The organism is Jatrophihabitans sp. (assembly GCA_036389035.1).
Taxonomy (GTDB): Bacteria; Actinomycetota; Actinomycetes; order Mycobacteriales; family Jatrophihabitantaceae; genus Jatrophihabitans_A.
On sequence record DASVQQ010000007.1, the window covers coordinates 1 to 461373 of the forward strand.

Genomic DNA, 461373 nt, shown 5'->3' on the forward strand with positions numbered 1-461373 from the left:
CGGCATTCCTGCAGGCTGCGACGGCCTTGAACCTGGTCGACGGTCCGTGCCGGTCATCGGCCAACCGGGCCAGGCCCGCGTTCGGCCAGCAGCCCGGCAGCCAGACGCTGGTCCCGGCTCCGGCCACGCCGAGGACCGGACCTGAGACAGCGGGACGCGACGTAGTTCTCGACTAGTAGTTGTCGACCGCGTTGACCCGGTCGGGCCAGTAACGCTGCCCGGGCGCGGCGACGTAGTGCTCCCACCTGGGCTGGTCACCGGTCGGATGATCGCCCAGCACGGTGACCCGCTGACCACGGCGCAGGTCGCGGTAGTCGTTGACCGCGTAGTGCTGGGTGACGCGGTTGTCCCAGATCGCGATGTCACCGGCCTGCCAGCGGTAGCGGCAGGTGAACTGCGGTCCCTCGGAGAACCTGAACAGGTACTCCAGGATCGCGTCGCTCTCGTTGCGGGTCAGCTGCGGGATGTGCGAGGTGAAAAGCCTGTTGACATAAAGCGAACGGCGGCCGGTCTCCGGGTGCACCCGCACCACCGGGTGCTCGGCGCGGCTGGTGAACTCGTTGCCGATCCGGATCACGTGGATCGCGGTCAACCCGTCCAGGAAGTCTCGCAGCGGCGCGGACAGCTCCTCGTACACCATGCACTGGTTGGTGAACATGGTGTCGCCGCCGGTCTGCGGAACCTTCAGCAGCTGCAGGATGGACACCTGCGGCGGGCTCTGGTGAAAGGTCATGTCGGTGTGCCAGACGTCGACCTTGCCGCCCTCTTCGGAGTTGATGATGACGATCTCCGGGTAACCCTCCAGCCGGGGCAGGTAAGGGTGCAGCTCGACCTCGCCGAAGCGCCGGCCGAGCGCGATGTGCGCCTCGGGCGTCATGCCGGTCTGGCCAGTGATGAACACCACTTGGTGGGCCAGCAGCAGTTCGTGGATGCGATCGAAGCCCTCGTCGGTGAGCGTGTTCACGTCGATGCCGTGGAGCTCCGCGCCCAGCGCGCCCGCCACCAGCCGGACCTCGGGCTCGATCGAAGTGGTCACCGTCAGTTCCTTCCGATTTACAGCGCGCCTGATGTCGGCACGCCAGCGCATCCTCTCAGGTCGGGCAGCCCGCCACCAGCGCCTTGACTCGGTTGCGCGGGCCTTGACAGAATCCGCCGGTGCCCGGCGACCGCCGTGCGGGCCTTGGCGTAGTGAGAAAGGCTTATCCAGCATGGCGGTCGACTACCCGGTCAATGATGACCCGGATGCCCGGCTCAACCGATTGGTCGACCTCGCGACGCCGTTCGCGGTGCGCACCGCGGTCACCCTGCGCGTTCCGGACCAGATCGCGGCCGGCGTGCACCAGCTGGATGACCTGGCCAAGGCCTGCGACGCCGACCCGGGCGCACTCGCCCGGCTGCTGCGCTACCTGGTGCACAAGGGCGTCTTCACCGAGGCCTCGCCCGAGGTGTTCGGGCTGACCGACGTCGGCGAGCTGCTGTGTGACCGGAGCGGCGGTGGCCGCGGGGCCTATCTGGATCTGGCCAGCAACGGCGCCCGGACCGAGCTCGCGTTCATCGCGCTGCCGCACGCCATCCGCACCGGTGAGCCGAGCTATGCGCAGGTGCACGGCCGTGACTACTGGGCCGACCTGGACGCCGATCCGGCCATGCGTGCCTACTTCGACGAGCTGATGCTGAGCCAGCAGCGGTTCACCGCGCCGCAGGTGGCCACCCTCTATCCCTGGCACGAGGTCGGCCACGTCACCGATGTGGGCGGCGGCTCCGGTGGGCTGCTGGCCGAGCTGCTGGTCACCCATCCGCACCTGCGCGGCACCCTGGTGGACCGGCCCGAGCCGGTCGCGACCGCGGCGCAACGGTTCGCCGAGTGCGGCGTCACGGACCGGGCCGAGGGGGTGGCCGGGGACTTCTTCAGCCCGCTGCCGGCCGGCGCGGACGTCTACGTGGTGTCGCGGGCGCTGACGGACTGGAGCGACCGGCACGCGACCGCGATCCTGCGCCGGTGCGCCGAAGCGGCCGGGCCCACCGGCCGGGTGCTGGTGGTCGAGGTGCTGCCGACCGAGCCGTACGTCGCGCACCTTTCCTCCTACGACCTGACCATGCTGGTCTCGGTCGGCGGCCGCGAGCGCGGGGAGGCCGATCACGTCGCGCTGGCGGCCGACGCCGGTCTGGCGCTGCGCAACACCTACTCCGGTCCTGCCGGTCTCACGCTGCTGGAGTTCACGGCCGGCTGAGACCCAGCCGGATCGGACCGGTGAGGCTCAGCCGGGTTCGATCGCGATCATGCACAGGTAGCGCAGGTCAGGGTCGTAGTCGGCGGCCACCAGCAGGCTCGTGCGGTTGACCCCCGGTTCGTCGCGGCCCCCCGGTTCGTCGCGGCCCCCCGGTTCGTGAAGGGCGTCCAGTTCGTCGATCAGCTGCCACCAGATTCCGGTCGAGGGCTGGTCCGCCGGCCCGACCCGCACCTGCTCGCCCGGCTGCCGCTGCCAGACGGCAGCCAGCGCCTGGCTCAGCACCAGGCGCACCTCGCGGTGGCCGCCCGACAGCTCGGCGAGGTCGGCGTCTGCCTGGCCGGCCACCGCGGCCGCTGCCAGGTTGGGCCGCTGGGTCAGGGCCACCAGCCGCGCCTGGCTCGGCCGGCCAGCTGACCCGTTCACGGTTGGCCCGCTCGTTACGGGGCCGTTCTCGAAGAGCAGCGCGACGCCGCGGTGCTGGGCCGGCAGGTCGGTGCCGTCGCCGTAGGGCAGTGCCGCCTGCTCCACGACGATCACCAGCGACCGGCTGGGCTCAGCCGAAGTCGAGTAGTCCCGGGCGATGCGCAGCCCGCTGTAGGCCGCGGCCGAGCCCTGGTCAGAGATCGCGAAGGACGTCGGGTTGCCCGGGCAGACATGGCTGAGATAGGTCGCGGTCGCCCGGCCCGGCTGCAGGTCATGGATCGAGTACGCCAGCACCAGCAGGTCGACCGGCTGGTCCGCCGAGGTCACCGCGCTGATCAGCGTCTCGGCCATCTCGCCGTAGGAGTGGCCCTGCGCCGGCGCCAACACCAGTGACGCCTCGGCCGGCGCGGGACGTTCTGGCAGCTCCGACGGGTAGGACCGGATCAGATCGGACAGGTAGGCGCCCACCGCCGCGCGGTTGCCCGGATCGGAGAGAAACTCGGCCGAACCGTCGAACGTGCGGCGCTCGGCCCGGATCAGCCGCAGGCCGGCTCCCGGCGATTCGGGCGCCGGCGTGCCCGAAACAGGCATCGGGCCTAGCCCGGGCGGTGGTTGCCGGCGACGAACGTCGCCAGATCTCCCACGGTGTGGATCTGATCCTGGTCCATCTGCTCGACGTCGATCTGGATGTCGAGCTGCTCTTCCAGCCGCAGCAGCAGTTCCAACCCGAGCAGCGAGCTGACCATGAGCTCGTCCATCAGGCGCATGTCCTCGGTCACCGGCTCGTCGCGTTCGAGCAGCAGGACCAGCAGCTCGGCGGTCGTCCGGACCACCTTCTGCTGGAAGTCGGCGTCCACGCCGGTCTCGGGTAATGCCATCTCAGTCTCTCCTAATTATCAGTGCCCGAACTGTAGTCAGTGTTCGAACACCATGGCGGCGAAAGTGGCGCCGTGGCCGGCGCCGACGCTGGCCACCAGGTAGCGGTCACCGGGATTGAGCAGCCCTCGCTGGCAGGCGGTCTGGTAGTTGAGGAATGCGTCCGCGCAGAATACGTGCCCGTTGCCGGTGACGTTGTCCAACAGCACTTGTTCCACCGGAAAGCCCAGCAGCCGGCACATCCGCTGCCAGGTCACCAGATTGACGTTGTGCGGCAGGATCAGCCGGATGTCCTCGAGTCCCAGGCCGGCCTGGTCCAGCGCCTGGCCGATCACCTCTGCCAGCAACGGCCGGTACTGCAGCTGGAACTCCTCGCCGGACACGCCCCCCGCCGTGTCGAACTCGCCGCGCTGCGAGCAGGCATAGGCCAGCAGCCGGTCCCGGAGGCCGGTGGCGCTGACCAGGCAGGCCGAGGCGCCTTCGCTGAACAGCGACATTCCCGGCAGCAGCTGCGCGTCGCGGGTGAACGCCTTCTCGCCGGTGAGCACCAGGGCGAGCGGTTCGGCGCCGGGCTCCGGGCTCGGCCCGGCCGCGGCGTCGGCGGCCAGCAGCCGGCCGGCCAGGTCGATCGCGAGCAGTGAACTGGCGCAGGACTGCTGGGTGACGGCGAAGCTGAGCGCATGCTCCAGGCCGAGCTGGCGGCAGACGTCGGCCAGCGGGTTGTGCGGGTGGGGCACCACCGTCGAGAACGCCCGGGCCCACAGCACGTAGCGGACCCGATGCTCCTGCCCGCGCAAGGGAATCAGCGCGGCGGCGCCCAGCAGCAGGTCGGTCAGCGAGGTGTCCGGGTCCCGGCAGACCTCGCCCAGGCGGTGGAACCGCCGGAACAGCTTGACCTCCATCTCGGTCAGCCCGAGCGGTTCGGCCAGGTCTTCGACGGTGAGCCGGGCGGCCGGCTGGTAGGCCGCGACGGCGTCCAGGGCGGTCACCGTGGAAGGATACCGGCGTGGCCCGCTTCCTCATCGTGGTGCTTCCGCTGACCGGCCACCTCAACGCCGCGCTGGCTCTGGGCCAGGCCCTGGTCCAGGGCGGTCACGACGTCGCCTGGTGCGGGCCCGAGAGCGACCTGCGCCCGCTGGTGGGCCCGCAGGCGAGGATCTACCCGACCGGCAAGCGCTATTACCGCCAGCACGGCGGCACCGGCATCGAGGCCGCCCGTGCCCTCTGGACCGGCTACCTGATCCCGCTGAACCGGTTCATCCTCGAACCGGCCGACGCCGCCGTCGTGGATTACCGGCCCGATGTCGTGGTGGTCGACCAGTACGCGGTGGCCGGCGCGCTGGCCGCGCACCGGCACGGGGTGCGCTGGGCCAGCTTGTGCACCGGCGCCATGGAGCTGACCCCGCCGAGCTGGGAACTGCCCGGACATCAGGAGTGGGTGACCGAGCAGCTGGCGCGGGTGTGGGCGATGGCCGGGCTTCCGGTGGATGAGTCGATTGACCTGCGGTTCTCGCCGTACCTGGTGCTGGCCCTGACCAGCCCCGCGCTGGTCGGCGCCGCGCCGCTGCCGCCGCAGTGCAGGCTGGTGGGCCCGATCCTGGGCAGCCGGCCGAATGATCCCGGTTTTGCTTGGCAGGACTGGGATGTCGAACGCCGGCACGTGCTGGTCACCGTCGGCACCCTGGCCGATCATCTGGCGCGTGAGTTCTACCCACGGATCGTGGCGGCCCTGGACCTGCTGGCCGATCGGGTGCAGGCAGTGGTCGTCGCACCCACCGCCACTGTGGCCGGGTCGGCCGGCCGGCTGCTGGTCGCCGAGCGGGTGCCGATGCTCGAACTGCTGCCGCGACTGGACGCGGTGGTGTGCCACGGCGGGATGGGCACCGTCACCGAGGCACTGGCGCACGGCGTGCCGCTGGTGGTGGCGCCGATCCGTTTTGACCAGCCGGCCCTGGCGGTCCAGGTCGCTGACGCCGGCGCCGGTATCGCGGTGCCCTTCGCCTCGGCCGGTGCGGGGGAGCTCGCCGCCGCGCTCACGGCGGTGCTGGACGAGCCGGGCTACCGGGCGGCCGCGCACCGGGTCGCTGATTCCTTCGCAGCCGCCGGAGGAGCCGTGGCCGCGGTTGCGCTCCTCGCGGAACTGGCCTCGGACATCGGCTGATCCGGCTTCCGATCACACCCTTCCGCCAGCCCGGGCGGTGTTACTGTGTCGGGCGTGATCATGCCGGCAGCCGAGGATTTCCAGTGGGCGCGGCAGAAACGTGCCACGGTGCGGGCCGCTGGCGGCGTGCTGGACCTGGTGCTGCCGCTGCGGGTCGGCAGCGACGGGCCGGCGCTGTTCTGCGCGCACCCGATCGTGGGTCTGAGCTGGTGTTACCGCGCGCTGCTGCCACACCTGGACGAGCGGCATCCGGTCTACGGCCTGCAGCCGCGGGGCCTGCGGCGTCCCGAGCCGCTGCCCGCCACCATGGCAGAGATGGCGCGCGACTACGCCGACCAGATGCGGCTCACCCAACCCGAGGGCCCGTATCACCTGCTGGGATGGTCACTGGGTGGCAACATCGCCTTCGCGGTCGCCGAGGAGCTCGAGCGGCGCGGCTGCCAGGTCGGGTTGTTGACGATCCTGGACGCGGCCCCGACCTTTCCGGACTCGCTGACCGCCAGCGACAGCGACGCCTGGTTGCTGTACAACTTCGTGCTCGACGAGTTCGGTTACGACCCGGCGCTGGTCGCCGAGGATCCCGAGCCCGAGATGCGGTTGCTGGAGCTGGTCCGGCGGCGGCCGGGTCTGGGCCTCGCCGATTGGGCCGAGTGGCGCACTCGCGCGCTGCTGCGGGTGGTCCGCAACAACGTCGCGGTGACCCGTGGCCACCGGCTGGGCCAGGTCCGATGCCCGGTGCTCTTCATCTCCGCCACCCGCCTGGCACGCCCGCTGGAGCAGAAGCTGGCGGCATGGCAGCCCTTCATCAGCCAACCGATCGAGGTGGTCGAGGTGGACTGCCTGCACCGGTACCTGTTGCTGCCGCAGTCGATCTCGGTGATCGGACCCGCGGTGACCGAGCGGCTGGCGCGCGCGGCTGTGCCGGCCGGCTGAGCCGGCCGGCTGAGCCGGCCGGCTGATCCGGCCGGGAAAGTTCTCCGCTTTCTGGCCTTGCGGTGACTGCACTGAGGTAACCTCGCGTGGTGCTCGGCCCGGCGTCGGCCCGCCGTCGCACCGACGTCGCACGACGTCGCACAGGGAGGTTCGATGATCGAGGCCACCGGCCTGCGCAAGACCTACAAGCGCGGACGCGGCCGCAAGGCGACCCCCGTCGAAGCGGTGCGCGGCGTGGACTTCTCCGTGCAACGCGGCGAGATCTTCGGATTCCTCGGCCCCAACGGCGCGGGCAAGTCGACCACGCTGCGGATGCTGTCCACCCTGCTGAAACCGGACGGCGGCGAGGCGATGATCGCGGGCGCGGACCTGCTGCGGTCCCCGGGCCAGGTGCGCAACAACATCGGCTACGTCGGCCAGTCCAGCGGCACCTATGAGCAGTCCGACGCCCGGCGCGAGCTGGTGCTGCAGGCGCGGATGCACGGCCTGCCGAAGTCCACCGCGCTGACCCTGGCCGAGGCAGCCGTCAAGGCCTTCCAGCTCACCGACTTCGCCGACCGTGAGATCAAGACCTACTCCGGCGGCCAGCGGCGGCGACTCGACGTCGCGCTCGGCGTCATCCACTCGCCCCAGGTGATGTTCCTGGACGAGCCGACCGCCGGGCTCGACCCGCCGAGCCGCGCCCGGATGTGGCAGGAGGTGCGCCGGCTGCGCGAGGAGGGCATGACGATCTTCCTCACCACCCATTACCTGGACGAGGCCGACGCGTTGTGCGACCGCATCTCCATCATCGACGGCGGCCTGATCGTGGCCGAGGGAACCCCGATGGCGCTCAAGCGGGAGATCTCGGGCGATGTGGTCGTGATCGACATGGCCGCCCACGACACGGCCGGGGTGGTGGACGCCAACCGGGTGCTGGAGGCGCAGAAGCTGCTCGATGAGGAGTCCTACGTCAGCAGCACCGAGGTGATCGAAGGGACGATCCGGCTCTACGTCGACAGCAGCGCGACCGCGATCCCGCATCTGATGCGCACCCTGCTGGACAACGGCATCGACCCCGGCTCGGTCGAGGCCCGCCGGCCCAGCCTGGACGACGTGTTCCTGGCCAAGACCGGCCGCTCACTCGAGGAATGACCGGGCCCTCGGCAGCCGGGGACCTCCCATCTCCACACGGAAATCGATTAGTGAGAAAGCTGAAAGAAGGCGGCAGTGAAACTTCTCCGTGACACCTGGCTGATCTATCAGCAGGAGTCCAGCCTGCTGCTGCGTAGCAAGACCATGATCGCGTTCAGCCTGGCCCAGCCGATCAGCTACCTGGTGCTGTTCGCCCCGTTCCTCAAGTCCACGTTGGCCGGTCAGGGCGCCAACAGCTACGCCGACGCCTACCGGATCTACGTGCCCGGCCTGCTCGTGGCGATGGGCCTGTTCGGCGGCCTGTTCGCCGGTTACGGCCTGCTGCAGGCGATCCGTGCCGGCATCATCGAGCGGTGCCGGGTCACCCCGATCAGCCGGATCGGGCTGCTGCTGGGCCGGGCGCTGATGCACGTGACACTGATCGTCTCGCAGGGAATGATCATCACCCTCGCGGCGATTCCGATGGGCCTGCGGGTTCAGCCGCTCTCGCTGCTGGCCGCGTACCTGATGTTGGCGATGATGGCGCTGATGGCCACCTCGATCTCCTATGACCTCGCGCTGATGGTGCGCGATCAGAACACCCTCGGCATGATGGTCAACACCACCAGCCAGCCGATCTCGCTGCTGGCCGGCGTGCTGATCCCGCTCTCGCTGGCCCCGCTGTGGATCCAGACCATCGCCCTGGGCAATCCCTTCGCCTGGGCCACCGACGGCATCCGGGCGCTGTTCACCGGCAACGCCGGTGACGACGCGGTCTGGCAGGGCGCGCTGATCATCACCGTGCTGGCCGCGATCAGCGTGGTGCTGTCCTCGAAGCTGTTCAACCGCAAGATCGCCTGAGCCCCATGGATCCGACCCACCTGCGGGTGGCGCTGACCCAGGACATGCAGGTCGGCGCGGGCAACGTGCTGCTCCGGCTCGCCGAGCACGGAGCCGACCCGGACATGCCCCGGGTGAGCTTTGACCGCGACGTCGACGGCATACCGGCCTGGACGCCGCTGTCGCTGACCGAGCTGACCGAGCGGGCCGCCGCCCGGGCGCACTGGTTCTCCGAGCGCGGCGTCGGCCGGCGTGACCCGGTCGCGGTGTACGTCACCTCGGCGGCCGACGTGTTTCTCAACTACTTCGCCCTGACCTGGCTCGGGGCGATCCCGGCACTGCTCAACGGCAGCATGCCGATCGAGGTCGCGGCCGAGTTCATCCGCCGGTTGCGTGGCGTCGGGGTGCTCACCGACGCCGACCACGCCGAACTGGCCAAGCACGACCTGGGCGTGCCGATCCTCGGCGATGCCAGCGAGACCGGCGGCGGTGACCCGCGGCTGGCGCCACCGCACTACCGGCACCATCCCGAGGACCCGGTCGCCATCACGCACTCCTCCGGCACCACCCGCACGCCGGCCGCGATCGTGCACTCCCACCACGGGCTGTTCGCCGCGGTGCGGGCGGTCCGGCTCACCGAGGCCCGCCCGTATGGCGAGGTGCGCGAGCTGTCGGCGCTGCCGGCCGCCCACACCGCCGGCATCATCACCATGAACCAGGCGCTGTGCAACGGCTACCAGCTGCTGTGCCTGTCAGCGCAGGGCGGGGAGTTCAGGCACAGCGGCGAGGCGATCCTGGACGCCATCGAGCGCTGGCGTCCGACCGGGGTCTTCGGCTTCGCCGTCACCTGGTCCGAGCTGGCCCGCTTCGACCTCAGTACCCGGGACCTCAGCTCGGTGCGCAACTGGTCCAGCACCGGCGACTGCGCGCACGAGTCGCACATCCGCCGGCTGGTCGCCGTCGGCAGCCACCTGACCTACCGGCGCGGCGAGGGCACGGTCAGCGTCCAGGGCTCGAAGTTCATCGACACCCTCGGCTCGACCGAGATGGGCCACAGCGCTTTTGCCATGATCCACCGGCTGGGCAGCGACCGTTATGACCGGTGCGTCGGCAAGCCCTACCCGTTCGCCGAGGTGGCGCTGCTGGACGTCGGAACCGGCGCCGAGGTCGGGCCCGGCCAGGTCGGCCACCTCGGGCTCAAGTCACCGACCCTGGCGCTGGGCTACTGGAACGACTCGGTCAACACCTTCCGCACCAGGCTGAACGGTTATTACCTGACCGGTGACCTGCTCTACCGCGACGAGGAGGGCTACTACTACCACGTCGACCGGGCCAGCGACGCGCTCGACCTGGGCGGCGGCGATTGGCTCTACACCGCGCTGTCGGAGGAGCGGATTCTCAAGCAGTGCGCCGACGTGCGTGACTGCAGCGTCATCGCGGTCCGTGAGAGCGACGGCAGGGTCGTCACCCAGGTGCTGCTGGTGCTGGCCGCCGACGCCGACCCCGAGCTCGACCGGGAGGCCGACGTCCGGACCGCGCTCGGCGCGCCGGTGGCGGCGACGTTGCAGCGAGTGGTGACGATCCCCGACGACGGGGTGGTGATGGGACCGACCGGAAAGGTCCGCAAATTCCTGATGCGCCAGCAATTGCTGGCCGGTAGCGGCGCGAGCTGACATCGGCGATGGCACCCGTGCACCCTTCCTCGACCTTGCGCGGGTACGCCCGGCGTGACATTCTCGCTCGGCGCGCCGGAGTGCGCGATTTTTTCGATCGAATTCGCGGCGCAGCCGCTCTGTGCCTTGATGGAGTGGGTAGATGACTGACATGCACAAGGCTCGAATACACGCGGTCGTCGTCAATCACGAGGAGCAGTACTCGATCTGGCCGGCCGATCGCGAAGCGCCCGCCGGCTGGACTCCCGACGGGTTCACCGGCACCGAAGACGAGTGTTTGGCCTATATCGACGAGAACTGGACCGATATGCGGCCGCTGTCACTGCGCACGTGGATCCGTGACCACGAACAGCCAGGCATGAGCTGACTTGTTGCCCACGGAATTAGCAACGTGACTACAGCAGGACCGAATTCGGGCGTTTTAATGCAGTCATCAGGGCAGCAGTTATCTGAGCGGTGTCGGGCGCTGCCCGCCCAGTACGGGATGATCCTGAGCAGCCTGCGCTACCCCGAAGACGGCGTGTACATCCTGCAGATCACGCTGGACTGGGCTGAGGCGCTGAAGCCAGAGCCGTTCGAGGCCGCCTGGCGCGAGGTGGTTCGGCGCAATCCGGTGCTGCGCACGGCGTTCGAACTGCACGATGAGCACGGCCTGATCCAAACGGTCGACCCCGCCGGCTCCATCGACATCCGGTGGTGTGATCTGGCCTCGCCACCGGACGCTGGGCCCGACCACGAGTTCGAGGCGTTCCTGCGCCGGGACCGGCGCGAGCCCTTCGATCTGGCCCGGGCGCCACTGCTCCGGCTGAGCGTCCTGCGCCGACCGGTGGCTGACCAGCCTCAGCCGGCGCCGGCGTACCGGTCGGTGCTGACCTTTCATCACGCGCTGCTCGATGCGAGCTCGATGCGGCTGCTGGTCGAGGAGGTGTCCCAGTGTTACGCCGCGAAACTGGCTGGGCGATCCTCAGAACGCCCGCCACGCCCGCCGTTCTCCGATTTCACGAGGTGGTGGCAGACGGTTGATCAGTCGAGTGCGGAGAAGTTCTGGACCTCCTACCTCGCCGACGCCGCATTGCCGCGGGCGCTTCCCGGCTACCTTGGAGCCTTCCGGCCGGGGCCGGCCGAGCCGAGAAAGCTGGAGACGGTGCTCTCGCGTGCGGACTCTGACCGCGTCCGCGAGACCGCCCGGCTGGCAGGCCTGAGCTCCAGCGCCATGCTCACCGCGGCGTGGGCGCTGCTGCGCGCCCGCTACGGCGGCGTGGAGGACGTCGTGCTGGCGGTCACCCGGTCTTGCCGGCACGCCAGCATCCCTAACGTCGACGAGGTCATGGGCCTGCTGGTCAACACCGTCGCGCTGCGGGTCCGCATCGATCCGGCCTGGTCGGTTGCCCAGTTTCTGGCAGCGGTGGACCACAGCATCGCCGAGGTTCGGCAGCACCAGCTCACGCCGATGGCCTCGATCCTGAGCTGGGCCGAGCTGCCGGCGGACACCCCGCTGCTCGACAGCCTGCTCAACTATGACCGGCGCCGGCTGCAGACCGGGCTGCGCAGCGGCTCGGCCGGCCCGGTCAGCGCCCGGGTGGACCGGTTGCTGTCCTACCCGCTGACGGTGCGGGGTTACTCCGAGCCCGAGTTGCGCCTGGGGATGGTGTGGGACGGACGTCGCTTCGCGGAGGGCTCCGTTGACCGGATGCTGGCACAACTGCGATCCACCCTCATCGAGTTAGCCGACAAGCCCTCGACGCCGCTGGCCGAACTCACACTGGGCGCCGACGACGAAGCCGAGCTGCGCTCGCAGTGGAACAGCCTTTGCACCGACAACCCGCGCAATCCGCGCTACCCGCGCGATGCCAGCCTGCCCGAGCTGTTCGCGGCCCAGGTGGCCCGCCGCCCCGACGCCCCGGCGCTGGTGTCGGCAGCGGGCTGCTGGAGCTACGACGAGCTGGACCGGCGTAGCAACTCCTTGGCCTGGGCGCTGCGCAGCCGTGGGGTCGGGGTGGACGCTCCGGTGGCGGTGGCGCTGCCGCGTGGGGCCGACTTGATCGTGACCCTGCTGGCCGTGCTCAAATGCGGGGGCGCGTACCTGCCGATCGACCCGAGCACTCCGTTGGCCCGGGTCGCCACCATGATCGCCGGCGCCCGGCTGGTGGTGGTCACCGATGAGACCGCCGCCGGCGTGCCCGAGGTCGAGGGCGTGCCCAAGCTCGGACTGGACGAGTTGAGGTCTGAGCAGTCCGGCCCGCTACCGGTGGGCCTGGCGCATCCGCAGAGCTTGGCGTTCCTGGGCTTCACCTCCGGATCGACCGGGGTGCCCAAGGGCGTCGCCGTGCCGCACCGGGGCATCGTCCGGCTTGTCGTCGACCCGCCGTTTGTCACGCTGGGGCCCGGCCAACGGGTGCTGCACCTGGCTCCGGTCGCCTTCGACACCTCGCTCCTGGAGATCTGGGGCGCGCTTCTCACCGGCGCCACCCTGGTGCTGGCCCCACCCGGGCCGCTCGGCCTGCCCGAGATCGCGTCGGTGCTGCGCACCGCTGACCTGAGCGTCGTCTGGCTCACGGCAGGGCTGTTCCATCAGCTGGTCGAAGTCGACCTCGGTGCGCTCACCGGCGTCGGCCAACTGCTGGCCGGAGGCGACGTCCTCAATCCCGAGGCGGTCCGCGCCGTGCTGGCGGCCCGCGGCGGCAAGCCGCTGGTCAACGGCTACGGCCCGACGGAAAACAGCACGTTCACCACCTGCCATGTGATGACCGATCCGGATGAGGTGGGAGCGACCGTTCCAATCGGCCGGCCACTCCAGCACACCACCGTGCAGATCCTCGACGAGAACCTGCGCCCGACGCCGATCGGCGTGGCCGGCGAGCTGTGCACCGGCGGCGACGGCCTGGCCCGGGGTTACCACGGCAATCCCAAGGCGACGGCGCGCGCGTTCGTGCCCGATCCGGACGGTGAGGGCGACCGGCTGTACCGCACCGGGGACCTCGCCCGGTGGCGCGCGGACGGGGTGCTGGAGTTCATCGGGCGGATCGACAACCAGGTCAAGATTCGCGGCTTCCGGGTCGAGCCGGGCGAGGTCGAGGCGGTGCTGCGCTCGTTCGAGGGCGTCCGTGAGGCGGTCGTGCTGGTTCGGGGCGACGGCGCCCAACGGCATTTGGTCGGCTACGTGATCCCCGGTGACGGTGTAGACCCGAGCACGCTGCGGCCCGCGCTGCTGCGCGAGTTCCTCGCCTACCGGCTGCCGGAATACCTGGTGCCCACCGGGTTGGCGGTGCTGGACCGGTTTCCGCTCAACGTCAACGGCAAGGTGGACCGAGCAGCGCTGCCGGCGCTGGAACGGGAGACCGCCGAGTCGGCGAGCCCGCTGCAGAGCGAGACCGAGCACCGGTTGGCTGAGGCGTGGCAGCTGCTGCTGGAGGTCGAGGGCGTCGGCCGCGACGATAACTTCTTCGCCCTCGGCGGCAACTCACTGTCCGCGGCCCGGCTGATGTTCCGAATCCGAGAGGTGTTCGGCGTGGAGCTGCCGATGGGCTCTTTCTACGCCACCCCGTCGCTGTCCTCGTGCGCCGCCGCCATCGACGCGGCCCGATCGGCGGCCTCCGCGGGCGCGGGCGCGCCAGGCGCCATCAGCCGGCGATCACGCGCCGGGTACCAGGTCCGCACCGGCGCTGCCGTGGCAGCTCAGCCGACCGAAGCCGCGCCTGCCACCGCCGCGCCGATTGAAGCCCCACCGTCGGCACGTCCCGGGATCGCCCGCCGCGACCGGGGCGCGTTCCGGGTGGCGGCGGGCTCCGCGCAGCCTGCGACGGAGCGTCCCGGCGAGCTGGCCTCGCACCTGGTCCGCATGACCGATGACTGGGCGCTATGGCGGAATCTGTGCCTGCGCGCGGCCGGCTTCCCCCTCGACCTGCTGAGCGCGGTGGGTGATCCGGCCCTGGCCGAGGCCGCCGACGCCGCCATCGCGGCTCGGGCCGGCGCCGGCGACCTGGAACGAGCTGAAGCGGCTTACGCGGGCGAGTTCGACGCCGCGGTCCGCCGGCTCGGCGTCGCGCTCTACGACGCCGCCCGGTTGCCGGCGTTGCGCGAGGCGATCGCCTGGCAGAACCGGCACGCCCTGTCCACCGGCATCGACGCGCTGGTGCGGCGTGGGCCCGAGCCTGCCAACCGCAACACCAAGCACCGCCAGCATGAGGCGCTGGTGGCCAGTTACCTGCAGCGCTACTGCGCCAAGAACGACACCATCGGCTACTTCGGTCCGGTGGGCCTGTCGCAGTTCGACGACGGTCCCGGCATCCGGATCGAGCACCACGCCTCGGACAGCCTGGTGCGCGAGCGGATCACCTACCTGGAGGGCTGGTCCATCCGGGCCCTCATGGCCGAGCACACCGAGGCCCTGCGGCCCTGGCTGGTGCCGCGGCGGATGCCGTTCCTGGCGGTCGAGGGCAGCCTGCTGCGGCTGCCGCTGGCGCCGCCGGTGCGGCTGACGCCGGCCGAGGCGGCGGTTCTGCACGCCTGCGACGGCATCCGCAATGCCAACCAGGTGGCGGCCGCGGTGCTTGCCGACCCTGCGACCGGGCTCGGCGCCGTCGCCGAGGTCTTCGCGGTGCTGGCCCGCCTGGTCGAGAGCCACCGGGTGGTCTGGCAGGTCGACGTGGCTCCCCAGGACATCCGGCCCGAGCGCTCGATGCGCGCGGTGCTAGCCGGCGTTTCTGACGAAAGCGTGCGCGCGCCGGCCGAGGAGGCGCTGGACGCGCTGGTCGCCGGCCGGAACGCCCTTGCCGAGGCCGGTGGTGACCCGGAACGGGTGAGCGCCGCGATGGCCGAGTTGGAGTCGACGTTCACCCGGTACGCCAAGGTCCCGCCGACCCGCCGGGCCGGCGCGTTGTACGCAGGACGCACCCTGGCCTACGAGGAGTGCCTGCGCGCTGACACCGTCCGGTTCGGCGGTGACATCCTCGATGGCGCCCGGGACGCGCTGGGGCTGGTGCTCGACAGCGCCCGGTGGTTCACCGCGGTCTGTGGCGCCCTGTACGCCCGCCGGTTCAACGAGATCTACCGCGAGCGCGCGGCCGCTCTGGGCAGCGACACGGTTGCCTTCGCCGAGTTCTGGTTGCTGGCCAACGACATCCTGTTCGACCAGTCCCTGGAGCTGATCCAACCTGCGGTGCGCGGGTTGCAGCAGCGCTGGTCGAAGATCCTGGCGCTGCCAGCCGATCAGCGGCGGGTCGAGCGGCGCTCGGCCGATATTCGAGGCGCGGTGGCGGCTGCGTTCCCGGCCCAGCCCAGGGTCTGGCCGATGGCGGTGCACCATAGCCCCGATCTGATGATCGCCGGCCGGGACGCGGCCGCCGGCGGCCGGTTCACCTTCGTGCTCGGTGAGATCCACCCCAGCATCGTCACCACTCGCTATGCCACCTGGCTGGAGTTCCACGAGGACCCCGCCGCTATCCGCGCGGGCATGCGCCATGACCTGGGCCGTGACTCGGTGTTCATCGCCGAAACCGCCGAAGAGGGCGGCGTCAACTCCCGGCTGTCCAACATCCTGGCTTCCGAAGGCGACCGGCGGCTGGTCTTCGCGCACGACTCGTGCGGCTATGACCCGCGCACCAACCTCACGGTCGGTGACTGCGAGGTGATCGACTCGCCTACCGGGCTGCGGGTCCGCCGCCGTGACGGTTCGGTCGAGCTCGGCCTGCTGGAGGTGGTCGGCGACCTGCTCTCCGCCGTGCTGGTGCAGTCGTTCCACCCGGTGCCGCGCGGAGCGCACTCGCCCCGGATTACCATCGACGACCTGGTGATCGGTCGCGAGGCCTGGAGCTTTGCGGCCACCGAGCCGCCGTTCGCCGACACCGTCGACGAGCAGGTCCGCTACGCCCAGGCCCGCGCCTGGACTGCCCGCCACGACCTGCCGCGGCACGTGTTCCTGCGGACCACCGGTGAGCGCAAGCCGATCTACGCCGACCTCACCAGCCTCGCCTCGATCGACCTGATCTCGCGTGCGCTGCGCCGGTCCCGCCGCGACGCCGGCCCCGAGGCCACCCTCAGCGTCGTGGAGATGTTGCCCACCCCGGAGCAGGCCTGGTTGTCCGACGCCCAGGGCCGGCGTTACAGCGCGGAGCTGCGCGTGGTGGTCGCTGACCAGAAGGAAGGCTGAGCATGGCCGTGTACGAGTTCCCGACGTCCTTCGGCCAGCGCCGGATGTGGCTGCTGGCGCAGATGGACCCGGACCAGCCGACCTACAACATCGCCTGGGCGCTGTGGCTGGACGGCGACCTCGATCTCGACGCGCTGCAGCGGGCCTGGGAGGCGACGCTGCTGCGGCACGAGGTGCTGCGCACCACCTTCCGCGACGAGTCGGGCATGCCGATGCAGGTGATCTCCGACGAGCCGAGCTTCCAGGCGCTGGAGCTCACCTCGGTCGAGCAGCTGCCCGCCGACGAGCGCGAGCAGGCCGCCCGGGCGCTGATCGGTGAACTGGCCCGCACCCCGATCCTGCCCGCCGTCGGCCCGCTGCTGCGGGTGCGGCTGGTGCGGCTGGCGGCCGACCGGCACGTGCTGGCGGTGGTGATGCACCACATCGTCGCCGACGGCTGGTCGTTCCGGATCTTGTTCGAGGAGCTGTCGGCCGACTACGAGGCGATCCGCGACGGCGGCGAGCCGGTCGCCGAGGAGCCCGCGATCCAGTACGCCGACTTCGCGCTCTGGCAGCTGGAGCACTTCGAGGGCGGCGAGTACGGCCCGGCCGAGCGGTTCTGGCGGGCCGAGCTGGCAGACGCCCCGGCCGCGTTGCCGCTGCCTACCGACCAGCCGTACCCGGCGCTGCAGACCTTCGCCGCCGAGGGCCTTGACTCCGAAGTCGACCCCACGCTGGCCGGCCAGTTGCGCCAGGTCGCGGTCCGGTACGAGACCACGATGTTCGCGGTGCTGCTGGCCGCCTATGCGGGCGTGCTGGCCCGGCTGACCGGCGAGCGGGACGTGCTGGTGGCGGTTCCGATGGCCGCCCGGACCCGGTCTGAGACCGAGTCGGTGATCGGCCTGTTCATGAACACCGTGCCGATCCGGGTGTCGGTCGACCCCCAGGCCAGTCTCGGCGAGCTGGCGCGCTCGGTGCACGCCGCGACCGCCCGGGCGCTGGCGCACCAGGATCTGCCGTTCGCCCGGATCGTGGAGCTGCTGCGCCCGGAACGCGACCCGGCGCGGCTGCCGCTGACGCAGGTGATGTTCGCGATGGAGGAGTCCTGGGCGGTGCCGGACCGCGGCGGGATGCGCTGGCGTCCGGAACTGCTCGAGAACGGTACCGCGAAGTTCGAGGTCGAGCTGACCGTGACCGACACGCCGGCCGGGCCGGGTGTGCGGCTCAACTACAACCGTGACCTGTTCTCCGCGGCCACCGGCCGGCTGCTGGCCGACGGCTTCTCCCGGCTGCTGCGCGCCTTCGCCGAGAACCCCGATCAGAGCGTCGCCTCCGTCGAGATCATGTCGGCGCAGCTGTGCGAGCTGGTCACCGCACGCTGGCCCGACGCCGGCCCGGTCTCCGAGCCGGACGCGACCGCGGTGGCCCTGCTGTGGCAGGCCTGTGCGGCCGGGACGGTGCTGGCGCAGGGCGATGACGGCGAGCTGACCGGCGCCCAGATCCGCGAGCGGGCGCGCAGGATCGCCGCCGCCCTGCGCGAGCACGGCATCGACGGCTCGGATCGGGTGGCGATCCTGCTGCGCCGGGGCAGCAGGCTGCTGCCGGCCATCCTGGGCGTCTGGTCGCTCGGCGCCTGTTACGTGCCGCTGGACCCGATCTATCCCGACCAGCGCATCGCCACCATGCTGGCCGACGCCGAGGTCCGCGCGATCATCATCGACACCGGCGCCGAGGACGCGCCCAGGCCGCCGGTGGAGACCGGCCCGATCGCGGTGATCGACCTGGCGCGGCTGACCGCCGAGCCGGCGTCCGACGGCATGTCCGACCTGACGTCCGACGTGGCGCCCGAAGTACCGCCGGCCGCCGCTGCGTACACGATGTTCACCTCGGGCTCGACCGGCCGGCCCAAGGCGGTCACCGTCACCCAGGGCGGCATCGCCGCGTTGCTCGAGGCGGTGCGCCCGTTGCTGGCGCTGCGGCCTGAGGACCGGTTCGTCGCGGTCTCGACGTTCGCCTTCGATATCGCCCTGGTCGAGCTGCTGGCCCCGGTGCTGGCCGGTGGCCGCGTGGTGATCGCGGACTCCGAGCAAGTCCACGACGCCGCCCTGCTGCGGAGCCTGCTGGTCGAGGTCGGCGCCACCGCGCTGCAGATGACGCCAGCCGGCTGGCGGATGCTGGTCGACGCCGGCGGGGTGCCGGACGGGGTGCGGCTGCGGATGACGGCCGGCGAGCCGCTGTTCCGCGACCTGGCCGACGCCATCAGCGGCGGGGCCGGGGCCAGCGTGTGGAACCTGTACGGCCCGACCGAGACCACCATCTACTCCGGCGGCGGGCCTGTTGAGCCGGCGCCGGCGCCGATCGAGATCGGCTCGATCATCCGCGGCACTGAGCTGTACGTGCTCGACGAAGGCCTGCGCCCGGTGCCGCCCGGCGTGCTGGGCGAGGTCTACATCGGTGGCGCGGGCGTCGCCCAGGGTTACTTCGGCGCACCGGGCATGACCGCGGCCCGGTTCCTGCCGGATGAGTTCAGTGGCCGGCCCGGCGCGCGGCTGTACCGCACCGGCGACGTCGGCCGGTGGCGCAGTTCCGGGCGGATCGAGCTGGCCGGGCGCGCTGACCGGCAGCTCAAGATCCGCGGCTACCGGGTGGAGAGCGGTGAGATCGAGGCGGTGCTGCGCGGCCACCCCGACATCGCCGAGGCGGTGGTCTCGGTTCGCGGCGCCGGCCACGACGTCCGCCTGGTCGGCTACCTGGTGACCCGGTCCGGCGCGGACCAGCCACCGCAGGACCTGCGCGACCGGCTTCGCGAGGTGCTGCCGGACTACATGGTGCCGGCCGCCTTCGTGGTGCTGGCGAAGCTTCCGCTGACCGGCAGCGGCAAGATCGACCACCGGGCGCTGCCCGAACCGGAGTGGGGTGCGGCCGCCGGTCAGGCCCCGACCGCGCCCCGGACGCCGTTGGAGGCCGAGCTGACGGTGATCTTCTCCGAGCTGCTCGGCCTGCCCGAGCCGGTCGGGGTGATGGACAACTTCTTCGCCCTGGGTGGGCACTCGCTGACGGCGACCCGGCTGATGACCCAGCTCCGGGCTGCCTACGGGGTCGACCTGCCGGTCCGGATGCTGTTCGCCGATCCGACGGTCGCGGGGCTGGCCGCCGTGGTGGAGGCCGCCCGGACCGGATCCTCCAGCACGGCCCGGCAGTCGCCGGCAGCCGAGCTCAGCGACGCCGAGACCGATGACCTGCTGCGGACGCTGATCCCCGGCGAGCGGAGGTAGGAGGCGGCGATGCGCTTTCCGGTGTCGTTCTCGCAACGGCGGCTGTGGTTCCTGGAACAGCTGATGCCGGGCGAGCCGACGTTCCACATGCCCTACGCGATGTGGCTCGAGGGGCCGCTGGACACCGACGCATTGCAACGCGCGGTGGATGCCGTGGTCGCCCGGCACTCGGTGCTGCGGACCAGCATAGTGGCGGTCGACGGCGTGCCCGAGCAGATCGTCGCCGACTCGGGCACGGTGCCGATTGAGCTGATCTCGCTGGCGGACACGGTCGAGGAGGCCGACTGCGTCCGGCAGGCCCGCGCCATAGCCATCGAACGGGGCATGCGGCTGTTCGACCTGTCCCACGGCCCGCTGCTGCGAGTCTCCCTGATCGACACCGGGTCGGATCGGCGGCTGTTCGTCCTGGTGATGCATCACATCATCAGCGACGGGCTGTCACTGCAGATCCTTATCGACGAGCTGTCGGCGGTGTACCGGGCGGAGGTGACCGGTGAGCCGGTCACGTTGCCCCGGCTGGTGATGGACTACGGCGACTACGCCGTCTGGCAGCACGACCGGCTGCGCGGCGAGGAACTCGAACGGCAGATGGAGTACTGGCGCCAGCAGCTGCGCGGAGCGCCGGCCGTCTTCACCCTGCCGAGCGACCGGCCCCGGCCGGCGCAGCAGTCCACCCGCGGCGCGATCGCCATCCGGGTGCTCGACCCGGCGATCACCGACCGGCTGGCCGAGGTGGCGGCCGGTTCCCACGCCACCATGTTCATGGCGTTCCTGACCGGTTTCGCGGTGGTGCTCTCGCGTTATGCCCGGCAGACCGACGTGGTGGTCGGCACCCCGGTGGGTGGGCGCACCCATGTGGAGCTGGACCCGATGCTCGGCCTGTTCACCAACACCGTCGCGCTGCGCATCTCACTCGACGGCGATCCGAGCTTCGTCGAGCTGCTCGGCCGGGTCCGCGACAACACCGTCGAAGCCGTCTCGCACCAGGAACTGCCGTTCGAGAAGCTGGTCGAGGAGTTCGCACCCGAGCGCTCGCTGGCGCACGCGCCGCTGATGCAGGTGATGTTCGGCTACCAGTCGCGCACCCCGCCGACGCTGAACCTGCCCGGCATCGAGGCAGGCTTCAGCTGGGCGCTGCTCACCGGAACGGCAAAGCTCGACCTCACCCTCTACGCCGACACCTCGGACGGGGTGAGCACCACGCTGGCGCTGGAGTACAACACCGATCTCTTCGACGCGCCGTGGGCTGACCGGTTCCTCAGCTGCATGGCGCTGGTGCTCGAACACGCCGTGGCCGATCCGCAGCTGCCGGTGACCGACCTGCCGATGCTGTCGGACGAGCAGGCCCGGGAGCTGGTGACCGAGCGGAACCGGCACTCCGAGCCTGAGCCGGTCGGCGAGGACGAGCCGTTCGACGTCCGGGCGCTGCTGCGGGCCTCGACGTCACGGGTGATCGACAGCGACGGCTCGGTGTCGATGGCCGAGGTGTGCGAGCGGGCCGGCCGGCTGGCCCGGGTGCTGGCCGACCGCGGCGTGGGCCTGGAGACGCCGGTCGGGTTGTGCCTGGAGCGCGGGGCCCCGATGCTGAGCGCCCTGCTCGCGGTGTGGTGGGCCGGCGGGGCCTACGTGCCGCTGGACCCGGACTTCCCGCGGTCCCGGCTGACCGCGATGGCTCGCGGCGCCGGTGCGCGGATCATCGTCACCGACGAGGCTCATCGCGAGCTGGCGGGCTCGATCGCCGAGGGCTCAGCTGTCGACATGTCGGGCGTGCTGGGCGTTGACGTGCTGGGCGTGGAGGACCCGGCGGTCGCCGAGGCGCTGCCGCTGCCGCCGGTGCCCCTACCCCCTGAGGCGCTCGCCTACATCATCTTCACCTCGGGTTCCACCGGCCAACCCAAGGGAATCGGCATCGGGCACCGGGCGGTGGCGAACCTGCTGGCGTCGTTCAGGCGCTCGCTCGACCTGGGGCCCGAGGACCGGTTCGTGGCGGTCACCACACTGTCCTTCGACATCGCGCTGCTGGAGCTTCTGCTGCCGCCGGTGTGCGGCGCGGACCTGGTGATCGCCACCGGGGAGGAGATCCGCGAGCCCGACCGGCTGCGGTCGCTGATCGAGCGGCAGGCCGCGAGCGCCATGCAGGCCACTCCGCAGACCTGGCGGCTGCTACTGGCCGCCGGCGGGGTGCCGGCCGGCCTGCGGCTGCGGCTGTGCGGCGGCGAGGCGCTGCCACGTGACCTGGCCGACCAGCTCAGCACGCCCGGGACGGTGCTGTGGAACGTCTACGGCCCGACCGAGACGACGGTGTGGTCGGCCGCCGGGGTGGTCGCCGACGGGCTGGGGCCGGTCGAGATCGGCGAGCCGATCGAGCACACCCGGGTGTATCTGCTGGACGAGCGGCTGGGGCCGGTGCCGGTCGGGGTGCTGGGCGAGGTGTTCATCGCCGGCCGCGGGGTGGCTCGCGGCTACCACGACCGGCCGCGGCTGACGGCGCAGGCGTTCCGGCCGGACCCGTGGAGCGACGAGCCCGGGGCCCGGATGTATCGCACCGGTGACCTCGGCCGGTGGCGTGAGGGTGGTGGCCTGGAGCTGATCGGTCGGACCGATCACCAGGTGAAGGTAAGGGGATTCCGGATCGAGTGCGGCGAGATCGAAGCCATCCTGCGCTCGCACCGGGACGTCCGCCAGGCGGCGGTGGTGGTGGCAGCCCGGGGCGAGGAGCAGGTGCTGGTGGGCTATGTGGTGCCGCGCCGGGGTGGCCTGGTCGCTGACCCCGAGGCGGACCTGCTTGAGCTGCTGCGCCCGCACCTGAAGGCCAAGCTGCCCGACTACATGGTGCCGGACCTGATCGTGGCGCTGCCGGCGCTGCCGCTGACCCCGAACGCCAAGGTCGACCGGGCAGCGCTGCCCGCGCCCGAGTGGGACGTCCGGCCGGCCACGGTCGAGCGGGTCGAGCCGCGCACCCCGGTGGAGGAGACACTGGCCCGGATCTGGGGCGAGCTGCTGGCCACCCCGACGGCGGTCGGCGTGACCGACAACCTGTTCGCCCTGGGCGGGCACTCGCTGACCGCCACCAGGTTCGTCGCCCGGGTCGCCGACACCTACGGGGTGAACCTGCCGGTGCATGAGATCTTCGCCCGCCCGACGATCGCGGAGCTGGCCGAGATCGTGGCCAAGGACCCGGACTTCGGACAGGTGGACTCCTCCGCCGAACTCGACGAGCTCAGCGACGAGGCCCTGGACGAGCTGCTGCGGGCGGCGCTGGCCCAGCGCAACCGCCGCCGCGCAGCGCCCGACCAAGCCGACTCCTAGCTGAGTCAACCTGAGTGGCAGAAGGCGTGGAGTGGCCCTGACGTCAATCGGCGCAATCGGCCCGGCCTTGGATGGGTAGGGACAGTTCGCTACAACGCAGGAGCGGTGCGGCGTACACAATGGGCGGATCGGCTGGCTGGGCGCGGGTGAAGACCAACGCGATGTCGTCGTTCGAGTCTGGGGCCAGCTGGTGAAGCCGGGCGACATAGGTCTGATCGTTCGATGCCATGAGGGATTCGGCAACAGTGCTTGAACCCGGGTAAGCGCAGGCCATGAGCCCGACCAGGTAGTCGGTGCGGCCATGAAGCTCGAATGGGCCGGGAACTGAGGCGCATCCGCATGCGATCGGAACGCCCTGGGGTACCCATCCAGAGAATGCGGCGTAAAAGGCTGTGAGCATTGGGGAGTCGAGGCCGGCGCTTCCGTCCAGGGCGACCGGGGAGAACAGCCGAGACACTCCGCCGCGCTGAAAGCGTCCAGGGGCGTGCCCGTTTGCCGGTGATTCGTGAGGGCCGTCAACCAGGCTGGACAATTTGATGTCGGCCACCGTCCGGAGACGGCGGCGCAGCTCGCGTGGCGGGAGTCCGACCATCCGCGTGAACTGCGCTGAGAACGTGGTCACGCTGAGGTAGCCCACTCGATAGGAGAGGTCGGTGATCGTCAGGTCCGTCGCTACCAGGAGTTGTTTAGCGGCGGCCATCCGAACTGCCGCGAGGAAACGCCGAGGAGGCGCGCCGGTTACCTCACGAAAGATACGATTCAGATAGAACGGGCTGGTCCGGGTTGTCGAGGCCAAGTCGGAGAGGGTCAACGGCTCGGCGTAGCGGGCCTTGATCACTTCGGCTGCGCGTTCAACCAAGGCGTGGCGGAAGTCGTTTGTCCCCGGCCGCGCGCCGGACACGAAGTCATTCTCGCGCCAGGCCTCATCCTGCGGGCTGCTGGAGGCCAACTCCGAACGGATGCCGTTCGCTGGCAAGTGCGACACAGGACCTCCAGAAGGTGCGCTGCCGCTCCCGGACCGCTCACCAGGAAAGTCAGGAGCGCGCCGATCCAACTCGCGTGAGGTATTGAGGGAGCGTCAGGTATTAATGGAATCAGAATGCCGGCAGCTGGGCAATCCCGTGCTCGGCGTAAAGAGCTGATCTGGTCCACCGTTCAGCCGCACAAGACTTCAGTGTCAGGCGATTTCAATGCCATGAGCGGAATGAACAAGCGCTGATAAGGCAAAGCGTCTCCCGGCGCGTAGCGTCCGCGTTGGGCATAGTGATAGCTCGTTTATGGACCCGAAGGGGCCGAGCATGGACGACTTGCGTGCGCGTCGGCTCGCGGAGGTGTTGATCCGGTATTCCCTCGCTACCCGTAAAGGGGATCGAGTATTGATTTCCGCTCCGGTGGCGGCGGCGCCGCTGGTACGTGAGGTTTACCGTCAGGTGATTCAGGAAGGCGGGCACCCGACGGCACGCGTCGGCTTGGACGGGCTCGACTCGATCGCTCTAGCAGGCGGTGATGAAGGCCAGTTGCGCCAGCTGGCCGAACTCGACCGGCGCGAGATCGAGCATGTCGACGTGTGTCTTGTGATCTCGGCCCAGGACAGCGTAGGGCGGACGGTCGGGGTCACGCCGGAGCGGATGGCGATCCTTGCCGCGGCGCGGGCATCGGTGACGAGGCGGTGCATCGAGCGGATCACCGAGGGCGAGCTGCGCTGGTGCCGAACGGTCATGCCCACCGGCGCGGCTGCCGAGCAGGCCGGGATGTCCCTGCCGGAGTACGAGGACTTTGTGTTCCGCGCGGGGCTGCTGGACAACGACGACCCAGTCGCGGCCTGGAAGCAGCTTCACGACGCCCAACAGGAGATCGTGGATTTCCTCAGCAAGCACGACTCCGTGCGCATCGTGGCACCCGGAGTCGACCTCAACTACCGGGTAGCGGGCCGGACGTGGATCAACGGCAGCGGCGAGTACAACTTCCCCGACGGCGAGGTTTTTACCGGCCCTATCGAAGATTCCGTCAATGGCACGATCCGGTTCAGCTATCCGGCGGTGTACAACGGCGTCCGCGTGGAGGATGTCGCGCTGCGCTTCCATGACGGAAGGGTGGTTGATGCCACCGCCGGAGCAGGCGAGGATTTTCTGATGTCGATGCTGAGCACCGACGACGGCGCGCGCTACGTGGGCGAGGTCGCGTTCGGCTTGAATTACGCGGTCGGCAGATTCACCGGCAACACGCTGTTCGACGAGAAGATCGGCGGCACGATGCACGTGGCTGTCGGTCAGTCCTATCCGCATACGGGCGGGCGGAACCGGTCTTCGATCCACTGGGACATGGTCACCGATCTACGCGATGGCGAAGTGTACGTCGACGGCGAGCTGTGTTACGAGAAGGGTCGGTTCACCCGAGCCAGGATGTGAGAGGTCATGAATGCGACGGATCGGCGGGTCTACGAAACCGAGGTGCTAGCCACTCCCGAGCGGATCTGGCAAGCGCTGACGGATCCAGGCGTAACTGAGCAGTACTTCTTCGGAACGCGCGTGGAGTCAGACTGGAGCGACAAGGCGCCCATCCGTTACCGGAACGCCGAAGGCGGCGTTGACGCAGACGGTGAGATCCTCGAAGCCAGTGAGAACCGCCGCCTCAGCTACACATTCCGGCCTGCTTGGTCGCCGAGCAGCCAGGCGGTGAAGCCCGGCACTGTGAGTTGGGAGATCGAGCCGAGCGGCCGGGCGTCCAAGGTGACGCTCACCCACGACGGCTTCGACTTCGACAGCCCCGGGGGCGATCAAGTCGACTCCGGCTGGGTGCTGACCCTATCCAGCTTGAAGGCGCTGCTCGAGACCGGGAAGCCGCCGAAGCCGGGCGGCTGAGCGGGTCACCAGGGCTGCCCGCAGTGCGACACGTGGAAAAGCCACACACCTGTGGCTAACGCGGTACTGGGAGAAGGAAGAGGCACATGAACGGATCTATGTACGCCGGAGTTACCCTCATGCACTTTCCGCCGATGCGCACCGACGATGTGTACCGGCATATCCGGGATGTTCTGGTCCCGTTCCACGAGAAGTTGCGGCCCGAGGGCCTGCAGAACGCATTCTTTCTCGTGAATCCTGAGGCTTGCCAAGGCATTGGAATCGCAATGTGGGACAACAGCAGCAAGCTCCGGGAGTTGGAGCGGGGGACCTCTCGCGAAATGGCGCGAGAAATGCGGGATCCCGCCACAGCGCCCACCGAGTACACGCGACTGCGCGCCCAGTGGGTACAGGATCTCAGCGGGGGCGTCGTCAGCACCGATTGGTACGAGGTCGTCGGACACGTGTCGTCGTCGTCCTCCGACACGACCAGCCGGTCTTGGCCGTACGCCTCCAAGTGGCCGTGACCTCACCAGCTGATGGCGATGAGGCGACGAGGAACGCCTTCCGTTGAAAGCAACAACCCGAACGGAACCTATTCGAAGGAGATTTCAAATGACCCTAGCGTATGAAGTGGGCGCCAGATCCGCTCTCGCGCCCAGTCCGAGCGCTCTGTCGGAGCTTCGCCTGTTCACGATGCCGGAGGGCGGGATCGACAGGCTCAACTTCGTCACGTGGGACACCATCGAGGTGCTGGGCGTGGGTGAGGACACTGTGAAACTGACCGGACACTATCGAATCCAGCGTGCCGACCCGACGGCCGCCGACTGGTCGGAGGCATCGGTCGAGATCGCGATGCTGGAACTGGACGTGTCCGGTGTCAGCGCGACGTTCGGCCCGGTGCGCGCGAGCGTGAACTACAGCATCGGCAAGCCGTCGCGCGGGCTGGTCAGCCCCGGAACGATCTATCCAGGATTACCGGACTCACCGAAGATGTGCACGATGGAAGGCTATATGCAGTTCGAGCTGTCGGCCGTGCCGATCGTGGTCTTCAACAAGGAGCCGATCGTGCTCCAGCACAACATCACACACATTCCGCCTGTCGGCCAGGGTGGCGGCACCCGCGGCCGGGTCGGCGTGGAGCTGTTCGACACCTCCAACCCGGACGGTCCGCCGGTCGCGATCCTGCGGCAGGTCAAGACCCACATCGGCGCCTGGCAGACCTAGGCGCCCGAACGCTCGCTCGGGGCGCTCTCGCGCACGTCATGGCAGGAGCGCGCCCTCTTCCCCAACCTGACTGGAAGCGAACGCCATGATCGAAGCGCCGATCTCCCGGCATCTCGACGTCGTGGGGGCGGCGTCGGCCGGGTTCGTCGAGTTCTTGATGACTTCGACGTGGAGCAAGCGGCGGGAAGCCGACGACGATATCTGTGATTTCGTCGTCGGCAATCCGCATGACATGCCGCTGCCCGCGTACGTCGAGGTGATCCAACGGGCCAGCGCCCCGCAGGACCCGAGCTGGTTCGCATACCAGCTCAATGAGGCGGCCCCCCGCGATGCGGCGTCGCAGTCGCTGCGCGAGCGGCTCGGCATCGCCTACGAGTCCGAGGATGTGTTCCTCACCAAGGGCGCGTCCAGCGCGCTCGTCCTGGCGTTGAGCACGGTGTTGGAGCCGGGGGAGGAAGTTCTGTTCCAGAGCCCGCCGTGGTTCTTCTACGAGTCGATGATCGCCTTTGCGCGCGGCGTCCCGGTGCGTGTGCCGGTCGACCGGGCGACGTTCGACCTCGACCTCGCCGCCATCGCCGCAGCCATCACGCCGCGGACCCGCGCCGTGATCGTCAACTCACCGAACAACCCCACCGGCCGGATCTACCCGCCCGAGACGGTGCGCCGGCTGGCCGAGTTGCTTATGGCGGCGTCCCAGAAGTACGGCCGGGCGATCTACCTCGTCTCCGACGAGGCGTACAACCGGATCCTCTTCGACGGACGACGCTTCGCGAGCCCGACGGCGCACTACCCGTACTCGTTCCTGGTCTACAGCTACGCCAAAACCCTCCTGACTCCCGGGCAGCGCCTCGGCTACTTGGCACTGGCCCCCTCGATGCCGGACCGGGCGCGGATGCGCAGAGCCGTCCTGGTCGCGCAGTACAACGGATTCGGCATGCCCGACGCCGTACTCCAGCACGCTCTGCCCGAACTCGAACGGCTCTGCATCGATCTCGCCCTACTCCAGCGCCGACGCGACCTACTGGTCGAGACGCTCCGCGGACAGGGTTATGAGGTGCACACTCCCGAGGGTGCGTTCTACCTGCTGGCCAGGTCACCGCTCGCTGATGACTCCATGTTCGCAGAGATGCTGGCGGCCGAGGACATCTTCGTGCTGCCGGGGCACGTCGTCGAGTTGCCGGGCTACTTCCGGATGTCGTTGACGGCGAGCGACGCCATGGTCGAGCGGTCCTTACCCGGCTTCGCCGCCGCCCTTGCCACGGCCGGTGAATGCAGCGGCGTCTTCGGGCACGATCGATGACGCGGGTCCACCGCTCGTCGTCTCACGGCGTAGGGCTGCGTGGCCTCGACGCGGTCGCTTCCTCGGTTTCCACGGAGGGGCGCTTCGGCCGCATGTTCCGCAACGTTCCGGTGTTCGAGCACAGGGTGGAGGACCTCTCGGCGCTCGCCGCGACGATGATCGCACCAGTGGATCCGCGCGACAGCGAGCCGGTGTCGGCGGACGACCCACCCGATGACCGCGAGAACCCGCTGATCCCCGCTGGCTACACCTATCTCGCGCAGTTCGTCGACCACGACATCACCTTCGACCCCGTGTCCAGCCTGCAGCGCCAGAACGATCCGGACGGGCTGCACGACTTCCGAACCCCGCGCCTGGACCTGGACTCCCTTTATGGGCGAGGCCCTGCAGACCAGCCGTACTTGTACCGCAACGGGCTGCAACCGGCTCCGCACCCTGAGTTCGGGTTTGACCAGCGCGGCGTGACCTTCCTGCCCGGCGTGCACCCGAGCGACCTGCCGCGCAACAGCGAAGGACGTGCGCTCATCGGCGATCCTCGCAACGACGAGAACGTGATCGTCTCCCAATTGCACGTGGCCTTCTCAAGCTTTCACGACCGGATGGTCGAGCACCTCTTCCAGGAGCGCGGATTGGACGGGGAGGAGCTGTTCGCCGAAGCTCAGCGCCTGGTGCGCTGGCACTACCAGTGGGTGGTGATCCACGATCTGCTGCCGCGGATAGTCGACGGCGACCCGGGCGATGGGAGCACCAGCGAGTCCGGCGTGATCCACGACGTCCTGCGCTCGGAGGCGCTTGCCACTAGCGGCGGGCGCGAGGCCCGGATTCGCCGGCCGGAGCTGCGCTTCTTCCACTGGCAGGTGCAGCCGTTCCTGCCGGTTGAGTTCGCCGTCGCCGCCTACCGGTACGGGCACTCCGCTGTCCGACCCTCTTACGTCATCAACGATGCCGTCCACCGGCAGCGGGGCGGTCGGCGCGTGCCGATCCTGGCGTCCAGCCGTGACCCGCTGGCAAGCCTGCGCGGCTTCGGTCCGCTGCCCGATGGCTGGGGCGTCGAGTGGAAGCACTTCTTCGATGTCGATGGATCGCACCGGCCACAGCGTGGTTTCCGGATCGACACTGCGCTTCCCCCACCACTAGGCGAGCTTTCCTGGCTGCCCGACATGCCGAATCTGGCCAGGCGCAACCTCATCCGCGGCCTGCGCATGGGACTGCCGTCGGGGCAGGGGGTCGCGCGGGCTATGGGCATCCGACCGTTGTCCGACGCTGACCTGAGCCCGAGGGCGGGGAGCGCCGATGACGCCCCCTCCGCGCCAGGCTTCCAGGGCAACGCGCCGTTGTGGTTCTACGTGCTGCGCGAGGCTGAGCTTCTAGCCGACGGCCAGCACCTCGGGCCTGTCGGAGGTCGGATCGTTGCCGAGGTCCTGGTCGGACTGGTCACAGGCGATCCGACATCGTGGCTCAGCGTCGAACCCGACTGGCGCCCGCCGCTGAGCCACGACGGCCGCTTCGGAATGCCCGAACTGCTTCGGTTCGCCTCCGGTGCGCGCGCCTCGGCCGGGACCAAGCCCCAAGGCGCGCTAGACAGGTGGCGGCACAAGTTCGGCGACTGAGCCGAGGCAGCCTTACGACTTGCAGCCCGCCGTCATGCTCTGGCGCCAAGCACCGTCGCCAGCCGCAGGCTCAGCGCTGCCAGTGTCAGGCTCGGATTGGCTGCCGGTGACACCGGAAAGACGGAGTTGTCACAGGCGAAGAGGTTGTCATATAGAAGGAACTTCAGATCCGCGTCGACAACGCCGCTGCCGTCTTCAGCCATCCGCAGGGTGCCGACCTCGTGCCCGACGCCGCCGAGTTCAGCATCCTGCAGCGCGAGGCCGTCCTCACCGAGCACTGGTTGAGCGCCGAGGGCAGCGAATAGATTGGCGGCGAGGTCATCGGCCTCTCGCAGGTCGGCCTGCGGTGGTGCGGTTCTGTTCATCGTGATGGCCACCGGATAGGCGGGATTTCTATCGGTGATGGCCACCAAATTTGTCTCATTCAGCGGTGCGTAGAACATGAAGACGAGCTCGCACAGCATCCAGTCGTTTCGTTCCGCGCGCTCGCGCGCAAGGTGGCCCGGATCGACGTACCTACCTTGATTGAAGGCGGCGCCGAACTCCACAACGATGTCGAACGCGTGCTGTTGCGCTGAACCGGCTAGGTGACGCAGCAGCACCTTGGCCGAGTCGGTGTCACTGCTGTGTGCCGAGTGCGGGGGTAGGGTGAAGTGTCGATAACGGATCGTGTGGTCGGTGATACCCCGCCCGATCTGGCCGTTGGGATCGGCCAGTTCGCTCTGTAGCGCGATCTTGGCCGATTCGATGGCTCCGGCCGCTAGCACGACTGTCCGGGCAGAGAAGCTCCGTTGCCGCTGAGCAAGCAGATCCCACCCGGTCACTCCGGTCACCCGGCGCGGTTCTGCCTGGTCCACATCAACCCGCCAGACCGCGAAGTTCAGATTTACCGTCGGCACCGTATAGCCCGGCGCATTGACCAGTCGATCTTCCATGAGCAGGTCGGCAGTGGAAAACAGGCCGCTGGGTAGTGACCAGTTCGTCGCTCCGCGGTATTGCACCGCCATCGCGGCATTGTCTGCCTGGTAACCGACCAACGTGTCCTGCAGAAACTTCCGGGATGATTCCTGGTAGTCGCTAGATTCCGGCGCCACCCGGTTCAACGCACTCTCGGCTGCTGAAAAACCATCTGCCAAGAGATACTCGCGAACTGCGGTGGGCCAGGCGGTGAGTTCCCACGCAGCCTGCCGTGGGATCAATCCGCCCCAGAAAATTGATCGTCCACCCAGATTGAATCCCTGGGCGCCCGCAAATTGAGAGCCGGCAGTATTGCGATAGTTCACTACTTTGAAATCTGGCCATAAAGACCAGATGTGTTTGTCGAATCGGCCGATCTGTAGTCGGCGTGGCAGGTTACCCACATGGGTTGGAAAGAGGTACGAGCCAGCTTCCACCACCAGGACGTCCGCGCCAGCGTCGGCCAGCCGGGACGCCAGTAGGCCACCGCCCATGCCAGAACCGATCACTAGCACGTCGTATATATGATTCGGGTCTAGATTTCGCTTGAAGAACCGCTGTGCCACCGCGCCGCGTTCGGTGATCAGCGCGTCTCGAGGCGTAAAGTTGACTTGGTCTTCATAGAAGTTGATCACACCTGTGCATTGCTGGGCGCTGAGCGCCATATTGGCGCCGTCAGCCCAGATGCCCGGAGTCAGCACGAACTTGAATGTGATGCCGTCGTCAAACTCGGTGTCGTCGAGCATGAATGCCCACGCCCCGTCGATGTAAACCCCGCCTCGGTCGAGATCCCAGTGTGGCGCCCAGCGCAGTACAACGGTGTGGCCCGGTGCGAATTGCTCGGTGACGAAGCGGATAGTGAACATGCTGCCTCCTCCGGCCAGCCTTCCTCAGGCATTGCTATCGCCTTCGTTGAAAGGTCTGTCATGGCAGGGCGCTTGTTGCCTGCAGTCGTCCGACGGAAAGGCCCGCATCAGTCGAGGGCTTACTTCGTCGGGTGGCCATGACGTTCCCCTAAGTCAGTCAGGAGCGCAAGAGGATGTGCCCAGCATGGGCGCAACTCGCCGTTGCGCCAAGGCTTGGATCCGAGCGGCGCGTTGGCCGATGCCTGCTGGGGTGCAGCAGCGGCCGACGATCGTCAGGGCTGGCGGTCGTAGCGGGCTGCCGCGCCGCACGCCTCGCACCGGAACACCCCGGCTTCAGCCGCCGCCAGCTCGCCGTGCGCGACGCAGGCCGGCGCCCCCTCGGCCGACAGCACCACGTTGCCGATGCCGACATCCCAACCGCCCTCGATGTCGAGCAGCCGTCCCACCGACCCGCCGCCACCCTGGCGCGCCTGGTGCAGCGCCCGCACCACCGCGATGGCGGCGGTGGCGATCCGCGATCCGGGCACCCACCCCGCGAACGAGTTCGCCGACGGCAGCACCGGCTCGTCGCCCCGCATCCGGACCACCACGGCGCGGTCCTCGCCGGTGTACAGGGTGAAGGTCAACGAGTAGCAGCCGGGCTCGGCGAGAGCCTCGATTTTGGAGAGCAGCGGGTCCACGCCGCCAGTTTTCCAGACCGGCTGGGAAATCAGCGCTTGTCGCGAGTGATCGTGGGCTTCGGCTTGCTGGTCGGACGGCCCGCGGGGGTGGTGCGGGGCGCTGGCCGCGAAGGCTTCACCGTCTTGCGAGGCTTTGCCGACGGCGCCGCCTCCGAACCGGGAGGGGTCCGCGTCGGCGCCACGGCCGGCGTGCTGCTTGCCGGGGCGCGGGGGACGACCTGTGACGACGCCGCCGCCGCAGGCACGCCGGGAGGTGTCGTGCGGGCCGGTGCCGACGTCGGATTCGCCGTACTCGGCGGCGGCGAGCTGGCCGGCCTGCTGCTCGGCGATGCCGAGGTCCTCGACCGGGACGGACTTGCCGTGGCGCCTTCCGACGATCCACTCGGCGCGGCAGCCCGCTGGTCCGGCCCGGGAGTTCCGTCGGGCCGAGGAATTCCGCCCTGCTTGGTGTCGGGCGCGAGCATCACCACGGCCGCCACCACCGCAGCCACCACGGTTGCCGCTGTGGTGGCCAGCACGACAATGCCGACGCGGGTGCCAGGTGTCCCGCGACCGGATTGCGCAGCGCCGCGGGCAGGAGCGTGGCGGTGGCTGCCCGACCGTGAGGTACGCCTGCGCAACAGCACCAGCGTGGCCAGCCCGGCCAGGGCGATCGAGCACAGCAGGACGTCAGCGCGCACGACGGCTCGCACGATCAGTCCCAAATGCGGTCACCGATCGACCGTAACACCGCCACCGGGCACCTGTGGAGCCGCTTTTTCCCGAGCAACGGGCGCTTCACTCCCGGTCGGAGAAGCGCTCCCACGCCGACTGCCTCGTCATGTCCAGCGCCTCGCCGATCCGAGCCCAGGACACCCCGCGGCTGCGGACCCGGCGCACCCAGGTGGTGAGGCTGCCCTCGACCTGGCCGGCGACCCTGGCGATCTTGGGAAGCTGGTCCAGCAGTTGCTGGTCGGTCATTGCCTGCCAGTACGTCAGCTCGGTGGGCGGTCCGGCATCGTCGGGCTGAGCGTCGGGCTGCTCTGTGGCGGCTGAGGACAGGATCTCGTTACAGAGCTGCACGCACTCGTTGCAGATGTAGATGCCCGGCCCGGCGATGACCTTGGCGACCTCCGGAGCCGGCTTCGCGCAGAACGAGCAGGCGATCTCAGCGGCGGCGGTTGGCTCGGCAGTCGGCTCAGCGGTCATGGCGTAGTCCTCTCGATCCAGACACACGTCAGGGTACGCCTGACAGCATGTCAGGCTAAGCCTGACACGTCAAGGCACTACCCGGAGATCAAGGCGCGACCGAGGAATCAAGGCGCGACCCAGGAATCAAGGCGCGACCGAGGGATCCAGGCGCTACCCCCAGGGGATCGAGCTGCTACCGACGGACTCAGACCCCTGGTGCGACGGAGTCGCGGGACCGGCGCTCGCGCGGCTGCGGGCGCACCAGCAACCCGAGCGGACCGGCCAGCCTGCGCAGCGCGCCGGCGCGCTGCGGTGTGGTCAGCCGCTGCCGCAGCAGGGGCACGCCATCACCACTCAGATCATCGATCAAAGCCGCCCGGCCACCGATGGCGAGCAGCAGCGCCTCCGCAGGCCCCCGCACCGCCGCCCCGGCGCCGTGGTCCCAGCCGGTGTCGGTCGCGGTGAAACGCAGCCCGTCCAACCGCGAACCCATCGTGAACCCGGGTGAGGCGCGGGTGGTCAGGTGGTGAAATGCCACCGACAGCCGTTGCTCGGAAAGGTCGCGCGAGATACCAAGCGGAACCCGGATGTCGAGATCGTGCAGCACGAGATCGGTCAGCACCGGGTCATAGCCCGACCGCGGCACGGTGACCCGCGAGCCTGCCCCCCGCCGCAACACCTCGATGATCTCGTCATCGGGCTTGCGGGCCGCCCGTCGCGTCAGCCACAGGCTGACCCGGTCCAGGTCGCCGGCAGTGGCGGCGATGCCCAGGTACAGCTTGAGCTGGCCGTACTTCAGGAAGGTGATCAGGTGGGCCGCCACGTCGTGGACCGTCCATCCCGCGCAGAGGCTCGGCGTCTGGAGCTGGCCGGGGGTGAGCGTGCTCAGCAGGTCCGCGAGGTACCTGCGCTCGTCCACAATCATGTCGTAGACCCGCATCTGCCTAAGGTATCCCAGCGCTGGCGGCCGGCATCCTCACATCTTGCGGCACCTGCCTGCCAGGTCCCACGACCGCTCGCCACTGTCAGAACGGATGTCAGAACAGGTCGAGCACCTTGGTTTTGCTAGCGTGGCTACATGCAGCCCGACCTCGCTGGACCTCCCGACGACGCTGGGAGCAACTGGCCAGCCGCCGGGCGCGACCGGCTCAAGATCGGCGTCCTGGTGGTGGCCTTCAACGCCGAGTCCACCCTGCAGGCCACCCTGGACCGCATTCCTCCAGATATGCGCGCCAAAATCGACGAGATCCTGATCTGCGACGACGCCAGCGAGGACCGCACCGTCGACGCCGGCCTGGCCTGGCGCGAGGCCAACGAGGCGATCCCGACCACGGTGATCCGGCACGTCAGCAACCTCGGCTACGGCGGCAATCAGAAGGCCGGCTACCAGCTGGCCCGCGAGCACGGCCTCGACATCGTGGTGCTGCTGCACGCCGACGGCCAGTACGCCCCGGAGGCGATGGCCGACCTGCTTGCGCCGCTGGAGCGCGGTGAGGCCGACGCGGTGTTCGGCTCCCGGATGCTCGACCCCGGTTCGGCGCGGGCCGGCGGCATGCCGCTGTACAAGTACCTCGGCAACCGGGTGCTCACCACGTTCGAGAACCGGCTGCTGGACTCGACGCTGTCGGAGTTCCACTCCGGCTACCGGGCCTACCGGTTGTCGGCGCTCGCGGAACTGCCGCTGTCGTTCAACACCGACGGCTTCGACTTCGACACCCAGATCATCATCCAGCTGCTCGACGCCGGCAAGCGGATCGTCGAGGTGCCGATCCCGACCTACTACGGGGACGAGATCTGCTACGTCGACGGGATGAAGTACGCCCGTGACGTGGTGCGTGACGTGCTGCAGTACCGGCTCACCAAGGTCGGCATCGGCACCCACCGCTGGGTGCCGGCCGATCCGGAGTACGCGGCCAAGGAGGGTGAGGGCACCTCGCACACCGTCATCACCGAGATGCTGGCGGCGATGCCGCCCGGGCTCCGGGTGCTCGACCTCGGCTGCTCCGGTGGCCGGCTGTCCGAGCGGATCAGGCAGCTCGGGCACAAGGTGGTCGGCGTGGACAGCGTCGAGATCGCCGGCGTGCGCGGCCGGGTCGACGATTTCGTGTTCGGCGACCTCGAGGACGGCATTCCCGAGGCGGCCGGCGGTGACTTCGACGTGGTGATCGCCGCCGACGTCATCGAGCACGTCCGCTATCCGGAGCGGTTGCTGCGCCAGATGGCCGAGGTGCTCTCACCGACCGGCCAGATCGTGATCTCGACCCCGAACTTCGGCCACTGGTACTCCCGCGGCCGGGTCGCGGTGGGCGCCTTCGACTACGACCGGCGGGGCATCCTGGACGAGACCCACCTGCGGTTCTTCTCCCGCAAGAGCCTGCGCCGCACGATCGGCTCGGCCGGCCTGGACCTGCTGCAGCTGGAGTACACCGGCCTGCCGCTGGAGGTGCTGACCCGCGCGGACAGCTGGAAGTCCCGCTCGGCGCGCAGCGTGGACCGGCGACTGGTGCGGCTGCGTCCCACCGTGTTCGGCTACCAGTTCGTGGCCAGGCTGCGCCCGCACCATGCCGGCTCCGTCACCCACCGCGCCTGACGTGCGCGAGGTGAAACCCCAGGCGCGTGCCACGAGGGCCTTTGCCGACCCGGCCGGCGACCAGTTGCCTGCCGCGACCACCGATCCGGCGTCCAGAAGGCTGATCGTCCGCCGCCGTTGGCTGGTGCTCGGGATCGCCCTGCTAGTGCTGGCGTTGAAGGTGACGGTCGCGGCCAGGACCTACGGCACCAACGACATCAGGCACTGGACCAACTTCGTCAACGGCGTGGCCAGCCGCGGCCCGGTAGGCGTCTACGGCATCGGCTTCGACCGGTCCTTCTACAACCACCCGCCGCTGATCGGTTACTTCCTGCAGTTCGTCGACCTGGCACGCCAGTACGGCTTCAGCATCGGGTTCACCATCCGGTCGGTGGCCAGCCTCGCCGACGTGGGCTCGGCGCTGCTGATGTTCGAGATCCTGCGCCGGCGCCGCAGCCTGCGCGAGGCGACCTGGGCGGCCGCGCTGGTAGCGGTCAGCCCGGTGCTGTTCATCATCTCAGGCTTCCACGGCAACACCGATCCGATCTTCGTGATGTTCACGCTGCTGGCGCTGTACCTGCTAGCCGACCGGGACAGGCCGCTGGCCGCCGGGGTGTCGATGGGGCTCGCGATCGGGATCAAGATCGTCCCGGTGGTCGCCGTTCCGGTGCTGCTGGTGCTGGCCCTCAGCAAGGGCCGCCACGCCCTGCTGAGGTTCGGTGCGGGCTTCGTGCTCGCGTTCGGCATCACCTGGCTGCCCGCTCTGATCGCGCACGGTGAGGTGGTGCGCAGCAACGTGCTCGGCTACGCGGGCAGTGGCATCAGCCAATGGGGTTTGATCCAGATCGGCCACGTGTTCGACGATCCGGGCTGGGCCGATTTCTTGACCGAGTCCGGCCGGTTCCCGGTGGTGCTGCTGTGCGCGCTCGGGCCGGCGGTGCTGGCGTGGCGCCGTCCCGGCATGGCCGCTGAGGCGCTCGGCCTGTCGCTGGTCAGCTTCCTGTTTCTCGCCCCGGCGTTCGGCTGCCAGTATCTGGTCTGGGCGGTGGCGGCGGCCTACCTGCTCAACTTCGGCTGGGCGACCCTCTACAACCTGTTCGCCGGCGTGGTGCTGTTCAAGATCTACACCCGGTGGGCCCACGGCTTTCCCTGGGACCACGCGAACTACTGGGGCCTGGTCGGCGTCGAGCTGGTCGGGGCACTGCTGCTGTGGGGCTTCCTCGGGGTGCTCGCCCCGCTCGGGATCCGCCGCATCCTCGCCGGCCCCCGGCAGGACGGACCGGCCTGGCAGGCCGGTTTACCCCGCCGCCCGCAGGGAAAAGCTCAGTTGGAGTAGCCGCGCTCGACGAGGTGCTTGGCCGAGTAGGCGTAGGCCTGCGGGTCTGAGGGCGCCACCGTCCCGAGGCCGTCGACGTAGCGGTTGAACATGCAGAACGCCGCCGCGATCAGGACCGCGTCGTGGATCTCGAGGTCAGTGCTGCCGGCCCGCCGGGCGTCGCTGATCAGAGCCGGGGTGACGTTGCGCCCGCTCACCTGGACCGCGCCGGCGATCCGCAACAACGCCCGCAGCTTCGGTGAGATCGGAGCGTTGTCGAGGTCGGCGTGCACCTGCTCGACCACGCACATGCCCAGCTCCAACTGGGCGGCCGCGGTGGCCGAGTGCGAGTCGCGGCAGAACCGGCAGTCGTTGAGCCCGGAGACGTAGGCGGCGATCAGCTCGCGCTCGCCGGGCGACAACGAGTGCGGCCCGCGCAGCAGCACCTCGGCGAGCTCCATGAGGGGTTTAGCCGTTTCGGGACGGTAGATCAGCGGTCCGGTGATGCCGGGGAACTGGGTCTCTTCGACTCCTAGGGCGATGTGGGCCATGGTGTTCACGCTCGTTTCGATAGTGACCTGAACTTGTATAGTGACACTATCTAATCCGCGGAGTTTCTGCGAGGGGCGGCCGGTTTTGAGCAATCTGGAAGAAACCGCCGGTGACGCGCGCCAGCCCTACGGGGCGTGCTACCTCAGCCGAACCGGGCCGGACGGCTCAACCACCCAAGGCCGGACAGCTCAACCACCCAAGACCGGACGGCTCAGCCACCCAAGGCCGGACGGCTCAGCCGAACCGTCCGGAGATGTAGTCCTCGGTCCGCTTGTCCGAGGGGGTGGCGAAGATCGTCTTGGTGGCGTTCAGCTCCACCAGCCGGCCGTGCCGCTCACCTGCCTCGTCGACATCGGCGGTGAAGAAGGCGGTCCGATCCGACACCCGAGCCGCCTGCTGCATGTTGTGGGTCACGATGACGATGGCGAACTTCTCGGCGAGGATGGCCATCAGGTCCTCGATCTTGGCCGTGGCGATCGGATCCAGCGCCGAGCACGGCTCGTCCATCAGGATGACCTCCGGCTTGACCGCGATCGTGCGGGCGATGCACAGCCGCTGCTGCTGACCACCGGAAAGTGCCAGCGCGCTCTGCTTGAGCTTGTCCTTGACCTCGTCCCACAGCGCGCCGGCTCGCAGCGCCTCCTCCACCAGGTCGTCCATGTTGGGGACTTTCATGCCGGTCACCCGTGGCCCGTAGGCGATGTTGTCATAGATCGACTTCGGGAACGGGTTGGGCTTCTGGAAGACCATGCCGATGCGCCGCCGGACCTCGATGGGGTCGACCTGGGGCGCGTAGAGGTCCTGCCGCCGGTAGGAGACCTCACCGGTGACGCGGGCGCCGGGAATGAGGTCGTTCATGCGGTTCAGCGTCCGCAGCACCGTTGACTTTCCACAGCCGGACGGGCCGATCATCGCCGTGATCTGCTTGTGCCCGATGTCCATGTTCACATCGCGCACGGCCTGGTAGTCGCCGTAGTAGACCGACAGGTCCCGGATCTTGAACAGCAGGCTCTGGATCTCGGATGAGCGGGGCGTGCGAGGGGCGACCTCAGGGGTCGTCGTTATCTCCTCGGAGACCGTGCCATCGGGCATGTGTGGGGCTACCTCGGCATATCTCGGAAGCGTCAGCGGGCTGCCGACTCTGTCGGAGTGGAGTGATCGTGCCGGTTGCGATGTCTGCTTGGTCGATTCAATCATGTCAGTCACCAGCGCTTCTGATAGCGGTTTCGAAGATAGATGGCCAGCGAGTTCATCGTCAGCAGGATCACCAGCAGCACGACGCTCGCGGCCGCGGCCAGGGTCGCGAACTCCTCGCGGGACTGGCTGATCCAGTTGAAGATCTGGATCGGCAGCACCGTGAAGGAGCTTTGGATGCCGGTCGGTGTGTAGGTGATGAACGTCAGGCCGCCCAGCAGCAGCAGCGGCGCAGCTTCGCCGATCGCGCGCGACAGCGCCAGGATCGCTCCGGTGGCGGTGCCGGGAATGGCCTGGGGCATCACCTGGCGGCTGACCGTCTGCCACTTCGTCGCACCGACCGCGTAGGAGGCCAACCGGATGGAATTGGGCACCGACCGGATGGCCTCGCGAGCGGAGATCACCACGATCGGCAGCACCAGCAGCGACAGGGTCAGCGACGCCGTGAGCACCGTCTGCCCGAAGCCCAGCCCCCTTGCGATGATGCCCAGGCCGAGGATCCCGTACACGATGGACGGCACGGCCGCGAGGTTCTGGATGTTGATCTCGATCAGGCGGTTGTACCAGCGCCGGTTGTCCGCGTACTCCTCGAGGTAGATCGCCGCCAGGATGCCGGTGGGCAGGCAGTAGAGCGCCGTGAAGGCGATCACCCAGACGGTGCCGAAGATCGCCGAGCGCGCTCCGGCGTTCTGCGGGCGCCTGATCGAGGGGAAGTTGTTGAACAGCCGGCTGTCCAGCCGCGGCCAACCCCGGTAGACGATGTAACTGACCAGGATCGCCAGGAAGATGACGCCGACGGCCAGGCTGAAGATCAGGACGCCCTTGAAGACGCCTTCGCGGACCGGCACGCGGTGCCGTCGCAAGGCCTCCTCCACCCGGGGCGACGGCTCGGACTGCTGGGGCGTCAGGGTCGTCGTCACTCGTACACCTCCCGGTATTTGCGGACGAGCCGGATGCTGACGATGTTCATCAGGAACGTCAGCACGAACAGCAACGACCCGACGGCGAAGATGGTCTGGTAGCCGATCGTCCCGGTGGGCTGATCGCCGATGCCGGCCGCGGCGATGAAGGCCGTCATCGTCTGCATGCCCTCCAGCGGGTTCCACGACAGGTTCGGCTGGCCGCCGGCCGCAATCGCGACGATCATGGTCTCGCCCAGGGCTCGAGAGATCCCGAGCACGAAGGCCGCCACGATGCCTGACAGGGCCGCCGGAACGACCACCTTGGTCGCGACCTGCATCTGCGAGCTGCCCAGGGCGTAGGCGCCGTCGCGCAACGCCGACGGCACGGCGCTCATGGCGTCCTCGGACAGCGAGGCGATCGTCGGGATGATCATGATGCCCATGACGATGCCGGCTGACAGGGCGTTGAAGATGTCGGGCCCGTCACCGATCGGCCAGAACTTCCGCAGGAACGGTGTGACGGCTGCCAGGGCGAACAGGCCGTAGATGACGGTCGGAACGCCTGCCAGCACCTCGAGCACCGGCTTGAGCACGCGCCGGGTCCTCGGCTTGGCGTACTCCGACAGGTAGACGGCGGCGCCGAGGCCCAGCGGGATCGCCACCACCATCGCGATCACGGTGATCAGCAGCGTCCCGGCCACCAGCGGCAGCACGCCGAACTTGGCGTCGGCGAACAGCGGCGCCCACTCGGTGCCGGTCAGGAACTCCTTCAGACTGACCTCGCCGAAGAACTCCAAGGTCGGCTCCAGCAGCGCGATGACGATGCCGACCGTCGCGGCGACCGAGAACAGCGCGGCCCCGAACAGCAATGCCTTGATCAGGTTTTCCCCGACATGGCTACGCTGCCGGCCCAGGCCTCCATCCTCTGGAGGCCTGGGCTCGGCAGTCGTGGAATCGGCCAGGCTGGTGCTCACTACTTGGCCGAGTTCTTCAGCTTCTCGAGTGCCGTCTTCAGCTCTGACTCCTGGGTCTCGTTCAGCGGGATGAACTTGCTCTCCTCCGCGATCTGCTTGTGACTGGCGACGTAGTACTCGACGAAGCTGAGGGCCTCGGGCCGCTGCAGCGCCTTGGCGCTGGGGTAGATGTAGAGCGGGCGGCCCAGTGGCTTGTAGCTGCCGTCCTGGACGGTGTCGACGCTGGGCGCGACGCACCCCTCGCCGCCGTCGATCTGCAGGGCCTTCAGCTTGCTGGCGTTCTCCTCGAAGTAGGAGAACCCGAAGTAGCCCATGCCGCCCTTGGACCCGCTCACTCCCTGCACCGTGACGTTGTCGTCCTCGGTCGCCTGGTAGTCGGTGCGGCTGGCGTCCTCCTCGCCGTTGATCTCGGCGGTGAAGTAGTCGAAGGTTCCCGAGTCGGTGCCGGGTCCGAAGAGCTTCAGTGACTCGTTCGGGAACTTGGGGTCGACCTGGTTCCAGTTGCTGACCTTCGAACCGGGCTCCCAGATCTTCTTCAGCTGCGCCAGCGTCAGGCAGTCCACGAAGTCGTTGTCCTTGCTGACGACCACCGTCAGCGCGTCGTTGGCCACCTTGAACTCCTCGAAGGCGATGCCGGCCTTGTCGCAGGCCGCCTTCTCCTTGTCCTTGATCGGCCGGGACGCGTTTGAGATGTCGGTCTCGCCGCGGCAGAACTTCTCGAAGCCGCCGCCGGTGCCGGACGTGCCGACCGTGACGTTCACGCCCGAGTGCTTCTCCTGGAACAGCTCAGCCGCCACCGTGCTGAGCGGGGCGACCGTGCTCGAGCCGTCGACCTTGATGCTGCCGGAGAGGTTGGCGCTCGACGAGCTGCCACCGTCACCACCGGCGTCGGTCGAATTGCCGGCTTCGGCGCCGCCACAGGCAGCCAACGCCAGCACCAGCACCGGAGTGATTAGAACAGGGGACCACAGGCCCCGCCGCCTACTTGACACGATGAATCGCTGCCCTCTCGATATGTCGGTGCCACTGGCACTCGACAACTTGGTCACCGATCCGTTGCCGGCGACTGAGAACGATCAAAGTCGCCCCAGATGAACAGCCGGCTAACGAAAGCGGGCCGCAGCGCGAACCCTCGTTGAGACCTCACTCGTGAAGTTGACGGCCCGGCGAAGTCGCCCTAACGGGGGCGGCTGCCTCAGCCGGCGGCGAACTGGATGTCGCGGGCGAAGACCGTGAAACCGATGCCCTCGTAGAGGCCGCGAGCGGCGTCGTTGTCGGCCTCCACGTAGAGCAGCACGGCGCCCAGCCCCCGGTCCCGCAGGTGGCGCAGGCCGGCGCCGAGCAGCGCCTTGCCCAGCTTGAGGCCCTGGGCGGCCGGGTCGACGCCGAGCACGTACACCTCGCCCATGGGCTCGGAGGTATCGGTGTGCACCTTCGTCCAGTGGTAGCCGAGCAGTTGGGAGTCCCGGACGGCGAGCAGGAAGCCGGCCGGGTCGAACCAGGGCGCGGCGATCCGGTCGGCCAGATCTGCCTGGCTCCAGCGGCCCTGCTCCGGATGCGAGGCGAACGCGCGAGCGTTGACTGCCAGCCAGGCCTGGTCATCAGAGCCCGGCTGGAACGTCCGGATGCTGACACCGTCGGGAAGTTGGGGCTCGGGCAGCTCCAGGTCGGGAAGGGACCGGCGCATCTGCAGCAGGGTGCGGACCGGTTGCCAGCCGGCCTGGGCGGCGGCCTGGGCGGCGACGCTGTTGCGCCCGTGCGCCCACAGCCGCAGCCGGCTCGGATCGACCAGCCGGCCGGCGGCCTCGAGCAGTTCGGCCGCCACCAGCGGATCGGTGGCCACCAGCTCCACGGCGTGCGCCTGCTCGCCCGGGTCGAGCTGGGCGTAACCGAGCAGCGTCGGGTCCTGGTCCTCGCTCTGGTGATAGGACTCCTGCTGGTACACCAGGTGGCGCACCGGCGGGCCGGCCGCCAGCCGCAGCAGGGCCTGCTCGCTCAGCGGTGGGGTGTCGGCCGAGTCCGGACTCAGCCGGGCCAGCTTGCGGATCGCCTCAACGGCGGCCGGGGTGAGAGCGGCAACGTCGGAGATCGGCGAGGTCACGGGGTAAGGCTAGCGGCCCGGCCTGCCGGGTGGCCCTCCTCTGCTGAACCCCCGCCCCTGGCCCGCAGCCCCGGTTCGGCGGGCTTGACGAACTTGTAGCCGACGTTGCGGACGGTGCCGATCAGCGCCTCGTACTCAGAGCCCAGCTTGGCGCGCAACCGGCGCACGTGCACGTCGACCGTGCGGGTGCCGCCGAAGTAGTCATAGCCCCACACCTCCTGTAGCAGGTGCGAGCGGGTGAACACCCGGCCGGGGTGCTGGGCCAGGAACTTCAGCAGCTCGAATTCCTTGTAGGTCAGGTCGAGGAGGTGGGACTTCAACTTGGCGGTGTAGGTGGCCTCCTCGATGGTGAGGTCACCGACCTTGACCACACCGGGCTCGGTCTCGGCCGCCGTGGTGCGCCGGGACAGCGCCAAGCGCAACCGGGCGTCGACCTCGGCCGGCCCGGCGGTGTCCAGCAGCACGTCATCGACCGCCCAGTCCGCCGACAGCGCGACCAGGCCGCCTTCTTTCAGCACCGCGAGAACGGGCAGGTTCACCCCGGCGGTGACCAGCACCTTGGTGAAGGCCCGGGCGCCTGCCAGGTTGAACCGGCCGTCGATCAGCACGGCGTCGGCGCTGGTGCTCAGCAGCGGGCTGACGTCGAATCCGGCGACGGTGACCTGGTGCCCGAGCAGCCCGAGGGCTGGAAGCACCTCGGTGGTCGGCTGCGCTGCCGTGGTGAGGAGGAAGATCTCCATGACGCCTCCCGGCTCGGCCGGTAGTAACTGCAACAGGGAACAATGTTCCCATGACCAGGGGTCCGGAACCTGTGCGACTTCGGACAGCGGACAGCATTGTTCTATCCGCTGACTATTACGCCGGTGTTTCCGGCGGCCCTTCCTACCTGCTCGGCCATGGCTTCACCGGGTCCTCCCGCACTCCCAACGTGGTGCGGATCGCCGAGCGGTTGCGCGAGCTGGGCGGCTCGGTGCTGGTGCTGAATTTCAGGGGGCACGGGGCCTCGCAGGGCATGTCGACCATCGGCGTGGACGAGGTCGCCGACGTCGAGGCGGGGGTGGGTTGGCTCCGCGCCGAACGTCCGGATGTGCCGGTCGTCACAGTCGGCTTCTCGATGGGCGCCTCGATCATGATCCGGTACGCGGGCCTGGGCGCGAACCCCGAGGCCGTGGTGGCCGTCAGCGGGCCCGGGCGGTGGTACGAGCGCGGCACCGACCCGATGCGCCGGCTGCACTTCGGTGTCGAGACCCGGCTGGGCCGGCTGGTGCTGCACCGGGCGTTCCGGACCAGGGTCGGCGGCGGCTGGGACGTGCTGCCCGCCTCACCGGTGGAGCTGGCTGCCTCGATCAGCGCGCCGCTGCTCGTGGTGCACGGCGACGCCGATCCCTATTTCGGCGTCGAGCACGCCCGGATGCTGGCCGCCGCCGCGGCGCGCTCCGAGCTGTGGATCGAGCCCGGCCTGGGACACGCCGAGAACGCCATGACCGATCAACTGCTCGAGCGCATCCACGGCTGGGTCCGCCGCACGGTCGGGACGTCTGCGACCATGAACCCGTGACCCCGGACACCTCAGCGCCACCGGACACCCCGGCTACGCCGGATCCCTCGGCCACACCGGACCCCTCGGCCACGTCAGATGCCTCGGGGACGCCGGGTGTCTCGGGGACGCCGGACTCCCCGGCGACGCCGCGAGGCACGGCCGCCGCCGTGCAGATCCAGCTGGCGGTGCTCACCGCGCTGGCCGGCGGGGTGCTGGCCGCCGGGTCCTATCTCGGCACGGTGGCGCTGCTGGTCGCGATCTGCCTGGTGCAGCTGCTGCTGACGGTCAGCTGGCTGTTCGGCACCTCGGTGCCCGGACGCAAGGGCGGCCTGGTGCTGGCGGTGCTGGCTGCCGGGGGCGCCGACGCGGCCATCATGTACTGGCCCGACAGCGGCTACTCCCCGGTGCTGGGAGTGCTGGGGATGGCGGTTCCACTGCTGTTCCTGCACCAGCTCGCCCGAGGTGTGGTGCGCACCCGGGTGCTGGAGTCGCTGGCCGACATCACCGTGCTGGTGGTCGCGCTGATCGCCCTGACCGGCCTGATCGTGCTGCGCCGGCAGGGCAACGGTGACATCCTGACGCCCGCGGTGCTCGGCGCGATCACCGCCGGCCTGGTGGCCAGCCACTTCACCGACGCGATCTTCCCCGCGCCCCGGTTCGACCCCGCGGTCGATCGGGGACTGCCCGCCGTGGTCGTCGGGGTCCTGGTCGGGGGCGCGGTCGGCCTGCTCGGCCTGAACCGGGTGATCGACTTCGCCGGTGGCCGTGCCGCGTTCGTCGGCGCCGCGATCGCCGCGGTGGCCTGCCTGCTGTCCATCGCGGCCTCCTTCAGCGGGGTGCACTCGGGCCTGGCCCCGGCAGGCACGGCCGGACCCGCCGGACCGGCTGTCCGGCTGCGCCCGGTGGCGGCGGTGCTGATGACGCTGGCGCTGAGCACGCCGGCCGCCTACGTCCTGGTCAACGCGCTCTCAGGCTGAGCGCCAACCCGCACTTGGCCGGTTCCGGCCCGGGTGGCTAGTCTGGAATCATTATGGGTCAGCTGCTCACCTCTCGCCGCGCGGTGGATCTGTGCCGCGTCGGCAGCGCGCTGTGTCCGCTTCTCTGATCGGGTAGCCCCGCGCCGGCGTAACGCCGCCAGACTGCCCCCGCCCCCCACCACCGCGTGCTCGGCGGCAAAGTGTGACCCTGCCAACCTGTGCCGGTTCCGTCGAATATCTCCCTTTACCCATCAAGGAGAAAACATCATGAGCCGCTCCGAAGTGCTCGTCTCGGCCGATTGGGTCGAGCAGAATCTCAACACCCCGGGCGTGGTGATCGTCGAGGTCGACGAAGACACCGCCGCCTACGACACCGGCCACATCACCGGTGCCGTGAAGCTGGACTGGAAGACCGAACTGCAGGACCCGGTGGTGCGCGACGCGGTCAGCAAGCAGGACTTCGAGAAGCTGCTGTCGGCCAAGGGCATCAGCAACGACGACACCGTGGTGCTCTACGGCGGCAACAACAACTGGTTCGCCGCCTACGCGTACTGGTACTTCAAGCTCTACGGCCACAACGACGTCAAGCTGCTCGACGGCGGCCGCAAGAAGTGGGAACTCGAGGGCCGCGAGCTGTCCAAGGACGAGGTCAACCGCCCGGCCACCGAGTACCACGCCCAGGACCAGGACCTGTCGATCCGGGCCTTCCGCGACGAGGTCGTGGCCGCGATCGGCGCCAAGAACCTGGTGGACGTCCGCTCGCCCGACGAGTTCTCCGGCAAGCTGCTGGCCCCGGCGCACCTGCCGCAGGAGCAGTCCCAGCGCGGTGGCCACATTCCGACGGCGGTGAACGTGCCGTGGTCCAAGGCGGCCAACGAGGACGGCACCTTCAAGTCCGACGACGAGCTGACCCAGCTCTACCGCGAGGCCGGGCTGGACACCAGCAAAGACACCATCGCCTACTGCCGGATCGGTGAGCGCTCCAGCCACACCTGGTTCGTGCTGCACGAACTGCTCGGGCACCCCGACGTCAAGAACTACGACGGGTCCTGGACCGAGTACGGCTCGCTGATCGGCGTGCCGATCGAGAAGGGGGCCTAGCGAGTGAGGATCGCAGCGAGCGTCAGCGAGCAAGGACCGGAGCGAGCGCCCGATGAGCGCTCGCGCGAAGAGGGAGAGAACTGAGCATGTGCGCAGCCCCGCCCCAGACGCCCACGCTGCCGGCCAACGTCGACCTCGAGAAGGAGACCGTGATCTACGGAACCGTCTCCAAGGACGACGCGCCGGTGTCGGGGGCCTACGTCCGGCTGCTCGATTCCACCGGTGAGTTCACCGCCGAGGTGCTCACCTCGGCCACCGGCGACTACCGGTTCTTCGCCGCGCCGGGCGACTGGACGCTGTCGGTGCTGCACAACTCCGGTTCGGCGCGCCAGCCGGTCGGCGCGACGGGACCCGGCCTGGTAGAGGCCTCACTCGTCCTGTCCTAACCGGCCGCAGGCACGGGTCGGCATTGCACGGGTCGGCATTGTGCGGCCCGAAACGTCGTGATCACCGCCTGAGCAGCGACGTTTCGGGCCGCACAATGGGTCTTCGGCTGAGCCGGCGGCGGCTGGGTCAGTAGACCAGCGCCTGGACGTTCGGCTGCAGGATCTCGTCGACGAAGGTGGCCGCTCCGGCGATCCGGACACCGGGGATCAGCTGATCCTGCGTGATGGCCCGCCGCTGCGCGCACTGGGTGCACACGGTCAGCGTGCCCAGGTCGAGCACGGCGTCGCGCAGCTGCGCCAGCGGCGCCGAATGCGGCAGCACGAAGCTCTCGGCCCGGTCGGGCAGGCCGAACCAGGCGGCGTCGCCGGTCAGCCAGAGCGAGACGCCGGCCCCGGCGGCGGTCGCGGTGGCGGCGACGGTGAATGCCTGCGCGCACCGCTCGGCGTCCTCGGCTCCGGCGGTGCACTTGATGATGAGAGTGCTGGGCAAGATCGGCGTACGGGGCGGTGTGCTCACAGCGACTATCCTCCGCTCATGGAGTCGTTTTTCATCATCCTGCTCATCGTCGCCTTCCTGGCGATCGGCGGTATGGCTGCCCTGATCGTGGGCAAGCTGTTCGCGGGCCAGCAGTAGGTGTCCCAACCCCCTCCTGCCGCCGGCTCGCCGCGGCACACCGCGCCCGGGGCCACCGCGTCCGAAGCCACCGCTGCCGTGCCCGAGCCGGCCGACACCACCGACCTGCGGGCCGGGCCTGAGATCAATCCGGCGCTGCTGGCGGTGCTGGGGCTGGTCGGGCGCTGGTCGGGTTTCGGCAACGGCCTCAAGCCGGGGACCGGCGAGGAGTTCCGGTACGCCCAGCGGGTGAGTTTCGCCCATGACGGCCGGCCGTTCCTGTCCTACGAGTCGCGCACCTGGCTGCTCAACCCGGACGGTTCGGTGCTGCGGCCGGCGTTCCGCGAGAACGGCTTCCTGCGGATGGGCAGCGGTCAGGACGAGCTGGAGCTGGTGCTGGCGACCGCGGTGGGCATCGTCGAGGTGTTCACCGGGCTGGCCGGCGATTCGCGCTGGGAGCTGGCCACCGCCGGCGTGGGCTTCACCCGATCGGCCAAGCAGGTCGCCGGCGAGCGCCGGCTGTACGCACTCAGCGGCGAGCAGCTGATGTACGCCCAGGAGCTGGCGCTGACCGAGGGGGACTACCGGCCACACCTCAACGCCAGCCTGACTCGCGACTGATCGGGCGCGGGTCCGGGCAGGGTGAAAAGGGTCCGGACATGTGAAAACCCCGAGCCGGTTCACGGTGAACCTGCTGCCGGTCGGACAAGCCCGGCGACTCGGGGTTTCAGAAAGTCACCGGACTAACCGGCGACCTCCTTAGGTGTCCGAGAAAGCATCAAAGTTCTGGACCACCTCCTTTCCCTTACGCCACCCAAGATACTTCGCGGCACCGGATCAGGCCAGTCCTTTTGGTCGAGTTGCCAATACCATGGACAGATCATGGCCCACCAGCATCCCGCGTCGCCTGATTCGCTGGCCAGCCGGCTTCGCGAGCGCGGCCTGCGGATGACTCCGCAGCGTGAGCGCGTTATGGCTGCCGTGACGCAACTCGTGCATGCCACCCCCGACCAGGTCGCCGACGCGGTGCCCGAGGTCGACCTGACCACGGTGTACCGGACGCTGGAAGTCCTGGAGCAGATCGGCATGCTGGCCCACACCCACCTCGGGCACGGACCGCCGTACTACCGGCTGGCAGGTGATGACCACGTGCACGTGGTCTGCCACCACTGCTCGTCCGTGGTCGACGCCCCGGCGGGACTGGCCGACGAACTGGCTGCCCGGCTGCTTGCCGAGCGCGGTTTCGTGCTGGACCGCTCGCACTTCACCGTCTTCGGCGCCTGTGCCGACTGCGCTGCCCGCACTGCCAGCAACGCCGGAGGAACCCGTGACTGACTACCGCTCGCCGCTGCTGGACTGGCCCGGCGCCGTCGAGGCCGGTGGCGCGGACGCCGGGACCGCCTGGCACTACGGCGACCCGCTCGGCGAGCAGCGCCGGGCAGTGGCCGGGGCCGGCCTGGTCGACGGCTCGCACCGTGACGTGCTGGTGGTGCCCGGGCCTGATCGGCTGGACTGGCTGCACGCGATCTGCTCCCAGCACCTGAGCGCGCTGACCGACGGCGACTCCACCGAGGCGCTGGTGCTCTCACCCAACGGCCACGTCGAGCAGCACTGGCAGCTCACCGAACTCGGCGGCCAGGTCTGGATCGACACCGAGCCCGGGGCGGCGGACGAGGTGCTCGGCTACCTGCTCAAGATGCGCTTTCTCAAGCGGGTGGAGCCGGCCGTGGTCACCGCCGGGTTCGCGGTGCTGTCCCTGGTCGGTCCGAAGGCGGCCGAGGTGCTCGAACGGGCCGGCCTGCCGGTGCCGACGACCAGGGCGGTCGCGTTACCCGGTGCCGGCTTCGTGCGTCCGGCGCTGTCGGCCGGCGGCCCGGTGGACCTGATCGTGGAACGTGTCGAGCTGCCCGCGATCGCGGACCGGCTGCGCGAGGCCGGGGCGCACCCGACCGGCAGCTGGGCCGCCGCCGCGCTGCGGGTCGAGCGCCGCCGGCCACGGCTGGGCGCCGACACCGACCACCGCACGCTGGCCCACGAGGCGGGCTGGATCGGCTCGGCGGTGCACCTGGACAAGGGCTGCTACCGCGGCCAGGAGACGGTCGCCCGGGTGCAGAACCTGGGCAAGCCGCCGCGCCGGCTGGTGCTGCTGCAGCTGTCCGGGGATTCTGAGCAGCTGCCGTCGCCCGGTAGCCCGGTCGAGCGCGACGGCCGGACGGTCGGCTTCGTCGGCACTGCGGTGCAGCACCACGAGCTCGGGCCGATCGCGCTGGCCATCGTCAAGCGGGGCCTGACCGATCAGGACGTCCTCAGCGTGCCGGGGCATTCGGCGGTGCTCGACCCGGCGGACGCGGTCGTTGAGCTGCCTACCGGCTTCGCAGGCCGGGCCGGCAGCACAGCCACCACCGCCTGAGGATGTTGCTGGTCGGGCAGGTTCGGCGTCGTCAGTCGCTGAGAAACAGGGTCCTGTATGCCGGCCCGTCGATGCGGTGCCTATGTGCGGCCCAGCTTAGGGACGACCAGAACCCGTCGGCATCCTCCGATAACGCAGCCAGCCTGGTGCTTGGATACTCGGCGGCTATCGCTTGTACGGCGGCGCGGCCGACGCCTCTTAGACGAAGATCGCCGCGCACTTCAAGCCGGTCGATTTCCGTCCATCCCTGCGGCGGGGCAATTGCACCGTAGTACTCGCCAACGTGGGATCCCGGCATGATCTTTGCGCGGGCTACTTCGGTGTCATCGCTGCGCAGGGACAGCCAGTCGTGGTCGGTGCGCACAGTGTGCCCCCACCAATGGTCGGTGAATCCGACGTGATCGCGGAATGGAGGCTGCCGCACCCGTCCTCCCAGGACGATGGCCCGCAGCCGCAGCACGTCGAGAACCATCCGGTTAGTGTGGCGGGCCGCGGCAAGCTGGCGGCAGTGACGCGCGGGCCGCGCGACGGGTTCAATCGCAAACGTCGCGGCAGTTTCCGGGCGACAAGTTGCGCGCGCTGACGCACAGGGTCGCGAGGAGCACCAGCTAGTAGCCTGCATCGATGGAGCCCATTCCGCTCTCGTCGCTGCTTGGCTCGGCCGTAGACCCAGCACAGTGCAAACTCCACTGCGCCGTCTTCAACGGCGAGCACTATCCGATCGATGTGTTGAGCAATGACCCTCACGAATGGGAGAAGTGGAACCGCTGGCGGGGCCCTAGAAACGACTTCAATCGTCAGTTCATCTTCTCCCTTGCGCAGGATCGCCACGATCCCAATCTGTGGCTGTTCGGCGGCGTCTTTGAGGTGCTGGTGCGACGCGGTACGCCTGGCGAGCACTCCTATGACATCACGCTGCGCGAGGACATGATGGGGCCGTTCATTCGACGTCTCTTCATTCATCTGGCGCTTACCGGTCGACAGGTTCGGCGCGCCATGGAAGGGTGCATAGATGCCATGACGGTGGCGTCGATCCTCCCGGAGCCGCATGTCGGCGATCCCTTCCCAGGGCACGACCGGATCAATCACTCGCTGGCCGAGATCCAGCTCATCGTCAGCCAGAACCGGCCTGACTGGCGGATCGCGCTCGAGAACATGAAAGGCGTCTACGTCATCCACGATCGCCTCACCGGAGAACCGTACGTCGGCTCTGCATACGGCGACACAGGCATCTGGCAGCGTTGGGCCCGCTACGCCGAATCACTCCATGGCAACAACGTCGGTTTGCGCGCGTTAGTCGACGGCAGGGGCGTCGACTATGTTCGCCAGAACCTGATGTTCGCGCTCCTCGAGTTCTGGTCGATGCGAACCGAAGACCAGCACGTTCTCGACCGAGAGACTTATTGGAAAGGTGTGTTGCTGTCCCGGTCGTTCGGCCACAATAAGAACTAGCCTTGCTTGCGAGTGACAGCGCTGCCGCTTGAACCGGCCGCGCCGATCTGTCCGGCGGGTGTGGTTGCCATCGCCGGGAAGGCTGGGTAGTAGTGGATTCATGACACGTTTCGGCTACACCCTGATGACGGAGCAGAGCGGTCCGAAGGAGCTGGTGCGCTACGCCGTCGGAGCCGAGCAGGCGGGCTTCGATTTCGAGGTCTCCAGCGACCACTACTTCCCCTGGCTGGACGCGATGGGGCACGCTCCCTACGCCTGGTCGGTGCTGGGCGCGGTCGCCCACGCCACCGAGCGGGTCGACCTGATGACCTACGTGACCTGCCCGACGATGCGCTACCACCCGGCGGTGGTCGCGCAGAAGGCCGCCACCGTGGCATTGCTGGCCGACAACCGGTTCACCCTCGGGCTGGGATCGGGCGAGAACCTCAACGAGCACGTGATCGGCGAGGGCTGGCCGGCCGCGGCGGTCCGGCAGGACATGCTGGCCGAGGCGGCCCAGATCATCCGCGCGCTGCACACCGGCGAGCTGACCACCTGGGTGGGGGAGTACTTCAGGGTGGACTCGGCCAAGGTGTGGGACTGCCCCGACGCCGGGGTGCCGCTGGCCATCGCGGTGTCCGGCGTCCGGTCGATCGCCGAGTTCGCGCCGCTGGCCGACCACATGGTCGGGATCGAGCCGGAGCCCGAGCTGATCGAGGGCTGGGACCAGACCCGCGAGGACGCCGGTCTGCCGGCCAGCCGCAAGATCGGCCAGGTCCCCATCTGCTGGGGACCGGACAAGGACGCGGCGATCGCCCACGCGCACGAGCTGTTCCGGTGGTTCGGCGGCGGCTGGGCGGTCAACGCCGACCTGCCGACGCCGGCCGGCTTCGAGGGCGCCAGCCAGTTCGTCCGGCCCTCGGACGTGGCCGAGGCGATCGCCTGCGGTCCGGACCTCGACGAGCTCGTCGAGTCGGTCCGGCCCTTCTGGGAGGCCGGCTACACCGACGTGGCCCTGGTGCAGGTGGGTGATGAGAACCAGCAGGAATTCCTGGACAAGGTCGCCGAGCCGCTGCTGGAGAAGTTGCGAGCCGCGGCCGGCTCCTGAAGCGCGTGCCGGCGCCTGCCGAACAGCTGGTTGACAGCTGGGTAGGCTGGAATTCCGGGCAGAGAGGGATCACGGGCGTGAACCTGCGAAAGACCTTGCTGTCATGGCCGGTTCTGCGTCAGATCGGCGAAGGTGACGCCCTGGGACGCGGCAGGGCAGTGCGGTCCGCGCACACCGCCAACCTCACCGCCCGCACCGAGACCGCCGACCGGACGGTCAAGAGCGTCTGCCCGTACTGCGCGGTCGGCTGCGGCCAGCGGGTCTACGTCAAGGACGAGAAGGTCATCGGGATCGAGGGTGACCCGGACTCACCGGTGAGCCGCGGCCGGCTCTGCCCGAAGGGCTCGGCCAGCGAGCAGTTGGTGAACTCCCCCGGCCGGCAGACCGCGATGCTGTACCGGCGTCCGGGCGGCGCCGACTGGGAGCCGCTGGATCTGGAGACCGCGACCGACATGATCGCCGACCGGGTGATCGCGACCCGGGCCCGCACCTGGCAGGACACCGACTCCCACGGCCGTCCGTTGCGCCGCACGCTCGGGCTGGCCTCACTGGGCGGGGCAACGCTGGACAACGAAGAGAATTACCTGATCAAGAAGCTGTTCACCGCTCTGGGCGCCATCCAGATCGAGAACCAGGCCCGCATTTGACACAGCGCCACCGTCCCCAGTTTGGGGGCCTCGTTCGGACGTGGCGGCGCCACCTCCTTCCTGCAGGACCTGCAGAACTCTGACTGCATCGTCATCCAGGGCTCGAACATGGCCGAATGCCATCCGGTCGGGTTCCAGTGGGTGATGGCTGCCAAGGCGCGCGGCGCGAGGATCATTCACATCGACCCGCGCTACACCCGCACCTCGGCGCTGGCCCACCAGCACGTGCCGCTGCGGGCCGGAAGCGATATCGCCTTTCTCGGCGGCATCATCAACTACATCCTCTCGAACGAGAAGTACTTCCGCGAGTACGTGGTGGCCTACACCAACGCAGCCACCCTGCTGCGCGAGGACTTCCAGGACGTCGACGAGCTGGACGGGGTGTTCTCCGGCTATGACCCCGAGACCGGGCTGTATGACACCACCACCTGGACCTACCAGGGACAGGGCGATACGCCGGCGGCCGGCTCGCGAGCCGATGACGCCGGCAGCGGCGGCAGCGGGCAGGAGAGCGAGCTGTCCCAGAGCGAGCGCGGCGGCGGGCACGAGCTGGGCGGGCACGGCGCGAAACTCGAGCACGTCGGCGTCGAGCGTGATGAGACCCTGACGCACCCGCGCTCGGTGTTCCAGGTGCTCAAGCGGCACTACGCCCGCTACACCCCTGAGCTGGTCGAGCAGATCTGCGGGGTCCGGCCCGAGGATTTCCTCAAGGTCTGCGAGGCGGTCACCGAGAACAGCGGCCGCGAGCGCACCACCGCGTGGGTGTACTCGGTCGGCTGGACCCACCACACGGTCGGCGTGCAGTACATCCGCGGGTCGGCGATCATCCAACTGCTGCTGGGCAATATGGGCCGGCCCGGTGGCGGGATCATGGCGCTGCGCGGGCATGCCAGCATCCAGGGCTCGACCGACATCCCGACCCTGTTCAACCTGCTGCCGGGTTACCTGCCGATGCCCAAGGCTGGCGAGCACGACGATCTGCAGTCCTACCTCGACACCATCCGCAGCCCCGAGCAGAAGGGGTTCTGGGCCGAGGCCGAGTCCTACACGGTCAGCCTGCTCAAGTCCTACTGGGGTGCGGCGGCGACGCCTGAGAACGAATTCGCCTTTCAGTACCTGCCCAAACTGACCGGTGACCACGGCACCTACCAGACCGTGATGGACATGCTCGAGGGCAAGGTCGAGGGCTACTTCCTGCTCGGCCAGAACCCGGCGGTCGGCTCGGCGCACGGCAGGATGCAGCGGCTGGCGATGGCACGGCTGAAATGGCTGGTGGTGCGCGACCTGAACCTGATCGAGTCGGCGACGTTCTGGAAGGACGGGCCCGAGATCGAGACCGGCGAGCTGCGCACCGGCGACATCGACACCGAGGTGTTCTTCTTCCCGGCGGCCTCGCACGTGGAGAAGGACGGCACCTTCACCCAGACCCACCGGATGCTGCAGTGGCACCACAAGGCTGTCGCCCCGCCCGATGACTGCCGCAGCGAGCTGCACTTCTTCTTCCACCTCGGCCGCAAGATCCGCCAGCGGCTGGCCGGTTCCACCGACGAGCGCGACCGCCCGATCCTCGACCTGACCTGGGACTACCCGGTCGACGCCGAAGGCGACCCGTCCGCCGACGCCGTGCTGCGTGAGATCAACGGCAGCCACCTCAGCGGTGCGAAGGCCGGCCAGCCGCTCAACCTCTTCACCGAGATGAAGGCCGACGGCTCCACCTCGGGCGGTTGCTGGATCTACTGCGGGGTTTATGCCGACGGCGTCAACCAATCAGCGCGCCGCAAGCCCGGCCAGGAGCAGTCCTGGGTCGCTCCGGAGTGGGGCTGGGCGTGGCCGGCCAACCGGCGCACCCTCTACAACCGGGCCGCCGCCGATCCCAACGGCAAGCCGTGGAGCGAGCGCAAGGCCTACGTCTGGTGGGACGCCGCACAGCAGCGCTGGACCGGTCACGACGTGACGGACTTCCCGGCCGACCGGGCGCCCTCCTACCGGCCGCCCGAGGGCGCCACCGGCGTGGCCGCGCTCGCCGGTGACGATCCGTTCATCATGCAATCCGACGGCAAAGCCTGGCTGTACGCGCCGGAGGGAATCCTGGACGGCCCGCTGCCGGCGCACTACGAGCCGGCCGAGTCGCCGGTACGCAACCCGATGTACCGGCAGCAGGCCAACCCGACCAGGCAGGTCTTCCCGCGGCCGGACAACCTGCAGAACCCGTCACCGCCCGAGCCGCACGCCGACGTTTTCCCTTATCTGTTCACCACCTACCGGCTCACCGAGCACCACACCGCCGGTGGCATGAGCCGGTGGTTGCCCTACCTGTCCGAGCTGCAACCGGAGTTCTTCTGCGAGGTGTCACCGCAACTGGCGCGCGAGCGCGGTCTGCGCCACCTCGGCTGGGCGACCATCGTCACCGCCCGGACCGCCATCGAGGCTCGGGTGCTGGTCACCGAGCGGGTGGTGCCGCTGCTGATCGACGGAAAGCAGATCCATCAGATCGGCCTGCCCTATCACTGGGGTGTCGGCAGTTCGGCGCTGGTCTCCGGTGACTCGGCCAACGACCTGTTCGGTGTCACGCTCGATCCGAACGTGCACATCCAGGAGACCAAGGTGGCCAGCTGCGACATCCGCGCCGGCCGCCGGCCGACCGGGCCGGCACTGTTGAGCTTCGTAGCCGAGTACCACCGCCGGGCCGGGATCACCGTCCAGACCGGGAACACCCAGCGCACGCCTGTGGAATCGCTGCCGGCCGAATCGCAGGAGGACTGATGCCAAGCCTGTCCGGTCCGCTCGATGACCCCGCCGCCGACGCCGGTTGGCAGGATTCCCAGCCACGCAAGGGATTCTTCACCGACACCTCGGTCTGCATCGGCTGCAAGGCGTGCGAGGTGGCCTGCAAGGAGTGGAACGGGGTGCCCGAGGACGGGCTCAACCTGCTGGGTTCCTCCTATGACAACACCGGTTCGCTGAGCGCCTCGACCTGGCGGCACGTGGCCTTCATCGAGCAACCCCGCAAGCCGGCGTCCAGCACCGTCAGCCTGGGGATGCCGAGCACGGTGCGGCCGGGGGAGGAGATGAGCCCGGACTCGCTCACCGACTTCCGCTGGCTGATGTCCTCTGACGTGTGCAAGCACTGCACCCACGCCGGCTGCCTGGACGTCTGCCCGACCGGGTCGCTGTTCCGCACCGAGTTCGGCACCGTCGTGGTGCAGGACGACATCTGCAACGGTTGCGGTTACTGCGTGCCGGCCTGCCCGTTCGGGGTGATCGACCGGCGGATCGGTGAGCAGGGGCAGAAGAACGTCGGCATCGCGCAGAAGTGCACGCTCTGCTACGACCGGATCGGGGCCGGCAAGACGCCGGCCTGCGCCCAGGCCTGCCCCACCGAGTCGATCCAGTTCGGTGACCTGGACGAGCTGCGCGAGCGGGCCGCCGACCGGCTGGCCACGTTGCACTCCCAAGGGGTGGACTCGGCCCGGCTCTACGGCGAGAGCCCGGACGACGGGGTGGGCGGGGCCGGAGCCTTCTTCCTGCTGCTGGACGAGCCGGAGGTCTACGGCCTGCCGCCGGACCCGGTGGTGCCGACCCGTGACCTTGCGCAGATGTGGCGGCACGCCGCGCTGGCCGCGGCCTCGTTGTTGGCCGGCGCGGCGGCGGCCTTCCTCGGTGGCCGCCGGTGAGCGAGCACCAGGCCGAGCTGCGCGCCGAGGGCCGCGCCGACCTGCCCGTGCAGTCCACGGCCGGGACGGTCGAGGGCGGCCGGCGGCGACGACCCGGCCGGCGGCGCCGCGACGAGCACCAGATGGTGCCCGATGCCACCTTCACCTCCTACTACGGCCGGCCGGTGGTCAAGGCTTCGCCGTGGGAGGCCGACATCCCGGCCTACCTGTTCCTCGGCGGGCTGGCCGCCGGCTCGTCGCTGCTGGGCGCCGGCGCCGGGTTGACCGGCCGGCCGGCGCTGCGCCGGGCGGGCCGGATCTCGGCGCTGACCGCGATCAGCGCCAGCTTCGCCGCCCTGGTGCACGACCTGGGACGGCCGTCGAGGTTCCTCAACATGCTGCGGGTCGCCAAGCCCACCTCGCCGATGTCGGTCGGCACCTGGATCCTGACGGTGTACGGCCCGCTCGCCGGGGTGGCCGGCGCGGCCGAGCTGCTGACCCCGCTGGCCGGCAAGCTGCCGTGCTCGGTCCGGCCGCCGATCCGGTTGCTTGGCCGGTTCGCCGGACCGGCGGGGGTGGGCGCGGCGGTGGTGGCCCCGGCAGTGGCCTCGTATACCGCGGTGCTGCTGACCCACACCTCCACACCGACCTGGAGTGCCGCCCGCAAGCACCTGCCGTTCGTCTTCGTCGGCTCGGCGGCGGCGGCCTCCGGAGGGTTGGGCATGCTGCTGGCGCCGGTGTCCGAAGCCGGCCCGGCGCGGCGGCTGGCGCTCGGTGGCGCGCTGCTCGAGCTCGGCGTGGAGCGTGCGATGGAGGCGTCGATGGGCATCACCGCCGAGCCGTTGCACCTGGACACCGGCGGCGTGCTGATGCGGGCCAGCAAGACCCTTACGGTGCTCGGGGTGCTGGGCACGCTGCTCAGCCGGCGGAGCCGGGTCGCGGCGGGGCTGTCGGGAGCCGCGCTGGTGGCGGGTTCAGCCTGCACCCGGTTCGGCATCTTCGAGGCGGGGCAGGCCTCGGCGCGGGATCCGAAGTACACCGTGGTGCCGCAGCGGCGGCGGATCCAGAGCGGCGAGTCAGCCGGCGCCTGACCGACAGTGCTCGTCCTCGAACGCTGCCTCAAGGCCATCTGGACGCGCTACCGACGACCGTCAGCGATCCGACGGATCAGTATCCGTCGGGTCAGCTGCCGATGCGATCTGCTTTTCAGTCCGAGGTATCGCAGTAGAAAATCACGTAATACCAAGTCGGATTACCACTGACTGTATAAGTCCGGTGCTCGTAGCAACGGGTATAGCCCTGCGCGTGTGCGAAGTTCCAGGCGTCGACCCGTGCGTCATCCATGGAAATCGTGGACTCACCCTCGGCGTACCCGTTCCACGAGGAGGGCGGCATTGCCTGCGCCGACGGAGCGCTCATGAACAGGGCTGCTCCGATGCTGGCAGTCGTGAGAAAAGCCTTGGCAGCCCGGGTGCGGAGTGAGTACATGCCGTCTCCTCGAAATCTTGATTGAGGAACGAAGTTAGCATTAAGGCGATTAAAGAGGAATAGGCAATATACGGCTTAATCGCCTCGCGGGCCGGCCTGAGCCGCCGCCGAGAATCGCCGCACAACGCGTCAGCATGGTTGGTCAGCGGACCTGAATGACCGCATCTCGGCGGGGGATGAACTCGCCGATCACGACGCCGCCGGTCGCGATCTCGCCGGCCAGCAGCAGGCCGCCGCTGGTCTGGGCGTCGGCCAGCAGCAGCAACTCGTCCTCATCGACGCCTGACTCCAGGTTCGGCCGGACCCAGTCCAGATTGCGGCGGGTGCCGCCGCTGACGAAGCCGTCGGCCAAGGCCTGCCGGGCGCCGTCGAGGTAGGGGACGGCGGCGGCGTCGATCACCGCGGTGACCCCGGAGGCCCGGGCCATCTTGTAGAGGTGGCCGAGCAGGCCGAAGCCGGTCACGTCGGTGGCAGCGCGCAGTCCGGCCTCCAGCGCGGCGGCGCAGGCCTCCCGGTTGAGCGTGACCATCGACGCGATCGCCTGCTCGAACACCTCGCCGGTGGCCTTGTGCCGGTTGTTCAGCACGCCCACCCCGAGCGGCTTGGTGAGCGTGATGGCCTGGCCGGCCCGGGCGGCGTCGTTGCGCAGCAACCGGTCCGGGTGCGCCAGGCCGGTGACCGCCATGCCGTACTTGGGCTCCGGATCGTCGATGCTGTGCCCGCCGGCGACCGGGCAGCCGGCCTCGGTGGCGATGTCCAGGCCGCCGCGCAGCACCTCACGCAGCAACTCGGTCGGCAGCAGGTCCCGCGGCCAGCCGACCAGGTTGATCGCCAGCACCGGCCGCCCGCCCATCGCATAGACATCCGACAGCGCGTTCGCGGCGGCGATCCGGCCGAAGTCATAGGCGTCATCGACCACCGGGGTGAAGAAGTCGGCGGTGCTCAGCACGGCGGTGTCGCCATCGATGCGCACCACCGCGGCGTCGTCACCGTCGTCCAGGCCCACCAGCAACCCTGCCGAGCCCGGCCCGATCAGGCCGGCCACGATCGCTTCCAGCTCGCCCGGCGGGATCTTGCAGGCGCAGCCGCCGCCGTGGGCGTACTGGGTCAGTCGGTGGCCCGCGGTGATCACCCTGTCGAGGCTAATCACCTCAGCGCTAGCGTGACGGGCGGAGGCGTACGTGTTCCTGGTGGGCACCCCGGTCTTCAAAACCGGTGAAGTCGAGTACCTCGGCTTGGCGAGTTCGATTCCCGTCCGCCTCCGCTACGCGCCAGAGCACGCACGCAAGGCCAGCCGCCAGTCGGAAAGGAGCGCGCCGGTGACCGATCCGCGCCGCCAGGTGCCGCGCACCGACGCGCTGCTTGCCGACCCGCGGCTGGCCGAGGCGGCCGGCCGGCTCGGCGGCGCCCGGCTCAAGGCGACCGTCGTCGCGGTGCAGCAGCTGATCCGGCAGGGCGAGCTGGCGCCGGACGAGGCAGTGTCGGCCGTGCTGGCCCGGCTGCCGGCCGCGGCCACCTCGCTGAACCGGGTGCTGAACGCGACCGGAGTGGTGCTGCACACCAACCTCGGCCGGGCCCGGCTGTCCGAGCCGGCGGCGCAGGCGGTGCAGCGGGCAGCCGGCTACCTCGACGTCGAGTTCGACCTGGCGAGCGGGCGGCGGGCCCGCCGCGGCCGGGGTGCGCTGGCCGCGCTGGCCCAGGCAGTGCCGGCCGCCGAGGCGGTGCTGGTGGTCAACAACGGCGCGGCCGCCCTGCTGCTGGCGGTCACCGCGCTGGCCGGCGGCCGCGAGGTGGTGATCAGCCGCGGTGAGCTGGTCGAGATCGGGGACGGCTTTCGGCTGCCCGAGCTCATCGAGTCCACCGGCGCGCGGATCCGTGAGGTGGGCACCACCAACCGCACCAGCCTGGCCGACTACGCCGATGCCGTCGGCCCGCGGACCGGCTGCCTGCTCAAGGTCCACCCCAGCAACTTCTCCATCGTCGGCTTCACCGCCGGCGCCGGCATCGCCGAGCTGGCCACCCTGCCGGCGCCGGTGATCGCCGACATCGGCAGCGGCCTGCTGCGGCCGGACCCGCTGCTTCCCGACGAGCCGGACGTGACCAGCAGCCTGCTGGCCGGGGCCGGCCTGGTGACCTGCAGCGGTGACAAGCTGCTCGGCGGTCCGCAGGCCGGCCTGATCTTCGGCCGGGCCGACCTGGTGGAGCAGCTACGCCGGCATCCGCTGGCCCGCGCGCTGCGGGTGGACAAGCTGACGCTGGCCGCGCTGGAGGCCAGCGTGCACGGCCCGGCCACCCCGACCCACCGCTACCTGCACGCCGACCCGGACCAGCTGCGCCAGCGGTGCGAGCGGGTGGCCGCCGCGCTGCGAGGCGATGGCGCCGCGGCCGGTCTGGACGGCGCCGCGGCCGGCCTCGACGGGGCCGCTCCGACGATCGAGGTGGTGCCCAGCGCCGGCGCGGTCGGCGGCGGTGGCGCCCCCGGCCTGCGGCTGCCGGGCTGGGCGGTGGCGCTGCCCGAGAGCTATGCCCAGGCGCTGCGCGCCGCTGAGCCGCCCGTGATCGGCAGGCTCGAGCACGGCCGCTGCCTGCTCGACCTGCGCTGCGTCGAGGAGGCCGAGGAGGCCGCGCTGATCGCCGCCGTCCGGTCCGTCGCAGCCTCGGCCGCGGGCGCCGGCTCGGGCGCCGGCTCGGCCTCGGCCGCCGGCTCGGCCTCGGCAGCGGGCACCGGCTCGGCCTCGGACGCCGGCTCGGCCGGACGCTGATGCGGGTCATCGCCACCGCCGGCCACGTCGACCACGGCAAGTCGCGGCTGGTACGGGCGCTGACCGGCATGGAGCCCGACCGGTGGGCCGAGGAGCGCCGCCGCGGCATGACCATCGACCTGGGCTACGCCTGGACGACGCTGGCCTCCGGCGAGCAGCTGGCCTTCGTCGACGTCCCCGGTCATCAGCGGTTCGTCACCAACATGCTGGCCGGGGTGGGCCCGGCGCCGGCCGTGCTGCTGGTGATCGCCGCCGATGAGGGCTGGCGCCGGCAGACCTCCGAGCACCTGGACGCGATCGACGCGCTGGGAATCCGGCACGGCCTGATCGCGGTCACCCGCAGCGACCTGGCTCCCCCGGACCGGACGGCGGCCGTGCTGGCCGACGCCCGCGAGCGCGTCGCCCGGTCCAGCCTGGGCCACCCGCCGGCGCTGGCGGTCTCGGGCGAGACCGGCGCCGGCCTCGATCAGTTGCGCCACGCGCTGCAGCAGCTGGTCAGCGGCCTGCCGGCGCCGGCCCTGGACGAGCGGGTGCGGCTGTGGGTCGACCGGGCCTTCACCGTCAAGGGCAGCGGCACCGTCGTCACCGGCACCCTGGGCGCGGGCCGCATCGCGGTCGGTGACGAGCTGGAGCTGGGCGGCCGTCCGGTGGTGGTGCGGGGCCTGCAGCAACTGGCCGGCCGGGTCGAGCAGGCCCAGGCGGTGGCCCGGGTGGCGGTGAACCTGCGATCGGTGCAGCGGCGCGAGGTCGGGCGCGGGGACTGCCTGCTCACCCCCGGTGCCTGGTGGTCCAGCGACTGCCTGGATGTGGCGCTGGAGCCGTTGCTGGCGGAGCCGCAAAGCCGGCAGGTGCTGCACATCGGCTCGGCGTCGATCCCGGTCCGCTTGCGGTTGTTCGGCGCCGCAAGCGCCGAGGGCATGACCACCGCCCGGCTGAGCCTGGCCCGGCCCATCCCGGTGCAGGCCGGTGACCGGGCGGTGCTGCGTGACCCGGGGCAGCAGAGCATCACGGCCGGGGTGCGGGTGCTCGACGCGGACCCTCCCGCGCTGACCAAGCGCGGCGCGGCCCGGGCCCGGGCAGCCGAGCTGGCCGACGGCACGGCTGCCGGGCTGGCGGGCCAGGTCAGGCGGCGAGGCGCGGTCAGTCGAGCCACCTTGGTCGCGCTCGGGGTGCCGGTGACCGGCACCGACGGCGTGCTGACCCGCGGGGACTGGCTGATCGATTCCGACACCTGGCGGCGCTGGCAGGACGCCCTGCTGGCCGCGGTCGACCGGCACGCCGCGGCCGAGCCGCTGCAGCCCTGGATCAGCGAGGAGGCTGCCCGGCAGGCAGTAGGGCTGCCCGAGCCCAGCCTGCTGGCCGAACTCGCCGCCGGCCTGGAACTGCACGCCGCTGGCGGGCGGATCGGCCGGCCAGGGGCAACCCCCGCTCCCGCCGCAGCGGCCGAGCGCTCGCTGCGGCTGGTCGACGAGCGGCTGGCCAAGAATCCCTTCGACGCCCCCGAACGCAGCGAGCTGTCCGAGCTCGGGCTCGGGGTGAAGGACCTGGCCGCCGCCGCCCGCGCCGGCCGGGTGCTGCGGCTGGCTCCGGACCTGGTGGTGGCCCCGGACGCCGTACAGCGCGCGGTGGCGCTGGTGCGGGCGTTGCCGCAGCCGTTCACCGCCAGCCAGGCCCGGCAGGCACTGGGCACCACCCGGCGGGTCGCCCTGCCGTTGTTGGAGCACCTGGACGCCGCCGGCCTGACCGTCCGGGTCGACGGCGCCCGCCGTGCCGTGCGCGCCTGATCCAGGCAGGATGGAAGTCGGCGGGAAGAAGTCCCGGAACACGCCCTGCCAGCAGAGCCGGTGTCGGGCATCGCAGACAAGGAACTGATCATGAGCGTCCGGCGTGGAGTCCTGTTCGATCTCGACGGCACCCTGGTCGACACCAGCTACCTGCACACCGTGAGCTGGTGGCAGGCCTTCCGGCAGGCCGGGATGGATGTCTCGATGGCTCGGATCCACCGGGCGATCGGCATGGGCGGGGACTACCTGGTGCACGAGGTGACCGACGGCGCCGCCGATGACCAGGCACAGCAGCTCACGCTCAGCCACGACGCCCTGTACTCGGCCCACTGGCCGGCCCTGCGGCTGCTGCCCGGCGCGCGTGAGCTGGTGCGGCACTGCCATCAGGCGGGCCTGGTCACCGTGCTGGCCAGTTCGGCCAACAGCGCCGAGGTCGACGTCCTGACCAGGGTTCTGGACCTCGGCGACGCGGTCGACGCGATCACCGGCTCAGCCGACGCCGACAGCAGCAAACCCGATCCGGACATCATCCTGGTGGCTCTGGACAAGGGCGGACTCCGGCCGGAGAACGCCGTCTTCGTCGGCGACGCGGTCTGGGACGTGCAGGCCTGCGCCAAGGTTGGGCTGCGATGTGTCGGGCTGGAATGCGGCGGCACCAGCGCCGCCGAGCTCACCGAAGCCGGCGCGGTGCGGACCTTCCGCGATCCGGCCGACCTGCTGGCCCATTTCGCCGGCAGCCCGCTCGATTTAAACTGACCCGAGCGCAGTGACTGCGACCTGAGGTAGACACAAGGTTATAGACGGACATTGACCGGCGGTGATTTGTTCATAATCATGACCTACACGGCAGGTGATCTTTCGTGCGGCACGGATGTTTTGGGGGAAGGTCAGGGCGAGTTCTTCCACCGGGCAGGTCAAGCCGATCCCTAGGCACCGCACGTCCCTTGCGCCCGATCACCGCAGGTCGGGTGGGCGGACCGCCATCAACAGGACGTTCGCCGATCAGGAATGACCGACCCGCGAAGGAGCACGTACGTTGACCGTCAACGAGGATCTCGTCACCAGCACCGTTGGCCCCCGGGATCCAGACGATGCCACGCTCGCGATCGACGGCGGCACGCCGGTCCGGACCGCGCCGTGGCCGACCTATGACAAGGGCGCGGTCTTCGTCCAGCCCGAGGACGAGGAGGCCGTGATCCGCGCGGTTCGTAGTCACCTGTTCTTCCGCTACGACTACCGGCCCTACGCCGAAACCGAATGCGGGCAGTTCGAGCGCGAGCTCTGTGACTACTTCGGCGTTCAGCACAGCCTCGCAGTCACCAGCGGAACCGCCGCGCTGGCGCTGGCCATCATGGCCGCCGGAATCAAGCCCGGCTCGCTGATCGCGTGTCCGGGCTTCACGTTCGTGGCCACTCCGAGCGCCATCCTGATGGCCGGCTGCCGGCCGCTGCTGGTCGAGGTCACCCAGGATCTGCACATGGACCTGGACGACCTGCGCCGCCGGTGGACTCCGGAGATCAAGGCCATCATGGTCGTGCACATGCGCGGTTTCGCCTCCGACGCCCAGGCGCTGACCGCCTTCGCCGCCGAGATGGGGGTGCCGCTGTTCGAGGACGCGGTGCCCGCCCTCGGCGCCGAGTTGCACGGCCGCAAGCTGGGCACCTTCGGCCTGGCCGGCGGCTTCAGCACCCAGTCGGACAAGTCGCTGAACTCCGGCGAGGGTGGCTTCCTGCTCACCAATGACAGCGCGCTGTACGCCCGTGCGGTGGTGCTCGCCGGCGCCTACGAGGGCCGGGTCGTGCGGCACTTCGACGACAGCCCGCCGCCGCTGGACACCGACCTGGACCTGCCGCTGCTCAGCCTGCGGATGGATGAGATCCGCGCCGCCCTGCTGCGCTCGGAGCTGGTGCGCCTGCCGCAGCGGCTGGCCTGCTTCCACCGCAACTACTCCTACGTCGCCACCGCGCTGGCCGACGTCGAGGGCATCGAACTCCGCCAGCCGATCGCGCCCGGCGCCTACCTCGGCGAGGCGTTCATCTTCCGGGTGCCCGGCGGCGGCGCCGGAAGCGCTGCGGCCGACAGCACGGCCCAGTGGTTCGCCGACGCGCTCTGCGCCGAGGGGGTCGACGCGCGCAACCTCGGCTCGTCCCGCGACACCAACGTCCGGGCGTTCTGGAACTGGCGGTTCCTGTTCGGCGGCGCCGAGGTTCCCGAGATCCAGGCCCAGCTGCCGGTCACCACCGGTTACCTGCAGGAGGCGGTCGACGTGGCGCTGTCCTCCACGCTCAGCTCCGAGGACTGCGATCACCTGATCACCGCGGTCAAGAAGGTGGCGCGAGCCCTGCGTCAGCACGGCTCGGCTGGCCGAGCGGAGCACGCTTCGCGATGACCGCAGTCGCAGAGACCGGCGCGCTCTCCCGCAGGGCGCTGGTCGGCCCTTTCGGCGGCCTGTTCTTCGGCTACCTCGGCCTGACGGCCGCCATTCCGGTGCTGCCCGGCTTCGTCCGGGACCGCTATGACGCCTCGGACTTTCTGGTCGGACTGATCATCACCGCCACGGCGCTCACCGCGCTGCTGATCCGGCCGCTGGCCGGCGGGCAGGCCGATTACCGCGGCAACCGGCTGGTGATGCAGGTCGGAGCGGTGCTCGTCGCGCTCGGCGGCGTGGCCTACTTCCTGCCGATCGGGCTGGCCGGCCTGGTGGCCAACCGGCTGATGCTCGGCGTCGGCGAAGCCGCGCTGTTCACCGCCGGCGCGGTCTGGGTGGTCTCGCTCGCGCCGCACGACCGGCGCGCCCAGCTGATCGGGCTCTACGGCGTGAGCATGTGGGGCGGCATCTCGGCCGGCACGTTCCTCGGCGCGGTGCTGCACAACATCAGCTACGAGGCGGTCTGGGCGCTCTGCACCCTCGCGCCGCTGGTGGGGCTGGCGCTGATCAGCTCGGCGCCGTCGCCGGCCCGCTCGCCCGGCCCGCGCAAGAAGACCGGGTTGATGCTGCGCCCGGCCATGACGCCGGGGCTGGCGCTGGCGCTGGCCGCCGGTGGCTACGCCGCGCTGGCCGCCTTCGTGGTGCTGCACATGCAGGATCGCGGCACCGACTCCGGAGTGGTGGTGCTCAGCTGCTTCAGCCTGGTCTACGCCGGCACCCGGCTGTTCATCGGGCGGTTGCCCGACAAGTACGGCCCGCGCCGGGTGGCCACCGTGTGCGGGGTCTGCGAGGCGGTGGGCCTGCTGATCATCGCCGTCGCCCCGAACCTGGCGATCGCCATCGTGGGCAGCGTGGTGATGGGCGTCGGGTTCTCGCTGCTGCACCCGTCGCTGGCGTTGATGGTGATGAACCGCACCGACAAGAGCCAGCAGGGCGCGGCACTGGGGGCCTATACCTCGTTCTGGGATCTGGGCCTGGCAGTCTGGGGTCCCCTGGGCGGTGTGATCGCCGGCGCCCTGGGGTACGAGGCTGTCTTCGTGGTCGGCGCCTGCTGCGCCGTGGTGGCCGCGCTGATGGCCCTGCTGATCGCCGATCCGAGCGATCAGCCGGTGACGGCGGCATAGATGGGACAGCCAGTGGAAGAACCGGAGATCACTGTTCTGTGCATCACCGGATGGTGCCGCAACGGCAGCACCATCATCGGCAACATCCTCAACGAGGTGCCCGGCTTCTTCCATGTCGGTGAGATTCACTTCCTCTGGAAGAACTCCGCCGGCCTCGGAGTGAACAATCTGTGCGGCTGCGGCGCCACGCTGACCGAGTGCCCGATCTGGTCGGAGATCCTGCCGGTCGGCCGCCCGGCAGGAGTCTCGCCGGCCGAGCACGCCAGGAACGTGATCCGGCGTCAGCGGGCGGTGGTGCGCACCAGGCACACCTGGCGGGTCATGCGCAACGGCATCGACTCCGCCGACCTCAAGGAGCACGCCGAGTTGATGACAGCCGTTTACCGGACGGTGGCCGAGCGGACCGGTTCTCAGGTGTTGGTGGACACCACCAAGATCCCGGGTGAGGCATCCCTGCTACCGCGGCTGCCCGGCATCCGGACGGTGTTCGTGCACCTGGTCCGTGACCCGATGGCGGTGTCCAACTCCTGGCGGACACCGAAGGACTACGTCTACACGATGTCGGCAGGCAAGAACACCGCCTATTGGCGCGCTTTCAACATCGCCTCCCGGGCCATCCTGCGCCGCTATCCCAAGCAGTCGATGCTGCTGCGCTACGAGGACTTCATAGCCGACCCGGCCGGCGTCGTGGACACCCTGCTGCGGATGTGTGATGCCGACCCGGCCGGCAACCCGGTGCGCGGGCAGGCGGTCTCGTTGCACACCAACCACACCACGACCGGCAACCCGGACCGGTTCCGCATCGGCGAGACGGTGATCCGCCCCCGTGACGACTCCTGGCGCACCGGCCTGCCCCTGCCGGCCCGGCTCGCCACTATGGTGGTGGCCTGGCCGATGGCCTGGCGCTACGGCTACCGCGCCACCGGTGGCCTGCGCGTGCCAGCTCGGCCGACACGGCCTATGACCGCTCCAGCAGCGTCGACCGAGCCGGCTTGGAAGGATGGGACCAGTGGATCTGGGTCTTGAGGGCAGGGTCGCGCTGGTCGTCGGCGGTTCCAGCGGGATCGGCCTGGCGGTGGCCGCCGAACTGGCCCGCGAAGGCGCGCACGTGGCGATCGGGGCGCGGGATCCGGAGAAGCTGAAGGCGGCTGTCGCCGACCTGCAAGAGGGGGCTCGCGGCCGGATCACCGGCACCAGCCTGGACGTGACCGACTCCGGGGCCGCTCAGCGGTGGGTGGATGGGGTGGCCGCCGAGTTCGGGGCGCTGCACATCGTGCTGGTCAGCGGCGGCAGCCCGCCGATCGGCCCGGCCTCGGGGTTCGACGTCGCCGACTACCAGGCCGCCGTGGAGCAGGTGCTCTACCCGGCGGTCGTCGTCGCGCTGGCCGCGCTGCCGCACCTGCGGGCCGCGGGCTGGGGACGGCTGCTGTTCGTCGCGTCCGAGACCGCCGCGGTGCCGATCGGACCGCTGGCCCTGTCCGGGGTCACCCGGGCCGCGATCACGCGCTTGGCCCAGGGGCTGGCAGCTGACCTCGGCCGCGAGGCGATCACCGTCAACGTGCTGGCGCCGGGCACCGTGCGCACCCCCCCGATCGAGCGGGCCGCGGCCAGATTGGCCGGCGAGGGCGGCGACGTCGAGGCCAGGCTTGCGGCGATCGGAGCGCACTGCGCACTCGGCCGGCTGGCACGTCCGGAGGAGGTCGGGGCAGTCGCCGCGTTCCTGGCCAGCGAGCGTGCCTCATTCGTCACCGGAACCGTCCAGCTGATCGACGGCGGGGCCGGCGTCCTCGGCCCGAACCTGCCACACCTGACCGGAACCGCCCCGGACACCTTCACCTAAGCCGGCTTCGCCCCCGGGAACCGACCACCGCGAACACGCACGCTCCAGGAGAGGAAGACCATGACCCAGTCCTTCACCGAGCAGGATGTCGAGAGCTTTTTCGACCAGACCACCCAGACCTACCTCAACTTCTGGGACAGCTCGGGCGTGCTGCACACCGGCTACTTCACCGGCGAGGACGACCACGACTACAAGGCGGCGGCTGAACGCACCTCGGACGTGGTGGCCACCGAGGCCGGCATCAACGCCTCGTCCTACGTGCTCGACGTCGGTTGCGGCTGCGGGCCGTTCCTCATCTACCTGGCCGAGCGGTTCAACTGCCGCGGCGAGGGCCTGGACCTGTCCATCGAGCGGATCAATTTCGCCCGGCAGTTGCTGACCGGTGAGCACCAGGGGCTCAACGTCAACTTCACCCACGGCTCGGCCACCGCCATGCCCTACGAGGACAACACCTTCACCCACGTGGTCAGCCAGGACTCGCTGTGCCTGATCCCGGACAAGCAGAAGACCCATTCCGAGGTGTTCCGGGTGCTGCGGCCCGGCGGCGTCTTCGCGTTCTCCGACTTCCTGCAGCCCAAGCCCGACATCAGCGAGCGTGGCCGCAAGCACGTCTATGACCGGGTCCGCTGGAACAACGGCTTCTCCTACCTGGGCTACCAGCAGGCGCTGGAGCAGGCCGGCTTCGTGGTGACCCACGCCCGCAACCTGGAACCGCAGATCCGCCAGACCTACCGGGTGATCGGCAAGAGCGCGACCGAGCGGGCGGCCGAGACCGAGGATCCGGCAGCCCGGGACTGGATGCTGGCCTTCGCCGAGTCCTGTGGTGAGATCGAGCTGGCGATCGACCGCGGTGAGTTCGGCTGGGGCATCTTCGTCGCCCGCAAGCCGGTCAACGCCGGCTGACGCCGGGCCCGGACATCCCTCGCGACTGAAAGGCTGACATGTCACTGTCTGGTACGACCGAGGTCAAGCGCACGCTCGCCGAGGTGGTCGCCGAACGCAAGAAGCAGATGTCACCGGGCGCCCGGTTCGTCGAGGCCTACCAGCAGGACGGCCTGGACGCCGCGGTCGACTTCGACGTCACGATCACCGACTCGCTGACCAGTACCCGGCGCAAGCCGCGCTACCCGACCCGCAACATGTTCAAGATCGTCAACCTGTCGGCGGAGGGCAGGCAGTTCTACTACCACGAGAGCACCGCGCGGCCCGAGGATCCCGAGGTGCAGCACGGCAAGGAGCGCCGCGAGCTGGCCAACCACTTCCACATGTCGCCGATCCCCGAGCTGCTGACCACCACGGCGTGGGTGCAGCTGCCCGACGGGCTCTGGGAGGACCCGACGGCCTTCGAGGCGTTCATCAACTACCGGCTGGTGATCCGGCTCGGCACGGCCGAGAACTACACCATCCTGTGCGGCGAGCACGGCCTGCTCAACATGCCCGAGATCCCCCGGCTGACCTCCAAGGCGGGTTTCACCTCGACCATCCTGGCCGCCTGTGACGAGGTCGAGCAGATGGGCTGCACGGCCGACGGCCTGGTGCTCAACCCGGTGGACTACTACCGCTACCTCCAGGACGGCCGACTGATGGACACCCTGGAGAACAACGGGGTGTTCATCGTCCGCACCCGGCTGGTCGAGCCGGGCACCGCGCTGGTCGGCGACTTCGGCCACGGCGCGGAGCTCTTCGACGCCGGCCGGTCGACGATCCGGTTCGCCGAGCCACCGCCGGGGACGTTCAGCCGACCCGGCATCGCGGTGAAGGCCGAGATCTACGAGCGGGTGGTGGTGAACCTGCCGTTCACCTTCTACCTGGTGACCCTGTAGGCGACGGTGCCTGACCGGCCGCTGACCGGCTCGTCCCACGAGCCGGACGTGTTGGTGATCGGGGGCGGCGCCGCCGGGCTCTGGTGCGCGTACTTCCTGCGGCTGGCGGGGCACACCGTCACCGTGTTGGACCGGGACGCGGTGGGCGACCCGGTGGCCTGCTCGTACGGCAACACTGGTTTCGTGGCCAACGGCGGTGTTCCGCTGGCCGGCCCGGCCGTGCTGCGCCACGGGATGCTCTCGGTGCTGCGGCCCGACGACCGGCTGGCGCTGCCGCCGACCCTGGACCGCCGGCGGTTGCACTGGCTGTGGCAGCTGCACCGGGCCGGCCGGCCGGAGCAGGTCCAGCGCAGCGCGAGCCTGATGGCCGAGCTCAAGCGACGCAGCTTGGAGATCCTGCACGAGCTGCGGGTCAGCGACCTGCCGCACCCCGACTTCACCGCGGCCGGCGTGGTGCAGGCCTACAAGACGGCTGAGGCCTTCGCGCGGGCCCGGCAGGCGCTGCCGCGGGCGGTGGCCGCCGGGGTGCGGCTGCGCGTCCTGGAGCCGGACGAGCTGCGGGCGCTGGAACCGGACACCGAGTTCGACATCGCCGGCGCGCTGTACAACGAGGGCGGTGGCTTTCTGCGCGTGCCCGACTTCATCGTTTCGCTGGCTCGGACGCTGACCGAGATGGGCGTCGACCTGGTCGAGAACTGCACGGTCGACGGCTTCGAGGTGTCCGGGCGCGCGGTCGTGGGCCTGCGCACCGACCGCGGCGAGTTCCGGCCCCGCGAGATCGTGGTGGCGGCGGGCAGCTGGTCGGACACGCTCGCCCGGCAGCTGGACGTGGACCTGGAGCTGCAGCCGGTCAAGGGCTACACCATCACGGTGCGCAGGCCCGACAACGCCCCGCGCGGCCTGGTGTTGCTGGTGGAGGGGACGGTCGCGGTACGGCCGTTCAACGACCAGCTGCGCTACGGAGGTGACATGGTGCTGGCCGGCATGGACACCTCGATCTCGCGCCGGCGGGTCGCGCGGGTGCTGCGGACCGTGCACGACCACCTGCCCGCCATGCGCAGCACCGAGACACTGCAGGTGTGGACCGGGCTGCGGCCCTGCACCCCGGACAGCCTGCCGTTCATCGGCCGGGCGCCGGCCTATGACAACCTCATCGTGGCCGCCGGCCACGGCCACAACGGCATGGGCCTGACTCCGGTGGGCGGCCAGCTGATCGCCCAGCTGATCGGGGGCAGCCCGCCGTCGATGGACCTCGCGCCGTTCCGGCTGGACCGTTACACCGCGCCTCCATCCTGGCTGCGTCCCCGCCCTGCCAAACCCCGGCCCGCCCAGCCCGTTGGAGGACCACGATGACCGCCATCCCCGCAGAGGCGCCGATCGGCGTGATCGGCCTCGAGACCATCTTCACCAAGATCCCGGGCCACATCCGCAACCCGGACACCTTCGGGTTCCCGGTGATCTACGAGGTCGTCGAAGGGGCCACCGCCGAGCGGGTGGTGACCCAGGCCGACCCCAGCCTGATCGAGCCGTTCTGCCTGGCCGCCCAGAAGTTGCAGGCGCGTGGCGCGGCGGCCATCACCACCGGGTGCGGGTTCCTGGTGCTGTTCCAGAAGCAGCTGGCCGACGCGGTGAGCGTGCCGCTGTTCTCCTCCAGCCTGCTGCAGCTGCCGATGGTGCACCGGATGATGGCCGCCGACCAGCACGTGGGCGTGCTGACCGCCAAGCAGGCTTCGCTGACCCCGCGGCACCTGGCAGCGATCGGCGCCGAGTCGGTGCCGATCCGAGTGGCCGGCATGGAGGATCAGCCGGAGTTCCGCGAGGTGATGCTGGAGGGCCGGCGTGCCGAGCTGGACGTCGAGCGGATGCGTGGCGAGGTGCTGACGGTGGCCGGCCGGCTGGCCGGGGACCAGTCACTCGGCGCGGTACTCCTCGAGTGCACCGATCTGGTGCCGTTCGCCAGCGACATCCAGAGGCTGCTCGGAGTGCCGGTCTTCGACATCGTGACGCTGACCAACATGGTGCACGCCACCCTCACCCGGCGCCCCTACCGCTAGCTGTTGCGGCGATCGGTCGCTGATCGCGGCGATCGGAGAGAGAGCGGTGGACGCTGGCTAAGCTGCCCCCGTGCCGACCGATCCGCAAGAGCCCCGCCCACCACGGTTGCTGGTGGTCGGTGACGTGGGCAGCGTGGCGGAGTACCACGTCGGTGACGACGCGATGCTGTTCGGGCTGCTGGCGGCGGCCGAGCACGCCGGGATAGACGCCGACTGGACGGTGGTGTCGGCGAACCCGGACAGTGCGGCCGACCGGTTCGGCCATCCGGCGGCGCCGTCCTTCGGCTTCGAGCGCTGCGCCGACGAGGCCGCCCGGAGCGCGTTGCTGGCCGAGCTCGACTCCTTGCCGCCGGCCGCGGCCGGCCCCGGCCAGCGGATCCGGCAGCTGGTGCCCGGCGCCGCGGCGGTGATCATCGCCGGCGGTGGAAACGTCAGCCAGTCCTGGCCGGCGCTGGTCTGCGAGCGGGTGGCGCTGAGCCGGTTAGCCCGCCGGCTCGGCGTGCCGGTGGTGCTCACCGGTCAGAGCATTGGGCCGCGGTTCGGACCCGAGGTGCGCCCGCTGGTCGCCGAGCTGCTCGCCGGCGCCGCGATGGTGGGCGTGCGTGAGAGGTGGTCCTACGCGCTGGCGCAGCTGTTCGGCGTGCCGAGCGAGCGGATCGTGCTGGGTGAAGACGACGCGGTGGCGCTGTGCCGCGATGCGCCGCCGGCTGATGCCCCGTCCCGCATCGGCGAGGCGGATGAGGAGCGGTCACCGTTCATCGCCGTCACCCTCAACGACCTCGGCGACCTCGCGTTGACCGCCCTCGCGGTCCAGCTGGCCGAGCTCAGTCACGCCTGCGGCGCCGGCGTGGTGCTGGTTCCGCATGCCGGTGACCTCGGTGGCGCGCCGGTCGCCGACGTCGCCGCGTCTCACCGGGTCGCCGCCGCCTTCGACGCGCGGCTGGCCGAACTGGGCAGTGACCGCAAGGCCCTCGTCATGCCGCTGCCGTCGGCGCCGGAGGCGATCGAGTACTGCCGCCGGGCCGAGCTGGTGATCAGCAGCCGCTACCACCCGGTGGTGTTCGCCGGCAGCTGCCGAACGCCGATGCTCTTTCTGCATCAGGACGATTACACCGCCATGAAGGGCATCGGCGCCCTCGGCCACTTCGGCATGACCGACTGGCGGATGTCGGTCCAGGACGCCGCCGCCGGTCAACTGCTGCCGGCCGCCGCGCAGTTGTGGGAGCAGCGCGGTCGGCTGGCCGCGCGGTTGCCGGCCGGCGCCGGTGAGCAGGCGCGCGGCCGGCTCGGGCTGCTGGTCACGCGGCTGGTCCGCGGCGAGTTCACGCCGCCGGATCAGGTCACCAGGCCGGAGTGGTTAGAGCCCGCCCTGCCGAGCTTCGTCGAGCTGTCCGAGGCCGAGTTGAGTGCCGCGCTCAGCGAGCGATCAGCGCTGAGGCAGCAGGCAGATGAGGCCGAGCGGTACGCGTTGTCGTTGCAGGAACAGGCCGAACGGCACGAGCCCTACGTGCGTTCGCTGCTGCGCCGGGCCGAGATCGCCGAGCAGTACGCGGCGTCACTGCTCAGCCGAGCGGAAGCGGCGGAGCAGCACGCGGCCGCGCTGCAGACCCGCCTTGGCCAGAGCCGACGATAGTTCGGACACCCCGGCGGGCTGCGCCGCGGCCGGACCCGGCGCTCGCAACCGGGCGACCTCGGCCTCCAGGCTGCGCGCGTACTCGGTGGCCGAGGCGATCGAGTCCTGCAGCACGGCATTCTCCGCCTTCAGGCTCAGGGCGTACTCGGCTGCTGACCTCGCGCTGGCCTGCTGAGCGGCGTGCTCCTCGCGCAGCAGGTCGAGGTAGGGATGTGACGGCCCGGTCGAGGAGCCGAGAATCAGCGGAAAGTGCTGGCCGGTAAGGATGTTGCGGGTCCGCGAGTCCAGGTAGCAGGCGGTGAAGGCTCGCCGTGGCGTCGGCGTCGGGTTCACGCCGGAACGGTGGATGAGCCAGTTGTGCATCAGCACCGCGTGCCCGGCCGGCACCTCGAGCGGCCGCACCTGGTCCTCGGGGCAGAACCGCTGCGCGTCCTGGTCGCTCAGCGTGCTGCCCTGAGCGCTCACCAGGCCGAGCCGGTGGCTGCCCGGAATCACCTCGACGCACCCGTTGGCGGCCGTCGCGTCGTCCAGTGCCATCCAGATGGTGACCAGCGGATCACGGTCCAGCGCCCAGACGTCGCCGCCGTCCTGATGCCAGGGCAGCACGGTGCCCTGGGCGGCAGGCTTGTTCATCACCATGGCCCGGAACAGCGATGCCGAGGTGTGGCGCCCGTAGTGGTGCTCGGCGACCTCGGCGAGCACCGGACCACGCAGCACCGCGCGGAACAGCTCGTCGGTCTCCAGGCCTTGCACCTTGCGGTACCGCAGGGTGCCGGCGGCGGCCTGCGCGGTCACGTCCGGCAGGTCCTCGTAACGGCCGCCGGTGTCGGCCTGCACCTGCACCCGCGGGTTCAGCACCCGTCCGAGCGCCAGGTCATCGACCCGGTCGCGTAGCCGCTGCAGCTCGTCGGCGTCGACCAGCGCGCCCAGGTGCAGAAAGCCCTGCCGGAAGTACTGGTCCCATCGCTCGTCAGAGATCAGGGCCGGTCCGGAGTCGATCCGCGCGGTGGTCATCGGGCCTCCTGGGAGGGCGCCTGGCTCAACTGCGCCGCGATCGCATCCAGGCGCTGGACGACCTCGACCAGTTGGCGGCGATGGCCTTCGAGATCGAGCCGGGCGCCGTCGGCGAGCTCGCCCAGGGCGTCCAGCCGGGACGTCTGCGCGGTGCTCTCGGCTCCGGCCTCGGCAGCCATCGTGCTCAGCACGTCGGTGCGGTCGGTGAGGGCCTGATGGTGCGTGCCGAGGCTGGTCACCAGCGACTGCAGCCCGGAGATGGCGCTGTGCTGCTGACCGGCGGCAGCCTGCAACTGGGCGACCGTGCGGCGTACTTCGAGAAGGCGCTCCTGCAGGCTTTCGGTCGCCGCGCCGATCTCGCGTTCAGCGCGCTCGTGCACGGCGCCGGTGGCGTCCAGGATCGCGTTGAGGCGGAGGTTGAGCTGCTCGTCGTGGCGGGCCAGCACCCGGTTGAGAGCTCGCTGGAAGAACCGGGACGCCCGGGAGAGGCCACCGGGCCGGGCGCCGGCCCCCAACGGGGTGTCGAGCAGCTGGTGGCAGGCTCGCAGGGCCAGCGCCGCGCCGGACTGCGCAGCCGCGCCGGACTCCGCCGCCGTTGCGGACTGCGCAGCCGCGCCGGACTCCACAGCGGTTCCGGAACGCGCGGTGTGCCCGGGCTGATCGAGATTTGACCGCTCGGCATTGAGCGACTGCTCGATCTGGGTCAGCCGCCCCATCACGAATGAGACGCTGCGATCGAGGTCGTGACTGGCGCGCATGCTTTCCTGGGCGCGCAGCCCCAGTTGGGCCGCCTCGGCGGGGTGCTCGAACACCCAGCGCAGCTGGCGTGCCGCCTCGGCCAGGTCCGGTTCGGCCCATCGGGTCGGCGGGCCGTAGGGCCGCGCGCTGGCCGGGATCTCGACCGGCTGGTATCCGACCAGCAGGCTGTTCTCCTCGTTCATGAAGTCGAGGTTTCCGGAGTAACCGGTGGCGATCACCGGCCGGCCCGCCGACATCGCCTCCGACATGGTCAGCCCCAGGCCCTCGGCCCGGTGCAGCGAGACGTAGGCAGCGCAGTGGGTGATCAGCGATTCGACCACGTCGGCGTCGAGGTAGTGCTCGATCAGGTGGATGTCCGAGCGCCCCCGGCAGGCGCTGAGCAGTTGCTCGCGCTGGCTGCGGAAGCGCTCTCCGTTCACGCTCTTGAGAACCAGCTCCGGACCCTGGCCGTCGGCGAACGCCGCGGTGAACGCCTCGACCAGGCCGACCGGGTTCTTCCTTTCAAAGACGCTGAAATAGTCGAACATGTAGAGCAGGTAGGGCCGCTCCCGCAGGCCGAGGGCTGCCCGGTCGAGCTCCGCGGTCCGGGACAGCTCCGGGACCGGGTAGGGGATCACGTGCACCGGCTTGTCGGTCTTGCGGGCGATCGCGGCCCGGACGAATTCGGAGATCGCCCAGATCTCATCGACCAATCCGATGGCGGTGTCGAAGCTGTCGGGGAAGTCCTCGACCTCCCAGGCCCAGACGCCGATCGTGTAACGCCCGTCCAGCATCGAACTCGCCTCGTTCGCCCACAGCGGGAATTGGTCGGCGTTGATCGTGGCAATGGTGATGGGGTATCGGATCTCGCTGGCCTCTTCGATGAAGCTGGCCTGCTGGCGGCTCAACGACCGGGCGCTGGTGACGGTGACGTAGGGCAATCCGGTCGCCCGCACCACGTCGGCGAGCAACCGCCCGATCTGGCCGACGCCGGTCTCGGTGCGGAAGTAGCCGGCCAGGTTCACCCCGAGGACGTCAGAACTGGTGACCGGCAGGGCGTCGGTCGCGGCCAGCGCCCCGGTGGGCAGCAGCGCTGCCGACAGTCCCGCCTCGCGCACGCCCGAGGTCAGGCACCAGGCCAGCAGCTGCGCCTGGTCGGCGCCGAAGAGGTCGGGAAAGGCCAGTTGCAGGTCCGACCGGCTCTGCCACAGGCTCTGCACCAGCCGGTTGACCCAGCTGCCCTCGACCACCGGCGCGCTGAACCAGGCCAGCACGTCGGCGTCATCGCCGTCGAAGGGCGTCGGCGGGTACAGCTCGCCCGCCAGCTCGGCCTCGACGACCGCGCTGCGATAGGCGCGGCGCATCATCGAGTTGACCGCCGTGCCGTCGTTGAGCCGGCCGAAGCGGTACGGCGTCCCCAGTGACCGGTCGAAACCCTCGTGCTTGAGGACGGCCGCGTACTCATCGCACAACTGCCGCACCGTGGGGTGCTCGCTCAGCAGCACCCGAGGGCGGTCGGCGACGTACCTGCTCAGGATCCACGGCGTTTCCGGGCTGTAGCCGCTGAAGTGGAAGAATCGCAACGGCCGGGAGTTGACCTGGTAGCTCTCGCCGTCCCACTCGATCAGGCGGCTGTCGAGGTTCCAGTAGGCGACGTTGTAACCCGGATCGCGGAGCACGCCGTGGTCGAAGTAGCCCGGCACCAGGTCGATCCAGCGCTGATCGGTGAAGAGCATCTGCTCGGGCGCTGAGATGGAGTCCCGGCGTAGCCGCTCCTGCCACCATCCCAGCATGGCGCGGGCGCCCTTGTTGACGGCGATGAAGCCCAGGTTGTAGACCCCCGCGCCCATGATGTCGGCCTCGGAGGGCCGCAGGCTGTCCCGGCGCATCGGGCTGACCGTGTGCGGGGTGAGCAGGATGCCGCTGTCCAGGGCGGCGTGCTCGATCTCGTCCAGCGCGCTGTAGACGTAGATGTCGGGGTCCAGGTAGACCGCGACGTCGGCGCCGCGGTCCAGCAGCAGTTCCAGTGCCCAGGGCTTGAGCGCGGTGGACAGCTCGGTGACGTCGTACAGCAACGCCATCCTGTTGAACTCGGCCGGGTCCAGGCAGAGCTCGTGCGGCGTGATCACCTCGAAGCCGTCCGAGCCGGGAATCTCACCGGGCAGCGCGTCGACCACCAGCACGCTGAACCGCGAGCCAGGGTTGCACGCCAGGAACGAGCGCGCCAGGGTGCGGGCCATGGCCAGGTAGTTGCGAGCCGCGATGGTGACAGCGTGCACGTCGCTCCCGTCCCCCGACTGACTGTTCAATCGATTCGGTTGATGTTCATCAGCTGTCAGCAGGCGGGCGGGCGGTATCGTCTGCCAGCGTGCGAACCGCGGATACGGCGCAACTTAACATCGCGGCGCCGGCTCCGGTGGGACGGTCAGGGCGGTTTGTCCTCAGTCCGTTGGGGTCTGCCGCTCGCGAGTTGGCCGGTGTGCCGGCCGTTCTGCTGCTGATCTGCGTCGCCCTGGTCGCGCCGATGGGCGCCATCACGCCCGAGGCCGGGCTCGACCCGAGCTGGCGGACGGCGCTGAACCTGGCGCCCGGGCAAGGGCTGAGCTTCGGACCGGACCTGGTGTTCACCCTGGGCCCGTGGGGTTTCCTGGACCATCCGCACGCGACCAGCCGGGCCAACCTGGTGCTCGGCACGGTCTTCGCGGTCCTCGCCGTGGGGGTGGCGTGGCTGGCCTTCTTCTACCTGATCCGGCGGGTCACCACGGTGAACCGGGCTGCCGTCGCGGCCGCCGGACTGGTCGCGCTGATCGCGCAGGCCAACACCATGAGCGCGGTGCTGCTGATGGCCACCGGCGCTCTCGCGTTGAACTACCTGGGCACCGCCCGGCTGCCGGCCCGGCACTGTTGGCTGCCGTCGGCGATCGCGGTCGAGGCCGCACTGCTGACCCAGGTCAAGTTCTCGGTCGGCGTCGTGTTGACCGCGATAGCCGTGGTGTGCGTCGCCTTCGGCCCCGGCCGCAAGGCCTGGCAGGCGGTGGCGGCCGGCCTGAGCTGGCTGCTCGGCGCCGCGCTGGCCTGGTTGCTGGCCGGCCAGTCGCTGGCCGACTATCCCGGTTGGTTCGCCGGCTCGGTGCAGATCGCTGCCGGCTACACCGAGGCCATGGCCCTGGAGGACAAGCCGAACGTGGTGCCCTACCTGCTGCTCGGCGCTGTCGTGGCCGTGATCGCGGGATACTTCGTGCGGGCCTGGCGCGCCGAGGGGTTTGCGGGCACGGCCGGCGTGCTGCTGGTGTCGCTGCTGCTGCTGTACCTGGGCTTCAAGGAGGTGGGGGGACGGCACCAACCGGGCCGGCAGGCGTTCTTCTACCTCACCGCCGCGCCGGTGCTGGCGTGGTTCCTCGCCGCCGCCGGAAAGCCAGCCGGAGGCTGGGCCGGAGGATCGGCCGGAAAGCCGGCCCGAACATCGACCGGAGGCTCGGCCGGAAATCCGGCGTTCCGGGCGGCCGTTCTCGCCGTGACCGTGCTGCTGGCCGCGCGCGACTGGCTGCCGGCCGAACCTTCCCGAGCGATGGCGGCGTGGGCCGACCGGGTCCAGGTGGTGGTCGACGCCGAGTACCAGAAGGCCACCCTGGCCCAGGCGCAGCGTCAGGCGCGCCAGGCGTACCTGCTGTCAGACCAGCTGAGGGCGGCGGTGGCGGATCACCCGGTGGCGGTGGACTCGTTCGAGTCCTCGCTGGCCTGGGCCTATGACCTGAACTGGCGGCCGGTTCCGGTGTTCCAGACCTACGCCGCCTACACCGCCGTTCTGGACCAGCGCAATGCCGATGCTCTCCACCGCGCGCCCGCCGACCAGCGGATCCTGCGCTCGGCGGTCGGCTCGATCGACGGGCGCAATCCGCTGTGGGACTCGCCGCGCTACGTCCTGGCGGAGTTGTGCGGTTACCGCGCGCAGCTGTCGGACCCGAGCTGGCTGTTGCTGCGCAAGTCGAGTGACCGGTGCCGGCCGGCAACCGCCCTGCCGGCCCGGACGCTCGCGCGCGGGGTCCGGACCGAGGTTCCCGAGGTGGGCCCGGATCAGCTGCTGGTGATGTCGTTCACGCCCCGGGCGGTCAGCCCGCTGGTCAGGCTGGGCCGCTTGGCGGACAAGAGCTTTCACCCGTTGACGGTGAGCTGTGGCCAGGCCTCCTACCGGTTACCCCGGGCGCTGGCCGGTGGACCGCTCAGCGTCAAGCTGCCGGCGGTGGCCGGCTGGCCGGCCGGCTATCTCGGGAACTTCTCCTGCCCGACGGTGGCCTTCTCCGAGCCGGGTTCGGTCCGGTTCAGCGCCATTCCGCTGGCGCCTGGCTGACCAGCAAGGCGCCCACGGTCGGGTCTGAGCCTCAGTCCTTCCGATCCTCAGCCATGCGGCGCTGCAGCGGCAGCACCAGCCACAGGCTGACGAACACCACGGCCAGCAGCGAGGTCGTCACGATGGCAAACCTCCGTCCGACCACGTGGTCGAAGATCAGCAGGACGCCGCTGAGCACCGCCAGCAGCAGGAAGGTGGTGCCGGCCAGCGCCAGCTTGTTGGTGATCTTGACCAGCTCGTCCTTCAGACCCTGCCGGAACACCAGCCGGTGAATAGCCACCGGCGCCACCAGCAGGGCGATGGAGAGCGTGCAGAACAGCAGGGTGATCACGTAGATGGTGCGCTGGACGTCGTCCAGTTCCTGAAAGCGCGGCTGGAACGCGATCGAGAGCATGAAGGCGAACAGGATCTGCACGCCGGTCTCGGCGACCCGCAGCTCCTGCAGCAACTCGCCGTAGTTGCGATCCAGCCTTTCGGCCTCTGACTCTTCCCGGTTCTTCTTCGAGCCGGGGTCCTGAGCTTCTGCCACGGTGTGGATCCCTTCCTCGGCGGCGTAATGGCACAGCCTCGCACATCCGGCCGGCCAGTCAGCCCGGGTGCGCGAATCTCGCCCGGCGCACCTAGGTTGGAAGCCATGGGCGCCTGGGTCGGCATCTCCGGCTGGATCTACCAGCCATGGCGCGGGGACTTCTATCCCAAAGGCCTGCCGCACCGGCAGGAGCTTGCCTACGCGGCCGCCCGGATGTCCTCGATCGAGATCAACGGCTCGTTCTACGCCCTGCAGCGCCCGACCAGCTACCACCGCTGGGCGGCCGAGACCCCGCCGGACTTCGTGTTCTCGGTCAAGGGCGGCCGCTTCATCACCCACATGAAGAAGCTGCGTGACGTCGACACGCCGCTGGCCAACTTCTTCGCCTCCGGGGTGCTGGCCCTGCAGGGCAAGCTGGGGCCGCTGCTGTGGCAGCTGCCGCCGACGCTGGGCTTCGACCCCGACCGGCTGACCGACTTCTTCACCCGGCTGCCCACTTCCACCGGCGAAGCGGCCTACCTGGCCCGCCACCACGACGAGCGGCTGGCCGGACGGGCCTGGACCGGCGTGCTGGAGGACCGGCCGCTGCGGCACGCCCTGGAGATCAGGCACGACAGTTACCGCACGCCGGCCTTTGCCGCCCTGCTGCGCGAACTCGGTGTCGGGCTGGTGGTGGCCGACACGGCCGGGCGCTGGCCGCAGCTCTTCGACGTCACAGCCGACTTCGTCTACGTCCGGCTGCACGGCGCGAAGGAGCTCTACGCCAGCGGTTATGACGACGACGAGCTGGCGGTCTGGGCCGACCGGGTCCGAGCCTGGACCGATGCCGGCCTGGACGTGTTCGTGTACTTCGACAACGACATCAAGGTGCGGGCGCCCTATGACGCGCAGGCGTTGCGGGCCCAGCTGGACGCCCGGGCTGCCGCGGCCGCCCTGGGTCCTCCGGCCAGCGCGGCCGCCGTGGGTCCTCAGGACGGCGCGGCCGCCGTGGGTCCTCAGGACGGCGCGGCCACCCTCAGCTGATCGGGTCGGTGCGCAGCGAGCCGGGCTCGTCGGCGTGCCGCAGCTGGATCGAGCCGTAGCGGGTCCGCACCTCGTAGGCCTGCTGGCTGCGGTTGGCCGGACCGTCGAGCACCTGGCCGTCGCTGACCCGGAACTTGCTCTGGTGCCAGGGGCAGATGATGCAGCCGTCGTCGGTGAACTCGCCTTCGTGCAGCGGGGCGCCGCGGTGGGTGCAGCGGTCGGCGATGGCGTAGAGCTGGCCACCGGTGCGCACCAGCAGCACCGGAGTCCTGCCGTCGCGCACCAGCATCGGCTGGTCGTCTAGCAGCTCGGCCTCGGGCAGCACGTCGACCCAGTCGGTGGACGCGCCGTCGAAGGCGGTGGTGTCCACGCCGACGCCGCGCGCGTAGCTCAGGTGACCGCCCAGCCAGCCGGTGAAGCCCAGCAGCAGCGCGCCGCCGCCGGCAAGGGCCGTGCCCAGCGCGAACCGCTGGCGGCGGCGGGCGAACCAGCTGCCGGTGTAGAGGCCGAGCGCCAGGGAGTTGCCGACCGCGTGGACGAAGCCCACCCGGCGCTCGGCACCCCGGACGTAAGCCCAGTCGCTGGCGCCGGTGAGCGAGGTGGGCACTGCCGCGGCGATCCCGAGTCCGACCAGCTTGGTGGCGGCGGCCCGTCCCTGCTGGCCACCGGTCAGGTCGAGGTAGCTGGCGCCGAGCCACGCGCCGATCGGCACCACCACCAGCACCGGGTGCAGCGGATGCCCGCCGGCCGTGCCGCTCAGCACGTTGCGCAGCCCGACCGAGGCGTCCAGCGGCTTGAGCGCCAGCGCGGCGCCCCGGTTCGCGATCGGGTCAAGCACGGTGGTCCGCTCGATCCTGCCGACCAGTGAGTCGAGGGTGCGGTTGATTCGCCAGCTCAGCATGTCCGGCCTTCCCGGGCGGGGCAGATCCGTTACGCCGCATCGCCCGTGTGCTCGAAAGGATCAGCTGTTGGGTTTCAGCTGAGCCGAGATTAGCGCAGTCCTATGAGCCACCCCACACTGCTAGCAACCCGCTTGCAATTGCTAGCACCACGGAGCAAGGTGGAAGACGTGAACGTGGACGGGATCAAGGAGACAGCCGCCAAGGCGCCGCTCATCGGCGTCGGCACCATCGGCGACTTCATCCGCGAGCAGCGCCAGCAGGCCCAGGTGTCGCTGCGCCAGCTCTCCAAGCTGGCCGGAGTCTCCAACCCCTATCTCTCGCAGGTCGAGCGGGGGTTGCGCAAGCCGAGCGCTGAGATCCTGCAGCAGATCGCCAAGGGTCTGCGGATCTCCGCGGAGCAGCTCTACGTCCGGGCCGGCATTCTCGAGGACCGGTCGCCCGACTCCGAGCTGATTCCCGCGATCCTGGCCGATCAGGGCCTGACCGAGCGCCAGAAGAGCGTCCTCGTCGAGATCTATGAGTCTTTCCGCCGTGAGAACCGCGCTGCCGGTGTCGACCCGACGCCTGCCGCAGCACGGCCGAACGCCGCTGACGCGGCATCTGAGAAGGAGTAACGCAATGTCGATCGCCACTGACGTCCGCGCCTACGCCGACATGGCCCTGGAGCAGGGCAAGAGCGCGCTCAGCCAGGCCGGCGCCGTCGTCAACAACGCCAACAAGCGGCTGGCCGCTGACGCGCCGAAGCCGGTGCTGGCTGCCCTCGGGGTGGCCGACCTGGTCGCCGAGAACCTGAGCAAGCGCGCCGAGGACCTCGGCAAGCGCGCCGAGACCGTCGGCAAGCGAGTGGAGTCCCTGCCCGCCGAGGCCGCCGACAACGTCGCCAAGGCCCAGGAGACCGGCAAGGCCCTGCTCAGCCGGACCCAGGACGACGCGCTGGCCCGGATCACCGAGCTCCGGGATCTCCTGGACACCGGGGTGGGCTCGGTCAAGGCGCTGCCGACGCTGTCGGTCGTCGCGGCCAGCACCACCACCGTTTACCTGAGCAACGCCAAGCAGGCCTTCCAGGCGCTGACCGCCCGTGGCGAGGCCCGGCTGGCCGAGCTGCGCAACGATCCCCGGGTCAGCAGGCTGCGCAGCGACCTGGACGAGGCCTCGGCCGCCGTCCAGGCCCGGGTCGCGCCGGTGCTCGGCTCCATGCGCTCGGAGGTCGTGCCGTACCTCGACTCGGCCTTCGACGCGATCAAGGACGCCGACCTCGGTGAGCCGGCCGCGACCCCGCGGGCCGGCAGCAAGTCCGGCACTCGCCGCGGCACCGCCGGCAGCAGGGCCACGTCCACCACGGGCAGCGCCGACAAGACCGGCGCCCGCAAGGCTCCGGCCTCCAAGGCCGCCGCTACCGGCGCTCGCAAGGCTCCGGCGTCCAAGACGGCGGCTGCTCGCAAGGCCCCGGCGTCCAAGGCTGCCGCCACCGGCGCCCGCAAGGCTCCGGCCTCCAAGGCCACCGCCCGCAAGGCCCCGGCCAAGAAGGCCTGACCCTTCGATAGCCGCTGTGCCCCGGCCCTGAATTTTTTCGGGCCGGGGCACAGCTATTCGTGGATTACGCTGGTAGGCGTGCAGACCATCCACAACATCGAGAACGGCCTGCTCCTGGTTCTGTTCCTGGGGGTGCTGGCCCTGCAGCTCTGGGCACTGGTCGACTGCGTCACGCGCAAGGCCCCGGCGTTTCCGGCTGCCGGCAAGCTGACCAAACCGACCTGGATCCTGCTGACCGCGATAGCGGTGGCCCCGGTGGCCCTGTTGCAGAACGTCACCAACCTGCTGGCCTACATCGGCATCATCGTCAGCTGTGTCTACCTGGCCGACGTCCGGCCCGCGGTGCGCGAGATCAGCGGCCCGTCGCGCTGGTGAGCCCGCTCAGGCCGCCAGCCCGACTGCGGGTTCGGCCCAGTTCGAGGCGGTCCGGTGCTCCGGATGCTCGCTCAGCCAGTCCCAGGCGATGATCGTCAACTCCCCGTCACGGCCTCTGAACATCATCGAGATCATCTGAAAGTCACCACGCAAAGACCACAGCGGGTGGCCGAAGCTTGCCGGGTTGTTGCCTTCGACCAGCCAGTGGCTCGGCCAGGCCACGCCGTAGCCGAGCGCCGGCAACGCGGCGATCAGCCGGCGGCGCCCGGTCAGCAGGCCGAGCACGCTCAGCGCCAGCCCTGAGACCGTGCCGGTGAAGTGCAGCCTGCGGGTCAGCGGCTTGGAGTGCATCGCGACGTAGTACGGAAAGAACTCCCGGTAGCTACCGAACATGCCAAGGCCTCCATTCATGCGCTGTCCGTCCCGGACCTCGCCCGGCCATTCTGGCAAAGCCGCCCGGCAAGGCTCTCGGGTAGCCTGAGCCGATGATCGAGCATCCGGACGAAAGCCGCATCGAGTCGCGCGCACAGCTCGCGCCCGAAGAGATGGCGGCCGGCAGCGATGACCCGCACCGGCAGGCCGAGATCATCCTGGAGGACTCCGACGCGCGAACCGAGGACCCTGAGCAGACGTTGCACGACTCGTCCCAGACCCCGGACCGGTCCGACCAGCTGCCCGAGCACGAGGCTCACCCGGCGGACGGACCGGCTGGCTGACCCCGGCCCCCACCGTCGCTTCGGGGGCACAAAGCACCCCGGTGACCCCCTTATGAACCAGGGCTAAACGGCTTCGAAAGCGGGCCTGGCACCGCTATGCGCACCGCACTCAGGGCATGGCGCGCGCACTGTCGTACACCCGCCGGTTGGGCGCACACCCAGACCATCGGTTGGCAAACCGTATGGCCGGCAGGGTACTGTGATCACAGCTGGAACCGCAGCCCGATCCGCCTGCCACTTCTTGGCAGCGCGTGTATGCATAGCAACAGTTGAGCAACTGTTTGCTGTCTAAAGGGGCCGCAGTGCAGACATCTGTCTCATCCAACTACCTGTCGCCGTTGCCTGCCGTGGGCAGGACCGTGGTGGGGGGCTTCGAGAGCACCTACCTGCCCGGATACCGAACGGACCTGCTCGAGGTCACGGGGCATTCCGAACGCTGGCGGGACGACCTAGACGAGCTGCTGGGGACGGGCGTCCGGCACCTGCGCTACCCGCTGCGCTGGCCGCAGATCCAGCCCGAGCCCGGCCGGTTCGACTGGTCCGAGACCGACCGGGTGCTGGAGTATCTGCGTGAGGCCGGCGCCGTGCCGATCGTCGACCTGGTTCACCACACCAGCTATCCCGACTGGTTGCGCGACGGCTTCCGGGATCCCGGGTTCGGCCCGGCGATGACGTCCTACGCCGAGGCGGTAGCCGTGCGCTACCCCTGGCTGCCCGCCTACACGCTGTTCAACGAGCCGTTCGCGACCCTGCATCTGGCGGGCCACGAAGGCTTGTGGCCGCCCTATGACCGCGGCATGGAGGGTTTCGTCCGGCTGGCCAACTCGGTGCTGCCGGCGATCAACCAGGCCGCCGAGTGCTGGGCCGAACTGCTTCCCGAGGCCCACCACGTCTGGGTGGACACTTGCGAGCACCACGCCGGCAGCCCCTCCTGCCAGCAGTACGTCCAGCTGGCCAACGACCGCCGGCATATCTTCCTGGACCTGATGCTGGGACACGATCTCGACCCGGCCCGGCCCTTTCTCGCCGAGTTCATCCGCGCCGGCGGCGGGCCGCTGCTGGAGCTGCCACCCCGCCGGGTCGATGTCGTGGGCCTGGACTATTACTGCCACTCCGAGTGGTACTACAACGAGCTTGGCGGCTACGCGCCCTCGCCGCACCCGATCGGGTTCGCGGCGGTGGCAGAGCAGTATTCGGCCCGGTACGGCCTTCCGATGATGCTGACCGAGACCAACCTTCGGGGCCAGCCCTCGGACCGGATCTCCTGGCTGCGCTACATGCTCGAGCAGTACGACCTCGCTGTCGAGCGGGGCGTGCCGTTGCACGGTTTCTGCTGGTTCCCGCAGGTCGACTCCTGCGACTGGGACTCCCTGCTGGCACGCACCGCGGGCCGGGTCGACCCGGTCGGTGTGCTGAGCATCGACGCCGACACCAAGAGCCGTGAGCGAACCGGTTTCACCGAGGCATGGGAGAAGGTCGTGCTCGGCTCGGGTGCGCAGGACCTGCCCGCCTACCGTTTTCAGCCGCCGTGCGACGAGTTGTTGTCCGGTGTGCTTTCCGGCCTGGACCACTGGCCGTGGGAAGACCCTCCCGAAGGGCTGGCAACCGCCGCCGTCGCCGTCCCGCCACCCGTGACAAGGAGTGCCTGATGAACGACTTTCAGCCCCAGCCCGACCTGGTAGTGCTGTCCCACCTTCGCTGGGCCTGGGTGTGGCAGCGACCCCAGCACCTGGTGTCCCGCTTCGCCCAGCAGCGGATCCGGTCCGGCGCGCGCACCTGGTTCGTCGAGGAGCCGATCGCTGCCGACGTTCCACAGCCCGAGATCCGCTACGAGCAGCGGGACGGGGTCACCCGGATCTGGCTGGAGGTGACCGGAAAGAACGACCCGACCGGATCCATCAGCTTCACCGATCCGCGTGCCGCCTGCTACCCGGCGTTGCTGGCCGAGTTGCTTGGCCAACTGGGGGGGCGGCCGGCGCCGGACCTGTGGCTCTACACCCCGATGGCCTACGACATCGCCAAGTGCCTCGACGGCGGGCGGTTGATCTATGACGTGATGGATGACCTGTCCTCGTTCAAGCATGCCCCGGAAGGGCTTCGGCTGCGCCAGCGGCAGTTGCTGAGCGCCGCCGACGTGGTCTTCACCGGCGGCCGCTCGCTGTATCGCGCGACCCTCAACCAGCGCCAGCATGCCGTGCACCTGTTTCCCAGTGGCGTGGAGAGCCAGCACTACGCGGCCTCCCGTTCGCTGCGCACCCCGCACAGCCGCAAGGTCGCGGGTTACGTCGGCGTGGTGGACGAGCGGGTGGACCTCGAGCTCATCGCCGGCCTGGCCCGCGAACTCCCTGACTGGACGGTTCGGATAGTCGGCCCGGTGACCAAGATCGACGAGGACAGCCTGCCGCAGGCGGCGAACATCGAATACCTGGGGATGGTCGCCTATCCGGAGTTGCCGCGGATCATGGCCGGCTTCGACGTGGCCCTGATGCCGTTCGCCCTGAACGAGGCGACCCGTTCGATCAGCCCGACCAAGACCCTGGAGTACCTGGCGGCCGGCCTTCCGGTCGTCTCCACCCGGGTGCCGGACGTGGTCACCGACTATGCCGACGTGGTTCATCTGGCCGACGACGGAGCTGAGTTCGCCGCGGCCTGCCGTGAGGTGCTGACCCATCCGGTGGCTGAGCGCGACCGCCGGGTGCGACCGATCCAGGCGCGTCAGGAATGGGATTACATAGCCTCGGCAATGACAAAGCTGGTCGACACCTACGCCGGCACCACTGCCGGCTACCGCGCTGACCAGGTGGAGGTGTCGGTATGACCACCGTTCAGGCCACTCCCACCACGCTCACCGGCGAGCTGGAGACCGCGCACCGGCAAGGGGTGATCGCGGCCGGACACGGCCTGCAGGACGCGGCCCTGGGCGCGCTTCGGCTTACCGGAGCAGGAGTCGGCGTTCTCGCCGAGGCGGCGGTCTCCTCGGCTACCCCCTTCCTGCGGGCGCCGCTGCTGAGCAGGATCTTCAACGCGCTACGGATACATCCGATGCAGGGCGACGAGGACGGCCACTGCCCGACCTGCAGGGTGCCCGCGCCCTGCCTGACCGCGCAGGAGCTGAACCCGTGACCGCCGCCGTCCGGGCCGAGGAGTTGCGCGCGGCCGATCTCATCGTGGTGGGCTCGGGCTTCTACGGGCTGACGGTGGCCGAGCGGATCGCCGAGCAGTACGGCAAGCGCGTCCTGGTGCTCGAGATCCGCGATCACCTTGGTGGCAATGCCTATTCCGAGATCGAGCCCAGCACCGGCATCGAGGTGCACCGGTACGGGGCGCACCTGTTCCACACCTCGAACGAGCGGGTCTGGGACTACGTCAACCGGTTTACCACGTTCACCGGTTACCAGCACCGGGTCTTCACCGTGAGCAAGAGCCGGGTGTACCCGATGCCGATCAACCTTGCCACGATCTGCGAGTACTTCGGCGCGCACCTCAGCCCGTCCGAAGCCAGGAAGCTGATCCGCGAGCAGGCAGCCGAGGTCGGCGACGCCGTCCCGGACAACCTGGAGCGCAAGGCGATCGCCTCCATCGGCCGGCCGCTGTACGAGGCCTTCGTTCGCGGGTACACCGAGAAGCAATGGCAAACCGATCCACGCGAGCTGCCCGCCGACGTGATCAGCCGGCTGCCGGTGCGCTACACCTTCGACAACCGCTACTTCAACGACACCTACGAAGGCCTGCCGACCGATGGCTACACGGCCTGGCTGCAGCGGATGGCCAGCCATCCCAACATCACCGTGCGGCTGGGCGCCGACTTCTTCGACGTGCGCTCCCAGATCCCGGCCGGCACCCCGATCGTCTACACCGGGCCGCTGGATCGCTACTTCGACTACGCCGAAGGCGAGTTGGGCTGGCGGACGCTGGACTTCGAGCAGGAGGTGCTCGAGGTCGGTGACTTCCAGGGCACGCCGGTGATGAACTACGCCGACTCCGACGTGCCGTGGACCCGGATTCACGAGTTCCGGCACTTCCACCCCGAGCGGACGCAGTACCCGCAGGACCGCACCGTCATCGTCCGGGAGTACTCGCGGGCGGCCGGCCGCGCCGACGAGCCGTACTACCCGGTGAACACCGAGCAGGACCGGACGGTGCTGGCCCGCTACCGCGATCGCGCCGAGGCCGAGCCGGACGTGTACTTCGGCGGCCGGCTGGGCACCTACAAGTACCTTGACATGCACATGGCGATCGCATCGGCCTTCACGCTGGTAGACAACGAGCTGGCCGCGCGCTTCTCCTCGCCGGACAGCTAGCCGGCAGGGCGGTGCCACTACCGTTGAACGAAACGGTGATCGGAGAGCTCGCGTGACATCGATGGCGGCACTGGGCGTGGCGTTCGTAGAAGAACCGGCGGTCGATCAGGGCGACCCGTTCCTGCTCGAGGTGCCCGGGGACCGGCGTTCGGAACTGCCGTTCCGGTACTACGTCTATGTCTCCGCACCTGGGTTTCCGGTCTACGGGTCCGACAGCCTGCTGGATCCGGGCAGCTGGCAGCGGGTGGGGGACAGCTACCCCGGCCTGGGCGTGGACCGGTGGTGCTGGGCCCCCTGCGTCCGGTACGTGCCCGGGCTGCGGCGGCCCTGGGTGATGCTCTACTCCCAAGCCAAGGGCGCCGGCGAGACCGAGGGCCATCAGGAGCACCGGCTGCGCCGGGCCGATAGCGACTCACCGGCCGGTCCGTTCGCCGACTCCGGCGAGGTGCTGACCCCTGAGCTCGACTTCGCGATCGACCCCGACGTCCACGTCGACGCCGAGGGCGTCAGCTGGCTGTACTTCGCCCTCGACTTCGTCAGTGACGAGCCCTACGGAACCGGCATCGTCCGGGCCAGGATCAGCCCGGACCTGCGGCGGCTGGAGTCCGAGACCTCGCTGGTCGCCAGGCCGCAGGCGCAATGGCAGCTCTACGACGCCCACCGCTCGATGCCGTGGAAGGACATTCCCGGAGTGCGCTGGGACCGCTCCGAGACGGTGCGCTGGTCGACGATCGAGGGCCCGGCGGTGCTCACCTCGCCAGGCGGGCGCGAGGTGGTGCTCTACAGCGGTGGCAACTTCGCCGACTTCTACGGGATCGGCGTGGTGGCGCGGGACCCGGGCAGCGGGCAGTGGCTGGACCTGAGCCCGACGCCGGAGGCCAGCCTGCTCGGCCCCGACCCCGCTGCCAACCTGTTCGGCCCCGGTCACTGCAGCGTGATCAGCAGCGACGGCCAGCCGTTCATGTGCTACCACTTCCGCAGCGCGCCCGGCGCCTCGCGGCAGTTCGCGGTGGCGCCGTTGCGGTGGGATCCGGACACCGACCTGCCGCGGCTGGCCATCGAGTGACCCGGGCCGCGCCTTGAGTGACGCAGCCTCGGCTACGTGACGCAGCCGCCGGCTAAGGCGCGCCGCCGTAGCTGATGTCGGTGTCCATCACCGTGGGCGGGTAGTCGCCGTACTCGAACGAGCCGATCTCGTCGGCCGGAACGGCGGCCGAAGGCCGGCGGGTGATCGAGTTCAGCGTCGCCAGGTCCGCCTTGGGCTTGCGGTCAGCGGTCAGCAGCCCGTTCTTCTCCTGCAGGGTGTCGGTGAACTGGGTGTAGCAGAAGCCGCTGATGGCGGGTGCGTCGAGCAGTGCGTCGACCAGGGCGCGGTAGCGCTCCAGCAACTCCTCCGACGTCCGGGCCACCGAATAGCCGTGCCAGGACGGGCCGCCGTCGCCGTCGTGGGAGATCCCGCCGAACTCGGTGATCATCAGTGGTTGGCCGTCGCGCGACATGCCAGGCAGCAGCACCGTGCGGTAGCCCGGCTGAATGTCCTGCAGGGTCTCGGTGATGCTGGCGGCGCTGCCGTAGCGCTGCCGCAGCACCTCGGGGCGTGAGGCGTAGTCGTGCACGGTGATGACGTCGGTGACCACCTGCTCCCAGCCGTCGTTGCCCACCACCAGCCGGGTCGAGTCCAGCGCCTTGGTCAGGTGGTAGAGCGCCGTGACGAAGCTGCGCTGCGGCGCGGAGCTGGCCAGGTTGGGCACGCCCCAGCTCTCGTTGACCGGCACCCAGGCGATGATGCAGGGATGGCTGTAGTCCCGCTGCTGGATCTCCAGCCATTCCCGGGTGATCCGATCCACCGTTCGGGTCGTGTACTCGTAGGCGGCCGGCATCTCGGCCCAGACCAGCAGACCCAACCGGTCACACCAGTAGAGAAAGCTCGGGTCGGCCACCTTCTGGTGCAGCCGGACCCCGTTGAAGCCGAGGCTGCGCACCAGTTCCACCTCCCGGCGGGCGGCATCCGGATCGGGAAGAGCCAGGTGCGACTCGGTCCAGTAGCACTGGTCGAGCACCAGCCGCAAGAAGTACGGCCGGCCGTTGAGCAGGATCCGGTTGCTCGAGGCCTCGATACTGCGCATCGCGGCGTAGCTGTGAACCAGGTCGATCGGTTCCGGGGTGTCAGCCTGGTCCTCGGCGGCGTACAGCTTGATCTCGGCCTCGAACAGGTTGGGCGTCTCGGGCGACCACAGCATCCGGTGCCGTTCCAGGCTCATGTCGGCCTGCGGCAGCCGCACCGAGATGGTGGCGCGGCCCCGGCTCACCGACACCGAGCTGTCGGCCAGCTCGAGGTCTTCGTGGGTCAGTCGCAGTCGCAGCCGCAACGACTGCCGGGCCACCTGGTTCAGCCGGATGTCCAGCCGCAGCACCGCCGTCTCGACATCGGGGGTCCAGCGCAGCTGCTCGATGCGGATGGCCGGCGCCGGCTCGAGCCAGACCGACTTCCAGATGCCGCTGGTGCGCTCGTACCAGATGGCGTGGGGCCTCTCCTGCCAGTCCTGCTTGCCGCGGGGCTGCTCGAGGTCGTGGGGGTCATCGACCGCGCGGACCACCACCACCTGCTCCGCCGAGCCCACCAGCGCATGGGTGATGTCGGCGTGGAAGGGGGTGTGGCCACCGGTGTGCTGGGCCACCAACTGGCCGTTCACCCAGACCTGGGCGGAGTAGTCCACCGCGCCGAAGTGCAGCAGCAGCCGCTCGTCCGGATGGTGCGGCGGGGTGAAGGTGCGTCGGTACCACAGCACTCGGTGGTAGCCGGTGTCACCGATCCCGCTCGCTGAGGATTCCGGCGGGAACGGCACCGTGATGGTGCGCTCAACCACGCCCCGGGACTCCTGCCAGTTCTGATACCAGCACTGGGCCAGGCCGACGTCGGCGTCGTCGTAGGAGAACTGCCACTCGCCGGACAGGTCGAACCAACGGTCGCGGGTCAACTGGGGCCGGGGGTGCACGGCCGTTCCTGGTTCCGCCATCACCGACGCTAGGGTAATGGGCTGCGGCCAGAGCTGAAAGTCGAACGCGCGGGCAGCGGCAAAAAGGGAGAAAACTGGTGATGGGCACGTCCAGCGGCTTTCTGCTGGTAGGCGGCTACACACCTCCGACGGGCGCCGGGCAGGGCATCCTGCTGGCCCAGCAGCGCGACGGCGGGCTGGCCGAGCGGGGCTTGTCGGTCGCCACCGAGTCCCCCTCCTTCCTGGCGATCTCAGCCGATGGCAACCGGGTCTACGCGGTGAACGAGACCGACCCCGGCCGGGTCAGCGCCTTCGGCAGGACCGGGTCACGGGCAGCGCCGGGACTCCGGCCACTCGGCGGGCAACCCACCGGCGGGGCTCATCCCTGCCACCTGGCGCTGCACCCGTCAGGCCGGCTGCTGGCGGTGGCCAACTACAGCAGCGGCAGCGTGGCGATCCACCCGCTGGACGACGGCGGCGCGGTGCGGCCGCACGCGCAGCTGCTGCGGCTGCGCGGCAGCGGCCCGAACATCGAGCGCCAGGACGGCCCGCACGCCCATCAGGTGAGCTTCGCCGCGGGCGGCGCCGAGCTGATAGTGGCCGACCTGGGCAGTGACCGGTTGTGGCGCTACCACCAGCAGGCCGGCGGCTATGTCCTGGTCGATGAGGTGAGCCTGCCGGCCGGCAGCGGCCCGAGGCAGCTGCTGCTGGACCCGGCCGCCGGGCGGGGTTACGTGCTCGGCGAGCTGGACAACTCGATCAGCACCCTGGAGTGGCGGCTGCCGGCCCGGCTGCTGTCCTCGGTCGCCGGGCACGCCGAGCCGCTGACGCCCGGCACCTTGTCGGCAGCCCTCATCTTCGGACCCCAGCCAGGCCTGCTGTACGCCTCGCATCGCGGCGCCGACCGGATCACGGTGCTGCGCCAGGACGGCGACGGCGTCACGCCGGTGGCCGACTTCGACTCCCACGGTCAGTCGCCGCGGCACCTGAGCCTGTCCGGTGACCGGCTCTACATCGCCAACCAGCTCTCGGACACCCTCGCCGGGGTGCCGGTCGCCAGGGACACCGGCCTTCCGGCCGGGCCGGTGAGCTCGCTGCGGGTGCCGAGCCCGAGCTGCGTGCTGGCCTGGTAGCTCGATCCGGGTGGCTCGATCCGGGTGGCTCGATCCTGGGCCGGTCAGTCCGCCCGGTCGGCCTGCTCGTCCAGGCCCGCTGCCGTGGCGAAGGCCCGGACCGTGTCGATCGTGTCCGCCTCGGCTGCGGTCTTGTCCTGCCGGTAGCGCAGCACCCGGGCGAAGCGCAGCGCCACACCGCCCGGGTAGCGAGAGGAGCGCTGCACGCCGTCGAAGGCGATCTCCACGACCTGTTCCGGACGTAGCTGAACCACCCAGTCCTCGGTCGGGCCGGCGGCGAGCTCGCCGAACCGCTCGGTCTGCCAGCTCAGCATCTCATCGGTCATGCCCTTGAAGGTCTTGCCGAGCATGACGAAGCCGCCGGTGCTCGGATCCCTGGCGCCGAGGTGAATGTTGGACAGCTTCCCCCGGCGCCGGCCCGATCCCCACTCGGCGGCCAGCACCACCAGATCCAGGGTGTGCACCGGCTTGACCTTTAGCCAGCCGGCTCCGCGGCGGCCGGCCTCGTACGGCGCGGCCAGTGACTTGGCCACCACCCCCTCGTGCCCGTGCGCGAGGGCGTCGTCGAGAAAGGCCTGGGCCTCGGCGGGGTCGGCCGTGACCAGTCGCGGGATCCGGTTGGCCGGGCCTACCAGCTCGGCGAGCACTTCGGCCCGGCGCTCGGCCGGCTCGTCGAGCAGGTCGGCGCCGTGGAGGTGCAGCACGTCGAAGAGGACGACCGTCAGCCGGGTGACGAGCGGGGCGGTGGGTGCAGACCGGGTGCCCAGCCGCGCCGCGGTCTCCTGGAAGGGCGCCGGCCGGCCGTTGTCGCGCAGCGCCAGCACCTCGCCATCGGCGACGAACCGGGTGGCAGCCATGCCGCGCACCGCCTCGACCACTTCTGGAAGCCTGGCCGTCACGTCCTCCATGCCACGGGTGAAGATCCAGATCTTGTCCTCGGCGCGGTGGATCTGCACCCGGACGCCGTCCAGCTTCCATTCGAAGGCGGCCCGCGCGCCGAGCCGGCTCAGCGCGTCGTCGGTGCTGGCCGCGGTCTGGGCCAGCATGGGGCTCACCGGGTGGCCGACCCGCAGGCCGAAGCCCGCCAGCGCCTCGCTGCCACCGCTCAGCGCCGAAGCGGCGACCATCGGCAGGCTGGCACTGAGCATCGCCGCGCGTCGCACCTGGGCCAGCGGCAGCCCGGCGGCTCGGGCCAGGGCGTCGGTCATCACACCGGCCAGGGCGCCCTGCCGCAGGTCCCCGGTGAGCAGCCGGGTGAGGAAGTGCTGTTCGGGTTGGGTGGCGGCAGCGAACAGCGCGTGCAGCAACTGCCGTCGCCGGCTCTGCGAGCCGCTGCCGGCAGTGCTGCCGATCTCGGTCAGGGCGGCTTCCACTGCTGCCACGTCCAGACCGGGCTCAGGCGCGGGCGGTGGCAGCGAGCGCAACGACGCCCAACCGACGCCGATCTGTCGCTGGGTCAGCTCTCCGGAAAGCCACGACACCACGGTCGCCGCTTCGGTTGCCGAGCAGGTGCGCAGCAGCACGGCCAGCTTGGCCACCTTCTCGTTACGGGCAGCCGTTGCCGCCAACTCGTCGGAGGTGGCTGCGACCAGGGAGAGTTGCATAGGCTCAGCGTGGCAGATACGCCGGTAGCCAGCAGCGCGCCGACACGAGGGAGCTGACTCTCCGTGCCGCCGGTGTCAGCCTCCGCCCACGTCGGCGATCACGCATGGTAGCGACTGTTAACTGGATTGCCGCTATCCATGTCGTGCGTCGGGGTCGACGATGGGTAGATGCTGCCTCGGTCAATCACGACCGAGACAGTTGAGTGCCAGGAGCTCTAGATGGCCACTTCGCCACCCCGCTCGCGGGTGAACTCGCCACCCGAGTGGCGGAAAGCCCCAGCCGGCTCGCATTTCGCTGCGGCGTAACAGTCGTCCGTTCGAATTGCAGTCAATGTCAGGGCATTCGACGTCGATCGTTGACTGAGCGTGCCCGCTTGATAACGCACCAGATCGTTGACCTGATTCCTGGGCGCGTCGGGTGCATAAGATTGACACCGCACTTCCGTTGGGTACGGGTCGTCTGCCCACCCCTTTGGCTAGGCGCTTATGGTCCGTTCAAGTTCTGCATCATACATCGGTCTAACAGACCGCATCCCTTTTGTTCTAAAGCTAAAAGTATCGTTCACCTCAGGTTGCGCTAGCAGCTGAACGGGGTTTAGCTTTTGTTCCACTCTCCTGAGCGCGCCTCGGAGAGCTATCACTTTTGGACGGGCCGGCACAGGCAGCGTGCGCCTCGTCGTGAAAGTAATCGAAGCGGGGGGCTTCTCTTGACCAGAATTGTCGATGCTGCGCGTCCGGAGACGATTCAGGACGGGTTGGACGATCAGGTCGAAGCGGCGTGCGAGCCGCAGGACCTGACCGTCCTGACTCCTGATTCGGCGGCGTGGTTCACCATCATCGTGCCGACCAGAAATGAGGAAGGCTCGGTACGCCCGCTGCTGTCGTCCCTAGCGGACAGTCTCAACGGCATTCCCGCTGAGGTGCTCTTCGTCGATGACAGCGGCGATGACACGCCTGAGGTCATCCGGCAAACGGCTCGCGAGTGCGGGCTGGCGGTACGGCTGCTGCACCGGCCGGCCGGCGCCCGGGCCGGCGGGCTCGGCGGCGCGGTGGTGGCCGGCCTCAAGCACGCCCGGGGAACCTGGGCGGTCGTGATGGACGGCGACCTGCAGCACCCGCCGGAGCTGGCGGCCAGGCTCGTCCAGATCGGGCAGGCCAGGGGGCTGGACCTGGTGGCCGGAACTCGCTATCTCGGCTCGGGCGCATCCGAGGGGTTGGCCGACGGTTACCGGCGCACGGTGTCGGGCCTGGCCACCCGGCTGACCAAGGCGGTGTTCCCGCGGCGGCTGTCGAGGATCTCCGATCCGATGTCGGGCTTCTTCGCCGTCCGGCTGGCGGCCCTGGACCTGGACCGGCTGGACCCGATCGGTTTCAAGATCCTGCTCGAGCTGATGATCCGCCAGCCCCGGCTGCAGGTGGCCGAGGTTCCCTTCGTGTTCGGCATCAGGATCGCCGGTGAGAGCAAGGCGTCGCTGCGCGAGGGCCTGCGCTTCGCCCGGCACATGCTGCGGCTTCGGCTGCTGGTGCTGCGCCACCAGGTGCGCCGATCCTCCGCTGACAACGGCGCCGGCCGGTTCGCCAGGCTGTTGGCCTTCGGCGCGGTCGGGGCCACCGGCATCGGCGTCAACACCGCCGCGCTCTGGTTCTTCTCCCAGCACGTGGTGCACCCGCATTACCTGATCGCCGCGGTGCTGGCGACCGAGGTGTCCACCAGCTGGAACTTCATGCTCACCGAGAAGTTCGTCTTTCGGGGGGACAAGCCTGGAACCCGGCTCGGACGCGGTGTCCGGTTCTTCCTGCTCAACCACCTGGCGTTGCTGCCCCGGCTGCCGTTGCTGGCCCTGCTGGTAGGGGTGTTCTCGACCAACCTGCTGATCGCCAACGTGATCACTCTGGTGCTGCTGTTCCTGGTGAGGTTCGTGATCGCGGACTCGGTGATCTATGCCAAGCCCGACGAGCAGGTCGTGGAGAAGCAGCCGATGCGCATCACCGTCGATCTGACCGGCGTGCAGCGCCCGGCGGCGGTCGAGCCGGCCGCCGAGCAGGCCACCAGCCAGCTGCCGGTCCGCCGTCCGGTCAGCGCGACCAGTCGCTACCTGCCCTACCGCTACTCCATCGACGGCGTGCTCAGCGTCGGTTCGCAGGTGCCGCTGAAGGAGCTGGAGTACTTCCGGGCCCAGTGGCTGGGCAACGACGTCGACCTCAGCATCCGCATCGATCAGGTCGGCGCCGGTCCGCGGACCCGTGCCCTGATGACCCAGCACGTCGCACCCGCCGGTGTCAGCTACTCCGAGCACTTCGGCCGGCTCGGCGCGAACTTCCGGGTCAACATCGGCGACAAGATCGAGGTCACCTGCTCGCCCACGCTGGCGCGCTCGCCGCACGTGCTCTACACCAACGTGATCGAGGCACTGCTGCGATTCATCGCGGTGTCCCGAGGCGTGATCCTGCTGCACTCGGCCTGCTTGGAGCTCGACGGTCACGGCCTGTTGCTGTCGGCCCGCACCGACACCGGCAAGACCGGCAGCGTGCTCAAGCTGCTGCGCGAGCACGGAGCCAAGTTCCTGTCCGACGACATGACGATCCTGCACCCGGACGGCCACGCCACCTGCTTCCCCAAGCCGCTGACGATCAGCCACCACACCCTGCGGGCGGTGCAGGCCGGTGACCTGACGCCGGCCGAGTGGCGACGGCTGAAGCTGCAGAGCAGGCTGCACTCCAAGGAGGGCCGCAACTTCGGCCTGGTGCTGGCCGGATTGAACATTCCGATCATGGGCATCAACTCCCTGACCCAGCGGATCGTGCCGCCGCCGAAGTACAACGTCGATCGCCTGGTGGAGTGCAACGTCATTCGCAACACCCAGATCGAGAACCTGTTCGTGATCGAGCGTGGCGAGCCGGTGCTGGCCGACATCCCGTTCGACGAGGCCATCCAGACCCTGGTGGAGAACACCGATGACGCCTACGGGTTCCCGCCGTTCCGGCAGATGGCGCCCTCGATCGTGATCGGTGACGACGACTACGCCGAGCTGCGCCGCAAGGAACGCCAGATCCTGATCCAGGCGATGAGCAACATCCGGGTGCGCCGGTTGGGCTCCAACACCTTCTCCTGGGCCGAGGACATCGCCCACCTGCTCCGGGGCGACACCGTTCTCAAGGGCGACACCGAGGATCAGCAGCAGCCGGCTGCCGCCGCCCTGCCCGCCGCTGCGCCGGTGAGTGCTCCGGCTGCTGCCACGCCGCCGGCCGCCGACCCGCCGGCTACCGGCCCAGCTGTCCTGCCGGCGCCCGCATGACCAGCGACACCGAGCCGGCCTTCTTGTCGGCAGTCCTTGCTCCGGCCCGCGAGAGCCTGGCCGCCCGGCGTGACGCGCGCCCGGGCGGCCGGTCCTTGCCCAAGCTGCCCAAGCTGCCCAAGCTGCCCAAGTTGCCGAAGTTGCCCGACAACCCCCGGCTGCGCACCGTGCTGCCGGTGCTGCTGATCCTCGGCCTGGCCGCATTTCTGCGGTTCTGGCAGCTGGACCGGGTGGGATTCAACAGCGACGAGGCGGTCTACACCGGCACGGCCGCGTCGCTGGCCGGCGATGAGACGCTGCGGCAGATGTTCCCGGTGTTCCGGGCTCATCCGGTGCTCCTGCAGATGCTGGTGTCCTTCAGCCAGTACGGCGGCGTCAGCGACTGGGCGGCCCGCGCGGTCACGGCCCTGATCGGGGTCGCGGCGGTGCTCGCGACCTACCTGCTGGGCCGGCGGCTCTATGACCACCGGATCGGCCTGCTGGCAGCCCTGATCCTCGCTGTGATGCCCTATCACGTGGTGGTCAGCCGCCAGGTGCTGCTGGACGGCCTGATGACGCTGTGCGCCACGCTGGTGCTGTACTGCGTCGCGCGCTACGTCGAGTCCGCCGCCCTGCACTGGATGCTTGCCAGCTGCGCCGTGATGGGCCTGACGGTGCTGGCCAAGGAGACCAGCCTGGTGCTGGTCGGCGGCCTGTACGCGTTCTTCGCCCTGACCCCGTCGGTCCGGATCCGGCTGCGCCACGTGGGTCTGGGCCTGCTGGTGATGCTCGCGGTGATCGCGGCCTTCCCGCTGTCGCTGTCCCTGTCGGACCGGGCCAGCTCCGGCCAGAATTACCTGCTGTGGCAGCTGTTCCGCCGATCCAACCACGAGCCGTGGTTCTACGCCGAGGTGCTGCCGCCCGCGTTCGGCTGGCTGACGTTGGCGCTGGCCGCCGCCGGCCTGGTGCTGTGGCGGGGGCACAACACCTGGCGCGAGCGGATGCTGCTCACCTGGCTGGTGGTGCCCGTGGTGTTCTTCACCGTGTGGCCCGTCAAGGGGTATCAGTACTTGCTGCCGATCGCACCGGTGATCGCCATCCTGGCCGCGCGCGCCCTCGCCCGGATAAGCACCCTGAACGTGCTACGGCGCCGGGGCCGCAACGTCGCCACCCGCGCCTCCCTCGCCCTGGCGCTGGCGCTGGTGATCAGCCTGCTGGTTCCGACCTGGTCACGCATCCAGCCGTCCACCACCGGCACCTACCTGGCCGGCGCCGGCGGCATGCCGGGCGGTCGCGAGGCCGGTCGCTGGCTGCACCAGAACGTGCCGGCCAGCGCCCAGCTGCTGGCGATCGGGCCGTCGATGGCCAATGTGCTGCAGTTCTACGGCCACCGGCGGGTGTTCGCGCTGTCGGTGAGCCCTGACCCCGCCAACCGCAACCCCTCGTACCAGCCGGTGCCCAACCCGGATCTGGCGATGCGCCAGGCCCGGTTCCGGTACCTGGTCTGGGACTCCTACACCGCGTCCCGCTCGCCGTCCTTCAGCGCGAAGTTGACCGAGCTGGTCGGCAAGTACAACGGGGTGGCGGTGTACACCTCGACGATCACCGTGAAGGCCAAGTCGGGCCAGGCCGTTGAGGCGCCGGTCGTCGTGATCTATCAGGTACGTCCATCATGAGAAAGAACATGAGAAAGCTGCTCGCCGCTACCGGAGCGGCCCTGTTCACCGCGTGGCTGGCCTCACCGGCCGCCATCGCGGCGCCTACCAGCCCCGCCACCCAGACCCCGATCAAGCATTTCGTCTACATGCTGCAGGGGGACCGGTCCTTCGACAACTACTTCGGCACCTACCCCGGCGCCGAAGGCATCCCGCCGGGCGTCTGCCAGAAGCGGGTCGTCACCGGTACCGACGAGGGTTGCGTCGAGCCGTTCCCGCTGCACGGCAAGAACGTCCAGGCACTGGGCGCGGGCTCCGTGGAGCTGAACAACCAGTACGACGAGGGCCGGATGGACGGCTTCGTGGCGGCCTATCAGAACCAGGGCCGGGACGGCAGCTCCGTGATGGGCTACTACGACCGGCGTGACCTGCCGGCCTACTGGGGGTTGGCAGACCGCTACGTCCTGTTCGACCACTTCTTCTCCTCAACCCGGTCCGGGCAGCGGGTCAACCGCTCGTACTGGGTGTCAGGCAGCCCGCCGCCGCCGGGCAACCCGGCGGCGGTCGCGCGTGACTACGCCCGGCACCCGACGATCTTCGACCGGCTGCAGGCCGCCGGAGTCGACTGGAAGTTCTACGTGCAGGGCTATGACCCGAAGCAGACCTACCGGACCAACTCCAGGACCACTCCGACCACCCAGCCGGTGCGGGTCCCGTTGCTGAACTACCCGAGGTTCCTCGATGATCCGGCGTTGAGCTCGCGCATCGTGGACCTCTCGCAGTACTACCGCGATCTCGACGAGGGAACGCTGCCGGCGGTGGCCTACATCTCCAGCAACGGCCCCAGCGAGCGATCGACCCGCTCGGTGCGCAGCGGCCAGCAACTGGTCACCAACCTGATCGGCTCGCTGATGGTGAGCGATGCCTGGAAGTCCTCGGCGTTCCTGCTGTCCTATGACGGATCCGGTGGCTGGTATGACCATGTGCGGCCGCCGCAGGTCGACTCGCGGGGTTACGGCATGCGGGTTCCGGCGCTGCTGGTCAGTCCCTACGCCCGTCCCGGGCACATCCATTCCGAGGTGCTCGACTACACCAGCGCGCTGGCTTTCATACAGCAGAACTGGGGGCTGAAGCCGCTGGCCGCACGCGATGCCGCGGCCACCTCGATCGCCGGCGCCTTTGACTTCCCGGCAGGTCCCCGGCCCGCCGAACTCCGGTTCGCCGAACCAGCCGTGGCCAGAGTGCCGATCACCTCGGTCTCGGTGGTGTTCTGGTGTTACGGCGTGGTGCTGGGCCTGGTCGCCGGGGTGGTGGCTTTCGCCATCGTCCGCAGTCGGCGCAGGCCGCCGGCATCGCCGGCGCAGGGCAAGAGTCCGCAATCGGTTCTAGTGAGGGCAAAGACATGATTGCCAATCGAACGTGGCGGGTAGTGGGGCTGGTGGTCATCGCCATGGTCGCCACCTCGGTCCAGAGCGCACCGGCAGCGGCCGGGCCGCTTTCGGTGCGGCAAGCCGCCTTCGACACTCCGGTGCCGTCGCTGTCCGACCCTCCGATCGTGTCGGACGCTCCGATCCCGGCGGCAGACCTCACGAAGCCTCCCCATCCCACGAAGCCGGGGGACGCGCCGACCCAGGATCCGACCGCATCACCGACCATTCCGACGGATCCGCCGACGATCCCGACCGATCCGCCGACGATCCCGACGGATCCGCCGACGATCCCGACGGATCCGCCGACGATCCCGACGGATCCGCCGACGTTCCCGACCGACCCGCCGACGTTCCCGGGTGAGGAGCCGACACCGACCCCGGGCCAGTCGGATGGTGAGATCCCGCGCGGCGGGGCGCTGGGTCCGACTCGCCGCGCTCCGCAGTCCCGGCCGGGCGCTCGGACCACGCCGCGAGTGCAGCCACGAACGACGCTGCGGCCGAGGATGAGCGCCTCCCAGGCCGCCGGCAAGGCGCATCCGCGTCGCAAGCCGTGGCCGATCACCCTGACTTTGAAGACCGTTCCGGCGTTGCCCGGGGTGCGCTTCACCTTCGACGGTCAGTCGCTGGTGACCGGCGCCAACGGCACGACCAGCTACACCGGTCAGCACGACTTCGCCGGCCACCGGCTGTCGATCGTCAGCGACTCGGTCATCACCGCGGACAAGCGGCACCAGTTCTACCGCTGGGCCGGCCAACGCGATCCGAACCAGGCCTTCTCCCGCACGGTGTCCGGCCTGCCGCTGCGTTCGAACTACGTGGTCACCGCAGCCTTCACCGTGCAAAAACCGGTGCTGCCGCGGGTAGTCCGGCAGGACGGCACCGCTCTGGACCCGACCGAGGTCCAGTCGATCACGGCGCGCAGCGACACCGGGGCGATGGTGGACCTGCCCCTGAGCCAGCCGACCTGGTTGGACGAAGTCCGCCCGACCTTCCATCACAGCGTGCTGGCCGCGCAGCCGGTCTCCTACTCGCTGCAGAGCGTGATGGTGCGTGGCACCAACGTGGTGGACGCGGGACGGCAGAGATTCCAACCGGCGGCCACCAGCAGCCCCACCTTCACCACCCAGTTCCACGACCTGGTGATCACCGGCCATGACGCGATCTTCAAGACCAAGCTGGGAACCAGCGCCACGGTGACCTTCCCCGACGGTGGCAAGCAAACGGTGCCGTTGAACGCCGAGCACACCGCGAAGCTGACCAACCTGCCGCGTGGCAAGTACAAGGTCACGATCGAGGCCGGCCGGGGCATCGTGGGCGCCCAGCAGTTCAGCCTGTCCAAGGACAAGACCGCGGACCTGATCGTGATCACGGCGCTGGACATGGCGATCCTGCTGGGCCTGCTGTTGAGCATCGCCGTCGGGCTGCTGGTGATCGGGCGCCAGCACTGGCGTCGGCTGGCCACCCGGCCGCGCCGTGAGCACAACCTGGTGCTACCCCGGGAGAAGATCCTGACATGAGGCGCGCTGTCACCGGGACAGCGCTCAGCGCACTGCTGTTGCTGGCGATAGCACTGCTAGGCCAGGCGCCGGTCTCGGCAACCAGTCCGACCGCGGCCCCGACCGCGACGCCGGCCGGCGTGCCGGGACCCCCGCTGTTCGCCTACTACTACCAGTGGTTCGTGCCCAACTCCTGGAACCGGGCCAAGACCGATCTGCCTGAGCTGGGCCTCTACTCCAGCGAGGACCCCTGGGTGATGCGCAAGCACATCCAGCAGGCCAAGGCCGCCGGCATCACCGGTTTCATCGTGAGCTGGAAGGACACCCCGACCAATACCCGGCGGCTGCGCACCCTGATGACAGTGGCGGCCGAGGAACGCTTCAGCCTGTCGATGATCTATCAGGGGCTGGACTTCTACCGCAACCCGTTGCCGGTGGCTCGGGTGGCGGCGGACTTCGTCACCTTTGCCAAGCAGTTTGCCCCCAACCCGGTGTTCGCCCGGTTGGGGGGCAAGCCGCTGTCGATCTTCAGCGGCACCTGGGCCTACTCCCACGCCGACGTGGCCAGGGTCACCTCGGCGGTGCGGCCGGGCATGCTGGTGCTCTCGACCGAGAAGAACGTCGAGGGCTACCGGCGGCTGGCCGACGTCACCGATGGCGATGCCTATTACTGGTCCTCGGTCAACCCGGCCACCAACCCGACTTACACCACCAAGCTCAAGGAGATGAGCGAGGCGGTGCACGCCGACGGCAAGTACTGGATCGCGCCGTTCGCGCCCGGTTTCGACGCCAGGCTGGTCGGCGGAACCAAGGAGGTGCCAAGGAACGACGGCGCGACGTTGCGCACCCAGTACGCCACGGCTTTGAAATCCTCGCCCGACGCGCTGGGTCTGATCAGCTGGAACGAGTTCAGCGAGAACACGCACGTGGAGCCTTCGAAGAAGTACGGGGATCGATATCTCAAGGTGCTGGCCGAGCTACGCCACACCAGTCCTCCGGAGCCTGCCACCGCTGTCGATTCCAGCGCCCAGCCGCTGCCCACCGAGGCCGACCGCCAGGTGCCCACCGTGGTGCTGCTGCTCGGGCTACCGGCCCTGCTGATCACGGGACTGACCCTGCTCGGTCGCCGGCTGCGGCACCGGCACCGGATGGCGGGCGCCGGTTCGGTGGCCGGCGGTGAGCCGGGGCACGTGGCGCTGCATCGCAACGCCCCCTCGTAGTGGCGCTCAGCTACTGGACGCAGCCCCGTGCCGTCTTGCCAGCAGCCGGCGCAGGTCATCGACGAGCACCACGGCTGGGCCGTCGCCGGCGGTCTCGGTAGCCCATTGCGCCAGGTCGCAGAGCGCGGTGAGTTCCCGCCAGCCGGCTTCGGCCGCGGCCAGCTCGTCCGCCTGGCTCGCGATCAACCGATCCAACCGCAGGACGTGCGCAGCTGAGGTGTCGGCATCGGCTCGCAGGTCCGGGTACTCAGCGCCGTCCTCAGCTAACACGCACTCTCCTCGGGTTGTGCCTGACCAGTCGGCCTAGGGCGACCGTAGCTGAGGATAGCGTCGCTGGGACGAAAAGTTCCTTACGCGCGAGTGAATGGAAAGTTCCCCTATTTCTGTTACTGATTGTCGCCACTTCAGTTACGCTTTGTCACCAGGCTCGACGTCGAGCTCGGCTACGACCTGGAGTCCTGATGCACGAAGATCATGTTTTGCCTACCTATTCGCGAACACGACGCGCTCGCGTGCGACTGATCGCCCTCGGCGCGTCGGCGATCGTCGGCCTTTCGCTGATTCCGGCGATGGCGGCCCCCGCAGCCACCGCCCCGGTAGCCACGACCACCACGACGCTCACCAAACCGCCGGTCTTCGCCTACTACTACCTGTGGTGGAGCGCCAACCACTGGAAGAACAAGCTGGGCCCCAACTACCCGATCACCGCGAGCCCGCTGCCGCTCCCGGCGACGCTGGACTCGACCGGCTGCGGAGCTCGGACCCGCTATGTCGGCAACACCCTCACCGACGTGCCCGGCAAGATCTACAGCCAGGACGATCCGGGCTTCATCGAGGCCGACGTGCGCCAGGCGGCCGCGGCGGGTCTGAGCGGTTTCGCGGTGAACTGGATCGGTAACGGCGCGAGCACCCAGTCCGCCACCAGCAACCCCTACAGCGCCCGGCTGCAGGTGCTGGTCAACGCGGTGCGCAAGGTGAACGCCGAGGGCAAGCCGTTCAAGCTGTGGCTCAGTTACAAAGCCTCCGCGCAGGTGCTGCCGGCTTCTCGCATCAGCAATGACCTGGCCTACATTGTCAGGACCTATGGAGCCAATTCGGCCTTCGACAGGTCCAGGTCCGCGAAGTTGACCGTGATCTGGCAGGGCAGCCGCAAGTATCCGGCCTCGACGCTGTCCTCGGTCGGTGGCCCGCTGCGCTCCAAGCTGAGAATTCTCGGTGATGAGACGACGTGGTCGAGCAGCCGCGCGCCCTACCTGGACGGCAACGCCTACTACTGGTCCTCCCAGAACCCGTACAGCAATCCCCAGTCCTTCAAGCAATTGGCCGCCTTGGCCGGCGCCGTACGGGCATCCGGCGTCAACCCTGACGGCACCCGCAAGGTCTGGGTCGCGCCGATCATCCCCGGCTACAACAAGGAACTGGCGGGCGGCTCGGCCTGCGTCCCGCGCCGTGGCGGCCAGACGATCCGGACCCTTTACAACGGCAATGGCGCTACCAACCCCGATGCGTTCGGCCTGATCAGCTGGAACGAGATCACCGAGGGCTCCTACATCGACCCCATGACCCGGTACGGCTACCAGGACCTCAATGCGCTCAGTTCGCTTATCAGATAACACATCCGCTGACCGCCAAACAGGCGATAGCGACGCTGGAAGGCCGCTTTCAGCCCTTTCACCCGGCGACAGCCGGTGTAAGCTAGGCCACATCACGGCCAGGCGCGGGGCTACTAGCCGCTGGGGCGGAACAACCGCCATGCTTGTCGCCGGTCCTACGGGGTGAGCTTGCGATGGGCGAAGCGATTCGGGTGCTGGTAGTGCAGTCTGGCGCACTCATGCGGCAGGCAGTCGTCCAACGATTGGAAAGCAGCGGGGCGACAGTCGTCGGGCAGGCCGAGACCAACGCCGAAGCCCTCGTCGAGTACGCCCAGCGATATCCGGATGTGGTGACGGTCGACGTCCGGCTGGGTGCGGAGTCCGGCCTGGTGCTGATCCAGGACCTGCTCGAGTGCCATCCCGACGCGGTCGTCGTGGTCTATTCCGGGCACGGTGACCGGCACCTGGCCGAACAGGCGGTGGCCGCCGGGGCGGCCGGTTATATCTGCAGGGGCGCCAGCCGGGCCGAGCTGTCGGAATGCCTCCGGCTCGCGGTTTCCGGAGTGCGCCCGCTGCTCGATCAGCGGCTGGTCGAGGTGCGCTCGCAGAGCCTGCCGGAACCGGTCGCCGGCGCCGCTGTCCAGCTGACTGCCCGGCAACGCCAGGTGCTGCACCTGGTGGCGTCGGGCACCACGTCGAACAAGGACCTCGCCCGCGAGCTGGTCATCTCCGAGAAGACGGTCAAGAGTCACATCGAGCGGATAACCGCCAACCTCGACGTCTCGCGGCGGACCCAGTTGCCGTTGCGAGCGCTGGAACTCGGGCTGCTACCGGAGCAGCCGGTGGCTCGGGCGCCCAACAGTCAGATCACCGCGATGGCGGCGTCGCGCGGAGTGGGGTAGTCGTCTAAGCTTTTACGTACTGAGCAGTCAGTCCGGCCCTTCAGGGGGCCACCTACCGAGTGCCGCGCACCGGATCCATCGCACCCGCGCGGCTGGGGGCCAGATGACTGACATCGTTGATCGCGCCAGGGCGGTCGAACCTCAACCCATCCTGGTCCGGCCATACGCTGCTACGCCGAACCCGCGCGGCTCGCTGTTCCTCAGGATGCTGCGCACCACCGACCACAAGCTCATCGGGCAGATGTACCTGGTGACCTCGTTCGTCTTCTTCATGCTCGGTGGCCTGCTCGCGATGGTGATGCGCGGCGAGCTGGCCCTGCCGGGGATGCAGTTCCTGTCGCCGGAGCAGTACAACCAGCTGTTCACCATGCACGGCACGATCATGCTGCTGCTGTTCGCGACGCCGCTGGTGTTCGCGTTCGCGAACCTGGTGGTGCCGCTGCAGATCGGCTCGCCGGACGTGGCGTTCCCGCGGCTGAACGCCTTGTCCTACTGGCTGTTCCTGTTCGGTGGCCTGACCGTGGTCTCCGGCGCCCTGACGCCACAGGGCGCGCCGGACTTCGGCTGGACCGCCTACACCCCGCTCAGCAACATGCAGCACTCGCCCAACGTCGGGCCCGACCTGTGGATCATGGGACTGGTGGTCGGTGGTCTGGGCACCATCCTGGGCGCGGTCAACATGATCACCACCATCCTGTGCCTGCGCGCGCCCGGCATGACGATGTTCCGGATGCCGATCTTCACCTGGAACATCCTGGCCACCTCGCTGCTGGTGCTGCTGGCCTTCCCGATCCTGACCGCCGCGCTGGTGGTGCTGTGGGCCGACCGGCATCTGGGCGCGCAGGTGTACGCCGCGGAGAACGGCGGGCCGGTGCTGTACCAACACCTGTTCTGGTTCTTCGGCCATCCCGAGGTCTACATCGTGGCGTTGCCGTTCTTCGGCATCATCACCGAGGTCATCCCGGTGTTCAGCCGCACCCCGCTGTTCGGGTACAAGGGCATGGTGCTGGCCACCCTGGGCATCACCGGCCTGTCGCTGACGGTGTGGGCGCACCACATGTACGCCACCGGGGTGGTGCTGCTGCCGTTCTTCGCCTTCCTGACCTACCTGATCGCGGTGCCCACCGGGCTGAAGTTCTTCAACTGGATAGGCACCATGTGGCGGGGCTCGATCACCTTCGAGACGCCCATGCTGTGGGCGATCGGGTTCATGGTGACCTTCTTGCTCGGCGGCCTGACCGGCGTCATCCTGGCCTCGCCGCCGCTGGACTTTCACCTGACCGACACGTACTTCGTGGTGGCGCACTTCCACTACGTGCTGTTCGGCACCATCGTGTTCGCGGCCTTCGCCGGCATCTACTTCTGGTTCCCGAAGTTCACCGGCCGCTACCTCGACGAGCGGCTGGGCAAGCTGCACTTCTGGTTGACGTTCATCGGCTTCCACGTCACGTTCCTGATCCAGCACTGGCTGGGCAACGCGGGCATGACCCGGCGCTACGCCGACTACCTGCCGATGGACGAGTTCACCACCATGCACATCATCTCGACCCTGGGGTCCTTCGTGCTCGGGGCCTCGATGCTGCCGTTCCTGTACAACATCTACAAGTCCTACCGCTTCGGCGAGATCGTGACGCAGGACGACGCCTGGGGCCACGCCAACTCGCTCGAGTGGGCGACCTCCTGCCCGCCGCCGCGGCACAACTTCACCTCGATGCCCCGGATCCGCTCGGATCGCCCGGCGTTCGAGGCGCACTACCCGCACCTGATCCCGCGGCTGGAACGCGAGGCGCACGCCGAGAAGCGCCATCACAAGAATGTCGCGCAAGCCGGTGTGGCTGCGGTCGGCGCCGAGGGCGGCAAGCCCCGCAGCGAGCGTGACCCGCAGCCCGGGCCCAGCTAGCGGCTGAGGATCCGGGTCACGCCACGCGCGTGGGCAGCCAGCGTCAGTGCTGGTTGATCGCGCCCATCACCACGCCGCCGGCCGGAGCGTCGTCATCGGCAGTGCCGTCCCTGGCCGAGCCGTCCTGCTCGGCGGTCACGGAGTCCTCGCGACCCTCGTCCTCGGCGATGTCGGCCTCTTCCACACCGGGCAGCCGGCCCTCGCTGGCGGCCTCTTCAAGATTCTGGTCGTTGCCGCTCTGGTCGTTGCCGCTCATGTCGTCTCCCTTGAGCACGGGGAGTCCAGCCGTGGCTTGACCGCCTCGCCCGCGCCCGTTCAGTCTCGCGCTGCCGGAGGACCTGACGCAAGGCGAGGCCGTCGGGCAGGCGGGGGCCAGAATGACCGCTTGCCTACCTGCCTACCTGCACAGCAACGCCGAGGCGTACAGCGGTGTCTGTACGGTCCTCGGCGTGTGCTGAGCGGCTGTCTGAGTGGCTGGGCGGCTTACCCCTTCAAACCAGAGCGCGAGACGCTCTCGATGACCTGTCGCTGCGCGATGATGAAGATCATGATCACCGGCACGCTGGCCACCACGGCGCCGGCCATGATGATCGGGTAGTTCACCGTCGCCGCGTTCTGCAACTTCGCCAGGCCGGACGGCAGTGTCTGGGTCTCCGGGCTGAACAGCACGTACACCGGCCACAGGAAGTCGTTCCAGTTGGTCAGGAACGACAGCACCGCCAACGTCGACAGGGCCGGTCTGGACAGCGGCAGGATCACCTTGATGAAGATCTTCCACTGGTTGGCGCCGTCGATGATGGCGGCCTCCTCCAGCTCCTTGGGCAGTGTGGAGAAGAACTGCCGGAGGAAGAACACCCCGAAGGCGCCGCCTGCGCTGGGAACGATGATCGCCCACAACGAGTCCAGCCAGCCCAGCTGGCTGACGATCAAGAAGTTGGGGATCAGGAACACGAACGACGGCAGAAAGATCGTGGTGATCACGGTGGTGAAGATGAGCTTCTTACCCGGAAAGTCCATCCGGGCCAGCGCGTAGGCGGCGCAGGCGTCCACGGCGACGATCAGTATCGCGTTCACCGCCGCGGAGAACATGCTGTTGAAGAACCAGCGCAGCACCGGGTTGGCCGATCCCGCGCTGAACAGGGTCTGGTAGGCCGAGACGTCCCAGGGTTGGGGTATCCAGGACAGCTCCAGGCTGGTCGAGGCCTCGGGCGTCTTGAACGACGTGCTGACCATCCACAGCAGCGGCGCCAGGAAGATCAGGCTCAGCACCCCCAGCATCAGCCAGAAGAGGACCTGCCCGAGCGGTGTCTTGGCCCCCGGCTTGCGGGGTTTGGCGGTGCGAGCCGGCTCCTGCGGGTCGGGGCCGGTGGCGGCGGTGGCGCCGCCGGGTGCGAGGCTCGTCATGACTCTTCCTTCTCGCGGAACAGTCTGAAGTTCAGCAAGCTGATCAGGATCAACATCAGGGCCAGGATGTAGCTCATCGCCGCGGCGACGCCCTGCCGGTACTGCTGCAGCCCGACCTGGGAGATGTAGTAGATCGCTGTTCGGGTGGAGTTCTCCGGCGCGCCCTTGGTGATCAGGTATGACTGGCCGAACATGTTGGCCGAGGCCAGCAGGGTCAGGGTCAGCACGAACAGCAGCACCGGGCGCAGCCCCGGCAGGGTCACGTTGCGGAACTTGTCCCACGCGGTGGCACCGTCCACCTCGGCAGCCTCGTACAGCTCCGGTGAGATGTCCTGCAGGCCGGCCAGGTAGATGATCGCGTTGAAGCCGAGGGTCCACCAGACCGTCATGCCGACCAGGCCGACCCAGGCCCAGGGGACCTGGGTGGTCCAGGGGTAGTCGCCGGCGAACCCGAGCTTCTCCAGGTAGAAGTTCAGCATTCCGATGGTGGGGTCGAGCAGGAACCGGAACAGCACGCCGACGACGGCCACACCGAGCACGTAGGGCGTGAAGAAGACGGCTCGGAAGAAGGTCCGGCCCGGGAACTTGCGGTTGAGCAGCATGGCGATCGCCAGCGGGATGACCACCAGCAGCGGCACGCTGAAGACGGTGAAGATCGCCGTGGCCCGGATGCTGCGCCAGAAGTCGGCGCCGTCACGCGAGCCCGACTTGAACAGGTCGAAGTAGTTGTTCAGGCCCGCCCAGGGCTGGTTCGGCAGCAGGTAGTTGTAGTCGTGCAGGCTGATCCAGATGCCGTAGATGGCCGGTGCCAGGATGAACCCGATGAACAGCACGCCGTACGGAGCCAGAAACAGGTACGGAGTCGCCCAGCCACTGCGGCGCCGCCGCCTGCCAGTAGACCTGGCAGGCGGCCGCTCCACAGCGGTGGCCTCGGTGGTGCTCGTCATGCTCAGCCGTACTTCTTCTTGTTCTGCGCCAGGATCTGCGAGGCCTTGTTGGCAGCGCTGCGCAGCGCCGAGGCCGGGTCGGACTTGCCGAGCACCGCGGCGTTGACCGCGTCATACATCGCCGTCATGGCGTCGCTGATACCGGCCACGGCCGGCGGGAAGTGCACGTCGGGCACCTCCTTGGCAAACGGCTGCAAGCCCTCGATCGAGGTGAACTCAGAGCTCTCGGCCAGGCTCTCGACGGCCGGCACCTTGCCGCTCTTGGCCCAGTCGGCGCTGTTCTGGGTGAACCAGTTGACGAAGTAGGCTGCCGCGTTCACCTTGTTCTCGTCACTGCCCTGGGTGCGCGGCAGCACGAACTGGTGGGAGTTGCCCCAGACGCCGCCCTTCTCACCGATCTTGGGCAGCTCAGCCAGGCCGATCTTGGTGGTGGTCAGCTTGGTGACCTCGTTGACCTGCCAGATGCCCTGCCAGTTCAGCGCGTTGCGGCCGTTCTTCAGCGCGACGTAGTCGGCGTCCTGGCCGACGTTCTTGGGGCTGTAGCCGTTCTTGACCAGGTCGGTCATGAAGGTCAGCGCCGCGATCCCGCCCTCGGAGTCCCAGGTCGCCTTGCTGACGTCCTCGTTGAACAGCTCGCCGCCGAACTGCCACAGCAGCGACTGGTACATCAGGCCGCCGGTGAACTGGAACGGGCTGACCCAGCTGCCCTGGATGCCCTTGGACTTCATGGCCTCCAGGGCGGCCATGTACTCATCCTTGTTGGTCGGCGGCTTCTCCGGGTCAAGGCCCGCCTTCTCGAAGACGTCCTTGTTGTAGAACAGGCCCAGGCAGTGCACGTCGATCGGAATGCCGTAGCGCTGGTCCTTATAGATGCCGCCCTGCCAGACGGCCTCGGCGTAGTCGCCCTGGTTCAACTTGAGGCTGTTGGCGACCGCGTCGATCGGCACGATGACGCGCTGGGCTGCCTGGGTCGGGATGGCGTCGATGTGCATGACCGCGATGTCCGGGCCGTTTCCGCTGGTGACCGCGGCCGGCATCTTCTGGAAGAAGTCCGCCCACTGGAAGACGTTCATGTTGACCTTGACGTTCTTGGTCTCGGAGTTGAACTGGCTGACCATCTGCTTGGCGTAGTCACCGTCCGCGCCGGTCCAGCCGTTCCAGAAGGCCAGGGTCACATTGGGGCCGTTGTAGGCGGTGCCGGCGCCGGATGCGGTGGGCCCGGCCCCGGCGCCCGGGGGCGTGCTCTTACCGCCGCAGGCAGCCAGCGCGAGCGCGCCTCCGACGGCTCCGGCCGCCCCCATGAAGCCGCGCCGGGACAGCGGAACGTTGAGCTGGTTCATCGAAGGTCTCCTTGGTTGGTGGAAGTCAGAGGTCGGGTGGACAGAGGTCGGGTGGAAGTCAGAGGTCGAGTGGGCAGAGCGGGCGTCGAGGCGGGGTGTCGGGACAGGCAGGCACCTGACGGCGAATGGTCGGCGGGGTCGTCTCGAGCGCGATCATGCAGCGCGCCACCGGCGGCTCGGTCAAGGTGTACCCCGATCGTGAAAGGGGCTCCTGCAGGTCTCGTTTGACCCCGGGAGATCAGCAACGTGGTTGATCTCCCAGTCGAAGGTAGCGGCAGAGGTGATCCCGGGCACTCACTGAAGCGCATCGGTATCAATCTGTGCCGAAGAATGAGGGTCGCGACGGTGTCGCACCCGGACATTACTGGACACTCTGGAACAGTGCTCAACGGCTCGCCCGGGAGGCGCACGGGTCGACCGCGGTTCCGCGCCGCCTGCCCGTCACTCGGCTGCCCGGGCTTCGGACACGCGCACGCCAAGACCGGAGGTGTCGGTGCTCAGCCATCGCGCGCCTTCCGTCGAAAGGGCCCGTTCTGGTTTCTACAACGTTGAATATGTTGTTGTAAAGAGTTGGAACGTGAGTGATTTCGGTGTGAGTTGTTCTATGCCTTAGCGGGCGCGCAGCCGTCAGCCGAGCCCGAGCACCACTCTTTACAACGTTAGAAGGCTGGGTCAGGATGGCTAGACCGGTCGCCGCTGTCCACTTTCGGAGGTTGTCCATGCGCTGGTCCAGAAAGATCGTCCTGCCGATGCTCGCACTGGCCACAGCGGCCTCGGGCATCGTCGCCGCCGGCCCGACGTCGGCGGGCACCGTGGCGACAACGGGGAAGCAGCAGAGCCAGCAACGCTACGCCCCGTCCTACACCAACCCACTCAAGCTCCGGCTGCCTTCCGGCGCCCTGGCGGAGAGCTGTGCCGACCCGGACGTCCTGCGTGGGCAGGGCGCCGACCGGCACTGGTACCTCTACTGCACCACCGACGCGCTGACCGCGAGCGAGGTCGGCCCCACCGGCAGCCCGGTGCTGCACAACGTGCCGATGTTCAAGTCGCTGGACCTGATCAACTGGACCTACCAGGGTGACGCCTTTCCGACCAAGCCGGCCTGGGTGACCGGGTTCGTCTGGGCGCCGGAAGTCGTTTACCGCAACGGCAAGTACATGCTGTACTTCGGCGCGTCGGACACCTCGTTGCCCGGTGGCGGCTCGGCGATCGGCGTGGCCACCAGCAACAGCCCGACCGGGCCGTGGACCGACAGCGGGCAGCAGGTGGTGGAGCCGCAGGGCGCGCCCGGCAGCCGACGCTGGATCTTTGACCCCGAGGTGCTCGACGCCAACGGGGTCAGCTACCTCTACTTCGGCAGCTACTTCGGTGGCATCTCGGTTCGCCGGCTCTCGGCCGACGGGCTTTCCACCGATCCGGCAAGCCAGACCCAGGTCGCGATCGACAACCGCTACGAAGGCACCCACATCCTCAAGCGGGATGGCTGGTACTACCTGCTGGCCTCGGCCACCAACTGCTGCGCCGGCCCGCTGACCGGGTACTCGGTGTTCGCCGGGCGTTCGCGTAGTCCGCTCGGACCGTTCGTGGACCGCCACGGCGTCTCACTGCTGGCCGGCCGGGTAGGAGGCACCCCGGTGGTGGCGCAGAACGGCAATCGCTGGGTGGGCGTCGGTCACCACACGGTGATCACTGACTTCGACGGTCAGCAGTGGATGGTCTACCACGCTGTCGACCGCAACGATCCCTACTACGCCGACGAGGTGGGCTACACCAAGCGGCCGGCACTGATCGACCCGCTTGACTGGAGGCACGGCTGGCCGACGGTGCGCGCCGGCCGAGGTCCGTCGGACTCACCGATGCCCGGCCCGGCCGCCCAGCCCGGCCAGCGGACCGCGTACAAGCCCCGGTTCGTGCACGAGCCGCACCCGACCCGGCTCTACAAGTCACTGTCTGATGAGTTCCGGTCCGACACGCTGTCCAAGCAGTGGACCTGGATCCGGCCGCCGGCCGCCGGCAGCTACCGCCTCGACAGCGGGCAGCTGCGCTGGCAGACCCAGGCAGCCGACATCCACCCACCGGCGACCCCGCTCGCCTCGGTGCTGACCCAACCTGCGCCCAAGGGCAACTACGTCGTCGAGACCAAGGTCAGGGTCACCACCCCGCCGGAGGGCTGCTGCTTCAACTACGTCCAGGGTGGGTTGGTCATCTACAACGATGACGCCAACTACCTCAAGTTGACCTCGGCCTCGATCTGGAACACCAGGCAGACCGAGTTCGGCAAGCAGATGACGCCGGTGGCCGAGGGCTACCCCAGCTACGGCAATGCCGTGGTGGGACCGGTCGGCACCACCACCTACCTGCGGATCGTCCGGATCGGTGAGCGCTACACCGCGTACACCAGCCTGGACGGCAAGCGGTGGGACAAGGGCGCGACCTGGACCCAGGCCAACTCCCCGAACACGAAGATCGGCCTGGTCTCGATGGGCGGCGCCGGTTTCAGCAGCAACTTCGACTACGTCCGGGTCAGCGCCGTGCACGTCCACCCGCACTGGGACGACTGATCGCAACCTCGGTTGACGGCTGACCAGTAGTCACTGAAAGCCACAGCGCCGGCAGGCTCGCACCTGCCGGCGCTGTGGCTTGTGCTCGGCCAACGCTGCTCCGCGCTTGGCCAAACGCTGTCCGTCCCGAGCGGCGGGCTCAGCAGGGCAGCTGGGCGGCCTCGTCGTAGGAGCGGTAACCGGTGGGGATGCCGAAGGCCGGCGTCCCATCGGCGTTCCAGCCGACGGGCTGGGCGAAGATCGCTCGGTCGTCCCAGCCGTCGGCCGTGCTGGTCTTGGCGTGGTAGACGAGCCAGTTCTTGCCGTTGGCGCCGGGCACCGGAATGGACGCGCCAGCAGTGCCGTAGACGCCATTGGCGGAGGAGAAGATCGGGCCACGCTTGGTGTAGGACAGGTAGGTGGTCAGGTCGCCGCCCTTGTAGACCAGCTGGCCGATGCTGTAGGCCGTGGTCCAGCTGGCATTGGCGTTGTAGACGATCGTCAGGGCGTTGTTCGGCCCGATCCAGGCCTCCGGTCCTTCTTCGATCGCCTGCACCGAAGTCTCCCAGGGTTGGTCGGGGTTGGCGATCAGCCGTCGGTGGTCCTGGTCGATGTGCAGCGGGTCGCTCATGCGCGCGATGTAGAGCTGCTGCGGGGGCGCGCCGCCGTTGCCGGTCGGCGTTCCCGACCACACCATCCACCAGTTGCTGTTGTAGTAGAAGACGGTGGCGTCGATGGCCCACTGGTTGGTCGAGTCGGTGATCTTGCCGAAGAATGTCCAGCCGCCCAGCGGATCCTGGGTGTTGGCGGTGATCGCGAAGATCCGGTGGGTGTTGTTGGTGGCCGTGAAGTTGCCTTTGTCGGTGGCGCCGGCGAAGTAGATGATCCAGCGCCCGTTGAGGTACTCCAGTTCCGGCGCCCAGATCTGGGCGCTGTGATCGGTGCCGCGCGGCGCGGTCCAGATGACCCGCTTGGTCGCGGTGCTCAGCCCGGCCAGCGTCGTCGAGGCGCGGAGGTTGATGCTGCGGGCGCCGTCGGACTGCGCGAGGTAGTAAGTGCCGTTGCGGTACCAGACCGAGGGGTCAGCGCCCGCGGTCAGCACCGGGTTCTGCAGCGTGCAAGTGGCGGCGACAGCGGTGCTGGCCCGGTCCGAGCCCACCACCACCGCGCCCGGTATCAGGAACAGCGCTGACACCACCGCGATGCCGCGCCGACCGACCAGCCGGCGCAGGCGAGCCTGACCTGTTTCGATTCTGTTAACCATGCCTGGCATCAGAGCACCGGCATGGCCGGGCGTCAAGCGCGGCGTGGAGTCAGCCGCGGGTTCGGCTCGGGCGTTGCGCTCAGGCCTCGCCCATCACCAGGCCTTCGATGGTGTGCTTCTGCGAGATCGGGACCAGCTCATCGACGATCGGGCAGTGCAGATGCTGCCGGATCGATTCGGGCAGCGTCTGCCAGTAGTCCTTGGTGACCGCGGGGTCGTGGAGCACGGCGTGACTGGCATCCGGCCCGTCCACGCCCAGCACCAGCACCGGCCGAAGCTTGTCCGAGTGGTTGGTGGTGCCGCGGTGGATGGTCAGCGCCGAGCGGGCCGAGATGTCGCCCATCTGGGGGTACTTGCGCACGGCGCGCTCCTCATAGCGCGGGTAGTACGACCTGGGCGGGAACATCCCGTGCTCGAAGTCCGGACTGTCGTCGAACTGAGTGCCCGGAGCGATCTCGAACGGCCCCATGTCCTCGGTGGTGTCCACAGTGGTCACGTTGAAGGCGAGCGAGGTCAGCCGCCGGTCGCGGTAGGTCTCCGGAGGGCTGGGGAAGTCCCGGTGCCAGGGCTGGTTCATCGCGCCCGGGAAGGGAATGTCGAAGCCGACCTCGACGATCTCCCAATCCGGGCCGAGAACGGCCTCGCTGACCGCCTGAACCCACGGGTGGCTGGCGAGGTCGACGAAGCCGCGTATCGCCTGCGGGTGGATTTCGACGTACCAGCGGTTCGGGCCGCGTCCGACCGCGCCATGCGGCCGGCTGCGGGCTTCGGCGAACGCCGCCATGATGTCCTCGTCGAGGGCCTGCACCCATTCCCGGGAGAAGGCCGCCTTGCGGCCCACCACTCCGTCGGTGTGCAGCGCCTGAACCGCCTCGGCGACGTCGGTGTCGTTGACGTGAAAGCCGACCGGGCGGCTTTCGGTTGGCACGATGCTTTTCATCGGGTCCTCCATGAAACATGAGCTGTTCCAAGCGTACAGCCCCGTTCGCCTAGACCCGATCGCTCACTTCGACACCCTGGTAGTAGTTCTCGGTGGACTCCTTGGCAGGACGCCACCAGTTCTCGTTCTGCCGGTACCAGTCGATCGTCGCGGCCAGGCCCGCCTCGAAGTCCTCGTAGCCGGGCCGCCAGCCGAGTTCGGTCCGCAGCCGCGTCGAGTCGATGGCATAGCGCAGATCGTGGCCGGCGCGATCGGTCACGAATTCGATTTCGACGTCTTCCGGCATCAGCCGCGCCAAAGATTCCACGACCTGCAGATTCGACCGCTCGCCATTGGCGCCGATCAGATAAGTCTCGCCGAGCAGCCCTTTTTCGATTATGGTCAGGACGGCGGAATTGTGGTCGTCCACGTGTATCCAGTCACGAACGTTTCGCCCGCCGCCGTAGACCTTGAACGGAATTCCGTCCAGCGCATTGGTGATCTGGCGCGGGATGAATTTCTCTACATGCTGGCGTGGGCCGTAATTGTTCGAGCAGTTCGAGATTGTCGCGGCGATGCCGAATGAGCGCACCCAGGCACGCACCAGGTGGTCGGCGCCGGCCTTCGTCGCCGAATAAGGGCTCGAGGGCCGGTAGGGGGTGTCTTCTGTGAACAACGCCGGATCATCCAGTTCCAGATCGCCGAAAACCTCATCGGTGGAGATGTGGTGCAGCCGGCGCCCGTGTTTGCGGACAGCTTGCAGCACCTCGTAGGTGCCGATCAGATTGCTCTGGAGAAACCGGCCGGGGGAGGTGAGCGCCACGTCATTGTGGGACTCGGCGGCGAAGTGGACGATGACGTCGCTTCGTTCCACCAGCGGGTCCAGCGCCGAGGTGTCACAGATATCGCCGGTGACAATCTCGATGTCGTCAGCGACGTCGGCCAGGCTCAGCGCATTAGCGGCATAAGTGAATGCGTCGAGCACGATAACCGACGCGGCCGAGCCGTTCGACAATATCGAATGGACGAAATTGGAGCCGATGAATCCGGCGCCACCTGTCACCAGGTACCTGAGATTCGCCACGGTTTACCGCTCCCCTTTGATCGTGCTACCTCACTGACCGCAACTTCGCACGATACCGTATGCGGATTGTCAGCCATTAACCGCGAACACCTTGCGGTAGGCGCGGATGGCTGACGACGCGGCGGTCCGCGGCACTCGATCATGCACAGACAACCGGCCCCCGAACGGTGATCCCACGACGATGTCTGCGCGCGGGGCGGTTGGGGGCCGGCTGCCAACCGGCGTCAGGCAGTGAGCCCGACGCCGGTCGGGCAAGAGCGACGCCGGTTAGGGAAGAGTCACGAACGGGGCCAGGAATGATCGGGCCGAGGGCGTGTCCAGGCGGTAGATCACATTGGTGGAGAAGCAGGGTGTGTCGCCGGTGATCGTGGTGCCAGCCAGGATCAGCGCGCCATTGACCTTGAGGAAGTTCGGGCCGCCGGAGTCGCCGTAGCAGGCGCCGCCGTAACCCTGGGACTCGGTCATCTTCAGCCGCACCCAGTGCTCGTTGAGCGCGTCGAAGCCGAGTTCGGCCTTCATCCGGACCCCGCCGCCCGGGTGGGTCTGGCCGCCGGCGCCGGTGGTGGCTTCTTCGACGCCGTACCCGACGACCGTCCAGACGCTGCTGTCGAGGAACCGGGAGCCGAGCGCGTCCAGCTTTCCGGCGGCCGGCAGGGTGGCCGGCTTGAAGGCCCACCGGTTGGCAGGGGTGACGGCGCGGCGGGAGAAGTCGATGACGCCGATGTCATGGGAGTTCGACTGGTTGCCCGGGTAGGCCGAATCGTGGGTGGGATCGCCCTCGACGGCATAGCCGCGATCGAGAAACCACTGGGCCTGGGCCACGCCGGAAAGGCCCAGCGCGGCGGACTGATCGAGGGCGCCCTGCACGTCCTGGCTCAGGGACACGTAGAACTTCGCGCCCGCCGGCCAGTCCACCACGCAGTGGGCGGCCGTCAGGTAGGTGTTGCGGTCGATCATCGCGCCGCTGCAGTGCCAGTCGAAGCGGTCATTGACGCCGTTGCCGTCGGTGTCCTGCAGAACCAGCATCGCGCCGGTCTCGGTGCGTTCGGGGGCCGGCTCGGAGTTGTAGGTGCTGATCGCCGAGGCGGATGACGAGAGTGTCAGCATCGCGGCGAACGCCGCGGTGAGAGGGATACCGAAAATCAGACGACGACGCATAGCGCTCCTCGAGGGGAATTCTGGAATGGTGGGATCAGCGGTCTTGGTGCGGATGTGACTGGCTTGCCCACTTAGGGTGCCTCATCGTGGCGGCTTGCAAGCGGCTTGGCAATAGCGAAGAGCTCCTGAGCGGGCTAAGTGACTTTGTGCTGGGTAGACCCCCCGAAATATACGATCCGTTATACTGGTGACGTGCTGGCACACGAGCTGTTACGTTCCGCGCGATTGGCGGCGGGCCTGACCCAAGCCCAGCTTGCCGAGCGAGCGGGCGTGGCCCAGAGCGTCATCAGCGTTTACGAGTCCGGTCGAAGGCAGCCTGCTCTGTCGACGCTTACCGCGTTGATCGAGGCCGCGGATCAGAAGTTGGACATTCAGCTACGTCCGATGTCAGCAGAATTTCGCCAGCTTTCCGGACCCAGGGGTCGGGTGTTGCGACGCCAGCGGGATGCGGCGCTGTCTCGTGCTCGCGCCCATCGGGTCACCTTGCGGGGGGTTTTTGGGAGCGTGGCACGTGGTAGCGAGGGTGACGACAGCGACATCGACCTGCTCGTCGACATCGAGCCTGGCGTCGGGCTGTTCGCGTTGGGTCGACTCAGAAGCGAGCTGGAGTCTTTGCTCGGCGCAGCTGTCGACCTGGTTCCAGAAGCCGATCTGAAGCCGGACGTACGTGAGGCGGTTCTTGCCGATCTGGTGGCGCTGTGAGCCGACGTGATCGTCACCGGCTGGAGGACATCATGGCGTCGATAGCAGCGATCCGTTCACATCTGGAACGCGGGGAGCTGTCGGACGGACTTGTGTACGACGCCGTTCGGGCTCGGTTGATCGAGATAGGCGAAGCGGTCAAAGGGCTTGATCCTTCACTGATTGCGGCTGAACGGGGAATACCGTGGCGAGACGTGGCGCGCCTACGCGATCACTTGGCGCACCGTTATTTCGACACATCGCATTCAGTCCTGGCTGCCACCGTTGAAAACGACCTTCCTGAGCTGGATCAGGCAGTTCGGCGGATGCTGGAAAGTTCGAGCGCTGAACGGGTAAACCTCGGGGTTCCGAGCCCGATCATTCGCTCCAACTCAGCGAGCCGACCGCGGCGGCTGACCCGCAGCTGAAGGAAGCCCCTGGGACGGACCCTGAGTCCCCGGTCCGACGGCGGGGGTTGTTCTCAGGGCCGTCCCCGATGCCCCGGCCTCGCGTCGGCGCGAGGATTTCCTCCATGATCACTATCGATTCACTCACCAAGAAGTACGGCGCGTACACCGCCGTCGAGGGCATCAGCTTCACAGCCCGAGCCGGCCGGGTGACCGGCTTCCTCGGCCCCAATGGCGCCGGCAAGTCGACCACCATGCGGATCATCGTCGGCCTCACCCCGCCCACGTCGGGAACCGTCACCATCGCCGGCCGCAGGTACCGCGACCTTCCCAACCCGGGACTGGAGGTCGGGGTGCTGCTGGACGCCTCCGCCCAGCACGCCGGTCGCACCGGGCGCGAGATCCTCACCATCGCCCAGCAGACGATGGGGCTGCCGGCGGCTCGGGTCCGCGACATGATCGAGCTGGTCAGCCTCACCGGCGCCGAGGCCGACCGCCGGGTCGGCAACTACTCGCTCGGGATGCGCCAGCGGCTCGGCATCGCCACCGCCCTGATCGGCGATCCGGAGGTGCTGATCCTCGACGAGCCCGCCAACGGCCTTGACCCGGCCGGCATCCGCTGGATGCGCGACCTGCTTCGCGACTACGCCAACCGGGGCGGAACCGTCCTGCTGTCCTCGCACCTGCTGCACGAGATCGAGGTCATCGCCGATGACATCGTGGTGATCGGCAACGGCCGGATCGTCTCGCAGGGCACCAAGACCGAGCTGCTGCAGGCCGCGGGCACCGTCGTTCGGGCTGCCGAGCTGAGCGAGTTGGAACGGGCCCTGAGCGCATGGGGACTGGCCGTCACCCGGTCCGGTGACGGCGCGCTGCGCACCGACGCCGATCCCACGCTGGTCGGGACGGTCGCGCTGAAGGCGGGAATCGCCCTCACCGAACTGCGGCCCGCCGACGGCGCCGGCCTGGAGGAGATGTTCCTCGAGCTCACTGTCACTACCCAGAGAGAAGGAGCAGCGGCATGACCGCCGTCCACACCGAACCCGTCCTCGAACAGCGTCAGATCATCCGGCGGGTACCGGTCGCCCGGGTGCCGCTGGCCAGGGTGACCAAGGTCGAACTGCGCAAGATGTTCAACACCCGTTCGGGTTTCTGGCTGATGGCCAGCATCGTCATCGCGGCGCTGTTGGCCACCACCGCGGTGATCCTGTTCGCCCCGGACAGCGAGCTCACCTACGCGACCTTCGGCGCGGCGATCGGCTTTCCGATGGCCGTCATCCTTCCGATGGTGGCCATCCTGTCGGTCACCAGCGAGTGGAGCCAGCGCAGCGGGTTGACCACGTTCACCCTGGTGCCGCACCGGAGCCGGGTCGTGCTGGCCAAGGCGATCTCATCGGTCACCGTCGCGGTCGTCTCGATGCTGCTGGCCTTCTCGATCGGCGCCCTCGGCAACCTGGTGGGCACCGCGATCACGGGTACCGCCGTCGTGTGGGACATGTCGCTGGCTGAGTGCCTGTTCATCGTGCTGGGCAACGTCCTGGGGCTGCTGACCGGCTTCATGCTCGGCGTGCTCATCCGCAGCTCGTCGGGAGCCATCGTCGCCTACTTCGTCTACTCGCTGCTGCTGCCCACCATCTTCGGGGTGCTGGCCGCCAGCCAGGACTGGTTCGAGACCCTGCGCCCCTGGGTCGATGTCAGCTACGCCCAGGGCGCGCTGTTCAACGGCGCTCCGACGGGCGAGGAGTGGGCGCATATCGGCGCCACCGGGATGATCTGGCTGGTGATCCCGCTGGTGGTCGGGGTCTGGTATGTGATGAGGTCAGAGGTCAAGTAAGGGCCCGTCGCCCGGCGGGATCCGGCACCCTTGTGGAGCCGGATCCCGCCGGGCGTTCGAGCGTCCGCTCCTGTTCGGGGCGAGCAGTCCGCAGCCTGCTGGGCAGCTGCCGGCGGAAGTGCGGTCCGCAGCATCGAGTAGCGATTTCGCACGCCTCGCCGGACGAAATCGCTACGCGTCGGGAGGACGTGCGTCGGGAGGACGTGCGTCCGGCTGTGATCGGACACTTCCTCCCACGCCAGGGTGAGCGGTTCGACGCGTACTAGCGCCAGCCCGGCAGCCAGCGTCCAGTCGGAGGCCGGGCGGTGCCGGGGGAACAGCTTCGGCATGTAGAGAAACAGTCTTGGCATAGCTCAACCCCGTTAGCGAACTGGCGCGGGTTCTTCCTCGTGCGAATGCTCAGTGCGCTGGATTGCGACGACGGGGGAGGATCGGGTGCCGTCCCCCGCCGTCGCAACTCCATCCTCTTGGCTAGGGCAGGGGGATGCCTAGCCGAGGACGCCCAGGAGCCGGTTCAGCAGCATGGCGATCTGGCTGACTATCGCGCTGATCCCGGTGTTCGCGTCGAGCAGGCCCGCAATCGCGCACAGCAGGTTGCCCAGCAGGTTGCCGGGTCCGGACTGCGCCGTGATGTCGAGGACGATCCGATCCAGATGAATCTGCAAGCCGAGCAGGTCCAGGTCCAGCGGGCCGAGCGTCAGGTGCAGGATCTGACACGATCCGGCGCTGTTGGCCAGGTCGACCGGAACGGTGATCGCCTGTGTTCCGGACGCCAGAACGGTTCCAGCCGCGTCGGTGATAGTGCCGGTGAAGGTGCCGGTGGCCAGCAGTCGAGAGCCCGAGGCGCTGAACCTGTTCACATCGAACACGCCGGTGACCGCTCCGCTGCCGTCCGCGAGCGTGCCCGTGACGCTGGCCGTCGACGGCGTCGCCGTCCGGGGCGCTGCCGTGGCGATGACAGCGGTTCCCATGAACAGGACGAACGCTGCCACGATCGCAACGAACAGGAACCACACCTTGGACAGCGAACGACCGGGTCTTGACATGCTTTCTGCGGGGTAGGACATCGAACCACCTCTTTCATATCTGCGCCAGGACGGTCTGGCTCACCGAGCCCCTGATGAGACCCAGCGATATGAAGACCACCCGGACGGTGTCGCATCACGCGGCCCTATGGCCGCCCACCTGCCGGCCGCTGAGCTCCGGCTGCCTGTAGGCAGGGCTGGCGGATCGCGTCGCGGCGCTGTTCGCGGCCGGATCTCGCGTAATGCGGCCGGCACCAAGGCGTCCGGTGTAGCAGCCCCGTCGTTGCGGTCCATAGCGGCGCACAGGGGCGTTTGTTCCTCGGGTCAGATCTGCCGGGCGGCGGGGTAAGGTCCCACCATGGGCGCCGTCACCCCGCCGAATCGGGGCGCCGAAGATGAGGGGATAGACATCCCGGAGCTCATCTCCCTGGTCCGGCGCGTGGTGACGCCCCGGGTGAACGACTCGGCCACGGCCGATGACCTGGTGCAGGAGACGCTGGCTCGGGTCCTCGGGGCAGGGGATCGAGTCAACAAGGGCATGCACGGGCCTTATGCCATCGTCACCGCCCGCAACCTGATCTCCTCGCTGGCCAAGCAGCAGGAGCGCCAGCGGCGCAATCAGCACCGGCTGGCCGACCTGCAGGTAGCTGAGCATGTCGACCAGCAGTTGCTCGAAGGTGAGAAACGCGAGGCGATGGCGACGGCGCTTGCCCGGCTGTCCGAGCGGGATCGGCAGACGCTCGTCGCCCACGAGGTAAACGGCCAGGACACCAGCAGCCTCGGTACCCAGTTCGGCATGACGGCCGGCGCTGTCGCCGCCCAGTTGCACCGAGCCCGTGCCCGCCTGCGGGTGGAGTACCTTCTCGTGTCAGAAAAGGTGGAGCCGCCCACCGACCGGTGCCGGCAGGTCCTTTTCTCGCTCTCCGCCGGAGATCGTCGTCGGCAACGCGAGCTGGACACGGGGCGTCATCTGCTCGAGTGCGACATGTGCGTGCGGATCAGCCGGCCCCTGCTCGAGAGAACCGCCGACGATCCCCGAAAAGACGTGATCGGAATTCACCGGGACGCCGACATCGTCACGGCTCGGCAGGCAGTACGAGAAATGGCTTCCAACGTCGGGTTCTCGCGGACGGATTCAACCATCATCGCAACGGCGGTCTCCGAGATCGCCCGTAATATCGTCCGGTTCGCCGAGAAGGGCGAACTCAGCATCGAGGTAGTCGAGGATGGCCGGTACGGCGTGCAGATAGTGGCTCGGGACACCGGGCCGGGAATCGCCGATATCGACCAGGCCATGGTTGACGGGTACAGCACTTACAGCGGGCTGGGCCTGGGTTTGCCGGGTGCGCGCCGGTTGATGGATGAGTTCGAAGTCGTGTCAGAAGTGGGTCGAGGAACAACGGTGACCATGATCAAATGGCGAAAGGAGATGCACAGGTGAGCGAGGACGAGCGAGTCGTCGAGCAAGCTGTATCGGACTTCCCGGCCCTGGACCCTCAGGATGAGGAGCAGCTGCTGCCACAGCTGGTGGCGCACCTGCGGGAGAACCGCACCAGGCTCCGACAGGAGTGGGCCAGCCGTATTCAGGGCGCGCACCTGTTGCAGGCCATGACCCCGCAGGAGGTCGCCGCGGAGACCACCTCGGTGTACGACAACTACGTCGAGGTGCTCGAAACCGGAAACGTCGAAGCGCTGCAGCACTATGCCCGCGACCTGTCCGAGCGCATCATCCCCCGGGGGGTGGAGACCCACGAGGTAGTGGGCATAGTGCTGCTGCTCCGTGACGTGCTGGCGAGATCGCTGTTCGGCAAGTACCAGCAGGATTTCTCCATGCTCAACAGGGTTCTGGACGCCTACGAGCCCGCGGCGAACAGGATCGCCAACACCGTCGCGGTGAGCTTCGTGGACGAACGGGAACGGGTGATCCGTCAGCAGCAGGACGCCATCCGGGAGCTCTCGACGCCCGTTCTTCCGGTTCGGGAACGGCTCCTGATCCTTCCGATCATCGGAGTTCTGGACACCGAACGCGCTCGCCAGCTCACCGAGCAGCTACTCGCCGGCATTCGCAGGCATCGGGCGAAGGTCGTCGTCATCGACATCACCGGCTCTCCCACCGTCGATGAGGCAGCTGCCAACCACCTCGTTCGGACGGTCGACGCCTCTCGCCTGATGGGGGCAAGCGTCATCATCACCGGGCTGTCGCCGGGCATCGCGCAGACTCTGGTGACGATCGGCGTCGATCTCGGCAAGATGAACACGATCGGGGATCTGCAGGGCGGCCTCGAAGAAGCCGAACGGCTCCTGGGCTACACCGTGAGCCGGCAGGACGGTTCCACGGGATAATGGACTCCGGGCCAGCACTCGTATCGATCCTGCAGCAGGGTTCGACCCTGATCGCATCGATCCACACTGCGCTCGATGACAGTCAGCTCATTCGCTTCCAGCGGGACCTGATCGAACAGATCGGTGCCCGCCGGTCGCGCGGGGTGATCATCGATGTCGCCGCATTGGATGTGCTGGACTCGTTCGGGCTGCGCACGCTCAGAGACATAGCCGAAATGGCTCGCCTTCGCGGAGCCATCACCGTGCTGGTAGGAATCCAACCGGACGTCGCTCTTGCCATGGTGGAACTGGGGTTGGGCACCGGGTCGATCGAGACAGCCCTGGATCTCGAGGAGGGCTTGGCCTACCTGGGCGTGGGCGTCACGGCAAGCACTGTCAACCACCGCCCGGAACACAAGATGTCACCGTGGGGGTGACCCCGGAGCTGGAGCGCAATTACCGGGTCGCGTTCCTGCGTTACCTGCCGCGACGCGAAGAGGCGCCCCTTCATGCGGCCTACGAGATCGGGCGTTCGGCGGTTGTCCAGAGAATCACGATCCTGGACCTGGCCCAGCTGCACCACGAGGTGTTCCTGGACGTCATCCAGAACACTCCGGAAGCGGAGCTGGTCGGCGTCACGACGGCCGCGTCGGAATTCTTCCTGGAGGTTCTCGCCACCTATGACATGACCCAGCGGTCCTTGCTGGAGCAACAGCGGCCTCCGCCCACGGCCGAGCGCTAGAACCTCGCACGCCTTGACAGGCACCCTTGCTGGCATACGCCGGAAATTTCAGGTTAAGGCGCTTTCTTCAAGATTGCCGTATTCGTGGCTATGCCGCCGCAAGCCGGAAGTGGGCAGGAGACGGGCTGGTTTTGCGACTTCGACTGTGCCTACTCTGTGGCATCAAAGGGACTAACTACCTAGAACGGAAGATTAAATGCCCAAATCAGAACGCCCCGTAACAGGCCGTATCGTCTTGGTGACCGGAGCCAACCGTGGCCTCGGCCATGCTCTGGTGGAGGAAGCACTCCACCGCGGCGCGAAGCGCGTCTACGCAGGAATGCGCACACCCGTCGACCACTCGGACAGCCGGGTCGTCACACTGCCTCTGGACGTGACCGACGGGGCGCAGATCAAGGCAGCGGTGAAGAGCATGGAAGACCTCGACGTGATCATCAACAACGCGGGCGTGGGGACCTACGACGAGCTGGACGACCGCGCCGCTATCGGAGACCATCTCGCGGTCAACCTGTACGGCCCGTACGAGCTGACCCAGGCCGTCCTGCCGCTGTTGGCAGCCTCTCGCGGCGATGTCGTTAACATCCTCTCACTGGCCGGGCTGGCAGCACTTCCGACCATGCCGGCCTACTCCATCTCCAAAGCAGCAGCCCTTTCGCTCACTCAGGTGCAGCGGGCGCTGTTCGCCATGCACGGAGTGCGGGTGCACGCTGTCCTCACCGGCCCGGTCGATACCGACATGACCCGGGCAGTGAACATCCCGAAGGCCGCACCAGCGGCGGTGGCCAAGGCCGTCTACGACGGCCTCGAGGCCGATCAGGAAGACATTTTTCCTGACGCGATGTCAGTTTCTATTGAAGCCGCCTGGGATGCCGGGGCCAACAAGATGCTTGAGCGTGCCACCTCGGGTCTGCTGCCTTCGTGACTGCTCGAGCGTTCCCGCGCTGTCACCGTCTCGCCGAGGCCACGACGCCCTAAGAACTTGAACGCCCTGTTGTCTGATGTCGCACTGATGATGCGACGGCTAAACCGTGTTGAAGTTGCCCGTCGTGGGGGAGCCGAGGTAGCAGTTGCCGGAGGATGTGCCGTTGCCGGTGACCTCATTGCCGAGCAGGTAGTCCTCGCCCCATCCGGGTGGCCAGTTGCACCCCGAGTCCAGGAACCAGGTCTGCCCGGCGGGCCGGCCCATGCAGGTCATCGACAACTGCTTCGGCGCGGTCTTGCTCAGGCCGCAGTCGGTGGGTATCTGCCCGCCGTCCCAGATCGTGCCGGTCCCTACCGAGCTGATGTTGGCCGGCGAGCTGGAGCTGGTCAGCGTCAGCTGCATGGTCTCGGCCGGCTCGGCCACACCGTCGTTGTAAAAAGTGATGGGGACGTAGGCCTGGGGAGAATTCTGTTGAATGGTGACGGTGCCCGAGGTGGCGTGGTAGTCACTGCCGGCGACCGCGCTGCCGTTCACCGTCTGGTAGCCGATGGTGATCGGAGCGCTGCCCTGGTTGGTGGTGTAGATGATAAATACGAGCTGCGTGTCGTACGTGCCGCATCGGTACGGCGAGGTAGTTGAGCATGACTTGACGTACTCGTAGCTGGCTCCACCCACCACCGTGACCGTCGGGGTGCGTGCGCGAGTGGCCGCCTCGGCGGCCTGCACCGACAGCAGGCAGAGCGCGGCTGCGGCAACGAGTGTCATGCAACGACGTAGTAGGTTCATCGTGCGCTCCTAATGCAAGGAATAGCGCCAAGCCGCCAATAGGCGGGGGATACTATGTCATTCGGGGCGACTCTTGCATAGTGGCTGTATTCCACATGAAAAGACATTGCGCGCGCAACTGCGCTGGTCGCCCGGAACCCACCCCGCCCCTGGGCTGAAGGTGGCCGGTGCCTGCTGAATTTCAGCGCCCTGCCGCTCAGCGAATGGGCAGTTGTGGGCCCCGTCGGACTCGAACCGACAACCTACGGATTAAAAGTCCGCAGCTCTGCCATTGAGCTAGAGGCCCCAGAGAATGAACGTCTCGCCTTTTCAGCATTCAGGGAACCGAGACGCCGATCCTCCGCAGCACAGTGTCTCAGACTTCTCACCACTGACCACAGGTGGCGTATGCCTACTTACGAGGGGGTCGGTGAGGCGTCAGGGCTGGCCGAATCTGAGGCGTCGGGGCTGGCTGAGTCAGACGCGGCCGGCGACTTGGGCGCGGTGCTTGCCGAGGCCGCCGGATCCTTGAGCTTGGGGTTCAGCGCGATCGCCTTCTTCACCGCGGCGTCGCCTTCTTTGACCTTGCCGGTGGCGCGCAGCAGCAGGCCCAGGTTGAGATGCGCCGCGGCGTCCTTGGGAGCGGCCTTGATCGCCCGCTGGTACAGCGAGATGGCTTCGGCATTGTTGCCCTTGGCCTTCACCAGGATCGCCAGGTTGAACAGGGCCGGCTCGTAGGCCGGGTCGATCGCCAGCACCACCCGGTACTTGTTCTCGGCCTCGCCGTAGTTAGACCGGGCGGCGTCGATCAGGGCCAGGTCATACAGCGCGTACTTGTTCTTCTTGTCGTACTTGAGGACCTCGTTGTACTGGCGGACCGCCTCATCGAGATCGCCCTTGGCCTGGGCGTCGAGCCCGGCAGCCAGGGCGTTCGAGGCCTTCTTCGGATCCGGGTCGACGGTGCCGTCGTCGTTTCCGCAGGCAGCCAGCGCCAGGACGGTGACAGTGGCCATCACCAGGGCGGCGCAGCGGTTCCCCACCCTCTTCAGGAACGCATTAGGTGTGCCACTACGCATGATCTTTCTCCGACTTTCTGGTGAGTGGTGCGGTGGATCATCACGGGCGTTGGAGCCCCTTTCGCCCGCGACCTAACAACAACATAACGTCAACATCTTAACCCGGAGCGGTAATCGCCCTGGGCTTTGAGCCTCAGTTGAGGCGAAGCTGGATGCGAATCGTCACCGGGTCGCGGCTTCCTACAGCTATCGCGCCCAGCAGGACGCGAGGCCCGCCAGTTACCTGGCGGGCCTCGCGCCTACGGTGTTGCCTTGATCGTGCGCCCTGTCAGTTACGAACCGCAGATTGCGTACGCGGTGATCGTTGCAGAACCATTACCCGAAACTGTGACGACCGCGGTACCGGTCCAAGCGGTGGCGCTCGACGGGTATGAAGCTGAAACCGCCGCCTTAGCGCCATTGCCCTGAGTGATATTGGCACCGCCACCGAGCAGCTTGGTGCCAGCCGGGCACGTTGCTGTTGAGGTGCCGGTCGTGGTGCCCACAACTGGGTTGCCGCCAGTCGAGCCTGGAGTCCCAGTCACGATCGTGGTGTTGGCGACGGTGCCGGCCGGACCGGTCGCACCCGTGGCGCCGGTCGCACCGGTGGCACCAGTCGGGCCTGCGGGACCGGCCTCGCCCTGTGGACCGGTGTCGCCCTTGTCGCCCTTGGCTCCGGTCTCACCCGTGGCTCCAGCGGGACCAGCCGGGCCGGTAGCACCCGTCGCGCCGGTCTCGCCCTGAACACCCTGCGGACCAACATCACCCTGCGGACCGGTCTGTCCAGCCGGACCCATGTCGCCGGTGTCGCCCTTGTCACCCTTGGCGCCGGCGGCGCCATCAGCGCCGTCAGCTCCTGCGGGACCAGCAGGCCCAGCCGGGCCCTGCGGACCCATCTCGCCCTGCGCGCCCTGAGGGCCTGCGGGGCCGACCTCGCCCTGGATGCCCTGCGCTCCGGCCTCACCCTGGATGCCCTGCGCGCCGGTGGCTCCGGTCTCGCCCTGGGCGCCGGTGGCACCGGTCTCGCCCTGGATGCCCTGCTCACCCTGCGCTCCGGTGGCTCCGGTCGCGCCGGTGTCACCCTTCTCACCCTGAGGGCCCTGCGGACCCATCGGGCCGGCGGGGCCTACCTCGCCCTGCGGACCCTGTGCGCCGGTGGCACCGGTGGCACCGGTGGCACCGGTGGCACCGGTTGCGCCTTGCGCGCCAGTGGCGCCGGTCTCGCCTTGGATGCCTTGCTCGCCCTGCGCGCCAGTGGCTCCGGTGTCACCCTTCTCGCCCTGGATGCCCTGCTCGCCCTGCGGGCCCTGCGCTCCGGTCGCGCCGGTGGCTCCGGTCTCGCCCTGGATGCCTTGCTCGCCCTGCGGGCCCTGCGCGCCAGTGGCTCCGGTCGCGCCGGTGGCGCCGGTCTCGCCTTGGATGCCTTGCTCGCCCTGCGGACCCTGCGGACCCTGCGGACCCTGCGCACCAGTGGCTCCGGTGTCACCCTTCTCGCCCTGGATGCCCTGCTCGCCCTGCGCGCCAGTGGCTCCGGTCGCGCCGGTGGCTCCGGTCTCGCCCTGGATGCCTTGCTCGCCCTGCGCGCCGGTCGCGCCGGTGGCTCCGGTGGCTCCGGTGGCTCCGGTCTCGCCCTGCGGGCCCTGTGCGCCAGTGGCGCCGGTCGCGCCCGTGGCACCGGTGGCGCCGGTCTCGCCCTGCGGGCCCTGTGCGCCGGTGGCTCCGGTCTCGCCGGTGTCACCCTTGGCTCCGGTCGCGCCCTGGGGGCCGGTGGCTCCTTGTGCGCCGGTGGCGCCGGTCTCGCCGGTGTCACCCTTCGGTCCAGTCGCGCCCTGGGGGCCGGTGGCACCCTGCGGGCCGGTAGCGCCCGTCGCACCTTGGGCGCCGGTGGCACCCTGCGGGCCGGTGGCACCCTGAGGACCGGTCGCACCAGTAGCGCCGGTAGCGCCCGTCGCGCCAGTAGCGCCCGTCGCACCGGTAGCGCCCGTCGCACCAGTAGCGCCGGTGTCACCCTTGACGCCCTTCTGGTTCCAGGAGATCGGCTTCTCGCTCTTGCTGCAGCTGGCTGAAGAGTCGATGATGCGAGTCGCGCCATTCTTGGCGTCATAGCAAGCCATGATCACGCCGCCGGAGGCGGGGATCGAGGCTTGGGCAACGGTGATGCCGCCTACCAAAGTGATGCCGGCACCGGCAGCCACAACAGTCGCGATTCGACGATTACGTCGCGTGATGCGACTGGATGAGCTGTGACGACTGGACATGAAGACGTCTTCCCCCCGCGGAATAGTCAATGAATTCGCGCGTGGGTTCGCCTCTAGCTCCCTGCCAGGCCGAGGGCGACCATAATGCCTGGCAGATCTTTGCCCGCTGGGCCTGAGTTGGCCGTACTCGCAAACTAACACGATCTTTAGGCGAGTAACAAGACGGTTTCCTCAAAGTTTCCTCAAAGTCCTTTGCCGCACCTACATATCTCGCGAAACGGGCGTACATCCTGACCAAGTGATCGGTCATAACTTGCTTACAGCAAGCGACCGTAAGCGCAGCGTGACAGAACGAGCCCGGTGGGATATCGCAAGCTCAGCTGCTCTGCCGCTTGGCTGGTTTGGCGCTGCGCGGCTGCGGTGCCGGAGAAGTGCTCAGCTTGTCGATCTCGGCCTGCAACTCCGAATTGACGGTGCGCAACGCAAGCACCATCTCGATGCCGGCAAGGTTCAGGCCGGCATCGAGCAGGGCGGCGATGTCGCGCAGCCGGCGAAGGTCGTTCTCGCTGTACCGGCGGGTGCCGCCGGCGGTGCGCTGGGGATTGACCAAGCCGCGAGCTTCGTACTGGCGCAGGTTCTGAGGCCCGCTGCCGACCAGCTCGGCGGCGGTCGTGATGCCGTACACGCCACGGTTGGGATCTGGCTGCGGAAAGGGTCCCATCGAACTGCTCTCCTCTGCTACTTGCATCAGTCTAGAAAGTTTGATACAACAAATCTACATCAGCCATAACACATTAGGTGAGATGGCAGATGCGACCTAAGGAGAAACTCGACCGTCACTGTGGAGGTGGCAACCCCAATGCTTATCCGTACTGACCCGTTCCGCGAACTCGACCGCTTCGCTTCCCAGGTCTTCGGCACGACCGCCCGGCCGACCGCGATGCCGATGGACGCCTGGCGCGAGGGCGACCGCTTCATCGTCGAGTTCGACCTGCCGGCTGTCGATCCGGAGAGCGTTGACCTCGACGTCGAACGCAACGTGCTGACGGTGCGCGCCGAGCGGCGGCTTCGCACCGAGAACGACATCGAGCTGCTCGCGGCCGAGCGCCCGCGTGGCGTCTTCAGCAGGCAGGTCATCCTGGGCGACGCCCTCGACACCGAGAACATCGAGGCCAGCTACCAGGCCGGTGTGCTGCGCCTGACGATCCCGGTCGCCGAGAAGGCCAAGCCCCGCAAGATCATGATTCAGAGCGACGCCCAGAACCGGCAGGCGATCTCCGTCTGACGCATCGCTGGTTCCGGTGGCCCGGAACGGCACCGCCGCACTCGGCTGTGCCCGTTCCGGGCTCGCCTGTCTCAGCCCGCGAACCCAGCCCGCGAACCTCGGCCGCGGAGGCAGGCGGAGGCAGTCAGCCTTGCCAGGGCGTAGGTTCGGCTGCCGGCCTCAGCCGGTAATGGACGGTGTCATAGCGCATCAGCCGGTGGACCAACGGCACCAGCCGGCCATGCAGCACCGGAAATCGGCGGGCCAGTAACCGGCGGGCCAACTCGATGTCGGGACCGGACAGCAGGCTGGCGACAGCCGGCTGGTCCGAGCCCTGAGGGCGGCCGGTGAACGAGCACGGAGCCACCCGGACGCCGGGAAAGTTCCGCAGCCGCCGAGCCTTGCCCGATGTCGACCAGGTGCGGAAGTACCCCACGCCATCCTCGCCCACCGCCAGGTTGACCGGGGTGTCGACGGTGGAGCCGTCGCGCCGCCTGGTGCTGAGCAGCACGGTCTTGGCGCGGCGCAGGTGCTCGAAGGTCTCCATCACCCGCTCCTCGCACCCGACCGGGCCAGCACGCCGCCTGCCGAGCTGACCTCCGCGCGTGCCGCCGCGCCGGACTCCTCGGTGACCGGCACCGTCAGGTCGGTCAGCAGCCGCACCGCTAAGCCGGCTTGAAGGGCGTCCAGGGCGCTGGCCCGGACACAATGGGACTCGGCGATGCCGCACACGTCCAGCTCGCTGACACCTGCCTCGCTGAGCACCTCGACCAGCGTGCGGCCGTCCGGCGAGGTTCCGTCGAATGCCGAGTAGGCAGCCTCGTGCAGCCCTTTCTTGATCGTCACGTCCGCACCGGAGGGCGCCAGGGCGGCGGTGACCACGGGATGCAGCTCGGCGTTGGCGGTGCCGGCCAGCCCGTGCGGCGGCCAGGTGTCGACGAAGTCAGGCTGCTCGGAGAAGTGCGCGCCCGGATCGAGGTGCCAGTCCTGGCTGGTGATCGTCAGCCGGTACTCGGCCCGGTGCGCCTTCAGGTGCTCGGCGATCCGGTCGGCGACCTGGTTGCCACCGGCCACCGCCAGCTCACCGCCCTCGCAGAAGGTCGGTTGCACATCGACTATGAGCAGCGCGCGAGTACCGGGCATCGGCGGGTCCTTTCGTGCGAGGTGAGGCTCTACTGGACCCTACGACAGCCGGCTCGACCGCTTCCAGCGCGTCCTCGCACCGGCGATCCGTGGCCTTTGACGCCAAAGTCCCCGAGCTCCGGCAGGCCTGGCGCCCAGCCGGCGTTTCGCGCGCCCATCGGCTGGCAGGATGGCTGAGTGGACATCGCGGTCGGTTTGGTGATTCTGGTGGCGGCGGGGGCCTTGCTGGCCGCGGCGGCCCGCCAGTTCAGGGTCTCCGAGCCGCTAGTGCTCACCCTCGCCGGGGTCGCCGGTTCGTACCTGCCGTTCGTGCCGGACGTGGCGCTGACCTCGGACCTGGTGCTGTTGGGACTGCTGCCGCCGCTGCTCTACACCACTGCGATCCGGACGTCCCTGGTGGACTTCAAGGCGAACCGGCGCTCGATCGGCTTGCTGTCGGTGGGCCTGGTGCTGTTCACCGCCTTCGGAGTGGGACTGGTCGCCTGGCTGCTGCTGCCGGTGCCGTTCGCGGCGGCTGTCGCACTCGGCGCGGTGGTGGCGCCGCCGGACGCGGTGGCGGCCACCGCGATCGCCCGCCGGGTCGGGATGCCTCGCCGGGTCGTGACCATCCTCGAAGGGGAGTCCCTCTTCAACGACGCCACCGCGTTGGTGACGCTGCGCACCGCCATCGCCGCCTCGGCCGGTTCGGTGACCGTGCTGCACGCGGCCGGTGACTTCTTGCTGGCAGCGGGCGGCGGGGTGGCGATCGGCGTCGGGGTGGCGCTGGTGCTGGGAACGTTGCGTCGCCGGATTACCGACCCGGTGCTCGACACCACGGTCTCGTTCCTGGCGCCGTTCCTGGCCTTCCTGCCCGCTGAGAAGATCCACGCCAGCGGCGTGATCGCGGTGGTGGTCGCCGGCCTGATCCTGGGTCACCGGGCGCCGGTCTGGCAGAGCGCGGCCTCCCGGATCGCCGAGCGCACCAACTGGCGCACCGTCGATTTCCTGCTGGAGAACTCGGTCTTCCTGCTGATCGGGCTGCAGGTGCGGGTGATCGTCGACAACGCCTGGCGCTCGCCGCTGAACCACTGGCACCTGATCGGCTCCTGCCTGGCGATCCTGGCGACGGCGATGCTGCTGCGCCCGCTCTGGGTCTTTCCGGCGGTGTACTTGCCCCGCAAGCTGTCCCGCCGGGTGCGCGAGGCCGACCCCGCTCCGCCCTGGCGGTACCCGGCGGTCATCTCGTGGGCCGGCATGCGTGGAGTGGTAACGCTGGCCGCGGTGTTCCTGCTGCCGGCCGACATTCCTTATCGTGACGTGCTGGTGCTGGCCGCGCTCGTCGTGGTCGGCGGCACCCTGCTGCTGCAGGGCGCCACGCTGCCCTGGGTGGTGCACCGGTTGGAACTGCGCGGCCCCAGCCGGGCCGAGGACGCGCTGCAGGAAGCCGGTCTGATGCAGCAGGTCACCGACGCCGGGCTGCGGGCGCTGGAGGAGCACTCCGATGAGGACACCCCGGCCGAGGTGATCGAGGGCCTGCGCCACCGGGTCGGGCACCAGGTGAACGCGGCCTGGGAGCGGCTGGGTCCCGACGAGTCGGACCTGCTGACGCCCAGTGAGCACTACCGGCGGCTGCGGCTGGTGATGTTGCAGGCCGAGCGCGAGGAACTGCTCAAGGTGCGAGACTCCGGGGTGCTCGATCACGAGGTGCTGCAGGCGGTGATGCGGGTGCTGGACCTGGAGGAGTCGCTCATCGACCGGTTCGACGAAGGCGAGGACGAATTGCCACGCGACGAGCCGTTACGCAGCCAGATCAACGGCAACGACTGCGAGCACCTGGAAGCCGCGCCGCTGACCGTCCGACCGGACACTCCCGGCCGGTGCCAGGAATGCGAGGACGAGGGACTGAGCTGGGTGCACCTGCGGATGTGCCTTACCTGCGGGCACGTTGCCTGCTGCGATTCCTCCGACGGAAAGCACGCCGATAAGCACTACTCCAGCACCGAGCATCCGGTGATGCGCAGCGTGGAGTCCGGTGAGGCGTGGCGCTGGTGCTACGTCGACTCGCGGTTGGGCTGAGCTCAGGTGGTGCGGTTGGCCTCGAAGTAGGCGGCCAGCGCCTCTTCGACGATGGTCACCCGGTTGGTGGGCACTCCGCGGCGGGCGCCGAGGATCACCGACACCCGGTCGAGCTGGCGGTAGAGGTCGGCCCGGATCCGCAGGTTCAACTGCTCGGTCTCCGGCTTCAGGCCGCCGGCCTGCGCGTTGGCCGGAGCCCCCGAGAACATCGCGCTGCTGTGGGAGGCGCTGCCATTGGCGGCACCGTTGACCCGTTCAGGCGGCAGGTCGCTCTGGGCGGCTGCCGGGTGGTTTTCAGCAGTGCTCACAGGGTAATTCTCCATTGGTCAGTCGAAACGGCGCCGATCTTGACGGTCGCCGGAAAGGTGCTACCGGCGCTGCCGGCCGGAGCGAAGGTGTCAGGCCTTGCCGGGGTCTGGCTTGGGCATCAGTCCGTGCAGCGTGGGCACGCCCCGGACGTTCACCATGGACGGTTGCGCGCGGCCTTCGGCTACCAATTGCTTGGCATGCAAGGCGATCAGGTCTGAGCTGACGCCGAACCGGCGGGCCAGGTCACCGAAGGTGGCGGGCCTTCCGGAGGCATTCATGCCCTGTAGAACGGTGAGAATCTGCAATTCCATATCGATGGGCACAGTCTCAGAGTAGCCCCCGAGACCGGAAAAAAGCGGGCCGCCCAGAAAAAGGCGGCCCACTTCCGGTCTGCTAGTCGTCCCAGGGACCGTAGTCGTCGGTATCCACGACAGTCTTCCTTTCACCATCGACCTTCGGCGGGCCTGGGATACAGGCAGCCGCCATCGGCCGTTCTACTACCTGCTTGGGGCGCGTGTCTTGTGCCGCTCACAGACCAGGCGCGTCGTGACGTTCAACCGTGCAGGTCATTCACACGTGAACTGCGCTACCTGACAGCCGCTAGGTGGGCTGCTGAGAGAACACTATACAGACCACGACGGGCGCCGTTGCCAGAATGCCTGAAAAGGGACGGATCAGAAGCCGGTGCGGCGCCCGCGTGGCCGGGCGCTGGCCGAGAACGCGGCCGCGCCGGTCGTCCGGGTGCCCGCCGGCCGGCTCTCGCTGGTGTGGATCGGGGTGCCGGACTTGGCCGCCGACCCCCGTCCGGAGGAGGCGCGACCCGACGCCGGACGTCCGACTGAGCCCCGGCCCGACGCGCCCTGGCCGGCGTTGCGGCCACCTGATCCGGTACCCGCCGGCTTGCCGCGACCGCCCGAGCCGCGCCCGGAAGCGCGCCCACGTGCCACCGGCTCGGTGGTGCTGGAACCGGCCGGGGGTGTCACGAACGCCCGCTCGCCCGGAGCCAGCTCGGCCAGCAACGGGTGTCCCGGGCGCAACCGGGTGATCGTCGGGCTGATCGCCGCCCGCCGGGTCAGGTCCCGGACGTCGGCGACCTGGTCGTCGGTCATCAGCGTGATCACCGTGCCGCCGGCGCCGGCGCGCGCGGTACGCCCCGACCGGTGCAGGTAGGCCTTGTGCTCGATCGGCGGGTCCGCGTGCACCACCAGGTTGACGTCATCGACGTGGATGCCGCGGGCCGCGATATCGGTGGCCACCAGGGTGTGGGTGCTGCCGTCGGAGAAGGCCTCCAGGTTGCGGGTCCTGGCGTTCTGGCTGAGATTGCCGTGCAGTTCGACCGCCGGCACGCCCGAGGCGATGAGCTGCCGGGTGAGCTTCTTGGCGCCGTGCTTGGTGCGGGTGAAGACCAGCGTGCGTCCGGGTGCGGCGGTGAGCTCCACCAGCACCGGCAGCCGGTCATCGGCGGCCGCCAGGTGCAGCACGTGGTGTGACATCTGCGAGACCGGTGACTGGGCCGAGTCGACGCTGTGCGTGATCGGGTTGGTGAGGTACCGCTTGACCAGCACGTCGACGCCGGCGTCCAGGGTGGCGGAGAACAGCATCCGCTGGCCCGAAGCCGGCGTCCGGTCCAGCAGCCGCCGGACCGAGGGCAGGAAGCCCAGGTCGGCCATGTGGTCGGCCTCGTCCAGCACGGTGATCTCGACCTGACTGAGGTCGGCGTGACCGCTGGAGATCAGGTCCTCCAGCCGGCCCGGGCAGGCCACCAGGACGTCCACGCCGGCCCGCAGGCCGGTGATCTGCGGATTGGCTCCGACACCGCCGAAGACGGTGAGGGTGCGCAAGGACAAGGCTTGCGCCAGCGGCGCCAGGGCCGTTTCAATTTGGCTGGCGAGCTCACGGGTCGGGGCCAGGATCAGTGCCCGCGGGCTCTTGGGACGCCGGGGTTTGCTGTTGCTGGCCAACCGGGCGAGCACCGGAAGGGCGAAAGCGTAGGTCTTGCCGGAGCCCGTCCGGCCGCGGCCCAGCACGTCGCGGCCGGCGAGTGAGTCAGGAAGCGTCGCGTGCTGGATCGGGAACGGCGCGGTGATGCCGTTGGCGGCCAGCACGGCCACCAACGCGCTCGGCACGCCGAGTTCGGCGAAACCTGCTGAAGTTGGGTGAGAAGGGGACATGGACGAACGAGGGCGGTTGACCGCCATAACAAGAACTCCAGAGCTAGAAGGTCGTCCTGCCCGGCGCAGACCAGCGGTCGCGGCGCGTGGTGTGGGACCAAAGTGAGCCGGAGGCAGAACTGAACCGGCTACCGAGAAGCACTCTACCCTGCCGGCGCCTTCGACGTTGCCGCCCTGCGCTCGGGTAGCTCGCTGGCCAGGGGTCAGCCGATAGGGTGAGGCGTCACCCAGAAAACAGGAGGACAGCCGGTGTTCAGGCGGATTGCGATCGTCAATCGCGGAGAGGCCGCGATGCGGCTCATCCACGCCGTGCGCGAGTTGAATGCCGCCGGTGGCGAACAGATCGAGACAGTGGCGTTGTACACCGACGCCGAGAGCTCGGCCAAGTTCGTCCGGGAAGCCGACCTCGGGTACCCGATCGGCCCGGCCTCGGCTCGTCCCTACCTCGATTACCAGGTGCTCGAGCGGGCGCTTCGGGAGACCGGCGCGGACGCCGCCTGGGTGGGGTGGGGCTTCGTCGCCGAGGACCCGGCGTTCGCCGAGCTGTGCGAGCGGCTGGGGGTCACCTTCATCGGGCCCAGCCCCGAGGCGATGCGGGCGCTGGGCGACAAGATCGGCTCCAAGCTGCTGGCCGAGAAGGTCGGCGTGCCGGTCGCGCCGTGGAGCCAGGGAGCGGTCGATGACCTGCGCTCGGCGCTGACCAAGGCCGAGACGCTGGGCTATCCGTTGATGCTCAAGGCCACTGCCGGCGGCGGCGGCCGGGGAATCCGGGTGGTGCGCTCGGCGCAGGAGCTGACGGCAGCCTTCAACCAGACCCGGGATGAGGCCGTCCGGGCCTTCGGCAGCGGCGTGATGTTCCTGGAGACCATGCTGTCGGGCGCCCGGCACGTGGAGGTGCAGGTGGTCGCCGACGGCCAGGGCGCCGCGTGGGCCATCGGGGTGCGGGACTGCTCGGTGCAGCGGCGCAACCAGAAGGTGATCGAGGAGTCCTCGTCGGTGGTGCTGGCGCCGCACCAGGTCGCGGAGCTGAAGGCCTCGGCCGAGCGGCTTGCCCTGGCGGTGGACTATCGCGGCGCCGGCACGGTGGAGTTCCTCTACCGCCCCTCCGACGGGATGTTCGCCTTTCTCGAGGTCAACACCCGCTTGCAGGTCGAGCACCCGATCACCGAGCTGACCACCGGGCTGGACCTGGTCAAGATGCAGATCGAGGTCGCCGCCGGCGGCCGGCTGATCGGCCAGCCGCCGGTCGAGCTCGGCCACGCCGTCGAGGCCCGGCTCAATGCCGAGGACCCGGATCGGGACTTCGCCCCGGCGCCGGGCCGGATCGCCCTGCTGGACCTGCCGGACGGGCCCGGGGTGCGGGTCGACACCGGGTTCAGCACCGGTGACTCCATTCCCGCTGACTTCGACTCGATGATCGCCAAGATCATCGCCCACGGCCGGACCCGGGACGAGGCGCTGGCCCGGTTGCGCCGCGCGGTGCGCGACACCACCGTCATCATCGAGGGCGGGGCGACCAACAAGAGCTTCGTGCTGGACCTGCTGGCCGAGCCCGAGGTGATCGCGGCGACCGCGGACACCGGCTGGATAGACCGCACCAGGGCCGAGGGCGGGTTGGTGTCCCACCAGCACGCCGGCATCGCGCTGGTCGCCGCCGCCATCGAGGCCAACGAGGTGGAGGAGCGCGCCGAGCGGCTGCACTTCTTCGCCACCGCCCACGGCGGCCGGCCGCAGGCCCGGCACAAGGTCAGCCGGGCGATCGACCTGACCCTGCGCGGCGCCAGCTATCGGGTGAACGTCTCGCAACTGGGGCCGGATCGCTACCGGGTCGGGGTGGCCAAGGACGGCGAGGTCCGGACCGTGGACGCCCGGATCGAGCGGTTGAACAGTTACGTCAGCCGGCTCGAGGTCGGCGACCAGCGCTACCGGCTGGTCAGCGCGACCCACGGGATCATCAACCTGATCGAGGTCAACGGGGTGACCCATCGGGTGAGCCGGGACGAGGGCGGCGTGCTCCGCTCACCGGCGCCGGCCCTGGTGGTGGCCGTTCCGGTGGCCGTCGGCGACGAGGTGCCGGCAGGCGCCCCGGTGCTGGTGCTGGAGAGCATGAAGATGGAGACGGTGCTCTACGCCCCGTTCCCGGCCCGGGTGCGCGAGCTGCTGGTCTCCACCGGCGGGCAGGTCGAGACCGGCACTCCGATGGTGCGCCTGGAGCCGCTCGTGGAAGCCGACGGCGCCGCTGAGAGTGCGCCGGCAGAAGCCGAAGCGCTGGTACTGGAACTTCCCACCGGCCGCAGCGGATCCGCCGCGGCCCGGGCCGCCGGCTGCCTGGGCGACCTGCGCAGCCTGCTGCTGGGCTTTGACCTGAGTGACTCCGACGCCGACCGGACGCTGAGCGCCTACCAGCGTTTCCGGGCCGAGCTGGCCAGCGGCGGCCACTGCCCGGTGACGGCCGAACTCGGCGTGTTCCGCGCCTTCGCCGACCTCTGCGAGCTGAGCCGCAACCGGCCCGGCGGCGAGGAGGTGCCCGGCGAGCGGATGCACAGCCCGCGCGAGTACTTCCACTCCTACCTGCACAGCCTGGACGTCGACCGCGAGCAGTTGCCCGACGCCTTCCGGCGGCGGCTGTCCCAGGCGCTGACCCACTACGGGGTCACCGAGCTGGAGCGCACGCCAGCGCTGGAGGAGGCCGTTTACCGGATCTACCTCGCCCAGCCCGGCGCGTCGGCGCACCTGCATCTGGTCACCTCGCTGCTGCAGCAGTGGATGCTGGACGACGCCCCCGGCGACGAGATCGCCGAGCAGGTGCGCGACGTGCTCGAACGGCTGATCGCGGCCACCCAGTTGCGCTACCCGGTGGTGGGCGACCTGGCCCGCAGCGTCCGCTTCCGGTGGTTCGACCAGCCGTTGGTGGACGCCGTCCGGGCGTCGGTGCTGGCCGGGGTGCGTGACGAGCTCCGGTACCTGGCGGCCAATCCGGGCGCGCGGGACTACGCGCGGCGGATCAACGCGCTGGCCGCGATCCCGGAGCAGATCGTCCGGTTCCTGGCCGAACGGCTGGAGGCCGGCATCGGTGAGCACGAGCCGATGCTCGAGGTGCTGGCACGCAGGCACTACCGCGAGTACGAGCTGCACGACCTGCGCGGCCTGCACGCCGCGGACCGGCCGTTCGTGGTGTGCGACTACACCCTCGACGATCGACCGACGCACCTGGTGACCACGGTGGCAGAGCTGGCCGAGCTGGTGCCGGGCTCTGCCCTGGTCACGGCGCTGGAGCAGCAACTGCAGGCCGCCCCCGCAGGCCATCAAGGGGTGCTGGACCTGTACGTGCTCTGGCCGGAGGTGCCGGACTCCGCCGTCGAGGCTTCGGCGCAGCTGCAGGCGATCCTGACCAAGCTGGAGATCACCCGGCAGGTGCGCCGGGTGGTCACCGCGATCTGCCCGGGTTCAGGAAGGCCGGTGTCCTACTACACCTTCCGGCCCCAGAACGAGGGCGGCCTGGTGGAGGACGACCTGGTGCGCGGGGTGCACCCGATGGTCGGCCGGCGGCTGAAGATGTGGCGACTGCAGGAATTCAACATCACCCGGCTCGACGCCCCCGAGGACGTGCTGCTCTACCTGCTGGTGGCGCCGAACAACGAGTCGGACCGGCGGCTGGTGGCGCTGGCCCAGATCCGGGAATTCGCGGTGGTCCGCGACGCCGAGGGCCATGTCGTGTCGCTGCCGCACGCCGAACGGGCGGTGGCCAGTTGCGGCGAGGCGATCAGGCGGGCCCGGGCCAGCCTCGGCGGCGCCCGGCTGGACATGAACTACGTGGCGCTGCACGTCTGGCCCACGGTGGACGCCCCGGTCTCGGAGCTGACCGCCCTGCAACGCACCATCTCACCGCTGACCGTCGGCGCGGGCATCGAAGAGGTGATCGCCGAAGGCATGGTGGTGGCGCCGGACGGGCGGGCCCGCAACACCGTCGTCCGGTTCTCCTTCCAGCCCGGCGCCGGCGTGGTCACCTCAGTGAGCGGCCGGTTGGACCACTGGCTGCATCCGCTGGACGACTACGCCCAGAAGGTGCTCCGGGCGCGCCGGCGCGGCACGGTTTACCCCTATGAACTGGTAGGAATGTTGAGCGGTCGCGACGGCTCGTTCATCGAGCACGATCTCGGCCCCGACGGCCGGTTGGCCCCGGTTGATCGCCCGCCGGGCGGAAACCGGGCCGGCATCGTGGTCGGGGTGACCAGCACTCCGACCGACCGGCATCCGCAGGGCATCACCCGGGTCGTGCTGCTCGGCGATCCGACCCGGGCGCTGGGGGCGGTCGCCGAGCCCGAGTGCGCCCGGGTCATCGCCGCCCTGGACCTGGCCGAGGAGCTGTCGGTTCCGGTGGAATGGTTCGCGCTGTCGGCCGGTGCGAGGATCTCGATGGATTCGGGCACCGAGAACATGGACTGGGTGGCCCGGGCGCTGCGCCGGATCGTCACCTTCACCCAGGCCGGCGGTGAGATCAACGTCGTGGTCGCCGGAATCAATGTCGGCGCCCAGCCGTACTGGAACGCGGAAGCGACGATGTTGATGCACACCAAGGGCATCCTGGTGATGACCCCGGACAGCGCCATGGTGCTCACCGGCAAGCAGTCGCTGGACTTCTCCGGCGGGGTGTCGGCCGAGGACAACTTCGGCATCGGCGGCTATGACCGGGTGATGGGACCCAACGGCCAGGCGCAGTACTGGGTTCCCAACCTCGCCGCCGCCTGCGAGCTGCTGCTCGATCACTACGCGCACACCTACATCGCCGCGGGCGAGCGTGCTCCCCGGCTGATCAAGAGCACCGACCCGGTAGATCGCGACATCAGCGATTACCCGCACCAGCTGGCCGACAGCGAATTCCGCACCGTCGGCGACATCTTCTCTCCGGTCGGCAACCCCGATCGCAAGAAGCCCTTCGACATCAGGTCGGTGATGCGGGCGGTCGCTGACCAGGACAGCTCGGTGCTGGAGCGGTGGGCCGGAATGGCCGACGCCGAAACCTCGGTCGTCTTCGACGCCCACTTGGGTGGGCGCCCGGTGTGCCTGATCGGCATCGAGTCCCGAGCGATTCCGCGCCGGGGCTTTCCGCCCAGCGACGGCCCGGACCTGTGGACGGCCGGCACTTTGTTCCCGCGCTCGTCGAAGAAGACCGCACGGGCGATCAACGCCGCCAGCGGCAACCGTCCGGTGGTCATGCTGGCCAACCTGTCCGGCTTCGACGGCTCGCCGGACTCGATGCGCAACCTGCAACTGGAGTACGGCGCCGAGATCGGTCGTGCCGTCGTCAACTTCGAGGGCCCGATCGTGTTCTGCGTGGTTTCCCGTTATCACGGCGGGGCATTCGTGGTCTTCTCCAAGGCGTTGAACAGCGAGATGACGGTGCTGGCGATCGAGGGCTCGTACGCCTCGGTGCTCGGTGGAGCGCCCGCCGCGGCAGTGGTGTTCACCGGAGAGGTCGACGCTCGAACCGCGCGGGACCCCCGGATCAAGGAACTGGAGGAACGCGGCGCAGCCGCGACCGGCATCGAGCGGGCAGCGCTGGCGACCGAACTGGCGGAGCTGCGCAGCACCGTCAGGGTCGAGAAGCTGGCCGAGGTGGCGGCGCAGTTCGATGCCATCCACAGCATCCAGCGGGCTGTCGAGGTCGGCTCGGTCGACGCGGTGATCGGCGCTCACGAGTTGCGGCCACGGCTGATCCAGGCGCTGGATGACTCGGTCTCCAAAGGCCGGGCCGTCAGCTGATCAGGCCGGCCGACCCGGGCGGCTGGCAGTGCGGGCACCAGTACAGGTTGCGCCCGACCAGCACTTCGGTTCGAACCTCCGTGCCGCAGACCCGGCACGGCAACCCGGCCCGGCGGTAGACGTAACCGGCCTCGTCTCGCGCCAGCGGCCCGCGCTTGCGGGGCCGATCCTGCGGCCGTAGCGTCTCGATCCGGCCTACCCGGACCCCGGCCCGCATCAGCGTGACCAGGTCCTCCCATATCTGCAGCCACACTCCCAGGCTCAGCGCCTGACCTGGCAGGTACGGATCCAGCCGGTGCCGGTAGAGCAGTTCGGCCCGGTAGACATTGCCTATTCCCGCGATGACCTGCTGGTCCATCAGCAGCGCCGCGATCACCGTCCGGCTGCGGCTGATCCGGCGGTAGGCGGCCATCGGGTCCGCGTCGCGGCGCAGCGGATCCGGTCCGAGCCGGGCGTACAGGGCTGCGACCTCGTGCGGCTCGATCAGCTCGCAGATGGTGGCGCCGCGCAGGTCCGTCCAGGCGTTCTCACCCACCAGCCGCAACCGCAGCGCGCCTTTGGGCTCGGGCGGCAGGCCCGTGCCGGTGGTGAAGCTGCCATACAGGCCGAGGTGCACGTGCAGCGCGGGGCCACCTTGATAGTGGTGGATCAGATGCTTTCCATTGGCCTCGGTGCGCCGCAGCACCCGGCCGTCGATCGCGCTGGCGCCCTCGGCGAACTTGCCCTGCGGGCTGCTGGCCCGCACCGCCCGGCCGCCGAACAACCTGCGCTGCTCGCGAGCCAGCCGGTGCAGGGTATGACCTTCAGGCACGAGTGCCGCCTTCGGTTGCCGGGTTGTCGAGGATCGCCAGGGGCATGAATACGAAACTAGCCGCTGACTGACGGCATGGCAGAATCGCGGGTATGCCGGCTTGGATCTGCTGGACCTGCGGAGTGCAGCAGGCCGACACCGTCACCCCGCCGGAGAGTTGCCCGATCTGCAGTGACGAGCGCCAGTACGTCGGCTGGGAGGGCCAGCGTTGGACCACGATGGCCGAGCTGGCCGGCGAGCGTTCCAGCGAGCTGCGCGAGGAGGAGCCGGGCCTGCTCGGCATCGGCACCGAGCCGTCGTTCGCGATCGGCCAGCGCGCGCTGCTGGTCAGCACCGAGAACGGCAACGTGCTGTGGGACTGCGTCTCCTTGCTGGATGACGCCGCCTACTCCGAGGTCGCGCGGCGCGGCGGCATCGAGGCGATCTGCCTGTCGCACCCGCACTTCTACGCGGCCTGCGTGGAATGGGCCGAGGCCTTCGACGCCCGGATCCTGATACCGGCCGCGGATCAGCAGTGGATCCAGCGCCCGTCTGCTCGGGTGCGGCTGTGGCAGGACAGCGTCGAGCCGGTGCCCGGTCTGCGGGTGGCCAGGATCGGCGGCCATTTCGACGGCGCGGCGGTGCTGCACTGGCCGGCCGGCGCCGAGGGCCGCGGCGCGCTGCTGACCGGCGACACCATCACCGTGGTGCAGGACCGGGAATGGGTCAGCTTCATGTGGAGCTTTCCCAACTACATCCCGCTGGATCCGGCGACCATCCGTCAGATCGTCGAGCGGATCTCGCCGTTCGCCTTCGACCGGGTCTACGGCGGCTGGTGGGGCCGGGTGGTCGTGCGCGACGGCGCGGCAGCGGTCCGGCGATCAGCCCAGCGCTACCTCGATCGGTTGGCCGGCGAGCGTCCCTGACGGATCGGGTGGTCCGTAGGCAGTCCCCATCGTTGGCCGTGCTGCAGGGTTGCTGTCGGCGAGCCGCCCTGCTGAGAGCCCAATGACCAGCGCTAAAGCCACGCCGCAGCTGCGGACGATGTGGTGCTTGAAAAGCCTGCTGGCCACTCTCGACAGGGCAGGCACAGATATGCGAAAGTATCGCTCCCTCGTACATATCGCCCACCCATGCTTAAGGAGACGTTATGGCCACTCGCCTGTCCCGGCTGCTCGCCGTGCTGCTGTTCGCATTCGCCATGTCGGCGGCTCCGCCTGCCCATGCCACAACGCTCACGGTCTCCATCACCTGCAGCGGAATGAGCCCTTACCCGGGCTACCCCGGCTTCTCGGCCTACTCCTGCACGGCCCACCCATCGGGAGGAACCGGCAGCTACACCACCTACACCTGGACTGTCTCTTCTGGGTGGTACAGCAGCTCTACCTACGTGGGCGCGCAAACCGAGAACTTCGGGTGCAAACACAACACCGTCCGGTTCCAAGATGTGATGGTGACCGATAGCGGCGGCGCGACCGCGACCGCGCACAGCAGCATCTATTGCACGCCGTAAGGCAGGCACGAGCGATCGGGCGCTCAGCCCGGCGTTGCTGGTTGCTGGCCGGCGAGCGTCGTCCCTGACCCGTCCAAGTCGTCGGTGGCCCGATCGTTGGCCGTGCTGCAGGGTTCCGCTCGGCGAGCCGCCCTGCTAGGCGGCCAACGATCGGCCTGAAGCGATGCCGCCGCGGAGCAGGTGGATGCGCGAAAAGTCGGGTGACCACACCGGCGGGCGGCTCTCGACAGGGCGGCGTGGCTATGCGAAGGTAGCGCTCCCTTCACACCCCCCGTGCGCTCCCGAGGAGACCCGTTATGGCCGCTCGTTTGCCCGTCCGCCTGTTCGCAGTACTGCTGTTCGCATTCGCCATGTCGGTGGCTCAGCCCGCTCATGCCGCAACGCTCACGGTGAATTCCGTGTCCTGCGCGCAGACCGGTGCGTACGCCCCCGATCCCACCCACTACGGCACCTACTCCTGCACGGCCAATGTGTCGGGAGGCACCGGCGGCAACACTTACACCTGGACGGTGTCTAACGGGTGGTACACCGGCAGCACCTTCGTCGGTGGCCAGACCATCACCGGGGTTTGCAAGTACAACACGCTCCGGAGCAACGGGGTGACCGTCAGGGACAGCAGCGGCGCGACCGCGAGTGGCGGTTCGGGCTTGGTCTGCCGGCCGTGACGCAGGCACCGGCGGCCTTGATCGGCCGGGCGTTTTGACGAGCTGGGGCGGGCACCAGCCCGCCCCGGCCTCGCACGTCAGGACGTCTTGAGCAGTGCCTCGCGCACCGCGTCGAAGGCCGCCGGAGCGTCGCCCGGCGAGCCGCCGGCGCCCTGGGCGACGTCGGCCTTGCCGCCGCCACGGGCCCCGAGGGCCTGCGCCAGCACCTTGACCAGCTCACCGGCTGAGCGTCCGGCCGCCACCCCCGCGGAGTTGACGGTGGCCACGAAGGACAGCTTGTCCTCGACGGCCGAGGCCAGCAGCACGGCAGCCGGCCGGGACTGATCGAGGCGGTCCCGGACGTTCACCGCCAGGTTGCGCAGGTCGTTGACCGCGACCCCGGCCGGCACCAGTTCGGTCAGCAACTGCACCCCGGCGACGTCGGTGGCTCGCTGCGCCAGCGGCCCCGCCTGCTGCATCACCTGGCCGGCCCGCAGCCGATCCAGTTCGCGTTCGGCGTTGCGCAGCCGGGTGATCAGCGACTCGATCCGGTCCGGCAGCTCGGCCGGCGGGACCTTGACCAGGTCGGACAGGGCCGCCACCAGGGCGCGCTCGTTGGCAAGGAACTTGATCGCGTCCAGCCCGACGTAGGCCTCGATCCGGCGTACCCCGGCGCCGACCGAGGCCTCGCCGGTGATCGCCAGCGCGCCCACCTGGGACGAGTGCGAGACGTGCGTGCCACCGCACAGCTCCCGCGACCAGGCGCCGCCGATCTCGACCACCCGCACCTCGGCGTCGTAGGTCTCGCCGAACAGGGCCAGCGCGCCGATCTCGCGGGCCTGGGACAGCGGCATGTAGCGCACCGCCACCGGCAGGTCACGCCGCAGCGCCCGGTTCGCGGTCTCCTCGATGTCGGTGCGGGTGCGCTGGTCCAGACCCTTGGACCAGGCGAAGTCCAGCCGCAGGTATCCCGGCTTGTTGTACGAGCCGCTCTGCAAAGCCGACGGGCCGAGCACCTCGCGCAGCGCCGCATGCACGACATGGGTTCCCGAGTGGGCCTGCCGGGCCGAGAGCCGCCACTCCGGATCGACCTGGGCGACCGCTTCGGCGCCGGTCCGCAGCTCGCCGGACTCGACCTGCACCCGGTGCACGATCAGCCCCTTGATCGGGCGCTGGACGTCCAGCACCCGCAGCCGGGTCTCCCCGCTAGAGCCGGGGATGACGATGACGCCCTCGTCGGCGACCTGCCCACCGGACTCGGCGTAGAACGAGGTGGCATCCAGCACCACCTCGACCATCTCACCCGGCCCGGCGACCTCGATCAGCTCGTCCTTGCGAATGATGCCGCGGATCCGGGACTCGGTCTCCAAGCTCTCGTAGCCGGTGAAGATGGTCGGCCCGTGCTCGCGCAACTCGCGGTAGGCGGCGGTGCTGGCCACGCCGGACTTCTTGGACCGGGCGTCGGCCTTGGCCCGCTGGCGCTGCTCGGCCATCAGCCTGCGGAACTCCTCCTGGTCCACGCTGAGGCCGGCCTCGGCCGCCATCTCGATGGTGAGGTCGATCGGGAAGCCGTAGGTGTCGTGCAGCGCGAAGGCCCGCTCACCCGACAGCGCCGGCCGGTCGGCCTGCCGCGCCTCGCGCACCGCCACGTCGAGGATGGTGGTGCCCGAGGCCAGGGTCCGCCGGAAGGCGTCCTCCTCGCCGTAGGCGATCATCGCGATCCGGTCGTAGTCGATGGCCAGCTCCGGGTAGCTGGGCGCCATCGCGTCGCGGGCGACCGGCAGCAACTGCGGCAGCACCGCGCCGTCGGTGAACTCACCGCCCAGCATCCGGGCCGAGCGCACCGCCCGGCGCAGGATCCGGCGCAACACGTAGCCCCGGCCCTCGTTGCTCGGGGTCACCCCGTCGTTGACCAGCATCAGCCCGGTGCGCACGTGGTCGGCGATCACTCGCAGCCGGACGTCGTCGGGCGCCGACTCCGCCGCCGAGGGGCCGGACTCACCGCCGTAGCGCTTGCCGGACAGCTCGGCGGCCCGGTCCAGCACCGGCCGGGTCTCATCGATCTCGTAGAGGTTGTCCACGCCCTGCAGCAGGGTGGCCACCCGCTCCAGGCCCATGCCGGTGTCGATGTTCTTGCGGGGCAGCTCGCCGAGGATCTCGTAGCCCTCCTTGGCCGGGCCGGCGCCCCGCTCGTTCTGCATGAAGACCAAATTCCAGAACTCCATGTAGCGGTCCTCGTCAACCGCCGGCCCGCCTTCCGGGCCGTAGGCGGCACCCCGGTCGTAGTAGAGCTCGCTGCACGGGCCGCAGGGGCCCGGAACGGTCATCGACCAGAAGTTGTCGGCCATCCCGCGCCGCACGATCCGCTCGAGGGGCAGCCCGACGACCCGGCGCCAGATGTCGATCGCCTCGTCGTCGTCGAGGTAGACGGTGGCCCAGATCCGATCGCCGTCCAGGCCGTAGCCGCCGTCGGCGACCGGGCCGGTGGACAGCTCCCAGGCCATCCTGATCGCTTCTTCCTTGAAGTAGTCGCCGAAGCTGAAGTTGCCGTTCATCTGGAAGAAGGTGCCGTGCCGCGTGGTCTTGCCGACCTCCTCGATGTCGAGGGTGCGCACGCACTTCTGCACGCTGACGGCGCGCGACCACGGCGGCTCGAGCTGCCCGGTGAAGTACGGCACGAACTGCACCATGCCGGCGTTGATGAACAGCAGGTTGGGGTCGTCGAAGGGCAGCGGTGCGCCGGGAACGACCTCATGCCCGTGGCGGACGAAATGGTCCACGAAGCGCTGGCGTATCTCGGCGGTTTTCACGGCTCTCCTCGAAAGTGTGGCGGGATTGCCTCCATTCTCTCGGATTGCAGCCAATGCTTTACAACGGGGCTCGAACCGGGCAGTGGCAGGCCGTTTTCCGTGCGGTCACCGCCCGATGCAACGTAATGAGCTAGATACGGCATCTGTGAGATGACACCAGTAGAGGAGCGAGTCAGATGCGCGCACCGGCAACGACGGCCCTGCCCCACGTCGGTAGTCCGAACCGAGCCACCGGTCGCCGCGAAGCCGTTCGGTGGGCTTTGCCCACGGCGGTAGCCGTGCTCGCGCTGGGCCTGCTGGCAGGGTGCGCGGCCGCCCCGGGCGCAGGCAGCACGGCCGACCTACCGGGTGGCGCGAGCGACGGCATCGGGCGGGCCGGGCCGGCGCCCAGCGGGAATCCGGACACCGCGCTGGCCCGCTGGCAGTCCTTTCCGGTCGACGCCAGCCCGCGTCCGCTGGTGCTGACCTCGGGCATGGTGCTCGATCCCTCGACCGGCTTTGCCACCGACGAGGACAAGATGGCCTATGGGGCCGGCCAGTACGAGCTCGGTGTCGCGCTGCCCGCCGCACCGCCGACCTCCGACGGCTACCCGGTGGTCTCGGCGAAGGCGGCCCTTGACCGGCTTCGGGCGAACGTCAGCGGCCAGCAGGTCAGCTCCCGGCTCAAGATCGTCAAGGCGAGCCTGACCGGCGCGAAGTTCAGCACCGACCGCGGTCTGCAACAGCTGCCGGCCTGGGAGTTCAGCCTCGCCGGGGTGGCCGGCGGCGTACGAGTGCTCGCGGTGGACCAGTCCCGCCTGTGGCCGGCCAAACCGTTGGAGCCCAGCTGGCCAGGCGATCAGACCACCAGCATCGCTGCTGACGATCAGACGCTGACCTACAGCTTCACCGGCAGCCCGGCCGGGCCATCCCCGTGCGGGGCCGAGTACGCCGGCAAGGTGACCGAATCCCCAACCGCGGCGGTGATCAGCGTAGAAGTGGTCACGCCCAATCCGGCCGGCGACAGCACGCCCGCTGACCAGGCATGCAACTCGATCGCCGCCCACCGAACGGTCACGGTCCGGCTGGCGACGCCGCTCGGCGACCGGGTGCTCCTGACGGCTGAGGGCACCCCGATCGCCATGGTCAAGCGCTAGCAGCCTGCGCTATCCCAGCGAGGTCGTGGCGGCGAGGGTCGCCGCGGCTTCGTGCAGGGCGCCCAGCACGCAGGCGATGCCCGGGTCGGCAGTGGTGCCCCGGCGAGCCGCGAGATAGATGTCGCGACGGGTTTTCGGCTTGTCCGGATAGAGGAAGCGGAGCTGGTCAGAGGTCACCTGGTACTCCGCGGCGACCATGCTGGGAACCAGCGCGATGCCCTGGCCGCTGGCGACCAGGGCCAGGGCAAGCCCGAAATCGTCGCAGTGGCCGACCACGTGGGGTTCGAACCCGGCAAGCCCGGCCGAGCGGGTGAGCAGCGGCGCGCAGGACGAGGTGGGTGGGGCCGCGATCCAGCGTTGCTTCTCCAGCTCGATGAACGGCACGCTCGGCCCGGTCAACGCATGCTCGGCCGGCACCGCCACCAGCATGGGCTCGCTGAACAATTGGTGCCGGTCCAGGCTCGGCGGCAGTCGCCGCGGCGCGACGGCGTACTCGCCGGCCAGCACCAGGTCGAGGTCGCCGCGGCGCAGCGCGGGCAGGCTGTCCTCCGGCTCGCCCTGCTCGATGTGCAGTGCGACGTCGGGCGCGGTCTCAGCCAGCCGGCGCAGCGCCAGCGGCAACATGATGCGCGCGACCGTCGGAATGACGCCCATCCGGAACAGGCCCGACGCCTGGCCGCTCATCGAGGCCAGATCGGCCTCGGCCGCGTCCAAGTGGCTGAGGATCCGCTCGGCATGGGCTGCCAGCCGCAGTCCCGCCGGGGTCAACCGCGCCGAGCGCTGACTGCGATCGAGCAGCGGCACCCCGACCTGCCGCTCCAGCGCCGCGATCTGCTGGGAAATGGCCGGTGGGGTGAAGGCGAGCGACCGAGCCGCTGCCGCCACCCCACCGTGCTCCTGAACCGCTAACAGGATGCGAAGTCGCCGCACATCCAACATGAAGCGAGGCTACCGGGTCGAGGAGCTGATTATTAAGTAGAGCTTTCTGTTCCCTTGGGCACCCGGCGCGCCTGCCGGATCAGCGGGTCATGCAGGTCTTGTCGTCACCCTGGAAGCGGATCTCGCCGGTGACCACGCCCTTGTAGAAGTGGCTGAACGACGGATCGAAGGTCTCGATCTTGTCCTTGATCACCTCGTGCAGCTTGGGCACGTTGACCATCGGAACGCCTTGGTGGAAGTGGTGGGCGGTGTGCAGGTCGTTGCCGTTGGTGAACCAGTGTCCGAACCGGCCGCCGCGGATGCTGCGGGTGTTGGACAGCACGTTGGCGTCGGTCTGGGTGTTCAGGCCGTAGTGCTCGGGCAGCTCGATCATGAAGTGGGTGGGCTCGGCGACCAGCAGCGTCGGCAGCAACCAGACCCAGATCAGGTAGGGGCTGCCGGCCAGCACGCTCCACACGACAGCGGCGACGATGAACACCACGAACAACTGGTACTCGGTACGGATGCGCTTGGCCGCGGCGGGCTTGGCAACCCGCGGGTTGGTCCGGCCGACCAGCGCCCGGCCGATGTCCTTGACGACCTCGCCGTACCGGGCCACGTTGTAGGCGCCACGGACGAAGCCCAGCGGTGAGTCCAGCTTGTGGAACTGGTAGTTGAAGAATTCCTGATTCTGAGGAGTGCCCAGGAACGCGTGGTGCCGCAGGTGCTCGTACTTGTAGTGCCAGTACGAGCTCAGCATCGGCAGGCCGGCGATGAAGCCGAAGAACCGGTTCAGTGCGCGACTGCGGAAGGCGTGTTCGTGGAGGCATTCGTGCTGCAATTCCACCAGATGTGCATACATCAGACCGATGACGATGACTGAGACCACGATGGAGAGCACGCTGGGCTGTAGGGCGACCCACATCCAGGCCGCGACGATGATCAGGACGGCCGCTGTGAATTTGACCAGGAAGACTCCCGGACGCTTCTGAAAGAATTCCGGGTCGAGATTACGCCGGATTTCAGGTCCGCGAACAGGGGCAAGCAGGACATTCTCGGAACCGTCGAGGTCAGGCTCGACATCTACTGGTTTGGTCACTTGAACTCCGCGATTAGGGACCGCGCCGGGGCATGCGGCAACGCAGTGCCTGCGCGGTACGTGGTATTCGATTCGATGGGCCTAGCTGGCTGAAAGCCTTTCCCGGTTACGTACTGAGGGTGGGCGGACGTCGTGGGTGCCTGCAGTCGCTCACTGCACCAGCCCTGTATCGGCGATACATCAAGATATAGGCGCCATGTGGGGAAATCTATTAAGACGTATTTTTCTTGCCTTAAAGTAACGCTTCATGGTCACGAAAGGGATTGGCCTGCGCAGAAATCGACACAAATTGCTTTCAGACCGACAGAAGCAGTCACCAACGGCGACTGAAGCTGCCACCGCTGCTTTAAGAGTGGCCGCGGAGAGGGTAGTCAAGAGAGGTGGCCAGGGGCAGGATCGAACTGCCGACCTACCGCTTTTCAGGCGGTCGCTCGTACCAACTGAGCTACCTGGCCGTTCACCCGGCGGAACCAACCGCGAGCGTCGCAAAGTCTACCCGAGCGCCCTGGACGCCCGGCAACGACGTTCACCGCGCCAGCGACCCGACCGCCTCGTCGTAGCGGTCCAGGATCACCTCGACCACCGCCGGATGGGCGCCGATCGGCTCGGGCACCCGGTGAAGGTTGAGGCCTGCTCCCACGCTCGAGCGCAACTGGTCGTTGAAGTAACCCGGCGCGAACAGGTAATTGGCCACCTGAACGCCGTCGGGCAGCCCGTCCCGCCATCGCTTGTCGGTCAGGAACCGCGGGTACACCCGGCAGCCGGCCTGCCGCTGGAGCTGGGCGGCGACCTCAGCCAGGTTCTCGGCAGCCTCCGGGTCACTCGATCCGGACGCGAACAGCGCCACGCCGGCGCCCGTGACTGCGCCCGCTTCGCGCATCCGCGCCAGGACCACCGCGGTGATCCGGGAATCCGGACCCAGCTGGTTGGCCACCGCGGTGTCCGGACGGTCGCCGAGGACCGCGGTGATGTCGGTCTTGACGTGATAGCCGGTGGACAGCAGCAGCGGCACCACCACCACCGGCCCGGTGATGCCGGGTAGCGCGTTCCGCAGCAACGGCTCGGCCAGCTCGAGCCAGCACAGCCGCACCGGGACGTCCGGCCTGGCCTGCCGCACGAGCTCGACCAACCGCTGGACCTCCCGCACCCCGGCCTGGTCACGGGTGCCGTGCGCCACCGCGATCAGCGCTGGAGCGTGGGTCGGAGCCGCTGGCGGAGTCATCGAGTGCAGCCTATCCACGGCCGGACAGCAAGAATCCGGCTCCCTGGGGGAACCGGATCTGATGCGACCCCGACGGGACTCGAACCCGCGACCTCCGCCGTGACAGGGCGGCGCGCTAACCAACTGCGCTACGGGGCCTAGCGAGAAGCTCCTAGACCTGCCTGCTCACCGGGGCGTTCCCCGGCCAGCCTGCGAAACCATACTACGTGCCGAGACGCTGGCGCTCGGTGCGTACCCCCAACGGGATTCGAACCCGTGCTACCGCCGTGAAAGGGCGGCGTCCTAGGCCACTAGACGATAGGGGCGTACATGAAACAGCCGCCTCAGCTTAGCTGCCGAGAACGGCGTGCCGAGCACAGGGGCCGGGTCGCGACCGGGTGTGGAAGGGGCGTCGCCTGTCAGCGCGGCGCCAGGCCGGTCAGCACCAGCTGCACCACCGTCTCGGGCAGGTCCACCCGATCGGCGCGGCCCGGCCGGTACCACTCGGTCAGCGAGTTGATCATGCCGAAGATCAGCCGGGTGGCGATCGCGGCGTCCAAGCGCGGGTCGACGTCGCCCTGCTGCTGGGCCTGCAGGACCAGCTGCGCCACCAGCTGGTCGAACTCCCGCCGCCGGGCCAGCGCCGCCAGCTCGGTGGGGCTGTTGCCCCGCACCCGCAGCAACAGCGTGACGTAGGGCAACTCGTCGAGCAGCACCCCGACGGTGCCCCGGATGACATGGGTCAACCGATCCACCGCCGGCCCGGTGGTGGCGCCGCGCTGGGTCAGCACCGCGAACAGCCCGTCCAGCGCCCGGTCCAGGGCCAGCGCCAGCAGTTGCTGCTTTCCCTGCACGTGGTGATAGATCGAGGACTTGCTCAGTCCGGCGGCCGCGGCCAGGTCCTCCATCGAGGTGCCTTCATAGCCCCGAGTGGTGAATACCGTGACAGCCACGTCCAGCAGGCTCTCGGTGGTGTACGCGGGTCGGTTGCCGCGCATCCGCTGGGGCTTGACCGGCTGGCTCGGAGGTGACATGGCGCTCAGCGGGTCTTCGCGCCGGCCGGTAGCAGCTCACGGCGCGGGTCGGCCAGGAACGTGCCCGCGGTGGGCAGGGGGCGGGTCATGGGCTGAAGGCTACGACCTCCCGATCCGGTGGCGCCGCCAGGCGTGGGGACCGGCCGACCTCAGCCGTGCACCGACCTCAGCCGTGCACCGGCCGGATCAGCCGTGCACCGGCCGGATCAGCCCGACCGGGCGTCCGCCGCCCAGCACCGGCGCGGTGCCGAGCTCGTCCAGGGCCGGCCCGCTGACGCCCAGCTGCCGCAAGCCGATGACCAGGGCGAGTTCGGCCGCCCGGGTAGCGCCGTCGTCGATCTTGACCGCCACCGCCCCGCCGTCGGGCAGCGCCGCGGCGAACACCCCTTCGGCGCCGTCCTTGGCGATCAGGCCGGGCACTGCCTGCATCAACCGGGTCGCCGCTCGCCCGGCGCCGGCCAGCAGATCGGGGTGGGCGCGCAGCGCCTCGGCCAGCCGGCGCAGCTCGGCCCCGCCGGTGGCGAGCAGGCTGAACGCCCGGGCAAGTCCGACCAGGCTGGTGGCGAACAGCGGCGCGCCGCAACCGTCCACGCCGGTGGCGGCGATCGGCTCGCCGGTCAGCTCGCCGACCGTGCCCGCCAGCAGTTGCTGCAGCGGGTGCGCCGGGGACAGGTAACCCGACACCGGCCAGCCGTTGCGCAGGCAGGCCAGCAGCATTCCGGCGTGCTTGCCCGAGCAGTTCATCGCCAGCCTGGACTCGGCGAGCCCGGCCATCAGGTGCGCCCGGCGCTCGGCGACTCCCAGCGGCAGGTCGGGCGGGCACTCCAGATCGTCCTCGGTCAGCCCTGCTGCTCGCAGCTCGTCCGCGATCAGCTGCTGGTGCTGGGGCGAACCCGAGTGCGAGGACGCGGCCAGGGTCAGTTCCATGGCGCTGAAATCCACCCCGGCGCGCAGCATCCCCACTGCTTGCAACGGCTTGAGCGAGGACCGGGCGAAGACCGGCTGGGCCGGTTCGCCGGCGCTGAACCGGACGCTGCCGTCGGGTGCCAGCACGATCAGGTGGCCGGTGTGCACCGACTCCACCACGCCGCTGCGCTCGATTTCGATCAGGGGCACGCCGGTGCGGAGTCGGATCACGCCTCGATTGTGTCCGATCCGCCCGCCGTCAGCGCACCGGGCGCATCCCCAGCAGCCGCAGCTCGCCGATCTTCGGGCCGTCCTTCTCGATGACCGCGGTGATCCAGCCGCCTTCGCGACCGTGCTGGCGCAGCGTCTCGGCGTCGGCCGGCAGGTCGACCGGGTCGAACTCGCGATTTTCCCAGTCCATCCGGGCCCGGTGTCCGGCTTCGGCCAGCGGCAGCACCGTGCTGCCGGCGGCCAGGGCGTCCCGGCCGGCGCTCAGCCAGGCGATGACGTCGTCGAGCGCGCTGACCATGGCCGGGTTGCCGTCACACCAGGTGGCCACCAGCTCCGGCCGGGTGCGAGCGACCCGGCTGCCCGAGGTGTAGGAGCCGGCGGCCAGGGACAGCCCGAGTTCCCCACCGCGCAGGCCGGTCAGTGCCAGCGCTTCGGCCAGCATGTGCGGCAGACCGATCACCCGGGCGATCGCGGCGTCCTGCTCGGCGGCCGTCGTGGGCACCGGCTTGGCCCCGAGGTCACACAGCAGCACTGCCAGTGACAGCCACGCCTGCAGGTCGGTGTCGGGTTCCAGGGTCAGCGCCCAGGGCGCGTCCCGGAACAGCAACGGGTCACCGGCCAGGAACCCGGATTGCTCGGTGCCGGCCAGCGGGTGCCCGCCGACGAACCGGACGCCGGGCAGCCGCCTGCGCACCGCCTGCAGCACCGGCTCCTTGAGGGTGCCGACATCGGTGACCACCGTGCCCGGGGCGACCGCGTGATCGATCGCGATCAGCGCGCCTTCCAGATGCGGCAGCGGCATCGCCAGCACGATCAACTCGGCATCGGCCACCGCCTCGGCGGCGCTCGCGGCCACGGTGTAACCGGTTCCCCGCGCGGCGGCTGCCTCGACCGGGTCGGGGTCATAACCCGAGACCTGGTACCCGCCCCGGGCCAGCGCCTGCACGATGGAACCGCCGATCAGGCCGAGGCCCAGAACGGCGATGCGGTCAAACGAATCTGGCACCAGTCGAACGTATAGCCGCCAGCGGCATGCACTTACAGTTGGTAGCTCAGCGTGACCGTTCCGATGCCGGGCCGACACCCGATAGGAACGAAGCGGCCGGCGGGCGTGATCTGGGCGACGCCACGCGACCTGCGCACTCGATGGTCGGCGGGCTTTGTTGCGCAACCGATCCATGCCAGGATCTGGGAGGTCACCTTCACTACTACTACATCTACATCGGCTCGACACCGTTTCCACAATCGTGCGGAGGGGCTGGGTCATGGGGCAAGGCAGTTACGCGGTAGCGGCATTCCGCGACGGCGGGGTGTGGCGCTGCGACGCGCTGCCTTCGGCTGTCCTGAGCGACCTGAGCGTGCTGTTGTCGGCGCTGCGCAGCCAGCCGCCGGAGGGCGGGCCGTTCGTGGTCGCCAACATCGATGACGAGTTCTTCCTGATCGCCCGCTCGCACGGACCCCGGATCGACCTGCTGCTGTCGGACCTGACCGCTTCGGTCGAATTTCCGCTGGCGGCCCAGGTGCTCACCCGGCTGGGCGAGGATCCGCCGGAGGATGACGAGCTCGATGAGGTGTGGCCGATCGGCGAACTGGACCTGTTCAACGATCTCGAGCTCGGCGAGGACGAGATGGAATCCATACTTGATGACCTGGATGCCTATCCCGAGGACATGCTCGACTCCGTGATCAAGCGGATCGGGTTGGAGGATGAATTCCGCAGGGCTCGCTCTTCGGGCCGGGTGGCGCTGTGAGTTACTTCGCGCTCGCCCTGCTGGGCAAGGACCAGGCCCAAGCCGGCTGGTTGCTGGAAGAGGTCGACCTCGATGGTTGCGAGTCGATCGACGACGTCTGCGACGTGTTGCGCGACTACGACCATCCGGTGCGGCTGCTGGCGCTGGAACAGGACGACGAGTACGCGGTGCTGGCCAGGCTGGACGCCGCGGCCGATCAGGCCGCGGAGCCGATCCGGGTGTTCCTGTCCAACGGCCATGCCGCCGACGACTACCCGATCGCGCAACTCTTCGCCGACGGGTTGCCCGAGGTGGGCGGTGATCCGCTGGACGGCGACGAGGACGCCCCGACCGACGTGCATGACGCCGCGCCGTTCGGAGATCCGCAGGTGCTTGCTGACCTGGGGGTGCCCGCCGACGAGCTGATCGAGCTGGCAGTGCACGAAGGCACCCTGCCCGCGGACCTCATCGAGACGGTGTGCGAGCGGCTGGGCTGCCTGAGCGAATTCGAGGCCATCCGCGGGTGAGCTGGACGCCGGCGGGCGGCGAGGTCACCACCGACCATGACGCGATGGGCGCTGCCCTGCGCCAGGCCGCTCTGGCGCTGACAGCGGGCGAGGTGCCGGTGGGCGCGGTGGTGCTCGCGCCGACCGGGGCGGTGCTGGCGAGCGCTCATAACCTGCGCGAGACCAGTGCTGACCCCACCGCCCACGCCGAGGTGCTGGCCTTGCGGCGGGCCGGTGAGGCGCTGGGCGACTGGCAGCTGGCGGGGTGCACCCTGGTGGTCACCTTGGAGCCGTGCACGATGTGCGCCGGCGCCCTGGTGCTGGCGCGGATCCGGCGCCTGGTGTTCGGCGCCTGGGACGACAAGGCCGGCGCGGTCGGCTCACTGTGGGACGTGGTGCGCGACCGGCGGCTCAATCATCGCCCGGAGGTGCTGGCCGGCGTCCGGCAGGACGAGTGCGCCGAGCTGCTGACCCGTTTCTTCGCCGAGCGGCGGTGACTGTATTGTCGTCGGCGGTGGCGTGTCCGAGCGGCCGAAGGAGCACGCCTCGAAAGCGTGTGAGGTGAAAGCCTCCGTGGGTTCAAATCCCACCGCCACCGCCACGGGGTTCGTGCACCGTCCTGCCAGGTCCGGCCCTCGCCCCGCGTCGCCGCTGTCCTCGCTCGGGCGCCCAGCTGTTGATCACCGAAATCATCTGACGCTGGCCAAGTGATAGTTGTATTTCTAAACTAACCACCAGCGCTGTGACCGCAGTGCTGGCGCGCGGAAATGGGTGAAGCGCAATGAACCCTGGGCGACTGTTGAACAAAACCGACTGTAGGTATGACCCTGCCCATAACGGGGTATTCGGCCTCGGGTAGGCGGGCGAGGGGCGTCGAGCTGTCGCGCCTGTGGCAAAGTTGGCGCGGCGCCGCAGGAGTTGACCTGGCTCCGCGCGCCGCTAGGCGGATCTTATCCGGACGGCGTGAGAAAGTAAACCGACCGCGCGGTCTTTTCCTGAATAGCAGTTCCAAACGGTACAAACCGTAAGCGGGAACCCCGTTACGGCGGCGGATACACTTCACCACTCGCGAGGTCCAAGGAGGAAAGCGCCTGTGGCAATGCAGCAGCGAGCGGTCCTGACTCGCGGTCGCGTGCTGGTCGCCGCTGCTGAGGTCTTCGCCCGGACCGGCTTCCTGGCGGCGAGCATGAACGACATCGTGGAGGCCGCCGGCGTCACCAAGGGTGCGGTGTACTTCCACTTCCCGAGCAAAGAGGCGCTCGCCGTCGCGATCGTGGAGGAGCAGTTCGCGCAGTGGCCGCCCCTGGTGGCCGCGATCATCGAGCACTCACCCGATGCGTTGACCAGCGTCGTCGCGCTGACCTATGAGGTGGGCAGCCGGTTTCGCGACGACGTCCTCACCACGGCCGGCGTTCGGCTTTCCTTTGAACGTGAACTGGTGAACGCGGCTATGCCGACGCCGTTCGTCGGCTGGGTCGGCATCCTGCAGGAACTGTTCAGCCGGGCGCGGCGGGAAGGCACTTTGCGTCCTGGGCTGCAGGCAGCCCCGACGGCGCGAGCGCTGGTGGGCAGCTTCTTCGGTATCCAGCACGTGTCAGAGATCCTCACCAACCGCACGGACCTGGAAAGTCGGCTGGACGAGTTCTGGAAGGTGTTCCTCGTCGGAGTGGCCGTCAACCCGGACTGGACGGGCACCCAGCGGGCGGTGCGCCGGGTCCGGGCCGCGATTCCACGGGTAACCGCTCAACTCGACTCCGATCCCGAGTTCGACTGAGCTGGTCAGGACGCCATTCGCAGGCTGCCCGACGCGGTCACCCGGCCATCCTGTTGCACCGAGAATTCGGTGGTGTCGCCTGAGATCGGCCTCAGCAGGATGTCGGTGTCCACCCCGAGTTCGGTGAACGCCGGGCAGTCCAGCGTGCAGCCGACGAGCCGGGCGTCGTCGGCTCGCTGATCGAGGGCGGCCTGCCAGGCCGCGTCGATCAGCAGCATTCCGGGCGCATGATCCAGCGGATGGTCGAAGTACACCGGATTATCCAGCGGCACCACCAGCCGTCGTCGGCTGCCGGGTCCGGGCTCGGCGGTGATCAGCACGTCGGCCATGGCCCGGATCGGCGAGGGCAATCGTGGCGGAACGGCGCCGCCCCAACGCAATTGATCCCAGTCCCGACGGATCCCGCCACGTGCTCGCAGGGCGGCGTAGCTCTGTGCCGAGATCCACCGGATGGTCCCGGCCCCGGTGGCGAATCGCAGGTCATCAGCGGTGAAGGACAGCGCGATGGTCATGCCGCGCAACTGGCCGGCTCGGATGATCACATCCCGGCAGCTGACCGTGATGGCGAGATTGGTCGCCCGCAGCAGGGCCCGCGGCTCGGTGCGCTGATCGAGGACGAAGCTGACGTCTCGCATCAGGGACTGCTGGTCGAAACCGACGCCGAACGCGAAGTGCGACACGGCCAGGCCGCTCTGCCGGATGGATTCCAGGATCAGCATCGGATCGTGGCGGCCGATCGGGTCGGGCCGGTACACCCGATGCGATCTGGGCCACTGGGCGGCTACCAGGAACTCGGTGTCAGCCAGCCTGATCACGTCGGTGAGCAGCACCTCCGCGATCGAGTCCCGGTGCACCAGACTGCGGTCGATGGTGCGGTCCCAGCTCAGACCCTGGCCGGCCCGCAGTGCCGGATCAAACGTGTGCATGCGAGCCTCCCCCCGTTGGCAGTGCAGAAATCGCACGGACCGTATCCCCAGCTGGCTACAGGATACTTTACATAAATTATACATTGTCCACGCGGTGTGCCACTCTGCGAAGACAAACGTATTTCCGCATTCTTATGTTGCTGACAGTGCAAACTCGGTCATGCGCACCTGCCGACGCGTGACCAACGTTCCCGGCGTGGGTAGGAAACGCGGTACCGGCTGCTACCGGCACAGCTGACGGGGTACCTTGCCAGCGACAAGCTCGGCCGCGCGACGTGGGAACCCGCCGGACAGCAAGGAGTCGCCCATGGCAGCCAGCATGAAGGACGTGGCCCGGCTAGCCGGTGTGTCCATCAAGACAGTCTCCAATGTGGTCAACGACTACCCATTTGTCAGCGCTGCGACCAGGTCGCGGGTGCAAGCGGCGCTAGACACACTTGACTACCGGCCCAACACCTCGGCTCGCGGCCTGCGTACCGGCCGGACGGATCTGATCGCGCTGGCGATTCCAGCGCTGGACGAACCCTACTTCGCCGAGATGGCCGGCCTGATCGTCGAGGCCGCGGAGCGGCGCGGCTGGACCGTGCTGATCGACCAGACCGGTGGTGACCGGGCTCGGGAGAAGCTGGCCACCGGCGGGTCGCACTCGCACTGGATCGACGGCTCGATCACCAGCCCGCTGGCGCTGACCGGTGACGACGTCGCCGACCTCGTCCAGCAGCGGCCGGTGGTGCTGCTCGGCGAGCGCTTCACGCACGCGACTGCCGATCGAGTGGCGGTGGACAGCGTGAGCGCGGCCCGCGAGGCGACCAGCCACCTGATCGAACTCGGCCGGCAGCGGATCGCCTTCATCGGGGCGCAAGCCCAGGGCCGCACCGGGGCGGTGCGGCTGGCGGGCTACCGCTCGGCGATCCTCGACGCCGGCCGACGCCCCGAGCAGGGCCTGATCGTCCGGGTCGAGCGTTTTCGCCGCGCCGAGGGCGCCGCCGCGATGGCCCGGTTGCTCACCGCCAAGCGGCCGCCGGACGCGGTGTTCTGCGCCAACGACCTGCTGGCGGTCGGCGCCATCCGGACGCTGCTGTCCAGCGGGTTGCGAGTGCCGCAGGATGTGGCGGTGGTGGGCTTCGACGACATCGAGGAGGCTCGGTTCACCACCCCGAGCCTGACCAGCATCTCGCCGGACAAGCAGCAGATAGCCGAGGTGTCGGTGGAGCTGCTGTGCCGCCGGATCCGCGAAGGCGCGGACGGCCCGCCGGTGAGCGTGGTCGCCGGCCATCGCCTGCTGGTGCGGGAATCGAGCGTCGGTGTCGTCGACGCCTCCGGCGAGGCGTTCACCAGCGATCCACCCGGGTGATCCGCAGCACCGCCTCGCCGGCCTCGTCGCTGGCCGCCAGATCGACCTCAGCGCTGATTCCCCAGTCGTGGTCGGCGTTCGGGTCCTCGAAGACCTGCCGGACCAGCCACCGTCCGGGCTCCACGCTGACCTGGAACAGGCTCGGGCCCCGGGCCGCCGGGCCGGTGCCGATCCGGTCGTATTCGCTGAAGTAATCCGACAACGCGTCCTGCCAGGCCTCGGCATCCCAGCCGGCGGCGGCGTCCAGCTCACCCAGTTCGGCGTAGCGGTGACCGGCGGCCAGTTCCACCCGCCGGAACATCGCGTTGCGCACCAGCACCGTGAAGGCGCGGGTGTTGGCGGTCAGCGGCCGGGTCGGTGGCGCCAGCACGCCGGCCGGTCCGGGCTCCACCGCCGGGGTCCTCAACTGCTCCCACTCGTCCAGCAGGCTGGAGTCGACCTGGTGCACCAGCTCACCGAGCCAGGCGGTCAGGTCCTCGACGGCCTCGGTCCGGGCGGTGTGCGGCACGCCGGCCCGCAACGCCCGGTAGGCGTCGCTGAGGTAGCGCAGCAGCAGTCCCTCGGAGCGGGTCAGTCCGTAGAAGGAGACGTATTCGGTGAAATTCATGGCACGTTCCCATAGATCGCGCACGACCGATTTGGGGGACAGCTGATGCTCGATCAGCCAGGGATGGCCCTTGCGGTACATCCCGAACGCAGCGTCCAGCAGCTCGGCCAGCGGGCGCGGGTGGGTGACGTCCTCCAGCAGCACCATCCGCTCCTCGTACTCGACCCCGTCAGCCTTGAGCTGGGCGACCGCCTCGCCACGTGCCTTGGACTGCTGGGCGTACAGGACCTGGCGCGGGTCTTCCAGGGTGGCCTCGATCACCGACAGCACGTCCAGGGCGAAGGTGTCGGATTCGATGTCGAGCAACTCGATCGCGGCCAGCGCGAAGGTCGACAGCGGTTGGTTCAGCGCGAAGTTCGGCGGCAGGTCGACGGTGAGCCGGACCGTCCGGCCGGTCTCATCCGGGGTCTCCAACCGCTGCAGGACTCCGGCGGTCAGCAGCGACCGGTAGGCCTGAATCGCTGACCGGACGTGGCGCCGCTGGGCCGGGCCGGCCTCGTGATTGTCGGTGAGCAGGTACCGCATCGCGGCAAAGGCGTCACCAGGCCGGGCGATGACGTTGAGCAGCATCGAGTGGGTGACCCGAAAGTGCGAGCCCAGGGGCTCGGGCTCGGCCCCGACCAGCCGATCATGAGTCGCCTTCGACCACGACACGAATCCCTCGGGCGCCTTCTTGCGCTGGACCCGGCGGCGCTTCTTCTCATCATCGCCGGCCTTGGCCAGCAGCCTGGCGTTCTCGACCTCGTGCTCGGGCGCCTGCACCACCACCGTTCCGGCGGTGTCGTAACCGGCGCGACCGGCCCGGCCGGCGATCTGGTGGAACTCGCGGGCCTGCAGTTGCCGGCTGCGGCGGCCGTCGTACTTGCTCAACGAGGTGAGCACCACCGTCCGGATCGGGACGTTGATGCCGACCCCCAGGGTGTCGGTTCCGCAGATCACCTTGAGCAACCCGGCCTGGGCCAGTTGCTCGACCAGCCGCCGGTACTTGGGCAGCATGCCGGCGTGGTGCACTCCGATGCCGTGACGCACCAGCCGCGACAGCGTCTTGCCGAAGCCCGAGCTGAACCGGAAGTCACCGATCGCGGCGGCGATCAGGTCCTTCTCGGCCCGGCTGCAGACGTTGACGCTGGTCAGCGCCTGAGCCTGCTCCAGGGCCGCGGCCTGGGTGAAATGCACGATGTAGACGGGGGATTGGTGAGTGCTCAGCAACTCGGCGATCGTCTCGTGCAGCGGGGTGGTGACGTAGTAGTGGAACAGCGGCACCGGCCGATCGACCGAACTGACCACGGCGGTCGGCCGCCCGGTGCGGCGGCTGAGGTCGCGGGAGAAGAAGTCGACCGGACCCAGCGTCGCCGACATCAGCAGGAACTGCGCCCGGTTGAGCTCCAGCAGCGGAACCTGCCAGGCCCAGCCGCGGTCTGAGTCGCCGTAGTAGTGGAACTCGTCCATCACCACCAGACCGATATCGGCGGCACTGCCCCCGCGCAACGCCAGGTTGGCCAGCACCTCAGCGGTGCAGCAGATGATCTCTGCCTGGCCGTTGACGCTGGCATCGCCGGTCATCATGCCGACCCGGGAGGAGCCGAAGACCTCGCAGAGTGCGAAGAACTTCTCGCTCACCAGCGCCTTGATCGGCGCGGTGTAGAAGCTCCGCCTGCCGTGGACCAGGGCGGCGAGGTGAGCGCCGGTGGCCACCAGGGACTTGCCCGACCCGGTCGGCGTGGACAGGATCACGTTGGAACCCGACAGCAGCTCGATCAGCGCCTCGGACTGGGCCGAGTACAGCTCCAGTCCCTGGCCGGCGGCCCAGCCGGTGAACGCGTCATAGACCGTGTCGGGATCCGCGCCGGTCAGGGCGCCGGAGTCCAGCAACCCGGCCAGGGACTTCTTAGAGGTGCTCATCGTGCACCAGGGTGCCTTATCAGCGGCCCAGGCGTCCTGGCCCCTCAGAGCAGGCGGGTGTCCAGGGGCTGCTCGGTGACGGCTCCCTCCGCCGACCGGCTGACGTAGTAGGCGGTCTTTCCCGGCTGCTCGGTCACCGCCTCGACGAAACGGCTGCCCCGGTAGAGCACGCCGACGCCATCCTCGGTGGCATAGCCAGGGGCCAGCGTGCCGTCACCGATCAGCGACTGGAACATCGGCCGGCGCTGCGGCTCGGAGTCGTAGTGCACGCCGTTGGAGAACGGCACCAGGGCCAGGCCGTCGGTGACCGGACGCAGTTGCGGCCCGAACGAGTCGGTGGTGCCGCCGCTGTGCCAGCAGATCGACCCCGCCGACACCCCGGTCAGCACCACGCCGGCCTGCCATGCCTCCCGCATCGCCGGCTCGATCCCGTGCAATCGCCACATCGCCAGCAGGCCGGCCACGCTGCCGCCGAGCACCCAGATCACGTCCTGGCTCAGCAGCAGCTCACGCGGGTCCTCCACGTTGGGCATCGGAAACAGCGCAAGGTGGCTCGGAAAGAAGCCCCGCTGCGCGGCGGCGTCGTAGAACCCTCTGATCTGCTCGGCGTTGTCACCCATCGCGGTGGCCAGGAAGCACACCCGCGGGGCCCGCCCGGCGACGCCGGCGAGCTCGACGGCGTAATCGGTGAGCGGGCCGAACTCCCAGCGAAGCCGGCGCGAGGCGACCATGCCGCCCGAGGTGGCCAGGATGGTCGGTTCTGCTGCCGTCATGGCGGCAATCTATCGAGCCGGTCCGGCCCGGCCGGAGGCGCATCATGGCAGGCATGGACGTTCTGAGCAGCCGGCTGCTGCTGCACCCCCGCGAGTTGACGACCAGCCAGCGCTTCTACCGCGACATCCTCGGGCTGGCGGTGCACCGCGAGTTCCCCGGCGGGCTGGTGTTCTTTCTCGGCAACGGCCTGCTCGAGGTGTCCGGGCAGAGTCCGGCCGGTGACCCGGGCGCCGCCTCGGCCGAACTGGAACTATGGCTGCAGGTGCGCGACGTCGGCGCCGAGCACGCCCGGCTGGCCGCCCTGGGGGTGCCGGTGTCGCGCCCGCCCCGACTGGAGTCCTGGGGGCTGATCGAGCTGTGGATCACCGACCCGGACGGCGTCCGGATCGTGCTGGTGCAGGTGCCTGAGGATCACCCGCTGCGTCGCGACCAGCGCTGAGCCGGTCTGGTCACCGGCCGGCCACCGCGGCGCCGACGGCCCGCATCCGGGCTGCCGCGATCGCCACGATCGCCCGGCTGGCCGGTGACAGGGTGGCGCCCTGCCGGTGCACGATCGCGAACTCGTCGAAGATCCGTGGCCGCAGCGGCGCCCAGCGCAGCTCGGGCGAGAGCCGGTCACCCAGCCGGTGCAGCAGGCCCCGGGCGGTGACCGTGTCGGCCAGGCCGAGTGCCGCCACCTCCAGCGCGGTCTCGATGTCCTCCACCTCGATGCGTGGCCTGAGGGTCGAGCCCGTCGACTGCACCGCCCTGGCCAGCTGCCGGCGGGTGGAGTCGTCGTTACCCCAACTGGCCTCCGACAGCACCAGTGGCGCCGCTGCCAGCTCGGCGGCGGTGACCGGCTTGCGCACCCGCGCCGGATCGGCGCTGACATAGACGAGCTCGTCACGGATCAGCGGCTGCACCTGCAGCCCCTCGTCGGCGATCGGCAGCGCGATCACCGCCGCCTCCAGCCGGCCGTTGCGCAGGTCCTGCAGCACCTCCATGGAGTTCTGCCCGATCAGTTCCAGCCGTACCCTGGGATGCGCGCGCAGCACGTCGGCCACCAGCGCGCTGCCCAGGTACAACCGGGCGGTGCCGAACACCCCGAACCGGATGGTTCCTTCCAGGACCTCGCGCACCGAGGCGACCGCGCGGCCGGCCTCGGTCACCGCGGTCAGCGCCCGCTCGGCGTGCGGGCGCAACGCCCGGGCGGCCTCGGTCGGCAGCAGCCCCCGGCCGACCCGGTCGAACAGCGGCGCGTTCAGCCCCTGTTCCAGCAGCCGGACCTGCTCGGAGATGGACGGCTGCGCCAAGCCGAGCTCGGTAGCGGCGGCGGTGAACGAGCCGTGCTCCAAGGTGGCCAGGAAGCAGCGCAACTGGTGAAGAGAGATCAAGGATCTTCCTTTGCAACGTCAAGGAAACCAAGGCTACCTCGATTGATGGCGCGCCCATAGGTTAAGCCGGTGACCCAGACCGCCACCGTTGTTCCCACACCGGCGGCAGGACCGAACCCGGCAGCCGGGCAGCCGGGTTCGGCCCTGGGGGTCGGGCTCTGCCTGCTTTCGGCGGTCGCCTTCGGCCTGGCCGCGGTGTTCGCCAAGCAGTGCTTCGCCGCCGGGTTCAGCGTCAGCTCGATGCTGGCCGGGCGGTTCGGCATCGCGGCGCTGGTGTTCTGGCTGATCGTGGCGATCCGCCGGCCGGCGATGCCCGGGCCGCGGCTGCTGCTGACCTGCCTGGCCTTGGGCGGTGTCGGCTATGCCGTGCAGGCCGCCTGCTACTTCTCCGCGCTCACCCGGATCGACGCCTCGTTGGTCGGGCAGATCCTCTACGTCTATCCCGCGGTGGTGGTGGTGCTGGGGTTGGCGCTGCGCCGCGAGAGCGCCAGCCGGCGCAAGTTCGCCGCCCTGGGGTGCTCGCTGTCGGGGTTGGCGCTGCTGCTCGGCTATGCCGGTTCCAACGGCCCGGTAGCTCCGGCCGGGGTGCTGCTGGCCTTCTGCTCCGCCCTGACCTACGCGCTCTACATCACCGTGGCCAACGGCCTGCCCGAGGACTTCGACGTGTACCTGCTCGCGGCGCTGGTGTGCAGCAGCGCCGCGATCAGCGTGGGCTTTTTCGGGCTGACGACCGGGTCGCTGCAGGCCCCGGCGCTGCCGTCCGGCTGGCTGTGGCTGGCGCTGCTGGCCCTAATCTCCAGCGTGATCTCGATCGGCTGCTTCCTCGGCGGGCTCCGGCTGGTCGGCGCGTCGACGGCTGCGATCCTGTCCTGCCTGGAGCCGGTTGTCACCGCCGCTTCGGCCATCGTGGTGTTCAGCGAGCGGGTCAACGCCGGCCAGGTGGTGGGGGCGGCCGTGGTGCTGGCGGCGGTGGTGATTCTGCGGCCGACCGCTGTCGCACGGCCGGCCGCAGCCGAGGCGAGCTAGCAGGTCAGTAGCTGACTCCCAGCTTGTAGGCCGCCTGCGGCGAGGTGTAACGGTCGACGCGGATGTAGACGGTGACCGCTGAGGTAGTCGTATTGGTCCAGGACGCCTGCTCCCCGTTCGTGTCGCTGTGGTAAGACTGCGCCACCTTCGTGCCCGCGTAGTAGATCTCGAGGTCGTAGTCCACGCTGAGGCCGTAGAGCTGCGCGGTCGCGGTGCGTCCCGCCGGCAGGCTGAGCCGGAAGTAGTCGTTCTGCTGCGTCGCCGAGTCGTTGAGATACGTTCCCGAGATCTGGTTGCAGGGCCCTGAGATGGCCTGCGGCGCCGTGACGCTGTTGTTGGGCTCGAGTTCGGTGACGGAGGTGCAGGTCGGGCTGGTCTGGTAGCTGGCCATGAGGGTCATGCCTGAGAAGGCGGCGTAGCCGTCGATCATCACGTGCCAGGTTCCCGGCGCCGGCGCTCCGAAGGCGCAGGTCTCGTTGTTGTCGCCGGTGACCGGTCCGCAGTCGTAGGCCGTGGTGGTCGGGGCCGAGCCGAAGCGGACGTACGGGTCGGCGTCGCCGGTGCCGCCCGAGGTCTGGAACATCAGGTTCGACGCCCCGGCCGGCACGGTCATCGTCCAGAATCGTTGGCTGCCGGTCGCTCCGGACAGGCCCGTGATCGCGACGCCGTTCTGCAGCACGTTACTCGGGGCGGGTTGGGGTTTGATCGCCAGCGCCGGCGTCCAGCCCGGGTTCACGCCGTCTCCGGAGTAGGCGCCCCGGTAGGTGGTGATCCGCGACTGGTAGTTGAAGTCGCGGTTGTAGTCGGTGAGGCCGGTGAAGGCGGAGTAGTCGATGGCGGCGCCTTGGAGCTGACCGGTCTTGGGGTAGAGGTCCAGGCCCGCTCCCAACGCCGCCGTCGGGTTGTTCAGGTACGTCGAGGCGGCGCTGTGACTACCGGTGACGTTGTTGCTCTGCTGCCCACCGGAAAGGGGCGTCCCGGCGAAGACGGCGTTGCCGACGATCCGCTGGGAATAAGCAGGGTCGCCGCCCGTGATCCGGATGCCGGTGCCGCTGGTGACCACGGTGTTGTTGAAGATGTCGACCCGCTTGGGCACGCTGTTGTGCGGCTGGAAATACATCCCGGCGTTCGAGCGGTTCACCAGCAGGTTGTCGTGGAAGGCGACGTTGCCCTCGCCCTGGAACAGGCCTTCGTAGGGGTTCTGGTAGAAGAGGTTGCCGTAGATCTGGTAGATGTCGGAGGCGCCGGCGCCCGAGGTCGGCCAGTGCCCCACCAGCAGGTTTGGGCGCGCGGCACTGCCGGAAATCGAGCCGGTCTCCTTGCTGAAGACGTTGTTGCGGATGATCGTCGTGCCTGTCGACGGCATGCCGATCGAGGTGTTGCGAGTGAGCTGGTGCTTGAACTGGGCGTTGTAGCCCAGCGTGCCGTAGACCAGGTTGTTCTCCACCAGGAAGTTGGTGGTTTCGCCCGCGCCGTCGGAGTTTCCGAAGTACATCCCCGTGTAGGTGCTGGTGATCGTGTTGTTGCGGACCACCCAGTTCCATGCTGGGCACTTGGTGTTGATGGCTGTGATCTGGGTGGCGTTGAAGTTCTTGAAGCTCAATCCCTCGATCAGGATGTGATGGGCGGACGTGCCATGGGCCTCGTCCCTGACCCCGTCGCTCGCTATGCCCTGGCCGTCGAGGGACAGGTTGCGCACGGCGATGTAGCTGGCGTCCTTGAAGCTCACGATGTTGCGGTCCGGGCTATTGGTGAACACGGCGGGCGGGCCGCTGGCCGGTCCCTCGACGATGAGGCACTTGTCGGGCTGGCCGTTCCTGTTCCAGAAGGACAGGCCCTGGGTGTAGGTGCCGGCGGCCAGCAGCAGCCGCTCGCCCGGGACCAGATCGGCGAGCAGCAACCGGTAGTTGGAGGGGGTCGCCTGGATGGTCCTGGTGGGAACCAACGCGCCGCAGCCGCTGATGGTCTGGTGAAGAGGAGGGTTTTCGGCGGTCGCGGCAGTGGAGAACGAGGCTGTGGTCGCCGCGAACGCCGCACTGGCGGTGTCCGAGCGGATCGGATCACCTACCCCGCGTACCAGCTGGTAGCCGCCAGGGCGAGCGCCAGCAGAACGGGGCGGGTACGAAATCGACGGGTGTCGGCGACGAGAGAGGTGGAGTCGCCGCCGGAGCCGAAGCGAAGGGAGCGCATCGAATGTCCTGAGGGAGAAGGGGACGGGTCAGTAGCTGATCCCGAGCTGGTAGGGCGTCTGGGTCGAGGAGTAGCGATCGACGCGGACAAAGACGTTGACCGCTGTGGTGCCGGTGTTGGTCCAGGACGCCTGGTCTGCGCTCGCCTCGCTGTTGCCCGAACTCGCCAGCAAGGTACCGGCCACGTTGTAGAGGTAGAGGTCGTAGTCCACGCTGAGGCCGTAGAGCTGCGCGGTCACCGTGCGTCCCGCCGGCAGGCTGAGGCGGAAATAGTCATTCGCCGTTGTCTCATTGACGAACGTCCCCGCGATCTGGCTGCAGGCCCCCGAGATGGCCTGCGGCGCGGCGGTGCTGTCGTTGGGCTCCACCTCCGTGACCGACGTGCAACTCGGGCTCATCTGATAACTCCCGATCAGTGTCATGCCCGAGTAGGCGGCGTAGCCATCCACCATCACGTGCCAGGTGCCCGGCGCCGGCGCCCGGAAGGTGCAGGTCTCGTTGTTGTCGCCGGTGACCGGTCCGCAGTCGTAGGCCGCGGTGGTCGGGGCCGAGCCCAACCGCACGTACGGGTCGCCGTCGCCGGTGCCGCCCGAGGTCTGGAACTTCAGGTTCGACGCTCCGGGCGGCACGGTCATCGTCCAGAACCGTTGGCTGCCGGTCGCTCCGGACAGGCCCGTGACCGCGACGCCGTTCTGCAACTGGTTGCTCGGCGCCGGCCCGGACTGCGACTTGATCGCCCACGCGAGGGTCCATCCCGGGTTGACGCCGTCTCCGGAGTAGGCGCCCCGGTAGGTGGTGATCCGCGACCGGTTGTTGAAGTCGCGGTCGTAGTCGGTCAGGCCGGTGAAGGCGGAGTAGTCGATGGCGGCGCCTTGGAGCTGGCCGGTCTTGGGGTAGAGGTTCAAGCCCCCTCCGAGCGCTGCCATCGGGTTGTTCAGGTACGTCGAGGCGGCGCTGTAGCTACCGGTGACGTTGTTGCTCTGCTGCCCGCCGCTCAGGGGCGTGGCGGCGAAGACGGCATTGCCCACCACGCGCTGCGAGTAGGCGGGGTCAGCGCCCGTGACCCGGATGCCGGTGGTGCTGCTGACCACGGTGTTGTTGTAGGCGTCGATCCGCCTGGGCGCGCTGTCATTGGCCTGGATGTTCACCGCCAGTTGCGTGCGGTTGACGAACAGGTTGTCGTGGAGGGCGATATTGCCTTCACCTTGGAACAGCGCCTCGTAGGGGTTCTGGTAGAAGAGGTTGCCGTAGACCTGGTAGATGTCGGAGGAGCCGGCGCCCGAGAGCGGCCAGTGGCCCATGCGCAGGTTCGGGGTGGCGGAGGCGCCGGAGAGCGAGCCGGTCTCCTTGCTGAAGACGTTGTTGCGGATGATCGTCGTGCCCGTCGACGGCATGCCGATCGAGGTGTCCCGGCTGAGCTGGCGGCCGAACCGGAGGTTGTAGGCGCGGGTGTCATAGATGAGGTTGTTCTCGACCAGGAAGTTGGCCATCGTGTGCGTGCCGTCGGTGCCGAAGGACATTCCTGAGTAGGCGCTGGTGATCGTGTTGTTGCGCACGACCCAGTTCCACACCGGAGCCGTGGAGGTGATGCCTGAGATCCCGGTGGCGTTGAAGTTCCTGAGGCTCAGGCCCTCCAGCAGGATGTGGTGCACCGATGCCGAGCCGTACTCGGCCTTGACGCCGTCGGAGTTCAGGCCCCGGCCGTCGAGGGTCAGGTTGCGCACGGCGATGTAGCTGGAGTTCCTGAAGCTCACGACGTTCGAGCCGTCGTTAGCGAGGAACACGGCCGGAGAACCGCTGGCCGGCCCTTCGAAGACGATGCACTTGTCGGCCTGCCCGTTCATGCCCGAGATCGGCAGGCCCTGGGTGTAGGTGCCGGCGGCGAGCTGGAGCCGATCACCTGGGATCAGCCCCACCATCAGCGACCGGTAGTTGGAGGGGTTCGCCTGGATGGTCCGGAGCGGAGTCAGCGCGCCACAGCCGCTCCCGATCGGTTCGGGAGTTGGATTCGGAGGCGGAGCAGGTGCGGGTTCGGGTTTGATCGCCAGCGCCGGCTTCCATCCGGGGTTGACGCCGTCGCCGGAGTAGGCGCCTCGATAGGTGGCGATCCGTGGCCGGTAGTTGAAGTCGCGGTCGTAGTCGATCAGGCCGGTGTGGGCGGAGTAGTCGATCGCGGTGCCTTGGAGTTGGCCGGTCTTGGGGTAGAGGTCCAGGCCCGCTCCGAGTGCGGCCATCGGGTTGGTGAGGTAGGTCGAGGCGGCGCTGTAGCTGCCGGTGACGTTGTTGCTCTGCTGGCCGCCGGTCAGGGGGGTGGGGGAGAAGACGGCGTTGCCGAAGACGCGCTGCGGATAGTTGAGATCGGGCTCCCTGATGTAGATGCCCTCGGCGGCGGTGACCACGGTGTTGTTGAAGATGTCGATCCGCTTCGGCACGTCGTTGTGCCGCTGGATGCTGACCCCCCACTGGGTGCGGTTCACCAGCAGGTTGTCATGGAAGGCGAGGTTTCCCTCGCCCTGGAACAGGCCTTCGTGGGGGTTGTCGTAAAGGACGTTGCCGTAGATCTGGTACGTGTCGGTGGAGCCGGGCCCCGAGGTCGGCCAGTGCCCCACCAGCAGGTTGGGCATCGCCCGGTCGGCGCCGGAGAGCGGCCGGGTCGCCTTGCTGAGGACGTTGTTGCGGATGATCGTCGTCCCGGTCGAGGGCATGCCGATCGAGGTGTTGCGGGCAGTCTGGTGCTTGAACTGGACGTTGTACTCCCGGGTGTCGGAGACGACGTTGTTCTCGACCAGGAAGTTGGCGGTCCCGTAGGTGCCGTCGGAATGGCCGAAGTACATCCCGGTGCCGGTGCTGGCGATCGTGTTGTTGCGAACGACCCAGTTCCAGGCCCAGGACTTGCTGTTGATGCCCGAGACCAGCGGATCTACGTCAAAATTCTTGAGGTTCAGCCCCTCCAGCAGGATGTGATGGTTGGACGTGCCATGCGCCTCGCCCCGGACGCCGTCGCCCCCCAAACCCCCGCCGTCGAGAGACAGGTTGCGCACCGCGATATAGCTCGAGTCCTTCAAGCTCACGATGTTGCGAACATTGCTGTTGGTGAAAACGGCAGGCGAGCCGCTGGCTGGGCCCTCGACGATGATGCACTTGTCCGGCCCCCCGCTCTTGCCGTGGATGCTGAGGCCCTGGGTGTAGGTGCCGGCGGCCAGTTGCAGCCGGTCGCCCGCAACCAGCTGCGAGAGCTTCGACAGGTAGTCCGACGGCGTCGCCTGGATGGTTTTGATGGGAACCAGCGCGCCGCAGCCGCTGATGCTCTGCCACAGCGGCGGGTTCTCAGCTGCCGCGGCGGAGGTCGCCGACAACGAAGCGGTGGCCGTCCAGCTGGTAGCCACCAGGGTGAGCGCCATCAGAACGGGGCCTACCCGGAGCCGGCGTCTGCTGCCTGAGCGCCCGGTGGGGGTGATGAGGTGGCTGCCGGTCCGCAAGCGACGAGAGGGCATCGGATCTCCAAGATAGAGGAGGTGGATATGAGAGCGATTTGTCGACAAAGACACCTACCAGCCACATTGCACTCGTGCATATACCCTGTCAATCCTCTAGAAGGCGCCGACTCGGGCAGTCACACCCAGGGCCAGCCGCCGCACGCGGAACGTGCTCGGGCGAGCTAGCCTGTCGGCCATGTCCGGCGGCTGGTTGGGGTTGCGCTCGTTGCGTCACCGGGCCGGCCAATCGATGCTGGTCGGCCTGCTGTCGATGACCGCGATCGCTGCCTGCGCGGCCGGGCCGATGTACCAGCGAGCGGTGGAACAGGCCGCGATCCGGTCCCAGCTCAGCCACACCGGCCCCGCCGAGCGGGGTGTCACGATCACGGCGGGCTCGCCGGCCGAGGTCCGGTCCTATCTGCCCACCGGGGGGCAGCGAGAGGTGTTCGCGACGCCGGTGACCGGCTTCGAGGCCGACGTGTCGGTCACCGGGCCGCGCTCGCGCTTCGAGGCGGTCGCCGCCGGCCGCGACGACGTCTGCCAGCACCTGCGGATCACCGAGGGGCGGTGCCCGGTGACGGGCCTGGAGGTGCTCGTCAGCAGCTCCAGCGCCCGAGCGCTCCAGGTCGCCGTCGGCGACCGGCTGCGGCTGACCGGCCGGGGCGGGTCGGTGGCCTACGACATCGGCGCCGTCCGGGTGGCCGGGCTCTACCAACCGTTCGACCCGGCCACCGACTACTGGTTCGACCGTGCCTACTCGACCTCGGCCGGCGTGGTGCGCGAACCGCAGGGCGACGCCGTGCCGGACCTGCTGCATTCCGACGCCCTGCTGCTGTCACCGGCCGGCGTCGCGGCCTTCGAGGCCGCCCGCCGGTCAGCCACGGCCGGCAGCGGCACGCCGTTCCAGTACCTCGCCGACCTGCCGGTGCCGCCGGGGAGCATCGGCGTCGAGGACAGCCGGCGGTTGCTGCAGGCGGTGGACGCGATCACCGCCAGGATCGACGCGGCGCACCCGCCCGGAGATCCGAACCGGGGCAGCGTCGAATCGCGACTGGTCTCGGTCCTGGAACAGGCCGACGCCGGACGGCGCCAGAGCCGGGTGATCATCCCGACGCTGGCGGTCCAACTGGCGCTGGTGGTGCTGGTGGTGCTCGGCCTGGTGGTGTCGGTGGGGGTCGACCAGCGCCGCTCAGAGCTGGCCCTTGCCCGGCTGCGCGGCCAGAGCAAGCGCGCCGCGGTCGGGCCCTACCTAGGCGAGATCGCGGCGCTGGTGGGCGCCACGCTGGTTCCCGGCCTGCTGCTGGCCTGGGCGGGGTGCTGGCTGCTGTGCCGCTGGTGGCTGCCGGCCGGCGTCGAGCCGGAGTGGCGCTGGCCGGTGCTGCTCGCCGGCGGCGCGGTTGCCCTGGTGGAGCTGGCACTGGCGGCACTGCTGGCCCGCCGGGCGGCGGCCCAGCCGATCGGGCAGTTGCTGCGCACCGTAGCGCCGATCACCGCTCGACGGGGTGTCGGGGCGGCCGAGGTCGGCCTGGCGGTGGCCGCCGTCGGCGGTGTCACGGTGGCGCTGACCGGTGAGCGCAACAGCGCGCTGGCCCTCGTCACGCCCAGCCTGATCGCGATCCTGGCCGGCCTGCTGCTGGGCCGGCTGGCCCTGTGGGCAGCTCGGCTGGCCGGGCGCCGGGCGCTCTGGCGAGGGCGGCTGGTGGTTGCGGTGGCCGGCCTGCAGGCGGCCCGCCGGCCCGGCTTTCGACGGGTGCTCACCCTGGTGTGCGTGGCGGTGGCGTTGCTGGTCTCCAGCGTCGATCAGTGGAAGGTCGCGGCGGTCAACCGGGAAGCCAGGGCAGCGGCCGAGATCGGTTCGGCGGTGGTGCTGGAGGTCACCACCCCCACGGCGGCCAAGCTCCGGTCGGTGGTGGCTGACGCCGACCCGGGCGGGGACTACGCGATGGCGGTGATCACCCAGCGCCCCGACGGCGACGCGACCCCGGTGCTCGCCGCGGATCCCCGGCGGCTGAACCGGATCGCCGACTGGGGCTTTGACCACGACGCCCCGCCCCAACCGCTGCTGGACCGGCTGGTGCCGACCGACCCGCCCGATCCGGTCGTGCTGAGCGGCCGGGCGCTCCGGCTGCGGCTGGGCGCGGTCAGCCTGGTCAGCGATGACCCGACCTCCAGCGACCGACCCAAGCCGGTGTCGCTGCGGTTTCACCTGCGGCGTCCGGACGGCTCGCTGACCGCCGCCCAACTGCCGGTGCGGACCGGTGCCGGCGCCGGTGCCCCGACCGCGCTGCTCGGCGGCTGCGAACAGGGCTGCACGCTGAGCCGGATCGAGCTGGTCAGGACGGTGGGTGACTTCCTGGCGGCCAAGGTGTCGATCCAGCTGCTGGGATTAGACGCAAGCTCCGCCGCCAGCCCACCCGCCGGCTCGGCCGGTCCCTGGCAGCCGGTGCCGCTGGGCCGCGCGCAGGACTGGCGCAACGCCGAGGAGGCGGCGGCCGCGGTCGGCGCGGCGGCCACTGTCTCATTCACCGAGGGCGCCGCCGGCGCCCTGGCGCTGCAGGCGGTCAGTCACGGGTCCGAGGCCACGTTGCAGCACCTCAACGTGCCGGTGAACCTGCCCTGCCTGCTCGCGGGCACCGGCTCCGCGGGCGCCAGTTCCCCGGGTGCCGATTCCCCGGTCACCGGTGAGGCCGACTCGGCGGTGCAGATGCACGGCATCGACGGCGCCTCGGCCAACTGCCAGCCGGTAGGGTCGCTGCCTTTCCTGCCCCGGCTGGGCGCCGGCGCGCTGCTGCTGGATCTGGAGCTGGCGATCTCGGCCAGCCAGTCGGTGCTCACCAACAGCACCGCCGGCATCTGGCTGCGTACGGTCGACCCGGCCCGCGAGCACCGGCTGACCGAGGCCCTGACCGCTGCCGGCATCGGCGTCACCGGGCGCTCGACGATCGCCGACCAGCTGTCGGTCTATGACCAATCGCCACCGGCCTGGTCGATCAGGGCGGCGCTGGCAGCGGGGCTGATCGCGGCCCTGCTGGCGGCGTTGATGATCGTCATCGTCGCAGTGACCTCGAGGCGGCCCCGCGGCTATGACCTCGCGGCGCTACGGCTGCTCGGGCTGCCGTTGCGCACGCTGCGCCGGGCGGTGCTGGTCGAGCAGGTGCTCGGCGTGCTCGCCGGGGGGCTGGCCGGCGCCGCGGTCGGGGTGGTCGGGGCCCGGCTGGCGCTGCCCGCGATGGCGCTGTTCGTCAACCCGTCCACCGTGCCGTCGCCCAGCTACGGCACCGCGTGGCCGGTCGTGCTGCTGGCCACCGGCGGCGCGCTGGCGCTGCTGTGCTGTGCCGCCGCGCTGGCCGCGGTCCTGGTACTGCGCGCCGTGTCGCCGAGCGCGCTGAGGGAGGGGCAGTGACGGCAGGGGCGATGAGAGGCCTGTCGGTGTCGGCGCACGGCCTGGTGCACATCTACCGGCTGGAGGGCAACGACGTCGTCGCGCTGACCAGTGTCGATCTGGAGGTGCCGGCGGGCCAGCTGGTGGGCCTGCTCGGGCCTTCCGGCTCGGGCAAGTCCACCCTGATCACGCTGCTCGCCGGCGTGCAGCGTCCCAGCGCCGGCCGGTTGCGGGTGGGCGAGCACGACCTCTCCAGCCTGTCCGACGTCGAACTGGACCGGCTGCGGGCCATCGAGGTCGGTGCGGTGCTGCAGGGCGCGACCCGCAACCTGCTCAGCTACGCCTCCCCGGCGCAGAACGTCGCCTTCGCGCAGAAGGCCGCTCAGCGCCTGGGAGTCCGGCAACTGCCCAGGCCCATCGAGGTGCTGGACCTGCTGTCGCTGGCCGACTGCGCCGGGCGCCGGTTGGCAGAGCTCACCCCGGGACAGCTGCAGCGGCTGGCCGTCGCGGTCGGGATGGCGACCCTGCCCGGCCTGTTGCTGACCGACGAGCCGACCAGCCAGCTCGATCACCGTTATCGCGACGAGGTGCTGCGGGCCATCGGGTCGGTGAACCGATCGGTGGGCACCACGGTGATCACGGTGACGCATGACCCCGAGGTGGCCGCCCGGATGCCGCGCACCATCACCATCCGCGACGGCCGGATCGGAGCCGAGGGCCACGGCGGTGAGGATTTCGCCGTGCTCGGCCGGGACGGCTCGCTGCAACTGCCGCCCGATGTGCGCGAGCAGCTCGCGCCCGGAACCCTGTTGCGGGTAAAGCTCAATCCGGACGGCACGGTGCTGCTGGATCCTCGCCCCGGCGGCCCGAGCGCCGACGGCAGCCCGAGCGCGGACGGCAGCCCGAGCGCGGACGGCAGCGGACGGCCGGGAGCCAGCACGTGACCGGCGGCCTGCACGCCCGGGGGATCGAGGTCCGCTTCGGTGAGCTGGTCGCCGTCCAGCAGGCTGACCTGGCGCTCGCACCGGGTGAGCTGGTGGCCGTCACCGGACCTTCGGGAGCGGGCAAGAGCTCGTTGCTGGCGGCCTTGTCCGGCATGATCGCGCCGTCGGCCGGCGTGCTAAGCGTGGCCGGCCAGCCGGTCGTCGGACGCGATCAGGCGGTGGCCAACGGCATCGTGTTGATACCGCAGGGCAACGCGCTGATCCGGATCCTGACCGCGATCGAGAACGTGGCGCTGCCGCTGGTCGCGGCCAGGCTGGTCGACGCCCGGCAGCGCGCCGAGGCAGCGCTGCTGGCACTGGGTCTGGACGAGGCCGCCGACCAGCTGCTGGAGGAGCTGTCCGGCGGCCAGCAGCAGCGGGTCGCAGTGGCCCGCGGGCTGGCCGAGCGCGCGTCCTACCTGCTCGCCGACGAACCCACCAGCGAGCTCGACGCGCTCAACCGTGGCCGGGTGATGGGGTTGCTGCGGGCCGAGGCGCGACGCGGCGCCGGCGTGCTGGTGGCCACCCACGACCCGGAGGCGGCCGCGCTGTGCGACGCCGAGCTCCGGCTGGACGAGGGCCGGGCGAGCTGGGTGCGCGAGGACCGCACGACCTGAGTAGTCACCGGGCACGGGGCTAACCCCAGCCACGCCCCGCCGGTGCCAGACTTGCGGGGTGAGCGAAAACCGAAACGTGCTGGGCGGCGAACTGGAGGAGTGCGGCAGCGATCCGGTCACCGGCTTCTATCGCGACGGCCGCTGCACCTCCGGGCCGCAGGACGTCGGTAGCCACACGGTGTGCGCGGTGCTGACCGCGGAGTTCCTGCAACATCAGCGGCAACTGGGCAACGACCTGGTGACGCCCCGACCGGAATACGACTTCGCCGGCCTGGGGCCGGGTGACCGCTGGTGCGTGGTGGCGATGCGCTGGTTGCAGTCCTACCGCGCGGGGGTGGCCGCGCCGGTGGTGCTGGCCGCGACCAACGCCCTGGCGCTGGAGATCATCCCGCTGGAGATCCTGCGCGAGCACGCCATCGACGTGCCGGCGGACCCGAGCTCGCTGACCTGAACGGCGCCGCGCCGGCGTCCACTAGATTGGACACTGATGAGCGCGCCTGAAGACGAACCCCTTGCCAGCCACCTGAGTTTCGCCGACCTCGACATCGACGAGCGGGTGCTTCGAGCCCTGGCCGATGTCGGCTATGAGACCCCTTCGCCGATCCAGGCCGCCACCATCCCGGCGCTGATGGCCGGCCGCCACGTCGTCGGCCTGGCCCAGACCGGCACCGGCAAGACCGCCGCGTTCGCGGTGCCGATCCTGTCCCGGATCGACCTGGACGACAAAGCCCAGAAGGCGCCCCAGGCGCTGATCCTGGCGCCGACCCGCGAGCTGGCGCTGCAGGTGTCCGAGGCGATCAGCAAGTACGCCCACTACCTGCCCGGCCTGCACGTGCTGCCGATCTACGGGGGCCAGAGCTACGGCGTGCAGCTGTCGGGCCTGCGCCGCGGCGCGCACGTGGTGGTCGGCACGCCCGGCCGGGTGATCGACCACCTGGAGAAGAAGACCCTGGATCTGACCCGGCTGCGCTTCCTGGTGCTGGACGAGGCCGATGAGATGCTGCAGATGGGGTTCCAGGAGGACGTCGAGAAGATCCTCTCCGACACCCCGGCCGACAAGCAGGTGGCGCTCTTCTCGGCCACCATGCCGCCGCAGATCCGGCGGATCTCCAAGCGCTACCTCACCGATGCCGCCGAGATCACGGTCAAGACCAAGACCGTCACGGCGGCCAACACCCGGCAGCGATACCTGCAGGTGGCCAACGCCCAGAAGATGGACGCCCTCACCCGGATCCTCGAGGTCGAGCAGTTCGAGGCGATGATCGTCTTCGTCCGCACCAAGCAGGCCACCGAGGACCTGGCCGAGCGGTTGCGCGCCCGGGGCTTCTCGGCGGCGGCGATCAACGGCGACCTGGTGCAGGCCCAGCGTGAGCGCACCATTGCCCAGCTCAAGAGCGGCGCCTTCGACATCCTGGTGGCCACCGACGTGGCGGCCCGCGGCCTGGACGTCGAGCGGATCAGCCACGTCCTCAACTACGACATCCCCACCGACACCGAGTCCTACATCCACCGGATCGGGCGCACCGGGCGGGCCGGTCGCACCGGTGAGGCGCTGCTGTTCATGACCCACCGGGAACGGCACCTGCTCAGCTCGATCGAGCGGGCCACCCGGCAACCGCTCACCGAGATGACGCTGCCGAGCGTGGAGGACGTCAACACCACCCGGGTGGCGAAGTTCGCCGACTCAATCACGGCCAGCCTGGCCTCGCCGCAACTGCCCCTCTTCCGGGGCCTGATCGATGACTACGCCCGCGAGCACGACGTGCCGGTGGCCGATGTGGCGGCGGCGCTGGCGGTGCTGTCCCAGGACGACCAGTCGTTCCTGCTGGCGCCCGAACCTCCCGTGGTGAAAAGGAAGAACGAGTTCAGCTCAGCGGCCGACCGGGCCGGCGACCGGGATCGGGATCGGGATCGGGATCGCCCGACGGTCCGGGTGGCCGGGCAGCGCCGCGCCAAGTCCGACGTCCGGCTGGCCACCTACCGCATCCGGGTGGGCAAGCGGCACAAGGTGCAGCCGGGCTCCATCGTGGGCGCCATCGCCAACGAGGGCGGCCTGAGCCGGCAGGACTTCGGCCACATCGACATCCGGATCGATCACAGCCTGGTCGAGCTGCCGGCGGACCTGCCGCCCCGGACGCTGGACGCGCTGAGCCGGACCCGGATCTCGGGCCAGCTGATCGAGCTGACCCGCGAGGACGGCGCCGAGCGACCCAGCAGGGTGAAGAAGCCGCGCCACAAGCCCTAGCGCTCATAATCTAGGCCGAGCGTGTCGAGCAATCTTGTAACGGCATTGGCTAGTTGGTCATGCAGTTCTCGCCAGTCGGAGGGTCGCTGCGAACGTGACGCAGAATCAATGCGACCGAGCGCAAGGAAGACGGCGTCCAGCAGGTCCGACACTCGGGTTTTGTCAAATGCTTTCGCATCTGCTGCCGCCGCAATCTGATTACGTCGCCCCCGAGCAAAGTCGATGACGCTGGCTTGGCCGGTCATACTATCGAGGGTTGCTGGTGGCGCTTTGCGATTGTTCGCATCCCAGCGACACTTGTTGCAGCAATAAATTTTGTCGCTGCGGCCGACCACGGCTTGACCACAACCGGCCCGAGCGCAGAGGCGCTCAGGCATGCGGTTGGACGATGCGTCGCTGTGGGCCACCTCTACAGATTAGCCGTGTACTCGGCTGACACAACTGGGGTAGGTTGATGGACTGAGCGTGGGATGAGGGCCCAAGATAGCCGTGTTATTCGGGCGTGTTTCCACGGATAGCCTACTCGCGTAAGAGACACTTGAGCACGTTGGTAGTGGGCTAAGCCAATAGACCGCACCCCTGTAGTGCGGATCGGAGGATGCATGGCAGTATGGGCACGTCGCGAGGACCTGTTAAGTCCTCCTCCCTCAGCGCACACCGTAAGTTCGGAGCGTCCCACCTTGTCAGCACTGCGCGACGATGTCGTAGCAATTGTGAAGCAGCACGGCCTGGAGTACCGGGCCGAACCGTTTCAGCTTGCTTCGGGCGAACTGAGCCATGACTACATGGACGGCAAGAAGGCGTTGGCTGAAGGCGAGCACCTCGGCCTCGCTTGCGAAGCCATCATGGAACTGGCGAACGCCACGGGCGTCGAGTTCGACGCGGTCGGTGGTTTGACCCTCGGGGCTGACGCCTACGCGATTGGCATCGCGCTTTTGGCGCGCAAGCGGTGGTTCGTGGTGCGGAAGCAGGCCAAGAAGCACGGCAAGGGGAAGCGCATCGAGGGGGCGCAGCTCGCGCCTGGCATGCGAGTGCTACTCGTGGACGATGTCGTTAGCACAGGCGGTTCGATCCTGGAGGCACTCGGGGTCGTGCAGGAAACTGGGGCGCGGATCGTACTGGCCGTCACATTAGTTGACCGAGGCGACGAGGCAGAGGATAAATTCCGAGAGCTCGGAGTTGCGTACCGGCCGCTCATCACTTACCGCGATCTTGGAATTAAGCCAGTTGGCAAAGTCCGAGCTTCTACGCCTAGCTGAAAGTGGTCTCGCCGCATTCCCGCCAAGTGGATTGGATGAGCTAGCGAAAGAATGTCGTCAATCAGCTGAAATGACCGTTAGCCCTCGGCTGTTCGTTCTAACCAATGTCATAGAGTTGTTAGCTTCAGCATGGGAACCATATGAAGCGGTCCCCGTCGAGGTTCGAGAACGCCTTGATCTAGTTCTTTCAACTCAAATGCGGTTGATCCTCTCAGAAGAGGACGAAGGCGCGGCCATGTCCTTGGCAGCCTCGATGCGCGAGGACGTGTCCTTGATTTTAAGGCAGAGCTGGTAGCAAGCCGAGAACCCAGTGTGGGACTTCTTCGGCGTGTGGCGCTAAACCTGGCTGACTATCCGGCTAGTAAGTGATCTGATGAGTGAGGTATAGCTCAAGCTCGATGCAGGATACGGGCAATGTGGGGGTGGAGTGGTCTACGCCGCCGCCCAGGGCGTCGTGGAGTGCGCGAAAAGCGCAGCGTGCCCCAGCGCACGCCGATGAGTTCCAGGTCGTGCTCCTGGACGATCACCCCTGTGCCCGGGGCCTGCTACCCCCAGACACCCAAGAGCCTGCAGAAGGGCGTCCTGCTGCTCAGTGAGCCAGCGCCGGCCGCGCTCGTCATGCTTGATGCCGCGCTCGTCATGCTTGATTTGGAGTAGAGCCCGGGGCGAAGGGCGGAGTGAGTGACCAGGCTGATGACATAACCGCCCCGCATGCGGCTAGGCCACTATGGACTCACGACTCGGGTCGGGAAGGAGCTAACCATGGTGGCGCTCTCGGCCTCGAACCTGGCCGCGCTGGCCCCCGAGGTGGCGGTGCCCGGCTATGACCGTGGACAGGTCAGCGTGGGCATCGTCCACTTCGGCGTCGGCGGCTTTCACCGGGCGCACCAGGCCATGTACCTGGACCGGTTGATGAACGACGGCGCGGCCCTGGACTGGGGGATCTGCGGTGTCGGGGTGCTGCCCGGTGACCGGCGGATGGCCGACGCGCTCGCCGCCCAGGACTACCTGTACACCCTGATCGTCAAGCACCCGGACGGCGCCTGGGAGCCGCGGGTGATCGGCTCGATCGTCGATTACCTGTTCGCCCCCGAGAGCCCGGAGGCGGTGATCGAGCGGATGGCTGACCCGAGGACCCGGATCGTCTCGCTCACCGTCACCGAGGGCGGCTACAACATCCACGCCGTCACCGGCGAGTTCGACTCTGAGGCCCCGGCCGTCCGGCGCGACCTGGAGCCCGGCGCCGTGCCGAGCACCACCTTCGGCCTGATCACCGAGGCGCTGGTTCGCCGCCGTGACCGGGGTCTGGCGCCGTTCACCGTGCTGTCCTGCGACAACATCCAGGGCAACGGCGACGTGACGCGCCGGGCCTTCGCCGCCTTCGCGCGACTGCGCGACCCCGCGCTCGGGGAGTGGGTGGAGCGGGAGGTCGGATTTCCCAGCAGCATGGTCGACCGGATCACCCCGGTGACCACCGACGCCGACCGGGCCGAGCTGGCCGCCCGGTTCGGCGTCGAGGACCAGTGGCCGGTGGTGTGCGAGCCGTTCACCCAGTGGGTGGCCGAGGACCGGTTCGCGGCCAGGCCGCCGCTGCAGGACGCGGGGGTGCAACTGGTCGCCGACGTCGAACCGTATGAGCTGATGAAGCTGCGGCTGCTCAACGCCGGCCACCAGGCGCTGTGCTATTTCGGTTACCTGTCCGGTTATCGCCTGGTGCACGAGGCGGCTCAGGACCCGCTGTTCGCCGACTTCCTGCTGGCCTACATGCGCGCCGAGGCGACGCCGACGCTGCGGCCGGTGCCGGGCATCGACCTGCGGGGCTACCAGGCGAAGCTGATCGAGCGCTTCTCCAACGACCAGGTGCGCGATACGATCGCCAGGCTGTGCGCCGAGAGTTCGGACCGGATCCCGAAGTGGGTGCTGCCGGTGATTCGGGAGAACCTGGCCACCGGCGGCGAGATCACCCTGGCGGCCGCGGTGGTGGCCAGCTGGGCGCGCTACGCCGAGGGGGTGGACGAGGACGGCAACCCGATTCAGGTGGTGGACCGGCTGGCCGACACCGTGACCGCGGCGGCGCGCCAGCAGCGCCGGGACCCGCTGGCGTTCCTGCGCAACCGCGAGCTGTTCGACGACCTGGTCGAGCAGGAGCGGTTCACCGCGGCCTACCTGGCCGCGCTGGAGTCCCTGCATGACCGGGGCGCCCGCAAGACCCTGGAGGCGTTGATGGCCGAGCGGCGACCAACGCGCTGAGCGGCGACCGCCGAGCTGAGGATCTAGCGCAACCTCGCTAGGCTCGACCGCGAAGGAGCACGCCATGAACCTCGCCGACTACGACGCGTTGAGCTTCGACTGCTACGGAACCCTCATCGACTGGGAGACCGGCCTCGCCGCGGTGCTTTCCGCGTGGGCCCGTGAATCCGGCCTGGACATCTCCGACGAGGAGCTGTTGCTGGCCTACGGCGACCACGAGGCCCAGGTCGAGACCGAAACCCCGAAGGCTCTGTACTCGGCGGTTCTCGCCGAGGCCTTCCGGCGCACCGGCGACCAGCTCGGGGCGCCGGTGAGCCAGGAATGGGCGCAGCGACTGGGCGCCTCGGTTCCGGACTGGCCGGCCTTCGACGATTCACCCGAGGCCCTGGCGTCCCTGGCCCGGGACTACAAGCTGATCATCGTCTCCAACGTGCACCGGGAAGGCTTCGCCGGCTCCAACAAGCGCCTGGGCGTGACGTTCGACCGGATCATCACCGCCGAGGACGTCGGCGCCTACAAGCCCGCGCCGAACCACTTCCAGGCCCTGGACGAGGCGCTGAAGGAGCTGGGCGTCCCGCGAGAGCGGCTGCTGCACGTGGCCCAGAGCCTCTTTCACGACCACGTGCCCGCCAAGCGCCTCGGGCTGCCGTCGGTGTGGATCAATCGCCGATCCGGGCGTCCCGGCCAGGGCGCCACTCCCGAGCCCGCCGAGGCGTACTCCTACGACCTGGAGTTTCCCGACCTGATCTCGTTCGCCGAGGTCGCCCGGGCGGCCAAGAGCTGAGCGGCGGGCGAGAGGCGTCCAGGGAAGCTGGCGGAGGATAGGGGATTCGAACCCCTGAGGGCGTTAACCCAACACGCTTTCCAAGCGTGCGCACTAGGCCACTATGCGAATCCTCCGTCGAAGAGGATACGGGTGGCCGCGATGCTGCCGTGGCGCGGGTACTCCCTGACCGGCGCCACCCCGTCCGGACGGGGTGCCAGGAGGCCTCAGGAAACAACAGTGACTGCTGACGGCCTGAACCGAGGTACTCTTCGCCGAACTCCTGGGGGCGGAAAATGACAGCAGGCACGACCGCGGAACGAGTGTCCAACAGCGATGGCTTCAAGGGCCTGGCCAAGCTGGGCTTCGCGGCCCGGGGCACCATCTACCTGCTGCTCGGCTTCTTCGCCGTGATGCTGGTGCTGGGTAAGCGCACCCCGGAGGCAGATCAGCGGGGCGCGATGCAGGAGGTCGCCCGGCACACCGGCGGCTTCCTGCTGCTGTGGTTGATCGCGATCGGGTTCGTCGGCTACGCGCTCTGGCGGTACTCCGAGGCCGCCTTCGGCGTGACCGGCAAGAGCAAGGACGACAAGCTCCCGCGGCTGAAGTCGCTGGCCCGCGGCGTGATCTACACCGGTCTGGCCGTCAGCGCCTTCACCATCCTGGCGACCGCTCGCAGCAAGAGCCAGGCCAACCAGCAGCAGCAGTGGACCTCCAAGGTGATGGAGTACCCGCTCGGCCGATGGGTGATCGGCATCATCGGCGCCGTGATTATCGGGATCGGCCTGGGGCTGATGTTCCAGGGCATCATGCGCAAGTTCAAGAAGCATTTCGCGATGGAGGACATGCCGACCCGCAGCCGCCGGATCGTCTGGTTCCTGGGCACCTTCGGCATCACGGCGCGGGGCGTGGTGTTCGGCCTGGTCGGCTTCTTCCTGATCCGGGCCGCCTGGGAGTACGACCCGAGCAAGGCCCGCGGCCTGGACGGCGCGCTGCGCAGCACCGTCGCCGACTCCGACACCGGCCGGCTGCTGATCGCCGTGTGCGCGGTCGGCCTGATCGCCTTCGGTCTGTACGCCTACGCCGAGGCCGCCTGGCGACGCACGTGAGCCAACTGGCGCAGAAGCCCGAGGACCGGCGGCAGGACACCGGTTGGCGGGCCACCGCGCTGTGGCTGCTCGCCGCCGCGGTGCTGCTCTGGCTGGTGCTGGTGCTGATCGGCCAGTTGCTCGGCGACCAGTGGAGCCGCAGTGCCCTGGTGCGCTGGGACGTCTCGGTGGACCGGGAGCTGGCGGCCAACCGCAGCCATCCATGGAATGTCGTCACATCGGTGTGCAGCTTTCTCGCCGAGACCATCACGGTGATCACCATCGGGCTGCTGGCCTTCGTGGCGCTCCGGCTGCGGCTCAAGCGCTGGCGCGAACCGCTGTTCCTGGCGGTGGCCGTGATCGGCGAGGTCACGATCTTCGTCAGCACCACCATGCTGGTCGACCGGGACCGACCGCCGGTGCCGCGCCTGGACTCCGCGCCGCCGACCTCGAGCTTCCCGTCCGGGCACACCGCCGCATCGATCGCGCTGTACGGCGGCCTAGCGGTGCTGGCCTGGCGACTCGGCGCCAGGGTGTGGCTGCGGAACCTGGCCCTCGCGCTGGCCGTGCTGGCGCCGGTGCTGGTGGCGACGTCGCGGCTGTACCGCGGAATGCACTACCCCAGCGATGTGGCCGGCGGCCTGCTGCTGGCCTGCTGCTGGCTGGCGGTGACCAGCGCGCTCGTGCTCGGCCGGCGATCATCACCGCACCACCGGCCGGCGTGAGCGGCGTCGCCGCGGTGCTCAATCCCGCGAAGATCGACGACCTGGCGGCGCTGAAGGCTGCCATCAGCAAGCGCTGCGGCCCTGACAAGCCGCTCTGGTTCGAGACCACCCCCGAGGACAGCGGCGGCGGCCAGACGGCGGCGGCTATCGCGGCCGGCGCGCGGCTGGTGCTGGTCTGCGGCGGGGACGGCACGGTGGCGGCCTGCGCCGGCGCGCTGACCGGCACCGGGGTGGCGATGGCGATCGTGCCGGTCGGCACCGGCAACCTGCTGGCCCGCAACCTGGGCATCCCGCTGGATCTCGGCCAAGCGCTGGACGTCGCCTTCGGCGCCGACGAGCGGCTGATCGACGTGCTGGAGGCCGGCGAGCAACGGTTCACAGTGATGGCCGGGCTGGGCTTCGACGCCGCCCTGATCCGGGACACCGATGAGAAGCTCAAAAGGCGGTTCGGCTGGCTGGCCTATCTTGGCGGTATGGCCCGAGCCCTGCGGCGCAGCCCGCACGCGCAGTTCACCATCGCCGTCGACGACGGCCTGCCGCTGAGCACCGAGGCGATCGGCGTGCTGGTCGGCAACGTCGGCCAGCTCGAAGCCGGCATCACGCTGATGCCCGACGCCAGCCCGGACGACGGGCACCTTGACGTGATCGTGCTCAAACCCCGCACTTTCGGGGACTGGCCGGCGCTGGTGTGGCGGATCCTGCGCCGCCGTGCCAATGCCGGCCGGCAGGCCGACATCCTGCGCGGCAAGCGGGTGACGATCGAGTCGGCGGTGGCCCTGCCGATCGAGTTCGACGGCGAATTCCGCGGTGAGGCGACCGAACTGCGGGTCGAGGTGCTGCCCGCGGCCCTCACCCTGCGCTGCGTGCGCCCGTGAGTGCCTCCGGGCCCCCCGGGCGCGGGCAGACTGATGAGAGCGCCAGCCAGCAGCGTGAGAACGCGGGCCGGCGCCGGTTCGCCGGCCGGACGGCGGTGGTGTTCGCCATCGCCCTGGTGGCGGCGGCGCTGTTCGTCCTCCTGCTGGTGCTGGTCAGAACCTCCTCGACGGCGCTGCTGCGGCTGGACCGCGACATCGCCCTCGACATGAACCGCTTCTCGCGGGAGCACTCCACCTTTACCTGGGTGATGCATGCCCTCAGCAACTCAGGCAAGACGGTCGTCTGGTTTCTGGTGATGGCCCTGGTCGCCGGCTGGCTGTGGCGGCGCGGCCTGCCGCGGCTGGCGCTGTTCGTCGCGGTCACCGTGGTCGGCAGCTCGGTGCTCAACAACCTGATCAAACTGCTGGTGGACCGGGCCCGGCCGCATCTGAGCGACCCGCTGGTGGTCGCGCCCGGCAAGTCCTTTCCGAGCGGGCACGCGCAGGCGGCAATCGTCGGCTTCGGCGTGCTGCTCGCGGTCTTCCTGCCGATCATCCCCCGCCGCTGGCGGGCGCTGGCTGTCCTGGTGGCCGGCCTGCTCGCGCTGCTGATCGGCTTCTCCCGGATCGCACTGGGCGCGCACTACCTGTCTGACGTGATCGGGTCCCTGCTGATCGGAACCGTATGGCTGATCGGCATGGCCGGCGCGTTCAGGACCTGGCGTCGGGAAGAGGGGAAGCGGGTCGGTGGCCTCAGGGAGGGGCTGGAGCCAGAGCACCGCGACCAGATCGCGCCCTGACTCGCCGGTGCGCCTGATGGTCAAGCCTGGTTTGTTCTCTATGCCCTTTTAGTACTATGAGCTAATATTGACCGATGTATCCACACAGCTCCGCAGTGGATCAAGAAAACGACCTCACCCAGCTGCGCCTGGCGATTACGAACGATTTAGGCGCTGGCTTCGTCGAGCTTGTCCGGATGTACGGCCGCACTGTCTATGCGGTCGCGTTCCGGCTTACCCATTCTTCGATCGAGGCCGAAGACCTGTCCTCCGAATGCTTTCTTCGGGCTTTTCGAGCATTGCAAAGCTTTCCGCAGGAACGGGTGCTCAACCTCGAGCCCCGGGCCTGGCTGCTCACTATCTTGCTCAACACCTGGCGCAACGGCTTACGTGACGAAAGCCGGCGGGTAGCGGAGGTGAGGATGGCGGAGCCTCCTGACCAATCGGATGCCGGAGCCGGCGTGGAGGAGCAGGTGCTGCGTCGGGAAGCCAACGTCGAACTGCGGCAGATGCTGTCCTACCTTTCACCGGCGCAACGTGCGGCAGTGGTCCTGCGTCACGTCGCAGGCCTTCCGATTGCCGAGATCTCGTCGATATTGGGTTGCCGGGAGGGGACCGCCAAGTCACATATATCACGAGGTATGACTGCGCTTCGACGTATGTATGCCGAACAGCTCCGAGGAGGCGAAGGAGTCCCCAGCAGGAGCGCCTGAAGGACCGTGAGCATTCGCAGGACTGTTCACTGCATTGCGAGCCGGGCGGCAAAGAACAAGAGGACGACACCCATGACAAGCTCAGTCGCCGGCCGGATGCGGACCAGCGCCGGCGCGTCCTGGAGCCGGCCGATCAAGTAGATCCAGAAGGCGAGCCACAGCGCTCCCAGCGCCAAATACGTCGTCGCCAGTGATAGCAGAGCCGCTGTTGTCGCGGCGTCGTGAGGCACGAACTGCGGCAGGAAAGCCACCAAGAAAAGGCCTACCTTGGGATTTGCCGCTGTGCAACCAAAGCCTGCGATGAAGGGATGCCGTACTGGCCTGGCCGCGCTCGCTGCCCCCGCCGCCGGCAGGCCAGCCGGCTCGGGATCTGCTCGAGCCTGATCGATGAGGCCTTTGAGGATGACCAGGCCGTAGCAGGCAAGAATCACAGCGCCACAGGCTCGAAGCGTCAGGAACAGGCCGGGATGGTCATACAACACCAGCGTCATACCACCGATACCGAGCGCCGCGTGGCCGATGCCGGCGAGCATCATGCCGCTGGCGGCCAGGATCGCGGCACGCCTGTTGCGACTTCGCAGCAAGATGCTGGTGAGAAAGGCGATATCCGGCCCGGGTGTCACGATTACCACGACAGCAGCGAACAGGAAGTGCCACGAGATGACGGCCGTCATCGCCGGTTCACTGACTGATCAGTCCTGTGATTACGCTGGCTGCTGTGCCGTATCGGCAGCCGAGGCTGGCGAGCAAGGGCGGAACATCTCGGCTTCGATGGATCGGATGGTGGCGTAGTCCTTCCACAGTGCCGCCCGATCCTGGCCTGAGAGCACCACGAAGCCGACGGCCAGGCTTCCGAACAAATCTTTGGTGATCTCGATATGGTCGCCGGGCTTGAAGTTGGCACTCGACTCGTAATAGCTCGGTAGTTTCCGGATGCGGTCCATACCGTCGGTATCGGCGACCTGAGACGTGCTGGGCACGATATGAAAGACGATCAGGGTCTGGTTGACCAGCTGGTAGGACATCGAGATGTCGTGGTCGCCATCAAAATAGCGGACCGTGCGCTCGATCTGGCTGTCATTGGTCGCCAGCTTGCAGAACCGGGGCTGGCCACCGCCGTGCGAGCGGGCGGCCATTTCGATGAGGACGGGGCCGGACTCTGTGTGCATCAGCTCCACGTGTGCGGCCCCGAAGCGCATGCCGACGGCATCGAGCACTCCGCGGGTGTACTCGACCAACTCGGCTACGACAGGCGTGTTCGGATCGACCCATTCCATCGTGTCGTAGACAGCCATCTGCGAGTCATTGTGGATCTTGGTGTAGCGGCAGACGTCGGTGACCGTGTGGAGCCCATCATGGCTGAAGGTGTCGACCACGTATTCGGTGCCTGCGATGTGCTGCTGGACGACCAGTGAATCATTGACGATTCCCAGCTGATTGGTGCTGTGGAGAGCCTTGTCGAAGACGCGCGCCCAGCCCCGGCCGCCGGGCACGAAGGTGACACCGTCAGTGCCGGCACTCTTGGGTGGTTTGATCACCAGGTCTGAACCGGACAGCCCGGTCTCCTGAATCCACCGCGTGACCTGCTGCCGGTCGCTCGCGCATACCTGGGGGATAGTCCGGTGGCCGCTGAGTGCGACAGCTTCGGCCATTCTGGCCTTGTGCCGGCGCGCATCCGCAAGTGTCGCGACGTTAGCCACTTCGGCGACGACCAGTGGCGCCAGCCTCTCAGCCAACTCCACGCCCGACTCGGTGCCTGCCAGGACGCAGCGAGGCCGCAGTGCCCCCACCCTGGCGGCGAGGCCGGCTATCGAACCCTCGTGGATCAGCACCGTGCCGAAGTCCTGCGGACGGTAGGAGCTGGCGTACACCGCAGGTGGGCGGGGCGCTGTCAGCAACGCGACCACGGGAATGCCGCGGGCGGTGAACGCCGGCGCCAGTTGCGCACCCGAGGAGTACGGATCGACAATCACCGCAGGGCCGTGCGGGTCATAGGACGAACCCGATTCAGGCATGTGCCACGCTCGTGGGGCGATCCCCTGGACGCAAGCTGATATCCGGGGACAGCGGACGGTGGACGACGAGGCAATCGTCGGGCCGGTCACCCGGAAACACGATCGAGACCCGGTCGCCGCGACGCACTGCCGGTAGCCCGTGCCGTGCGGCCCGGCCGACTGGCGTCGCCCTGCCGTGCCAAGGGCAGATCAAGCGATGACTACCGCCTTCTACCCGTGCCAGATGTAGTGGCCCGCCTCGGTGGGGGCAGCGCGCCGGTAAGACGAAAGCCCCGAACGAGGTGCTGGCATAGACATAAGGAACCTGATTGAGCTCAGCGCAGTTCCCCAGTCCGGTGGTGGATATCTTCACGACATGCATTTCTTGTAATCCCCCACCGAGTGAATCTCGTACACGCACTCGTCGGACTCGATGATGGCGCCGTGCAGGCGGTCACGCCAGATAACGGTGCCTTCGCCGGCCTGCAGGATCTGGTGGGAATCGAAGCCGCTGACGAACTTCATGGTGCCGGTGACGATGTGGCAGAGCTCGTCGCCTTGGTGGCTGTGGGTGTTGGACAGCTCGCCGAACGGTTCGACGATGTGCGCGACCGGTGCGGTCACCCGCCCTTCGGCCACGGACTGGTAGACCGGATCGTGAAGGGACTTGTTGGTGGGGCCCGCGTCCATCCAGGCGATCTGGGAGACGAAGTCTTCGTCAGCGATCTCAGCGATCACGTGGAATTCCTCGTAACCTCGAAGGATTTCAGGGATCACCACCGCGCCGTAGCGGCGCACGACCGGCAGGATCAACTTCTCCAGCGCCATCCGGCCGTGGTGGGTGTCGATGTGGACATGTTCGGTGAAGTACTCGACATCCGCGGCGCCGTCGAACACGTCGTTGAGCAGGCCGGCCGCCCGAGCGCAGAAGTCCACCAGTGTCGTCTCGGTGTAGAACAGCGCGCCCAGGTACCGGAAGAACATCTCATGGTTCTTACCCAGGTAGTGAAAGTAATTGTTCATCAACAGACTGCCCGGCAGGTAGTACTGCCAGTACCGGTGGACGTCGTCCTTCAGTCCCACCGAGTCGAGGGTTCGCTCGAAGAGGGTGCTGTGCTTGGTTTCGTGAACGCCGTACCCGTACTCGTCGATGACGATCTTGAACCACTCGGACTGGATGCTGCCGATGTTGCCCAGCAAGTTACGCAGCATCGGCGAAGCCTCGGACAAGAAGTCCGGCGCGAACTGGATGAGCCACATTTTCGCGGCCCGTTGGGGATCACTGGACTCGCGAATCGCCTTCTCAGCCGGGAGAACCGCGCCCGTCACACGGTTGTCAAGATCACGTAGGAAGGTTTCCAGCGACTCGGCGTCCCAGTCCCCCGAAACGCTGACTTCGTCATCGAGGAAACCGAAGGCGAATCGTTCCAAGGCCGGGCGGATCACCTCACCGCGAGAGCGGTTGTGGGGCGAGTAGAACGAATGGAAGTCACGGTACTTCTCCGGAGTCAATTCTGATTTCGGCAGGAATACCAGATCAGCCTCGTAGATGCTGGTCAGCATGCGGTGCGCAGCGAGGCTCTCGTAGTTGAAGACCTGGTCGCGTCGCAACGGCGTGTCGAACACCAGGTGCGGCAGAACCTGGGGTCGTAGCTGGCGTCGGTATGGATTGTCCTCGTTCACCCACTCCTCGTTGTCGAGATAGATGGGGTTGGTCGCATACCGCAGGATCGCCGCGGTCAGCTCGGCGCCGCTGAGCACATCCGGATGGTAGGGCGGGGGCACGTAATTCATCGCGGGTCACCGTCCAACGCTTCACGTGCCAGAGGCCTTGCCGTGATGTGCAGATCTCGCCAGCGGACTTCGATGTCGACCACTTCGCCGGCGCTCAACGGCCAGGCCTGGGGAAAGGGCACGTATGCCTGCATCCAATGCGAGCCGGCGTTGCTGGGGGAGTTGTCGAGCTGGATCCCTTCGGAAAGATCGAGCTGGAACCAGGCGAGCATGCCGTCGGCGACCCCCGTCGCGGTGATGGGCAGTCGCAGCACCTGGCAGCCATCCACCAGTGGTTCCTCGACGAAGTCCACTGCGAACAGCTGCGCGTCATCGGAGAGCAACTGATGCGGCCAGGTGGCCAACCGGAGCGGGAAGTGCCCAGGTGTGGACAGGTGATTCATCGTCGCGACATCGAATCCGAGAGCAGCCTGCACCGAGTTGAGCGAGCGGGCCGCTGGGCAGGAAAGCACCGCCCCGTATACGCGAGCCGCATGAGGCAGCAACCGGCCACCAGGCTTGAGCAACTCCTGTCGCGCATGCTGAAGTGTCGGCAGCAGACCCTCACCGATAAGGCCGCAATCAACTATCTCGGTGACGATGACGTCTACTCGTCCGCCCAGATCCCGGCCAATCCGTAGATCCGTCGATAGCTTCTGGACAACGGTGATGTGCTCAGAGAGCCCGTTGCTGTGGATGACCTGCCTTGCGACCTCAGCCAGCAGCGGGTCCACCTCGCAGCTGATCACTCGATCGGCGCCGGCTTGAACGGCGAGCATCGCCAGCAGCCCGCTTCCGGACCCGATGTCGAGCACGTGGTCACCCGGCTTCACGACCTGCCTCACAGCCGCCGCGAAGGTGTCATTGCGCTGCCTGTCGTTCAGCATCGGAAAGTGCCAGCGAGGCACATGCCTGGCCGCATACCGGCGTATCAGCTCCAGGGCAGTGGCCGGCTCGCTGAGTCGGCTCATCAGCGCGCTCGCGCTGTCCACGGTGCGCTGCAGATCGGCGAGGTGGGCCTGCAGGGACGCGACTAGAAGATCGTTGGTGGCAGGGTTCGCATCATCGCTGGCGAGTTGTAAGGGGCGGGGCGCGAAGGGAGCATGCTGGTATGCCCGCTGCGAGGTGACCGGGGTTGCCGTCATGGGCGGGTCCGTCCTTTGGGATTGCGAGGCAGGAATGTCGGTGAAGGCAGGGGTGAGCTGGAGGAACGAGCGTCGGCAGATAACCCGGTGAGCGGTCCTCAACTATCAAGAACACCGCTCCGCACGGGTTGGTTGCAGTGGATTAGAGAGGATTTGTCCCGAGCTGTGGGTCGCACCGGTGAGGTGCCCTACCACCCGATCTCACGCACCCTCGCGGCAGACCGGGTCGTCGACGGCCTGGCTGAGCCCAGGCGGTACCGCTGCCTGAAGGCTCGAGCCAGGAGCCCGGGCTGACCAGCTAGGTCAGACCGTCCGGCAACCGAGCAGTGGGTTGCTGCCGCCGGATCCGATGTTCACCGCGTAGACGCACAGCTCATTGGCTCCAGCGGCCAACTGGACCGTGCGGCTGAACCCGTGCTTGCCGGTGATGGCCCACGAGCTGTTGACATCGCTGCGCTCGATCGTGGTGGGACCCCACGCGACATGCTTGTCGTTGCGGTCGATCACCACACCGATCGCCTGCGAGGTGTTGTTGAAGTCGAAGGTCCAGCCGCTGACCACGGCCTGGCTGCCCTGCACCGTCACCGAGTCGATCATCCCGATCGGGGACAGCGACACCCTGAATGTTTTGCAACCCAACCGGCTCTCGGTGCCCGGCCCCTGGTTGAGCGCGTGCAGGCAGACCGTGCTGGACCCGGCCGGCAGCCGCACCGAGATGCGGTAGCCGTGCAGGCCGGTGCCCCGGAAGGCCTGGTTGATGTCCGGACGCGACACGGTGGAGCCGACCGCGCCGGCGAACCTGCCGTTGACGTTGGCCACCACCGTCAGCGCGGTGTGCGGAGCGTCGTAGTCGAAGCTCCAGCCGGTGAAGGTGGCCAGGTTGCCCTTCTGGGTCACCGAGCTGATGCCGCCCAGCGGCGATCCGTTCAGCGGCACGCTCTTGCAGCCCAGCTTGGTGTTGCTGCCGGCTCCGACGTTGATGGCGTAGGCACACACGTTGTTGGCGCCGTTGGCGAGCTTCAGCGCCTTGGTGAAGCCGTGGTTGCCGGTCGCGGAGTAGTGGGCGTTGATGTCACCGCGCGGCTCGGTCGTCTGCACGTAGGTGAACGGTTTGCCGTTGACGTAGAAGAAGATCCGCAGCCCGCTGGACAGGGCGTTCGGGTCCAGGGCCCAGCCTCTGACGGTGAGGTAGCGCCCGTGCACCGACCAGCTGCTGACCCCGCCGAACGGGCTGTCGTTGGCGATCTTGCCGCCCGGCATGAGCAACTTGGCCTGGGCGGTCAGCATGTTGGCGATCGGGGTGCCGTAGGTGCCGCCCTGGGTCAGGATGGCCACCGCGTACCGGTCACCGTTGACATAGCCGGTCGAGTTGAACGCCGGCTGGCCCTGCGGGTTGTCATTGCCCCAGCCCTGCTTGACCCCGAAGCCGGTGGTGGCGCTCGGGATGCCGAAGAACTGGTACACGCCGTCGGATCCGTACGGGGTCGCGTTGTGCATCGCGTTGCCGAGCCAGTTCCAGACGGCCGGGCGGTGCCGCACCGCGTTGTAGAACCGGACCATTCCGCTGGCGGTGACCCGGGTGGCGCCCCACCAGCCGGGCGACGGCGGGCCCGAGCCGATGTTGGGGACGTTCAGCGCCTGCTCGATCCAGTCGACGATGCCGTCGCCGCCGACCCGGCCGTAGAGCGCGCTGGCGGCGGCGTCATCGGACTGGGTGATCATCCGGTAGGCGGCGCTCTCGTTCCAGCCCGACATCTGCCCGGTCATCAGCAGCCGGGTCGCGATGAACACCTTCACCAGCGATTCCGAGGCGTAGGTGCTGTTGTAGTCCCCGGCGCCGGTGAAGGCTCCGGTCTGGGTGTCCATCACAGCGATGGAGGACCGGTAGCCCCGCTCATTGGCGTAGCGGACGGCGGCGGCTGCCTGGCTGGCGACCGACGCCGAGGCCGGTGGCGCCGTCGCCACCACCGCGACGAAGAATCCGAGTACCAACGCAGCCGCGCTTGCGCTGGCTGTCAGCTTGAACCGCATGTGTGAGCCAATCGTTTCGGGGCTGGCCGGGCGCTATTGTCCGAACCTTGTTGCCTGAACCCTGTTGCCCCCGAGTCGTGCTGGTCGTGCGCGTCCTGCTGTCGTGCGTTCCTGCCAGTGCTAGTGCCCGCTGGGCACCACTTCAGTGTTGCGATTGTGCCTGCTCTTCATAAGTGCCCGGCCGCGAATTGGCCGAAGTGCCTGGTCGGCGGTCAGGATCAGGCCCGCGGCCAGCAGCGCCGCGCAGCCGGCGACCACCCCGGCCGCCGCGTAGCCCAGGACGCCCGCGACCAGCGCCTCAGCGGCCATGGCGGTGCGCAGCGAGACCGGCTCGAGCGCGCTCAACCGCAGGTGCAGCTGCCGCAGGGCCTGCGCGCTGCGGCACCGGGCGCTGAGCAGCACCGCCAGGCCGCGGACCAGGCCGAACACCGCGCCGGCCGCCACGGCCAGCGCCGGTGAGCCGGTCAGGGCCGCCAGCACCACCACCAGGTAGGTGGCCGCCGTCATGATGTAGGTGGCGAAACCGACACCGATCTGCAGCCCGAAGCCGGCCGCGTACAACCAGCGGCGGTAGCGGGTCAGCCACAGCTCGTTGACCTGCCGCGGGTGCAGCGGCAACTGGAAGCCGGCGAGCCGCCGGTCGGCCGCGAGCGCGACGAGGCAGGCCACGGCGGCCACTGCCAGCGCGGCTGTCCCCTGATCGGCCAACGGGCGCGCCGCCAGGGCCAGCACGCCGCTGGCCGCACCGAGCACCACCCCGCCCAGCACCGAGCCGGCGATGAACCAGAGGGCGGTGAGTGAGTACCGGTTGCCGCGGGAGCGCTCGGACAGCGGGTTGATCGCCGAGATCATGGACAGCCCGCACGGTGACCAAGTGCCGCGCGCCCCGGACACCGCCGCGATCAGCAGGGCGCTCGCCGCCAGCCAGCCGGTCATACCAGCACCCCGTTCGACAGGGCGGTCTCATCGTCCTCGGAGTCGTCGTCGGAGACCGAGCCGCCGCCGATCGTGGTGCGCCGGGCGGATCCGGGATTGGCGGCGTACACCGTGTAGCTGTGGGTGCCCGGCACATCCGGGATCACCAGGTCGAACCCGCCAGCCTGCGAGGCGTCGCCCGCCTCGGTGTCGAGCCGGGTGACCTGGTGCGGGGCGAGGACGAGGCCGTCGCGCGACACGCTCAGGGCCAGCCGCGCGGTGGGTCGGTCAGGGTCGTGAGCCCACCCGGTGATGCGGACGGTGTCACCGAACCGCCGCACGCCGCGGACCTGGCCCAGGGCGCCGTCCTGATTGACCCGGACGGCCTGCTGCCCGATCAGCGGGTAGTCGATGCCGTCCTCGCCGGCCGGCGCCATCGCGTAGACCGAGTAGGTGTGCAGCCCGGTGCCGGCCGGAATGGTGAGGTCGAAGGCCCGCTTGCCGTCCTGGCCTCGTGCGCCGGCGACGGGGTACCAGTGCAGCACCTGGTCGTCCTCGTGCACCGCCACGGCCGGTTCGGAGCCGTCGTCCGGGTCGTGCAACCAGCCCGTCAACCGGACGCTGCCACCGGCGGCCGAGACCGATTCCAGCTCCCCGGGCAGCGGCTGCGAGGTGACGAAGCCGGCCGGAGCAGCCGTGGTGGTCGTCGACGTCGCGCCTCTCACCATCAGGCTGTGGTTGCCGATCAGGGTGTTGCCGGTGCCGCCGGCGATGTTCATCGCGAACACCTTGTAGTTGTGCGCACCCACCGAGGCCTTGAACTGGGCCTTGAACCCGTGCACCCCGGTGATCTTGTAGGCGGAGTTGACATCCGGCCGGTCCACGGCGGTGCGGATGCCCATCAGCGGCTTGTCGTCCTGGTAGATGTTGACCGCGATCGAGGTGGACGGCGAGTCGCGGTCGAAGGCCCAGCCGGTCAGCACCACGCTGTCACCGACCGGGTTGGCCGAGTCCAGGTGCCCGATCGGCGCCGTCCCGGGGTTGACGATGATGGTCTTGCCACCGATCTGCGGGTTGCGGCCGCCGCCGAGGATGTTGATGGCGAACACGGTGAAGGTGTGGCGGCCGGTGCTGGCAGTGAAGGTGGCGCTGAACCCGTGGTTGCCGGAGATGCCCCGGGACCGGTTGACGTCAGAGCGCGGCAGGCTGGCGTTGATGCCCATCAGGCCCCTGCCGTCCTGATAGATGGAGACCTTGATCGAGGTGGACGGCTGGTCCGGGTCATAGGCCCAGCCCTTGACCGTCACCTTGTTGCCGACGCAGCTGACCTGCTCGACGACACCGACCGGGACCTTGCCGGTCAAGCACGGAGCCGAATGGGTGCGGGTGTTGTTGTCGGTGGCGCTGGAGGTGCTGCAGGTGCTGCCGAACTGGACCCACGGCGGCGTGCAGGAGACCATCCGGCACAGCACCGGCCCGGTGTTGGACCAGGGAATCTGGGGGTTGCACTGGCCGTAGCGGAACTGGTTGCAGGCCACCAGCCGCTGGTCGCAGGTGGTCTGGTTGCACCGGCAGGCGTGTGCGCCGTCCCGGTAGGCGTTGCAGTCGATGTAGTAGCGGGCGTTGCCGCCGCAGAAGGACGAGCTGTCGGCCTTCCACCAGCCGCCGATGAAGGAGTTCGGCGGGCAGGTGTTGTTGCCGCCGTTGATGGTGCAGCAGAACACCGAGTAGCCGTCGGCGCAGGTGTTGTGGGAGCCGCACACCGCGTCGTAGGCGCTGGCCGGCCGGGTCAGGTAACTCCACGGATTCACCGCCAGCGCGGCGCCTACCACCGCCGCGCCGCCGAGGAAGCCACGGCGGCTGGTACGCGGCTGCTGGCTGCGTTCAGCCACCCGGTTGACGATTCGTTCGGCCAGGCTAGCCGTCATGGCTGCACCTCGATCTGCTCCAGAACGGCGTTTACCTGCTTGGCCAACGGCACCGCGTTGCGATGCGAGCCGATCACCACGTACAGGCAGAAGGGCCGGTTGGCCTCGGTGAAGAAGTGCTGGAAGCCGGCCTGGCCGGCGATCCGGCGTTGCATGCCGTTGGGGTTGAACTGGCCGGGCCGCACCCGCGGCACCCCGGCCGGCGCGTACAGCGCGGTGCCCAGGCAGTCGGCGCCGAACTCCAGCAGGGCCACGAACATGTTCTCCGGACCCATCCGCTCGACCGCGCCGGTGCCGTAGTCACCGCGCGAGGCCGGTAGCGCGAAGTTGCCCAGGTGCAGGATGGGATGGCTCTGCTCACCCGCCCAGCCGAAGGCCTGCTGCTTGCCGGGCTGCTGCTGGCCGGTGGCCACCACCCGGCGGTAGAGCCGGCCTTCCCAGCGCGCTGGCAGGCCGACCGCCAGGCCGTGTCCGGTGAGCCGCTTTCCGGCCGGCGTGGTCATGATCGCTCCTCCTGGTCAGCGCTGGCGTACAGGCTGGGGTCCTGCGGGCCGATGCCGGCCGACAGCAGGATCCGGTCCACGTCACGCTCGCGCCGGCGATCAGCGTCGGGCTTGCGCGCCATCGCCGGGTGCCGGCTGTCCTCGACCGACTGCCGGATCAGGCCGCCGACCTGGCTGAACGAGCTGCCCGAGCCCTCGCCCTTGACCCGCCCGGTGCGGCCGTCGGCGACCACCACGTACGGCGAACCGGGCACCTCGAAGTCGGCCCAGGCCTGGCTGGACATCACCAGGTCAACCCCGTCCGGGCACAGCTGCGACAGCACCGACGGGCTCTCGTCCTCGGGGCCCTTGGTGACCACCAGCAGCCGGCTGCCCTGCGGAGTGGTCCAGGAGCCGGGCTCGCCGAGCTCCTGCCAGAAGCCGGTGCAGCCCTCGCAGTTGGAGGACAGGAACGCCAGGATGGTGTCGTGTTCCACGCCCACCGTGCGTACCGAGACGATCTCACCGTGCAGCGAGACCCCGTCGAGGTCGTGGGATTCGGCCCACTCGGCGCGGCCCTCGATCCGGGGGGCGTTGGCGGCCGGTGGCTCGGGAATCCTCGAGTCGGTGCGGAACGGCGGCGGCCCGGACTGGACGGCGGCACCGCCGTCGAGCTGGTGGAGCCGGCGCAGCACGGCGGCATAACCTCGCAGCAGGCCCGCGACCAGCACGCACAGCACCGCCAGGATGACGGTTTCGACGATCAGCAGCGCAGTCACCCGGTGACCTCCAGTTGGGCGGCGGCGGCGTTGAGCTCGGGCAGCGCCGTCATCACAAGGTAGCCCAGGTAGGCCAGCACGGCGGCAGCCAACAGCAGCGCCGAGGCGGTCACCGGCTGCTGCCCGAACTGGCTGATCAGCGAGCCGGCCGGCTGGACCAGGGCGATCAGGCCGGCCAGCGCGCAGCTCAGGTTCACCGCGGTGTGCCAGTGGCTGACCGCCACCGGCTTGGCGAAGCAGCCGCAGTCCTGCCCCGACTCGATGCTCATCATGCGCGCCGAGAGTGCGGCCAGGATTCCGAAGGCGACCGCGATCAGAGCGGCTCCGACCCGGCCCCCGATCAGCAGCGCCAGCAGCGCGACAGCCAGCTCGACCGCGCCGGAAAGCCGGTTCGTCGCCTTCGCGCCGAGCCGTTGGGCGCCGGGGATGCCGGCTGCGGCAAGAGCAGACCGGACGGGCGCGCGCTGCCGGAGCTTGGCCAGGCCGGCTGCGGCAAGCAGCAGCGCCGCCGCACTCACCAGACCGATCAACACCGTCCCCCACACGTCGCAAGTCGACCCGAATAGTAACAAGCACAACACGCGTATCAGGCTCGCGCAACCGGGCCGCCCGACAATGTCAGCCCTGCGGTGCGGGGTCAGCCGCTCAGGACGACGACCTCGGTGACCCAGAACCGGCCGTCCGGCTGCTTGCTGACGGTGACGTCGACCATCTTGCCGCTGCCCCGGTAGCCGAAGACGGACGGGCCGTCCACGCCGTCGCGGGGCAGGTACACCGCGGTGGTCGAGGCGCTGGCCAGCAGGCTGCGGGTGAGGGTGGCCGGCACCGTGTTCGGCAGCACGCAGGCCGAGGCCTGCTGGGCGTCGTTGGCGCTGAGCGCGCCCATGTAGGCGTCCGCGGTGTTCTGCGCGATGTCCGCGCCGGTGCAGAGGCTGGCCCCGACGTTGACCGCGCTCGCCGGCGGTCGCGGCGCGGTGGTGCCGGCCACCGTGGTGCTGGTTGCCGGGCTGCCGGCCGCGGTGGTGCCAGCTGCGGGGTTGCTGGCAGCGGCGCTGCCGGCCGGCGGGCTGCTACTTGCCGGCGAGGGCAGCGGCGCCGACAGGCTGGCCGACGCGGTAGTCGCGACTCGCGAGGTCTGCTGCTGTGCGGAGTCGCCGCGCGAGCTGTCGCAACCGGCCACGGCAAGGCTGAGGCTGAGCAGCGCAACGGCCAGCACCGAACGTCGATCGAGCAGCATGCGGGGTGGACTCCTCGGGGCAGGCGTGGACGTCGCCACGCGGCGGCCCGAACAGGTCCACCATCGGTGCGTTCCGGGCAAAGCTATAGCGCGGCGGGTCGCGGAGCCAGCCGAACACTCCGGGCCCAGCGGCGGCGTCAGACTCACTGCTCCTAGTGCTCACTGGTCCTAGTGGCTGAATTTCAGCCCGATCACGCCGCCGATGATCAGAACGAGGAACAGGATCTTCACTGCCGATACCGACTCCCCGCCGGTCGTCATCGCATAGAGGACGGTGAGCACCGCGCCGATTCCGACCCAGACCGCGTACGAGGTGCCGATGGGAAGCGCGCGCATCGCGTAGGCCAGCCCCGCCATGCTCGCGGCCAGGGCTGTGACGAACACGATCGAGGGAGCAAGCCGGCTCAGCCCTTGCGATTTACCCAGGGCGCTGGCCCACACCGCTTCGAGCACACCCGACAGCACGAGAACGAGCCACGACATCACGGCCTCCTGTGGGCCGTCTTGTCGCGCACCGGGTACGGCACCCATCGTCCGGAAGCCCCATTGCCGAGCTCCCTTAGAAGGTGTCACACGGCGAAGGCGGGGGCAAAGCTGCACGATACACTTGCCCCAGACCCCTCGCGTGGCGCTCATCCTGTGAACCTCCCCAGGGCCGGAAGGCAGCAAGGATAAGCAGGCTCTGGCGGGTGCGCGGGGGGTCCTTTTCGTGCCACCATCCCCCTTGCTCCGGCTCGGAGGCCGTTGACCTGCGACACGCTCGCCGGCCCGCAGACCTGAAAGGCAGACAGTGGGAACACGCTTGCAGGGCAGGGTCGCGGTGATCACCGGCGGCTGCAGCGGCGTCGGCCTGGCCGCCGCCAGGAAGTTCGTCGACGAGGGCGCCAAGGTGGTCATCGGTGACGTCAACGCCGAGGCCGGCGCCGCGGTCGCCGAGGAACTCGAGGTCACCTTCGTCACCGTCGACGTGACCGACGCCGACCAGGTGCAGGCGCTGTTCCGGACCGCCTTCGACACCTACGGCAGCGTCGACATCGCCTTCAACAACGCCGAGATCCTGCCGCTGGACGACGAGTCGATCCTGGCCACCGGCCCCAACATCTGGCGCGGGGTGCTGGAGGCGAACCTGACCTCGGTCTACCTGTGCTGCCAGGCTGCGCTGCCCTACATGCTGGATCAGAAGCGCGGCTCGATCATCAACATGGCCTCGCTCGCCGCGGTGATGGGCTCGGCCACCTCGCAGATCTCCTACACCGCCGCCAAGGGCGGGGTGCTGGCGATGTCGCGCGAGCTCGGCGTCCAGTTCGCCCGCGACGGCATCAGGGTGAACGCGCTGTGCCCCGGTCCAGTCAGCACGCCGCTGACCCAGGAACAGGTCGACTCCGACCCCGACGACGCCGAGCGCCGGCTGGCGCGCATTCCGATGGGCCGGTTCGCCGAACCGCAGGAGATCGCCAGCGCGGCGCTGTTCCTGGCCTCGGACGAGTCCAGCTTCATCACGGCGTCGCAGTTCCTGGTGGACGGCGGCCTCTCCGGCTCCTACATTCCCCCGATCTAGCAGGAGCCGCTGCGCCTCACAAGGGTCGGCCGCTGTCGCTAGCGTGGCCCCATGTCGGATCCGTCGTTCGCCGCCATTCGCTCCCATTACGAACTGAACTACGAGGACGCACGCCTGCGCCAAGGCATCGGCCGGCTGGAGTTCGCGCGGGTGCAGGAGATCGTGCGACGCCACCTGCCCGGCTCCTCCGCGCGCGTGCTCGATGTCGGTGGAGCCACCGGGATCCACTCGGAATGGCTGCTCGCCGACGGGCACCAGGTGCAGCTCATCGATCCGATGCCCGGCCATGTCGAGCAGGCGAAAGCCCGCCTTGGCCAGCACAGCAGGTTCAGCGCGGACGTGGCCGACGCGCGCCGGCTGCCGGTGCCCAATGAATCGGTCGACCTCGTGCTGCTGTTCGGTCCGCTCTATCACCTCATCGAGCGTGCGGACCGGCTGCGCGCCTGGCAGGAAGCCGGCCGGGTCGTCCGGCCGGGTGGCCTGATCCTGGGAATGGCCATCTCAAGGTTCGCCTCGTTGTTCGACGGACTCGCCCGGGGGTACCTATTCGATCCCGAGTTCCGCGCCGTGGTCGCACAGGACCTGGCGACCGGGCGGCACGAGAATCCGACGGGGGACCCCCACTGGTTCACCACCGCCTACTTTCACCGAGCTGAAGAACTCGCCGCGGAGGCCGTCGAGGCAGGCCTGGACGTCCGGGAGACCGTCGGCGTCGAGGGCATCGCGCACTGGTTGAAGCACCTGGACGCCCGCTGGGACGACGCGGCTGATCGCGAGGTCATCCTGCAGGCCGTCCGGGCGACTGAGCACGAGCCCACGCTTGCCGGACTGAGCTCGCACTTCATCACGGTGGCCGCTCGCGTTTCGTAACGCTAGTGGTACGATATTTGGTACCAGTAGGAAGGTGCTCATGTCGATAACCGCGAGTGAAGCGCGCAAGAACCTGTTTCCGCTCATCGAGCAGGTCAACGATGACCGCACTCCGATCGAGATCACCTCGCGGCGTGGTGACGCCGTGCTGATGTCGCGAGCCGACTACGACGCATTGGAAGAGACAGCGCACCTGCTCCGCTCACCAGCCAACGCCCGCCGCCTGCTGGAAAGCCTGCAGCAGGCACATGACGGCGAGCGCCAGGAGCGCGCGTTGAGCCAGTGAGACTGGTGTTCACCTCCCACGGCTGGGAGGACTACAAGTACTGGCAAACCGCTGACCGGAACACCCTCAAGCGAATCAACCGACTCATCGAGGACGTGCTTCGCGACCCCTTCGCCGGAATCGGCAAGCCCGAGCAGCTTCGCCATGCGCTGGCAGGCAGCTGGTCCCGACGCATCAGTGACGAGCACCGCTTGGTCTACCTCGTGGATGGCGACGACATCGTGGTGCTGCAGGCGCGCTACCACTACTCCTGAACCGAGGAGTCCTGCTTCATGTCCACTGGCACGGGACTTCGGTTGCGGAAGTAGCTGCTCGCCCGAAGCGGGATCAGGTCGGGTCGGTCAGGTGCTCCGGACGCACCGGCACCCGGCTCAGCGCCAGCCCGGTCGCGTCCCGGATCGCGGCCACGATGGCCGGCGTCGACGAGATCGTCGGCGGCTCGCCCACGCCGCGCAGGCCGTAGGGCGCGTGCGGGTCGGCCAGCTCCAGCACGTCCACCCGCATCGGCGGCATGTCCAGGATGGTGGGCAGCAGGTAGTCGGTGAACGAGGGGTTGCGCAGCTTGCCCTCGTGCAGCTGGATCTCCTCCATCACCGCCAGCCCCAGGCCCTGGGCGGTGCCGCCGTGGATCTGGCCCAGCACCGCCTGCGGGTTCATCGCCTTGCCGACGTCCTGCGCGGTGCTGATCTGCACCACCTTGATCAGCCCCAGCTCGGTGTCGACGTCGACCACCGCCCGGTGCGCGGCGAAGGCGTACTGCACGTGGGCGTTGCCCTGCCCGGTCAGCGGGTCGATCGGGGTGGTCGGCCGGTGCCGCCACTGCACGGTCTCATCGATCGGCTCGTCGCCCAGCCGGCCGCCGCGCTCGGCCAGCTTGGCCAGCACCGCCTGGCAGGCGGCCCGCACCGCGCCACCGGTGACATAGGACTGCCGCGACGCCGACGTCGAACCGGCCGAGCCGATGCTGGTGTCGGCCGGCAGCACCGTCACCTGGGACACCTCCAGCTCGGTGCGCACGATCTGCTGCAGCAGCGTCACCAGGCCTTGGCCGACCTCGGCGGCGGCGGTGTGCACCGAGGCGACCGGGGTGTCGCCCAGCAGCTCCAACCGCACCCGGGCGGTCGAGTAGTCGTCGAACCCCTCGGAGAACCCGACGTTCTTGATGCCGATGGCATAGCCGACGCCGCGCACCACACCCTCGCCGTGGGTGGTGTTGGACACCCCGCCGGGCAGCTCGCGCACGTCACGCGGCCCGTCGCCCGGCTCGACGGGCATCGGCGCGTCCCGGACCCGGCAGAGCAGCTCGGCGACCGGTGCGGCGGAATCGACCAGCTGGCCGGTCGGCATCACCGAGCCCTCGCTCATCGCGTTGCGCAACCGCAGCTCGACCGGTGACAAACCGCAGGCCTGGGCCAGCCTGTCCATCTGGGACTCGTAGGCGAAGCAGGCCTGCACCGCGCCGAAGCCGCGCATCGCCCCGCACGGCGGGTTGTTGGTGTAGGTCACCAGGCAGTCCATCGTCACGTTCGGGATCTCGTACGGGCCGAAGCCCAGGGTCGCCGCGTTGCCGGCCACCGCGGTCGAGGACGAGGCGTAGGCGCCGCCGTCCAGGACGATCGAGGCCCGCGCGTAGACCAGCCGGCCGGTCGAGTCCGCGCCGTGCTCGTAGCGCAGCAGCGCCGGGTGCCGGTGCACGTGGCCGTAGAAGGACTCCTCGCGGCTGTAGACCATCTTGATCGGCCGGCCGGTCCGCAGCGCCAGCAAGCACGCGTGGACCTGCATCGAGACGTCCTCGCGACCGCCGAAGGCGCCGCCGACGCCGGCCAGCGTGAACCGCACCTTGGCGGCCGGCAACCCCAGCGCGGCAGCCACCTGGCTCTGGTCGGCGTGCAGCCACTGGGTGGCGATGAAGAGGTCGATGCCACCGTCCTCGGCCGGCACCGCCAACCCCGACTCGGGTCCGAGGAAGGCCTGGTCCTGCATGCCGACCTGGTACTCACCGGTCACCACCACCTCGGCCGTGGCCGCGGCCGAGCCGCGTTCGATGTGCACCGAGCGCAGCACGTTGCCCTCGATGGCGTGCCCGGCGATGGGGTTCTCGTGCACCAGCGGCGAGCCGGGGGTGCTGGCGGCCACCGGATCGGTGATCGGCGCCAGCACCTCGTACTCGACCGCGATCTTCTTGCAGGCCTGCCGCGCGATCTCCGGATGGTCGGCGGCCACCAGCGCCACCGGCTCGCCCTGGTAGCGCACCTCCCGCTCGGCGAGCACCGGCTGGTCGGCGATCTCCAGGCCGTACCGGTTGTGCCCCGGGACGTCGGAGGCGGTGAGCACCGCGTGCACGCCGACGGTCTTCAGCGCCTCAGTGAGGTCGATCGAGACGATCCGGGCCCGTGGGTGCGGGCTGCGCAGGGTGGCGCCCCAGAGCATGTCGTCCAGCCACATGTCCGAGGAGTAGGCGAACTCGCCCCGCACCTTCAGGTTGGCATCCGGGCGCACCGGGCTGGAGCCGATGCCGCCGGCCACCACCGTGCCGGCAGCGGTGCGCTCGGTGACGGTCCCCGTCCCAGTGCCGGTGCTCATGTCAGTACCGGTGCCGGTACCGGTGCTCATCGGGCCACCAGCCGCGCGCTGGCAGCAGCCGCCTCGCGGGCCAGCCGCCCGCTGTCGGCGGTCAGCAGGGTCGCGTCGGCGACCACCCCCTGGCCGTTGACCAGCAGCAGCTCCAGGGGCGCGGAGGACGAGAACGCCCAGCAGAACACCGGGTCAGCGCCCCCGGCCAGGCCCAGGCCGTCCAACCGCCAGACCGCCACGTCGGCCAGTTTGCCGGGCTCGAGTGACCCCAGCTCGGACTCGCGGCCCAGGCACGCAGCACCTCCGACGGTGGCCAGCCGCAGCGTCTCGCGAGCGGTCAGCGCCTGCGGCCCGCCGTGCGAGCGGGCCGTCACCATCGCCGCGCGCAGCTCGTCCACCAGCCGGCCGGCCTCGTTGGAGGCCGAGCCGTCCACTCCCAGGCCGACCGCCACCCCGGCGTCGATCAGGTCCCGGACCCGGGCGCTGCCGGCTCCGAGCCGGCCGTTGGACGTCGGGCAGTGCGCCACCGCGGTGCGGGTCTCGGCCAAGCTGGCAATGGCCGGATCCGACAGGTGCACGCAGTGCGCCAGCCAGACGTCCGGGCCCAGCCAGTCCAGCTCCGCCAGGTACTCGGCCGGAGATCGGCCATAGGTCTGCTGGCAGAACTGCTCCTCGTCAGCGGTCTCGGCGAGGTGGGTGTGCAGCCGGACGCCCTTGCTCCGGGCCAGCTCGGCGGCCTCGCGCATCAGCTCGGCGGTGACCGAGAACGGCGAGCAGGGCGCCACCGCGATCCGGGTCATCGCCGCTGGGGACTCATCGTGCCACCGGTCGATCGCCGCCTCGGTGGCGATCAGGATCGACTCCCGGTCCTCGACCACGGAGTCCGGCGGCAGCCCGCCCGCGGACTCGCCGAGGTCCATCGAGCCCCGGCAGGGATGGAACCGCACTCCGATCTCCAGCGCGGCGCTGATGGTGGCCTCGAGCAGGTCGCCGCCGGACTTGGGAAAGACGTAGTGGTGATCGGTGCTGGTGCTGCATCCCGACAGCGCCAGCCAGCCGAGGTTCGCCGAGGCCGCCGCGTGCACCGCGTCGGCGTCGATCCGGGCCCAGAGCGGGTACAGCTCGGTGAGCCAACCGAACAGGGTGCTGTCGGTGCCGAAGCCCCTGGTCAGCCACTGGTACAGGTGATGGTGGGTGTTCACCAGGCCCGGGGTCACCAGGCAGCCGGTGGTGTCGAGCAGCTGGGCGCCGGCCCGCAGCTCCGCCGGCGCCGGACCCGGGCCGACCGCGACGATCGTCGCGCCGTCGAGGACCACGTGGCCGGACGGGTGCTCGGTGCCGGCCGCGTCCACGGTGGCGACGTGGCCGCCCTCCAGGACGATCATGGCGAGCCCGCCCCACCGCTGCCGGCCTCACCGCTGCCGGCGCTGTCCCGGCCCGCGCCGTCCCGGCCGGCGTCGGCGGCTGCCTGCACCGCCTCGATGATCTGCTGGTAGCCGGTGCACCGGCACAGGTTGCCGGCCAGCGCCTCCCGGATCTCAGCCTCCTCGGGATGCGGCCGGCGAGCCAGCAGGTCATGGGTGGCCACGATCAGGCCGGGCGTGCAGAAACCGCACTGCACCGCGCCGGCGTCGATGAAGGCCTGCTGGATCGGATCGAGGTCAGCGCCCGCCGTCAGCCCCTCGACGGTCCGGACGCTGCGGCCTTCGGCCTGGCCGGCCGCCACCAGGCAGGCGCACACCGTCACGCCGTCCAGGTAGACCGTGCACGAGCCGCACTCACCCTGCTCGCAGGCGTTCTTGCTGCCGGGCAGGCCCATCCGCTCCCGCAGGACGTAGAGCAGGCTCTCGCCCTCCCAGACGTCATCGACCTGCCGGGCCTCGCCGTTCACCGTCGTGTTCAGGCGCATGCGCGGTACTCCTGCCAGGCCCAGGTCAGGGTCCGCCGGGCCAGCACGGCCAGCGCCTGACGCCGGTAGCGGGCCACCCCCCGCACGTCGTCGATCGGCGAGGCGGCCTGGGCCACCAGCTCGCCGAACCTGGCCGCCACTTCCGGCCGCAGTGCGTCCCGGGACTCCCAGTGGCCCGTCGAGTCCAGCTCGCCGGCCAGGAACGCCTCGGCGTCGGGGGCGCGCAGCGGGGTCGGCGCCGCCGAGCCGATGCCGGTGCGCACCGAGCCGGTGACCGGGTGCAGGGCAAGGGCGAACGAGCAGACCGCGATCACCATCGCGTTGCGGGTGCCCACCTTGGCGAACTGGCAGGGGCCCGCGCCCACCGGGATCCGGACGGCGCGGATCAGCTCGTCCGGAGCCAGCGCCGAGCGCTTGGGCCTGAGGTAGAACTCATCGACCGGGATCAGCCGGCTGCCGCGGGCCGAGGCCACCTCGACCACCGCGTTCAGCGCCAGCAGCACCGGGTGGCTGTCGCCGGCCGGCGAGGCAGAGCCGAGGTTTCCCCCGATCGAGCCGCGGTTGCGGATCTGCGGGGAGCCGATGGTGCGCGAGGCCATCGCCAGGCCGGGAAGCTGATCGCCCAGCTCGGTGATCACCCGGGTGTAGGGCAGCGTCGCGCCCAGCACCAGCTGGTCGCCGTCCAGCGCCCAGTCGGCCAGCTCGCTGATCGGGTTGAGGTCCAGCAGCGCCTCGGGCCGGCGGCGGTCGAAGTTGATCTCGACCATCAGGTCGGTGCCACCGGCCAGCGGCGCGGCAGCCGGCTGCTCGGCCTTGGCCGCCAGGGCGTCGGACCAGGATGCCGGTCGCAGGAACTCCATCGGCCCACCCCCTCCTCCAGCGACATCTCCAGCGAGACTTTCCCAGCGGCTTCCAGCGGCTTCCAGCGGCTTCCAGCGACGATAGCCGCGCGCGGGCCGGCGTGCGCCGCTGACGCGGCCCACCCTCACCGCGCGTCAGGACCAGGCCGGCCCGGCGTCGGCCGCGTCCTCGGCCAGCAGCTGGCCCTCGATCAAACCGTAGGGCCGATCCGCGGCCAGGTACACCTCGTTGTCGTTCGGCAGGCCGAACGGGCTCAGGTCGACCAGGAAATGGTGCTTGTTCGGCAACGCCAGCCGGACCTCGCACAGCTCGGGCGCCTCGGCCAGCACCCGCGAGCCCATCGCGTACAGGCTCTGCTGCAGCGAGTGGCTGTAGGTGTCGGCGAAGGCCTGGATCAGCGCCTGCCGGGCCCGCTGGTGCGCCGCCGCCCAGTCGCAGTCAGCGGTCCGGAACCGCCATCGCGCTTCGACGCTGGTGGCCAGCATCCGGTCGGTGGTCTCGGCCAGCGTGGTGTATTCGTCCCGGGCGAAGCCCCGGAACTCCGAGTCGGTGGTGTTGAGCAGGGTCAGCTCGCGCAGGCCGCCGAGCACCCAGCTGCCGGACTGCTCGTCGTGCACCACCGTGACGGTGCGGACCTCGCCGCCGGAGCGGACCAGCGAGTGCGGCCCGACCGAGGTCCAGCCGTAGCTGTCCACCTGCACCCGGGCGCGCGTGATGCCCGGCCGGCCCTCGACGAAGTGACGCGCCAGTGCCAACGCGAGCACCTCGGGCTCGACGCCGCCGAGCCGCTGGGCCAGGGCGTAGACGGTGTTCTTCTGGGTGTCGGTCGGCAGCACCTGGTCATTGGCGCCCGACAGGTGCGTCTGGAGCATGTCACCGGCCAGGCTGACCGAGACGTTGAAGTCCCGGATGGCGTGCGGCTGCTGGCCGCGGTCGACGTGCACCACCCGCACTTCGGCCTTGCCGTACCGGTTCTCGCCGAGGATCGCCATCAGCTCGCGCCCGCCATCAGTCCGCGCCCGTCATCAGCTGCCGCGGTAGGTCGAGTAGGCGAACGGGCTGAGCAGCAACGGGACGTGGTAGTGCTGGCCGGCGCCCTCGACGCGGAAGGTGACGACCACCTCGGGGTAGAAGGCCCGCGGGCCCAGGTAGCTCTCGGTGTCGAACACCAGCCGGTAGCTGCCGGCCGGCAACCCGGGGGACAGGTCGGCGATCCGGCCGTCGACGCCGGTGACCCGCTCGGTGAGCACCGTCCAGCCGCCTGCCGCGCGCTGTTCCAGGCGCACCGGCACCCCGTGCGCGGGCCGGCCGTGCACCGCGTCCAGGACGTGGGTGGACAGGCTCATCCGCTGTCCCGGATCTTCGCGCGAGGCTCGCTCATGAGTGGTGAGCCTGGCACAGCCCGGCGCGATCCGCACCGGGGCCGTTCACCGAAATGCCTTGGCCAGCCGCAGCCGGACGATCTTGGTCAGCTCGCCGCGCACCACCTCGCGCTCGGCGACCGGGTCGTTGCGCAGCCGGGAGCGCAGCGCGCCCAGCATCGTGTCGGCGGACAGGCCGGTGGCGCAGATCAGGAAGACATGGCCGAAGCGCTGCTCGTAGGCGCGGTTGGCCGTGGCCAGTTCCCGGCGCACCAGGTCCTCGACGTCGGCGACGCCGGCCTGCTCCTGACGCGACCAGCCGTCGGAGCGGCCGTCGGAGGTGGCCCGCTCGCCGATCCGGGGGTGGCCGGCCAGCGCGGCCTCCAGCTCTGACCAGTCCAGCCTGGCCAGCAGGTCGTCGGATGCGGCGGTGAGCCGGTCCAGCCGGGCGTACGGGCGGCCGCTGACCAGGGCTGAGATCCATCGCTTGCTGGCGCAGCAGGGCATCAGTTCGGCGGCGGCGTCGGCGGCCGCGGCCGCGTCGAACTCAGCCACCGCGATCGGGCCGATCTGCACCGGATCCACGGCGCCACCCCCCACCCCAGCCACACCCGTCCAGGCAAACCTAGCGCGAACCCGACGGCAAGGGCGCGGACGTGTTGGATAGGGCGATGACCGACCTGCTGCTGCGCGCCCACCGGATCATCACCCCCGCGGGTGAGCGGCCCGGCGCGGTGCGGGTCAGCTCCGGCCGGATCGTCTCGGTGGACAGCTTCGACGCCCCCAGCGGGCTCAGTTGGGACGGCTCAGCTGTCACCGAGGTCAGCATCGCCGAGGACTGCGTCCTGCTGCCCGGCCTGGTGGACTCGCACGTCCACATCAACGAGCCCGGCCGGACCGAGTGGGAGGGCTTCGCCTCGGCCACCGCGGCGGCAGCGGCCGGCGGGATCACCACGGTGGTGGACATGCCGCTCAACAGCATCCCGCCGACGGTCGATCTCGCGGCGCTGCGGGTCAAGCAGCGGGCCGCTCAGGGCCGGGTGCACGTGGACGTGGCCTTCTGGGGCGGGGCCGTGCCGGCCAACTGCGCCGACCCGATGGACGGCGTGGACGACCTGCTCGAGCTCCACCGCGCCGGGGTGGCCGGTTTCAAATGCTTCCTGCTGGACTCCGGGGTCCAGGAGTTCCCGCCGCTGGACCGGGCCGGGGTGACGGCGGCGATGCGGCGGATCGCGGCCTTCGACGGCCTGCTGATCGCCCACGCCGAGGACCCGGTGGTGATCGCGGCCGCTCCCGAACCGGCCGGGCGCAGCTACCGGTCCTTCGTGGCGTCCCGGCCGCCCGACGCCGAGACCGAGGCCATCAGCTGGTTCCTGAACGCCGTCCGCGAGACCGGGTGCCGGGCGCACCTGGTGCACCTGTCCAGCGCCGCCGCGCTGCCCCTGATCGCCGCCGCCCGGGGCGAGGGGCTGCCGGTCACGGTCGAGACCTGCCCGCACTACCTGAGCCTGGCCGCCGAGCAGGTGCCCGACGGCGCCACCCAGTTCAAGTGCTGCCCGCCGATCAGGGAGCAGGCCAATCGAGAGCGGTTGTGGCAGGCGCTCTCGGACGGCCTGATCGACTGCGTGGTGTCTGACCACTCGCCGTGCACCGCTGAGCTCAAGCGGCTGGACACCGGTGACTTCGCCGCGGCCTGGGGTGGCATCGCCTCGCTGCAACTGGCCCTGCCGGTGACCTGGACGCAGGCCGGCAGCCGCGGCCACACCCTCGCCGAGCTGGCCGGCTGGATGGCGTCCGGCCCGGCTCGGCTGGCGGGCCTGGCCGGCAAGGGCGCCATCGCGCCCGGCTATGACGCCGACTTCGCGGTCTTCGCCCCGGACCAGAGCTTCGTGGTGGACCCGGCCCGGTTGCGGCATCGAAACCCGGTGACCCCTTACGCCGGGGCTAGGCTGCGCGGCGTGGTGCGAGAAACCTGGCTGGCCGGCGAGCGGATCGACGGGCACACCCCGCGCGGCCGGCTGCTGCATCGGGCGGCTGCCCGGTGAGCGGCCACCCGGCCGAGTTCCGCACCCTGGCCGACCTGGCGAGCCGGGCGCTGGGCGGCGCGGTGGTCTGGACCAACGACGACTTCTTCGCCAGCGCGCACAACCTGATCAACCCCGGCCCGGCCGGGCACGACCCGGCGGCCTTCGACGCCCGCGGCAAGGTCTATGACGGCTGGGAGACCCGGCGCCGGCGGGATGACCCGGCCGGGGACGAGCCGCCCGGCGGCGACCTTGCCCCCGACGACACCCCCAACGACGTTGCCCCACACGATGAGGTGATCGTGCGGTTGGCGGCGCCCGGCCTGGTCCGGGGCGTGCTGATCGACACCAGCCACTTCACCGGCAACTTCCCGCCCTACGCCTCGGTCGAGGCCACCACCATGCTGGGTTACCCGTCGGCCGAGCAGCTTCGGGCCGCGACCTGGACGCCGCTGCTGGCCAAGTCCGAGCTGGCCGGCGACACCGAGAACAGCTTCGCGATCTTCGCCGCCGACCAGCTGAGCAGCCACCTCCGGCTGCGGATCTACCCCGACGGCGGGGTGGCCCGGTTCCGGGTGCACGGCGAGCCGCTGGGCGACCCGCGGTTCCTGGGCGGCCGCGTCGACCTGGCCGCCACCCTCAACGGCGGCCGGATCCTCGGCTGCAGCAACCGGTTCTACTCAGCGCCGTCCAACGTGCTGGCCCCGGGCCGGTCGAGCGTGATGTCCGACGGCTGGGAGAACGCCCGCCGCCGCGACGACGGCAACGACTGGATCGAGGTGGAGCTGGCCGGCGTCGGCGTCCTGCATCACGTCGTGATCGACACCTCCCGCTTCGTCGGCAACGCCCCCGGCGCGGCGATGCTCAGCGACGCCGACACGGGTGAGCAGCTGCTGCCCCGCACCCGGTTGAGCCCCGACACCGAGCACCGGTTCAAGATCGGCTCGTCCACACCGGTGCGCCGGGTGCGGCTGGACGTCTACCCCGACGGGGGCATCGCCCGGCTGCGGGTGTTCGCGGAGCTCACCGCCGAGGCCCGCGCCGAACTCGGGCGCCGGTGGCTGGCGCTGCTGCCGGACGAGGCCGGCGTCGGCGCCGACGAGCTGTTCGACTAGCCGCCCGCGATGACCACAGGACGGGACCCCGGCCGCGCGCCGGAACTGGCCGCCGAGCTGGCCGGCCGGCTCGACGCGCTGCTGGCAGCCGACGACGCCGAGCGGGCCCGGCGTTATCCGGGGCCTTCGGCTGACCGGCAGCCGGTGCACACCGCCTACGTGCCGGCCGACCGGTTCTCCGCCGGCACCGCCCGGCAGTGGGGCGAGGCCGCGCTGCGCGCCCTGGACGAGCACGGCCCGGTACCCGGTTTCGACGAGTCCGAGCATGCCAAGGTCCGGGACAAGCTGACCCGCGAGCCGGTCGAGGACCTGCGGATCGACTTCGAGGACGGCTACGGGATCCGTCCGGACGAGGTCGAGGACGCCGCCGCGGTCTCGGCGGCCACCGCCCTGGCCGAATCGCTCGGCGCCGGCGGCGCGCCGCCGTTCACCGGGCTGCGGATGAAGTCACTGGAGCCGGCGGTCCGCCGCCGCGGGCTGAGCACCCTGGCCCTGTTCCTGGACACCCTGCTGGGGCTGGCGGCGCTGCCGGCCGGCTTTCGGATCACCCTGCCCAAGGTCAGCTCGGTGCGGCAGGTGCAGGCGATGGTCGAGTGCTGCGCGGCGCTGGAGTCGCGGCTCGGCCTGGCCGACGGGCAGCTGCGGTTCGAGATCCAGGTGGAGACCCCCCAGGCCATCCTCGGTCCGGACGGCATCGCGCTGGTGGCGCCGATGATCTCGGCGGCCGCCGGCCGGTGCGCCGGGCTGCACTACGGCACCTATGACTACAGCGCCAGCCTGGGCATCGCCGCCGCCTTCCAGTCGATGGCCCACCCGGCGGCCGACCACGCCAAGGCGGTGCTGCAGGTGGCGGCGGCCGAGACCGGCATCGCAGTCTCCGACGGTTCCACCAACGTGCTGCCGGTGGGCGGCACCGCGGCGGTCCGGCAGGCCTGGCAGCTCCACGCCGGCCTGGTCCGGCGCTCGCTGGAACGTGGCTTCTACCAGGGCTGGGACCTGCACCCGGCCCAGCTGGCAAGCCGGTACGCCGCGACCTTCCGGTTCTTCACCGACGGGCAGGCCGCCGCCCGGGCCCGGCTGGCCGCCTACTCGGCCAGGCGGGAGACCGGCATCGCCGACGAGCCGGCCACCGTCCGGGCGCTGACGGACTACCTGGCCCGCGGGGTGGCCTGTGGAGCTCTGGACGAACCGTCCTGATCTCTGCGGAGCCCACTTCGGCGCCCGGCGGCGCGACGGTAGGGTTGCCCGGTGGCATTGGCGCTGTATCGAAAGTACCGCTCGGCCGACTTCTCCGAGGTGATCGGCCAGGAGCACGTGACGGCTCCGCTGATCCAGGCGTTGACGGCCGGCCGGATCAACCACGCGTACCTGTTCTCCGGTCCCCGGGGCTGCGGAAAGACCTCCAGCGCCCGGATCCTGGCGCGGTCGCTGAACTGCGAGCAGGGCCCGACGCCCACCCCGTGCGGGGTGTGCTCGTCCTGCGTCGAACTGGCGCCCAACGGCCCGGGCTCGATCGACGTGATCGAGATCGACGCGGCCAGCCACGGCGGCGTCGAGGACGCCCGTGACCTGCGCGAGCGTGCCTACTACGCGCCGGTGCGCGACCGCTACAAGGTCTACATCATCGACGAAGCGCACATGGTCACCAACCAGGGCTTCAACGCGCTGCTGAAACTGGTCGAGGAGCCGCCGGAGTTCCTGGTCTTCATCTTCGCCACCACCGAGCCGGACAAGGTGCTGCAGACGATCCGCTCGCGCACCCACCACTACCCCTTTCGGCTGATCCCGCCGTCGGTGCTGCGGGCGCATCTGGAACGGATCTGCCAGGTCGAGGGAGTGACGGTCGAGCAGACGGTGTTTCCGCTGGTGGTGCGGGCCGGCGCCGGCTCGGCCCGGGACGCGCTGTCGGTGCTGGATCAACTGCTGTCCGGGGCCGGCGCCGAAGGCGTCACCTACACCCGGGCGGTCGGGTTGCTCGGCGTCACCGACTCCGCCCTGCTCGATGACATGACCGACTCGCTGGCCGTCGGCGATGCGGCCGGGGTGTACGCGACCATCGACCGGGTAGTCGAGGCAGGCCATGACCCGCGCCGGTTCGCCGCCGACCTGCTGGACCGCTTTCGGGACCTGATCGTGCTGGACGCGGTGCCGGACGCGGTGGACAAGGGCCTGATCGACTACGCCGGTGACCAGGCGCTGCGGATGACCGACCAGGCCCGCCGGATCGGGGTGGCCACCCTGGTCCGGTTCGCCGACATCACCCACACCACGCTGACCGACATGCGGGGCACCACCTCGCCGCGGTTGATGCTCGAGCTGCTGTCGGCCCGCATGCTGCTGCCCGACGCCTCCTCGGATTCGGCGGCGCTGCTGCAGCGCCTGGAACGGTTAGAGCGGCGGCAGGGGATGGCGGTTCCGGCCGCGACGGCTGAGCAGCCGAGGGCCGATCAGTCGAGGGCCGAGCAGCCGGTGGCTGCTCCTGTCTCGGCGGCGCGGCGACCGGCGAAAGCCGAGCCGGCCAAAGCCGAACCGGTCAAGGCCGAGAAGCCGGTCAAGGCTGAACCAGCCAAGGCCGAGGAGCCGGCCGGGACCGAGCCGGTCAGGTCCGAGCAGTCACCGGGGGCTGGGCCGGACAAGCCCGAGCCAGCCCAGGCCGAGCCGGACAAGCCCGAGCCAGCCCAGGCCGAGCCGGACAAGGCCCAGCCGGACAAGGCCGAGCAGCCGGTCCCAGCTGAGCCAGTGGCCCCTTCCCAGCAGCCGACCCCGACCGATCAGCCCGAGCCGGCCCTCGCCACGGCCGTGCAGCCCGCGGCGGCAGCAGCGCCGGACTCCAATGCGCTGCGGCAACTCTGGCCAGAGGTGCTGACCGCGCTGCGGGAACGCAGCAGGGTCAAGTGGGCGATGATGAACGAGGTGGTGATCGCCTCCGTCGAGGGTGAGGTGGTCAACCTGCTGGCGCCGGCCGGGCTGGCCCGACGGATCGCCGATGAGAGCAACCTGTCGGTGCTACGGGAGGTTCTGCAGTCGGTGGTCTTCGGTCACTGGCAGCTCAACATCACTTCCGCCTCGTCGTCCAACGACGGGCCTTCGAACATCTCGCCTGCCGGCTCCCCGCCCCCGAACGGCGTGTTCTCGGACGCCGCGCCCTCATCCGGCTCGCCCACGAACGGTCCTCCCACGAACGGTTCGCCTTCGAACGGTTCTCTTACGAACGGCTCTCCCTCGAACGGCGCCCTTCCGGACGAGCCGCCCACCCAGAGCGAGCCGGCGCCGAAAGCCGCCCGGCCCGAGCGCGGCAGCCGTCCGGCGCAGCCGCCGGTTGACCAGCCGCCGGCTGACCAGCCGCCGGTTGCCGAGAACGACGGGGTGGACGAGGAGTCCGACGAGGTGCGCGGCTCGCAGCGCTCCGGCGGCGATGCCGAGGCTGCCGCCATCGAGCTGTTGCAGACCAGCCTGGGCGCGCGCCCGATCGATGCTCCCTGATCCCGAGCGGCCCGGCGCGCGGCTCCGGGTCTGCTTCGTCTGCACGGGGAACATCTGCCGCTCACCTTCCGCCGAGGTGGTGTTGCGGGCCCGGCTGGCCGAGGCCGGGTGGCTGATCGGGTGGTCATCGACAGCGCCGGCACCGGTCCCTGGCACGCCGGCAAGGACATGGACCCGCGGGCTCGCCAGGCCCTGTCCCGGCGCGGTTACCCGGCGCCGCGACATGTCGCGCGGCAGTTCACGGCCGAGGATTTCGCCGGCCGTGATCTGGTGATCGGGCTGGACGCGGGCCACCTGGCCAAGCTCGGCCAGCTGGCCCGGCTGGCCGGTGACCCCAGGGGGGCGGCGGCCTCGATCAGCCTGCCGCGCAGCTATGACCCGGACGCGGTGGCGGCCGGCGAGCTGGACGTCCCGGACCCGTACTACGACGGCGAGCCCGAGTACGAGGCCGCGCTGACCCAGATCGAAGCAGCCTGCGCCGGCCTGGCCCGGCGGCTGGTCGGCAATTACCTGACGGCAAACGACTGGCACATATGAAGTAAGGTTCCTAACGTCAACGGTAGTCGTGTAAACCTACGTGATCAACAATGAACCGTGAGTTTACGGAATCGATAGCAAAGTAGACCCGACCGCATCTGTCTGGCGATTTGTAATCATCGACTTTGATGTGAGGAAGTGCCTTAAGGCCCGCCTGTGCTTCGCCCTCTAAGATCACGTCAGCCGGATCTAGCTTACTGTCAAAAAGCGCGATTTCAATGCCGTATCGCTGTGTTGCCGTATTTTCGATGCTATTGCCGAGCTTGCCTCCAGACTCGTGGTATAGCCGCGCAAGGTCCTCTAGATACTCTAAATGGCGAATCATCCGAGATATATCTGGGTAGTTGCAATTCGGTAGCGAAGCTTTCAACCGGTCACTCATGACGAAGTACGAAGACTCAAGTGCTAGGACCTTCTTAGCGCCCTTGTCCCAGTTAGTTAGGGTGGTGGCTCTCACGCCTTTATCAAGCGCAGATTCCACCTCAAATAGCTGCAGCACGAATTCATCTATTACGTCAATAAAGGAGTCGGTCGTAAGTGAAGGTCCTAAGATGACACAGGGACTGCTTGGTTTAGCTCGTTGATATGCCGCCGTGTAGGGTTTGTGAGTTCGAACATAATCAGTCCAAACTATAAGCGCGTCCGGTGGCGTGCTTGACAGCTGGGCGATTACAGCTGGTCGCCGAGAATCGGGGTTGGGCCTGATATCCAGGTGAATACGAAACAGCCCGCTGGTTAGCTTCAAAGCCTTTTCCCAGTTCCAAGGAAGCTTTTCCTGCTGGCTATCACCACCCAAGAGGACGACAACCCGCTTCCACTTCGGTGCGTTGAGTTCGGGGCTTGCTTTGAAGGAGGATTTAGCGTCGACTAAACCATGGCTGAGGACCATTGCGGCATCTTCAAGGTTAACTGACCAAGTGTCATCCCAACCTATAAGTTGACTCAGGCCTGGCCGAGGATGGTTAATGACTAGTGTTGCGCGTGCGACACCATATAATAGCGAACCAGTAGGGATTTCACAGGTTACCCCCAAGAGAAGCGTACGAACATACTCTTGGCTAGAAAGGGGAAGAGCGGCCCCTAGCCTCAAGATATCTTCCTTCGAGGGAGATTCGAGCGGAGCAACGAAACCGGGCGCAGATAGTAATGCTTGACGTGCCCAAAGGGATTCACTTGAGCTAAGTAGCGGCAGCGTAAGCCCGCTAACAATTGAGCTAGGCAGCAAATCTACGGCTTGAGGCAGGATGAGGGGCTTCTCGCTAGGCACTGCGATACGCTTGACGGTGAACTCAGCTGAACCGGTAGCCGCGCGTGGGACTGTTACCCTCCTCTCGGATAGGTCGGTTAGCGTGTGCACAGTTATTCCTCGAAGAAATAGCCCGCTGGAATGGCCAACCTTTGGAGTTCACTGATGGGCATGCGATCAATTGCACGATGTAAAGCACTCCGCAAGCCGCTTACCTGCTCATTTGGCATTTTTTCGGAGTGTGGACTACTGCCTGACTCATCAGTGGTTCCGACGTGGGGTGTAGTCTTTTGTCGAAGATATGCAGTCAGGAGCGTTTCGTAAGTCTCGCGAAGAGAACTGCTTATTAATGGGATAGCGATTCTGTCATTACTTTGGTCAGCACTTGGCAGTGTTCCCTCACCCTCACTGGAGTCAATGTTTACAGTAATGGGCGGCTCCTGCTGCTGCTGCCACTTCTCTGCTTCGGCACGCACAAGGGAATTACGGAAACGCGCAAAACGCGCTTGATAATCAGGAATTCCATGAAGAAGTGCGAGGAATACTTTTTCTGGACGTGCAGTTTGAAGTGCAGCGAGGAGCAACTCGCGTAATTTATCATCGCCAACCTTCGTGGCAAATTCGCGCATCCACTCAAGTTGTTGGTGTATAGGGATAGCAGATACCGGAACGTACCTCGTAGGCTCAGCCGCTACCGATGCTCGGCTTGCCGCACTGCGTTCGGGTTCGAGCGGTACTGCTTCTGTCGGAAACCAAAGGAAGCGATCTTGTTCCTTATCATAATAGCGTGATAAGTTCGGCGTCCAATCAGTGAGCGCGCGCCACAGGTCGCTGCGAATCCGTCGCTCAGCTTGAGCTGATGAGGGTTGTGAATCGCCGATCAATCGGACTGCAATATCACCTTGCCGAGAGTCATCTAATGTAATCATACCGCGGTCTTCCGCTATCGCAAGAAAATCGCGGAATCGTTTACATCCAACCCTCGCAGGAGTAAAGCCGCCGTATGTGAATCGGCCCATAGCGAGTCGAACTTCGCTTGCTGTAGGGGCACGTTCAGATGACGATAAACTTGAAACCGCTTTGGGCAAAACCTCTAATGCCTCAAGCAGCGCGGCTTCTACAAGATCTGGTTGGGGGACATCCATTGCTACTCCTTAGTTAAGAACAGGTTAGAGAGTTTAAAAACTCTCTAACCTGTCATAGCTTTGGAAGTAGCACCGGCTTCAGAAACAATCAGCTCTGCTTCCCCGCAGGGGTCCGAATCGCTGGTTAGGGTACCTACTGCGCATCAGTAACCACAACTATCGGACTGGCTGGTTGCCCACACCTCGTCGCCTTCCTCCCCAAAGGAAACGAAGCTTCAGCACTCTCCATGGGCAGTATGCCGGGCGGCGTACCTGGAAGTCAAGGAGCTCCGCTTACTTAGGGCACACCTACATACATTACCGACATCGTCTTAAGGCGATCCTTCACCGTCGCGATCAGTTGCTCAACCGTAGGGCTGGCCGCAGCCATTAGGCTTGCCGGGATTCGGCGAGACGCAAGCAGATGCGTCGCCGGCGAGTTCGGCAGAGAAGAGATTCCGACGTGCGACCAGGTGGCCAGCCCAACATGCAGCAGCTGATGAAGCAGGCGCAGAAGATGCAGCAGCAGCTTGCCGAAGCTCAGGCCGAACTTGCCGTCACCGAGGTGGACGGCTCGGCCGGTGGCGGCATGGTCAGCGCCAAGGTGACCGGCAGCGGCGAGCTGCTGGCGATCACCATCGACCCGCGGGCGGTCGATCCCGACGACGTCGAGACCTTGCAGGACCTGGTGGTCGCCGCCGTCCGCGACGCCACCCGACAGGCCAGCGCGCTCGCGGCCGACAAGCTCGGCCCGCTGACCGGTGGCATGGGCGGCCTCGGCGGGCTGGGCATTCCCGGCCTGTGATGTACGAGGGCGCGGTCCAGGATCTGATCGACGAGCTCGGCCGGCTGCCCGGCATCGGTCCCAAGAGCGCGCAGCGGATCGCCTTTCACCTGCTGGCCGCCGAGTCGGTGGACGTCGACCGGCTGGCCGCGATCCTGCGCCGGGTCAAGGCCGAGGTGAAGTTCTGCCGGGTCTGCGGAAACGTCACCGACTCCGACGAGTGCCGGATCTGCCGTGACACCCGCCGGGACCCCACCGTGATCTGCGTGGTCGAGGAGCCCAAGGACGTCATCGCGGTGGAGCGCACCCGGGAGTTCCGCGGTCGCTATCACGTGCTGGGCGGCGCGATCAGCCCGATCGACGGCATCGGCCCGGACGACCTGCGGGTGCGTGAGCTGTTGCAGCGGCTGTCCGACGGCACGGTCACCGAGCTGATCCTGGCCACCGACCCCAACCTCGAGGGCGAGGCGACCGCCACCTACCTCGCCCGGCTGATCAAGCCGATGGGCGTCACCGTGAGCAGGCTGGCCAGCGGCCTTCCCGTGGGCGGTGACCTCGAGTACGCCGATGAGGTGACCCTCGGGCGGGCCTTCTCCGGCCGGCGAGCTGTCGAGTAGGCGATGAGCCCCGAGCGCGGGGGTGCGGGAGCCGACGGGACGTCGCGGTGGCCGGCGCCGGATTCGCAGCCGTCCGCTCTGCCGGGCTCGCAGCCGTCCGCTCCGCCGCCGGCCTGGCCGGTCCGGCAGCTGCATCCGGTGCCGTTGGCGGCGCACGCCCCTGCTCCACCGGCCGCGCTCCGGCCGGGTCGCCGCCGGCGTGGCTGGCGGCTGGCGCTGGCCGCGCTGCTGTCGGCCGTGCTCGCCGTCGCGCTGGGCCTGCTGGCCCTGGACCGGCACGCCGAGCGGTCCAGTCCGGAATCGGTTGCTCGCAGCTACTTCCAAGCCCTGGCCGACGGCGACGCCCCGGCCGCGCTGGCCCTGGCCGCGGACCCGCCGCGCGGGCAGTGGCTGACCAGCGTGGTGCTGGGACAGCAGTTGCGGCTGGCGCCGCTTGCCGACATCTCGGTTCGGCCGGCCAGCCGGCTCGGCTCCACGGCCACGGTCGAGGTGCGTTACCGGCTGCTGTTCGGCTCCGGCGCCCGATCGGTCTCCGACACGGCGCGGCTGACCCGCCGTGGCTCGTCCTGGTGGATGAGCCGGGTGGCCAGCACGGTGCGTGTCACCGCCGGCTCGCCGGGGGCCGACCGGCTGCGGCTGGCCGGCCGGAAGCTGCCTGCCGCGGCCGTGATGCTGTTTCCCGGCGCGCTGCCCCTGGCCGCCGACCCGCCGGGTTTGCGGGTGCGCGACACCGGCCCGGCGTCGGGCGCCGGTGACCGGCTGATGGTCCGGCTGGCCGACGCCGAGCTGCTGGCCAAGGTCGCGGTGTCGATGTCAGCGGCGCTGCGCGCGCAGGTCGAGCAGGCGGTGGACCGGTTGCTGGCCGGCTGCCTGAAGGGCTCGAACGACCCGCTGTGCCCGCTGCCGGGCTCGGACCGGCCGGTCCCGGGCTCGCTGCGCGGCAGCGCGCCGCTGATCAAAACCGTCACACCCCGGATCGCGCTGGCGGCGGCCCAGCCCGGGGTGGTCAGCGTTCGCGCGAGGGTGCCGGTGCAGGGCAGCTGGCAGGTCTGGGACTTCGAGAACCAGGCGGTTCGGCGGACCGGCAAGGTGACTGTCGAGGTCAGCGCGCGGGTCGCCCTGGACCGGCCCGCCGTTGCGCGCTGGGACCCGCCGTGAAGCGGCGGCCCGCGGCAGCCCTGATGGCAGCCCTGACGGCAGCCCTGATGGTGGCGGCGCTGCTGCCGGCGCCGGCGGTGGCCGCTCCCGGACCGCCGATGGCTCCGCAATGGTGGTTCGACACCTGGAAGGTCCCTGCGCTGCGGGCGGCCGGCGCGGACGGGCGGGGCATCACGGTCGCGGTGATCGACTCCGGCGTGCAGGCCGACATCCCCGAACTGCGCGGCAAGGTGCTGCCCGGCGCTGATTTCATCGGCAACGGCAGCGACGGCCGTATCGACTATGACAATGACGCGTTCTCACACGGCACCGCGATGGCCTCGCTGATCGCGGCCGGTAAGGGCTTCGCAGACATCGAGGGACTGGTGCCGGCGGCCAAGATCCTGCCGATCGCGGTGCCGCTGGTGAACGTGGTCCGGCGGGGCGAGCCGCCCAAGAACAGCACCGCCAGAGCGATCAGGCACGCCGCCGACAACGGCGCCCGGATCATCAGCATGAGCTTGGGCGGGCCGCGGTCCGAGCACCGGCACCAGCTGCCGTGTCCGCAACCGATCCAGGACGCGGTGCTGCACGCGCTCGGCAAGGGCGTGATCGTGGTGGCCGCCTCGGGCAACTCCGGCGACTCCGGAAACCCGGTGGAGGAGCCCGGGGTCTGCCTCGGCGTGGTCTCGGTCGGCGCGGTGAACGCCCGGCTGGAGGTCACCGACTTCTCCTCCCGCCATCGCTACCTGAGCGTCACGGCTCCGGGAAGCAACATCGCGACGCTGACCCGCGAGCCGGGCACGGCCTACGCCGAGAGCGGCACCTCCCACGCCACCGCGATCACCTCGGGGGCGCTGGCCCTGATCTGGTCGAAGTACCCGCGCGAGAGCGCCCGCCAGATCCTGACCCGGTTGCTGGCCACCGTCACCGACCGCGGGCCGAAGGGGCGTGACCCGGCCTACGGGTTCGGCGTGATCAACCCGGCTGCCGCCATCGCCGCCAGCCCGGCGGTGGCGGCCGGTCCGAACCCGGTGCTGGACGCCGCCGCGCCGCTGCTGGCGCTGTCGCGGGCCCGCGCCAAGCCACCCAGCCCGCTGACGGTCACCAGCCGCCCGGACGCGGCGCTCGGCGAATACCGGATCGGCGACCGGCCGGCCGAGCTGGACCAGAGCGTCTACCTGCCGGCGGCCGGTTCGGCTGTGTTCGGCGTCCTGGCGCTCGTCCTGCTGATCGCCGCCCTTCGACGGCGCCGGCGGCACCGGCGGGCGACCGCGATTCGGCGGTCGCCGCTGCCGGGGACGCCTGGGTGAGGGTGCGATCCGCGCAGAGAATAGAGGGGACGTCTCCGAGGCCTGGCTGTTCAAGCACGCCGTTGCTCAGCGAACGGTCGGAAACGCCCCGTGTCTCTACAGTTACTCCGGGTGACCCATCCTGCGCAAGTTTCTTCCTTGCCCCATGCGGGATTCGTGATCGTCAGGCGGGTCAACGGGTCCGGGCGATCCGGTTCACCGCGCTCATCACCGCCCGCAGCGAGGCGCCGACGATGGATTCGCTGATCCCGACACCCCACAGCACCTCATCGCCGACCTCGATCTCGAGGTAGGCGGCCGCCTCGGCGTCGCCGCCGGAGGTCAGCGCGTGCTCGGAGTAGTCCAGCACCCGGACGCCGATGCCGCCCAGCCCCATGTCGGGCTCGGAGATCGCGCTGCAGAACGCGGCGATGGGCCCGTTGCCCACCCCGGAGACCGGCCAGTCGCGACCGAAGGCGGTGACCACCGCGCGCACCCGGTCCACGCCGTCCTGCGATGAGGTGGAGAAGGACTTCAACACGAAGGGCGCGTCCACCCGGAACAGGTACTCGGACTCGAAGATCGCCCACATCGCCTCGGCGTCGACCTCGCCGCCCTCGCCGTCCACCACCTGCTGGATGACCTGGCTGAACTCGATCTGCAGCCGGCGGGGCAGGTCCAGCTTGTGCTCGGTCTTCATGATGTAGGCGACGCCGCCCTTGCCGGATTGGCTGTTGACGCGGATCACCGCCTCGTAGGAGCGCCCGACGTCCTTGGGGTCGATCGGCAGGTACGGAATCGTCCACGGCATCTCACCGACCGGCTTGCCGGCCTCGGCCGCGGCCCGCTCCAGCGCGTCGAAGCCCTTCTTGATCGCGTCCTGGTGCGAGCCTGAGAACGAGGTGTAGACCAGGTCGCCGGCGTAGGGGTGCCGCTCATGCACCTCGATCCGGTTGCAGTACTCCGCCGTCCGGCGGATCTCGTCGATGTCGGAGAAGTCGATCTCGGGATCGATGCCCTGGCTGTAGAGGTTGAGCCCGAGCGTGACCAGGTCGACGTTTCCCGAGCGTTCGCCGTTGCCGAACAGGCAACCCTCGATCCGGTCGGCGCCGGCCAGCATCGCCAGCTCGGCGTCGGCGACCGCGGTGCCCCGGTCGTTGTGGGTGTGCACCGACAGCGCGATGTGCTCCCGGTCGGGCAGGTTCCGGCTCATCCACTCGATCTGGTCGGCGTAGACGTTGGGAGTGGAGCGCTCGACCGTGCACGGCAGGTTCAGCACGATCTCGCGACCCGCCTCGGGCTGCCAGACGCCCATCACCTCCGAGCAGATCTCCAGCGCGTAGTCCAGCTCGGTGTCCATGAAGATCTCGGGGGAGTACTCGTAGCCGAACTCGGTGGCTCCGGATCCGGACTGCAGGTAGTGCTCGGCGTACTTCAGCACCGCCCGGGTGCCGTCGACGGCGATCGCGGTGCACTGCTCGCGGCCGTCGCCCCCGAAGCCGAAGACCACCTGGCGGAACACCGGCGCGGCGGCGTTGTAGAGGTGCACGGTGGCCCGGTGCGCGCCGACCAGTGACTGCACCGTTCGCTCGATGAGCTCGTCGCGGGCCTGGGTCAGCACCGAGATGGTGACGTCCTCGGGCACCCGGTCGGAGTCGATCAGCTCACGGACGAAGTCGAAGTCGGTCTGGCTGGCAGCCGGGAAGCCGACCTCGATCTCCTTGTAACCCAGCCGCACCAGCAGGTCGAACATGGCTCGCTTGCGGGCGGCGTTCATCGGATCGATCAGTGCCTGGTTGCCGTCACGCAGGTCGGTCGAGAGCCAGCGAGGCGCCCGGGTCAGGGTGGCCGAGGGCCACTGCCGGTCCGGCAGGTCGACGGCGGGAAAGGGGCGGTACCGGTGCGCCGGCATGGCCGTGGGCTGTTGGGTGCTGCGGCGGCCGGCGGCGGGGACATCGGCGGCGGGGACACCGGCAGCGGGGATGGCGGGATGCATGGCAGAACTCCTGAGAGGCGCGGGAAGGTGTGCGGAGAAAGGGGAGAAAAAGCCGGCACAGCACTTCGCCCGCGACGAGGGGCCGACTGGACGCCGATCCGCAGCCTCAGCTGCGGCGGCCTAACGTCCCAGTGCCTCGTCGCGGCCGCGAAGGAGGAGCAGCGCGCGCATGGTGAGCCCAGGCTACCTGGTCGCGCTGATATTCTGCAGGGGCGTGGGCACCGTGATTGTGGTGCTCCCGCTCCGCGCCCCGATCCGAAAGACGGCCGATTACCTGTGGAACTCGAGTCAAACGGACTGAAAGCGCTCTACCGCAACCGCTTCGACAAGGAGTCCGAGCAGCGCCAGGAGACCTGGGACGTGCTGTGCAAGCACTTCTTCCAGCAGTGGGTCCCCGCCGACGCCGTGGTGCTCGACCTGGCCGCCGGGCACTGCGAGTTCATCAACAACATCCGGGCCGCCCGCCGGATCGCGGTCGACCTGAACCCCGATGTCAAGGTCCGGGCCGCCAGCGGTGTCGAGACGCACGTGCTGCGCTCCGATGACATGGTCGACATCGCCGAGCAGTCGATCGACGTGGTCTTCGTCAGCAACTTCTTCGAGCACATCAGCCGCGAGGCGATCCTCGCGACGCTGGTCGAGGTGCGCCGGGTGCTGCGGCCCGGTGGCCGGCTGCTGGTGCTGCAGCCCAACGTCCGCTACTGCGCGCGGGACTACTGGCAGTTCTTCGACCACATCACGCCGGTCGATGACCGCGCCCTCACCGAGGCGTTCGCGGCCACCGGGTTCGACGTGATCAAGAACATCCCGCGGTTCCTGCCCTACACGACCAAGAGCCGGCTGCCCAACGGCCCGGCCCTGGTCAAGCTCTACCTGCGGGTGCCGCTGGCCTGGCGGGTGCTGGGCGCGCAGGCGTTCATGGTGACGACCCCGAAGCAGGACTAGCAGCGCGCTCCGCCGGTGGCTGCCTTGATCCGGTAGATCTTGCGGCTTCCGAAGGCCGCGGACCGGGCGAGCGGGCCGTCGGCGGCCAGCGCCCTGGCCACGGTCGGGGCGTCCAGCCGGACCGCCGGGTTCTCGATGTCGGTCACGCCGTAGCGCCGGGCCACTTCGAGGATCTCGGCCAGCGAGCCGGTGGGCAGCGCGACGGTAGCGACGCCGGTGGCCTGGTTGACCTCCCACGGCTGGCGGGTCATCAGCACCACCGGGCGGCCGAGGCAGCCGGCCTCGGCCTTCAGCGGCGCGACCAGCGCGGCGGCAGCCTGGCCGATGCCGTTGTTGTGCCGGATGGTGGCCCGCGAGTGGTGGGCCACCGAGGTCAACGGGTAGCCGACCAGCAGGACGCAACAGATCGCGGTCAGCGCCGGGTTCAGCCTCAGCCGGGCGAGCTGGACGACCGCGAGCACCAGCAGGATCGGCACCCCGGTGATCATCACCTTGACGATGGCGCCGCCTTGGGCGACCGCCGGCACGATGAGGGTGTTGAGGAAGAAGACCGCGAGCAGGAATCCGACCGGCGCCAGCCAGCTCGAGCGCAGCGCCGGCAGCGCCGCGGCCAGCCGCAGCCGGCCCGGCCGTGCCGGCTCCACCCGCCGGCCGTCCCGGTGCACTGCCAGGCTGCCGATGAGCAGCAGCACCAGCACCGAGACGATCGGGCTCATCGCCTGGAACACCGCCTCGAGCTGCAGGTCGATCAGGTGGCCGCGGAGCGCGAAGAACTGGTTCAGGCCGCCTTCGAACAGCGCGCCCGGCGAGCGCTCCACCTGCGGGGCGAACAGGTTCTCGTAGTCGGCGATGAACGGAAAGGACGCCGCGGCCGGTGGCACCGGCGAGCCGAAGTGCGAGAGGTTGGTCAGCAGGTAGGGCGCCGACACCACCAGGTAGCCGGCCAGCAGCAGCCCGACCCGCAGGTAGACCCGGCTGTGCTCGTGCCACAGCAGCGCCGCGACGCCGAGCACGACGCACAGCAGCAGGCCCTCGCTGCGCGACATCGCGGCCAGCCCGGCGAACGCCCCGGCCGCCGCCCACAGCGCGGTCCAGCGGCGGGCGTAGATCGCGGCCGCCATCGCCGGCAACGCGAACGCGCCCAGGTAGATCGCGCTCTCGGCCTGCATGGCGTAGGCGGAGACCACCGGCTGCACCAGCGCCGCGGCCGCGCTGACCGCCGGCACCCACGGGGCGTCGCTCAGCGACCGGGCCAGGGCGTAGGCGCCGGCGCACATCAGCACGATCAGGGCGACGTTGAGCTCCAGCGCTGCCGGCAGGCCCGGTCGGTGGCGAAGGACCAGGGCCATCAGCTGCGACGGCAACGGCAGCCAGTAGTCGAAGGCGTAGTGGTGCAGCGGGGTGTCGGGCACCAGGAAGTGCCACACGTAGTCGATGACAGGTCCGCGTCCGGCCGCGATGTTCTCGGCCACCCCGTAGCTGAAGGCAGGGTCGGCGTGCCCCGGAAAGCGGGCGCTGTGCGCCACCGACACCCGGTAGCCGCACACCAGCGCGGTCAGCAGCAGCGCACCGAGGGCCGCCAGCAGCTCCACCCCGCGAGGGGTCAGGCGCAGCTGCCGCCGGCTGGCCGCCGGCTGGTCGCCGGTAGGCCGGTCAGGGGCTGCCCCAGCTGGCCGGTCAGAAGTGTCTACCAGCTCCGGATCGGTAGCCACCCGCTCACCGGCGGCTGTTCCAGCCGGCTCAGCAGGACTAGCGGGCTTCAGCACCGTGCACCGCCGGTGGTCGCCCGGATCCGGTAGATCTTGCGGCTGCCGAAGGCGGCTGATGTGACGAACGGCCCTCCCTTGGCGAGCGCTGCGGCCATTGTGCGCTCATCGAGACGAACGGCGGGGTTCTCGATGTTCGTCGCGCCGTACTTCAGGGCCATGTCGAGGATCTCGGCAAGCGAGCCGTTGGGAATCATCACGGTCGCGAATCCGGTGCCCTGGTTGTCCTCCCAGGGGTTGCGGGTCATCAGCACAAGACGACGATTCAAGCAGGCCTGCTCGGCCTGCATCGGCTTGATCAGTGTGGCGACGTTGCTTCCCACCACATTGTTGTGGCGGACTGTCGCCCGGCTATGACGCGCGACGGACAAGAGCGGAAAAACGATCAAGGCCAGACAGCAGACGACGGTCACCCGTGTTGTCACCACGCCGCGGCCGAGTTGGACCAACGCGGCCACCACGAGGATGGGTACGCCGGCCACCATCGTTTTGATGGTCGCGGCGCCTGACCAGCTCGGTGCGACCAGCGCTGTGGACAGCAACGCGGCGACCAGGAAACCCGCGGGAACCAACCAGTCGGACCGCAGCACGCCCCGAGCCCACGACCACGACCGCAGTGGCGTGGCTGCACCGCGGCGACTGCCGAACGCGGCGCCGCCGATCAGCAGCAGTCCCAGGATGGCCGTGACGGGGTCGAGCCTGCTGAACGCGACCGCGAGCACCGAAGGGATGCCGCGCAGGCGGGACAGGAAGAATTCCTGCACTCCGCTGCCCAGCAAGTTGGACAACGTATGCGGCACGTGCGGGGCGAACAGGTTCTCATACGAGGTGATGAACGGAAACGACGATGAGGCGGGCGGTGTCGGCGTGCCGAACTGCGAGAAGTTGCGGCTCAGGTACGGAACCGACACCGCTAGGTAGCCCAGCAGCAGCAAGCCCACCCTGACGAACCAACGGTTGCGCTCGTTCCATGCGAAGGCGGCCAGGCCGAGTACCGCGCACAGCACGAGCCCTTCGGTGCGGGACTGGGCGGCCAATGCACCCAACACCCCTGCTACCGGCCACAGCAGGACCAGTCGGCGGGCGTAGATCGCGGCAGCCATGGCCGGAACGGCGAACGCGCCAAGATAGACTGCGCTCTCGGTCTGCATCACGTAGGACGAGACCACCGGCTGCACCAGCGCGACGACAGCGCTGACGGCCGGCACCCAGGGGGCGGCGCTCAGCGCCCTGGCCATCGCGTAGGTGCCGACGCACATCAGCACCACCAACGCGATGTTGAGATTCAACACCGCGGGCAGGCCGCCTCCGGATCTGAGCGCCAGCGCCATCAGCTGGGACGGCAGCGGCAGCCAGTAATCGAAGGCGTAATGGTGCAGCGGGGTGTCCGGCACCAGGAAGTGCCACACATAGTCGATGTTCGGGCCGCGTCCGGCGTGGATGTTCTGGGCCACCCCGTAGGCGAAAGCCGCGTCGGCGTGGCCGGGATAGCGAGCGTCGCGGGCCACCGACATCCAGTAGCCGCACACCACCGCGGTCAGCAGCAGCGCGCCCAGGGCCGCCAGCAGCTCCACCCCGCGAGAAGTCAGGCGCGCCTGCCGGCGTCGGCCGCCCGCCGCGAGGGTCGGCCGGTCAGCGTCGGCCGTCTGAGCCTCAGCAGCCGACTCGGCCGGCCCGACGCGCTCGGGATCAGCGGGACGGTTCGACCGACCCGCTGCGTCGGTCGGCGGCACGGCAGGGTGTGTGGCGCTCTACAGCCGGCCGTCGGCGACGGCCTCGGTGACCCACGGAATGACCTCGTCCAGCATCTCGTCCAGGCTGGTGGTGCACTCGAAGCCGAGCACCTCGCGGGCCTTGGCCACGTCCGGAACCCGCTTCTGCACGTCGTACTCGTAGGCCGGGTCGCAGACCAGGTTCAGGGGGACGTCGCCCTTGATCTTCTTCCAGATCACCGCGGCCAGCTCCCGGACACTGGTGCTCTCCGGGGTCGAGATGTTGAAGTCGTTGTTGAGCGCGGCGTCGTGCGACATGCACTCGACGATGCCCTTGGCCAGGTCGCCGCCGTAGGTGTAATGCCTGATCTGGTTGCCCTCGCCCAAGATGTGCAGCGGGTCCTGACCCTTGACGATCTTCTGCACCAGGTCCGGGACCACGTGGCTCATCGCCAGCTTGACGTTGCCCGAGGCGATCTCGACGTCACCGAGAGCGCGGCCCTCGCCGATGCCCACGCAGTTGAACGGGCGGATCACCGTGTAAGGCAGCTGGTACTGGTCCCAGGCGGCCTTGGCGAAGTACTCCACGGCCAGCTTCTGGAAGCCGTAGGAGGACAGCGGCGGCGGGATCTTGCGCTCGTCGCCCTCCTTGGACGGCCAGTGCTCGGTGGACTCGAACACCATCGAGGACGACAGGTAGGTGACCTTCTTGAGCTTGCCGTTCTGGTGGGCGGCGATCGCGGCGTCGCAGGAGGAGGCCATGATCCGCTCGTTGGTCGCCAGCAGGTCATAGGCGTAGGCGTGGAAGTAGGAGATGCCGCCGATCAGGGCCGCGCCGGCGATGAAGTGGTCACAGTCGGACAGCAGCTTGGTCATCAGCTCGACGTCGCGGGCGTCGCCCTCGACGAAGTGGTAGTCGGGGTGGTTGTCGTATGATTTCACGACCGGCCCGTACTTGGAGTAGTTGTCGATGCCGACCACCGAATAACCGCGGCGGAGCAGCTCTTCGACCACGTAACCACCGATGAATCCGGCCGAGCCGGAAACCATGACCTTCTGCTGTGCTGCCTGGTCCTGCTGTGCTTCCAATGAGTTGGCGCTCACGAGTTCTGCTTTCCCTTTGTCGGTTTGTTGTTCTGCTGGGCGATGGCCGCCGCCGCGCGGGCGACCTGCTCCTTGGTCAGCTGGGGTCCGAAAGCGAATCGGTACCACCGCAGGTAGCGCGGTATCCAGGCGGCGAGCTTGAAATTCGACTCGCCGAGCGTCCGATCGAGCCAGATGGTGGGCACCTCGGCGACCGGACGGCGCAGCCGGCGGGCCTTGGCGGTCAGCTCCAGGCCGATCTCGAAGCCGCTGCGGCTGTCGATGCCGACCTCGCGGACGAACTCGGTGGAGAAGGCCTTGAAGCTGTTGGTGGCGTCGCGGGTGCCGACCCGGCCCAACGTGCCCAGCGAGCGCCCGGCGGTCTTGGACAGCATCGACTTGAACATCGGGCCGCCGACCTGCTGGCCGCCGGCCGAGTACCGCGAGGCCGCCGCCACCACCACGCCACGGTCCACCAGCCGCGCCAGCTCGTCGATCTGGCGCGGGTCGTCGCTGCCGTCGGCCATGGTGACCACCACGACCGGGTTCTTGACCTGGTCGATGCCGTACCGGATCGCGTTGGCGGGCCCGCGGCCGTAGGTGTTGATCAGGGTGTGCAGCCGTGGCTCGCGCTCGGCGTAGGCGCGCAGCACCGGCACCGTGCTGTCCTCTTCGAAGTCGACCACGACCAGGATCTCGCACTCGGACTCGACGGCGTCGAAGATCCGGTCCAGCACCGGGATGATGGCCTCACCCTCGTTGTAGGCCGGGATGACGACCGAGATCGCCAGGCTCATGTCTGCTCGCTCATACGACGGTGCCCTGTCCGAGCAGGTTCCAGACGTCGGCCACCGGCAGGCTGGTGACCAGGTCGCGGTACTGCTTGTGCGGCGCGCCGATGATCAGCAGGTCGACGTTGGCCAGCACGTGCTCCAGCGACTCGAGGTTGGCATCGACGCTGACGTACGGGTCGGTGCACAGCACCTGCTTGGCCCTGAATTCAAGAATCCGCTTCAACTTGTAGGACAAACTCGATCGGATGTCGTCGCTCTCGCCCTTGAACGCCATGCCGAGGATGCCGACCCGGAGGTTGGCCAGGTCGTACTTGGCCTCCAGCTTCGAGACCAGGTAGAGCGGCAGTCCCTCGTTCACCAGCATCGCCGAGTGGCCCAGGATGAAGGAGTTGTCGGTGAAAGCCGCCAGCTGCATGGTGTCCTTGAACAGGCAGGGCCCGGCGGCGAAGCCCGCGCCGGGCATGTCGGCGGCCCGCGGGTAGTCATGGGCCAGCGCGCCGCGGATCCGGTCGAAGTCCAGGCCCTGGTCGTTGGCCATCACGTAGAACTGGTTGGCGGCGGCGAACTTGATGTAGCGCCAGGTGTTGGTGAACAGCTTGGCGAGCTCCGCCTCTTCGGGCGTGAGCTCGACGATGCTGTTGGTCAGGTTCGCGAACAGCGCTCCGGCGCGCGAGAGCACCGGCGCCGACCGCGCCGAGACGATCTGGGGCAGCGAGAACAGCTCCTCCATCGCCTTGCCCTCGGCGATGCGCTCGGGGCAGAAGGCCACGTCGATGTCGATGCCCTCGGCGGCCAGCAGCTTCTCGACCCGCTGGGTGACGCCCGGGTAGACGGTGCTGCGCAGCACCAGCAGCTGGCCGGGCCGAAAGTGCTGCTTGCACTCGTCCAGGGCCCGCGGCACCGCGTGCGGGTCCGGGTTGAGGTGCTCGTCCACCGGCGTGCCGATCACCACCACGATGTGCTCGCCGCGGCTGACCACGCTCGGGTCGACGGTGGCCTCGAGCCGGCCGGCCGCCAGCACCCGCTGCAGCACCTCGGTGGCGCCGTCCTCGCGGAACGGCAGCTCGCCGGACAGGATGGTCTTGACCGCCAGCTCGTTGAGGTCATAGATGCCGACGCGCAGCCCGCGGTCGGCGAAGGCGATCGCCAGGGGCAGGCCGACGTGGCCGCCGCCACCCACCACCACGACGTCGAAGTCGAAGCCGCTTGCGCGAGAGTCGGTTGACATTCGTTAGGTATCCGATCCTCAAGCCGTCTGAGTCACTTTCCTGATGCCGTCTTTCCGGCACGGTCGCGGACAAAGTGTATCCGGGCGGCGCCGTTGCACCCTAAAGCGCGCCCGGGACGGCGGTTCAGCGGTGGGTCACCAAGGCTATGTTATAGTCATAGTGACTAATTCATTGAGAGCATGACATCGGTAGAACGGCGTCTCGCCGCGGCCCTGACACGTGCCTCACACGACGGTGGTCAGCGAGGAGTTCGCGATGCCCGACGTACTCGACTGGCTGGGCAGCCCTGCCTTCACGGCCTTCGGCGCACCCACCTCCAACGCGGAGCTGCTGGGGTTCGTCACCGGCGTGCTGTGCGTGTGGCTCGTCGCGCGGCAGCGGGTCCTGAACTGGCCGGTGGGCATTGCGAGCTGCCTGTTCTTCATCCTGCTGTTCACCGACGCAGGGCTCTACGGCGACGCCAGTCTGCAGGTCGTGTTCATCCTGCTCGGGCTGTGGGGCTGGGCGCGGTGGCTGGCCGGCCGTCGCAGCACCGAGAAGATGCCGGTCAGCCGCTCGTCGCACCAGGAGTGGCTCGGTTACGCCGTAGCCCTCGTCGTGGGCGCCGCTGTCATGTGGGCCTTCCTCGATCAGTTCACCTCCTCGACCGTGCCGCTCGCCGACGGGCTGACCACGACGCTCTCGCTCATCGCCACCTATGGCCAGATCAAGAAGCGCGTGGAGTGCTGGTACTTCTGGATCGCGGCGGACCTCGTCTACATTCCGCTCTACCAGCACAAGGGCCTCACGCTGACCGCGCTGCTCTACATCGGCTTCGCCTGCCTGTGCGTCTACGGCCTGCTCGACTGGCGGCGCTCGGAGCGCACCGAGCGCTCGGTCGAGGTTCTCCCGCTGACCACCGCTGCCCAAGGCATGGCATGACTGCCTTCGCTCACGGGTTCGTCCTGGGCAAGTTCTACCCGCCGCACGAGGGTCATCACCTTCTCGTCCGGACCGCAGCCGCGCAGTGCGACCAGGTGACCGTGCTGGTCATGTCGTCACAGGGGGAGTCCCTCCCGCTCACCGACCGCGTGGCGTGGATGCGCGCGGTGCACGGCGAGACGCCACAGGTGACCGTGCTGGGAGTGGTGTGCGACTGCCCGCTCGACCTCGGCTCGGAGGTCGTGTGGGAGGCGCAGGTCGCGGTGATGCGGGCAGCGCTGAGAAACGCCGGACGGCCTGCCGTGGACGCGGTCTTCAGCAGCGAGTCCTACGGCGACGAGCTGGCAGCCCGGCTCGGCGGCAAGCACGTGTCCGTGGACCCTGCGCGGGTGCAGATGCCGGTGTCGGGAACGGCATGCCGCGCCGACCTCGCCGCCATGTGGACCCGGCTGCACCCGGTCGTGCGCCAGGGGCTCGCGGCACGCGTAGTCGTCGTCGGCGCTGAGTCGACCGGCACTACCACGGTGAGCCACGCGCTCGCCCAGCGGTTTCGAGACCGCGGTGGAGTGTGGGCCTCGACGGGTTGGGTGCCCGAGTTCGGCCGCGACTTCACCGTCAGGAAGTGGGACGAGGCGAAGGAGCGGGCTCGAGCAGCCGGCCGGCCCGAGCCCGAGATGACCGAGCTGGTCTGGACGGCTGATGACTTCGCCCTCATCGCCGCTCGGCAGACCGCGCTCGAGAATGCCGCAGCGGCAGCGAGTTCTCCCCTGCTGGTCTGCGACACCGATGCCTTCGCTACAAGGGTGTGGGAGTACCGCTACCTCGGCGCAGGGAGCTCTGGCTCCCACGAGGCTGCCAATGAGGCCCTTCCTCGCCGTGACGTTTACCTGCTGACCGACCACCGGGGTGTGCCGTTCGCCCAGGACGGCCTCCGCGACGGGGAGCACATCCGGGCTGACATGACCGGCTGGTTCGTTGAGGCACTCACGGCCGCCGGTCACTCCTGGGTCCTGCTCAGCGGGACCCTCGAGGAGCGCATCGATCTGGCCACGCGAGTCGTCAACCAGATGCTGGTCCTGCGCTCCACCTTCGCCGGACCCCTTCCATGGGCAGCGGCCTCATCCACCAATCCGTCCACGACGCCAGAGCTGACGGCATGAGCACAAAGACCCCGAGCACTCGGCAGGGCGAGGACGCCTTCCTCGCGTCCTACGACCCGAGCCAGTACCCCACGTTCGCCTTGACGGTCGACCTCACCATCTTCACCATCCGCAACGGTGCCCTGTGCGTCCTGCTCATCGAGCGCGGTGACCACCCCTACAAGGGTTTCTGGGCGCTGCCCGGCGGCCACGTCGTCCACTCGGTGGAGAATGCCGAGACGGCAGCGATCCGCGAGCTCGGTGAGGAGACCGGCCTCGACTGGGGCAGCCTCGGCGCGGGCCACCTCGAGCAGGTCCGCACCTACAGCGACCCGGACCGCGACCCGCGCGTCAAATCTGGTCTGCACGTCGCCTCGATCGCCTACTTCGCCTTAGCTCCCGACCTGCCAGACCCGCGGGCCGGGACCGACGCTTCGGCGGCGCGCTACTGGCCGGTGGCCGATCTGGACCTCGCGACGCAGGCCCGCCACTGGCAGGACCGCAGCGCGTACCCCGGAGACGCCCCCGCCTTGGCCTACGATCACGCGCGGATCCTGTCCGACAGCCTGGAACGGGTGCGGGCGAAGCTGGAGTACACCACCTTGGCTACGCGGTTCGTCAGTGAGCCCTTCAGTCTCAACGACCTGCGCCGGGTCTACGTGGCCGTCTGGGGAGCAGCGCCTGACCTGGGCAACTTCCGCCGCAAGGTGCTAAGCACCGAGGGGTTCGTGCGCCCTGCTGCGCAGAAGGCCGGCTCATCGGCCAGCGACCGGGGCGGCCCGCGTCCGATGCTCTATCTCCGCGGCGAGGCGGCCCTGCTGCACCCGGCGATGTTGCGCACCCCGACCTCCGTTCACGAGTGCTGATCCGCCCCGCATCCCCCTTGGCGTTCTCGTCGTGAAAAGGTAGAACAGGTACTGAAATCGTTGTCCAAACCGCTGAAGAGCAACCGGAAGGTACGCAATGACGCGCTCGCTAACCAACTTCATCAACGGTGAGCAGGTTCCGGCCGCCGACGGACGCACCCTGGACGTGACGAATCCGGCAACCGGGCAGGTCTACCTCAGCTCGCCGGTGTCCGGCCCCGAGGACGTCGACCGGGCCTACCAGGCGGCGGCGACCGCCTTCGAGAGCTGGCGCGACACCACCCCCAGCGAGCGGCAGCAGGCGCTGCTGAAGTTCGCCGACGCGGTCGAGTCGCGGACCGAGGAGCTCATCGCGGTCGAGAGCGAGAACACCGGCAAGCCGATCGGGCTGACCCGCAGCGAGGAGGTCCCGCCGATGGTGGACCAGATCCGGTTCTTCGCCGGCGCGGCCCGGGTGCTGGAGGGCCGCTCGGCCGGGGAGTACATGGCCGGTCACACCTCCTACGTCCGGCGCGAGCCGGTCGGGGTGTGCGGTCAGGTGACGCCGTGGAACTACCCGATGATGATGGCGGTCTGGAAGTTCGCCCCGGCGCTGGCCGCCGGCAACACCGTGGTGCTCAAGCCGTCGGACACCACGCCGGCCTCGACGGTGCTGCTGGCCGAGATCGCCGCCGAGTTCTTTCCGCCCGGCGTGTTCAACGTCGTCTGCGGTGACCGCGACACTGGCCGGGCGCTGATCGCCCACCCCACCCCGGCGATGGTCTCGATCACCGGTTCGCCCCGGGCCGGCATGCAGGTGGCCGAGGCCGCGGCCAAGGACCTCAAGCGGGTGCACCTGGAACTGGGCGGCAAGGCGCCGGTGGTGGTGTTCGACGACGTCGACGTCGAGGCCGCCGCCGAGGCGATCGCGGTCGCCGGCTACTTCAACGCCGGCCAGGACTGCACGGCCGCGACTCGGGTGCTGGCCCCGGCCGGCTTCGCCGAGGAGTTCGCCGCAGCGCTGGCCGAGCAGGCCAACTCCACGAAGACCGGCGCCGCCGATGACGACGACGTGCTGTACGGGCCGCTGAACAACGCCAACCAGCTGCGGCACGTCTCGGGCCTGGTGGACCGGCTGCCCGAGCACGCCACGGTGCTGACCGGCGGCCACCAGCAGGGCGAGGCCGGCTACTTCTACTCCCCGACGGTGCTGTCCGGGCTGCGCCAGGACGACGAGCAGATCCAGACCGAGATCTTCGGCCCGGTCATCACGGTGCAGGCCTTCACCGACGAGGACGAGGCGATCCGGTGGGCCAACGGCGTCGAGTACGGCCTGGCGTCCTCGGTGTGGACCCGCGACCACGGCCGGGCGATGCGGGTCTCGCGCCGGCTGGACTTCGGCTGCGTCTGGGTGAACACCCACATCCCGCTGGTCGCCGAGATGCCGCACGGCGGTTTCAAGCACTCTGGCTACGGCAAGGACCTGTCGATGTACGGACTGGAGGACTACACCCGGATCAAGCACGTCATGCACAACATCGATTTCTGAGGGCGGCTCTAGAATCAGGGGCAAGCCCGCAGACTTGGAGACCGCCATGACCGAAGGCCCCGCCCCGATCGAGCAGCAGCGGATCCTCAGGACCGCGATCCCGGGACCGCGCTCGGCCGAGCTGCACCGGCGCAAGGCCAGCGCGGTGTCGGCCGGGGTGGGCGTCGGGCTGCCCGTCTACATCGAGCGGGCCGGCGGCGGCGTCCTGGTCGACGTCGACGGCAACCAGCTGATCGACTTCGGCTCCGGCATCGCGGTGACCACGGTCGGCAACGCCGCGCCCAGGGTCGTCGAGCGGATCCAGGCCCAGGCCGCCGACTTCACCCACACCTGCTTCATGGTCACCCCGTACGAGGAGTACCTGGCCGTCTGCGAGGCGCTCAACGAGCTGACCCCGGGCAGCGGCGAGAAGCGCTCGGCGCTGTTCAACTCCGGCGCCGAGGCGGTCGAGAACGCGGTGAAGGTGGCCCGCTCGTACACCGGGCGGCAGGCGGTGGTGGCCTTCGACCACGCCTACCACGGCCGGACGAACCTGACGATGGCCCTGACGGCGAAGAACATGCCGTACAAGCACCGGTTCGGGCCGTTCGCCAGCGAGATCTACCGGGTGCCGATGGCCTACCCGTTCCGCTGGCCGACCGGGCCGGAGAACTGCGCGGACGAGGCTTTCGAGCAGTTCACCAGCCTGGTGCACGCCCAGATCGGTGAGGACAACACCGCCGCGGTGCTGCTGGAGCCGATCCAGGGCGAGGGCGGCTTCATCGTCCCGGCGCCCGGGTTCGTCCGCCGGATGGCGGACTGGTGCGCCGAGCACGGCATCCTGTTCATCGCCGATGAGGTCCAGACCGGTTTCTGCCGCACCGGCGACTGGTTCGCCTGCGAGTTCGAGGACGTGGCGCCCGACCTGATCACCACCGCCAAGGGCATCGCCGGCGGGCTGCCGCTGTCGGGCCTGACCGGTCGGGCCGAGGTGATGGACTCGGTGCACAGCGGTGGCCTGGGCGGCACCTACGGCGGCAACCCGGTGGCCTGCGCCGCGGCGCTGGGTTCCATCGAGACCATGAAGGCCGAGAACCTCAACGCCCGGGCCAAGCAGATCGAGGCGCTGTGCGTGCCGCGGCTGCAGCAGCTGGCGGCCAAGTACGAGCAGATCGGCGACATCCGGGGCCGGGGCGCGATGCTGGCGATCGAGATGGTGGCCGGCGCCGGTGACCTGAGTCCGAACAGCGTGCTGACCGGCAAGGTCAACGTCTACTGCCACTCCCAGGGGCTGGTCACGCTGACCGCCGGCACCTACGGCAACGTGCTGAGGTTGCTGCCCCCGCTGGCCATCGGCGACGAGCTGCTGAACGAGGGCCTCGACATTCTCGAGCAGGCCTTCGCCACCGCCCTCTGAGCTGCTGCGCACGCCGTCGGGTGGCTGCCTGACGCACCCGAGCGGAACTCGCGGGTGCAGTGCCGCAGTCACCGGCCGTTTAGACTTGCCGGGTCACCGTTTGCCGGGGGACGCCTGTCTGGAGGAAACACGTTGGGACTCGTCGTGCAGAAGTACGGCGGCTCGTCGGTCGCTGACGCGGAGCGGATCAAGCGGGTCGCCGAGCGGATCGTCGCCACCCGGCGCGCGGGCCATGACGTGGTCGTCGTGGTCTCGGCCATGGGCGACACCACCGACGAGCTGATCGCGCTGGCCGAGCAGGTCGCGCCGGTGCCCTCGGGCCGCGAGTTCGACATGCTGCTCACCGCCGGCGAGCGGATCTCGATGGCCCTGCTGGCGATGGCGATCCACTCGCTCGGATACTCCGCCGAGTCCTTCACCGGCTCGCAGGCCGGGGTGCTGACCACCCCGGTGCACGGCAGGGCCCGGATCCAGAGCATCACCCCCGGCCGGGTGGAGAGCTCGGTGGCCGCGGGCCGGGTCGCGATCGTGGCCGGCTTCCAGGGCGTCTCGCCCGACACCAAGGACATCACCACGCTGGGCCGCGGCGGTTCGGACACCACCGCCGTCGCGCTGGCCGCCGCGTTGGGCGCCGAGGTCTGCGAGATCTACACCGACGTCGACGGGGTGTTCAGCGCCGACCCGCGGATCGTGCCCAACGCGCGCAAGCTGGACACCATCAGCTACGAGGAAATGCTCGAGATGGCCGCCTGCGGGGCGAAGGTGCTGATGCTTCGCTGCGTGGAGTACGGCCGGCGCTACGGCGTCCCCATTCATGTCCGTTCGTCGTTCTCGAACCTGGCGGGCACGCTCGTCGCCGGGGCTATGGAGGATCTCACCGTGGAACAGGCCATCATCTCCGGCGTCGCGCACGATCGCAGCGAGGCCAAGGTCACCGTGGTGGGCGTGCCGGACAAGCCCGGCCAGGCCGCGGCGCTGTTCAAGGTGCTCGCCGAGGCGGAGCTGAACTTGGACATGATCGTGCAGAACATCTCGACCAAGGGCACCGGCCGGACCGACGTGTCGTTCACGCTGCCCAGGACCGACGGCGCGATCGCCGTGCAAGCCTTGACCAAGGTGCAGCAGCAGGTCGGCTTCGAAGAGCTGCTCTATGACGACCACGTGGGCAAGCTGTCGCTGATCGGGGCCGGCATGCGCTCGCACCCAGGCACGTCGGCGACGTTCTTCGCCGCGCTGGCCGACGCGGGGGTGAATGTGGAGATGATCTCGACGTCCGAGATCCGGATCTCGGTGGTCACCCGCGACACCGACCTCGACGTCGCGGTGCGCGCCGTGCACGACGCGTTCGGGCTCGGCAGCGAGGACGAAGAAGCCGTCGTCTACGGAGGGACCGGTCGATGACCACTTCTCAACCGGCTGCCAACCCGCCCTCGGCCCAGCCCGGTCTGCGGATCGGCGTGGTGGGCGCCACCGGCCAGGTAGGCACCGTGGTCCGCCAAATCCTGATCGAGCGGAGCTTCCCGGTCGCCGACATCAGGTTCTTCGCCTCGGCCCGCTCGGCCGGCACCACCTTGGAATGGCAGGGCCGCGACGTCGTCGTCGAGGACGCTGAGACCGCCGACCCGGCCGGGCTGGACATCGCGATCTTCTCGGCCGGCGCCTCGACCTCGAAGCTGCTGGCGCCGAAATTCGCCGCCGCCGGCGTGACGGTGATCGACAACTCCTCGGCCTGGCGGATGGATCCCGACGTCCCGCTGGTGGTCAGCGAGGTCAACCCCGAGGCGCTCGGCGAGGTGCGCAAGGGCATCATCGCCAATCCGAACTGCACCACGATGGCGGCGATGCCGGTGTTGCGGCCGCTGCACGCCGAGGCCGGGCTGACCCGGCTGGTCGCCTCGACCTACCAGGCTGTCTCGGGCAGCGGGATGGCCGGCGTGGACGAGCTCGACTCGCAGCTGCAGAAGGCCGGCTCCGGGGCGGCGGCACTCACCCACGACGGCTCCGCGCTCGACCTGGGCGCGCCGGTGAAGTACCGGCGTCCGATCGCGTTCAACGTGCTGCCGCTGGCCGGCTCGATCGTGGACGACGGCTCGTTCGAGACCGACGAGGAGCAGAAGTTTCGCAACGAGAGCCGCAAGATCCTCGGCATCGCCGACCTGAAGGTGTCGGGCACCTGCGTTCGGGTGCCGGTCTTCACCGGGCACTCGCTGTCGATCAACGCCGAGTTCGCCGAGCCGCTGTCGGTGTCCCGAGCGCTGGAGCTGCTCGGCGCCGCGCCGGGCGTCGCGCTCAGCGAGATCCCCACGCCGCTGCAGGCCGCCGGCCAGGACCCCAGTTTCGTCGGCCGGATCCGGCAGGACACCAGCGTGCCGGACGGGCGTGGCCTGGCGCTGTTCGTGTCCAATGACAACCTGCGCAAGGGCGCGGCGCTCAACACCGTGCAGATCGCGGAGCTGATCGCGGCCCAGCGAAGCTGAATCGGGCCCAGCGAAGCTGAATCGGGCCCAGCGGCCGGACTGAGGCGCGCGGCGGCCTAGGAGGGCTGCACCTCGGGCAGCGGCCCGTTCCACGGGTACGGCTCGATCTGTTGCAGCAACCGGCTGCGCCGGCGCCGGTTCAGGTGGTCGATGTAGAGGGTGCCGGCCAGGTGCTCGGTCTCATGCATCAGGCAGCGGGCCAGAAAGCCGGTGCCGGTGACCTCGGCCGGCTCGCCCCGCAGGTCCTGCCCGGCCACCGTGACCTGAAAGGGCCGGGCGATCTCGGCGTACGGGCCGGGCACCGATAGGCAGCCCTCGTCGCTCTTGTCCTCCGGGCCCGCGGTGGCGATGATCCGGGGGTTCACCAGGTGGCCCTTGTGCTGGACGCCCGCATGGTCGTGGCAGTCATAGACGAACACCGAGAGCCCGACGCCGATCTGGGTGGCGGCCAGCCCGACCCCCTCGGCCACGTACATGGTGGCGAACATGTCCTCGATCAAGCTGGCCAGCGCCTCGTCGAAGTCGGTGACCCGAGTGGTGGGGGTGTGCAGAACCGGGTTGCCGACGATGACCACCGGACGGGCGCGACCTGACATGGTCGCTGATTCTAGGCGGGGTCCTCGGTCGGCTGTCAGGCCGATCTGGCTGTCAGGCCGATCTGGTAGACAGTTGACCGGGCACGGCGCCCACACGAAAGGACGCCAATCATGGTCACTGCGATGCGATTGTCCGAGCGGATCGACGTCGTCAACGACGAGTTCACTGATCGGGTGAAGTCGACGCTGCTCGCTCGGCTGCCGAGCCTGAGCACCGAGGTCCTGGAATGGCTCGTCATGGAGCATTACCAGTTCTCCTTCACCAACGTCGAGTTGCTCGGGGTCGCCAGGGACGCGACGGCCAAGCTCGCGAACCCGGGTGTCGCGATCGAGTTGCAGCGAAACATGGAGGAGGAGAACGGCCACGCCGCGATGTACCGGCGAGCCATGCGGCTCATCGGCACCGATGTCGACGAGCGGCAGGAGTTTCCGCCCACCAGCGACTTCTTCGTCAAGGTCCGGGACTTGTCCGGGCCCGCTGCCTCGCGTGCTCTGGGTGCGCTGTACGCCACCGAGACGGCTGCCATCTTCGAGCACCAGGTCTTCTACGCGATCTGTGAGGAGATCTGTGCCCGGCGGGACGTCGCATACCAGGGATCGCTGATCAAGAAGTTCCACGACATCCACCTCGACGAGGGCGTGGAACAGGGACACAAGGACGGCCTGGCAGCATTCGTCGACGAGCCCGGCCCGGCCGGCGCCACCGGTGAGCCGATCGACAGCGCTGAGCTGGAGCAGGGCGCCTACGACGCGATCGCCGCGATGACGACCTGGTGGGACGCGCTGCTCGCCGAGGTGGACAGGAAATCGAAGGCGGCCTGAGCGGCAGGCGGACCCGGCTCAGTGCGGCTGGGCGAACTCGGGCTGATCAGACGATCCACATCGCCTGGTACGGGGCGAGCCAGACGTTGCCGTCCTCGCCGGCTTTCACTCCCGTGTTGGACAGCGCGTCCCAGGGGTCGGTGATCGCCAGTTCGTCCAGCCGCCACCAGGGGAACGGCCGCCAGCTGTCGGTGACGTTGTAGAGCCCCAGCAGCGCGCCCAGCGGGTGGCGCCGCAGCACCGGCAGGATTCCCGGGTCGGCCAGCGGCGCTATCTCGCTGCTGACCGAGGCGTCCAGGTGCGGAACCCGGGCCCGGGCCTGGATCAGCGCCCGCAGGCCGCCGAACAGCTGACCGGCCACCGTGGTGGGATCCGTTCGGCGCTCGAGGTCGGCCTCGCTCAGGCGGGGCCGGTGCGTCCAGCGGTTGTCGCCGCCGTGGCCGGGCTCGGCCGCCCAGTCCGGATCGTTGGGCATCGCCAGCTCGTCACCGGACCAGATCACCGGGATGCCGCCCCAGCCGAAGGTGAGCGCGTGGCCGAGCAGCACCCGCGCGACGCCGCGCTCATCGCCGGCCTCGATGCCGGCCAGGCTGGCGGACGTGCCGCTGATCCGCCGGTCACCGGTGGCGGGGTTGGACTGAAAGACCAGCCCGCGCGCGGCCGAACCGGGGAACCGGCCCGCGTAGTAGTCGGACAGGAAGGCGCGGTGCGCGTGCCCGGACAGGCCGACGGCAGCGGCGTCGCCGTCGTCGATGGCCCAGCCGATGTCGTCGTGACCCCGCAGGTAGGTGATCCAGGCGGTGGTCGAGGGCGCCGGCGGCAGGGTGCCCAGCGCGCGCGCCGCGAGCCTGGCGTCGCCGCTCGCCAGCATCGACCAGATCTGCACCATCAGGCTGTTGTGATAGGCCAGGTCGCTGACCTTGCCGTAATGCGGGCCCTGGCCCAGGTAGTGCACCAGGTCGGCCGGCCCGACGATCGCCTCGGCCTTGAACAGCAGCGCCGGGCAGACGATCCGGGTCAACGCGTGCAGCGCCTGGGTGATGGCGTGCACCTCGGGTTGGTTCTGGCAGTCGGTGCCCAGCCGCTTCCACAGAAAGGCGATCGCGTCCAGCCGCACCACTTCGACGCCGACGTTGGCGAGGAAGAGCAGGATGTCGGCGTACTCGACGAACACGTCCGGGTTGGCCCAGTTGACGTCCCACTGGAAGGAGTTGAACGTCGTCCACACCCAGGCCTGCAGTTCCTCGTCCCAGCTGAAGTTGCCGGGCGCGAAATCCGGGAAGACCTCGGGAAGGGTGCACTCGTAGGCGTCGGGCAGCTCGCGGTCGGCGTAGGTGTGAAAGTAGGCCCGGTACCTGGGGTCCCCGGCCCGGGCGGCTCGGGCCCACTCGTGCTCGCGGGCGACGTGGTTGAGCACCAGGTCGAGCACCAGGCTGATGCCGGACTCGCGCAGGGTGTGAGCCAGCGCGCGCAGGTCCCGCATGGTGCCCAGCCCGGGCTGGACGTCGCGGTAGTCGGCCACCGCGTAGCCGCCGTCGCTGTCGCCCTCGCGCGGGCGGAGCAGCGGCATCAGGTGCAGGTAGGTGACGCCCAGCTCGCGCAGGTATTCGACCCGCTCGCTGACGCCGGCCAGGTCGCCGGCGAACCGGTCGGCGTAGGCGGCGTAGCCCATCATGTCCGGCTGCTGGAACCAGTCAGGCTCGAGGCTGCGCACCAGGTCCAGGCGTTTCAGCTCGGGCTCCCGGGCGGCGTAGGCGTCGGCGGCCAGCTCGATCAGGCGCACCGCGGTGTCCTCGGCCCGGGTGCCGTAGACGCTTGCCAGCCCGTCGTGCAGGTCCGGCCACCAGCGCTGCAGGCGAAGCAGGAACAGCTCGGCGCCGGCGCTGCCGACGGCCTCGACCAGCCGGGACTCGACGGCGGCGGCGGCCGATGCGGGCAGGGCGCCGGTGGGCTGTTGCGAGCTGTGCATGGGGCTATCGTCCTCGATCAAGGGGATCCGGCCAACGGCGGCCGGGTTCGCCGGACGAGGAGGCGTGCATGGATCCGGAAGAGCTCGGGCAGCGGTTCGCGGGGTTGACCACCGCCCACCTGGCTGACGCGTGCGTCCGGGCACAGGTGCCGGTGCGGTGCGCGCCGGCCGCGGTGAAGGCGGTGGTGGCCGGTGACCGGCTGGCCGGCCAGGCGCTGCCGGCCCGGCATGTCGGCAGCGTCGACATCTTCTTGGAGGCGCTGGAAGGGGCCTCGCCGGGGCAGGTGCTGGTGGTCGATGACGGCGGCCGTCGGGATGCCTCGTGCGTCGGTGACCTGGTGGTGCTGGAGGCGGCCTCTGCGGGCCTGGCGGGCGTGGTGATCTGGGGACTGCACCGTGACACCGTCGACATCCGGACGATCGGCTTGCCGGTCTTCAGCCTGGGAGCGATCCCGACCGGGCCGTTGAGTCCGGGGACCCGGCCGCCGGACGCCCTGGAAGCCGCCAACGTCGGCGACTGGCTCGTGACCCGGGACGATCTGGTGCTCGGTGACGATGACGGGGTGCTGTTCGTGCCTCTCAGCCGGGCCGAGGAGGTCTTCGACATCGCCGAGTCGATCCGGGACACCGAGCGCGGCCAGGCCGACCGGATGCGCGCCGGTGAGTCGCTGCGCGAGCAGGTGGGGTTCGGCGATTACCTCGCCGCACGCAAGCAGAACCCCACGTTGACGTTCCGGGAGCACCTGCGCGCCGTGCACGGCGCCATCGAGGAGTGAGCATGCCCGGCCTGGGAGAGCCCGCGGGCCGGGTGGCCGGATGACCAGCTGCCCGTGCGGTTTCGGCGAGGCGTATGACGCCTGTTGCGGTCGCTACCACCGGGGCGAGGCGACACCGCCGACCGCCGAGACCCTGATGCGGGCCCGCTATTGCGCTTTTGCTTACGGGGACGAGCGATTCCTCGCTGAGACCTGGCACCCGGACACTCGGCCGGCCGGTCCGCTGGCTGATCCGGAGCTGACCTGGACCGGGCTGTTCATCACCGGCCACACCGGCGGCGGCCTGCTGGAACAGGCCGGCACGGTCGAGTTCACCGCGCGCTACCGCCGGGCGGACGGCAGTTCCGGGCGGGTGCGGGAGACCAGCCGGTTCGTCCGGGACCATGGCGACTGGCGCTACCTGGGCTCGGTCTGACTGCCCGTCAGATTGCGTCGCGGAACCGGCGTGGCTAGCCGTAGGTGGGGTGCTGCGGCCAGCCGGGTGGCGAGTCCTCCCAGTCCTCCTGCCGGCCGTAGGGGGTGTGGTCGAGCAGGTGGTTGGTGAAGACCAGTCGGTCCACGCCGCGCGAGGTGGTGCTGTAGGTCCGGTAGACCTTGTCGCCGTCGCTCAGGAACACGCTGAGCAGGAAGCCGCCGTCGGCCCCGCAGTCCTCGGCGAACGAGGTGCCGTGTGATGAGACGAACGGCAGGGTCCAGCCCATCTGCTTCTTGTACGCCTCGATCTGGGCCAGCGGCATGTTCGACACCGTCACCCAGGTGACCCCGCGCTCGGCGAGGGCGGGGAACGCGCTCACCGGGATGTTGTTGGTGAGCCAGGTGCAACCAGGGCAGTAGTGGTCCGGGCCGTTGTCCATGAACTGGTAGATGACCAGCTCGCCGCGCCCCTCGAACAGCTCGAGCAGGGTCTTCGGACCGGCCGGCGTGTCGAAGGTGTAGCCGCTGTCGAACTCGACCATCGGAAGCCGGCGGCGCCGCGCGGCCAGCGCGTCCTGCAGGCGGGTGACTTCTTTCTCGGCCTTCAACAGCTCATCACGGGCCCGCTGCCACTCCTCGGCGGAGACGATCTCGGGCTTGGCGGTGAGAGTGTCCTGTTTCTCCATGGGGCCAATTGTGCACCCAGGCTCCGACAGTCAGTGTCTGGTGGCGGGCTGGTCAGGGGACTGACTCAGGACGCCCTCATTCAAACTTCCGCGCTATCGCTTCCACGGTTCGGAAGCCTTACCGGGCGTCCCCCGAGACGTTCCTGCAGGCCACTATCCGAGCCCCGATGGCGCAGTAGAGCAGGAGTGCCGATGTGGAGACAAAAATCCAAAGGGGCTTACCGGAGCCAATCGCGATCAGGGCGGGAATCAGTGTCAACGGAAGCCAACTGACCCACCTCTCAAGTCTGCGGCGATGGAATCCAAGCCAGGCGAGTAGCCCGATCGCGCACCCGGAAGTCAGCCAGTTTGCCCATGACAACACACGCAAGGATCACCACCCGTTCCGGGTATGAACGGTAGCCGTAATAGGGATTGACCGCGGCCCAACCCACTGTATGCCGGCGCCGATTCTGCCATCCCCACTTCAGGGATCAGGTCGCAACGCGATGTCGGGGAGAGTATTTCTTCGAGTGGCGGGGGCCGTACCTGGTGTACTTGAAGTTTCGCACAGGACGGTACTTGGCCGTCGCCGCATCGAAAACAGACCGAAAGGTTTAGGTTGGGTTGTCAGCGCGCCGAACCTCTCCGGCGCGCCATTGTGAAGAATCAGGCCTCTAGCGGTGGTCGAGCGTGCCTGCATCGGATAGCAGACTGGCATACCGTAAAGGTCAGAAGTCGCTGCTTGCGTTCACAATTGAGTAGCCACTGCTGTTCCGGATGCCGGCCGAGGTGATGGCCTCGCCGTTGGCTGCGAAGTCGATGTCGTAACGGACGTTGGTGATCGCGCCTGCAGGGCAGGGCCACGACTGGGCGTAGCCACTCGTCGTGTACGCGTAGATGACCTTGCCGCGAATCGTGCAGCTGGCATGACCAGCAGGAAGTGTGACGTAGAGCCATCCCGTGTAGCTGCCGTCCGGGCCGTAGGCGCCGCATGCGGTTACCGAGTATCCGCCTGACGTGCTGGGGGTGCCGCACGACCCCGTTGCGTCAGCCGGTCCCGCGCTGAACACGCTGCCCAGCGTCGTGAGCGCGAGGGCACTGAGCAAGCCAACGGCTCTGCTGCCGCGATTCCCTCTGGGATTGTAAAGTAATCTGATCATGGAAACTCCCAGTCAAGCGGGTCGGAGGAAGATAAAACCCATTAGTACAGGATGTCTGTAATGGAAGATAACAGTTGATATTGCGCACGGCAAGACGCCTTTTACCACCACAGCACTCCGAGTCAGCTGCCCGTGTGTCACCGAGTACTAGTGAGGCTTGAAGGATGGGCTGCTGAATCTGCGCACCGGCCCCCGGCGTGGTCGGCCGCACTCGTGAGCCGGGCGAGAAGCTCATCTGGCACTACCGGCAACGAGGAGCGAATTGCCAAATGTCTGACAATGCGTTCGATGAGCTCTGCACGCGCCTGAACCACGTTCTGGAGGCAGAGGGATCACGCCTGCCGACGAACTATGACAGGGCAACGGGGGAATGGTTGCTGACCAGAGGTGACGGTGAGCAGTTCCACCTTGCGCGAAACTATGACGACGAGGTGATAGTCAGCCTTCTGGGCCTAAACGACCTCGAATTGACTGCGGTGCGCGACAGCTCAGCCATCGTTGAAACGGTGATCGCGTTCGTTCAGGGGTCGCGTCACCGTTTCGCAGAACGTGGAATCCGTCCGGAAGGCGACTCGAGGTTCGGCCCTTGAGCGGAGAGCCGTTCACCCTGTAGCCCCACGACCTCTCTGGGGCGCCATGGTGAGGAATGAGGCTCTTTAAGTGGTGGTCGAAGTGCCTACAATGGCTAGCAGACTGCCTTATACCGTAAGAGTCAATTGTGACTGTATGCGGACACAATTGTGGTGCCATTGGCGGACAGAATAGCGGCCCGGGTGAAGAAATTGGAGTAGGGCCATAAGCCGATATCGTGACGGGAGTCGACGGGTGCGCCTGATGGACAGGGCCACGTCTTCGTGATGCCATCCGACGGGTTGAGCTCGTCGCCGATCTTTGCCCTGAAGCGTACAAGGGGCATGACCAGCCGGAAGTGTGATGTAGATATATCCGTAGGTGTAGCTGCCGTCCGGGGCGGAGCCACCAATGCATGCGGTTATCGAGTATCCGCCTAACGACCTGGGCAAGCCGCACGACGCCGCTGCGGCAGCCGGTCCCGCACTGAGCGCACTGGTCAGTGCCGTGAGCGCAATGGCAATGACCAGGCCGGTCCATCCCATTGCTCAGGTCGACACGCCACCAATCAATAGCATGGAACCGGGACACAAAATTGAAAACAAAATCCACGTATAGGGTTTTAATTTCGAACGGTATATCTACACCGTTCGACGTGAGATAATATGTGTGCAGGGAAATGGGCGGGAAATCGTCACGATGGTTACGCTGGCCAGCGGCAGCCATTCTGTTGACGACTCGAAAGATAGCCATGAGCTAACCGCTTTATTGGTGAGTGGCGGCGGCAGTCTCGTTTGGTTCAGCACCAGAAGCCACACTCGCGCAATGTGGCGATACGCCCAACCAGAGCCAGTCACTCTGCAGCGGCTCGTCGCTCTAAATCAACCCACTACGCCCATTGTGTGTTCGAATAGGCATCACAAGTATCATCTGTCGAGCTTGTAGCGCGGTATTTCAATTATCCAGAACAGATCAATAGACAAGCGTCTTAGAAGCTCGAAGTGTAGCCTGCACGTGCTTTTAATATGGCCGGCCGGTTTCAACCTCCCGTATCCAGTAATGAGAGTTGAAGGTTCAGCTCTCTTTACAACTTGAAAAGTGTCTTAGTCAAGAGACATTGTATTCTGCCAGTGGCTTCATCTGGGTGCACTCCTTGCCGTCGGAGTTGCACGTCTTATACCGCAGGACGAGTCCCTCTCCCACGCGGCCGGACGGAACTGACGCTGACCATGAGATTTCGCCGGTGGTATGTGGGGTTAGCGTTTCGGTAGCGAGATGCAATGTGTGCCCCGCACGATTGGTTCGACAAAGCTCTAGAGTCACCCACTTGCCCCACGGAATGTTTCGTCCGGCAACCTCGACCTTGAGATTTCGGGCCCCGTCAGCGGAGATGGTGCCATCCATCTCTGTTCCAACGTCACCCATAACGTTGCGCCGTTGCAGAACGGTTATTGCATGAGTACGCGTTGCGCAGAATACCTTCTCATACTTCTCCAGCTCTCGGTACCCCACCGCGACCAGTTCCCATCGGGTCGGCACAATGGGCACCGTTAGCGTTGTATTTATTTCATCAAAGGCGTCGGGCTGAAGCACGCCGCGCCAGATCTCTGTGACACTTGATGGAACAGCGGCGGCCGATGACACCTCATGCGTCGCCGGTTTACAAGTAAGAGAACTGCCTTCATCTTTGTCTGAGGGTGGCTCAGCGCGCTCGGCTGACCACGCCAAATCCGCGCCGGTTGGTGACTCTCCCTGGCGAAGTTTCCCCCAGACGATCACTTCAAGGCGGCGATCTCGCGATCTTGAAGCGGCTGCTGCGATTTTGATGTTGTCTCGGCCTGCCGTTTCCTCCAGCCAAGCAGAGATTTTCGGCTCGACCGGCGACATCTTGGACTCGACAGTCACCTTGAACGCACCATACAGTCCAAGCGAAGTGGCAGCGACGCCAAGGATAACGATGGTTGCCGTTGCAGGTAGCGATGCCCGAGGATTGGCGAACGCCCAAACTATCGCGACAACTAGCGCCATACCTCCCAGCACCGTGTAGGCAGCCGTAGTCGTCGTCAGAAATGCTGCGAATACCACTGCTACGACAGCGGCCACCAAGAACCCTATTCCGGTGCTAAGAATCTTTCGATAGGGACGCCGGCTCTGGGCTTCGTCGTATGCCTTGGCCAGGCACAGCGCAGCCCCGAGCATCAGAAGCAGTGCGAGGATCGCACAACCAGCCAGCCCAAGTGAGTTCGGCTCTCGGCCAGGGAGTACCAGATTGGGCAGCACAGTAGCGGTTATGCAAAGCAACGTCATGATAGCAAGCAATAATGCCCACAGGCGCACACGGACGAACGGCGCTATGGTGCCGGCGAACAGCGAACAAAGGACTCCGATCCCAAGCATCAGGAAGACGCAGAGAGTAGGTATTGGGTTACGGCGAAGAGCCTGATCGAGCGCCTGGTCCTTCAGTCCAAAGAATGTCAGGAGAGCGATAAGCGTTGTGAATCCACCGGCAGCCCACTTAGATGCGCTATCCAGCTTTTCCTCATCGAGCCATGCTTGATGCTTCTCATCTGCATCGCCTGGCTGTAGGCCGGGTTCCGCCGTAGAGCCACCCTTACTTTCTTGAGGCTTCTCTGGGTCCGTGCCCGCGCGATCAGATGGCGTGGTGTCCTCGCGGGGGTAAACCATCGAAGATCGCTCACGGAACCACCCCCGCCATGAGGCTGCATCGTTCCGTGGGTCTTGCTGGCCGTCGCCAGGCATATGACGAGCATGACGCGCCTCGCTGTCATCTGCAATGCTTTGTTAGGAGGCGACTCCGCTACTTAGTCCATTCTTGGTCAGCCGCGAGAACCAGCCCACCGCCAGCCCACATACCCGTGCGCCACATCGCCAGATCGATCGATACCTGGGCACTTGCAGAACGCCGCTAGCAACGCTTGTGGTCCACATTCTGCTTATCGGGTGCGCACACCGCCCAGAGTTCGAGTAAGCACGCCAAGGTATCCGTCTGTCGGGGTGGCGGGATTTGAACCCACGGCCTCTTCGTCCCGAACGAAGCGCGCTACCAAGCTGCGCCACACCCCGGCTGCAACCGCTCCAGCATAGCCGAGCCGCTCCGCTCGTCAGAATCGGGGATCTGGCCAAGCATGGGGCGATCGGCCAGAGACCGGGACGCCCAGGCTCAGCGGCGCACGGCGTCCCGGGGCAGCAGGGTGAGCAGCACCGCCTCCGGACGGCAGCCGATCCGGAACGGCATGAACGGGTTGGTGCCCAGCCCGGCGCACACGTTGAACCACATCCGGTCATCCCACGGGTGCAGCCAGCGCGCCCGGCGCACGTCGATGCCGCAGTTGGTGACGATCGCCGGCCCGAACGGCACCCGGATCTGGCCGCCGTGGGTGTGCCCGGCCAGCACCAGGTCATAGCCGTCGCCGGCGAAGGCCCCGAGCAGCGCCGGCTCCGGTGAGTGGATGACCCCGATCCGGACGGCGGCGTCAGAATCAGCCGGCCCGGCGATCTTGGCGTACCGGGCCCGCCGCAGGTGCGGGTCGTCGGTGCCGGCCAGGGCCACCGGCAGCCCGGCGACCTGCACCGTGGTGCGGACGTGGGTCAGATCCAGCCAGCCCCGGACGGCCATCGCGGCCGCCAGCTGGTCCCAGGGCATCCGGCGTCGGCCCTGCAGGTCGCCCACCTTGTTGGGCAGGAAGTACCTGCCCGGGTTCTTCGGTATCGGGACGTAGTAGTCGTTGTTGCCGGGCACGAACGCGCCCGGAAAGTCGAACAGCGGCCCCAGCGCCCGCAGGATCGCCGGAATGCCGTCCGGGTCGGAGCTGGTGTCGCCGGTGTTGATCACGTAGTCCGGGCGCAGCCTGGCCAGCTGCGACACCCAGGCCTGCTTGCGCTGCTGCGCCGCGGTCAGGTGCAGGTCCGACAGGTGCAGCACCCGCAGCGCCGGGCTGCCCGGATCGAGCACCGGCACCGCGAACCGGCGCAGAGTGAACAGGTTGCGCTCGATCAGGCCGCCGTAGCCGGCCGTCGCCGCGCCGGCCACGGCAGTGGCGATCAGGCTGCGGCGCAGTGCGGACATGCGGCTCAGACTACGGGCGGCCCGCAACTAGCCTGAACCCATGACCGAGCTCAAGGCACAGCTGAAGGCCGACCTGACCGCCGCGATGAAGGGCCGCGACGAGCTGAGCACCGCGACGCTGCGGATGCTGCTCACCGCGGTGAGCACCGAGGAGGTCTCGGGCTCCAGCGCCCGCGAGCTCACCGACGACGAGGTGCTGAAGGTGATCGGCCGCGAGGCCAAGAAGCGCCGCGAGGCAGCCGAGGCGTTCGGGTCGGCCGGACGGACCGAGCAGGCCGCCCGGGAGGTCGCCGAGGAGACCGTGCTCAACCGCTACCTGCCTCGCCAGCTCACCGACGCCGAGCTGGCGGAGCTGGTGACCGACGCGGTGCGCGAGTCCGGCGCCACCGAGCCGCGCCAGATGGGCCAGGTGATGAAGCTGCTGACCCCGAAGGTGGCCGGCCGGGCTGACGGCAAGCGGCTCTCGGACGAGGTGCGCCGCCGGCTCTCCTGACCGCCAGCCCGTACAGCGCGCCGGTCAGCGTCGGCTCTCCTGACCGCCGGCCCGCACCGCGCGCCTGCCGCAGGGTTACCGAGGCTTGGTCGGCTTGGGATTGGCCGGCTTGGTGGCCGACGGCTGAGGCGCCGGCTGGGTCGGCGTCGGGGGCGCCGCTGAGGTCTGCGGGGGCGGCGGCGGCGAGAACGAGCTCGACGGCGGCACCCAGGGCCGGAACACGGGCGGCTCGTACACCTCGGGCGGAACGCCGGTCGAGATGCAGAGCGAGATGGTGGCGCCCGGCTCGGCGATCTTGGGGGAGTAGAACGCCACGTTGCCCGGCCGTTCCCGGCTGCCGCACGGCACCGCCAGCGCCTTGCCGACGAAGCCCTGCGAGGCCAGGTAGCTGATGGCCTCACCCTGGTCCATCCCGGTCACCGAGGGCACCGGGTTGCCGGGGGTGGACTCGACGCTCGGCCACGTCCATTCCTGGGCCAGCAGCGTGGGGCCGAAGGCCATCTTCCAGAACTTCGACGCCGAGGCGCCGAAGGTGTCGGTGCCGGAGTTGAACTCGGTGATGCCCGGCACGCCGGCGATCCGCTGGGTGGGCCGCTCCGGATTCACCACGGCAGCCGTGGACACCAGGTTCGGGGTGATCCCGACGAACCACAATGCCGAGTTGCCCTCGTCATCGACGAACTTCCTGGTCACCGGGTCGAACTTGCTGCTGTTGTTGGTGCCGGTCTTGCCCGCGACCTCGCTGCCGCCCTGGTTGTACCAGTCGTAGAAGAACCGGGTCGCCGTGCCGTGCCCCTTTGTCGTGTCGTCAGTCATGATGTTGGCCAGGGTGCGTGCCACGTACGGGGTGAACTGCCGGCTGCAACCCGCGTGCGCCTTCAGCGTGACCGGCTTGCCGGTGCTGTCGGTGACCGACCGGACCGGCTTGGGCGGGCAGAACACCCCGTCGTTGGCCAGCGCCGCGAACGCACCGGTCAGCTCCAGCACCGAGGTCGAGTCCTGGCCCAGGGTGAAGGTCGGCTGCCGGCTGCCGATGATGGACTGCGCGATCGTCCGGCCGGTCGGCTTGCCGTCGGAGTCCAGCTGCGGGCCGTTGAGGTAGTTCATGCCCAGGCTGGTGGCGGTGTTGACGATCGGCGAGATATCGCAGCCGAAAAGCTGATCCTCCATCGCCACGAAGAAGGTGTTGGATGAGGCGGGCAGCGCCCGCTCCAGGGTCGCGGTGGCGGGGAAGTCGCCCACGTTTTTCGAGACGTAGGGCTTGTTGTCATCCTGCAGCGGGCAGTTCTTGGTGGTCCACTCGTTGTTCGAGGTGGTCAGCGTGAAACTCGGCGGGACGCCCGCCTTCAGCGCGGCCAGCGCGGTGAAGTACTTGTAGGTGGAACCGGCGCCGGCATAGGCCTTGGTGAACAGCTTGTCGACCGAATAGCCGCTATTGCCTTTCTTCACGCCGTATCTGACATCGGTGATCATCGAGGTGACCGCACCGGTGCTCGGCGTGATGGACGGCATCGCCAGCAGGTAGCCGTGGCCCTTGGAAGGGTTCAGCCCGCTCTGCGTCCAGATCGCGTCCTGGCCCTGGTTCTGCAGGCGCGGGTCCAGAGTGGTGATGATCTTGAAGCCGCTGGTGTTCACCTTCGACTGGTTCAGGCCGCCGACCCTGGTCAGCCAGTCCGTCACGTAGTCGCAGAAGAACCCGACATTCTTGATCTTCGGGTTGGCGAACGAGCAGCCGCGCGGCACCGGAGCGCGTGGCGCCAGCCGCAGCGGGCTCGCCTTGGCCCGGGTCGCCTCGGCCTCGCTGATGTACTTCTGGTTGGCCATGTTGGTGATCACCAGATCGCGCCGGTCCCGAGCCGCCTGCGGGTGGTTGAACGGGTCCAGGTCGGTGGGAGCCTTGACCAGTCCCACCAGCAGCGCGGCCTGCGGCACCGTCAACTTGCCGACGTCGACGCCGAAGAAGGTCTGGGCAGCGGTGGCGATGCCGTAGGAGTTCTGGCCGAAGGAGGCGATGTTGAGGTACTTCTCCAGGATCTGGTGCTTGCTGTTGTCCTGTTCGAGCTTGAGCGCGCACTGGGCGTCCAGGATCTTGCGATCGATGTTCTGGTCGATCGCCGCGGCCCGCTCGGCCTCGGTGTTGGCCTGGTAGAAGCGGACCTGCTTGACGTACTGCTCGGTAAGGGTCGAGGCCCCCTGGGTGTCACCGCTGGAAGTCTTGAGCGCGCCCCGCACCAGGCCGCGCAGGTCGACGCCGTGGTGGGAGTAGAAGCGCCGGTCCTCGGTGGCGATCAGCGCGTTGGTGACCGACCTGGGAATCCGGGCCAGCGGAACGACCTGCCGGTTCTGGTCGAACAGGGTGGCGATCACCGTCTTGCCGTCGTTGGCGTACATGGTGGTGCGCTGCTGCACCGGCTCTTCGATGAGGCTGCACTGGGTGCCGAGGAACTTGTCGGCGCCGGCCTTGGCGGCCACACCCATGCCGCCGATGTAGGGCAGCAGCAAACCTGCGGCGAGGACGCCGACGATGACCAGCAGGCCGATCAACCGGCCCAGCTTGGAGAGGACAGTCAGCCCAGTAGCACGTGCCATAAGCGCTAAGACTACGCGAGGTGGATTCCAGGTCCGGTTTTTCAGTTCTTAACAGTGTTTAGGTTGACTGGCGCGTTGCCGATTGTCCTTGTGAGGCCGCAGTTGATCACTGGCTGTGCCCCATCCACTACATCGTGACATTGCGCTTTTACCAGTACTCAGTGGGAAAAGATTCAATCTCATATCAGACTCTTGCCCATCGGTTGGTGATCACCTACCGTCCGGGTTGTAGTCGACATCTTGTTCGTGTGAAGTTTTCCAGAAGCGGGGCATGCATGAGCGCATCACGTTTGACCGAGCGGCCCAGAGTCACCGGCGATCCGGAGTGGGCCTCGCGCGGCGCTTGCCGGGATGTCGACCCCGAGACCCTGTTCGTCGTGGGCGCGGCACAGCACAAGGCAAAGACGATTTGCATGGGTTGTCCGGTGCGCGTCGACTGCCTCGCCGACGCCCTCGACAGCCGGGCCGAGTTTGGCGTGTGGGGCGGCATGACCGAGCGCGAGCGGCGCACCCTGCTGCGTCGCCGGCCCGATGTCGGCTCATGGCGGACGTTCCTTCAGACGGTGCAGCGGTCCGAGGAATACGCCCCGTCAGTTGCCATGCGGGCTCGCTGACCACCCACTCCTGACCTGCCTGTCTGATCCGGGCTGCCTGATCCGCCGGCCTACCCCGGCGCTCCGGCCAGCGCGTTGCCGACCGCTCGCAAACCTTCCAGGTCGTGCACGTCGGTGGCCAGCGCCGGCACCTGCTGCTGAGCCACATCTGGATGTGCCGCCCCGAACCGGGCCATCATCGAACGGTCATACCTCGCCGCCTCGTCGTTCTCGGCATGCATCAGCAGCGCGGCCGCCGTCAGGCGCACGGCCTTGCTCTGATCCGGCGACTCGGCAAGCCGCTCGGCGGCTTCGGCGGCCCGCGCAGCGCTCAGCCCGACCCTGGTCACCCGCATCCGGTTGAGCACCACGCCGGCCAGCGGCATGTCGTCCTGCTGCAGTCGCTCGACGAAGAAGGACGCCTCCCGTAAGGCATCGGGCTCAGGCGATGCCACTACCACGAAAGCGGTTCCGGGAGCCTGGAGCAGCTGGTAGGTCTGCTCGGCCCGCTCCCGGAAGCCGCCGAACATCGTCTCCAGCGAGGCGATGAACGCCGAGACGTTGAGCAGCAGGTCATTGCCCAGGATCTTGTTCATGATCCTGGTGAACATCGTGAACGACGCCGAGACCATCTTCAGGTATGCCTTGCCGCCGGCCCGGGCCGGCGCGGTGAACAGCTTGATCATCCGGCCGTCCAGGAAGCGGCCCAATCGCTGCGGAGCGTCCAGGAAGTCCAGCGCCGAGCGGGACGGCGGGGTGTCCACCACGATCAGATCCCACTCGCCGTGCTCGACCAGCTGGGCGCGCAGCTGGGAGAGCTTCTCCATCGCCATGTACTCCTGAGTGCCGGCGAACGAGGCCGACACCGTTTGGTAGAACGGGTTGGCGAAGATCTGCTCGGCCTTGGCAGGGGTGGTGTTGGCGCTGACCACCTCGTCGAAGGTGCGCTTCATGTCCAGCATCATGGCCAGCAACGCTCCGGAGCTGCCCTCGCCGACGCCCTCCACCACCCGCGGGGTGTTGTCCAGCTCGGTCAGCCCCAGCGCCTGAGCCAGCCGGCGGGCCGGGTCGATGGTCAGCACCACCACCCGGCGGCCCTGCTCGGCCGCCCGCAGCGCCAGCGCCGCGGCCGTGGTGGTCTTGCCGACCCCGCCGCTGCCGCAGGTCACCAGCACCTTGAGCTCCGGATCCTTCAGCAGCCGGTCGACGTCGAGCACCGGCGCTTGGGCCCGCGGGCTCATGCCGACCACGCCCGGACGTCGAGGGCCTCGGCCAGCTCGAACAGGCTCCCCAGATCCAGCGGCGGCGGCAGCTCCGGCAACCGGGTGATCGGCGCCCCGGCCTGCTCCAGCTCAGCCCCGGCCCGGGCCTGCACGTCCTGACGCCGGCCGTAGTCGCGGACCTCGGCCGCCAGCGCGGGCGCCAGCGCCGCGTCCAGCCCGGCCGCGGTGAGCCCCTCGGCCAGCAGCGCCACTCCCGGCCGGCCGGCCGAGATCAGCGCCGGCCTGGCCCGGTTCACCAGCAGCCGGCCGATCCGGTAACCGGCCGCGCGCAACTCCGCGGCGGCATCCAGGGTCTCCTGCACCGGCATCTCCTCCAGCAATGTGACGATGTGCACCTGGGTCTGGGCCGAGTGCAGCAGCTCGATGACTCCCTGGCTCTGCCGGTGGATCGGGCCCATCCTGGCCAGCCCGGCCACCTCGTGGGTGGCCTGCAGGAACGGGGTGATCCGTCCGGTCGGCGGCGCGTCGAGGACCACGGCGTCGAAGCTCGGACGGCCGGTGCGCTCGGTGCGGGTCACCGCCTCCTTGACCTTGCCGGTCAGCAGCACGTCCCGCAGCCCCGGCGCGATGGTGGTCACGAAGTCGATGGCGCCCATCTTGCGCAGCACCGAGCCGGCCCGCTTGATGGAGTAGAACATCTCCAGGTACTCCAGCATCGCGGCCTCGGCATCGACCGCCAGGCCGACCACCTCACCGCGGCCGGCGGCGGCCAGCCGGGTCTCGGAGTACGGCAACGGCGGCGCGTCGAACAGCTGCGCCAGCCCCTGCCGGCCCTCCACCTCGACCAGCAGCACGCGCTTGCCCTGCCCGGCCAGCGCCAGCGCCAGCGCGCCGGCGACCGTGGTCTTGCCGGTGCCGCCCTTGCCGGTGACGACGTGCAGCCGGGGCGTTTGCTCATCGGTAGCCACAAACCCAGCCTACAAACTCTGAGAGGGTAGGTTTCCCGCTATGAACTCCGGTAAAAATTCCGTATCGCAGCGGCTGGCCGAGTTGGGTATCGAGCTACCCCCCGTGCCGGCCCCGGTGGCCAGCTACATCCCGGCGATCCGCACCGGCCAGCTCGTGTTCACCTCCGGCCAGGTGCCCCTGGTCGGCGGCGTGTTGCAGGCCACCGGCAAGGTGGGCGCCGAAGTCACGCCCGAGGACGCGGTGGGCTATGCCCGGACCTGCGCGCTCAACGCGCTGGCGGCGGTGCATGCCCTGGTCGGCATCGACTCGGTCGTCCGGGTGGTCAAGGTGGTCGGCTTCGTCGCCTCTAGCCCCGACTTCACCGGCCAGCCGGCCGTCGTCAACGGCGCCTCCAACCTGCTCGGCGAGGTGTTCGGCGAAGCCGGCGCGCATGCCCGGTCCGCTGTCGGAGTGACGGCCCTGCCGCTGGACGCGCCGGTCGAGGTCGAGCTGATCGTCGAGGTCGGTTAGCCATGACCGGACCGGGCAGCAGCCGGCCCGGCTTCCCGGCAGAGCGAGGATTGCGCGAGGACCCGAGCGGCGCCGCCGCCGTCCGAGAGGCAGCCACCGTGATGCTGCTGCGCGACGGCCCGGACGGGCTGCAGACCTGGATGCTGCGCCGGGTCCCCAAGATGGCCTTCGCCCCCGGCATGTCGGTGTTCCCCGGCGGCGGGGTGGATCCGGCGGACGCCCTCGGGCCGGTTCCGGCCACCGCCGCCGCGGTCGCCGAGCAGTTTGACACCACCGTCGAGCACGCCGCGACGCTGCTGCGCGCCGCCGGCCGCGAGCTGATGGAGGAGACCGACGTCCGGCTGCCGTTGGAGGCGCTGCGGCCCTGGGCGCGCTGGATCACTCCGGAGGTGGAGCCGCGCCGCTACGACACCTACTTCTTCGTGGCTGCCGTGCCGGACGAGGCCACCGCCGCCGCCGTCACCAGTGAGGCCTCGCATGCCGACTGGATCTCGGTGGCCCAGGCGCTGGCCGAGTACGAGCGCGACGAGCGCCCGATGCTGCCGCCGACCGTGGTGAACCTGAGCGAGCTCGCCAGCATGCCGAGCGCGGCGGCGGTGCTGGACTCGGCCGCGGCCCGGGTGGTGCGCCCGATCCAGCCGAGCTTCCGGCGGAACGAGTCGGGCACCTGGTGCGCCGACCTGGGCGGTGGCCGGCTGCTGCCGCTGCCGGCCTCCTTCCGGCGCTCGTCGGGCGGAGTGCTGCCGTGAGCCTGGCCTACGAGCAGTTTCGCCAGGTAACCCCGCTGGCCGGGGTCGTGCTGGCGGACAACCCCTCGGCGATGACCCTGGACGGCACCAACACCTGGCTGCTGCGCGACGAGCCGAGCCGGCGGCAGGCGGTGGTGGTGGACCCGGGGCCGGCCGATGACAGGCACCTGGACACCGTGGTGCGGGCGGCCGGGTCGGTGCCGCTGATCCTGCTCACCCACGGCCATGCCGACCACTCCGAAGGCGCCCGGCGGCTGCACGAGCTCACCGGGGCGCCCGTGCTGGCGCTGGACCCGGCCCACCGCTACGGCGCCGAGGGGGTGGCCGAGGGCGCGGTCCTGAACGGGGCCGGCGTGCAGATCAAGGTGTGGGCCACCCCCGGTCACACCTCGGACTCGCTGTCGTTCGTGGTGCCCGGCGACGGTCCTGCGGTGGCGGTGCTGACCGGCGACACGATCCTGGGCCGGGGCAGCACGGTGGTGGCCCATCCCGACGGCGTGCTCGCCGACTACCTGGCCTCGCTGCGCCGGCTGGCCACCCTGGAGGGGGTGACGGTGCTGCCCGGCCACGGTCCGGAACTGGCCGACGCCGGGGCGGCCGCTCGGGGCTATCTGGCACATCGGGAGCAGCGGCTGGCCCAGGTTCGCCAGGCGCTGGCCGACGGCGGTCCCGAGCTGAGCGCGATGGACGTGGTGCGGCGGGTGTACGCCGACGTCGACCCGGCGCTGTGGCCGGCCGCCGAATGGTCGGTCCAGGCGCAGCTGGCCTACCTGCGGGCCGAGGGCTCCTGAGCCGGCTTGCTGGTGGCTGACTCAGGCAGGGGTTAGCGAGCTCGGTTCAGCGAGCCCGGCGGGCCAGCCGCTCGCGATCCAGGATGACCACGCTCTTGCCCTCGAGCCGAAGCCAACCACGCTGGGCGAAGTCGGCCAGCGCCTTGTTCACGGTCTCGCGAGAGGCGCCGACCAGCTGCGCCAGCTCTTCCTGGGTGAGGTCGTGGGTCACCCGCAGCTGGCCGCCGTCCACCGAGCCGAACCGTTGCGCCAGCTGCAGCAACTGCTTGGCGACCCGGCCCGGGACGTCGACGAAGATCAGGTCGGCGAGCATGGTGTTGGTCCGCCGCAGCCGGCGAGCCACCACCCGCAGCAGTTGCAGCGCGATCTGGGGACGCTCGGTGATCCAGTCGGTGAGCGCGGCCTTGGGCAGCCGGGCCACCCTGGCGTCGGTGACCACCACCGCGGTGGCGGTGCGCGGGCCGGGGTCGAACAGCGACAGCTCTCCGAACTGGTCCGCCGGGCCCATCACGGCCACCAGGTTCTCGCGCCCGTCGGAGGATCTGCGGCCGAGCTTCACCTTGCCGGTCAGCACGATGTAGAGGCTGTCACCGGCTTCTCCCTCGTTGAAGAGGATGGTGCCCCGGGGCGCATCGAAGATCTCGAACTGGCTGCCCAGCGCCTCGACATCCGCCGGGTCGACGCCTTGGAACAATCCGGCCCTGCGGAGCACCTCGTCCACGCCAGCTCCCTCTCATCGCTTCACGCACACCTTGCGCCGGATTGTAGGGGGTGGCACCGGTCACGCACCGGCGACCCGCGCCCGGGGGCACGATCGGATCGCCGGCCAGCCGCGGCTGGCTACTGGTGCCGGTTGCGCCGGCCGCGTCGCCGCAGCCGGGACCGGAACCGCGACATCGCGCTCTCAGGCCCTTCCACCACGAGGGTGCTGAGCTCCTCGGGAGAGGCGTTCTCGAGAAAGTCCTCGACCTCGCGCTCGAGGGCTACCCGGGTCAGCGGCTCCTCGATGCGCTCCATGACGAGCATGAAGATCAGCAGAAGCACCGGAAACAGCAACACCAGAAATCCGATCATGGTGATGTCATTGTGCCCCAATAAACTATCCGGTGTGGGAACCACTACGGCTGCAGCCGTTCGCCTGGAAACTCCGCTCGCCCTGACCCGACGGGCCCGACGCATCAACAAGGAGCTGGGACAGCTCTACCCGAACGCGCACTGCGAACTGAACTTCAGCAACCCGCTGGAGCTCTCGGTCGCCACGATCCTGTCGGCGCAGTGCACCGACAAGAAGGTCAACGAAGTGACGCCGGCCGTCTTCGCCAAGTACCCCGACGCGGCCGCCTACGCCGGGGCGGTGCGCGAGGAGCTCGAGGAGTTGATCCACCCGACCGGCTTCTTCCGCGCCAAGACCAACAACCTGATCAACCTCGGCCGGCAGCTCGTGGAGCGCTATGACGGCCAGGTGCCGGCCAGCCTGGAGGCGCTGGTCACGCTGCCCGGCTTCGGACGCAAGACAGCCAACGTCGTGCTCGGCAACGCCTTCGGCATACCCGGCATCACCGTCGACACCCATTTCCTGCGACTGTCCCAGCGCTGGGGGTGGACTGCCAACACCGATCCGGTGAAGATCGAGGCCGAGGTCGCGGCGCTGATCCCGCGCCAGGACTGGACGATCATGTCGCACCGGGTGATCTGGCACGGCCGCCGGATGTGCCATGCCCGCCGGCCCGCCTGCGGGGTCTGCCCGATCGCCCGGCTCTGCCCGTCGGCAGGCATCGGCGAGCAGAATCCGGTGGCGGCGGCCAAACTGGTCAAGAGCCCGTCCCAGGTGGATCCCGAGCTCACCGGGTGAGCCGGCCGGCTGGTAACGCCACCGGCGCGGTGACGGCGCCGCACTGGCTGAGCCCGTTGCTGCTGGCCCTGGACTCGGTGCAGGCCGGCGAGCTGTCCCAGTTCACCCCGCCCAGCGACGGCAGCGGCAGGCACTCCGCGGTGCTGATCCTGTTCTCGCCCGGCGCGGACCCCTCAGCCGAGACGGCCGCCGAAGCCGACGTGCTGCTGATCCAGCGCTCGGCCACCATGCGCAGCCACGCCGGCCAGGTCGCCTTTCCGGGCGGGGCCACCGACCCGCAGGACGCATCGGCCAGCGCCACGGCGCTGCGCGAGGCGGCCGAGGAGGTCGGGTTGCGGCCGGACACCGTGGACGTGCTGGCCGAGCTGCCGGCACTGTGGCTGCCGCCGTCCGGCTTCGTGGTGACCCCGGTGCTCGGCTACTGGCGCAGCCCGCATCCGGTCGGAGTGGTCGATGAGGCCGAGGTGGCCAGCGTCCACCGGGTGCGGCTGGGCGAGCTGCTGCTGCCGGCCAACCGGTTCACCGTGCGGCACCCGTCCGGTTACAACGGCCCGGGCTTCGGCGTCGACGGCCTGTTCGTCTGGGGCTTCACCGCCGGCCTGCTGGACCGGTTGCTGCGCCTGGCCGGGTGGGAGCAGCCGTGGGACCGTGCGCAGGTCCGGCCGCTGCCGGTCTAGCTCGCACAGCCGGGCCAGGTACGGTCGCTTCCGTGCTGATGCTTCGACCGGCCAGACTCGGCGCGCGTGGACGCCGCGTTCCGGTAGTGACGAGAGCGGTGTCGATGAGCGCGTCGCTGCTACTGCTGGCACCGCTGGCCGGCTGCCAGACCAAGTCGGCGATCGAGCGCAACCCGCACGTCGGTTCGACCACCGCCTCGGTGACGGCCGGGACGCAGGAGGTGGTGATCACCACCGACGAGGACTACCGGTTCACGCCCACGACCATCACCGTGCATCCCGGCAAGGTACGCATCACCCTCAAGCATGTCGGCACCGGCGCTCCGCACGACTGGTCGTTGGTCGACTTCCCGGCAAACTACGTCCCGCTGGTCTCGGGCGGCCAGACCAAATCAGTGGAATTCCTCGCGCCCGCCCCGGGAACGTATAAATTCGTCTGCACCATTCATGTCCCGCAGGGACAAACGGGCACCCTCGTCGTGCTGCCGAACTGAGGAGGTCCGCCCCAGCGGTGAAGCCGGACCTGCTCGACCTGATCCTGCTGGTGGTGATCGGCTGCTACGCCGTCGGCGGTTTTCGCAACGGCGCGTTGCTGGGCGGCCTGTCCTTCGCCGGTTTCTTCGGCGGCGCCGCGCTGGGCGCCCAGCTGGCCAGGCCGCTGGGCCGGACGCTGGCCGACGGCGCGGCACAGGTGCCGGTCGCGATCGTCTGCGTGCTGTTCTTCGCCATGCTCGGTCAGCTGATCGCGATCTGGGTGGGCGGCCGGCTGCGCTCGAAGGTGACCTGGAGCCCGGCCCGCCAGCTGGACCGGGTGGTGGGAGCGCTGTTCTCGGTGATGGCGGTGCTGCTCGTGGCCTGGATGGTCGCGCTGCCGGTGGCGTTCGCGCCGTTCCCGACGCTGTCTGACCAGGTGCGCCGCTCGGTGACCATCCGGGCGGTGGACGACACGTTGCCCGACAGCGTCCGCAACCTCTACAGCTCGCTGCGCCGGTTCGTCGACCGCAGCGGCTTTCCGCAGGTCTTCGGCGCCCTGCAGCCGACCCGCATCGTCGACGTGCCGCCCGCCGACCCGGCGCTGCTGCGGTCCGAGGCGGTGGCGACGGTCCGGGACTCGGTGCTCAAGGTGCGCGCGGTGGCGCTGTCCTGTGACCGGGGGATGGAGGGCTCCAGCGTCGTCTACGCCCCGGAGCGGGTGCTGACCAACGCCCACGTGGTGGCCGGAGCCGACCAGGTCAAGGTCGAGACCGGCCGCGGCCGGCTGAGCGCCCACGTGGTGGTGTTCGACCCGGGCCGTGACATCGCGGTGCTGTGGGTGCCGGGGCTGAAACCAGCGCCGCTGAAGCTGTCCGGGGTTCCGGCCAGCTCAGGCCAGGACGCCATCGTGCTCGGCTACCCCGAGGACGGCCCGTTCGACGTGCGGCCGGCCCGGGTCCGGGACCGGGAGCTGATCTCCGGCCGCGACATCTATGGTCAGGTCTCGGTGGACCGCGACATCTACACGATCAGGTCGGTGGTGCGCTCCGGCAACTCCGGCGGCCCGCTGATCGCCACCGACGGCTCCGTCCTGGGCATCGTGTTCGCCTCGGCCCTGGACTCCGCCGACACCGCCTTCGTGCTGACCGCCGACGAGGTCACCGATGCCGCCAACGCGGGCCGGCGCGCGACCAAGCCGGTAGACACCGGCGCCTGCAGCTAGCCGGCTCAGCCGAGTTTGGCCCACCGGATCAGCTCGTCGGAGACCCGCTCGGGGCTCTCGTGCTGCGGAAAGTGCCCGACCGCGTCCAGCAGCCGCCACTCGTAGTCGGCCGAGACGTGCCGCGACGAGCCCTGCGCGGTGGAGGGCAGCACGCACCGGTCCAGCTCGCCGTGCAGCTGCAGGACCGGGGTGCTGATGGGCTGGCGCATCGAGCGGGCGTAGGCACGACCGTCCGGGCGGGGCAGTGACCGGACCGCCCAGCGGAAGAACTCCAGGGAGCAGTGCGCCACCGGATGGATCCGCATCGCCTCGGCGTACCGGCTGATCGTGGCGGGGTAGCTCGCGCTGCTACGCCAGCGCGGGCCCGACCAGGCGTCGAACAGCTGCTGCAGGAACGCCGAGTCCTCGGTGAGCAGCCGCTCACCGAGCCGGGGCACCTGGAACTTGCCCAGCGCGTAGGCCGAGGCATGCCGCTGGCCCTTGCGGTCATAGAGCACCGCCTGCCGCAGTCGCAGCGGGTGGGCCGCGCCGAGCACCGCGATCCGGCGAACCACCTGAGGATGCTGGGCGGCCATCGTCCAGGCCAGCAGCCCGCCGACGTCGTTGCCGACGATCACCGCGTCCTGCTCGCCGAGCGCGGTCACCAGCTGGGCGATGTCAGCGGCCATGGTGGTGGCGTCATAGCCTCGCGGCGGCTTGTCGGAGGCCCCGTAGCCACGCAGGTCCACCGCGACGGCGCGGTAACCGGCATCGGCCAGGTCGATCAGCTGCCGGGACCAGGTCCACCAGAAGGTCGGCATCCCGTGCAGCAGCAACACCAGCGGGCCGGCGCCGGCCTCGGTGACGTGCAGCGCGATTCCGTTGGCCCGGATGGTGCGGTGCGTCCATGGTCCGTCGATCAGGACGACGGACTCGTCAGGTCTGTTCAACGTCGGCGGTCAGGCCCGATGGTTCGGCTGATGCGCGGTCGCCTGGCGCAACGCGACCACGGTGCTCTTGGTGGTGTCGATCGTCTGCTGCGGCGCCTTGACCCGCTTGACCTTGCGCATGCCCAGCCAGGCGAACAGGCCTGCCAGCAGGACGAGCAGCACGAAGACGATCAGGTAGGCGACCCAGCGCCACAGGTGCAGGGCGACCAGGCCCTCCGCCAACGCGATCAGGCCGAAGGTCAGCCCGAACACCACCAGCACGGCGGCCGCGGCGAACATCCCCGCTCCGGTGCCGGCGTTCTTGACCGAGGACTTGATCTCGAGCTTGGCAAGCTCGATCTCACCGTGCAGCAGGGTGCTGAAGCTGGAATGAGCCTCGGCGACCAGGGTTCCGATAGAGGCCGGTCCTGGCGCCTGCGTCGAGGTGTGATTCACGGTCACCCGCCGGTGTCCCTTCATGTCGCGGTGCCGGTCGGTGCCGACCGGTGGCCCGAACGTGTAGCAGCTCGGATCGTTTCAAACCCTACCGCGCCGCTGAGGCCGCTCTGTCCGGGCGATATCCCGGGGTGAGGCGGGCGTGCTCGTCCACGATCGGTGGCTAAGGTCTGGGTGTGCCGAGCTATCTGATCACCGGAGTCTCCCGCGGAATCGGCCGGGCACTGTCCGAGCGATTGCTCACTGTCGGACACCAGGTCTACGGCCTGGCCAGAACCACTGATCCGGCCGTCGGGTCGGGCCTGCCCGAGCCTGGCCTGGCCGGGATGCTGGCCGCGGACCTGTCGGCCCCGGAGTCCTTGGCGGCGGCGCTGGCGCCGTGGCTGGCGACGCTGGACTCCCTCGACGGGGTGGTGCACTGCGCCGGCATCGTGCGGCCGGGCACCCTGAGCGGCCCGGTGGCCGCCGAGCTGGCTGAGCAGTTCGCCGTCAACGTCACCGCGGTCGCCGAGCTGACCCGGCTGCTGCTGCCGGCGTTGCGGGCGGCAGGCGGCGCGGTGGTGCTCGTCAACTCCGGGTCCGGGCTCAACGCCCGCTCGCCGCTGACCGGTTACGGGGCCTCGAAGTTCGCGTTGCGGGCCTATGCCGACGGCCTGCGCCAGGAGGAACCAGGCCTGCGGGTCAGCTCCATCTACCCCGGCCGGACCGCCACCGACATGCAGCGCAGCGTCCGGGCCGCCGAGGCGGGGGAGTACCAGGAGTCTGACTACCTGCGGCCGGACACCGTCGCTGGCGCCATCGAGACGATCCTGGCGTTGCCGCGGGACGGGGTGATCACCGACCTGGTGCTGCGCCCGGCCGGGCTGCCGGGTCCGGCCTCACCCGACACCCACCGCTGAGCTGGACGTACGGGGGCTCAGTCCTCGTCGGCCTTGCCGCCCTTGGCCGCCAGCCCCTTCGAGATCAGCTCCATCACCGTCGAGTCCGCCAGCGTGGTGACGTCCCCGATCGAGCGGTTCTCGGCGACGTCGCGCAGCAGCCGGCGCATGATCTTGCCCGACCGGGTCTTGGGCAGCTCGGCCACCACCATGATCTGGCGGGGCTTGGCGATCCCGCCGATCTCCTTGGCGACGTGATTGCGCAACTCGGTGACCATCTCCGCGCCGCCGTCGGCGGCCGAGCCGCGCAGGATCACGAAGGCGACGATCGCCTGACCGGTGGTCGGGTCGGTGGCGCCGACCACCGCGGCCTCGGCGACCGAGGGGTGTGACACCAGCGCCGACTCGACCTCGGTGGTGGAGATCCGGTGGCCGGAGATGTTCATCACGTCATCGACGCGGCCCAGCAGCCACAGGTCGCCGTCTTCGTCCTTCTTGGCGCCGTCGCCGGCGAAGTAGTAGCCCTGCTCGGCGAAGCGGGACCAGTAGGTCTCGCGGTAGCGCTGCTCGTCGCCCCAGATGCCGCGCAGCATGGACGGCCAGGGCTGGGTCAGGACCAGCAGCCCGCCACCGCCGTTGGGCACCGGCTTGCCCTGGTCATCGACCACGTCGGCCTCGATGCCCGGCAGCGCCCGCATCGCCGAGCCCGGCTTGGCGGCGGTCACCCCCGGCAGCGGGCTGATCATGATCGCGCCGGTCTCGGTCTGCCACCAGGTGTCCACCACCGGCGCCCGGTCACCGCCGATCACCCGCCGGTACCACATCCAGGCCTCGGGATTGATCGGTTCGCCGACCGAGCCCAGCACCCGCAGCGAGGACAGGTCGAACTTGGCCGGGAACTCCTCTCCCCACTTCATGAACGTCCGGATGGCGGTGGGGGCGGTGTACAGGATCGACACCCGGTACTTCTCGATGACTTCCCAGAACCGGCCCTTGTGCGGGGTGTCCGGCGTGCCCTCGTAGATCACCTGGGTGGCGCCGTTGGCCAGCGGGCCGTAGACGATGTAGGAGTGCCCGGTGACCCAGCCGATGTCGGCGGTGCACCAGTAGACGTCGGAGTCGGCGTGCAGGTCAAAGGCGGCATGGTGGGTGTAGGCGGTCTGGGTCAGGTAGCCGCCGGTGGTGTGCAGGATCCCCTTCGGCTTACCGGTGGTCCCCGAGGTGTAGAGGATGAACAGCGGTGTCTCGGCGTCGAAGAACTCCGGCTCGTGCCACTCCGGTTGGCCGGTGACCGCCTCGTCCCACCACAGGTCGCGGCCCTCGGTCAGCGAGACCTCGTTGCCGCCGCGCTTGACGACCAGCACGTGCCGGACCGGCAAGCTGTCGCCGGAGAACTTGGCCAGCGCCTCGTCCACGATCGGCTTGAGCGCGAAGACCGAGCCCCGGCGGTAGCTGCCGTCGGCGGTGATCACCAGCGTGGCGTCGGCGTCGAGCACCCGGTCATAGATCGCCTGGGCGGAGAAGCCGCCGAAGATCACCGAATGGATCGCGCCGATCCGGGCACAGGCCAGCATCGACACCACCGCCTCGACGCTCATCGGCAGGTAGATCGCGACCCGGTCGCCCTTGCCGATCCCCAGCCCGGTCAGCGCGTTCGCGGCCTGGCACACCAGCCGTTGCAGCTCGGCGTAACTGACCGTGCGGGTGTCACCCGGCTCGCCTTCGAAGTGGAAGGCGACCTTGTCTCCCCGGCCGGCGCTGACATGCCGGTCCACGCAGTTGACCGCTGCGTTCAGGCGGCCGCCTACGAACCACTTCGCGAACGGCGGGTTGGACCAGTCCAGGGTCTGGCTCCACTCCGAGTCCCAGTCCAGCCGGCGGGCCTGGGCCTCCCAGAAGCCGAGCCGGTCGGCCGCTGCCTCGTCATAGGCCTGTGCCGAGTAGTTCGCCGCCGCCGCGAACTCCTCCGACGGCGGGAATCGGCGTTCCTCGTGCAGCAGGTTCGACAGGCCATTGTGGAAATCGCTCGACTCGCTCATCTGGCTTCTCTCGCTCCTCTTCGGTGCCGGTGTCTGATCCTGACGTTATCGCCCGAGGCTGAGCTGGGACAGGGGGCTCCAAGCAGCTGCTAGGACGTCACCCGCCCAGCGTTGCGATTGGCGAACGGGCGCGCGCCGTAGTCGCGGGTGAACTCGGCGATGAGCCGCGCCTCGACGTCGCCGGGGTCCTCGTCGGGCGTGTGCAGCCACGCGACCAGCAACTCTGCGGAGTCTGCGAGCTGCCAGACGTAGCGCCCGCCCCAGTGGCCGACGGGCTTTCCCTCACCGAACCTGCGGTACTCGTCCAGTCGCTTCGCGAGTCCCCGCTGACCGCTGGCACCCGCGGTCGCCTTACCGATGTTGAGAACGGCCGCGCCGGGCACCCACGCCTGCGCAAGGATCGCCGCGGACACCGACGGGTCCTTGCCCTTGAACCATCCGCCGGTGCTGGCCTCGTGGAAGCTCGGCGGCGCTTCGGACTCGCGGTAGACGACGTAGACGCCTTGCAGCTTCGGCACCTGTGCAGTCGGCAGCTCGGCGAACCGCACGAATCCTTGGAAGCCTTGCGCGGACAGGCCATCTCGGTCCCAGGTCATGAAGATCCGCCATTCCGCCACAGGGCATCGGGTGAGCGACCTTACGCGCCGCCCTGGAACCTGCGCACTGCAGAAACCCGACGTCGGAGTGCCGGGAGGTCGTTGACTAGCGTTCACCGACGTGAACCCCGAACCGCTGGCCCCGCTGCTGGAGCTGCCCGGCGTCGCCGAGTCGGTGACCGCGAGCAGGCAGGCGGTCGACAAGCTGCTCGGGCACCGGGTGCTGCGCCGGCGTTCGGCCGACGTCTCGGCCGAGTCGTTGCTGCGCGGAGCGTGGGCCTCGGCGGCGCTGGCCGGCTCGCCGGCCGGCCTGGAGGAGGTGCGGGCCGGCAAGGCGGACGACCCGATCGTGCAGGGGGCGTTGCGGGTGTCGACCGAGCTGGCCGCGCTGGCCGGGACCTGGACCGGCGCCCAGCGGCAGGCGCTGGCCCGGTTGCACGCGCTGGCGGCGACCGACCTGCTGCCGGCCGAGCAGCTCGGGCGGCCGCGTCCGGACCGGGAGGTGGCGCACCGGCTCGACACCCTGGCCGAGGTGCTGGCGCTGACCAAGGCCCCCGCCGTGGTGATCGCGGCGATCGTGCAGGGCGAGGTGCTGAGCCTGGACGCCTTCGCGCCGGCCTCGGGGGTGGTGGCTCGCGCGGCAGCCCGGCTCACGCTGATCGACCGGGGGCTGGACCCGAAGTCGCTGGTCGCGCTGGAAGTCGGGCACCTGGAGCTGGCCGAGCAGGAGCAGGCGGCGCTGGCCGAGTACCGCGGCGGTGAGCCGGCCGGCGTGGTGGGCTGGATCGAGCATTGCGGCCGGGCGATCGAGCTCGGCGCCCGCGAGTCGCTGGCCATCTGCGAGGCGATCCAGCGTGGTTGAGGCGATCCAGCGTGGTTGAGGCGGTCGAGCCGGGCACGATCGCGGCCGGCCAACCGCTGCTGCGCAGGTACCGGCGGGGTACTTCCACCTCCTGGCTGCAGGCCTGCCGGGTGGTGACCGACGACCCGTGGGGCGTGTTCTGCTGGCTTCCGGTGGGCGCCGGCTTCGGCTCCCGGCAGCGGCCGGACGGGTCGCAGGTGCGCGCCGCCCCGATCGCCGACTTCGGCGCGGCCGAGCTGCGGACCGGCAGCTGGCAGGGACGTTCGGCGCTGATCAGCATGCCGGCGGGCCGGGCGCACTCGGTGTGGTGGCTCTTCGACGGAGCGGAGTTCGGCGGCTGGTACGTCAACCTGGAGGCACGCTCAGGATTCTGGCTGCACGACGGGTTGCTCGGCGTCGACGTGATCGACCACGAGCTGGACATCGTCGTCGGTCCGGACCGGAGCTGGCAGTGGAAGGACGAGGCTGACCTGGTCGCCGTCACCGGGCTGGCCGGCTACTGGGACTCGCGCGCCAGCGAGGAGATCCGCGCCGAGGGCCGGCGGGTGATCGCAGACATCGAAGCCGCCCGGTTCCCCTTCGACGGCAGCTGGTGTGATTTCCGCCCGGAGCCGTCCTGGCCGATCCCGGGACTGCCCGAGCCGCTGCCGGACTTCCGGTGGCCGGCATCGCCCTCGGACCAACAGCGGCCGGGCGCTGTCCCACCCGGCTGATCAGACGCCGGATGCTGCCCTGCCGGCTGATCAGACGCCGGATGCTGAGCGTTTCGCGGCACCGCCGCGACAGCAAGCGCGGTGACAAAGTGAGGGCGTCGTGCCTGGGCACGACGCCCTCTGCGGTCAATCCGGGTTACCAAGCGTGCACCGTGACAAGTCAGGCGCGAGCCGGAAGCCGGCCCACGTCGACAGCCTTAGCGTGGCTAGGTCGCCCGCGTGGGTACCCGGTTGCCCACTGGCGGAATCCGCGACTGGTGGGGGCGGACCGCCATAGCCACTCGAGAACTCCGTAAATCCTTCGTACTCCCGAATACCTTTACATTGCAAGAGTTCTACCGGTATTCATCACAGGAGTCAGGCGCGGTGGGACCTGCGGGTGTGCCCGTACCACAGCAACGCCACCAAGCCGGCGGCGCTCGCGGCCACCACGGCGCTGGTCGCCGGCTGCGGCGCCTTCAGGCTGGAGAGCCGCTCGCGCAACGGCACCGCGTTGGTGAAGGCCAGCGCCGGCCAGTGGTTCTCGGCTGCCACCCTGCGCAGCGCCTTGTCCGGGTTCACCACGTAGGGATGGCCGACCGCCTCCAGCATCGGCACATCGGTGATCGAGTCGGAGTAGGCGTAGCTGTCAGCCAGGTCATAGCCTCGCTCGGCGGCCAGCTCCCGCAGCCCGTCGGCCTTGTTCCGGCCGTAGGCGTAGTACTCGATCTCACCGGTGTAGCGGCCGTCACGGACCACCATCCTGGTGGCGATGACGTGGTCGGCTCCGACCATCTCGCCGATCGGGCGCACCACCTCGTCGCCGGAGGAGGAGATGATCACCACGTCCCGGCCGGCCGCCTTGTGCTCGACGATCAGCTCGACGGCTTCGTTGTAGACCAGCGGGTCGATGATCTGGTGCAGCGTCTCGTTCACGATGTCGCGGATCTGCTGGACGTCCCAGCCCGTGCACATGGCAGTCAGGTACTTGCGCATCCGATCCATCTGGTCCTCGTCGGCGCCGGACAGGGCGAAGACGAACTGGGCGAACGCGCTGCGAAGAACCGCCCGGCGGTTGATCAGCCCGCCCTGGTAGAAGGACCTGCCGAAGGCCAGCGTGCTGGACTTGGCGATGATCGTCTTGTCCAGGTCGAAGAACGCCGCTGAGCTTGCCATCCCGCGAGGATAGCCAGGACGGGCTGCTACGGCGCGTCGCCGGTCTGTCCGATTGCCCGATGTTGCCTAGTTGTTGCGTGGTTGTCCACAGCCGGGAAGGGGCGTCCACAACCTTGCCTTGAGGGCCGGTGTCGCCAGGTTCGCGGGCCAGGGTGGTGGCCATGACAGCGCATCCGAGGATCGGCGTGCTCGCCGGCTGCGGCGGAGCGGGAGCCAGCGTGTTCGCGGCCGTGCTCGCCGGTTGCGCGGCGGCCCGGAGCGGCTCGGCCGGCTCGGCTGGTCAGGCGTTCCTGATCGACTGCGACCCGGTCAGCGGCGGCCTCGACGTGCTGCTGGGCTGCGAACGCGCGGCCGGCTCCCGGTGGAGCCAGGTACGGCTGCGCGGCGGAGGCCTCGATCCGGCGGTGCTGCGGGACTGCCTGCCGAGCTGGCACCAGGTGTCGGTGCTAGCAGTCGACGCCCCGCAGGCACTGGACCCGGCCGCGCTGAGCCAGATCGCCGCCGCCGCGGCGCTGGCCGGCCCGGTCGTCCTCGACATCGCCCGGTGGCCCTCGCCGGTCCGGGCAGCGGCGTTGAGTTCCTGCGACCTGGCGGTTCTGATCACACCGGCCGAGGTGCGCGCGGTCACCGCCGCCGCTGCCATCGCCGCGGACCTCGACCCGGAACGGACTGCGCTGGTGGTCCGGGGGGCCGCGGCCTCGCTGCCCGCCGGCCGGATCGGGGAGTTGCTCGGGCTGGCGGTGCTCGGCGAGCTCGGGCACGATCCGGCCAGCCGGCGACCGGCCGGACTGGACCCCCGCCGGATCAGGCGCGGCACCCGGCAGCTGGCTGAGGCGGTGTTGCGGCGGGCCGCTGAGGTAGCGCTGCGGCAGGTGGCCGCGGCGTGAGCGGCGACCTGGTCGACCGGGTGCGGCAGCGGCTGGCGGCCGGCGCGGGCTCGCTCGATCTGGGCGAGCTGGCCGGCCAGGAGTCGGCGCTGTTGCTGGATGCCGAGGGGCGTTCAGAACTGTCCGGCCGCCTCGCGGCCGAGCTGACCGGCGCCGGGCCGCTGGAGGAGTTGCTGGCCGGCGCCGGGGTCACCGACGTGCTGGTCAACGCTGCCGACCAGGTCTGGCTGGACCGCGGTTTCGGGCTCGAGCGCGCGCCGGTGCGTTTTGACTCCGACGCCGCAGTCCGCCGCCTTGCCACCCGGCTGGCGGCCCAGGCCGGTCGGCGCCTCGACGATGCTGCCCCGTTCGTCGACGCGATGCTGCCCGACGGCACCCGGCTGCATGCGATCCTGCCGCCGCTGGTGGCCCATCCGACGCTGTCGTTGCGGGTGCTGGCCAGGCGACGGCTGGCCCTGGCCGAGCTGGTCGGCTGCGCGGCGATGTCCGGCGAGTTGGCCGAGCTGCTGACCGCGCTGGTGCGGGCCAGGCTGACGCTGCTGATCAGCGGTGGCACCGGGACGGGCAAGACCACATTGCTGGCGGCCCTGCTGGCCACCGTCAGCCCCACGGAGCGGATCATCACCGTTGAAGACACGGCCGAGTTGGGAGTGCAGCACCCGCATGTGGTGGCGCTGCTGGCCCGGTCGGCCAATGTCGAGGGGGCCGGCGCCGTCGAGCTGCGTGAACTGGTGCGGCAGGCGCTGCGGATGCGCGCGGACCGCCTGGTCGTGGGCGAGTTCCGGGGTGCGGAGGTCGTGGAGCTGCTGGCCGCGCTCAACACCGGCCACGCGGGAGGGGCCGCCACCGTGCACGCCAACTCGGTCACCGACGTGGCAGCCCGGCTGGTGGCGCTGGCAGCCCTCGGCGGCATGCCGGCTCAGGCGCTCATCGCCCAGGCCGCGAGTGCCCTTGATGTGCTGGTGCATATCCGCCGGGATCGCAACGGCCTGCGCCGGGTGGAGCAGTTGGCGCTGTGGTCCGCTGAGCCGGCTGTCGAGCCGGCTCTGGTCTGGACCAGGACAGCCGGCCTCGGCCCGGCCGCGGGTCGGTTGCGGTTCCTGCTCGACGCGGCCGGCCTCGATCCGCCGGCCCTGCTCGCGGAGGTGGTCGCGTGCCGGGGCTGACCCTCGCGCTGCTCGGCGCGGGCCTGCTGATCGCGCCGGTCCCGATGGTGGCTCAGCGGCGGCTGGCCTGGCTCGCCGCCACCAGATGGGGAGGGCCGGCGGCCGCCGGCTTGCCCCGCCGAGCTGGATGGCCTTCGGCCCGGCTGGTGCTGGCCCGGTGCGCCCGGCTGGTCGGTTCCCGGCGGGACGGCGAACGCCGCCGGGCTGAGCTGGCCGCGATCGTCGCCGTCCTGCAGGACGAGTACGCCGCCGGAGCGACCGTCGGGACGGCCTTCGTCGCTGCCACCGCGGTTTCGGGAAGGTTCCGGGTGGCGATCGCCGGCGCGGCCGCGCTGGCCCGCAACGGCCACGAGGTCACCGCTGCCCTGCGGGCCGAGAGCGGCCTGTCCCCGCTGGCGGTCGCCTGTGATCTTGCCGCTCGCAGCGGAGTGCCACTGGGCCCGTCGCTGGCGGGTGTGCAGGCCGACCTTGCCGCCGATCAGCGGACCTGTCGAGCCGTCCGGACCGCCCTGGCCGGGCCACGCAGCTCAGCCCTGCTGCTGTCGGGGCTGCCGCTGCTCGGCCTGGCCATGGCTGCCGCGATGGGCGCGCAGCCGCAACGGCTGTTGCTGCACACCGGCGCCGGACGGCTGGCACTGATCGCGGGGGTGTTCCTCGACCTGGCAGGCCTGGCGTGGACCGCCGCGCTCAGCCGGCGGGCCCAGGGCGGGAGGACGCCGAGGTGAGCGCTGCGGGCTGGTTGGCGCTGGCGCTGCTCCTGCTACCGGCCAAGGCTGCCAGAGCTCCGGCCCGGCACCGCAGGCCGACCACCGGCCCGGCGCAGCCAGCCCCGCCGCTCGTAGCCGACGGATTGCCGCCCGCAGCCGGCAGCTCCGTGGCGTTGCCGGCAACAGCCGCGGTCGCCACCGCCGTCCTGGCGGTGCTGCTCGGCGGCTGGCCCGGCGCGGCGGCGGCACTGCCGCTGGCAGCGGGCGCTGCCTGGCTGGTGGTCAGGCTGGTGCGGGCGAGGGCCGCCGGCAGCCCGCCCGAGCCGCGCTCGGTGGCATTCGTGGTCGATCTGCTGGCCGGCGCGCTGGCGGCCGGCTCACCGCCGGAGCTGGCCATCGAAGGTGTCGCGGCGGCGGTGGCCGAGCACGGCACGGCCAGCATGCGGCACGCCGTCGAACCGTTGAGCCGGGTGGGCCGGCTGCTGCAGCTGGGCAGCGAGCCGGCCACTGCCTGGGCGGTGCTGCAGCCGGTGCCGTGGTATGGACCGGTCGCCGACAGCGGCAGGCGGTGCGCCACCAGCGGCGCTCGACTGGCCCAGGCGCTGGCCGCGGCGGCCGCCGAGCTGCGAGCCGAGCACCAGGCCGAGGCGCTGGCCAGGGCAGAACGGTTCGGGGTGTGGTCGCTGCTGCCGCTGGGCTTGTGCTTCCTGCCGGCCTTCGTCTGCCTTGGAGTGCTACCGGTGATCCTCGGCGTGGCCGGTGAGATGTTCGGCGGCGACGTGGTCGGATGACGGCGCTGCCCCAGCCCGCCGGTGACGGGCTATCGTCGCCGGTGAGGAGGTGCCGGCGTGCGAGTGGCGGTAGCGGGTGGCACCGGCCTGATCGGGCGGCACGTAGTCAGCCTGGTCGAGCAGGCCGGGCACGAGCCGGTGGTGCTGACCCGCTCGCGCGGGGTCGACCTCACGACGGGCGCCGGCCTGAGCGCCGCGCTCGCCGGGGCCGAGGTGGTCCTCGATGTCAGCAACGTGGCCACCCTCTCGAAGAAGCGCTCGGTGCGGTTCTTCACCACCGGCACCACCCGGCTGCTGGAGGCCGGCGCCCGGGCCGGGGTGCGGCACCATCTCGCGCTGTCGATCGTGGGCGTGGACCGGGTCGGTTGGGGCTACTACGCGGGCAAGCTCAGCCAGGAGGAGCTCATCCGCAACGGCGACCTGCCGTGGACGGTGCTGCGCGCCACCCAGTTCCACGAGTTCGCCGAGCAACTGCTGGCTCGCAGCCCGGGCCCGGTGGCAGTGGTTCCTCGGCTGCGGGTGCAGCCGGTGGCCGCCCACGAGGTGGCCGCCCGGCTGGTCGAGCTGGCCCTCGGGCCTGCCGTGGGACGAGCGCCTGACATGGCCGGGCCACAGGAGCGTGAGCTGGTCGAGCTGGTCCGCCAGGTCGGGCGTGCTCGTGGCCGGCGCCGCCTGGTCGTCCCCGTGCCGGTACTGGGCGCAGCCGCCCGGGGCGGGTTGTTGCCGGCCGGCCAGGGCTACACCCGCGGCAGCCAGAGCTTCGAGGACTGGCTGCGTTCGGGCGGGCCGAGCGCCGGGCCGGCCGCCAGCTGAGCGCGCCCGTGAGCGCGCCCGTCAGCTGACCGCCGGCTGACCGCCGGCTGAGCGCCCGTCAGCTGAGCGCCGTGGCCAGCAGATCGCCCTCCCGACCCGGGCCGGCCGGCGCGCTGCCGTTCGACCCGCCCGGCTGACCCGGCTCCAGCAGCGGCCCTGACCGCGATCGCCGCCTGGCGGTTGCGCCGGGCCGACGCGTAAGCCCCTGTGCCCAGCCACTCGGTTACCGGCGCTATGCGGGCTGACAAACCCAGGCCCCCAGGCAGAGCGGCAGGCCGGGCGGATTGCCCGCCTGCCGCTCTGTGAGGTGACCTTGGCTAGTCGGTCAGCGAGTGCTGCATGGGGCCTCGACTACGCCACCGCCAAGGCCCTCCGCGACCAATCCGCAGCCTGAACGGATCCGACCTGACCGGCCGGCGCCGTTGACCGTTGGGTTCTGGCGACTTCGTCGGTAACAGGCCAGGGTCGCCGCTTAACCTGGGCGGGTGTGGGTGAAGCGATCCGAAGGCCACATCGATGGCTAATGCCGAGGACGTGCGCCGGATAGCGCTCGCCCTGCCTCAGGTGGTGGAGATCGACAGCGATGGGTTCGACTTCCGAGTAGCGAACAAGGGATTTGTCTGGTCCTATCCCGAGCGCCGGCCGGGCCAGGCGCGACTGATCCGAACCGATATCGCAGTGCTGTTCGTCGGTGACGAGGCCGAGAAGCAGGCGCTCTTGCTCGGCGAGCCCGAGGCTTTCTTCACCACGCCCTCCTACGACGGATCACCCCTGGTGATGCTGCGACTGGACAAGGTGGACGTCGAGCGCCTGGAAGAGCTGGTGACCGACGCCTGGCGGATGCGAGCCCCAAACGACCTCGTAGACATCGACAACGTTCCACGCCCCTTATCAGGACTGAGGGAGGACGCGGGGTAGGCGGGCTGTCCATATGCGACACGCGACCGTTTGTCAGCCGCATAGCGTCCGGTTACCCACAGCCGGGGTGCTCGTCCACATCTGAGCTCAGGACCCTGAACTGTCCGTGCCGCGCTGCCAGGCTCGCAGTGCACCCCCACCTCGGGGGTCATCGTCGAAGGAGCTGAGCATGAGCGTGATGAGCAGGATTCACCGGGAACGCGAACGGACCCAGGCGGGGATCGAAGGCGATGCCGAGGCCGGGATGGCGACGGCGGAGTACGCGGTCGGCACGGTGGCAGCGGTGGCGTTCGCGGCGGTGCTGTTCAAGGTGGTGCAGAGTCCGGCGGTGCGCACGGCGCTGTCGGAGATCATCACCTCGGCGCTCAACGTCTCGCTGTGATCGGTGGGCGGTGGCGCTCGGACGCCGGCATGGTGACGGCCGAGACGGCGATGAGCTTGCCGGTGCTGGCCCTGCTCACCGTGGTCGGGGTCGCCGCGGTCGGTGTCGGACAGGCTCGGGTGCGTTGCGCCGACGCGGCCGGTGAGGCGGCCCGGGCGGTTGCCCGGGGTGATCCGGCCGCGGCTGCCGAGCGGGCGCGGACGGCGGCGGGCGCGCCGGTGGTGCTCGGCATCGACTCCTCGGCCTCGGACACCAGGGTCAGCGTGCGGTTGGCGCTGCGCCCGGTGAGTTGGCTGCCGCCGGTGTCGATCACCGAGACCGCGGTGGCGGCCACTGAGCCGGGCGTTCGGCCTTGAGTCGGCGCTCAGATCGAGGCGCGGCGACGATCTGGGTGCTCGCGTTCGGAGCGGTGATCCTGAGCGTGGCCATGGTGATGACGGCGCGTGGCTCGGCGGTGCTGGCCCGGCACCGGCTGCAGCACGCGGCGGACCTGACGGCGCTGGCAGCGGCGCAAGAGATCGGCCGGACACCGCAACCGTGTGCCGCCGCCTCCCGGATCGCCGCGGCCAACGCGGCGGTGCTGGTGTCCTGCGCCATCCGGCTCGACCGGTCCGGGCGCAGCGGGACCGTGGTGCTGACCGTGCGCCGCACGGTCAGCCTTCCACTCGTGGGCGCCCGCACCCTGACTTCCTGGTCACGAGCCGGACGAATGTCCTGACCGGCCCGTCAGCTCCACGGCACTGTCGGGAACCACCCGTAGTAACCCACTCGTGCCGGCACTCGCCAACCCCAGTAAATCAGGGTGAACGCGCCCCCGGCGAGCAACGCGAAGGAGGTCGCGGCGACGATTCGCGACGGAACGGCCTGTAGCCAGCGGGGGAATCGCGTCATCGACAGCAGCAGCAACAAAGCCGCCATCAGGAGCATGTTGCCGATGATCACCAGTGCCAGCGCCCCGCTCACCAGCAGCGGGTTGCCGGTGTCCGCGGCATGCCGGAACAACCGGTCGAACATCGGCCACGGGCGCCCGATGGTGAACGCGCCCAGCAGCACGCCCAGCACCACGTACGGGGTCTGCGGCCAGCGGGCGGTCACGCCGGCGAGCGGATCGGGCACCAGCCGAAGGGCTGCCAGTCCGAGGTACAGCAGAACCAGGCCGATCACGCTGAACACCACGACCGATTGCCACAGCCGCACCGGGATGCCGTCGACGACTCGGGTCGACAGCTGCGGAAGCCGGTCGCCAAGCACGGTCGCCAGCACGCCGTACAGGCTGGTGACCACCACCGCGCTGAGCGTGAGCCAGCCCAGTGGCTGCAACGCCCGGCGGACGCTGCCACGGCGGGTCGAGCCGTCGCGAACGCTCGGTGCGATCGCGCTGAAGACCGCGACGTTGCAGGCGGTGAAGGTGCCGGCCAGGCCGGTGACGAAGGCGAAGACCAGCGCGGTCACGGTCGAGGTGAGATCGACCTGCTGGGCCTCCTGGCCGAGCAGGCCGTTGGCGACGTTGTGCCCGATGTCGGAGTCCACCAACTTGACCGACCAGAGCAGGGCGATCAGCGCCCCCAGCAGCACGCTGCTCAGGACTATCAGGCTGCGGTTGGGCGTCCGCCGGTCCAGGTCACGGTCGGCCTGCGTTCCCTCGGCTGCGGACCTCACTGCGGGGTCGGTACTGACCATCTCGGTGCCTCTCGGGTCGTCAGAGATCGAATGTGGTGGAAAAGAATTCACTCGAAGCGCCGCATCGCGGCGACGAGCTCGCCCGGCACCGGCACCGGCACCAGGCCGTCCGGGCCACGGGACATGCAGGCCACCGTCTGCTCGCCGCGGGCGATGTCGACGGCTGCGCTGCGGTAGCGAAAGCACATTCGCGCCCGGCTCGAGACGATGCCCCCGGGGCTCATCTCGATCACCACCTCGTCGCCGGCGTAGCACTCCTCGAAGTAGTCCATCGCGCAGCTGACGGTGACCAGCACCAGCGTGCCTGTGAGGATGTCCTGGCTGACCTTGGGCGCGTGCTCGAACAGAAAGCTCTCGCGGCACTGCCCCTGCCACTCCAGGTAGTGGGAGAAGTAGACGTTTCCCACCACGTTCGTCTCGGCGAACGTGACCCGGTGCCGGTAGCTGTAGGCCGTCACACCCGGGGCGCCGTGGCTACCGGCCGTCATGGCCGGGGCCCGCGATGCCTGCAATGCCGGCGACGCCGCAGATCATCTCGCCGATGCCCGCGATCGGCACGCCGGCGGTGAGCACCCGCGCTGGGCCCGAGCTGAACAGGCAGTCACCATTGGGCCGCACCCCATCCAGCACCAGTGCGCCGTCCACGCCGGTCGCCTTACGGATCGCCTCGCGCGCGCACCAGATCCGGGTCGACACGACGGCTTCGGACTCGTCGAGATCGCGGCTGAGCGGCCCGATCAGCGCCCGGTCGGCTGCCGTGAGACAACCCGGCCAGTCGGTCGCCGGGATGTCCAGCGGCCGTTGCCAGTCCAGGCCGAACGCCACCGGCGCGAAGCCGGCCAGCACAGCGCCGCCGGCATAGGAGGCGCTCAGCTGACCGGTCGCGCTCCTCGGCCGGCCCTGCGCGTCGTGCTCGACGGGGCCACCGGACAACGCCGCGAGCATGGCGGTCGCGTCGGCATCCGCTCGCCGGCCGGGGCCGGTCACGATGTCGATCCGGCCGAGTCGGGCGTTCTCGGCACGCCGGGACAGCCACGGGCCCACCAGCTCGAGCGGCAACCCGTCGGAGAAGGCACGGCTTGCCACGGCGCGCAGGCGTAGTCCGGACCACCGGCACACCACCGCTCCGGACGGCGCGCTGACCGTGACGTCGAAGACGTACTCGTCCTCGGTGTGCGACAGCTCGGTGGCCGCGACGTGCAGCCAACCCTCCGGTGGTTGCGCCACCTCGAGACGGTCACAGCCCACCGGCAGGGCGAGCCGGGAAGGCACGGTGGGCAGCAGGACGTGCATCGCGGCGTCGAGCAGGCCGGGGTCCCACAGCCGGATCCGGCTGCTGTGGAAGGAGGAGAACCATTTGGCGTGCGGGTCGGCGCGAATCCAGGCGCGCACCCGGTAGGCGCTGAGCAAGTCGTAGCGGCCGACCCGGCGCAACCCGCCGCCGTGGAACAGCGTCGACCCGTACAGCGAGTGCACCCCGGCCGGGTCGAGTCCGGCCGGCGCGTCGGCCGGCGCCGTCGTCCCCAGGGCCGCCGCCGGTCGCAGGGTCGCCGCGATCCGGTCGGAGGCGAAGCCGTCGGCCTCGCTTCGCGCCACGGCGTCGATGCGCATCCCACTCGTCCCTGGCTCGCCGGCGACTCGAAGTGCCGCCACCCGAAGCACCGTGGAGCCGCTGTCCGCGACGTCGACGGGCGCGGTCAGGCTCAGGTCCTCGAAGCTGAGCGGCCCGGCCGGCAGGCCGAGGGTGGCGCCCAGTTGGGCGAAGGCCTCCAAGCCCAGCACCGCGGGCAGCACGCTGGCGCCGTCGATCTGGTGATCGCGCAGGTAGAGGTCATCGCCGTAGGTCAGCCGGCTGTCGGTGACGATCTCCACTCCGGGCGTCTGGACCCGGACGTCCTCGACGAACCGGCCGGTCCGGTCGGCGACGTCCACCGCCGGCCCCAGCACGGTCGCGGTGGCTGTCGGCGGGAAGCGACTGGCGACCAGGGTGGTGACGGGCGGGTCGGCTTCGTCCACCAGCCGCAGGAATTCCTCGATGCCCTCGGCCGGCAGGATCGGTTCGACGCCCGCCCGGCGCAGGTCATCGAGCACCTGCATCCGTGCCCCCATCCCCAGCTCGGCCCACACCGACCACTCCAGAACGCGGACCCGGGCCACCGGGTGCGCGGCCGCCCAACTCTCCAGCAGCTGCCGCATGCCCTCGTTGGCGACGGCGTAGTCGGTCTCGCCGGCCAGACCGAAGCAGCCGATGATCGAGCCGAAGCCGACGACCAGCCGCAGGGTGTCACCGGTCGCCTCCAGCAGCTCGCGAGCGCCCTCGACCTTCGGCGCCCAGGCCGCGGCGAGCGAGTCGGCGGTGACGGCGGGCAGCAACCGGGGCAGGTTCACCGCGGCGCCGTGCACCAGGCCGGTGATCTCGCCCTCGGCGCGCAACCGCGAGACCAGGCTGCGCACCGCTCCAGGTTCGGTCAGGTCACATTGCTCGTAGTCCAGCCGCTGCTTGTCGTCGAGTTCAGCGCCGAGGGAGCGCAGCCGCTCCAGCGACTCCGTGACGGCGGGCGCCGATGCCGGGCTGCGTCCCAGCACCACCAGGCGGCCGCCCCGGCGCGCTGCCAGCTCGGCGGCGCACCGGGCGGTCAGGCCGGCGGCCCCACCGGTGACCAGGATGATGTCGGTGCCGGCGAAATTCAGCGGCGCGGCCGCTCGACGGTCCCGGCGTCGGGTGACCCGGCGCTCCAGCGCTCCGGACGGGGTGACGCGCAGCTCGGCGTAACCGTCGGCCGCGGCGAGGTCGGCCACCTCACCGGGCCAGCCGCGGACGGACTCGTCCAGCACGGTCACGGCGGCGCCAGGCAGTTCGAGTGCCAGGCCGCGCCCCAGCGCCGCGGCTCCGGGATGCCCGATGTGCCGCAGCACCAGGGGTTGTCCGGGGTGCGCCAGGGCGGCGGGTAGCCGCGCGGCCAGTCCCGCGAGCCCTGCCTGGGCAGGCAGGTCGAGCACCGTAGCCGCCCCCCCGGCTGGCAGCGGCACAGGCTCCCAGGGCTCCCACCGGTGTTCGAACGGCTCGAGCCAGCGACGGACACCGTCGACCCGCGCCGACCGGGTTCGCCCGTCGAGGCCGGGCAGGCCATCGATGACCTCGGCGATCTGGGCCAGCGTCGCGTCTGACAGTGACAGCGCCGAATCCGGTGTGACCACCTGCCGCTGGGCGCAGACCGTGGCAATGCAGCGGCGTACCTCCAGCGAGCTCATGTGCAGATCGCGCAGCGGTGAGGACTCGCTGTCCAGGGTGTGCGGCGCGACGTCGGCCCGTCGCGCGAACAGCGTCCGCAGCTCGGTGAGGGTGTCCGGGCCCGCGGGCCGGGGAGCGTCCGAGGCCGCCGGCGCCGGCCGTTCGACGGCGGGAGCGGTCGGCGTGAGCAACGCCGCCGGCGCGACGGCGGCACTGACCGAGGGCAGGTGCTGGTCCGCTTCGCAGGGGTTGACCAGAAAGCTCGTCGTCTGCTCCACGGTGCGCAGCCGGAACCAGCGCTGGCCGCGCCAGTCGCGCAGGCTCGCCCAGCCGCCCGCGGCCAGGGTCGCGGCGGTGACCGCGGCAGTCCGCTCCGATCCGCCGGCGTCACAGCTCAACACCGGCAGGTCCGCGCATTCGGCTGCCAACCCCTGCAACGTCGTGCCGGGTCCTACCTCGAGCAGCAGATCGCACCGGTCGGCAAGCTGCCGCAGCGCGGCCGAGAAGGCGACCGGTCGCAGCAGCTGCCGGGACAGCAGGCGCGCCAGGTCCTCCTCGGGAGGTAGCGGGGCGCCGGTGACGCTGGAGATGACCACGCCGTTGGGCTCGGACCAGCGGACCTCCCGCAGGCAGGCCTCGAGGTGCTCGACGGCCGGCCGCATCGCCTCGGTGTGAAAGGCGTGGGAGACATTCAGGGGTGTGCAACCGATACCGCGGGCGGTGGCCCGGGACTGGAACTCCTCCAGGGCGGTGAGCGGGCCGGCGATCACCGTGTGCAGCGGTCCGTTGTGGCAGGCGATGCTGGCATCGATCCCGTCGAGCAGGGCGGTGACCGTCGAGGTGTCCGCCCGCACGCTGGTCATGCCGGTGCCCGCGCGGCCGTGTGCAGCCATGATCTGCCCGCGACGCTCGGCCAATCGCAGCGCCGCGGCCGGTTCGATCGCGCCTGCCCAGCACAGCGCGGCGAGGTCGCCCAGGCTGTGCCCGGTGGCCGCCTCGGCAACCACGCCCATCCGTTCGAGCCATTCGAGCGCGGCCAGCGATTGCCGCATGATGGCCGGCTGCGCCTGCTCGGTGCCGCGAGCGCCGTCGTGGATCTCCAGTGCCGGGCTGAAGTCCGGAACCGCGAGCTCGCCGGCCCAGGACGAGAGCCCGGTGCGCACCGGTGCCGCCTGACCGGGAAAGAGCAAACCCAGTCGGGGGGTCCGTCCGGCGGCCAGCACGAAGCCGGCGGCGTCGTCGATCAGGGGCGACCGGGAGCCGGTCCACAGATCACCCAGCCGGGTCAGCGCCTTCGCGGCGGCGGTGGCGGCCTCGTCCGGCGTGCGCGCGATCAGCACGGCGCGCGCTCCGCTCAGCCCCGAGTAGGTCTGGGCACAGGTGTTGGCGACGTCGACGAACTCGGCGGCCGACCACTGCTCGGCACGCTCGTGGACGAGTGACAGCAGCCGGCCGAGCTCATCCTGGCTGTGCGCGCGGAGCGGCAACAGCTCGAATCCGGGACGGGGCCTGGGCCGGGCCTGCCAGCGCGGCGCCGCCGGCCGCCGCGGGCCGGTGACCTCGGTCGCCCGTCCCGAGATGAGCACGTGGCTGTTGATCCCGCCGAAGCCTGCTGAGGATATGCCCGCGTGCGCCGGCCCGTCCGGCCACGCCGCCGGCTCGCTGAGCAGCTTCAGGCCGCTGATGTCGGGGTCGAGCAGCGGGTGCGGGGTCTGGACTCCGGTGGCCGGTGGAAGAATCCGCCGGTGCACCGCGAGCACGGCCTTGATGAAGGATGCCGCGCCGGCGGCGGCCTTGGTGTGGCCGATGTTGGCCTTGATCGAGCCCAGCGCCGCGGGTGCGGTGCCGCGGATCCGGTTCAGGGCCGCCAACTCCACCGCGTCGCCGACCGCGGTTCCGGTGCCGTGGCCTTCGATCAGGCGGACGTCACCGGGCTCCAGGCGGGTCATCGCGTACGCCGCGGCGATGGCACGGGCCTGCCCGTCGGCCTCCGGCCTGGTGATGCCACCGGAGCCGTCGGAGGAGACTCCCCAGCCGGCCACCTCGGCGTACGGGCGAAGGCTGTGGGCGCCGGCGTCCGCGGCACGCATCAGGACCACCATGCCGCAACCCTCACCGGGCAGGAAGCCGGTCGGGTTGGCGTCGAAGACTCGCATGTCGTTGCTGGCGAGGGCGCCCAACCGGGCGAAACCCACGAGCTCAAGGGGATCCAGGCTCAGATCCACCCCACCGGCCAGCACCACGTCTGCCTCGCCGGTGGCCAGCAACCGGCAGCCGGTGGTGATGGCCAGCAGGCTGGACGCGCACGCGCCGTCGACGGTGTACCCGCCGCCGCCGAAGTCGAAGTGATTGCAGATCCGCCCGGCGATGGTGTTGGACAGCGCGCCGGCCAGGCTCTCTTCGTTGGGTTCGGTGAAGGTGTCCAGGACCCGCGTGCTGAGTTCGGTCAGGGTCCGGTCCCGCAACTGGGCGTCCGCGCCCGCCGAGTGCAACGCGTCGCTGACCAGCCGCTTGAGAAAGGGCAATCGGTGCCGTATCTGGGCGGTGCGGCTGAACTCCCCGGTCAGGGTGTTGCCGACGATCACCGCGACCCGACGCTTGTCGAAGCCCGATCCGTTGCCGAGCCCGGCGTCGGCCAGCGCGGCGGCGGCTGTCTCCAGCGCGAGCCAGTGCGAGGGATCGCAGGCGCTGTGCACGTGCGGCGGAACCTGGAACCGCCGGCGGTCGAACGTCCAGTCCTCGAGCACGGCCGCCTGGCGCAGGTAGGTCTGGTCCGGGCCGTCGCCGAGGTAGGCGCCCGACAGCCGCTGCTCGGGCATCGCGCGAAACGCCCGCCGGCCGGTGAGCACCGTGTGCCACAACGCGTCCGGTGACGGCGCGTCGGGATAGCGGCAGGCCAGCCCCACCACGACCGGAACGTCGGCCGCAGCGTTCATGGCTTGACCTCTACGGCCCTGACAGCCGGGCGCGGCGGCGCCGGTGGGCGCAGCCTGGCGCGCAGCCGGCGGGCCGACGGCGCTGTCACCAGCACCAGGCCGCGAAGGACGCAGGTGATCACCAGCGCGAAGAACAGCCCGAACACCACGCCGTTCCAGAGCAGCACGCCGTAGACCGCCGCGGTGCTCAGGCCGAAGATGATCTGCCCGCGGCGGGTGAACGGCGTCGAGCCCGGATCGGTGATCATGTAGTTGGTGAACAGGATGAAAGCGACACCGGTCAGTGGCATCAGCGCCGAGATGAGCGCTGTCTGATCCAGCGCCCAGCGCACGACGGCCTGCCCGACGAAGCCGGCGACCCACGCGAGGATGAGCGGCATCTTGCCGGTCAGCTTGCTGTTGAGCATGGTGCCGAGCATCAGGATGCCCAGCGGCAGCGCCCAGGGCACGATGAGGTGATAGTTGTTGGTGAACTGGTACGGCGGAGCTATCCCGACCCAGTGAAAGAGCAGCAGGGTGACTGCGATGCCGGTGTTGGACGGGTTGAGGAAGTGCTTGAGCCGGCCGTTGACGCGCACCCGGAACAGGTACTTGCTGCCGTTGCCGACGATGACCGCGAACACGTACGGCCACAGGTCGGCATTGCCGTAGAGCAGCATCGCGCAGGCCAGCGCGGTGATGTGCGGTGGCAGCAGGAACTCGAAGAGCTTCCGGCCACTGCCGGCGTACTCGGGGCGGCGGCGGTAGGCCCAGCTGTCGACCGCCTCGAAGGCCAGCGCCGAGGCGTAGGAGGCAAGCAGGCATACCACTGGGGTGATCGGGGACTGCTCGAAGCCGAGAAACGCCTGGCCGAGCACGGTGAGCACCGAGATGGACACCGCGAAGCGGGTCAGCGCCTTGACCCGCTTGTCGACAGGCTTGGGCTGGGCGGGGACAGTCGCGGTCGAGGTTGGCGCCGGCTTCTCGGCGACCGGTGGCGCGGCGACGGGCACCGCCTCCGGCGGCGTGCGGACAGGCTGGGCGGTAGCCGTCTGGTGCAGGATGTCGGTCACCGTAGCGTCACCTCTCCGTCGTCGTGCAGCACCACGGTGTGGTGCCCGGGCGTGACCTGGATGCCCGCGGTGCGCACGCCATCAACGCTTCGCCAGGCAACCTCGGCATGCATCGAGCCGGTAGCCGGCAGGGCCAGGTGCACTTCGGCCGCGGAGACTCCGGCGTGCCCGTTGGCGTAGTACAGCTGGGACTTCTGGGGTGGCAGCCCGGCGGCCGACGTCGTCGTGACCGTCGCGCCGATCGCCGCGACCTCGGCCCCGGCCGCGGTGCGCCGCACCAGGCGCAGGTCCGCGCCCGGGTTGGTCGAGGCAGCGGTGTTCAGCAGCACCGAGGAATCGGCGAACTGGTTGGCCACCAGGGCATCGAGCTTGCCGTCGCCGTTGACATCACCGAGCGCGAGCCCGCGGCTGACGCCGGGCTGCTCGAGCGAGAGCTCGGCGGCGATGTCGGTGTAGCGCTGGTCCGACGTCCGGACGTAGAAGCGGTTCTGATCGTCACCGGACAGGTCGTCGCCCTGCCGCACGGTGGGCCACACCTCGGGGAATCTCAACAACTCCGGCATGCCCATCGCCAGCTCCTGGAGCTGTGCCCATTTGCCGTTGCTGCCACGGACGAATCCCTCGGCCTGCAGGTACTCATCGGTGCCGGAGTTGTCGAAGTCCCCCGCCTTGATGTCCCAGGACCAGCCGCTTCGCGCCAGCCCGAGCGCTTCGCTTCGTTCCCGGTAGGGCAACGCCCCGGCGGCGACGTCGGCCTGGGTGCCGGTCGGGACGAAGACCAGGTTGCTTTCCTGCAAAGCCCATTCGCTGGTGATGTTGCTGACCAGGATGGTCGGCAGCCCGGTTCCGTGGGTGTAGCTGAACGTGACGCCCATGCCTTTGAACGAGTCACGCCCCAGCACCTCGGACTTGGGCTGGGTCCAGGTGCGAGCGCCCTTGACCTGGCGCAGGCACAGCCGCCCGGCGGTGGAGCAGTTGATCAGGAGCTGGTCGGGGCCGAAGTCGTTGGCCAAGTAGATCGAGGGCAGCAGGGCGCCGGTCAGGTCCTGCAAGCCGATGGCCAGCGTCCAGGAGTGCCTGGCGTCGTGGGGCAACGCGCTGCTGAGGTCGGTGACCCGGGGCGCCGCTCCCGGCTCTCCGGTCGGGGTGAGCCTCAGGATCCGTCCGCCGCCGGCGTTGCGGGCCAGACCCATCCCGTCCTGCATGCGCATCCGCGGGTCGTCGTGCGCGTCGGGGTCCAGCACCCGAGCGCCATCGGGGAAGTAGTTGCCGACGATCACCGAGAGGTGTCCGGAGCCGTCGAGATCACCGACGTTGACAGCCGTGGTGTTCCACACCTGCATCGGGGTGATCAGCTCAGCGGCAGTGAAGTCACTCCTGCTCGGCGGCCCTGCCGGACGCGGGCTCTTGTTGAGGAACAGCACCGGCGAGCGTCCCCAGTAGTAGACGATGAAATCGAGGCCGCCATCCTCGTTGACGTCGGCGGGTACGCACCCCATCGGCGCCATTGTGTCGTCATAGGCGAGTCCGGTCGGCTCGAGCACGAAGCCGGGGTAGGAGCCGGACTCGCTACCCGGCACTCCGGAGACTCTCACCGAGTCGTCCCGCGGGTCCACCAGGCACATGTCGGCGGGCCGGCCGAGGCCGCGCAGGTCGGTGATGGCGACGGCCGCGCCGACAGCGGAGATCCACTGCCGGATGCCTTCCAGCCTCGGCGCGACCTGGCGCTGGGTCTGCGGGTTCGCCGGACGGTCGTTGGCGGGTAGCTGGCGGAACCCGAAGCGATCCACCAGGGCGCTGCGCTCCTGTGCGGACGCGCCGGGGTGCATGGTGATCAGCCCCACCGCGACGATCGTGGCGGCCACGATGGCACTGGCCAGTACCCGGCGTAGCGCATCCCGGCTCATGCGACGCCCCAGCTCCCGGCGCCGGTTCCGGAGTCGGCGACGTAGGCGTCGCCGGTCATGGGCTGCCGGGCAGCGCGCTGGATCAGCCGGTCCCGCCACAGGTCATAGCCGGCCACATCTTCTCGATGTAGCAGGTCCGCACAGGCGTCGTCAGCCCACCGGGTGGCCTGCTCGACGTCGATGCCGACCAGTTCGCGGCAGGCGTCCCGGGTATGCGGCGGCACTATCCCGGCGCGGTCCCGCGCGGCCGCGGCGAACAGCACTCCCTGGCGCAACCAGTCCAGATGCCGACCGGACGCTTCCCGCAGGGCCGCGCGCCCGGCGGCGTCGGTGGGGCCGGCGTACCCGCACGCCAACCCGATCCCGGCCCACAGGTCAGCCGCGGCGGCAGGGTTCTGCTCCCCGATCAGCCGCGCGACCCCGGCGACGTCGGCGGATTGCTGGAACCACGCGGCGCGGCCCGCGCCGGCGACCCGGGTTCGCCAGAGTGGTCCGGGCCTGGCGTCGCAGATCCGTCGCAGGACGCGTTGCCCGCCGAAGAACACCGCTCCGAACGCGGCGCCGTCCACCGCGAGCCAGCGCAGCAGGGGGGTGGTGGGCAGCCGCAGCACGTAGGGAACGCGCAGCAGGGACAGCGGCCAGCCCGCGCCGACATGGATCAGGTAGCTGTAGTCCTGCCCGGGGCCGGCTGCCAGGGAGCGGAGCGCGGCAGGCGCCCGGGGCGAGGTCAGGTCCGCGAGTGCCGCGTGCATGCCTGCGCCCTCGTAACCGAAGCCGCGATGCTCGTCAGCGAAATCCTGCAGGTCGCGGTGCGAGTTCTCGGTGGACGACGAGCGCGCGGCGACGTTGTATCCGGCGATAAAACTGGTGGCGGCGCGTTCCAGCACGGCCCGAGCCTCGGGCCGGTCGGTCCGGAAACCACGACGTTCGAAATCCGCGAGCCGAAGAGGCAGGACCACTGGTAGACGCATGCGCCGCTCCTCGACAGAAACCGAAAGTCGACAGAACTGAAAGTCATAGTGAACTGGGTACCCGGCTGGCCGGTATCCGCGCAGCGGTCATCCCTGCCTTGAGGCAGCGGTGTGCGGCGGACATTGCCGGATGGATTGGGACGCACGGCTGTTCGGCGCCCGTTACAGGCGTCACCTGCCTGGCCGTCCGCTCACCCACGGGCGCTTGCGCTGTCTGCGAGGGGTTATTACCTGCGACAGGAAGGGAATTCCGCTATGGGTCAGCGAGGATCTCAGAAGCTTCGCCTGCGGCGATACTGCCATGTCGGCGCGGCGCGACTCTTCTCCTGAGTTGCGAATCTTCAACCAGGCGCCAACCATCTCGACGCACGGGCGATCGATCAGAGAATGTCGTCGTGCCAGTCGTCAGATGCACCAGGACGGCGCGCCTGTCACGCCCGCTTCTTGGCGTTGACGGAGCGGAACTTTCCAGGTGACATGCCCACGACCTGGGTGAACCGCGAGGTGAAGGTTCCGATGCTGTTGTAGCCGACCCTGGAGCAGATGTCGGCCACGCTCAGCGAGGTCTCGATCAACAGCCGTTTGGCCTCGCTCAGTCTCAGCGCGGCGAGGTAGGTCGCGGGCGGCAACCCGGTCTGCTCACGGAACACCCGCGCGAAGTGGTAGACGCTCATCGAGGCGATCTCGGCCATCTCGGTAAGGCAGAGGTCTTCACCGAGGCGCTCATGCATGACGAGAACCACGCGCCGCACGGCGTCTTCACGCAGCCGGGCCGTCCAGGGATGCGCCGGCCGTGGCGCGCTTCGTACCTCGCCGGGTGGGCTGTGAGCCATCTTGTGATCCATTACAGTGGCGGCCTTTGGGTGGCGGGGATGGGTCGAGCGCGCCCGCTCAGCGGTAGGTGTCGCCGCCCAACCAGGCGGCAGCTGTAGACCCCGTCCCCCCTCTTCTGCGAGAACCGTGGCTGCCCCGATCACTGGCGCCGACGGTGTGGCTTCGGCTCACTCAGCTTGCCAGCGAACCCCCCCAAACCGCTAGACGGCAGTAGCCCCTATCGCCGAGGTTGGCAAGACCGAAGAAGTCTGAACCGCTATCGGGGAGTACAACACCGACCGATCGCAGGTGAGCGGTTGCACCGGCCGGCCCGCCGGGTCGAGGCAGTGGCCGGCGGCCCTCGGGCGGGTCGCTGTCAGGGGCGATGACACGCCGTCCGGACAGGTGGGCGGTCACTCTACGTGGTATCATTTTCGATAGCAATGAATACTAAACGAACTTACCAACAGTACTGCGGACTGGCCGCCGCTCTCGATGTGATCGGTGAGCGATGGACCTTGCTGCTCGTCCGGGAGCTCCTGGTGCGCCCCCGGCGTTATGGCGAGCTCCTCAACGACCTGCCGGGCGTGGGCACCAACCTGCTCGCCGAGCGTTTGAAGTTCCTTATCGACAAGGGGCTGGTTCGCCGGGCGAACGTCAGTGACAACGGCAAGCGGCAGACCTACGAGCTCACCGAGGCCGGCCAGGAGCTGCGTCCTATCGTGCTGAGCATGGCTCGCTGGGGTCTGCAGCATGGCGAACTCTCCTCGGAGTACGAGGTGCGGGCCACCTGGGCGCTGCTCGCGGTCGAGGCGATGATCGACCCCGAACCCCAGCCGGTGGACGAGCAGTACGAATTCCGCATCGACGACGAGGTGTTCTACATCGACATCCGCGAAGGCATCGCTCGCACCGTCGCCGGGCCGGCCGAGCAGCCCGCGGTGATCGTGACCACCGACGCCGCCACCTTCGTGCGGATCGGCTCCCGGGAGGTGAGCCCGCTGGCGGCGATGGTCACCGGCAAGCTCAGCCTGGTCGGCGACGACAGCGGTGAAGCGGTGTTGCGCGCCTGTGCGCTGCTCGGCCTGGAGACCTGGTCCTTGGCCGAGGCGGCCCGAGCCTGAGCCGTCACGGCTGAGGCTCGGGTGCATAAGACTTTAAGAATGTATCGTTAATTCGAGCGGACCGGTCAACGTCCCAGGGTCGGCGATGCGCAGTCCGGCTGAACCTCTCGCAGGAACTACGCAACGGTGCAGCGCAGCCGGGCGTCGTTCGGGACCGACGCCCGGCTGCCGCCGCCCGACGGCAGCGCCGTCAGGATCGGGCCGCTGCTCGTCGGTGATTGAGGCGCTGCTGATCCGAGCCGGTCGCTGAACGCCTGAGCCGGTCGTTGAGAGCGGCGATGTGCGCAGGGCTCGTCCCGCAGCATCCGCCCAGCACGCTCGCGCCCAGCTCCCGGTGCCAGCGTCGCAGCGTGTCCGCGAACTCGGCCGGGCTTGCCGCGGCAGGCAGCATCGCGGCCGGACCGGCGCCCCGCGGGAGGGCGCCGCGGTCCTCCAGGTTGGGGTAGGCGCCGAACGGGCCGTGACACCGCTCGCCCAACAGCCGCAGGCAGTCCTCGGTCTCGGCGAGCGCGGTGCAGTTGACCAGCACCACCTCGGCGCCGTCGGCCTCCACCGTCCGGGCCGCCGCGGCTACCGACTCGCCGGACAGCAGCCGCCCGCCGTCGGCGCAGACGAAGCTGACCCACGCGCGGCCGCCGGCCGCCAGCACCTCCTGCAGGGCGATGCGTGCCTCGCGCAGGGTGTTCATCGTCTCGATGAGGACCAGGTCCACGCCTGCCCGCACCAGCTCGGTCGCGAGCCACCGGTGCTCGACCCGCAGCTCCTCGTCCGGCGGCACCAGCTCCGGGCGGTAGCAGTCCTCGACCGGCGCCATCGAACCCGCGATCAGCGCGCCGGAGGAAGGGACGTCGTTGCGCGCGGCCGCCGCCACCCCCACCGCGGCCTGCACGAACCAGCTCGGCCCGGCCGCGTCGAGCCCGGTCGCGCGCAGGGCGCGCAGGTTGCAGCGAAACGTGTTGGCCGTCAGCACTTCAGCGCCTGCCCGAAGGTAGTCGGCGTGCGCCGAGCGCAACACCCTGCGCCACTGCTCGGTCCGCAACGCCGCGCTGGTCCACCAGGGCGCGGCCATCGGCAGCCCGGCTCGCTGCAGCTCGGTCGCCGTACCTCCGTCCAGGCACATCGGAAACGCGTTCTCGGTCGGCATCTCAACCCGCCCGCAGCGCCGCGCGCAGGTCGGCCACCAGGTCGACGGGGTCCTCGATGCCGATCGAGAGCCGGACGAGGTTTTCGGAGACGCCCCTGGACAGCAGCGCCTGCCTTGCGATCGCGGCATGGCTCATCGAGGCCGGGCACTCGATCAGCGACTGGACGCCGCCCAGGCTCACCGCCGCGGCGAACACCCGCACCTGCTCGAGCAGCTTGGTGTGATCGCCCAGGTACTCGAAACTGATGATCGAGCCGAACGCCGACATCTGGCGGGCGGCGATCCGGTGCCCGGGATGCGCGCTCAGCCCCGGGTAGTGGATCGCGCCCACCGACGGCTTATCTTCAAGCGCGGCCAGCACGAGCGCCGCCGACTCGACCTGACGCGCGACCCTGAGCGAGAGCGTCTTCAGTCCCCGGCGGATCAGATAGCAGTCGAGTGCCCCGGGAACGTTGCCGACCACGGTGCGGTGGGTCCTGAGCCGTTCGTGCAGGCGCTCGTCGTGGTAGACCAGCGCGCCACCGAGCACGTCAAGGTGCCCCGAGATCGATTTGGTAGTGCTGTACAGGCTGATGTCGGCCCAGCGCAGCGGTTGTTGCAACGCCGGGCTGGCCAGGGTGTTGTCGACCACCACCAGCGCGCCCCGGTCGTGGGCCAACCGGCACACCGTCTCCAGGTCGACGATCTTGAGCAGCGGGTTGGTCGGCGTTTCGATCCACACCAGGTCCAGGCGGCTGCCGGCGCCGAGCGCCTCAGCGGCGCGTCCCGGATCAGACAGGTCGGTCCGGTGAACCTCGACGCCGGCGCGCTCGATCAGAGCCAGCAGGGCGTCGGTGCCGCTGTAGACGTCATCGCAGCTCACCACGCGCTGGCCTGCCGACAGCAGCGACAGCACCGCCGACGCCGCTGCCTGCCCGGAGGCGAAGACGGTGGCGAAGCCGGCGTCCTCCAGCGCGGCCAGGCACTCCTCGAGTTCCTCACGGGTGGGGTTCTCACCGCGTCCGTAGTAGTAACGCTGCGGATCCTGGACGTTTCGCTCGTAGGTGGCTGCCAGGTGGATCGGAGGAACCGCGTCCCCGGCGCCGGACGTCGGGCGCTGCCCCGACTGCACCAGCAGCGTGTCGAACCTCATGCGTCACCTGCTGCCACGGCGCGCACGCACAGGCTGACCGACGGCAGCGACACCGTTGCCTGCGCCGTCTCGAACTCCCGCGCCGCGGCGGCGAAGGCGTTCCACACCCCGGCATCGTCGACCGAGCCGCACTGCTCAGCAAGGCGCTGCTTGAGCCCTGGCGGCAGCACGTCGCGGGAGAATCCTCCGAAGTCCTCGACGGAGTCGAACCTGAACGGCGCCACCAGCTCGGTGATGTCGACCTCGGTGAAGCCGGCCTGTTCCAGTTCAGCCCGCACCACCCGAGGGTCTGACATCGAGAAGGGCCCGGGCCCCGGTGGCGGCGGCGGCAACCCGAGGTGCCGGGAGATCACCCGGAACGCCAGGCTGATGATCGGCACGTCCGGTGGCTGACCCCAGGTGGCGGCTGCCAGCACCCCACCGGGCCTGAGCAGGCCGGCGGTCACCCGCAGCAGCTCCAGCCGATCGGCCGCGAACATCAGGCCCCACCGGCTGAGCGCGGCATCGAAGGACCGGGGCGGGAGTTCCGCGCTTTCCAGGTCACCGACCAGGAACTCGACCTCGCCGGCTTCGACGCTCGCCGACCGGGCGGCCGCGTCGCGGGCGGCCGCGACCATCGCCGGTGACAGGTCCACGCCGAGGACCCTTCCCGACGGCCCGACGGCCCGTGCCGCGGACAGCGCGGGCTCGCCGATGCCGGATCCGATGTCGAGGACCGACTGCCCCGCGGTGATCCCGGCCAGGTCGAGCAGCCGTGCCGTCACCGCGCTCGCGCCCTGCTCGAACTCCGGCTGCCAGCGAAGCCAACCCTGACTGACGTGGTCCCAGACAGCGCGCTGCTGGTCGCGGTGGGCGAGGGCGTCCATCACTGTCGCGGTCATGCTGACTCCCAGCTAGAGGAACCGAGTAGTGGGGTGATCCCTGGTCCAGTCGCCGGGGCGTACCGTCGCCAGGGCGTGGCACAGCCGGTCGACCTCGGACTCGGTGTTGTAGACCGCGAACGAGACCCGCACCGTGCCCACCAGCCCTAAGTCGTCGAGGAAGGTGCTGGCGCAGTGCACGCCGCAGCGGACGGCGATGCCGAGCCGGTCCAGGTGCCCGCCGACGTCGTAGGGGTGGATCCCCTCGACGACCAGGGAGACGATGCCGCTCGGCTGGCCGGCGGGGTCACCGATCACGTGCACCCGGTCGAGGTCGCCGACAGCGTCGACGAGGCCGCGTACCAGGTGCTCGTCGTGGCGCCGGACGGCGTCCCAGCCCAGGTCCTGAAGGTAGGTCAGGGCAGCGGCCAGCCCGACGGCTCCGGCCACATTCGGCGTGCCGGCCTCCAGCCGCTCGGGCGCCGGGACGTAGTCGACGGGCGCGGTGAAGGTGACGCCCTTCACGGTGCCGCCGCCGACCTGGTACGGCGGCAGGGTGGACAGCAGCTCGTGCCGGCCGTAGAGGACGCCCACCCCCATCGGGCCGTAGGCCTTGTGCCCGGAGAAGCAGTAGAAGTCGGCGCCGAGGTCGGCGACGTCCACCGGCCAGTGCGGCACGGCCTGGGCGCCGTCGACCACCAGCGGGGTCCCGTGCCGGTGCGCCGCCACCGCCAGCTCGCGGATCGGGTTGACCGTGCCCAGCACGTTCGAGACGTGCGAGACGGCAGCCACCCGCACGTCCGGGCCCATCGCCGCCTCGAAGTCGGACAGCTCCACCCGGCCGGCCGCGTTCACCGGAACTACCATCAGCTGCGCGCCGGTCCGCTCGCACAGCCGCCGCCACGGAAGCAGGTTGCTGTTGTGCTCCATCCCGGTGACCACGATCCGGTCGCCGTGGCTCACCCGCTGGCGGCCCAGGGTGTCGGCCAGCAGGTTCATGGCGTCGGTGGTGCCGGAGGTGAACACCACCTCGTGCGGCGATCGGGCGCCGATCGCGGACCCCACGACCAGGCGGGCCTGGTCCAGGCAAGCCGTGGACTCCATGCTCAACCGGTAGTAGCCACGGCCCACGTTGCTATTGCTGGTGCAGTAGTACTCGGTCATCGCATCGAGCACCGGCCACGGCTTGTGCGTCGTCGCGGCGTTGTCGAGGTAGGCGAGCGGGGCGGTTCTGGCCAGGATCGGGAAGTCCTTCCTGACCGATTCCGGGCGCAGCGCGGGGGAGTCCTCGCGGGTCTTCATCCGGCTCATGCCGCCTGCCTCAGGGAGAACATCCGCCAAAACCCCGCAAGCTCCTCGGCGTCAGGCGGATAGACCTTCTGTTCCGGGTACGGTCGCCTCCGGCGGGTGAGATAACCACGCTCACCCGGCCTGCGCAGCCGGCCGGCGCGATCGCGCAGATGCGGGCCGGCGTAGAACCAGCAGATCTGGGCGACCTGTTCGTTGAACAGCACGTCCTGGGCGTCCTCGGAGTGCAGCGCCAGGTGGCAGTACGCCGCCTTGAGCTCGCCGGCCAGCCCGAAGCCGGCCCCGAACATCACGTGCCCGAACAGGTCGTGGACCGTCCGGACCAGGTCGTTGTAGAGCAGCGGCACCCCCGCGACGGTGACCCCCGACGGTTCGCGCAGCGGGTGAAAGCCGTCGCCACCGGGCGGCCCGTGCTCATCCCGGGTGAGCAGCACCCGAATGTTCCTGGTCTCCCGGACCAGCCGCACCAACTCGTCGGAGTCGCGATAGGGCGGGCCCGAGCCCAGCCAGGGTTCGACCTCGATGCCGGCTTCGAGCACGTCCTCGTACTGTTGCCGGCTCTCCTGCTTCAGCCGGTCATAGCGACGCGCCAGCACCTGGTCATAGGCCAGCCGGGGAGCGCGCTCGTAACGATCGGCCACCTCGCGGCAGAAGTCCTCGTCGACCGTCACCACGAGGTCCGCGAGCTGGGCGACGTCGACCGGGGGCCACCCCGCGCCGCGGCCGTTCCGGTCCCGGCAACGCTGGGCGACGGTGAGCAGATCCGCGACCAGGTCGGTGGTCGCCGCGGCGCTCACCGCTGGCCGTCCGTAGTCGCGCACGCCCTCCGTCATGCTTTTAGATTCTATAGTACTGATCAGGAGCCTTGCTATCTGCTGACGGGATAGATCTCGCGTGAAAGCCTGACTGGATCGGTTAAAGCGCTACCTCGGCGGTTCCAGAGCGGTGCCGAGGATGTGAGGCAACCGTTGAATTACTACTAGTTTATCGCTAGGTTAATGGTTCGAGGTTGTGGATGACCGAGAGGTGGCGTCGTGAGCATCCCGGGCGGTAAGCAGAGCATCACCGGCGCTGGCCCGAACTGGCTCCCGACGCCCGGCAGGTACCTCTGCGGGCTCACCTGGGATGGCGAGCAGCTGTGGCACTCCGACCAGGAGGCGGCGAGGATCTACGCCATCGACCGCGCCACCGGCCGCGTGACGCGCACCTACCGCTGCGACGACGTGCGGGCCGACCTGGCCTTCGACGGGTCCATGCTCTGCCAGGTCGGCGGCCGGCCCAAGCAGCTCGTGCTCGTCGACCCGGCCAGCGGTGACGTCACCGGCCGCCGGAAGATCCTTCCGGCCAGCGGCCGGGTGACCGGCGTCGAGTTCGGCCCCGAAGGGTTGTGGCTGGTGCTGCGCGAGCCCAATGTCGTGCAACTCAGGGACTATCCCGCCATGACGGTTCAGCGGGAGTACCGGGTGCCTGGGGAGGGGCCGTCGGGGCTGACCTATGCCGACGGGATCATCCTGTTCGGCGAGTTCAACACCGCGATGCTGCACGCGATCGAGGCCGGGACCGGCGCGCACATCGCCTCGGCCGAGGTGCAGGGCCATCCGACCGGGCTCACCTGGGACGGCGAGCGGGTGTGGTACTGCGATTTCGGCGCGCGGATGCTCAGGGCTCTCGACCTCGCAGACCTGCTGCTCTAGCCCATGCGGCGTGCCGTCGACCCCTCGTTCCTGGCGCTCCCACTGGAACCACTCGCCCATGCCGCGCTCACCCGCGCCGGCGAGCTGGGAGCGCGGGACGCCTCGTTCCGAATCCTGCGCACCCGCACCGGCCGGCTCCGGTTGCGCGACGGGGTCGTCGAGGCGGCCAGTGACTCGGTGGACATCGGGCTGGGGGTGCGGCTGGTGTATGACGGCACCTGGGGATATGCCGCCGCTGCCGAGCTGACCACCGAGGCCGCGGCCGGGGCCGCGCGGCAGGCGGTCGAGGTGGCCATCGCCTGCCGCCCGCTCCGGCGCGCGCCGGTGACCCTGGCCGAGGAAGCCACCTGTCCCCGGACCAGCTGGGTTTCCCCCTATGACATCGACCCGTTCGACGTTCCCGAAACCGAACGTGCCGCGCTACTGGCCGGCTGGAGCCACCGGCTGCTGAACTCCTCGGCCGTCGAGCACGTGCTGGCGCTGTTCACCGCGGTGCGGGAGAACCGCTTCTACGCGGACGCGGCAGGTGCTGCGGTGATCCAGCAACGGGTCCGCGTCCATCCCATGGTGACCGCCTTCGGCAGGGCCGTGGGAGGTGAGCCCGCGTCATTGCGGACCGCGGGCCCGCCGACCGGGCGGGGCTGGGAGTACCTGGGCGGAGCAGGCTGGGACTTCGACGCCGAGCTCGCCGAACTGCCGGAGCAACTGGCAGCCAAGTCGCGTGCCCGGCCGGTGCGACCGGGCAGCTATGACCTGGTGATCGACGCCTCGAACCTGTGGCTCACCATTCACGAGACGGTCGGCCACGCCACCGAGCTCGACCGCGCCCTCGGCCACGAGGCGTCCTATGCCGGAACGACCTTCGTGACTCCCGACGGACCCGGGACGTTGCGCTTCGGCGCGCCGCTGATGAATGTGACGGCGGACCGCACCACCGAGCACGGGCTCGCGACGATCGGGGTCGATGACGAGGGCGTCGCCGCGCAGTCGTGGGAACTGGTGCGCGACGGGGTGCTGATCGGCCTGCAGACCGACCGGCGCACCGCGGCCCTCGCCGGCGCGTCCCGGTCGACCGGGTGCAGCTTCGCCGAATCGGCCGAGTACCCGCCGCTGGCCCGAATGCCCAATGTCTGCCTGCGACCCGCGGCCGGCGGCCCGGACGTCGCGGGGCTGATCTCGGGGGTGGAGGACGGCATCTACCTCGCCGGGGCGAACAGCTGGTCCATCGATCCGCGGCGCGAGCACTTCCAGTTCACGGCGCAGCGCTGTCACCGGATCCGTTCCGGCCGCCTCGACGGCCAGCTCAGCGGCGTCGCCTATCAGGGCGAGACGACCGGGTTCTGGGGCGGATTGGCCGCGCTGGGCGGCCCTGCCACGTACGGGCTCTTCGGCGCTGACCTGTGTGGAAAGGGCCAACCGGTGCAGGTGGCCGCCGCCAGTCACGGCTGCCCCGCCGCCGTGTTCAGCGGCGTCCGGGTCGAGCGGGTCGGCGGGGAGCGCCGGTCATGAGGACCGCGCCGGCGATGAGGGCCGCGCCGGCCACGAGAACAGCGCTGGACGAGCAGCGCGCGCCGGCGGCCCGGAGCCCGCAGGAGTTGGCGCTCACAGCCCTGCGGCTGGCCGCCGACTGCGACGACTGCGTCGCGATCGCCGAGGACAGCAGCACGGTGCACGTCCGCTGGGCAGCCGACTCGCTGACCACCAATGGCGCGGCCCGCTCGCGCCGGTTCACCGTGGTGTGTGTCCGCGGCCCGTCCGCCGGGGTCGCCTCGCACTCCGGAGCACTGGACGATTCCTCGCTGGAGGATCTGGTCGCCAGGGCGAAGCAGGCCGCCCGCGGTGACTGCGCAGAGCCGGCCGAATCGCTGATCACCGGCTCGGCGGCCGAGGACTGGGCCCTGCCGCCGGCCGAGTCGGACGCCGGGGTGCTGGCCCGGTTCGCGGCGAAAGCGGGCGCTGCCATCGAGCGCGCCGGCTCACCGCGCTCCAGCCTCTCCGGCTACGCCGAGCAGCAGGTGAGCACGACCTACCTGGCGTCCTCCAGCGGCCTGCTGCTGCGTCACGAGCAGCCCAGGGGACTCCTCGACCTGGTCGCCACCCGAGCCGGGGCCTCGGCCTGGCGTGGCGTGGGCACGGCGTGCGTCGCGGACCTCGACGTGGGCTCACTTCGCGCCCAGCTCGACCAGCAGCTCGGCTGGACGTCCCGCCGTGCCGAGCTTTGGCCGGGAAAGTACGAGGTGCTGCTGGCGCCGGCCGCCGTCGCCGACCTGATGCTGCAGCTGTACCAGGCGGCCGGAGCCGGCGAGGCGGCCGGCGGGCAGGGACCCTTCAGCCGTTCCGGCGGCGGCGCCCTGCTGGGGCAACGGCTCAGCCCGGCCGCCCTGACGCTGCGCAGCGACCCCGCTGAGCCGGGACTGGAGTGCGCGCCGGTCCTGCTCACCCGCGCGTCCACCGATCGGACGTCCGTCCTGGACAACGGCCTGCCACTGCGGCCCACCAGCTGGATCACCGACGGCGTCCTCACCGCGCTGGTCCAGACCCGGCGGACGGCGCGGCTCACCGGGCAGCACCCGAGCGCCGAGATAGCCAACCTGGTGCTGGAGGGCGGCGGTGACGCCGCGCTGGCGGAGCTGATCGCGCGTACCGAGCGAGCCCTGCTGGTCACCTCGGTCTGGTACCTGCGCGACGTCGATCCCCAGCGGTTGCTGGTCACCGGCCTCACCCGGGACGGCGGGTATCTCGTCGAGCATGGTGAGGTGGTGGCCAGGCTGCCCGACTTCCGCTTCAACGAGAGCCCGGTCGAGCTGCTGGGCCGGGTGAGCGAGGTCGGCCGGAGCGAGCCGACGCTGCCGCGCGAATGGGGTGAGCACGTCACCCGGGTGGCGATGCCCGCGCTGCGGGTGCGGGACTTCGACGTCTCGGCGGTGTCGCGGTGAGCCCACCGGACGGCCGTCCTCGATGGCCCACGCGACCTGGAGATCCGGCTCAGCGCTGGCCGAACTTGCCCTGCATCAGCATCGGTCGGGCGACTTCCTGAAAGTCCACGTCCGGGTCCAGGTCTCGGATGGTTCCCTCGATCACGAGTAGCGAGAGCAGCGGAAAGATCAACTCCGGCGCGGCGTGCACGCCATGCCCGCGCTGCAGGTCGAACATCTCGGTCGCGAATCGCATCAGGCTGAAGTCCTTGGCCGGCACCCGGTGATTGCGATCGACCAGGTCGGCCATCTGCACGATGAACCCGTCGATGTCAGCGCCGGGCCCGGCCTCCTCGGCACTCTCGACCACGATCTCCGCGCACCGGATCCCCTCGCCCAGCGCCATGTTCAGGAAGAAGTCGGCGAACAGCCGGCGCAACCGGTCGGTCAGCTGAACGCTGAACCCGGCATCCAGGACGACGACGTGGCCGGACTCGGTGAAGTAGAGGTTGCCCGGGTGCATGTCGCAGTGCACGAACCCGTCGACGAACAGCATGTGATAGATGGCGGTGAGGGCGGAGGCGGCGAATTTGCGCCGGTTCGCCGCCGAGCACCGTTGGGCGGCGTCGAGCTCGAGGCCGTCGATGAACTCCATCACGATGCAGGACCGCGTCGAGAGGTCCCTGTCGACCTTCGGCACCCACACCCTCGGCACGGTGGCCAGGTTGTCGCGCAGCAGGCTCAGGCTCTCGGCCTCGCGATCGAAGTCCAACTGCCCGAACACCGCGGCGCACGCGTGCTCTACGACGGCGGTCACCGGAATGCCTCGGAACGGCGGCAGTCCGGCGATCACGCGCGATCCGGCCCGGATAAGCCGAAGGTCGAGCGCCATGGAGGTCTCGATACCCGGGCGGCGGAGCTTCAGCGCCACTTCGGCGCCGGAGGCCAGTCGCGCTCGGTAGACACACGCGACGCTGCCGCTGGCCACGGCGGCGTACTCGACCTGTTCGAAGAGCTCGTGCGCTCGGGCGCCGAAGGCGGCTTCGAGCGCGCGCCGGGCCTGCGCGCCGCTCATCGGTGATGAGGATTCCTGCAACGTCGAAAGCTGATCGCAGGCGACCGGCGGCAGCAGGTCGCGGCGGGTGGCGACTACCTGACCGGCCTTGACGAAGGCCGGCCCCAGTAGCTCCAGCAGTAGGGTGAGCTGTCGCCAGGCGTGCCGGACTCCCGCGGGGCGGCCTTTCACCGTGGCCAGCAGCAGGCTGCTGAGGACCGTCGGAACCAGCGCCGCCAAGCTCAGCGCCAGCAGCCGGACCGCTCGCAGCGCCACCCGCGCACGGCTGTGCGTCCCCATCGGCGTACTGGCGGTCCTCGTGCCGCCGGTCCTCGACCTGGCAGTCCTCACGCCGGCGAGTCTCGCGCCGGCGGTTCTCGCGCCGCCGATCCTGCGCTGCCGGAGGTCGAGCGCGCTCACCACGTGAGGATCCCCGGTACCTCGATGGCCCGCAGTTGCAGCGTGGCGTAGTCGCAGTACCAGATCTGGCTGCCGTCCCAGGTGATGCCCGTCGGGTTGCCGTTGACGTCGATGGCCGCGACCTCGCGCCGCAGCGCCAGGTCCATGACGTGGATGATCCCGCCGCGGCGGTCGGCGTAGAACAGGTAGCGATCAGACACCGTGAGCCCGGCCACCGGGTGCGCGATCGGAAAGCAGTCGATGAGACCGGCTCCACCGGTGCGGCGCAGGTCCATCACCCGAAGGTCCTCGAATCCCAGCCACATGCCGTCATGGGTGGCCTCCAACCCGCACAGCACGTGGCCCGGCCTGGGGTTCGGCACTTCCTGCACGATCGCCTCGGTGTCGGGGTCGATCACCCGCAGCGTCATGTCGTCCCCGACCACCTGGATCAGGTAGCCGTCGATCGTGGTCAGATCTCCGCGGACGCCGGGGCAGGAGATTCGCCGGGTCACCTCGCCGGTTTGCGGGTCCAGCGCCATGATCCGGTTCGTGACGGCGTCGGAGAACCAGAGTGACTGGCCGCTCCAGGTGAGGCCGCACAGCTTGATCGCGTGCACCGAGATGTCGCGGACGGATCCGGCTGCGAACAACATCTGGCCCCCGCTCACTTTCGGCCTTTGCGCTCATCGGTTACCGACATCTCTCATGGGGCGGGAGAACGTGAGTTCGTCCCGCCCCATGAGCAGCCTTGCTAGTGCTGACCAGCTAGCTTGCGACTGCCTGTCTCAGCTGCGCACCAGCTGGCCGGCTCCCGAGACGTGCGCCTCGGTTCCGACGATCGAGCGACGCATGACGAGCTGGACGTCGGACAGCCGCGCCCGAGGCGTGCCGTCCTGGGCGACCAGAGCGGTGTCCGGGCCCTGCATGCGCAGTTCGGTGCCATCCGGCTCGATGTCGAGCACCTTGCCGCTGACGTGAACGGCGCTGGTGGCGTAGAGGACACCCGACGGGGTGGCCAGCTCGAACTGGGCGTCCAGGTGCAGCGCGCTCGGGTACTTCACCCGGCTCAGGCTCTCTTCGTGGCCTTCGCCGAAGGTGCCGCCCGACACCTTGGGCCAGCTGGCCCGCAGCATCACGCGCCCGCCCAGCTCCGGGCAGTGGCCGACCATCGCGACGCGGGCGAGCTGGGCCAGGACGCCGTCACCGTCGTGGTGCTTCTCCGGGCCGAACAGCAGCAGCTCGCCACCCGCGGCCTTCTCGTACTCACCGGCGATGTCGATGCTCACGGTCTTGCCGTTGAGCTCGACCTTGATCTGGCCCTCCATCGAGGACTGCATGATGATCGACGGGTCGACCAGCATCGACATGCACGGACCGGCGCTCGGCGCGAAGAACACCGACGGGGTGATCCCGACCGGCTGGTTGTCGTCGTTGGACGGGTACCAGGCCTCGGGCAGGTTGATGCCGCGTACCACGTTCGGCGCCTGCAGGACGTCGAACGGCCCGTCGCCGCGAGGCTCGCCGAGGTAGGGACCGGTCAGCGGCTTCTTGTACGGCGGGATGTGGTCGACGGTGCCAAGGATCTCGATGACGTCGCGGTGAGCGAGCCGCATCGAGCTGGTCTCCAGGATGCCGAACCGGCGGATGAAGAAGTTCGCGGGGAAGTTCTTGCCCGGCACGATCTGGCGAATGTGCCCGGTGTTGGGCAGGAACGGGTTGGACAGGATCTGGATGCGGTCGTTGAGAACGTAGCTGTAGCCCTTGATGCCGACCTCGGGAGCGCTGATCAGCTCAAGGTCGAACTCGGCGTAGCCCTTCTCGTCCACGCGGTGCTCGAAGCCGGGCATCGGCCACTTGTTCAGCTGCACGAAGCCGGAGAGGTTGATCGTCTCTCGCTGGCCGGTGTAGTAGTCCTCGCCGAACACCACCGTGGCGGCAGCGAGGATGTGGGGCCGGATGGGTTGGGGTTCGAGGTTCAGCGACTCGTAAGTCTCGGGACCGGAAACACTCATGTCATCTCCAGTTGACTCAGGTGGGTTGGTGTGGGGACGGACGATGCTGTCGCCGTCGGAGAGAGGATCGCAGCCTGCTTCTTCGGATACTACTTTTTTATATAGTAACTGTCTAGAGTGTTTTCCAGCCTTCGCCGGCTGCCCGGCCCCGCGTCAGGCAGGCTTGTGGCCGGTGATGATCAGGTATCCGATCTTGTCGCGGTAGATCGGCAGCAGCATGCCCATAGCGTCCTGCTGCTCCTGGATGCGCTCCTCGCCGAAGCTGGCGATGAGCTCGTCGCGATGGCGCTCCAACCGGTCGAAGTACGCGGGGTAGGAGCGCCTGATCCGGTCGCCGCAGTCGATCACATCGTCGATCACCATGCCGGTGGCCCGGACCGCGTCGAGCATGTCGTCATAGCGCAGCGGCGGCTGCATCGCGCCCGCGAGCAGGATCTGGGTCTCCTCGACGGTCAGCGGGATCTCTTCGATGAACTCGGTGAGCACGATGCGAGCGCCCGGCCGGGCCACCCGGACCATCTCGTCAAGCCACTGACCGCGGTCGGCGGCGTGGTGCAGCGCCTGGAACATCAGCACCGCGTCGAAGCTGCCGTCCGGGTGGTTCAGGGCCGCGGCGTCGCCGTGCTCGATCCTGACCTGGCCGCGCAGCCCGGCGGCTTGGACCCGGCGGGTCGCCTCCCGCACCTGCCAGTGGCTGATCGTGACACCGATGATCTCGGCCTCGACGCGCTGCCCCAGCCGGATCGCGGGCACGCCGACGCCGCAGCCGATATCGAGCAGGCGCTGTCCCGGCTGAAGATCGAGCTTGCCCCCCACGATGTCGGTGAGGCGGTTGATGGCTTCGAGCAGCGGCGTTCGATCGTCCTCGTCGGTCCAGTAGCCGACGTGGATGTTGCCGCCCATGATCTCGATGAGGCCGCCCATCTGGTCGTAGTGATCTCCGGCGTCCTTGACTGCGGGCAGTTCGGTGGTAGACACGGCATTCCCTTTCGCGTCGCGCAGAACTTGTACTATTGTTTAATATAGTTTTCAGAATGGGCCTGTCAATCGGCCGCCCGCTGGCCGACCCGGTCCGGCGCGACGAGCGACGGCTCTTGCTATGGCTGGTTGCCTATGTGATCCGCTGATAAGCGGCCAGTGGGCGGTCGCTGCTGAGCAAGGCTTGCAGCCCGGATGATTTTGCTTGAAAAACATAGTGCTTTGCGTATAGTCAAGCCGGGTCGTCGTCAGGGGCGCTGTCAGTCGGAGGCCGACGTAGTGACATACACCGAGAACCTCCAGCACGAGCTCGCCGGGCCCGGCTCGCCCGACGTGCGCAGCGACGGCGACCAGCGCCCGGAGCGGCCGCGGGATGCCAGCTGGGACGACCTCAGGCGGCTGTTCGCGCTGGAGCCCGGCGTCGTCCACCTCAACACCGGCACGGTGGGGGTGCTGCCGCACGCCGTCGAGGACGAGTACGACCGGGTCACCCGCCAGTGGGCGGGCGGGCTGGTGGACGTCTATCGCCCGACGATGTTCACCGAGTACCGAGCCGCCATCGCCGGCTCCTACGGGGTCGACGGCGACGAGATCGTGATCAGTCACAACGCGACCGAGGCGGTCGCCCGGGTGATCAACGGCCTGGACCTGCACGCCGGCGACGAAGCGGTCGTGACGACGCACGAGTGCTATTCGGTGCTGTCCAACCTCAATCTGGTGCGCAACCGGCACGGCCTGGTGCTGAAGGTGCTGACCCCGCCGTCGGGTCACCGGGCAACGGCTGAGGAGATCGTGGCGCTCTTCGAGCAGGCCATCACGCCGCGTACCAAGGTATTCGCGTTCTCGGCGATCAGCCTGTGGACCGGGACCATGATGCCGTTGCGCGCGCTGTGCCAGCTGGCGCAACGACACGGCATCAGCACCGTGGTCGACGGCGCGCTGATATCGGGGATGCTCGAGGAGAGCCTGCGTGCCTCCGGGGCGGACTTCATCGCCTGCTCCGGCTCGAAGTACCAGTGCGGGCCGCTGGGCAGCGGGATCCTGTACGTCAGGAACAAGGTGTTTCCCGAGTACAACCCGTTGCCGCTGCCCACCCTGTGGCCGGTGATCTCCACCTGGTACCCGATGATCGGCAGCCCGCCGCCCAGGTCGGGCACCTCGGTCGAGAGCTATGACATCGGCGACTACCTGCAAAGCGCCGGCAGCGCGAATATCGCCCGCGGCGCGGCGCTGGCCAAGGCCTGTCAGCTGTGGGACGAGATCGGTCGGGACCGGATCGAGCGCCGGGTGATGGAACTCGGTGACCACGCCCGCGAGCGGGTCCTCGACCGCTTCGGCGAGCAGGCCATGTACTCCCCGGTCACCGACCCTGGCCTGCGCAGCCCGCTGATCGCTTTCAACCCGTTCCGCGAGCCGGCCGACCACTGGAACGTCAAGAAGATCAGCGCGCTGACCGACCGGCTCGCCGCCGAGCACCGGATCTGGGTCCGCTGGACCGAGTTCGACGTGCCGCACTCGCCGCATCAGCATTACGCCGCCCGGATCAGCCCGCACATCTTCAACGACGTCGAGGAGATCGATCAGGCGGTGGCCCGGATCGCCGCCGTGGCCGAGGAACTCGCGTGAGCGCGCCGAGCGCTGCCGCCGTTCGGGCTGAGCGCCCCCGCGCCGGCGGCGTCCTGCGGCTCTACGGGCCTGGCGACATCGATCACCTCGATCCGGCCGCCGCTCACCGCCAGACCCGCGCGATCCTGCGGCTGCTCTCCCGCCAGCTGCTCAGCTACCAGCCGCATGCCGACCTGCGGAACTGGCAGTCGGTGGCGCCGGTGCCCGACGTCGCGCTTGCGGTGCCCTCGACCTACAACGCCGGACTCGGCGCGAGCCACCGCAGCTACGTGCTGCACCTGCGGCCACAGGTCTGCTGGGACACCTCACCGCCTCGCGAGGTGACGGCGCAGGACTTCGTTCGGGGCTTCAAGCGGGTGGCAGGCACGCGGGCCCGGTCCGCGGCCCGCAGCTACTTCGGCAGCGTGATCAGGGGGATGGCCCAGTTCTGCGACGGCTTCGCCGCGGCGGTGCCGCCCACCGCCACGGCCGAGCAGTTCGCCGCGTACCAGAACGCGCATGAGATCCCCGGGATCTTCGTCCTCGACGACCAGACGCTGGTGATCGAGCTGCTCCGCGCGTCACCCGACTTCACCCACATGCTGGCCCTGATCGGCGCCTCCGCGGCCCCGGCGGAGTACGACGCCCTGGTGCCCGGCAGCCCGGAGTCGCACCGCAACCTCCGATCGAACGGGCCGTACCGGGTGGCTCACCACCTGCCCGGCAAGCAGCTGCGGCTCGAACCCAACCCGGCCTGGCTGCCGGAGTCCGACCCGGTGCGCGGGCGCCACCTGGACGCCATCGAGATCACCGTCGGGGCGGCCGGCCCCCGCGAGATCGCCGACCGGATCGAGGCCGGGCACGCCGACCTGCCATGGGGCGCCCCGGCGCGCGCCCTGCCGGCGCAAAGCCATGCCGATCCGGCCGGCACGCTCAGTTGGGACCTCGATCCGTACCTGGTGTTCAACGTCGCCGGTGGGGCGGCCGCACTCGGCGATGTGCGGGTGCGGCGCGCGATCGCCGCCGGCATCGACCGGACCGCGATCCTCGAGCTGTGCCGCCGGGGGGACGGCGCCGAAGCCCGGATCGCGCAGTCGGTGGTGCCGCCGAACAACGACGCGCACCAGGACATCCCGGTTGACGCCCGCGCCGCCCACGGCCGGCCCGAGCTGGCCCGAGCGCTGCTCGACCAGGCCGGCTACCCGGCCGGCCTGGAGTTGACTGCCGTCCATCAGCTGGGTGAGCCCGAACAGGACGTGCTGGCCGCGTGCGCCGCGGCGCTGGCCGGGGCGGGTATCCAGCTGCGACTGATCGGGCTGGACCGCGGCGACTACCACCAGCTGCGCCACCACCGGCATCCCGAGCCCGCGACAGGGTGGGACCTGATGCTGAGCTCCCATTCCGCGGACTGGCACTACCGCAACAGCCGGGTCTTCCTGCAACCACTGTTCGAGACCGGCGCCGAGGACAACCTGGGCGGATTCAGCGATCCGGAGGTCGACGAGTCGATCCAGCGGGCGCTGGCAGCGGCCACCGAGGCGCCGGCGACAGCGCTCGCGGCGTGGCAGGAGGTGCAGCGGCGGGTGCTGGAGCAGGCCGCCGTGGTTCCGATCCTGTTCCGCGCCCCGGTCGCCGGGCCCCGGCGCGGTGCCAGGGTGCGTAACGCGATCCCGATGCCGGCGCTCGGCTACGGCTATGACCTCAGCGCGCTGTGGCTCGACGACGGGCGGCTCGACAACGAACGCGGCGAGGCCGCAGGCTGGAAGGACGTCGATGCTCACCTCGCGCCGATCGCGGGCGCGAGCTGACGGCACGCGGCGTCGGAAACGGATGACAGGAGGTGCCCGGTGGATCAGGATGCGCTGATCATGCATCAGGTGATGCTCGGTGACAGCGTCCGGCTGCACGCCTATGACCAGGCACTGCGCCAGACGGTGCGCCCCGGTGACATCGTGGTGGACGTCGGCTCCGGCACCCTCATCCTGTCGCTGCTCGCGCTGCGGCACGGGGCCGTCCACGTGTACGCGATCGAAGGCTCTCCGGAGGTCGCCGCCCTGGCGGTCGCGATCGCCAAGCGCAATCACCTCGAAGGCCGGGTGACGATCATCCAGGGTGACGCCCGCACGGTGCGGCTGCCGACCGACGTGGACGTCATCGTCTCGGAGATGATGGGCAACCTGGGCCCTGAGGAGCAGATGGCCGAGGTCGTGGCGGAGGTGGCCCGACGGCATCTGAAGCCGGGCGGGCGGGTGATCCCCCAGCGCGTCGAGACCCGCTTCCAGGCCATCCAGTTCGACGCCGAGGGCTGGGGGGTGTGGTCCGATGACTTCTGGGGCTACTCGCTGAGCCCGGTGCAGGACTACGCACCGCCCGCCGCCCAGTTGCACTTCTTCACCCGCCGGCCGCTGGCGCTGAGCGCGCCGGTGATCGCCGCGGACGAGGTGCTCGGAGCCGACCCGGCGGCCATGCCCGAGCGGCTGCGCCTTGACATCACCGAACCCGGGACGCTGCACGCCGTCATCGGCTACTTCGAGGCGACGCTGGCCGACGGGGTGAGCCTGTCCAACCACCCCGGTTACCCCGGTTGCAACTGGGCGGTGTGGGTGTGGCCACTGCGGCACACCCCGGTGCGTCCCGGCACGTCCCTCGAGGTGAGGATCAAGCGCCCGGCGGATGTGCGCATCGCGGCCGACTGGCAGCTTGACTGCAGCATCGTCCGCGCCGCCCCAGCGAGCGTGTCATGACCAGCGGGGCGAGCGCGCTCCCGGTGGAAGGCGACCAGCTGTGCGGCCTGGCCTGGCTGGACGGGCTGCTCTGGTACTCCGACGCCGGCCTCGAGGCGATCACCGCCGTCGACCCGGTGAACGGCGCCGTGGTGACCCGGCTGCCCTGTCCCGGCGTCCGGACCGGGCTGACGGCCGCCGACGGCGGCACCCGGCTCGTGCAGGTCGTCGACGGCGACAAGCGGCTGCGCGTGCTGGAGCCCTATACCGGAAGGGTGTTCGAGGAGTATCCCAACCCGCGGCCGGGTGCGGAGCTGTGCGGCGTGCACGACACCCCCGGCGGGATGTGGATGGGCTATCAGGACCCGCCGGTGATCGACCTGCGCCGGCACGGCGACCACGAGGCGATCCTCAGCATCGAGGTCAACGAGGACGTCGCCGACGTCACGGTCGCCGGCGGGTCGGTCATCTTCGCCAATCACCCCGAGGCCCGGCTCAACGTGCTGGACCCGGAATCGGGCCGGATCGTAAGGGTGATCCCGGTCGCCGGTAACCCCACCGGTCTCACCTGGGACGGCCGCCGGCTCTGGTACTGCGACTACTCCGCCGGCCAGTTGCGCGCCGTCGAGGTGGACCTCGATGAGCTCACCGCCGGCAGCGAGGATCCTGTCGATCCGTGCTGATCAGGGCGATCCGCGTTGACTGACGCCTCGTTCTCGTGGGCGAACGCGTTGATCTCATCGAGGATCCGCCGCCGCTGAGCCGACGAGCAGAAGGCCGCCTCGGCGCCGGTGCGGGCCAGTGTCACCAGCTGCGCACGGCTGAGCCGCAGCGCGTGGTGGCACAGCAGGTACTCGTTGTTCAGGCTGGTGTTGAACAGGCCGGGGTTGTCGGTCGCCAGGCTCACCCGCACGCCGGCGCGCAGCAACGCGGGCAACGGGTGGTTCTCGATGGTGGCGGCTCCGGTGCGGGCGTTCGAGGTCGGGCAGACCTCCAGCGCGACACCGCCGGCCGCCAGGTGCTCCAGGAGCAGCGGGTCGGTGACGCTGCTGATGCCGTGACCGATCCGCTCGGCCTTGAGCTCGCGCAGCGCGGACCAGACGCTGTGCGGCCCCTCGGTCTCGCCGGCGTGCGGAACGCTGTGCAGCCCGGCCGCGACTGCCTGTTCGAAGGCGTCTTTGAACGCGGCCCTGGGGACGTCCCGTTCGGGTCCACCGAGGCCGAAGCCGACGGTGCCCGGCGGCTGATGGCCGAGCACCCAGCGCAGGGTGTCGGCTGCCGCCGGCGGACCCAGATCGCCGGAGACGTCGAAGATCCAGCCGAGTTCCACGTCGCAGTCGCGTGCTGCCCGCGCCCGGCCGAGGCCCAGCGCGTCCGCGAGCTCGTCGGGCCGCAGGCCGTTGCGCAGGTGGGTCAGCGGCGTCACGGTCACTTCGGCGTAGCGCACCGCGCTGGCCGCCAGCGCCTCGGCCAGCCCTCCGATCAGGGCGAGCAGATCGTCCCCGCCGGTCACCAACCTGCTGATCTTGCCGTACGCCGCGCCGAACTGCGCGAAGTCGGTGAACCGCAGCCACCGGGCGAGCGCGTCGAGGTCGGTGGGCACCCCGCCGTCCGGATGCCGGCGGGCGAGCCTGACCAGCGAGTCGGGCGTGGCCGACCCGATCAGATGCAGGTGCAGCTCGACCTTGGGCAGCCCGGCGACGAAGGCCTCGATCGAGGCGTCGGGTGGTGTCCGGCTTTCGGCGGTGACGTTCAATGGCCCGATCGCCGCGGGGTATTCGGGTTTCACGTCCGGGCGAGCCAGAGGTTGGTGAGGTCGCCGTTGAGCACCGGATAGGGCAGCCAGTCGCGCACCCGCGAGGAGTGCAGCCAGTACTGGTGCGCGAACAGGATCGGCACCACGGCGCTGTCGCGCAGCACCTCCTCCTCGGCCTGGGCGAACAGCCGGTTGGCCTCGTCCGGGTCGGGGCAGCTGAGCGCGGCCTTGAGCAGCTCGTTCGTCCGCGGGCTGCTGTAGTGACCGAAGTTGGTGCCCCAGTCGTCGTTGTCGGACACGCTGGCGCTGTCGAACAACGCCTGCAGGTACACCCGCGCGTTGTTGCCGTTCCAGTCGGGCTCCCATCCGGTGAGCGCGATGTCCCAGGCCCCGGCGCGGGCCGCCGCCGCCGAGCCGAGGTAGCCGGCAAAGAACTCCTCGATCGGCGCCGGGACGAGTTCGACCCGCACTCCGGCACGGGCCAGCGCGAGCCGGACCGCTTCGGCGGTGTCGGGATGGATGTCCTGGTTGCGAAACACCAATCTCAACCGCAGCCCGTCGGGATAGCCTGCCTCGGCCAGCAGCCGGCGGGCGCGCTCGGGGTCGCCGGTGTCATTCTCGGTCGGGTAGGGTCGCAGCTCCCGGCGGGCGGCGCTCAGCGGCGGTAGCACCTGGTGGGCGATGGTGTTGAGCCGTGGCCCGCCCCAGATCGCGGAGACGGCCTGCTTGTCGACGGCGTACTGCAGCGCCGTCCGGACCCTGAGGTCACTGGTCGCACCGCCCTCGTTGGGGCTCAAGAAGTTGATCACCAGGTACGGGCTCAGCAGGCCGGCGAGGTAGATCTCCAGGCGCGGGTCCTCGGTGACGAACAGCTCGGGCAGCCGCTCGGTCGGTGGCTGGGAATCCCACAGCAGGTCCGCGGCGCCGCTCATCACCTGCTGGTAGGCCTCGTCCTCGGTGAGCCCTTCGTGGACCTCGATGGCGTCGACGTGCGCCGCGCGGGCCTCGTCGGTCTCCGGAGCCCAGGCCGGGTTGCGCTCGAGCCGGATCCCGGTGCCTGGACGGTATTCGACAATCCGGTACGGGCCGTTGGAGATCAGCCGCTGCTCGATCTCGGCGCTGCCGGGCACGTGCGCCAGGTACTCGACCGGCGCCGGGGTCGCGAACGGCAGCGCGAGGATGTTGAGGAAGTCCGAGGACGGTTGCACGGTCGAGAACACCACGGTGCGCTCGTCCTGCACCCTCAGGCCGCTGACCTCGGCGGTCTCGAGAAACTCGGCGATCGCCGCCGCCCGGCTCTCAGGGGCGCCGGCCCGGCGCTCGATCGCGAGGAGGGCGTCCCGGAACTCCACCAGTCCCTCGATGGTGCTCAGGTAGTAGGGCAAACCCGGGCTCGGCGCCATCGGGTGGGCAAGGCGCTTGATGCCCCGCACGACGTCGGCCGCGGTGATCTCGCGGCCGTGCTGGCCGGCGTTCCACTTGACGCCGGCCTTGAGCGTGAAGCGGTACTGCCTGCCCTCGTCGTCGAAGGGACCGTCGGCCGCGGTCGCCAGGTCGGCCACCAGGTCACCGGCCCGGTCGTGGTCGCCGGTGGCGCGGTAGGTGACCAGCTGCCGGGTGCAGGCGCGCATGATGGGCCTGGTCACGGTGTGATAGGCCAGCGCGGGGTCCAGGTGATCGACATCCCCGGCGCCCACCAGGCTCAGGACGCCGCCGTCGCGTGGCCGCTCGCCCGCCCGGCCGGCACGCGGGTCGCTGGTTCGGACTGTCGTCATCGCCTCTTCCTCGTTCCGGGTGGGTGCCTGCGTTCGGGGGCCGGTGCGCCAAAGGTCGGTGCTCGGAGGCCGGTGCGCGAAGGCCGGTGCGCGAAGGTCAGTCCGGTGGGTCCAGCCAGAGGTTGGACAGGTCGAACCACCGGTCTACCGTCGGCATCGCGATGGCGTTGCGGACCCGGCTGCCGGACAGGTGCGGGATCGTCGGGGCGTGCACGAGCAGCGGGACGATCGCCGCGTCCGCCATCACCTGCAGGTCGACCTGCTGCCAGATCTGTTTTGCCCGGTCACGATCGGGGGTGGCCAGCGCCTGGAAGATCAGGCGGTCGACGTCGGGGTTGCTGTAGAGCCCGTAGTTGCTGGTGCCACGGGACTCATTGGTCTGGAACATCGGCTGCAGGAAGGCCCGCCCGTTGTTGCCGAACCAGTCCGGGGTCCAGGACGGCGCCGAGATGTCCCAGGCCCCGGCGATCGCGTTCGCCGGGTTCTGCAGGAACTCGTAGTAGGCGTCGTGCCCGACCGGCACCAGCTTGGTGGTGATCCCGCACCTGGCCAGGTCGGCGGCGTAGGACCGGGCGACCTTGGGGTTGGCGTCGACGTCCCGGTGCAGGGCGATCAGGGTGAGGCCGTCGGGGTAACCGGCCTGGCGCAGCAGCGCGCGAGCCCGTTCCGGATCACCGCGATCACCCGGCGTGGGGTAGAGGTTGACACCGCAGTGGCCGTCGTTGCCCGGCGGGATGACGCTGCGCGCCGGCCGCATCACGGTGCCGGCCTCGAGGTCGTGGAAGATGTCGGCGATGGCCATCTTGTCGACGGCGTACGCGATCGCCTGCCGGACCGCCAGCTTGCCGGTGGCGCCGTCGCAGTTCGGACTGCGGGTGTTGAACACCAGGTAGGGGTTCAGGGCGTAGCCGAGGTCGTTGCCGGGATCGGTCGGCGGCACCGCGTACGGCTCGGTGACCGGTGAGGCCCAGGACAGGTCGGCCTCGCCGGCGGCGATGACCTCGCGGACCTGCTCGGGCGTCGCCTTCTCCATCACGACCTCGACGCCGTCGAGGTACTGGTGGCGGACCGGGTCGGCGTCCTGGCGCCACGCGGGATTGCGCGACATCCGCAGGTAGCGGCCGTGGACGTAGTGATCGAGCTGGTAGGGACCGTTGGAGATGGTGCCGCGCCGGAACTCCGGGCTGTCCGGAACGTAGGCGTCGTACTCGACGGGGGCCGCCGAGGCGAACGGCATGGCCAGGATGTTGAAGAAGTCGTTCGCCGGCCGGATCAGCTCGAAGACCAGCGTTCGCGAGTCCGGCGCGTGCAGTCCCGAGATCTGGTGGGTGTTCTGGAACGCCGCGAGCTCCCGCGCGCTCGCGCCCTCGCCGACCGCCTCCTGGTAGCGATCACAGAACTCGGCCATCCCCCGGATGGTGCTGGTGTAGTACGCGATCGCACCCGCCCGGGTGAGCGGGCAGCACATCCGCTTGAAGCCGCGCACGAAGTCGGAGGCCGTCACCTCGCGCGCCGGCTCGGTGTTCCAGTACACCCCCGGCCGCAACCGGATGGTATAGACAGTGCCGTCGGAGCTGATGCCGCCGTTGGCCCGGTTCGGAAGCTCCGCGGCGACGTCCGGGGTCGGGATGATGGCCCGCGGATCGCGGAGGTCGGGCTCGCACGGGTAAGTGAACAGCTGCCGGGCGAACAGCCTGATCACTTGACCGGAAAGGGCATAGTACGAACTGGCCGGGTCCACATGGTCCATGCTTCCCGGCCCGAAGAGGCGCAGGATCCCGCCCAGTCGGGGCTGGGTGGCGACGATCGTCATCGGGAGCCCTTCCGCTCATCCGAGAATCAAGTCGCTACATTATAATAAAGTATTTAGTTGCGGCAAGAGCGCGACCGTGGCCTCGGCGGTCCGAGCACGGCCCGCAGGCTGAGGGGGTACGGAGCAGCGCTACGAACGGCCGTGGGTGGCGCTGATACGACACCCGGTGCGCCGGGTTGACACCTGGCGCACCGGGATCAGACAGGGATCAGGCTCAGGCGTCGAGGCGGCGCAGCCGCCATCCGGCGAGAGCGAGCAGGACCACCGCGTAGCCGCACATCACCGCGAACCCGGTCCAGGGCGACAGCGGGTTGGCGACCCCGAAGGTGCCGTTGAGCATCATCGCGCCGGCGTTGGAGGGCAGGTACTGGACGAAGTGGTCCGAGAGCGAGGCGGGCAGCAGCATCGTCAGCGGTGGGATCACGAAGAAGACCGCGACGAAGGTGAAGATCGCGGCGGCGGCGTTGCGCAGCAACGCCCCCAGGGCCAGTCCGGTGATACCCGCGACGGTGAGGTACAGCGCCGCACCGAAGATCGATCGCAGCGCGCCCGGGTCGGCCAGCGAGGCGTCCAGGTGCCGCTCGCTGAGCAACGCCTGGCCGAGGAAGAACGAGGTGAAGCTGGTGATCAGCATGGTGACCAACACCGCTGTGGCCAACACCGACACCTTGGCCCACAACATCGGCAGCCGACTCGGCACCACCGTCAGCGAGGCGCGGATCATCCCGGTGCTGTACTCACCGCTGATCACCAGGACCCCGAGCACGCCGATGGCCAGTTGGGCGAAGAAGGTGCCGGTCAGGCTGGTCGAGATCGCGTTCTCGCCGGGGTTGAAGCCGTCGGGCTGGTGAGCGGCGATGGCGGTGAACATGGCGCCGAGGCCGATCATGAGCAGGACGGCGAGCAGCAGCGTGTGCAGCGTCGAGCGCAGCGAGCGGAACTTGGTCCATTCCGACAGCAGCACCCGCGAGCGGGTCACCCGTAGCTCGGCGCCGCGACGGGTAGTGGCCGGCGTGGAGGTGCTGGGCGCGAGGGTGGTGGTCATGCCGCCACCGCCGCGGCGGTTGCGATCGCGGTGGAACGGTAGTCGACGGAGTCGCGGGTCAAGGTCATGAAAGCTTCCTCCAGTGAGGCTTGTCGGGTGGCCAGCTCATAGATGGGCAACTGCGCCTGCCAGGCGATGACGCCGATCTGCTCGGCGGTCAGGCCGTCGATCCGCAGCAGGTCGGGCTGCTGCTCGGTGACGGTGATGTCGGGGGACAGCAGCAGGCCGCGCAGCCGAGCCGCCTCGGGCGTGCGGACCATGACCGTGCTGCTGGAGGCGCGGGCGACGAACTCCTGCACCGTGGTGTCGGCGATCAGCCGGCCCCGGCCGATCACGATCAGCCGGGTCGCGGTCAGCGCCATCTCACTCATCAGGTGGGACGAGACGAACACCGTGTGCCCGTCGGCGGCCAGGCCCTGGAGCATGGTGCGCATCCACAGCACCCCTTCGGGGTCCAGGCCGTTGGCCGGCTCGTCCAGCACCACGGTCTTCGGCTCGCCCAACAGGGCAGAGGCCACGCCCAGCCGCTGGCCCATCCCGAGGGAGAACCCGCCGGCCCGCTTGCCGGCCACCTGCGCCAGCCCGACCGCCTCGATCACCTCTTCCACCCGGCGGCGGCTGATGCCGTTGGTCTGGGCCAGCGCCAGCAGGTGGTTGCGCGCTGACCGGCCGGTGTGCACCGCCCGGGCCTCCAGCAGCACCCCCAGCTCGGCCATCGGCGCGCCGGCAGTCCGGTAGTCACGGCCGTTGACCCGCACCAGACCCGAGCTCGGCTCGTCCAGCCCGGCGATCATCCGCATCGTGGTCGACTTACCGGCCCCGTTCGGGCCCAGGAATCCGGTCACCATCCCCGGCCGGACCACGAAACTCAGCCCGTCCACCGCGAGCTTCGCGCCATAACGCTTGCTGAGATTCTCTACCTCGATCATGTTCATGCCTTTCTTGAAGTTGCGAGAAGTTCGGGTTCGGGCCGGCCGCTCGGATCGTGACGACGACTCTGCCTTACTAAGTACGGGACTCTATAGTACTAAGTACGATGCTGTAAAGTACTTAGTACGAAACCGCTAGGATCAGGGGTGTGATGGCGAAGGCAGCGCGCAAGTCAGCGGCTAAGGCAGTGGAGGACGGCGGAGCTGTCGAGCGGGTGCCGCTCAGCCGGGACCGGGTGCTGCGCGGCGCGGTCGCGGTGGCCGACGCCGGCGGCATCGCGGCTCTCACGATCCGCACGCTGGCCCAGGAACTCGGGGTCAAGCCGATGTCGGTCTACCACTACGTGGCCAACAAGGACGAGATTCTCGACGGCATCGTCGACCTGGTCTTCAGCGAGTTCGAACTACCCGAGCCCGGCGGCGATTGGCGCAAACAGATGCGCCGGCGAGCCGACTCGGCCCGCGAGGTGCTTCGGCGCCATCCCTGGGCGACCGTGCTGCTGCAGTCGCGTCTCAACGCCGGCCCGGCCACCCTGCGACACCACAACGCGGTCATCGGCGCCCTGCGCGGGGCGGGCTTCACCGTCGAGCAGACCGCCCACGCCTTCGCCCTGATCGACAGCTACCTGTACGGCTTCGCGATGTCAGAGACCGCGCTGCCCATCCACGGCCCCGAGAGCGTCGCCGACCTCGCCGAAGAGATGGTGCGGCGGTTCCCGGTCGATGAGTACCCGCACCTGTTCGAGTTCACCACCCAGCACATCATGCAGCCGGGCTATGACTTCGGCGCGGAGTTCGAGTTCGGGCTCAACCTGATCCTCGACGCGCTGGCCAGCTCGCTCCCGCACGATGGCAGCGAACCGTCGCAGTAGCCGGCTCCGCGAGCGCCCGGCAGCCCGCGCCGGCGCTGTGATGTCTAACCCGGCCTTCCGACGATCTTGCGAGCGTCCTTCATGAGCAACATCAGATGCAGCGGGTCGGTCGGGGACTGCTCGAAGTCGTAGTGCAGGTAGAACTCGCGTGCGCGCTCGTGCAACGCATGGACCAGCAGCGCCCTAATTCCGACGATCTCAGCCGCGGCTACCGTGCGAGCGATCGCGTCACGCAGCAGTTGGCTGCCCAGTCGACGGCCCTGCTCCTTCAGGTCCACCGCTAAGCGGCCGAGCAGCACCACCGGGATCGGCTCAGGCATCCCCTGGCCCACCCGCGGGGTGGCCGCCAATCGCTGAACACTGCCTGTCGCCAGCGCGTAGTAGCCGACCACGCGCCCGTCGCGGCAGGTCACGAAGCAGCGGGATGCGCCAGTCGCCTGGTTGATTACCGATCGCTTCCTCAGCCACTCGTCCAGACTGGGTTCGCCGCTGTCGAAATCCGCGAGGTCGTCCTCGCTGCCAATAGGCCGTGGAGTCGAGTACCCGCTCACTCGAAGATCGACTCGCTGGCGAACAGCTTCTCCAACCTCGGCTTGGGCGCCACCGGCCGATCCAGGACGGCAAGAAACTCCTGCCACGCGGCGTCGTCGAGCACGAACAACCGCCGATCGACCAGGACGTCACGGGCATGGGACACGGCCGCTTCAACCGTGAAGTCAGTGATGCTGGTGCCTGCGACCTCGGCTGCGCGACGTATCAAGGCATCCTGATCCGAGGTCAGACGAACGGCGAGGCGAGAATCTTTCATCACGGACATATCTCAAGTGTGCGCCTGATAGGCGTACGCGTCAACCCGGCTTCTACGCGATCGACCTTGCCACCGGAAGGCCCGAGTTCAGGTCGGCGCCGACCCGCCGCATAAGTCCGCCTTGGGCTAGGCGGGGAAAACCTTCTTGGCTGCTTGCCCGATTGCGCGGGTGGCGGTTGCGTCTACCCCGCCGCCCATGACGCCCCCGACTCCGGGGATCATCTTGGCAAGGGTGACGGCAGATCTCTTCGTGCCGTACTTGGCGAGAAGGTAGAACCCGGCCTTTGCGTTGATCTTGTGGATCACTGCCATCGGCACCGCGGCGATCGCCTGCTTGGCGGCCTGCTTTCCGATCACAACTCCGAGTTCAGACAGAACGGCCTGCGCGCTGCTACCGGCAGCCGTCAACATGATCATGGCTTGGGTGTGCGGATCGTCGAGCTTGTAACCGCGCAGATAAGCAATCGCTCCGACCATCCGGGCGTTGATGATCAGGCTGCCGGCCATGTTGGCAGGCAGGCTCACCGCCAGCGTCATCAGGCCACCCAGCCCCGTGATGAAACCCTGCGTTCCAGACGCGGCAACGGACTCACGAATGATGCGCCGGATCGCTGCCTCGGGGTCACCGCCGTCACCGCTGTCTCCACCCACCACAGTCCCCGTGCTGCCCGGTGGCGCAGTGCTGACGCCGAGATCCGCCTGTCCGGGCCGCGTCCGCGCGAGACGATCGAGTGCGTAGGCAGCGGATCCAGTGATAGGTCCAAGGCCCTCCTGCACTACGTGCGTCACGAGTTTCTGCAGCTGGCCGCTGGCCTTCTCCAAGGATGTGCCCACGGTGTCTGCCATGACGTCCCTTCAGTCAATCCATTCTCACCCGAATTTCGGCCGCCGGGCGACAGTACAGCCTGTTCAACAGTCAGGGTGCAACGTCGTGCCGGCGCCATCCGAGGCGCGTGCTCAGCGGGCCGGGCGCCAGCGAGCGTGCCGGGTGCCCGGGTCCGGTTCGCGAATCAGGGTCAGCCGTGGCCGGGGCCCGTCGGTGCGGCCGGTCGGCGGCTTGCGGCTGCCGGCGCGGTACTGCGCCGGCCAGTCCGCGCCGGGGCCGCGGTACTCCTGCTCGGCGGCGGCGTGCAGCGTCCAATGCGGGTCGTACAGGTGCGGCCGGCCGACCGCCACCAGGTCGGCGCGACCGGCCAGCAGCACCGAGTTGACGTCGTCGAAGGAGGCGATGGCGCCGACCGCGATCACCGCGACGCCGTAGCGCTCGCCGAGGTCATTGCGGATCCGGTCGGCATACGGCGTCTGGTAACTGCGCCCGTAGGCCGGCTTCTCGTCCTTGACCACCTGACCGGTCGAGACGTGGATGGCGTCGGAGCCGTGCTCGGCGAACGCCCGGGCGATCTCGACCGCCGCCTCGATGTCGTTGCCGCCCTCGTACCAGTCGGTCGCCGAGATCCGCACGCTGACCGGGCGCTCGGCGGGCCAGGCGGCACGCACCGCGTCGAAGACCTCGAGCGGGTAGCGCATCCGGTTGGCCAGCTCGCCGCCGTAGTGATCGGTGCGGACGTTGGACAGCGGGGACAGGAACGAGGACAGCAGGTAGCCGTGCGCGCAGTGCAGTTCGAGCATGTCGAAACCGGCGCGGGCGCCGGCCTCGGCGCAGGCCACGAAGTCGGCCTTGATCTCGTCCAGCTCGGCCTGGGTCAGCTCGCGCGGCGCGGGGCTGGCCGGTGTGTAGGGCAGCGGCGACGGGCCGACGATTTCCCAGTTGCCGTCCGGCAGCGGCTCGTCGATGCCCTCCCACATCAGCTTGGTCGAGCCCTTGCGGCCCGAGTGGCCGAGCTGGATGCCGATCTTGGCGGTGCTCTGGCTGTGGACGAAGTCCACCACCCGCGCCCAGGCCTGCTCCTGTTCCGGGGTGTAGATGCCGGAGCAACCCGGGGTGATCCGCGCTGTGGGTGACACGCAGATCATCTCGGTCATCACCAGCCCGGCCCCGCCGAGTGCCCGGGAGCCCAGGTGCACCAGGTGAAAGTCGGTCGGCATGCCGTCGACCGCTGAGTAGGTGTCCATCGGCGAGACCACCACCCGGTTCTTCAGCTCCAGCCGGCCGAGCCGGAACGGGTGGAACATCGGCGGGGCGGCATCCTCGGCCGCCGCCCGGTCAGGCTGGCCGGCCGGATCAGCCTGGTCGAACCCGTCGGCCCCGTAACGATCCCGCTCGTGCCGCGAGTACCAGGCGTCCATGCCGGCCACGAACTCCGGGTCGCGCAGCCGCAGGTTGTCATAGGTGATGCGGCGGCTGCGGGTGACGATGTTGAACGCGAACTGCTCCGGCGACTGGTCGACGTAGTGGCTGATGTTCTCGAACCAGTCCAGGCTGGCCCGGGCCGCGCGCTGGGTCGACAGCACCACCGGACGGCGTTCGGCCTCATAGGCCTGCACCGCGGTCGGCACGTCGGGATGCTCGTGCAGGCAGGCGACCAGCGCGAGCGCGTCCTCCATCGCCAGCTTCGTGCCCGAGCCGATCGAGAAGTGCGCGGTGTGCGCGGCGTCGCCGATCAGCACCACGTTGCCGTTTCGCCAGGTGTCGTTGGAGATGGTGTTGAAACTCTGCCACTTGGAGTTGTTGAGCAGGATCTGGTGGCCGTCCAGGATGTCACCGATCAGCTCCTGGACCCGGGCGACGGACTTCTCGTCGCTGACCCCCGGCGCGAACGTGGTCGAGGCCGACTCGGCGAACCCGGCCCGCTGCCAGACGTCGTCGTGCATCTCGACGATGAAGGTGCTGCCGGTGGCGTCGTAGGGGTAGCCGTGCACCTGCATGATCCCGTACGGCGTCTGGCAGATGTAGAACTTGAAGGCCTCGAACACCAGGTCGGTGCCCAGCCACATGTACTTGTTGCGGCCCACCTCCATCGAGGGCCGGAAGACGTCGGCGTACTTGGTGCGCACCGCCGAGTTCGCGCCGTCGCAGGCCAGCACCAGGTCATAGTCCTGGCTGAGGGTGTCGACGTCGGGCGCCTCGGTGCGAAACCGCACGTCCACGCCGAGCTCGGCGCAGCGCTCCTGCAGCAACTGCAGCAGCTTCTTGCGGCTCATGGCCGCGAAGCCCTGGCCGCCGACCGTGGTCAGGGTGCCGCGGAAGTGGATGTCGATGTCGTCCCAGCGGGCGAACTGCTCGGCCATCCGGGAGTAGATCACCGGGTCGGCGTGCTCGATGCCGCCGAGGGTCTCATCGCTGAACACGACGCCGAAGCCGAAGGTGTCCTCGGCGGCGTTGCGCTCCCACACCCGGATCTCGGTGTCGGGGTCCAACGCCTTGGCCAGCGCGGCGAAGTACAGCCCGCCGGGGCCACCACCGATGATTGCGATGCGCATGCGTCGCTCCTTCCTGCGCTCGGGGCGCCGTGCCAGCCGGACCTTTTTGCCGGCTGGCACGGCCGACCCTGGGCGCGCTTAGCGCGCGGCTTCGGTCTCGCGAAGCCGGAACCGTTGAACCTTGCCGGTGGACGTGCGGGGCAACGCCGCGGCGAACTCGATGGAACGGGGGTACTTGTACGGCGCGATCGTCTGCTTGGTGAAGTCCTGCAGCTCGCTGACCTTGGCCGCGTCCTGGGCAGCGCCCTCGCGCAGCACCACCACGGCGTGCACCGTCGAACCGCGCTCGGCGTCGGGCCGGGCGACCACCGCGCACTCCACCACGTCCGGGTGCTGCTCGAGGGCACGCTCCACCTCGGGCGCGGCGATGTTGTATCCGGAGGAGACGATCATGTCGTCACTGCGGGCCTGGTACCAGAAGTAGCCGTCGGAGTCGCGGATGTAGGTGTCGCCGGTGACGTTCCAGCCATGCTGGACGTAGACGGCCTGCCGCGGGTCGGCCAGGTAACGGCAGCCGGTCGGTCCGGTGACCGCCAGCCGGCCGGCGGTGCCGTCCGGGGCCGGCTTGCCGTCGGCGTCGAGCACCGCCGCGGTGTAGCCGGGCACCGCCTTGCCGGTCGCGCCCGGCCGGATGTCGCCGTCGGACGCCGAGATGAACACGTGCAGCATCTCGGTGCTGCCGATGCCGTCGATCAACTCGATGCCGGTCTTGTCCTGCAGCTCCTGCCAGACCGGCTTGGGCAGGTGCTCACCGGCCGACACCGCGCGCCGCACGGTGGCCAGCCGGTGCTGCTGGCCGGCGCGCAGGATCGCCCGGTAGGCGGTCGGCGCGGTGAACAGCACGGTGGCGCGGTGTCGCTCCACGGCCTCGGCGAGCTCGGTGGGGGTGGCGCGTTCGATCAGCAGCGTCGAGGCCCCGATCCGCAGCGGGAACACCAGCAGGCCGCCGAGGCCGAAGGTGAAGGCCAGTGGCGGGGTGCCGGTGAAGACGTCGTCGGGCCGGCCGGCGACGGTGTGCTTGCCGAACGTGTCGGCGATCGCCAGCACGTCGCGGTGAAAGTGCATCGTCGCCTTGGGGTTTCCGGTGGTGCCCGAGGTCGGCGCCAGCAGCGCGACATCGTCGGCCGCGGTGTCGACGTTGACGAACTCGGTCGGCTTGGCCGCGCTGAGCCCGATCAGGTCCTCGGCGTCCTCGCCGCCGTAGCGCAGCATCGGTATCCCGCCGGCCGAGGTCGCCGGCTCGAGGTCGTCGACGAAGCGGTGGTCGCACAGAGCCAGGCTGGCGCGGGTCAGGTCGATCAGCTGGGTGATCTCGCCGCTGCGCAGCATCGGCACGGTGGTCACCACCACACCGCCGGCCTTGAGCACCGCGAACCAGCAGGCCACCAGCCACGGGTTGTTCGGCCCGCGCAGCAGCACCCGCTGGCCGGGCAGCAGGCCGGCGTCCTCGCTCAGATAGTGGGCCAACTGGTTGGCGCGGGCGAGCAGTTGCCCGTAACTCCAGGTCTCCCGCTCGCTGCGCAGGGCAGGCCGGTCGGCGCCGTGCTCGGCCACCACGTCGTCGAGCAGCGCCGCCGCGCAGTTGAGCCGCTGGGGGTAGTGAAGCTCCGGCAGGTCGAAGCGAAAGTCCGGCCACTGCTCCCGCGGCGGGAGGTTGTCCCGGCAGAACGTGTCCACGTGGGCGGACGGTGCGAGCTCCACGGTTTCGACTCCTTCCCCCGGGGCGCTTGCCAGTATTCTCTAGTTGTGACGACAGTCAAGAACGCGCGATACTTTGGCGCCGCGTCGGCGATCGTTGGCCGCTCAGCAGGGTCCGCTTCGGCAGGTCGCCCTGCTGCCAGGCCAACGACCAGGAACGGGTCGCGATGAGCAGCGCCGTGAAGCCGGCCGGCGCCTCAGACGAGCTGCTCGTCGAGGCCCAGCCCCGTCAGCTGATCGTCACCATCTACGGCCTGTACGCGCGTGAGGAGCCGAACTGGCTGCCGATCGCCTCGGTCGTGCGGTTGATGAGCGACCTGGGCGTCGACGGCCAGGCGGTGCGATCCTCGATCTCGCGCCTCAAGCGCCGGGCGACGTTGCAGGCCCTGCGGATCGACGGAGCTGCCGGGTACGCGCTGTCCCCGTCGACGATCCAGGCGATGCGCGAGGGCGACCGGCGGATCTTCGACCAGCGGCACGCCAGCCTGGCCGACGGATGGGTGCAGGTCGTCTTCACGGTGCCCGAGGCCGAGCGGGGCAAGCGGCACGAGCTGCGGACCAGGCTCGCCGGGCTCGGCTTCGGCCCGGTCGCCCCTGGCGTCTGGCTGGCGCCCGGCGCGCTGGCCGACGAGGTCAGCCACGTGCTGGCCCGCCAGCAGCTGGCCGGCTACGTCGACATCTTCCGCGGCCAGTACCTCGGCTATGCCGAGCTGGCCGGCCGGGTGGGGGACTGGTGGGACCTGGAGGGCCTGGCCGCCAAGTACGCCCAGTTCCTCGGTCACTACCGGCCGGTGAGCCGCCGGCTGGCCGGCCGGGCGCCGGACGGCGGCGCCGCCTTCGCCGAGTACGTCCGGATGCTGACCGCGTGGCGGCGGCTGCGCTACCTCGACCCCGGCCTGCCGGCCGAGGTGCTGCCACCCCGCTGGGACGGCGCGGCGGCGGCGGAGTTGTTCGGTGAGCTCAGCGACGTGTTGCGTCCGCCGGCGTACCAGCACGCGCTGCGGGTGATCCGCGACTGAACCGGCGTCCGGTCAAGCCGGGTGCGGAGCCCGGTCAAGCCGGGTGCCGGGATGAAAGCTGTCAGCGGGGGATCTCGGCCACGCCCTGCAGCTCGATGAGAGCGTCCTCGTCCCAGAGCCGGGCGATGCCGATGCCGGCCATCGCCGGGTACTCGGTGCCGGCCAGCCGCCGCCAGACCGCGCCGATCTCGCGGGCGTTGGCCCGGTAGTCGGCGATGTCGACGATGTAGATCGTGACGGTGGCCAGGTGCTCGGCGGCGCCGCCGGCGGCGGCCAGCGCGGTCAGCAGGTTGCTCAGCGCCTGCTCGAACTGCTCCACGATGGTCGAGCCGACGATGGCGCCGGCCTTGTCGAGCGCGGTCTGGCCGGCCAGGTAGACCCGCGCGGTGTCGGTGGCGCGCACCGCGTGCGCGAAGCCGGACGGCCGGCCCAGCTCCTCGGGGTTGATCCGCTCCAAAGTCATGAACACTCCCGGCGCTCGCTGCGATCCACCCTCATGACTGCACCGATCCTCCGTCGACATTGATTCCCTGCCCGGTCACCGCGGCGTTCGCCAGGCAGAATCGAACGGCCTCGGCCACCTCGTCGGGTTCGATCAACCGCCCGATCGGCTGCCTGCGGGCCAGCGCGGCACGCGCGTCGTCCGGGCCACGGCCGCTGCGGGCGGCGATCGCCTCGACGGTCGCATCGGTCATCGGGGTGTCGACGTAGCCGGGGCAGACGGCGTTGACGGTCACCCCGGACCGGGCCAGCTCGGCGGCCGCGGCGCGCACCAGGCCGAGCACGCCGTGCTTGGAGGCGGTGTAGGCCGCGACCTGCGCCTCACCGCGCTTGGCCACCACCGACGCGATGACGACGATCCGGCCCCAGCCGCTGCCGGTCATCGACGGCAACGCCCGGCGCATCAGCCGGAACGGCGCGGTGAGGTTGAGCTCGAGCATCTGGGCCCACTGCTGGTCGGAGGTGTCGACGATCGGAGCGGCGATTCCGGCGCCGGCGTTGCAGACCAGCACCTCGACCGGCCCCCAGTCCCGCTCGATCCGGCTGAAGGCAGCCTCGACCGCGCCGGGGTCGGTCACGTCGGCGGGCACGCTCAGGGTCGGCCCCGGCAACGCCGCGCCCAGCTCGTCCAGGGCGGCGCCGTCGCGGCCCAGCAGCGCCACCCGATGGCCGTCGCGCGACAGCGCCGAGGCGACCGCCGCGCCGATCCCGCGGCTGGCGCCGGCGACCAGGCAGACCCGGCCGGCGTCGCTCAACGCCCGGTCCAGCGCGGCGGCCGGCGCTCGTTGAAGGCCGCGTGGAACTCGGCGTGGTCATCGGTGGTCATCAGCAGCGCCTGGGTCATCGCGTCCAGTTCCATCGCGCCGGCCAGCGACATGTCCAGCTCGCGGGTGATCAGCGCCTTGGTCTGGGCGTAGGCCAGGGCCGGCCCCTCGGCGAGCCGGGTGGCCAGCCTCGCGACCGCGGCGTCCAGCTCGTCGTCGGCGACCAGCTCGCTGACCAGGCCGTACCGGTCGGCGGTGGCCGCGTCGATGGTGTCGCCGAGCATGAGCAGCTGGGTGGCCCGGCCGGCGCCGACCATCCGGGGCAGCAGGTAGGCCGCGCCCATGTCGCCACCGGAGAGCCCGACCTTGGTGAAGAGGAAGGCAAAGCGCGCCGACTGCGTCACCACCCGGAAGTCCGAGGCGAGCGCCACCACCGAGCCGGCGCCGGCCGCGATGCCCTGGATGCCGGACACGATCGGGACCGAGACCTCGCGCATCGCCCGGATCAGGTCACCGGTCATCTTGGTGAACGCCATCAGCTCGCGCGGGCGCATCTTGATCAGCTCGCCGATGATCTCGTTGACGTCGCCGCCGGCGCAGAAGGCCTTGCCGGCGCCGCGGATCACCAGCACTCGCACGTCCTCGCGGTAGGGCAGCTGCTGCACCAGGTCGCGCAGGTCGGCATAGCTCTCGAACGTCAGCGGGTTCAGCTTCTCGGGCCGGTTCAGCGTGACTGTGGCGATGCCGTCGGCCACCGCGAAGTCGAAGTGCTGCCAGTCCTCGGTGAGCGGGACGGAGGCCCGGAATCGGTTCGTCATGCCTGCTCGGTCCTCTCGCGGGTGGCGGCCTGCACCAGTGAACGCCCGATGATGGTGCGCTGCACCTCGGAGGCGCCCTCATAGATCCGCGGCGCGCGGACGTCGCGGTACAGCCGCTCGAGCAGGTGACCGCGTTGCAGGGCCCGGGCGCCGTGCAGTTGCATGGCCGCGTCGACGACGAACTGGGCGCTCTCGGTGGCGAACAGCTTGGCCATCGCGGCCTTGCGGGTGACCAGCTCGGCGGCGATGCCCTCGTCATAGGCCGACGCCGCCGCGTAGACCAGCAGCCGGCTCGCCTCGACCCGGGTGGCCATCTCGGCGAGCAGGTGGCTGACCGCCTGCTGGTCGCTGAGCACCCCGCCGAAGGCCTGCCGCCGGGTGGTGTGCTCGATCGCGGCGTCGAGGCCGGCCTGGGCCATCCCGACCGCGAAGGCGCCGACGCTGGGGCGCAGCACGTCGAGCGTGCGCATCGCGACCTTGAAGCCGGCGTCCACCTCGCCCAGGACGTCGGCGCGCTCGACCCGGACGCCGTCGAAGATCAACCGGCCGAGCGCGTGCGGCGCCAGCATGTCCAGCTGCTCGCCGCTCAGGCCCGGCGCTCCGCCGTCCACCACGAACGCGGTGATGCCGCGGGCCCGGGCGTCGGCGGTGGTGCGGGCGAACACCGTGTAGACGTCGGCCTCCGGCGCGTTGGAGATCCAGGTCTTCTCGCCGGTCAACCGCCAGCCGTCGCCGTCAGGCTCGGCCCGTAGCCGCAGCGCCGCGGCGTCAGAGCCCGCCTCGGCCTCCGACAGCGCGAACGAGGCCACCACGGTGCCGGCGGCCACCCCGTCGCGGTAGCGCTCGGCCTGGCCCTCGGTGCCGAACAGCACGAAGGGATAGCTGCCCAGGGCCTGCAGCGCCAGCGCCGTCTCGGCGTCGGTGCAGACTTCTGCCAGGGTCTCGCGCAGCAGGCAGAGTTCCATGGCCGCGGCCGAGCGCCCGGTGGCGCCGAACAGCCGGCTGAGCAGCCCGTGGCTGCCCATCGCCTCCAGCAGCGGCCGGTTCACCCGGCCCTCGACGCCCTGCTCGGCAAGCGGGATGAGTTCGGCCACCGCGACCTCGCGCACCTGCCGCACGTACGTTCGTTGCTCGTCGGTCAGTGCGAAGGCGGACATGGATCTCCCTGAGGACGAGGCTGATCGCGCTGCTCCCGGCACGCTGCGACCGCAACGAGCCTAGCGAATCCGGGACGACCGTCAACGCGGCGCGATATCACCGGCTGGGTCGTTCTCGCCTCCCTCGATGTCGAAGCCCTCCGTCTCCAACGCTGCCACCGCCTCGGACTCCTGCGCCTCGGGCACCCACAAGGTGATGATCGGGTACGAGGTTCCGTCCACCACCTGGACGGTGTTGAGCGCCAGGTGCGCGGTGTTCGTGGTGCCGGGCGGCGAGTCCGCGCCACCGGACAGGGCTGCTTGAATCCGCTGCAGGCTGCCCTCCTCCGGCGAGCCGGGGCGGGCCTGGGTCGCGAAGCTGATCCCAGGCGTTCCTGCGCTGGGGTCAGCGGTCCGCGTCACGGTGTTCACTGCGCCTCCTCGGGTCGTGGTCACCGGATTATCACCCGTGCCAGCACCGCGTCGAGCACCAGCAACGCCCCGGCCTTGTCCAGAGGGTTGTTGCCGTTGCCGCACTTGGGCGACTGGATGCAGGACGGGCAGCCGGCCGGGCACTCGCAACCGGCGATGGCGCCCCGGGTCGCGGCCAGCCAGTCGGGCAGCACCGCGTGGCCCCGCGCCGCGAAGCCGGCTCCACCGGGATGGCCGTCGTAGACGAAGACGGTGGGCCGGCCGGTGTCGGCGTGCAGGGCGGTGGACACGCCGCCGATGTCCCAGCGGTCACAGGTGGCGAACAGCGGCAGTAGCCCGATCGCGGCGTGCTCGGCGGCGTGCAGGGCGCCGGGAAGCTCCGGCTGGTCCAGGCCGGCCTCGGCGACGGAGGCCGCGTCGAGGGTGTACCAGACGGCCTTGGTGACCAGTCGCTGCAGCGGCATGTCCAGCGGGGTCTCGTCCAGAAGCTCACCGCTGAACCGGCGGCGCTGAAAACTGACGACCTGGTGGGAGACCTCGACCGTGCCGAATCCGACGCTGACCCCGTCCAGCATGGCGCTCTGCTCGGTGGCCAGGATCGCGATGTCGGTGATCTCCTGGGCGCTGGTGGTCCACGGCGGGTCCTCCGGGCGCACCAGCGCCGCCCCGTGCTCCAGGTCGAGCTCCTCGACGACGAACGAGTTGCCCTGGTGCAGGTAGACCGCCTCGGGATGCACGGTGGCCGGGGCGGTGCCCGCGTCGACGGTGCCCAGCAGCGAGCCGGAGCCCGATTCCACCACGGTGACCGGATGGCCAGCGCCTCGCAGGTTCGCGCTCGGGCGGTTGCGGTCGGTCCAGAACCACCCGGCCGGACGCCGGCGCAGCAGCCCCTGCTCCACCAGCGCGGCCAGCACCTGTTCGGCCGCCGGGCCGCCGAACAGCTCGACGTCGGCTGTGGTCAGCGCCAGTTCGGCGGCCGCGCAGCACAGCTGCGGCCCCAACACGTGCGGATTGGTGGGATCGGTCACGCTCGCCTCTACCGGCCGGGCGAAGATGGCCGCCGGGTTGTTCACCAGGTAGGTGTCCAGCGGGTCGTCGCGGGCGATGAAGACCACCAGCGCGTCCTGGCCGCGGCGCCCGGCCCGGCCGGCCTGCTGCCACAGCGAGGCCAGCGTTCCGGGATAGCCGGCCAGCACCACGGCGTCCAGGCCGGTGATGTCGACGCCCAGTTCCAGAGCGTTCGTGGTCGCCACCCCCAACAGCTCGCCGCTGGTGAGCGCGCGCTCCAGCGCGCGGCGTTCCTGGGCCAGGTAACCGCCCCGGTAGGCGGCGATCCGGTCTGCCAGCTCGGTCGCGCCGGCCTCGATCAGGTGGTTCTTGGCGCTCAGCGCGGTGAGCTCGGCGCCGCGGCGGGACCGCGTGAACACCAGGGTGCGGGCGCCGGCGATCACCAGGTCGGCCAGCAGCCGGGCGGCCTCTGACCCGGCGGCCCGCCGGATCGGCGCCGAGTTCTGGCTGCCGGCTATCGCCAGCGGCGGCTCCCACAGCGCGAAGGTCCGCGGGCCGCGCGGCGAGCGGTCGGAATCCACCGTCCGCACCGGCAGCCCGACCAGCCGCGAGGCCGACTGCCCCGGGGTCGCCGAGGTGGCCGAGGCCAGCACGAACACCGGCGCGGCGCCGTAGAGCGCGCACAGCCTGCGCAACCTGCGCAGCACCAGGGACACGTGCGAGCCGAACAGGCCCCGGTAGTGGTGGCACTCGTCGATCACCACGAACCGCAGCCGGCGCAGGAAGCCGGAGTAGCGCTGGTGCTGGGGCAGCAGCGTCCGGTGCAGCAGGTCGGGGTTGGACAGCACCACGTTGGCGTGCTGCCGGATCCAGTCCCGCTCCTCGAACGGGGTGTCGCCGTCCAGGGTGGCCGCCCGGACGCCGGGCAGGCCCAGCGCCGTCAACGCCCGGTGCTGGTCGGCGGCCAGCGCCTTGGTGGGGGACAGGTACAGCGCCCGTGACCTGGCATCGGCCAGCACGGCGGACAGCATCGGCAGCTGGTAGGCCAGCGACTTTCCCGACGCCGTGCCGGTGGCGATCACCACCGAGTCGCCGGCCCAGGCGTGCTCGGCTGCCTCGACCTGGTGCGGCCAGGGCGCGTCGATGCCGGCGCTCGCCAGCGCGGCGACGAGGTCGGCCGCTGCCCAGTCCGGCCACGCCGCCGAGGTCAGCGGGCGGGGCGGGACCTGCTCGACGTGGCGCAGCGGCGTCTCGCCGGGCGGGCAGCCGGTGAGCAGGCCGGCCAGCAGCGGGTGCTCGGTGTCGATCGGAGCCCTCCTGTCCGGCACGCCTGATGCCCGCGGTTCCTCGGGCTTGCCCGAAGTCGTCCAGCCTAGGCCGGCAGCTGGCTGTAAGCGCTGCCAGGACGGTGGCTGAACGTATGCTCAGCCAAGCACGAACCGCTGACAATCGAGGATGGGCGGAGGCGTCGCCGATGAACCTCAGCTTGACCGCGTCCAGCACCGGCGTCCAGACCGTGCTGGAAGTCTGCGGTGAGCTCGATGTGCACTCGGCGACCCAGCTGACCGACCGGCTGTCGCAGATCATCAGCTCGGGCCAGCAGTCGGTCGTGGTCGATCTGAGCTGGCTGTCGTTCATCGACTCGACCGGTCTGGGGGCGCTGGTGGCGGCCCGCAACCAGGCCCAGCCGGCCGGTGCCGTGCTCAGGCTGGTCTGCCGGGCCGAACGCACCCTCAAGCTGTTCCGGATCACCGGGCTGGACGCGGTTTTCGACATCTATCCCGCCGTGTCCGAGGCGATCGCGGCCGGCTGAGCGGCGCCGCCAAGCCCGGGTGGCGAGGGCTGGCAGGGCCGATGCCCTGGTTGTGACAGGCTGAAGCCCGTTCCGCGAGGCGGTCCGGCAAGCAGCCGCCGAACACCTCGCCCGCAAGCGTGTGACCAGCAGCACGTCGCCGTGCCCGAGCCTGCGCGCGGACGGTTGAGGCGTCCCCTAGACTGCGCCGCAGCCGCACCGACCGCGAATTGCCGCTAAGCAGCTTCGGCCCCGACCCCGGGCAAGCCGCTGTGCCGATGCTGTCGGGCGATCGTCAAGCTGATTTCAATGGCCGAAGGAGTACGCGTTATGGCTCTGTCCCACCCGGTGATCACCGCCCAGACCGGAGACATCGACTTCTCCGCGGGCGACCGGGGACTGGTCGCGGTGATCGGCCTGGTGGCGATCGTCGCACTGGTCTTCTCGTTCGTCCTGTTTCGCGAAGTCCTGAGAGCCAACCAGGGCACGCCGAAGATGATCACGATCGCCGAGGCGGTCCAGGAGGGCGCCCAGGCCTATCTGAAGCGCCAGTTCCGGACGCTCTCGGTGGTCGTGGTGGTCGTCTTCCTGCTGCTGTTCGCGCTGCCGGCCGACGACACCGGCCAGCGGATCGGCCGCTCGGTCTTCTTCCTGGTCGGCGCCGGGTTCTCAGGCGCCATCGGGTACTTCGGCATGTGGCTGGCCACCCGGGCCAACCTGCGGGTAGCCGCCGCGGCCAACAACGAGGGCCGTGAGCTGGCCACCCGGATCGCGTTCCGCACCGGTGGCGCCGTCGGCATGGCCACCGTGGGCCTGGGCCTGCTGGGCGTGGCCGTAGTCGTGTACGCCTACACCGACGACGCGCCGAAGGTGCTGGAAGGCTTCGGATTCGGCGCCGCCACGCTGGCGATGTTCATGCGTGTCGGTGGTGGCATCTTCACCAAGGCCGCCGACGTGGGCGCCGACCTGGTGGGCAAGGTCGAGGCCGGCATCCCCGAGGACGACCCCCGCAACGCCGCGACCATCGCCGACAACGTCGGTGACAACGTCGGCGACTGCGCCGGCATGGCGGCCGACCTGTTCGAGTCCTACGCCGTGACCCTGGTCGCCTCGCTGATCCTCGGCGCGGTCGCCTTCGGCACCAAGGGCCTGCTGTTCCCGCTGATCGTGCCCGCCATCGGCGTTCTGACAGCGATCATCGGGGTCTTCATCACCCGGTCGCGGCCGAACGAGGGCGGCCTGGCCACCATCAACCGCAGCTTCTACATCTCCGCCGGCATCTCTGTGGTGCTCTGCGCGATCGCGGCCTTCACGTACCTGCCGAGCAAGTTCTCCGAGCTCGAGGGCACCGGCGTCGACCTCGGCGGCGACACCCCCATCGCTGAGCACAGCGGCAACCCGGCCCTGATCGCCATCATCGCGGTGATCATCGGAATCGTGCTGGCCGCCGTGATCCTCTGGCTGACCGGCGTCTACACCGGCACCGAAGGAAAGGCCGTCCAGGACGTCGGGCGCAGCTCGCTGACCGGCGCGGCCACCGTGATCCTGTCCGGCATCTCGATCGGCTTCGAGTCGGCCGTCTACACCGCGCTCGTCATCGCCTCCGCGGTGTTCGGCGCCTTCCTGCTCGGCGGCTCGTCGGTGTCGGTCGCGCTGTTCGCGGTCGCACTGGCCGGCTGCGGGTTGCTGACCACCGTCGGCGTCATCGTCGCGATGGACACCTTCGGCCCGGTGTCGGACAACGCCCAGGGCATCGCGGAGATGTCGGGTGACATCAGCCCGGCGGGAGCCCAGATCCTGACCGAGCTGGACGCGGTCGGCAACACCACCAAGGCCATCACCAAGGGCATCGCGATCGCGACCGCGGTGCTGGCCGCGACCGCCCTGTTCGGCTCCTACCAGGACGCCATCCGTGAGGCCGTCGCCGAGGCGGGGGGCAGCATCGCGGACAACACCAACTTCGCCACCACGATCGTCAGCCCGAACACCCTCGTCGGCGTCATCATCGGCGCCGCGGTGGTCTTCATGTTCTCCGGCCTCGCGGTGAACGCGGTGTCCCGGGCGGCCGGCGCGGTGGTCTACGAGGTCCGCCGCCAGTTCGCCACCCGGCCCGGCATCATGGACGGCACCGAGCGGCCCGAGTACGGCCGGGTCGTCGACATCTGCACCCGGGACTCGCTGCGCGAGCTGGTCACCCCGGGCCTGCTCGCGGTGATGGCCCCGATCGCGGTCGGCTTCGGGCTGGGCCTCGGCCCGCTGGCGGGCTACCTCGGCGGCGCCATCGCCACCGGCACCCTGATGGCGGTGTTCCTGGCCAACTCCGGCGGGGCTTGGGACAACGCCAAGAAGCTGGTCGAGGACGGCAACCACGGCGGCAAGGGCTCTGAGGCGCACGCCGCGACCGTCATCGGTGACACCGTCGGTGACCCGTTCAAGGACACCGCCGGCCCGGCTATCAACCCGCTGATCAAGGTGATGAACCTGGTGTCGGTGCTGATCGCGCCGGCCGTCGTCCAGCTCTCGATCGGCGATGACGCCAATGTGGGAGTCCGGATGGCGATCGCCCTGGTCGCGGTGGTGGTCATCGTCGCGGCCATCCTGATCGCCAAGCGGCGGGCATCCACCCTCAACGATGATCCGTCCCAGATCCACGCGGCGGCGACCACCGTCTGACCGAGAACGACCGCTGCAGCTGAGAAAGCGCAGGGCCTGTCACCGAAACCGGTGACAGGCCCTGCGCTTTCTGCCGCGGATGGCGCCGCGCGGACGGCCATCGCAGTGCGCCGGTGCGCGGTGGTACACAATCGCGGCGTGCAGTTCTCCCTGTTCGGCGCCGAAGCGGCGGATCCCCTCGTCGAGGATCTGGACGGCGTGCTGCTCGCCGGCGGCGACTGGGTGCGCACCGACGCGGGCTCGGCCGCCCGGCTGTCGGTCCTGGTGGCCGAGCAGTGGCGGGCGCAGGCACTGCGGTCGGAGTTCGCCGACCGCGGCCTGGCCTCGGACACCGCCGAGTCGCCCGGTGAGCTGATCGCGGTGCGAACCGAGATCACCCCCCGGCTGGGCCCGTACGCCCAGCGCTGGACCCGGGGCGCCTACCTGCGCCCGCCCGCGGACCTGGCGCTCAGCGCCTCAGGCCTGCGGTTGTGGGCGATCGCGGCCGGCCGGGCCGAGGAGGGCGGGTACCTGCTGAGGATGGCCGACCTGGACGGCGCGCTGCACCGGGTGGCCGGCGCTCAGCTGGCCAGGCTGGGAGTCACCGCCGTCGAGGTCGGCAGCAGGTCAGGCGCCGGCTGGCGGGTCACCTCGGTGAAGCGGCTGCGCCGGCTGGCCGAGCTGATCGGCGCGCCGCCGGCCGGCTCCGGCCGGGACTGGCCGGGCGGCTAGCCGACCGCGAGCCGCTCAGAAGGCGCTAGATTCGGCCTCATGCGGATCGGCATCCACCCGGCGGTGGTCGTGATGGGTGTCTCGGGCAGCGGCAAGACCACGGTCGGGATGCTGCTGGCCGAGCGGCTCGGAGTCCCGTTCGGCGACGCCGATGACTTTCACACCCCCGAGCTGAAGGCCAAGATGGCAGCCGGCCACCCGCTGACCGATTCCGATCGCGGGCCGTGGCTGGCCCGGCTGGCCGAGTGGCTGCGCGCCGAGCAGGACGGCTCGGTTCTGGCCTGCTCGGCCCTCAAGCGCCACTACCGCGACGTCCTCAGGACGGGATCGAGCCGCCTGTGCTTCCTGCACCTGGACGGCTCGGCCGACGTGGTCGGTGAACGGGTCGGGCGCCGGCTCAACCACTACATGCCGGCCTCGCTGGTGGACTCGCAGTACGCCAGTCTGGAGCCGCTGGGCGCGGACGAGTTCGGGGTGGCCGTCGACTTCACTCTCGGCCCGGAGCAGATCGTCGAACGGTTTCTCAAGGAGGTCAACAGCGGTGTCCCGCCGCTCCCGGCGCCGTGATCTGGGCCTCCCCGCGGTCGCCGAGGGTAAGGGTCAGCCGCCGATCAGGGTTGCGGGGAGTGGGCGGCGGGCCGGGTGACCGGCGGCGCGGTAAAGCAATAGTGGGGTACCGTCCGCCGCAGCACCGTGCAACATGGTGGTAGGACTTGGTCACCGATGGTGATCACAGACAGGAGAAGCGGTGGCACAGGCACGCGGGAAGAAGGCGGGCACCGGCAACAAGCTGGTGATCGTGGAATCCCCTGCGAAGGCGAAGACGATCGGCGGTTACCTCGGCGAGGGGTACACCGTCGAGGCGTCCATCGGTCATATCCGGGATCTGCCCCGCAACGCCGCGGACGTGCCGGCCGCCTACAAGGGCCAGCCATGGGCCCGGCTCGGGGTCAACACCGAGGCCGACTTCGAGCCGCTGTACGTGATCAGCCCCGACCGCAAGCAGCAGGTCAGCAAGCTCAAGGCCCTGGTCAAGGACGCCGACGAGGTCTACCTGGCCACTGATGAGGACCGCGAGGGCGAGGCGATCGCCTGGCACCTGGTGCAGACCCTCAAGCCCACCGTCCCGGTCCGCCGGATGGTCTTCCACGAGATCACCCCGGCCGCGATCGCCCGGGCGGTGGCCGAGCCGCGCGACATCGACGCCCACCTGGTGGACGCCCAGGAGACCCGCCGGATCCTGGACCGGCTCTACGGCTACGAAGTGTCGCCGGTGCTGTGGAAGAAGGTGCTGCCGCGGCTGTCGGCCGGCCGGGTGCAGTCGGTGGCCACCAGGATCGTGGTCGAGCGCGAGCGGCAGCGGATGGCCTTTCACACCGCGAACTACTGGGACATCGAGGGCAGCTTCGCCCCGGCCGTGCGCAAGGACGGCGATCCTGAGACGTTCGGCGCCACCCTGGTGGCCCTGGACGACGAGCGGATCGCCACCGGCAAGGACTTCGACCCCGCGACCGGCCGGGCCTCCCGCGAGGTGCTGCACCTGGATGAGTCCGGCGCCCGGGGTCTGGCCGCCCGGCTGCAGGGCGTCGACTTCTCGGTGACCCGGGTCGAGGAGAAGCCCTACCGGCGCCGGCCCTACCCGCCGTTCATGACCTCGACGCTGCAGCAGGAGGCCGGCCGCAAGCTGCGCTGGTCCTCCCAGGTCACCATGCGGGTGGCCCAGCGGCTGTACGAGAACGGCTACATCACCTACATGCGCACCGACTCGACGAACCTGTCCGAGACGGCGTTGACGGCAGCCAGGTCCCAGGCCCGCGACCTCTACGGCGACGCCTACGTCCCGGCCGAGCCGCGCCACTACAGCCGCAAGGTCAAGAACGCCCAGGAGGCGCACGAGGCGATCCGGCCGGCCGGTGACTCGTTCCGGACCCCGGGCCAGCTGGCCTCGGCGCTGTCCTCGGACGAGTTCCGGCTCTACGAGCTGATCTGGCAGCGCACCCTGGCCTCGCAGATGTCGGACGCGGTCGGCACCACCATGTCGATCCGGCTGGCCGGCACCTCGGCGGCCGGCGAGCGGGCCGAGTTCGCCACCTCCGGGCGCACCATCACCTTTCCGGGGTTCCTGCGGGCCTACGTCGAGGATCAGGATGAGACGGCCGATTCGTCCGGGGCGTCGGGCGGCTCGGGCGAGTCCGGCCGGGACGACAGCGAGAAGCGGCTGCCGCAGTTGAGCCGCGGCGACGGGCTCGCGGCGCGCTCGCTGGCGCCGACCGGGCACTCGACCAGCCCGCCGTCGCGCTACACCGAGGCCTCGCTGGTCAAGGCCATGGAGGAGCTCGGCATCGGCCGGCCGTCCACCTACGCCTCGATCATGCAGACGATCCAGGACCGCGGCTACGTCTGGAAGAAGGGCGCCGCGCTGGTGCCGTCCTGGGTGGCCTTCGCGGTGGTCGGCCTGCTCGAGGGTCACTTCGGCCGGCTGGTGGACTACGGCTTCACCGCCTCGGTCGAGAACGACCTGGACTCGATCGCCGGTGGCACCACCTCGCGGGTGGACTGGCTGCGCAGGTTCTATTTCGGCGTCAACGACGCCGAGCGGGGGGCCGAGAAGGGCGGCGACGACGGCCGGATCTCCTCCCAGGGCGGGCTGAAGAAGCTGATCGCTGAGCGGCTGGAGGACATCGACGCCCGCGGCGTCAACTCGCTGCGGCTGTTCGGGCCGGACAGTGACATCGTGGTACGGGTCGGGCGGTACGGGCCCTACGTCCAGCAGGGCGGGGCGGACTCCGAGCGCCGCGCCTCGGTGCCGGAGGACCTGGCTCCGGACGAGCTGACGCCGGAGAAGGTCGAGGAGCTGCTGTCGGCGCCCTCCGGTGACTACACGATCGGGGTCGATCCCGAGACCGGTCGCGAGATCACCGGCAAGAACGGCCGGTTCGGCCCGTACGTGACCGACGGCGAGCGGACCGCGTCGCTGTTCAAGACGATGTCGCTGGAGACCCTGACCGTCGAGGACGCCGCCAAGCTGCTGACCCTGCCGCGGGTGGTCGGGATCGACCCAGCCGCCGAGGACCGCAAGGCCGCCGAGATCACCGCCCAGAACGGCCGGTACGGGCCCTACATCAAGCGCGGCACCGACTCCCGGTCCCTGGAGTCCGAGGAGCAGCTGTTCACCGTCACCCTGGACGAGGCGCTGGCGATCTTCGCCCAGCCCAAGCTGCGGGGCCGCCGGGCCGCCGCGGCGCCGCCGCTGAAGGAACTGGGCGTCGATCCGGTCTCGCAGAAGCCGATGGTGGTCAAGGACGGCCGGTTCGGGCCCTACGTCACTGACGGCGAGACCAACGCCTCGTTGCGGCGAGACGACTCGGTCGAGGCGCTCACCGACGAGCGGGCCTCAGAGCTGCTGGCCGACCGGCGGGCTCGCGGGCCGGCGAAGAAGGCGACCAAGCGGGCTGCGAAGAAGGCGCCGGCCAAGAAGACCGCTGCCAAGAAGACCGCTGCCAAGTCGGCTGTCAAGAAAACTGTCGCCAAGAAGGCCACCAAGGCCGCCGCCAAGAAGGCGCCCGTCAAGGCCGGCGCAGACAAGGCCTGATCGGTCCTCTGGCCTGCGCGGCCTCACGTCGCGCGACACGTATCGCGCGACGCGTATCGATTTCGCACGCCTGGACGGCCGAGAGGCATACCGGTCGTTCAGGCGCGTGAAGTCCTGCGGCACACTGGATGACGTGGCCGGCCGATATCACCGAATGAATCTCTCCCGCCCGGTCGGTCACGGCTCGGCGGCTTTCGAGTCGGCGTCCCGGGCGGTGCTCAGCCTGCGGATGCATAACAAGGCCGGCGTGAAGATGAGCATGCCCGGTGACACGGTGCGCCTCGGTGACGTGGTCCGGCTGCGTTTCGGCGTCGGCCCGGTGGCGCTGAGCGGCTCCTGCGACGTGATCTCGGTGATCGACGAGCCGCGCCGGCGGGGCTTTCGCTACCGGACCCGACCCGATCACCCTGAGGAGGGCGAGGAGAGCTTCACTGTGGACTGGGCGCCGGATGACCAGGTGGTGGTGACGGTGGAGTCCTTCGCCCGCCCGAACAAGCTGCTGATCCGGCTCGCCGGCCCGCTGGCCCGGCTGGGCGCGCTGCTGGTCAACCGCCGCTACCTGTGGGCGGTACGCAAGATCGTCGCGAGCGAGGCCGCCGGGTCGCGCCCTACCTGGATGGGACCCGCATGAGCTCAGAACCGCCGCAGCCGCTGTTCCGCGCCGTGGATGCCGTGGTGGTGCGGGTGCCCTCGTTGGAGGAGGGGCTGGCCTTCTACCACGACGCGCTGGGCCATGAGCTGCTCTGGCGCACCGAGACGAAGGTGGCGCTGGGCTTCGGCGATGCCGAGACCGAGCTGGTGCTGGCGCTGGACGTCGGGCCGGAGACCGATCTGCTGGTCGAGTCCGTGGAGGACGCGGTGGCGGCGATGGCCCTGGCCGGCGGCTCGCTGGTCGCCGGGCCGGATGACATCGCAGTGGGAAAGGTCGCCGTGGTGAAAGACCCGTTCGGCAACCAGCTCACCCTGGTCGATCTGACGAAGGGCCGGCTGCGCCCGGGCGGCTGAGCCGTCAGCGGCGCACTCCGACCGACCACCCGAACCAGCGATCGGGCAGCCACGCTCAGGCCTGCTGGAACTCGATCCGGTTGCCGAACGGGTCGAAGGTGTGGAACCGCCGAACGCCGGGGATCTCACCGTCGGACCGCACGCAGTCATAGCCGGCCGCCGACAGCCGACCCTCGAGTGAATCCAGCTCGCCCACCAGGAACGCCGGATGCGCCTTGCGGGCCGGGCTGAACGGCTCCTCGACGCCCAGGTGCAGCACCGCGCTGCCAGCGCTGAACCAGCAGCCGCCGCGGCCGGCCAGCGCCGCCGGCTTCGGCTGCTCGGTCATGCCCAGCAGCGAGCCGTAGAACGCCCGGGCGACGTCCTCGGCACCGGCCGGGATGGCCACCTGCACGTGATCGAAACCCTGGATCAGGCCGCTCATGGCCGCGCCGTCCGCTCCGGCTTGTGCGCCACGACCGGCTTGTGCGCCACGACGAAGGTGCGCAGGAACGGGAACACCGTGCCGAACGGCCTGGCCGGATAAGCCTCTCGCAGCAGCGCCGCGTACTCAGCGCTGAACCCGGCCGCCTCGTCCTCGCCCAGCGCCTGCAGGATTGGCCGCAAACCGGTGCCGCGGACCCAGTCCAGCACGGGATCAGACCCAGCCAGCACGTGCAGGTAGGACGTCTGCCAGGCGTTGACCGCCAAACCCGCCTCGGCCAGCAGCTCCAGGTACTCGGCCGGCTCGGCGACCGCGTCGTGGCGCAGCACGCCGGTCAACCGGTCCCGCCAGCGGTCCGAGTCCGCCAGCTCGCGCATCAGCCGGTGTGACGGCGAGCCGAAGTTGGCCGGCACCTGAAAGGCCAGCCAGCCGCCGGCGTTCAGCTGGCCGGCCCACCGGACCAGCAACGCCTGGTGGCCGGGAACCCATTGCAACAAGGCGTTGCTGACCAGCACGTCCATCCCGCCGGCGTCGAAGTCGGCGGCATCGGCGAGGGAGAAGCTCAGCCGGCCGCCGGTGACCGCCGACGCGCGCTCGATCATCTCCGCCGAGGCGTCCAGCCCCCGGACGGTCGCGGCCGGCCAGCGCTGGGCCAGGGTCGCGGTCAGCTCGCCGGAGCCGCAGCCCAGATCCACCACCTGGCCGGGCTGCTCGGCGGCGATCTGGCCGGCCAGGTCGAAGAACGGTCTGCTGCGCTCATCGCTGAACAGCGCGTACTGCGCCGGGTCCCATCGCATCGCGACTCCTCCAGTCCGGAAACTGTCTTGATATCAAGAGACTATCCTTTGATGTCAAGACATCTTGCTAGGCTGACGCGATGGCTGATGAAGTGGACGCGATCGCCGCCGCATGGCTCGCCGAACGCCCAGACCTGGACGTCGCGCCGCTGCACATCCTGAGCCGGATCGGCCGGCTGGCCCAACTGCTCGACGAGCGGCGCGCGCAGGCCTTCGCCGAGCACGGACTGGCCAGTCACGAGTTCGACGTGCTGGCCGCGCTGCGCCGATCCGGCCAGCCCTACGAGCGCACCCCCGGCCAGCTGATCGAGGCCACCCACGTCACCTCGGGAACCATGACGAACCGGCTCGACCGGCTGGCCGAGCGCAACCTGATCACCAGGCGGGGACACCCCGAGGACGGCAGGCAATTGCTGGTCCGGCTAACCGCGCTCGGCAAGCGCCGAGTGGACGCGGCTTTCGAAGAGCTGTTGTCTTCTGAGCGGGCGTTACTGGGTGGGCTGTCCGAGGCCCAGCGCAGATCACTGGCCGGTGGCCTGCGCCGGCTGCTGCACACGCTGGCGGCCGGCTGAGAGCGTCCGCTGCTAGGTGCGCCTCACGACAAGGCTGGGCCGATAGGCTGAGTCCGCCGAGCACGAGTGATGACCAGGAGTGAGCCATCTCAGCCGAACCAGCCGCCGCTGCCGGTGACGCCAACGGCCCGAACCTCGACGCCACGGCGATGGTGTCAGGCTCGGGCGCGATCAGGGGCGTCCTGAGGAACACCGCCTTCCGCCGGCTCTGGTACTGCACCGGGCTGTCCAGCCTCGGTGACTGGCTGGGCCTGCTGGCCACCACCGCGCTGGCCACCCAGCTGGCCACCGGCTACCAGGCCCAGAACTACGCCCTCGGCGGCGTGCTGGTCGTCCGGCTGCTGCCCGCGGCCATCCTCGGCCCGCTCGCCGGCGCCTTCGCCGACCGGTTCGACCGGCGCTACACGATGGTGGTCACCGACCTGCTGCGGTGCCTGCTGTTCCTGGCGATACCGATCTTCTCGACCCTGCCGGTGCTCTTCGTGGCGACCTTCCTGATCGAGTGCATCGGGCTGTTCTGGAATCCGGCCAAGGACGCCTCGGTGCCCAACCTGGTCAGAAGGGATCAGCTGGAGGCGGCCAACCAGCTGAGCCTCATCACCACCTACGGGCTCACCCCGGTGCTGGCGGCTGCCCTGTTCAGCCTGCTGGCGCTGATCTCGACCGCCTTCGCCGGGTGGTTCAGCTTCTTCGGCACCCACCAGGTCGACCTGGCGCTGTACTTCAACGCGGGCACCTTTCTGGTCGGCGCGCTGACGGTGCTGTTCATCAAGCAGATCTCCGGCTCGCGCGGCGCCGGCCGGCCCGAAAGCCAGCCCAGCCTCTGGGCGATGCTGGCCGAGGGCGCCCAGTTCGTCCGGACGACCGGCCTGCTGCGCGGGCTGATCCTGGGCATCCTCGGGGCGTTCGCGGCCGGCGGGGCGGTGATCGGGGCGGGCAAGACCTACGTCCGAAGCCTGGGTGGCGGTGACGCCGCCTACGGGATGCTGTTCGGAACGGTGTTCGTGGGCCTGGGCCTGGGCATGGCGCTGGGGCCGCGGGTGGCCCGCGAGGTTTCCCGGCGCCGGCTGTTCGGCCTGGCCATCGTGCTGGCCGGCAGCTGCCTGGCGCTGATGGCCGTGATGCCGCACGTCGTGCTGGCGATGGGCATGGTGCTGGGCGTCGGGTTCGGGGCCGGCGTCGGCTACCTGGCGGGCATCACGCTGCTCGGCTCGGAGATCGAGGACGAGATGCGGGGCCGGGTCTTCGCCTTCATCCAGTCGATGGTGCGGGTGGTGATGATCCTGGCGTTGGCGGCGGTGCCGGTGCTGGTCGGCACCATCGGCCAGCCGCGGCTGCCCGGAACCGAGGACACCATCGACGGCACCCGGATCGTGCTGCTGGGGGCCGGGCTGCTGGCCGTGGCGGCCGGCGTGCTGGCCTACCGGCTGATGGACCAGCGCAGCGGGGTGCCGGTGCTGGCCGATCTGGTGACGGCGCTGCGCCGGGACTCCTCGGGCCGGCGGCGGCTGCAGTCCGGCGGGGTGCTGATCGCTTTCGAGGGCGGTGAGGGGGCCGGCAAGTCCAGCCAGATCGAGCTGCTGGCCGAGACGATCCGGGCTACCGGACGCACCGTGGTGGTCAGCCACGAGCCGGGCGCCACCGTCCTGGGCCGCCAGATCCGCCGGCTGCTGCTGGACAGCGACGAGCCGATCTCACCGCGCTCCGAGGCGCTGCTGTTCGCGGCCGACCGGGCCCAGCACGTCGCCACGGTGATCCAGCCGGCGCTGGACCGCGGCGAGGTGGTGATCACCGACCGGTTCGTCGACTCGTCGCTGGCCTACCAGGGCGCCGGCCGGACGCTGGCCATGGACGATGTCAGGCGGCTGTCACGGTGGGCCACCGAGGAGCTGGTGCCCGACCTGACGGTGCTGCTCGACGTCCCGGCCGAACTCGGGCTGGCCCGGGTGCGCCGGCGGCAGGTCGGCGCCGACAGCGGCGCCGGCCTGGACCGGTTGGAACGCGAGACCCTGGAATTTCACGACCGGGTGCGGGCCGGCTTCCTGTCCTTGGCAGAATCGGACCCGAACCGCTATCTGGTGCTCGACGCCAGCCGCCCGCTCGCCGAGCTGGCGGCCGCCATCAGCGCCAGGGTGCTCGCGGTGCTGCCCGACCCGGCCGGTGCGGGCGGCTCGCCGAGTGCCGGCGGGCCGACCGGTGTGGGTCAGCCGGCTGCCGAGACCGAAGCGGGGACCAAGACCGAAGCGGGGACCGAGACCGAAGCGGGGACCGAGACCGGACAGGCCGCGGCTCAGCGCGGCCCACACGACGTGGCGGAGGCTGGCAAGTGAGCGTGTTCGACGCGCTGATCGGCCAGGGCAGCGTGGTCACCGAGCTGGCCCGGACGGCTCGGGCGGCTGCCGATGTGGCCGCCGGACGTCCGGTGCCCGCCGGCGCGGTGACGCATGCCTGGCTGTTCACCGGCCCGGCCGGCTCCGGCCGTTCGGTGGCTGCCCGGGCTCTGGCCGCCGCCCTGCAGTGCGACCGGGCCGAGCAGCTGATGGCGGCCGATCCGTCGGCCGCGCCGGGCTGCGGCGAGTGCGGCGCCTGCCATTCGACGCAGGCCGGCGCGCATCCCGACGTCCGGTCGGTGGTGCCCGAGGGTTTGTCGATCGGCGTCGGTGAGATGCGGGCGGTGGTGGCGATGGCGGCCCGCCGGCCGTCGATGGGTCGCTGGCAGGTGGTGGTCATCGAGGACGCCGACCGGCTCACCGAAGGGGCGGCCAACGCGCTGCTGAAGGCGATCGAGGAGCCGCCGGAGCGCACCGTCTTCTTGCTTTGCGCGCCCTCGACCCATCCCGACGACGTGATCGTCACCATCCGGTCCAGGTGCCGGGTGGTGGGCCTGCGGATCCCGCCGGCCGAGGCGATCGCCGAGGTGCTGATCGCCGACGGGATCGACCCGGTCACCGCCGGCTGGGCGGCCCAGGCGTCCCAGGGCCATGTCGGCCGGGCCCGGCGGCTGGCCCGCGACGAGCAGGCCCGGCAGCGCCGCGCGGAGGTGCTGGCCATCCCGGCCCAGCTGGACTCGCTCAATGCCTGCTTCGAGGCCGCCGACCATCTGGTGCAGGCGGCCGAGGCCGAGGCCCGGGCGCTGACCAGGGACCTCGACGTGTCCGAGGCCGACGAGCTCAAGCTGGCCCTGGGCGCCGGCGGCACCGGCAAGGGCGCGGCGGCGGCCGTCCGAGGCAGCGCCGGGGCTTTGAAGGACCTGGAGAAGCGGCAGAAATCCCGGGCGACCCGGTTGCAACGCGATGCCCTGGACCGCGCCCTGGTCGACCTGGCCAGCTTCTACCGGGACGTGCTGCTGGTGCAGGCCGGCTCGCCGGTGCTGGCCGCGCACCCCGAGGTCGCTTCCGACGTGTCGCTGGTCGCGCGCTCGCTGGACCAGGCCGGCGCGCTGGTGCGACTGGAGCAGGTGCTGGCCTGCCGGGAGGCGATCGAGCTGAATGTCAAGCCCAAGATCGCCGTCGAGGCATTGACCGCGGCCCTTCGACTGCCCTGACACCGGGTGTTTACCGCCGGTTTGCGGGGTGGCGTCGGGCCGGGCGATGGCTCCGCGGTTGCCCTGCCGCGACTCATCGCCGCCGGCAGGGATTAGGCTTGCAGCATGGGGCTGATCTGTGCGGTGACTTTTACCGACCGCGGTCGGCTGTATTACGCCGATCCTGGGGGGCTGACGCCGGCTGTCGGTGACTACGTCCTGTACCCCACGACCGAGGGCCCCGAGGTCGCGCAGGTGATGTGGGCGCCCCAGTGGAGCTCGCAGGACATCGGTGGTTTGCCGCAGTTGGCCGGACTGGCCGGTCCGGAGCACCTCGACGCGCTGGCCGCCGGCCGCAAGAAGCGGGCTGAGGCGCGGGTGGCTGCCAAGCGGCTGATCCGCGACCATGGCCTGCCGATGAAGATCGTCGGGATCGACCACGTGCTGGCCGACAACCGCACGGTGATCTACTTCTCCGCCCCGCACCGCGTCGACTTCCGCTCGCTGGTGCGCGACCTCGGCGCCACCTTGCGGGGCCGGGTCGAGCTGCGCCAGCTCTCGGCGCGCGATGAGGCCCGGGTGATGGGCGGCGTCGGAAATTGCGGCCGGGACCTGTGCTGCTCGACGTTCCTGGTCGACTTCGAGCCGGTGTCGGTGCGGATGGCCAAGGACCAGGAGTTGCCGCTGAACCCGCTGCGGATCTCCGGAGCGTGCGGGCGGTTGATGTGCTGCCTGAAGTTCGAGCACCCGCTGTACCAGGACTTCGCCGAGAAGGCGCCGGCGGTCGGCTCGTGCGTGTCCACCCCGGACGGCGAGGCCACCGTGGTCGGGCATTCGGTGCCGACCGACTCGGTGGTGCTCCGGATGAACGCCGACGGCCGCCGGACCAGTTGCGCGATGGCCTCGGTGTGCTCCTCGCGCAAGGCTCACGACCAGGCCTACGGTGACGGCACGGTGGGTTCGGCGGTCGCCAGCCCGGCCGGCAGCCTGCCCGCGGCCGGTGCGCTCTCGGGCGGCGGCGCGCTTTCCGGCGGAGGTGCGCTCTCGGGTGGCGGCGCGCTCTCAGGTGGCGGCGCGCTCTCGGGTGGCGGCGCGCTCTCGGGCGGCGGCGCGCTCTCGGCCCACCCGCTGCCGGGTGCCTCGACCGAGGACACAGCTCCGTAGCAGGCCAACCGTATAGAAGGCCAGCAAGCAGGGCATTCAACCGTTTTTCTCCGCAGAGGTTGCTTTCTGCATAGGATTGGCTCCCGATCATGCCGACCTGCGTGTGCGGCCGACCGCTGACGTCCTGGGTGGTGGAGGAGCGATGAGCACTACGTTCGAGGTCACCGACACCTCCACGCCTTCGGGCAGCGCCCGGCTTCGGCGGCGTAGAACCGTGATAGCAGCGGTTGCGGTGTTCATGCTCGTTGCGCTGGCGGCGATCATCACGTGGCATCACCTGGACGGCAAATACGGGCCGATCCGGAGTGGTCCTTTCGGCGGGATCTACTCGGCGCAGAACCTCGTCATGGAACCGGATGCTTCATCTCCTCGCCTAACGGGTGGGCCTGACGCGACAGCCCAGCTTCTGGCCTCTTTGGACAACGCCGGTTCGCACTCGGTCAAGGTCACGTCGATCGACACCGACGATGTGGTGACCAAGGTCCGTTGGTCAGAACTTCACACCGTGCCGGGCGGCCCTGTCAGTGGAAGCAGCGCGCCCTGGCGCGACTTCCCGGCAGTCATACCTGCCCACACGACGATCCGGCTGCTCATCACCATCCAGCGCCCGACGTACTGCCAGGAAAATAAGTACCAGCTCGGTGCCGTGTTCTACAGCGGCTCGTACCGCGTGCACTGGAAGTCACTGCTGGGCAGTCACATCACCACGATCGGCGATCAGATCGCCGACATTCGACTGTGCTGAGGTTGGGCGTGAGCTAGCCGCGAGGCGGCAGTGGCACCCGAACAGGGTCGGACAACTGGTCACATGTCACGAGCACATCTGTCGGCGCGGGGGATTGCCAGCTACCGATGATCAGAAACGGGCCGGCTGAAGCCAACGGGGGCAGCTCGACCTCAGCCGGCAGGTTCCGGGCCATCCCTTGGGGAAACTGCTCGAGCGTCACCGTCACGCCGGTTGCCCGCACCGTGCTGACGTTGCGCAACCGGTAGCTGTGCCCGGACACGAACTCGGCGCTGAACTCGGGCAGCGGCGGTGCTGAGTCACTGGCCGAGCCCCGCACCTCGAGAGAGCCGGTCGCGCTGCCCTGCGACGGCGGGGCGTTGACGCGGGAGCGATCCAGCGCATCGGCGATGCGTTGCAGGGAGACTTCGAGACTCGCCGCCCCCGCGGTCGCCTCGCGTGCTCTGCGTTCGGCCTGCCACGATCGGCCGAGGGCGGCCAGCGACACCGCGATCGCCAGCCAGGCCGGAACGTCACCCCAGTTCATGCCTAGCGAGTGTGCCGCATGCCGGCCCGCTGGCTGCGTTCATCCGGTGGGTACTTCGACCGGCCCTCAGGGTGTGGTCGGCAAGGCGCCTGATTCGTCCCGGCAGTGCCGACCGGATAGACTTCAGCGGTCGCGGTTCGCCGTGCGCCGCCTTAGCTCAGTCGGCAGAGCGTCTCACTCGTAATGAGAAGGTCTAGGGTTCGATTCCCTAAGGCGGCTCCGAGAAGCCTGGCGTAGCCACGGCAGCTAACAGCACCGCGCCGGGTGCCGACGTTGGTTAGGCTCCGGCAATGAGGCGGTTCCGCGGATGGCCTGAGCAGGCCTACGACGTCCTGCTCCAACTAGAGGGCGAACCGTCTACGCAGACGCGAGAAAGCGTCCGGCGTGGCCGGGAAGAGCGGGTGCGGAAGCCGATGATCGACCTGCTCAACGACCTGGCGGACACTGATCCCTTTTACCAGGACTTTTCGGTGTGGCGCTATGCCAGTACGGCCTACTGGTGGCAGAACCAGTGCGCCATCGTCCGGGTCGGCCGCAACATCGAGATCGGCTTCCGGTTCAACCTCGATGGCCTGCGTGTTCAAGCGGCCTGGTGGTATGCCGATCCTGAGCAGATCGCGCGGTACCGCTCCGCCGTGGCTGAGCAGAGCAGCGGCGGCCACCTTCAGGAACTGCTCTGCTCACTCACCGCACAGGGCTATGAGGTCCTCGGCGACACGCTGCGTCGAGTGCCGCGCGGTATCCGGCCCGATCATCCCAGGGCCGACCTGCTCAGGCACCGTTCACTTATCGCGGCGCGCGAGCTGGAAGCCGACGTTTCGCTGGTCGACGTCGATCCGGTCCACCGCAGCTGCGAGCAGCTGCGGCCGTTGCTCGACTGGCTCAGGAAAAATGTGACGGTGGGCTAGCTGCGCGCAGGGTCAGCGGCACCTCGGTATAGCCGCCGAACACGCACGAGGCGAGCCGCCGCGTGGGGCCGGCCAGGCGGAAGTCGCCCACGCTGACCATGAGCTCGGTCAGCAGCGCCCGCAGTATCAGCCGTGCCATCGGCGCACCGAGGCAATGGTGCACGCCCACCCCGTAACCCAGGTGCGGGTTGGGCCGGCGGTCCAGTCGCAGGGTGTCCGGGTCGTCGAACACGGTCTCGTCCCGGTTCGCCGAGGGAATCCAGACGGTAAGCGCCTCTCCGCTGCGGACCATGGCGCCGGCCAATTCGACATCGGTGACGGCGGTCCGCAGCAGGTAGTTCAACGGCGGGTCCCAGCGGACAAGCTCCTCCACCGCGTCGGCGATGTCCACGCTGCCCGTCCGCAACTGCGCCAGGCTGTCCGGCTGCTCCAGCAGCGTCACGATCGCATTGCCGGCGGCGTATTTGGTGGTGTCGCTAGCCGCCGCGATCACGTTGTCGCAGATCAGCACGATCTCTTCGTCGCTGATCTCGGCGCCGGCTGCCTGTGCGGCCAGCAGCGTCGACACCAGGTCCTTGCCAGGCGCGTGGCGGCGCTGCGCGAGCAGGTCGTCGTAATACATCAGCAGCTCGACATGGGAGCCCTGGGCGACGGGGGAGTCCACGTCACTCACGTAGTGTTCAAGCCGATCGGCGATCTGTGACATCGTGGCGGCCTCATCGGCGCTGATCCCCAACAGATCGCCGGAGATTGCCAGCGGCACCCGGCCGGCGATGTCGCGAATGAACTCGCATTCCCCGGCGCCGACCGCTGCCCGCACCAGTGGTGCGACCACCTCGCGTGCGCGCTCCTCGAACGCGGCCGTCGCCCGGGGGGTGAACAGCCCGGCCGCCGCCCGGCGCAGCACGGTGTGCCGAGGCGGATCAGTAAGCGCCGGCATCTTTCCGGAACCTGGAAACGGGAGCGTGAGATCAGGTCGCAAAAACGTGCCCCGGGTGACCGTGAACGACTGCCACTCCCTTAGCACCCGAGCGCCCAGCGAATGCGTGACCACCGCCCAGTGGCCCTGACCCTCGGATGTCTGCTGCCAGGACACCGGGCGGGTGCGGCGCAGGGTGCGCCACAACTCGTACGGCGCGCCCTGCGCATACGATTCGTCATCGGTCATCCGGCTCTCTAGGCCGTCTGGCTGTCCTGGCATGACACCTCCTGGGCGTCGGTTCGGGCAGGTCGCAGGCCCAGCGCGACGGTCAGGTCGTCGAGAACCCGGCGGCCGGCGGTGACCGGGAAGTAGTGACCACCGGTGATCGTGTGCCTGGTGAACTCCCGCCTCGTCCAACGTGCCCAAGCCGCCGCGTCGCCAGGGCTCGCCGATTCGTCCGCACTGCCTTCGAACGCGATCATCGGCACGTCGAGCCGGTCCGACTCGGCCCAGGGCTGGTGGCACGAGGTGACCACCGCCAGGTCGGCCCGCAACCGGGGCAGGAACGCTGCCATCGCGTCGGCATCGCCGATCAGCTCCTCGGGAGTGGCGCCCCACGCGCGCAACGCCTCGAGCAATTCCTCATCGCTCACGTCTTCCTGCGCCCCGGACAGGTCCGGTGGCGGGGTGCCAGCCACCGCCACCAGCCGCAACCGCGGATCGTCGATCCGCCGGGCCACCCGGTAGGCGATCAGACCACCGGCGCTGTGGCCGAACAGCGCGAACGGCACGTCTCGGTCGGCAAGATGGCTGAGCACCTCGTCGGCGATGCGGTCAGCCAGCGGTCCTACTTCGACGTAGCTGGGCTCGTCGAAACGCTCCTCGCGTCCTGGCGGACGCAGGCAGTGCACCTCCAGTTGCTCAGGGACGACAGTCGCCCACCGGCTGTAGGTACGCGGACCCGACCCGGCCGCCGGGATCAGATAAAGCACCGCCTCGGCATTCGCGCTCTGCCCGAGCGGGCTCAGCCAGGCGGACCGTGGTCGTGCGATGGACTCGAGTGAGGGCACCAGGCCGCCTTCGGACAGGCGCTGGATCACCTCCTTCCGGTAACGCTCCAGCACGCGGACCGGCCGCTGGTCCACCGGGCCGCGCTCGGCCTGGTAACACAGCTCGCCGTCCTCGACGCTTACTCGGACGCCACGCCGATGTGCCTCGCGCAACAGGCCATCCACGATCAACCGGTCCGTGTGGGTGGTGGGGGTGTGGTTGGTGTCGATGAGGTGGGCGAGGTGGGTGAGGGTGGGTTGGGCGTAGAACTGGGCGAGGGGGATGGTGGTGGCGAAGTGTTGTTCGATGCGGGCGATGACGAGGGTGGCGAGGAGGGAGTGGCCGCCGAGGGTGAAGAAGGAGTCGTCCCGGTTGATGTGGGGGGTTTTGAGGAGGTCGGTCCAGATGGCGGCCAGGGTTCGTTCGGTGGGGGTGGCCGGTGGTTGCCTGGTGGTGGGGTTGTCTGGTTGGGGGGTGGGGGCTGGTAGTGCTGTGCGGTCGAGTTTGCCGTTTGCGGTGAGTGGTAGTCGGGTTAGGGGGAGGTAGATGTTGGGTCTCATGTGGGCGGGCAGGGTGGTGGCGAGGTGTTGGCGCAGGGGTTCTGATTGGAAGGTGTGTCCGTCTTTGAGCACGAGGTAGGCGATGAGTCGTTGGTCGCCGGGGGTGTCTTCGCGTGCGGTGACGGCGGTGTCGGCGATGCTGGGGTGGCGGCGTAGGGCGGCTTCGACCTCGCCGGGTTCGATGCGGAATCCTCGTATTTTGATTTGGAAGTCGGCTCGTCCGATGAATTCCAGGGCTGCGTCGGCGCGCCAGCGGACCAGGTCTCCGGATCGGTACATGCGTTGGCCGTGTCCGGTGAACGGGTCGGGCAGGAACCGTTGCGCGGTCAGTCCGGCCTGACCCCAATACCCCCGCGCGAGGCCGGCGCCCGCTACATACAGCTCACCGACGACCCCGACCGGCACCGGACGCAGCTCGTCGTCCAGGACGTAGGTTCGCAGGTCCTCCAATGCCGAGCCGATAACGCTCCCCGGCTCGGTCACCGCGATCGGCCGGATGTGCTCGAAGGTGACATGGACCGTCGTCTCGGTGATGCCGTACATGTTGATGAGGTCCGGCCCGGCCGCACGGTGGCGCTGGAACCAGGGCGCCAGGCGACCGGAATCGAGTGCCTCGCCGCCGAAGACGACATAGCGCAGGCCGGCATCCCACTCAGGCTCGTCCGCCTCGTCGAACTCCTGGCTGGGTAGCGCCAGTTGGAGGAACGCCGAAGGCGTCATGCTCAGCACGGTGACGTGCTCGCGGGCCAGCAAGGTGTGCAGCTCCCGCCTGGACCGGGTCGCCGTGGCCGGTAGCACGACGACCCGACCGCCGTGCGACAAGGCGCCCCACAGTTCCCACACCGAGAAGTCGAAGGCGAAGGAGTGGAACAGCGTCCAGACGTCCTCCGCTCCGAACCGGAACCGCTGGCGTGCCGCGGTGAACAGCCGCGTGACGTTGCGATGCGTCACCACGACACCCTTCGGGCGGCCGGTCGACCCCGAGGTGTAGATGACGTAGGCGGCATTGTCGACCAGTACTGACACGGTCGGCGGCGTGTCCGGATAGCGGGCCAGCGCGGCCTCGAAGTCATGATCATCGAGCAGGATCGGGGCCGCGGCATGGTGGGCATGCTCCTGGGTCGTGACGACGACGACCGGTGCGGCATCTGCGATTGTGGCGGCGATCCGTTGCTTCGGATAATCGGGGTCGATCGGGACGTACGCCGCCCCGGCGCTGAGCACGGCCAGGATGGCGACGACGAAGTCCGACGTCCTCGGCAGCACCAGAGCCACCCGCGTTTCTGGCCCGGCTCCACGCTCGCGCAGTAAGTGCGCCAGGCGGTAGGCCCGGGTGGCGAGTTCGCGGTAGGTCAGCTCGCCATCCGGGGCGCTGACAGCGACCCGATCCGGCGTGCGTGTCGCCTGCCGATCGAAGGCATCCGACAGCGTCCCGGACTCCAGAATCGGAATGGGGCCGGCGCCGGTCAGCGCGGTCGCTTCGCTCGGGCTGAGGAGCGGCAGGTCCACGACTCGCTGCTCGACATCGTCGGCAATGGCCTGCAGCAACGTGCGGTAATAGCCGGCGAAACGCTCCACGGTGGCGTGATCGAACAGATCGGTGGCGTACTCCCACTGAGTCGTGATCTCGCCCCTGGGACCGCTATCGGCCACGTGCAGCGTGAGATCGAACTTTGCCGTGGCATCACCCCACGCGCCGAGTCGATAAGCGTGGATGCCGGGCAAGAGAGCGCTGTTCTCCTGGCCGCCGGGTCCAGTCAGCTGGCTGATCGCAATCTGGAAGATCGGGTGCCGTGCCAGCGAACGTGAGGGGGCGAATTCCGCGACTACCTTGTCGAAGGGCAACTCCCGGTAGGCATCGGCGGCGAGCATCGACCCTCGGACCGACATGATCAGGTCCTCGCACGTGTTCTCCGGTCGCACCCGGGTACGCGAGAACAGCGTGTTCAAGAACAGGCCGATCAGCGGCTCGGTCTGGATACTGCGATTGCTGGAGAAGTAGCCGGTGCAGATGTCGGCGGAGTCACTGAGTCGATGGATCAGGATGTGCAGAGCCGCGGTCAACGTCATGAACAGTGTTGCGCCACGATCCCAGCTCAGCTGGCGTAGCCGATCCGCGACCTCGGCGGGGACAGCGAGCTCTACCAGGCCACCCCGGTGGCTGGCTACCGCCGGCCGGGGACGATCGGTCGGCAGTCCCACCTCCTCCGGTGTGCCCGCAAGGTACTCCCGCCAGTGGTCGACCCCTCGATCGAAGACTCCCTCCAGCAAGTGCCGGTGCTGGGCGGCGGCGTAGTCGGAATAGCGGATCGGCAACGCGGGCAACGGACTGGGTCGGCCGGCCGCGTACGCCTCGTACAGTGCGGACAGTTCGTTCGCCAGCACGTCGAAGGACCAGGCGTCGACGATGATGTGATGGAAGACGAAGGTCAGGATGTGATCGTCCTTGCCCAGCCGGACAAGGCGGACCCGGAACACCGGCCCCTCGCCGAGGTCGAAGGGCAGCGACTCATCCTGCCGGATCAATTCCATCCCACGCTGCTCAGCCGCCGGCCAGGCTGACACGTCGCTGGTCGCGAGCTCGAACGCCGTCGGGTCCGCGACCCGAGGGACGAGTTCGTCGCCCACAGTGCCGAAAGTGGTGCGCAGGACGTCATGGCGGCTGAGGATCTGCCTGCCCGCGACAAGGAAATCGCCTTCGCCCTCGTTGATGTGCTCGGGCCAGCAGATGTCGTCGTAGCCGTTGTCGGCGAACCACTGCAGGTACGCCGGGCCTTCGGCGGTGCGCTGCAGGTGGCGGAACCGGGCGCCTAGCACCCGACCATCCACGACCGTCGCGCCGTTGGCTGCGAACACCATGTCCGGCAGTCCGGGGATCGGCTCGATCTCTTCGACAGTGTGCCCGAGGCTGCGGTACAGCTCGCGCAGCACGGTCCACTGAGCGATGGCACGGCAGGCGTCGGTCGGCTGGGTCGGATCCATCCAGGGGTTGATGGAGTAGTGCACGCCGAAGAACCGCGGCCGGCACATCAGCAGTCGACGAGTGCCGGCCGATCTCGAGGGCGATGAGACGGTTTCCACTAACCGTTCTGGCGTGGCGGCGGCAGCCGGTGACATGGCGATCTCCAAGCGTGGCAGTGACGTCGGGGTGCGCTCATCCCAGTGAGGCCCCGCCGGCGCGACGACTTGTTATCTCTTAGCATTAGTACCATAAATCCGAATTATCCATATAGCTTTCGCTCGGTAACAGCTACTACGAGCGGTACGCGTACGAGTCGCGGGATCGCACTCCTTGACCGGTAGCGGTTTGCCCGGTTAGCTAGCTGAACCCACCCGCATTTCACCTCGGAGTAAATACATGACCTTTTCCTTCAGCGCGAGCCGGCGCTCATTCCGGCTGCTGGTTGCCGCTGCCACCGCGATCGCGGGCACCGTTCTCACCGTCTCGACCGCCACCGCGGCCCCGGCCCCGGCCGGCGCCCCTGCCGCCGCCAGCTCCAGCCAGGTCGTCCCGCAGTTGCAGGCTGCCGGCCTCGCTTCCACGATCGCGCTGAACAACTGCTCGGCCAGCCTGGCGCGCTACCCGTCGTCCAAGGACACCGACCGGGCGATGATGCTCACCAACGGCCACTGCTATGAGGGCGGTTTCCTCAGCGCGGGCACGGTGCTGGTCAACCGGGCCAGCTCCCGCAGCGGCAAGCTGCTCGACGCCAGTGGCCGGGCCGTAGCCACGCTGCGCGCGGATCTGTTGCTCTACGCCACCATGACCGGCACCGACGTCGCCCTGTACCGGCTGACCAGGACCTTCGCCCAGCTGAGGAGCACCACCGGGCTCTCCGCGCTGACCATCTCCGCCACCCACCCGGTCGCCGGGCGCGCGATCTCGATCCCGTCCGGGTACTGGAAGACCACCTACTCCTGCAGCATCAACGGGTTCGTTCCGACGCTGCGCGAGGGCCAGTGGACCTGGCATGACTCGATCCGCTACCAGTACCCGGACTCCAGTTGCCAGACCATCGGCGGCACGTCCGGCTCGCCGATCGTCGATGACACCAGCCTGGAACTCGTCGGCGTCAACAACACCACCAACGAGGACGGCGTCGCCTGCACGCTGAACAACCCGTGCGAGGTCAACTCCGACGGCAGCACCACCTTCACCCAGGGGCAGAACTACGGCCAGCAGACCTACTGGTTCAACACCTGCCTGACCACGACCAACGCGATCGACCTGAACAAGACCGGCTGCATGCTCACCAAGCCGTAGGTGCCGATCGGCCCGGCGGTCCGGTCCTGAGCCAAGCCTCGGGACCGGACCGGACCGGCCGGGCCGTTCAATCTATTTGAGATGGACGAGACCCGGCGCGGATCCCAAGTCACGGGCGAGACCGGCGTCGCCGGATCCGATCGCGAGGCATACTGAACTCGACACCCAGCGAGAGGAGGGCAGCCCGTGTTCTGGTGGCTGATGCTGCTCGGGGTGGTGCTCGTGGTGTTCCTGATGTACCGGCTGGCCAAGCGGATCGATGACATCGAATCGGACTCCGCCTACCAGTACGAGAACGCCCAGGGCCCCGGATATGGCTCGAAGTTCCTGAACATCCTGCGCGGCCGCGACCGCGATTAGCAGTCGCAACCCTGACCAGCAGCCGCCGGCGCTGCTGGTGGGCGCTAGCTCGACGCCCCTCGGGGGCGCCAGTCAGCCGGCGGGTCCTCACCGACCAGGCCGTCCACCGCCTCGCGCAGCAGGTCGGCCTGGCCGGTGTGCCGGCCGTACTCCTCGATCAGGTCGCACACGATGCGCCGCAGGCTGACGGGCCGGCCGACGAGCGAGGACAGGTGGACCAGCTGGTCCAGCCCGCCGTCGGCCAATGCCGCCTCAAGCCTGGCCCTGGACCGTTCGGTGGTGCTCTCCCAGAGCGCGTAGAGCTGTTCGGGGGTGTCCTGGGCGGCCGAGTTGAAATCCCAGTCCGGGTCGCTGTCCCAGTCCCCGGCGTCCCACGGCGGGCCGAGCGGCTCGCCGCTGAGCTTGGCGCTGAAGCATTGCGCGTCCACGCGTGCCAGGTGCTGAGCAGGCCACCCAGGGTCAGCGACGAGGCCCCGATCCGGACCTGCAGTCCCGCCGAGTCCAGGCCGTCGGCCTTCCAGCGGAAGGTCCAGCGCAACCGGTCCAGCGCGCCGACCAGGTGCTCGGCCTCGGTGCCGGCCAGCGGCGGTTCCCAGGGAGGGTCGCTGTCAGTCATGGCGTCAGCCTAGGCGCCGAAGCCGAAGCCGAAGCCGAAGCCGACGCGACGCCGACGTCGACGCCGACGCGACGCCGACGCCGACGCGACGCGGCCCTACTTGACCTCTGCCCGCGTGACGGATCGAAGCCCGACCGTCAAGGGGATGACCAGCCAGATCATTCCGGTGACACCGAGGTGAGCCCACTGCTGGGCGGTCAGGGCGCCTTCGAGCAGGGCGCCTTGGGCGTGGTCGAAGTCGACCCAGGGCTGCAGGTCGACGAACCAGTCCTGCGAGGAGGCCAGCAGCAGGGCCAGCGACGGCAGCAGGAACGCGTAGAGGAAGTAGGCCACCAGCGCCCCGGCCGAGCTGCGGATCAGCACGCCGAGCATGAAGCCGACCAGCAGGCCGAGCACGTTGGCCAGGACGATGGTGAGCAGGTCGACGACGGTCAGGTCCCAGACCGGGTCGACGCCGGTGATCGCCGTTCCGGCCAGGTTGCCGAGGGCGCCGATCCCGAAGGCCAGCGGAATGGACACGACGGCGACGCCGACGCACGCGATCGCCTTGGCCAGCATGACCCGGCCGCGGTGCGGGACCAGGGTGAAGGTGGTGAGCCCGCTGCGCTGGCTCCACTCGCCGGTCACGGACAGGATCGCGATGATCGGCAGGACGAGCGTCATCGGGATGCCGATCGCGGCCGTGAACGTGCCGTAGGTCATCTCGCTGTCGGATGCGAACAGGATGACCGCCACCGTGGCGAGCAGCGCCAGGATCGCGATGCTGGCCATCAACCAGAACCCGGACCGGGTGTCGAACATCTTGCGCAACTCGGTGGTGATGATCCGGCCCAGCGGGATCGGGCGGTGAACAGTCCTGGCCGGGGACGCCGGCGCGATGTCCAGGGTGCTGAGGGTGGTGGTCATGCCACTGCTCCTTCGGGGTGTCTGTCGCTGATCAGGGCGGCGCTGGCGGTGTCGCGCTGGGTGTCGGCGGTGAGCGCGAGGAACATCTCCTCCAGGCCGGCGCCGCCGGCCGGGCCCAGCTCGATCACCGGCACCCCGGCGGCGAAGGCGATCTTGCCGACGAGTTCGGCGTCGGCCTGGGCGAGCAACCCGTCCTCACCGACGGGTGAGAAGGTGACGCCCGAGTCGGTGAGGGCCCCGGCGACGACCTCGCGGCTGGCCGTGCGCACCAGGGAGCCCGCGGACCGCAGCAGATCGCTCTTGGCCCCCTGGGCGACGATGCGGCCGTTGCCGATCACCACCAGGTCATCGGCGATCACCTCGATCTCGTGCAGCAGGTGCGAGGACAGCAGGACGGTTCCGCCGCGGTCGGCGTAGTCGCGCAGCAGCCCCCGCATCCAGCGGATGCCGGCCGGGTCCAGGCCGTTGGCCGGCTCGTCGAGGATCAGCACCTGCGGATCGCCGATCAGGGCGGTGGCGATGCCGAGCCGCTGCCGCATGCCCAGCGAGTAGTCGCGCACCCGCCGGGACGCCTCCTCCGGCGTCAGGCTCACCAGGTCCAGCAGCTGCTCGACGCGGCTTTGCGGAATCCCCATGAATCGCTGGGCAATCGTCAGGATCTCGCGACCGGTGCGGCCGGCGTGCTGGGCGGAGGCGTCCAGCAGCACCCCGACCTCGCGTCCCGGATTGGGCAGGTCCACATAGCTGCGCCCGGAGATGGTGACCCGTCCCGAGCTGGCGTGGGTGAGCCCGACCATGATCCGCATGGTGGTCGACTTGCCGGCGCCGTTGGGGCCGAGGAATCCGGTCACCCGGCCCGGCTCCGCCGTGAAGCTGACGTCGTCGACCGCGGTGAAGGAGCCGTACTTCCGGGTGACCGATTCGACGGTGATCATGAGTGGGCCTCTTGCTCGGACGTGACGGGCTGAGCGGCCTCGGCGTTGATCTCCGCCGTGATGGCCGAGGGCTTGAACCCCTTCACCATGAGGTAGATGCCGAACCAGAGTTCCCAGAGAAATTCCGGCACCGACGCGATCAGCTGCGCCGGGGAGTCGGGCTGGATGAGGTCGAATATCACGGCGGTCCCCGAAAGGCAGATCATCGTGCCTCCGATGAGCCCCAGCACGGCCATGCGCCGCGGCACCAAGCCGGACCGGTACATCAGGTAGCCCAGGATGAGCCCGTTGCCCACGCCGACGACGAAGCCGGGGCCGAGCTGGAACGTCCAGTCATGGATGGCCACCAGCGCCTGGGCGACCGGCTCGTACGCGGCGGCGTCCGCGCCGCCGAAGTCCTGCCGCAGGGTCACGAGCGAGAGGATGCTGAGGATGCCAACGGCGATGAAGGCGGATTCGACGATCCGAGCGCCGACGAAGGCGAGGGCGAGGCCTTCGTGTTGCCGCTTGAGGACGGAGAACAGCACGACCGCGGAGCCGACGTTGGCGATGATCAGGATGACCTCGAGGAAGGCGCCCCACAGCGCGGGGGTGTCACCGCCCGCGCCGGTGATGTAGTCGGCATGCCCGAGCAGGGGCGGGTACAGGGCGATCTTCGGGGGGATCGAGGCGAGATAGGTGATGAGGAACAGCGCCCCGGCGAGAAACGCCGTCTTCCTCGTCGCGTCCATCGGGGCTCGCTTCGGTCGCTTGCCGGCCGCGGGTCGCATGGTGATCGTCATGTCGTTCTCCTTCGTGGATTGATGGGTGATCGGGGCCCGGTGGTGGGCGGGTCGAGCTGGTCGGATGCGACCGGAGTCACCGAGAGCAGCGGCAGGCCGGTGTCGCGCAGCCGTTGCAGCAGGCCGTGCAGTGCGGCCTGGTCGGCCACCGGCCCATGGATGTTGGTGACGCCGTCGCCCTCGTCGGCCAGGCTCATCCCGTCGAACCAGGCTGCCCAGCGGGACTCGAGGCGCCCTTGGACGCGGATCTCGTACCGAACAGGTTGGTCAGAACGGCCGGCCGATGTCTGGCTCATCGCTACTCCTCGCTTCCTTGCCCGGATGGATCTCAGCCGGCGTCGGAATGCTCGAAAGGTAGGAGCGGATGTGGTGAGCGGGGATCACCACATGTGGTGAGTGAGGTGGTGATCTTTCCTGCGGCGTCCCGCCGATCAGGCCGGTCGGCGGCCCAGTCCTGGCGCGGCGAGGACCGCCGCGATCAGCACGACCAGGGCGATCACCCGGTAGCCGGCCGCCATGGCGTCTGTGAAGGCGTTGACGGCTTGGGTGAAGCTGGTCGTTCCGAGCTGCTGGGCCGCGCTGAGGGTCTGGGAGGTGGAGCCGGCTCGTTCCTGCAGGGCCGCCGGCAGGGCCTTGGCGAAGTGGCTGGTGAGAACGGCGCCGACGACGGCGACTCCGAGGGCGCTGCCGATTTCGCGGGCAGCGCTGTTGAGTCCGGAGCCCATTCCGGCGCGGGCTGCCGGGAGCGAGGCCATGATGCCAGTGGACAGGGTGGGCACGCTGAGCCCCATGCCGGTTGAGACTGCCAGCAGCGCCAGGCCGTAGGGCAGGTAGGCAGTCGCGGGGGTGACGAAGGACAGCGCCGCGAGCCCGGCGGCGACCAGCACCATGCCGCCGGTGACGGCAGCGCGGGCGCCGACACGTCTGGCGATCGCGACGCTGCGGCGGCTGACGGCGAGCATTCCGATGGGTAGCGGCAGGATGGCAAGGCCGGTCGCCAAGGGGGAGTAACCCTTTGCGTATTGCAGGTATTGGGCGTTGACGAAGAACAGCGCGAACAGGCCGAAGAAGACGGCTGCCACGCCGATCGCCCCGGTCCGCAACCTTGTGATGGCGAAGATCCGCGGATCGAGGAGCGGCTGCGCGGCTCGTAGCGCGTGCGCCACAAGCCCGGCGAGCAGCAGGGCCGCGGCGGTGAACGAGCTGAGTGCCAGCGCGGAGCTCCAGCCCTGGTCAGCGCCTTCGATGATGGCGAACAGGAGCGTGAAGACGGCGGCAGTGAGCAGGGCCGCGCCGATCAGGTCGAGGCTGGCGGGATGTCGTTCACCGCGCGGCGCGACTCGCAGCACCGCGACGGCCAGCAGTGCCGCCACCGGCCCGATGACCAGGAACAGGCCCTGCCACGGCAGCCATTGCAGGACCAGCCCGCCGCCGAGGGTGCCGAGAGCGCCGGCGGCGCCGGTGGCGGCTGTCCAGGTCGCGATGGCGTGGGCCTTGCGTTCGGCCGGCGTCACCTGCAGCAGCAGTGACAGGGTGGCAGGCATCACCAGGGCGGCGCCGAGCCCGGTCACCACCCGTCCGGTCAGCAGGACCGCGACATTCGGTGCGGCAGCCGAGAACAGGCAGCCGACCGCGAACACCACCAGGCCGGTGAGCAGCACGCCCTTGCGCCCGATCCGGTCGCCGAGCGCTCCGGCCGGGATGAGCAGGCACCCGAACACCACGATGTAGGCGTCGACGATCCACAACAGTTGGGTGGAACTTGGGTGCAGGTCGCTGCTCGACAGCTTCGGCAGGGCGAGGTTGATCGCGGCGACCATCGCGACGACCACCACCACGCACGCCGACATCAGCGCGAGCATCGCCCGCGACGATGTGGAGCGCGCGGTCACGGGAGTCAGGACCGACATGTGACTAGATCCCGTGCCGGCGATCGCCGAGCACGAGGCGGCTGACGCGGGCCTCCATCGCGGCGGAGAACACGCCGCCGGCGGCGTACTGCCCTGCCACGGCGCGCTCGACGTCTTCTTGCACCAGGTCTGCGTTGATGGCGATCGCCGCGGCCGACCCGGCGCCGGCCGAGGTGATCAGCTGGGTCCGTGGATCGACCACATTGCCGGCGGCCCAGACGCCGAAGGCGCTGGTGCGGCCGGTGGCATCGACAGCGACGAAGCCGGCCTCGTCGAGCCGGCAGCCCAGGCCGGTCAGCAGGCCGTCGGCATGGGGCGCGTTGCCGGGCCGGAGGAAGATCGCCGACCGCGCGATCACTCGACCGTCAGCCAGCTCGACACCGGTCAACCGGTCATCCTGGACCACCAGCCGCGTGACCTCGCCGCTGATGACCCGCACCCCGCGCGCTTCCAACTGGACGCGTTCGGCCGCGGGCAGGTCATAGGTGTGGACGAAGAACACCACGTCCTCGGACCACTGCCGCACGAGCAGCGCATGTTGCACCGAGCCGGGCAGGGTGCCCAGCACCCCCAGGGGTTGATCGCGGACCTCCCACCCGTGGCAGTACGGGCAGTGCAGCAGGTCCTTGGCCCACCGCTCGCGGGCCCCGGCGATCTCCGGCAGGTCGTCGCGAACACCGGTCGCTACCAGGATCCGCCGTGCCTTCAACACCCGGCCGCTGGCCAGCCGAACGTAGAACCCGGCATCGATCCCGACCACCTGATCCTCGACCAGCTCCACGCCGTAGCCGGTCACCTCGGACCGTCCGGCGGCCAGCAGGTCGGCCGGCGGCATCCCGTCGCGGGACAGGAACCCTCGCAGCTGAGCCGCCGTGGCGTTGCGCGGCGCTCCGGCATCGACCACGGCGACCCGGCGCCGAGCTCGGCCCAGCACCAGCGCCGCGCTCAACCCCGCCGCCCCGCCGCCGACCACCACCACGTCATAGACCTTCGACCGGCCGTCATAGACCAGTGCCTTGTCCTTGACTTTTGCCTTGTCATACACCTTTGCCTTGTCATAGACCTTCGCGTCCATCGCGATCACCTCCGTCGCCGAGAGTCCGCGCACCGGCTCCGAACTGACAACTTTCGTTGCCAATTCCGGGAACTGCTGATGGACTGGAGCCATGGAGAACTCGCCGGCGATCACCAACGCCCTGGCCGAAGTGGGCTCCCGCCTCAAGCGGGCGCGAGCCCAGCGAGGCGTCACCCTCACTGAGCTGGCCGCCGCGACCGGAATCTCCAAGAGCACCCTGTCCCGGCTGGAGGCCGGCCAACGCAAGCCCAGCCTCGAACTGCTGCTACCGATCGCCCAGGCCCACCGCATACCGCTGGACGAACTGGTCGGCGCGCCCGAGGTCGGCGACCCCCGGGTCCGGTTCACCCCACGACACCGCAACGGCCGCATCGTCGTGCCGCTCACCCGGCAACCAGGTGGTCCGCAAGCCTGGAAGGTGATCATTCCGCCCGGGCATGAGGAACCAGAACTGCGCAGCCACGAGGGCTACGAATGGCTCTACGTCCTGGCCGGACGCATGCGGCTGATGCTGGCCGACCACGACATCATCATGGGCCCCGGCGAAGTCGCCGAATTCGACACCAGGCTTCCGCACTGGTTCGGACCCGCGGGTGACCAGCCCATCGAGATCCTCAGCCTGCTCGGCAAGCAAGGCGAGCGCCTGCACGTCCGCGCCGCGCCGCGCGCCAAGGCGGACAACGCCTGATCACCGCCGCGGGCGCTCGGCACGCGACAGCAGGTCGAGTTCCGCCGCCCGGCGGACCGCTGCCCGGCGGTTGTTGACACCGAGCTTGGTGTAGATGTTCTTGGTGTGCGTCCGCACGGTGTTCACCGACACCGACAGCCGGCGGGCGATGTCCGGGCCGTCGAGGTCGCTGCCGAGCAGCCGGAGCACGTCGAGCTCACGCTCGCTCAGCGGCTCGATCAGCCCATGATTCACGGATAAAACCGCCTGGGCCTGGGGGAAAGCTGCCAGCAGTCGACGGACGTAGGCCGGGGCGATCCCCTGCTTCGCGGCTGCTTTCAACACCGACGCCATCGGCGGCCCCTCGTCGGCGAAGATCCGGACGTAGCCCTGCGGCTCAGCCAGCGCCAGCGCGCGTCGCAAGCAGGCCAGCGCCGCGGGAAGGTCTGCTCGCGCCTGGTGGGCCAGTGCCTGGAGCAGCAGGATCTCAAGGACGCTCCCCGCCCGGCGCCCCTGCTCAGCCGATGCCAGCAGGCGCTCCAGGAGCCGGGCCGCCTGGTGCGGCGAGTGCTCGGCGCGCTCGGTCGCCTGCTGGGCCAGCAGCAGCCTGGCCAGGGTGATGTGCTCGAACTCGCGCAGGTAGCTGAGCTCGTCCTCGGCGGACAGGCCTCGCTCCCGCGCCCAGCCGAGTGCCTCGGCCAGCCGGCCCCGCGCGGCCCATAGCCGGGCCCGCGCCGCGGGGACCGGTCGCACCTCGGGGGAGTAGTCGCTGTTGAACACGCGCTCCGCCTCGTCGAGCAGGCCGATCGCGCCGTCGAGATCCCCTTCGGCTTGCCGTATCCGAGCCATCGCGACCCGCCAGCGATACTGGTTCTGCGGTAGGCCGGCATGCTCGCCCAGCTCCAGGCTCGCCTGCAGGTGCTGCCTAGCGGCGTCGAGGTCATCGCGCTCACACAGCAGCACGCTGATGCCCACCCGCATGTCCGCCGCCCCCCTCAGCACGAGTCCGGGCTGGCTGGTCGCGAGCCGCAGCCCCCGCTGGTAGGTGCTCATCGCCTCGTCCAGGCGGCCTCGGGTGATCTGGAGGTCAGCGAGCGCGATGGCGCAGCCGAGCACGTCAGGGAGGTAGCCGGCCTTTTCCAGGCTCGCCATCGCCTCGGCCTCCAGCCGGTGCGCCGACTCCAGGTCCCCGCTCGTCCAGTGCGCCAGCGCCAGCAAAGCGGCTGCCCCGCCACGGCCGAGGTGATCGTCGGGATGGCTGAGGTCCAGGGCCCGCTGGGCATGTGCCATGGTGGCGGCCACCTCGCCGCGGATCCGAGCCTGCCCGGCCCGGTACATGGCGATCGCGGTGGGCAGGCCGCGAAACCCCTGCTCGTCCAACACCACCATCTCCGCCGGCCGGGCGTGCGGTCCCGCTCCGCTGTCTGTGGTGTCGAGCCACCGCTCGGCCTCGCGCAGCCGGGCCTCGACGCCTTCGAGCTCGCCGCTGACCATGAGCGAGGCGGCATAGCCGACGCTCAGCACCGGCCTGACGGAGAACAGCTCCTGCGGAAGCGCCTCGAGCCAGCCACGCAGGGTGGCGTCCTGCCGGCCCCGGCGCAGCGCCGGGATCGCCAGCTCGATCAGGTCGGCCGCTCGCGCGAAGTCCTGGCCGGCCAACGCGTGGGAGATCGCCTCGGCTCGTTCGCCGTGCTGCTCGTACCAGTCGATCGCCCGCCGGTGCAGCTCAGGGACGAGATCGGGTCGGGACTCCAGCAGCCGCGCTCGCAGCACGTCGGCGAACAGGTGGTGGTAGCGGTACCACCGGCGACGGTCATCCAGCGGGACCAGGAACAGGTTGGCTCGATCCAGAGCCTCCAGCATGGCCCTGCCGCCGTCACCGCCGCCGCCGGTGACGGCATCGCACAGTGAGCCGTTCAGCCGGCTCAGGATGCAGGTCTGCAGCAAGAAGCTCCGGACCTGCTCGGGCTGGCGTTGCAAGACCTCTTCGGCCAGGTAGTCGACGATGTAGCGGTCATCGCCGGCGAATCCCGCGATGAAGCCGGCGACGTCGTCGCGACCCCGCATCGACAGCGCCGCGAGCTGAAGCGCGACGATCCAGCCCTCGGTGCGGCTCTCCAGCGCCGCGACATCGGCTGCCGTGAGGCCCAGTCCCATCGCCTCGTTGAGGTAGGTCGCGGCCTCCTCGGGCGTGAAGCGCAGCTCGGCTGCCCGGACCTCGACCAGCTCGCCACGCCCGCGCAACCGCGCCAGCGCCAACCCCGGGTCAGCCCGGCTGGAGATCATCAGGTGCAGCTGTGGGGGCAGGTGCTCCAGCAGGAAGGCCATCCCGTCCTGGACCGCGCGCGCGTCGATGACGTGATAGTCGTCGAGCACCAGCACGATCTCGGAACCGACGGCGTGCAGGTCGTTGAGCAGGCTGGCCAGGACCGCCTCGGTCGGCGGCTGGGCCGACTGCAGCAGCGACATCGCGCCCGCCCCGACCCCGGGTACGGCCGTCCGCAGCGCGGCGACGAGGTAGGTCCAGAACAACGCCGGGTCGTTGTCACGCTGATCGAGGGAGAGCCACGCCACCGAGCGCCCATCAGCCGGAGCGGCCGCCGACCACTGCGCCAACCACTCCGTCAGCAGCGTTGTCTTGCCGAACCCGGCCGGAGCTGACACCAGCGTCAGCGTCGACTCCGCCCCACGGCTCAGGCGCTGGCTCAGCCTGGGACGCGCCACCAGATCGCGTCGCCGCCGGGGGACGTGGAGCTTGGTCTCGAGCAGTGGGCTCGTCATGCCACCTCCCCTCCGGAGCTAGTCTCCACCTGCCGTCCAGACGGTAGGCCCTCAGCGAGACGGCGCGCCGGACCCGGCTCGGTCGACGCGGGTGCGGGTCGCGGCCACCAACGCGGTGGCCACGACTGCGGCGCCGAGGTTCGGCGCCCTAGATTGAGAGCGGCGAAACGAGGCGACGTGACCAAGAATTTCGAGCTCACCCGGACTGCCCGACCGGTTGCTGTGGACGAGCGGGCCAGGATGCTGGCCGATCCAGGCTTCGGCCGCTACTTCTCCGACCACATGGCCTCGGCCACCTGGACCGTGGAGGAGGGCTGGCACGACCTGGGGATAACCGCCCTGGCGCCCTACTCGCTGCACCCGGCTGCCTCGGTGCTGCACTACGCGCAGGAGGTGTTCGAGGGCCTCAAGGCGTTCCGGCACGCCGACGGCAGCATCTGGCTGTTCCGGCCGGAGCTGAACGCGCGCCGGTTCGCCAACTCGGCGCGGCGGCTGGCCCTGCCGGTGCTGAGCGAGGAGCTGTTCCTGGAGAGCATCGTGGAACTGGTGCGCGCCGATCAGGACTGGGTGCCGCCCTTCGACACCGAACGCAGCCTGTACCTGCGTCCGTACATGTTCGGATCGGAGGCCTTTCTCGGCGTTCGGTCGGCCGCGCGGGTCAGCTACGGCGCGATCGCCTCGCCCGCGGGCGCCTACTTCAGCTCCGGGGTCAGCGGCGTGACGCTCTGGGTCAGCGAGAACTACGCCCGCGCCGCCAAGGGGGGCACGGGCGCGGCCAAGTGCGGTGGAAACTACGCCGCCAGCCTGGCCCCGCAGGTCGAGGCGCAGGAGTACGGCTGCGAGCAGGTGCTCTACCTCAGCGATGACTCCGATCGCTACCTAGAGGAGTCGGGCACCATGAACCTGTTCCTGGTCACCGCCGGCGGCGAGCTGGTCACGCCGGGCCTGGGCACCATCCTGGAGGGCGTGACCCGAGCCAGCGTCCTGGAACTGGCCGCCGAGCACGACCTCAAGCCGGTGGAGCGGCGGATGCGCCTGGACGAGCTGCGTGCCGGCTGCGCGGACGGCTCGATCACCGAGATGTTCGCGGCCGGCACCGCCGCCGTCATCACCCCCATCCTCGGGTACAAGGGCCCCGGGTACGCCCAGACCGTCGGCGACGGGCAGCCCGGCAGCAAGACCCTGGCCATCCGCCAGCACATTCTCGACGTGCAGTTCGGCCGGGTTCCCGACACCGGCAACTGGCTGCACCGGGTGGTGTAGGCATGCCGGGCAGCCCGGCCGGCCCGGACGAATGGCAGCAAAGAGGTCGGATCGCAGGCGAGGTATTTGCCTGCTGATCCTGGCCACCTTGCATATAAGCTATGGCCAAATCCACTTGCTGAGGTGAAGCAGGGCTGACATCGAGCCTGCGTCGATCTGGGATCCAAGGAGCGCGTATGTCCGCTGCAGTCGGCGCGAAGTCGCCGTTGCTGCTCTACGTCAACACCCCGTTCTGCAACTCCAAGTGCCACTTCTGTGACTGGGTGGTCAAGGTTCCGATCGGGGACCTGCGGCTGGGCCCGGAGTCAGAGGGCCGCCGGGGCCACCTGGACGCGCTGAAGATCCAGATCGCGGAGCAGGCGCCGGCTCTCAACGAGCGGTACCGGCCGGAGCTGATGTACTGGGGCGGCGGCACCGCGAGCATCCTGAGCTGCGAAGAGATCGAGACCCTCTACGGCGCGATGGCCGACGCGTTTCCGATGGGCGAGGTCGTCGAGGCCACCATCGAGAGCAGCCCGGAGTCGCTCACCCTGGAGAAGCTGACGCTGCTGCGCGGGCTCGGCTTCAACCGGATCAGCATCGGCGTGCAGTCCTTCGAGGACGACCGGCTGCGGATGATCGGGCGCGCCCACTCTGCCGAGATGGCCGAGACGAGCATCGAGCTGGCCCGCAAGGCCGGCTTCGACAACATCAACATCGACCTGATCGTGGGCTTTCCCGACCAGGACCTGACCGAGGTGGAGCGGATGATGCGCCACGCGGTCGACCTGCCGGTCAACCACTACTCGATCTATGCCTACCGGGCCAGCGAGGGCACCGTGCTGCGCCGGCGACTGGACCGCGCCAACGCCAAGACCGACCTGGCCAACCAGCTCAAGGCCTACCAGTTGGCCAGCGACATCCTCACCGCGGGCGGATCTCCGGAGTACACCTTCGCCTACTTCGGAACCCCGATCTGCAAGGCCGACCTGGCGTACTACCAGATGAAGCTGGACTGGATCGGCTTCGGCTCCGGCGCGTTCTCGGTCATCGACGGGCGGATGAAGGGCTTCAAGGCCGGCAAGCTGCACGACTACATCGCCCATCCCACCCAATTCGACTACGACCTGCCACTCTCGGATGAGTCCCAGGCGGCCGGCCTGCTCGGCTTCGCGCTGACCACCCCCGAAGGAGTCGACGCCGAGGTCTTCCAGCAGCGGACCGGGGTCTCGCTGTGGACTGCGCTGGAGTACCAGGGGGTCAAGGACTACCTGGCCCAGTTCTGCCAGTACGGAGAGCTGATCACCGACGAGAAGGGGATCCGGTTCGCCCGCGAGGACATCGCGAAGGTGTTCATCTCGATGAACTGGCACGAGCAGCCGGACGAGTCCGCGCCCGCGCCCGTCCCGGTCGAGTTGGGCATGCCGACGACAGCTTCGGTGTGAGCCTCGTAAGGTCGGCAGCATGATCGCCGGCCACTGGAGCGTCGTGGTCGTCGGCGGCCGGATCGCGGGCGCCACCGCCGCCTGGGCGCTTGCCCCGTACGCGGAGAAGGTGCTGGTCGTCGACGCCTCGCAGGCCACCTCGTTCTGGCCGCAGCAGTCGACCTGGGACCGCGACGGCGCCATCCTGTGGGATGACCTCGGCCTGCTGGACACGGTGCTGGCCTGCGGCGCGCCGCGCACCTACGGGCACACCTTCCGCTTCGAGGACGAGGTCAGCGAGCAGGACTACCCGCAGCAGGACGGCTACTCCTACCGGATGACGGTGCCGCGCGAGGTGCTCGACCCGGCGCTGCTGCGGGCGGCCCAGAGCCGCGACAACGTCACCGTGCTGCGCCCGGGCCGGGTCCGCGACATCGTGACCCGGGGCGGGCGGGTGAGCGGGGTGACAGTCCGCCACCAGGGCGTCGAGCACGCGGTCAGCTGTGACCTGCTGGTGCTGGCCGACGGCCGGCTGTCCCGCAACGCCGACCGGGTCGGCGCCGTGCCCTACCAGGTCATCCCCTCACCGTGGGTGGCGATGCTGGCCTACTTCGCCGACCTGCCGCTGCCCACGGACCGCGGCTACATCCACCTCGAACGTGACAACGTGGCCATCTCGACCCCGTGCGGGCCCCGGCAGTGGTGCGTTTCCACCGACATGCACCAGGCCATGCTGGACGCCTCCGGCCGGCACCCGGCGCAGGAGTTCGCCCGGATCATCGCCGAGGACCCGCACATCGGACCGGCGGTGGCCCTCGGGCGGCGGATCACCCCGGTAGGCGGCGCCGGCAAGCTGCGCATGCATCGCCGTCCGATGAGCGGGCCGGGCTGGTGCCTGGTCGGCGACGCCGGCTATCACCTGGACCCGGTGGTCGCGCGGGGCACCAAGGTCGCCCTGGTCGGCGCCCAGTTGCTGCGCGACCGGATCGCTGCCGCCGGGGACGTCGCGGGCGCCGTTCTGGACGGCCTCACCGAGCAGCGCGACGCCGCCCTGGAGGGGGACTGGGAGCTGGCCGAGCAGGCCTGCCTGCCCGCGCCGGTCCGGTCCTGACGGCCAGTAACGGCGCTCGGGGCCGCGGCTTCCTAGGATGGACTTCGAAGCGGCAGCCGTGGAGATGGGGGACCTGAACGTGCGCGTCCGGTACCCGGCGGCTGCAGCGGCACTTCTGTTGCTGATCGGGTGCACCTCCACCGAGGACCCGGTCATCCCGCCGCCGCCGCCCAACGCCTCCCAGCCGACGCCGTCCACAGCGCCGCCCCCGAGCACCAGCCGGCCCAATCCCGCGCTGGTGCCGCCCGAGCTGGCCAAGTACTGCCGCTCCGGCTTTCCGCTGGAGGGGGTCTGGTCACCGCACCGGCTGACCGTCAAGGAGCGTTGCGTGGCAGTCACCGGAATCGCGTCGCTGATCAAACGCGAGCATGACGGTGACATGCACATCTCGCTGACCGGGGTCGATCCGAAGTGGCTGAACGCGGTCAACCTGCAGCGCTCGACCAGGAGCCTCGTAGTCGAGGTGGTGCCCTCGATCCCGATCCCGATGCCGCCGCTGAGGTCCCGGGTGACGATCGTCGGCCCCTGGGTCCTGGACACCCAGACCGGCTGGCTGGAGATCCACCCGGTCTGGGCGATCCTGCCTGCCTGAGCCCGGCTCAGCTGAGCGGGCGCAGCAGCACCCACATCAGCGCGGCCACCCCGGCCGAGGCCGGGATCGTCAGGATCCAGGCGCCGACGATGTTGCCGGCCACCCCCCACCGGACCGCCGACAGCCGCCGGGTGGCCCCCGCGCCCATGATCGAGGTGCTGATGACGTGCGTGGTCGAGATCGGCAGGCCGAACTGGGCGGTGGTGAAGAGCACGCCGCTGGCCACCGTCTGGGACGCGAAGCCGCTGACCGGGTTGAGCGAGTAGATCCGCCGACCCATGGTGCGCATGATGCGCCAGCCGCCGGCGTAGGTGCCCGCCGCGATCGCACCGGCCGCGGACAGGATCACCCACAACGGGATGGCCTCGTCCTGGCCCAGGTGGCCCGAGACGATCAAGGTGATGGCGATCACGCCCATGGTCTTCTGGGCGTCCTGGCTGCCGTGCCCGAAGGCCATCGCGGCCGAGCTGAACACCTGTGCCCAGCGGAACCTGCGGTGGGTCCGGTGGTAGTTCGACCGGCGGAACACCCACAGCAGCAACACCATGAACAGGTAACCCAGCACCAGGCCGGTCAGCGGTGAGCCGATCATCGGGATGACCACCTTGTCGACCATGTTGGCCCACTGGACGCCTTCCGAGCCCGCCAGCGCCGCGCCGATCAGCCCGCCGATCAGGGCGTGCGAGGACGAGGACGGCAGGCCGAACCACCAGGTGCCCAGGTTCCAGATGATCGCCCCGAGCAGGCCGGCCATCACGATGAGCAGCCCCTCCCGGCCGGTGGGCGGGTCGATGATGCCCTTGCCGACGGTGGCGGCCACCTTGGTCGACACCAGGGCACCCAGCACGTTCATGATCGCGGCCATCGCCAACGCGATCCGGGGGGTCATCGCCCGGGTCGACACCGCCGTCGCGATCGCGTTGGCCGCGTCGTGGAAGCCGTTGGTGTAGTCGAAGACCAGTGCGACGGCGATGATCACGACCGCGAGCGTGGTGATGGTCACGCCGGCGACCACCAGCGCCGATCGTGCCCTGCGAAGCGGGACGGTCGGGCCGGCTGGGTCACGACTCCTTCACCGCGATCGTCTCGACCGCGTGCGCGACGTGCTCGAGGGCGTCGGCAGCCTCTTCGAGCAGGTCGGCGACCTCGCGCAGCTTGAGCACCTGCAGGGTGTCATAGCCGCCGCCGAACAGCTTGGACAGCAGCTGGCGATACACCTGGTCGGCCTCGTTCTCGACCTCGTTCACCCTTACCCAGTACGGCTCCAGGTCCTGCAGGGTGGCCAGCCTGGCCATCGCCTGCGCGGTCTCGATCGAGGCCAGCCGCACCAGCCGGATCTGGTCCATCAGCAGCGCCGGCAGCTCGCCGACGTCGGCGAGCACGATGAAGTCGGTCGCCTCGTCCATCGCGTCCACCACGTCGTCCAGCGCGCTGGCCAGCCGGTAGATGTCCTCGCGGTCGAACGGCGTCACGAAGCTCTTGTTCAGCTGGCGCATGATGCTGTGGGTGGCGGCGTCACCGGCATGCTCGAGGTCACGCATGTCCGCCGCGATCTTGACCCGGTCGGCGTCGGGTTCGCACAGGCCGGCCAGCACGTCCGCCGAGGCCGCGACGTTGCGGCCACTCTCGGCGAGCAAGTCGTAGAACGAGGTGTCCCTCGGGGAGAATCGTCCTGCCATGGCCACCCTCGACGTCGCTGGGCCGGCGGTTGGCTCACCTGCCGGAGATACCGCCAGACAGTAGCGGGTGACCGATCAGCCTCGCGCCAGCCACACTGTCACCCCTTTGCCAACCCGGTGGACCCCCGCGCCAGGGTGGACCAGTCCGCAGAATTTGATGGATTCTTAACGCGCCGGACTGTGGCAACTTTCGAAATCCGGCGGCGGAGCAGCGGCGTTAGACTGATCGAATGCGCGAATCGCCCCGGGCGATCGGCTGACAAGATGGGCTGTTGTTCTGGTGTCAGGGGTAACTAGCGAGACCGCCAAGCTGCTTGCGGTGAGCGACTTGCACATGGGCTATGCCGACAACCGGAAGATAGTGGACCGCCTGCAGCCGACCACCGAGCAGGACTGGTTGGTGGTGGCGGGTGACGTGGGCGAGATCGCCGAGCAGATCCAGAGCACGCTGGCGACCCTGCGCAGCCGGTTCTCCACCGTGGTGTGGGTGCCGGGCAACCATGAGCTGTGGTCGCACAAGTCCGACCCGCTGACCCTGCGCGGGGACTACCGCTACCAGCACCTGGTGCGGCTCTGCCGCGAGATCGGGGTGCTCACCCCCGAGGATCCGTACCCGGTCTGGACGGGCGCCGGTGGCCCGGTCATGGTCGCCCCGCTGTTCCTGCTCTATGACTACACCTTCCGGCCACCCGGCGCGGCCACCCAGGAGGCGGCCCTGGCGGTGGCGTACCAGAGCGGCATCGTCTGCACCGACGAGCAACTGCTGCACCCGGACCCCTACCCCAGCAGGGAGGCCTGGTGCCGCGCGCGGGTGGAGTACACGATGCGACGCCTGGACGAGCGTGATCCCGACATCCCCACCGTGCTGATCAACCACTTCCCGCTGACCCGGCTGCCTACCCTGGTGCTGCGCTATCCAGAGTTCGCCCAATGGTGTGGCACCGAGCTGACCGCCGACTGGCACCAGCGCTACGCGGCCACCACGGTGGTGTACGGCCATCTGCACATCCCGCGGACCACGTTCGAGGACGGCACCCGCTTCGAAGAGGTCTCACTGGGCTACCCGCGCGAGTGGCGGGGCCGCAGCCAGCCCAAGCAATGGCCGCGCCAGATCCTGCCCGTGCCGGCGTGATAGGAGGCCTGTTGCCCTCGTGGGTGCGGGCTGTGGACACCACGACCGATGCCTCCGAGGACTCGCTGTGGCCTGCCGAGCGCGCCGTCCTGCAGCGCGCGGTGACCAAGCGGCGGATCGAGTTCGCCACCGTCCGGGTCTGCGCCCGGGCCGCGCTCGCCGAGCTGGGAGTGCCGCCGGCGCCGATCCTGCCCGGCCCGCGCGGGGCGCCGGGCTGGCCGGCCGGCATCGTCGGCAGCATGACCCATTGCGCCGGCTACCGGGGCGCGGCGGTGGCCTCGGATCAGGTCGCGGCCAGCATCGGCATCGACGCCGAGCCGCACGGGCCGCTGCCCGCCGGCGTGCTGGAGGCGATCGCCCGGCCGGAAGAGCTCAGCCGGCTGGCCGAGCTGGCGGTCAGCGAGCCGCGGGTGCACTGGGACCGGGTGCTGTTCAGCATGAAGGAGTCGGTCTACAAGGCGTGGTTTCCGCTCACCGGCAGCTGGCTGGACTTCGACGGCGCCAGCATCACCGTCGAACCGGCGGCCGGCGCCTTCACCGCGGTGCTCCAGGTGCCCGGGCCGGTGCTGAACGGGCGCGAGCTGACCACCTTCACCGGCCGGTTCAGCACGTCTGACACCCTGGTGCTGACGGCGATCACGGTGCCGGCCGGCGGCGGCTGAGCGGGGACGGTGCGGGTGCGCAACTGGGCGGGCAACGTCAGCTTCTCGGCAGCCCGGCTCTGCCGGCCGTCCTCGCTGGACGAGCTGCGCACGCTCGTCGCGGGCAGCCGGCGGGTCCGGGCGCTGGGTACCGGGCACTCGTTCAACCGGATCGCCGACACCACCGGTGACCTGATCTCCCTGGCCGGCCTGCCCCCGGTGATCGAGGTGGACAGCGCCAACCGCCTTGTCGAGGTGTCGGCCGGCCTGCGCTACGGCGAGCTGGCCGGCGAGCTGCACCGGCAGGGCTTCGCGCTGCACAACCTGGGGTCCTTGCCGCACATCTCGGTCGCCGGCGCCTGCGCCACCGCGACCCATGGCTCGGGCGACCAGAACGCCACCCTGGCGGCGGCGGTCGCCGCTGTCGAGATGGTCACGCCCGACGGCGAGCTGCGAGTGCTCAGCCGCACCGGCGACACCGCGGCGGAGTTCTTCGGCAGCGTGGTGGGCCTGGGCTCGCTCGGCATCACCAGCCGGCTCTGGCTCGACATCGAGCCGGCCTACTCGATGCGCCAGCACGTCTATGACAACCTCGGCCACGATCAGGTGCTGGAGCACCTCGATCAGATCCTGGCCAGCGCCTACAGCGTCAGCCTGTTCACCGGCTGGCAACCGGATCCGGTGTACCAGGTATGGCGCAAGCGCCGGGTCACCGCCGAGGACGACGGCGGCGCCGAGCCGGTCTTCTTCGGCGCCACCGCGGCGCCGGTGGCCCGGCATCCGCTGCCAGGCATGACCGGGGACAACTGCACCGAGCAGTTCGGCAGGATCGGTCCCTGGCACGAGCGGCTACCGCACTTCCGGATGGAGTTCATCCCGAGCCGGGGGGAGGAGTTGCAGTCGGAGTACCTGGTGCCGCGCCCCCTGGCCGGGCAGGCGATCCAGGCGCTGGCCCGGATCTCGGACCGGGTGGCGCCGGTGCTGCAGGTGTGCGAGCTGCGCAGCATCGCCGCGGACGAGTTCTGGTTGAGCCCGAGCTACCGGCGCGACAGCCTGGGGTTGCACTTCACCTGGATCCCGGATGCCGCGGCGGTCGTCCCCGTGCTGGTCGAGATCGAGCGGCAGCTGGCGCCGCTGGAATCCCGGCCGCATTGGGCGAAGCTCTACACGCTGCAGACGCCGGCGCTGCGTGGACTGTATGACCGCTACGCCGACTTCGAGCGGTTACTGGCGCTGCGTGATCCCGGGCGTAAATTCAGCAATCAATTTCTGGAGCAGTGCTTTACGCCGCGCTGATCGCGTTTCTGCGCATTCCAGCGTGGCTAGCTGTCTACAAAGGCTCTACGACGCCTCGCTACATCGCCGGTATCTAATTCCAGACAGTCTGGTGGTGAGCGCCTAGTTAGCCTGTCTACAAGGCTCGCCACGGCCCCGGAACCCCGCCGTCGATCGGGTTTGACCTTACGCTGCGTGCGGATCTGGAGCCGCTGCAGCCGTCTATCACCGACCTCGTCTATCCAGTACTAGGACGAACCATCGGATATGGCGTGACACTATGTCTATGGCTGGATAGCGGCCGACAGTCAAGACTTAGCTGTAATGCCTCGTTATCGTTTGTCCTCAGAAACTGGAGTGCCCTCGGCATGTTTTTGCATGCTGTGGCCATCCGGTCAGCCAGGCCTATGAGTTACCAGGGCTCCGATTCAGATTCCTCTGACTCCGGCGCCAGGGGTCCGCGGCCAGCCGCGCCTGTCGCGGTCGTTGGCACCAATTTGTCGGGCGTCGTGACCCTGTGGTCCGGTGGCGCCACGGCGATGTTCGGCTGGACAGAGGACGAGGCGATCGGGCGGCCGATCGCGGAGCTGGCGAACTGGGGACTTTCGCGCAAGGACGTCACCGAGTTCCTGTTCATCGGCACCAGCGGCCTGTGGGTGCACGAGCACGAGGTCACCACCAGAACCGGCGTTCGGATGCGACTGAAGACGACCGCCTCGCTGGTCAGCGGAGCCTCGGGCGTCGACGAGGTCCTGGCATCCACCACCCCCATCGAGCTGCCCGAGGGTCGGATGCGGCTGGCGATGACCGAACGCCCGTTTCGGGCACTGCTCGAACGGGGCAGCGACCTGGTCATCATCTGCGACCGCAACCTGGTGATCAGCTACGCCGGGCCGTCGCTGTGGCAGATGTTCGGCTGCCTGCCGCGCGAGGTGATCGGCCACTCCGGCTGGGACTACGTGCATCCCGAAGATCTGGCAACGGTGCGCCGGGACTGGGAGGGCGCGGTCAGCGGCGCGGGTGAGTACCGCCGGCTGGAGCTGCGGATTCGCAACGGCGAGAACAAGTGGCGCTGGGTCGAGGTGCGGATCAGCAACCTGGTGGCCGATGTGTCGATCGGCGCGATGGTTCTCAACGTGCGCGACATCACCGACCAGCACGAGACCGCGGCGGCGCTGGCCTCCAGCGAGCAGTTGCTGCAAACGATCGTGGACGTCTCGGTCGAGGGCGTCTGCATCCTTGATCCGGAAGGCGCCGTCGTGCTGGCGAATTACCGGATCGCCGACATGCTGGCGATCGATCACGTGCGCTTGCTGGCCGGCTACCTCTGGGACTTCTTCGACGAGGAGACCTCGGAGATGCTGCGGCAACGGCTGCGCCAGCGAGCCCTGGGCGTGCGGGAACTGTACGAGTTCAGCTTTCGCAGGCTGGACGGGCAGCGCCGCTGGCTTCGAGTGGCCGGCGCGCCGTGGTATGACCAGACAGGTCGTTACATGGGCGCCATCGGCATGGTGACCGACATCAGCGAGCAGAGGCAACGGGAGGAGCTCACCGGCCACAGCCCGCCGATGCTGGGCCGGGTGGCCGACAGCACGGTAAGCCTTTTATCCAGGCACGGCGACCGGGTCCCGATAGGGGTGGTCGACCTGACTCCTCCCAGCCAGTCCAGCCGGCCGCTTCCCGGGTTGGAGCGGCTCTCGCGGCGAGAGATCGAGGTGGTGCGGCTGCTGCTGCTCGGCGACCGGGTCCCGGTGATCGCCAAGCAGCTGTTCATCAGCCAGAGCACGGTCCGCAACCACCTGTCCTCGGTGTTCCGCAAGCTGCGGGTGAACTCCCAGCAGGAGCTCATCGTGTTACTGCGCGAGCGCGATTCGACTGATCGAGGCGGCTAGGTCACCCGGCGTCATTCAGGCGGCCGGCGTCATTCAACGGTCAGGGTCACCCAGCGGCCGGCGTCATCCAGCGGCCGGCTCGCTGCCGTGGTGGACGGCCTCGACGTTGTGGCCGTCGAGGTCACGCAAGAAGACGCCGTAGTAGCCAGGGTGGTAATCGGGCCACTCCCGCGGGGCGTGCAGCACCTCGATGCCCGCGGCCAGGGCGGCCTCATGCACGGCGTCCACGGCGTGCCGGTCGGCGGCCGTGAAGGCGAGGTGGACCTCCCTGGTCTCCGGACCCGCGGCCGGGCTGAGCCAGAAGGCCGGCCTGCCCTCCGGACCGGCCAGGCCGACTTCGAAGCCGTCGGGATGGGGGAAGCGCAGCACCTCCCGCATCCCGATGGGGGCGAACACCCGCTCGTAGAAGGCGAGCGAGGCCTCGACGTCGGCGACCTGGAGGAATAGGTGATCAAGCATGGTCGCGATGGTAACCAGCGCCGGTGAACCCCGGCAGCCTGGGATGAGAGATTCGCGCCTTTGCGCCGTAGGCTGGCGCCCGTGGCCGACTATGACCTCGCAATCATCGGAACGGGCTCCGGCAACTCCCTGGTGACCCCCGATTTCGACGGCAAGCGGGTAGCGATCATCGAGTCCGGCGCCTTCGGCGGCACCTGCCTGAACGTGGGGTGCATCCCGACCAAGATGTTCGTCTACGCCGCCGAGGTGGCGGCCACCGTCAGCCATGCCGGCGTGTTCGGGATCGACGCCCGCCTCGAAGGCGTCCGGTGGCGCGACCTCCGCGACCGGGTGTTCGGCCGGATCGACCCCATCTCGGCCGGCGGTCAGGCGTACCGCGTCGAGTCGGAGAACACCACCGTGTTCGCCGGCCATGCCGTGTTCACCGGGCCCAGGTCGCTGCGGGTCAGCACCGGCGAGCAGTTCAGCGCCGAGCAGATCGTGATCGCCACCGGCGGCCGGCCGATGGTGCCCGAGGTGGTGACCCAGTCCGGGGTGGCGTTCGAAACCTCCGACACCATCATGCGGCTGGACGAGCTGCCGAAGCGGCTGGTGATCCTGGGCGGCGGCTACATCAGCGCCGAATTCGCGCACGTCTTCTCCGCCCTGGGCGTCGAGGTCAGCGTGGTGGCCCGCGGCACCCGGTTGCTGCGCCACCTGGACTCAGAGATCTCCGACCGGTTCACCCAGGTCGCGGCCACCCGGTGGGACCTGCACCTCGGCGTCGAGACCGACAAGCTCAGCGGCGACCAGCGCGGCGTCCGGCTCGACTTCACCGACGGCTCGTGCGCCGAGGCCGACGTCCTGCTGGTCGCCACCGGACGGGTGCCCAACACCGACCGGCTGGGCCTGGCCGCCGCGGGCATCCAGACCCTGTCCGACGGCCGGGTGAAGGTGGACTGCCACGGCCGGACGAATGTCGAGGGGGTGTGGGCGCTCGGAGACGTCTCCTCGGACTTCCAGCTCAAGCACGTGGCCAATCACGAGGCGAGGGTGATCGCCCACAACCTGGCCCATCCGCGGGATCTGCGGGAGTTCGACCACCGGTACGTGCCCTCGGCCGTCTTCACCGCCCCGCAGATCGCCAGCGTCGGCTGGACCGAGGACCAGGTGCGGGCGGCCGGGCTGAACTACGTCACCGCGACCCAGGCCTACGGCGACACCGCCTATGGCTGGGCGATGGAGGACCACACCGGTATCTGCAAGCTGATCGCCGATCCCGGCACCGGGCTGCTGCTCGGCGCGCACCTGATGGGGTACCAGGCCTCCAACCTGATCCAGCCGCTGATCCAGGCGATGTCCTTCGGGCAGCGGGTGCCGGAGCTGGCCCGCGGCCAGTACTGGATCCATCCCGCGTTGATGGAGGTCGTGGAGAACGCGCTGCTGAAGCTGGGCCTGAACGAGCCGTGAGCCGGCCGTCAGCGACCGACCGGCGGCCGGTCGACATTCCGGCCCTGGAGGTCGGCGGCACCCACGTCACGGCCGGTTGGGTCCGGCCCGAGGGATGGCAGGTCAGCGGGGTGAGCCGCGCCGAGCTGCCGGCCGGGGGCACCGCCGAGCAACTGATCGCGGCCCTGGCCCGGGCCGGGGCCGGCTTGGAAGCCGAGCCGGGCGCGGCCTGGGGCATCGCGATGCCGGGGCCGTTCGACTACGTCCGGGGTGTGGCGCACTACACCGGAGTCGGCACGTTCGAGGCGCTGGCCGGCGTGGACGTCCGCTCGGCGTTGCACCAGGCGCTGCCCCACCAGCCGGGTTCGCTGTACTTCAGCAACGACGCCAGCGCCTTCCTGGTCGGTGAGTGGCTGATCGGCGCCGCTCGGGGCGCCACCCGCTGCGTCGCGGTGACCTTGGGCGCCGGCGTGGGTTCCGCCTTTCTGGACCGGGGCAATGTCATCGACACCGGCTCATCGGTGCCGCCCCAGGCCGAGCTGCGTCTTCTCAGCCATGCGGGCCGGCCGCTGGAGGACTGGGTGTCGGGCCGGGCCATCCGGGCCGCTTACATCGCCGCCGGCGGGCAGAATGACCTTGACGACGTGGACGTCCGTGAGATCGGCGAGCTGGCCCGTGCCGGTGACCAGGCGGCGGCCGCGGCCCTTCAGGGCGCGTTCGCGGTGCTGGGCGAGGCGCTCGGGCCATGGCTGGAGCGATTCGGGGCCGACCTGCTGGTGCTCGGCGGCTCGCTCAGCCAGGCCTGGGATCTCATCGAACGACCGCTGCGCAGTGGACTTTCTCGCTGTTCGGACTGGCGGTTCTCGATCGAGACGGCTGGCAGCCCGGAGCTCTCGCCGCTGGTGGGGGCGGCGTATCCAGCAGTCCGTCCGACATCCTAGGCTCCATCAGACACTGATGTGAGTACCGGTTCAGCCTGCTTCGGGCGGGCTGAACGAGGCGATGTTCAGGACGTCCACCGGGCCGTCACCCGCGCCCAGGCCGACCAGGCCGTGCTCGACGGCCTGTCCGGCGACCAGCGCGGCCCGGCGGGCGGCCACCGGCAGCGGGTCGCCGCGGCCGAGGCAGGCGGCCAGCGCGGCCGAGTGCGTGCAGCCGGCCCCGTGGGTCGCGGCGCGGTCATGCCTGCTGACCGGTATCTCCAGGTGCCGGCCGCCGGCCAGCAAGTGGTCGACCGGCCGGCTGCCGTGCCCGCCGGTGACCAGCGCCGCCCGGGCGCCCAGGGCCACCAGTGCCTCGGTCAGCTCGCGCCGGTCTTCGGTGTCCAGCCCGGTCAGGGTCTGCGCCTCCATCAGGTTCGGGGTCACCACGGTGGCCAGGCCGAACAGCGACTCCAGCAGGGCCCGGACCGCGGCGGGCTCCAGCAGCCGGGCGCCGGACGAGGCGATCATCACCGGATCGAGCACCACCGGCAGGTGACGGCCGGCCAGCGCCGCGGCCACCGTGGTGATGATCGGCTCGGAGAACAGCATGCCGATCTTCACCGCCGCCGGCGGCAGATCCGAGAACACCGCTTGCAACTGGGCCTGGATGAAATCGGGTGGGCACTGATGGATCGCGCTCACCCCCACGGTGTTCTGCGCGGTCAGCGCCACGATCACCGACATCCCGTGCACCCCGCAGCGCGCGAACGCCTTCAGGTCGGCCTGGATCCCGGCGCCGCCGCCGGAGTCCGAGGAGGCGATGGTCAGGGCCCGGACGGCACTGGAATTAGGTGACTGCACAGGACTAACCTAAGCCAGTCCCCGCGGGAGCCCGACGAACGGGCTGAGAGGGCGGCACAGCAGGACGGCGCAAGGCGTCCGGCGCGGCCGCCGACCGCTCGAACCTGATCCGGTTAGTACCGGCGAAGGGAGTGAGGTAGCCGCCGTGGCTGTCGACACCCGTCCTGAACTACCGCCCGCCGTGCCCCACGCCGAGGCGCCCACCACCCTCAACGAGCCCGCCCCCCGCACCCTGAGCCTGTTCGACCAGCTGGGCTTCTGGGGCAACCTCGGGGTGAGCCTGCTCGGCTTCAGCGGCGCCATCGCCATCCTCGCCCCCTACGGCGTGCAGCCGCTCAGCTTCACCGCCGCGGTGACCGCCACCGTCGTCGGCTCGGTGCTGGGCGGGCTGATCCTCGGTGGCTCGCTGGTGCTGGGCGCCCGGACCGGCGCGCCGGCCATGGTGCTGCTGCGCGGCCTGCTCGGCGCCAAGGCCTCCTTCGTGCCGACCGCGCTCAACATCGCCCAATGCCTGGGCTGGGCAGTCTTCGAGCTGGTCACCATCACGATCGGCCTGCAGGCGCTGACCGACGGCGCCCTGCCGCGCTGGCTGTGCCTGGTGCTGGCCGGAACGGCCACCACCGCGCTGACGATCTGGCCGCTGGGCTGGATCCGGGCGCTGCGCAAGTACGTCTCGGTGCTGGTGGTGTTCGCGCTGGTGGTCCTGGTCATCGGGCTGCTGCGCGAGCCGGTGCCGGAGCTGGCCGGCTCCTGGCAGGGCTTCTGGCTGGCCGTCGACTCGGCGATGGCGCTGACCATCTCGTGGGTGCCGCTGGGCGCTGACTACGCCCGGCACTCCCGTTCCGAGCGTTCGGCCTTCGCCGGCGGCTTTCTCGGCTACGGCCTCACCCAGATCACCTGCCTGGTGATCGGATTGATCGCGCTGGCGCAGGTGGCCCAGGACGGCGAGAAGATCTTCGACCTGTTCATCGGGCTGCCGCTGGGCATCCTGGCATTCTCGATCCTGGTGATCCGGGAGTGCGACCAGAGTTTCGCCAACGTCTACTCCACCGCGATCTCGCTGCAGAACCTGAGGCCGTCGCTGGATCGCCGGGTGCTCACCGTCAGCATCGGCGCGTTGATCACCATGCTGGCCCTCACCCTTGACATCGACGACTACGCCAACTTCCTGTACCTGATCGGCGGGGTGTTCATCCCGATGTCCGGCGCCCTGATCGCGGCCTGGATCCGCAGCCGCGGCCACAACTGGGACACCTCCTCCGACGCCCCGACGCGGCCCGGCATGCTGCTGGCCTGGTTCATCGGCTTTGTCTGCTACCAGCTGATCAATCCTGGCTCGATCGCGTACTGGTCAGATTTCTGGACCTCGGCGGGCACCCGGCTGCACACCCTGGGGCATACCTGGCTGTCGGCCTCGATCGCCTCGTTCGCGGTGGCCGTGCTGGTGGCGCTGCCCTTCGCCGGCCCTCGATCAGGCAGCCGGCGCCGGCTCGCCGCGACCGGGAGCCGGCAGTGACCGGGCCGGCGGCTGAGGACGACCTCGACAGCCTTGTCATCGCCGGTCAGCGATTCTCGTCCCGGCTGATCGTGGGGACCGGGGGCGCGCCCAGCCTGGAGGGCCTGGCCGACATCCTTGTCGAATCCGGCACCGAGCTCACCACGGTAGCCATGCGCCGGGTCGACGCGGCGTCCTCGGGCTCGGTGCTGGACGTGCTGCGAGCCGCCCGGGTGCGGGTGCTGCCGAACACGGCCGGCTGCCGGACGGCGGCCGAGGCGGTGCTCACCGCCAAGTTGGCCCGCGAGGCGCTGCAAACCGAGTGGGTGAAGGTCGAGGTGGTGGCCGACGAGCGCAGCCTGCTGCCCGACGGGCCAGAGTTGCTGGCCGCCTGCGAGCAGCTGGTGGACGACGGCTTCGTGGTGCTGCCCTACACCAATGACGATCCGGTGCTGGCCCGGCGGCTGGAGGCGCTGGGCTGTGCGGCGGTGATGCCCGGGGGCTCCCCGATCGGCTCGGGCCTGGGCATCGGCAACCCGCACAACATCGCGCTGATCGTCGAGCAGGCCGGGGTTCCGGTGGTGCTCGACGCCGGCATCGGCAGCGCGGCCGACGCCGTCCAGGCGATGGAACTGGGCTGCGACGCGGTGCTGGTCGCCTCGGCAGTGACCCGCGCCGCCCAGCCGCTGCGGATGGCCCGGGCCATGCGGCTGGCGGTGCAGGCCGGCCGGGACTCGCGGCTGGCCGGCCGGATCCCGCGCCGCTGGTGGGCCGAGGCGTCCTCACCGTACGAGGGGATGCTCGACGCTCCCCGGCTCACCGGAGACTGATAATCAGCCGCGCATCTAAAGTTCTCGATTCGAGCATGTTAAACTCTCGATATGTTAGGTCTGCAGAACCTTGAGGAGGCCTTGGAGACTCTGGGCGCTGTCCTTGAAGGCCGCGGACTGTCGCACGGCATCCTGGTCGTTGGTGGCAGTAGTCTGCTGCTGCTCGGACTGATAGACCGGCCCACGGCCGACCTTGATGTGATCGCTTTCGCAGCGCAGGGCAGCTTCGTTAAAGCCGAGCAGATTCCGCCGTCGCTGATAGAGGCGGTCCGTGATGTCGCTGCAGTTCTTGAGTTGAGGCATGACTGGCTGAACAACGGTCCGGCATCCCTGATGGATCTCGGACTGCCTCAAGGGTATGAGGCTCGAACGGAGCTACGGCGGTACGGCAGCCTCGATGTCTACATTCCAGCGCGCGTTGACTTGGTCTGTTTCAAGCTGTACGCCGCAGTGGATCAAGGTCCCCGCAGCAAACACTTCCAAGACTTACAAGCCATGGCTCCCACCTCGTCCGAGTTGTCGACCGCAGTGACTTGGTGCCAGAGCCATGACCCGTCCAGCGGCTTTGAGTCCGAGATGCAAGCTGCTCTGGCCCACCTCACGTCAGTGCTGCGTTCTGCAGGCGGTGACGATGCCGACAGCTAGGCCCATCCAGCGCTCCACAGCTTCGCTCGAGCTGGACATCGTTTGGGGTGCCTGGGCTGAATTAGGGGTGTCCGGCTGGGGGCGATCTCACCGCGAATGGGCGGTCGACCCTGAACCACTCATCATCGTCACCCCTTTGATCGCCGCACGGGATGCCCGGCTGCGCGATGAGGCGCTCGACTGGTGCATCCACAACTGGCGTCACATCTCCCGGGTGCGGTTGCGAAACCTGCTTCGCGCGCAGCCCGCCGATGTGGTTGACGCATACGCAGGCTTTGCCGCGACAGTCAATGCTCACGGCGGAGCGAGTTGGCCGGGCGAGTCCCAGGCGTGGTCATACGCCACCACTGGCCGGTCCACGCCACCAGTATTGAGCCGGGACTCCCTTATCTGGTTACGGATGCGCGCGATGTTTGGCGTCAGCGCCCGGACCGAGATCCTGCGGTACTTCCTTGCCCACGAACAGGGGCGAGCCAGTGTCACCACCCTGGCAACCGCAAGTGGCTACACCAAGCGCAACATCGCTGATGAGTGCACGACTCTTCAGCGTGCGGGAGTGTTGGCCGTTCGTTCCACAATGAATCGGCTTTACTACTCTTTGGACCGTGATTCACAGTTACGGGCGTTCGTAGGAGAACCACCGCCGGTACTACCGGATTGGACAGCTCTTTTCGGGCTCTCCCGTGCGCTCGTCAAGCTAAGCGAAGACGCGTCACGTCTGCCTGTCAGAGCCCTCAACGTAGAGGCAGGTCGTAGTCTAAATGATCTTGAGGATGAACTGGATCGCCTCTATTTATCACCGCCTGCGCTTCAGGACGACTCTTGGTCAGCGGTGCGGCACTTCACCGACCATACGCTCAAGACGTGGGCGCGCGGGCAATGGCATAACTTAACGTAAGCGCGGATATCCCATTCCTAGCAGCGACAACGCGCCGCTGGCAGAGAGCCTCTCAGCCGCCCTGCACCGCGGTCACCACGTCGATCCGGTCGCCAGGCCGGACGGCGGTCTCAAGCCAGCTGCCGCGCGGTACCACCTCGCTGTTGAGCGCGACCGCGATTCCGGTGTCGCGGTCACTGATCTGGCCGACCAGCTGGGCCACACTCAGCTCGTCCGCTGTCTCGCGCTGCTCGCCGTTCACCGTTATCCGCACGGGGATTCCTAGCTTGTCAGGCCGGCCGCGGCCGGCTTCGGGGATCGGTGGCCAGCGAACCGGTCGGGGCCGAACGGACGCCACACCGGCGCGACCGGCTCGCCGCTGACCAGGGCGGCCACCGCGTCGGCTGTCAGTGCCGACAGCAGAATGCCGTTGCGGTAGTGCCCGGTCGCCAGCACCAGCCCGTCCGCGACCTCGCCGAGGATCGGTCCGTTGTCCGGGGTGCCGGGACGCGATCCCGCCCGGGCCTCGACGAAGTCGAACTCCGAGCTGATCGGCAGCAGCTCGTAGGCGTTACGCAGCAGCTCATAGACCCCGCCCGCTGTCACGCCGGTGTCATGGCCCTGCTGCTCGGAGGTGGCGCCTACCACCACCTCGCCGCCTGCGCGGGGCACCAGGTAGATCTCGCTGCCACGCACGATCCCGCGCACGGTGCGGGTCAGCACCGGCCCGGCGGCGCCTAGCCGGTCCGGCACCGCCAGCCGCAGGATCTGGCCCTTCACCGGCTGCACCGGCACCGGCAGCAGCGCGCCGGTCGCGGCGCCGGCGCAGAGCACCACCACGCCGGCGCGCAACCCGGCTCCGGTGACCGTCCGCACCCCGCTGACCCGGCTGCCGGTGGAGTCCCACAGCAGGCTGCTGACCTCAGCGGTGACGAAGCGAACCCCGGCGGCCACGGCGCCGGCGCGCAGCGCTGCCAGATAGCGCCGGTTGTCGACCGAGAGGTCATCGGCGCTCAGCACGCCGCCCCGGACCCCGGCGGCGAGGTAGGGCTCCAGCGCGCGGGCCGCCGCGCCGCTCAGCCGCTCGGTGCTCAGGCCGAGCTCGCTGCGAAAGTCGGTCAACCGGTCCAGCGCCGCCCGGTCATCGGCGTTGAACGCCACCGCCAGGGTGCCCTCGGTGCGCACACCCACCGGCTGCCCGGTGCGATCCTGCAGCTCGGCCGCCAGCCGCTGGAAAGCCGGCACCGCGGCCAGGCTCAGCCGGGTCAGCTCCTGCTCGCCGAAGGCGGCCTCGCTGACCGGCGCCAGCATGCCGGCGGCGGCCCAGCTGGCATTGCGGCCGCCGCTGGCATCGATCACCCGCACCGCGAAGCCCCGCTCCGCCAGCCGGTAGGCCGCGGCCAATCCGATCGCGCCACCGCCGACCAGGAGTGCATCGCCACGGTGCGCCGCCATGCGTTCCAGGCTAGCCGAGCGGAGTCGGCTGGCCGGTCGGAGCAGGCCTGCCCGGGTCAGGCCAGCCCGGGCGTGGCTCGTTCGGGTCGGGCCCGGTCGGGACGTCACCGGCTGCCCCTTGCCCGGCTGCCCGGCCGACTGCTCGGCCGGTCGCTGAACGGCTGGCCTCGATGGTGGTGCCGGCGCTGGCCACCACCACCATGACGATTGCCGCGACGGTTCGCAGCTGCGGCTGCTGGCTGAGCACCAGCATGCCGGCCAGCGCGCCGAAGGCCGGCTCCACGCTCATCAGCAGCCCGAAGGCGGCCGCTGACAACCGGCGCAGGGCGATGAGCTCCAGCGAGTACGGGATCAGCGAGGACAGCACCGCCACCCCGAGGCCGCCGAGCAGCACACCGGGACGCAGCAGCGCCGAGCCGCCGTCGGCAACGCCGGCCGGGATCATCACCAGCGTCCCCAGGGTTAGGGCGATAGCCAGGCCGTCCAATCCGGCGAAGTCCGAGCCGACCCGCTGGGACAGCAGGATGTAGGCAGCCCAGAACGCGCCGGCCAGCGCCGCCAGCAGCAGCCCGACAGGGTCCAGGCTCTGGTTGGAACCGCCGAAGGCCAGCAGCGCCACCCCGCCGCCGGCCAGCGCGACCCAGAGCAGGTCGAGCGGTTTGCGCGAGCCGGCGATGGCCACCCCGAGCGGTCCGATGAACTCGACCGTCACCGCCGCTCCGAGCGGGAGCCGGTCCAGCGACTCGTAGAAACTCCAGTTCATGGCGGCCAGCACCAACCCGAAGATTACCGCCGCCCGCAGGTCCCGACGGCTCCGGCCGGCCAGTCGCGGCCGGGTCAGGGCCAGCAGGATCACCGAGGCGAACGCCAGCCGCAGCAGCACCACACCGGCCGGGCCGGCCTCGGCGAACAGGGTGCCGGCGAAGGCAGCGCCGAACTGCACCGAGGCGATTCCGACCAGGAGCAGGATCTGCGGCGGGATCGCCTCGGACCGTCGGGTTAGCGGCACGCTGACATGCTCGCATTCGCACCGCGGGCCGGTTCCAGCCGGAGTCGGCGTTCCGGCAGGGCGTCCGCCAGCGGTCATCGACACCCGGCGATGGTTGGATGAGGCAATGACGTGGATCAGGCGATGACCAAGCCCTCGCTGGCCGGAATGGCGAGCGCCCGGTTGTACCTGTGCACCGACTCCCGGCGCGACCGCGGCGACCTGGCCGACTTTCTCGACGCGGTGCTGGCCAACGGCGTCGACATCGTGCAGTTGCGCGAGAAGAACCTCGATGCGGCCGACGAGCTGGCTGCGCTAGAGGTGGTCGCCGACGCCTGCCGCCGGCATTCCAAGCTGCTGGCGGTCAACGACCGCGCCGATCTGGCGGTCGCCGCCGGCGCGGACGTGCTGCACCTGGGCCAGCGCGACCTGGCTCCGGTCACCGCCCGCCGGATCGTCGGCCCGGACGTGCTGATCGGTATGAGCAGCCACAGCGCCGAGCAGGCCCGGGCCGCGGCGTCGGCGGACGAGGTGGACTACTTCTGCCTGGGCCCGATCTGGTCGACTCCCACCAAGCCGGGACGCCCGCACATCGGCCTGCCGCCGGTGACCGCGCTGGCGGCCGAGAAGGTGGCCCGGCCCTGGTTCGGCATCGGCGGGATCGATGAGTCCAACCTCGATGAGGTGCTCGACGCCGGCGCGCGCCGGGTGGTGGTGGTTCGGGTGCTGACCGAGGCCGCCGATCCGGCGGCGGTGGCAGCCCGGCTGGCCGACCGGCTCGCGGCGGCCGGCTGAGCCGACCGGCTCGCGACCGCCGGCTGAGCCGACCTGCTCCCGGCCGCGCTGTGTAGCGTCGGGCTGGTCAGAGCAGCAAGGGAGTGCCGGAATGGATATCGCCGCGCGGCGATGGTTCGACTCGCACACCTTCGACGCGGCACAGTTCGACAGCGCCGACCTGCTCAGGGCAAAGCGGCAGTCGGGCCAGCGGGTGAGCGTGGTGATCCCGGCGCGCAACGAGGCCGCGACCGTCGCGGCCGTGGTCGGCCAGATTCGCCAGGCGCTGATGGGCGCCGGACTGGTGGACGAGCTGGTGGTGCTGGACTCCGATTCCACCGACGACACCGCGGCCGTGGCCCGGGCCGCCGGCGCGGCGGTGTTCGCCGCCCGCGACATCGACACCGGCACCCCGGTGAGCCCTGGCAAGGGCGAGGCGTTGTGGAAGTCGCTGTTCGTCACCAGCGGTGACCTGCTGGTCTTCATCGACGCCGACCTCACCGAGTGGGGCCCGCACTTCGTGACCGGCCTGCTCGGGCCGCTGCTGACCGACCCGGACACCCTGCTGTCCAAAGGCTTCTACGATCGGCTCGCCGACGACCTGCCCGGCGAGCCGGCTGTCCCGACGCCGGACGCGGCGCCGCAGGGTGGTCGGGTGACCGAGCTGGTGGCCCGGCCGTTGCTGAACCTGTACTGGCCCGAGCTGGCCGCTGTCGTCCAGCCGCTGGCCGGCGAATGGGCAATCCGGCGCTCGCTGATCGAGTCGCTGCCGATCCCGGTCGGCTATGGCGTCGAGTTCGCCAGCCTGACCGACACCTGGCGCAGGCACGGCTTGGCCGCGATCGCCCAGGTCGACCTGGGCAGGCGCGGGCACCGGCACCAGAACGTGCATGATCTGGGAGTGATGGCCGCCGAGATCCTGGCAACGGCGATGCGCCGGCTGCCGCTGGATCGGGCCGGCGTGCCGGAGGAGGCAGGACCGCCGGTGACGGGACCGCCGGCCGCTGCCGAGCCGAGCCTGCAGCAGTTCGACCGCGCCATCCCGGGCTGGCGCAGCCGTCCGGTGCCGGTGCTGGAGCGCCCGGCGGCCCGGGCCAACGAGCGCTACCGAGCTGCCGAGCAGCGCCGGACGGCGGCCCGATGCTCGAGCTAGCCGGCCGCGGCTTCGACTCCGACGCCCTGCTGATCATGGCGATCGTGAACCGGACACCGGACTCGTTCTATGACCGCGGCGCCACCTACGCCTTCGACAAGGCACTGGAGCGGGTGGCCGAGGTGGTCGCCGCCGGCGCAGAGATCGTCGACATCGGCGGCGTGAAAGCGGCGCCCGGCGATGAGGTGGACGCGGCGGAGGAGATCCGGCGCACGGTCGACTTCGTGGCCAGGGTGCGCGCCGAGTTCCCCGACGTGATCATCTCGGTGGACACCTGGCGCCATGAGGTGGCGCGGGAGGTATGCGCGGCCGGGGCGGACGTGCTCAACGACGCCTGGGGCGGCTATGACCCGCGGCTGGCCGAGGTGGCGGCCGAGTTCGACGCCGCACTGGTCTGCACGCACGCCGGCGGGGTGCAACCCCGGACCAGGCCGCACCGGATCTTCTACGACGACGTGCTGGCCGACGTGCTGAGCCGCACGGTCGATCTGGCTGAGCGGGCGGTCGCGCTGGGGGTCTCGCGGCGGCGGGTCATGATCGATCCGGGGCATGACTTCGGCAAGAACACCTGGCACTCGCTGGAGCTGACCCGGCGGCTGGCCGAGATGGTGGCGACCGGCTGGCCGGTGCTGGTGTCGCTGTCGAACAAGGACTTCGTCGGCGAGGCGCTGGACCTGCCGCTGGACCAGCGACTCCTGGGCACCCTGGCGGCCACCGCGATCTGCGCCTGGCAGGGCGCGATGGTGTTCCGGGCCCACAACGTGGCCGAGACCAGGCAGGTGCTCGACATGGTCGCCGCCATCCGCGGCAGCCAGCCGCCGCGGCGGGCCGTGCGGGGCCTGGCGTGATCGTCGCGGTGGCCGGCTGCCCGAACCCGCCGCTGTTGCTGCGCGGCATCACCGGGCGCCCGGTTGCCGAGGTGGAGCAGTTGCGGGCCGCCTGCCTGGACGCGATCGGCGAGCTGCTGGCGGCCGGCCCGGCCCGGCTGGTGGTGATCGGCGGCGCGGCCCCGGATGAGGACGACAAGGCGCTGAGCATCGTGGTCGGCCGGTTGCTGCTGAGCCAGGCCGGCTGCGAGCTGTCGGTCGAGCACCTGGTGATCGCGGCCGACAGCCCGCCGGCGGACTGCCTGCGGACCGGTCGCGCGCTGGCCGACAGCGCCGGCGGCGACGATGAGGTGGGGCTGCTGGTGATGGCCGATGGCTCGGCCCGGCGAACGCTCAAGGCGCCCGGCTACCTCGACCCCCGCGCCGCCCCGTTCGACGAGGCCGTCGAGGCCTGCCTGCGGTCGGGCCGGCTGGCCGGGCTGGCCGGGCTCGACCCGGTGCTGGCGGCTGAGCTGCTGGTCGCCGGCCGGGCTGCCTGGCAGGTGCTGGCCGGCGCCGTGGGGGAGGCGCCGGGGCGCAGCCGCGTGCATTACAGCGATGACCCGTTCGGTGTCTGGTACCCGGTGTTCAGCTGGCTGTCAGAAAGCTGAACTGAGCAAACTGCGCGGGTTCGAACCTGGCGCTACTGTCAAGATGTGCAACGATGACACCTTGGAGTAGGCATCTTGCTGAGCACGTACCACGACGGCATCCTGCGATGAGCGGGCCGACCAGCGCCAGCCTGCCCTTGGCGTTCGTGCAGGAGGAGAAGATGACGACCACCGATGTGACCCTGACGTCCGACGAGCGGGACGCCGAGCTCAACCTCGACCAGCTCAAGCAGCTGGTCGGCCTGGTGCCCTACGACGAGAGCACCGACCCGTTTCCGGTCACCGGCTGGGACGCGGTCGTGTTCGTGGTCGGCAACGCCACCCAGACCGCGCACTTCTACCAATCCGCCTTCGGCATGGAACTGGTGGCCTACTCCGGCCCTGAGACCGGCAACCGCGACCACAAGTCCTACGTGCTGCGCAGCGGATCCTGCCGGTTCGTGATCTCGGGCGGGGTGCGTCCGGACAGCCCGCTGCTGGATCACCACCGCGCGCACGGCGACGGGGTACTCGACATCGCCCTGGAGGTCCCCGACGTCGACCGCTGCATCCGGCAGGCCCGGGCGCAGGGAGCCACCATCCTCTCCGAGCCGCACGAGGTCAGCGACGAGTTCGGCGTCATCCGCACCGCGGCCATCGCCGCCTACGGCAACACCCGGCACACCCTGATCGACCGCTCCGGCTACACCGGCGTCTACCTGCCCGGCTACGTCCCGCGCAGCTCCGGCTACCGCAAGCGCGACGGCGCTCCGAAGCGGATGTTCCAGGCCCTGGACCACGTCGTGGGCAACGTCGAGCTGGGCAAGATGGATGACTGGGTCGGCTTCTACAACAAGGTCATGGGCTTTGTGAACATGGCCGAGTTCATCGGCGACGACATCGCCACGGACTACTCCGCGCTGATGTCGAAGGTGGTGGCCAACGGCAACCACCGGGTCAAGTTCCCGCTGAACGAGCCGGCGATCGCCAAGAAGAAGAGCCAGATCGACGAGTTCCTGGAGTTCTACCAGGGCCCCGGCGTGCAGCACCTGGCGCTGGCCACCAACGACATCCTGCGCAGCGTGGACGCCATGCGGCTGGAGGGGGTGGAGTTCCTGGCCACGCCGGACTCCTACTACTCCGACCCCGAGCTGCGGGCCCGGATCGGCAACGTCCGGGTGCCGATCGAGGAGCTGCAGTCGCGCGGCATCCTGGTCGACCGGGACGAGGACGGCTACCTGCTGCAGATCTTCACCAAGCCGGTCGGGGACCGTCCGACGATGTTCTTCGAGCTGATCGAGCGGCACGGCTCACTGGGCTTCGGCAAGGGCAACTTCAAGGCCCTGTTCGAGGCGATCGAGCGCGAGCAGGAGACCCGCGGCAATCTGTAGCCGGGGGCGCATTCGTCGAGCGGAGGGGTGGCGGTGAGCAGGCGCGAGCTGGACTCACTGGACGTGTCGATCCTGGCCGCGCTGCGAGACACCCCGCGGGCCGGGTACCTGGAGCTGTCCCGGCTGCTGCAGGTCTCCCGCGCCACCATCCAGGCCCGCCTGGAGCGCCTGGAGCGCGACGGCGTGGTCTCGGGCTACGGCCCGGACGTCGACCTGGCGGCCGCCGGCTTTCCGGTGCTCGCCTTTGCCACGCTCGAGATCGCCCAGGGCCGGCTCGAAGAGGTGACCGCCGCGATGGCCGCCATCCCCTCGGTGGTCGAGGCCTTCGCCACCACCGGTCCTGGCGACGTGCACTGCCGGCTGGCCGCCAGCTCGCACGAGGACCTGCAGCGGGTGCTGCTGGAGGTCTCTCAGATCCAGGGAGTGGCCCGCTCGACGTCGGTGATCGCGCTGACCAGGCTGGTGCGGCACCGGCCCGTCGAGCTGCTGGAAGCCGCTGAGGTGCCACGGGCCAGCCGCACGGGCAGCCGCTAGGACCGGATCAGCCCGAGTGCCAGGGGAGCCCCGAGCGGGAGCCCCGAGCGGCTTTAGGCCGATCCGCGCCGATCGAGTTCGGCGCGCACCCGGGCCAGCTCGTCACGCAACCGGCCGGCCAGCTCGAAGTCCAGGGCGGCCGAGGCGCCTGCCATCTCGGCGCTGATGTCCTCGACCAGCCGGTCCAGTTCCCAGCGGGTCCGCGAGGCCAGCTGCACGGCTGCCGTCCGGGTCGCGGTCTCAGTGGTGCAAGCGCCGTCGCTGTTGAGCACCGGCATCAGCGCCGGCGCCGCTCCCAGGTGGTGAACCCGGCCGGTGTCAGCGGCCTTGCGCGGCCGGCGCCGCCCGACCAGGTCGCGAGCCCGGCCTGATCCGGCCGGGAGCCGGTCCTCGGCATCGCTCATGCAAACATGTTATGGCCGGGCCGGGCGGGCGCGCGAAGAGCGCCGCGAGCCATGCTTAGACTGGCATGGAGCGGTTCGTGAAAGTTTTCACGAGCGCGGCGGTGGCACTAGTTGAGGGGACTTCGATGACGGCGATCGCCGACGGTCCGGGCGGCCTCTCGCAGCCCCTGGAGACCTCGGAGTCCCCCGAGGACGGCCACTACGACGCCGACGTGATCGTGGTGGGCGCCGGGCCGTCCGGTTCGGCCGCCGCCTACTGGATGGCCACGGCGGGGCTCGACGTCCTGCTGCTGGAGAAGACGTCGTTCCCCCGGGAGAAGGTCTGCGGCGACGGCCTGACCCCGCGGGGCACCCGGGCGCTGATCGACATGGGCATCGACGTCAGCGAAGAGGCCGGCTGGCTGCACAACAAGGGCCTGCGGGTGATCGGCGGCGGCATGCGCCTGGAGCTGGACTGGCCCGAGCTCGCCTCGTTCCCCGCCTACGGCCTGGTCCGCCCGCGGGCGGACCTGGACCATCTGCTGGTGCGCCAGGCCGTCAAGGCCGGCGCCCGGCTGCACGAGCAGACCTCGGTCACCGCGCCGATCCTGGACAAGCAGGGCCGGGTGACCGGCGTGCTGGCCAAGGGCGGACCAGGGGCAGACCGGGCCGAGAGCAGCTACCGGGCGCCGATCGTGCTGGCCTGCGACGGGGTGTCCGGACGGTTCGCGCTGGCCCTGGGCCTGCAGCGCAACGACAAGCGACCGATGGGCGTGGCGGTGCGCCGTTACTACACCAGCCCGCGGACCGACGATGACTACCTGGAGTCCTGGCTGGAGTTGTGGGACGGCCCGCCCGGCGCCGACGACGCCAAGCTGCTGCCCGGCTACGGCTGGATCTTCGGGATGGGGGACGGCTCGGTCAACGTCGGCCTGGGCGTGCTGAACTCCTCCGCCGGGTTCCAGAAGACCAACTACCGCACGCTGCTGACCACCTGGCTGGACAGCACCCCGCCCGAATGGGGCCTGCGAGAGCAGAACGCGCTGTGCCCCACCCAGGGCGCCGGCCTGCCGATGGGCTTCAACCGGACACCGCACTACCGCGACGGCGTGCTGCTGGTGGGTGACTCCGGCGGGTCGGTGAACCCGTTCAACGGCGAGGGCATCCCGTACGCGATGGAGTCGGGCAAGTTCGCGGCCGAGGCGGTCGTGCGGGCCCTGGCCCGCCCGCCGGGGCCGGCCCGGGAGAAGGCGCTGGCGAGCTACCCGGCGGCGATGGCGGCCGAGTGGGGCGCCTACTACCGCCTCGGCGGCGTCTTCGTGAAGTTGATCGGCAACCCGGCGGTGATGCGGGCCTGCACCCGGCACGGCCTGCCGCATCCCGGGCTGATGAGGTTTGTGCTGAAGTTGCTGGCAAATCTGACCGACCCGCGCGACGGCGACGTCAGCGACCGGATCATCACGGCGCTGACCCGGGTCACGCCGCCGTTGCGGTAGGCCGCTCGATGAAGAGCTTAGGTAAGCCTAACCAGCGGCCGGGCGGCCGAGCCGACTACCGTGGCAGTGCTTGTCAAGACTGCCGTGAGCCCAATCGAGTCGACTTCAAGTGAGAAGGGAGGCAGGTCACGATGCTGGGGGCATACCTGCCGATCGTGGTTCTTTTCGCGCTGGCGTTCGGGTTCGCGGTCTTCTCGGTGGTCATCGCGACCGTGACCGGCCCCAAGCGCTACAACAAGGCCAAGCACTCCTTCTACGAGTGCGGGATCGAGCCGGCGCCGATGTCGTCCGGGCCCAACCGGTTTCCGGTCAAGTACTTCCTCACCGCGATGCTGTTCATCATCTTCGACATCGAGATCATCTTCTTGTACCCCTACGCCGTCGCCAGCCGGGAGTTGAGCCTCCTCGGCCTGATCGAGATCTTCCTGTTCCTGGCAACCGTGTTCATCGCCTACATCTACGTCTGGCGTCGCGGCGGCCTGGATTGGGACTGACGATGAACCGAGAAACGATTTCCTTCCCGAGATTGGCCCGCTGACATGGGTTTAGAAGAGAAGCTGCCGGACGGGATGCTGCTGGCCACCGTCGAGTCGGTGGTGAACTGGACGCGCAAGTCCTCGCTGTGGCCGGTGACCTTCGGCCTGGCCTGCTGCGCCATCGAGATGATGACCTTCGGGGCGCCGCGGTTCGACTCGGCCCGGTTCGGCATGGAGGTGTTCAGGCCCTCGCCGCGGCAGGCGGACCTGATGATCGTGGCCGGCCGGGTCAGCCAGAAGATGGCCCCGGTCGTCCGGCAGATCTATGACCAGATGGCTGAGCCGCGCTGGGTGATCGCGATGGGCGTCTGCGCCTCGTCGGGCGGCATGTTCAACAACTACGCCGTCGTGCAGGGCGTGGACCACATCGTCCCGGTCGACATGTACCTGCCAGGCTGCCCGCCGCGGCCGGAGATGCTGATCGACGCGATCCTGAAGCTGCACCACAAGATCCAGAACGAGCCACTCGGACCCAAGCGGGCCGAGCGGCTGGCCGGCCAGAAGGTCGATCTCATCCCGTCCAGCCAGAGGTTCGCCAAATGACCACCGGCCCGGACTTCAACCCCGAGGTGGCCCTGGGCCAGGCCTCGGGCAGCCTGCCGGCCGACCGCCAGACTCCCGGCATGTTCGGGGTCATGGGCTCGGGCGACACCTCCGGCTTCTCCGGTCTGCAGCGCGAGCCGTGGATCGAGCTGCCCGTCGGGCGCCCGTACGGGGGGTACTTCGACGAGGTGATGGACGCCTTCGCCGAGGCCTATCCCGAGCACGAGGCCGCGGTCGAGAAGGTGGTGCTGCACCGGGGCCAGCTGACCGTGCACCTGCGGCGCGAGCACGTGGCGCGGGTCTGCCAGGTGTTTCGGGACGACCCGGCGCTGCGGTTCGAGTTGCTGTCCAGCGTCTCGGGGGTGGACTACCTGGCTCGTGAGGGGATGGACGGCAAGCGGCTGCACGCGGTCTACCACCTGACCTCGATGACCTTCCGACGCCGGATCCGGCTCGAGGTCGCGGTCAGCACCGCCGACCCGCACATCCCGTCGGTCACCGGCGTCTACCCGACGGCCGACTGGCAGGAGCGCGAGACCTGGGACCTGTTCGGGATGATCTTCGACGGCCACCCGGCGCTGACCCGGATCATGATGCCCGACGACTGGGACGGCCACCCCCAGCGCAAGGATTACCCGCTCGGCGGCGTGGTGACCGAGTACAAGGACGGCGCGAGCATCCCGCCGCCGGACGAACGGCGGGCCTACCGATGAGCAGCGCCGCAGCCACTTCCGCGATGAGCGCTCCGATGAGGAGTGGAGGGCAGGACCGGTGACCACTTCCGATTTCTACAGCCCGTCCCGCGAGACCACCGAGGGCCGGATCTACAACGTCTCGGGCGGCGACTGGGACTCGGTGCTCGGCGCCGAGCCGCTGGGCGAGGAACGCCTGGTCATCAACATGGGCCCGCAGCACCCCTCGACGCACGGCGTGCTGCGGCTGGTGCTCGAACTCGAAGGCGAGACGGTCACCGACGCCCGGGTGGTGGTCGGGTACCTGCACACCGGCATCGAGAAGAACACCGAGTTCCGCAACTGGACCCAGGGCAGCGCCTTCGTGACCCGGTGCGACTACCTGTCGAACCTGTTCAACGAGTCGGTCTACTCGATGGCCGTCGAGCGGCTGCTCGACACGGTCGTGCCCGAACGCGCCAACCTGATCCGGCTGATGATGATGGAGATCAACCGGATCTCCTCACACTGGGTGTGGCTGGCCACCGGAGGCATGGAGCTGGGCGCGCTGACCGCGATGACCAACGGATTCCGGGCCCGGGAGCGCTGCCTGGACATCTTCGAGCTGATCACCGGCCTGCGGATGAACCACGCCTACATCAGGCCGGGTGGCCTGGCCATGGACCTCCCCGAGGACGCCATACCCAAGATCCGCGGCTGGATCAAGGAGACCGACAAGGAGATCCTCGGGGTCGACCGGTTGCTACGCGGCCAGCCGATCTGGATCAACCGGCTCAAGGGAGTCGGCTGGATCGGGGTCGAGGGCTGCCTGTCCCTCGGCGTGACCGGGCCGTTGCTGCGGGCCGCCGGCCTGCCGTGGGACCTGCGCAAGACCGAGCCCTACCTCGGCTATGAGACCTATGACTTCGACGTGCCCACCGACGACGGCGGTGACTGCTGGAGCCGGTTCGTGGTGCGGGTCGCCGAGATGCGCGAGAGCCTGCGGATCATCGCCCAGGTCCTCGACCGGATCTCCCAGACCCCGGGACCGGTGATGGTCGACGATCCCAAGATCGCCTGGCCGGCCCAGCTGTCGATCGGCTCGGACGGGATGGGCAACTCTGCCGCGCACGTCAACAAGATCATGAACGGCTCGATGGAATCGCTGATCCACCACTTCAAGCTGGTCACCGAGGGCTTCCGGGTGCCGGCCGGGCAGGTCTACGTGCCGGTCGAGGGCCCGCGCGGCGAACTCGGCGCGCACGTGGTCTCCGACGGTGGCACCCGGCCCTACCGGGTGCACCTGCGCGACCCCTCCTTCATCAACCTGCAAGCTGCCGCGGCGATGTCGATCGGCGGCCAGATCGCCGACGTGATCGCCTCGATCGCCTCGATCGACCCGGTGATGGGTGGGTGTGACCGCTGATGAAGACGACAGCGAGTGAGGATCGCAGCGGAGCGAGGACCGGAGCGAGCGCGGAGTCGAATGATGAGTAGCAACACTCGCCTGAGCCTGATCGACATCGGACGCCCCGGTGACCCGGCCGTCTTCGACGCCGACGTCCGCGCCGCGGCGGTCGAGATCATCGCCCGCTACCCGCTGGGCCAGGCCCGCTCGGCGCTGCTGCCGATGCTGCACCTGGTGCAGTCCGAGCAGGGTTATGTCTCGGCCGACGGGATCGCCTTCTGCGCCGAGCTGCTGGAGCTGACCAAGGCGCAGGTGGCCGCGGTGGCCACCTTCTACACGATGTACAAGCGGTCCCCGACCGGTGAGTACCTGGTCAGCGTCTGCACCAACACCCTGTGCGCGATGCTGGGCGGTGACGAGATCTACCAGGCGCTGTCCGAGCAACTGGGCGTCGGGATGAACCAGACCGCCGGCACTCCCGGCGAGCCCGGCTCGATCACCTTGGAGCACGCCGAGTGCCTGGCCGCCTGTGACTACGCCCCGATCGTGACGGTCAACTACGAGTTCTTCGACAACCAGAGCGTGGACTCGGCCCTGGGCCTGGTAGCCGAGCTGCGGGCGGGCAACCGACCGCAGCCGAGCCGGGGCGCGCCGCTGTGCAGCTTCAAGGAGATCTCGCGCCAGATCGCCGGTTTCGTCGATCAGCGGCCCGCTTCACGCCGGGCCGAGGCGACCGGCGCGCCCACCGAGGCCGGCGTCCGGCTGGCCCACGAACTCGGCCAGCAGGCGCCGGGTTACCCGCCGGGTGCCGACGCCGGTTCCAGCTCTGCCGATGCCGAGCGGGTGGCCGTCGACAACTCCGGCAAGCCCGACTACACCAGCTCCAACGACGCGCCCTTGAACACGTATAAGAGCGATCCGGCCGCGGACTCACCGACCGGCGGTCAGAGCGAGCGGGTTGACAGAACTGATGAAGTCGACAGAGCCGACAAGGGACAGTGACATGCCGCTTACTCCGGTCCTGACCAAGCGGTTCGGCGCCAACGCGCCGTGGCTGCTGGACAACTACGTCAAGCTCGACGGCTACGCCGGCCTGCGCAAGGCCCTGACGATGCAGCCGGACGAGTTGATCGCGCTGGTGAAGGACTCCAACCTGCGAGGCCGCGGCGGCGCCGGCTTCCCGACCGGGATGAAATGGCAGTTCATCCCGCAGGCCAAGCCGGGCGAGGCGGCCAAGCCGCACTACGTGGTGGTCAACGCCGACGAGGGCGAACCGGGCACCTGCCGGGACCTGCCGCTGATGATGAACGACCCGCACTCGATGATCGAAGGGATCATCATCGCCTGCTACGCCGTCCGGGCGCAGCACGCCTTCGTCTACATCCGCGGCGAGGCGGTGCACGCGATCCGCCGGGTCACCCAGGCGGTGAACGAGGCCTACGCCAAGGGCTATCTGGGCGACAACGTGCTCGGCAGCGGCCTGCGCTTCGACATGACGGTGCACGCGGGCGCCGGGGCCTACATCTGCGGCGAGGAGACCGCGCTGCTGGACTCGCTGGAGGGCAAGCGGGGTCAGCCGCGGCTCAAGCCGCCGTTCCCGGCGACCAACGGCCTCTACGACGCACCGACGGTGGTGAACAACGTCGGCACCCTGGCCAGCGTGCCCTACATCGTGCTGGGCGGCGCCGCCTGGCACAAGCAGATGGGCCCGGACGGCTCGCCCGGAACCTCGATCTACTCGCTGTCCGGCCGGGTCGCCAACCCGGGCCAGTACGAGGCGCCGATGGGCACCACGCTGCGCGAGTTGCTGGAGATGGCCGGTGGCATGAGCCGCGGCAAGCCGCTGAAGTTCTGGACGCCGGGCGGGTCCTCGACCCCGCTGTTCACCGCAGAGCACCTCGACGTGCCGCTGGACTTCGACGAGGTGGCCAAGAGCGGCTCGATGAACGGCACGTCGGCGGTGATGGTGTTCGACTCCGACGACAGCGTCGTGCAGGCCGTGCTGAAGTGGACGCAGTTCTACGAGCACGAGTCCTGCGGCAAGTGCACGCCATGCCGCGAGGGCAACTATTGGACCGCCCAGATCCTGGAACGGATCTGGCACGGTCAGGGCACCCTGGCCGACCTGGACGTCCTGCTCGACGTCAGCGACAACATCCTGGGCCGCTCGTTCTGCGCGCTGGGTGACGGCGCGACCAGCTGCATCACCTCCTCCATCCAGTACTTCCGCGACGAATACCTCGCCCTGATCGAGAAGAACCCGAACAGCGGCGTCCAGCCGCACCCGCCAGCCCTGACCGGAGCACCCGCATGACCGTCGCCCCCGAGAAGCCCGCCGGGCAACGCCCGGCCGAGGACCTGGTCACCGTCACCATCGACGGCATCGAGACCGCGGTCGAGAAGGGCACCCTGCTGATCCGGGTCGCCGAGCAGCTGGGCATCCACATCCCGCGGTTCTGCGACCACCCGTTGCTGGAGCCGGCCGGCGCCTGCCGGCAGTGCCTGGTCGAGGTGACCGACATGGGCAACGGCCGCGGCATGCCCAAGCCGGCCGCGTCCTGCACCACCACGGTCATGCCGGGCATGGTGGTCAAGACCCAGCTGACCTCGGCGGTGGCCGACAAGGCCCAGCAGGGCGTGATGGAGCTGCTGCTGATCAACCACCCGCTGGACTGCCCGGTCTGCGACAAGGGCGGCGAGTGCCCGCTGCAGAACCAGGCGATGAGCAACGGCCGCGCCGACTCCCGGTTCTCCGAGATCAAGCGCACCTTCGCCAAGCCGGTCGCGGTGTCCAGCCAGGTGTTGCTGGACCGGGAACGCTGCGTGCTGTGCCAGCGCTGCACCCGGTTCTCCGAGCAGATCGCCGGCGACCCGTTCATCGACCTGCTCGAGCGGGGCCCGCTGCAGCAGATCGGCACCTCCACCGACACCCCGTTCCAGTCCTACTTCTCCGGCAACACCGTGCAGATCTGCCCGGTCGGCGCGCTGACCGGCGCCTCCTACCGGTTCCGGGCCCGGCCCTTCGACCTGATGTCGACGCCGAGCGTCTGTGAGCACTGCTCCTCCGGCTGCGCGCTGCGCACCGACTGGCGGCGCACCAAGATCACCCGCCGGCTCGCCGGTGAGGACGCCGAGGTCAACGAGGAGTGGAACTGCGACAAGGGCCGGTGGGCCTTCCAGTACATCAACCAGCCCGACCGGCTGCTGGCCCCGCTGATCCGCGACCGGTCCGGCCGGCTGGTCGAGACGTCCTGGCCGCAGGCGCTGGAAGCGGCCGCGGCCGGTCTGGCGCGGGCCCGCGACAACGGCGGGGTCGGCGTGCTGCCCGGTGGCCGGCTGACCGAGGAGGACGCCTACGCCTACGCCAAGTTCGCCCGGGTGGCGCTGGGCACCAACGACATCGACTTCCGGGCCCGGCCGGGCTCGGCCGAGGAGTTGGCGTTCCTGGGCGCCGAGGTGGCCGGCAGCTCTCCCGAGACCGGGGCGCTCACCTACACCGACCTGGAGCAGGCCGGCACCGTCCTGCTGGTCGGGTTCGAGCCGGAGGAGGAGTCACCGATCACCTTCCTGCGGCTGCACAAGGGGGTTCGCAACGGCCGGTGCGCGGTGTACTCGATCGCGGCGCTGGCCAGCCGCGGCCTCGACAAGCTAGCCGGACGGCTGCTGCCGACGACGCCCGGCGCCGAGGCCGAGGCGATCGCTGCCGTGGACGGCGAGCTGCGTGCGGCGCTGGCCGGCGGAGTGATCCTGGTCGGCGAGCGGATGGCCGGGGTTCCCGGAGCGCTGAGCGCGGTGTCGGAACTGGCCGCCAGCACCGGCGCCCGGCTGGCGTGGGTGCCCCGGCGGGCCGGCGAGCGCGGGGCGGTGGACGCCGGCGCGCTGCCGAACCTGCTGCCCGGCGGCCGCTCGGTCAGTGACGACGCCGCCCGGGCCGAGGTGGAGCGGATCTGGAACGCGCACCTGCCGACCGCTCCCGGCCGGGACCTGCCCGCCCTGCTGGCAGCCGCGCTGGCCGAGGAGGCGCCGCTCGGCGGCCTGCTGGTCGGCGGCGTGGAGCTGGCCGACCTGCCGGATCCGGCGCTGGCCGAGGCGGCGCTGGCCGCTGCCGGCTTCGTGGTGAGCCTGGAGATCCGGCAGTCGGCGGTCACGGCGCACGCCGACGTGGTGCTGCCGGTGGCGGTGGCGGCTGAGAAGGCCGGCCGCTTCGTCACCTGGGAAGGCCGCCGGCGGCCGTTCGACCTGACCCTCACCAACACCGGCCAGATGGCCGACGGCCGGGTGCTCAATGCCTTGGCCGACGAGCTCGACATCGACCTGGGGCTGCCTAGCCCGGCCAGCGCGCGCGACGAGCTCGCGGTCCTCGGCGTCAGCGCCGGCCGCGGCCGCCGGCCCGAGCCGGTCCGGGCGCCTGCCGGGCGCACCGGCCCCGGCATCGTGCTGGCGACCTGGCACGAGCTGATCGACGGTGGCCGGCTCACCGACGGTGAGCTGAACCTGGCCGGCACCAGCAAGCCGCTGCGGGTGATGATGGCCGGCGCCACCGCCGCCGAGCTGGGCATCAGCGCCGGTGACCTGGCCGCGGTCAGCACCGCGCACGGCTCGCTGACCGCGCCGGTCGAGCTGACCGAGCGGGCGGTGACCGGCGTGGTGTGGCTGCCGACCAATCACCGGGACGGGTCGGTGCGTAAGGTGCTGCGCGCGGTCCATGGCGATCAGGTCACGGTGACTCGGGTCCAACCGGGCTCGGCACGTGACGCTTCCGGTGAGTGGAGGTAGGCGATGATCAAGCTGGGGCTCACTCAAGGGCCTGACCTTCACCTGCTGGCTGAGACCGACCCCAACGCGACGCTGGCCGGCTTCGGGCACGACCCGTTCTGGCTGATCCTGATCAAGGTGTTCGCGGTGTTCGCGTTCCTGGTCGCGATGACGCTGTTCGCGATCGTGTTCGAGCGCAAGGTCGTCGGCCGGATGCAGAACCGGATCGGTCCCAACCGCACCGGGCCCTGGGGCATCCTGCAGTCCCTGGCCGACGGCGTGAAGCTGGCCTTCAAAGAAGAGATCATCCCGACGCTGGCCGACAAGCCGGTGTACTGGATCGCGCCGGTGGTCTCGACGGTGCCGGCCTTCCTGGCGTTCTCGGTGATCCCGTTCGGCCCGGAGGTCTCGATCTTCGGCGAGCGCACCATGCTGCAGCTGACCGACCTGCCGGTCGGCGTGCTGGTGATCTTCGCCTGCTCCGCGCTCGGGGTGTACGGCATCGTGCTGTCGGGCTGGGCCTCGGGTTCGACCTATCCGCTGCTCGGCGGCCTGCGCTCGGCCGCCCAGATGATCTCCTACGAGATCGCCCTGGGCCTGTCCATCGTGATGGTCTTCCTCTACTCCGGCACCATGTCGACGTCGGGGATCGTGGAGTACCAGCGCGAGCACCTGTGGAACGCGATACCGCTGTTCGTGTCCTTCGGCATTTTCGTGATCGCCATGGTCGGTGAGACCAACCGGGCTCCGTTCGACCTGCCCGAGGCCGAGTCCGAGCTGGTCGGCGGCTTTCACACCGAGTACTCCTCGATGAAGTTCGCCCTGTTCTTCCTTGCCGAGTACATCAACATGGTCACCGTCTCGGCGCTGGCCACCACGCTGTTCCTCGGCGGCTGGCGCGCTCCGTTCCCGCTGTCGCTGTGGGAGGGCGCCAACTCGGGCTGGTGGCCGATCCTGTGGTTCACCGCCAAGGTGATCCTGTTCATCTTCGGCTTCGTCTGGCTGCGCGGCACGCTGCCCCGGATGCGCTACGACCAGTTCATGCACTTGGGCTGGAAGGTGCTCATCCCGCTCAACCTGGCCTGGATCATGGCCGTCACCACCATGCGGGTGCTGCGGGACCGGGGCTGGAGCGCCCTCACCGTGATGCTGCTGGTCGGCCTGCCGATCATCGCCATGATCGGGTTGTGGGCAGTGCTGGACGCCCGCCGCTCGAAGCGGATCGAGGCCGAGCTGGCCGCGGAGGAAGCCGACGAAGCCAGCCGCCCGGCAGCCTTCCCGATCCCGCCGATGGATCTGGTGGTGCCGCCCTCGCCCAGGCTGGTCAACGCCGGCGTGAGCTCGCCGGCACTGCCCGCTCCCGAACGATCTCTGTCCGAAAGGCCTTGAAGATGGCTGACCTACCAGGTCCGCGGCCGTCCGCGGACGACGCCGCGGAGCCCACCGGCGCCGCGGTGCCCCGTAGTTTGCAGGCTGAGGTGACCGGGACCGAGGTGCGCCCGGCCGAGGCCGGGCTGCCGGCGCCGGGGGACGTCTCGGCGGTGGCGCTCAACGAGAACGAGTTCAACCACCCGAACGCGACCGTGGCCAGCTTCGCCGCCGGCTTCGGCCTGACCTTCTCGACCATGTTCAAGAAGGTCTACACCCAGCAGTACCCGTTCGAGGTCTTCCCGACGGCGCCGCGCTACCACGGCCGGCACGTGCTGAACCGGCATCCGGACGGCCTGGAGAAGTGCATCGGGTGCGAGTTGTGCGCCTGGGCCTGCCCGGCCGACGCGATCTACGTCGAGGGCGGCGACAACAGCGAGGACGCCAGGTTCTCCCCGGGTGAGCGCTACGGCAAGGTCTATCAGATCAACTACCTGCGCTGCATCTTCTGCGGCCTGTGCGTGGAGGCCTGCCCGACCCGTTCGCTGACCATGAGCAACTCCTACGAGCTGGCCCTGGACAACCGCCAGGACCTGATCTACACCAAGGAGCAGTTGATGGCCCCACTGCTGCCCGGCATGGAGGCGCCGCCGCATCCGATGCGCCTCGGCGACAACGAGAAGGCCTACTACACCCCGCGCAAGGACGAGGGAGCGCCCCAGAGCGCCGCCAATGTCGCCGGCCGGCCCATCACCAGCCCGGCTATCGAGATCGGCGGGCACCACGCATGAGCGCGGCTCCGGTGGTGCTGGCCGCCGCCCAGGTGAGCACCGGTGAGGCGGTCGCGTTCTGGATTCTCGGGCCGGTCGCGCTGCTCGGCGCGATCGGCATGGTGCTGCTGCGCAACGCGGTGCACTCGGCGCTGTCCCTGGTCACGACGATGATGTGCCTGGGGCTGTTCTACCTGATCCAGCAAGGCCCGTTCCTGGGCCTGGTGCAGATCATCGTCTACACCGGCGCGATCATGATCCTGTTCCTGTTCGTGCTGATGCTGGTCGGGCGGGACTCGGCAGACTCGCTGGTCGAGACGCTGCGCGGGCAACGGGCGGCGGCCCTGCTGTTCGGGGTCGGGTTCGCCCTGCTGGTGGCGCTGGCGATCGGGAGCGCGTTCACCGGCCAGGAAGCCAAGAACCTGGACGCGGCCAACTCCCGGTCCGGCACCAATGTCAACGGGATCGCGGAACTGCTGTTCACCAAGTACCTCTTCGCCTTCGAGCTGACCTCGGCGCTGCTGATCGTGGCCGCCGTCGGGGCGATGGTGCTGGCCCACGTCGAGCGGGAGGGTCCGCGGCCGAGCCAGAAGACGCTGGCCAGAGAGCGGATCCGCTCCGGCCGGCCGCAGCCGCTGCCCGGGCCCGGCGTGCTGTCCTCGGGCAACGCGGTCGGCACCCCGGCGCTGCTGCCGGACGGCTCGGTCGCCGGCGAGTCGCTGCTGGGCAGCGGAGCCGAGATCAGCGTCGGCGCGCCCCACGCGCTGCCCGAACGGGAGGGTGATCGGCTGTGAGGCGGCTTTCCGGCGATCGTGAGGGCGCGGTCGCCTCATGACCCCCACCTACTATCTGGTGCTGTCCGCGGCGCTGTTCTCGATCGGCGCCGTCGGGGTGCTGGTCCGGCGCAACGCCATCGTGGTCTTCATGTGCGTCGAGCTGATGCTCAACGCGGTGAACCTGAGCCTGGTCACGTTCTCCCGCATCAACGGCACCCTGGATGGCCAGATCATGGCCTTCTTCGTGATGGTGGTGGCCGCGGCCGAAGTCGTGGTGGGCCTTGCCATCATCATGTCCATCTTCCGGACGCGGCGGTCGGCCTCGGTCGACGACGCGAACCTCCTGAAGTACTAAGGGGAGCTTCGAACAGTGAACGCCGCTCACGGAATCCAGTCCGCAGCCTGGCTGCTGGTTGCGCTGCCGGCCCTGTCCTCGGCAGCCCTGCTGCTGCTGGGCAAGCGCGCCGACCGGTGGGGTCACCTGCTCGGCGCGCTCGTCCCGGTGCTGCTCTTCGGCTACGCCCTGATGCTGTTCTTCTCCATCAGAAGCGAGACCGGTGAGGAGCGCGTACGCAACCTGCACCTGTTCAGCTGGGTGCCGGTGGGCGGCTTCAACGTCGATGTCGGGTTCCTGCTCGACCCGCTGTCGCTGGCCTTCGTGCTGCTGATCACCGGGGTCGGCTCGCTGATCCACATCTACGCGGTCGGCTACATGCGCCATGATCCCGGCCGGCGGAGGTTCTTCGGCTACTTCCACCTGTTCATCGCCGCGATGCTGCTGCTGGTGCTGGCCGATGGTTACCTGGTGCTCTACGTCGGCTGGGAAGGCGTCGGGCTGGCCTCATACCTGCTGATCGGCTACTACTACACCCGCGAGTCGGCCGGCACCGCGGCCAAGAAGGCCTTCATCGCCAACCGGGTCGGTGACGTCGGGCTGTCGATCGCGATCATGCTGATGTTCGCCTACCTCGGAACCACCGACTTCGAGGGCGTCTTCGCCGGCGCGGACGGACTGTCCAACGGCGTGGTCACCGCGATCGCGCTGATGCTGCTGCTCGGCGCCTGTGGCAAGTCCGGGCAGTTCCCGCTGCAGACCTGGCTGCCCGACGCGATGGAGGGCCCGACTCCGGTCTCGGCCCTGATCCACGCGGCGACCATGGTGACCGCCGGGGTGTACCTGATCGCCCGGTCGGCGCCGATCTTCAACCTCACCGAGACGGGCCGCACGGTGGTGGTCATCGTCGGGGCGATCACGCTGCTCTACGGCTGCATCTGCGCCTTCGGCCAGGATGACCTGAAACGGGTGCTGGCCTACTCCACGGTCAGCCAGATCGGCTACATGTTCCTGGCTGTCGGGCTCGGCGAGGGCGTGTACGCGATCGGCATCATGCACCTGCTCGGCCACGGCGCCTTCAAGGCGGCGCTGTTCCTGTCGGCCGGTTCGGTGATGCACGCGATGAACGACCGAATAGACATGCGCCGCTTCGGCGGTCTGGCCCGGATCATGCCGGTCACCTACGGGGTGTTCCTCTGCGGCTACCTCGCCATCATCGGGTTCCCGCTCGCCACCGGGTTCTTCACCAAGGACAAGATCATCGAGGCCGCTTTCAACAAGGGCGGCGTCAGCGGCTGGGTGCTGGGCGGGGTGGCGCTGCTCGGCGCCGGCCTGACCGCCTTCTACATGACCCGGGCGCTGGTGATGACCTTCCACGGCCGCCGCCGCTGGGAGGACGACGTGCACCCGCACGAGGCCCCGCTGGTGATGAAGGTGCCGCTGGTGATCCTCGGGGTGCTGTCGCTGGTCACCGGCGGGTTGCTGGTGTCCGGCGGCGCGCTGCAGCACTGGCTCGAGCCCTCGGTCGGGGAGTCGGTGGAGGAGGGGCTGCACACCATCTCACCGGCCGTGCTGACGTTGATCACGCTGCTGGTGGTCACCTTCGGGGTAGCCGGCGCCATCGTCGCGTTCGCGGTGCGGCCGGTGCCGGTCCTGCAACCGGCCGGCTCGCCGATCACGGTCGCCGCCCGGCGCAACCTCTACGCCGACGCCTTCAACGAGACGGTGCTCATGCGTCCGGGCCAGTGGCTGGTACGCGCCCTGGTGTTCTTCGACAACCGTGGCGTCGACGGCGCCGTGAACACCCTGGCCGCCGGCCTCGGTGGCGGCTCCGGCCGGCTTCGTCGGCTGCAGACCGGATTCGTCCGGTCCTACGCCCTATCCATGCTGGCCGGCGCCGCGGTGTTACTCGCGGCGCTGCTCGCGGTGAGGTTCTCCTGATGCAAGACCTCAGCCTGCTCGGGCTCCTCGCCGTTCCGCTGCTGGGCAGCCTGCTGATCTTCGCGTTGCCGGCCAGGCGGATCCTGCTGGCCAAGCAGATCGCGCTGGCCGCCTCGGTGATCACCTTCGGCTACACCGTCGTGCTGGGCGTGGCGTTCAAGACCACCGAGGGCGCCGACCGCTTCCAGTTCAGCAACTCGTGGGTGTGGATCGAGAACCTGGGGGTGCATTTCGCCTTCGGGCTGGACGGCATCGCCCTGGTGCTGATCGCGATGGCCGCCCTGCTGGTGCCCTGCGTGGTGCTGTCGTCCTGGCACAGCTTCGACAGCGTCGAAGGCGCTGAGGAGCTGCGCAGCACCACCCGGTCGCCCAAGACCTTCTTCGGGCTGGTGCTGCTGCTCGAGGTCTTCATGATCGGGGTGTTCGCGGCCACCGATGTCTTCCTGTTCTACGTGTTCTTCGAGGCCATGCTGGTGCCGATGTACTTCATCATCGGCAGCTTCGGCGGGCCGCGCCGGCAGTACGCGGCGATGAAGTTCTTCCTGTACTCCCTGGTCGGCGGCCTGCTCATGCTGGCCTCGGTGATCGGCGTCTACGTCAGCTCGGGCACCTCGAGTTTCGCCTTCACCGACCTGGTCGGCAACGTCCCGGGCGGCGCGACCCAGAAGTGGCTGTTCCTCGGTTTCTTCATCGCCTTCGCGATCAAGGCCCCGCTGTTCCCGTTCCACACCTGGCTGCCCGACGCCGGCGCCGAGGCGCCGGCCGGCGGCGCGGCGCTGCTGGTGGGGGTGCTGGACAAGGTCGGCACCTTCGGCTTCCTGCGCTACTGCCTGCCGCTGTTCCCCGAGGCCTCGCGTGACTTCGCCAAGCCGATCCTGATCCTGTCGGTGATCGGTGTGCTCTACGCGGCCTTCCTGGCGATGGGCCAGCGCGACATGAAGCGGCTGGTCGCCTACACCTCGGTGGCCCACTTCGGCTTCATCGGCCTGGGGATCTTCGCCTTCACCACCCAGGGCGGCACCGGCGCCGTGCTCTACATGGTCAACCACGGCCTGGCGACCGGGCTGCTGTTCATCGTGGTCGGCTACCTGGTGGTCCGCGGCAAGAGCCGGCTGATCGCCGACTACGGCGGCACCGCCAAGGTGGCTCCTCGCATGGGCGGGGTCTTCCTGATAGCCGGCCTGGCAGCACTGGCCCTACCGGGGATGAGCACCTTCATCAGCGAGTTCCTGACGCTGCTGGGCACCTTCACCCGGCACAAGACGCTGGCGATCCTCGCCACCACCGGCATCATCCTGGCCGCGATTTACGTCCTGCTGCTCTACCAACGCACGATGCAGGGCCCGCTGAAAGAGAAGGTCAGCGGTTTCCGTGACCTCAACGCGCGCGAGATCTTCGCCGTCACGCCGCTGATCGTGCTGATCTTCGCCCTGGGGATCTACCCCAAGCCGGTCATCGACATCATCAACCCGGCTGTGCAGTTCACCATGAACGACATCGGCCAGACTGATCCGCAGCCCCAGCAGGCGGCCCAGCCCGGAGGAGCCAAGTGAGCCCGCTGAACATCGTGCTGGCGGCCGACCCCCCGAACCTGATCCAGGCCCCGTCGATCAGCTACTCGGCGCTGTCGCCGATCCTGATCGTGCTGGGCGCGGCCTGCCTCGGCGTCCTGGTCGAGGCGCTGGCGCCGCGCGAGCGCCGGTTCCACCTTCAGCTCGGGCTGTCGCTGGTGTCGCTGCTGGCAGCCCTGGTCGCCGTCATCATGCTGCGCGGGCGGTCCACCCTGACCGCATCGAGCGCGCTGTCCATCGACGGCGTCACCCTGTTCCTGCAGGGCTCCATCCTGGTGCTGAGCGCGCTGTCGATACTGCTGCTGGCCGAGCGCGCGGTCGAGCCCGGCGGCGCCATCGTCGCCTCGGCGGCGGTGGTGGTGGGCTCACCGGCCGACCGCAGGCTGGCCAGCGGCGAGCGGGTCCAGACCGAGATCTTTCCGCTGACCCTGTTCGCCGTCGGCGGCATGCTGATCTTTCCGGCGGCCAACAACCTGCTGCTGATGTTCGTGGCGCTGGAAGTGCTGTCGCTGCCGCTGTACCTGATCGCCGGCCTGTCCCGCCGGCGCCGGTTGCTGAGCCAGGAAGCGGCCATCAAGTACTTCTTGCTGGGCGCGTTCGCCTCGGCGTTCTTCCTGTACGGCGTGGCCCTGCTCTACGGCTACGCCGGCTCGGTGGACCTGTTCGACATCCTGCGGGCCCAGAACAGCTCCACCCAGTCCGACGTCCTGCTCTATCTCGGTTTCGGGCTGCTCATCGTGGGCCTGCTGTTCAAGGCCGGCATCGCGCCGTTCCACTCCTGGACCCCCGACGTCTACCAGGGCGCGCCGACGCCGGTCACCGCCTTCATGGCCTCGTGCACCAAGATCGCGGCCTTCGGCGCCATCATCCGGGTGCTCTACGTCGGCTTCTCGGTCAGCGCCTGGAACTGGCGGCCGATCATCTGGGGGGTGGCGATCGCCTCGATGGTGGTGGGCTCGATCGTCGGCCTGACCCAGACCGACCTCAAGCGGATCCTGGCCTATTCCTCCATCGCGCACGCCGGGTTCATCCTGGTGGGACTGGTGTCACTGGACGGGGCGGGGTTGTCCAGCGTGCTGTTCTACCTGGCCGCCTACGGCTTCACCACGATCGCCGCCTTCGGGCTGCTGACGCTGGTCCGCGACGCCAACGGCGAGGCCAATCACCTGTCGCAATGGTCGGGCCTGGCCCGCAGGTCACCGCTGTTCGCGATCACCTTCACCTTCTTGCTGCTGGCCCTGGCCGGCATTCCGCTGACCAGCGGTTTCACCGGCAAGTTCGTGGTCTTCCGGGCCGCCTACGACATCGCCGGGCCGCTGGTGGTGATCGCGCTGATCGCCTCGGCCGTCGCGGCGTTCTTCTACCTGCGCATCGTGGTGATGATGTTCTTCGCCGAACCGGCCGAGGACGGGCCGACGGTGGCCATCCCGTCGGCGATGTCCACCATCGCCATCACCGTGGGCACCGCGGCAACCCTGGTGCTGGGCATCTTCCCGCAGCCGCTGCTGGACCTCGCCGACAAGGCAGCTCGGTTACGCGGGTGAGCTATCAGTCCTCCCTCCTGGCTGTCGGAATCGAGTTTGACGACCCGGCTCTGGAAGCAACGGTCCGGGAAGGCCTGCAGACCATCGAGCTGGCGCTGAAGGCCGCGGTTCGTTCTGAGGACGAGTTCGTCGCCGACGTCGCGAAGTACCTGGTCAACGCCGGCGGCAAGAGGTTCCGTCCGCTGCTGGCGCTGCTGGCCGCGCAGTTCGGCGACGTCGAGGCCGACCATGACGGAGTGGTCATGTCGGCAGTGGTCTGCGAGCTGACCCACCTGGCCACCCTGTACCACGACGATGTGATGGACGAGGCGACCGTCCGACGCGGGGCCACCGCGGCCAATACCCGCTGGACCAACACGGTCGCCATCCTGACCGGTGACTTCCTGTTCGCCCGGGCCTCCGACATCCTGGCCGATCTGGGACCTGAGGCGGTCCGGATCCAGGCCCGCTGCTTCGAGCGGCTGGTGACCGGCCAGATTCGCGAGACGGTCGGTCCCAAGCCGGGAGTGGACCCGATAGATCACTACCTGTCGGTGCTGGCGGACAAGACCGGTTCGCTGATCGCCACTTCGGCCGAACTCGGCGCCCGGTTCGCCGGGGTCGACGAGCAGACCGTGGACTGCCTGCGGGCCTTCGGCGAGCAGTTCGGCATGGCCTTCCAGATCTCGGACGACATCCTCGACATCGCCTCGGAGGCCGGGCAGTCAGGCAAGACGCCGGGCACCGACCTGCGCGAGGGCGTTCAGACGCTGCCGGTGCTCTACGCGCTGCAGGACAACGACGCGGCCGGCGACCGGTTGCGCGAGCTCGTCAGCAGGCCGCTCGAGGACGACGGCGAGCACGCCGAGGCGCTGGCGCTGCTGCGCTCCTCCGAGGCGATCCAGCAGGCCAAGCGCACCATGTTGGAGTACGCCGAGTCGGCTCGGGCAACCATTGCCGGGCTGCCGGAGGTGCCGGCCAAGGCTGCCCTGCACGCCTTGGCCGATCTGGTCGTGGTTCGCAGCGGCTGAGCCGGGGTGGTCAGAGCGGTCCGGAACAAGGCGTAACCTACGTAAGCGTAGGTATGAGCCGTCCGGACGTCGGAGAAGCCGTAGATGACCATGACAACGCCCAAGATCCCGTCAGGTGCCGACGGCTTTCAGACGCGCCTGCTGCACGAGCTGGAGCCGGTGGTCGAGGAGAACCTCGAGCGGCACCTGTCGGTGGCCCGGCCCTGGATGCCGCATGACTACGTGCCGTGGAGCCAGGGGCGTGACTTTGCCTTCCTCGGGGGCGAGGACTGGAAGCCCGAGGAATCGCCGCTGGATCCGGTTGCCCGGACCGCGATGATCGTGAACCTGCTGACCGAGGACAACCTGCCCTCCTACCACCGCGAGATCGCGACCCAGTTCGGCCGCGACGGCGCCTGGGGGCAGTGGGTGGGCCAGTGGACCGCCGAGGAGGGCCGGCACGGCATCGCGTTGCGCGACTACCTGGTGGTGACCCGCGGGGTCGACCCGGTCAAGCTCGAGGGCCTGCGGATGCAGCACATGGTCGCCGGGTATGACTCCGGCGACAAGACGGCCCTGCAAGCAGTGGCCTACGTGTCCTTTCAGGAGCTGGCCACCCGGGTCTCGCACCGCAACACGGGCAAGGCCACCGGCTGCCCGCTGGCCGAGCAGCTGCTGACCCGCATCGCGCAGGACGAGAACCTGCACATGATCTTCTACCGCAACATGATCGCCGCCGCCTTCGAGATCGCGCCCGATGAGACGATGGCTGCGGTCCGCGACGAGGTGGTGGGCTTTCAGATGCCCGGCGCCAACATGCCCGACTTTCTGCGTAACTCGGTGATCATCGCCAAGGCAGGTATCTATGACCTGCGGCTGCACCATGACGCGGTGATCAGCCCGGTGCTGAAGTTCTGGAACGTCTTCGATCGCGAGGGCCTCGGCCCGACCGGCGAGCAGGCCCGTGAGGAGCTGGCGAAGTTCGTCGCCCAGTTGGACGAGCAGGCGAGCCGGTTCGTCGAGCAGCGCGAGCGTGCCCGGGCGAAGGCCGCCGCGCGCACCGCCTGAGCAGATGGGCTGCCTCGGCAGCGCCTGATCCGACCGCCCGGGGCGGGGGCTTGGTCCGGCCGATGGGCATGCAGCGCTGCACATGTGAGCAACGCCATGGGGGGATCAACGGGTCCATCTCCCTCGTTGCCAATCACAGCTGACCCAATGGCTACCTTATGTAACGCAAACCCGCCGTTCGGGAAATTGCTGGCGGAAATGCCCAAGTTTCAACTTCCCACGTATCGCTAATGTGTGGTTCCATTGCTACACGGTGTTCACTCCGTGTAAGCACAACCTCAACTTCTGCGCAAGATGACCGATATGAGTGTTATGAAAATCCCGCGGTGGTGTTCGTGATCCTTCTCGCTACTTGGACCAGTGGCGCACGTGGCCGCACGATGGCGGCGATGTTCTGCGTCCTGGTTCTGGCGAGCCCACTGCTGGTAGGCGTCCCCGCTCAGGCGGCCGCGATGCGCCAGCCCGCCTCGCCGGCGAGCAACTCGGCCACCCACTCCGCCGGAGCGGGCGGCTCCCAGGCCCGAGTGGTGGCACAGGAACGGGCCGCCAAGGCCATGGAACGGGCATCACAGAACCGAGCCAAGCAGGCGGCGGCCCGCAAGGCCGCCGCGGCCAAGGCGGCGAAGGCTAAGGCAGTCAAGGCCAAGGCGGCGAAGGCCAAGGCGGCGAAGGCTAAGGCAGTCAAGGCCAAGGCGGCGAAGGCCAAGGCGGCGAAGGCCAAGGCGGCAGCCAAGGCCAAGGCAGCGAAGGCCAAGGCCAACGCGGCGGCTAAGGCAGCGAAGGCCAAGGCGGCGAAGGCCAAGGCGGCAGCCAAGGCCAACGCTGCGGCCAAGGCCAAGGCCAACGCTGCGGCCAAGGCCAAGGCCAAGGCCAAGGCAGCGGCCAAGGCCAAGGCCAGGGCAGCGAGCAGGCTCCAGCCCGGTCAGGCTGCTGGGCGGCTCCCGGCAAGCCAGCGCGACCGTGAGAAGCAGCTCGAAAGTGACCGGCAAGCCCTCGAGCGAAAGCATGCCGGTGCGGCTCGCTTCGTAGAGCGGCCCGGGGACGACCGATCCACTACCCCCGCCGGAAACAGGCTGGCGGAGCGGTTGGCGGCCGCCCAGGCCGCGGCCAAGCTTCGCGCGGAGGCCGAGCGTGCCGCGCAGGCCCAGCGTGCCGCGCAGGCACGGGCGCAGGCGCGGGCCGAAAGGGCCAGGCGGGCAGCCCAGGCCTTGTTACCGACCCGTCCGGCGGCGCCGAGCACCGCCGTGCCGGCACCGACCCCTGCCCTGCCGGCGCGGGTCGTTCCCGCCCAGCCGGCGGGCAACGTCCAGAACCCCATTCAGGCCGGCAGCGGCCAGGGCAGCGGCGCCAGCCAGGGGTCCGGGACCACCGCGCCCTCAGCCAGGCCCAGCGCGCCGAGCGCCCGCCCGGCAGCGCCGGTCCAGCAGAACAACCCTCCGGCCAGCAAGCCCTCGGTCAGCAAGCCGAGCGAGGTGGTGTTGGCGATTCCCAAGCGGATCGCCCAGGCCGGCCTCTCGGTCGGACTGGTCCCGCTGGTGCTGCTGATCGTGGTGTGCCTCATCGCGCTCTGCCTGGTCATCCTTGGCACCCGGCGGCGCAGCTTCGACGAGAGCGGGATCGGCTAGAACCGGTCGATCAGGCTGCGATGGCGTGAGCCGACCGAACCAGTCTGGCTTCGCGCTGCCGCCTCTTCAGGGCGTCGACGGTCAGCACCACGAGGGCGACCCAGACCAGGGCGAAGCCCACCAGCCGGGCCGGTGGCATCGGCTCGTGCCGAATGCCCACCCCGACCCCGAACTGCAGCACCGGCGCCAGGTACTGCAGCAAGCCGATCGAGGTCAACGGCAACCGCCGGGCGGCGGCCCCGAACAGCAGCAGCGGAATCGCTGTGACCACTCCGGTGCCGATCAGCAGCAACGCGTGGGGCAGGCCATGGTGCCCGAAGGCCAGTTCGGACTGCTCAGCCAGCACGATCAGGGTCAGCAGCGCGGGACCGGCCATCACCGCGGTCTCGACGGCCAGGGTCTCCACGGCGCCGGCGCTGACCTGCTTCTTGAGGAAGCCGTAGCAACCGAATGAGATGGCCAGCGTGAGAGCGATCCACGGCAACCGGCCGTAGTCCACGGTGAGCACCACGATGGCCACCGTGGCGATCCCGACAGCGATCCACTGCGCGCGGCTCAGGCGCTCCTTGAGCACCAGCACGCCGAGCATGATGGTGAACAGCGGGTTGATGAAGTACCCGAGGCTGGTCTCGATCACGTGGCCGCTGTTGACGGCCCAGATGTAGACGCCCCAGTTGACCGATACCAGGACGGCCGCCAGCGCCAACCGCGCCAGCTTCCTCCGATCGGCCACCAGCAGGCGCACTGCAGGGAGGTTGCGCATCAGGACCAGCACCACGACGATCAGCAGCAGCGACCAGACCATCCGCTGGGCCAGGATCTCTACGGCGCCGGCCGGCTTCAGCAGCGGCCAGTAGAGCGGAAAGAGTCCCCAGAGCAGGTACGCGCTGAATCCGTACGCCAGGCCCTTGCGGTTCTCGGTGCGCAAACGCTAGCCGACTGTCCAGGTGTCGCTGCCGCGCAGCAGGCTCGTCAGCGCGGCGGCATCACCGGGCGCCTTGGCCTTGGCCACCGAAAGCTGGTCATTGAGCAACTGGTCATAGCTCGGGCGGGTGACATCACGGAAGACGCCCATCGGCGAGTACCGGGAGTCGATCTGGGACAGCCGGGACAGCGCGAAGGCGTAGGACGGGTCCTCGGCGTGGGCGTCGTGCACCACGACCCGCGGGTCGCCCGGGGCGACGTCGTCCTCGACGCGCAGGGAACCGGTGAGCGGGTCGCGTACCACGGCCTTGGACGTCGGCGAGTCGGTCGGGCCGAACCGGATCTCCTTGCCGTGCTCCAGGCCGATGATCCACTCGCCCTTGGTGTCGGAGTCCTTGAGCAGGTCGAAGGCGCCGTCGTTGAAGATGTTGCAGTTCTGATAGATCTCGACCAGCGAGGTGCCCTGGTGCTCGGTGGCGGCCCGCAGCACCGAGGTGAGGTGCTTGCGGTCGGAGTCCAGCGTGCGGCCGACGAAGGTGGCCTCGGCGCCCAGCGCCAGTGACACCGGGTTGAACGGGTTGTCCAGCGATCCCATCGGCGTCGACTTGGTGATCTTGCCGCGCTCGCTGGTGGGGGAGTACTGGCCCTTGGTCAAGCCGTAGATCCGGTTGTTGAACAGCAGGATGGTCAGGTTGACGTTGCGGCGCAGCGAGTGGATCAGGTGGTTGCCGCCGATGGACAGGGCATCGCCGTCACCGGTCACCACGAACACCTTGAGGTCCGGCCGGCTGGTCGACAGGCCGGTGGCGATCGCCGGCGCCCGGCCATGGATGGAGTGCATGCCGTAGGTGTTCATGTAGTACGGGAAGCGGGAGGAGCACCCGATGCCGGAGATGAAGACGATGTTCTCGCGGGGGATGTTCAGCTCCGGCATGAATCCCTGGACGGCAGCCAGCACCGCGTAGTCACCGCAGCCGGGACACCAGCGAACCTCCTGGTCGGTCTTGAAGTCCTTGGCCTTGAGCCCGAGGTCAGTCATTGCTGGTCACGACTCCCTGCAACATGTCGGCGAGTTCGGCCGCCCTGAAGGGCATGCCCCGGACCTGGGTCACCGAGATGACGTCGGTCAGATAGCGGCCCCTGACCAACAACGCGAGCTGGCCCATGTTCATTTCAGGGATGACCACCTTGTCGTAGCGGGCCAGCACCTCGCCCAGGTTGGCCGGGAACGGGTTGAGGTGGCGCAGGTGGGCCTGGGCAATCGGGTGACCGGCCCGGCGGACCCGCCGAACCGCGGCGCCGATCGGACCGTAGGTCGAGCCCCAGCCCAGCACCAGCACCTTCGCCCCGCCGGTGGCGTCATCGACCTCGAGCGCCGGGATGGTCTTGGCGACGCCGTCGACCTTGGCCTGCCTGGTGCGCACCATGAAGTCGTGGTTGTCCGGGTCATAGGAGATGTTGCCGGTCTTGTCGGCCTTCTCGATGCCGCCGATCCGGTGTTCCAGCCCCGGGGTGCCCGGAATGGCCCACGGCCGGGCAAGGGTCTCGGGGTCGCGCAGGTAGGGCAGGAACTCACCGGCCTCGCCGTTGGGCCGGTCCAGGAAGTCGACGCTGAGATCGGGCAGCTCGGCGAGCTCGGGCAACCGCCAGGGCTCCGAGCCGTTGGCGATGTAGCCGTCGGAGAGCAGGAACACCGGGGTGCGGTAGGTGGTGGCGATCCGAATCGCCTCGATGGCGGCGTCGAAGCAGTCCGCCGGTGATCGGGGCGCCACGATCGGGACCGGGGCCTCGCCGTTACGGCCGTACATCGCCTGCAGCAGGTCGCTCTGCTCGGTCTTGGTCGGCAGGCCGGTGGACGGCCCGCCGCGCTGGACGTCGACGATCACCAGTGGCAGCTCGAGGCTGACCGCCAGGCCGATCGTCTCGGCCTTGAGCGCCACACCAGGCCCGGAGGAGGTGGTGACGCCCAGCGCCCCGCCGAACGAGGCGCCCAGGGCCGCGCCGATGCCGGCGATCTCGTCCTCGGCCTGGAAGGTGGTCACGCCGAAGCGCTTGTGCTTGGACAGCTCGTGCAGGATGTCGGAGGCCGGCGTGATCGGGTAGGCGCCGAGGAACAGCGGCAGCTTGCTCAGCTGGGCTCCCGCGATCAGCCCGTAGGCCAGCGCCAGGTTGCCGGCGATGTTGCGGTAGCTGCCCGCGGCCAGCGGGGCCGGCTTGATCTCGTAGGAGACCCCGAAGGCCTCGGTGGTCTCGCCGTAGTTCCAACCGGCCTTGAACGCCGCGATGTTGGCCTCGGCGATCTCGGGCTTCTTGGCGAACTTCTCGCGCAGGAACTGCAGCGTGCCCTCGGTGGGCCGGGAGTACATCCAGGACAGCAGGCCCAGGGCGTACATGTTCTTGGAACGGCCGGCGTCCTTGCGGGACAGGCTGGTGTGGGTCAGCGCGTCCAGGGTCAGCTGGGTGAGGTCCAGGGCGTGCACCGTGAAGGAGTCCAGGGTGCCGTCGGTGAGGGGGTTGGAGGACCAGCCGATCCGGGCCAGGGCGCGCTCGGTGAAGTCACGGGTGTCGACGATGATCGTGGCGCCCTTGAGCAGGTCGCCGAGGTTGGCCTTCAGGGCCGCCGGGTTCATCGCCACCAGCACGTCGGGGCGGTCGCCGGGGGTCAGGATGTCGTGGTCGGCGAAGTGCAGTTGGAAGGACGAGACACCGGCCAGCGTTCCGGCAGGAGCCCGGATCTCGGCCGGGAAGTTCGGCTGGCTGGACAGGTCGTTGCCGAAGTTCGCCGTTTCCTGGGTGAAGCGGTCGCCGGTCAGCTGCATACCGTCACCCGAGTCACCCGCGATCCGGATGACTACTCGATCGAGTTGCTGGACCTTTGTGGACATGCGGCTGTCCGCCTCCAATACCGCTAAGAAATGAACAGTCACCGAAACCGGCACGGCGTCAGGCGCTGCCTCTCCATGGTAGAGAGGGGGCGACGTTGAGTCCGAGTGGCCTCGCTCACGACTGGTCAAGCTGTGGAAAACTCTGCTCTCAGGTGAAACGTCTGTCTAGCCTTGCTCACTATGCGAGCACGGGAAGAGGGGAGCGGCCCGGCGGCTGACCTTGAGGTCGATTTCGAGGACCTGACGCAGCTGGTGAACACTTTGCGGGCGCTGGCCGACGGGCTTTCCCGAGATGGTGCTTTATGTGGCCATGTGAATGATCCTGACCTAGCGGACGCAATTGGTCGAGTAGAGCAAAACTGGAACAAACATCGAGTTACATTGCAGACATTTCTATACAGCGCGGCTACCTCGGTGGCAACTAGTCTAGCGGGATATCACCAAATTGAGACCGAGATAGCGCGAGGGGCTTCCGCAAGCCGCTAAAGGTCGCTCCGGCTCGCGGTTGGGGTTAAAACAAGGGTGGAATCTCGGCTCGTCGCGGGCCTGCGGGACCAGCCCGGATCTCGGCCAGAAAAGCCTTCCACCAACTTCTGGTTTCAAGACCGTCCGGATGGTATTTTCTGGCAAGGACGGTGTCCGAATTGAAGCAGATTGAGCTACGACTTTCCTAAATCATGTCTAGAAGCCGGCCGTCGCGGGTACTACCAACGCGGCAACTAAACCCGGTGCAGGTGGTTGGCGTAATTGCACGTGAGCAAGGGGGGCGTTATGGACAGCGATCTCCACGCGTTGGAGTTGCCGGCCTTCGAGCTGGACTGCCGCGAGTGGCTGGTGGCCACGCCGGACGACGGCTCGGTGCCCGAAGAGGTGGCCGGCGCCCCCGTGGTGGCGGTGCTCAGCACCGCCGTGGTCCGCGTCAGCCGCCTGGCCCCCGCCAGCGCCGTGCTCAGCATCGGGCTGCTGGACGAACCGGCCGAAGCGAACCGGCTCGACGCCGACTGCCCGGTCGCCGAACTGATGGATGTGGCAGCCGGCTCGGCCCGATACGTGGTTCCCGCGCCCGACGGCCGGCTGGCCTTGCTGGCCGAGTTCACCGCCGGCAGCGACTGCGACGAGCTGCTGCGCAGGTTCCAGAAGCTGATGGCCTCGTTCAGGTGGGCCGACCAGCGTGGGGGACCGGCCAGCGCGGCCAGCTGACCGCACGTAATCCCTGCGCCCACCGGGTCTGACTGCGCGCTATTCCGCCTGACTGCGCGCTCCCCCGACTGCCCCTACTTCGCGGCGGCAGCCCTGCTCAGACCCCGGGCCAGCTCCCGGCGTGCCACGTCGATGACGTACTGGCCGTAGCCGGACTTGGCCAGCGCCTCACCCAGAGCCAGCGCCTGGTGGGCGTCGATGTAGCCACGGTTCAGCGCGATCTCTTCCAGGCACGCGATCCGGACGCCCTGACGATGCTCGAGAACCTGGACGAACTGGCCGGCTTCGATCAGGGAGTCGTGGGTTCCGGTGTCCAGCCAGGCGGTGCCGCGGCCCAGGTCGATGAGCTCGGCGGTGCCCTGGGCCACGTACAGGTTGTTCAGGTCGGTGATCTCCAGCTCGCCCCGGGCCGAGGGCCGCAGCTGGGCCGCGGCGTCCAGGACGTCGTTGTCGTAGAAGTACAGCCCGGTCACCGCCAGGTTCGACTTCGGCACGGCCGGCTTCTCCTCGATGGAGATCAGCCGGCCGTCGGCGTCGGCCTCGGCGACGCCGTAGCGCTGCGGGTCCGAGACCTGGTAGCCGAACAGCCGGCAGCCGACGGTGAGCTGGGCGGCCTCGACCAGGGTGCGCCCGAGCAGGTGGCCGTAGAAGATGTTGTCCCCGAGGACCAGCGCAACGCTGTCCGAGCCGACATGCTCGCGGCCGATCAGGAACGCCTGAGCCAGGCCGGCCGGCTCGGGTTGCACCGCATAGCTCAGCTCGATGCCGAAATCCGAGCCGTCGCCGAGCAGCCGGATGAACTGATCCTGGTCGTGCGGGGTCGTGATCACGAGAATCTCGGTGATGCCGGCCAGCATCAGGACCGACAGCGGGTAGTAGATCATCGGCTTGTCATAGACCGGCAGCAGCTGCTTGCTGACCGCACGGGTGATCGGATGCAGGCGCGAGCCCGAACCGCCGGCGAGAATGATGCCCTTCATCGCGGTCGGCGGGGTTACCGGTAGTTGTCGAACTGCAGCGCCACGCCGTAGTCGCCGGCCTTGAGCAGCGCGATGACGGCCTGCAGGTCGTCGCGTTTCTTGCCCGACACCCGCAACTGGTCCCCTTGGATCTGGGCCTGGACACCCTTGGGACCTTCGTCCCGGATGGCCTTGGCGATCTTCTTGGCCACGTCGGCCTCGATGCCCTGCTTGAGCGAGCCGGTGATCACGTACTGCTTGCCCGAGACCTTGGGCTCACCGGCGTCCAGCGCTTTGAGCGAGATCGAGCGCTTGATCAATTTCTCCTTGAAGACCTCCAGGGCGGCTACGGCGCGCTCCTCGGTGTCGGCCTTGACGATGATGCCGAGCTCGCCCGACCACCCGATGGAGGCGTTGGTGCCCCGGAAGTCGAAGCGCTGGCTGAGTTCTTTGGCGGCCTGGTTGAGGGCGTTGTCGGCTTCCTGGCGATCGATCTTGCTGACGACGTCGAAGGATGGATCGGCCATGGCGTTCGGTGCTCCTAGCGAGATGGGCGTTTCAGTTGCGGCGGTGAAGCTGTGTCTGGCTACCGCGACGGTAGCGGAGCGCCCTGGCGGCGGGTGTGCCGGCCGTACTGAAGTCGTTCACCGCCGGGGCTGAACCCAGGCAGATCTCGCCGGGGCGGGCCCTCGCGGGCGGGGGCTGAAGCGGGCGATGACCTCGTGTACGCTCGTTTGCGCCCACACCGATCCGGCGTGCGGTAGCAGTTGACACGGTGTCTCATTCAAGGCGGTTTGCCCGAGTGGCCAAAGGGAGCAGACTGTAAATCTGCCGGCTCAGCCTACGTTGGTTCGAACCCAACAGCCGCCACAGAACGGACCCCTCGGCGTGATGCCGAGGGGTCCTTTCTATCCCTGGCTAGCGTCCCTGCCCCGATCCAGCCCCGTCCGGCGTGCACACCGCCCGCAGGCTGGGGACCCCAGCGAGGCCATGGACGCTTCGGCTGGATCCTCCAGATCAAATTGCCTACGGATTTCGTAGCAGGGGGTTGCCAACCGACTACTTAGGGTTCATACTTAGCATGCCCTGGTGGTCGTTCCCCCGTGCGATCACCAGGGCTTTTCCATGCCCGCAGCCGCACCGTCCGGCCAATTTAGAGATCGGCTGCGAGGTCGGGTAGAGTTCACCCGGCGTTGGAGGCAGTCCGTTCAGCATGCGGGTCGGCCTGTTTTCGGCGCCAGTGTCTGGCCCCCTTAGCTCAGTCGGCAGAGCGTCTCCATGGTAAGGAGAAGGTCTACGGTTCGATTCCGTAAGGGGGCTCTGGTTCGCCGGAACACTCGCTGACGAGGCCTCTGGCAGCACAGGGCGGGGTAGCTCAGCCTGGTAGAGCAAGCGGCTCATAATCGCTGTGTCGCCGGTTCAAGTCCGGCCCTCGCTACCGAACAGATCGCAGGACCTTCTACCGAAAGGCACGACAGTGGCAGCCACCGATGTCCGACCGAAGATCACCTTGGCATGCCAGGAGTGCAAGCATCGCAACTACATCACCAAGAAGAACCGCCGCAACGATCCCGACCGGCTGGATCTGAAGAAGTTCTGCCCCAACTGCGGCAAGCACACCGCCCACCGCGAAACCCGGTAGGCCTCCGCACCTCTCCGACTGGCGCCGCCCCGGCAGGGACGGCGCCAGTCGGCGTTTGGCTCCCCGCCGGTCCCGGCGTGTGCCCCCGAGCGGTCAGGGCAAAGGCGGGCGCTCTGGCCCGCGCCGGGGTGAGATAGCGTGCGGGTATGCCGCTGGATCAGTCATTCGAGGGCCGGGTATACCCGCCCACCCGGCCCTACGAGGTCGCCCGCGAGAAGATCCGCGAGTTCGCCGACGCGATCGGAGACGAGAACCCGGTGTACCGGGACCAGGCAGCCGCGAAGGCGCTCGGGTACTCCGACGTGATCGCTCCGCCGACCTTTCCCATCGTCATGTCGATGCGGGCGGCCTCGCAGGTGATCGCCGATCCGGAGTTCGGACTCGACTACTCCAAGGTGGTGCACGGCGAGCAGCGATTCAGCTACACCCGGCCGGTTCAGGCAGGCGACGTGCTGCAAGTGAGAGTGCGGGTGGAGTCGGTCCGGGTCGCGGCCGGCAACGACCTGATCACCACCCGGGGCGACATCTCCACGGTGGACGGCGAGCTGGTCGTCACCGCCTACTCGACCCTGGTGGCCCGTGGCACGGCGGCGCAGGCATGAGCGTCCGCTTCGCCGACGTGTCGGTCGGCACCCAGCTGCCCGCGCAGACCTTTCCCCTGGAGCGGGTCAACTTGATCCGTTACGCGGGCGCGTCCGGCGACTTCAACCCGATCCACTGGAACCAGCAGACCGCGGTCGCGGTCGGGCTGCCCGACGTCATCGCGCACGGGATGCTGACAATGGCGACAGCAGTCCGGGTGGTGACCGACTGGCTCGGCGACCCAGGCGCGGTGCTGGATTACAAGGTCCGATTCAGCAAGCCGGTGGTGGTGACAGCGGATGCGCCCACCCCGCTCGAGGTCACCGGGGTGGTGCGCTCGATGGACTCCTCGGACCAGACCGCCGAGATCCAGCTGACCGCCTCGGTGCCAGGTCAGACGGTCCTGACCAAGGCGCGGGTCCGGGTCCGGCTGGCGTCCTGATGACCACCCGGCACGATCGCGAGGTGACGGCATGAGCACTGAGAACGGTTCCGAGGCCGGCGAGGACGTCAGGCTGAGCAGGAACGACGACGCCGAACGCTATGAGATCTGGCTGGGCGGACGCCGGGTGGGCCTGGCCGACTTCTTCCGGCGCGGGGACGTGGTGGTCATCCCGCACACCGAGACCTCGCCGGAGTTCGGCGGCCGGGGCCTGGCCAGCCAGCTGGTGCGCTACAGCCTGGACGACATCCGGGCCCAAGGCCTGCGAGTCGAGCCTGCCTGCCCGTTCGTCGCCGCCTACATCCGCAAGAACCCGGAGTACGCCGACCTGGTCAGCCAGGCCTGACAGCGGCTCAGCTGTCAGTCACGGCCAACCAGCTGTCAGTCATCAGGTGTCAACTGTCAGCCATCAGTTGTCAGCAACAGCTTCAGCTGTCAGCCACCAGCTTCTGGATCCGACCGATGCCCTCGGCCAGGTCCGCGTCGCCCAGGGCGTAGGACAGCCGCAGGTAACCCGGCGTGCCGAACGCCTCGCCCGGTACCACGGCCACCTCCACCTCGTCGAGGATCAGGGTGGCCAGTTCGGCCGAGGTGGTGGCCGTCCGGCCGCGCAGGGACCGGCCGAGCAGGCCCTTGACCTGGGGGTAGGCGTAGAAGGCGCCCCCCGGAGTGGGGCACACGACGCCGTCGATGGCCCGCAGCATGTCGAGGATCGTCTGCCGGCGGCGATCGAAGGCCGTGCGCATCTCGGCGACCGCGGACAGGTCACCGCTGACCGCGGCCAGAGCCGCCACCTGGGCGACGTTGGAGACGTTCGAGGTGGCGTGTGACTGCAGGTTCGAGGCCGCCTTGACCACGTCCGGGGGCCCGATCAGCCAGCCGACCCGCCAACCGGTCATGGCGTAGGTCTTGGCGACGCCGTTGAGCACCACCACCCGGTCGGCCAGGTCGGGGGTGGCGGTGGCGATCGAGACGTTGCGGTGCTCGCCGTAGACCAGGTGCTCATAGATCTCGTCGGTCACCACCCACAGGCCGTGCTCGGCCGCCCAGGAGCCGATCGCGGCCACCTGCTCGCCCGGGTAGACCGCGCCGGAGGGGTTGGACGGGGAGACGAACAGCAGCACCTTGGTGCGTTCGGTGCGGGCCGCCTCCAGCTGGTCGACGCTGGCCAGGTAGCCGGTGGTCTCGTCGGTCTGCACCTCGACCGGCACGCCGCCGGCCAGCCTGACGGCCTCGGGGTAGGTCGTCCAGTAGGGGGCGACCAGCAGCACCTCGTCACCGGGGTCCAGCAGCGTGGCGAAGGTGTTGTACACCGCCTGCTTGCCTCCGTTGGTGATCAGGACCTGGGACGCCTCGACGGAGTAACCGGAGTCGCGCAGGGTCTTGGCCGCTACCGCCGTCCGCAGCTCCGGCAGCCCGGCGACCGGGGTGTAGCGGTGGTAGCGGGACTGCTGGGCGGCTTCGCGGGCCGCCTGCACGATGTAGTCGGGGGTGGCGAAGTCCGGTTCGCCGGCGCCGAAGCCGATCACCGGGCGGCCGGCGGCCTTCAATGCCTTGGCCTTGGCGTCGACGGCCAGGGTGGCAGACTCAGCGATGGCTGAGATGCGATCTGAGATGCGGATGCCCATGGGTGTCATGGTCCCAGATGCCCGCGCCGGCCGGTGCCGGGGCGAGCGGCTTTTGGCCGCAGCGGTAGGACCCTTTACACTGGCTCTCCGGGTCCATGTCGGGCCGTGCGTAAGCGTGCGCGGATCGAAGTTGCTTAGGCGGCGTCGCGCCGGTTCACACGGTGGCGAGTGGGTTCACTTTGGCAGAACAGCCTGGCTGGTCGGTCAAAGGGGCGTGGCTCAATTGGTAGAGCACCGGTCTCCAAAACCGGCGGTTGCAGGTTCGAGTCCTGCCGCCCCTGCGCGATCAGCGCCGTCTGCGTTCACCTCAGGTGAGCACCAGCGGCGCCCGAGAGGAGAAACCGGTGACTGAGACACAGGCGGCACCCGCCCCGTCGTCGCGCCCCGATCCGGGCTCCGGCCGGGGTCTGAGCATCTTGTGGCGCTGGTTGCCGACGCTGATCCGGGCGCTGCAGCGGCGTACCCGCGAGACCGTGTCCGAGATGCGCAAGGTGCTCTGGCCCTCCCGCAAAGAGATGATCACCTACACCATCGTGGTCATGATCTTCGTGGTGGTCCTGACGACCATCGTGGCGCTGCTCGACTTCGGACTTACCAAGGCAGTGCTCGCGATCTTCGGCTAGCCGGCCCGGTCCCGGCGGCCTGCCGGGACCCCGCGAGACACCCGCACCACGCGACAGCAAGGAAGAGAGCCTGTGACCGAGTTTCACAACAACGCCGCGGACGACGCGGCGGCTGACGGCAGCGCCGCCGAGCTGAACGCCGCTCCGGATGCCGAGGCCGTCCTGCCTGTTCTCGACGTCGAGGACCAGGTCTACGGGATCAGCGCCGAGGACAAGTACAACGAGGCCGCCGAAGAGCGCGCCGACGACGCCTGGGCCCGGGCGGCCGCCGAATTGAGCCTGGGCTCCGATCAGCCGGACGTCGCCGCGAGCGCCGAGGAGCCGGGCGGGACCGGTGAGGACGCCGAGCCGGCGCCGCTGGACCCGGTCGAAGAGCTGCGCGCCGAGCTGCGCCGCGCGCCGGGTGACTGGTTCGTGGTGCACTCCTACGCCGGGTATGAGAACAAGGTGAAGACCAACCTGGAAAGCCGGATCTCCTCGCTGGACATGGAGGACTACATCTTCCAGGTGGAGGTCCCCACCGAAGAGGTCGTCGAGATCAAGAACGGCAAGCGCCAGCAGGTCAACCGCAAGGTCTTTCCCGGCTACATCCTGGTGCGCATGGATCTCACCGACGACTCGTGGGGGGCGGTGCGCAACACCCCGGGCGTGACCGGCTTCGTCGGCGCCACCTCCAAGCCGTCGCCGCTGTCGATGGACGAGGTCATCAAGATCCTCGCGCCCACGGTGCAGAAGTCCGGCACTGCCGGCAAGTCCGGTTCGGCCGGCGCCGTGGACGGCTCCGGCTCGGCTCCGGCTGAGGTGGTCGACTTCGAGATCGGCGAGTCGGTGACCGTCATGGACGGCCCGTTCGCCACCCTGCCGGCCACCATCAACGAGATCGACGCGCTGCACGCCAAGCTCAAGGTGCTGGTCTCGATCTTCGGCCGCGAGACTCCGGTCGAGCTGTCCTTCAGCCAGGTCTCCAAGATCTAAGCGCCACCGACCGACCCGCACATCCCGCCCCTCACAAGAAGAGACGACGAAATGCCTCCCAAGAAGAAGAAGCTCACCGCGGTCATCAAGCTGCAGATCAAGGCCGGCCTGGCCAACCCGGCGCCGCCGGTGGGTCCCGCGCTCGGTCAGCACGGCGTGAACATCATGGAGTTCTGCAAGGCCTACAACGCCGCGACCGAAGCCCAGCGCGGTCAGGTCGTGCCCGTCGAGATCTCGGTGTACGAGGACCGCTCGTTCACCTTCGTCACCAAGACCCCGCCGGCCGCCCGGTTGCTGCTGCAGGCCGCTGGTGTCGAGAAGGGATCGGGCGAGCCGCACAAGACCAAGGTCGCCAAGGTCAGCATGGCCCAGGTCCGTGAGATCGCTCAGACCAAGATGGAAGACCTCAACGCCAACGACCTGGACCAGGCGTCGAAGATCATCGCCGGCACCGCCCGGTCGATGGGAATCACCGTCTCGGACTAGGCGTTGCCACCCCGGCAACACTGCTTCACCGCAGTTCAGCTTCACCGCGCCACAGCAAGACCGCAGTTCAGCACGACCGCAGTACCGCACCACCTAGTGGGAGGGCGCCGACCGCCGGCGTCCGTCAGACCACGCGAATTCAAGGAGTTACCGCATGGCAAAGCGCAGTAAGGCATACCAAGATGCCGCCAAGCTGGTCGACACCAGCAAGATCTACAGCCCGCTGGAGGCCGCCAAGGTCGCCATCGAGAGCTCACCCACGAAGTTCGACGCGACCGTCGAGGTGGCGATGCGGCTGGGAGTCGACCCCCGCAAGGCTGACCAGATGGTCCGCGGCACCGTGAGCCTGCCGCACGGCACCGGCAAGACCGCCCGGGTGATCGTGTTCGCCACCGGCGCCCAGGCCGAAGCCGCTCGGGCCGCCGGAGCCGACAAGGTCGGCAGTGACGACCTGATCCAGGAGATCACCGACGGCTACCTCGACTTCGACGCCGCGATCGCCACCCCGGACCAGATGGCCAAGGTCGGCCGGATCGCCCGGATCCTCGGCCCCCGTGGCCTGATGCCCAACCCGAAGACGGGCACGGTCACCCCGGACGTCGCCAAGGCCGTCACCGACATCAAGGGCGGCAAGATCACCTTCCGGGTGGACAAGCAGTCCAACCTGCACCTGATCATCGGCAAGGCGTCCTTCTCCGCGGAGAAGCTCGTGGAGAACTACGGCGCCGCGCTGGACGAGGTGCTGCGTGCCAAGCCCGCCTCGGCAAAGGGCAAGTACCTGAAGAAGGTGGTGTTCTCGACCACCATGGGTCCTGGCATCCCGGTGGACACGCTGCGCACCCGCAACCTGCTGGAGGACGCCACCCAGGCCTGATCCTGGGCGGAGTCGCAGGGACGGTAGGCAAGACGCCGGACAGACAGCAGAAGGGGCGGGCACATAAGGCCCGCCCCTTTCGCTTGCCTGCGTCGGGAATCGCAGGCCCAACCGGGGACCAGCCCCCCCGTCGCTGGTCCACGGCCGCTGTGAGGAAGGTGCTGCTGCTTGGCCGGCCCGGATGGGTGCTCACCCGGGCCGGCGTCCGCGGTGATCCTCACCAGTGCAGAGGCGCCGTTGCCGCCGTTGATACCTCGCTCGCGCCTATTGCTGTCGGTCGCGCTGATTGCTGTCGGCGACCGGGGCGCAGCGGTATCTAACGCCCGTAGCGGACACATCCTCGCCATGTATCAAGGGAGCCGCGGCTATCTCCTTGTCATTGCGAAGAAAGGTCTTAGGTCACATGGTGAGAAGGTCTTAGGCTGCTTTGAGGGGAACCGCAGTGGCAAACAACGCGACGGCGGGAGTGTGACGACGGGTGTGGCAACCATGATCAATGCCGAAGCTGAACAGGAAACACTGGCCAGTCGTGCGGGCGAGGTGTTCCGGCGCTATCGCGACGGCCAGCCTGAGGTGATGGGTGAGCTGGTGTCGATGCTGACCCCGATCCTGTGGCATACCGTGCGCGCCCAGCGGTTGGACAAGGAGTCGGCCGAGGACGTGCTGCAGACCACCTGGCTGGCGTTGGTCCGCAGTGCCGAGTCGATCTCAGATCCTCGGGCGGTACTGCAATGGCTGATCGTCGCAGCCCGTCGAGAGGCCTGGCGGGTGATGCGGGGGCAGTCCCGGCAGGTGCCGTACGAGATCGATGAGGACGCCATCCGGACCCCGGACGGCGAGCTGCCTGAAAACGTGGTGCTGCGCGGTGTCTCGCAGGAGCTGCTCTGGTCCCATGTGGCCACGCTCTCCGAACGCTGCCGGACGCTGCTGCGGGTGATCGCCTTCGCCGACCGTCCCGATTACCCAGAATTGGCCCACTCGCTGGGCATGCCCATTGGAAGTATCGGCCCGACCCGGGGCCGGTGCCTTGCGAAGCTGCGCGCCGCTCTGGCCGCCGATGCTCGTTGGGAGCTGCGATGAACACCTCCGAGATTCCTGCCGACCACCTGGCCGGCGAACCGCTCGACGCCACGGACGCGCTCGTGCTGTCGATGCTGGCCGACCTGTACGACCTGGTCGATCCGGTTCCCTCGGATCTGGTGGACCGGCTGCAGTTCAGCATCACCCTGGACGCGCTCAACGCCGAGCTGGCCGAGCTGCAGCTGATGCCCGAGCCCGCGCTGGCCTACCGCGGCGAGCAGGCCAGCGCGGTCAACACCCTCACCTTCACCAGCGACAGCCTCACCACCATGGTCGCGATCAGCCCGGACGGGCCCGACCGGGTGCGGATCGACGGCTGGATCGCCCCCGCCGCCGAGGCCGTCGTCGAGCTGCACCAGGGCACGCTGACCCGGCGGGCGTCAGCCGACGCCGACGGCCGGTTCGTGTTCGAGGACGTCGCGCACGGCCTGACCCGGTTCGTGGTGAACGCCGCCGATCCTGGCGCCCACCCGCCGGTGATGACGCCGGCCGTGGAGATCTGACCCGCCGCCCGGCGAGACGAGCCAGCCACCCAGACGCCTGACCAGGTCAAACAGCGACCTTCGCGATGAGCACAAAATCGGGGATCAGATGAGTTCAGCCCAGCCCCCTGACGATTTCGCCGCGGCGAAGCCCAGACGCCGGCGCCGGGAGCCGAGCCTCAACCCGCCGCCAGAGGTCCTCAACAAGCACGGCGGCCGGGTGCTCGATCCGGCCAGCGCTGTCCGGCTGCCCGGTCAGCCGTCGATCCGCCCGACCGTCTACGTCGGCTCGCGGCTGCTGGTGCGTTCGGTCAAGCTCGATGCCGAGGTGTTGCCCGCCCTGAACCAGGCCGCCTCGGAGTCCAACCTGCGGTTGGTCTTCGACCAGGCCGACGCCAAACTGCTCGGCCTGGCCCGCCAGGCCGGCCTTCAGGACCTGGCCCTGCGGGTGCTGGCCACCCGGGTCCGGCTGGAGCCGGCCAGTGACAAGCCGGCCGCGCCGCCGGACTCCTGGCAGGTGCTGCAGAGTTACCGGGCCATCGTCGGGCCGGACAGCCCGGCCGCGAACCAGGTGAGCCTGGATCACCTGCTCACCGCGACCGACCGCTCCGCCGGCATCTCCGGCGTGCCGTACATGGGTGGCGGAAGCACCGGTGGGGTTCCCTACATGGGTGGCGGAAGCACCGACGGGGTGCCCTACATGGGCGGTGGCAGTGTCGGCATCAGCTCGCAGTACGGAATCCCGGGGCACGGTGGCCGGGCTCCGGTCACCTGGATGGGCGCGCCGCCCACCCGGTGCCCTTCGGCCGACAAGCCCTGCCGGCGGCCGGTGGTGGCGGTGCTCGACACCGGCGTCGGTAAGCACCCCTGGTTGCCGGCCTCGATCGTCAAGCGCCATCCCCACATCGGAAGCCTGCCGATCGGCCAGACCGATCCGGCGACCGACCCGGAGGTCAGCGGTTATCTGGACAACCCTCTGGAAGGCACCCTGGATCCGGATGCCGGTCACGGCACCTTCATCGCGGGGCTGATCCGCCAGATCTGCCCGGACGCCAACATCCTGGCCATCCGGGTGATGTACGGCGACGGCGCGGTGCCCGAGGGCGACCTGCTGGAGGCGTTGAACCGGCTGCTGCTGCGCCAGGCGCTGGCTCTGGCACTGGACAAGCCGAGCTGGTTGGTCGACGTGATCTCGCTGTCGCTGGGTTACTACCACGAGCTGCCGGCCGACTTCGCCTACGACCAGCTGCTGATCGAGACGCTTCGCGCGCTCGGTGAGCTCGGCGTCGCGGTCGTCGCGGCAGCCGGCAATGACGCGACTCCCCGGCACTTCTACCCGGCCGGGTTCGCGCCGCACGCCAACGGCCAGTGGAACCCGGTCGAACGCGACGTGCTGCCGGTGATCAGCGTCGGCGCGCTCAATCCGGACCTGCGCACGGTCGCGCTGTTCAGCAACGCCGGCGACTGGGTGTGCTGCCACCGCCAGGGCGCGGCCCTGGTGAGCACCATGCCGACCACGTTCAACGGCTCGCTGCAGCCGGTCGCCGCCATCCACCCCCACGGAAGCGGCCCGCGCTCCACCATCGACCCGGACAACTTCTACGGCGGCTTCTCCACCTGGAGCGGCACCTCGTTCGCGGCGCCGATCCTGGCCGCCGAGTTGGCCAAGTTCCTGTGGGACTCCAAGGGCCTGGACACCTCGGACCCGGCCACGATGCTGGATCGGGGCTGGAACGCGCTGGAGGCGCTGACCGACGTCAAGCGTCCTCCCGCGCCCAGCGAGGTGCCCGACAGCCAGCCGGTGCCCGCGCACTGAGGCTTGCGGCCGATGGCCTGCGACCCAACCTCCGGGCGGCGATCCGGCAGCCGGCTGTCAGGGGTGCCGGCCCGCCCACTGGGGTAGGTGGCCGAGTGCTGAGTGGGTAGGGTCAGGCAATGATCCGCATCGGCAGCGCGGATCTGGCCGAAGCCAAACGGCTGCACGCGCTGGGCGTCGAGCACAACAACGCCGGCCACCCGCTGCGCGCCATCCGGCTGTTCCGGCGAGCCCTGTCGTTGCCGGTGCTGGGCCAGGACGCCGACAGCGAGGCCCAGCTGGTCGCCGCCCGGATCTGGATCAGCCTGGCCATGAGCGAGTCCGAGCTCTACGGCGTCGAACGCGGCCTGGCCGCCCTGGCCGAGGCCGAGCGCCTGGTCGACCTGGCCCGGCATCTGGACCTCAGTGCCCTGCTGCATCTGCAGAACGGCTACATCCGCGTGCGGGCCGGGCACTTCGAGGCCGGCCTGGAGCACCTGGACTCGGCGGTCGCCCTGATCGATCACGCCGAGCCGGCCCATGCCAGCAACATCCTGCTCAACCGCGGCAGCCTGCAGCTCTACCGCGGCCAGTTGGGCGCGGCCCGGCAGGACCTGAGCCGGTCGGCGGAGCTGGCCGCCCGGCACGGCCTGCGGGTCGAGGAGTTCAAGGCCCGGCACAACCTGGGCTACCTGGAGTTCCTGGCCGGCAACCTGGCGATGGCGCTGAAATCCATGGACGAGGCCCAAGCCATCAACGCCGAGGTCTCCCTCGCGGTCGCGCTGCTGGACCGGGCCCGGGTGCTGCTGGAGGCCGGCCTGCACCGTGAGTCCGACGACTCGCTGATCGAGGCGGCGGCGCTGTTCCGGACCGACCGGCTGAGCAAGGAACTGGGCGAGGTGGAGCTGGCCCGGGCCGAGTGCGCCTTGCTGGACGGTGAGATCGCGGCGGCTCGCAGGCTGGCGGCCACCGCCCGGGACCGGTTCCGCCGGCGTGCCAATGACCGGTGGCGACGCGATGCCGAGCTGGTGCTGCTGCATGCCGACCTGGCGGCCGGCCGGCCCGGTGGCCGGCTGGTCGGACCGGCGCTGCGGCTGGCGGCTGAGTTTCGCGGCGCCGGCCTGGAGACCCAGGCCCGGACCAGCCAGTTGATCGCGGCCGAGGCCCTGCTGCGCGCCGGCCGGACCGAGCAGGCCCGCACGGTGGCTGCCCAGGCGGGCCCGATCCGAGCTGCTGACCCGGTCTCGGCGCGGCTGCACACCAGGCTGGTGCGAGCCCGGCTGTCCATCGCCGCGCGGGACGCCGCCACCGCTCGGCGTGAGATCCGCACCGGCCTGGCCGAACTCGCCAACCACCAGGCCCAGTTCGGCAGCATCGACTTGCAGACCGCCAGCGCTGTGCATGGCCGCCAACTCGCCGAGCTGGACCTGTCGATGGCGCTGGCCGAGGGCAAGGCGGCCGGGGTGCTGGCCGCGATCGAGCGCGGCCGTGCGACCTCGAGCCGGCTGCCCGGAGTCAGCGCGCCCTCGGATCCGGTGGCGGCTGAACAGCTGGCCGAGCTGCGGCGCGTGGTCGAGGGGTTGCGCTCGATCCAATCCGACGCCGCGGCCGCCGAGCAGGTCAGCGCGCAGCGGCGCCGGATCGCCGAGCTGCAGCGAGCCCTGCGAGCCCGCTCCTGGCAGGCGGCGGGCTCGGGAAGCGCCCCGAGTCCGGCCTCGCTGGGCCAGATCGAGGCGGAGCTGGGCCGCGCCGGGGCAGGGCTGGCGTGCTACTTCGACGTCGGTGGCCAGCTGCACGCGGTCGTGCTCGCCCGGGGCCGGTCCCGAATCGTGCCGATCGGCAGCAGCGTGACGGTGTCGGAGATGGTTCGCCGGGTGCGCGCCGACCTTGACGTCCTGGCTCAGGGTTACCTGCCGCGGGCGATGCTCGCCTCGGTCTGCGCGACGTTGAACCGGTCGCTGGCCAGGCTTTCGGATCTGCTGCTGACCCCGCTGGCGCTGCCGGAGGACCGGCTGGTGATCGTGCCGACCGGGGTTCTGGCAGCGTTGCCGTGGACCAACCTGGCGCCGATGAAGGGCCGCCCGGTCGTGGTGGCGCCCTCGGCGACGGCCTGGTTGGCAGCCAACCGGCCCGGGCGAGGCGCCGGGCCGGTGGTCGCGGTGGCCGGGCCGGATCTGGCCCACTCCGAGCAGGAGGTGGTCGCGATCGGCAAGTTGTGGCCGGGGTCGCGGGTGCTGGCCGGCTCCGAAGGCGGCCGTGACGAGCTGGTGTCCGCGCTGGCCTCGGCGACCTTGGTGCATGTGGCCGCGCACGGTCAGCACCATGCCGAGAACCCGCTGTTCTCGTTGATCCGGCTGGTCGACGGCCCGCTGTTCGCCTACGAGCTCGACCACACCAGCCGGGCGGCCGAGCATGTGGTGCTGGCGGCCTGCGAGCTCGGTCAGGCGACCATCCGGCCCGGTGACGAGGCGCTCGGGTTGACCAGCGTGCTGCTGCGGCTGGGCACCCGGTCGGTGATCTCGGGAGTCGCCCGGGTGCCCGACGATGTGGCGGCCGAGGTGATGACCGGCTATCACGCGGCGCTGGCCGCCGGCGCCGACTCGGCCTCGGCGCTGGCCGACGCCTGCGCCGCGTCCAGCACACCGGCGCCGTTCGTCTGCTTCGGCTCGACCTGGTGAGGCGGTTGGCCGCCGGATTTGGTCGGGGGCCCCGGTTGTCCGTAATATCAATCCCGAACCACCCGAAGACCGCTGGTTGTCGCGTGCGCACATGCGACCGAACAGCTCCGAAGCGCCGGAGCGACCCGCGCAGGATGGCCCGGTAGCGAGACTCGTCTCTTCGCCCCGTGCGCCCTGCGCCGGGGCGTTTCTGTTCCTCGAAGCTGATCGGCTGCCTGCCGCTCACGCACGCCGGCGCAGACGTGCACGAGAGGAGGGACATGCCGAACAAAGAGAAGCTCGGTGCGGTCGCCGAGATCGTCGACCAGTTCAACGCATCCTCGGCGACGGTCATCACCGAGTACCGCGGTCTGAGCGTCAAGCAGGTGACCCAGCTTCGCCAGGCGCTGGGCGCGGACGCCACCTACACCGTGGTCAAGAACACCCTGACCCGGCTGGCTGCCGCCGAGGCCGGTGTCAGCATCGATGACAGCATGCTGGTGGGGCCGACCGCGATCGCGTTCGTCAAGGGCGATCCGGTCGCGGCCGCCAAGGGCTTGCGTGATTTCGCCAAGACCAATCCGCTGCTGGTCATCAAGGGCGGTGTGATGGAAGGCAGGTCGCTGAGCGCGGCCGAGGTCAACCAGATCGCTGACCTGGAGTCCCGTGAGGTGTTGCTGGCCCAGATCGCCGGTGTCCTCAAGGCGCTGCCGAGTCGGGCCGCGGGCCTGTTCCAGGCGCCGCTGTCCCAGGTCGCCCGGCTTGCCCAGGCGCTGGCGGACAAGACTCCGGCCGAGGCCGCCGCACCGGCGTCCGAGACCAGCGCACCGGCGTCCGAGACCCAAGCCTCCGACGCTGCCGAGGCACCCGCCGACGCTGCCGAAGCACCCGCTGCCGAGGCATCCGCCGACGCTGCTGAGGCACCCGCTGCCACCGAGGCTCCTGCCCCGGAGACAGCATCCGACACTCCCGCCGAGCCGGCGGAGCAGTAACCAACCCATCTGCCGGCTTTCCCGGCGATACAGAAAGGACGCCACATCATGGCGAAGCTCAGCACTGACGAGCTCATCGACGCGTTCAAGGAGCTCACCCTTCTTGAGCTGTCGGCATTCGTGAAGCAGTTCGAGGAGACCTTCGACGTCACCGCCGCCGCCCCGGTCGCGGTTGCCGCGGCCGGCGGCCCGACCGGCGGCGCGCCCGCCGAGGCCGAGGCCGAGCAGGATGAGTTCGACGTCATCCTCGAAGCTGCCGGTGACAAGAAGATCCAGGTCATCAAGGAGGTGCGCACCCTCACCAGCCTCGGCCTCAAGGAGGCCAAGGACCTGGTGGACGGCGCTCCCAAGGCGGTCCTGGAGAAGGTCAACAAGGAGGCGGCCGACAAGGCCCGTGCGGCGCTGGAAGGCGCTGGCGCCTCGGTGACCGTCAAGTAGGTCATCCAGCACCTGTTCTGTCCGTGGGGGCGGTCCGCGAAAGCGGGCCGCCCCCACTGCTGTCCGCGGCTCTCTGTCCGCGGCTCGCTGGCCTTGGAGTTGTCCGCATGGTTCGGCCGCACGATCCGGCCCCGGCACGATCCGGTCCGATTGACCGGCTTCGCCGTTTCTGCGCGTCGGTGCCGGTGCTCGTGGCTACTCTTTGCCAGGATTCGCTCACGCTGGCGTACCCGGCGGTAACCGAAGACCGGCTAGGTCGTTGTTAGGCGCAGATGCTGCTTTCTCTGTGAAGCAGCGCGCCCTTTCTCGGACCGAGCGGGCGAGAGAGGAGCCGGGGTGGGAGTCGAGGTTGCCGTCGAGGGCTTGACCAAGTCCTTCGGCAAGCAGGTCATCTGGGGCGACGTCACGCTCACCCTGCCTCCCGGCGAGATCAGCGTCATGCTGGGCCCGTCCGGCACCGGCAAGTCGGTCTTCCTCAAGACGCTGGTCGGCCTGCTCAAGCCCGACCGCGGCTCGATCATGATCAAAGACGTCAACCTGGCCAAGTGCAGCGAGCACCAGCTCTACGAGACCCGCAAGCTGTTCGGCGTGCTGTTCCAGGACGGCGCCCTGTTCGGCTCGATGAACCTCTACGACAACATCGCCTTCCCGCTGCGTGAGCACACCCGCAAGAGCGAGAGCGAGATTCGCAAGATCGTCTTGGAGAAGCTTGAGATGGTGGGCCTGACCGGCACCGACAAGAAGCTGCCCGGTGAGATCTCCGGCGGCATGCGCAAGCGCGCCGGCCTGGCCCGGGCCCTGGTGCTGGACCCCGAGATCATCCTGTTCGACGAGCCCGACTCGGGCCTGGACCCGGTCCGGGTGGCCTACTTGAACCAGCTGATCGTCGACCTGAACGCCCAGACCGACTCGACCTTTCTGATCGTCACCCACGACATCGGCACCGCGCGGACGGTGCCGGACAACCTGGGGCTGCTGTTCCGTCGGGAGCTGGTCATGTTCGGCCCCCGCGAGGTGCTGCTGACCTCGGACGAGGCGGTGGTCGAGCAGTTCCTCAACGGCCGCAAAGAAGGCCCGATCGGCATGTCCGAGGAGAAGGACGCCGGCCAGGTCGCCGCGGAGCTCGCCGCCCTGGGCGACGGCGCGCCGCCCCCGCCGGGAACCGGGCCGAAGGGCGCCACCGGCAGCGGGGTGCCGCCGCAACTCCTGCCCTCGCCCGGGTTGCCCGAGCGCAAGGCGGCCGGCCGCCGGCAGGAGCGGGTGCTGCAGATGCTGCACACGTTGCCCGAGAAGGCGCAGGAGGCGGTCAAGCGCGCCCTGGACGACGAGCACCGGTCGCGGCTGCCCGCCTACCAGTCGGTGCCCGAATGAGCTCGCTGTCGCCGGTGGCCGGCATCAGCCACGCCGGCCGGCTGTTCGCGCTCTTCCTCGACGTCGTCCGGTTGACCTTCAAGCGACCGTTCCAGTTCCGGGAATTCGTCCAGCAGGCATGGTTCATCGCGAGCGTGACGATCCTGCCGACAGCCCTGGTCGCGATCCCGTTCGGCGCGGTCATCGCCCTGCAGCTGGGCACCCTGACCCGGCAGTTGGGCGCCCAGTCCTTCACCGGCGCGGCCTCGGTGCTGGCCGTCATCCGGGAGGCCAGCCCGATCGTCTGCGCGCTGCTGATCGCCGGCGCCGGCGGCTCGGCGATCTGCGCCGACCTCGGCAGCCGCAAGATCCGCGACGAGATCGATGCCATGGAGGTGCTCGGCATCTCCCCGGTCCAGCGGCTGGTGGTGCCGCGGGTGCTGGCCTGCATGCTGGTGGCCGCCGCGCTCAACGGACTGGTCAGCGTGGTCGGGGTGGCCGGTGGCTACTTCTTCAACGTGGTGCTCCAGGACGGCACCCCCGGCGCCTACCTGGCCAGTTTCTCGGCGCTGGCCCAGCTGCCCGACCTGTATGCGGGGGAGCTCAAAGCGGTGGTCTTCGGGTTGATCGCCGCCGTCGTCGCCTCGTACAAGGGGCTCAATGCCGGTGGTGGGCCCAAGGGCGTCGGCGACGCGGTGAACCAGTCTGTCGTCATCACCTTCCTGCTGCTGTTCTTCGTCAATTTCGTGATGACGGCCGTGTACTTCCAGGTCGTTCCGCCGAAGGGCTCCTGAGGCGATGACTCCTGTGAGTGAGCACCGCAGCCAGGTACGAGCGAGGAGCGGAGCGAATGGCTAGCGGCGTGCTGGCCTCGGCCAAGCAGGTCGCGGGCAAGCCGGTCGGCGCCCTGGACAACCTCGGCGAGCAGTTGCTGTTCTACGTCAAGGCACTGGCCTGGACGCCGCGCACCCTGCGGCGCTACAAGAAAGAGGTGCTGCGGCTGCTGGCCGAGGTCACCTTCGGCACCGGGGCGCTGGCGGTCATCGGAGGCACGGTGGGCGTGATCGCCTTCATGTCCTTCTTCACCGGCACCGAGGTCGGCCTGCAGGGCTATGCCGCGCTCAACCAGCTCGGCGCCGCCCCCTTCACCGGGTTCATCTCGGCCTACTTCAACACCCGCGAGATCGCCCCGCTGGTCGCCGGGCTGGCGTTGTCGGCGACCGTGGGCTGCGGGTTCACCGCCCAGCTGGGCGCGATGCGCATCTCGGAGGAGATCGACGCGCTCGAGGTGATGGCGGTCCCGTCGCTGCCGTTCCTGGTGACCACCCGGTTGATCGCCGGCTTCGTCGCGGTGATCCCGCTGTACGTGATCGGGCTGCTGTCCTCCTACCTGTCGGCCCGGACGATCGCGACGGTGTACTACGGCCAGTCCACCGGCACCTATGACCATTACTTCCGGCTGTTCCTGCCGCCCACCGACGTGCTCTGGTCGTTCTTCAAGGTGCTGGTGTTCGCGGTCGTGATCGTGATGACGCACTGCTACTACGGCTACACAGCCAAGGGCGGCCCGGCCGGGGTCGGCGTCGCGGTCGGCCGAGCGGTCCGCACCGCGATCGTGTCCATCAACATCATCGACTTCTTCCTGTCGCTGGCCATCTGGGGCACCACCACCACCGTCCGGATCGCGGGGTGATCCGGTGAGCATTGGTAAGAAGGTGAAGGCCAGGCTGGCCGGTCTGGTGTTCCTGGCAGTGCTGGCCGGGTTGCTGAGCCTGTCGATCGCGGCCTACAAGCAGGTGTTCACCAAAGTCACCCTGGTCACCCTCGACACCGACCACACCGGCGCCCAGCTGCAGCTGCAGTCCGACGTCAAGCTGCGTGGCATCCTGGTCGGCACCGTCCGGGATATCTCGACCTACAACGTGCCCGCCGGTAACGGCCAGCAGCCCGAGACCCGGGCCCGGCTCAAGCTGGCGCTGCAGCCGTCGAAGGCAAAGCTGATCCCGGTCGGAGCGAGCGCCTTGCTGCTGCCCAAGACCCTGTTCGGCGAGCGGTACGTGGCCCTGCAGGTGCCCACCAAGCTCAGCGCCGCCAAGGCCCGCCCGGTCCGCTCCGGCGACACCCTGTCAGCCGGCCGGGACGCCATCCAGATCGAGAAGGTGCTCAACGACCTCTATCCGGTGCTGCTGGCGCTGCACCCGCAGGATCTGAAGGCGACGCTGACCGCGCTGGCCACCGCGCTGCAGGGCCGCGGCAAGCAACTCGGGGACAACCTGGCCTCGTTCAACCAGTACCTGCTGCGGTTCAACCCGAAAGTGCCGACGCTGGCCGATGACCTGGACAAGCTCGGCCAGGTGGCCTCGCTCTACCACGACGCCGCGCCTGACCTGCTGGCGAGCCTGAGCAACATGCAGACCACCTCGCGGACCATCACCACCCGGCCGCAGGCGCTGGACCAGCTGCTGACCTCGGCCACCTCGACCACCAACGAACTCGACGCCTTCCTCAACGCCGACGGCGACTACCTGATCCAGCTGGCGGCGTCCTCGGCCAAGATCCTGGCGGTGTTGGCTCACTTCTCACCCGAGTACCCGTGCCTGGCGCAGGGCCTGACCAACCTGGAGCCCCGGATCGAGGACACCTTCGGCGGCAAGCAGCCGGGCCTGCACATCACCCTGGAGTTCGTGAACCACCGGGGCAAGTACGTGCCCGGCAACGAGCCGAAGTACGTCACCGGCGCGAACGCGCAGCCGCACTGTTACGGCCTGCCCAATCCGGCCAACCCGTTCCCCGGCGTGCACTTCCCGGACGGGGCTCCGGCGTCGGGCCCGTTGCACAGCGTTGACCGGGCCGCCTACCACGGCAGCGGCGTCGGCTCCAAGGCTGAGACCAAGCTGATCTCAGCCTTGCTCTCGGGCAGCTACGGCGATGACCCGGCGAACGTGCCGGCGCTGGCCACCCTGCTGGCCGGACCGCTACTGCGCGGCAGCGAGGTGGGGTTGGGATGACAACCGGCCTGAGCGAGCGCGAAGAGGTGCTGACATGAGGGGGTTGCTGGCGCCGCTGGTCAAGCTGATCGCCTTCTTGGTGGTGACGGCGATGGCTACCTACGTCCTCGCGGCGACCATCACCAACGCCGGCTACGGCAAGGCCCACAGCTACTACGGCCTGTTCTCCGACGCGACCGGCCTGCTGGTAGGCGATGACGTTCGAGTCGCAGGGGTGCGGGTCGGCTCCATCCAGGGCATCAAGCTGATCCGCGAGCCGAACACTCCCGACCCGGCGACCGCCCCGTTCGTGGCCCAGGTCAAGTTCAACGTCTCTGTGGACCGGCCGCTGACCAGCTGGGTGCGGGCCAAGCTGCGCTTTCGCAACCTGGTCGGCCAGCGTTACCTGGCCATCGAGCAGGGCAGCCAGATTCCAGGGGTGGCCGAGGCCGAACTCGAGCCCAAGGCGGTGATCCCGCTCAGCCAGACCCAGAACGCCCTGGACCTGAGCACCCTGTTCGCCGGCTTCAAGCCGCTGTTCAGCGGGCTGAACCCGGACGAGATCAACAGCTTGTCGACGCAGATCATCCAGACGTTGCAGGGTGAGGCCGGAACGGTGGAGAACCTGATGCGCCAGACAGCCGAGCTGACGTCGGCGGTGGCAGACAAGGACAAGGTCATCGGTGACCTGGTGAACAACCTGTCCTCGGTGCTGGACACCCTCGGCCAGCGCGATCAGAAGCTGTCCGACCTGATCGTGCAACTGCAGCGTTGGGTCACCGGCCTGGCCGAGGACCGGGCCGTGATCGGCGACTCGATCACCGGCATCAACAACCTGACCTCGGCCACCGCCGGCCTGCTGGACAAGTCCCGCCCGCAGCTCAAGCAGGACATCGAAGACCTGACTGGGTTGGCCCAGACCCTCAACGCCGGGGGCAGCACCGTCGACGGCGTGCTGCAGCGGCTGCCCACCAAGGTCGCGACGCTGACCAGGACGGCCACCTACGGATCGTGGTTCAACTTCTACCTGTGCAAGATGGAAGGCACCGTGGTGCTGCCCGGCGGCGTCCAGCTGACGCCGGGGCTGCCCACGCCGTTCCCGCCGGCCAGGTGTGGCTGATGGCCCGCTCGCTGAGGTCCTCGAGGATGAAAACCGCACCGCGCGGGCGCTCGTTCGCCTCGCGCAACCCCACCGTCATCGGCGCGATCGGCCTGGTGGTGATCGTGACGCTGCTGTGGGCGGCCTTCAACGCCGCCAAGCTGCCGCTCATCGGCGGTGGCACCCAGTACTCGGCGATCTTCTCCGAAGCCTCGGGCCTGGTGCCTGACGACGAGGTCCGGATCGCCGGGGTCAAGGTCGGCACCGTCACCGGGGTCTCGCTGCACGGCCCGACGGCGCACACCGTCAAGGTGTCGTTCCGGGTCAAGAAGGCGTTCATCGGCGACCAGACCGAAGCGATCATCAAGATCAAGACGATGCTCGGCCGCAAGTACCTGGAACTGGACTCCCAGGGCGCGCGCAAGCAGAACCCGTCCGAGCAGATCCCGCTCGACAGGACGCTGACTCCCTACGACATCTACCCGGCCTTCTCCGACCTGACCAAGACCTTCGGCGCGATCGACACCAAGCTGCTGGGACGGTCGCTGGAGACCATCGCCCAGACCTTCAAGAACACCCCGGCCTCGGTCCGGACCACCCTGGACGGGCTGTCGCGGCTGTCCAACACCATCGCCTCACGCGACCAGGCGTTGCGCACCCTGCTGGCCAGGGCAAACACGGTTACCGGGGTGCTGGCCGACCGGGACGCCGAGATCGCCAAGCTGTTCACCGACGGGAACCTGCTGCTGACCGAGCTCAACGCGCGGCGCGAGGCGATCCGGACCCTGTTCCTGAACACCTCGGCGATGTCACTGCAGATCTCGGGCCTGGTGAGCGACAACTCCAAGGCGCTCAAGCCGGCTCTGGATCAGCTGAGAGGGGTGTTGGACATCCTCGAGAAGAATCTCGACAACATCGACCGCGGCCTGGCCCTGCTCGCCCCGTTCTACCGGGTCTTCGCCAACACCCTGAGCAACGGACGGTGGTTCGACACCTACATCCAGAACTTCTCGGCGGGCGGCTTGCTCGGCACCTCAACCGGGGTGGGTGAGTGATGGCCGCGCACGCGATGCCCAGGCGGGTGTCCCAGTTGATCGTGGTGGCGATCCTGGCCGCCGTGGTGCTGGCCACCCTGGTCTTCGCGCTGATGCCCGGCCCGACCAAGACGGTGCAGGCCCGCTTCGAGCGGGCCGTCGGCCTCTACAGCGGCTCCGACGTCCGGCTGCACGGAATCAAGATCGGTTCGATCACCAAGGTCACGCCGGATGGCGACGGCGTGCTGGTCCGGATGAAGTACGACAAGAAGATCAAGCTGCCGGCCTACCCCGACGATGCCAAGGTGGTGCGCGCGGCGATCATCCCGCCATCGCTGGTGTCAGACCGCTACGTGCAGTTCGCCGACTACGACTCGTGCACCACGGGCTGCACGATTCTGGCGAGCGGCGCGGTCATTCCGATGAACCAGACCGCGGCCCCGGTCGAGCTCGATGACATCTACGCGGCGCTGGACAAGCTCAACGTGGCACTCGGCCCCAAGGGCGCCAACGCGGCCTCAGGTGGTGGCAAGGGCCCGCTGTCGCAACTCATCGACGTCAGCGCGGCCAACCTGGAAGGCAACGGAGCGGCGCTGGGCGGCACCGTGCGCGACCTTTCCAAGGCGGTGCGGACGCTGTCCGAGGGCCGCGAAGACCTGTTCGGGACGGTGAAGAACCTGCAGGTCTTCACTGACGCGCTGGTTGCCAACGACGCCCAGGTGCGCAAGTTCAACACCCAACTCGACCAGGTCACCTCAGCCCTGGCCGAGGAGCGCGGATCACTGGCCGCCGCGCTGAAGAACCTCAGCGCCGCGCTGCGTGACATCGCCGCCTTCCTCAAGACCCACGGCGACAGCCTGCACGCCAACATCGTGGGGATGAAGAACGTCGTGGGGGTGCTGAACAAGCAGAAGGCGGCCATCAACGAGGCGCTGGCCGTCGCGCCGGTGGCGCTGGCGAACCTCAACCACACCTACAACGCCACGGCGGGGACGCTGGACACCCGTGACAACCTGGGCGGCACCCAGAACCCGCTGGACCCGGCCGTGATCTGCGCCGCGCTGAAAGCCACCGCCAACCTGCCGGCCAGCGGCACCATCGCCGACACCTGCAAGGCCATCGCCAAGGCGCTCGGCGGCCTGCCGATCCTGAACGGGACGCCCGGTGTCGGCGGCCTGATCGGCCTGCCACCCCTGGGTGGCTCGTGATGGGGCGGCTGAAGATGGCGCGGTCGGTGGCGGCCGCGACGGTGGCCGTCCTGGCGCTGTCGGGGTGCGGCTTTCAGGGTCTGTACTCGGCGCCCTTGCCTGGCGGGGCCGACCTGGGCAGCAACCCGTACCGGGTCCTGGTCGACTTCGACGACGTGCTCGACCTGGTGCCGCAGTCCTCGGTCAAGGTCAATGACGTGACCGTCGGCAAGGTCGAGTCAGTCACCCTGGTCGGCTGGCGGGCCCGGGCGCAGGTGGTGGTCAACGGTGATGTCACCCTGCCGGCCAACGCCCACGCCCGGATCCGGCAGACCTCGCTGCTGGGCGAGAAGTTCGTGTCGCTGTCCTACCCGCCGGCCGGTGAGGTCAGCGACCCGGTGCCGCTGTCGCAGGCCCCGCACCCCGGCTATGCCTACCCGCACATCGGCATCGCCCGGACCGGCTCGACCCCCGAGCTCGAGGCGGTGCTCGGCGCGCTGTCCCTGCTGCTCAACGGCGGCGGCCTGGAGCAGATCAAGACCATCACCCACGAGCTCAACGAGGCCCTGTCCGGGCACGCCGGTGACATCCGCAGCCTGCTGTCCCAGATCAGCATCTTCACCACCACCCTGAACGCCCAGAAGGGAGGGATCCTGCGCGCCATCGACAGCCTCGACGCGCTGGCAGCCAGGCTGAACAGCCAGCGGCCGGTGCTGGCCGGCGCCCTGGACACCATGCCGCAGGCGGTCAAGATCCTGGCGGATGAGAAGGACCAGTTCGTCACCCTGCTACGCAGCCTGGACAAGCTCAGCACGGTCGCGGTCAAGGTGATCAACGCCTCGCAGGACAACTTCGTCTCGGCCTTGACCCACCTGGACCCGGTGATGACCCAGCTGACCCTGGCGGGCGAGGCGCTGCCGAAGTCGCTGGAGCTGCTGGCGACCTACCCGTTCCCCCGGACCGCGGTCAACGGCATCAAGGGCGACTACACCAACCTGTTCCTGACCGCCGACCTGGATCTGACCCACCTGCTGGACAACCTGCTCACGCCACCGGAGACGCCGCTGCCGACCACCCAGCAGGCCCCGAGTCCGACCTCCGGCGAGCTGACCGGGTTGGGTGACTGACTGCCATGATCAGGCGATCGACCAAGATCCAGTTGCTGATGTTCCTCGTGCTGTCGCTGCTCGGAGTGAGCTACGTCGGCTTCAACTACGTGGGCCTGGGCTCCACCCTGTTCGGCCCGCGCGGCTGCACGGTGAGCGCTGACTTCCCCGACTCCGGAGGAATCTTCACCGACGCCGAGGTCACCTACCGGGGCGTCACGGTGGGCCAGGTGGGCCAGCTGCACCTGCTGGACTACGCCGGGCCCGACGGGCGCCAGATCCGCGGCGTGCGGGTGGACCTCAACCTCACCAGCTGCGACAAGCCGGCGATCCCGCTGAACTCGCAGGCCTACGTCTCCAACCGCTCGGCGGTCGGCGAGCAGTACGTCAACATCGAACCGACCGGCGTCGAGGGGCCGTTCCTCACCGACGGAGCGGTGCTCAGCAAGGCCGGGAAGGTCCCGCTCGCGACCCAGGTGCTGCTGCAGAATCTCGATGACCTGGTCTCCGACATCGACTCGGCCAAGCTGAACATCATGATCACCGAGCTCGGCAAGGCCTTCCAGGGCCGGGGACCGGACCTGCAGGCGCTGCTGGACTCCGGTGACAAGTTGCTGGCCCGGGCCCAGCAGGCGCTGCCCGAGACGCTTCGGCTGATCGACAACGGGCAGACGACGCTGAAGACCCAGCTGGACTCCGGATCGGCCATCAAGGGCTGGGCGCACAACCTGAACCTGCTGACCGGGCAGCTCAAGGCCAGCGACGGCGATCTCAGGGCGCTGCTGGGCAACGGTCCCGGTGAGCTGGACACCGTGCGCCAGTTCCTGGCCAGCAACCGGACGGACCTGGACCTGTTGCTGGCCAACCTGACGTCGGTCAACCAGATCATGGTCTCGAACCTGGACGGCATCCAGACCATCCTGGTGATCTACCCGGCGGCGGTGGCGGGGGGCTACACCGTCACCCCGGGCGACGGCACCGCGCACTTCGGCCTCGTCCTCAACCTGGATGACCCGCCGTCCTGCCGGGCCGGCTACGAGGGCACCACGATCCGCAGGCCCAGCGAGACCGGACCGAGCACCATCAACACCGGGGCGCGATGCGCGATGCCGCGCGGCTCGGTGACCAGCGTGCGGGGCGCGCAGAACACGCCGGGTGGTGACCCGATCAGCACCAGTGGTGGTAGTACCGTCTACCCCCGGGCGCTGACCCGGCCCACCACCGTCCAGCTCGGCGGCTCGATGGCCGCGGCCGGCCTGCTGGCAGACAATTCCTGGCTGCCGTTGCTCACCGGTGGCCTGCGCTGAGTCCGAACCGCCGAATGAGCCGGAGCACTGATATGAGGGAGTCGGCGATGACCCAACCGCCGCGTGCCGGACTGCCCCGCGGCGTGCTGCTGGGGCTCAGCGTGCTGGTCGCCGTCCTGCTGGTCGCTGCCGCCGTGCTGACCGGCCTGCGGCTGACCCACCGCAGCAACGGCGCCAGCGGCCTCAGCTCCGCCGAGCAGGCGGCCCTCAGCGCCGCCAGGCAGCAGACGATCAACCTGCAGACCTACCGCCTCAAGAGCTTCGACGCGGATTTCGCCGCCGCGCTGGCGGGCCTGACCCCGGCCAAGGCCACCCAGTGGCAGGCGAACAAGGCGACCCTGAAGACCAGGCTCACCCAGCTCAAGCAGGACGCCGGCGCCACCGTCTCCGGCGCCGGCCTGGTCAGCTTCGACGGCAGGTCGGCCGTGATCGTGGTGGCCTCGGACACCCTGCGGGTGGACGCGGCCGGCAAGTCCAGCACTGCGGCGCAGAACCGGTCGCAGGTGACCATGCGGCTGATCGACGGCAAGTGGCTGATGGATGATCTGCAGTCGGTGTCGGTGTCATGACCGGACGCCCGCCGCACGACTCCGCCACCGACCGGCCCGTCACCGACCGGCCTGAGACCGACGGCCCCGTCACCGGCGGCACTGTCGAGGGCGCCGAGGCGACGCAAGCCTCCCAACCGGCGCAGGGCTCGCAGCCGGCGCAGGGCTCCCCGCCGCCGGCCGCCGCGCCGGAACCGACCCGGCCTCGTCCGCGCCCCTCGCCGACGTCGCGGGCCCGCCGGGTGGCCGCGGCGCCTGAGGGGCTGCGCCGGCCTTCACCGCATCCGGCGCCGGCCACCGAGCGGGATCACCTCGATCCCCAGCCCGTCACCGACACCCTGACCACCACCGACACCAAGCCCACCACCGACACCAAGCCCCCCGGCGCCAAGTCGGTGACCGACGCCAAGCCCGCCACCGACAAGCCCACCCACAGCCCCACGCGGGACGCCAGCCCGGTGACCGACAGCCTGGACGCTGAGCCGGCCGAGCTGGTGAGCCGCCAGCCGCCGGACGCTGACCGGGGCCGGCGCGCTCCGGCCTGGCTGGTCGCGGCGCTGGTGGTCCTGCTGCTGGCGCTGGCCGGCCTGGACGGCTGGCTGCTGACCTCGCAGCCGGCCCCGGGATCCCGCGTCGAGCGCGACCAGGCGCTGTCCACCGCCAAGTCGGCGGTTCCGCTGATCCTGTCCTACGATTACCGGAATTTCGACTCCGACGTCACCGCGGCCAAGGCCCGGTTGACCGGCCGGGCTGTCACCGACTACGTCCAGGCGATGACCACGACCATCAAGCCGACGGCCACCAAGGTGCGAGCGGTGGTGCGGGCCCAGACCGACGGCGCCGGCGTCGAGGCGGTCTCGAGCAACGGCAGCCAGGTCACGGTGGTGGTGTTCGGCGAGCAGAAGGTCACCAACACCGCGCTGAAGGCGCCCAGGACCGATTTGTTCCGGGTCCGGGTCACCCTGGACCGGGTCCAGGGGCAGTGGCTGGTGTCGAAGTTCGACCAGATCTGACCCGGGCCGCGCGCCGCCGCTGAGGCCGCGCGGCGCGCCCGCCGGGGTGGATGCTTGACGTGCGGCCTCGCGCGGGGGACTCTGGCGTGCGCTGTAGGAAAGCTCGAAGAGCCATTGACTTCGCGAACTACCGGCTGGAATCCTTGCCGAAGAGGCGCTCGGGCAGCTGGTTCCCGACCGCAGCAGTGCCACTGAAAAAGGTGGCCTGGACAGGTGTGCCGATCTCGGCTAGACTGCTAATTTGCGCTGCCCTCAAACAACCGTTGGCCCGTACAGGGTCTACTTCCTGCTGTCTGAGACGGAACGGAAAAACTGGTACGACCGGGCCGGCGCAACAGATCAGAAGCTGCATTGCTGCGGGTAGCCCCAGCAGGGCAGCGGTGGACCAAGTCCTCGGAAGGACGCATCTTGGCAGTCTCTCGCCCCGGTAAGTCCGAATCGCAAGCCATGATGGGGGGCATCCCGGGATCACCCGTTCGCACCTCCTTCGCAAAGATCAGGGAACCGCTCGAGGTCCCCAATCTGCTGGCCCTGCAAACGGAATCTTTTGATTGGCTGGTCGGCAACGCCGCCTGGAAAGAGCGGCAAGCTCGCGACGCCAGCGCGTCCGGCCTGGTCGCGCTCTCCGGGCTCGAGGAGATTCTCGGTGAGATCTCACCGATCGAAGACTTCTCCGGCTCGATGTCACTCTCCTTCTCCTCGCCCCGCTTCGAGGACGTCAAGGCCTCCATCGAGGAGTGCAAGGACAAGGACATGACCTACGCCGCTCCGCTGTTCGTCACCGCGGAGTTCACCAACAACACCACCGGCGAGATCAAGAGCCAGACGGTGTTCATGGGCGACTTCCCGATGATGACCCGCAAGGGCACCTTCGTCATCAACGGCACCGAGCGGGTCGTGGTCTCCCAGCTCGTCCGCTCGCCCGGGATTTACTTCGACCGCAACCTGGACAAGACCTCCGATGTGGACGTCTTCTCCGTCAAGGTCATCCCGAGCCGCGGCGCGTGGCTGGAGTTCGACGTCGACAAGCGCTCGACCGTGGGAGTCCGGATCGACCGCAAGCGTCGGCAGCCGGTCACCGTGCTGCTCAAGGCCCTGGGCTGGAGCTCGGACCGGATCCGGGAGCACTTCGCCTGGTCAGAGACGCTGCTGGCCACCCTGGAGAAGGACCACATCCCCGGCCAGGACGAGGCGCTGCTCGACATCTACCGCAAGCTGCGTCCCGGCGAGCCCCCGACCAAGGAGTCGGCGCAGGCGCTGCTGGAGAACCTGTTCTTCAACCACAAGCGCTATGACCTGGCCAAGGTCGGCCGTTACAAGGCCAACAAGAAGCTCGAAGTCAGCACCGACATCAACCACGGCAACCTCACCGAAGAAGACATCGTCAAGACCATCGAGTACCTGGTCCGGCTGCACGCCGGCGAGGACGGCTACGAGGTCGATGACATCGATCACTTCGGCAACCGCCGGCTGCGCACCGTGGGCGAGCTCATCCAGAACCAGATCCGGGTCGGGCTGTCCCGGATGGAGCGGGTCGTCCGCGAGCGGATGACCACCCAGGACGTCGAGGCGATCACCCCGCAGACCCTGATCAACATCCGCCCCGTGGTGGCCTCGATCAAGGAGTTCTTCGGAACCTCGCAGCTGTCGCAGTTCATGGACCAGACCAACCCGCTGGCCGGCCTGACCCACAAGCGCCGGCTGTCCGCGCTGGGCCCGGGCGGGCTGTCGCGTGACCGCGCCGGCATGGAGGTCCGTGACGTCCACCCGTCGCACTACGGCCGGATGTGCCCGATCGAGACTCCTGAAGGCCCGAACATCGGCCTGATCGGCTCGCTGGCCTCCTACGGCCGGGTGAACGCCTTCGGCTTCGTCGAGACCCCGTACCGCAAGGTCGAGGCCGGCACCGTCACCGACCAGGTCTTCTACCTGACCGCCGACGAGGAGGACCGGGCGACCATCGCCCAGGCCAACGCGCTCATCGACGCGCAGGGCAAGTTCACCGAGGGCAAGGTGCTGTGCCGCAAGAAGGGCGGCGAGGTCGAGCTGCTCGAGCCCGACGAGGTCGACTTCATGGACGTCTCGCCGCGCCAGATGGTGTCGGTGGCCACGGCCATGATCCCGTTCCTCGAGCACGACGACGCCAACCGGGCGCTGATGGGCGCCAACATGCAGCGCCAGGCGGTGCCGCTGCTGCGCTCGGAGTCCCCGCTGGTCGGCACCGGCATGGAGCTGCGCGCCGCGGTCGACGCGGCCGACGTGGTGGTGGCCGACAAGGCCGGTGTGGTCGAGGAGCTCTCGGCCGACTACATCACCGTGATGGCCGACGACGGCACCCGCAACACCTACCGGCTGTCCAAGTTCGCCCGGTCCAACCAGGGCACCAGCTTCAACCAGAAGCCGATCGTGAACGAGGGCGACCGGGTCGAGGTCGGCCAGGTGGTGGCCGACGGCCCGTCCACCGACAACGGTGAGATGGCCCTGGGCAAGAACCTGCTCGTGGCGTTCATGCCGTGGGAGGGCCACAACTACGAGGACGCCATCATCCTCAACCAGCGGATCGTGCAGGACGACGTCCTGACCTCGATCCACATCGAGGAGCACGAGGTCGACGCCCGCGACACCAAGCTGGGCGCCGAGGAGATCACCCGGGACATCCCGAACGTCTCCGACGAGGTGCTGGCCGACCTCGACGAGCGGGGCATCATCCGGATCGGCGCCGACGTGGTGACCGGTGACGTGCTGGTCGGCAAGGTCACGCCCAAGGGTGAGACCGAGCTGACTCCGGAGGAGCGGCTGCTGCGGGCGATCTTCGGTGAGAAGGCGCGCGAGGTCCGCGACACCTCGATGAAGGTTCCGCACGGCGAGGCCGGCAAGGTCATCGGCGTCCGGGTCTTCTCCCGTGAGGACGGCGACGAGCTGCCGCCCGGCGTCAACGAGCTGGTCCGGGTCTACATCGCCCAGAAGCGCAAGATCCAGGACGGCGACAAGCTGGCCGGCCGGCACGGCAACAAGGGCGTCATCGCCAAGATCCTGCCGCCGGAGGACATGCCGTTCCTGATCGACGGCACCCCGGTCGACATCGTGCTCAACCCCTTGGGGGTGCCGGGCCGGATGAACATCGGCCAGGTGCTCGAGACCCACCTCGGCTGGGTCGCCAAGACCGGCTGGGAGATCGAGGGCGACCCCGAGTGGGCGGCCCGGTTGCCCGAGCCGGCTCGCGCGGGCGTCCCCGGCAGCAACGTGGCGACCCCGGTGTTCGACGGCGCCCGTGAAGAGGAGATCACCGGTCTGCTCGACTCGACCCTGCGGACCAGGGACGGCGACCAGCTGATCGGCAAGACCGGCAAGGCACAGCTGATCGACGGCCGCTCCGGCGAGCCGTTCCCGGAGCCGATCTCGGTGGGCTACGTCTACATCCTGAAGCTGCTGCACCTGGTCGATGACAAGATCCACGCCCGGTCCACCGGTCCGTACTCGATGATCACCCAGCAGCCGCTCGGCGGTAAGGCCCAGTTCGGTGGCCAGCGCTTCGGTGAGATGGAGTGCTGGGCAATGCAGGCCTACGGCGCGGCCTACGCGCTGCAGGAGTTGCTCACCATCAAGTCCGACGACATCCTCGGCCGGGTCAAGGTGTACGAGGCCATCGTCAAGGGCGAGAACATCCCCGAGCCCGGCATCCCCGAGTCGTTCAAGGTGCTGCTCAAGGAACTCCAGTCGCTGTGCCTGAACGTCGAGGTGCTGTCCAGCGACGGGGTCGCCGTCGAGATGCGCGACACCGACGACGACGTCTTCCGGGCCGCCGAAGAACTCGGCATCGACCTGTCCCGGCGCGAGCCGTCCTCGGTCGAAGAGGTCTAGTCCGCTGTCCGGCGGCGCCCCGCGCCGCCGGACCGGATCTCACATGCATTACCCACAGTTTTACAGACGTAGAAGGTAGGAACCTTGCTCGACGTCAACGTTTTCGACGAGCTGCGTATCGGCCTGGCCACCGCTGACGACATCCGCCAGTGGTCCCACGGCGAGGTCAAGAAGCCCGAGACCATCAACTACCGGACTCTCAAGCCTGAGAAGGACGGCCTGTTCTGCGAGAAGATCTTCGGCCCCACCCGGGACTGGGAGTGCTACTGCGGCAAGTACAAGCGGGTGCGTTTCAAGGGCATCATCTGCGAGCGCTGCGGCGTCGAGGTCACCCGCGCCAAGGTGCGCCGTGAGCGGATGGGCCACATCGAGCTCGCCGCGCCGGTCACCCACATCTGGTACTTCAAGGGCGTGCCGTCCCGGTTGGGCTACCTGCTCGACCTGGCCCCCAAGGACCTCGAGAAGATCATCTACTTCGCCGCCTACCTGATCACCAAGGTCGACACCGAGACCCGGCACCGTGACCTGCCGACCCTCGAGGCCGAGATCAGCGCGGAGAAGTCCACTCTGGAGAAGCGCCGGGACTCCGACATCGACGCCCGGGCCAAGAAGCTCGAAGCCGACCTGGCCGAGCTCGAGGCCGAGGGCGCCAAGAGCGACGTCCGGCGCAAGGTCCGCGAGGGCGGCGAGCGCGAGATGCGCCAGCTGCGTGACCGCGCCCAGCGCGAGATCGATCGTCTCGACGAGGTGATGGACACCTTCCGCAAGCTCGACGTCAAGCAGCTGATCTCCGACGAGATGCTCTACCGCGAGCTGCGCGACCGCTTCGGTGAGTACTTCGAGGGCGGCATGGGCGCTGAGTCCCTGCAGACCCTGATCGCCGGCTTCGACCTCGACGCCGAGGCCGAGTCGCTGCGCGAGACGATCCGCTCCGGCAAGGGCCAGAAGAAGATCCGCGCGCTCAAGCGGCTGCGCGTCGTCGCGTCCTTCCTCAACACCACCAACTCCCCGCAGGGCATGGTGCTCGACTGCGTTCCGGTGATCCCGCCGGACCTGCGCCCGATGGTCCAGCTCGACGGTGGCCGGTTCGCCACCTCCGACCTCAACGACCTGTACCGCCGGGTGATCAACCGCAACAACCGGCTCAAGCGACTGATCGACCTCGGCGCGCCCGAGATCATCGTCAACAACGAGAAGCGGATGCTGCAGGAGTCGGTCGACGCGCTGTTCGACAACGGCCGGCGTGGCCGTCCGGTCACCGGCCCGGGCAACCGGCCGCTGAAGTCGCTGTCGGACCTGCTCAAGGGCAAGCAGGGCCGGTTCCGCCAGAACCTGCTCGGCAAGCGGGTGGACTACTCCGGCCGTTCGGTCATCGTGGTCGGCCCGCAGCTCAAGCTGCACCAGTGCGGCCTGCCCAAGCAGATGGCGCTGGAGCTGTTCAAGCCGTTCGTGATGAAGCGGCTGGTCGATCTGAGCCACGCCCAGAACATCAAGTCCGCCAAGCGGATGGTGGAGCGGGCCCGTCCGGTGGTCTGGGACGTGCTGGAAGAGGTCATCCGGGAGCACCCGGTGCTGCTCAACCGCGCGCCGACGCTGCACCGACTCGGCATCCAGGCCTTCGAGCCGCAGTTGGTCGAGGGCAAGGCGATCCAGATCCACCCGCTGGTCTGCACCGCCTTCAACGCCGACTTCGACGGTGACCAGATGGCGGTGCACCTGCCGCTGTCGGCCGAGGCCCAGGCCGAGGCCCGGGTGCTGATGCTGTCGACGAACAACATCCTCAAGCCCGCCGACGGCCGTCCGGTGACCATGCCGACCCAGGACATGATCCTGGGCCTGTACCACCTGACCACGATCCGGCCCAATCAGGAAGGCGCCGGCCAGGCGTACTCCTCACCGGCCGAGGGCGTGATGGCGCGCGACGCCAAGGCGCTGGGCCTGCAGGCTCCGGTCAGGATCCGGCTGCACGGCCTCACCAATGTCGACAACGGCAGCGGCGAGCCCTGGGTCGCCCCTGAGGGCTGGCAGCCCGGCGAGCCGCTGCTCGTCGAGACCACCCTGGGCCGGACGATCTTCAACGACACGCTGCCCGCGGACTACCGGTTCGTGAACTACGAGGTCACCAAGAAGGAACTCGGCCAGATCGTCAACGACCTGGCCGAGCGGTACCCCAAGGTTGCCGTGGCGCACGCGCTGGACAACCTCAAGGCCGCCGGTTTCTACTGGGCGACCCGGTCCGGCATCACCATCGCGATCGACGACGTGGTCACCCCGCCGAAGAAGGCGGAGATCCTGGAGCGGTACGAGAAGGACGCCGAGAAGATCGAGAAGCAGTACCGCCGCGGTGTCATCACCGTCGACGAGCGCCGTCAGGAGCTGGTCGAGGTCTGGACCAAGGCGACCGGCGAGGTCTCCAAGGAGATGGAAGCCAACTTCCCCAAGACCAACCCGGTGTACATCATGGTCAACTCCGGAGCTCGCGGAAACATGATGCAGATGCGTCAGATCGCGGCCATGCGTGGTCTGGTGGCCAACCCCAAGGGCGAGATCATCCCGCGTCCGATCAAGGCCAACTTCCGTGAGGGCCTGTCGGTGCTGGAGTACTTCATCTCCACCCACGGAGCCCGCAAGGGCCTGGCCGACACCGCGCTGCGTACCGCTGACTCCGGTTACCTGACCCGTCGCCTGGTGGACGTCTCGCAGGACGTCATCATCCGCGAGGACGACTGCGGCACCGAGCGTGGCGTCAAGCTGGCGATCGCTGCCGCCGGCGCCGACGGCCGGCTGATCAAGGACAGCCACGCCGAGACCAGCGTGTACGCCCGGGTGCTCGCCGAGGACGTCGAGGTGGACGGCGTGGTCGTGGCCGCCTCGGGGGCTGACCTCGGCGACGTGCTGATCGAGGAGCTGGTGACCCGCGGCGTGTCCGAGGTCCGGGTGCGCAGCGTGCTGACGTGTGAGTCGGCGCTGGGCACCTGCGCCAGCTGCTACGGCCGCTCACTGGCCACCGGCAAGCTGGTGGACGTCGGCGAGGCGGTCGGCATCATCGCCGCCCAGTCGATCGGTGAGCCCGGCACCCAGCTGACCATGCGCACCTTCCACACCGGTGGCATCGCCGGCGATGACATCACCCACGGCCTGCCCCGGGTCGCCGAGCTCTTCGAGGCCCGGGTCCCCAAGGGCGTCGCGCCGATCAGCGAGGCGACCGGCCGGGTGCGCCTGGATGAGGTCGAGGGCACCGGCAAGGGCTCTGGTCGCAAGATCGTCATCACGCCGGACGACGGCACCGACGAGATCGAGTACCCGATTCTGCGCCGCGCCCGCCTGCTGGTGGGCGACGGTGACCGGGTCGAGGTGGGCCAGCAGCTGGTCGCCGGCGCGGTCAACCCGCACGACGTGCTGCGGATCATGGGCCCGCGCGAGGTGCAGCTGCACTTGGTGCGCGAGGTCCAGGAGGTCTACCGCAGCCAGGGTGTGGCGATCCACGACAAGCACATCGAGGTGATCATCCGGCAGATGCTCAAGCGCATCACGGTGATCGACTCCGGCGCCACCGAGTTCCTGCCGGGCTCGCTGGTCGAGCGTGCCAAGTTCGAGGCCGAGAACCGCCGGGTGGTCGCTGAGGGCGGCGAGCCGGCCTCGGGTCGTCCGGTGCTGATGGGTATCACCAAGGCGTCGCTGGCCACTGAGTCGTGGTTGTCGGCAGCGTCCTTCCAGGAGACCACCCGGGTGCTCACCGACGCCGCCATCTCGGCCAAGAGCGACTCGCTGGTCGGGCTGAAGGAGAACGTGATCATCGGCAAGCTGATCCCGGCCGGCACCGGCATCGCCAAGTACCGCAACGTCGAGGTCAACCCGACCGAAGAGGCCCGCGCCGCGGCGTTCTCGATGGCCGGCTACGACGAGAGCGACTACTACGGCTTCGGCCAGGGCGGCGGCCAGGCCGTTGCACTCGATGACTTCGGGTACAACGACTTCCGCTGACCTACAGCCTGGACCGCGGGCCGGTGACCCTGACGGGTTACCGGCCCGCGGCCGTTGAAGCCGGTGGCAGCCGCGATGCGACGTCCGCGGCCCGCCCCGCTGACAGGGCCCGAACGAGAAAAGGGCCGCAAACGAGAGAAGGGCCGCACCCGTGGGTGCGGCCCTTCTGTCACACTCGGAACTCAGATCGGGCGGACGTTCTCCGCCTGCGGGCCCTTCTGGCCCTGGGTGGTGTCGAACTCGACCCGCTGGTTCTCGTCCAGGCTCCGGTAGCCATCACTGGCGATCGCCGAGTAGTGGACGAAGACATCCGGTAGTCCGTCGCCGTCGGGAGCGATGAAGCCGAAGCCCTTTTCGCTGTTGAACCATTTGACGGTTCCCTGTGTCATGTGTCTTTCTCCTTGCTAAATGCGGTTCGGAGACCACACCGCGTGGCCTTCCGGGTTGTCGTCTTGTGTTACCCCGCCGTTCAGCCGAGAAGAACAAAACGCCCGCTGCGAGTACCCGCGGGCGTTCAGAGAAACGATCGTGGAAAACTGCAACTGCAACCGGGAAAACCGTAGCACGAATGCTCAGGCCGTTGTGCACCATCCCCACAGAACCGCGCGCGGGCCGGGACTGCCCGGCCGCAGGCACCTCGCAAGCCCCGAAAAGGGCGCATTTCTCGCTCCAGCCGCTCACTGGCCGCGGCGCGGTGGCAAGGCCGGCGCGAGCTGGTCCGCGCGGTCCCGGCGGCCTATGGGCCGATTTTGATCCCGGACCGGGCAACGGTATTGTTTACCTTTGTGCCCGGAGCCTCCGGGTGCTCACCTGTGTGCGTCGCAGGCACCTGCTGAGTCAAGCGGGTCGCTGATGCACCGGGGCCGTCCGGCAGCCTGCGGTGAAATCTTGTCGCGGACAGCCTTGGGATGGGGTGCGACACGCCCGACCCCGTGGACCGGATGGGAACAACAGCAGAGCAGACACGTTGCCGGGCGGTGAGCCTGGCGTGGCTGGAGAAGTCCAGCAGCGCCGGTGGATCTTTCCACGACGTACCGCAGACGAAGGGGAGATTGCAGGCCGCATGCCTACGATCCAGCAGCTGGTCCGCAAGGGTCGGCAGGACAAGATCAGCAAGACCAAGACCCCGGCGCTGAAGGGTTCTCCGCAGCGACGTGGTGTCTGCACGCGTGTGTACACCACCACGCCCAAGAAGCCGAACTCCGCGCTGCGCAAGGTCGCCCGCGTCCGGCTGACCAGCGGGATCGAAGTCACTGCCTACATCCCCGGTGTCGGGCACAACCTGCAGGAGCACTCCATCGTGCTGGTGCGCGGCGGCCGGGTGAAGGACCTCCCCGGTGTCCGTTACAAGATCATTCGCGGTTCGCTGGACACCCAGGGTGTGCGCGGCCGCAAGCAGTCTCGCAGCCGTTACGGCGCGAAGAAGGAGAAGAGCTAATGCCTCGTAAAGGCCCGGCTCCCAAGCGGCCCCTGGTCATCGACCCGGTCTACCAGTCCGGTCTGGTGACCCAGCTGGTGAACAAGATCCTCACCGACGGCAAGCGGTCCACCGCCGAGAGCATCGTCTACGGCGCGCTGGAAGGCTGCCGCGAGAAGAACGGCACCGACCCGGTGGTCACGCTCAAGCGCGCCCTGGACAACGTCAAGCCGACCCTCGAGGTGCGCAGCCGCCGCGTCGGTGGCGCGACCTACCAGGTTCCGGTCGAGGTCCGCACCCCCCGCCAGACCACGCTGGCCCTGCGCTGGCTGGTCGGCTACTCCCGGGCCCGCCGTGAGAAGACCATGACCGAACGCCTGATGAACGAGTTGCTGGACGCCAGCAACGGCCTGGGCGCCAGCGTCAAGCGCCGTGAGGACACCCACAAGATGGCCGAGTCGAACAAGGCCTTCGCGCACTACCGCTGGTAGGCGGCACCCGCCGACCCGGCGCCCATGTTCAGCCCGCAATTACACGAAGAAGGAATGATGGCCAACAACGTTGAGCTCGCCAAGACCCGCAACATCGGGATCATGGCGCATATCGACGCGGGCAAGACCACGACTACCGAGCGGATCCTGTACTACACCGGCATCAACTACAAGATCGGTGAGGTCCATGACGGCGCAGCCACCATGGACTGGATGGAGCAGGAGCAGGAGCGCGGTATCACGATCACGTCGGCCGCGACGAAGTGCACCTGGAAGAACCACGCCATCAACATCATCGACACGCCCGGGCACGTGGACTTCACCGTAGAGGTGGAGCGCTCGCTCCGGGTTCTCGACGGTGCGGTGGCGGTCTATGACGGTGTCGCCGGCGTCGAGCCGCAGACCGAGACCGTCTGGCGGCAGGCCGACAAGTACAGCGTGCCGCGGATGTGCTTCGTCAACAAGCTCGACCGCACCGGGGCCGACTTCTTCCGCTGTGTGCAGATGATGATCGAGCGGCTCAACGCCACCCCGCTGGTGCTGCAGATCCCGATCGGCAACGAGAGCGACTTCATCGGCGTCGTCGACCTGGTCGAGATGCGCGCGCTGACCTGGCGCGGGGAGACCGCGCTGGGCGAGGAGTTCGCCATCGAGGAGATTCCCGCCGAGCTGGCCGAGCAGGCCGCCGAGTGGCGCGAGAAGCTGATGGAGACCCTGTCCGACGCCGACGACGAGGTCGCCGAGGCCTACCTCAACGACCAGGAACTCACCGTCGCCGAGCTCAAGGCCGCGATCCGCCGGGCCACCCTGGCCGACAAGCTGAACCCGGTGCTGACAGGCTCGGCGTTCAAGAACAAGGGCGTCCAGCCGATGCTCGACGCGGTGGTGGACTTCCTGCCGTCGCCGCTGGACGTCGACCACATCGAGGGCCTGCTGATGGACGGCACCACCGTCGCCCAGCGTCGCGCCGATGAGTCCGAGCCGCTGTCGGCCCTGGCGTTCAAGATCGCCACCGACCCGCACCTGGGCAAGCTGACCTACGTCCGGATCTACTCGGGCGTGGTCGACAACGGCGCGCAGGTCCTGAACTCCACCAAGGACCGCAAGGAGCGCATCGGCAAGATCTACCAGATGCACGCCAACAAGCGTGAGGAGCTGCCCCGCGCCGGCGCCGGTGACATCATCGCCGTGGCCGGCCTGAAGCAGACCACCACCGGTGACACCCTGTGCGACCCGCAGAAGCCGATCGTGCTGGAGTCGATGACCTTTCCGGCGCCGGTCATCTCGGTGGCGATCGAGCCGAAGACCAAGAGCGACCAGGAGAAGCTGGGCGTCGCGATCCAGAAGCTGGCCGAGGAGGACCCGACCTTCCAGGTCCACGGTGACGAGGAGACCGGCCAGACCATCATCGCCGGCATGGGCGAGCTCCACCTGGAGATCCTGGTCGACCGGATGCGCCGGGAATTCAAGGTCGAGGCCAACGTCGGCAAGCCGCAGGTCGCCTACCGCGAGACCATCCGCCGGACGGTCGAGCGCGAGGACCTGACGTACAAGAAGCAGACCGGTGGCTCGGGCCAGTACGCCAAGGTGCAGATCCGGCTCGAGCCGCTGGAGCGCACCGCCGACGCCCCGGCCTACGAGTTCGTCAACGAGGTGACCGGCGGTCGCATCCCGAAGGAGTTCATTCCTTCGGTGGACCAGGGCGCGCAGGAGGCCATGCAGTACGGCATCCTGGCCGGCTACCCGCTGGTGGGCGTGCGCATGGCGCTCACCGACGGTGGCTACCACGACGTCGACTCCTCCGAGATGGCGTTCAAGATCGCCGGCTCGATGGTGTTCAAGGCGGCTGCCCGCAAGGCCGACCCGGTCCTGCTGGAGCCCATGATGGCGGTCGAGGTGATCACGCCCGAAGAGAACATGGGTGATGTGATCGGTGACCTCAACTCGCGGCGCGGTCAGATCCAGGCGATGGAGGAGCGTTCCGGCGCCCGAATCGTCCGGGCGCTCGTGCCGCTGTCGGAGATGTTCGGTTACGTCGGTGACCTGCGTTCCAAGACGCAGGGCCGGGCGAACTACTCGATGCAGTTCGACTCCTACGCCGAGGTTCCGACCAACGTGGCGAAGGAAATCATCGCGAAGGCGACGGGGCAGTAGCCCCGGCGCTCCCGGCATCACCCAATTCACAAGACCAAGTAGACGGCCAACAGCCCGACCAAAGGGAGAGGATCCACAGTGGCGAAGGCGAAGTTCGAGCGGACGAAGCCGCACGTCAACATCGGCACCATCGGTCACATCGACCATGGCAAGACGACGCTGACCGCAGCCATCACCAAGGTGCTGCACGACAAGTACCCGACCCTGAACCAGGCGTCGGCATTCGACCAGATCGACAAGGCGCCCGAAGAGCGTCAGCGCGGTATCACCATCTCGATCGCGCACGTCGAATACCAGACCGAAGCCCGTCACTACGCGCACGTCGACTGCCCCGGTCACGCCGACTACATCAAGAACATGATCACCGGCGCGGCGCAGATGGACGGCGCGATCCTGGTGGTCGCGGCCACCGACGGCCCGATGCCCCAGACCAAGGAGCACGTGCTGCTCGCCCGCCAGGTCGGCGTGCCCTACATCGTGGTGGCGCTGAACAAGTCGGACATGGTCGACGACGAGGAGATCCTCGAGCTCGTCGAGCTTGAGGTCCGCGAGCTGCTCAACCAGTACGAGTTCCCGGGTGACGATGCTCCGATCGTCCGGGTCTCGGCGCTGAAGGCGCTGGAAGGCGACGCCGAGTGGAGCGAGAAGCTGCTCGGGCTGATGGACGCCGTCGACGAGGCCATCCCGCAGCCGGTTCGCGAGACCGAGAAGCCGTTCCTGATGCCGGTCGAGGACGTGTTCACGATCACCGGTCGTGGCACCGTCGTCACCGGCCGGATCGAGCGCGGTGTCTTGAAGGTCAACGAGACCGTCGACATCATCGGCATCAAGGAAGGCAAGACCACCACCACGGTCACCGGAATCGAGATGTTCCGCAAGCTGCTGGATGAGGGTCAGGCCGGTGAGAACGTGGGTCTGCTGCTTCGTGGCATCAAGCGCGAAGACGTGGAGCGCGGCCAGGTCATCATCAAGCCGGGCACCACGACGCCGCACACCGACTTCGAGGCCAACGTCTACATCCTGTCCAAGGACGAGGGTGGCCGGCACACGCCGTTCTTCAACAACTACCGGCCGCAGTTCTACTTCCGGACCACGGACGTGACCGGTGTGGTGACCCTGCCCGAGGGCACCGAGATGGTCATGCCCGGTGACACCACCGAGATGACGGTCGCGCTGATCCAGCCGATCGCCATGGAAGAGGGTCTGCGGTTCGCGATCCGTGAAGGTGGCCGCACCGTCGGCGCCGGCCGGGTCACCAAGATCAACAAGTAACACGGTTCGAAGTTCGGCGGCCGGGCAGCCAGCTCGGGGCCCGGCCGCCGGAACTCCACCAGCACTGCTTCGATCCGTAGCCACGGATCGCGAGCTTGAACCTGAGCACCAGCTCGACCGCATCTGATCACAGACCAGTGCGAGCCTGGCGCGAGCACCATTCACCACAGTGAGGACGAGAAAGCCACCATGGCTGGACAGAAGATCCGCATCCGGCTCAAGGCCTATGACCACGAGGCCATTGACGCCAGCGCGCGAAAGATCGTCGAAACCGTGACGCGTACCGGCGCTCGCGTTGTCGGCCCGGTGCCCCTGCCGACCGAGAAGAACGTGTACTGCGTCATCCGCTCGCCGCACAAGTACAAGGACAGTCGCGAGCACTTCGAGATGCGGACCCACAAGCGTCTCATCGACATTCTCGACCCGACGCCGAAGACGGTCGACGCGCTGATGCGCATCGACCTGCCGGCCAGCGTCGACGTCAACATCCAGTAGCAGCGGTTAGCGAGAATTCATCATGACTAGTCAGAACAGAGTGATCCGCGGCATCCTGGGCGAGAAGCTCGGCATGACCCAGGTCTTCGACGCCAACAACCGGATCGTTCCGGTGACGGTGGTCAAGGCCGGGCCCTGCGTGGTGACTCAGATCCGGACCCAGGAGAAGGACGGCTACACCGCCGTCCAGCTCGCCTACGGCCAGATCGATCCGCGCAAGGTGACCAAGCCGCTGTCCGGTCACTTCCAGGCAGCCGGCGTAACGCCACGGCGCCACGTGATCGAGCTGCGCACCTCCTCGACCGAGGGCTACGAGGTCGGCCAGGAGTTCGGCGCGGACATCTTCGCCGACGGCGCGTCGGTGGACGTGACCGGAACCACCAAGGGCAAGGGCACCGCCGGTGTCATGAAGCGCCACGGGTTCCACGGCGTGTCGGCCTCGCACGGCTCGCACCGCAACCACCGCAAGCCAGGTTCGATCGGCGGCTGCTCGACACCCGGCCGGGTGTTCAAGGGCATGCGGATGTCCGGGCGGATGGGTGTCGACAAGCAGACCACCCAGAGCCTGCGCGTCATCCGGGTCGACGCCGAGCGCGGCCTGCTGCTCATCGAAGGCGCGGTGCCCGGCCCCAAGGGCGGCCTGGTGCTCGTCCGTACCGCAGTGAAGGGAGCCTGATCCGATGACTCTCACCGTTGACGTAGTCAGCCCGGCCGGCGTCGAGTCCGACCGCAGCTCGGTCGAGCTGCCCGCCGAGATCTTCGACGTGCCCACCAACATCGCCCTGATCCACCAGGTCGTGGTGGCTCAGCTCGCCGCCGCGCGGCAGGGCACCGCCTCGACCAAGACCCGCGGCGAGGTTCGCGGTGGCGGCAAGAAGCCGCATCGGCAGAAGGGCACCGGCCGGGCCCGGCAGGGCTCGACCCGCGCGCCGCAGTTCGCCGGTGGTGGCGTGGTGCACGGCCCCAAGCCGCGCTCCTACGACCAGCGCACCCCCAAGAAGATGAAGGCCGCCGCCCTGCGTGGCGCCCTGTCCGACCGGGCCCGCAACGGCCGGGTGCACGTCGCCTCGGCACTGGTCGCCGGCGACAGCCCGTCCACCAAGGCGATCACGGCCTCGCTGGCCTCGATGAGCACGGCCAAGAACATCCTGGTCGTCGTCCAGCGCACCGACGAGCTGAGCTGGAAGAGCCTGCGCAACCTGACCGGGGTCCACGTGCTGGAGCCGGGTCAGCTCAACACCTACGACGTGCTGATCTCCGATGACGTGATCTTCACCCTGGGCGCGCTGGAGACCTTCCTGGCCGGACCGGCCACCGGAAAGTCGGCCAAGGGCGCGGCGAGTTCGGCCGAGCTGGCCGATGACGACTCCGCCGCCCACGGCGAGACCCCGGTCGTGACCGAAGAGGATGAGAACTGATGTTTGACGATCACCGCGACGTGCTGCTCGCCCCGGTCATCTCCGAGAAGAGCTACGGCCTGCTGGACCAGAACAAGTACACCTTCGACGTCCACCCGGACGCCAACAAGACGCAGATCAAGATCGCTGTCGAGAAGGTTTTCAACGTCAAGGTGACGGATGTGAACACTCTCAATCGTCAGGGCAAGCGCAAGCGGACCCGATTCGGATACGGCACGCGCAAGAGCATCAAGCGCGCGGTCGTCACCCTTCGCGAGGGTGACCGCATCGAGGTCTTCGGCGGACCTGCGGCCTAGCGGGACACGGGACAGGAACGGACTTCAGATATGGGTATCCGCAAGTACAAGCCGACGACTCCCGGTCGCCGTGGTTCGAGTGTCGCCGACTTCGTCGAGGTCACCCGGACCACGCCGG

409 protein-coding genes, 13 tRNA genes, 1 other RNA gene, 2 pseudogenes and 2 riboswitches (1 of these 427 only partly in view) are annotated in these 461373 nt (G+C 69.2%); of the genes and pseudogenes, 255 read left to right on the top strand and 170 right to left on the bottom strand.

Annotated elements, in window-relative coordinates:
* Window positions 1-172: 172 nt before the first annotated feature.
* Window positions 173-1036, bottom strand: a complete 864-nt coding sequence (locus VF557_02625) for a TauD/TfdA family dioxygenase (GenBank protein HEX8079085.1) — start codon at window positions 1034-1036, stop codon at window positions 173-175.
* Between the two features lie 172 nt (window positions 1037-1208).
* Here VF557_02625 and VF557_02630 point away from each other — a divergent pair, with 172 nt between their 5' ends.
* On the top strand, window positions 1209-2231 hold the full coding sequence (locus VF557_02630; GenBank protein HEX8079086.1) for a methyltransferase: 1023 nt from the start codon (window positions 1209-1211) through the stop codon (window positions 2229-2231).
* A gap of 27 nt (window positions 2232-2258) precedes the next feature.
* Here the strand turns inward: VF557_02630 and VF557_02635 are convergent, their stop codons facing one another.
* Genes VF557_02635 through VF557_02645 form a run of 3 tightly spaced genes read right to left on the bottom strand, consistent with a single transcriptional unit; the run spans window position 2259 to window position 4519 of the window.
* Window positions 2259-3245 (bottom strand): hypothetical protein, encoded by a 987-nt coding sequence (locus VF557_02635; protein ID HEX8079087.1) that lies wholly within the window; start codon window positions 3243-3245, stop codon window positions 2259-2261.
* 5 nt (window positions 3246-3250) lie between these two features.
* Window positions 3251-3532, bottom strand: a complete 282-nt coding sequence (locus tag VF557_02640) for a phosphopantetheine-binding protein (protein HEX8079088.1) — start codon at window positions 3530-3532, stop codon at window positions 3251-3253.
* Window positions 3533-3568: 36 nt separating this feature from the next.
* Window positions 3569-4519: a 3-oxoacyl-[acyl-carrier-protein] synthase III C-terminal domain-containing protein gene (locus VF557_02645; GenBank protein HEX8079089.1), complete on the bottom strand. Its 951-nt coding sequence runs from the start codon at window positions 4517-4519 to the stop codon at window positions 3569-3571.
* A gap of 17 nt (window positions 4520-4536) precedes the next feature.
* Here VF557_02645 and VF557_02650 point away from each other — a divergent pair, with 17 nt between their 5' ends.
* The 9 genes from VF557_02650 (at window position 4537) to VF557_02690 (ending at window position 22961) form a co-directional block, all read left to right on the top strand.
* On the top strand, window positions 4537-5691 hold the full coding sequence (locus VF557_02650; protein HEX8079090.1) for a glycosyltransferase: 1155 nt from the start codon (window positions 4537-4539) through the stop codon (window positions 5689-5691).
* 60 nt (window positions 5692-5751) lie between these two features.
* Complete coding sequence (locus VF557_02655; protein HEX8079091.1) at window positions 5752-6624, top strand: alpha/beta fold hydrolase; 873 nt, start codon at window positions 5752-5754, stop codon at window positions 6622-6624.
* Window positions 6625-6777: 153 nt separating this feature from the next.
* Entirely contained in the window at window positions 6778-7758 is a 981-nt protein-coding gene (locus VF557_02660; GenBank protein ID HEX8079092.1) for an ATP-binding cassette domain-containing protein, read from the top strand.
* A gap of 75 nt (window positions 7759-7833) precedes the next feature.
* Window positions 7834-8598, top strand: a complete 765-nt coding sequence (locus tag VF557_02665; protein ID HEX8079093.1) for an ABC transporter permease — start codon at window positions 7834-7836, stop codon at window positions 8596-8598.
* A gap of 5 nt (window positions 8599-8603) precedes the next feature.
* A complete protein-coding gene (locus tag VF557_02670; protein HEX8079094.1) occupies window positions 8604-10250 on the top strand; it encodes a class I adenylate-forming enzyme family protein in 1647 nt (548 codons plus the stop codon).
* A gap of 142 nt (window positions 10251-10392) precedes the next feature.
* Window positions 10393-10617: an MbtH family NRPS accessory protein gene (locus tag VF557_02675; GenBank protein HEX8079095.1), complete on the top strand. Its 225-nt coding sequence runs from the start codon at window positions 10393-10395 to the stop codon at window positions 10615-10617.
* A gap of 57 nt (window positions 10618-10674) precedes the next feature.
* On the top strand, window positions 10675-16398 hold the full coding sequence (locus VF557_02680; GenBank protein HEX8079096.1) for an amino acid adenylation domain-containing protein: 5724 nt from the start codon (window positions 10675-10677) through the stop codon (window positions 16396-16398).
* A gap of 2 nt (window positions 16399-16400) precedes the next feature.
* The gene (locus tag VF557_02685; protein HEX8079097.1) at window positions 16401-19652 is read left to right on the top strand and encodes an amino acid adenylation domain-containing protein; all 3252 of its coding nucleotides are present in this window, start codon (window positions 16401-16403) and stop codon (window positions 19650-19652) included.
* A 9-nt stretch (window positions 19653-19661) separates the two neighbouring features.
* Window positions 19662-22961 (top strand): amino acid adenylation domain-containing protein, encoded by a 3300-nt coding sequence (locus VF557_02690; protein HEX8079098.1) that lies wholly within the window; start codon window positions 19662-19664, stop codon window positions 22959-22961.
* Window positions 22962-23004: 43 nt separating this feature from the next.
* Here the strand turns inward: VF557_02690 and VF557_02695 are convergent, their stop codons facing one another.
* Window positions 23005-23910: an AraC family transcriptional regulator gene (locus VF557_02695; GenBank protein ID HEX8079099.1), complete on the bottom strand. Its 906-nt coding sequence runs from the start codon at window positions 23908-23910 to the stop codon at window positions 23005-23007.
* A gap of 349 nt (window positions 23911-24259) precedes the next feature.
* On the opposite strand from VF557_02695, the gene VF557_02700 reads away from it, so the two are divergent.
* The 6 genes from VF557_02700 (at window position 24260) to VF557_02725 (ending at window position 29938) form a co-directional block, all read left to right on the top strand.
* A complete protein-coding gene (locus VF557_02700; protein HEX8079100.1) occupies window positions 24260-25369 on the top strand; it encodes an aminopeptidase in 1110 nt (369 codons plus the stop codon).
* A gap of 6 nt (window positions 25370-25375) precedes the next feature.
* Window positions 25376-25822, top strand: a complete 447-nt coding sequence (locus VF557_02705; GenBank protein HEX8079101.1) for an SRPBCC family protein — start codon at window positions 25376-25378, stop codon at window positions 25820-25822.
* A 134-nt stretch (window positions 25823-25956) separates the two neighbouring features.
* Window positions 25957-26328 (top strand): hypothetical protein, encoded by a 372-nt coding sequence (locus VF557_02710; protein ID HEX8079102.1) that lies wholly within the window; start codon window positions 25957-25959, stop codon window positions 26326-26328.
* A gap of 88 nt (window positions 26329-26416) precedes the next feature.
* Complete coding sequence (locus VF557_02715; protein HEX8079103.1) at window positions 26417-27028, top strand: DUF6073 family protein; 612 nt, start codon at window positions 26417-26419, stop codon at window positions 27026-27028.
* Between the two features lie 85 nt (window positions 27029-27113).
* On the top strand, window positions 27114-28328 hold the full coding sequence (locus tag VF557_02720; GenBank protein ID HEX8079104.1) for an aminotransferase class I/II-fold pyridoxal phosphate-dependent enzyme: 1215 nt from the start codon (window positions 27114-27116) through the stop codon (window positions 28326-28328).
* Window positions 28325-29938, top strand: coding sequence for a heme peroxidase family protein (locus VF557_02725; GenBank protein ID HEX8079105.1), 1614 nt, complete (start codon window positions 28325-28327; stop codon window positions 29936-29938). Before VF557_02720 ends, VF557_02725 begins: the two co-directional genes overlap by 4 nt.
* A gap of 32 nt (window positions 29939-29970) precedes the next feature.
* Here the strand turns inward: VF557_02725 and VF557_02730 are convergent, their stop codons facing one another.
* The 4 genes and pseudogenes from VF557_02730 to VF557_02745 form a co-directional block, all read right to left on the bottom strand.
* Window positions 29971-31761: a GMC oxidoreductase gene (locus VF557_02730; protein ID HEX8079106.1), complete on the bottom strand. Its 1791-nt coding sequence runs from the start codon at window positions 31759-31761 to the stop codon at window positions 29971-29973.
* A gap of 272 nt (window positions 31762-32033) precedes the next feature.
* Entirely contained in the window at window positions 32034-32441 is a 408-nt protein-coding gene (locus VF557_02735) for a hypothetical protein (protein HEX8079107.1), read from the bottom strand.
* Window positions 32442-33479: 1038 nt separating this feature from the next.
* Window positions 33480-33629, bottom strand: a pseudogene (locus tag VF557_02740) (ClpX C4-type zinc finger protein).
* Window positions 33630-33816: 187 nt separating this feature from the next.
* The gene (locus VF557_02745) at window positions 33817-34551 is read right to left on the bottom strand and encodes a maleylpyruvate isomerase family mycothiol-dependent enzyme (protein ID HEX8079108.1); all 735 of its coding nucleotides are present in this window, start codon (window positions 34549-34551) and stop codon (window positions 33817-33819) included.
* A 138-nt stretch (window positions 34552-34689) separates the two neighbouring features.
* Here VF557_02745 and VF557_02750 point away from each other — a divergent pair, with 138 nt between their 5' ends.
* Both VF557_02750 and VF557_02755 read left to right on the top strand, forming a co-directional pair.
* Window positions 34690-36201: a bifunctional glycosyltransferase/class I SAM-dependent methyltransferase gene (locus tag VF557_02750; GenBank protein HEX8079109.1), complete on the top strand. Its 1512-nt coding sequence runs from the start codon at window positions 34690-34692 to the stop codon at window positions 36199-36201.
* The gene (locus VF557_02755) at window positions 36173-37516 is read left to right on the top strand and encodes a glycosyltransferase family 39 protein (protein ID HEX8079110.1); all 1344 of its coding nucleotides are present in this window, start codon (window positions 36173-36175) and stop codon (window positions 37514-37516) included. The genes VF557_02750 and VF557_02755 overlap by 29 nt, the downstream gene beginning before the upstream one ends.
* Here VF557_02755 and VF557_02760 read toward each other — a convergent pair.
* From VF557_02760 to VF557_02790, 7 genes are all read right to left on the bottom strand, one after another.
* Window positions 37504-38046 carry a carboxymuconolactone decarboxylase family protein gene (locus VF557_02760; protein HEX8079111.1) on the bottom strand — a complete coding sequence of 181 codons (543 nt, stop codon included), beginning with the start codon at window positions 38044-38046 and terminating at the stop codon, window positions 37504-37506. The genes VF557_02755 and VF557_02760 overlap by 13 nt on opposite strands.
* Window positions 38047-38281: 235 nt before the next feature.
* A complete protein-coding gene (pstB, locus tag VF557_02765; protein HEX8079112.1) occupies window positions 38282-39139 on the bottom strand; it encodes a phosphate ABC transporter ATP-binding protein PstB in 858 nt (285 codons plus the stop codon).
* 110 nt (window positions 39140-39249) lie between these two features.
* Complete coding sequence (gene pstA / locus VF557_02770; protein ID HEX8079113.1) at window positions 39250-40161, bottom strand: phosphate ABC transporter permease PstA; 912 nt, start codon at window positions 40159-40161, stop codon at window positions 39250-39252.
* The gene (gene pstC, locus VF557_02775) at window positions 40158-41117 is read right to left on the bottom strand and encodes a phosphate ABC transporter permease subunit PstC (protein ID HEX8079114.1); all 960 of its coding nucleotides are present in this window, start codon (window positions 41115-41117) and stop codon (window positions 40158-40160) included. Before pstC ends, pstA begins: the two co-directional genes overlap by 4 nt.
* Window positions 41117-42109, bottom strand: a complete 993-nt coding sequence (locus VF557_02780; protein HEX8079115.1) for a PstS family phosphate ABC transporter substrate-binding protein — start codon at window positions 42107-42109, stop codon at window positions 41117-41119. The genes pstC and VF557_02780 overlap by 1 nt, the downstream gene beginning before the upstream one ends.
* 203 nt (window positions 42110-42312) lie before the next feature.
* Window positions 42313-43218 (bottom strand): mycothiol synthase, encoded by a 906-nt coding sequence (gene mshD, locus VF557_02785; GenBank protein ID HEX8079116.1) that lies wholly within the window; start codon window positions 43216-43218, stop codon window positions 42313-42315.
* Window positions 43215-43958 (bottom strand): response regulator transcription factor, encoded by a 744-nt coding sequence (locus tag VF557_02790; protein HEX8079117.1) that lies wholly within the window; start codon window positions 43956-43958, stop codon window positions 43215-43217. The genes mshD and VF557_02790 overlap by 4 nt, the downstream gene beginning before the upstream one ends.
* Before the next feature lie 50 nt (window positions 43959-44008).
* Between VF557_02790 and VF557_02795 the strand changes: the two genes are divergently transcribed.
* From VF557_02795 to VF557_02810, 4 genes are all read left to right on the top strand, one after another.
* A complete protein-coding gene (locus VF557_02795) occupies window positions 44009-44776 on the top strand; it encodes an alpha/beta fold hydrolase (GenBank protein ID HEX8079118.1) in 768 nt (255 codons plus the stop codon).
* Window positions 44773-45735, top strand: a complete 963-nt coding sequence (locus tag VF557_02800; GenBank protein ID HEX8079119.1) for a hypothetical protein — start codon at window positions 44773-44775, stop codon at window positions 45733-45735. Before VF557_02795 ends, VF557_02800 begins: the two co-directional genes overlap by 4 nt.
* Before the next feature lie 267 nt (window positions 45736-46002).
* Window positions 46003-46836 carry a sulfurtransferase gene (locus VF557_02805; GenBank protein HEX8079120.1) on the top strand — a complete coding sequence of 278 codons (834 nt, stop codon included), beginning with the start codon at window positions 46003-46005 and terminating at the stop codon, window positions 46834-46836.
* 86 nt (window positions 46837-46922) lie between these two features.
* Complete coding sequence (locus tag VF557_02810; protein HEX8079121.1) at window positions 46923-47222, top strand: DUF1416 domain-containing protein; 300 nt, start codon at window positions 46923-46925, stop codon at window positions 47220-47222.
* A 127-nt stretch (window positions 47223-47349) separates the two neighbouring features.
* Here VF557_02810 and VF557_02815 read toward each other — a convergent pair whose 3' ends face one another.
* A complete protein-coding gene (locus VF557_02815; protein HEX8079122.1) occupies window positions 47350-47739 on the bottom strand; it encodes a DsrE family protein in 390 nt (129 codons plus the stop codon).
* Window positions 47740-47856: 117 nt separating this feature from the next.
* Between VF557_02815 and VF557_02820 the strand changes: the two genes are divergently transcribed.
* The 3 genes from VF557_02820 to VF557_02830 all read left to right on the top strand — a co-directional run bounded on the left by VF557_02820 (window position 47857) and on the right by VF557_02830 (window position 50245).
* On the top strand, window positions 47857-48456 hold the full coding sequence (locus VF557_02820; GenBank protein HEX8079123.1) for an FABP family protein: 600 nt from the start codon (window positions 47857-47859) through the stop codon (window positions 48454-48456).
* Window positions 48457-48717: 261 nt separating this feature from the next.
* Complete coding sequence (locus VF557_02825; protein ID HEX8079124.1) at window positions 48718-49170, top strand: Fur family transcriptional regulator; 453 nt, start codon at window positions 48718-48720, stop codon at window positions 49168-49170.
* A complete protein-coding gene (locus tag VF557_02830; GenBank protein HEX8079125.1) occupies window positions 49163-50245 on the top strand; it encodes a glycine cleavage T C-terminal barrel domain-containing protein in 1083 nt (360 codons plus the stop codon). Before VF557_02825 ends, VF557_02830 begins: the two co-directional genes overlap by 8 nt.
* A gap of 31 nt (window positions 50246-50276) precedes the next feature.
* Here VF557_02830 and VF557_02835 read toward each other — a convergent pair whose 3' ends face one another.
* Window positions 50277-50717 carry a hypothetical protein gene (locus tag VF557_02835; GenBank protein ID HEX8079126.1) on the bottom strand — a complete coding sequence of 147 codons (441 nt, stop codon included), beginning with the start codon at window positions 50715-50717 and terminating at the stop codon, window positions 50277-50279.
* Between the two features lie 152 nt (window positions 50718-50869).
* On the opposite strand from VF557_02835, the gene VF557_02840 reads away from it, so the two are divergent.
* From VF557_02840 to nrfD, 5 genes are all read left to right on the top strand, one after another.
* Window positions 50870-51697: a GIY-YIG nuclease family protein gene (locus VF557_02840; protein ID HEX8079127.1), complete on the top strand. Its 828-nt coding sequence runs from the start codon at window positions 50870-50872 to the stop codon at window positions 51695-51697.
* 100 nt (window positions 51698-51797) lie between these two features.
* Complete coding sequence (locus VF557_02845) at window positions 51798-52784, top strand: TIGR03557 family F420-dependent LLM class oxidoreductase (GenBank protein ID HEX8079128.1); 987 nt, start codon at window positions 51798-51800, stop codon at window positions 52782-52784.
* A 77-nt stretch (window positions 52785-52861) separates the two neighbouring features.
* Window positions 52862-56194 carry a formate dehydrogenase gene (gene fdh / locus VF557_02850; protein HEX8079129.1) on the top strand — a complete coding sequence of 1111 codons (3333 nt, stop codon included), beginning with the start codon at window positions 52862-52864 and terminating at the stop codon, window positions 56192-56194.
* The gene (locus tag VF557_02855) at window positions 56194-57105 is read left to right on the top strand and encodes a 4Fe-4S dicluster domain-containing protein (protein ID HEX8079130.1); all 912 of its coding nucleotides are present in this window, start codon (window positions 56194-56196) and stop codon (window positions 57103-57105) included. The genes fdh and VF557_02855 overlap by 1 nt, the downstream gene beginning before the upstream one ends.
* Window positions 57102-58175, top strand: a complete 1074-nt coding sequence (gene nrfD / locus VF557_02860; protein ID HEX8079131.1) for an NrfD/PsrC family molybdoenzyme membrane anchor subunit — start codon at window positions 57102-57104, stop codon at window positions 58173-58175. The genes VF557_02855 and nrfD overlap by 4 nt, the downstream gene beginning before the upstream one ends.
* 115 nt (window positions 58176-58290) lie before the next feature.
* Here the strand turns inward: nrfD and VF557_02865 are convergent, their stop codons facing one another.
* The gene (locus VF557_02865) at window positions 58291-58572 is read right to left on the bottom strand and encodes a hypothetical protein (GenBank protein ID HEX8079132.1); all 282 of its coding nucleotides are present in this window, start codon (window positions 58570-58572) and stop codon (window positions 58291-58293) included.
* A gap of 142 nt (window positions 58573-58714) precedes the next feature.
* Window positions 58715-59704, bottom strand: coding sequence for a selenide, water dikinase SelD (gene selD / locus VF557_02870; GenBank protein ID HEX8079133.1), 990 nt, complete (start codon window positions 59702-59704; stop codon window positions 58715-58717).
* 39 nt (window positions 59705-59743) lie between these two features.
* Here selD and VF557_02875 point away from each other — a divergent pair.
* From VF557_02875 to VF557_02935, 13 genes are all read left to right on the top strand, one after another.
* A tRNA-Sec gene (locus VF557_02875) sits at window positions 59744-59836 on the top strand.
* 55 nt (window positions 59837-59891) lie between these two features.
* Window positions 59892-61334 carry an L-seryl-tRNA(Sec) selenium transferase gene (gene selA / locus VF557_02880; GenBank protein ID HEX8079134.1) on the top strand — a complete coding sequence of 481 codons (1443 nt, stop codon included), beginning with the start codon at window positions 59892-59894 and terminating at the stop codon, window positions 61332-61334.
* Window positions 61334-63118, top strand: a complete 1785-nt coding sequence (selB, locus tag VF557_02885) for a selenocysteine-specific translation elongation factor (GenBank protein ID HEX8079135.1) — start codon at window positions 61334-61336, stop codon at window positions 63116-63118. Before selA ends, selB begins: the two co-directional genes overlap by 1 nt.
* A 90-nt stretch (window positions 63119-63208) precedes the next feature.
* Window positions 63209-63874: an HAD family hydrolase gene (locus tag VF557_02890; GenBank protein HEX8079136.1), complete on the top strand. Its 666-nt coding sequence runs from the start codon at window positions 63209-63211 to the stop codon at window positions 63872-63874.
* Between the two features lie 280 nt (window positions 63875-64154).
* Complete coding sequence (locus VF557_02895) at window positions 64155-65507, top strand: aminotransferase class I/II-fold pyridoxal phosphate-dependent enzyme (GenBank protein ID HEX8079137.1); 1353 nt, start codon at window positions 64155-64157, stop codon at window positions 65505-65507.
* A complete protein-coding gene (locus VF557_02900) occupies window positions 65504-66670 on the top strand; it encodes an MFS transporter (GenBank protein ID HEX8079138.1) in 1167 nt (388 codons plus the stop codon). Before VF557_02895 ends, VF557_02900 begins: the two co-directional genes overlap by 4 nt.
* Entirely contained in the window at window positions 66671-67696 is a 1026-nt protein-coding gene (locus VF557_02905) for a sulfotransferase (protein ID HEX8079139.1), read from the top strand.
* Window positions 67680-68510, top strand: coding sequence for an SDR family oxidoreductase (locus tag VF557_02910; GenBank protein ID HEX8079140.1), 831 nt, complete (start codon window positions 67680-67682; stop codon window positions 68508-68510). Before VF557_02905 ends, VF557_02910 begins: the two co-directional genes overlap by 17 nt.
* Window positions 68511-68570: 60 nt before the next feature.
* Entirely contained in the window at window positions 68571-69413 is an 843-nt protein-coding gene (locus VF557_02915; GenBank protein ID HEX8079141.1) for a methyltransferase domain-containing protein, read from the top strand.
* Window positions 69414-69451: 38 nt separating this feature from the next.
* Window positions 69452-70333 carry a family 3 encapsulin nanocompartment shell protein gene (locus VF557_02920; GenBank protein HEX8079142.1) on the top strand — a complete coding sequence of 294 codons (882 nt, stop codon included), beginning with the start codon at window positions 69452-69454 and terminating at the stop codon, window positions 70331-70333.
* Between the two features lie 6 nt (window positions 70334-70339).
* A complete protein-coding gene (locus tag VF557_02925; GenBank protein HEX8079143.1) occupies window positions 70340-71686 on the top strand; it encodes an FAD-dependent oxidoreductase in 1347 nt (448 codons plus the stop codon).
* The gene (locus tag VF557_02930; protein ID HEX8079144.1) at window positions 71683-72387 is read left to right on the top strand and encodes an aspartate/glutamate racemase family protein; all 705 of its coding nucleotides are present in this window, start codon (window positions 71683-71685) and stop codon (window positions 72385-72387) included. Before VF557_02925 ends, VF557_02930 begins: the two co-directional genes overlap by 4 nt.
* A 70-nt stretch (window positions 72388-72457) precedes the next feature.
* Window positions 72458-74020 carry a polysaccharide pyruvyl transferase family protein gene (locus VF557_02935; protein HEX8079145.1) on the top strand — a complete coding sequence of 521 codons (1563 nt, stop codon included), beginning with the start codon at window positions 72458-72460 and terminating at the stop codon, window positions 74018-74020.
* On the opposite strand, the gene VF557_02940 is transcribed toward VF557_02935, so the two are convergent.
* Window positions 73943-75034, bottom strand: coding sequence for a phytanoyl-CoA dioxygenase family protein (locus VF557_02940; protein ID HEX8079146.1), 1092 nt, complete (start codon window positions 75032-75034; stop codon window positions 73943-73945). The two genes, VF557_02935 and VF557_02940, sit on opposite strands and share 78 nt — an antisense overlap.
* On the bottom strand, window positions 75031-78051 hold the full coding sequence (locus VF557_02945) for a glycosyltransferase family 4 protein (GenBank protein HEX8079147.1): 3021 nt from the start codon (window positions 78049-78051) through the stop codon (window positions 75031-75033). Before VF557_02945 ends, VF557_02940 begins: the two co-directional genes overlap by 4 nt.
* A gap of 170 nt (window positions 78052-78221) precedes the next feature.
* On the opposite strand from VF557_02945, the gene VF557_02950 reads away from it, so the two are divergent.
* Window positions 78222-80120 (top strand): hypothetical protein, encoded by a 1899-nt coding sequence (locus tag VF557_02950; protein ID HEX8079148.1) that lies wholly within the window; start codon window positions 78222-78224, stop codon window positions 80118-80120.
* Window positions 80121-80151: 31 nt separating this feature from the next.
* Here the strand turns inward: VF557_02950 and VF557_02955 are convergent, their stop codons facing one another.
* Entirely contained in the window at window positions 80152-80649 is a 498-nt protein-coding gene (locus VF557_02955; GenBank protein HEX8079149.1) for a DUF6328 family protein, read from the bottom strand.
* A 105-nt stretch (window positions 80650-80754) separates the two neighbouring features.
* Here VF557_02955 and VF557_02960 point away from each other — a divergent pair, with 105 nt between their 5' ends.
* The gene (locus VF557_02960) at window positions 80755-81672 is read left to right on the top strand and encodes a DUF72 domain-containing protein (GenBank protein ID HEX8079150.1); all 918 of its coding nucleotides are present in this window, start codon (window positions 80755-80757) and stop codon (window positions 81670-81672) included.
* Here VF557_02960 and VF557_02965 read toward each other — a convergent pair.
* Entirely contained in the window at window positions 81665-82573 is a 909-nt protein-coding gene (locus tag VF557_02965; protein HEX8079151.1) for a Rieske 2Fe-2S domain-containing protein, read from the bottom strand. The two genes, VF557_02960 and VF557_02965, sit on opposite strands and share 8 nt — an antisense overlap.
* A gap of 168 nt (window positions 82574-82741) precedes the next feature.
* Between VF557_02965 and VF557_02970 the strand changes: the two genes are divergently transcribed.
* From VF557_02970 to VF557_02980, 3 genes are all read left to right on the top strand, one after another.
* Window positions 82742-83188: a helix-turn-helix domain-containing protein gene (locus VF557_02970; GenBank protein HEX8079152.1), complete on the top strand. Its 447-nt coding sequence runs from the start codon at window positions 82742-82744 to the stop codon at window positions 83186-83188.
* A gap of 4 nt (window positions 83189-83192) precedes the next feature.
* Window positions 83193-84107: a hypothetical protein gene (locus tag VF557_02975; GenBank protein ID HEX8079153.1), complete on the top strand. Its 915-nt coding sequence runs from the start codon at window positions 83193-83195 to the stop codon at window positions 84105-84107.
* A gap of 78 nt (window positions 84108-84185) precedes the next feature.
* Window positions 84186-84482: a DUF2516 family protein gene (locus VF557_02980; GenBank protein ID HEX8079154.1), complete on the top strand. Its 297-nt coding sequence runs from the start codon at window positions 84186-84188 to the stop codon at window positions 84480-84482.
* Between the two features lie 6 nt (window positions 84483-84488).
* On the opposite strand, the gene VF557_02985 is transcribed toward VF557_02980, so the two are convergent.
* A complete protein-coding gene (locus VF557_02985; GenBank protein ID HEX8079155.1) occupies window positions 84489-84875 on the bottom strand; it encodes a DUF962 domain-containing protein in 387 nt (128 codons plus the stop codon).
* 92 nt (window positions 84876-84967) lie between these two features.
* Between VF557_02985 and VF557_02990 the strand changes: the two genes are divergently transcribed.
* The 6 genes from VF557_02990 to VF557_03015 all read left to right on the top strand — a co-directional run bounded on the left by VF557_02990 (window position 84968) and on the right by VF557_03015 (window position 90565).
* On the top strand, window positions 84968-85198 hold the full coding sequence (locus VF557_02990; GenBank protein ID HEX8079156.1) for a hypothetical protein: 231 nt from the start codon (window positions 84968-84970) through the stop codon (window positions 85196-85198).
* Between the two features lie 302 nt (window positions 85199-85500).
* On the top strand, window positions 85501-86847 hold the full coding sequence (locus VF557_02995) for a family 1 glycosylhydrolase (GenBank protein ID HEX8079157.1): 1347 nt from the start codon (window positions 85501-85503) through the stop codon (window positions 86845-86847).
* Window positions 86847-88016, top strand: a complete 1170-nt coding sequence (locus VF557_03000; protein HEX8079158.1) for a glycosyltransferase — start codon at window positions 86847-86849, stop codon at window positions 88014-88016. Before VF557_02995 ends, VF557_03000 begins: the two co-directional genes overlap by 1 nt.
* On the top strand, window positions 88013-88321 hold the full coding sequence (locus VF557_03005) for a hypothetical protein (protein HEX8079159.1): 309 nt from the start codon (window positions 88013-88015) through the stop codon (window positions 88319-88321). The genes VF557_03000 and VF557_03005 overlap by 4 nt, the downstream gene beginning before the upstream one ends.
* Window positions 88318-89499, top strand: a complete 1182-nt coding sequence (gene glf / locus VF557_03010) for a UDP-galactopyranose mutase (protein ID HEX8079160.1) — start codon at window positions 88318-88320, stop codon at window positions 89497-89499. The genes VF557_03005 and glf overlap by 4 nt, the downstream gene beginning before the upstream one ends.
* A 61-nt stretch (window positions 89500-89560) precedes the next feature.
* A complete protein-coding gene (locus VF557_03015) occupies window positions 89561-90565 on the top strand; it encodes a family 43 glycosylhydrolase (protein ID HEX8079161.1) in 1005 nt (334 codons plus the stop codon).
* Between the two features lie 52 nt (window positions 90566-90617).
* On the opposite strand, the gene VF557_03020 is transcribed toward VF557_03015, so the two are convergent.
* On the bottom strand, window positions 90618-92516 hold the full coding sequence (locus tag VF557_03020; protein ID HEX8079162.1) for a glycoside hydrolase family 2 TIM barrel-domain containing protein: 1899 nt from the start codon (window positions 92514-92516) through the stop codon (window positions 90618-90620).
* A gap of 80 nt (window positions 92517-92596) precedes the next feature.
* Here VF557_03020 and VF557_03025 point away from each other — a divergent pair, with 80 nt between their 5' ends.
* Window positions 92597-93628 carry a lactonase family protein gene (locus tag VF557_03025; protein ID HEX8079163.1) on the top strand — a complete coding sequence of 344 codons (1032 nt, stop codon included), beginning with the start codon at window positions 92597-92599 and terminating at the stop codon, window positions 93626-93628.
* A gap of 44 nt (window positions 93629-93672) precedes the next feature.
* Here the strand turns inward: VF557_03025 and VF557_03030 are convergent, their stop codons facing one another.
* On the bottom strand, window positions 93673-95232 hold the full coding sequence (locus VF557_03030; protein HEX8079164.1) for an ATP-dependent DNA ligase: 1560 nt from the start codon (window positions 95230-95232) through the stop codon (window positions 93673-93675).
* Between the two features lie 707 nt (window positions 95233-95939).
* Between VF557_03030 and VF557_03035 the strand changes: the two genes are divergently transcribed.
* Genes VF557_03035 through VF557_03055 form a run of 5 tightly spaced genes read left to right on the top strand, consistent with a single transcriptional unit; the run spans window position 95940 to window position 104308 of the window.
* The gene (locus VF557_03035) at window positions 95940-98528 is read left to right on the top strand and encodes a glycosyltransferase (GenBank protein HEX8079165.1); all 2589 of its coding nucleotides are present in this window, start codon (window positions 95940-95942) and stop codon (window positions 98526-98528) included.
* Entirely contained in the window at window positions 98525-100183 is a 1659-nt protein-coding gene (locus VF557_03040) for a glycosyltransferase family 39 protein (GenBank protein ID HEX8079166.1), read from the top strand. The genes VF557_03035 and VF557_03040 overlap by 4 nt, the downstream gene beginning before the upstream one ends.
* An 8-nt stretch (window positions 100184-100191) precedes the next feature.
* Complete coding sequence (locus tag VF557_03045; GenBank protein ID HEX8079167.1) at window positions 100192-101568, top strand: alkaline phosphatase family protein; 1377 nt, start codon at window positions 100192-100194, stop codon at window positions 101566-101568.
* A complete protein-coding gene (locus VF557_03050; GenBank protein ID HEX8079168.1) occupies window positions 101565-103109 on the top strand; it encodes a hypothetical protein in 1545 nt (514 codons plus the stop codon). Before VF557_03045 ends, VF557_03050 begins: the two co-directional genes overlap by 4 nt.
* Window positions 103106-104308: an endo-1,3-alpha-glucanase family glycosylhydrolase gene (locus tag VF557_03055; GenBank protein HEX8079169.1), complete on the top strand. Its 1203-nt coding sequence runs from the start codon at window positions 103106-103108 to the stop codon at window positions 104306-104308. Before VF557_03050 ends, VF557_03055 begins: the two co-directional genes overlap by 4 nt.
* A 6-nt stretch (window positions 104309-104314) precedes the next feature.
* On the opposite strand, the gene VF557_03060 is transcribed toward VF557_03055, so the two are convergent.
* Window positions 104315-104578, bottom strand: coding sequence for a hypothetical protein (locus VF557_03060; protein HEX8079170.1), 264 nt, complete (start codon window positions 104576-104578; stop codon window positions 104315-104317).
* Between the two features lie 242 nt (window positions 104579-104820).
* Between VF557_03060 and VF557_03065 the strand changes: the two genes are divergently transcribed.
* From VF557_03065 to ctaD, 3 genes are all read left to right on the top strand, one after another.
* Window positions 104821-105921: a hypothetical protein gene (locus tag VF557_03065; protein ID HEX8079171.1), complete on the top strand. Its 1101-nt coding sequence runs from the start codon at window positions 104821-104823 to the stop codon at window positions 105919-105921.
* Between the two features lie 173 nt (window positions 105922-106094).
* On the top strand, window positions 106095-106802 hold the full coding sequence (locus tag VF557_03070; protein ID HEX8079172.1) for a response regulator transcription factor: 708 nt from the start codon (window positions 106095-106097) through the stop codon (window positions 106800-106802).
* A gap of 103 nt (window positions 106803-106905) precedes the next feature.
* A complete protein-coding gene (ctaD, locus tag VF557_03075) occupies window positions 106906-108702 on the top strand; it encodes a cytochrome c oxidase subunit I (protein HEX8079173.1) in 1797 nt (598 codons plus the stop codon).
* 43 nt (window positions 108703-108745) lie between these two features.
* Here ctaD and VF557_03080 read toward each other — a convergent pair whose 3' ends face one another.
* The 4 genes from VF557_03080 to VF557_03095 form a co-directional block, all read right to left on the bottom strand.
* Window positions 108746-108958, bottom strand: coding sequence for a hypothetical protein (locus tag VF557_03080; GenBank protein HEX8079174.1), 213 nt, complete (start codon window positions 108956-108958; stop codon window positions 108746-108748).
* 227 nt (window positions 108959-109185) lie between these two features.
* Window positions 109186-110106, bottom strand: coding sequence for a carbohydrate ABC transporter permease (locus VF557_03085; protein HEX8079175.1), 921 nt, complete (start codon window positions 110104-110106; stop codon window positions 109186-109188).
* Window positions 110103-111053 carry a sugar ABC transporter permease gene (locus tag VF557_03090; GenBank protein ID HEX8079176.1) on the bottom strand — a complete coding sequence of 317 codons (951 nt, stop codon included), beginning with the start codon at window positions 111051-111053 and terminating at the stop codon, window positions 110103-110105. Before VF557_03090 ends, VF557_03085 begins: the two co-directional genes overlap by 4 nt.
* Window positions 111054-111055: 2 nt before the next feature.
* The gene (locus VF557_03095; protein HEX8079177.1) at window positions 111056-112393 is read right to left on the bottom strand and encodes an ABC transporter substrate-binding protein; all 1338 of its coding nucleotides are present in this window, start codon (window positions 112391-112393) and stop codon (window positions 111056-111058) included.
* Window positions 112394-113112: 719 nt separating this feature from the next.
* On the opposite strand from VF557_03095, the gene VF557_03100 reads away from it, so the two are divergent.
* Window positions 113113-114954: a family 43 glycosylhydrolase gene (locus VF557_03100; GenBank protein HEX8079178.1), complete on the top strand. Its 1842-nt coding sequence runs from the start codon at window positions 113113-113115 to the stop codon at window positions 114952-114954.
* Between the two features lie 139 nt (window positions 114955-115093).
* Here VF557_03100 and VF557_03105 read toward each other — a convergent pair whose 3' ends face one another.
* The 4 genes from VF557_03105 to VF557_03120 form a co-directional block, all read right to left on the bottom strand.
* Window positions 115094-116197 carry a glycoside hydrolase family 43 protein gene (locus tag VF557_03105; protein ID HEX8079179.1) on the bottom strand — a complete coding sequence of 368 codons (1104 nt, stop codon included), beginning with the start codon at window positions 116195-116197 and terminating at the stop codon, window positions 115094-115096.
* Window positions 116198-116276: 79 nt separating this feature from the next.
* Window positions 116277-117137, bottom strand: coding sequence for a phytanoyl-CoA dioxygenase family protein (locus VF557_03110; protein HEX8079180.1), 861 nt, complete (start codon window positions 117135-117137; stop codon window positions 116277-116279).
* A gap of 49 nt (window positions 117138-117186) precedes the next feature.
* Window positions 117187-118200, bottom strand: a complete 1014-nt coding sequence (gene rfbB / locus VF557_03115; protein HEX8079181.1) for a dTDP-glucose 4,6-dehydratase — start codon at window positions 118198-118200, stop codon at window positions 117187-117189.
* Window positions 118201-118467: 267 nt separating this feature from the next.
* On the bottom strand, window positions 118468-119358 hold the full coding sequence (locus VF557_03120; GenBank protein ID HEX8079182.1) for a trypsin-like serine protease: 891 nt from the start codon (window positions 119356-119358) through the stop codon (window positions 118468-118470).
* 192 nt (window positions 119359-119550) lie between these two features.
* Between VF557_03120 and VF557_03125 the strand changes: the two genes are divergently transcribed.
* The 4 genes from VF557_03125 to VF557_03140 all read left to right on the top strand — a co-directional run bounded on the left by VF557_03125 (window position 119551) and on the right by VF557_03140 (window position 122280).
* On the top strand, window positions 119551-120060 hold the full coding sequence (locus VF557_03125; GenBank protein ID HEX8079183.1) for a helix-turn-helix domain-containing protein: 510 nt from the start codon (window positions 119551-119553) through the stop codon (window positions 120058-120060).
* Entirely contained in the window at window positions 120057-120467 is a 411-nt protein-coding gene (locus tag VF557_03130) for a HepT-like ribonuclease domain-containing protein (GenBank protein HEX8079184.1), read from the top strand. The genes VF557_03125 and VF557_03130 overlap by 4 nt, the downstream gene beginning before the upstream one ends.
* Window positions 120468-120571: 104 nt before the next feature.
* Window positions 120572-121471 (top strand): ATP-binding cassette domain-containing protein, encoded by a 900-nt coding sequence (locus tag VF557_03135; protein ID HEX8079185.1) that lies wholly within the window; start codon window positions 120572-120574, stop codon window positions 121469-121471.
* The gene (locus tag VF557_03140) at window positions 121468-122280 is read left to right on the top strand and encodes a hypothetical protein (GenBank protein HEX8079186.1); all 813 of its coding nucleotides are present in this window, start codon (window positions 121468-121470) and stop codon (window positions 122278-122280) included. The genes VF557_03135 and VF557_03140 overlap by 4 nt, the downstream gene beginning before the upstream one ends.
* A gap of 488 nt (window positions 122281-122768) precedes the next feature.
* On the opposite strand, the gene VF557_03145 is transcribed toward VF557_03140, so the two are convergent.
* Complete coding sequence (locus VF557_03145) at window positions 122769-123326, bottom strand: hypothetical protein (protein ID HEX8079187.1); 558 nt, start codon at window positions 123324-123326, stop codon at window positions 122769-122771.
* Window positions 123327-123663: 337 nt separating this feature from the next.
* On the opposite strand from VF557_03145, the gene VF557_03150 reads away from it, so the two are divergent.
* The 5 genes from VF557_03150 to VF557_03170 all read left to right on the top strand — a co-directional run bounded on the left by VF557_03150 (window position 123664) and on the right by VF557_03170 (window position 127291).
* Entirely contained in the window at window positions 123664-124746 is a 1083-nt protein-coding gene (locus VF557_03150) for a sigma-70 family RNA polymerase sigma factor (protein ID HEX8079188.1), read from the top strand.
* Window positions 124743-125648: an STAS domain-containing protein gene (locus tag VF557_03155; GenBank protein HEX8079189.1), complete on the top strand. Its 906-nt coding sequence runs from the start codon at window positions 124743-124745 to the stop codon at window positions 125646-125648. Before VF557_03150 ends, VF557_03155 begins: the two co-directional genes overlap by 4 nt.
* Complete coding sequence (locus VF557_03160) at window positions 125648-126064, top strand: STAS domain-containing protein (protein ID HEX8079190.1); 417 nt, start codon at window positions 125648-125650, stop codon at window positions 126062-126064. The genes VF557_03155 and VF557_03160 overlap by 1 nt, the downstream gene beginning before the upstream one ends.
* The gene (locus VF557_03165) at window positions 126055-126369 is read left to right on the top strand and encodes a phosphatase RsbU N-terminal domain-containing protein (protein HEX8079191.1); all 315 of its coding nucleotides are present in this window, start codon (window positions 126055-126057) and stop codon (window positions 126367-126369) included. The genes VF557_03160 and VF557_03165 overlap by 10 nt, the downstream gene beginning before the upstream one ends.
* Before the next feature lie 238 nt (window positions 126370-126607).
* Window positions 126608-127291, top strand: a complete 684-nt coding sequence (locus VF557_03170) for an SDR family NAD(P)-dependent oxidoreductase (protein HEX8079192.1) — start codon at window positions 126608-126610, stop codon at window positions 127289-127291.
* Between the two features lie 99 nt (window positions 127292-127390).
* On the opposite strand, the gene VF557_03175 is transcribed toward VF557_03170, so the two are convergent.
* From VF557_03175 to VF557_03195, 5 genes are all read right to left on the bottom strand, one after another.
* Window positions 127391-128056, bottom strand: coding sequence for a Calx-beta domain-containing protein (locus VF557_03175; protein ID HEX8079193.1), 666 nt, complete (start codon window positions 128054-128056; stop codon window positions 127391-127393).
* Window positions 128057-128291: 235 nt separating this feature from the next.
* A tRNA-Lys gene (locus VF557_03180) sits at window positions 128292-128363 on the bottom strand.
* Window positions 128364-128472: 109 nt separating this feature from the next.
* Window positions 128473-129096, bottom strand: coding sequence for a tetratricopeptide repeat protein (locus VF557_03185; protein HEX8079194.1), 624 nt, complete (start codon window positions 129094-129096; stop codon window positions 128473-128475).
* A 308-nt stretch (window positions 129097-129404) separates the two neighbouring features.
* A complete protein-coding gene (locus VF557_03190; protein ID HEX8079195.1) occupies window positions 129405-131306 on the bottom strand; it encodes a spore surface glycoprotein BclB in 1902 nt (633 codons plus the stop codon).
* Between the two features lie 379 nt (window positions 131307-131685).
* A complete protein-coding gene (locus VF557_03195) occupies window positions 131686-132030 on the bottom strand; it encodes a MerR family transcriptional regulator (protein HEX8079196.1) in 345 nt (114 codons plus the stop codon).
* A gap of 138 nt (window positions 132031-132168) precedes the next feature.
* Here VF557_03195 and VF557_03200 point away from each other — a divergent pair, with 138 nt between their 5' ends.
* Window positions 132169-132594, top strand: coding sequence for an Hsp20 family protein (locus VF557_03200; protein ID HEX8079197.1), 426 nt, complete (start codon window positions 132169-132171; stop codon window positions 132592-132594).
* A gap of 124 nt (window positions 132595-132718) precedes the next feature.
* On the opposite strand, the gene VF557_03205 is transcribed toward VF557_03200, so the two are convergent.
* Together VF557_03205 and VF557_03210 are read right to left on the bottom strand one after the other, a co-directional pair.
* The gene (locus VF557_03205; protein ID HEX8079198.1) at window positions 132719-133120 is read right to left on the bottom strand and encodes a PPOX class F420-dependent oxidoreductase; all 402 of its coding nucleotides are present in this window, start codon (window positions 133118-133120) and stop codon (window positions 132719-132721) included.
* Window positions 133120-133716 carry an isochorismatase family protein gene (locus tag VF557_03210; GenBank protein ID HEX8079199.1) on the bottom strand — a complete coding sequence of 199 codons (597 nt, stop codon included), beginning with the start codon at window positions 133714-133716 and terminating at the stop codon, window positions 133120-133122. Before VF557_03210 ends, VF557_03205 begins: the two co-directional genes overlap by 1 nt.
* A gap of 177 nt (window positions 133717-133893) precedes the next feature.
* Here VF557_03210 and VF557_03215 point away from each other — a divergent pair, with 177 nt between their 5' ends.
* Complete coding sequence (locus tag VF557_03215; protein ID HEX8079200.1) at window positions 133894-135771, top strand: Na+/H+ antiporter; 1878 nt, start codon at window positions 133894-133896, stop codon at window positions 135769-135771.
* Between the two features lie 2 nt (window positions 135772-135773).
* On the opposite strand, the gene VF557_03220 is transcribed toward VF557_03215, so the two are convergent.
* From VF557_03220 to VF557_03230, 3 genes are all read right to left on the bottom strand, one after another.
* Window positions 135774-136079 carry a hypothetical protein gene (locus VF557_03220; protein ID HEX8079201.1) on the bottom strand — a complete coding sequence of 102 codons (306 nt, stop codon included), beginning with the start codon at window positions 136077-136079 and terminating at the stop codon, window positions 135774-135776.
* 90 nt (window positions 136080-136169) lie between these two features.
* Window positions 136170-136403, bottom strand: a complete 234-nt coding sequence (locus tag VF557_03225) for a hypothetical protein (GenBank protein HEX8079202.1) — start codon at window positions 136401-136403, stop codon at window positions 136170-136172.
* Between the two features lie 351 nt (window positions 136404-136754).
* Window positions 136755-138251 carry a DEAD/DEAH box helicase gene (locus VF557_03230; GenBank protein HEX8079203.1) on the bottom strand — a complete coding sequence of 499 codons (1497 nt, stop codon included), beginning with the start codon at window positions 138249-138251 and terminating at the stop codon, window positions 136755-136757.
* Window positions 138252-138500: 249 nt separating this feature from the next.
* On the opposite strand from VF557_03230, the gene VF557_03235 reads away from it, so the two are divergent.
* A complete protein-coding gene (locus VF557_03235; GenBank protein HEX8079204.1) occupies window positions 138501-144014 on the top strand; it encodes a carboxyl transferase domain-containing protein in 5514 nt (1837 codons plus the stop codon).
* Here VF557_03235 and VF557_03240 read toward each other — a convergent pair.
* Window positions 144007-144825, bottom strand: coding sequence for a DNA-formamidopyrimidine glycosylase family protein (locus tag VF557_03240; GenBank protein ID HEX8079205.1), 819 nt, complete (start codon window positions 144823-144825; stop codon window positions 144007-144009). The genes VF557_03235 and VF557_03240 overlap by 8 nt on opposite strands.
* A gap of 92 nt (window positions 144826-144917) precedes the next feature.
* Here VF557_03240 and VF557_03245 point away from each other — a divergent pair, with 92 nt between their 5' ends.
* From VF557_03245 to VF557_03255, 3 genes are all read left to right on the top strand, one after another.
* Window positions 144918-145730, top strand: a complete 813-nt coding sequence (locus tag VF557_03245) for an MBL fold metallo-hydrolase (protein ID HEX8079206.1) — start codon at window positions 144918-144920, stop codon at window positions 145728-145730.
* A 224-nt stretch (window positions 145731-145954) separates the two neighbouring features.
* On the top strand, window positions 145955-146317 hold the full coding sequence (locus VF557_03250) for a hypothetical protein (GenBank protein ID HEX8079207.1): 363 nt from the start codon (window positions 145955-145957) through the stop codon (window positions 146315-146317).
* Window positions 146318-146613: 296 nt separating this feature from the next.
* Window positions 146614-146982 carry a hypothetical protein gene (locus tag VF557_03255; GenBank protein ID HEX8079208.1) on the top strand — a complete coding sequence of 123 codons (369 nt, stop codon included), beginning with the start codon at window positions 146614-146616 and terminating at the stop codon, window positions 146980-146982.
* A gap of 77 nt (window positions 146983-147059) precedes the next feature.
* Here the strand turns inward: VF557_03255 and alaS are convergent, their stop codons facing one another.
* The gene (gene alaS, locus VF557_03260; GenBank protein HEX8079209.1) at window positions 147060-149771 is read right to left on the bottom strand and encodes an alanine--tRNA ligase; all 2712 of its coding nucleotides are present in this window, start codon (window positions 149769-149771) and stop codon (window positions 147060-147062) included.
* Window positions 149772-149947: 176 nt separating this feature from the next.
* On the opposite strand from alaS, the gene VF557_03265 reads away from it, so the two are divergent.
* On the top strand, window positions 149948-150907 hold the full coding sequence (locus VF557_03265; GenBank protein HEX8079210.1) for a hypothetical protein: 960 nt from the start codon (window positions 149948-149950) through the stop codon (window positions 150905-150907).
* A gap of 9 nt (window positions 150908-150916) precedes the next feature.
* Here the strand turns inward: VF557_03265 and VF557_03270 are convergent, their stop codons facing one another.
* The 9 genes from VF557_03270 to VF557_03310 form a co-directional block, all read right to left on the bottom strand.
* Window positions 150917-151846: a LysR family transcriptional regulator gene (locus VF557_03270; GenBank protein HEX8079211.1), complete on the bottom strand. Its 930-nt coding sequence runs from the start codon at window positions 151844-151846 to the stop codon at window positions 150917-150919.
* Between the two features lie 79 nt (window positions 151847-151925).
* Window positions 151926-152924 carry a fatty acid desaturase gene (locus tag VF557_03275; protein ID HEX8079212.1) on the bottom strand — a complete coding sequence of 333 codons (999 nt, stop codon included), beginning with the start codon at window positions 152922-152924 and terminating at the stop codon, window positions 151926-151928.
* Window positions 152925-153305: 381 nt separating this feature from the next.
* Window positions 153306-153379: transfer RNA gene (locus VF557_03280), tRNA-Phe, on the bottom strand.
* 71 nt (window positions 153380-153450) lie between these two features.
* Window positions 153451-154146 carry a sirohydrochlorin chelatase gene (locus tag VF557_03285; protein HEX8079213.1) on the bottom strand — a complete coding sequence of 232 codons (696 nt, stop codon included), beginning with the start codon at window positions 154144-154146 and terminating at the stop codon, window positions 153451-153453.
* A 64-nt stretch (window positions 154147-154210) separates the two neighbouring features.
* Window positions 154211-154284: transfer RNA gene (locus VF557_03290), tRNA-Asp, on the bottom strand.
* Between the two features lie 94 nt (window positions 154285-154378).
* Window positions 154379-154451 (bottom strand) — tRNA-Glu (locus VF557_03295).
* A gap of 93 nt (window positions 154452-154544) precedes the next feature.
* A complete protein-coding gene (locus VF557_03300; protein ID HEX8079214.1) occupies window positions 154545-155159 on the bottom strand; it encodes a TetR/AcrR family transcriptional regulator in 615 nt (204 codons plus the stop codon).
* Window positions 155160-155345: 186 nt separating this feature from the next.
* Window positions 155346-156296, bottom strand: a complete 951-nt coding sequence (locus tag VF557_03305) for an asparaginase (protein ID HEX8079215.1) — start codon at window positions 156294-156296, stop codon at window positions 155346-155348.
* A gap of 28 nt (window positions 156297-156324) precedes the next feature.
* The gene (locus VF557_03310; protein HEX8079216.1) at window positions 156325-157302 is read right to left on the bottom strand and encodes a prephenate dehydrogenase/arogenate dehydrogenase family protein; all 978 of its coding nucleotides are present in this window, start codon (window positions 157300-157302) and stop codon (window positions 156325-156327) included.
* 259 nt (window positions 157303-157561) lie between these two features.
* Here VF557_03310 and VF557_03315 point away from each other — a divergent pair, with 259 nt between their 5' ends.
* The 5 genes from VF557_03315 (at window position 157562) to VF557_03335 (ending at window position 160306) form a co-directional block, all read left to right on the top strand.
* Complete coding sequence (locus VF557_03315) at window positions 157562-158047, top strand: tRNA adenosine deaminase-associated protein (GenBank protein HEX8079217.1); 486 nt, start codon at window positions 157562-157564, stop codon at window positions 158045-158047.
* Window positions 158044-158553: a tRNA adenosine deaminase-associated protein gene (locus VF557_03320; protein ID HEX8079218.1), complete on the top strand. Its 510-nt coding sequence runs from the start codon at window positions 158044-158046 to the stop codon at window positions 158551-158553. Before VF557_03315 ends, VF557_03320 begins: the two co-directional genes overlap by 4 nt.
* Window positions 158550-159029 carry a tRNA adenosine(34) deaminase TadA gene (gene tadA / locus VF557_03325; GenBank protein ID HEX8079219.1) on the top strand — a complete coding sequence of 160 codons (480 nt, stop codon included), beginning with the start codon at window positions 158550-158552 and terminating at the stop codon, window positions 159027-159029. The genes VF557_03320 and tadA overlap by 4 nt, the downstream gene beginning before the upstream one ends.
* A 16-nt stretch (window positions 159030-159045) precedes the next feature.
* Window positions 159046-159133 (top strand) — tRNA-Ser (locus VF557_03330).
* A gap of 498 nt (window positions 159134-159631) precedes the next feature.
* Window positions 159632-160306, top strand: a complete 675-nt coding sequence (locus VF557_03335) for a ScbR family autoregulator-binding transcription factor (GenBank protein HEX8079220.1) — start codon at window positions 159632-159634, stop codon at window positions 160304-160306.
* A 5-nt stretch (window positions 160307-160311) separates the two neighbouring features.
* Here VF557_03335 and VF557_03340 read toward each other — a convergent pair whose 3' ends face one another.
* Complete coding sequence (locus VF557_03340; GenBank protein ID HEX8079221.1) at window positions 160312-161232, bottom strand: ScbA/BarX family gamma-butyrolactone biosynthesis protein; 921 nt, start codon at window positions 161230-161232, stop codon at window positions 160312-160314.
* A 307-nt stretch (window positions 161233-161539) separates the two neighbouring features.
* On the opposite strand from VF557_03340, the gene VF557_03345 reads away from it, so the two are divergent.
* A complete protein-coding gene (locus tag VF557_03345) occupies window positions 161540-162586 on the top strand; it encodes a LacI family DNA-binding transcriptional regulator (GenBank protein ID HEX8079222.1) in 1047 nt (348 codons plus the stop codon).
* Here the strand turns inward: VF557_03345 and VF557_03350 are convergent.
* Both VF557_03350 and VF557_03355 read right to left on the bottom strand, forming a co-directional pair.
* The gene (locus tag VF557_03350) at window positions 162564-165095 is read right to left on the bottom strand and encodes a DUF3516 domain-containing protein (GenBank protein ID HEX8079223.1); all 2532 of its coding nucleotides are present in this window, start codon (window positions 165093-165095) and stop codon (window positions 162564-162566) included. The two genes, VF557_03345 and VF557_03350, sit on opposite strands and share 23 nt — an antisense overlap.
* 44 nt (window positions 165096-165139) lie before the next feature.
* Window positions 165140-165868: a peptidase E gene (locus VF557_03355; GenBank protein ID HEX8079224.1), complete on the bottom strand. Its 729-nt coding sequence runs from the start codon at window positions 165866-165868 to the stop codon at window positions 165140-165142.
* 53 nt (window positions 165869-165921) lie between these two features.
* Between VF557_03355 and VF557_03360 the strand changes: the two genes are divergently transcribed.
* Window positions 165922-166308, top strand: a complete 387-nt coding sequence (locus VF557_03360) for a VOC family protein (protein HEX8079225.1) — start codon at window positions 165922-165924, stop codon at window positions 166306-166308.
* A 10-nt stretch (window positions 166309-166318) separates the two neighbouring features.
* Here VF557_03360 and VF557_03365 read toward each other — a convergent pair whose 3' ends face one another.
* Complete coding sequence (locus tag VF557_03365) at window positions 166319-167242, bottom strand: LysR substrate-binding domain-containing protein (protein HEX8079226.1); 924 nt, start codon at window positions 167240-167242, stop codon at window positions 166319-166321.
* A gap of 69 nt (window positions 167243-167311) precedes the next feature.
* Between VF557_03365 and VF557_03370 the strand changes: the two genes are divergently transcribed.
* Entirely contained in the window at window positions 167312-168268 is a 957-nt protein-coding gene (locus VF557_03370; protein HEX8079227.1) for a DMT family transporter, read from the top strand.
* Window positions 168269-168272: 4 nt separating this feature from the next.
* On the opposite strand, the gene VF557_03375 is transcribed toward VF557_03370, so the two are convergent.
* Both VF557_03375 and VF557_03380 read right to left on the bottom strand, forming a co-directional pair.
* The gene (locus tag VF557_03375) at window positions 168273-170213 is read right to left on the bottom strand and encodes a PPC domain-containing protein (GenBank protein HEX8079228.1); all 1941 of its coding nucleotides are present in this window, start codon (window positions 170211-170213) and stop codon (window positions 168273-168275) included.
* Window positions 170214-170486: 273 nt separating this feature from the next.
* Window positions 170487-173951, bottom strand: coding sequence for a pre-peptidase C-terminal domain-containing protein (locus VF557_03380; GenBank protein HEX8079229.1), 3465 nt, complete (start codon window positions 173949-173951; stop codon window positions 170487-170489).
* A gap of 178 nt (window positions 173952-174129) precedes the next feature.
* Here VF557_03380 and VF557_03385 point away from each other — a divergent pair, with 178 nt between their 5' ends.
* Genes VF557_03385 through VF557_03405 form a run of 5 tightly spaced genes read left to right on the top strand, consistent with a single transcriptional unit; the run spans window position 174130 to window position 181160 of the window.
* Window positions 174130-177336 (top strand): FtsX-like permease family protein, encoded by a 3207-nt coding sequence (locus VF557_03385; protein ID HEX8079230.1) that lies wholly within the window; start codon window positions 174130-174132, stop codon window positions 177334-177336.
* 11 nt (window positions 177337-177347) lie between these two features.
* Window positions 177348-178259: an ATP-binding cassette domain-containing protein gene (locus VF557_03390; GenBank protein HEX8079231.1), complete on the top strand. Its 912-nt coding sequence runs from the start codon at window positions 177348-177350 to the stop codon at window positions 178257-178259.
* Window positions 178256-178915 (top strand): ATP-binding cassette domain-containing protein, encoded by a 660-nt coding sequence (locus VF557_03395; GenBank protein ID HEX8079232.1) that lies wholly within the window; start codon window positions 178256-178258, stop codon window positions 178913-178915. The genes VF557_03390 and VF557_03395 overlap by 4 nt, the downstream gene beginning before the upstream one ends.
* Before the next feature lie 58 nt (window positions 178916-178973).
* On the top strand, window positions 178974-179366 hold the full coding sequence (locus tag VF557_03400) for a DUF2237 domain-containing protein (GenBank protein HEX8079233.1): 393 nt from the start codon (window positions 178974-178976) through the stop codon (window positions 179364-179366).
* Window positions 179367-179402: 36 nt separating this feature from the next.
* On the top strand, window positions 179403-181160 hold the full coding sequence (locus tag VF557_03405) for a DEAD/DEAH box helicase (GenBank protein ID HEX8079234.1): 1758 nt from the start codon (window positions 179403-179405) through the stop codon (window positions 181158-181160).
* Here VF557_03405 and VF557_03410 read toward each other — a convergent pair.
* Window positions 181157-181567 carry a hypothetical protein gene (locus VF557_03410; protein HEX8079235.1) on the bottom strand — a complete coding sequence of 137 codons (411 nt, stop codon included), beginning with the start codon at window positions 181565-181567 and terminating at the stop codon, window positions 181157-181159. The genes VF557_03405 and VF557_03410 overlap by 4 nt on opposite strands.
* 273 nt (window positions 181568-181840) lie before the next feature.
* On the opposite strand from VF557_03410, the gene pyrE reads away from it, so the two are divergent.
* The 3 genes from pyrE to VF557_03425 all read left to right on the top strand — a co-directional run bounded on the left by pyrE (window position 181841) and on the right by VF557_03425 (window position 185453).
* Window positions 181841-182419, top strand: coding sequence for an orotate phosphoribosyltransferase (gene pyrE / locus VF557_03415; protein ID HEX8079236.1), 579 nt, complete (start codon window positions 181841-181843; stop codon window positions 182417-182419).
* Between the two features lie 762 nt (window positions 182420-183181).
* Entirely contained in the window at window positions 183182-184669 is a 1488-nt protein-coding gene (locus VF557_03420) for a mannitol dehydrogenase family protein (protein HEX8079237.1), read from the top strand.
* Window positions 184670-184733: 64 nt separating this feature from the next.
* Window positions 184734-185453, top strand: a complete 720-nt coding sequence (locus VF557_03425) for a haloacid dehalogenase type II (protein ID HEX8079238.1) — start codon at window positions 184734-184736, stop codon at window positions 185451-185453.
* A gap of 28 nt (window positions 185454-185481) precedes the next feature.
* Here the strand turns inward: VF557_03425 and VF557_03430 are convergent.
* Window positions 185482-185569, bottom strand: a tRNA-Ser gene (locus VF557_03430).
* 159 nt (window positions 185570-185728) lie between these two features.
* Between VF557_03430 and VF557_03435 the strand changes: the two genes are divergently transcribed.
* The 5 genes from VF557_03435 (at window position 185729) to VF557_03455 (ending at window position 189591) form a co-directional block, all read left to right on the top strand.
* Window positions 185729-186541, top strand: coding sequence for a DUF1206 domain-containing protein (locus VF557_03435; GenBank protein ID HEX8079239.1), 813 nt, complete (start codon window positions 185729-185731; stop codon window positions 186539-186541).
* Window positions 186538-187245 (top strand): phosphatase PAP2 family protein, encoded by a 708-nt coding sequence (locus tag VF557_03440; GenBank protein ID HEX8079240.1) that lies wholly within the window; start codon window positions 186538-186540, stop codon window positions 187243-187245. Before VF557_03435 ends, VF557_03440 begins: the two co-directional genes overlap by 4 nt.
* Window positions 187242-188120, top strand: coding sequence for a diacylglycerol kinase family protein (locus VF557_03445; protein ID HEX8079241.1), 879 nt, complete (start codon window positions 187242-187244; stop codon window positions 188118-188120). The genes VF557_03440 and VF557_03445 overlap by 4 nt, the downstream gene beginning before the upstream one ends.
* Window positions 188117-188899, top strand: a complete 783-nt coding sequence (locus VF557_03450; protein HEX8079242.1) for a phosphatase PAP2 family protein — start codon at window positions 188117-188119, stop codon at window positions 188897-188899. The genes VF557_03445 and VF557_03450 overlap by 4 nt, the downstream gene beginning before the upstream one ends.
* 74 nt (window positions 188900-188973) lie before the next feature.
* Complete coding sequence (locus VF557_03455; protein ID HEX8079243.1) at window positions 188974-189591, top strand: RNA polymerase sigma factor; 618 nt, start codon at window positions 188974-188976, stop codon at window positions 189589-189591.
* Window positions 189592-189617: 26 nt separating this feature from the next.
* Here VF557_03455 and VF557_03460 read toward each other — a convergent pair whose 3' ends face one another.
* The 12 genes from VF557_03460 to VF557_03515 all read right to left on the bottom strand — a co-directional run bounded on the left by VF557_03460 (window position 189618) and on the right by VF557_03515 (window position 202358).
* On the bottom strand, window positions 189618-190265 hold the full coding sequence (locus VF557_03460) for a LysE family translocator (GenBank protein ID HEX8079244.1): 648 nt from the start codon (window positions 190263-190265) through the stop codon (window positions 189618-189620).
* A gap of 30 nt (window positions 190266-190295) precedes the next feature.
* Window positions 190296-191606 (bottom strand): ATP-grasp domain-containing protein, encoded by a 1311-nt coding sequence (locus VF557_03465; GenBank protein HEX8079245.1) that lies wholly within the window; start codon window positions 191604-191606, stop codon window positions 190296-190298.
* 348 nt (window positions 191607-191954) lie between these two features.
* A complete protein-coding gene (locus tag VF557_03470) occupies window positions 191955-193346 on the bottom strand; it encodes an iron-containing redox enzyme family protein (protein HEX8079246.1) in 1392 nt (463 codons plus the stop codon).
* A gap of 29 nt (window positions 193347-193375) precedes the next feature.
* Window positions 193376-194503, bottom strand: a complete 1128-nt coding sequence (locus VF557_03475; protein ID HEX8079247.1) for a 50S ribosomal protein L11 methyltransferase — start codon at window positions 194501-194503, stop codon at window positions 193376-193378.
* Window positions 194504-194806: 303 nt separating this feature from the next.
* Window positions 194807-196534 (bottom strand): hypothetical protein, encoded by a 1728-nt coding sequence (locus tag VF557_03480; protein ID HEX8079248.1) that lies wholly within the window; start codon window positions 196532-196534, stop codon window positions 194807-194809.
* Between the two features lie 120 nt (window positions 196535-196654).
* Complete coding sequence (locus VF557_03485) at window positions 196655-197470, bottom strand: hypothetical protein (GenBank protein ID HEX8079249.1); 816 nt, start codon at window positions 197468-197470, stop codon at window positions 196655-196657.
* Window positions 197467-199377: a twin-arginine translocation signal domain-containing protein gene (locus VF557_03490; GenBank protein HEX8079250.1), complete on the bottom strand. Its 1911-nt coding sequence runs from the start codon at window positions 199375-199377 to the stop codon at window positions 197467-197469. The genes VF557_03485 and VF557_03490 overlap by 4 nt, the downstream gene beginning before the upstream one ends.
* Window positions 199374-199880 carry a hypothetical protein gene (locus tag VF557_03495; protein ID HEX8079251.1) on the bottom strand — a complete coding sequence of 169 codons (507 nt, stop codon included), beginning with the start codon at window positions 199878-199880 and terminating at the stop codon, window positions 199374-199376. The genes VF557_03490 and VF557_03495 overlap by 4 nt, the downstream gene beginning before the upstream one ends.
* Window positions 199877-200638, bottom strand: coding sequence for a hypothetical protein (locus tag VF557_03500; GenBank protein HEX8079252.1), 762 nt, complete (start codon window positions 200636-200638; stop codon window positions 199877-199879). Before VF557_03500 ends, VF557_03495 begins: the two co-directional genes overlap by 4 nt.
* Entirely contained in the window at window positions 200635-201171 is a 537-nt protein-coding gene (locus tag VF557_03505; GenBank protein ID HEX8079253.1) for a MauE/DoxX family redox-associated membrane protein, read from the bottom strand. Before VF557_03505 ends, VF557_03500 begins: the two co-directional genes overlap by 4 nt.
* A gap of 104 nt (window positions 201172-201275) precedes the next feature.
* Window positions 201276-201875, bottom strand: a complete 600-nt coding sequence (locus tag VF557_03510; GenBank protein HEX8079254.1) for a hypothetical protein — start codon at window positions 201873-201875, stop codon at window positions 201276-201278.
* Between the two features lie 168 nt (window positions 201876-202043).
* Entirely contained in the window at window positions 202044-202358 is a 315-nt protein-coding gene (locus VF557_03515) for an SMR family transporter (GenBank protein HEX8079255.1), read from the bottom strand.
* Window positions 202359-202368: 10 nt separating this feature from the next.
* Window positions 202369-202435: riboswitch (guanidine-III (ykkC-III) riboswitch) on the bottom strand.
* A gap of 52 nt (window positions 202436-202487) precedes the next feature.
* On the opposite strand from VF557_03515, the gene ffs reads away from it, so the two are divergent.
* The 5 genes from ffs to VF557_03540 all read left to right on the top strand — a co-directional run bounded on the left by ffs (window position 202488) and on the right by VF557_03540 (window position 204843).
* Window positions 202488-202584, top strand: an RNA gene (ffs, locus tag VF557_03520) — signal recognition particle sRNA small type.
* Between the two features lie 81 nt (window positions 202585-202665).
* A complete protein-coding gene (locus VF557_03525; GenBank protein HEX8079256.1) occupies window positions 202666-203433 on the top strand; it encodes a 3-oxoacyl-ACP reductase in 768 nt (255 codons plus the stop codon).
* Window positions 203434-203484: 51 nt separating this feature from the next.
* Window positions 203485-204303: a class I SAM-dependent methyltransferase gene (locus VF557_03530; protein HEX8079257.1), complete on the top strand. Its 819-nt coding sequence runs from the start codon at window positions 203485-203487 to the stop codon at window positions 204301-204303.
* Window positions 204304-204343: 40 nt separating this feature from the next.
* Window positions 204344-204589 carry a type II toxin-antitoxin system prevent-host-death family antitoxin gene (locus VF557_03535; protein HEX8079258.1) on the top strand — a complete coding sequence of 82 codons (246 nt, stop codon included), beginning with the start codon at window positions 204344-204346 and terminating at the stop codon, window positions 204587-204589.
* On the top strand, window positions 204586-204843 hold the full coding sequence (locus tag VF557_03540; protein ID HEX8079259.1) for a Txe/YoeB family addiction module toxin: 258 nt from the start codon (window positions 204586-204588) through the stop codon (window positions 204841-204843). Before VF557_03535 ends, VF557_03540 begins: the two co-directional genes overlap by 4 nt.
* A 73-nt stretch (window positions 204844-204916) precedes the next feature.
* Here the strand turns inward: VF557_03540 and VF557_03545 are convergent, their stop codons facing one another.
* The 7 genes from VF557_03545 to uraD all read right to left on the bottom strand — a co-directional run bounded on the left by VF557_03545 (window position 204917) and on the right by uraD (window position 211879).
* Window positions 204917-207172, bottom strand: coding sequence for a molybdopterin cofactor-binding domain-containing protein (locus VF557_03545; protein HEX8079260.1), 2256 nt, complete (start codon window positions 207170-207172; stop codon window positions 204917-204919).
* 26 nt (window positions 207173-207198) lie between these two features.
* Entirely contained in the window at window positions 207199-208548 is a 1350-nt protein-coding gene (locus VF557_03550; GenBank protein ID HEX8079261.1) for an 8-oxoguanine deaminase, read from the bottom strand.
* The gene (locus VF557_03555; protein ID HEX8079262.1) at window positions 208545-209072 is read right to left on the bottom strand and encodes a (2Fe-2S)-binding protein; all 528 of its coding nucleotides are present in this window, start codon (window positions 209070-209072) and stop codon (window positions 208545-208547) included. The genes VF557_03550 and VF557_03555 overlap by 4 nt, the downstream gene beginning before the upstream one ends.
* The gene (locus VF557_03560) at window positions 209063-209932 is read right to left on the bottom strand and encodes an FAD binding domain-containing protein (protein HEX8079263.1); all 870 of its coding nucleotides are present in this window, start codon (window positions 209930-209932) and stop codon (window positions 209063-209065) included. The genes VF557_03555 and VF557_03560 overlap by 10 nt, the downstream gene beginning before the upstream one ends.
* 135 nt (window positions 209933-210067) lie before the next feature.
* On the bottom strand, window positions 210068-210925 hold the full coding sequence (pucL, locus tag VF557_03565; protein ID HEX8079264.1) for a urate oxidase: 858 nt from the start codon (window positions 210923-210925) through the stop codon (window positions 210068-210070).
* Window positions 210926-210958: 33 nt separating this feature from the next.
* Window positions 210959-211279, bottom strand: coding sequence for a hydroxyisourate hydrolase (uraH, locus tag VF557_03570; protein HEX8079265.1), 321 nt, complete (start codon window positions 211277-211279; stop codon window positions 210959-210961).
* A gap of 81 nt (window positions 211280-211360) precedes the next feature.
* On the bottom strand, window positions 211361-211879 hold the full coding sequence (gene uraD / locus VF557_03575) for a 2-oxo-4-hydroxy-4-carboxy-5-ureidoimidazoline decarboxylase (protein ID HEX8079266.1): 519 nt from the start codon (window positions 211877-211879) through the stop codon (window positions 211361-211363).
* A gap of 86 nt (window positions 211880-211965) precedes the next feature.
* Here uraD and allB point away from each other — a divergent pair, with 86 nt between their 5' ends.
* The 5 genes from allB to VF557_03600 all read left to right on the top strand — a co-directional run bounded on the left by allB (window position 211966) and on the right by VF557_03600 (window position 218453).
* Window positions 211966-213339 carry an allantoinase AllB gene (gene allB, locus VF557_03580; GenBank protein HEX8079267.1) on the top strand — a complete coding sequence of 458 codons (1374 nt, stop codon included), beginning with the start codon at window positions 211966-211968 and terminating at the stop codon, window positions 213337-213339.
* Window positions 213336-214433, top strand: a complete 1098-nt coding sequence (gene alc, locus VF557_03585) for an allantoicase (protein HEX8079268.1) — start codon at window positions 213336-213338, stop codon at window positions 214431-214433. Before allB ends, alc begins: the two co-directional genes overlap by 4 nt.
* Window positions 214434-214442: 9 nt before the next feature.
* Window positions 214443-215630: an aldolase/citrate lyase family protein gene (locus VF557_03590; GenBank protein HEX8079269.1), complete on the top strand. Its 1188-nt coding sequence runs from the start codon at window positions 214443-214445 to the stop codon at window positions 215628-215630.
* Between the two features lie 51 nt (window positions 215631-215681).
* Window positions 215682-217916: a DNA polymerase III subunit gamma and tau gene (locus VF557_03595; GenBank protein HEX8079270.1), complete on the top strand. Its 2235-nt coding sequence runs from the start codon at window positions 215682-215684 to the stop codon at window positions 217914-217916.
* Window positions 217917-218024: 108 nt separating this feature from the next.
* A complete protein-coding gene (locus tag VF557_03600; GenBank protein HEX8079271.1) occupies window positions 218025-218453 on the top strand; it encodes a low molecular weight protein-tyrosine-phosphatase in 429 nt (142 codons plus the stop codon).
* 16 nt (window positions 218454-218469) lie between these two features.
* Here VF557_03600 and VF557_03605 read toward each other — a convergent pair whose 3' ends face one another.
* Together VF557_03605 and VF557_03610 are read right to left on the bottom strand one after the other, a co-directional pair.
* Entirely contained in the window at window positions 218470-219342 is an 873-nt protein-coding gene (locus VF557_03605; GenBank protein HEX8079272.1) for a hypothetical protein, read from the bottom strand.
* A 470-nt stretch (window positions 219343-219812) separates the two neighbouring features.
* Complete coding sequence (locus VF557_03610) at window positions 219813-220844, bottom strand: UPF0158 family protein (GenBank protein ID HEX8079273.1); 1032 nt, start codon at window positions 220842-220844, stop codon at window positions 219813-219815.
* A gap of 466 nt (window positions 220845-221310) precedes the next feature.
* Between VF557_03610 and VF557_03615 the strand changes: the two genes are divergently transcribed.
* The 4 genes from VF557_03615 to VF557_03630 are packed head-to-tail and all read left to right on the top strand — an operon-like array spanning window position 221311 to window position 224674.
* On the top strand, window positions 221311-221628 hold the full coding sequence (locus tag VF557_03615) for a YbaB/EbfC family nucleoid-associated protein (GenBank protein HEX8079274.1): 318 nt from the start codon (window positions 221311-221313) through the stop codon (window positions 221626-221628).
* Entirely contained in the window at window positions 221628-222224 is a 597-nt protein-coding gene (gene recR, locus VF557_03620; GenBank protein ID HEX8079275.1) for a recombination mediator RecR, read from the top strand. The genes VF557_03615 and recR overlap by 1 nt, the downstream gene beginning before the upstream one ends.
* A gap of 3 nt (window positions 222225-222227) precedes the next feature.
* Entirely contained in the window at window positions 222228-223382 is a 1155-nt protein-coding gene (locus VF557_03625) for a hypothetical protein (GenBank protein ID HEX8079276.1), read from the top strand.
* Window positions 223379-224674, top strand: a complete 1296-nt coding sequence (locus tag VF557_03630) for a S8 family serine peptidase (GenBank protein HEX8079277.1) — start codon at window positions 223379-223381, stop codon at window positions 224672-224674. Before VF557_03625 ends, VF557_03630 begins: the two co-directional genes overlap by 4 nt.
* A 172-nt stretch (window positions 224675-224846) precedes the next feature.
* On the opposite strand, the gene leuA is transcribed toward VF557_03630, so the two are convergent.
* Complete coding sequence (gene leuA, locus VF557_03635) at window positions 224847-226649, bottom strand: 2-isopropylmalate synthase (GenBank protein HEX8079278.1); 1803 nt, start codon at window positions 226647-226649, stop codon at window positions 224847-224849.
* Between the two features lie 276 nt (window positions 226650-226925).
* Here leuA and VF557_03640 point away from each other — a divergent pair, with 276 nt between their 5' ends.
* A complete protein-coding gene (locus tag VF557_03640; GenBank protein ID HEX8079279.1) occupies window positions 226926-227594 on the top strand; it encodes a class I SAM-dependent methyltransferase in 669 nt (222 codons plus the stop codon).
* Here VF557_03640 and VF557_03645 read toward each other — a convergent pair.
* Genes VF557_03645 through VF557_03665 form a run of 5 tightly spaced genes read right to left on the bottom strand, consistent with a single transcriptional unit; the run spans window position 227591 to window position 234177 of the window.
* Window positions 227591-229306, bottom strand: a complete 1716-nt coding sequence (locus VF557_03645; protein HEX8079280.1) for a hypothetical protein — start codon at window positions 229304-229306, stop codon at window positions 227591-227593. The two genes, VF557_03640 and VF557_03645, sit on opposite strands and share 4 nt — an antisense overlap.
* A gap of 47 nt (window positions 229307-229353) precedes the next feature.
* Window positions 229354-231093, bottom strand: a complete 1740-nt coding sequence (locus VF557_03650) for a hypothetical protein (protein HEX8079281.1) — start codon at window positions 231091-231093, stop codon at window positions 229354-229356.
* An 18-nt stretch (window positions 231094-231111) separates the two neighbouring features.
* Entirely contained in the window at window positions 231112-232176 is a 1065-nt protein-coding gene (locus VF557_03655; GenBank protein ID HEX8079282.1) for an NAD(P)-dependent oxidoreductase, read from the bottom strand.
* Window positions 232173-232952 (bottom strand): glycosyltransferase family 2 protein, encoded by a 780-nt coding sequence (locus VF557_03660; GenBank protein HEX8079283.1) that lies wholly within the window; start codon window positions 232950-232952, stop codon window positions 232173-232175. Before VF557_03660 ends, VF557_03655 begins: the two co-directional genes overlap by 4 nt.
* A gap of 10 nt (window positions 232953-232962) precedes the next feature.
* A complete protein-coding gene (locus tag VF557_03665; protein HEX8079284.1) occupies window positions 232963-234177 on the bottom strand; it encodes a nucleotide sugar dehydrogenase in 1215 nt (404 codons plus the stop codon).
* Between the two features lie 235 nt (window positions 234178-234412).
* On the opposite strand from VF557_03665, the gene pnuC reads away from it, so the two are divergent.
* From pnuC to VF557_03700, 7 genes are all read left to right on the top strand, one after another.
* Entirely contained in the window at window positions 234413-235099 is a 687-nt protein-coding gene (gene pnuC, locus VF557_03670) for a nicotinamide riboside transporter PnuC (GenBank protein HEX8079285.1), read from the top strand.
* Window positions 235096-236259, top strand: coding sequence for an AAA family ATPase (locus VF557_03675; GenBank protein ID HEX8079286.1), 1164 nt, complete (start codon window positions 235096-235098; stop codon window positions 236257-236259). The genes pnuC and VF557_03675 overlap by 4 nt, the downstream gene beginning before the upstream one ends.
* Window positions 236256-237104, top strand: a complete 849-nt coding sequence (locus tag VF557_03680) for an NUDIX hydrolase (GenBank protein ID HEX8079287.1) — start codon at window positions 236256-236258, stop codon at window positions 237102-237104. The genes VF557_03675 and VF557_03680 overlap by 4 nt, the downstream gene beginning before the upstream one ends.
* A 97-nt stretch (window positions 237105-237201) precedes the next feature.
* Window positions 237202-238632, top strand: coding sequence for a gamma-aminobutyraldehyde dehydrogenase (locus tag VF557_03685; GenBank protein ID HEX8079288.1), 1431 nt, complete (start codon window positions 237202-237204; stop codon window positions 238630-238632).
* A 46-nt stretch (window positions 238633-238678) separates the two neighbouring features.
* Window positions 238679-240028: a 4-aminobutyrate--2-oxoglutarate transaminase gene (gene gabT, locus VF557_03690; GenBank protein ID HEX8079289.1), complete on the top strand. Its 1350-nt coding sequence runs from the start codon at window positions 238679-238681 to the stop codon at window positions 240026-240028.
* Between the two features lie 132 nt (window positions 240029-240160).
* On the top strand, window positions 240161-241429 hold the full coding sequence (locus tag VF557_03695) for an aspartate kinase (GenBank protein HEX8079290.1): 1269 nt from the start codon (window positions 240161-240163) through the stop codon (window positions 241427-241429).
* Window positions 241426-242505 (top strand): aspartate-semialdehyde dehydrogenase, encoded by a 1080-nt coding sequence (locus tag VF557_03700; protein HEX8079291.1) that lies wholly within the window; start codon window positions 241426-241428, stop codon window positions 242503-242505. The genes VF557_03695 and VF557_03700 overlap by 4 nt, the downstream gene beginning before the upstream one ends.
* A 56-nt stretch (window positions 242506-242561) precedes the next feature.
* Here the strand turns inward: VF557_03700 and def are convergent, their stop codons facing one another.
* The gene (gene def, locus VF557_03705; protein HEX8079292.1) at window positions 242562-243101 is read right to left on the bottom strand and encodes a peptide deformylase; all 540 of its coding nucleotides are present in this window, start codon (window positions 243099-243101) and stop codon (window positions 242562-242564) included.
* Window positions 243102-243212: 111 nt separating this feature from the next.
* On the opposite strand from def, the gene VF557_03710 reads away from it, so the two are divergent.
* Window positions 243213-243923: a hypothetical protein gene (locus tag VF557_03710; GenBank protein HEX8079293.1), complete on the top strand. Its 711-nt coding sequence runs from the start codon at window positions 243213-243215 to the stop codon at window positions 243921-243923.
* 46 nt (window positions 243924-243969) lie between these two features.
* On the opposite strand, the gene VF557_03715 is transcribed toward VF557_03710, so the two are convergent.
* Complete coding sequence (locus VF557_03715) at window positions 243970-245892, bottom strand: alpha-amylase family protein (protein HEX8079294.1); 1923 nt, start codon at window positions 245890-245892, stop codon at window positions 243970-243972.
* 68 nt (window positions 245893-245960) lie between these two features.
* On the opposite strand from VF557_03715, the gene VF557_03720 reads away from it, so the two are divergent.
* Together VF557_03720 and VF557_03725 are read left to right on the top strand one after the other, a co-directional pair.
* The gene (locus VF557_03720; GenBank protein ID HEX8079295.1) at window positions 245961-246668 is read left to right on the top strand and encodes an RraA family protein; all 708 of its coding nucleotides are present in this window, start codon (window positions 245961-245963) and stop codon (window positions 246666-246668) included.
* 40 nt (window positions 246669-246708) lie between these two features.
* Window positions 246709-247083 (top strand): YchJ family metal-binding protein, encoded by a 375-nt coding sequence (locus tag VF557_03725; protein HEX8079296.1) that lies wholly within the window; start codon window positions 246709-246711, stop codon window positions 247081-247083.
* A gap of 34 nt (window positions 247084-247117) precedes the next feature.
* Here the strand turns inward: VF557_03725 and VF557_03730 are convergent, their stop codons facing one another.
* A complete protein-coding gene (locus tag VF557_03730) occupies window positions 247118-247768 on the bottom strand; it encodes a DUF899 family protein (protein ID HEX8079297.1) in 651 nt (216 codons plus the stop codon).
* 710 nt (window positions 247769-248478) lie between these two features.
* Entirely contained in the window at window positions 248479-248910 is a 432-nt protein-coding gene (locus tag VF557_03735; protein ID HEX8079298.1) for a hypothetical protein, read from the bottom strand.
* Window positions 248911-249179: 269 nt separating this feature from the next.
* On the opposite strand from VF557_03735, the gene VF557_03740 reads away from it, so the two are divergent.
* Complete coding sequence (locus tag VF557_03740) at window positions 249180-249500, top strand: hypothetical protein (GenBank protein ID HEX8079299.1); 321 nt, start codon at window positions 249180-249182, stop codon at window positions 249498-249500.
* 1087 nt (window positions 249501-250587) lie between these two features.
* On the opposite strand, the gene VF557_03745 is transcribed toward VF557_03740, so the two are convergent.
* The 3 genes from VF557_03745 to VF557_03755 all read right to left on the bottom strand — a co-directional run bounded on the left by VF557_03745 (window position 250588) and on the right by VF557_03755 (window position 253567).
* Window positions 250588-252165: a hypothetical protein gene (locus VF557_03745; GenBank protein ID HEX8079300.1), complete on the bottom strand. Its 1578-nt coding sequence runs from the start codon at window positions 252163-252165 to the stop codon at window positions 250588-250590.
* Window positions 252166-252490: 325 nt separating this feature from the next.
* Window positions 252491-252564: transfer RNA gene (locus VF557_03750), tRNA-Pro, on the bottom strand.
* Between the two features lie 97 nt (window positions 252565-252661).
* Window positions 252662-253567, bottom strand: a complete 906-nt coding sequence (locus tag VF557_03755) for a metallophosphoesterase (protein HEX8079301.1) — start codon at window positions 253565-253567, stop codon at window positions 252662-252664.
* A 40-nt stretch (window positions 253568-253607) separates the two neighbouring features.
* Between VF557_03755 and VF557_03760 the strand changes: the two genes are divergently transcribed.
* Window positions 253608-254060, top strand: a complete 453-nt coding sequence (locus VF557_03760; protein HEX8079302.1) for a GatB/YqeY domain-containing protein — start codon at window positions 253608-253610, stop codon at window positions 254058-254060.
* 75 nt (window positions 254061-254135) lie between these two features.
* On the opposite strand, the gene VF557_03765 is transcribed toward VF557_03760, so the two are convergent.
* A complete protein-coding gene (locus VF557_03765; GenBank protein HEX8079303.1) occupies window positions 254136-256649 on the bottom strand; it encodes a transglycosylase domain-containing protein in 2514 nt (837 codons plus the stop codon).
* A 275-nt stretch (window positions 256650-256924) separates the two neighbouring features.
* Between VF557_03765 and VF557_03770 the strand changes: the two genes are divergently transcribed.
* The gene (locus tag VF557_03770; GenBank protein HEX8079304.1) at window positions 256925-257263 is read left to right on the top strand and encodes a WhiB family transcriptional regulator; all 339 of its coding nucleotides are present in this window, start codon (window positions 256925-256927) and stop codon (window positions 257261-257263) included.
* A 50-nt stretch (window positions 257264-257313) separates the two neighbouring features.
* Here VF557_03770 and VF557_03775 read toward each other — a convergent pair whose 3' ends face one another.
* On the bottom strand, window positions 257314-258483 hold the full coding sequence (locus tag VF557_03775) for an ArsA-related P-loop ATPase (protein ID HEX8079305.1): 1170 nt from the start codon (window positions 258481-258483) through the stop codon (window positions 257314-257316).
* Entirely contained in the window at window positions 258480-259433 is a 954-nt protein-coding gene (locus VF557_03780) for an ArsA-related P-loop ATPase (GenBank protein ID HEX8079306.1), read from the bottom strand. The genes VF557_03775 and VF557_03780 overlap by 4 nt, the downstream gene beginning before the upstream one ends.
* 40 nt (window positions 259434-259473) lie before the next feature.
* On the opposite strand from VF557_03780, the gene VF557_03785 reads away from it, so the two are divergent.
* The 3 genes from VF557_03785 to VF557_03795 are packed head-to-tail and all read left to right on the top strand — an operon-like array spanning window position 259474 to window position 261484.
* Entirely contained in the window at window positions 259474-259944 is a 471-nt protein-coding gene (locus VF557_03785) for a RidA family protein (protein HEX8079307.1), read from the top strand.
* 2 nt (window positions 259945-259946) lie between these two features.
* The gene (locus tag VF557_03790; protein ID HEX8079308.1) at window positions 259947-260693 is read left to right on the top strand and encodes an NUDIX hydrolase; all 747 of its coding nucleotides are present in this window, start codon (window positions 259947-259949) and stop codon (window positions 260691-260693) included.
* On the top strand, window positions 260690-261484 hold the full coding sequence (locus VF557_03795) for an MBL fold metallo-hydrolase (GenBank protein HEX8079309.1): 795 nt from the start codon (window positions 260690-260692) through the stop codon (window positions 261482-261484). Before VF557_03790 ends, VF557_03795 begins: the two co-directional genes overlap by 4 nt.
* Window positions 261485-261530: 46 nt before the next feature.
* On the opposite strand, the gene VF557_03800 is transcribed toward VF557_03795, so the two are convergent.
* The gene (locus VF557_03800) at window positions 261531-262205 is read right to left on the bottom strand and encodes a Crp/Fnr family transcriptional regulator (GenBank protein ID HEX8079310.1); all 675 of its coding nucleotides are present in this window, start codon (window positions 262203-262205) and stop codon (window positions 261531-261533) included.
* Between the two features lie 119 nt (window positions 262206-262324).
* Window positions 262325-262558 (bottom strand): hypothetical protein, encoded by a 234-nt coding sequence (locus VF557_03805; GenBank protein HEX8079311.1) that lies wholly within the window; start codon window positions 262556-262558, stop codon window positions 262325-262327.
* Window positions 262559-262592: 34 nt separating this feature from the next.
* Here VF557_03805 and nth point away from each other — a divergent pair, with 34 nt between their 5' ends.
* The 4 genes from nth (at window position 262593) to VF557_03825 (ending at window position 265709) form a co-directional block, all read left to right on the top strand.
* The gene (gene nth, locus VF557_03810) at window positions 262593-263336 is read left to right on the top strand and encodes an endonuclease III (GenBank protein ID HEX8079312.1); all 744 of its coding nucleotides are present in this window, start codon (window positions 262593-262595) and stop codon (window positions 263334-263336) included.
* Window positions 263333-264013, top strand: coding sequence for a CoA pyrophosphatase (locus VF557_03815; protein HEX8079313.1), 681 nt, complete (start codon window positions 263333-263335; stop codon window positions 264011-264013). Before nth ends, VF557_03815 begins: the two co-directional genes overlap by 4 nt.
* Before the next feature lie 104 nt (window positions 264014-264117).
* A complete protein-coding gene (locus VF557_03820) occupies window positions 264118-264507 on the top strand; it encodes a cupredoxin domain-containing protein (protein HEX8079314.1) in 390 nt (129 codons plus the stop codon).
* Between the two features lie 17 nt (window positions 264508-264524).
* Window positions 264525-265709 carry a MarP family serine protease gene (locus VF557_03825; protein HEX8079315.1) on the top strand — a complete coding sequence of 395 codons (1185 nt, stop codon included), beginning with the start codon at window positions 264525-264527 and terminating at the stop codon, window positions 265707-265709.
* A 5-nt stretch (window positions 265710-265714) separates the two neighbouring features.
* Here VF557_03825 and VF557_03830 read toward each other — a convergent pair whose 3' ends face one another.
* Window positions 265715-266638 (bottom strand): alpha/beta hydrolase, encoded by a 924-nt coding sequence (locus VF557_03830; protein ID HEX8079316.1) that lies wholly within the window; start codon window positions 266636-266638, stop codon window positions 265715-265717.
* Window positions 266639-266647: 9 nt separating this feature from the next.
* Window positions 266648-267079 (bottom strand): phage holin family protein, encoded by a 432-nt coding sequence (locus VF557_03835; GenBank protein ID HEX8079317.1) that lies wholly within the window; start codon window positions 267077-267079, stop codon window positions 266648-266650.
* Window positions 267080-267249: 170 nt separating this feature from the next.
* On the opposite strand from VF557_03835, the gene VF557_03840 reads away from it, so the two are divergent.
* Window positions 267250-267972 (top strand): SDR family oxidoreductase, encoded by a 723-nt coding sequence (locus VF557_03840; GenBank protein ID HEX8079318.1) that lies wholly within the window; start codon window positions 267250-267252, stop codon window positions 267970-267972.
* A gap of 17 nt (window positions 267973-267989) precedes the next feature.
* On the opposite strand, the gene acs is transcribed toward VF557_03840, so the two are convergent.
* Window positions 267990-269990 (bottom strand): acetate--CoA ligase, encoded by a 2001-nt coding sequence (gene acs, locus VF557_03845; GenBank protein ID HEX8079319.1) that lies wholly within the window; start codon window positions 269988-269990, stop codon window positions 267990-267992.
* Between the two features lie 89 nt (window positions 269991-270079).
* The gene (locus tag VF557_03850) at window positions 270080-270607 is read right to left on the bottom strand and encodes a hypothetical protein (protein ID HEX8079320.1); all 528 of its coding nucleotides are present in this window, start codon (window positions 270605-270607) and stop codon (window positions 270080-270082) included.
* Between the two features lie 100 nt (window positions 270608-270707).
* Between VF557_03850 and VF557_03855 the strand changes: the two genes are divergently transcribed.
* Complete coding sequence (locus VF557_03855) at window positions 270708-271448, top strand: oxidoreductase (protein ID HEX8079321.1); 741 nt, start codon at window positions 270708-270710, stop codon at window positions 271446-271448.
* An 11-nt stretch (window positions 271449-271459) separates the two neighbouring features.
* The gene (locus tag VF557_03860; GenBank protein ID HEX8079322.1) at window positions 271460-272161 is read left to right on the top strand and encodes a DUF402 domain-containing protein; all 702 of its coding nucleotides are present in this window, start codon (window positions 271460-271462) and stop codon (window positions 272159-272161) included.
* 357 nt (window positions 272162-272518) lie between these two features.
* Here VF557_03860 and VF557_03865 read toward each other — a convergent pair whose 3' ends face one another.
* A complete protein-coding gene (locus tag VF557_03865) occupies window positions 272519-273316 on the bottom strand; it encodes an HAD family hydrolase (GenBank protein HEX8079323.1) in 798 nt (265 codons plus the stop codon).
* Window positions 273317-273477: 161 nt separating this feature from the next.
* On the opposite strand from VF557_03865, the gene VF557_03870 reads away from it, so the two are divergent.
* The 9 genes from VF557_03870 (at window position 273478) to VF557_03910 (ending at window position 279698) form a co-directional block, all read left to right on the top strand.
* A complete protein-coding gene (locus VF557_03870) occupies window positions 273478-274203 on the top strand; it encodes a hypothetical protein (GenBank protein HEX8079324.1) in 726 nt (241 codons plus the stop codon).
* A complete protein-coding gene (locus tag VF557_03875) occupies window positions 274200-275369 on the top strand; it encodes a TadA family conjugal transfer-associated ATPase (protein HEX8079325.1) in 1170 nt (389 codons plus the stop codon). Before VF557_03870 ends, VF557_03875 begins: the two co-directional genes overlap by 4 nt.
* On the top strand, window positions 275357-276094 hold the full coding sequence (locus tag VF557_03880; protein HEX8079326.1) for a type II secretion system F family protein: 738 nt from the start codon (window positions 275357-275359) through the stop codon (window positions 276092-276094). The genes VF557_03875 and VF557_03880 overlap by 13 nt, the downstream gene beginning before the upstream one ends.
* A complete protein-coding gene (locus VF557_03885; GenBank protein HEX8079327.1) occupies window positions 276091-276867 on the top strand; it encodes a type II secretion system F family protein in 777 nt (258 codons plus the stop codon). The genes VF557_03880 and VF557_03885 overlap by 4 nt, the downstream gene beginning before the upstream one ends.
* Before the next feature lie 57 nt (window positions 276868-276924).
* Window positions 276925-277680 carry an NAD(P)H-binding protein gene (locus VF557_03890; GenBank protein HEX8079328.1) on the top strand — a complete coding sequence of 252 codons (756 nt, stop codon included), beginning with the start codon at window positions 276925-276927 and terminating at the stop codon, window positions 277678-277680.
* A 516-nt stretch (window positions 277681-278196) separates the two neighbouring features.
* Entirely contained in the window at window positions 278197-278598 is a 402-nt protein-coding gene (locus VF557_03895) for an MmcQ/YjbR family DNA-binding protein (protein HEX8079329.1), read from the top strand.
* A 169-nt stretch (window positions 278599-278767) separates the two neighbouring features.
* Window positions 278768-278980 (top strand): DUF4244 domain-containing protein, encoded by a 213-nt coding sequence (locus VF557_03900; protein HEX8079330.1) that lies wholly within the window; start codon window positions 278768-278770, stop codon window positions 278978-278980.
* Window positions 278977-279336: a TadE family type IV pilus minor pilin gene (locus tag VF557_03905; protein HEX8079331.1), complete on the top strand. Its 360-nt coding sequence runs from the start codon at window positions 278977-278979 to the stop codon at window positions 279334-279336. The genes VF557_03900 and VF557_03905 overlap by 4 nt, the downstream gene beginning before the upstream one ends.
* Window positions 279333-279698: an Rv3654c family TadE-like protein gene (locus tag VF557_03910; GenBank protein HEX8079332.1), complete on the top strand. Its 366-nt coding sequence runs from the start codon at window positions 279333-279335 to the stop codon at window positions 279696-279698. The genes VF557_03905 and VF557_03910 overlap by 4 nt, the downstream gene beginning before the upstream one ends.
* An 8-nt stretch (window positions 279699-279706) precedes the next feature.
* Here the strand turns inward: VF557_03910 and VF557_03915 are convergent, their stop codons facing one another.
* From VF557_03915 to VF557_03945, 7 genes are all read right to left on the bottom strand, one after another.
* Window positions 279707-280639 (bottom strand): hypothetical protein, encoded by a 933-nt coding sequence (locus tag VF557_03915; GenBank protein ID HEX8079333.1) that lies wholly within the window; start codon window positions 280637-280639, stop codon window positions 279707-279709.
* A 68-nt stretch (window positions 280640-280707) separates the two neighbouring features.
* Window positions 280708-281148 (bottom strand): acyl-CoA thioesterase, encoded by a 441-nt coding sequence (locus VF557_03920; protein HEX8079334.1) that lies wholly within the window; start codon window positions 281146-281148, stop codon window positions 280708-280710.
* Entirely contained in the window at window positions 281135-286828 is a 5694-nt protein-coding gene (locus VF557_03925; GenBank protein ID HEX8079335.1) for an SDR family NAD(P)-dependent oxidoreductase, read from the bottom strand. Before VF557_03925 ends, VF557_03920 begins: the two co-directional genes overlap by 14 nt.
* A complete protein-coding gene (locus VF557_03930; protein ID HEX8079336.1) occupies window positions 286825-287880 on the bottom strand; it encodes an enediyne biosynthesis protein UnbU in 1056 nt (351 codons plus the stop codon). The genes VF557_03925 and VF557_03930 overlap by 4 nt, the downstream gene beginning before the upstream one ends.
* Window positions 287877-289787 (bottom strand): VCBS repeat-containing protein, encoded by a 1911-nt coding sequence (locus VF557_03935; GenBank protein ID HEX8079337.1) that lies wholly within the window; start codon window positions 289785-289787, stop codon window positions 287877-287879. The genes VF557_03930 and VF557_03935 overlap by 4 nt, the downstream gene beginning before the upstream one ends.
* A complete protein-coding gene (locus VF557_03940) occupies window positions 289784-290758 on the bottom strand; it encodes a DUF1702 family protein (GenBank protein ID HEX8079338.1) in 975 nt (324 codons plus the stop codon). The genes VF557_03935 and VF557_03940 overlap by 4 nt, the downstream gene beginning before the upstream one ends.
* A 431-nt stretch (window positions 290759-291189) precedes the next feature.
* On the bottom strand, window positions 291190-291489 hold the full coding sequence (locus VF557_03945; GenBank protein HEX8079339.1) for a helix-turn-helix transcriptional regulator: 300 nt from the start codon (window positions 291487-291489) through the stop codon (window positions 291190-291192).
* Window positions 291490-292068: 579 nt separating this feature from the next.
* On the opposite strand from VF557_03945, the gene VF557_03950 reads away from it, so the two are divergent.
* Window positions 292069-292695: a winged helix-turn-helix transcriptional regulator gene (locus VF557_03950; GenBank protein ID HEX8079340.1), complete on the top strand. Its 627-nt coding sequence runs from the start codon at window positions 292069-292071 to the stop codon at window positions 292693-292695.
* A gap of 190 nt (window positions 292696-292885) precedes the next feature.
* Here VF557_03950 and VF557_03955 read toward each other — a convergent pair whose 3' ends face one another.
* Genes VF557_03955 through VF557_03975 form a run of 5 tightly spaced genes read right to left on the bottom strand, consistent with a single transcriptional unit; the run spans window position 292886 to window position 297972 of the window.
* Window positions 292886-293839, bottom strand: coding sequence for a homocysteine S-methyltransferase family protein (locus VF557_03955; GenBank protein HEX8079341.1), 954 nt, complete (start codon window positions 293837-293839; stop codon window positions 292886-292888).
* 1 nt (window position 293840) lies between these two features.
* The gene (locus tag VF557_03960; protein ID HEX8079342.1) at window positions 293841-294971 is read right to left on the bottom strand and encodes a PLP-dependent aspartate aminotransferase family protein; all 1131 of its coding nucleotides are present in this window, start codon (window positions 294969-294971) and stop codon (window positions 293841-293843) included.
* On the bottom strand, window positions 294968-295852 hold the full coding sequence (locus tag VF557_03965; GenBank protein HEX8079343.1) for a class I SAM-dependent methyltransferase: 885 nt from the start codon (window positions 295850-295852) through the stop codon (window positions 294968-294970). The genes VF557_03960 and VF557_03965 overlap by 4 nt, the downstream gene beginning before the upstream one ends.
* A 12-nt stretch (window positions 295853-295864) precedes the next feature.
* The gene (locus VF557_03970; GenBank protein HEX8079344.1) at window positions 295865-297142 is read right to left on the bottom strand and encodes a cysteine desulfurase; all 1278 of its coding nucleotides are present in this window, start codon (window positions 297140-297142) and stop codon (window positions 295865-295867) included.
* Window positions 297139-297972 (bottom strand): crotonobetainyl-CoA--carnitine CoA-transferase, encoded by an 834-nt coding sequence (locus VF557_03975; GenBank protein ID HEX8079345.1) that lies wholly within the window; start codon window positions 297970-297972, stop codon window positions 297139-297141. The genes VF557_03970 and VF557_03975 overlap by 4 nt, the downstream gene beginning before the upstream one ends.
* 201 nt (window positions 297973-298173) lie before the next feature.
* Between VF557_03975 and VF557_03980 the strand changes: the two genes are divergently transcribed.
* The 3 genes from VF557_03980 to VF557_03990 are packed head-to-tail and all read left to right on the top strand — an operon-like array spanning window position 298174 to window position 301769.
* Window positions 298174-298833 (top strand): hypothetical protein, encoded by a 660-nt coding sequence (locus tag VF557_03980; protein HEX8079346.1) that lies wholly within the window; start codon window positions 298174-298176, stop codon window positions 298831-298833.
* Between the two features lie 3 nt (window positions 298834-298836).
* On the top strand, window positions 298837-300342 hold the full coding sequence (locus VF557_03985) for a TldD/PmbA family protein (protein HEX8079347.1): 1506 nt from the start codon (window positions 298837-298839) through the stop codon (window positions 300340-300342).
* Window positions 300339-301769, top strand: a complete 1431-nt coding sequence (locus tag VF557_03990; GenBank protein HEX8079348.1) for a metallopeptidase TldD-related protein — start codon at window positions 300339-300341, stop codon at window positions 301767-301769. The genes VF557_03985 and VF557_03990 overlap by 4 nt, the downstream gene beginning before the upstream one ends.
* A 49-nt stretch (window positions 301770-301818) precedes the next feature.
* Here the strand turns inward: VF557_03990 and VF557_03995 are convergent, their stop codons facing one another.
* From VF557_03995 to VF557_04010, 4 genes are all read right to left on the bottom strand, one after another.
* Window positions 301819-303102: an AarF/UbiB family protein gene (locus VF557_03995; GenBank protein HEX8079349.1), complete on the bottom strand. Its 1284-nt coding sequence runs from the start codon at window positions 303100-303102 to the stop codon at window positions 301819-301821.
* A 116-nt stretch (window positions 303103-303218) separates the two neighbouring features.
* Window positions 303219-303857, bottom strand: coding sequence for a hypothetical protein (locus tag VF557_04000; protein ID HEX8079350.1), 639 nt, complete (start codon window positions 303855-303857; stop codon window positions 303219-303221).
* Between the two features lie 132 nt (window positions 303858-303989).
* On the bottom strand, window positions 303990-305216 hold the full coding sequence (locus VF557_04005; GenBank protein HEX8079351.1) for a DUF6004 family protein: 1227 nt from the start codon (window positions 305214-305216) through the stop codon (window positions 303990-303992).
* Between the two features lie 153 nt (window positions 305217-305369).
* A complete protein-coding gene (locus tag VF557_04010; GenBank protein HEX8079352.1) occupies window positions 305370-306194 on the bottom strand; it encodes a methyltransferase domain-containing protein in 825 nt (274 codons plus the stop codon).
* 279 nt (window positions 306195-306473) lie between these two features.
* On the opposite strand from VF557_04010, the gene VF557_04015 reads away from it, so the two are divergent.
* Genes VF557_04015 through VF557_04030 form a run of 4 tightly spaced genes read left to right on the top strand, consistent with a single transcriptional unit; the run spans window position 306474 to window position 311205 of the window.
* Window positions 306474-307820 carry an aminotransferase class V-fold PLP-dependent enzyme gene (locus VF557_04015; protein HEX8079353.1) on the top strand — a complete coding sequence of 449 codons (1347 nt, stop codon included), beginning with the start codon at window positions 306474-306476 and terminating at the stop codon, window positions 307818-307820.
* Window positions 307817-309607 (top strand): ABC transporter substrate-binding protein, encoded by a 1791-nt coding sequence (locus VF557_04020; GenBank protein HEX8079354.1) that lies wholly within the window; start codon window positions 307817-307819, stop codon window positions 309605-309607. The genes VF557_04015 and VF557_04020 overlap by 4 nt, the downstream gene beginning before the upstream one ends.
* 39 nt (window positions 309608-309646) lie before the next feature.
* A complete protein-coding gene (locus tag VF557_04025) occupies window positions 309647-310543 on the top strand; it encodes a methyltransferase domain-containing protein (protein ID HEX8079355.1) in 897 nt (298 codons plus the stop codon).
* Window positions 310540-311205 (top strand): hypothetical protein, encoded by a 666-nt coding sequence (locus tag VF557_04030; GenBank protein HEX8079356.1) that lies wholly within the window; start codon window positions 310540-310542, stop codon window positions 311203-311205. Before VF557_04025 ends, VF557_04030 begins: the two co-directional genes overlap by 4 nt.
* On the opposite strand, the gene add is transcribed toward VF557_04030, so the two are convergent.
* The 5 genes from add to VF557_04055 form a co-directional block, all read right to left on the bottom strand.
* Complete coding sequence (gene add / locus VF557_04035; GenBank protein ID HEX8079357.1) at window positions 311121-312311, bottom strand: adenosine deaminase; 1191 nt, start codon at window positions 312309-312311, stop codon at window positions 311121-311123. The genes VF557_04030 and add overlap by 85 nt on opposite strands.
* Entirely contained in the window at window positions 312308-314053 is a 1746-nt protein-coding gene (locus tag VF557_04040) for an ABC transporter substrate-binding protein (protein HEX8079358.1), read from the bottom strand. The genes add and VF557_04040 overlap by 4 nt, the downstream gene beginning before the upstream one ends.
* A 97-nt stretch (window positions 314054-314150) precedes the next feature.
* Window positions 314151-315866: an ABC transporter substrate-binding protein gene (locus VF557_04045; GenBank protein HEX8079359.1), complete on the bottom strand. Its 1716-nt coding sequence runs from the start codon at window positions 315864-315866 to the stop codon at window positions 314151-314153.
* A gap of 214 nt (window positions 315867-316080) precedes the next feature.
* Complete coding sequence (locus tag VF557_04050; protein ID HEX8079360.1) at window positions 316081-316911, bottom strand: ABC transporter permease subunit; 831 nt, start codon at window positions 316909-316911, stop codon at window positions 316081-316083.
* The gene (locus tag VF557_04055; GenBank protein HEX8079361.1) at window positions 316908-317840 is read right to left on the bottom strand and encodes an ATP-binding cassette domain-containing protein; all 933 of its coding nucleotides are present in this window, start codon (window positions 317838-317840) and stop codon (window positions 316908-316910) included. Before VF557_04055 ends, VF557_04050 begins: the two co-directional genes overlap by 4 nt.
* 152 nt (window positions 317841-317992) lie before the next feature.
* Here VF557_04055 and VF557_04060 point away from each other — a divergent pair, with 152 nt between their 5' ends.
* A complete protein-coding gene (locus VF557_04060) occupies window positions 317993-318712 on the top strand; it encodes a TetR/AcrR family transcriptional regulator (protein HEX8079362.1) in 720 nt (239 codons plus the stop codon).
* A gap of 44 nt (window positions 318713-318756) precedes the next feature.
* Here the strand turns inward: VF557_04060 and VF557_04065 are convergent, their stop codons facing one another.
* The 5 genes from VF557_04065 to VF557_04085 form a co-directional block, all read right to left on the bottom strand.
* On the bottom strand, window positions 318757-319263 hold the full coding sequence (locus VF557_04065) for a GNAT family N-acetyltransferase (GenBank protein HEX8079363.1): 507 nt from the start codon (window positions 319261-319263) through the stop codon (window positions 318757-318759).
* Complete coding sequence (locus VF557_04070) at window positions 319260-319529, bottom strand: DUF1778 domain-containing protein (protein ID HEX8079364.1); 270 nt, start codon at window positions 319527-319529, stop codon at window positions 319260-319262. The genes VF557_04065 and VF557_04070 overlap by 4 nt, the downstream gene beginning before the upstream one ends.
* Before the next feature lie 117 nt (window positions 319530-319646).
* Window positions 319647-320366 (bottom strand): EcsC family protein, encoded by a 720-nt coding sequence (locus tag VF557_04075; protein HEX8079365.1) that lies wholly within the window; start codon window positions 320364-320366, stop codon window positions 319647-319649.
* Between the two features lie 111 nt (window positions 320367-320477).
* Window positions 320478-322901: a bifunctional salicylyl-CoA 5-hydroxylase/oxidoreductase gene (locus VF557_04080; GenBank protein HEX8079366.1), complete on the bottom strand. Its 2424-nt coding sequence runs from the start codon at window positions 322899-322901 to the stop codon at window positions 320478-320480.
* A 78-nt stretch (window positions 322902-322979) separates the two neighbouring features.
* A complete protein-coding gene (locus tag VF557_04085; protein HEX8079367.1) occupies window positions 322980-324602 on the bottom strand; it encodes an AMP-binding protein in 1623 nt (540 codons plus the stop codon).
* Window positions 324603-324766: 164 nt separating this feature from the next.
* Between VF557_04085 and VF557_04090 the strand changes: the two genes are divergently transcribed.
* Window positions 324767-325618, top strand: a complete 852-nt coding sequence (locus VF557_04090; GenBank protein ID HEX8079368.1) for a PaaX family transcriptional regulator C-terminal domain-containing protein — start codon at window positions 324767-324769, stop codon at window positions 325616-325618.
* A gap of 61 nt (window positions 325619-325679) precedes the next feature.
* Here VF557_04090 and VF557_04095 read toward each other — a convergent pair whose 3' ends face one another.
* From VF557_04095 to VF557_04120, 6 genes are all read right to left on the bottom strand, one after another.
* Window positions 325680-326081, bottom strand: a complete 402-nt coding sequence (locus tag VF557_04095; GenBank protein HEX8079369.1) for a RidA family protein — start codon at window positions 326079-326081, stop codon at window positions 325680-325682.
* 31 nt (window positions 326082-326112) lie between these two features.
* Window positions 326113-326874, bottom strand: a complete 762-nt coding sequence (locus VF557_04100) for an SDR family NAD(P)-dependent oxidoreductase (GenBank protein HEX8079370.1) — start codon at window positions 326872-326874, stop codon at window positions 326113-326115.
* Window positions 326871-327701: an enoyl-CoA hydratase family protein gene (locus VF557_04105; GenBank protein HEX8079371.1), complete on the bottom strand. Its 831-nt coding sequence runs from the start codon at window positions 327699-327701 to the stop codon at window positions 326871-326873. The genes VF557_04100 and VF557_04105 overlap by 4 nt, the downstream gene beginning before the upstream one ends.
* Window positions 327698-328858 (bottom strand): acyl-CoA dehydrogenase family protein, encoded by a 1161-nt coding sequence (locus VF557_04110; protein ID HEX8079372.1) that lies wholly within the window; start codon window positions 328856-328858, stop codon window positions 327698-327700. The genes VF557_04105 and VF557_04110 overlap by 4 nt, the downstream gene beginning before the upstream one ends.
* An 81-nt stretch (window positions 328859-328939) precedes the next feature.
* Complete coding sequence (locus tag VF557_04115) at window positions 328940-329269, bottom strand: hypothetical protein (protein HEX8079373.1); 330 nt, start codon at window positions 329267-329269, stop codon at window positions 328940-328942.
* Window positions 329270-329289: 20 nt separating this feature from the next.
* Window positions 329290-331605, bottom strand: coding sequence for a DEAD/DEAH box helicase (locus VF557_04120; protein ID HEX8079374.1), 2316 nt, complete (start codon window positions 331603-331605; stop codon window positions 329290-329292).
* A gap of 146 nt (window positions 331606-331751) precedes the next feature.
* Between VF557_04120 and VF557_04125 the strand changes: the two genes are divergently transcribed.
* The 7 genes from VF557_04125 to VF557_04155 all read left to right on the top strand — a co-directional run bounded on the left by VF557_04125 (window position 331752) and on the right by VF557_04155 (window position 340050).
* Window positions 331752-332090, top strand: a complete 339-nt coding sequence (locus tag VF557_04125) for an STAS domain-containing protein (GenBank protein ID HEX8079375.1) — start codon at window positions 331752-331754, stop codon at window positions 332088-332090.
* Window positions 332091-332399: 309 nt separating this feature from the next.
* Window positions 332400-334742 carry a sodium-translocating pyrophosphatase gene (locus tag VF557_04130; protein ID HEX8079376.1) on the top strand — a complete coding sequence of 781 codons (2343 nt, stop codon included), beginning with the start codon at window positions 332400-332402 and terminating at the stop codon, window positions 334740-334742.
* 138 nt (window positions 334743-334880) lie between these two features.
* Window positions 334881-335453, top strand: a complete 573-nt coding sequence (locus VF557_04135; protein ID HEX8079377.1) for a hypothetical protein — start codon at window positions 334881-334883, stop codon at window positions 335451-335453.
* A gap of 39 nt (window positions 335454-335492) precedes the next feature.
* Window positions 335493-336020, top strand: coding sequence for a gluconokinase (locus tag VF557_04140; protein ID HEX8079378.1), 528 nt, complete (start codon window positions 335493-335495; stop codon window positions 336018-336020).
* Window positions 336021-336201: 181 nt separating this feature from the next.
* The gene (gene topA, locus VF557_04145; GenBank protein HEX8079379.1) at window positions 336202-339045 is read left to right on the top strand and encodes a type I DNA topoisomerase; all 2844 of its coding nucleotides are present in this window, start codon (window positions 336202-336204) and stop codon (window positions 339043-339045) included.
* A 133-nt stretch (window positions 339046-339178) separates the two neighbouring features.
* On the top strand, window positions 339179-339676 hold the full coding sequence (locus VF557_04150; protein HEX8079380.1) for a DUF1990 domain-containing protein: 498 nt from the start codon (window positions 339179-339181) through the stop codon (window positions 339674-339676).
* On the top strand, window positions 339673-340050 hold the full coding sequence (locus VF557_04155) for a VOC family protein (GenBank protein HEX8079381.1): 378 nt from the start codon (window positions 339673-339675) through the stop codon (window positions 340048-340050). Before VF557_04150 ends, VF557_04155 begins: the two co-directional genes overlap by 4 nt.
* Window positions 340051-340105: 55 nt before the next feature.
* Here VF557_04155 and VF557_04160 read toward each other — a convergent pair whose 3' ends face one another.
* Together VF557_04160 and VF557_04165 are read right to left on the bottom strand one after the other, a co-directional pair.
* On the bottom strand, window positions 340106-340474 hold the full coding sequence (locus VF557_04160) for a VOC family protein (GenBank protein ID HEX8079382.1): 369 nt from the start codon (window positions 340472-340474) through the stop codon (window positions 340106-340108).
* Window positions 340471-341271 carry a trans-aconitate 2-methyltransferase gene (locus VF557_04165; protein HEX8079383.1) on the bottom strand — a complete coding sequence of 267 codons (801 nt, stop codon included), beginning with the start codon at window positions 341269-341271 and terminating at the stop codon, window positions 340471-340473. The genes VF557_04160 and VF557_04165 overlap by 4 nt, the downstream gene beginning before the upstream one ends.
* Window positions 341272-341351: 80 nt before the next feature.
* Between VF557_04165 and VF557_04170 the strand changes: the two genes are divergently transcribed.
* From VF557_04170 to VF557_04190, 5 genes are all read left to right on the top strand, one after another.
* Complete coding sequence (locus VF557_04170; protein HEX8079384.1) at window positions 341352-341843, top strand: MarR family transcriptional regulator; 492 nt, start codon at window positions 341352-341354, stop codon at window positions 341841-341843.
* Between the two features lie 149 nt (window positions 341844-341992).
* Window positions 341993-344173: a dTMP kinase gene (gene tmk / locus VF557_04175; GenBank protein HEX8079385.1), complete on the top strand. Its 2181-nt coding sequence runs from the start codon at window positions 341993-341995 to the stop codon at window positions 344171-344173.
* Window positions 344170-345387 (top strand): DNA polymerase III subunit delta', encoded by a 1218-nt coding sequence (locus VF557_04180; protein ID HEX8079386.1) that lies wholly within the window; start codon window positions 344170-344172, stop codon window positions 345385-345387. The genes tmk and VF557_04180 overlap by 4 nt, the downstream gene beginning before the upstream one ends.
* 105 nt (window positions 345388-345492) lie before the next feature.
* Entirely contained in the window at window positions 345493-346530 is a 1038-nt protein-coding gene (ricT, locus tag VF557_04185) for a regulatory iron-sulfur-containing complex subunit RicT (GenBank protein ID HEX8079387.1), read from the top strand.
* Window positions 346531-346672: 142 nt separating this feature from the next.
* Window positions 346673-347275, top strand: a complete 603-nt coding sequence (locus VF557_04190; GenBank protein HEX8079388.1) for a hypothetical protein — start codon at window positions 346673-346675, stop codon at window positions 347273-347275.
* A gap of 13 nt (window positions 347276-347288) precedes the next feature.
* Here the strand turns inward: VF557_04190 and VF557_04195 are convergent, their stop codons facing one another.
* The gene (locus VF557_04195; protein HEX8079389.1) at window positions 347289-347801 is read right to left on the bottom strand and encodes a hypothetical protein; all 513 of its coding nucleotides are present in this window, start codon (window positions 347799-347801) and stop codon (window positions 347289-347291) included.
* 146 nt (window positions 347802-347947) lie between these two features.
* On the opposite strand from VF557_04195, the gene VF557_04200 reads away from it, so the two are divergent.
* A tRNA-Thr gene (locus VF557_04200) sits at window positions 347948-348020 on the top strand.
* Window positions 348021-348214: 194 nt separating this feature from the next.
* A complete protein-coding gene (locus VF557_04205; protein HEX8079390.1) occupies window positions 348215-348709 on the top strand; it encodes a DUF2461 family protein in 495 nt (164 codons plus the stop codon).
* Here VF557_04205 and VF557_04210 read toward each other — a convergent pair.
* Both VF557_04210 and VF557_04215 read right to left on the bottom strand, forming a co-directional pair.
* Window positions 348684-349877, bottom strand: a complete 1194-nt coding sequence (locus VF557_04210) for a cytochrome P450 (GenBank protein ID HEX8079391.1) — start codon at window positions 349875-349877, stop codon at window positions 348684-348686. The genes VF557_04205 and VF557_04210 overlap by 26 nt on opposite strands.
* A gap of 8 nt (window positions 349878-349885) precedes the next feature.
* Window positions 349886-354271, bottom strand: coding sequence for an amino acid adenylation domain-containing protein (locus VF557_04215; GenBank protein HEX8079392.1), 4386 nt, complete (start codon window positions 354269-354271; stop codon window positions 349886-349888).
* 13 nt (window positions 354272-354284) lie between these two features.
* Between VF557_04215 and VF557_04220 the strand changes: the two genes are divergently transcribed.
* The 3 genes from VF557_04220 to VF557_04230 all read left to right on the top strand — a co-directional run bounded on the left by VF557_04220 (window position 354285) and on the right by VF557_04230 (window position 355865).
* The gene (locus VF557_04220; protein HEX8079393.1) at window positions 354285-354407 is read left to right on the top strand and encodes a hypothetical protein; all 123 of its coding nucleotides are present in this window, start codon (window positions 354285-354287) and stop codon (window positions 354405-354407) included.
* A gap of 192 nt (window positions 354408-354599) precedes the next feature.
* Window positions 354600-355505, top strand: coding sequence for a serine protease (locus tag VF557_04225; GenBank protein ID HEX8079394.1), 906 nt, complete (start codon window positions 354600-354602; stop codon window positions 355503-355505).
* 186 nt (window positions 355506-355691) lie between these two features.
* A complete protein-coding gene (locus VF557_04230) occupies window positions 355692-355865 on the top strand; it encodes a hypothetical protein (GenBank protein HEX8079395.1) in 174 nt (57 codons plus the stop codon).
* Between the two features lie 44 nt (window positions 355866-355909).
* Here the strand turns inward: VF557_04230 and VF557_04235 are convergent, their stop codons facing one another.
* The 7 genes from VF557_04235 to VF557_04265 form a co-directional block, all read right to left on the bottom strand.
* Window positions 355910-356461 carry a DUF664 domain-containing protein gene (locus VF557_04235; GenBank protein ID HEX8079396.1) on the bottom strand — a complete coding sequence of 184 codons (552 nt, stop codon included), beginning with the start codon at window positions 356459-356461 and terminating at the stop codon, window positions 355910-355912.
* 116 nt (window positions 356462-356577) lie between these two features.
* Window positions 356578-357387 carry a hypothetical protein gene (locus VF557_04240; protein ID HEX8079397.1) on the bottom strand — a complete coding sequence of 270 codons (810 nt, stop codon included), beginning with the start codon at window positions 357385-357387 and terminating at the stop codon, window positions 356578-356580.
* Complete coding sequence (locus VF557_04245) at window positions 357384-358322, bottom strand: ATP-binding cassette domain-containing protein (GenBank protein HEX8079398.1); 939 nt, start codon at window positions 358320-358322, stop codon at window positions 357384-357386. The genes VF557_04240 and VF557_04245 overlap by 4 nt, the downstream gene beginning before the upstream one ends.
* Entirely contained in the window at window positions 358319-359104 is a 786-nt protein-coding gene (locus VF557_04250; GenBank protein HEX8079399.1) for a DUF4386 domain-containing protein, read from the bottom strand. Before VF557_04250 ends, VF557_04245 begins: the two co-directional genes overlap by 4 nt.
* Entirely contained in the window at window positions 359101-359400 is a 300-nt protein-coding gene (locus tag VF557_04255; protein HEX8079400.1) for a hypothetical protein, read from the bottom strand. Before VF557_04255 ends, VF557_04250 begins: the two co-directional genes overlap by 4 nt.
* 135 nt (window positions 359401-359535) lie before the next feature.
* Window positions 359536-360996: an MFS transporter gene (locus VF557_04260; GenBank protein HEX8079401.1), complete on the bottom strand. Its 1461-nt coding sequence runs from the start codon at window positions 360994-360996 to the stop codon at window positions 359536-359538.
* 22 nt (window positions 360997-361018) lie between these two features.
* Window positions 361019-362089 carry an NAD(P)/FAD-dependent oxidoreductase gene (locus VF557_04265; protein HEX8079402.1) on the bottom strand — a complete coding sequence of 357 codons (1071 nt, stop codon included), beginning with the start codon at window positions 362087-362089 and terminating at the stop codon, window positions 361019-361021.
* Between the two features lie 91 nt (window positions 362090-362180).
* Between VF557_04265 and VF557_04270 the strand changes: the two genes are divergently transcribed.
* The gene (locus VF557_04270) at window positions 362181-362777 is read left to right on the top strand and encodes an XRE family transcriptional regulator (GenBank protein HEX8079403.1); all 597 of its coding nucleotides are present in this window, start codon (window positions 362181-362183) and stop codon (window positions 362775-362777) included.
* On the opposite strand, the gene VF557_04275 is transcribed toward VF557_04270, so the two are convergent.
* The gene (locus tag VF557_04275; protein ID HEX8079404.1) at window positions 362778-365537 is read right to left on the bottom strand and encodes a LuxR C-terminal-related transcriptional regulator; all 2760 of its coding nucleotides are present in this window, start codon (window positions 365535-365537) and stop codon (window positions 362778-362780) included.
* Window positions 365538-365714: 177 nt separating this feature from the next.
* Between VF557_04275 and VF557_04280 the strand changes: the two genes are divergently transcribed.
* The 4 genes from VF557_04280 to VF557_04295 all read left to right on the top strand — a co-directional run bounded on the left by VF557_04280 (window position 365715) and on the right by VF557_04295 (window position 369906).
* Window positions 365715-366800: a branched-chain amino acid aminotransferase gene (locus tag VF557_04280; protein ID HEX8079405.1), complete on the top strand. Its 1086-nt coding sequence runs from the start codon at window positions 365715-365717 to the stop codon at window positions 366798-366800.
* A 176-nt stretch (window positions 366801-366976) separates the two neighbouring features.
* Window positions 366977-368224 carry a coproporphyrinogen-III oxidase family protein gene (locus VF557_04285; GenBank protein HEX8079406.1) on the top strand — a complete coding sequence of 416 codons (1248 nt, stop codon included), beginning with the start codon at window positions 366977-366979 and terminating at the stop codon, window positions 368222-368224.
* A 19-nt stretch (window positions 368225-368243) separates the two neighbouring features.
* Window positions 368244-369314: an FAD-dependent monooxygenase gene (locus tag VF557_04290; GenBank protein ID HEX8079407.1), complete on the top strand. Its 1071-nt coding sequence runs from the start codon at window positions 368244-368246 to the stop codon at window positions 369312-369314.
* Window positions 369315-369351: 37 nt separating this feature from the next.
* Window positions 369352-369906: a hypothetical protein gene (locus VF557_04295; GenBank protein HEX8079408.1), complete on the top strand. Its 555-nt coding sequence runs from the start codon at window positions 369352-369354 to the stop codon at window positions 369904-369906.
* A 7-nt stretch (window positions 369907-369913) separates the two neighbouring features.
* Here the strand turns inward: VF557_04295 and VF557_04300 are convergent, their stop codons facing one another.
* Window positions 369914-370909 (bottom strand): inorganic phosphate transporter, encoded by a 996-nt coding sequence (locus VF557_04300; GenBank protein HEX8079409.1) that lies wholly within the window; start codon window positions 370907-370909, stop codon window positions 369914-369916.
* Window positions 370910-370967: 58 nt separating this feature from the next.
* Window positions 370968-371585 carry a DUF47 family protein gene (locus VF557_04305; protein ID HEX8079410.1) on the bottom strand — a complete coding sequence of 206 codons (618 nt, stop codon included), beginning with the start codon at window positions 371583-371585 and terminating at the stop codon, window positions 370968-370970.
* A gap of 319 nt (window positions 371586-371904) precedes the next feature.
* On the opposite strand from VF557_04305, the gene VF557_04310 reads away from it, so the two are divergent.
* The 4 genes from VF557_04310 (at window position 371905) to VF557_04325 (ending at window position 376525) form a co-directional block, all read left to right on the top strand.
* Window positions 371905-372717 carry a metallophosphoesterase gene (locus VF557_04310; GenBank protein HEX8079411.1) on the top strand — a complete coding sequence of 271 codons (813 nt, stop codon included), beginning with the start codon at window positions 371905-371907 and terminating at the stop codon, window positions 372715-372717.
* A gap of 32 nt (window positions 372718-372749) precedes the next feature.
* Window positions 372750-373379, top strand: a complete 630-nt coding sequence (locus tag VF557_04315; protein ID HEX8079412.1) for a 4'-phosphopantetheinyl transferase superfamily protein — start codon at window positions 372750-372752, stop codon at window positions 373377-373379.
* A 15-nt stretch (window positions 373380-373394) separates the two neighbouring features.
* Window positions 373395-374654, top strand: a complete 1260-nt coding sequence (locus VF557_04320; protein HEX8079413.1) for an FAD-binding protein — start codon at window positions 373395-373397, stop codon at window positions 374652-374654.
* Window positions 374655-375040: 386 nt separating this feature from the next.
* Window positions 375041-376525 (top strand): PAS domain S-box protein, encoded by a 1485-nt coding sequence (locus tag VF557_04325; protein ID HEX8079414.1) that lies wholly within the window; start codon window positions 375041-375043, stop codon window positions 376523-376525.
* 63 nt (window positions 376526-376588) lie between these two features.
* Here the strand turns inward: VF557_04325 and VF557_04330 are convergent, their stop codons facing one another.
* Window positions 376589-376984, bottom strand: a complete 396-nt coding sequence (locus tag VF557_04330; protein ID HEX8079415.1) for a VOC family protein — start codon at window positions 376982-376984, stop codon at window positions 376589-376591.
* Window positions 376985-377065: 81 nt separating this feature from the next.
* On the opposite strand from VF557_04330, the gene VF557_04335 reads away from it, so the two are divergent.
* Window positions 377066-378433 carry a mycothione reductase gene (locus tag VF557_04335; GenBank protein HEX8079416.1) on the top strand — a complete coding sequence of 456 codons (1368 nt, stop codon included), beginning with the start codon at window positions 377066-377068 and terminating at the stop codon, window positions 378431-378433.
* Window positions 378430-379353, top strand: coding sequence for an ROK family protein (locus VF557_04340; GenBank protein ID HEX8079417.1), 924 nt, complete (start codon window positions 378430-378432; stop codon window positions 379351-379353). Before VF557_04335 ends, VF557_04340 begins: the two co-directional genes overlap by 4 nt.
* A gap of 30 nt (window positions 379354-379383) precedes the next feature.
* Here VF557_04340 and thiD read toward each other — a convergent pair whose 3' ends face one another.
* Complete coding sequence (gene thiD, locus VF557_04345) at window positions 379384-380196, bottom strand: bifunctional hydroxymethylpyrimidine kinase/phosphomethylpyrimidine kinase (protein ID HEX8079418.1); 813 nt, start codon at window positions 380194-380196, stop codon at window positions 379384-379386.
* A 13-nt stretch (window positions 380197-380209) separates the two neighbouring features.
* Window positions 380210-380345: riboswitch (TPP riboswitch) on the top strand.
* Here thiD and VF557_04350 point away from each other — a divergent pair.
* The 4 genes from VF557_04350 to VF557_04365 all read left to right on the top strand — a co-directional run bounded on the left by VF557_04350 (window position 380342) and on the right by VF557_04365 (window position 384064).
* Window positions 380342-381712: a cytosine permease gene (locus VF557_04350; protein HEX8079419.1), complete on the top strand. Its 1371-nt coding sequence runs from the start codon at window positions 380342-380344 to the stop codon at window positions 381710-381712. (Overlaps the previous riboswitch by 4 nt.)
* Complete coding sequence (locus VF557_04355; protein ID HEX8079420.1) at window positions 381709-382521, top strand: thiazole synthase; 813 nt, start codon at window positions 381709-381711, stop codon at window positions 382519-382521. Before VF557_04350 ends, VF557_04355 begins: the two co-directional genes overlap by 4 nt.
* A gap of 51 nt (window positions 382522-382572) precedes the next feature.
* A complete protein-coding gene (locus tag VF557_04360; protein HEX8079421.1) occupies window positions 382573-383166 on the top strand; it encodes a DUF6036 family nucleotidyltransferase in 594 nt (197 codons plus the stop codon).
* A complete protein-coding gene (locus VF557_04365; protein HEX8079422.1) occupies window positions 383147-384064 on the top strand; it encodes a hypothetical protein in 918 nt (305 codons plus the stop codon). Before VF557_04360 ends, VF557_04365 begins: the two co-directional genes overlap by 20 nt.
* Before the next feature lie 52 nt (window positions 384065-384116).
* Here VF557_04365 and thiS read toward each other — a convergent pair whose 3' ends face one another.
* Genes thiS through VF557_04380 form a run of 3 tightly spaced genes read right to left on the bottom strand, consistent with a single transcriptional unit; the run spans window position 384117 to window position 386507 of the window.
* Window positions 384117-384317, bottom strand: a complete 201-nt coding sequence (thiS, locus tag VF557_04370; GenBank protein HEX8079423.1) for a sulfur carrier protein ThiS — start codon at window positions 384315-384317, stop codon at window positions 384117-384119.
* A gap of 8 nt (window positions 384318-384325) precedes the next feature.
* A complete protein-coding gene (thiO, locus tag VF557_04375) occupies window positions 384326-385498 on the bottom strand; it encodes a glycine oxidase ThiO (protein ID HEX8079424.1) in 1173 nt (390 codons plus the stop codon).
* A 10-nt stretch (window positions 385499-385508) separates the two neighbouring features.
* Complete coding sequence (locus VF557_04380) at window positions 385509-386507, bottom strand: EamA family transporter (protein ID HEX8079425.1); 999 nt, start codon at window positions 386505-386507, stop codon at window positions 385509-385511.
* 123 nt (window positions 386508-386630) lie between these two features.
* Between VF557_04380 and thiE the strand changes: the two genes are divergently transcribed.
* From thiE to VF557_04410, 6 genes are all read left to right on the top strand, one after another.
* Window positions 386631-387281 carry a thiamine phosphate synthase gene (gene thiE, locus VF557_04385; protein ID HEX8079426.1) on the top strand — a complete coding sequence of 217 codons (651 nt, stop codon included), beginning with the start codon at window positions 386631-386633 and terminating at the stop codon, window positions 387279-387281.
* 91 nt (window positions 387282-387372) lie between these two features.
* The gene (locus tag VF557_04390) at window positions 387373-388413 is read left to right on the top strand and encodes a glucosyl-3-phosphoglycerate synthase (GenBank protein HEX8079427.1); all 1041 of its coding nucleotides are present in this window, start codon (window positions 387373-387375) and stop codon (window positions 388411-388413) included.
* On the top strand, window positions 388401-389261 hold the full coding sequence (gene folP / locus VF557_04395; protein HEX8079428.1) for a dihydropteroate synthase: 861 nt from the start codon (window positions 388401-388403) through the stop codon (window positions 389259-389261). Before VF557_04390 ends, folP begins: the two co-directional genes overlap by 13 nt.
* On the top strand, window positions 389258-389890 hold the full coding sequence (locus VF557_04400; GenBank protein ID HEX8079429.1) for a hypothetical protein: 633 nt from the start codon (window positions 389258-389260) through the stop codon (window positions 389888-389890). Before folP ends, VF557_04400 begins: the two co-directional genes overlap by 4 nt.
* 107 nt (window positions 389891-389997) lie before the next feature.
* Window positions 389998-391260, top strand: a complete 1263-nt coding sequence (gene hppD, locus VF557_04405) for a 4-hydroxyphenylpyruvate dioxygenase (GenBank protein HEX8079430.1) — start codon at window positions 389998-390000, stop codon at window positions 391258-391260.
* 33 nt (window positions 391261-391293) lie between these two features.
* The gene (locus VF557_04410; GenBank protein ID HEX8079431.1) at window positions 391294-391794 is read left to right on the top strand and encodes an Lrp/AsnC family transcriptional regulator; all 501 of its coding nucleotides are present in this window, start codon (window positions 391294-391296) and stop codon (window positions 391792-391794) included.
* Between the two features lie 53 nt (window positions 391795-391847).
* Here the strand turns inward: VF557_04410 and VF557_04415 are convergent, their stop codons facing one another.
* Window positions 391848-392198 (bottom strand): UvrB/UvrC motif-containing protein, encoded by a 351-nt coding sequence (locus VF557_04415; protein ID HEX8079432.1) that lies wholly within the window; start codon window positions 392196-392198, stop codon window positions 391848-391850.
* Between the two features lie 125 nt (window positions 392199-392323).
* Here VF557_04415 and VF557_04420 point away from each other — a divergent pair, with 125 nt between their 5' ends.
* The 18 genes from VF557_04420 to VF557_04505 all read left to right on the top strand — a co-directional run bounded on the left by VF557_04420 (window position 392324) and on the right by VF557_04505 (window position 413572).
* Entirely contained in the window at window positions 392324-393673 is a 1350-nt protein-coding gene (locus VF557_04420) for a geranylgeranyl reductase family protein (GenBank protein ID HEX8079433.1), read from the top strand.
* Between the two features lie 134 nt (window positions 393674-393807).
* Window positions 393808-394167, top strand: coding sequence for an NADH-quinone oxidoreductase subunit A (locus VF557_04425; protein HEX8079434.1), 360 nt, complete (start codon window positions 393808-393810; stop codon window positions 394165-394167).
* Between the two features lie 45 nt (window positions 394168-394212).
* Window positions 394213-394752, top strand: a complete 540-nt coding sequence (locus VF557_04430) for an NADH-quinone oxidoreductase subunit B family protein (protein ID HEX8079435.1) — start codon at window positions 394213-394215, stop codon at window positions 394750-394752.
* Window positions 394749-395465, top strand: a complete 717-nt coding sequence (locus VF557_04435) for an NADH-quinone oxidoreductase subunit C (GenBank protein HEX8079436.1) — start codon at window positions 394749-394751, stop codon at window positions 395463-395465. Before VF557_04430 ends, VF557_04435 begins: the two co-directional genes overlap by 4 nt.
* A 58-nt stretch (window positions 395466-395523) precedes the next feature.
* The gene (locus tag VF557_04440; GenBank protein ID HEX8079437.1) at window positions 395524-396849 is read left to right on the top strand and encodes an NADH-quinone oxidoreductase subunit D; all 1326 of its coding nucleotides are present in this window, start codon (window positions 395524-395526) and stop codon (window positions 396847-396849) included.
* Between the two features lie 63 nt (window positions 396850-396912).
* Entirely contained in the window at window positions 396913-397833 is a 921-nt protein-coding gene (gene nuoE, locus VF557_04445) for an NADH-quinone oxidoreductase subunit NuoE (protein ID HEX8079438.1), read from the top strand.
* Window position 397834: 1 nt separating this feature from the next.
* Window positions 397835-399145, top strand: coding sequence for an NADH-quinone oxidoreductase subunit NuoF (gene nuoF, locus VF557_04450; protein HEX8079439.1), 1311 nt, complete (start codon window positions 397835-397837; stop codon window positions 399143-399145).
* A complete protein-coding gene (locus tag VF557_04455; protein ID HEX8079440.1) occupies window positions 399142-401607 on the top strand; it encodes an NADH-quinone oxidoreductase subunit G in 2466 nt (821 codons plus the stop codon). Before nuoF ends, VF557_04455 begins: the two co-directional genes overlap by 4 nt.
* A gap of 3 nt (window positions 401608-401610) precedes the next feature.
* The gene (gene nuoH, locus VF557_04460) at window positions 401611-402975 is read left to right on the top strand and encodes an NADH-quinone oxidoreductase subunit NuoH (protein ID HEX8079441.1); all 1365 of its coding nucleotides are present in this window, start codon (window positions 401611-401613) and stop codon (window positions 402973-402975) included.
* Between the two features lie 2 nt (window positions 402976-402977).
* Window positions 402978-403745, top strand: a complete 768-nt coding sequence (gene nuoI / locus VF557_04465) for an NADH-quinone oxidoreductase subunit NuoI (protein ID HEX8079442.1) — start codon at window positions 402978-402980, stop codon at window positions 403743-403745.
* Window positions 403742-404518, top strand: coding sequence for an NADH-quinone oxidoreductase subunit J (locus VF557_04470; GenBank protein ID HEX8079443.1), 777 nt, complete (start codon window positions 403742-403744; stop codon window positions 404516-404518). Before nuoI ends, VF557_04470 begins: the two co-directional genes overlap by 4 nt.
* Window positions 404519-404555: 37 nt before the next feature.
* Entirely contained in the window at window positions 404556-404855 is a 300-nt protein-coding gene (nuoK, locus tag VF557_04475) for an NADH-quinone oxidoreductase subunit NuoK (protein HEX8079444.1), read from the top strand.
* Between the two features lie 15 nt (window positions 404856-404870).
* Window positions 404871-406775: an NADH-quinone oxidoreductase subunit L gene (gene nuoL, locus VF557_04480; GenBank protein ID HEX8079445.1), complete on the top strand. Its 1905-nt coding sequence runs from the start codon at window positions 404871-404873 to the stop codon at window positions 406773-406775.
* A complete protein-coding gene (locus VF557_04485; protein HEX8079446.1) occupies window positions 406775-408328 on the top strand; it encodes an NADH-quinone oxidoreductase subunit M in 1554 nt (517 codons plus the stop codon). The genes nuoL and VF557_04485 overlap by 1 nt, the downstream gene beginning before the upstream one ends.
* The gene (nuoN, locus tag VF557_04490) at window positions 408325-409890 is read left to right on the top strand and encodes an NADH-quinone oxidoreductase subunit NuoN (GenBank protein ID HEX8079447.1); all 1566 of its coding nucleotides are present in this window, start codon (window positions 408325-408327) and stop codon (window positions 409888-409890) included. Before VF557_04485 ends, nuoN begins: the two co-directional genes overlap by 4 nt.
* Window positions 409887-410900 (top strand): polyprenyl synthetase family protein, encoded by a 1014-nt coding sequence (locus VF557_04495; GenBank protein HEX8079448.1) that lies wholly within the window; start codon window positions 409887-409889, stop codon window positions 410898-410900. Before nuoN ends, VF557_04495 begins: the two co-directional genes overlap by 4 nt.
* An 84-nt stretch (window positions 410901-410984) precedes the next feature.
* Window positions 410985-411947 (top strand): acyl-ACP desaturase, encoded by a 963-nt coding sequence (locus VF557_04500; protein HEX8079449.1) that lies wholly within the window; start codon window positions 410985-410987, stop codon window positions 411945-411947.
* Window positions 411948-412273: 326 nt separating this feature from the next.
* A complete protein-coding gene (locus VF557_04505) occupies window positions 412274-413572 on the top strand; it encodes a hypothetical protein (GenBank protein ID HEX8079450.1) in 1299 nt (432 codons plus the stop codon).
* 10 nt (window positions 413573-413582) lie between these two features.
* Here the strand turns inward: VF557_04505 and rarD are convergent, their stop codons facing one another.
* From rarD to VF557_04520, 3 genes are read right to left on the bottom strand one after another with little or no spacing between them, the layout of a single operon-like run.
* Window positions 413583-414500 (bottom strand): EamA family transporter RarD, encoded by a 918-nt coding sequence (gene rarD / locus VF557_04510; GenBank protein ID HEX8079451.1) that lies wholly within the window; start codon window positions 414498-414500, stop codon window positions 413583-413585.
* Between the two features lie 3 nt (window positions 414501-414503).
* The gene (locus VF557_04515; protein ID HEX8079452.1) at window positions 414504-415535 is read right to left on the bottom strand and encodes a 2-oxoacid:ferredoxin oxidoreductase subunit beta; all 1032 of its coding nucleotides are present in this window, start codon (window positions 415533-415535) and stop codon (window positions 414504-414506) included.
* Complete coding sequence (locus tag VF557_04520; GenBank protein HEX8079453.1) at window positions 415528-417381, bottom strand: 2-oxoacid:acceptor oxidoreductase subunit alpha; 1854 nt, start codon at window positions 417379-417381, stop codon at window positions 415528-415530. Before VF557_04520 ends, VF557_04515 begins: the two co-directional genes overlap by 8 nt.
* 771 nt (window positions 417382-418152) lie before the next feature.
* Here VF557_04520 and VF557_04525 point away from each other — a divergent pair.
* A complete protein-coding gene (locus VF557_04525; protein HEX8079454.1) occupies window positions 418153-418581 on the top strand; it encodes a hypothetical protein in 429 nt (142 codons plus the stop codon).
* Between the two features lie 74 nt (window positions 418582-418655).
* On the opposite strand, the gene rfbA is transcribed toward VF557_04525, so the two are convergent.
* Both rfbA and VF557_04535 read right to left on the bottom strand, forming a co-directional pair.
* The gene (gene rfbA, locus VF557_04530; GenBank protein HEX8079455.1) at window positions 418656-419561 is read right to left on the bottom strand and encodes a glucose-1-phosphate thymidylyltransferase RfbA; all 906 of its coding nucleotides are present in this window, start codon (window positions 419559-419561) and stop codon (window positions 418656-418658) included.
* Between the two features lie 14 nt (window positions 419562-419575).
* Window positions 419576-420067 (bottom strand): YajQ family cyclic di-GMP-binding protein, encoded by a 492-nt coding sequence (locus tag VF557_04535; protein HEX8079456.1) that lies wholly within the window; start codon window positions 420065-420067, stop codon window positions 419576-419578.
* A gap of 261 nt (window positions 420068-420328) precedes the next feature.
* On the opposite strand from VF557_04535, the gene VF557_04540 reads away from it, so the two are divergent.
* The 7 genes from VF557_04540 (at window position 420329) to VF557_04570 (ending at window position 422552) form a co-directional block, all read left to right on the top strand.
* Window positions 420329-420410: transfer RNA gene (locus tag VF557_04540), tRNA-Tyr, on the top strand.
* Window positions 420411-420787: 377 nt separating this feature from the next.
* Window positions 420788-420860: transfer RNA gene (locus VF557_04545), tRNA-Thr, on the top strand.
* Window positions 420861-420904: 44 nt separating this feature from the next.
* Window positions 420905-420978: transfer RNA gene (locus VF557_04550), tRNA-Met, on the top strand.
* 39 nt (window positions 420979-421017) lie between these two features.
* Window positions 421018-421182, top strand: coding sequence for a 50S ribosomal protein L33 (gene rpmG, locus VF557_04555; GenBank protein HEX8079457.1), 165 nt, complete (start codon window positions 421018-421020; stop codon window positions 421180-421182).
* A 146-nt stretch (window positions 421183-421328) separates the two neighbouring features.
* Window positions 421329-421784 (top strand): MaoC family dehydratase N-terminal domain-containing protein, encoded by a 456-nt coding sequence (locus VF557_04560; protein HEX8079458.1) that lies wholly within the window; start codon window positions 421329-421331, stop codon window positions 421782-421784.
* Window positions 421781-422206 carry a MaoC/PaaZ C-terminal domain-containing protein gene (locus VF557_04565; GenBank protein HEX8079459.1) on the top strand — a complete coding sequence of 142 codons (426 nt, stop codon included), beginning with the start codon at window positions 421781-421783 and terminating at the stop codon, window positions 422204-422206. The genes VF557_04560 and VF557_04565 overlap by 4 nt, the downstream gene beginning before the upstream one ends.
* A gap of 31 nt (window positions 422207-422237) precedes the next feature.
* Window positions 422238-422552, top strand: a complete 315-nt coding sequence (locus tag VF557_04570; protein HEX8079460.1) for a GNAT family N-acetyltransferase — start codon at window positions 422238-422240, stop codon at window positions 422550-422552.
* Window positions 422553-422634: 82 nt separating this feature from the next.
* Here the strand turns inward: VF557_04570 and VF557_04575 are convergent, their stop codons facing one another.
* Window positions 422635-423834, bottom strand: a complete 1200-nt coding sequence (locus tag VF557_04575) for a pyridoxal phosphate-dependent aminotransferase (protein HEX8079461.1) — start codon at window positions 423832-423834, stop codon at window positions 422635-422637.
* A gap of 208 nt (window positions 423835-424042) precedes the next feature.
* On the opposite strand from VF557_04575, the gene VF557_04580 reads away from it, so the two are divergent.
* The 24 genes and pseudogenes from VF557_04580 (at window position 424043) to VF557_04695 (ending at window position 453712) form a co-directional block, all read left to right on the top strand.
* Window positions 424043-424115, top strand: a tRNA-Trp gene (locus VF557_04580).
* 63 nt (window positions 424116-424178) lie between these two features.
* Complete coding sequence (gene secE / locus VF557_04585) at window positions 424179-424457, top strand: preprotein translocase subunit SecE (GenBank protein ID HEX8079462.1); 279 nt, start codon at window positions 424179-424181, stop codon at window positions 424455-424457.
* Window positions 424458-424844: 387 nt separating this feature from the next.
* Window positions 424845-425432, top strand: coding sequence for a transcription termination/antitermination protein NusG (gene nusG, locus VF557_04590; protein ID HEX8079463.1), 588 nt, complete (start codon window positions 424845-424847; stop codon window positions 425430-425432).
* 51 nt (window positions 425433-425483) lie between these two features.
* Entirely contained in the window at window positions 425484-425918 is a 435-nt protein-coding gene (gene rplK / locus VF557_04595) for a 50S ribosomal protein L11 (protein ID HEX8079464.1), read from the top strand.
* 154 nt (window positions 425919-426072) lie between these two features.
* Window positions 426073-426792: a 50S ribosomal protein L1 gene (gene rplA / locus VF557_04600; GenBank protein ID HEX8079465.1), complete on the top strand. Its 720-nt coding sequence runs from the start codon at window positions 426073-426075 to the stop codon at window positions 426790-426792.
* 210 nt (window positions 426793-427002) lie between these two features.
* Window positions 427003-427872, top strand: coding sequence for a sigma-70 family RNA polymerase sigma factor (locus VF557_04605; protein ID HEX8079466.1), 870 nt, complete (start codon window positions 427003-427005; stop codon window positions 427870-427872).
* The gene (locus tag VF557_04610) at window positions 427869-428375 is read left to right on the top strand and encodes a hypothetical protein (protein HEX8079467.1); all 507 of its coding nucleotides are present in this window, start codon (window positions 427869-427871) and stop codon (window positions 428373-428375) included. The genes VF557_04605 and VF557_04610 overlap by 4 nt, the downstream gene beginning before the upstream one ends.
* An 88-nt stretch (window positions 428376-428463) precedes the next feature.
* Entirely contained in the window at window positions 428464-430170 is a 1707-nt protein-coding gene (locus VF557_04615; protein HEX8079468.1) for a S8/S53 family peptidase, read from the top strand.
* 119 nt (window positions 430171-430289) lie between these two features.
* On the top strand, window positions 430290-432827 hold the full coding sequence (locus VF557_04620) for a CHAT domain-containing tetratricopeptide repeat protein (GenBank protein ID HEX8079469.1): 2538 nt from the start codon (window positions 430290-430292) through the stop codon (window positions 432825-432827).
* A 260-nt stretch (window positions 432828-433087) separates the two neighbouring features.
* A pseudogene (gene rplJ / locus VF557_04625) lies at window positions 433088-433582 on the top strand (50S ribosomal protein L10).
* Window positions 433583-433846: 264 nt separating this feature from the next.
* Entirely contained in the window at window positions 433847-434236 is a 390-nt protein-coding gene (rplL, locus tag VF557_04630) for a 50S ribosomal protein L7/L12 (GenBank protein ID HEX8079470.1), read from the top strand.
* 336 nt (window positions 434237-434572) lie between these two features.
* Window positions 434573-435607: an ATP-binding cassette domain-containing protein gene (locus VF557_04635; GenBank protein HEX8079471.1), complete on the top strand. Its 1035-nt coding sequence runs from the start codon at window positions 434573-434575 to the stop codon at window positions 435605-435607.
* Window positions 435604-436380 (top strand): ABC transporter permease, encoded by a 777-nt coding sequence (locus tag VF557_04640; GenBank protein ID HEX8079472.1) that lies wholly within the window; start codon window positions 435604-435606, stop codon window positions 436378-436380. The genes VF557_04635 and VF557_04640 overlap by 4 nt, the downstream gene beginning before the upstream one ends.
* Before the next feature lie 56 nt (window positions 436381-436436).
* Complete coding sequence (locus VF557_04645; protein ID HEX8079473.1) at window positions 436437-437279, top strand: ABC transporter permease; 843 nt, start codon at window positions 436437-436439, stop codon at window positions 437277-437279.
* 4 nt (window positions 437280-437283) lie between these two features.
* Window positions 437284-438594 carry an MCE family protein gene (locus tag VF557_04650; GenBank protein ID HEX8079474.1) on the top strand — a complete coding sequence of 437 codons (1311 nt, stop codon included), beginning with the start codon at window positions 437284-437286 and terminating at the stop codon, window positions 438592-438594.
* A gap of 34 nt (window positions 438595-438628) precedes the next feature.
* Window positions 438629-439693 carry an MlaD family protein gene (locus VF557_04655; GenBank protein ID HEX8079475.1) on the top strand — a complete coding sequence of 355 codons (1065 nt, stop codon included), beginning with the start codon at window positions 438629-438631 and terminating at the stop codon, window positions 439691-439693.
* 26 nt (window positions 439694-439719) lie between these two features.
* Entirely contained in the window at window positions 439720-440727 is a 1008-nt protein-coding gene (locus VF557_04660; GenBank protein HEX8079476.1) for an MCE family protein, read from the top strand.
* Entirely contained in the window at window positions 440727-441914 is a 1188-nt protein-coding gene (locus VF557_04665) for an MCE family protein (GenBank protein HEX8079477.1), read from the top strand. The genes VF557_04660 and VF557_04665 overlap by 1 nt, the downstream gene beginning before the upstream one ends.
* Window positions 441914-443020 (top strand): MCE family protein, encoded by a 1107-nt coding sequence (locus VF557_04670; GenBank protein ID HEX8079478.1) that lies wholly within the window; start codon window positions 441914-441916, stop codon window positions 443018-443020. The genes VF557_04665 and VF557_04670 overlap by 1 nt, the downstream gene beginning before the upstream one ends.
* 5 nt (window positions 443021-443025) lie before the next feature.
* Window positions 443026-444306, top strand: coding sequence for an MlaD family protein (locus VF557_04675; GenBank protein ID HEX8079479.1), 1281 nt, complete (start codon window positions 443026-443028; stop codon window positions 444304-444306).
* A 47-nt stretch (window positions 444307-444353) separates the two neighbouring features.
* Entirely contained in the window at window positions 444354-444875 is a 522-nt protein-coding gene (locus tag VF557_04680; GenBank protein ID HEX8079480.1) for a hypothetical protein, read from the top strand.
* Window positions 444872-445867 (top strand): hypothetical protein, encoded by a 996-nt coding sequence (locus tag VF557_04685; GenBank protein HEX8079481.1) that lies wholly within the window; start codon window positions 444872-444874, stop codon window positions 445865-445867. Before VF557_04680 ends, VF557_04685 begins: the two co-directional genes overlap by 4 nt.
* A 408-nt stretch (window positions 445868-446275) precedes the next feature.
* Window positions 446276-449728: a DNA-directed RNA polymerase subunit beta gene (locus VF557_04690; protein HEX8079482.1), complete on the top strand. Its 3453-nt coding sequence runs from the start codon at window positions 446276-446278 to the stop codon at window positions 449726-449728.
* An 84-nt stretch (window positions 449729-449812) separates the two neighbouring features.
* Entirely contained in the window at window positions 449813-453712 is a 3900-nt protein-coding gene (locus VF557_04695; protein HEX8079483.1) for a DNA-directed RNA polymerase subunit beta', read from the top strand.
* A gap of 182 nt (window positions 453713-453894) precedes the next feature.
* On the opposite strand, the gene VF557_04700 is transcribed toward VF557_04695, so the two are convergent.
* Entirely contained in the window at window positions 453895-454101 is a 207-nt protein-coding gene (locus tag VF557_04700) for a cold-shock protein (GenBank protein ID HEX8079484.1), read from the bottom strand.
* Window positions 454102-454775: 674 nt separating this feature from the next.
* Between VF557_04700 and rpsL the strand changes: the two genes are divergently transcribed.
* The 9 genes from rpsL to rplB form a co-directional block, all read left to right on the top strand.
* Window positions 454776-455150: a 30S ribosomal protein S12 gene (gene rpsL, locus VF557_04705; GenBank protein HEX8079485.1), complete on the top strand. Its 375-nt coding sequence runs from the start codon at window positions 454776-454778 to the stop codon at window positions 455148-455150.
* Complete coding sequence (rpsG, locus tag VF557_04710) at window positions 455150-455620, top strand: 30S ribosomal protein S7 (GenBank protein ID HEX8079486.1); 471 nt, start codon at window positions 455150-455152, stop codon at window positions 455618-455620. Before rpsL ends, rpsG begins: the two co-directional genes overlap by 1 nt.
* Window positions 455621-455677: 57 nt before the next feature.
* Entirely contained in the window at window positions 455678-457774 is a 2097-nt protein-coding gene (gene fusA, locus VF557_04715) for an elongation factor G (protein HEX8079487.1), read from the top strand.
* A gap of 78 nt (window positions 457775-457852) precedes the next feature.
* The gene (gene tuf, locus VF557_04720) at window positions 457853-459046 is read left to right on the top strand and encodes an elongation factor Tu (GenBank protein ID HEX8079488.1); all 1194 of its coding nucleotides are present in this window, start codon (window positions 457853-457855) and stop codon (window positions 459044-459046) included.
* Window positions 459047-459235: 189 nt separating this feature from the next.
* On the top strand, window positions 459236-459541 hold the full coding sequence (gene rpsJ, locus VF557_04725; GenBank protein ID HEX8079489.1) for a 30S ribosomal protein S10: 306 nt from the start codon (window positions 459236-459238) through the stop codon (window positions 459539-459541).
* A gap of 22 nt (window positions 459542-459563) precedes the next feature.
* Window positions 459564-460217 carry a 50S ribosomal protein L3 gene (rplC, locus tag VF557_04730; protein ID HEX8079490.1) on the top strand — a complete coding sequence of 218 codons (654 nt, stop codon included), beginning with the start codon at window positions 459564-459566 and terminating at the stop codon, window positions 460215-460217.
* Between the two features lie 4 nt (window positions 460218-460221).
* The gene (rplD, locus tag VF557_04735) at window positions 460222-460959 is read left to right on the top strand and encodes a 50S ribosomal protein L4 (protein HEX8079491.1); all 738 of its coding nucleotides are present in this window, start codon (window positions 460222-460224) and stop codon (window positions 460957-460959) included.
* Window positions 460959-461255, top strand: coding sequence for a 50S ribosomal protein L23 (rplW, locus tag VF557_04740; protein HEX8079492.1), 297 nt, complete (start codon window positions 460959-460961; stop codon window positions 461253-461255). Before rplD ends, rplW begins: the two co-directional genes overlap by 1 nt.
* A gap of 30 nt (window positions 461256-461285) precedes the next feature.
* On the top strand, window positions 461286-461373 hold the start of the coding sequence (gene rplB, locus VF557_04745) for a 50S ribosomal protein L2 (protein ID HEX8079493.1). Its footprint extends 746 nt past the window's final position; only the first 88 of its 834 coding nucleotides appear in the window; the start codon lies at window positions 461286-461288; the stop codon falls past the right edge of the window.

Coding starts and splice junctions, on each gene's coding strand:
- VF557_04680 (HEX8079480.1), top strand. CDS start 444,354: ATGACCCAACCGCCGCGTGCCGGACTGCCCCGCGGCGTGCTGCTGGGG.
- VF557_03150 (HEX8079188.1), top strand. CDS start 123,664: ATGGGCGCCGTCACCCCGCCGAATCGGGGCGCCGAAGATGAGGGGATA.
- VF557_03715 (HEX8079294.1), bottom strand. CDS start 245,892: ATGCACAGCTCGCAACAGCCCACCGGCGCCCTGCCCGCATCGGCCGCC.
- VF557_03775 (HEX8079305.1), bottom strand. CDS start 258,483: ATGAGCCCGCGGGCCCAAGCGCCGGTGCTCGACGTCGACCGGCTGCTG.
- VF557_04060 (HEX8079362.1), top strand. CDS start 317,993: ATGGCGAAGGCAGCGCGCAAGTCAGCGGCTAAGGCAGTGGAGGACGGC.
- VF557_04455 (HEX8079440.1), top strand. CDS start 399,142: ATGACCGTCGCCCCCGAGAAGCCCGCCGGGCAACGCCCGGCCGAGGAC.
- VF557_02640 (HEX8079088.1), bottom strand. CDS start 3,532: ATGGCATTACCCGAGACCGGCGTGGACGCCGACTTCCAGCAGAAGGTG.
- VF557_02845 (HEX8079128.1), top strand. CDS start 51,798: ATGACACGTTTCGGCTACACCCTGATGACGGAGCAGAGCGGTCCGAAG.
- VF557_03900 (HEX8079330.1), top strand. CDS start 278,768: ATGAGCGTGATGAGCAGGATTCACCGGGAACGCGAACGGACCCAGGCG.
- VF557_04570 (HEX8079460.1), top strand. CDS start 422,238: ATGAGCACTGAGAACGGTTCCGAGGCCGGCGAGGACGTCAGGCTGAGC.
- VF557_03070 (HEX8079172.1), top strand. CDS start 106,095: ATGGGCGAAGCGATTCGGGTGCTGGTAGTGCAGTCTGGCGCACTCATG.
- VF557_02755 (HEX8079110.1), top strand. CDS start 36,173: ATGCCGGCTCCGTCACCCACCGCGCCTGACGTGCGCGAGGTGAAACCC.
- VF557_03250 (HEX8079207.1), top strand. CDS start 145,955: ATGGCCACTCGCCTGTCCCGGCTGCTCGCCGTGCTGCTGTTCGCATTC.
- VF557_04265 (HEX8079402.1), bottom strand. CDS start 362,089: ATGGACGCGAAGGTCTATGACAAGGCAAAGGTGTATGACAAGGCAAAA.
- VF557_02655 (HEX8079091.1), top strand. CDS start 5,752: ATGCCGGCAGCCGAGGATTTCCAGTGGGCGCGGCAGAAACGTGCCACG.
- VF557_03820 (HEX8079314.1), top strand. CDS start 264,118: ATGAGCGCGTCGCTGCTACTGCTGGCACCGCTGGCCGGCTGCCAGACC.
- VF557_04330 (HEX8079415.1), bottom strand. CDS start 376,984: ATGCTTGATCACCTATTCCTCCAGGTCGCCGACGTCGAGGCCTCGCTC.
- VF557_02840 (HEX8079127.1), top strand. CDS start 50,870: ATGGAGCCCATTCCGCTCTCGTCGCTGCTTGGCTCGGCCGTAGACCCA.
- VF557_02805 (HEX8079120.1), top strand. CDS start 46,003: ATGAGCCGCTCCGAAGTGCTCGTCTCGGCCGATTGGGTCGAGCAGAAT.
- VF557_02920 (HEX8079142.1), top strand. CDS start 69,452: ATGTCACTGTCTGGTACGACCGAGGTCAAGCGCACGCTCGCCGAGGTG.
- VF557_03405 (HEX8079234.1), top strand. CDS start 179,403: ATGAGCGCGCCTGAAGACGAACCCCTTGCCAGCCACCTGAGTTTCGCC.
- VF557_03700 (HEX8079291.1), top strand. CDS start 241,426: ATGACCACTTCTCAACCGGCTGCCAACCCGCCCTCGGCCCAGCCCGGT.
- VF557_02890 (HEX8079136.1), top strand. CDS start 63,209: ATGAGCGTCCGGCGTGGAGTCCTGTTCGATCTCGACGGCACCCTGGTC.
- VF557_03425 (HEX8079238.1), top strand. CDS start 184,734: ATGAACCTCGCCGACTACGACGCGTTGAGCTTCGACTGCTACGGAACC.
- nuoH (HEX8079441.1), top strand. CDS start 401,611: ATGATCAAGCTGGGGCTCACTCAAGGGCCTGACCTTCACCTGCTGGCT.
- VF557_03485 (HEX8079249.1), bottom strand. CDS start 197,470: ATGACCGGCTGGCTGGCGGCGAGCGCCCTGCTGATCGCGGCGGTGTCC.
- VF557_02690 (HEX8079098.1), top strand. CDS start 19,662: ATGCGCTTTCCGGTGTCGTTCTCGCAACGGCGGCTGTGGTTCCTGGAA.
- VF557_03350 (HEX8079223.1), bottom strand. CDS start 165,095: ATGAGCACCTCTAAGAAGTCCCTGGCCGGGTTGCTGGACTCCGGCGCC.
- VF557_04110 (HEX8079372.1), bottom strand. CDS start 328,858: ATGTCCGCCTTCGCACTGACCGACGAGCAACGAACGTACGTGCGGCAG.
- VF557_03765 (HEX8079303.1), bottom strand. CDS start 256,649: ATGGCACGTGCTACTGGGCTGACTGTCCTCTCCAAGCTGGGCCGGTTG.
- pucL (HEX8079264.1), bottom strand. CDS start 210,925: ATGGCGATCCTCGGCGAGAACCGGTACGGCAAGGCCGAAGTGCGGGTG.
- VF557_04565 (HEX8079459.1), top strand. CDS start 421,781: ATGAGCGTCCGCTTCGCCGACGTGTCGGTCGGCACCCAGCTGCCCGCG.
- rplW (HEX8079492.1), top strand. CDS start 460,959: ATGTTTGACGATCACCGCGACGTGCTGCTCGCCCCGGTCATCTCCGAG.
- VF557_04040 (HEX8079358.1), bottom strand. CDS start 314,053: ATGACGACAGTCCGAACCAGCGACCCGCGTGCCGGCCGGGCGGGCGAG.
- VF557_03355 (HEX8079224.1), bottom strand. CDS start 165,868: ATGACGGCAGCAGAACCGACCATCCTGGCCACCTCGGGCGGCATGGTC.
- VF557_03945 (HEX8079339.1), bottom strand. CDS start 291,489: ATGCATGAGCGCCTCGGTGAAGACCTCTGCCTTACCGAGATGGCCGAG.
- VF557_03725 (HEX8079296.1), top strand. CDS start 246,709: ATGACCAGCTGCCCGTGCGGTTTCGGCGAGGCGTATGACGCCTGTTGC.
- VF557_04675 (HEX8079479.1), top strand. CDS start 443,026: ATGATCAGGCGATCGACCAAGATCCAGTTGCTGATGTTCCTCGTGCTG.
- VF557_03465 (HEX8079245.1), bottom strand. CDS start 191,606: ATGCCTGAATCGGGTTCGTCCTATGACCCGCACGGCCCTGCGGTGATT.
- VF557_04660 (HEX8079476.1), top strand. CDS start 439,720: ATGAAAACCGCACCGCGCGGGCGCTCGTTCGCCTCGCGCAACCCCACC.
- thiE (HEX8079426.1), top strand. CDS start 386,631: ATGACCAAGCCCTCGCTGGCCGGAATGGCGAGCGCCCGGTTGTACCTG.
- recR (HEX8079275.1), top strand. CDS start 221,628: ATGTACGAGGGCGCGGTCCAGGATCTGATCGACGAGCTCGGCCGGCTG.
- VF557_03790 (HEX8079308.1), top strand. CDS start 259,947: ATGACCGGACCGGGCAGCAGCCGGCCCGGCTTCCCGGCAGAGCGAGGA.
- VF557_04515 (HEX8079452.1), bottom strand. CDS start 415,535: ATGACTGACCTCGGGCTCAAGGCCAAGGACTTCAAGACCGACCAGGAG.
- VF557_03270 (HEX8079211.1), bottom strand. CDS start 151,846: ATGTTGGATGTGCGGCGACTTCGCATCCTGTTAGCGGTTCAGGAGCAC.
- VF557_03865 (HEX8079323.1), bottom strand. CDS start 273,316: ATGGCAAGCTCAGCGGCGTTCTTCGACCTGGACAAGACGATCATCGCC.
- VF557_02725 (HEX8079105.1), top strand. CDS start 28,325: ATGACGCGGGTCCACCGCTCGTCGTCTCACGGCGTAGGGCTGCGTGGC.
- VF557_04640 (HEX8079472.1), top strand. CDS start 435,604: ATGAGCTCGCTGTCGCCGGTGGCCGGCATCAGCCACGCCGGCCGGCTG.
- VF557_03080 (HEX8079174.1), bottom strand. CDS start 108,958: ATGAGCGGCAACGACCAGAGCGGCAACGACCAGAATCTTGAAGAGGCC.
- VF557_02680 (HEX8079096.1), top strand. CDS start 10,675: ATGCAGTCATCAGGGCAGCAGTTATCTGAGCGGTGTCGGGCGCTGCCC.
- VF557_04670 (HEX8079478.1), top strand. CDS start 441,914: ATGGGGCGGCTGAAGATGGCGCGGTCGGTGGCGGCCGCGACGGTGGCC.
- VF557_04050 (HEX8079360.1), bottom strand. CDS start 316,911: ATGACCACCACCCTCGCGCCCAGCACCTCCACGCCGGCCACTACCCGT.
- nuoF (HEX8079439.1), top strand. CDS start 397,835: ATGCCGCTTACTCCGGTCCTGACCAAGCGGTTCGGCGCCAACGCGCCG.
- VF557_02985 (HEX8079155.1), bottom strand. CDS start 84,875: ATGTTCGGTAGCTACCGGGAGTTCTTTCCGTACTACGTCGCGATGCAC.
- pstB (HEX8079112.1), bottom strand. CDS start 39,139: ATGCCCGATGGCACGGTCTCCGAGGAGATAACGACGACCCCTGAGGTC.
- VF557_04700 (HEX8079484.1), bottom strand. CDS start 454,101: ATGACACAGGGAACCGTCAAATGGTTCAACAGCGAAAAGGGCTTCGGC.
- VF557_03625 (HEX8079276.1), top strand. CDS start 222,228: ATGAGCCCCGAGCGCGGGGGTGCGGGAGCCGACGGGACGTCGCGGTGG.
- VF557_02685 (HEX8079097.1), top strand. CDS start 16,401: ATGGCCGTGTACGAGTTCCCGACGTCCTTCGGCCAGCGCCGGATGTGG.
- VF557_03455 (HEX8079243.1), top strand. CDS start 188,974: ATGTATCCACACAGCTCCGCAGTGGATCAAGAAAACGACCTCACCCAG.
- VF557_04075 (HEX8079365.1), bottom strand. CDS start 320,366: ATGGCAGACACCGTGGGCACATCCTTGGAGAAGGCCAGCGGCCAGCTG.
- VF557_04165 (HEX8079383.1), bottom strand. CDS start 341,271: ATGCGATGGGACCCGGCGCAGTACGCGCTGTTCAGCGATGAGCGCAGC.
- VF557_03230 (HEX8079203.1), bottom strand. CDS start 138,251: ATGTCCCCTTCTCACCCAACTTCAGCAGGTTTCGCCGAACTCGGCGTG.
- VF557_04105 (HEX8079371.1), bottom strand. CDS start 327,701: ATGACGAACCGATTCCGGGCCTCCGTCCCGCTCACCGAGGACTGGCAG.
- VF557_03335 (HEX8079220.1), top strand. CDS start 159,632: ATGCAGCAGCGAGCGGTCCTGACTCGCGGTCGCGTGCTGGTCGCCGCT.
- VF557_03145 (HEX8079187.1), bottom strand. CDS start 123,326: ATGTCAAGACCCGGTCGTTCGCTGTCCAAGGTGTGGTTCCTGTTCGTT.
- VF557_03785 (HEX8079307.1), top strand. CDS start 259,474: ATGAACTCCGGTAAAAATTCCGTATCGCAGCGGCTGGCCGAGTTGGGT.
- VF557_02750 (HEX8079109.1), top strand. CDS start 34,690: ATGCAGCCCGACCTCGCTGGACCTCCCGACGACGCTGGGAGCAACTGG.
- VF557_04070 (HEX8079364.1), bottom strand. CDS start 319,529: ATGTCCGTGATGAAAGATTCTCGCCTCGCCGTTCGTCTGACCTCGGAT.
- VF557_03560 (HEX8079263.1), bottom strand. CDS start 209,932: ATGGAGTTCCTGCGACCGGCATCCTGGTCCGACGCCCTGGCGGCCAAG.
- VF557_03730 (HEX8079297.1), bottom strand. CDS start 247,768: ATGGAGAAACAGGACACTCTCACCGCCAAGCCCGAGATCGTCTCCGCC.
- VF557_03920 (HEX8079334.1), bottom strand. CDS start 281,148: ATGACGGCCGGTAGCCACGGCGCCCCGGGTGTGACGGCCTACAGCTAC.
- VF557_04140 (HEX8079378.1), top strand. CDS start 335,493: ATGCGGATCGGCATCCACCCGGCGGTGGTCGTGATGGGTGTCTCGGGC.
- VF557_02730 (HEX8079106.1), bottom strand. CDS start 31,761: ATGTTCACTATCCGCTTCGTCACCGAGCAATTCGCACCGGGCCACACC.
- VF557_02635 (HEX8079087.1), bottom strand. CDS start 3,245: ATGCCTGTTTCGGGCACGCCGGCGCCCGAATCGCCGGGAGCCGGCCTG.
- VF557_03385 (HEX8079230.1), top strand. CDS start 174,130: ATGTCCGGCGGCTGGTTGGGGTTGCGCTCGTTGCGTCACCGGGCCGGC.
- VF557_03680 (HEX8079287.1), top strand. CDS start 236,256: ATGAGCACAAAGACCCCGAGCACTCGGCAGGGCGAGGACGCCTTCCTC.
- VF557_03530 (HEX8079257.1), top strand. CDS start 203,485: ATGTCGGATCCGTCGTTCGCCGCCATTCGCTCCCATTACGAACTGAAC.
- VF557_02675 (HEX8079095.1), top strand. CDS start 10,393: ATGACTGACATGCACAAGGCTCGAATACACGCGGTCGTCGTCAATCAC.
- VF557_03100 (HEX8079178.1), top strand. CDS start 113,113: ATGCGCTGGTCCAGAAAGATCGTCCTGCCGATGCTCGCACTGGCCACA.
- VF557_03045 (HEX8079167.1), top strand. CDS start 100,192: ATGAGAAAGCTGCTCGCCGCTACCGGAGCGGCCCTGTTCACCGCGTGG.
- VF557_02630 (HEX8079086.1), top strand. CDS start 1,209: ATGGCGGTCGACTACCCGGTCAATGATGACCCGGATGCCCGGCTCAAC.
- VF557_04485 (HEX8079446.1), top strand. CDS start 406,775: ATGCAAGACCTCAGCCTGCTCGGGCTCCTCGCCGTTCCGCTGCTGGGC.
- VF557_03300 (HEX8079214.1), bottom strand. CDS start 155,159: ATGTCACCTCCGAGCCAGCCGGTCAAGCCCCAGCGGATGCGCGGCAAC.
- VF557_03740 (HEX8079299.1), top strand. CDS start 249,180: ATGTCTGACAATGCGTTCGATGAGCTCTGCACGCGCCTGAACCACGTT.
- VF557_02760 (HEX8079111.1), bottom strand. CDS start 38,046: ATGGCCCACATCGCCCTAGGAGTCGAAGAGACCCAGTTCCCCGGCATC.
- VF557_04665 (HEX8079477.1), top strand. CDS start 440,727: ATGGCCGCGCACGCGATGCCCAGGCGGGTGTCCCAGTTGATCGTGGTG.
- VF557_03610 (HEX8079273.1), bottom strand. CDS start 220,844: ATGGATGTCCCCCAACCAGATCTTGTAGAAGCCGCGCTGCTTGAGGCA.
- VF557_03515 (HEX8079255.1), bottom strand. CDS start 202,358: ATGTCGTGGCTCGTTCTCGTGCTGTCGGGTGTGCTCGAAGCGGTGTGG.
- VF557_03085 (HEX8079175.1), bottom strand. CDS start 110,106: ATGACGAGCCTCGCACCCGGCGGCGCCACCGCCGCCACCGGCCCCGAC.
- VF557_02855 (HEX8079130.1), top strand. CDS start 56,194: ATGCCAAGCCTGTCCGGTCCGCTCGATGACCCCGCCGCCGACGCCGGT.
- VF557_04215 (HEX8079392.1), bottom strand. CDS start 354,271: ATGTGCCGGCCGCGGTTCTTCGGCGTGCACTACTCCATCAACCCCTGG.
- leuA (HEX8079278.1), bottom strand. CDS start 226,649: ATGCATCCCGCCATCCCCGCTGCCGGTGTCCCCGCCGCCGATGTCCCC.
- selB (HEX8079135.1), top strand. CDS start 61,334: ATGCGGGTCATCGCCACCGCCGGCCACGTCGACCACGGCAAGTCGCGG.
- VF557_04525 (HEX8079454.1), top strand. CDS start 418,153: ATGGACAGCGATCTCCACGCGTTGGAGTTGCCGGCCTTCGAGCTGGAC.
- rplK (HEX8079464.1), top strand. CDS start 425,484: ATGCCTCCCAAGAAGAAGAAGCTCACCGCGGTCATCAAGCTGCAGATC.
- VF557_04245 (HEX8079398.1), bottom strand. CDS start 358,322: ATGATCACCGTCGAATCGGTCACCCGGAAGTACGGCTCCTTCACCGCG.
- VF557_04270 (HEX8079403.1), top strand. CDS start 362,181: ATGGAGAACTCGCCGGCGATCACCAACGCCCTGGCCGAAGTGGGCTCC.
- VF557_03720 (HEX8079295.1), top strand. CDS start 245,961: ATGGATCCGGAAGAGCTCGGGCAGCGGTTCGCGGGGTTGACCACCGCC.
- VF557_04080 (HEX8079366.1), bottom strand. CDS start 322,901: ATGCGCATCGCAATCATCGGTGGTGGCCCCGGCGGGCTGTACTTCGCC.
- rpsJ (HEX8079489.1), top strand. CDS start 459,236: ATGGCTGGACAGAAGATCCGCATCCGGCTCAAGGCCTATGACCACGAG.
- VF557_04415 (HEX8079432.1), bottom strand. CDS start 392,198: ATGAGCGATGCCGAGGACCGGCTCCCGGCCGGATCAGGCCGGGCTCGC.
- VF557_02940 (HEX8079146.1), bottom strand. CDS start 75,034: ATGACCACCGCGCGGATCGACTCCGGACCGGCCCTGATCTCTGACGAG.
- VF557_02975 (HEX8079153.1), top strand. CDS start 83,193: ATGTCGATCGCCACTGACGTCCGCGCCTACGCCGACATGGCCCTGGAG.
- rplC (HEX8079490.1), top strand. CDS start 459,564: ATGACTAGTCAGAACAGAGTGATCCGCGGCATCCTGGGCGAGAAGCTC.
- VF557_02660 (HEX8079092.1), top strand. CDS start 6,778: ATGATCGAGGCCACCGGCCTGCGCAAGACCTACAAGCGCGGACGCGGC.
- VF557_03160 (HEX8079190.1), top strand. CDS start 125,648: ATGGACTCCGGGCCAGCACTCGTATCGATCCTGCAGCAGGGTTCGACC.
- VF557_03095 (HEX8079177.1), bottom strand. CDS start 112,393: ATGAACCAGCTCAACGTTCCGCTGTCCCGGCGCGGCTTCATGGGGGCG.
- VF557_03460 (HEX8079244.1), bottom strand. CDS start 190,265: ATGACGGCCGTCATCTCGTGGCACTTCCTGTTCGCTGCTGTCGTGGTA.
- VF557_02965 (HEX8079151.1), bottom strand. CDS start 82,573: ATGCTGAGCTGGCGAATCAACCGCACCCTCGACTCACTGGTCGGCAGG.
- VF557_03175 (HEX8079193.1), bottom strand. CDS start 128,056: ATGACACTCGTTGCCGCAGCCGCGCTCTGCCTGCTGTCGGTGCAGGCC.
- VF557_03735 (HEX8079298.1), bottom strand. CDS start 248,910: ATGATCAGATTACTTTACAATCCCAGAGGGAATCGCGGCAGCAGAGCC.
- VF557_04275 (HEX8079404.1), bottom strand. CDS start 365,537: ATGACGAGCCCACTGCTCGAGACCAAGCTCCACGTCCCCCGGCGGCGA.
- VF557_03490 (HEX8079250.1), bottom strand. CDS start 199,377: ATGACGGCTAGCCTGGCCGAACGAATCGTCAACCGGGTGGCTGAACGC.
- def (HEX8079292.1), bottom strand. CDS start 243,101: ATGTCAGGTCGCGCCCGTCCGGTGGTCATCGTCGGCAACCCGGTTCTG.
- VF557_03205 (HEX8079198.1), bottom strand. CDS start 133,120: ATGGAGACCTTCGAGCACCTGCGCCGCGCCAAGACCGTGCTGCTCAGC.
- allB (HEX8079267.1), top strand. CDS start 211,966: ATGACCGACCTGCTGCTGCGCGCCCACCGGATCATCACCCCCGCGGGT.
- VF557_03975 (HEX8079345.1), bottom strand. CDS start 297,972: ATGACGGAGGGCGTGCGCGACTACGGACGGCCAGCGGTGAGCGCCGCG.
- VF557_02710 (HEX8079102.1), top strand. CDS start 25,957: ATGCGCACCGACGATGTGTACCGGCATATCCGGGATGTTCTGGTCCCG.
- VF557_04655 (HEX8079475.1), top strand. CDS start 438,629: ATGAGGGGGTTGCTGGCGCCGCTGGTCAAGCTGATCGCCTTCTTGGTG.
- VF557_03040 (HEX8079166.1), top strand. CDS start 98,525: ATGACCAGCGACACCGAGCCGGCCTTCTTGTCGGCAGTCCTTGCTCCG.
- VF557_02795 (HEX8079118.1), top strand. CDS start 44,009: ATGACCAGGGGTCCGGAACCTGTGCGACTTCGGACAGCGGACAGCATT.
- VF557_03390 (HEX8079231.1), top strand. CDS start 177,348: ATGAGAGGCCTGTCGGTGTCGGCGCACGGCCTGGTGCACATCTACCGG.
- rplD (HEX8079491.1), top strand. CDS start 460,222: ATGACTCTCACCGTTGACGTAGTCAGCCCGGCCGGCGTCGAGTCCGAC.
- VF557_04225 (HEX8079394.1), top strand. CDS start 354,600: ATGACCTTTTCCTTCAGCGCGAGCCGGCGCTCATTCCGGCTGCTGGTT.
- VF557_03285 (HEX8079213.1), bottom strand. CDS start 154,146: ATGACTCCGCCAGCGGCTCCGACCCACGCTCCAGCGCTGATCGCGGTG.
- VF557_03105 (HEX8079179.1), bottom strand. CDS start 116,197: ATGGTTAACAGAATCGAAACAGGTCAGGCTCGCCTGCGCCGGCTGGTC.
- VF557_03255 (HEX8079208.1), top strand. CDS start 146,614: ATGGCCGCTCGTTTGCCCGTCCGCCTGTTCGCAGTACTGCTGTTCGCA.
- VF557_03195 (HEX8079196.1), bottom strand. CDS start 132,030: ATGGGACCCTTTCCGCAGCCAGATCCCAACCGTGGCGTGTACGGCATC.
- VF557_03360 (HEX8079225.1), top strand. CDS start 165,922: ATGGACGTTCTGAGCAGCCGGCTGCTGCTGCACCCCCGCGAGTTGACG.
- VF557_02900 (HEX8079138.1), top strand. CDS start 65,504: ATGACCGCAGTCGCAGAGACCGGCGCGCTCTCCCGCAGGGCGCTGGTC.
- VF557_04620 (HEX8079469.1), top strand. CDS start 430,290: ATGATCCGCATCGGCAGCGCGGATCTGGCCGAAGCCAAACGGCTGCAC.
- nuoI (HEX8079442.1), top strand. CDS start 402,978: ATGGCTGACCTACCAGGTCCGCGGCCGTCCGCGGACGACGCCGCGGAG.
- VF557_03605 (HEX8079272.1), bottom strand. CDS start 219,342: ATGGTCCTCAGCCATGGTTTAGTCGACGCTAAATCCTCCTTCAAAGCA.
- VF557_03755 (HEX8079301.1), bottom strand. CDS start 253,567: ATGTCCGCACTGCGCCGCAGCCTGATCGCCACTGCCGTGGCCGGCGCG.
- VF557_02825 (HEX8079124.1), top strand. CDS start 48,718: ATGGCCCACCAGCATCCCGCGTCGCCTGATTCGCTGGCCAGCCGGCTT.
- VF557_03050 (HEX8079168.1), top strand. CDS start 101,565: ATGATTGCCAATCGAACGTGGCGGGTAGTGGGGCTGGTGGTCATCGCC.
- VF557_02960 (HEX8079150.1), top strand. CDS start 80,755: ATGGGCGCCTGGGTCGGCATCTCCGGCTGGATCTACCAGCCATGGCGC.
- VF557_04125 (HEX8079375.1), top strand. CDS start 331,752: ATGAACCTCAGCTTGACCGCGTCCAGCACCGGCGTCCAGACCGTGCTG.
- VF557_03265 (HEX8079210.1), top strand. CDS start 149,948: ATGCGCGCACCGGCAACGACGGCCCTGCCCCACGTCGGTAGTCCGAAC.
- VF557_03745 (HEX8079300.1), bottom strand. CDS start 252,165: ATGGTTTACCCCCGCGAGGACACCACGCCATCTGATCGCGCGGGCACG.
- VF557_03555 (HEX8079262.1), bottom strand. CDS start 209,072: ATGCGCCTGAACACGACGGTGAACGGCGAGGCCCGGCAGGTCGATGAC.
- VF557_04190 (HEX8079388.1), top strand. CDS start 346,673: ATGAGCACTACGTTCGAGGTCACCGACACCTCCACGCCTTCGGGCAGC.
- VF557_04055 (HEX8079361.1), bottom strand. CDS start 317,840: ATGATCGAGGTAGAGAATCTCAGCAAGCGTTATGGCGCGAAGCTCGCG.
- VF557_04520 (HEX8079453.1), bottom strand. CDS start 417,381: ATGTCCACAAAGGTCCAGCAACTCGATCGAGTAGTCATCCGGATCGCG.
- VF557_04645 (HEX8079473.1), top strand. CDS start 436,437: ATGGCTAGCGGCGTGCTGGCCTCGGCCAAGCAGGTCGCGGGCAAGCCG.
- VF557_02670 (HEX8079094.1), top strand. CDS start 8,604: ATGGATCCGACCCACCTGCGGGTGGCGCTGACCCAGGACATGCAGGTC.
- VF557_03710 (HEX8079293.1), top strand. CDS start 243,213: ATGGTCACTGCGATGCGATTGTCCGAGCGGATCGACGTCGTCAACGAC.
- VF557_03055 (HEX8079169.1), top strand. CDS start 103,106: ATGAGGCGCGCTGTCACCGGGACAGCGCTCAGCGCACTGCTGTTGCTG.
- VF557_03990 (HEX8079348.1), top strand. CDS start 300,339: ATGAGGACCGCGCCGGCGATGAGGGCCGCGCCGGCCACGAGAACAGCG.
- VF557_03140 (HEX8079186.1), top strand. CDS start 121,468: ATGACCGCCGTCCACACCGAACCCGTCCTCGAACAGCGTCAGATCATC.
- VF557_03090 (HEX8079176.1), bottom strand. CDS start 111,053: ATGACGAGCACCACCGAGGCCACCGCTGTGGAGCGGCCGCCTGCCAGG.
- VF557_04295 (HEX8079408.1), top strand. CDS start 369,352: ATGGACTTCGAAGCGGCAGCCGTGGAGATGGGGGACCTGAACGTGCGC.
- VF557_03420 (HEX8079237.1), top strand. CDS start 183,182: ATGGTGGCGCTCTCGGCCTCGAACCTGGCCGCGCTGGCCCCCGAGGTG.
- VF557_02745 (HEX8079108.1), bottom strand. CDS start 34,551: ATGCGGGTCTACGACATGATTGTGGACGAGCGCAGGTACCTCGCGGAC.
- VF557_04130 (HEX8079376.1), top strand. CDS start 332,400: ATGGCTCTGTCCCACCCGGTGATCACCGCCCAGACCGGAGACATCGAC.
- rplA (HEX8079465.1), top strand. CDS start 426,073: ATGGCAAAGCGCAGTAAGGCATACCAAGATGCCGCCAAGCTGGTCGAC.
- VF557_04030 (HEX8079356.1), top strand. CDS start 310,540: ATGACCAGCGGGGCGAGCGCGCTCCCGGTGGAAGGCGACCAGCTGTGC.
- VF557_03315 (HEX8079217.1), top strand. CDS start 157,562: ATGGGGCAAGGCAGTTACGCGGTAGCGGCATTCCGCGACGGCGGGGTG.
- VF557_03960 (HEX8079342.1), bottom strand. CDS start 294,971: ATGAGGTTCGACACGCTGCTGGTGCAGTCGGGGCAGCGCCCGACGTCC.
- VF557_03110 (HEX8079180.1), bottom strand. CDS start 117,137: ATGAAAAGCATCGTGCCAACCGAAAGCCGCCCGGTCGGCTTTCACGTC.
- VF557_04155 (HEX8079381.1), top strand. CDS start 339,673: ATGAGCTCAGAACCGCCGCAGCCGCTGTTCCGCGCCGTGGATGCCGTG.
- VF557_03380 (HEX8079229.1), bottom strand. CDS start 173,951: ATGCCCTCTCGTCGCTTGCGGACCGGCAGCCACCTCATCACCCCCACC.
- rfbA (HEX8079455.1), bottom strand. CDS start 419,561: ATGAAGGGCATCATTCTCGCCGGCGGTTCGGGCTCGCGCCTGCATCCG.
- VF557_03935 (HEX8079337.1), bottom strand. CDS start 289,787: ATGAGCCGGGATGCGCTACGCCGGGTACTGGCCAGTGCCATCGTGGCC.
- VF557_03000 (HEX8079158.1), top strand. CDS start 86,847: ATGAACGACTTTCAGCCCCAGCCCGACCTGGTAGTGCTGTCCCACCTT.
- VF557_03120 (HEX8079182.1), bottom strand. CDS start 119,358: ATGCGTCGTCGTCTGATTTTCGGTATCCCTCTCACCGCGGCGTTCGCC.
- uraH (HEX8079265.1), bottom strand. CDS start 211,279: ATGAGCCTGTCCACCCACGTCCTGGACGCGGTGCACGGCCGGCCCGCG.
- VF557_03015 (HEX8079161.1), top strand. CDS start 89,561: ATGGCGGCACTGGGCGTGGCGTTCGTAGAAGAACCGGCGGTCGATCAG.
- ricT (HEX8079387.1), top strand. CDS start 345,493: ATGGGGCTGATCTGTGCGGTGACTTTTACCGACCGCGGTCGGCTGTAT.
- VF557_03965 (HEX8079343.1), bottom strand. CDS start 295,852: ATGACCGCGACAGTGATGGACGCCCTCGCCCACCGCGACCAGCAGCGC.
- VF557_02700 (HEX8079100.1), top strand. CDS start 24,260: ATGGACGACTTGCGTGCGCGTCGGCTCGCGGAGGTGTTGATCCGGTAT.
- VF557_03590 (HEX8079269.1), top strand. CDS start 214,443: ATGACCACAGGACGGGACCCCGGCCGCGCGCCGGAACTGGCCGCCGAG.
- VF557_03550 (HEX8079261.1), bottom strand. CDS start 208,548: ATGATCGTCCTGGAGGGCGGCCACGTCGCCACCGTGGACGCGGCCGGC.
- VF557_03200 (HEX8079197.1), top strand. CDS start 132,169: ATGCTTATCCGTACTGACCCGTTCCGCGAACTCGACCGCTTCGCTTCC.
- VF557_03675 (HEX8079286.1), top strand. CDS start 235,096: ATGACTGCCTTCGCTCACGGGTTCGTCCTGGGCAAGTTCTACCCGCCG.
- VF557_04170 (HEX8079384.1), top strand. CDS start 341,352: ATGGCTGATGAAGTGGACGCGATCGCCGCCGCATGGCTCGCCGAACGC.
- VF557_04240 (HEX8079397.1), bottom strand. CDS start 357,387: ATGACCACCACCCTCAGCACCCTGGACATCGCGCCGGCGTCCCCGGCC.
- fusA (HEX8079487.1), top strand. CDS start 455,678: ATGGCCAACAACGTTGAGCTCGCCAAGACCCGCAACATCGGGATCATG.
- VF557_03135 (HEX8079185.1), top strand. CDS start 120,572: ATGATCACTATCGATTCACTCACCAAGAAGTACGGCGCGTACACCGCC.
- VF557_04045 (HEX8079359.1), bottom strand. CDS start 315,866: ATGACGATCGTCGCCACCCAGCCCCGACTGGGCGGGATCCTGCGCCTC.
- hppD (HEX8079430.1), top strand. CDS start 389,998: ATGAGCGGGCCGACCAGCGCCAGCCTGCCCTTGGCGTTCGTGCAGGAG.
- VF557_03345 (HEX8079222.1), top strand. CDS start 161,540: ATGGCAGCCAGCATGAAGGACGTGGCCCGGCTAGCCGGTGTGTCCATC.
- VF557_04470 (HEX8079443.1), top strand. CDS start 403,742: ATGAGCGCGGCTCCGGTGGTGCTGGCCGCCGCCCAGGTGAGCACCGGT.
- folP (HEX8079428.1), top strand. CDS start 388,401: ATGCTCGAGCTAGCCGGCCGCGGCTTCGACTCCGACGCCCTGCTGATC.
- VF557_02915 (HEX8079141.1), top strand. CDS start 68,571: ATGACCCAGTCCTTCACCGAGCAGGATGTCGAGAGCTTTTTCGACCAG.
- VF557_04575 (HEX8079461.1), bottom strand. CDS start 423,834: ATGGGCATCCGCATCTCAGATCGCATCTCAGCCATCGCTGAGTCTGCC.
- VF557_04250 (HEX8079399.1), bottom strand. CDS start 359,104: ATGACGATCACCATGCGACCCGCGGCCGGCAAGCGACCGAAGCGAGCC.
- VF557_03970 (HEX8079344.1), bottom strand. CDS start 297,142: ATGAGCCGGATGAAGACCCGCGAGGACTCCCCCGCGCTGCGCCCGGAA.
- VF557_04095 (HEX8079369.1), bottom strand. CDS start 326,081: ATGACTTTGGAGCGGATCAACCCCGAGGAGCTGGGCCGGCCGTCCGGC.
- VF557_04325 (HEX8079414.1), top strand. CDS start 375,041: ATGAGTTACCAGGGCTCCGATTCAGATTCCTCTGACTCCGGCGCCAGG.
- rpsG (HEX8079486.1), top strand. CDS start 455,150: ATGCCTCGTAAAGGCCCGGCTCCCAAGCGGCCCCTGGTCATCGACCCG.
- VF557_03660 (HEX8079283.1), bottom strand. CDS start 232,952: ATGAGCCTGGCGATCTCGGTCGTCATCCCGGCCTACAACGAGGGTGAG.
- VF557_02790 (HEX8079117.1), bottom strand. CDS start 43,958: ATGGAGATCTTCCTCCTCACCACGGCAGCGCAGCCGACCACCGAGGTG.
- VF557_02835 (HEX8079126.1), bottom strand. CDS start 50,717: ATGGTTCTCGACGTGCTGCGGCTGCGGGCCATCGTCCTGGGAGGACGG.
- VF557_03475 (HEX8079247.1), bottom strand. CDS start 194,503: ATGACGGCAACCCCGGTCACCTCGCAGCGGGCATACCAGCATGCTCCC.
- VF557_03895 (HEX8079329.1), top strand. CDS start 278,197: ATGGCTAATGCCGAGGACGTGCGCCGGATAGCGCTCGCCCTGCCTCAG.
- VF557_03005 (HEX8079159.1), top strand. CDS start 88,013: ATGACCACCGTTCAGGCCACTCCCACCACGCTCACCGGCGAGCTGGAG.
- VF557_04000 (HEX8079350.1), bottom strand. CDS start 303,857: ATGTTGTTCGCAGCCGGATCCGTCCGCGACATCTCGGTGCACGCGATC.
- VF557_04420 (HEX8079433.1), top strand. CDS start 392,324: ATGACGGCGATCGCCGACGGTCCGGGCGGCCTCTCGCAGCCCCTGGAG.
- nuoK (HEX8079444.1), top strand. CDS start 404,556: ATGACCCCCACCTACTATCTGGTGCTGTCCGCGGCGCTGTTCTCGATC.
- ctaD (HEX8079173.1), top strand. CDS start 106,906: ATGACTGACATCGTTGATCGCGCCAGGGCGGTCGAACCTCAACCCATC.
- VF557_03925 (HEX8079335.1), bottom strand. CDS start 286,828: ATGAACGCTGCGGCCGACGTTCCGGTCGTGGTGGGGCTGGCCTGCCGC.
- VF557_04290 (HEX8079407.1), top strand. CDS start 368,244: ATGATCGCCGGCCACTGGAGCGTCGTGGTCGTCGGCGGCCGGATCGCG.
- VF557_02720 (HEX8079104.1), top strand. CDS start 27,114: ATGATCGAAGCGCCGATCTCCCGGCATCTCGACGTCGTGGGGGCGGCG.
- VF557_04615 (HEX8079468.1), top strand. CDS start 428,464: ATGAGTTCAGCCCAGCCCCCTGACGATTTCGCCGCGGCGAAGCCCAGA.
- VF557_03995 (HEX8079349.1), bottom strand. CDS start 303,102: ATGGGGACGCACAGCCGTGCGCGGGTGGCGCTGCGAGCGGTCCGGCTG.
- VF557_03495 (HEX8079251.1), bottom strand. CDS start 199,880: ATGACCACGCCGGCCGGAAAGCGGCTCACCGGACACGGCCTGGCGGTC.
- VF557_04210 (HEX8079391.1), bottom strand. CDS start 349,877: ATGACCGATGACGAATCGTATGCGCAGGGCGCGCCGTACGAGTTGTGG.
- VF557_04500 (HEX8079449.1), top strand. CDS start 410,985: ATGACCATGACAACGCCCAAGATCCCGTCAGGTGCCGACGGCTTTCAG.
- VF557_04285 (HEX8079406.1), top strand. CDS start 366,977: ATGTCCGCTGCAGTCGGCGCGAAGTCGCCGTTGCTGCTCTACGTCAAC.
- VF557_03340 (HEX8079221.1), bottom strand. CDS start 161,232: ATGCACACGTTTGATCCGGCACTGCGGGCCGGCCAGGGTCTGAGCTGG.
- thiO (HEX8079424.1), bottom strand. CDS start 385,498: ATGGCGGCGCACCGTGGCGATGCACTCCTGGTCGGCGGTGGCGCGATC.
- VF557_03770 (HEX8079304.1), top strand. CDS start 256,925: ATGAGCGCATCACGTTTGACCGAGCGGCCCAGAGTCACCGGCGATCCG.
- VF557_04305 (HEX8079410.1), bottom strand. CDS start 371,585: ATGGCAGGACGATTCTCCCCGAGGGACACCTCGTTCTACGACTTGCTC.
- VF557_03480 (HEX8079248.1), bottom strand. CDS start 196,534: ATGCGGTTCAAGCTGACAGCCAGCGCAAGCGCGGCTGCGTTGGTACTC.
- VF557_04535 (HEX8079456.1), bottom strand. CDS start 420,067: ATGGCCGATCCATCCTTCGACGTCGTCAGCAAGATCGATCGCCAGGAA.
- VF557_02715 (HEX8079103.1), top strand. CDS start 26,417: ATGACCCTAGCGTATGAAGTGGGCGCCAGATCCGCTCTCGCGCCCAGT.
- VF557_03435 (HEX8079239.1), top strand. CDS start 185,729: ATGACAGCAGGCACGACCGCGGAACGAGTGTCCAACAGCGATGGCTTC.
- VF557_04160 (HEX8079382.1), bottom strand. CDS start 340,474: ATGAGCGGCCTGATCCAGGGTTTCGATCACGTGCAGGTGGCCATCCCG.
- VF557_03685 (HEX8079288.1), top strand. CDS start 237,202: ATGACGCGCTCGCTAACCAACTTCATCAACGGTGAGCAGGTTCCGGCC.
- VF557_03985 (HEX8079347.1), top strand. CDS start 298,837: ATGCGGCGTGCCGTCGACCCCTCGTTCCTGGCGCTCCCACTGGAACCA.
- VF557_04435 (HEX8079436.1), top strand. CDS start 394,749: ATGACCACCGGCCCGGACTTCAACCCCGAGGTGGCCCTGGGCCAGGCC.
- nuoE (HEX8079438.1), top strand. CDS start 396,913: ATGAGTAGCAACACTCGCCTGAGCCTGATCGACATCGGACGCCCCGGT.
- VF557_04610 (HEX8079467.1), top strand. CDS start 427,869: ATGAACACCTCCGAGATTCCTGCCGACCACCTGGCCGGCGAACCGCTC.
- VF557_02865 (HEX8079132.1), bottom strand. CDS start 58,572: ATGTACTCACTCCGCACCCGGGCTGCCAAGGCTTTTCTCACGACTGCC.
- rplL (HEX8079470.1), top strand. CDS start 433,847: ATGGCGAAGCTCAGCACTGACGAGCTCATCGACGCGTTCAAGGAGCTC.
- VF557_04430 (HEX8079435.1), top strand. CDS start 394,213: ATGGGTTTAGAAGAGAAGCTGCCGGACGGGATGCTGCTGGCCACCGTC.
- VF557_02905 (HEX8079139.1), top strand. CDS start 66,671: ATGGGACAGCCAGTGGAAGAACCGGAGATCACTGTTCTGTGCATCACC.
- gabT (HEX8079289.1), top strand. CDS start 238,679: ATGACCGAAGGCCCCGCCCCGATCGAGCAGCAGCGGATCCTCAGGACC.
- VF557_04005 (HEX8079351.1), bottom strand. CDS start 305,216: ATGAGTGTTTCCGGTCCCGAGACTTACGAGTCGCTGAACCTCGAACCC.
- VF557_02990 (HEX8079156.1), top strand. CDS start 84,968: ATGATCGAGCATCCGGACGAAAGCCGCATCGAGTCGCGCGCACAGCTC.
- acs (HEX8079319.1), bottom strand. CDS start 269,990: ATGAGCGAGTCGAGCGATTTCCACAATGGCCTGTCGAACCTGCTGCAC.
- VF557_03510 (HEX8079254.1), bottom strand. CDS start 201,875: ATGCTGCTCGATCGACGTTCGGTGCTGGCCGTTGCGCTGCTCAGCCTC.
- tmk (HEX8079385.1), top strand. CDS start 341,993: ATGGTGTCAGGCTCGGGCGCGATCAGGGGCGTCCTGAGGAACACCGCC.
- VF557_03955 (HEX8079341.1), bottom strand. CDS start 293,839: ATGCCGACCGAGAACGCGTTTCCGATGTGCCTGGACGGAGGTACGGCG.
- VF557_03025 (HEX8079163.1), top strand. CDS start 92,597: ATGGGCACGTCCAGCGGCTTTCTGCTGGTAGGCGGCTACACACCTCCG.
- VF557_02810 (HEX8079121.1), top strand. CDS start 46,923: ATGTGCGCAGCCCCGCCCCAGACGCCCACGCTGCCGGCCAACGTCGAC.
- VF557_04255 (HEX8079400.1), bottom strand. CDS start 359,400: ATGAGCCAGACATCGGCCGGCCGTTCTGACCAACCTGTTCGGTACGAG.
- VF557_03870 (HEX8079324.1), top strand. CDS start 273,478: ATGACAGCGCATCCGAGGATCGGCGTGCTCGCCGGCTGCGGCGGAGCG.
- VF557_03940 (HEX8079338.1), bottom strand. CDS start 290,758: ATGCGTCTACCAGTGGTCCTGCCTCTTCGGCTCGCGGATTTCGAACGT.
- VF557_04360 (HEX8079421.1), top strand. CDS start 382,573: ATGTTAGGTCTGCAGAACCTTGAGGAGGCCTTGGAGACTCTGGGCGCT.
- VF557_03545 (HEX8079260.1), bottom strand. CDS start 207,172: ATGAGCACCGGCACTGGGACGGGGACCGTCACCGAGCGCACCGCTGCC.
- rpsL (HEX8079485.1), top strand. CDS start 454,776: ATGCCTACGATCCAGCAGCTGGTCCGCAAGGGTCGGCAGGACAAGATC.
- VF557_02930 (HEX8079144.1), top strand. CDS start 71,683: ATGACCGCCATCCCCGCAGAGGCGCCGATCGGCGTGATCGGCCTCGAG.
- VF557_03615 (HEX8079274.1), top strand. CDS start 221,311: ATGCAGCAGCTGATGAAGCAGGCGCAGAAGATGCAGCAGCAGCTTGCC.
- VF557_03760 (HEX8079302.1), top strand. CDS start 253,608: ATGACCGAGCTCAAGGCACAGCTGAAGGCCGACCTGACCGCCGCGATG.
- VF557_04560 (HEX8079458.1), top strand. CDS start 421,329: ATGCCGCTGGATCAGTCATTCGAGGGCCGGGTATACCCGCCCACCCGG.
- VF557_03020 (HEX8079162.1), bottom strand. CDS start 92,516: ATGGCGGAACCAGGAACGGCCGTGCACCCCCGGCCCCAGTTGACCCGC.
- VF557_03535 (HEX8079258.1), top strand. CDS start 204,344: ATGTCGATAACCGCGAGTGAAGCGCGCAAGAACCTGTTTCCGCTCATC.
- VF557_04390 (HEX8079427.1), top strand. CDS start 387,373: ATGGATATCGCCGCGCGGCGATGGTTCGACTCGCACACCTTCGACGCG.
- VF557_04685 (HEX8079481.1), top strand. CDS start 444,872: ATGACCGGACGCCCGCCGCACGACTCCGCCACCGACCGGCCCGTCACC.
- VF557_04090 (HEX8079368.1), top strand. CDS start 324,767: ATGAGCAGCGCCGTGAAGCCGGCCGGCGCCTCAGACGAGCTGCTCGTC.
- VF557_03210 (HEX8079199.1), bottom strand. CDS start 133,716: ATGCCCGGTACTCGCGCGCTGCTCATAGTCGATGTGCAACCGACCTTC.
- VF557_03665 (HEX8079284.1), bottom strand. CDS start 234,177: ATGTCAACCGACTCTCGCGCAAGCGGCTTCGACTTCGACGTCGTGGTG.
- VF557_04205 (HEX8079390.1), top strand. CDS start 348,215: ATGATCGACCTGCTCAACGACCTGGCGGACACTGATCCCTTTTACCAG.
- VF557_02705 (HEX8079101.1), top strand. CDS start 25,376: ATGAATGCGACGGATCGGCGGGTCTACGAAACCGAGGTGCTAGCCACT.
- VF557_04195 (HEX8079389.1), bottom strand. CDS start 347,801: ATGAACTGGGGTGACGTTCCGGCCTGGCTGGCGATCGCGGTGTCGCTG.
- VF557_03030 (HEX8079164.1), bottom strand. CDS start 95,232: ATGCAACTCTCCCTGGTCGCAGCCACCTCCGACGAGTTGGCGGCAACG.
- VF557_03245 (HEX8079206.1), top strand. CDS start 144,918: ATGCCGGCTTGGATCTGCTGGACCTGCGGAGTGCAGCAGGCCGACACC.
- VF557_03805 (HEX8079311.1), bottom strand. CDS start 262,558: ATGATCGGATTTCTGGTGTTGCTGTTTCCGGTGCTTCTGCTGATCTTC.